Genomic DNA, 456,163 nt, shown 5'->3' with positions numbered 1-456,163 from the left:
TCCGCGCGCACACCGCGTACGGGCAGTTCCTGCTCACCGAGCGCGGTGACGTCCTCGGGGCCCAGGGGGAGTTCTTCGAGGCGCGCCGGCACAACGAGCCGGGCTGGGCGTGGACGATGGGCCGCTTCCTTCTCGACGTCGGCCGCCCCGACGACGCCCGCGAGTTCCTGCAGGTGGCCGCCGACGGCGGCGACCGGGTCGCCGCCGAGACCCTGGCCGAGCTCGACGGCATCGACCCGGCCGACGACTGACGCGCCCGGCTCGCCGTCCCCACCGGTCGGTCCGTACGCCCGTCGCCGCGCATCCGTCCCGCGCACCTGACGGCGTTCCGCGTACGTCCGGCGGTGCGCGAACCGTCGCACGGTGCGCGGGGCCGGGGCGGCCCGGTCCGCATAGGGTGGCCGCGTGCAGCTCGGGATCGTGACGTGGGCGGTGCCCGGCGAGCGGTTCCTCGCCACCTGCCCGGACGCGCCGCTGGTGGTCGTGTCCGAGGGCCCCGGGCGGGTGCCGGGAGCGCGGGTGGTCGTCGTCGGGGAGCGGTTGGCGCGCGCCGCCGCCGTCAACCGCGGGGTGGTCGCACTGGCGCCCGGCGTCGACTGGGTCCTGGTGGCCGATCCGCGCGCGGAGCTCTGCCCCGGATCCGTGGACGCGCTGCGTGCCGCGGCGGCCCGCTTCCCGCGGGCCGGGGTGCTCGGGCCGCGCCTGCGCAGTCCCGACGGGGCCGTCCGGCCGTCGGCGGGCGACCTCCCGACCCCCCGTGACCTGCGACGACGGTGCGTCCCGGTCGGAGCACCGCGGCACGCCGCACCGGTCGGCTGGGTGGCGGGGGAGTGCCTGCTGGTGCGCCGTGCGGCCTGGGAGTCCGTCGACGGGTTCGACGCGCGGCACCTCGGCCCGGTCGACGCCGTCGACCTCGGGGCCCGGCTGGGCCGCGCGGGCTGGCTGGCCGTGCACGTGCCCGCGGCGGAGGTCGTGGTCGGGGCCGGGCCGGCGACCGGCATGCTGGAGACCGTCGACCGCGGCCTGCGCCGCTACGCGAGGGAGTTTCGCAATGGATGACGTCGAGGCCGTGGTGCTGGTGGGTGGCAAGGGCACCCGGTTGCGCCCGCTCACCCTGTCCGCACCCAAGCCGATGCTGCCCACGGCCGGGGTCCCGTTCCTCGCGCACCTGCTCTCGCGCATCCGGGCGGCCGGGGTCCGGCACGTCGTGCTGGGCACCTCCTACCTCGCGGAGACCTTCTCCGAGCACTTCGGCGACGGTGCGGCGCTCGACCTGAAGCTGACCTACGTCGTGGAGGACGAGCCCCTGGGCACCGGCGGCGGTATCCGCAACGTCGCCGCGCACCTGAGCGCCGAGCACGTGCTCGTGTTCAACGGCGACGTCCTCGCGGGCACCGACCTCACCGCCGTCGTCGACACCCACCGCCGCACGCAGGCCGACGTCACGCTGCACCTGGTGCGGGTGCCCGATCCCCGCGCGTTCGGCTGCGTCCCCACCGACGCCGACGGGCGCGTCACCGCGTTCCTCGAGAAGACCCCGGATCCGCCGACCGACCAGATCAACGCCGGGTGCTACGTCTTCCGCCGCTCGGTGATCGACTCGATCCCGGCGGGCCGGGCGGTGTCGGTGGAGCGCGAGACGTTCCCCGGGCTGCTGGCCGAGGGGCGCCGCGTCTCCGGGCACGTCGACTCCGCGTACTGGCGCGACATGGGCACGCCCGCCGACCTGGTGCACGGATCGGCCGACCTGGTCCGCGGCCTCGCCCCGTCCGACGCCCTGCCCGGGCCGACCGGCGACGCGATGATCCTCGACGGCGCGCAGGTCGACCCGTCGGCGAAGGTGTTCGGCGGCTCGACGGTCGGGCGCGGCGCGCGCGTCGGCGCCGGCGCGTCGGTGGAGGGCGCGATGTTGTTCGACGGGGCGGTGGTCGGGGCCGGGGCCGTCGTCGAGCACTCCGTCGTGGGGGCGGGGGCCGTCGTGGAGGACGGGGCGGTCGTCGTCGACACCGTGATCGGCGACCGCGCGGTCGTCGGCAGCGGGTGCGAGCTGCGCGGCGGGGCCCGGGTGTGGCCCGACGCGCAGGTGCGCGGCATCCGCTTCTCCCCGGATGCCTGACGCCGCCGCCCCTCCGCTGCGCCGCGAGTGGACGCCGGAGTTCACCGTCGACCTCGTCGGGGTCCTCGCCCCGCTGCGCCGCGGCGCGGGCGACCCGACCTGGCAGCGCAACGACGACGGGGTCTGGCTGGTCGGCACCACCCCCGACGGCCCCGTGACGACGCTGCTGCGCCGCCGCGCCGACGGCTCGGTGCTGGCCAGGGCGTGGGGTGCGGGGGCGCAGTGGTCGCTCGACGGGCTGCCCGCGCTCCTCGGTGCGGACGACCGGCCCGAGGAGTTCGTGGCCCACCACCCGCTCGTCGCCGACGCCCACCGGCGGCATCCCGGCCTGCGTTTCGGCAGCTCGCGGCGGGTGTGGGACCAGCTGGTGCCGGCGATCCTGGAGCAGAAGGTCACCGGCACGGAGGCCCGGCGGTCGTGGCGCGAGCTGTGCCGCCGTTTCGGCGACGACCCGCCCGGGCCGACCCCGCCCGGCATGCGCGTACCGCCCACCCCGGACCGGATCCGAGCCGTGCCCGACTGGGAGTGGCACCGTGCGGGCGTCGACTCGGCCCGGCGCCGCGCGATCCTGTCCTGCGCCGCCGTCGCGCACCGGCTGGAGAACGCGGCCGAGCTGGGCGGCTCGGCCGGACGCGAACTGCTGCGCCGGGTCCCCGGGATCGGCGTCTGGACCGCCGCGGAGGTGGCCCAGCGCGTCTGGGGCGACCCCGACGCCGTCAGCTTCGGCGACTTCCACATCCCCACCGTCGTCGGCTGGGCACTCCTCGGCCGCCCGCTCGACGACGCCGGGATGCTCGAGGTGCTCGCGCCCTACGTGCCCCAGCGCCAGCGCGCGGTGCGGTACGTCGAGGTCAGCGGTTTCCGCCGCCCCCGCTTCGGCCCCCGCTTCTCCCCGCGCGACTACCGCGCGATGTGAGTGTCCGGCGCAGCTCGCCCGCCCAGAGGTCGCGGTGGTGCCCGGCCCAGGCCCGGCGCGATTCGCGGGGTGACCAGCGCGGGCCGTCGACCTCCCGGTGCCGGCGGACCGGTCCGGACGTCGATCACGTCGTCGCCCGGAGCCGCTGCTGCACCGTGCGGCACCCGGGTCCGTGACGTCGATGGGCCTGCCGGCGAGGACGGTGGGCGGCCGCGACGGCCGGTCGGCGCGGCCGGGTCCGACCATGGTGCCCGGACGATCGACTTCGGTCGATGCGCTGCGCCCCTACGCTGGGGGGATGCGGGAGCTTCCACGGCGGGAACGGCTGGGCGACGTCGCCGCGCTCGTGTGCACCGCTGCGGGCGGGATGCTGGGGGTGTCCACCGACGTCCTGCCCGGCGGGGTCGACGTCTGGGAGGCCACCGGGCTGGTGCTGGCCGTCGGCGCGCTCCTCGCGATCTTCCGGCGCCGCCGCGCCCCGGTCCTGTTCGCCGTCGCCACGCTCCTGCTCGGCACCTGGACGCCGCTGGCGGGCTTCGTCGGACTGGTCGGCGTCTACACGGTGGCGGTGTACCGGTCCCGCGGCACGGCCGTCTGGGTCACGGCGTTCGCCGTGGTCGTCTCGGTGGTCGACCTGTGGTTCGACGTCCCCGACCCGGTCGAGTTCCGCTGGGTCACCGGCGTCGTGCTCGGGCTGACGCTCGCCGCCGCCGGGTGGGGCCTGTTCGTCGGCGCCCGTCGCGAGCTGATGGCGTCGCTGTGGGAGCGGGCCGAGCGGGCGGAGGCGGACCTCGCGCAGCGGGCCGAGCGGGCCCGGTCCGCGGAGCGCGCCCGGATCGCCCGCGAGATGCACGACGTGCTCGGCCACCGGCTCTCGCTGCTGTCCGTGCACGCCGGGGCGCTGGAGCTGCGCGGTGACCTGCCGCCCGCCGACGTCCGGCGCACCGCGGGTGTGCTCCGCGAGACCGCCACGGCCGCGCTGGCCGACCTGCGCGGGATCCTGCTCGTGCTGCGCGAGGAGGAACCCGGGGTCGACGCCCCGCAGCCGCGGCTGGCCGACGTGCCCGATCTCGTGACGCAGTCGCGCACGGCCGGGGTCACCGTCGAGCTCACCCACGACGTGCCCGGCGCACCGCCGGACCAGCTGGGCCGCACCGCGTACCGGATCGTCCAGGAGGGCCTGACGAACGCGCGCCGGCACGCCGCGGGGGCGCCGGTGCACGTGGAGGTCGCCGGGCGCCCGGGGGCGGAGTTGTCGGTGCGGGTCGTGTCCGGTCCGGGGCTCGCGGGCCCGGACCGCGGCTCGGGCACCGGGTTGATCGGGCTGCGCGAACGGGTGGCGCTGGCCGGCGGCGAGCTGGGCGACGCCGTCGACGACGCGGGCCGCCACGTCCTGACCGCGACGATGCCGTGGCCGAGGTGATCCGCCTCCTGCTCGTCGACGACGACGCACTCGTCCGCGCGGGCCTCACCCTCATGCTCGACGGCCACGTCACCGACGACGGCCGCACGATCGGCGTCGTCGGGGAGGCGTCCGACGGCGACGAGGTGCCCGACGCCGTCGCCCGGCACCGGCCCGACGTCGTGCTGATGGACCTCCGGATGCCGCGCGTCCACGGCGTCGCCGCCACCACCCGCCTGCGCCGGGAGCCCGGCGCGCCCGCCGTCGTCGTGCTCACCACGTTCGACGCCGACGAGCACGTGGTCCGCGCGCTGCGGGCCGGGGCGTCGGGCTTCCTGCTCAAGGACACCCCACCCGCCCGGATCGTCGACGCCGTCTGCGCGGCCGCCGACGGGGACGCGATGCTCTCGCCGACCGTCACGCGGTCGGTGATCGCGATGGTCGCGGGCACCGACGACGCCGCGGCCCGCGGCGCCCGCACCCGGCTCGCCACCCTGACCGCGCGCGAGCGGGAGGTCGCCGAGGCCGTCGCCCGCGGTGGCTCGAACGCGGTCATCGCGGGCGAGCTCCACATGAGCGTGGCCACGGTGAAGGCGTACGTGTCGCGACTGCTGCGCGACCTCGACCTCGACAACCGGGTGCAGGTGGCGCTGCTCGTCCGCGACGCGCAGGGATAGGTCGACTCGTCGTCCTGACCGACCACCGCCACCACCCTCGCGGGGGACCGCAGCCGCCGCTGATCCGTCCGGGCCGGGCCGGGCCGGGCCGGGACGTCCGCTGTCCGCCGGCGCCCCGACGTAGAGGATCCGGGCGTCGACCCCGCACGACGCACCCGATCGCGCAGGACTCGATCGCCGCCCTGCCGCAGGAGGCGCCGGCCGGGGCACCGGTGGTGCTGGAGGCCGCACCGCGGGAGCCGGGACCCCGGTCGATCCGGGCCGCGACCCCGACGCGCCGGTGCGCAACCTGCCCGGCGGGTCATGGACCACGGCGGGTCCGCGGGCTCATCGCCCCGGCGCGTCGTAGGCTCGGACACGTGAAGGTCACCGTGCTGGTCGGCGGCGTCGGCGGGGCCCGTTTCCTCGTCGGGGTCCGCGCCGCGTTCCCCGATGCCGAGATCACCGCGGTCGTCAACGTCGGCGACGACATCTGGCTGCACGGGCTGCGGATCTGTCCCGACCTCGACACCTGCATGTACACCCTCGGCGGCGGCATCGACCCCGAGCGGGGCTGGGGCCACGCGGGGGAGACGTGGTCGGTGCGCGACGAGCTGGCCGCCTACGGCGCCGACCCCGACTGGTTCGGGCTCGGCGACAAGGACACCGCGACGCACCTGGTGCGGTCCCGGATGCTGCGCGCGGGCTACCCGCTCTCCGACGTCACCACGGCGCTGTGCCACCGCTGGCAGCCCGGCGTCACGCTGCTGCCCGTCACCGACGACCGCGTCGAGACCCACGTCGTCGTCGACGACCCGGCGAACGGGCCCAAGGCGCAGAAGGCCATCCACTTCCAGGAGTGGTGGATCCGGCACAAGGGCGAACTGCCCGCGCACCGCTTCGCGAGCATCGGCGCCGACGAGGCCACGATCCTGCCCGCCGCGCGCGAGGCGATCGCCGGCGCCGACGTCGTCCTGATGGCGCCGTCCAACCCGGTCGTGAGCATCGGGGCGCTGCTGGAGGTCCCCGGCGCCCGCGACGCACTGCGCGCCACCGCCGCGAAGGTCGTCGGCGTCTCGCCGATCGTCGGGGGGCGCCCGCTGCGCGGCATGGCCGACCGCTGCCTCACCGCGATCGGCGTCGAGACCACCGCCGAGGCCGTCGGGCGGCACTACGGCGCGCGGTCCGCAGACGGGATCCTCGACGGCTGGCTGATCCACTCGGGCGAGACCGCCGACGTGCCCGGCGTCGCCGTGCGGTCGGTGCCGCTGCTGATGACCGACACCGACGCGACCGCGCAGATGGCGCGCGACGCGGTGGAGCTCGCGGGTGTCTGACCACGCCGCGCTCGAGAACATCGTCGTCCGGCCCGTGCGCGGGCTGCCCGAGTTCCGCCCCGGCGACGACCTCGCCGCCGCGCTCGCCGCGGCCGCACCGTGGATCGAGACCGGCGACGTCGTCGTCGTGACGTCGAAGGTGTTCTCCAAGACCGAGGGCAGGCTCGTCGCCGCCCCCACGGACCCGGCGGAGCGCGACGCACTGCGCCGCGAGCTGATCGACGCCGAGACGGAGCGGGTCGTCGCCCGCCGCGGCCCGACGTCGATCGTGGTCGGCAAGCTGGGGATCGTGCAGGCGGCGGCCGGGATCGACGGGTCCAACGTGCGCCGCGACGAGCTCGCGCTGCTCCCCGCCGACCCCGACGCCAGCGCGTCGCGGCTGCGCTCGGAGCTGCGCGACCACCTCGGCGTCGACGTCGCGGTGGTCGTCACCGACACACTGGGCCGCTCGTGGCGGATCGGGCAGACCGACATCGCGATCGGGTCCGCCGGGATCGCGGTGCTGCACGGCTACGACGGGCAGAGCGACGACCAGGGCAACGAGCTGCTCGTCACGCAGGTCGCGATGGCCGACGAGCTGGCCGCGGCCGCAGACCTCGTCAAGGGCAAGCTCGGCGGCGTGCCGGTCGCGGTCGTGCGCGGCCTCGTGCCCGTCGACGACGGGACGACCGCCCGTGACCTCGTCCGCCCCGTCCGAGACGACATGTTCTGGCTCGGCACGGCGGAGGCGATCGCGCGCGGCCGCTCGGAGGCGGTCCTGCTTCGGCGCAGCACCCGCGACTTCACCGACGAGCCCGTCGACCTCGCCGCGGTCCGCCGCGCGGTCGGCGTCGCGCAGACCGCTCCCGCGCCGCACCACAGCACGCCGTTCCGCTTCGGCGTCGTCCGGGCGAAGCGCGCCGAGCTGCTCGACGCCATGGCCGCCCGCTGGCAGGAGCACCTCGTCGCCGACGGGCGCCCGGCGGAGGAGGTGTCGCGGCGGATGGCCCGCGGCGACCTGCTGCGCCGCGCCCCCGAGCTCGTCCTCGCCTTCCGCACCGGCGACGGCATGCACACCTACCCCGACGACGCCCGGCGCCTCGGCGAGCGCACGATGTTCACCGTCGCGGGCGGGGCGGCGGTGCAGTCGCTGCTCGTCGCGCTGGCCGCGGAGGGGCTGGCGTCCTGCTGGGTCGGGTCCACGATCTTCGCCGCCGACGTCGTGCGCACGGTCCTCGACCTCCCGCCCGACTGGCAGCCGCTCGGCGCGATCGCCGTGGGGCACCCGGTGGAGCCGATCGCGCCGAGGTCGCCGCGCGACGGGGAGCTGATCGAGTGGTAGCCGCGGCGATGGCGACGGCGGAGCTGCGGGGGTGGGAGCCGGACAGCTCCGACCAGCGCGGCCTCAAGCACGCCCTGCTGGCGTTCCTGGCCGCCCGCCCCGACGCGTGCGAGCGGTCCTGCGAGCCCGGGCACCTCACGGCGTCGGCGCTGCTGCTCGACGCCGCGGGCACGCACACCCTGCTCACGCTGCACCCGCGCGTCGGGAAGTGGATCCAGCTGGGCGGGCACTGCGAGCCCGGCGACGACTCCCTCGTCGCCGCCGCGCTGCGCGAGGCGCGGGAGGAGTCCGGGATCGACGACCTGACGATCGACCCGGTGCCGCTGCACGTCGACGTCCACCCGATCACCTGCTCGCTCGGCGTGCCCACCCACCACCTCGACGTCCGGTTCCTGGTGCGCGCCCCGGCCGGTGCGGTGGAGACGATCAGCGACGAGTCCGACGACCTGCGGTGGTGGCCGGTCGACGCCCTGCCCGACGACAGCCCGACCGTCGCCGCGATGGTGGCGGCGGCCCGTCACCGGCTGACCGCCCCCGTCCGCACGTAGCGGCGATCGGCACGTCACCGCCAGAACAGCAGCTCGCCGTACCCCAGTGAGGCGAGCCGGCCGCTGCCGCCGACGGCGTCGAAGACGGTGTAGGCGAGGTCGAAGAACACCGCCGACACCCCGGGGACGCCGATGAGCAGGACGAACAGCACCAGCGGGGCCCACGGACGTACCCGTGCGGCGAGCCGCCGTGCCGGCATCGAGAGGTAGGGCTCCAGCACGCCGAACCCGTCGAGGCCGGGCACCGGGAGGATGTTCAGCACGAACGCGAGCACCTGGATCAGCGCGAGGCAGGACAGCCCGATCGCGAGTCCGCCGGGCATCGCGACGGTGGCCACCAGCACCGTCAGGACCGCCCCGAGCACCAGGTTCGTGGCGGGGCCGGCCAGTGAGACGAGGCTCCGCGCCCCCCGGGAGCGGATCGCCCCGTGGTTGATCCACACCGCGCCGCCGGGCAGCGGGATCCCGCCGAGGAGCAGGAACACGACCGGCAGGCCGAAGGACAGCACCGGATCGGTGTAGCGCCGGATGTCGAGCGTGAGGTAGCCCTTGTCGCGGACCGAGAGGTCGCCGCTGCGGTAGGCGACGTAGGCGTGCCCGAACTCGTGCAGGCACAGCGACACCGCCCACCCGCCCAGCACGAGCAGGACGACACCGGCCGTCAACGCGACTGGAGTACCCAGAGTGGTGAGTACCGAACCACTCACAGCAACCAACACCAGCACCAGGAACCACGGACTGACCCGATTCGACACACCACGCATCCGTCCATTGTGCTGAACGGGGGACCGATGGGGTGGACCGCGTCACCCGGATGGCAGCTTCAGCTTGCCAACCCCCGACCCACACCGATGTACTTACATCGCTGTGATTCGCAGGGGCACGTGGATCACGCCAGGGGTTGCGGGGAGGTGGGCGAGTGAACATCGTTGCAGGAGTCCTGAACGAGGGACCTTTCGAGTCCGGTACCGGGATCGTGGGTCTGCTCCCCGATCGCCTCTCCGGGCCCTTCACCGTCATCGACGGTGGGGGCGAGGAGGAGCCCGACTGGCAGGAACGGGCGCTGTGCGCCCAGACCGACCCCGAGGCCTTCTTCCCCGAGAAGGGCGGCTCCACCCGCGAGGCCAAGCGCATCTGCGGCGGCTGCGACGTGCGTGCCGAGTGCCTGGACTACGCGCTCGCCCACGACGAGCGCTTCGGCATCTGGGGCGGACTGTCCGAGCGGGAGCGCCGCCGGCTGCGCCGCGGCGAGCTCGGCGCCGTCATCTGAGCCCTCGGGCTGCTACGGAGCCCCGCCGTCCACGGCGTCGGGCTCGATGTTGAGGTACTCCGCCACCTGCTCCACGAGCACCTCGTGCAGCAGGTCGGCCAGCTCGGCCCCGCCCTTGGCGCGGGCCTCGAGCGGCCTGCGGTAGACCACGATCCGGGCGCGTGAGGGCATCCCGTCCGGATCCACCCCCGCCGGCACCAGCTGCGCGAGCGGGACGCCGGCGTCGGCGAGCGTGCCTGCGGCCCAGCTCACCTCGTCCGGCGAGGTGCGGTCGACCTCCGGCACGTCGTCGACGGCGAGGTCGAGGTCGGTCAGCTCGGACCCCCAGCGCAGCTCGATCGGCTCCAGCGCCTCCAGCACCAGCGCGTCGAACCTCTCCGCGCGGGTGCGCGCGACCGGCGTGGTGGTGGGGTAGAGCATCCCGCGCAGGCCTCGGCCCCTCCGGTCCCGACGTCTCGGGGACCGGCGCAGCGTGCGTCGCGCGGTGGTCATCGGAGAATCCTAGAACGCGGTGGCGCCCGGACGCGCGCAGCGCGCCCGCGCGTCGGAACGGGGTGCGGCGCCGGGCACGCGCTATCGTCGTCGACGTGCTGAGTGTGCGGCGGTGTTCGCGGACCGGGTGCACCGAGCTCGCGGTGGCCACTCTCACGTACGTCTATGCCGACTCCACGGCCGTCGTCGGTCCGCTCGCCACCCAGGCCGAGCCGCACTCCTACGACCTGTGCGACCGGCACGCCCACCGCCTCACCGCCCCCCGGGGCTGGGAGGTCGTGCGGTTCGAGGGCGAGTTCGCCCCGCCGCAGCACTCCAGCGACGACCTGACGGCCCTCGCCGAGGCCGTGCGCGAGGCGGGCCGCGCCGACCGGCACGTCGAGGCCGCCCCGGCCACGGGCACCGGCCGTCGCGGGCACCTGCGCGTGCTGCCGGGCCCGGCCGAACACTGACGGGCCGAGCACCGACGGCCCGTCGGGCTCCGGATGGCCGTCGATAGGGTCTTCCCCATGAGCGACCTCTCCGCCGTCATCAAGGCCTACGACATCCGTGGCGTGGTCGGCGAGGGCATCGACGAGCCGACGGTCCGCTCGATCGGCGCCGCACTGGCCCGGCTGCTGCGCTCCGAGGACGCCGCGGCCACGGCCGTCGTGATCGGCCACGACATGCGCGACTCGTCGCCGGGGCTCGCCGCCGCCTTCGCCGCGGGCGTCACCGACCAGGGGCTCGACGTCGTCCACATCGGTCTGGCCAGCACCGACCAGCTCTACTTCGCCTCCGGCCGCCTCGGGCTGCCCGGCGCGATGTTCACCGCCAGCCACAACCCGGCGAAGTACAACGGCATCAAGCTGTGCCGGGCGGGCGCCACGCCGATCGGGCAGGACACCGGGCTCTCCGCGATCCGCGAGGCCGTCGAGCAGGGCGTGCCGGACGGGCCGGGCGGCGGAACCGAGAGCCACCGGGACGTCCTCGCCGACTACGCCGCGTACCTGCGCGAGCTCGTCGACCTCTCGGGGAGCCGGCCGCTGCGGGTCGTCGTCGACGCCGGCAACGGGATGGGCGGGCACACCGTGCCCGCCGTCCTGGGCGGCCCGATCGACGTCGTCCCGCTCTACTTCGAGCTCGACGGGAACTTCCCGAACCACGAGGCCAACCCGCTGGAGCCGGCCAACCTCGTCGACCTGCAGAAGGCCGTCGTCGCCGAGGGGGCCGACCTGGGCCTGGCCTTCGACGGCGACGCCGACCGCTGCTTCGTCGTCGACGAGCGGGGCGAGCCGGTGAGCCCGAGCGCGATCACCGCGCTGGTGGCGGTGCGGGCGCTCGCCGTGCACCCGGGCAGCACGGTCATCCACAACCTCATCACCTCGCTCGCCGTGCCCGAGATCGTGGCCGAGCACGGCGGCACGGCGGTCCGCACCCGCGTCGGGCACTCCTTCATCAAGCAGACGATGGCCGAGACCGGTGCGGTGTTCGGCGGCGAGCACTCCGCGCACTACTACTTCCGCGACTTCTGGGGAGCCGACTCCGGGATGCTCGCGGCCCTGCACGTGCTCGCCGCACTCGGTGAGTCGGGTGGCACCGCGTCGGACCTGATGCGCGCCTACGAGCGCTACGCGGCGTCCGGCGAGGTCAACTCCACGGTCCTCGACGTCCCCGGGCGGATCGCGGCCGTCCGCTCGGCCTACGCCGACGCCGAGTTCGACGAGCTCGACGGCCTCACCGTCAGCCTGCCGGACCGGTCCTGGTTCAACCTGCGCCCGTCCAACACCGAGCCGCTGCTGCGGCTCAACGTCGAAGCGGCCGACGCGACGGCGGTCGCCCGGTTGCGCGACGAGGTGCTGGCGATCGTCCGGGCGTAGACCTCCGCCACGCGCGGTGAGGGAACGAGGCACCCGGACGGATCCGGCGCCCGCCGCCGCGCACTGGCAGAGTCGACCAGACCACCCTCAGGAGGAACACCGTGACCGTCCGGCTCGACCCCCAGCTGATGGACGTCCTCGCCTGCCCGTCCGACGACCACGCGCCGCTGCGCCCGGGCACGCCCGCCGACTCGCAGGCCGACGTGCTGACGTGCACGGCGTGCGGCCGCGGCTACCCCGTCGTCGACGGCATCCCCGTCCTGTTGCTCGAGGAGGCGACCCCGCCGGTCCCGGCCGGGGAAGCGGACTAGTGCTCGACGACACGCTGCTGGCCGACCCCCGCGCGCTGGCCGCCCTCGACACCCGCGGTGTGCTGCGCTCCGCGGCGACCGCGGGCGCCCAGGTGCGCTCCGCCGCCCACGGGGCGCAGGAGTCCGGGGTGGCCGACCTCGGCGGCACGCGGCCGCGCGCGCTCGTGCTGGTCCGCAGGCCGGGGGCGTCCACGTCCTCGTCGGCGCTGCTGGCGGCGCTGCTCGGGCCGGCCTGCCCGGTGCCCGTCGTGGTGGCGGAGTCGGTGCCGAGCTGGATCGGCCCGCTCGACGTCGTGGTCGCCCACACCGACGATCCCACCGACGTCGACCTCGCCGACTCCGTCGCCCGGTCCGTCCGCCGAGGGGCCGAGGTCGTGCTCTCCGCCCCCGCCGACGGGCCCGTCGCGTCCGCCGGGGCGGGCCGGGTACGGCTGGTGGAGCCGCGGATCCCGGTGCCGCCGGGCCTGGACCTGCCGCGCGCGCTCACCGCCGGGCTCGCCGTGCTGCGCGCGCTCGGGCTGCTCACCGCGCCGCTGGACCCCGCGATGGACGTCCTCGCCGACCTCCTCGACGGCGAGGCCGAGCGCAACCAGCCCGGCCACGAGCCGTTCATGAACCCGGCCAAGTCCCTCGCGCTGCGCCTCGCCGAGCGCACGCCCCTGCTGTGGGGCACCGACCCGCTGGGCGCCGCCGTCGCCCGGCACGCCGCGGCGTCGCTGGCCACCCACGCGGGGGTCGTCGCGCACTCCGGGGACGTCGCCGAGGGCGTCGCGGCCACCGGGCTGCTCGCCGCGCTGGACCGCGCGGGCGTCGAGCGCGACGTCTTCCACGACCCGTTCGACGATCCGGAACCCGGGAACGAGGCGTTGCCGCCCAGGCTGGTGCTCGTGGCCACGGGGGAGGACGATCCCGGTCAGGCGGTGCTGCGTCGCACCGGCCGCACGCTGCCGGACGGCGACCTGCTGCACCCCGTCGACGAGGTCGCCAGGGGCACACCGCACTCCGCACTGCTGCGGGCTGCGCTGCTGGCGTCGCGCGTCGACGTCGCCGCGGTCTACCTCGGGCTGGCCACCCGCACCATCGCCCCCGCCTGACCGACAGGAGTACCCGACCACCGTGGAGCTGCTGGAGAACCCGGTGCGGCCCTACTCGTGGGGATCGCGCACCGTCATCGCCGACCTCCTGGGGCAGGAGGTGCCGTCGCCGCACCCGCAGGCCGAGCTGTGGCTGGGGGCGCACCCCGGCGCACCGTCGCACCTGGTCTGCGCCGACGGCACCCGTACGTCGCTGCTCGACGCGATCACCGCCGACCCGGGCGGGCGCCTCGGGGCGGCCCGCTCCGACCGGTGGCACGCGCGGCTGCCGTTCCTGTTCAAGGTGCTCGCCGCCGACGAACCGCTGTCGCTGCAGGCGCACCCGAGCGCCGAGCAGGCGGCCGAGGGGTTCGCCCGCGAGGACGCCCGCGGCCTGCCCGTCGACGCCCCCGACCGCAACTACCGCGACGCCAACCACAAGCCCGAGCTGGTCTGCGCGCTCACCGAGTTCCACGCGCTCGTCGGGTTCCGGGAGCCGGCGGCCACCGTTGCACTGCTCCGCGCCCTCGACGTGCCCGCACTCGCCGCGCACACCGAGCTGCTGGTCGCCCAGCCCGACCACCACGGCCTGCGCGCCCTGTTCACGACCTGGATCACGCTGCCGCAGTCCTCGCTCGACGTACTCGTCCCCGCACTGCAGGAGGGCTGCGTACGGCTCGCCGGTGCGTCGCACGAGTTCAGCACCGAGGCCCGCACGGTCCTGGAGCTGTCCGAGCGCTACCCCGGCGACGCGGGCGTGCTCGCCGCGCTGCTGCTCCAACGCGTCACCCTCGCGCCCGGCGAGGCCCTCTACCTGCCCGCCGGCAACCTGCACGCCTACCTCGCCGGGGCCGCCGTCGAGCTGATGGCCAACTCCGACAACGTGCTGCGCGGGGGACTCACCCCCAAGCACGTCGACGTCCCTGAGCTGCTGCGCGTGCTCGACTTCACCGCGCCCGCGGCCCCCGTCCTGCACGGCACCCGTGACGGCGGGTGGTGCCGCTACGACACCCCCGCCACCGAGTTCCGGCTCCGTCGGTGGCAGGGCGGGCCCGGCGAGGTCCACGTCCCCGGTGAGGGTCCGCGCATCCTGCTCTGCACGTCCGGCGCGGCGGCGGTCCGCTGCGGTGGCGCGGAGCTGGCGATCAAGCGGGGATCGTCGGTGTGGCTGGGGGCGGGCGACGTCGACGTCACCGTGTCGACCCGGACCGAGGGCACCCAGCTGTTCCTGGCGGGCGACGGTCTCTGACCGTTCCGCGCGTAGTGCGCTGATCAGGTCTTTCGTCCGTTTCGAGTCCGGGTCCGGTCCCGGCCCACCGCGCCCCCGCTGGGTAGTGTTCCCACCGATCGACCGGCGGGATCAGGGGGCAGTCGTGGCTGGACATGGTGGGACCCGGGCGATCGTGGCGGCGTTGCTCGCCAACGCCGGGATCGCGGTCGCGAAGTTCGTCGGCTGGCTGATCACCGGCTCGTCGTCGATGCTCGCCGAGGCGGTGCACTCCGTCGCCGACACCTCGAACCAGGGCCTGCTGCTCCTCGGAGGACGGCAGGCCAGGCGCGCGGCCACGGCCGAGCACCCGTTCGGTTACGGCCGCGACCGCTACTTCTACTCGTTCGTCGTGGCGCTGCTGCTGTTCAGCCTGGGCTCGGTGTTCGCGCTCTACGAGGGCGTCCACAAGCTGCAGGAGCCCGAGGGCCTGACCTCGCCGCTGGTCGCCGTCGCCATCCTGCTGGTGGCGATCGGGCTGGAGTCGTTCTCCTTCCGCACCGCGATCGTCGAGTCCCGACCGCTCAAGGGCTCCGGCACGTGGTGGCAGTTCATCCGCCAGTCCAAGGTGCCGGAGCTGCCGGTCGTCCTGCTGGAGGACTTCGGCGCGCTCATCGGGCTGATGTTCGCGCTGCTCGGCGTCGGGCTCACCGTCGTGACCGGGAACCCCGTGTTCGACGCGCTGGGCACCATCGCGATCGGCCTGCTGCTCGGCGTCATCGCGATCGTCCTGATCATCGAGATGAAGTCGCTGCTCATCGGCGAGGGCGCCACCGCACCGGTCCTGGCCCGGATCACCGGCGGTCTGGTCGGCGGCGACGTGCAGCGGGTCATCCACGTCCGCACGCAGTACATCGGGCCGGAGGAGCTGCTGGTCGCGGCGAAGATCGCGCTGACGCCGGGGCTGGCGGTGGAGGCCGTCGCCCTGGCGATCGACGAGGCGGAGGGCCGCGTCCGGGCGGCCGTCCCCGACGCCCGGCTGATCTACCTGGAGCCCGACCTGGACCGGACCCCGGCCGTCCCGGTCTGACCCGGGGCCCGCGACTCGGCGGCCACGACCCCGAGCACCACCGCGAGCGCGGCGGCGACGCGGACGGCGTTAGCGGGGTGGTCGGCCAGGCTCAGCACCGCGAACCCGGCCAGTCCGGCCCCGGCCGCCGCGGCGACGGCCGACCCGCGTCCCGCCGCCCGCAGCACCACGGCCGCAGCCACCGCGGTGATCCACAGCGCGGCCGCCAGCCCGGGCAGGCCCGCCTCGACCGCCCAGTTCAGCCACAGGTCGTGGGCGTGCGCGAACGCCTCGTCGCCGGGGACCGACGCGTCGAGCAGCGCGCCGGCGCGACCGAGGCCCACCCCCCACGGCCGGTCGACGAGGAGTGCGACCGCCGCCGACCACACGTCGGAGCGCACCCCGAACCGCCCGCCGGAGACCAGGACCAGCAGCCCGCCCGCCCCGACCGCCGCCGCGGCCCCGAGCAGCAGTCGTCGTCGGGTCGGGTGTCGCAGCACGACGAACGCCGTGACCCCGGCGACCGCGGCGAGGACGCCGCCGCGCGAGCCCGTCAGCAGCAGCGCCGCGTACCCGACGACGACCACCGCCGTGCCGACCAGCCGGGACGCGCGGTCGGCGAGCCCCGTGGCACCGGCGGCGGCGATCGGCAAGAGCAGGACCAGGAACGCGGCGAGCAGGTTGGGGTTGGCGAACGTGCCGGTCGCGCGGATCATCTCGACGCCCGTGCACAGGTCGGCCGACCCGTCGAGCGCGCCGCGGCAGAACCCGGTGCCGGTGCCGTTCGCGCTCTGCCGCGCGGCCGCCGTCGCGGCGACGCCGACGCCCAGCAGTGCGAGCAGGGCCAGCGCGGGCCAGGCCCCGGGGACCACGCGCCGCACGCCGGCGGTCAGGTACAGCACGGCCGCGCCCGTGAGGACGGCCCGCCAGCCCGACCACGGCTGCCCGTTCAGCGCGGTCGCTACCGCCGCCGCGACCAGCAGCAGCGCGACGGGCAGGTCGAACGGGGTGCGCACCGGGACCGGTCGGGCCACGGCCAGCGCGGCCAGGCCCAGCAGCACGACCAGCCGGAGCGGGGTGAGTACCCCGGCGAGCGGGTCGTCGGGCAGGAGATCCGCGGCGGCGTCCAGCAGGACCGCGGCGAGGCACAGCAGGGCGAGGGCCCCGCCCACCGCCGCGCGCCGCGGCCGGATCGTGGGCAGGGGAGCGGTGACGGTCTGGTCGGGGGAGGCCACGACGCCGGTTGTCCCGCACCCGGATGGCCGGACAGGGACGGGGCGGTGAGCAGCCGTCACCCAGCGCGTGACAGTGCGGCGCCGGCCCACGTAGGTTCCCCGCCATGGCGGTACGGGACAGGCAGTCGGGGATCTTCCGGACCAAGTCGGTGGAGCAGTCCATCGCCGACACCGACGAGCCGGACACCAAGCTCCGCAAGGACCTGGGCACCTGGGACCTGATCGTCTTCGGGGTCGCGGTCGTGGTCGGGGCGGGCATCTTCACCCTTGCCGCGAGCACCGCGGGCGACGTCGCCGGGCCGTCGGTGTCGTTGGCGTTCGTGCTCGCCGCGGTCGCCTGCGGGCTGGCCGCGCTGTGCTACGCCGAGTTCGCCTCGACCGTCCCGGTGGCCGGATCGGCGTACACGTTCTCCTACGCCACGTTCGGCGAGTTCGTCGCGTGGATCATCGGCTGGGACCTCGTGCTGGAGTTCGCCGTCGGGTCGTCGGTGGTCGCCAAGGGCTGGTCGGAGTACCTGGCCACGGTGTTCGCCCAGTTCGGCCTGCAGGTGCGGACCTCGATCCCGCTCGGGCCGGTCACGATGGACTGGGGCGCTCTGCTGCTCATCGTCGTCCTCGCGACGTTGCTGGTGCTCGGCACGAAGATCTCCAGCCGGGTCAGCCTGGTGTTCACCGCGATCAAGGTCGCGATCGTGCTGCTCGTGATCGTCGTGGGACTCCGCTACGTCAACCCGGCCAACTACTCGCCGTTCATCCCGCCGCCGGCCTCGGGCGGCGAGGCGGAGGGCGGGATCACCCAGTCGCTGCTGTCGCTGTTCGGCGGCGAGGGGAGCAGCGTCTACGGCATCTACGGCCTGCTCGCCGCCGCGTCGCTGGTGTTCTTCGCGTTCATCGGTTTCGACGTCGTCGCGACCACCGCGGAGGAGACGAGGAACCCGCAGAAGTCACTGCCGCGCGGCATCCTCGGCTCGCTGGTGATCGTCACGATGCTCTACGTCGGTGTCTCCCTCGTGCTGACCGGGATGGTGCCCTACACGGAACTGCGGACCGCCGAGGACGGCACCGGGGCCACGCTGGCCACCGCGTTCGCCTCGCTCGGCGTCGACTGGGCGGCCACCGTCATCGCGATCGGTGCGCTCGTCGGGCTCACCACCGTCGTCATGGTGCTGATGCTCGGGCAGATCCGCGTGCTGTTCGCGATGTCACGCGACGGGCTGCTCCCGCGCTCGCTGTCGCGCACCGGCGAGCGCGGCACCCCGGCACGGGCCACGCTGCTGGTGGGCGTCGTCGTCGCGCTGGTGGCCACGTTCTTCCCGGCGGGCGACCTCGAGCAGATGGTCAACATCGGCACCCTGTTCGCGTTCGTGCTGGTCTCGATCGGGGTCGTCGTGCTGCGCCGCACCCGGCCCGACCTGCCGCGCGCGTTCCGCACCCCGCTCGTGCCGCTGGTCCCGATCCTCGCGGTGCTCGCGTGCGTCTGGCTGATGCTCAACCTGTCGGTGGAGACGTGGCTGCGGTTCGTCATCTGGATGGTGCTGGGCGTGGTCGTCTACTTCGCCTACGGGCGGCACCACTCGCGGCTCGGGGAGCGGATCGGCCGGGGCGAGAAGGGCTGAGCATCTCTTGTCAGCTATATAGCTGTTCGGGTATGTTCGCGGCGTGACGTTCGCAGTGCTCGCCGAGCCCGCCCGACGGCAGATCCTGGACCTGCTCCGGGAGCGCCCGCGGTCGGTGGGCGAGCTGACCGCGGCGCTCGGGCTGAGCCAACCCGGCACGTCCAAGCACCTCAAGGTGCTGCGCGACGCCGGGCTGGTGCGCGTACGCGCGGAGGCGCAGCGGCGCTGGTACGAGCTGGAGCCCGGTCCGCTCGCCGAGGTCGACGCGTGGCTCGCGCCCTACCGCTGGATGTGGGCCGACCGGCTCGACGCCCTCGAACGCCACCTCGACGCCGCCGACGAGGAGAAGCCGTGAACCTGACCACCACCGACGGCCGCTCGGTGCTCCGCATGGAGCGCCGGCTCGCCCACCCGCCCGAGCGCGTCTGGCCCGCGCTCACCGAACCCGGACGCCTCGCGACCTGGTTCCCCAGCGGGGCGACGATCGAACCGCGCGTCGGCGGGAAGGTCGTCTTCGGGTTCGGCGGCGACGGCGTCGTCACCGACCTCGACCCGCCGAGGCTGATCGCGTTCACCTGGGAGGCCGACCACCTGCGCTTCGAACTGCGCCCCGACGGCGACGGTTCGGTCCTGCTGCTCGTCCACAGCTTCGACGACCGGGCGGGCGCCGCGAGCTTCGCCGCCGGGTGGGACACGTGCTTCGCCGTGCTGGACGGGACCGATCCCCTCGACCACCGTGTGCTGCACGAGCGCTACGTCGAGGAGCTCGGGCTGTCGGAGCCGACCGTGGCCGGCACCGCCGAGGCGTGGGAGGTGCACGTCGAGCGGCAGCTGGTCCATCCCGCCGACGAGGTGCGGGCCGTGCTGGACGGCGAGCCGTGGGAGTTGCTCGACGGCACCGGGCACGGCGCACGGGTCCGGTTGGTCCGGACCGGATCGGGTGCCGCGGAGCGCGACCGTGCGGTGCGGGAGCTGCCCGAGGCGGTCACGGCGCTCGTCGACCGGCTCGCCGGCGCACGGTGACCCGCCCCGTCGGCCGTCCCGTGGTCGGCGGCCGCGGTGCGATGCGGACATCGGTGGCCGCCCTGCACCGCACACGGCGATCCCGTCCCTGCGGTGGCGGCGGAGGTCCCGCGGACGCAGGATCGCGTGATGATCGCCGACCCGGTCACCGTCCGTGCCGCCCGCCCCGACGAGGGAGCCACCGTCCTCGCCGTGCTCGACGACGCCGCGGCCTGGCTCGCCCGCCGCGGCGTGACGCAGTGGCCCGCCGCGTTCCGCCCGGAGTACATCGAGCCGTCCCTGGGGTCGGGGCGGATGTGGCTGGTCGAGTCGGGTGACGCGGTGGTGGCGACGTTCGCGCTGGAGTGGACCGACCCGCTCTGGGTCGACGCCGCGGGGGAGGACGACGGCCGCGCCGGATACCTGCACCGGTTCGCCGTCCGCCGCCGGAGCGCGGGGATCGGGTGCACGCTGCTCGACTGGGTCGACGGCGAGATCCGCCGCCACGGCCGCGACCGGATGCGGCTCGACTGCGACGCCGCCAACACACGGCTGCGCGCCTACTACGCCGACGCCGGGTTCGAGCACCGCGGCGATGTGCGCATCCCGATGGAGTTCGTGCGCTGGTCGTCGGGGGAGCCGCTGGTCAGCCGCTACGAGCGCCCGGTGGCGGGGTGAGGGCGGTATCGACGACGACGTCGGCCCGCCCGCGGGTGCCCTCCGCGGCGAAGTGGGTCGCCTCCTGCGCGGCCCAGCGCTCCCAGTGCGGGCGGTAGGCCTCGCCGTCGCGGGCGATGCCCCGCCGGAACCGCTCCGCCCGGGGTGCCTCCAGCCACACCAGCAGCACCGCGTGCGCGGCGATCACCCGGGCACCACTGCCCGCACCCTCGACGACCAGCACCTCCGGGCGGCCGACCGGTACGGTCCCGGCGAACCCGTTCCCCGCCCAGTCCCACCGCCGGTGGCTCGCCGGCCGGCCCGCGACCAGCGGCGCGACCACCCCGTCGTGCAGCAGCGGTACCGCGGCGGCGAGGCCGTCCCAGCCGGGGTAGAGGTCGTCGAGGTGCAGCACGGGACAGCCCAGCACCGCGGCCAGCCGACCGGCGAACGTCGTCTTCCCCGACCCCGACGGACCGTCGACGCAGACCAGGCGCGTGGCGCCGCACCGCGGAGGGGCGGCACGGACCCGGGCGGCGAGCGCGTCGAGGTCCACGGGAGGGAGGTTAGTGTCGCCGGTCGTGAGCGCCTTCGACGACCGCTTCCCGCCCCTGGAGCTGGACCGCCCGGTCTGGACCCCCGCGTACCCCCCGGCGTGGAGCTCGCGGGCGGCCACCCACCGCGTCGGCGACGAGGGCCTGCGGCCGGCGATCCCGGACGACCATCCCGTGTGGTGCGCGGACCCGGCCCTGCACGAGGAGTTCTCCGCCGACCGCCGCGGGATCGACGTCGCCGAACTGCACCGGTACGCGATCGACCGGCGACCCGGCGGCGTCGACCTCCTCGTCGACGACGAGGTCGTCCGCCGCTCGACGCGGTCGCCCGGGTACCCGATGCTGCTGATCATCGGCTTGTTCGACTTCCCGGACCGGGCGGTCCCCGGGACCGTGGAGCCGCCGCCGGAGCGGGTCGTGCGCCGGGTCGTCGGCGCCGCCCCACCGGACCGGTACCCGGTCTCCGACCAGCCGCTCGCCAGGAGGACCCCGTGACCGTCGACGACCCGTCCGCCCGCCACCTCGGCAACGGGAGCGTGGTGCAGCGGGTGGAGAACGCGCTGCGCGACGACCTCGCCTACGGCCGGTGGCGGCCCGGCGAGCGGCTGCCGTCCGAGGCGGCACTCGCCCGGGACCTCGGCGTCGGCCGGTCGTCGCTGCGCGAGGCGATCGGGGTGCTCAGCCGCGAGGGGCTGCTGGTCGTCCGGCAGGGGTCCGGGACCTTCGCCGCGGAGCACCCGCCGCGGCCCGACGTCACCGGACTGACGCGCGACGACCACGCGCACACGTCCCGGCTGGTGCGCCGGGCCCGGATCGTGGAGGTCTACCAGGTGCGGCGGGCTCTGGAGGTCGAGGCGGCGCGGCTGGCGGCGGAGAACGCCCGCCCGGACGACGTGGCGGCGCTGAAGGCCGCGCTCGACCGGCGGCAGCGGTCGGTCGGCGGTGACACCGACGCGTTCGTCGAGGCCGACACGGAGTTCCACCGGTGCGTCGTCGCGATCACCGGGAACTCGCTGCTGCTGGCGCTGTTCGACCAGTTCCGGGAACCGCTGGGCCACGCCCTCGCCGCGCTGGTCGACCAGGAGCCGCTGCCGGACACCGCGGACGAGCACGCGGCCCTGTTCGACGCCATCAGCGCGGGCGACCCCGTCGCCGCGGCGGCGGCCACGATCGAGAACTTCGACGTGATCATCGAGCTGTTCCGCACGACGTAGCGGCGGACATCAGACATCTGATATGTGGTCGAATTATCGCTAGGTGAGAATTGAGCGGGTTGTCAGACGTGTGAGGTGCGCCTCTGATGGGGGAGTCCACCGACGCGAGGAGACCCCATGTACGAGAAGAACGGCGAGAAGTACTTCGTCGTCGATTCCCACAGCCACTTCTGGAACGCGGGCCGGGAGAACTGGGTGCCCGGTGCCGAGCACTACGCCAAGGGCTGGATCGACTGCTTCTACGGCTACCACCAGCTCGGCCCGCCGGAGACCCACTGGGACTACGAGAAGTTCCTCCGGCCGACGCCCGAGGACTTCGAGCGGGACGTCTTCGTCGAGGGTCACGTCGACCACACGGTGTTCCAGTCGACCTACCTGCGGGAGTGGTACAAGGACGGCTTCAACACCGCGGCCCAGAACGCGGCGCTGCTCGAGAAGTACGGCGACCGCTGGATCGTCAACGGCCGCTGGGACGCCCGCGACGGCGAGGCGAGCTGGAAGGAGTTCACCGAGGACCACAAGAGGTACGGCTTCAAGGGCGTCAAGCTCTACACGGCGGAGTGGAACGGCGACTCCCGCGGTTTCAAGCTGACCGACCCCGAGTGCTACCGCTTCCTCGAGCGGACCCAGGAGCTCGGGATCCGCAACATCCACGTCCACAAGGGCCCCACGATCTGGCCGCTGGACAAGGACGCGTTCGACGTCTCCGACGTCGACCACGCCGCCACCGACTTCCAGGGCCTCAACTTCATCGTCGAGCACGTCGGCCTGCCGCGCATCGAGGACTTCTGCTTCATGGCGGTGCAGGAGCCCAACGTCTACGCCGGTCTCTCGGTCGTCGTCGGCGGCCTGATGCACGCCCGGCCGAAGATGTTCGCGAAGGTGATGGGCGAGCTGCTGTTCTGGGTCGGCGAGGACAAGATGCTCTTCGGCGGCGACTACAACATCTGGACCCCGAAGTGGCAGGTCGAGGGCCTGGTCGACTGGCAGATGCCCGACGACGAGGCGTTCACCGACTACGCGAAGCTCACCACGGCCACCAGGAAGAAGATCCTGGGCCTCAACGCCGCCCGTCTCTACGACATCCCCGTCCCGGCGGAGCTGCAGCTCGCCGCGCCCGAGGGGGCCATGGCGTGACCGCCCTGCGCGCCGACGTCTGGCGCGCGCTGGACACGGTGCTCGACCCCGAGCTGGACGAGCCCGTCACCGATCTCGACTTCGTCGAGTCGTGCACCGTGTCCGGGGACGGGGTGGCCGCCGTCGTCCTGCGGCTGCCCACGTTCTTCTGCGCGCCGAACTTCTCGTTCCTCATGGTCGCCGACGCCTACGACGCGGTGTCGGCGGTCCCGGGCGTGACCCGCGCCGAGGTCACGCTGGCCGACCACCACGCGTCGGCCGAGATCAACGGCGGTGTCGCGGCGCAGGCGGGGTTCGTCGGTTCCTTCGAGGGGTCCTCCCAGGGCGAGGCCACGGCCGAGCTCGACGAGTTGCGCCGGGCGTTCTTCCGCAAGGCGGCGCTGGCGGGGCAGGACAGGGTCGCCCGGCCACTGGTCGACGCCGGGGCGGGGCCGGACGAGCTGGCCGGCACGGTCCTCGGTGACCTGCCGCCGTCGGCAGAGCTGGACCGGATGCGGCACCGCCGCTCCGTGCTGGGCCTGCCGCACGACGACGACGCCCCGTTGCTGGTGCACGCCGACGGCAGCGGCGTCACCTCCGGGCAGGTGCCGCTGCACCTGCGGCGGGCGCGGCTGCAGCGCGTAGGGATCGAGGCGAACGGCGCCTACTGCTCGAGCCTGCTGCAGAAGCGCTACCCGGTCGCGGGATCCTGACCGTGTGCCCCACACCTGGACCACCCGCACGGAGACCGACGCCGACATCGCGGGCGTCCGCGAGATCAACCTGGCGGCGTTCGGGACCGCCGAGGAGGCCGATCTCGTCGACGCCCTGCGCGCCGACCCGGGCTGGATCCCCGGGCTGTCGCTGCTCTCGATCGACACCGACGGCACACCGGTCGGCCACGCACTGCTGACCCGGTGCCACATCGGTGAGGTCCCCGCGCTGTGCCTGGCCCCGTGCGCGGTGCTGCCCGCGTACCAGCGGACCGGCGCCGGCTCGGCCGCGATCGAGGCCGGGCTGGCGGCGGCCCGGGCCGCGGGCGAGCGGTTCGTGGTGGTGCTGGGCCATCCGACGTACTACCCGCGCTTCGGCTTCGTGCGGGCCTCCGCACACGGCGTCTCGCTGTCGATCGAGGTGCCCGACGAGGCCCTGATGGTGCTGTCGCTCGACGGTGACCCGGTGCCGGGCGGGCGGGTCCGCTACGCGGCGCCGTTCGGCATCTGATCGATGAGGCCCACCCGGTAGGCGCTCACCGTCGCGGAACGCGGCGACATCGGCGAGGACGACGGGGACGGGGTGTGACACCCACGGAGGCGCCGGGGCCGACGGTCGTCGCTGCTGCCGGTCAGGCCCCGTCGTGGCTGGTCGGCCCGGCCACCTGGTACCCGCCGAACTTCTCGCGCAGTGTCTTCTTCGAGAACTTGCCGACGCTCGTCTTCGGCACCTCGTCGATGAACTCGACCGCGTCGGGCAGCCACCACTTCGCGACGCGCGGGGTGAGGAACTCGATGATCTCCTCGCCGGTGACGGTCTCCCCGGGCTTCACCACGACGCAGGCGAGCGGGCGTTCCACCCACTTCTCGCTCGGGATCGCGATCACCGCGGCCTCGGCGACCTTGGGGTGCGCCATGATCTCGTTCTCCAGCTCGACCGAGCCGATCCACTCGCCGCCGGACTTGATGAGGTCCTTGGTGCGGTCGACGAGCCGGACGAAGCCGTAGCGGTCGCCGGTGCCGACGTCACCGGTGCGCAGCCAGCCGTCCTCGGTGAACTGCGCCCCGCCGCCCTCGCCGCGGTAGTACTCCTTCGCGATCCACGCCCCGGCGGCCTGGATCTCGCCGGTGGCGACGTCGTCCCAGGGCTGGACCTCGCCGGTGTCGGGATCGACGAGCCGGATGTCGACGAACGGCGCGGGCTGGCCCTGCCGCGCGCGGATGTCGGCGCGCTCGGCCTCGGTCAGCGCGTCGTGGTGGCTGCGCGGGGTGGCCATCGTGGCGATCGGGCTGGTCTCCGTCATGCCCCAGGCCTGCGTGATCGGGATGCCGACCTTCTCGCGGTAGGACTCCGAGAGCGCCCGCGGCACGGCCGAGCCGCCGCACAGGATCTGGCGCAGCGCCGACAGGTCGCGGCCCTCCGTCAGCGGCAGCATCCCCATCCAGATGGTGGGGACCCCTCCGGTGATCGTGACGCGGTGCCGCTCCAGCATCGAGACGATCGCCTGCGGGGTCATGTTCGGGCCGGGGAACACCATCGTCGCGCCGGCGAGCAGGCAGCCGTAGGGCAGGCCCCAGGCGTTCGCGTGGAACATCGGGACCACCGGTAGCACGACGTCGCGCTCGGACAGGCCGAACGCGTCGGCGGTCAGCGTGATCAACGAGTGCAGCACCGCCGAGCGGTGGCTGTAGACCACGCCCTTCGGGTTGCCGGTGGTGCCGGAGGTGTAGCACATGGCGGCAGCGGTGTTCTCGTCCTCGACGACGAACGTGCCCGCGAACGGCTCGGCCGCGGCGAGCAGCTCCTCGTAGTCGAGCCAGCCGTCGGGGATCGGGGCGTCGGCGCCGTCGTCGATCACGACGAAGGTCCGGACCGTCCCCAGCTTGTCGGCCAGCGGCGCGAGCAGCGGGATCAGCGAGCGGTCGACGAAGACGACCTCGTCCTCGGCGTGGTCGGCGATGTAGACGAGCTGCTCGGGGAACAGTCGGATGTTGAGCGTGTGCAGCACCCGCCCGGTGCAGGGCGCGGCGAGATAGAGCTCGAGGTGGCGGGCGGTGTTCCAGCAGAACGTGGCGACGCGCCCGTCGGCCGACACACCGAGGGTGTCGAGGACGGTCGCGAGCCTGCGGACCCGCACCGCCCACTCCGCGACGGTCGTGCTCGTCTCGCCGTCGGCGAGCGCGGTGACGATGTTCTTGTGCCCGAAGTACTGCTCGGCCCGGTGGAACACGTGGGTGAGGGTGAGGGGGCGATCCTGCATGAGGCCGAGCATCGGTACTCCCGGGCGCGAGATGTGAACCAGGTCTCCGCCGAACCTACCCGGAACACCGGGGGCCGAGCACGCGCTCCCGCGGCCCGGGCCCGTTAGGCTCGACCGTCGTGACACCCGCCCGCTCCCACGTCGCCGCCGCGGTGTGCCTCGACGTGGGCTCGACGTGGACCAAGGCCGTGCTCGTGCACCCCGACGGAGGCCTCGCCGGGTTCGCCGAGCACCCCACCACCACCGGTGACGTGTTGGCCGGCATGGACGCGACGGTCCGCGCGGTCTCGGCGGTCGGCGGATCGGCCCACGAGCCGGAGCTGCTGGCCTGCTCGTCGGCGGGCGGCGGCCTGCGGCTGGCGGTCGTCGGGTCCGACCGGCTCACGGCGACCGAGGCCGGGCACCGTGTCGCGGTCTCGGCGGGCGCGCACGTCGTGCACGTGCACGCGGGGCCGCTCGAACCGGCCGACGTCCGTGCGCTGCGCAACGCCAAGCCCGGGGTCGTGCTGCTGCTGGGCGGTTCCGACGGCGACGACCCCGCCCCGCTGCTGCACAACGCGGGCCGCCTCGCCAGGGCCCGGATCCGCCCGCCGATCCTGCTCGCCGGCAACGTCGACGGCCGCGCCGAGGCCCTGGCCACCCTGCTCGCCACCGGCCGCACCGTCGTGAGCTGTGAGAACGTTCTTCCGCGGCTTGGTGAGGTGGTGCCCGGCCCGGCCCGCGCCGCGCTCGTCTCGCTCTACCAGCGCCACGCCATCGGCGGCCGCGGTCCAGCCGTCGCGCCCCGGTTCCGGCGGCTGGTGCGGGTCGTCACGGCCGACGCGGTGGGTCGCGGCGTCGCGGAGCTCGCGCGCATCCGGCGGGGTCGCGTGCTGCTCGTCGACGTCGGGTGCGCCACCACCGAGGTGCACTCCGCCGACGGTCGCGACGGCGTCGAGGGAGGTGCGCGCCGCACCGTCGAGGGGGATCTCGGGGTCCGCGCCGCGGCGGGCGGGGTGCTCCTGGAGGGGCAGGCCGAGGGCGTCGTCGACCCGGTGGAGGCCGACCTGCTCGCGCCCACCGTCGCGCGGATGGCCAGCGAGGTCGGCTTCGTGCCGAGCAACGCGGGCGGCGCCGCGGAGGACCGCCGGATCGCCGCGCTGGCCTCGGTCGTCGCCGTGCGCAGGCACCTGCGCGCCGACGCGGGCGCGGCCGAGGGCATCGGCCTCGTCGTGCTGACCGGTGGGGTGTTCCGCCAGCGCGGCCCGGGCAACGGTCTGGCCGCGGTGATCGCGACCCTGCGCTCCGACCCGGTGCTCGCCGCCGCGCTCGCCGACGTCGAGGTCGTGGTCGACTCGGACTTCACCGTGGCCCCGGCCGGTCTGCTCGCCACCCACGGCCGCACCGACGCCGCGGAGTCCCTGCTGCGCGACCACCTGCTGGGGTAGACCGCTCGGCCGTGACGTTCCGCCGGAGCGGTCCCCGGCCGTTCGGACCATGTCCCACCCGGCGGCGTCGCCGACGGCACGATCCCCACGAGCGTGACCGACATCGGCCGCGAGCGGACCGTCGACGGGAACCCGGCTGCGCCGCTGGGCAACGTCATGGGTGCTCCGCCGCCACCGGCAACCAGGTTCCGTTCGAGGCGGGTCAGTCGTGCAGGTACGGGGTGGTCGTGGCCAGCTCCGAGAACCCCAGGCCCAGCAGGATCGGGCGGCTGTCCGCCGTGGCGTCCACCTGGACGTAGCGGTACCCGCGCGCGACGGCCCGCGCGGCCCGGAACGCCACGAGCGCCCGGAAGACCCCGCGCCCGCGCCACCCGGGCAGCGTCCCGCCGCCCCACAACCCGGCGAACTCGGTGCCGGGCACGAACTCGATCCGCCCCGCCGACACCGGTCCCCCGTCGGCCACGGCCAGCACGGCCTCCACCCCGGCGCTCCGCAGGAGGGTGCGGCCCACCGCGGAGTGGTCGCCGCCGAACACCGCGTCGTGCACCGCGACGAGCGCGTCGACCCCGGCCGCGTCGACGACCGGCACCAGCTCCACCCCGGCCGGCGGCGGCGCGTCCACCGGCAGCGCGGCCGCCTCGGCCACCAGCAGCGTCTCGGGCCCGCCGGCCGTGAACCCGGCGGCGAGCAGGCGTTCCGGCAGGTCGTCGACGGGGTCGTGGGAGTGGTGCTTCCACTCCCACGCCACGCCCAGCTCCCGGAACCGCGCCACCTGCGCGGCGATGACGGCGTCGGCGCGGTCGGGGTGCAGCGCGCTCCAGCCGACCCCGTTCCACGTCCCGACGCTGCGGACCACGCCGTCGTCGCGCTCGATCCGCCCGCCCGGGGCGGCCCGGCGCCGGACCTGCTCGTCGTAGGCGGCGAGTACCGCGGCGGCGTCCACGGACACAGTGTGGCGGGGAGCACCCGCGTCGGGTTGACACCGCCCCGCGGCCTCGCCACCCTTGGACGGGCAATGGCAATGCCGATCCCCGAGAGGCGCTGCGACGGACCTCGGGTCCGCCACGCTCGGGGAGTCCGGGCCATCGTGAAGGGCGCCTCCGATCCGGAGGCTGTCCCGTGCCGCACATCCCCGCCGGGCAGTCGACCACTCCTGCCCCGAACTGCCCCATGGAAGGCGTAGCACCCGCATGACCACCGTCACCCCCACCGGCGCCAGCCGGCTGCAGAACCTCAACGGCATCGACTTCGCCGTCGCCGACCTCTCGCTGCACGAGTTCGGCCGCAAGGAGATCCGTCTGGCCGAGAACGAGATGCCGGGCCTGATGGAGCTGCGCACCGAGTACGCGGAGGCGCGCCCGCTGCACGGCGCCCGGATCGTCGGGTCGCTGCACATGACCGTGCAGACCGCGGTGCTGATCGAGACCCTCGTCAGCCTCGGTGCCGAGGTCCGTTGGGTCTCCTGCAACATCTTCTCCACCCAGGACCACGCCGCCGCGGCCACCGTCGTCGGCCGCAACGGCACGCCCGAGGCGCCCCAGGGCGTGCCCGTCTTCGCCTGGAAGGGCGAGACGCTCGAGGAGTACTGGTGGTGCACCGAGCAGCTGTTCCTGTTCCGTGACGCCGACGGCAACGTGGTCGGCCCGAACATGATCCTCGACGACGGTGGCGACGCCACCCTGCTGATCCACAAGGGCGTCGAGTACGAGAAGACCGGCGTGGTGCCCACGGTCGAGGACGACGACCTCACCGTCTCCGAGGAGTACCGGATCATCCTCGACACCCTGCGCCGCTCGCTGGCTGAGGACCCGCAGCGCTGGACCACGGTCGCCTCCGACATCCGGGGCGTCACCGAGGAGACCACCACCGGCGTGCACCGGCTCTACCAGCTGGCCGAGCGCGGGGAGCTGCTGTTCCCGGCGATCAACGTCAACGACTCGGTCACCAAGAGCAAGTTCGACAACGTCTACGGCATCCGCCACTCCCTGGTCGACGGGTTGAACCGGGCCACCGACGTCCTGATCGGCGGGAAGGTCGCGCTGGTCTGCGGCTTCGGTGACGTGGGCAAGGGCTCGGCGGCCGCGCTGGCCGGGCAGGGTGCGCGGGTGATCGTGTCCGAGGTCGACCCGATCTGCGCGTTGCAGGCGCTGTTGCAGGGTTTCCAGGTCGCGACGTTGGAGTCGACGATCGAGAAGGCCGACATCATCGTGACGACCACGGGCAACAAGGACATCATCACCACCGAGGCGATGTCCCGGATGAAGCACCAGGCGATCGTGGCCAACGTGGGTCACTTCGACAACGAGATCGACGTCGCCGGGCTGGGCCGGATCCCCGGCATCATCCGGATCAACATCAAGCCGCAGGTCGACGAGTGGGTGTTCCCGGACGGGCACTCGATCATCCTGCTGTCCGAGGGCCGCCTGATGAACCTGGGCAACGCGACGGGGCATCCGTCGTTCGTGATGAGCAACAGCTTCGCCAACCAGGTCATCGCGCAGGTGGAGCTGTTCACGAAGTTCGAGGAGTACAACAAGGACGTGTACCGGCTGCCCAAGCACCTCGACGAGAAGGTCGCGAAGATCCACGTCCTGGCGCTGGGCGGGGAGCTGACGAAGCTGTCGAAGGACCAGGCCGAGTACATCGGGGTGGACGTCGAGGGCCCGTTCAAGCCCGAGCACTACCGCTACTGATCGACCCCGCCCGGAAGAGCACCCCGTCGTAGTCTGGCGGGGTGCTCTTCCTGCGTGGTGACGGTGACGGCTGGACCCGCTGCGAGCAGGGGCACAAGCACTGGGGCATCTACGGGGCGGCGGGCCTGCTGCTGTGGCACGGGGACCGGGTCCTGCTGCAGCACCGCGCGTTGTGGAGCCACCACGGCGGCACCTGGGGCATCCTCGGCGGCGCCCGCAACCGCGACGAGACCGCCGAGCAGGCGGCCCTGCGGGAGGCGGGCGAGGAGGCGGGGCTCGACCCCGCCGACGTCGCGACGACCGGCAGCTACGTCGACGACCACGGCGGCTGGACCTACACCACGGTGATCGCCCGCGCCGCGGGGCCGGTGCACCTGACGGCCCTGACCGACGAGACGATCGAGGTGCGCTGGGTACCCGCCGACGGCCTCGGCGCGGTGCCGCTGCACCCGGGGTTCGCGGCGAGCTGGGAGACCGTGCGCGCGGTCAGCGCAGCAGGTCCGCCGGATCGAGGCCGACCGCCTGCCGGCCGGTAGCGTCCCGGGCGTGTTCGACGGATTCCAGCGGGTCGTGACGGAGATCGACGGGGTGCGGATCAACGCGGTGCACGGGGGCTCCGGGCCGCCGGTGCTGCTGTTGCACGGTTTCCCCCAGACCCACGCGATGTGGCACGCGATCGGGCCGGAGCTGGCCGGCGAGCACACCGTCGTCGCCCCGGACCTGCGCGGCTACGGCGACTCCGCCCGGCCGCCGTCGGGGGAGGACCACGCGGGGTACTCCTTCCGCGCGATGGCCGCCGACCAGGTCGGGGTGATGCGCTCGCTCGGGCACGACGAGTTCGCGGTGGTGGCGCACGACCGCGGGGCCCGGGTCGCGCACCGGATGGCGCTCGACCACCCCGCCGCCGTCACGCGGGCGGCGCTGCTCGACATCCTCCCGACGACGCACGTCTACGACCACGTCACCCGGGCTGTGGCCACGGCGTACTACCACTGGTTCTTCTTCATCCAGCCCGCCGACCTGCCCGAACGCCTGATCGCGGCCGACCCCGTCGGCTATCTGCACTCGCTGCTGGGCGGGTGGGGATCGGGCCTGGACGCGTTCGCCCCGGAGGCGCTGGCCGAGTACGAGCGCTGCTTCTCACGAGCCGACGCCCGGCACGCGATGCTGGAGGACTACCGGGCGGGCGCGTCGATCGACCTGGAGCACGACCGCGCCGACCTCGACCGCCGCGTCACCGCCCCGCTGCTCGCCCTGTGGGGCGCCCGCAGCGTGGTGGGGGCGAGCCCGATCGACCCGCTCGAGGTGTGGCGCGAGCGCGGCGACGACGTGCGCGGGGCCACGGTCGACGCGGGCCACTTCCTGGTGGAGGAGGCCCCGCAGGCGACGCTGGCGGCTCTGCGCTCCTTCCTCCGGCAGTAGGGTCCCGCCATGGGCCGGATGATCGTCGTCGAGGGGTTGGACGGGGCCGGGAAGCGCACGTTCGCCGACCGCCTGACGGCCGAGCTGACGTCCCGCGGCGCCCGCACGCACGGCCTGGCCTTCCCCCGCTACGCCGACGACGTGCACGCCGAACTGGTCCGCGACGCCCTCTACGGCCGTCTCGGCGACCTCACCGACTCGGTGCACGGCATGGCTGTGCTCTACGCGCTGGACCGCCGCGCCGCCGCCGACGGCCTCCGCGCCGCACTCGCCCGGCACGACGTCGTGCTGGTCGACCGCTACGTCGCCTCCGGTGCCGCGTACGGCGCTGCACGGCTGCACCAGGACGCCGCGGGGGAGTTCGTGGAGTGGGTGCGGGCGCTGGAGATCGACCGCTTCGGTGTCCCGGTGCCCGACCACCACCTGCTCCTGGCCGTACCGCAGGCGGTGGCCGCCGACCGGGCCGCGCACCGCGAGCGCACCGAACCGGGGCGCGAGCGCGACGTCTACGAGTCCGACGGCGGGCTGCAGCAGCGCACCGGTGCCGTCTACGCCCAGCTCGCCGCGGCCGGATGGCTCGCGCCGTGGACGGTGCTCGACGGGGCGGCGCCGATCGACGTGCCGGCGCTGGCCGATCGGTTCCTGGGGCGGGCGGAGGCGGGGAAGCGCGGGCCCGGCGCGGGCGCCGGCCCGGCAGTGGGATGCTGACCGGCATGAAGTCGCGCGTGCTCGTCGTCGACGACGACCCGGCCCTGGCCGAGATGCTCACCATCGTGCTGCGGGGCGAGGGTTTCGACACCGCCGTCGTCGCCGACGGCTCCCGCGCGCTCCCGGCCGTGCGCGAGCTGCGTCCGGACGTCGTCCTGCTCGACCTGATGCTGCCCGGCATGAACGGCATCGACGTCTGCCGGGCGATCCGGTCGGAGTCGGGGGTGCCGATCGTCATGCTGACGGCGAAGACCGACACCGTCGACATCGTCCTGGGCCTGGAGTCCGGCGCCGACGACTACGTCGTCAAGCCGTTCAAGCCCAAGGAGCTGGTGGCCCGCATCCGGGCCCGGGTGCGGCGCACCGAGAACGAGCCCGCCGAGCAGCTCTCGATCGGCGACGTCACGATCGACGTCCCGGCCCACCAGGTGCAGCGCGAGGGCGAGCAGATCGCCCTGACGCCGCTGGAGTTCGACCTGCTCGTCGCGCTCGCCCGCAAGCCGCGCCAGGTGTTCACCCGCGAGGTGCTCCTGGAGCAGGTCTGGGGCTACCGGCACGCCGCCGACACCCGGCTGGTCAACGTGCACGTCCAGCGGCTGCGGTCGAAGGTCGAACGCGACCCGGAGCACCCGGAGGTCGTGCTGACCGTCCGCGGTGTCGGCTACAAGGCCGGCCCGCCGTGATCGCCCCGACCTGCTGATGCCCGGCCGCGTGCGCCGCGGGCTGGCCCAGGCCCGCCAGCTCGGGGCCGAGGTGGCCGAGGCGTCCGGTGCGGTCTGGCGGCGGTCCCTGCAGCTGCGGGTCGTCATCAGCACGCTCGCGCTGTCCACCGCCGTCGTGCTGGTGCTGGGCCTGGTCCTGCAGACCCAGATCGCGCAGCGACTGGTGCGGGGCAAGGAGTCCGACACGCTGCTGCGGTTCGAGGCGGGCGTCTCGTTGCTGGAGCGCGACCTGTCCGGCGTCGACCCCGACCGGGAGGGCGCGGAGGGTGAGCTGAACAACGCGCTCGCGCAGCTGACCAGCGCCGACTCCGACGGCGAGGCCACCGCGGCGGGCGAGTTCCGCGCGGTGCTGACCACCGGTCGGCGCGACGGCGGCGGGGAGGTGTCCTCCGGGCCGGTCGAGGACGTGCCCGTCGAGCTGCGCCGCGACGTCGGCGACGACGGCACGCTCGCCCGCCAGTACGTCACGATCATCCAGGACGGCGCGGCGGTGCCGACGCTCGTCGTCGGGCAGCCGGTGCGCACGGCCGGGCCGCGGGTCCTCGAGTTCTACATGCTGTTCCCGCTCGACTCCGAGCAGCGCACGCTCGGGCTGGTGCAGAGCACGCTGATCGTCGGCGGGCTGCTGCTGCTCCTGCTGCTCGCGGGGATCGTCAGCATCGTGACGCGGCTCGTCGTCCGGCCGGTCCGGGAGGCCGCGGAGATCGCCGAGCGCTTCGCCGACGGCCACCTCGACGAGCGGATGCGCGTGCAGGGCGACGACGAGGTCGCGCGCCTGGGCGAGTCCTACAACGAGATGGCGCAGAGCATCCAGACCCAGATCCGACAGCTGGAGGAGTTCGGGGCGCTGCAGCGCCGGTTCACCTCCGACGTCAGCCACGAGCTGCGCACCCCGCTGACGACGGTGCGGATGGCCGCCGACGTCCTCTACGCCTCCCGTGCCGAGCTGCTCCCTGCGCTGCGCCGCAGCTCGGAGCTGCTGGTCACCGAGCTGGACCGGTTCGAGGCGCTGCTCGCCGACCTGCTGGAGATCAGCCGCCTCGACGCGGGCGTCGCCGACCTCGTCGCCGAGCGCGTCGACGTGCGGGCGGTCGTCCTGCGCGCGGTCGAGGCGGTGCGCGGCATCGCCGACGAGACCGGCACAGAGCTCGACCTCGACCTCCCCGACGGCGTGTACGCCGAGATCGACAACCGGCGCGTCGAGCGGATCGTGCGCAACCTGGTGGCCAACGCCGTCGACCACGGGGAGGGCAGGCCGGTGCGCGTCCAGCTCGCCGCCGACGAGCGGGCGGTGGCGGTGCTGGTCCGCGACCAGGGCGTCGGGCTGCGTCCGGGCGAGGCCGCGCTGGTGTTCAACCGCTTCTGGCGCGCGGAGGAGAGCCGGGCGCGGCGCAGCGGCGGCAGCGGGCTGGGCCTGTCGATCAGCGTCGAGGACGCCCGGCTGCACGGAGGCTGGCTGCAGGCGTGGGGCGAGATCGGCCGCGGTGCGGCGTTCCGGCTGACGCTGCCGCGCGTCGCGGGCGAGACGCTGACCGGCAGCCCGCTCCCGCTCGGCCCCGACGCGCACGCCCCGGTCGTGTCGACGCCGACCCCGCCGCGCGGGCGTCCCGTGGTCGAGCTGTCGCCCCAGTGGCTGCCGGGCGACGACGTGGCCGCCGACGTCGAGGCCGAGCTGGAGGAGCAGCGATGAGGCGCATGACCGTCGCGCTGGCCCTGCTGCTCGCGCTGGCCGGGGTCGCCGGCTGCGCGAGCGTGCCCGGCAGCTCACCGGTGCAGATCCTGCGCCGGGTCACCGACGGCGAGACGCCGGTCGCCCCACCGGGCCCGATCGACGGGACCGATGCGGGCGGGCTGGTCCGCGGGTTCGTCGAGGCGTCGGGCAGCAGCACCGACGACCACGCCGCGGCCCGCCAGTTCCTCGCCCCGGCCACGGCGCAGGACTGGGACGCCGGCGCGGGATTCACCGTCCTGGACTCCCAGTTCGACACCGTCCCCTCGCCGGGTGCGCAGGACCCGTCCACCGACGTCACGCGCATCCGGATCCGGGGCAGCTCGGTGGGGCGTGTGACGCCGTCGGGGGCGTTCGAGCCCGAGCAGTCGCCGGTGCAGATCGACGTCACCGTCGTGCGCAGCGACGGCCAGTGGCGCATCTCCGAGCTCCCGGCCGGCGTCGTCGTACCGCTCGACGAGTTCCGCACGAGCTACCGCGACGTCCGCACCTGGTTCGTCGACCCCACCCGGCGCGTCGTGGTGCCGGACCTGCGCTACCTCCCCGCGTTCCCCTCCCGCGCGCAGGCCGCGCGGGTGATGGAACTGCTGCTGGCCGGGCCGTCGGGCGCCCTGCTCGGCGCCGCCGGATCGCAGCTCGGCCCGGACGCGCGGCTTCGGTCCAACGTCGCGCTCGCCGAGTCCGGTGCGCTGATCGTCGACCTGACGCGCGTCGGTGACCTCGACGAGCTCGGCCGTAGGCTGCTCGCCGCCCAGGTCGTGCTGTCCCTCGCCGACGTCAACGTCGCGCGCGTCCGGTTGCTCGTCGACGGCATCCCGCTGCTGACCGACCGGCCCGAGGTCAGCCGCGAGGACGTCGCCGACCTCGCGGGCGACGTCCAGCCCGGTGCCGACGTGCCCGCGCTCGTCGCGGCGGGCGGGCGGCTGCGCGGGCTCGGGACGAACCCGGTCGAGCTGCCGGAGCCCGTCGGCAACGGGGGGTACGACGTCGAGTCCGCGGCGACGACCGTCGACGGGCAGCGGCTCGCCGCCGTCGCCCGGTCGGCCGGTCGCCGCCTGCTGCTGGTCGGGGGAGGGGTCGAGGGCGGGGTCACCGAGGTCGGGCTCGGTGCGGTCGACATGACCCGCCCGTCCTGGACGCCCACCGGCAGCGAGGTCTGGACCGTCCTGGACTCGACGACGGTGGCCCGCGTGCTCGTCGACAGCGGCGGCGCGCTGCGCACCGGGCAGGTCAACGCCGACGAGCTCGCGGCGTTCGGCCCGATCCAGGACCTGCGGCTCTCACGTGACGGGATACGCGTCGTCGCGGTCGTCGCGGGCGGGCTCTACACCGCAGCGGTGACGCGGAGCATCGACGGTGAGGCGGCCGTCCGCAACATCCGGCGGCTGCGCCCGGACGACCTCGGCGAGGTCGTGAGCGCCGACTGGCGGTCCTCCGAGCAGATCGTCGCGATCACCCGGCGCTCCGACCGGCTCGTCGCGCAGGTCTCGGTCGACGGACTGTCGGTGCAGGGACTGCTGGTCAACAACCTGACGCCGCCGCTCGGGGCGGTGGCCGCGGCCCCCAGCCGGCCGTTCCTCGTGACCGACCAGACCGGGGTGTGGAGCTTCGCGGGCGGTGACCAGGACGCCTGGCGCCAGGTCCTCGGCGGGGCCCCCGACGCCGTCCCGTTCTACCCGGGCTGACCCGGCCGGTCAGGAGGGCCGGGCAGGCCCGCGAGCAGCCGGCGCAGCAGGGCGTCGAGCAGCAGGCGGTCCTCCCGCGAGAGGGCCGCGAGCAGCCGCTCCTCGTTGGCCACGTGGTCGGTGACGGCCGCGTCGACCCGCGCCCGGCCGTCGGCGGTGAGGGTGACCAGGACGCTGCGCCGGTTGCCGCGGTCGAGCTCGCGGGTGAGCATCCCGGCCGCCTCCAGCCGGTCGAGCCGGTTGGTCATCGCTGCGGGCGAGAGCATGAGCGCGCGGGCCAGCACGGTCGGGGTGAGCGTGAACGGCTCGCCCGACCGGCGCAGCGCCGCCAGCACGTCGAACTCCCCGGTGCCGAGCCCGTGCGGGGCGAGCCCGGCCTCGACCAGAGGTCCGGCCAGCGCGGCGAGACGGCCCAGGCGCCCGATCGTGGCCATCGCGGCCAGATCGAGATCGGGGCGCTCGCGGCGCCACTGCGCGATGACCTGGTCCACGGCGTCCGGCTCGGGCATGCGAGGACTCTACCCTTGACCCGTACTTTTCGATGTCGTACTTTTCGTCCATGAACATAGATATCGGCGAACAGCTGGACGTCGACCGGCCTGCGGCCGAGGTGTGGGCGGTGGTCGCCGACTACGCCCACGACCCGCAGTGGCGGGGCGGGGTCACCGCGATGGACCCCACCCCGGCCGGGGCGGTGCGGGTGGGGCAGCGGACCGACGAGCGGATGCGCTTCGCCGGTCGGGCGTACCGCAACGCGGGCGTGGTCGAGGCCGTCGGACCGGGCCGGAGGTTCGCCTGGCGGACCACCGCCGGGGTCGACGCCGAGGGCGCCCGGTCCGTCGAGGAGACCGGGGTCGGCACCTGCACCGTGAAGCTGGAGCTGCGGGTCCGCCCGCACGGGATCGAGCGGCTGCTCGCGCCGGTCCTGCGGGTGGCGCTGCGGCGGGGCCTGCGGGGTGACCTGGCCCGGCTGGGTGCGCTGGTGGAGGCCGGGGCCGGGGCCCGCTGACGGGTCGTCCACAGGCGCCGCCGACCTGTGGACGGTCCGACGCGGTCCGGACGGTCGATCGGCACACTGCGGGGGTGGACGTCCGGGGTCTCGGTGCCGCGCTGGCCGATCTGGTGCTGCCCGGCGGCTGCGCGGGGTGCGACGCGCCCGCCGAGCTCTGGTGCCCGGCGTGCGCCGCGGCGACCGCTGCGCCGCGGCGGGTCGCGCTCACCGGACTGCCCCCGACGCTCGCCGCCGGGCCCTACGCGGGCCCGCTGCGCACCGCGCTGCTGCGCTACAAGGAGCGGGGCCGCCGCGATCTCGTCGGCTCGCTGGCCGCGGTGCTCGCCTCCGGCCTGACCGGTCCGGCGCAGCTGGTGCCCGCCCCGTCGCGCGCCCGCGCGGCCCGGGCCCGCGGCGGCGACCACGTGCTGCGGCTGTGCCGGGCAGTGGCCGATGCCGGGCCCGGGGTGCGGGTGGCTCCCGTGCTGGTGCTGGGCGGCGGGGCGGTCGACTCCGTGGGTCTCGACGCCGGGCAGCGGGCGGCGAACCTGCGAGGCCGGGTGGGCGTCCGACCGATCGGCCGGCCGGGGAACGGGGCCCCGGTGCTGCTCGTGGACGACGTCGTGACCACGGGGGCGACGCTGCGGACGTGCGTCGCGGCCCTGCGGGACGCGGGGATCCGGGTCGACGGCGTACTCGTGCTGTGCGACGCGACCGGTGCATGTGGATCATGAAGAGCGGGTGGAATCGTACCGTCCGGCAGCTGTCCGGGGAATGTCACCGAGCGCAACCACACGCTTCGGCGTCACTCACCGCACGGACCTGTTGCACATCTGTGATCCCGGCTACCGTCCCTTCCCATCCGACCCACCCCCTGGCCACAGGGCCGGCAGAGGAGGAAGAGCCCGGCGCCGGGGCAGGACAGCCCCGGCACGAACTGCACCGCCAACCCGACGCTGAGAGCGAGGGAAGTCTGCGTGGAGATCGTTGTCACCGGCCGTAACGTCGAGGTGCCCGAGCATTTCCGGGTGCACGTCGCCGAGAAGGTCGCTCGCCTGGAACGCTACGACCACAAGATCGTCGGGTTGGAGGTGGAGCTCTTCCACGAACCCAACCGACGACAGCTCAAGACCTGTCAGCGCGTGGAGCTGACCGGCCGGGGCTGCGGCCCCGTCGCCAGGGCCGAGGCCTGTGCGCAGGACTTCTACGCCGCCCTCGACGCCTGCGTGGCCAAACTGGAGGCGCGCCTGCGTCGGTCCCACGACCGCCGCCGCGTCACCGGGCGGCGCACCCGGGTCCTCGTCGGCCGCGGTCCGGCGAACGGCCGGGGCACCGCCCTCCTCGACGAGGCCCCGCCGGTCGACGCGCTCGACGTCGAGGCCGCGGTCGACATCCCGTTCCCGCGCGACGCCGCCGACGACGTGACCCACGAGCACCTCCCGCCCGAGGCCACGGACGACGACCCGGTCCCCGGCCGCGTGGTGCGGCGCAAGGTGCACACGGCTGACCCGATGTCGATCGACGACGCGCTGTCCCGCATGGAGCTCGTCGGACACGACTTCTACCTCTTCGCCGACGCCGAGACCGGTGAGCCGAGCGTCGTCTACCGGCGCAAGGGCTACGACTACGGCGTCATCCGGCTCGGCAGATAGCCCGTCCACCGCCCCCTCGGCGTTGTGCAGGAAGGTCCGGGTGCTTCGCTACCCTGGACGGGCAGCGCGACGCCTCTGGCCGCCGTGCTGCGACCTGACCGCGACGTGAATGAGGTCGAGCTGTGCCGCTTTTGGACCGCCTGCTGCGCGCCGGAGAGACGAAGCTGGTCAAGCGGCTGGGCCGGATCGCCGCGCACATCGACACGCTCGAGCCCGATGTCGAGGGGCTCACCGATGCCGAGCTGCGCGCGAAGACCGACGAGTTCCGCGGGCGCTTCGCCGACGGCGAGACCCTCGACGAGCTGCTGCCCGAGGCGTTCGCCGTCGTTCGCGAGGCCGCGCGCCGCACGATCGGCCAGCGTCCCTTCACCGTCCAGCTGATGGGCGGGGCCGCGCTGCACCTGGGCAACATCGCGGAGATGAAGACCGGTGAGGGCAAGACGCTGACCTCGACGCTGCCGGCGTACCTCAACGCCATCTCCGGCGAGGGCGTGCACCTGGTCACCGTCAACGACTACCTGGCCAAGCGCGACTCCGAGAGCATGGGCCGCATCCACCGCTTCCTCGGCCTGTCGGTCGGCGTGATCCTCTCGGAGATGCCGCCGCTGATCCGCCGCGGCCAGTACAAGGCCGACATCACCTACGGCACGAACAACGAGTTCGGTTTCGACTACCTGCGCGACAACATGGCCTGGAACAAGGCCGACATGGTGCAGCGCGGCCACAACTTCGCCGTCGTCGACGAGGCCGACTCGATCCTCATCGACGAGGCCCGCACGCCGCTGATCATCTCCGGACCGGCCGAGCAGAGCGCCCGCTGGTACCAGGAGTTCGCGCGCATGGCGCCGATGCTGAAGAAGGACGTCCACTACGAGGTCGACGAGCGCAAGCGCACCGTCGGCGTCACCGAGGAGGGCGTCACCCTCGTCGAGGACCAGCTGGGCATCGACAACCTCTACGAGGCCGCCAACACCCCGCTCGTCGGCTACCTGAACAACGCGATCAAGGTCAAGGAGCTGTTCCGCAAGGACAAGGACTACATCGTCCGCGACGGACAGGTCCTGATCGTCGACGAGTTCACCGGCCGCGTGCTGGCCGGGCGCCGCTACAACGAGGGCATGCACCAGGCGATCGAGGCGAAGGAGGGCGTGGAGGTCAAGGCGGAGAACCAGACGCTGGCCACCATCACCCTGCAGAACTACTTCCGCCTCTACGAGCGTCTCTCCGGGATGACCGGCACCGCGCAGACCGAGGCCGCCGAGCTGGGCCAGATCTACAAGCTGGGCGTCGTCTCGATCCCCACCAACCGGGAGATGGTCCGCAAGGACCAGCCCGACCTGATCTACAAGACCGAGGAGGCGAAGTTCGAGGCCGTCGCCGACGACATCGCCGAGAAGCACAAGGTCGGTCAGCCGGTGCTGGTGGGCACCACGAGCGTCGAGAAGTCCGAGTACCTGTCCAAGCTGCTGGTCTCGCGCCAGATCCCGCACGAGGTGCTCAACGCCAAGCACCACGAGCGCGAGGCCGCGATCGTCGCGCAGGCCGGGCACGCGGGGGCGGTCACGGTCGCCACCAACATGGCGGGCCGCGGCACCGACATCGTGCTGGGGGGCAACCCCGAGTTCCTCGCCGACCTCGAGCTGCGCCGCCGCGGGCTCGACCCCGTCGAGACGCGCGAGGAGTACGAGGCGGCCTGGGACGACGCGGTCGACTCGATGAAGTCGCAGGTGGCGGCCGAGGCGGAGGAGGTCAAGTCCGCGGGCGGGCTCTACGTGCTGGGCACCGAGCGGCACGAGTCGCGGCGCATCGACAACCAGCTCCGCGGCCGGTCGGGCCGCCAGGGTGATCAGGGCGAGTCGCGGTTCTACCTCTCGCTCGGCGACGAGCTCATGCGCCGGTTCAACGGACACATGGTCGAGTCGATCATGAACCGGTTCAACCTGCCCGACGACGTGCCGATCGAGGCGGGCATGGTCACCAAGGCCATCCGCAGCGCGCAGACGCAGGTCGAGCAGCAGAACTTCGAGATCCGCAAGAACGTCCTCAAGTACGACGAGGTGCTCAACCAGCAGCGCACCGTCATCTACTCCGAGCGGCGGCGCGTGCTCGCGGGCGAGAACATCCAGGAGCAGATCGAGCACATGCTCACCGACGTGGTCACGGCCTACGTCGACGGCGAGACCGGTCAGGGCTACTCCGAGGACTGGGACCTCGACAAGCTGTGGACGGCGCTGCGCACCGTCTACCCGGTGGGCATTCGCTGGCAGGACCTCGCCGACTCCGACGACGGCGACCTCGACGACCCGGGCGACCTCACGAAGGACGTGCTCACCGCAGCGCTGCTGCAGGACGCCCGGGCCGCGTACGCGCGCCGCGAGGCCGACATCGACGCGATGATCGGTGCGCAGGGCGGCATGCGGGAGCTGGAGCGCCAGGTCCTCATGCAGGTCATCGACCGCAAGTGGCGCGAGCACCTCTACGAGATGGACTACCTCAAGGAGGGCATCGGGCTGCGCGCGATGGCCCAGCGCGACCCGGTCATCGAGTACCAGCGCGAGGGCTTCGACATGTTCGCCGCGATGCTCGAGGGCATCAAGGAGGAGACGGTCGGGCACCTTTTCAACGTGAAGGTGCAGGCAGCCGCCCCGGCACAGCCCGCGGCCGACGCGGCCACCGCCGTGCAGCCCGCCGCAGCCCAGCCCGCCGCAGCCCAGCCCGCCGCAGCCCAGCCGGCCGCAGGCCAGCCGGCTGCGGCCCGGCCCGCCGCCGCCCCGCCCGTGCCCGTCGCGGTCGACCCGGTCCCGGCAGCCGAGCCGTCGACGCCCGCGAACGGCGTTTCCGCCGTCGGGGGTGCACCGGTGCGCCCGACGGGCCGCCGTCGCCGCGCGGAGCCCGAGGCCCCCGCCGCGGACGACGCGGCCGTCACGAACGTGCTGCCCAGCGCGTACCAGGGCACCCGGCCCTCGGAGCTGCGCTACACCGGCCCCACCGAGGACGGTGGCACCGTCACGCGCGGCGGCGGCAACGGGCGAGCGGCCCGGGGCGCGGCGCGCAGCGACAGCGAGCCGTCGCGCAACCGGCCGTGCCCGTGCGGCTCCGGTCGCAAGTACAAGCAGTGCCACGGGTCCTCCACCGCCGCCCGTCCGTAGGTTCTCCGGAACCGCCCCGCCGCCAGGGTGCCGAGCCCTAGCGTGCGGGGCGTGACCGACGCGCCCGTACCGCCGCCGCTCGACCTGCTCCTCCCGCAGGCCGGGCAGGCGGTCGACCGCCTCCTGCGCCGCGTGGTGGCCGCGCACGGCCTCACCCCGACCTCGCTGGGCGTACTCGGCGTGCTCGCCCGCGGTCGCCCGGCGGCGCACCGGGAGCTCGCGGCCGGGCTGGGCGTCGCCCCGGCCACCCTCACCCCGGTCGTCGACGCGCTGGAGCGGGCCGGGCAGGTGGTGCGGGTCCGCGACGCGGTCGACCGCCGGATCGTGCGCGTGTGCGTCACCGACGCCGGACGGGGGTGCTACCTCGCCGCGTTCACCGCCGTCGCCCGGGACCTGCGACGACACGTCCCACCGCCCCCTCCCGCGGTCCGTGCCTACCTCCACTCCGTGCTGGCGGCCCTCGACGGGTCAGCCGATGCGGACGGCCGTCCAGCGCCAGCGGCCGTCGTGGAGGTCGAACCGGGCCGCGAGGGCGCGCACCTGGCCGTCGAGCTCGACGGCCAGCGCCACCTCGGCGGCGTCCGGCCGCGGATGGCAGAGCCGGACCCGGCGGAAGCGGGCCGGTGACCGCCGGGTGACCGGGCGTCGCGCGGCCACCACCCGCCAGTAGCGCACGACCTCGTCCTCGGAGTGGGCCGCGAGCTGGCCGGTCGGGCGCCTGCCGTCGAGGACTTCGCAGCCCAGGCGCAGCAGCCGGACGATGGCGTCGAGCGCCCCGGGCGGCTCTCCACCGGTCCCGGCGGCGACCGGTGGGCGAGGGGGGACGGCGCGCACGAGCGCCGCGGCCGTTCCGGGCGCGGGCTCGTAGGACACGGGACGCAGCCGGGGACGGGCGGTCTGCGGGGTGGTGGGCGACGGGGTGGCGGCTGGCGGGACGGTGGCCGATGGCGCGGTGGGCGATGGCGCGGTGGGCGGCGGGGCGGTGGGCGGCGGGGCGGTGGGCGGCGGGGCGGTGGGCGGCGGGGCGGCGGGCGACAGGGTGCTGGTCACGGGGTGACGGTGCGCCGGGTGGGCGGTCGGTCGCGGCGGTTCCGATCGGTTCGGGACCGTACGGTCCGGGCCCGAATCGTGCGGCGACTTGCCGGGCGGACCGCGCCGCGCGGCCTCTACCGTGTGGCCGTGGCGTTGCGCGGGCTGGTCATGGACTTCGGCGGGGTGCTCACCGACGGCCCCGACGTGCTCGACCTGGTGCGCCGGGCCCGTGCGGCCGGTTGCCGCACGGCGCTGGTGTCCGACGCGCACGTCGTGCCCGACGAGGTCGCCGCCCTGTTCGACGTGCTGGTGCTCGGTCCGGCGCTCGGGGTGCGCAAGCCCGATCCCGAGGTGTTCCGGCTCACCGCGGACCGCCTCGGGCTCGGCGTCGACGAGTGCGTGGTCGTCGACGATCTCGCGGTGAACGTCCGCGGCGCCCGGGCCGCGGGGGCGGTGGTCGTGCACCACGTCGATCCCGACCGCACCGTCGACGAGGTCGAGGTGCTGCTCGGGCTCGCATGAGAAGGGCCCGCGTCCCGGACGGCGCAGTGCCGTCGGACGCGGGCCCGGTTCCAGCTCGGCTAGGGCCGAGCGGTCACTGCTGCGGCGGCGCGGGCGGCGGGGTCTCGAGCTGCTGCTCGTCGGCCGGGGCGCCGTCCGCGGGGGCGGGCGCGGGGGGCGCCTGCTGCGTGGTGTCGCCGGCACCGGTGCGCTGCTGCGCCTGGTCGACGAGCCCGTCGATGTGGCCCTCGTGCCCGGCGAACCGACCCTTGGCGGCCTCGCCCGCCTTGTCGAGGGCTTGGTCCACCTTGTCGTCGTGCTGGTTCAGGAGGTCCTTGGCCTTGTCCAGAAAGCTCATACCCGCACCTTGGCGTGGATCGCCGTCGAATGCACGCCGGCGTTCACCCGATCGGGCGTAGACGAACGTGTGACGGTCGGAGTTCGTCGACGCTGTTGACCCCCATGAGCTGCAGGGTCCGCGTGATCTCGCCCGTCAGGATCTCCACCGCCTTCTCGACGCCGCGCTGCCCCCCCGCCATCAGGCCGTAGAGGTAGGCCCGCCCGATCAGTGCCGTCTGCGCGCCGAAGGCGATCGCGGCCACGATGTCGGCTCCGTGCGTGATGCCCGTGTCGACCCACACCTCGGCACGGTCGCCCACCGCGTCGACGACGGGCGGCACGAGCTCCAGCGGCACCGGCGCCCGGTCGAGCTGGCGGCCGCCGTGGTTGGACAGCAGTACCGCGTCGGCACCGGCGTCGACCACACGACGGGCGTCGTCGACGTTCTGGATGCCCTTGATCACGAGCTTGCCGGGCCAGGTGCCGCGCAGCCAGTCGACGTCGTCCATCGTGAGGGCCGGGTCGAACACGCGGTTGATGAGCTCGGCGACGGTGCCGTCCGTCGACTCCAGGCTGGCGAACGTCAGGGGGTCGGTGGTGAGCAGGTTGACCCACCAGTTCGGGTGCATCGCCCCGTCGACGAACGTCCTGAGCGACAGTGCGGGCGGAATCGTCAGCCCGTTGTGGACGTCGCGCAGCCGGGCCCCGCCGACGGGCGTGTCGACGGTGAGCATGAGGGTGTCGTAACCGGAGTCGGCGGCGCGCTGCACGAGGTCCTTCGCCACCGAGCGGTCGCGCCACAGGTAGAGCTGGAACCACTTGCGGGCCCCGGGTGCGGCCGCGGCGACGTCCTCGATGGTCGTCGTGCCCATCGTCGACAGCGCGTACGGGATGCCGACCCGCTCCGCGACGGCCGCGACGGCCCGCTCGCCCTCGTGGTTCATCATCCGTGTGAACCCGGTGGGCCCGAACGCGAACGGCAGGGCCGAGCGCTGCCCGAGGACGTCGCGGCCCAGGTCGACCGCGGAGACGTCGCGCAGCACCGTGGGCGTGAACTCGACCCGGTTGAACGCCTCGCGGGCCCGGTTGAGCGACAGCTCGCCGTCGGCGGCGCCGTCGGTGTAGTCGAACACCGCCCGCGGGGTGCGACGCTTCGCGATACGCCGCAGGTCGGCGATGCTCGCCGCCCCGCTGAGCCGGCGATCGGTGCCGTTCCACTGGATCGGCGCCGGCCGCAGCAGCGGGGCGAGCTCGGACGGGCGGGGGAACCGGCGCTGGACCATGTCCCCAGGGTAGGTCGCCGCGTCGCCCGCCGCGGTATCGCGCACCGCGCCCGGCTATCGCCGTCGGGCCAGCTCGAACGACGCCACCGCGCCGGCGCTGGCGACGCCGAGCGACTCCACGCCGCCGTGCATGGGGATGGCGAGGACGCCGTCGAGGTACGGGCGCACGGTCTCCGACAGCCCGTCGGTCTCGTTGCCCAGCACCAGCACGACGCGCTCGGGCAGCGCGGCGTCGAGCAGCGACGACCCGCCCGCGTCGAGGCCGTACAGGGTGAACCCGGCCTCGCGCAGGGCCGCGCAGCCCTCCTCGACGGTGCCCGACCGCAGCACCGGCGCCCGGAACGCCACCCCCGCCGACGCCTTGACGACCAGCGGGTCGATCGCGGGGACGCCGCGGCGGGGGAGCAGCACGCCGTCGAGCCCGGCGGCGGTGGCGCTGCGCAGGATCATGCCGACGTTCGAGGGGTTCGTGACGCGGTCGAGCACCAGGACGGCGGCGGGCGCGTCGGGGCCGAGTTCGTCGAGGAACTCGCCGACCGGCGCCATCCGCGGCGCGACGACGTCGGCGAGCACGCCCTGGTCGTGGCGCCCGTTGCCGGCGAGGACCTTGACGCGGTGGGCGGACGCGCGCTGCACCTGTACCCCGCGGGACCGGGCGGCGTCGAGGATCGTGCGCACCGGCTCGCCGCGCAGCCCGTCGGCGACGATCACCTTGTCGACCCGCAGGTCGGGGTCGTCCAATGCCTCCTGGACGGGCTTGCGCCCGTACACGGTGATGAACGTGTCCTTCGGCGATCGGGGGTCCGGCACGCGTGCAGCCTAGGATCGACCCCATGCCGCCCCGGCTCTCGCCCCTCGACGCCTCGTTCCTCTACCTCGAGCAGCCGACCACGCCGATGCACGTCGGAGCCGTCTCGATCTTCGAGCGGCCCCCGTCGGGTTTCGACTACGACACCCTCGTCGGGCTCATCGAGCAGCGGATCGCCCTCGTGCCCCGCTACCGGCAGAAGGTGCGGCACGTGCCGGCCAACCTGGCCCGCCCGGTCTGGGTCGACGACGTCGACTTCGACGTGGCCTACCACGTCCGCCGCTCCGCGCTGCCCAAGCCGGGATCCGACGACCAGCTGACGGAGCTCGTGGCGCGGCTGATGTCGCGACCGCTGGACCCGACGCGCCCGCTGTGGGAGATGTACCTGGTCGAGGGGCTGGAGCGGGGCCGGTCGGCGATCCTGACCAAGACCCACCAGGCCATGGTCGACGGCATCAGCGCGATCGACATCGGCCAGGTCATCCTGGACATCTCCACTCCCGAGGAGGACGCGGCGGCGCCGAACGGCCGCGGTGGGGCGCGGGGCCCCGGCACGCACCCGGAGCTGTGGATGCCGCGACCGGAGCCCACCGACGTCGACCTGGTGCTGGGGGCGGTCGCGGAGGCCGTGGCCCGGCCCGGTCTGGTCGTGGAGAACGTCGTCGCGGCAGCGGGGGACGCGGTGGCCACGGTCGGGAAGGTCGCGGGCGGGTTCGCGCAGCTGTTCTCCATGGCGCGCGCGGCGAGCAGGCGCGCCCCGGGCACCCCGCTCAACGTCGACATCTCCACGCAGCGCCGGTTCGCGATCGCGCGCACCGAGCTGGAGGACTACCGGCGCGTCCGCGCGGCCCACGGCTGCACCGTCAACGACGTGGTGCTCAGCGTGGTCGCGGGCGCGCTGCGCGACTGGCTGCTCTCCCGCGGCGAGCCCGTCACGTCGGGGTCGTCGGTGCGGGCGATGGTGCCGCTGTCGGTGCGCGGCGAGGCCGACGTCCCCAGCACCGCGACGGCGGGCTCGCTCGGCAACCGGGTGTCGTCGTTCATCGTCGACCTCCCGGTGGGGGAGCCGAGCCCGGTCGTGCGGCTGCACCACGTCACGCACGCGATGCGCGAGCACACCGCGTCGGCGCACTCGGTGGGGGCCGACACCCTCGTCCGGATCGGCGGCTTCGCCCCGCCCACGCTGCACGCGCTCGGAGCGCGGGCGGCGAGCGGGATGTCGAAACGGATCTTCAACCTGGTCGTCACGAACGTCCCCGGCCCGCAGTTCCCGCTCTACGCGGCGGGGGCCCGGATGCTGGAGATGTTCCCGGTCGTGCCGCTCGCGAAGGGCCAGGCCCTGGCCATCGGGCTGACCTCCTACGACGGTGGTGTCTACTACGGCTTCAACGGCGACCGCGACGCCATGCCCGACGTCGAGGTGCTGGCCGGCCTCGTCGACGAGGCACTCGACGAGCTGGTGGGGACCGTGACATGAGGGTGTACATCCCGGCGACCTGGCCGATCCTGGCCCGGATGGTGAAGAACGGCCGGCTCGACCCGATGGGCGGTACGGCGTTCGCGCTCACCCCGAAGCTGCGGGAGAGCTACACCGCGGGCGACGAGGAGGAGCTGGAGTACGCCGCGATGGCCGAGGCCGCGCGCGCGTCGCTGCGGCTGCTCGGCGTCGAGTTCGGGCTCGGCGAGGACGACGTGCCCGCCCGGCGGGTCGTGGTGGCGGCCGACGTCGAGGCCACCCTGCGCCCCGACCTCGACGACGGTGCCGTGCGGATCTCCGGCGGCGTGCCGATGTCGGCGATCGCCGCGGTGCACGTCGACACCGAGGAGGCCGAGTACGCGGTGCGACAGGCCGCGGGTGCGGTCGACGCCGCAGACATGGGCGACCTCGACGCCGAGTTCCTCATCGGCGAGGCCGAGGACCACGAGCTGGCCTGGTACGACCCGTCCGAGATCGCGTTCCTGGTGGAGCTCGGGTAGTCAGCGGGCCTTCTTCCGCCACGCGCTGTAGGACGTCACCGGCCCGGCGTGCGGGCGGAACAGCCACGGCCAGGGGTGCACGCGCACCGGGGCGACCGCCGCGGCCCGCGCGGCGAACCCGGGCACCGGGGCGTGCGTGACGGCGACCGCGCGCCCGGCGAGCTCGTCGGCGACGACGCCGCGGTGCACCTGCACCGGCCGGCGCGTCCCGAGGTCGGCGAGGGTCTCGGCCAGGAACACCAGCCGCTTGCCCGACAGGCGCAGCCGCGCGAGCAGCGGCTCGTCGAACACGAAGACCGCGGGGACGTCGGGGTGGGCGGCCAGGGCGGGGTCGGCGTCGCCGAGGGACTCCGCGGTGAGCCACACGGCGTCGGGCTCGCCGTCGCCGTCGGGTTCCCGGGGGCCGCCGGTCGCCTCGGGATCGGGGTCGGCGCGCAGCCGCGGGTCGGGGTCGACCCGGTCGGCGGGGGCGTCCGGCGGCCAGTCCTGGATCGGGCACGCGTCGCTCAGCGCGCAGTCGCGGCACAGCTGCGGGGCCCGCTTCTGCACCTGCCAGCGCGAGAAGCCGTAGGGCTTCCCGGTGCCCGCACCGATGCTCCACTGCCAGCCCAGCCGGTTCGCCGCGCGGGAGCCGTCGAGCAGGTGGGTGAAGAAGCGGTCCTCACCCTCGGTCCACTCGGCCCCGGCGCGCACGGTCCACTGCGAGGACAGCCACATCCGGGTCTGGTTGACCAGCCAGCCGTCGGTCTCCAGCTCGGTGACGCAGCTCGACACGCAGTTCATCTCCGCGGGCCACGGCTCGTCCCATGACCGGGCGGGTCGCGGCGGGGCGGCGCGGAGAGCGGTGGCGTTGCGACGGCCCACCCGCGCGTAGAGGTGCCGGGCGTACTCCTGCCAGGCCAGCTCGTCGCGGAACTTCGTGCGGTCCCGCGGCGGGGCGTCGGCGGCGGCCGACCAGGCCGTCGGCAGGTCGATCAGGCCGTGCCGGATCCACGGCGACAGCTTCGTCGCGCCGCGGCGCCCGACGGGCAGAACCTCGTTGCGGCGGGCGGCGTAGCCGGTGAGGTCGAGCCCGGCGAGGGCCGTGTCGGCGGCCACCTGCCCGCCGCGGAACGCGGGGGACGCGGCGGGCTCGTCGCAGCACAGGTCGGCGAGGTGGTCGCGGACCCAGTCCACGGCGGTGCCCGGGGTGGGCGCGGGGAGCAGCACGGTCCCAGTCTCGTGCCGCCGGCCACCCACCGCGCGCCGACACCCACCCCGCCCCCACCCCGCGAGTCGCTGTTTCCCGGCCCGCGAGTCGCTGTTTCCCCGCCCGCGAGTCGCTGTCCCCGTCCGGGCGGGTCGGCGGCCCGCCGGCGGCGGAATCCGGTCGACCCCGGTGGGGGGACCGGGGACTGTGGGGGTGTGGACAGTGCCCTCACCGCCGTCGCCCGGCTCGCCGTCCGGCTCGGGCTGCCCGCCGACGACCTGCGGGTGGAGTCCGACCGCGGCAACCCGCTCGTGCACCTCGCCCCCGCCCCGGTGCTGGCCCGCGTCGCCACCCTGGCCGCGACGGCGCGGAAGGACCCCGCGGCGTGGCGCGCACGCCCGGGGCGGCCCGGTCGTGGCCCCGGCGGCGCACGCCGGCCCGCACGACGTCGACGGGTTCGCGATGACGTCGTGGGAGTTCCGCGAGGTGCGGCCGGGCCGGGCGGACCCGTTCGTCGTCGGCGCGTCCCTCGGCGCGCTGCACCGGGCCCTCGACGGCGTGCCGGGCCTGCCCTGGCTCACCCCGGCGACGACGCAGGTCACCGACGCCCTCGACGTCCTGGAGGAGTCGGGCGCACGCCCCGCCACCGAGATCGCGGCGCTGCGGGAGCGCCACCGGGCGGTGCTCGCGGAGCTGCGGGGCTCGGCCCCGGTCGCGCTGCTCGGCGACGCCCACCCGGGCAACCTCCGCCGCGACGACGACGGCTGGTTCTGGGTCGACCTGGAGGAGACCTGCACGGGCCCGCCCGAGTGGGACCTCGCGGTCGCGGGCGGCTGCGACGGGGTCCTCGCCGGGTACGCGAGCGTCACCGGGCGGGTGGTGGACCCGGCGTCGCTGGGGCCGTTCGCCGCCGCCCGCGACGTGGAGGCCGCCGCGTGGCCGGCCGTGATGGTGCTGGCGCGCCCGGACACCTACGCCGCGGCGGCGCAGGCGCGGATCGCGCAGGTGCTCGCCCGGGTGGCTACCGGACCTGGGTCTGCGGCGGCGGGGCGATCGTCGCGGCCTGGCCCCAGTCGCGGTAGCTGCTCGTGATCGCCAGCGTGCCGATGCCGGGCAGCTCCTGGCGGGCCGCGCTGCGCAGCGGGCGGTGCGCGCCGTCGACCCACAGCGTCGAGGTGATGCGCGTCAGCCCGCCCCGCACCTGCTGCTCGAGCTGCGCCTTCAGCGCGGGGTCGGCGGTGGTCTCGGCGGCCCGCGCGAGGTCGGTGACGATCGTGTAGCGCACCGCGGGATCCCCGCCGATGACGTCGTCGGCGGCGTCGCTGATCAGGGTGGCGTCGGCGTAGCGGGCCAGGGTGACGGTGAGGTCGGCCCGCTCGGTGAGCTGGTCGGCCTGCGCGATCAGCTGCTGTGCCCCCGGGTCGGAGCTGGCCGGGTCGACCCGGACCCACGGCCGGTCGTCGCCGCTGGTGGCGGGCATCCGTAGGTAGACGGCGTCGGGGAGGACGACGAACCCGGTCACCTGGGGGTCGGCCCCCGGTTGCGTGACGACCTGCGTGAACGCCAGATCCAGGTCGGCGTCGCTGATCCGGATCTCGCCTGCCCCGGTGAAGCGCAGCCGGGCGTCGTCGGCGCCGACGAGCTCACCGCGCAGGCTGAACCGCGCCGTGCGGTCGACCCGCTGCTGCGCCGACACGGCCGCGATCAGCTCGTTGATGTCGTAGTAGCGGGGCAGGGCCGCCGGGGCGGGGTCCGAACCGCTGCAGCCGGCGAGCGCGCCTGCCACGAGCAGCAACGCGAGCAGGCGGGGGATCCACGAAGCCACCACGGCACCTCCGGTCGGGGGTCGAGGAACCGTATCGGTCGGTCACCGGAGCGCGACGAGCACCCGCCGCAGCGCGGCCAACCGGCCGGGGCGCAGCAACCCCTGCTCCACCCGGGCGTCGAGGGCGCACTCGGGATCGGCGGGCGGGCCGAGGTGCCCGCAGCCGCGGGGGCAGTCCTCGATCGCCGTCGCCAGGTCCTCGAACGCGGCGGGCACGTCGTCGGCGGTGACGTGGGCCAGCCCGAACGACCGGACGCCCGGAGTGTCGACGACCCAGCCGTCGCGCCCGTCGGGGGTGCGCGGCAGCGGCAAGGCCAGCGCGGCGACGGTCGTGTGTCGGCCCTTCCCGACCGACGACACGACGCCCACGGCCCGGTCGACGCCCGGCAGCAGTGCGTTGACCAGCGTCGACTTGCCCACGCCGGAGTGCCCGACGAGCGCGGACACCTTCCCCGCGAGCAGCGCGGCGAGCTCGGTCGGCGGCTGGTCGCGCCGCGTCACGACGACGGGGAAGTCGAGCTCCCGGTAGGCCTGCGCGAACGGCTCGGCGTCGGCGAGATCGGCCTTGGTCAGGCACAGCACCGGACGCAGGCCACCGGCGTAGGCGGCGACGAGGCAGCGGTCGACGAAACCCGTGCGCGGCACCGGATCGGCCACCGCGGTGACGATGACGAGCTGCTCGGCGTTGGCCACGACCACCCGCTCGAACGGGTCGTCGTCCTCGGCCGTGCGCCGCAGGACGGTGGAGCGCTTCTCGACGCGGACGATCCGGGCGAGCGTGTCGACGTCGCCGGACAGGTCGCCGACCAGCCCCACCCGGTCCCCGACGACGATCGGGGTGCGGCCCAGCTCCCGCGCACGCATCGCGGTGACCGGGGGGCGGGTGCTGTCGCCGTCGGGTGCGCAGGTCCACCGCCCGCGGTCGACGGTGGTGACCATGCCCTCCGCGGCGTCGGCGTGGTCGGGGCGCTGCTTGGTGCGCGGTCGCGACCCCCGGCGCCCGGGGCGGATCCGGACGTCGGACTCGTCGTACTCCCGCTTGCTCATGCCGTCACCCGAGCAGCGCCGTCCAGCGATCGGGGAAGTCGGGGATCGTCTTGTCCGTGCACCCGATGTCGTCGATCTCGACGCCGGGCACCACCAGCCCGACCAGCGCACCCGCGGTGGCCATCCGGTGGTCGGCGTAGGCGCCCCACGCGGCGCCGTGCAGGCGGGCCGGACGGATCTCCAGGCCGTCGTCGGTCTCGGTGACGTCGCCGCCGACCGCGCTGATCTCGTGTGCGAGCGCGGCGATCCGGTCGGTCTCGTGCCCCCGGATGTGCGCGACGCCCCGGATCCGCGACGGCGTGGTGGCGAGTGCGGCGAGCGCGGCGACGGTGGGGGTCAGCTCGCTCGCGTCGTGCAGGTCGACGTCGACGCCGAGCAGGGCGTCGGGTCCGTGCACCGTCATGCCGTCCGGCCCGGGCTCGACCGTGCAGCCCGCCTGCGCGAGCACCGACAGGATCTCCGCACCCGGCTGTGTGGACCCCTCGGGCCAGCCCGCGACGGTGACCGAGCCGGCGGTCAGGGCCGCGGCGGCGAGGAACACCGAGGCGTTGGACAGGTCGGGCTCGACCGCCCAGTCGCGCGCGGCGATCGGGCCGGGGGCGACGTGCCAGGTGTTGGGCTCGGAGTCGTCGACGTGCACGCGGGCGGTGCGCAGCATCGCCACCGTCATGTCGATGTGCGGCAGCGACGGCACCGGCTTGCCGTCGTGGTGCACGGTGACGCCCTTGTCGTAGCGGGCGGCCGACAGCAGCAGCCCCGACACGAACTGGCTCGACGCCGACGCGTCGATGACGACGTCGCCGCCGGTCAGCGACCCGGTGCCGCGCAGCGTGAACGGCAGACCGTCGCCGTCGATCTCGGCGCCCAGCGCCCGCAGCGCGTCGAGCACGGTGCCCATCGGGCGCTCCCGGGCGCGCGGGTCGCCGTCGAAGGCCACCGGGCCGTCGGCGAGTGCCGCGGCGGGCGGGACGAACCGCATGACCGTCCCGGCGAGGCCGCAGTCGACGGACCCGCCGCCGCGCAGCCCGTCGTGGGCGCCGATCGTGACGTGCTCGCCGTCGACGGTGACGGGCACACCGAGCGACCGCAGTGCCCCGACCATCAGTGCCGTGTCGCGGGTGGCGGGGGCGCCGGACACCGAGGCCGGTCCGCCGGACAGCGCGGCGAGCAGCAGCGCGCGGTTCGTCACCGACTTGGAGCCGGGCACCGACACCCGTCCGCGGACGGGGCCGGTGGCGACGGGGGCGGTCCAGGGCGTGGTCACGCCGACATGATCCCCCATGGGCCGGTCGCCGGGCCCGGCCCGCCCGGATGATCACCACCGACCGCACGGCCGGGCCCCGGGGAGGGCCGGGACGTCGGGATCGCGACGATCGTGCGGCGCGTCCACGGCACGGCGGTGTCGGAGATCGGCCGGCGGGCGCGTCGAGGTGCAAGATGGACCCATGTGCGGCCGCTACGCCTCGATCAAGGCGCCCACCGACCTCGCCGACGAGTTCCGGGCAGTCGACGCCACGGACGGTGCGACGGAGCCCGACTACAACGTCGCCCCGACCAAGAGCATCGTCACGGTGGTGCAGCGCCACCCGCGCGACGCCGACGGCACACCCGACCCGGACGTCACCGAGCGCACGCTGCGCCTGGTGAAGTGGGGCCTCGTCCCGTCGTGGGCGAAGGACCCGAAGGCGGGCGCGCGGATGATCAACGCCCGGTCCGAGACGGCCGCCGAGAAGCCCGCCTTCAAGCGGGCGATGAACGCGCGGCGCTGCCTGATCCCCGCCGACGGCTGGTACGAGTGGCAGCGCGGGCCGGACCACAAGCAGCCGTACTACACCCGCTATGCCGACGGCTCCTCCCTGGCGATGGCGGGCATCTGGGAGTTCTGGAAGCCGAAGGACGACCCGGAGAACGCCTACCCGGACGGCCTGGTCACCGCGTCCGTGCTCACGACCGGGGCGGTGGGCGACCTGGCGCAGGTGCACGACCGGATGCCCCTGCTGCTGCCGCCGTCGGCCTGGGACGCCTGGCTCGACCCCGACACCGGCGCCGACGACGAGTCGGTCGCCGCGTGGCTGGTGCCCCCGTCCGACGAGCTGGTGGGTTCGCTGGAGCTGCGACCGGTGTCGCCGCTGGTCAACAGCGTGCGCAACAACGGGCCCGATCTCCTGGCGCCGTTCGAGGACGTCCCGGAGCCCCTGCAGCTTGATCTGCTGGCGGGGCCCAACCCGGCATGACCGAGGTCGCCACCCCGCACGGGCCGGCCCGGATCACCCGGCACGACGCGGCCGACCCGCGTGCGGTGCTCCTGCTGGGCCACGGCGCGGGCGGCGGGATCGGGGCGCCGGACCTGGTGTCGGCCACCGCCGCGGCCACCGCGGCCGGGGTCTCGGTCGTGCTCGTCGAGCAGCCCTACCGCGTGGCCGGGCGCCGTGCTCCCGCCCCGGCCGGACAGCTGGACACGGCGTGGCTCGCGGTGGTGGAGCACGTCCGGGGTGGTCTGCCGCTGGTGTTCGGGGGCCGGTCCTCGGGCGCGCGGGTGGCCTGCCGCACCGCGGGCGTCGGGGGGGCGGTGGGCGTGCTGTGCCTGGCGTTCCCCGTCGCGCCGCCGAGGACCCCGGAGAAGCACCGCCTCGCCGAGCTCGCGGCGCCGACCGTCCCGGTGCTGGTGGTGCAGGGCGCGAACGACGCCTTCGGCGTCCCCGACCCGGCGCCGGGCCGCGAGGTGGTGGTCCTGCGCGGCGACCACGGCCTGAAGTCCGACCACGTGGCACTGAAGGCCGCGGTGACGACCTGGCTGACCGGACGACCCGGCTGACCGGACGACCCGGCTGACCGGACGACCCGGCTGACCGGCCTCCGAGACGGGGCGGCGGGGTGCGGTGGGGCGCTATGTCGCGATGGGGGCGAACTCCGCGTTCGCCAGGCTCGCCAGGTCGGCCGGGGCCAGCTCCATCTCCAGGCCTCGCCGTCCGGCGCTGCAGAACACGGTGTCGAAGTCACCAGCCGAGGCGTCGATCACCGTCGGCAGGCGTCTGCGCTGGCCCAACGGCGAGATCCCGCCCGCGACGTAGCCGGTGACGCGCTCCGCCGCCACGACCTCGGCCATCCGCGCCCGCTTCCCTCCGACGGCCGCCGCCAGCGCCTTGAGATCGAGTGATGCGGTGACCGGCACGACCGCGACGGTCAGCTGCCCGTCGACGTCGGCGACGAGCGTCTTGAACACCCGCTCCGGGTCCAGGCCCAGCTTCTCCGCGGCCTCGGGCCCGTAGGCCTGCCCGGACCCGTGCTCGTAGGTGTGCAGGACGTGCGCCACGCCACCCTTCGTGAGCAGCGCTGTCGCGGGCGTTCCCCTACCGGCCATGCCACAAGGGAATCACCCGGCGGGGGCCTGGTGTTGTACGGGCCGTGACGCACGCTTTGATGGACTCCCCCCCGGTATCGCCGGGCCGCTCCGCGACGAGGCGCGTAGGCTCGTCCCGTCGTCCGACCGCCGTATCGGTGGCCGGCCCCGGGACCCGCGTGGTCCGGCGCGAGAGGAGCACGGTGCCCGGCAGCACGTCCGACCGCACCACCCCGGTCACCGACGCGGCCGAGGTCGTCGACCAGGCAGCGCTCGAGCAGGCGGCTGAGACCGTCGAGGAGCGCATGGCGCGCTTCGAGCGCGACGCGATGCCCCTGATCGACCAGCTCTACGGCGCCGGCCTGCGGATGACGCGCAACCCGGCCGACGCCGAGGACCTGGTGCAGGAGACCTACCTCAAGGCGTACTCGGCCTTCGGCACGTTCCGCGCGGGCACGAACCTCAAGGCGTGGCTCTACCGGATCCTGACGAACACCTACATCAACGGGTACCGGAAGAAGCAGCGCCAGCCGTTGCAGTCGCCGACCGACGAGATCACCGACTGGCAGATCGCCCAGGCCGGGGAGCACACGTCGAAGGGGCTGCCGTCGGCCGAGGCCGAGGCGCTCGACGGGCTGCCCGACGACGCCGTCAAGGCCGCGCTGCAGGCGCTCCCGGAGGACTTCCGGATGGCGGTGTACTACGCCGACGTCGAGGGGTTCGCCTACAAGGAGATCGCCGAGATCATGGGCACACCCATCGGGACGGTCATGTCGCGGCTGCACCGCGGACGGCGCCAGCTGCGCGACATGCTCACCGAGACCGCCCGGGAGCGTGGCTTCCTCCGTGGTGAGCAGGGCGTGCGCGGCAAGTCCGAGGAGGTCGTGTCGTGAGCTGCGGCGACCACCACGAGACCGACTGCTCCGAGGTGCTGGCCGAGGTCTGGCTGTTCCTCGACCAGGAGTGCGACCAGGACCGCCGGGCGCTGCTCGCGCAGCACCTCGACGAGTGCGGTCCGTGCCTGAGCGAGTACGGCCTCGACGAGAAGCTCAAGTCGCTGCTGGCCACGAAGTGCGGCGGGGAGCAGGCGCCGGCCGGGCTGAAGGACAAGCTGCGCCACCAGATCCGCACCGCGGTGCTGGAGCAGGCCGAGGTCACGGTGGAGTCCGGGCCCGACGGCGTCACCACCACCACGGTCGAGGTGCGTACCACCCGCATCGAACGCCGGGGCTGAACCGCCCCACGCGAAACGCCGGGACCCCTGTGGGTCCCGGCGTTCGGTGTCTCACGAGTCCTTCAGGACTCAGGTGTTCGGGCGCTTGCCGTGGTTGGCGCCGCCCTTCTTGCGGTCGCGGCGCTTGCGTGCACGCTTCGACATGGTTCCCTCCCTCACACGGTCGTGGATGCTGTCCCCATCGTCCCACGTGATTGACTTGGCTCGATGTCCACCCTGAGCGAGCTGCTGGCCGAACACACGCAGCTGCCCGGTGACGCCGTCGAGCACCTGCAGCGGGTCGTGGCCGAATGGCAGCTGCTCGCCGACATGTCGTTCGCCGACTTCCTGCTCTGGGTCCCGATCGAGACCGACTTCCTGTGCGTCGCGCAGGCCCGCCCCACCACCGCACCCACCGCGCACGCGGAGGACATGGTGGCGCGGCGGTTCGCGGTGACCGACAACCCGCAGCTGCGCCGGGCGGTCGTCGAGGGCCGGATCTGCCGCGACGAGGCCCCGCGCTGGCATCTCGAGGTGCCGGTCCGCACCGAGACGATCCCGGTGCGGCACGCCGGCACCGTCGTCGCGGTCCTGTCCCGCGACACCAACCTCGCGATGCCGCGCGTGCCCAGCCCGCTGGAGATCGCATACCTGGGCAGCGCGTCGGACCTGTGCCAGATGGTCGCCGACGGCACCTTCCCGCCGCACGCCACCGTCGCGGGTGCCGACACCAGTCCCCGGGCGGGCGACGGCCTCGTCCGCCTCGACGCGCACGGTCTCGTCGCCTACGCCAGCCCCAACGCGCTGTCCGCCTACCACCGGATGGGGCACGCGAGCGACCTCGTCGGCCTGCCGCTCGACCGCGCCACCCGCGCGCTCGTCCTCGACCCGTTCGACGCCGCCGAGGTGGCCGGTCGCATCGAGTCGGCGCTGGCCGGGCGGCACTCGCTGCGGATGGAGGTCCGGGCGCGGGGGGCGGTGATGCTGGTGCGGGCGCTGCCGCTGCGGCCCCGCGGTGACGCCGCCGGGGCGCTCGTGCTCGTCCGCGACATCACCGACCTGCGGCGACGCGACATGGCGCTGCTGTCGAAGGACGCCACGATCCGCGAGATCCACCATCGCGTGAAGAACAACCTGCAGACCGTGGCCGCGCTGCTGCGCCTGCAGGCCCGCCGCACGGCGATCCCGGAGGCCCGCCGGGCGCTGGCGGAGAGCGTGCGCCGCGTCGACTCCATCGCGCTGGTGCACGAGACGCTGTCGGCGTCGGTGGCCGAGCGCGTCGACCTCGACGAGCTCGTCGACAAGGTCCTCCCGGCCATCGGGGACGGTGCCACCGCCGAGTCGCGCGCCAAGGTGCGCCGCGACGGCAGCTTCGGGGAGCTGTCTGCCGAGCTGGCCACGCCGCTCGTGCTGGTGCTCACCGAGCTGGTGCACAACGCGCTCGCCCACGCCTTCGAGCCCGGCCGGACCGGCGAGGTGGTCGTCACGGCACGCCGGACGGCGTCGACGCTGGACGTGGGCGTCCTCGACGACGGGATGGGGCTGCCGCCCGGCTTCGACGTGGAGACCGCGAAGGGCCTGGGCCTGCAGATCGTGCGCACGCTCCTGGACTCCGAGCTCGACTCGGCGCTGGAGGTCCGGGCCAGGGAGGGCGGCGGAACAGAGGCCCTCATCAGGCTGTCGTTACGGGGGCGTTAGCCTGTGGAGCGTGGTTGACGGCACGCAGGTCGCACTGGCGGACCGCCGACCCCCCACCCGGAGCAGCCCCCGCGTGCGCCCGGATGGAACGACCGAGGGCCCGTGGCCGGGTGCAGTCCGGCCTCGGGCCCTCGGTGGGGGAGTCTTGAGTGCTGGTGGTGCTTCTTCTCTGATCAGGCCGTGCGAGCGCGGGTGCGCGCGTTGCGACGCTTCAGCGCCCGACGCTCGTCCTCGCTCATGCCGCCCCAGACGCCTGCGTCCTGGCCGCTCTCGAGCGCCCACGTAAGGCACTCGGTGACCACGGGGCAGCGCCGGCATACGGTCTTGGCCTCGGCGATCTGCAGCAGCGCAGGACCGCTGGTCCCCACAGGGAAGAACAGCTCGGGGTCCTCGTCGCGGCAGATTGCGCGGTGGCGCCAGTCCATGATTGCTCTGCTCCTCGTACTTGCGCGATCGGGGTCGCGCCGATCGTCCGTCACGGTGTTTCCGCGCTTGTGAATCATTTCACGAGCGCGTGCGTCTTTCAAGGGTCAAGGCCCATCTCGGTGAGTACTCTCACCCACTCATCGTAACGACGTCGGACACGATCGGTTACTGCTTCGCATCTGTCGTGACGACGAGCGATGGAATCTTCGCCCGCCCGTCGAGGAACAGTTACCCGTTCTCCGACAGACCATGCGTGGAGCCCGTCACCATCGCGGCCAACGGTCCCTCGCTTGTCCGGCCCCCACAGTGCGCCCTCGTTTGCCCAGGTGCGAGCCCTTATCGGCTCGACGGTCCGCCGGGATCGGTGAATGGACCCCGGCGGTCACCGAATCGGGTGACGCGGACCGCTCGACGCGACGAGAAGCGCCTTTCGCACGACGACTCGTCGCTCAGCGGGTTCGGGTGGGAACTGCACGTCACCGGCGCGCGTCCGGCCTATCCTCGGCGCCGTGAGAGCAGCAGAGCCCGCCGGACCACCCCCGCAGGTGCGCTGGGCCGGCGTTTCGGTGGTGGTGCAGGGGGCGGCGGGGCTCGTGTTCGCGGTGCTGCTGGTCCTGCGGTCCGGCTCGGCCGACCTGCCGGTCGGCTTCGTGCTCGGCGAGGCGGCCTACTTCGCGGTGATCGGGGCGGCACTGGCCGCCGTCGGGGTCGGGCTGGTCAGGGGGCGCCGGTGGTCCCGCACCCCGGCGATCGTGGCCCAGCTCCTGCTGCTGCCCGTCGTCTACTCGTTGATCGGGCCGTCGCAGCAGCTCGTGCTCGGGCTCGTCACGGGGGCGGTCGTGTTCGTCACGTTCATGCTGCTGATCAGCGAGCGGTCGCGGGAGTGGTCGATGGGGCTGGACCTGCCGGACGCGCCGCGGTGAGGCCCGTCAGCGCGGGCCGCCGCCGGCGGCGGGGAGCTGCGCAGCGGCGTCGATCGCGGCGGACGGCAGTGCGCTGCCGATGCCCCGGCCCTGGCGGTCCGGTCGCACGGCGCGGGGGCTCAGCGTCAGCACGTCGACGAGCCTGCGCGGGGCGTCGACCCAGGAGCGCGAGAGCCGGACGTGGCCGACGATCTCCCCGGCGGCGACGGCGACCAGGGAGAGGGTGGCGACCAGGGAGAGGGTGGCGACCAGGGAGAGGGTGGCGACCAGGGAGAGGGTGGCGACCAGGGAGAGGGTGGTGTCGCCCGTCAGGCCCCCAGGGTGGCGAGGGCGTCGCCGTCGAGGCGGAAGGTGGACCAGCCGTCCATCGACACCGCGCCGAGGGAGCGGTAGAAGGCGATCGACGGGGCGTTCCAGTCCAGCACCGACCACTCCAGCCGGGCGTAGCCGCGCTCGGTGCACACCGCGGCGAGGGTGGCGAGCAGGGCTCGGCCCAGCCCGGCGCCGCGGTGGGCCGGCCGCACGTAGAGGTCCTCCAGGTAGAGACCGTGCACGCCCCTCCACGTCGAGAAGTTCAGGAACCACAGCGCGCAGCCGACCACCTCCCCGTCGACGACGGCGACGTGGCCGAACAGCGCGGGGGAGGAGGAGAAGAGGGCCTCGGTGAGCTGCGCGGTGGTGAGCAGGCAGGAGTCCGGCTCGCGCTCGTAGTCGGCCAGCTCGTGCACCAGCCCGACGACCGCGGGCACGTCGTCGGGCTCGATCCGGCGGATCACGACACCGCCCGCAGGTTGACGTGCGCCAGGCTCGGCACGCCGCGCTCGTCGCCGAGGACCGACCAGGCGGCGGGGTCCATCGTGAACCGGACGCCCTCCGTGGCCGGCAGCCCGATCCAGCGGGCGAGCAGCACACGGGAGAAGTGGCCGTGCCCGACGAGGACGACGTCCCCGTCGGCGCGGGCGGCGTGGGCGTCGGCGAGCACGGCGTCGGCGCGGGCCCCGACCTGCGCGGCGTCCTCGCCGTTCGGGCAGGGATGGCTCCACACCGTCCAGCCGGGCGTGGTCTCGCGGATCTCCGGGGTGGTGAGGCCCTCGCAGTCGCCGTAGTCCCACTCGGCGAGCCGCTCGTCGACGCGGTCGACGGTGAGACCGGCCAGCTCCGCCGTGACCAGCGCACGGGTGCGGGGACTGCTCAGCACGAGTGCGGGAGCGACGCCGTCGCGCAGCCGGACGCCCAGGTTGCCCGCCGCACCGGCCAGGTGACGCCCGCGCTCGGTCAGCGGGATGTCGGTGCGGCCGGTGTGCTTGCCGGAGACGGACCACTCGGTCTCGCCGTGCCGCAGGAGGAACACCCGACCGCTCATGGGATCAACGTAGTGGAGGGGGTGACGTAGACGACGCGGCCGGATCGCGTCCCACGGGTTAGGATTCCCGGCGTACCCGACAGCCGAACCTCGTCGGTCCGCGCCGCTCCATCCCGGCAGCGTGTGATCCGCGGGAGGCCGTCCGGCACCGCGACAGGGCAGCCACCCGCCCTCCGGTGCACGGCGATCGAACGCCCAGCAACCGGAAGCAGCGCATCCCATGAGTTCCTCCACCGTGTCCACACCTGTCTCCACGGCCGCCCCCACCCGCGAGGACGTCCTCGCCGCCCACCTCGGCGGCAAGCTCTCCACCGGCCTGACGACGCCGCTGAACGACGCCCGCGACCTGGCGATCGCCTATACGCCCGGGGTGGCCGACGTCAGCCGCGCGATCGCCGCCGACCCCTCCCTGGTCGCCCGCTACACCTGGACGAGCCGCCTGGTCGCGGTCGTCAGCGACGGCACCGCGGTGCTCGGGCTCGGCGACATCGGGCCGCGGGCGTCGCTGCCGGTGATGGAGGGCAAGTCCGCGCTGTTCAAGGCATTCGGCGGGCTCGACTCGATCCCGCTCGTCCTCGACACCACCGACGTCGACGAGATCGTGGAGACCCTGGTCCGGCTGCGGCCGAGCTTCGGGGCGGTCAACCTCGAGGACGTCTCGGCGCCGCGCTGCTTCGAGTTGGAGCGCCGGCTGATCGAGGCGCTGGACTGCCCCGTCATGCACGACGACCAGCACGGCACCGCGATCGTGCTGCTCGCCGCCCTGCGCGGGGCGTGCACGGTGCAGTCCCGCGAGCTGCGCGACCTGCGGATCGTCATCTCCGGCGCCGGGGCGGCGGGCGTCGCGTGCGCGCGCATCCTGCTGGCCGCGGGCGCGTCCGACGTCACCGTGCTCGACTCCCGCGGCATCCTCGTGCCCGGCCGGGCCGGTGTGACGGGGGAGAAGGCCGCGCTCGCCGAGGTGACGAACCCCCGACGCCTCTCCGGTGCCACCGCCGACGCCCTGCGGGGGGCCGACGTGTTCGTGGGCCTGTCCAGCGCGACGCTGCCGGAGGAGCTCCTGGCCCTCATGGCCCCGGAGGGTGCCGTCTTCGCGCTGTCCAACCCCGACCCCGAGGTGCACCCCGACGTCGCGGCCCGCCACGCCTCGATCGTCGCGACCGGGCGCAGCGACTTCCCGAACCAGATCAACAACGTGCTCGCCTTCCCCGGGGTGTTCCGCGGGGCCCTCGACGCGGGGGCGCGGCGGATCACCGAGGCGATGAAGCTGGCTGCGGCGGACGCCATCGCGGCGGTCGCGCTCGACGACCTGGCGCCCGACCGGATCGTGCCGAGCCCGTTCGACCCGCGTGTCGCGCCCGCCGTGTCGCAGGCGGTCGCCGAGGCGTCGCGCGCCGAGAACTGACCCGATCTGACTCGGAGTCACCTCCAGTTGGGCCTGCGGCCTGCGAGTTCGTGATCAAGCCCTGCCGAATGTCACTCAGCGTGCTGACCAGTGCGTTCACTCACTCGGGGCGGCGTAGGCCGTTCGGGAAAGTACCCCGGATCGGGTGGGCCGTTGCGTCGTTGTGACGAGTGACCAACATTGCGTGACGGTGGGAGTGCCCGTGGACGAGCTCGGAGACCGGCGGAACACCGGCCGGTCGACGCCCGAACAGGGTGAGCCGACCGTCACGGACACGGCCGACGGGGGCTCGGGTCAGGCCGTCGCGCGGGCCGAGCTGCGCCGGGCCCGGCAGGCCGTCCTCGGTGGCGAGACTCCGGTGGACCGCGCGCTGTTCGCCCGCGCGGTCGGCAGGGCCGTCGCGGAGACCCCGGTCCCGGGCCCGGCGACCCCGGAGTCCGGGATGCGGATCGCCGCGCACCGGCTCACCGAGACCGAGGCCCCGGTCGGCCGGCGGGCGGCGGAGGCGATCTCCGCGCTGAGCGGGGAGGGCGGTCAGCGGATGTCCGACCTGCACGACCTCGACGCCGACGAGCGCACCGATCCTGAGGGGTCACCGGTGCTCCCGGCGCTGCGCACCGCCGTCTTCGGGGCCGGTCGGGGCGCCTCCGACCTGGGCGGGCCGCTGCCCGGGGGCGGCGCCGTCGGGGGGCCGGAGATCGTCTCCCTGCCCGCGGCGCCCGCGCTGGTCTGCGACCGCGACGACCGCATCGTCCGCGTCAACCCGCTGCTGCTGGCCCTGGCCGGGCGGGCCGGTGGGTCCGGTGCGACGAGCGCCGCCGACGCCGAGGCCGGCCTGTTCGGGATGCGGCTGCCGCAGCTCGTCGTCGGCCCGGACACCGACGCCCGGCTGGTCCGCCCCGACGGCGAGCGGGTCCGGGTGCGGGTCGTGCGCTGGGAGCTGCCCGGCCGCGAGCTGCGGGCCGTCGTACTCGTCGAGCTGCCCGACGGCAGCGACGGCGAGCAGGACCGCATCGACCGCCGCTGGGTCGCGGAGCTGGAGCGCCTCGCGGGCGTCGGCACGTGGAGCTACGAGCTGGGCACCCGCACCCTGCGCCGCAGCGAGTCGCTGCTGGAGCTCTACCGGTCGGCCGGGGTCGAGCCGGACGGCGCCGACGGCGCGGTGGAGGGCGAGCAGGTCGCCCTGCTGTGCGGCGCGATCCGCGAGCACGGGCTCGGCGGGTCCACCGCCGACCACCACGCCGAGCTGCGCCTGCCCGGCGAGCGGCTGCTGAGCTGCCGCGCCGAGGTCGAGACCGCCGCCGACGGCACGCCGGTGCGGCTGGTCGGCGTGGTGCGCGACCTGTCCGAGCAGCGTCGGGCCCAGGACCGCGTGCGGCACGCCGGACGGCGCTTCGCCGACCTCATGGAGATGGTGCCGTCGGGGGTCGCGATGATCGACCCGAACGGCGTGGTCACCGACGCCAACGCGAACATGTGCGCGCTGCTCGACGTCCCCCTGGACGCGCTGCGCGGCACGTCGGCCGCCGACCTGACCGCGGAGGGCCCGTTCGACCTCCTCGGCCCCGACCGCGCCGCGCTGCCCGGCTGGCTGCGGCCCGTCGCTCCCGGTGCCCGGCACGGCTACCGCGTCGACGCCGCGCCGCTGCTGCGCGCCGACGGCACGACCGTCTGGTGCGAGGTCAGCGCGTCGGTGACCAGCGCCGACGACGGCAGCTGGTTCTGGCTTGTCGCCTGCACCGACATCGGTGAGCGCCGGCGCGCCGCGGAGCTGCTGCGCAGCGCGGGCACCGTCGACGAGCTCACCCGCCTGCCCAACCGGGCCGCCTGCCTGTCGATGGTCGACGCGCTGCTGGCCGGGTCGGGGCGCGACCGGGTCGCCGTGGTCTGCGGCGACCTCGACGACTTCGCCCGCGTCAACTCCTCGCTGGGCCACGAGGTCGGCGACGACCTGCTGGTCTCCCTGGCCGGACGGCTGCAGCGCGAGCTGCCCGTCGGCTGCACGGCCGCGCGCCTCTCGGGTGACGAGTTCGTCGTCATCTGCGCCGACCACGCGGAGGTGGGCGGGCCCGACCAGCTCGCACGCCTCGTCGCCGACCTGCTGCGCACCACGCTCACGGTGCACGGCCAGCCGGTGCAGATGACCGCGTCGGTGGGGCTGGCGACGCCGGTCCCGCTCGGGGACGTCCGGGCGGCGGACCTCCTGCGGTTCGCCGAGGTCGCGATGCAGGACGCCAAGCGGCGGCAGTGCCGCGGAGGAATCGGCATGGCCACCGACGGTGTCGTCAGCTCCGCCACGCAGGCCCTCGCACTGGAGGCGGAGCTGCGCGCCGCGATCACCGGCACCGGGCTGGTGCTGGAGTACCAGCCCGTTGTCGGCCCGGACGGCACGATCCTCTCCGCCGAGGCGCTCGTGCGCTGGCACCACCCCGTGCGCGGGAAGATCCCGCCCGGTGACTTCCTGCCGGTCGCGCAGCGCAGCGGCCTGCTGCGCGAGCTGGACCTGTGGGTCCTGCGCACCGCGTGCGCCGAGGCCGCGACGTGGCCCGAGCACCGTGGGCGCCGGCCGTCCGTCGCGGTCAACCTGGCGGGTCTGCTGCCCGGCGACGTCGACTTCCTGACCGTCGTCGACGCGATCGTCACGGGGTCCGGCCTGGACTGGGGCCACCTGGTGCTGGAGCTGGTGGAGACCAGCCTGGTGGCGCTGCCGCCGCACGCGCTCGCCGCGATGGCCGAACTCGTCGACCGGGGCGTGCGGTTCGCCGTCGACGACTTCGGCACCGGCTACTCCTCGCTGGCCCGGCTCAAGGACCTCCCCGCGCAGACGGTGAAGGTCGACCGCGCGTTCGTCACCGGGGTCGACGACGACCCTGCGGCGTTCGCGGTGGCGCGCGCCGTCGTCGACATGGCGCGGGCGATGGGCCGCTCGACGGTGGCCGAGGGCGTCGAGACCGCCGAGCAGTTCCACGTGCTGCGCGGCATCGGCGTCGACGCCTACCAGGGATGGCTGTTCTCCCGGCCGCTGTCCACCGAGCGTCTCCGCGAGGTGTTCGGCGGCGGACGCCTGGCGACCCCGGCGGCGTCGGCGGCGCTCGCCGGCTGAGTCTCCGTCCGGTCACAACGGTCGCGGCCCCCTACTGATCGGGTTAGCCTCTGGCGGTTGCGGCGACCGGCAAGGGGTCGCCCAAGAACAGGGGGTCCCTCGGATGATCGAGTTCCGGGGCGTGACCAAACGATTCCCCGACGGCACGGTGGCGGTCGACGCGCTCGACCTCACGGTCGCCGACGGCGGCATCACGGTGTTCGTGGGGCCGTCCGGATGCGGCAAGACCACGTCGCTGCGGATGATCAATCGCATGGTCGAGCCGACAGGTGGCACGATCGAGATCGACGGCGCCGACATCATGGCCGGCGACGCCGCGGAGCTGCGGCGGGGGATCGGCTACGTCATCCAGCAGGCCGGCCTGTTCCCGCACCGCACCATCCTCGACAACATCGCCACCGTGCCGATGCTGCTGGGCTGGAGCAAGGCCAAGGCCCGTACCCGCGCCGGTGAGCTGATGGAGATCGTCGGGCTCGCCCCGGAGATGGCCAAGCGCTACCCCAACCAGCTCTCCGGCGGCCAGCAGCAGCGTGTCGGCGTGGCCCGCGCGCTCGCCGCCGACCCGCCGATCCTGCTGATGGACGAGCCGTTCAGCGCCGTCGACCCGGTCGTCCGGGAGAACCTGCAGGACGAGCTCCTGCGGCTGCAGAGCGAGCTGGGCAAGACGATCGTGTTCGTCACCCACGACATCGACGAGGCCGTGAAGCTCGGCGACAAGGTCGCGGTGTTCCGCACCGGCGGCATCCTCGCCCAGTACGACGAGCCCGGGCACCTCCTCGCGCGCCCCGCCGACGAGTTCGTCGACGGGTTCGTCGGCCGCGACCGCGGCTACCGCGGCCTGGGCTTCCTGCCGGCCGAGGGGCTGCCGGTCGGCGATCTGGCGACCGTGTCGCTCGGGGCGAGCCCGGAGCAGGTCCGCGACGCCGCCCGCGACGGCTGGACCCTCGTCGTCGACGAGGCGAAGCGCCCGCTGGGCTGGGTGCAGGTCAACGGGTCGGCCTCCGCCGACGACCTCGTCGCAGGCGGGTCGCTCTACGACACCGAGGCCGACTCGCTGCGCGGCGCGCTCGACTCCGCGCTGTCCTCGCCGTCGGGGTTCGGGGTGGCCGTCGACGGGGCCGGTGCGGTCGTCGGGGCCGTCACGGCCGACGACGTGCTCGCCGCACTGGCCACCGCGCGCAAGCACGAGGACGCGGCATGACCGCCCGGACCGTTCCGCGCCGGATCGTTCCGTGATCGATTGGAACTGGATCCCGGCCAACGCCGACCGGCTCGGGCCGGCGATCGTCCAGCACCTGATCCTCGCGCTGGTCCCGGTGCTGGTCGGGCTGATCGTCGCGGTGCCGGTGGGCTGGATGGCCAACCGGTACCGCACCGCGCGGGCCATCCTGGTGCCGGCGGCGGGGCTGCTCTACACGATCCCCTCGCTCGTGCTGTTCATCGTGCTGCCCGGCATCCTCGGTACACAGATCCTCGACCCCCTCAACGTCGTCGTCGCGCTGTCGGTCTACACGGTCGCGCTGCTCGTGCGGTCCGTCGCCGACGCGCTCGCCGCCGTGCCGGGGATGGTCGTGGCCGCGGCCACCGCGATGGGTTACCGGCCCGCGCGCCGGTTCGCGCAGGTGGAGCTGCCGCTCTCGCTCCCCGTCCTGATCTCCGGTCTGCGGGTCGCCACCGTCACCAACATCAGCCTCGTCGCGGTCGGCGCGCTGATCGGCATCGGCGGCCTGGGCTACTTCCTCACCGACGGGTTCCTGCGCAACTCGCAGACCTCGATCATCGTCGGCACACTGCTGATCTTCGTGATCGCGCTGATCTTCGACTCGCTGCTCGTGCTGGTCGGCAAACTCGCCACCCCGTGGGTCGGAGCAGGGGGGTCGCGCTGATGGGTGCGCTGATCGCGGACGTCATCGCCTGGTTCGGCGACCCGTCCAACCTGACCGGATCCACCGGCGTGCCGGTGCGGATCCTGGAACACATCCGCTACAGCGGCGTGGCCCTGATCATCGCGGCGCTGATCGCCGTGCCGATCGGGGCGCTCGTCGGGCACACCGGGCGCGGCGGGTTCGCCGTCGTCGGCGTGGCCAACGGGCTGCGCTCGCTGCCCGAGATCGGCGTCGTGCTGCTGCTCGTCACGTTCGTCGGCGGCGTCAGCCTGACGCCGGTCACGATCGCGCTCGTGATCCTGGCCATCCCACCCCTGCTCGGTGGTACCTACGCCGGCGTGCGCAACGTCGACCGCGCCACCGTCGACGCGGCGCGCGGGATGGGCATGACCGAGCGCGAGATCCTCACGAAGGTCGAGCTCCCCAACGCGCTGCCGCTGATCATCGGCGGGCTGCGCACCGCCACGCTGCAGGTCATCGCCACCGCGGCGGTGGCGGCGCTGGTCGGTGTCGGCGGTCTCGGCCGGTACCTGATCGACGGTCTCGGCGTGCGCGACTACACCCAGATGGCCGCGGGCGCGCTCCTCATCGCCGCACTGGCGCTGCTCGCCGAGGCCGTGCTGGCCGGTGTGCAGCGACTGGTCGTCTCGCCCGGCCTGCGCGCCACCGCGTCGACGGGGCGCCGCGCCGCCGCGCCGCCGTCGGAGCCCGTGGAAGAACCCCAGACCCGTTCCACCCCCGTCCCGGAACCTGCAAGGAGCTGACCCCGATGAAGCACATGACCCGGATCGCAGCCGGAATCGCCGGATTGGTGCTCCTCTCCGCCTGTGGCGGTGGAGGTGGCGGCAGCAGCGACCCCCTCGCGGGCGGCGGTGAGGCCGCGGCGCCCGCCGACGTCATCCGCGTCGGCTCCGAGCAGTTCCCGGAGAACCAGCTGCTCGGCGAGATCTACGCGCAGGCGCTGGAGGCCAAGGGCGTCACCGTCGAGCGGCGCTTCGCCATCGGCTCGCGCGAGACCTACTACCCGGCCCTGCTCGACGGCTCGATCGACGTCGTCCCCGACTACAACGGCAACCTCCTGCGCTACGTCGTGCCCGACGCGACCGAGTCCTCCCCCGAGGAGGTCTACGCCGCGCTGCAGTCGGCCCTGCCGCCCGAGCTGACGCTGCTCGAGCAGGCCGCCGCGGAGAACAAGGACGCGTTCACCGTGACCCGTGCGTTCGCCGAGGCCAACAACCTCACCTCGATCGAGGACGTCGTGCCGCTGTGCCCGACGATCCAGTTCGGCGGGCCCACACAGTTCCAGGAGCGCTCGTACGGCATCGAGGGCATGCGCACCAACTACGGCTGCGAGTTCGCCGGGTTCACCCCGCTCGACACCGGTGGACCGCTCACGGTGGCCGCGCTGGCCGACGGCACCATCCAGGGTGCCGACCTGTTCACGACCGACCCGGCCATCCCCGGCAACGACTTCGTGACCCTCGAGGACCCGAAGAACAACTTCCCGGCGCAGAACATCGTGCCGCTGATCAACGCGTCCAAGGTCACCCCGGAGGTGTCGGAGGCCCTCAACGGCGTCTCCGCCGCCCTGAGCCTCGACGAGCTGCTCGCGCTCAACGTCACCATCGGCGAGCAGACGCAGACCGACGCCCAGATCGCCACCGCCTGGCTGCAGAAGGTCGGCCTGGCCTGACCCGACCCGCACGGTGACGGCCCCGCCCTCCGGGGCGGGGCCGTCCGCGTTCCCTGATCACGATGAGGTGGCGATGAAGGTCCAGGAGCTCCGGCGGTACCCGGTGAAGTCGATGCTGGGTGTCGTCGTCGACGACGTGGCGCTCGGCCCGGGCGGGGTCGACGGCGACCGCGCCCTCGCGCTGATCGACACGGAGACGGGCAAGGTGGCCACGGCCAAGCACCCGCGGCTGTGGCGGTCACTGCTGCAGTGCTCCGCGACCGGCGACGGGTCGGCGGTCACGATCACCCTGCCCGACGGCCGGACCGTGGCGGCGGCCGACGCCGACGGGCCGCTGTCGGAGTTCCTCGGCCGGCCCGTGCGGCTGGCCGCCGACCGGCCGGTGGGCGCCGAGGTCGAGCGGCCCGACCCGGAGGAGGTGCTGGCCCATGGGGTGGAGGCCGAGGTCGAGGCCCCGACGCTGGAGATCGCGCAGGGCACCCCCGGCGGGACCTTCGTCGACCACTCGCCGCTGCACCTGATCACCACCGCGACGCTGGAGCACCTGGGGGTGGAGGCTCTGCGCTACCGCCCCAACCTGGTGGTGGCCACGCCACCGGGCACCGCGCCCTTCGTCGAGAACGACTGGCTCGGCCGGGAGCTGACGGTCGGCGCCGTGCGGCTGCGCGTCACCCTGCCGACGCCGCGTTGCTCGGTGCCGACGCTGGAGCACGGTGACCTGCCCCGGGCCCCGCACGCGGTGCGCGGGCCGATGGCGGAGAACCGGGTGGAGGTCACCGGGTTCGGCGTGCTGCCGTGCGCGGGCGCCTACGCCGAGGTGCTCGACGGCGGCACCGTCGGCACGGGGGACGCGGTCGAGCTGCGCTGACGCGCGACGGTCAGCGGTAGCCGGTGGTGTCGGCGGGCAGCCCCGCGTCCTGCACCTCGACGACGTAGCGCCAGGCGTCCGGGCGGGAGCCGTCGACGTCGGTGAGGCCGTACTCGCGGGCCAGCTCGCCCGACGACGTGCTCGCGCCCTGCCACCGGGCCCGGTCCGGGTCGGCGGCCAGTGCGGCGATCCCGCGCCCGACCAGCCGTGGGGACTCCGAGATCGCGAAGTGCGGCTCGCGGACGCAGGCGTCGCGCCAGCCCTCCTCCGTCACCCCGTACTCGTCGAGCATCACCTCCGAGCGCAGCCAGCCCGGCGTCACGGCCACCGCGGTGGCGCCGTGCGGGCCCAGTTCGTGCGCCCAGCTCCGGGCCAGCCGGATCGGGGCGGTCTTCGCGAGGTCGTAGAACGCGTTCAGCCGGTAGTGCCGCTCGTTGTAGGCGGCGGTGCCGTCGGTGACCTCGACGACCAGCCCGCCGGGCCGCCGGACCAGCAGCGGGAACGCGTGGTGGGCGGTGACGAGGTGCGTGTCGACCGCCAGCCGCAGCAGCGCCAGGCCGTCGGCGAGGTCGTGCTCCCACACCGGGGTGTCCCACGCCGTCAGGAAGTCGCCGCCGAAGACGTCGTTGACGACGATGTCGAGCCGCCCCCGGTCGGTGTCGATCCGGGCGACCAGGCGAGCGACGGCAGCGGGGTCGAGGTGGTCGGTGGGCACCGCGATCCCGATTCCCCCCGCGGCCGTGACGAGGTCGGCGGTCTCCTCGACCGTCTCCGGGCGGGGTGCCCCCGGCCTGCCGTACCCGGACGGACGGCCGCGGGTGCTGCGGCCGGTGCAGTAGACGGTGGCCCCGGCCGCCCCGAGCTCCACGGCGATCCCGCGCCCCGCCCCGCGCGTCGCGCCCGCCACCAGTGCCACCGTCGCGTCCGGGAGTCCCATGGCGGCCACGGTGCCGGGTCTCCCTGACAGGACCGGTCAGTGATCGGGCCGGACCGCCAGGCGCAGGGCCCGGGCCGTCGAGGTCAGCACGAGCACGAGGGCCAGCGCGCTGAGGACGATCGCGAGCAGGGCGAGCGGGCTGCCGGCGACCATGGCGGTGCTCTGGCGGAGGTTCGCGAGGTTCATCGCCACCGCCGTGCCCCCGCACAGCACCGCGCCGAGGGCCCCGAGCCCGCCGGCGGCCAGGGCGAGGCGCCGTTCGTCGGCCCGGCTGCGCAGCGTCAGGACCAGCAGGACCACGGCCAGCGCGGTGATGCCCCAGCTCGCGACGTCCTGCACCCCGGCCAGCAGCCGGACGGCGGCCGGTGCGGGGCCGGTCCAGGCGACGCCGGAGGACCACAGCAGGTCCCAGCCCAGGACCAGTGCGGGGAACAGCGCCACGAGCAGGAGCGCGGTGCGCCGGCCCTGCGCCGCGGTCAGCTCGGCCTGGTAGGCCGGGGCGATCTCGGCGACGGACCCGAACTCGGCCACCGCGGCGGCCGCGTCCCGGTGGGCGGCGGCCGCGTCGCGCAGGCCCGCGCGGGTCTCGGCCAGCATGCTGCGGCGCAGCCGGGCCGGGCCGCGCAGCCGTCGGGCGAGCGCGGCGACGTGCAGGTCGACGGGGTCGGGGTCGGTCATGTCGCCTGCTCCTCGGGCCCGCGCAGGATCCCCCCGACGACCCGGCTGAACTCGCCCCACTCGGCGCGCTGGACCGACAGCGCGTGCCGCCCGGCCCGGGTGAGGGTGTACGTGCGCCGCTCGCGCCCGCCGACCGTGCTCCAGGTCCCGGACAGCCACCCGGCGCGCTCCAGCCGGCGCAGCGCCGGGTAGACGGTGCCGGTCGGGAGGTCCAGGGCCCCGCCGCTGCGGGCCTGCAGCCCCTCGATCACCGCGTAGCCGTGGCGGGGGCCCGCCTCCAGCACGGCGAGGATCAGCCCGTCGAGGTGGCCGCGCACGGCGTCAGGTCTCACAGGTAGGGATCCTACGGTGCCGGCCGGGGTCGCCATCAGGGAAAACCCTGATGCATATGTAGCCTGGCTACTTATAGCGTCCCGGGTGTGGAGACATCGATGCGGCTGACGCTGTGGCCGCTGCGCCTGCTGGTCACCGGGCACCTCGTCGCGGTGCTGGCCCAACCCGTCCTCGCCGGGCGGTTCCTCACCGGCGACGTCGACGCGATCACGGTGCACGGCGCGGTCGGGAGCTCGCTCGCCGCCGCCGGGCTGGTGCTGACCGTGGCGACGCTGCTCTACGTCCTCGCCGGCCGCGGGCGGCTGTGGGTGGCGCCGGTGGGGGTCGTGCTGTTCCTCGCCGTCGGCGTCCAGGTCGGCGCCGGGTACACCCGGAACCTCGCCCTGCACGTCCCGCTCGGCGTGACGATCGTCGTGGCCTCGGTGCTGCTCGCGATCTGGGTGTGGACCCCGTCGGCGGGGCGCGCCCGATGAGCCCGCTGAACCGTCGCGGCTTCCTCGCCCTGCTCGGCGGCGCCGCCGCGGGCGTCGCGCTCGCGGGGTGCGGTCCGGCCACCGGCTCGACCGGCCGCCAGCTCGTCAGCGCGGTGCCGCTGCCCGAGCCCTACCGGGTGCCGCTGCCGGTCCCGCCCGTGGCCCGCCCGGTCGCGCCGGACCGGTACCTGATCACCGCACGGGTCGCCGAGCAGGAGATCGTCCCGGGCTACCGCACCCCGGTGCTCGGCTACGACGGGATGTTCCCCGGCCCGACGATCGAGACCCGCTCCGGTCGCGAGGCCGTGGTGCGCCACCGCAACGAGCTGCCCGTGCCGACCGTGGTGCACCTGCACGGCGGGCACACCCCGCCCGAGCACGACGGCTGGCCGCTGGACCTCGTGCTCCCCGTCGGCGACACGTCGGACTGGACCGGGCACCACGGGATGCTCGGCGACGTCGTGGCGGGGGAGCGCGACCACCGCTACCCGATGGCCCAGCGCGCGGCGACGCTCTGGTACCACGACCACCGCATGGACTTCACCGCTCCGGCGGTCTACCGCGGCCTGGCCGGCTTCCACCTCGTGCGCGACGACGTCGAGGACTCCCTGCCGCTCCCGCGCGGCGACCGCGAGCTGCCGCTGATGATCTGCGACCGGTCCTTCGCCGCCGACGGGTCCTTCGCCTACCCGGGGCTCGACCGCGGGATGCGGGGGCTGCCCGGGGTCGAGGACGCGTGGACGGCGGGAGTGCTCGGCGACGTCGTGCTGGTCAACGGGGCGCCGTGGCCGGTGCACGAGGTCGACGCCGCGCGCCACCGGCTGCGGATCCTCAACGCCTCCAACGCCCGCCGCTACCGCCTGCAGCTCGACGGCGGCGTGCGGATCGTGCAGATCGGCTCCGACGGCGGGCTGCTGGCCGCCCCCGTCGAGCAGGACGCGATCGAGCTGGCCCCCGGCGAGCGGTTCGACGTCGTGGTCGACTTCGGGGCGGTGCCGGTCGGCACCGACGTCACGATGACGAACGCGCTGGGCGAGGGCCGCACCCGCGAGGTCCTGCGGTTCCGGGTGGTCCGCGCCGCCCGTGACGACTCGACGGTGCCCGACGTGCTCTCCGAGGTCGAGCCGCTGACGGTTCCGGCGGACGCCCCGGTCCGGACATTCACCTTCGCCCGCGGAGCGGTCGGCGACCACCGCGGTTGGACGATCAACGGGGCCGCGTTCGACCCGGACGTCGCCCGGTACGAGAGCCCGCTCGGTGCGACGGAGGTGTGGCGGTTCGTCACCGACGTCCACCATCCGGTGCACGTCCACCTCGATCCGTTCCAGGTCGTGCGCCGTGGCGGGTCCGGACCGGGCCCGTTCGACGGCGGCTGGAAGGACACCGTCGACGTCCGGCCGGGCGAGGTCGTCGACGTGGCCGTGCGCTTCTCCGACTACCGCGGCCGCTACGTCCTGCACTGCCACAACCTCGAGCACGAGGACATGGCGATGATGGCGACCGTCCACACTGTGTAGCTGTTGCTCCACGGTGTGGATCCGCGGGACCGGTGTCGCCTATCGTTCGACGGGGTGACGACGGGAGGGGTCGACGTGCTGATGACGACGCTGGCGGGGGTTCTCGCCGTCGCCTGTCTCGCGGTCGGGGCCTTCCACGTCCTGCGCCTGCGGCTCGATCCCGCCTCCGAGGCCTCGCACGCCGCGATGGGCGTCGGGATGGCCGCGATGTTCTCGCCGGTCGGCGACCCGGTCCCGGCGCCCGTCTGGGCCGGGGTGTTCACGCTCTGCGGGGCCTGGTTCGCCGCCGACGCGCTGCGCAGCCCGGCCGGGCGCCGCCGCGACGACGCCGTGCACCACGTCATCGGCAGCGGCGCGATGCTGTTCATGCTGCTCGGTGCGCACGGCGGGGGCGTCGCAGGCACCGGGGCCGCGCACGCCGGGCACGTCGGCCACGGGGGCGGCCCGGACGGCGGGTTCGGCCTGTCCTCGATCCTCGCGCTGGTGCTCGCGGGGTACTTCGCGTGGCACGTCCTGCGCTGCGCGGACCGGCTCCGGGCCGCCGACCGCGACCGCGAGCCCGCCGGGGGGTCCGTCGCCGTGCGCACCGACGTGCTGCGCGACGTCCGCGCCGTCGCGCTCGCCCACGTCGTCATGGCCGCCGCGATGGCCGTCATGCTGCTGGGGATGGTCTGACGGTGGCCCGCGGCCGGGTGCTGCGCTCCGGCGCCGCCGCGGCCCTCGCCGTCCTCGTCGCGGTCCTCGCGCACGGCGGCGCCGGGGGCTCCGTCGACCTCGCGGGGGCCGGGTGGGTGTTCGCCGCGTTGGCCGGTCCCGCCTGGTGGCTGGCCGGCCGCGAGCGCGGCTGGGCCGTGCTCGCCGTCGCCCAGCTCGCGGGGCAGCAGGTCGCGCACACCGCGCTGACCGGCCCCGACCCGTCCCACGTCGGCGGGCTGCTGCCGACGGACCTGATGCTGCACGCCCACCTCGCCGCCGCCGCGCTCTGCGCGCTGTGGCTGCGCTGGGGCGAGCGCCGAGCCTGGGCCGCGGTCCGCGCCGTGGTGCGGGTGGTCCTGCTCGCCGTCGCCGGGCTGCGCGTGCCGATCGCCCCCGCGCCGCTGCGGGCCGCCTCCGAGGTGCCCGTCCGGCCGGTCGTGCTGCTGCGCCACGCCGTCGCGCTCCGCGGTCCGCCGCTCGCGGCCTGACCGACACCTCCTCCCGGGAGCCGCGTGCTCCCGGGCACATCCCCGTCCCGGGACCCGTGTCCCGTTCCCCTCCGCCCTGCCGTGAGCACCGCTCCGCAGGCGCGGTCCCCACCTGCCTGGAGTTCTCCCATGACCGCCACCGTCGACCCGACCACGCCCACCGCGCCCCCGGACGCCCCGTCCGACCCCCGTCCGTCGCGCTCCGTCTGGGCGCAGCTGCGTCCGCTCGTGCTGCGCCTGCACTTCCTCGCGGGCGTCTTCGTGGCCCCGTTCCTGCTGGTCGTGAGCCTGACCGGGCTCGCGTACGTGTTCTCGCCGCAGCTGTCCGACCTCGTCCACGGCGGGCAGCTGCTCGTCGCCGACGGGCCCCGCACGGCGACGGTGCCGCTCGACGACCAGGTCGCCGCGGCCGTCGCCGCCGAGCCCGCCGGCACGCTCGCGTCCCTGACCGTGCCGGTCGACCCGGAGCGCACCACCGCCGTCGTGTTCGACGTGCCCGGCCTCGCCGACGACGTCCAGCGCACGGTGTACGTCGACCCGTGGACCGGGGAGGTCCGCGGCGCGCTCGACACCTGGTTCGGCTACCCGCCGCTGCAGGCCACCCTCGACAACCTGCACCGGCACCTGCTGCTCGGCGAGCCGGGCCGGCTGTACTCCGAGACGGCGGCGAGCTGGCTGCCCGTGCTCGTGCTGGGCGGGCTGGCGCTGTGGGTCGGCCGCCACCGGGCGCGGCGCCGCGAGCTGGTCGTGCCGCCGGTCGGGGCGCGGCCCGGGCGGGCGCGGATCCGCGGCTGGCACGCCACCACCGCCGTCTGGATGACGGTCGGGCTCGCGTTCCTGTCCGTGACCGGGCTGACCTGGTCGACGTTCGCGGGGGAGCGGTTCCAGGCCGTCGTCACGTCGTTGCAGGGGCGCTCGCCCGCCCTGGAGGCGGAGCCGGTGGCGGTCCGCGACGGCGTCCCGGTGATCTCCTACGACGACGCGGTCGCCCGGGCCCGCGAGGCGGGGCTGGTCGACCGGCTCGCCGTCACCGTGCCGGCCGAGCCGGGCGGGGTCGTCACGGTGTCGGAGGACGCCGACACCTGGCCGGTGCAGCGCGACTCGGTGGCCCTCGACCCCTACACCGGGGAGGTCACCGAGCGGCTGGACTGGGCGGCCGGCTTCCCGTTCCTCGCGAAGCTCACCTCGATCGGGATCCTCGCCCACATGGGCCTGCTCTGGGGCCTGCCCAACCAGCTCGCGCTGGCCGCGCTCGCGGTGGGCCTGCTGTGCGTCCTGTTCTGGGGGTACCGCATGGCGTGGCTGCGCCGGCCGGCCCGCGCGCTCGCGCCGCGGGGCGTGTTCCGCGGGCTCAGCCAGCCGGTCGGGTTCGCCGTGGTGCTGGTGACGGTCGCGGCGGGCTGGCTGATGCCGGTGTTCGGCGTCAGCCTGGTGGCGTTCCTGCTGGTCGACGCCCTGCTTGGGCGGCGGGCCGCCCGCGGGTCGGTCAGCCGAACCGGGTGACCAGGTCGACCACCAGCAGGACCACGAAGAGCGCGGCGGCTGCGCCGACCAGGAGGTTGGAGAGCCAGCCGCTGCGCCCCTCGGTGACGAACCGCCTCGAGTTGAGCAGGATCAGCAGCGTACCGCCGAGGAACGGCATGAACGCCGCTCCGAGCACGCCGTAGACCAGGGTCAGGGCGAAGGGCTGGTCGAAGAACAGCAGGCCCATCGGCGGGATCGTCAGCCAGAGCAGGTAGCCGCGGAACGGCAGGCTCGTCTCGGCCGTGCCGGCCTCGTAGGCGTCGTCGGGGGCGGCGACGTCGGCGTCGCGCCCGTGCGGCAGGCGCAGCGTGCGGACGGTGTCGGCGAACAGCAGGCTCACGCCGTTCCAGACGCCGAGCAGCGAGGTGGTGGTGACGGCGAGGAATCCGACGAGGAACAGCACGCGCGCCCAGTCGCCGTAGCGCGAGCCGAGCTCGGAGCCCAGCGTCAGCAGGCCGGTGTCGCCGGAGGCGAGGTCCTGGCCGAGCAGGATCTCCGCACCGATGATCAGCATCGCGACGACGAAGATGCCGGTCATGACGTAGCCGACGGCGTTGTCCAGCCGCATCACCGACAGCCACCCGGTGCCGCGCCAGCCCTTCGCGATCATCCAGTAGCCGTAGGCGGCCATCGTGATCGTGCCACCGACGCCGCCGATCAGCCCGAGCACGTAGACGACCGAGCCGTCGGGCAGCGTCGGGACGAGTCCCGTGGCCAGCGCGCCGAGGTCGGGGCCGATCAGGGCCGCCACCGACACGACGGACACGAACTTGATCAGCACCAGGACGGTGATGAACTTCTCGAAGACCGCGTAGCGCTGCGCCCACACCAGCCCGAGCCCGACGACACCCGCGATCATCGCCCAGTAGCGCACCGGCAGGCCGCCGAACAGGGCGTTGAGCGGGAGCCCGACCGCCGACATCGCGGTGGCGCCGTAGACGAAGCCCCAGATGACGATGTAGACGGCGAAGAACGTGGTGGCCCAACGGCCCAGGCGGCGCCAGCCGTCGAGCAGGGTGGCGCCCGAGGCGAGGTGCCAGCGGCCGACGCCCTCGGCGAGCGCGAGCTTGAGCGCGGTGCCGAGCACCGCGGCCCACAGGAGAGCGGTGCCGTAGCGCGAGCCGGCGACCATCGTGGCCACCAGGTCCCCGGCACCGACGCCCGCCGCCGCGGCGAGCAGGCCCGGCCCGACCTGGCGCAACCGCGCCCCGAGGCCGGTCGGTGGTGAGGTGGTCACGTACCCACCCGGTTCCGCTGTCCCCATCGCCCCGACCCCCGTCCGGTTCGTCCGATCCCGGGGACGGTACCGGCGGGGAGTGACCGGGACCACTGCTGGCGGCCGGGGTGGCGGGGCGGCCGGGTGTGCGGTGCACTGGACGCTAAGGTCCGCGCGGAGTTCCGGGTACGGGAGGGGATCGTCATGGCGAGCGTCGACGAGGTGCGGGCCAGCATGGCGCGCGCCGCCGAGATCGCGCTGCAGAGCCTCGGGCACCTGCAGCAGGCCCACGACGTGCTGGCCGACGCCCGCGCGGCGACGGTGCAGACGGCGGAGGCCAGCGCGCAGGACACCGCGCACGACGCGATCGCGATGCTGTCGAAGGCGATGTCGGACATCGTCGAGGTGCAGCACACCGTCACGGCCGCGACGCAGACCGCGCAGGGCTACGCGACCAACATCTGAGGTCCGTTCTTCATGGTGGGTGGGCGGGCCGGCCGCAAGCAGCGGATCAGCGAGGCCTTCGAGGAGTTCCACGGCGCGATGGCCGCGGCGCTCGGCGCGGCCGACGGGCTGCAGGACGCCGCGGTGCGCGCGCACGCCGAGACGATCGTCGAGACGTGGTTGCGCACCGAGGGCCTCGACGACGCCCGCGACGACCCGGCGCTCGCCGTCCCGCTGGCCAACCCGCAGCTCGCCGACGTCGTCGCGCGCGTCGAGGCCGACCGGGCCGCGGCGTTCGACCCGTGGCTGCGCACCGGACCCGCCGCGCTGACCGAGCTCATGGAGCGCGCCGCCCCGTTCGCCGCCGGGCTCGACCCGGACCGCTGGCTGGGCGAGGTCGGCAAGGCCGACGGGATCGACGAGGTACCGGGCCTGTGGCGGATCGGGACGGGGCGCATCGGCTCCGCCTCCCGCCCGCCCGGCAAGTCCCTGCACCGGCCCGTCACGTGGCCGGTCGGGGTGCCGCTGCTCGACGAGTCGCACCTGCAGATCACCTCCACCGGTGACGGGCGCGCGCACGCGGAGTCGCTCGTCGAGTCGCTGCTGATGCGGCTGGTCAGCCACTTCACGCCGGGGCTGGTGCGGCTGCACGTGTGGGACGTCGGCCAGTTCACCGGCGTCGTGCCCGGGCTCTACCCGCTCACCCGCAGCGGGCTGCTCACCGTCCACGACCCGGGACGGCTCTCCCACCTGCTCGAGGAGCTCTCGGACCGGATCCGGCGCGTGCACACCCGCCTGCTCATCGACGGCCACCCGACGCTCGCCGCGCACGTCGCCGCCACCGGCACGCGGGTCAAGCCGTGGATCGTCACCGTCCTGGTCGGCGACGGGCGCCCGCTCGCCGACGAGGACCACTGGCAGGTGCAGCGCATCTCCCGGGGCGGGCTCGCGTCCGGTGTCACGCTGGTCCTGGTCGACGTGCCGGTCACGATCCAGGCCCCGCACGAGACCGTGCGCCTGCACGACGGCGGCGCGGCGACGACGTCGATGACGGGGGAGCACGTCGTCGTCCGGCTGGACCCGCCGCTGGGCCGCGGCGCCGTCAAGCACGCGGCGGACGTCATCGCCGACGCCCACGAGCACGGCCACGCCCGCGCGTTCGCCGACCTGTTGCCCGCCCCGGGGCGGTGGGGCCGCGAGAAGTCGATCACCGGCCTGCGCGCGCCGATCGGGTTCGCCGACGGGATGCCGCACGACGCCGTGCTCGCCGACGAGTCGCCGCACGCGCTCATCGGCGGCCCCAGCGGCACCGGCAAGACCAACCTGCTGCTCACGATGATCAGCTCGATGGCCGCCCGGTACGGCCCCGACGAGCTGGAGTTCTACCTCCTCGACTTCAAGGAGGGTGTCTCGTTCGCGCAGTTCACACGCGGGCGCCGGGACACGACCTGGCTCCCGCACGCCCGGCTGGTCGGCGTCAACATCAACACCGACCGCGAGTTCGGTCTCGCGCTGCTGCAGTTCCTCTCCGACGAGATGCGCCGCCGGTCGGAGGCGGCGAAGGACCACGAGGTCACCAAGCTCGAGGAGCTGCGCGGCGCCGACCCGGACGGGCGGTGGCCGCGGATCGTCGCCGTCATCGACGAGTTCCAGCTGCTGTTCTCCGAGCGCGACGACGTCACGAAGAAGGCCACCGCGCTGCTCGAGGACGTCGCCCGGCGGGGGCGCAGCCAGGGCATCCACCTCGTGCTGGCGAGCCAGGACGTGTCCGGGATCGAGGCGTTCTGGGGGCGGCCCGCGGTCTTCGAGCAGTTCGTCCTGCGCATCGCGCTGCCCCGCGCCCGGCGCGTGCTCGGCGAGCTCAACGAGGCCGCGATGGACCTTCCCCGCTGGCACGCCGTCGTCAACCACGACTCGGGGGTGCGGCACGGCAACGAGGTGGTGCGCATCCCGGACGCCACCGCGCGCGGCACCACCGACGTCGTGCAGCGGGAGCTGCACGAGCGGTACCACGAGGGCCGGTCGGAGCCGGTGCTCTTCGACGGCAGCCGTGCCCCCGGCGTCACCGACCTGATCGGGCTCATGGGCACCGGCGGTCCGCCGCGGGCGCTGCTCGGGCAGTGCATCGACGTGGGCGGGCGCCCGGCGACGGCTGTGCTCGCCGACACCCCGGGCCGCAACGTGGCCGTGCTCGGGGCCGATGCCGAGGACGCGGTGCGGGTGCTCGGGGCGGCGGCCGGGTCGCTGGCCGGGCAGTACCCGCCCGGGTCCGTCGACCTGGTGGTGGTCCCGCTGCTGGCCTCCGCGGACGCGCTCGTCGCCCGGTTCGCCGCGGCCGGGCACACGGCCGAGATCGTCGCGCTCGACGGCGTGCGCTCCCGGATCGAGGCGCTGGCCGCCGACGTGGTGGCGCGGCTCGCCGGCGGCCCGCGGCGCCCGGTGCTCCTCGTGCTGTACGGCGCCGACGCCGCCGATCCCGTGCTGGAGCGCGAGGGAACCGACGCACTGCGCCGCGTGCTGCGCTCGGGCCCGGAGACCGGCGTGCACGTGCTGGGCTGGTGGCGCAGCGTCGCGCGGCTGCGCGCCCTGCTCTCGATCAGCGCGGCCACCGACGACGTGGGGGCCTGGGTCGGGCTCGACGTCCAGGGCAGCGAGCTCGGGCTGCTCGCTCCGGGGATGATGTTGAGCTGGTCGCCCCGACCGGGTCGCGGCCTGTTCTACGACCGCGCCCAGCACTCCCGCCCGGAGGTCGTCATCGTGCCGTCGCTGGAGGAGCCGTGAGCGCCGCGCGCGAGTACAAGGCCGTCGTCGAGGGACTCAGCGGGGCCGCGGCGGAGCTGCGCGAGCGGGACGCCGAGCGGGCCACGGCGCTCGGGTACCGGCGGGTGGTGGAGCACGACGCGATGACCGAGGCCGCGGGCCGTGCCGGGCTCACCCGCCTGGTCGTGGCACTGCACTGGGAGACCGCGCTGGAGCGGCTGTGGCAGGAGTCCTGGCTGACGCTGCGCCCCCCGCCCGCCCCGACCCCCGACGTCGACCCGGCCCGCCTGGACGCTCTCGACGCCGAGGTCGCGAGGTGCGCGGACGTGCTGCAGGAGACGACCCGTCGCCGCCGCTTCGGTCTCCGCCCCCGCTGACCCCGCCCCCGCTGACCCCGCCCCTGCTGACCCCACCCCCGCGAGTCGCTGTTCCGCGGCCCGCGAGTCGCTGGTTTCCCGCCCGCGAGTCGCTGTTCCGCGGCCCGCGAGTCGCTGCCCTCACGCCCGGGAACGGGTGCGAGCCGCGGGGCCCCGGGGCGAAGGCTGGTGGGGCCGCGGTCCCGCTCCATGGAGATCGGTGTGGTTCGTGGCGATCACGGGCGGGCCCCCTGAGGCCAGGGCGCCGGGTGACGATCACGGGTGCGCTACTCCGCGACGACGACCAGCACGTCTCCGCTGGACGGGTCGGTGCGCAGGAGGACCACGCGGACCGTCTCCCCGCGCACCGCGGCACGCGCGGTCGCGCGGGCGGCATCGAGGGTGTCGACGGAGCGGATCGTCAGATCGGTGGCGGTGCCGTCCGCGGCCAGCAGGCTGACCGGGGCTCCGACGGTCAGGGTCGCGGTGCTCGCGTCGGGGTGCAGGGCCACGGTCGCCCGTGCGGGCCGGTCGGTCTGCGCCGGGCTCCAGATCAGCGCGCCCGTGCCCGGTGCGGTCGGCGGGACCGGGAGGTCGTCGGCGCCGCGCTCCGCGGGGGCCAGTGACAGTTCGGACCCGTCGTGGAGGGCGAGGGTGGCCGGACGCGGCGGGTCCGGGACGGGCCGTGCGGTGGTGGGTGCCGACGGCTCGGGCGCCGAGATGGTGGGGGCCGCGGTACCGGTCGGGCCGGTGGGCTCGACGGGCGGAGGCGCGCCGGTGAGCGGCACGGGTCCGGTGGTGGGTGATTCCGACATGCCGACCGTCGGGGCACCAGCGCTCGGCCGCTCGGTCGGGGCCGGGGATCCGGATGGCGGCGAGGTGCCGGGTGGCGGTGCCGTGCCGGGTGGCGGTGCCGTGCCGGGTGGCGGGGTCCCGGGAGCCGGGGCGATCTCCACCGACGCCACGACGGGGGGGTCGGTGGCCGGCGCCTCCGGGGCGGCGAACTCCTCCGGCGCGGGCGGGACGTCCGGGGCCGGGACGGGCGGGACCACGACGGGCAGGTCGGGGGTGGACAGGAGGCCGGGGGCGTCGATGCCGGCGGCGGGACGGGTGGCGCCGAGGTAGTCGTCGCCGTCGTAGCGCACGTAGGCGAGCCGGACGGGCCTGCCGAAGGTCGGGGCGTTCACCATCCGTCCGTCGCCCAGGTAGAGCCCGACGTGGTGCACGCGCTCCGGCACGCCGTAGAAGACCAGGTCGCCGGGTTCGAGCGGGGCGTCGTCAGGCACGTGCGGCCCGGCGTAGTACTGCGTGTGCGCGGTGCGGGGGAGGTCGATCCCGGCGGCGGAGTACGCGGCGGTGGTGAGCCCGGAGCAGTCGAAGCCGGCGTCGCCGCGCTGCGGCCCGTCGCCGCCCCACACGTACGGCAGGCCGCGCTGGGCGAGGGCGAACCCGATCGCGCGGGCGGCCGCGGTGCCCGGCCGGGCCGTCGTGGTCACCAGGGGGGCCGGGATGGGGGCCGCGGCCGGAACCGCGGGGACCACCACCGGTGCGCCCGCCAGCCGGAAGGCGACCGGGTTGATCCGGATCGACGCGACGTCCGCGGGCCGCGCAACACGCGGGACCGGTAGGGCGTCGACCGGCGGGGTGGCGACGGGGACCACGATCGCCGACGCCGCCGTCCCGCCGACCACGGCGGCGCCGATCGCGCACCCCGCCGCGAGGCGGCGAAGGACGTGCGACCCGGTGACCATCCCCATGATCGTGCCCCGCGGGCGGGGCGATGACCAGAGGTGACCGTCTAGTCGTCGGCCCCGTCGTCGTCGCGGGCCAGGAACGTGGAGAGGCGCTCGACGGCGTCCTCGAAGGCGGGGTTGAGGTCGACGAACGCCTGGAGGCGGTCGGCCAGCCACTCGATGCTGACCGACTCGCCCTCCCGGCGCTGCGCGAGCTCCTCGATGCCGCGGTCGGTGGAGTACACGGCTACAGGTCCCGGTACGCCTCGTCGATGATGGCGTTCTGCTCGACCTCGTGGACCTTCGACGATCCCGCGGCGGGCGCGGCCATCCGGCGACGCGAGACGCGCCTGATGCCGACGAGCCGTGGCAGCTTCTCCGGCAGCACGAGCCCGAGGAACGGCCACGCGCCCTGGTTGGCCGGCTCCTCCTGCACCCAGCGCACGTCCTCGGCGTTGGGGTAGCGGTCGAGCACGGCGGCGAGCTGCCGGTCGGGAACGGGGTAGAGCTGCTCGATGCGCACCAGCGCCACACCGTCGACGCCCCGCTTCTCGCGCTGCGCCGCCAGCTCCCAGTAGATCTTGCCGGTGCACAGCAGCACGCGCCGGACGTCGCCCGCGACGCCGTCGTTCTCCCGGTAGCGGGGGTCGTCGATGACGGAGCGGAACCGGCCGCCGGTGAAGTCGGAGACCGGGCTGACGACCGCGCGGTTGCGCAGCATCGACTTCGGCGTGAAGCAGATCAGCGGGCGCTGCATGCCGTCCATGGCGTGGCGGCGCAGCAGGTGGAAGTAGTTGGCGGGCTCAGACGGCACGGCGACCGTCATCGAGCCCTCCGCGCACAGCGTGAGGAAGCGCTCGATGCGCCCGGAGGAGTGGTCGGGGCCCTGGCCCTCCAGGCCGTGCGGCAGCAGCAGCGCGACGTCGGAGGTCTGGCCCCACTTCGCCTCACCGGAGGAGATGAACTCGTCGATGATCGACTGCGCGCCGTTGACGAAGTCGCCGAACTGCGCCTCCCAGGCCACGAACGCGGCCGGGTTGGCCACCGAGTAGCCGTACTCGAACCCGACGGCCGCGAACTCCGAGAGCGCCGAGTCATACGGCAGGAAGCGCTCCTGGTCCTTGGACAGGTTGCGGAGCGGGTAGTACTCCTCGCCGGTCTTGCGGTCGATCACCACGGAGTGCCGCTGCACGAACGTGCCGCGCCGGGTGTCCTGGCCGGACAGCCGCACGAGCTTGCCGTCCATCACCAGCGCGCCCATGGCGATCAGCTCGGCGAAGGCCCAGTCGATGTCGCCCTCGCGCGACATCTTGAGCCGCTTCTCCAGCACCGGCCGGACGCGCTGGTGCACGGAGAAGCCCTCGGGCAGCTCGACGTGCGCATCGCCGATGCGGTGCAGCACCTCCAGCGGGATCGAGGTGTCGAGGTCGGTGGGGATGGACTGCTCCTCCTCCACCGACGGCGACGCGACGGCCGGGGTCTTCTCCAGCTCGCGGACCTCGTTGAACACGTGCTCGAGCTGGTTGGAGAAGTCCTTGAGCGCGTGCTCGGCCTCCTCCATGGAGATGTCGCCGCGGCCGATCAGCGACTCGGTGTAGATCTTGCGGACGCTGCGCTTGGCGTCGATCACGTCGTACATCGCGGGCTGCGTCATCGACGGGTCGTCGCCCTCGTTGTGGCCGCGGCGGCGGTAGCAGATCATGTCGATGACGACGTCGTTGTGCCAGCGCTCGCGGTACTCCACGGCCAGCTTCGCCACCCAGACGCACGCCTCGGGGTCGTCGCCGTTCACGTGGAAGACCGGCGCGTCGATCATCTTCGCCACGTCGGTGCAGTACTGCGAGGACCGCGAGTGCTCCGGGGCGGTGGTGAACCCGACCTGGTTGTTGACGACGACGTGCACGGTGCCGCCGGTGCGGTAGCCACGCAGCTTCGCGAGGTTGAGCGTCTCGGCGACCACGCCCTGACCGGCGAACGCCGCGTCGCCGTGCATCATCAGCGGCAGGACGGTGAAGCCGCCCTCGCCCTTGTCGAGCACGTCCTGCTTCGCGCGGACCAGGCCCTCCAGGACCGGGTCGACGGCCTCGAGGTGGGACGGGTTGGACGCCAGCGACACCACGGTCTCGCCGTCGCCGAACATCCGGAAGTACTTGCCCTCGGCACCCAGGTGGTACTTCACGTCGCCGGAGCCGTGGGCCTGGCCGGGGTCGAGGTTGCCCTCGAACTCGCGGAAGATCTGGCTGATCGGCTTGCCGACGATGTTGGCGAGCACGTTGAGCCGGCCGCGGTGCGGCATGCCGACGACGACCTCGTCGAGCTCGTGCTCGGCGGCCTTGTCGAGCACGGCGTCGAGCAGCGGGATGACGGTCTCGCCGCCCTCCAGGGAGAACCGCTTCTGCCCGACGTACTTGGTCTGCAGGAACGTCTCGAACGCCTCGGCCGCGTTGAGCTTCGAGAGGATGTACTTCTGCTCGGCGGCGTGCGGCTTCTGGTGCGGCACCTCGATCCGCTCCTGCAACCAGGTGCGCTGCTCGGGGTCGGCGATGTGCATGTACTCGGTGCCGACGGTGCGGCAGTAGGAGTCGCGCAGCAGGCCCAGCACGTCGCGCAGCTTCATCCGCTCCTTGCCGCCGAACCCGCCGCAGGCGAACTCGCGGTCGAGGTCCCAGAGCGTGAGGCCGTGGCTCAGGACGTCGAGGTCGGGGTGGCGGCGCTGGCGGTAGTTCAGCGGGTCGGTGTCGGCCATCAGGTGGCCGCGGGTGCGGTAGGCGTCGATCAGCTCGATGACGCGCGCGGTCTTGTCGACGGCGTCGTCGGGCAGGTCCTGCACCCAGCGGACGGGCTCGTAGGGCACCCGCAGTGCACGGAAGATGTCGTCGTAGAAGCCCTCGCCGCCGAGCAGCAGGGCGTGGATGCGGCGCAGGAAGTCGCCGGACTCGGCGCCCTGGATGATCCGGTGGTCGTACGTCGACGTCAGCGTGATGATCTTGCTGATGCCGATCTGGGCGAGCCGCTCGTCGCTGGCGCCCTGGAACTCCGCCGGGTACTCCATCGCGCCGACGCCGACGATCGTGCCCTGGCCCTGCATCAGCCGCGGCACCGAGTGGTTGGTGCCCAGCGTGCCGGGGTTGGTCAGGGAGATCGTGGTGCCGGCGAAGTCCTCACCGGTCAGGCCGCCGCTGCGGGCCTTGTGCACGATCGCCTCGTAGGCCGACCAGAACTGGGCGAAGTTCATCGCCTCGCAGCCCTTGATCGACACGACGACGAGCGAGCGCTGGCCGCCCTTGCCGGGCAGGTCGATCGCGAGGCCGAGGTTGACGTGCTCGGGCTGCACCACGGTGGGCTTGCCGTCGGTCTCGACGAAGTGCCGGTTCATCGTCGGGAAGTCGGCGAGTGCCTTGACCACCGCGAAGCCGATCAGGTGCGTGAAGCTGATCTTGCCGCCGCGCGTGCGCTTGAGCTGGTTGTTGATGACGACCCGGTTGTCGGCGAGCAGCTTCGCCGGCACCGCGCGCACGCTCGTGGCCGTGGGGACGGCGAGCGAGGCGTTCATGTTCTTGACGACGGCGTTGGCGGCGCCGCGGATCGGGATCGTCTCGCCCTCGCCGTCGATCGGGGCGGCGGGCTTCGCGGCCTGCGACGAGGTACCCGCGGCCGGCTTGGTCGCGGCGGCCTTCGGCTCCGGCTTCTGCTCCGCGGCCTTCGCGGCGGGCTTCTTCTCCGCGGCGGCCTGCTCGGCGGCCTTCGGTGCGGAGTCGTTCGCGGCGGTGGGCGTCATCGCGGCGCGGTCGGCCGTGCGGCGTTCCTCGGTGGGCTCTGCGGGCTCCGCGGTGGGCGTCGGGGCCGGGCCGGGGGGCGTCGACGGCGGGGCGACCGCGCCGTTGGTGGGTGTGCCGTCCCCGGGACGGTAGTCGGCGAAGAACTCGTGCCATGCCGGGTCGACCGTGGCGGGGTCGTCGAGGAAGCGCTGGTACATCTCCTCGACCAGCCATTCGTTGGGGCCGAAATCGCTGGCTGGGTTCGAGGTACTGCTGCTGGACACGCTGAGGACCGCCTTGATCGGATCGCGTCTTCGCCGGGACTTCGTGCCAGGTTAGTCCCCGCCGTGAAGCCGGGGTATCGCGGCGGACGGACGTCGGTCACACGTCACCCGCTGCGATGATCGACGCGAACCCGATCCGACGCGAGGAGTCGCCGATGTCCCGCCCGCCGCTGCCCCCGTTCGACGCCGAGAGTGCTGCGAGGAAGGTCCAGGCCGCCGAGGACGCCTGGAACACCCGCGACCCGGAGAACGTCGCCGCCGCGTACAGCGAGGACTCGGTCTGGCGCAACCGCGACCGGTTCGTCACCGGCCGCGCGGAGATCGCCGACTTCCTGCGCGGGAAGTGGGACCGCGAGCTCGACTACGCCCTGCGCAAGGACCTCTGGGCCTTCGACGGCAACAGGATCGCGGTGCGCTTCCAGTACGAGTGCCGCGACGCGGACGGGCAGTGGTGGCGCTCCTACGGCAACGAACTGTGGGAGTTCGACGACGAGGGCTACATGCGCCGTCGCGAGGCCAGCATCAACGACGTGGCGATCGAGGAGTCGGAGCGACGCATCCACGGTCGTCGCCCCGACGACGAGCGCGGTGGAGCGGAGCAGCCCGTGCGGTAGGTCGTGCCCGGAATCGGTGGCCGGGGCGAGGATCTCCGCGCACGGCCCGTCAGTGGACGGGGTGCTCGCCCAGCTCGCCGACCACGGCGGTGTGCACGGCCGTCTCGCCGATGAGGGTGTCGACGGGGAGCTCGCAGCGGGAGTCGACGCGGGTGGTGTCGCGCTCGCCGGCGAACTGGCCGTCGGCGATGTCGATCATCAGCTCGGTGCGGGTGCGTCCGGCGTCGTGGACGAGCACGACGCACTCGCGGCCGTCGTAGGCGGCGGTGTGGTCCTCCACGGTGACGCCGGGCAGGCCGGTGAGCGCCCGGTACAGCGGGGCGCGGAGCTCGGCGGGCACCAGGCAGGTGCGCAGGGCGTCGACCGCGCCGCTGAACGGGGCGGCCCAGCGGCCGGGGTGGTCGGACTCCAGCCGCTCCAGCAGCGCGGCCGGGTCGCGGGGCAGGCGCTCGAGGAACTGCGGCGTCGGGACCTGCCAGCTGCCGCGGCGGCGCTCGGCGGGCTCGACGCAGCGGCCCTCGCGTTCGCGGTGGAACTCGCCGAACGGCGCCCGGAACAGCCCGACCGGTGCGACGTCGTGCAGCTCGAACCCGTCCTTCTTCGCCTCGTCCAGCGAGCCGGTGAGCCAGCGCTGGCGCCCGGTCAGGGAGCGGTCGAGCAGCCAGTCGCGCTCGGGCCGGGCCGGGATCCAGGTGCGCAGGCGGTGCTCGGTCAGGTGCTGGTGCCCGCCGAAGCTGCCCAGCCACCACGCGTCCGTCGCGACGAAGCGGTACTGGTCCGGCTCGATCGGATCGTCGGACGTGGCGATGACGAGGTCGAGCAACGCACGCTCCCGCGGGTCGGTGACGAGGGCCGGTACACCACAGAGTGTGATCCGGTCACCCGACGTCACTGACACGGCCCCCCTGTCACCTACTGCAGCCACTCCTTCACCTGCGACAACACCTTCTGCGGGTCCGAGCTGATCGGGTTGACGTGCAGGTGCGTCACGCCGGCCTCACGCAGGGCGGCGATGCGCTCCTTGACGAACGAGGGCGGTCCGACGAGTGAGGTGTGGTTGAGGAACTCCTCGGGCAGCGACGCCGCGGCCTCCTCCTTCTTGCCGTCGAGGTAGAGGTCCTGCACGACCTTCGCCTCGTCGACGTAGCCCTGCCGCTGGAAGACGGTGTTGTAGAAGTTCTTGCCGCGCGCCCCCATCCCACCGAGGTAGAGCGCGCTCATGTGCCGGTGGATCTGCCGGGCGCCGTCCATCATGTCGTCCTCGATCGCGAGGATGCCGCCGCCGGTGATCTGCAGCGGGCCGAGCTCGGGCGCGCGCTTGGCGGTGCCCGCGTCGAGGGCGGCGCCGAACGTCTCGCGCATCCGCTCCGGGAGCACGACGTGCGGGAGCCAGCCCTGCGCGATCTCCGCCGTCAGCTCGACGTTCTTGTCGCCCAGCGCGGCGATCCAGATCGGGATGTCGGCGCGCTTCGGGTGGTTGATCAGCTTGAGCGGCTTGCCCAGTCCCGTGCCCTGGCCCTCGGGCAGCGGGATCGTGTAGAGCCCCTGGTGCTGGACCTTCTCGCGACGCCACACCTGCCGGCAGATCTCGACGATCTCGCGGGTACGGGCCAGCGGCTTGTCGTAGGGCACGCCGTGGAAGCCCTCGATGACCTGCGGGCCGGACGCGCCGAGCCCGAGGATCGCGCGCCCGTTGGACAGCGCGTCCAGACCGGCCGCCGTCATCGCGGTGAGGGTCGGCGTGCGGCTGTAGATCGGCAGGATCCCGGCGCCGATCTGGATGCGCTCGGTGCGCGCCGCGAGGTAGCCCATCAGGGAGACGGCGTCGAAGCTGTAGGCCTCGGCGACCCAGACGACGTCGAGCCCCGCCTTCTCCAGACCGACCACCGCCTCGGCGTTGTTGATCGGGTCGTCGCCGTACTGGAGTTGAGTCGACAGCAGCATGTGGCGATGTTACCGACGGGTCAACTCACGACCACGGTGACACGGGTCGCACGGTGCGCACCTCGTCGACCGTCACGTCGACGTGCTCGGTGAAGAACGAGACGAGGTCGGTCAGGGCCTCCGCGTCACGCAGCGGGCGGGGGTAGGTCCACGCGAGGTCGTCGGCGGACCGGCCGGGCAGCGTCACCGACAGGTAGCTCGCGACGCCCTTGTACGCGCACGCGGTGACGGTGTCGCTCGGCCGCAGCCGCGTCGTGTCGACGTCGGCGGGTGGCAGGTACCAGCGCACGGGGAGGCCGGTCTCGGTCACCAGCGTCGGCCGGTCGCTCTCGGCCAGCACGTGCCCGTCGAGCTCGATGCGGACGCGGCGGCCGCTGCGCCGGGCGTCGACGCGGTGGAAGGGGTCCCGGGGGTGCGAGACGACCGGCTCCTCCTCCTCGAGCCAGTCCAGTGCCGCGAAGTCGACGATCACGTACCCGGCGAGGTCGGGGTCGGTGGGCCGGAACGCCGCCCCGATCCGCTCGCTGCCCCCGATGCGCAGGGTGAGGGGTTCGCCGTCCGCGGAGTGCACGCCGAACCCGGTGGCGGGGGTGAGCACGGCGACCCCGTCGGGTCCGAGCGGCTGCGGGCCGGGCCCGTACCGCGGTCCGGCGTCCGGGTCGGCGGGGAGCAGGTCGGCGAGGAGGTCGGACTCGGGCACCGCGTACTGGGGCACGACCCGTCCCGGCTCCCAGACGAGCAGCGCCGCGGTGGTGTCGACGGCGGGGGCGCCGGCGGCGAGACCTCGCAGCCGCACCGGGGTGGGCTCGATGCGCAGCGTGTCGAGCACCGTCGAGAAGTGGTCCGCCAGTCGGGTCGCCATGGATCGAGCGTCCTCCGTTCCGCAATGTTCAAGAAGTCTTGCGCAATGAACATTGCGCAAGATATGTTGCGTGACATGACCGAGGACGCGCGCAGCTACATCACCGACCCGAAGGCGCTGCGGGCGCTGTCGCACCCGACGCGCTGGACGATCATCGAGCTGCTCGGGGCGGAGCGGACGGCCACCGCCACGCGGTGCGCGGAGTACAGCGGCGAGAGCGTCGCGAGCTGCTCCTACCACCTGGGGATGCTGGCCAAGTACGGGTTCGTGGAGCCCGCGGAGGGCGGCGACGGCCGGGAGAAGCCGTGGCGGCTGACCCGCCGCGACCAGAGCTGGCGGGCCGCGGACCTCGAACCCGACGCGGCGATGGCGGCGGAGACGCTCAGCGAGGTGTTCCTCGACCACGAGGTGGGCCAGATCAAGGACTGGGTGCGTCGCGCGTCGCGGGAGTCGGCGCAGTGGCAGGAGGCGGCCGGGATGTCCGGCCGCGCCCTGTACTGCACGCCCGACGAGCTCGTCGCCCTGCAGGCCGGCTTCGACGAGCTGGTCGCCGCGTACCGCGCCCGAGACGACGACCCGGCCGCGCGCCCCGACGGCGCCCGGCTGGTGCGGCTGCTGCTCAGCGGCCGCCTGGTCCGCGCCCGATCCGACGACCGGCAGGAGACACCGTGAACCCGCACCACCTGTACGGCCACCTGCGGCACGACGAGCTGCTCGCCGAGGCGGCGCAGCTCCGGCCGGCCCGCTCGTTCCGGCGGCGGCGGGCCCTGCGCCTCTACGCACGGCTCTGGTGGGCGAGCCGCCCCCGAGTCGAGACCTGGCCGCGCGCACTGCTCGAACCCTGATCCCGCTCGCGGGTAGGGTCGCCGCCCGTGGGGTTTCGGGTGGTTCCTGCCGCGTACGTGCTGCTGATCGACGCCGACGCGCGCGTGCTGCTGCAGTTGCGCGAGGGCACCGGCTACCGCGACGGGTTCTGGGCGGCCGCCGCCGCGGGCCACGTCGAGGCGGGGGAGACCGTGCACGCCGCCGCCTGCCGGGAGGCGGCGGAGGAGGTCGGGGTGACCGTCGACGAGGCCGATCTCGTCCCGCTCACCACGATGCACCGCACCCACGGCAACGGCCGCGGGATCGACGAGCGCGTCGACTTCTTCTTCACCTGCCGCCGCTGGAGCGGTGAGCCCCGGACGATGGAGCCCGACAAGAGCGCGGGGTTGCGCTGGTACGCCCTCGACGCGCTGCCCGACCCGGTCGTGCCGCACGAGAAGCACGTGCTCGACGGGCTGGCCGCCGGCGACCTCCCGGTGATCACGGCGTTCGGGTTCCGGTAGGGGCCGGTGCGGCTGTGGGGCGGCCGTCGACCCGTTCGGCGGCATCGGCGGAGCGGCCCCGCACGCGGCCGACGACCTCGGTCTGCACGTCCCACGGGGTCGGGGAGTCCTCGACGCCGACGGTCTCGGTGACGGTGGCCGCGATCCGCGGCAGCGTCTCGCCGACCGAAGGCGGCCGACCTGATCCGTCACGACCTCTACGATGGCCGCCATGTCGACGACGTTCGGCCGCATCGGACGAGCGTTCCTGATCGCGGCGGCCGTCTCCGGGACGGCCGCCTTCGTGGCACTGCTCCTGCTCGGCGCCGGCGTCACGGCGATGGTGCTCGGGATCATCACGCTCGTCACGGGGATCCAGGGCGTGGTGTGGACGCTGATCCAGGCCCGGATGTTCGGCCGCCCGTCCGTGCTGGCCGAGGTGGCGGCGCACGGACGGCCGACGGGGGCCGTGATCACGCGGGTGCGGACGACGTCGAGCAGCATCGGCGCCCACCCCGTCATGAAGCTGACCGTGACGACCGACGGCACCGCCCGCGAGCACTGCGTGCTGGTGCCGATCCACTACGTCGTGTCGATCCGGCCCGGCCTCACACTGCCGGTCCGCATCGACCGCGAGCACCCGCGGGTGTTGGTCGTCGAGTGGGACCTGGTGCCCTGATCAGACGACCTGGCGCTCCTTGCCCTCCCAGTACGGCTTGCGCAGGTCCTTCTTGAGGATCTTGCCGGTGGGGTTGCGCGGGAGTTCGTCGAGCACGTCGACGGACTTGGGGCACTTGAACGACGCCAGATGCTCGCGGCACCAGGCCAGCAGCGCCGCTTCGTCGATCTCCGCACCCGGCGCTGCCACGACGATCGCCTTGGGCGTCTCGCCCCAGCGCTCGTCGGGGACGCCGATCACCGCGACGTCGCCGACGCTCGGGTGCTCGGCCAGCACCCGCTCGATCTCGGCGGGGTAGATGTTCTCCCCGCCGCTGATGATCATGTCCTTGATCCGGTCGGTGACGTAGACGTAGCCGTCGGCGTCGACGTGCCCGCCGTCGCCGGAGCGCAGCCAGCCGTCCTCGGTGATCGCGGCGGCGGTGGCGTCGGGCTTGCCCCAGTACCCGCCCATCACCTGCGCCGAGCGGACCCAGATCTCGCCGGGCTCCCCGGTCGGCACGGCGTCGCCGGTGGCGGGGTCGCGGATCTCGATCTCGACGCCGTGGATCGGCGTGCCCGCGGAGATCAGGCGGTGCTCGGAGGCCGGGTCGGAGTGGTCCGCCGGGCCCAGCGAGCTGACGACGCCGCACTCCTCGGTCATGCCGTAGACCTGGTGCATGACGTTCGGGAAGAGCTTCAGGCAGCCGCGCATGACGGGCAGCGGCATCGGCGATGCGCCGTAGGACAGCGCCTTCACCGACGAGTAGTCGCGGTCGGCGGCGCCGGGTACCTGCAGCATCGCGCCCATCAGCGCGGGCACGTAGAAGGTGTGGGTGATCCGTTCGCGCTCCAGCATCTCCAGCGCGGCGGCCGGGTCGGGCAGCCGCATCATGTGGATGTGCGCGCCCGCGGTGATCGCGAGCAGCGCGTAGCTCGTGCCGCCGACGTGGAACAGCGGCATCGCGACCTGCACGCGCGAGTCGCCGTCGACCGCGAAGTCGGCCATCACGTTCGTCGAGTGGGCGGCCATCCCGCTGTGGGTCAGCATCGCGCCCTTGGGGAAGCCGGTGGTGCCCGAGGTGTAGAGCTGCACGAAGCAGTCGCCGGGCTCCGACGGGTGCACCTCGGGGTCGGGATCGCGCGTGGCGATCCAGGCCTCGTACTCGTCGCCGTCCCCGCCGACGTGGATCACCTGCTCCACCGCGGGCAGCTTGTCGCGGACCTGCGCGACCGCACCCGCGAACTCCGGGCCGACGAACAGGATCCGGGCCTTCGAGTCGTTGACGACGTACACGATCTCCGGCGGGGCGAGCCGGAAGTTGACCACCGCGTTGGCCGTGCCGACCTGCGCGCAGGCGAGCGTCAGCTCGAGGCACGAGGGGTGGTTGAGGTCGAGGACGGCGACGCGGTCGCCGGGCCGCAGGCCGGCCGCGCGCTGGGCCGCGGCGTTCTGCCGGATCCGCCGGGCGAACTCCGCCCAGGTGCGCGTCGTGCCGTCGTAGGTGATGGCGGGCGCATCGGGGCGCACGGTCTCCCAGTGGCCCACGATCGCGGTGAAGTCGGCGGCCCCGGTCGAGAGATCGAGCGTCGTCATGCGGTCCTCCCTGTGGCCCGCGGCACACCCGCGAGCGTGCGGGAGCCTACTGATTCGGACATCGGGGGAGAAGCGTCCGCCGCGCGGGTGGGTGCGGCAGGATCGTGGCCGTGACTTCTCTGCGGGGGGACGACGGCAGCGGGCGGATCACCGTGCACGGGCTGACGAAGCGCTTCGGCCCGGTGAGCGCCGTCGAGGACCTGAGTTTCGCGGTGGAGCGCGGCACCGTCACCGGCTTCCTGGGCCCCAACGGTTCCGGCAAGACCACGACGCTGCGGATGCTGCTCGGCCTCGTCACGCCGACCGCGGGGGAGGCGCGGGTCAACGGGCTGCGCTTCGGGGAGCTGCCCTACCCGGCGCGGGTCGTCGGGGCGGTGCTGGAGGCGCAGGGATTCCACCCGGCGCGCAGCGCGCGGGCGCACCTCGCGGCGTGCGCGGCGGCGATCCGGGTGCCGGACGTCGCGGTCGGGCACGTGCTGACGGCCGTCGGCCTCGACACGGCGGCGACCCGGCCGGTCGGCGGGTTCTCCCTGGGCATGAAGCAGCGGCTCGCGCTGGCCACCGCACTGCTCGGCGACCCGCAGGTGCTCGTCCTCGACGAACCGGCCAACGGCCTCGACCCGGAGGGCATCGCCTGGCTGCGCGCGTTCGTCCGCGGGTTCGCGGCGCAGGGGCGCACCGTGCTGGTGTCGAGCCACGTGCTCGCCGAGGTGGAGCAGACCGTCGACCACGTCGTCGTGATCAGCCGGGGGCGGTGCGTGCACCAGGGCCCGCTCGCCCGGCTGCGCGGCCGCCCGCGGGTGCTGGTCGCCTGCCCGGACCCCGGCCGGTTGGCCGAGGCGCTGACGAAGGCGGGGCTCGGCGAGATCGAGTCGCGGCGCGACGGCCGGCTCGCCGTCACCGGGGCCGACCCCGCGCGCGTCGGGGACGTCGCGCTGGCCGCGGGCGTCGCGGTGCACGGCCTGGAGGCCGAGCGCGTCGATCTCGAGCAGCTCTACTTCGGCCTGACGGCGGGTGCCCGGTGATCGCGTCGCTGCTCCGCTCGGAGTTCCGCAAGACGACGTCCACGCGGCTGTGGTGGGGCCTGCTGGTCCCGATCGCCGCGCTGGCGCTGCTGGTCAACCTGTTCGGCGGGGTGTTCACCCTCGCGCTGGGCGCGGGCCCCGACGCCGAGGACCGGCTCCCGCTGCTGCTCGCCTCGCTGGCCTACTCCCTCGCGCTGACGGCCACGTTCTCCGGCGTGCACGGGGCGATCGCGACGGCGGGGGAGTTCCGGCACCGGACGATCACCACGACCTACCTCACCGCACCCGGCCGCGGGGCCGTGCTCGCCGCGAAGATGCTGGTGGCGGCCGGGGTCGGCGTCGTCTACGCGGCGACGACGGCGGTGGTGGGCGTCGTCGGCGGGCTGATCGGGCAGGAGAGCACGCAGTTCCCCGAGGCGGGCGCGCTGCTCGGCGTCGTCGGGATCGGGGCGGCGGTGTGCGCGCTGTGGGGGGCCTTCGGCGCGGCGCTGGGCACCGTGCTGACCAACCAGGTCACCGTGCTCGTGCTGCTGCTGGTCTACGTCCTGCTCGGGGAACCCCTGCTGTCGCTGCTGCTCACCGCGAACGACTCACCCGCGGTGGCCGGGATCAGCGCGTACCTGCCGGTCAACGCGGGAGAGGTGGCGCTCTACGACGTGCCGGCGCGGGTGCTCGTCGGCCCCGCCGACGGCGCCGACCTGCTCGGGCTCGCGGCCGGGGTGTCCGGGCCGCCGCCGTGGTGGGGCGGGCTGCTGATCCTCGGCGGGTGGACGGCGGTGGCGGGGGTGCTGGGCGGGTGGCTCGGTGCACGGCGGGACGTGACCTGACGGCGGGGCGCGAGCCGGGGCCGGGACGTAGCGTGGTCGGGTGCCCGAGAACGCTCCCCCCACCGGCTGGATCCGCCGGCTCACCGGCGCCTGCATGCGCCACCGCGGCGTCGCGATCGGCGCGCTCGTCGCGTCCGCCCTCGGCGTCAGCCTGGAGGCGGTCGGGCCGCTCCTGACGCGCGTCGCCGTCGACGACGCCGTGGCCGGGTCCACGGCCGTGCTCGGCACCGTGGTCGTGGCGATCGGTGCGCTCGCGCTCGTGCGGTTCGCGGCGTCGTTCCTGCGCCGGTTCCTCGCCGGGCGCCTCGCGCTCGACGTGCAGCACGACCTGCGCCGCCAGGTGTTCGCCGCGGTCCAGCGCCTCGACGGGCAGCGCCAGGACGCGATGCGCACCGGGCAGGTCGTGTCGCGCTCCATCACCGACCTGCAGCTCGTGCAGTCGCTGCTGTCGATGGTGCCGCTCGCGCTGGGCTCGGTGGTGCTCGTCGTCGCGTCGATGGCGGCGATGCTGTGGCTCTCGCCGCTGCTCACGCTCGTCGCGGTGGTCCTGCTGCCGGTCGCCGGGTTCGTCACCGCGCGGGCGCGGGCGTCGCTGTTCCCCGCGACGTGGTCGGCGCAGCAGCGCGCGGCCGACGTCGCGCAGCAGGTGGAGGAGACCGTCACCGGCGTCCGCGTGGTGAAGGGGTTCGGGCAGGAGGCCCGCGAGGTCGGGGCGCTGGAGGGTCGCGCCCGCACGCTCTACGCCGAGCGGCTGCGCGCCGCCCGCCTCACCGCGCGGCTCAACCCCACGCTGCTCGCGCTGCCCACGCTCGGCCAGGTCGGCGTCATCGGGCTCGGCGGGTACCTCGCGCTGACCGGCTCGATCACGCTGGGCACCTTCCTCGCGTTCACCACCTACGTGGCCGGGCTCGTCGGCCCCGCGCGGCTGCTCGGGTCGCTCGTCGTGAGCGCGCAGCTCGCGCGGGCGGGCGTCGAGCGGGTGTACGACCTGGTCGACTCGCAGCCCGACGTCACCGACCCGCCCGTTCCCGCGACGCTGCCGGACGGGCCGTTGTCGGTGGAGCTCGACGGCGTGCGGTTCGGCTACTCCCGCAGGGAACCCGTCCTCGACGGGGTCTCGCTGACCGTCGCGCCGGGGGAGACGCTCGCGCTCGTCGGCACCGCGGGCTCCGGCAAGTCGACGGTGGCGCTGCTGCTCCCGCGCTTCTACGACCCGCAGGAGGGGTCGCTGCGGCTCGGCGGCGTGCCGCTGCCCGACCTGCGGCTCGCCGACCTGCGCCGCGAGCTCGGCGTGGTGTTCGAGGAGGCGTTCCTGTTCTCCGACACCGTGCGCGCCAACATCGCCTACGGCTGCCCGGACGCCTCCGACGAGGAGGTCCGCGCGGCGGCGGACGCGGCGCAGGTCCACGAGTTCGTCGAACGCCTGCCCGACGGCTACGCCACGATGGTCGGCGAGCGCGGGCTCACCCTGTCCGGCGGGCAGCGCCAGCGGATCGCGCTCGCCAGGGCCGTGCTCACCGACCCGCGCGTCCTCGTGCTCGACGACGCCACCTCGGCCGTCGACAGCGCCACCGAGGCCGCCATCCACGACACCCTGCGCACGCTGACGGCCGGGCGCACGACCCTGCTCGTCGCGCACCGCCGCTCCACCCTCGCCCTCGCCGACCGCATCGCCGTGCTCGACGCGGGCAAGGTCGTCGACGTCGGCACCGAGGCCGAGCTGACGGCCCGCTGCCCGCTGTTCCGCGAGCTGCTCGCCGTCGACGACGCCCCGGCGCCGGTCTCGGCGTCGACCGGGCCGGGCGGGACCACGCCGGAGCTGTGGCCCGCGCCCGAGACCGTCCCCGGGTCGGACGCGGCGCTGCGGGCCGCGGTCGCCGCCTCGGGGGTCCCGACCGGGCGGCCGTCGGGGGTCGGGGGGCCGTCGGCGATGGCCGGGGCGATGCCCGTCACCGCGGCGCTGGCCGCGGCCGTCGCCGCGCTCCCGCCCGCCACCGAGAAGCCGCGCCTTGGCGACGAGGAACCCACCGCGCCCGACCCCGGCTTCCGGCTGGGCAAGCTGCTGCGGCCGGTGCGCTGGCTGATCGTGGCGACGATCGGGCTCGTCTCGGTCGACGCCCTCACCACGCTCGCGTTCCCGACCGTCGCGCGCCTGGCGGTCGACGGCGGGATCACCGCGGGCTCCACCGCGACGCTGTGGACCGCCACCCTGCTCGGCGTCGGGGTGGTGGCGGTGGGCTGGCTCGTCGTCGCGCTGCAGACCGTCACCACCGCGCGGGCCGGGGAGAGCCTGCTCTACCTGCTGCGGGTGCGCAGCTACGCGCACCTGCAGCGGCTCGGGCTCGACTTCTACGAGCGTGAGGTCTCCGGGCGGATCATGACGCGGATGACCACCGACGTCGACGCGCTGTCGGTGTTCCTGCAGACCGGGCTCGCGCAGGCCGTGGTCAGCCTGCTCACCGTCGTCGGGGTGGCCGTGGCCCTGCTGCTCACCGACGCCGCGCTCGCCGTCGTCGCGCTGGCGGTGCTGCCGGTGCTCGTCGTCGCGACGGTGATCTTCCGGCGGCTGTCGTCGCGGGCGTACGCGGAGGCGCGGGAGAAGGTCGGCGCGGTCAACGCCGACATGCAGGAGAACGTCTCGGGGGTGCGGATCGCGCAGGCCTACGTCCGGGAGGAGCGCAGTGCCGCCGCCTTCTCCGACCGCAGCGAGGCCTACCGCCGCACCCGGATGCGGGCCCAGCGCTACATCGCGACCTACTTCCCGTTCGTCGCGCTGCTCTCGGACGTCTCGCAGGTCGCGGTACTCGGCGTCGGGGCCGCGCGGGTGGCGGGCGGCGACCTCACCCCGGGCGTGCTCACCGCGTTCCTGCTCTACCTGGGCCTGTTCTTCGCCCCGGTGCAGCAGCTCTCGCAGGTGTTCGACGCCTACCAGCAGGCGCGCGTCGGACTGACCCGGATCTCCGACCTGCTGCGCACCCCGACCTCGGAGGCCCCCGCCGTCGACCCGGTCCCGGTGCCCGCCCGGCTGCGCGGCGACGTGGAGCTGCGCGACCTCTGCTTCGCCTACCCCGGCGCTCCCGCCCCTGCCCTGGACCACGTGTCGCTGCGCGTCGCGCCCGGGGAGACGGTCGCGCTCGTCGGCGCGACGGGGGCGGGGAAGTCGACGATGGTGAAGCTGCTGGCCCGGTTCTACGAGGCCGGGTCGGGCGCGGTGCTGGTCGACGGCGTCGACGTGCGGCGCTTCGCCCTCGCCGACTACCGGCACCGGCTCGGGATCGTGCCGCAGGAGCCGCACCTGTTCACCGGCGACGTCGCCGCGAACATCGCCTACGGCCGCCCGTCGGCGACGCCTGCGGAGATCGAGGCGGCGGCGCGCGCGGTCGGGGCGCTGGACCTGGTGCGCACCCTGTCCGGCGGCTTCCGGCACCCGGTCGGGGAGCGCGGCCAGGGACTCTCCGCCGGGCAGCGACAGCTCATCGCGCTGGCCCGGGCCGAGCTGGTCGACCCCGACCTGCTCCTGTTCGACGAGGCCACCGCCGCCCTCGACCCCGCCACCGAGGCCGCCGTGCTCGCCGCGGGGGACCGGGTGGTGTCCCGGCGCACCGCGTTCGTGGTGGCCCACCGCCTCGCCACCGCGGCCCGCGCCGACCGGATCGTGGTGCTGGAGGGCGGCCGGATCGTGGAGGAGGGCCCGCACGCCGAGCTGCTCGCGGCGGGCGGCCCCTACGCCCGCCTGTGGCAGGCGGGGGAACTGGAACCCGCCGCCTGACCCCCGCACGTCCCCCGGTTCCCCCGCCCGCGAGCCCCGCCTCCCTTCCCGCGAGTCGCTGCGATTCAGCCCGCGAGTCGCTGGTTCCGCGACCGCGAGTCGCTGGTTCCGCGACCGCGAGTCGCTGGTTCCGCGCCCGCGAGTCGCCGCCCGTCGACCGCCGGTCGCCGCCTGTGGACCGCGGGGTCGCCGGGTCGGGCGGCTGATCGGCCCGGGAGCTGAGGACGGGCCCGTGAGTCGCCCGTGGCCCTGCACGTGCCGGGACGACCCGCAGCCGGGAGGGCCCCGCCATGATCACCGTCTCGGAACCGGTCGCGGTCCCCGGCCCGTCGGTCGTTCCGGAACGGTGATCACCCGGGGAGAACGCTGCGGCCCGAACTCCATGATCGTCGTCTCGGAACGACCATCGGGCCGGGGCCTGCGACCGGTTCCGAGACGGTGATCATGACCTAGGCCCTGCCATCGGGCCGGGGTCGCGCTGCCGGGCAGGGCGGGGGCATCGATCGCGGTCGGAACGCCCTCCACCGGCCCGTGGAGGATCGGCAAACTCGCCGGGCGTCGGCGGCAAACTCGCCGGGCGTCGGCGGCAAACTCGCCGGGTGGCGGCGGCAAACTCGCGGCTTTGCCCGATTTCGGGCAGGGGTTTGGAGTTCTTCCCGCGATCCGGCACCATCTGACGGGTGCCCGGCCCGTACGACGACCTCGTCGACCATCTCGTGCGCAGCTCACCGTTGAGCGCGAGCGAGGCGACGCGGGTGGTGGCTGAGGTCGTGGCCTACTTCTCGGAGCCGGTGCAGGACTACGTCCGCCGCCGGCACACCGAGCTCAGGAACCGCGGCTGGCACAACGACCGGATCTTCGCGGCACTCGGGGCCGAGCTGGCGACGCGGCGGGTGGCCCCGCCCGCGCTGTCGGCCCGGCAACTGCGCCGCCTCGTGTACGGCTAGAGAAGAGGACACGCCCATGTGCGGAATCGTCGGGTACGTCGGCCCGCAGGATGCAGCCCCGATCCTCGTGGAGGGTCTGGGCCGGCTGGAGTACCGCGGCTACGACTCCGCGGGCCTCGCGGTGATGACGAAGGCCGGGCTGAAGGTGCGCAAGGTGAGCGGCCGGGTCGCCGCCCTGGCCGCGGACCTCCCCGCCCGCTTCAAGGGCGCCCCCGGCATCGGGCACACCCGCTGGGCCACCCACGGCGGTCCGACGCCGGAGAACGCGCACCCGCACACCGACGGCAGCGGCCGGATCGCGGTGGTGCACAACGGCATCATCGAGAACGCCGAGGAGCTGCGGGCGAAGCTCACCGCCGACGGTGTGGAGTTCGTCAGCCAGACCGACACCGAGTGCGTCGCGCACCTGATCGCCGCCGCCTTCACCGCGGGCGCCACCGACCTGGAGCAGGCCGTGCGCTGGGCGCTGCGCCAGGTCGTCGGGGCGTACGGCCTCGCCGTCGTCGACGCCGAGCACCCCGACCGGATCGTCGTCGCCCGCAACGGCAGCCCGGTGCTGCTCGGCGTCGGGGAGAAGGAGATGTTCGTGGCGTCGGACGTGGCCGCGCTCGTCGGCTACACCCGCCAGGTCGTCTACCTCGACGACGGCGAGCTGGCCACCCTCACCGCGGGCGGCTACCGCACCTTCACCCTCGACGACACCTCGACGGCCAAGAGCCCGAGCACGATCGACTGGGACGTCGTCGGCGCGGAGATCGGCGACCACGCGCACTTCCTGATCAAGGAGATCGAGGAGCAGCCCGCGACGATCACCCGCGCGCTCGCCGGTCGCCTCGACGAGCGCTTCTCCACCGCGCACCTCGGCGGGCTCAACCTGAGCGTCCGCGAGGCCCGCGAGTTCCGCCGCGTCAAGATCCTCGGCTGCGGCAGCGCCTGCTACGCGGGCGACCTCGGCGCGCAGCTCATCGAGGACCTCGCGCGCCTGCCCGCCACGAGCGAGGCGGCGAGCGAGTTCCGCTACCGCAACCCGGTCGTCGAGCCCGACACGCTCTACGTCGCGGTCAGCCAGTCCGGCGAGACCGTCGACACCCTGGCCGCGGTGCAGGAGCTGCAGCGCAAGGGCGGGCGCGTCATCGGGATCATCAACGTGGTCGGGTCGACGATCGCGCGCCAGGTCGACGGCGGCATCTACCTGCACGCGGGCGCGGAGATGTCGGTGGCGGCGACCAAGTCGTTCACCTCGACGGTCACGGCGTTCGCGCTGCTCGCCCTGCACCTGGGCCGCATCCGGGACCTCTCGCCGACCGACGGCACCCGCATCATCAACGGCCTCGCGGCCCTGCCCGAGCAGATCCGCGAGATCCTCACGCTCTCCGACGAGATCGCCGAGGTGGCGCGGGAGATCGCGCCGAGCCCGAGCATGATGTTCGTCGGCCGCCGCCGCGGCTGGCCGGTGGCCCGCGAGGGCGCGCAGAAGCTCAAGGAGATCTCCTACATCCATGCCGAGGCCTACCCGTCGGCGGAGCTCAAGCACGGTCCGCTCGCGCTGATCAGCCCGGAGATGCCGACGGTCGCGATCGTCCCCGACGACGACCTGCTCGACAAGAACACCTCGACGCTCTCGGAGATCAAGGCCCGCAGCGGCCCGGTCATCGCGCTCGCGCACCGGCAGCTGTCGACGGAGCTGGCCGACCGCACCATCGTGATCCCGCGCAACGAGCCGGAGCTGGACCCGATCCTGCTCTCGATCCCGCTGCAGCTGCTGGCCTACCACGCCGCGGTGGCCCTGGAGCGCGACGTCGACAAGCCGCGCAACCTGGCCAAGAGCGTCACGGTGGAGTAGGCCAGGATCGGGGCCGTGCTCGACTCCACCGCCGCCGTCCTGCTCGCCCGCACCGCCCGCGCCCAGCGCGACGGCCGCGTCCCGTCGCTGGTGGCGGGGGTGGTGCGGGACGGCGGGCTGGTCTGGTCGGCGGGTCGCGGTGCGGTCGAGGAACCGCACCGCGACGTGCAGTACCGGCTGGGCTCGATCAGCAAGACCGTCACCGCGGTCACGGTCCTGCGGCTGCGCGACGAGGGGCTGCTCGACCTGGGTGACCCGCTGGAGCGCCACCTGCCCGGCACGCCGCTCGGTGACCGCACGCTCGGGCAGCTGCTCAGCCACCTCGCGGGCGCCGGGTCGGAGAGCCCGGGGCAGTGGTGGGAGCGGACGCCCGGCACCACGCTGGAGGGGCTCGCCCTCTCCGACGCCGACGTCGTGCTGCCGGCCGCCCGCCGCTTCCACTACTCGAACCTCGGCTTCGGGCTGCTCGGCGAGCTCGTCGCCCGGGTGCGCGGCCGCAGCTGGTCCGACGTCGCGCGCGAGGAGGTGCTGCTCCCGCTGGGGATGCGCCGCACGACCCCGCGCCCGGACGGCCGCGCCGCCCAGGGGTACGCCGTGCACCCGTGGGCCGAGGTCGTCGTGCCCGAGCCCGAGCACCACGCCGAGGTCATGGCCCCGGCCGGGCAGCTGTGGGCGACCGCCGACGACCTCGCGCGCCTCGGCGCGTTCCTGCTCGGCGACACCGGCGACGTGCTCTCGCCCGACACCGTCGAGGAGATGACGCTCCCGGCCGGGATCGACTCCTCCGCGCCCGGCTGGTCGTCCTACGGCCTCGGAGTGCAGGTCCAGCGCACCGGCGGGGGCCACGGATCAGGCGGGACGGTGCTGGTCGGCCACGGCGGATCGATGCCGGGCTTCCTCGCGGGGCTGTGGGTCGACCGCGAGGAGGGCACCGGCGCACTCGCCCTGGGCAACACCACCTCCGGTCTCGACGGCGGGCTGCCCGCAGCCCTGCTCGCCGACGTCCGCGCGGCCGAACCCCGCGTCGTCGACGCCTGGGCGCCCGCACCGTCGCCGGTGCCGCTGGAACTGCTCGGCCCCTGGTACTGGGGCCCCTCGCCGTACGTGTTGCGCGCCGTGTCCGGCGGTCTGCTGCACCTGGGCGGGCTCGGCCGCCCTGGCCGCTCCAGCCGCTTCCGTCCCGGCCCGGACGGCACCTGGATCGGCCTTGACGGCTACTTCGCGGGCGAGACCCTGCGCCTGGACCCGGTGGCACTGGACCTGGCCACGTTCGTCTTCACCCGCACCCCGTACGACCCCGCCGCGCCGGTGCCGGGCGGCACGGACGACTGGGCCTGAACGGCCCGCTCAGCGCTGCGCCACCGTGGGTCCGGGACCCCGACGGTCGACGGTCACCCGCTGTGCAGCGCACACGCGCACGACTTCCTGCTGCCGTCCTCCGTCGGGCGCGGGGACCAGGTCCGCCGGGTCGACGGGCGCGACCGGCGGCTCACCGAGGGCGGCGCCTTCGGCCCGCCTGCTGCTCGTGGACCCCGCCCCGACGGTCGCGGAGGTCGGTTCGCGGGTCGGGTACGGCGACGCCGGCCATCTCGCCCGTCGCTTCCGCGCGGCCCACCGGACGAGCCCGGCGGCGCCCGTGGTGGACGGGCCGGCTCAGTCGTCGGCGAGCAACCGTGCGCGCCGCGCGAGCACCTCGGGACGGCGCCGGTCGTCGGCGGGCAGGAGCTCGCCGAGCCGGTCGTGCACCTCGAGCTCGTCGCGGCCCAGCGGGTGCGCGGCGAGCTCGGCGAGCAGCTCCACGTCGTCGGCGTCGAGGACCAGGCGACGCAGGCCGACCTCCAGCTGGTCGCGCAGCTCCCGGATCTCCGGGGCGTCCGAACGCGGCAGCAGGGGGCCCGCGCACGCGCGCAGGGCCTCGGTGGCCCGGCCCTTGCGGAGGGCGGTGCGGACGGTGTCGAAGTCGGTGTCGACGGCGGCGTCGAGGCGGTACGGGCGGGTACGCAGGACGTCGGCCCCGATCAGGCCGCGCAGCCGCAGGATCTCCCCGCGGACGGTGGTGGGGTTGCCGTAGTCGCCGTAGAGCAGCAGGGCGAGGCGCTCCGCGGTGAGGCCGTCGGGGTGCAGGGCGAGCGCGGTGAGGATCTCGGCGGGCCGCAGCGTGACCGGCACCGTCTTCCCGTTGAGCACCACGCGCGGGCCCGCCTCGCCCATGAACCGCAGCGACAGTGCGCTGCGTCGGACGGCGCGGGCGGTGCGCGGGGTCCGCAGCAGGTAGCCCTCGGCGAGCGGCTCGACGACCATCTCCCGGCCGTCGTCGAGCAGCACGCGGTCGGACCCCTGGGGCAGCGCGACGCGCTCGGGCCACGCGCCGTACGGCTCGCCCGCGACGATCCGACCGGTCGGGGTGACGAGCGCTCCCTGCCCGCGCAGGCTCGTGAGGTGCGGCATGTTGCGCACGCGCAACCGCTCGTCGGCGATGGCCAGGCGCACGCGCAGCTGGTTCTCCGCGAGCTGGGCGGTGGCCGAGACGAGCTGCACCATCGCCGGGTGCACGGTGTGCAGGGGGCCGGAGATGTCGATGGCGCCGAGGATCGCGCCGGTGTCGGGGTCGTGCACCGGGGCGGCCGCGCACGTCCACGCGTGGAACGCGCGGACCAGGTGCTCGGCGGAGTGGATCTGCACCGGCGCGTCGATCGCCAGGGTGGTGCCCATCGCGTTGGTGCCGATGGCGTCCTCGGACATCCGGAACCCCGGCGAGAGGCCGGTGTCGTCGGCGATGTGCAGCAGCCGGGCCGCGCCCTCCCGCCAGAGGATGGTGCCGTCGGCGTCGGTGACGAGCATGACGTGCATGGCCTCGTCGGCGATGCTGACGAGCGTGCTGCGCAGCAGCGGCAGCACGTCGTTGAGCGGATGCGTGTCGCGTACCTCGGAGAGGTCGTCCTCGGCGAACGTGGCGGGCGGCGTGTGCCGGTCGGGGTCGACGTGCGCGGCGAGGCTGCGCTGCCAGCTCGCGGACACCAGCGATCTCGGGCCCTGCCCGCCGGTCTCCCCGGACAGCGCCCTGTCGTAGATCCCGTGCAGCACGCAGGCGTGCTCGACGGGATCGTGCACCGGCGTCGTGCCGGGCTCTCCGCGCGTCGTCATCTGTAGCTCCGAGCGTCATCGCCCCAGGACATGCCCTGCGGTCATCATTGCCCAGGCCCCCGGACGGGGCAAGCCGACCCCTCGTTGCGCGTGCAACGTCGAGGCAACGCGACGGTGCCTAACGTCGCACCTCAGTGACGCGTGACACGCCCGACGGCCCCAAGGAGGTTGGCCCGTGACCATCGACGCCGTGCTCGAACCGGACGTGGCTCCGTTCGACCGATCCGCCGCGGTTCGCCCGACGGCATCCCGCACCGCCCGCCTGCTGATCGTCGACGGCGAGGCGATCGTCCGCTTCGGTCTCCGCCAGCTCGTGGCACCCGATCCCGAGCTGGCCGTCGTCGGCGAGGCCGCCTCGCCGCGCGACGCGCTCGTTGTCGCCGACCGATGTCCCCCCGACCTGGTGATCCTCGACGTCGACCTGGGCCGCGGCGACTCGGCGGGCGTCGAGTTGGCCCGGATGCTGCTCGAGCGCCACCGCGGTGTGCGGATCCTCGTGCTCACCGGCAGCCGCGACCGCGAGGTCATGCGCCGCACCGTGCGCCTGGGCGTGCACGGTTACCTCCGCAAGGGCGCAGAGACCGTCGAGATCCTGCGCGCGATCCACGCCCTGCTGCGCGGCGAGAGCGTCTTCGACTCCCGCGGCCCGGGCACGCCCGCCGACGTCGTGCGCGAGGAGGACCGCCCCGCCGTCCGCCAGCTCGGCGGCGCGATGCTCACCGACCGCGAGAACCAGGTGCTCCGCCTGCTCGCCGTCGGGATGTCGAACCGCGAGATCGGCGCCCGGCTGCTGATCAGCGAGGCGACCGTCAAGTTCCACGTGCGCAACCTGCGCGACAAGCTCGAGGTCCGCCGCCGCACCGAGATCGTCTACACGGCCACGCGGCAGGGCATCGTCTGAGTCCTGCTCTACCCTGCTCCGATGGAGCTGGTCCCTGCGGTGCTGGCGAGCGGGTGGGCGAGCGGTGTCAACGCCTACCTGTGTGTCGTCGTGCTCGGCGTGCTGGGCCGGTTCGGCGGGATCGAGGCCGTCCCCGAGGCCCTCACCCGCACCGACGTGCTGGTCGTCGCCGCGGTGCTCTACCTGCTGGAGTTCGTCACCGACAAGATCCCCTACGTCGACTCGCTGTGGGACGCGGTCTCCACCGCGATCCGGCCGACGGCGGGCGCGGTGATCGGGCTGCTCATCGCGGGCGACGCGGGCTCGCTGGAGCAGGCCGTGCTGGCCGCGAGCGGCGGGGCGGCGGCCCTGGTCAGCCACCTCGTCAAGGGCGGGCTGCGGCTGATCGTCAACACCTCGCCCGAGCCCGTCACGAACATCGGGGTGAGCCTCGGGGAGGACGTCGCGGTGGCCGGTGTGGCGACGCTCGTCGTCGTCGCGCCGGCGGTGGCGTTCGGGATCGCCGCGGTGCTGCTGGTCCTCGGCGTGATCCTGCTCGTGGTGCTGTGGAAGAACGTGCGGCGCGGGTACCGCCGCTACCGCGCGTGGCGGGAGCGGCGGCTCGCGGTCGGCTGATCAGCCGAAGAAGACCTCGGCCTCGGCGTACAGGGCGGGGTCGACGACCTTGAGCTCCTTCGTCGCCTCGCTCAGGGGCACCATCGTGATGTCGGTGCCGCGCAGCGCCGTCATCTGGCCCCAGTCGCCCCGGTGCACCGCGTCGATCGCGTGCAGGCCGAAGCGGGTGGCGAGCCAGCGGTCGCGTGCGGTGGGGGTGCCGCCGCGCTGCACGTGCCCGAGCACCGTCGTGCGGGCCTCCTTGCCGGTGCGCGCCTCGATCTCCCGGGCCAGCCAGTCGCCGATGCCGCCGAGGCGGACGTGGCCGAACGCGTCCTTCTCCTCGTTGAGCAGGGACTCGTCGCGGTCCTTCGGCTTCGCGCCCTCGGACACGACGATGATCGGCGCGTAGTCGAGCCGGAACCGCGACTCGACCCAGGTGCAGACCTGCTCGATGTCGAAGGGCACCTCGGGGATGAGGATGATGTTGGCCCCGCCCGCCATGCCGGCGTGCAGCGCGATCCAGCCCGCGTGCCGCCCCATGACCTCGACGATGAGCGCGCGGTGGTGCGACTCGGCGGTGGTGTGCAGCCGGTCGATGGCCTCCATCGCGATGTTCACCGCGGTGTCGAAGCCGAAGGTGTAGTCGGTGCCGGAGAGGTCGTTGTCGATCGTCTTCGGCACCCCGATGACGTTGACGCCGATCTCGTGCAGTTTCGTCGCGACGCCGAGGGTGTCCTCGCCGCCGATCGCGATGAGGGCGTCGACGCCGAGGTTCTGCAGGTTGGTGCGGATCTTCTCGACACCGCCCTCGATCGCGAACGGGTTGGTGCGCGAGGAGCCGAGGATCGTGCCGCCGCGGGGGAGCAGGCCCCGGACGGCGGGGATGTCCAGGGGCTTGGTGAGGGCCTCCAGCGGCCCGCGCCAGCCGTCGCGGAAGCCGACGAACGAGTAGCCGTACTCGGGGACGCCCTTGCGGACGATCGCCCGGATGACCGCGTTCAGTCCGGGGCAGTCGCCACCACCGGTGAGCACGCCGACGCGCATGTGAGAGGCCTCTCCATCGATGCAGAAGTGGGCACACGCTAGCGTCGCCGGGTTCGACGGTGCGAGGAGGGCTGGACGTGCGGGAGCTGACGGCCGACTGCGCGCGCTGCACGGCGCTGTGCTGCGTCGTCCCCGCGTTCGCCGCCTCGGCCGACTTCGCGATCGACAAGCCCGCCGGGACGCCGTGCCCGAACCTGCGGCCCGACCACGGCTGCGGCATCCACACCTCCCTGCGCGACCGGGGGTTCCCCGGCTGCACCGTCTACGACTGCTTCGGCGCGGGGCAGCAGGTCGTCCAGGTGACGTTCGGCGGGCGCCCCGACGCCCGCGTCGCCGCGGTCTTCCCGACGATGCGGGTGCTGCACGAGCTGCTGGCGTTCGAGACCGCGGCCCTGGCGATGGGGACGGCGCTCGACGACGACCTGCGCCGCGCCCGCGACGAGACGCTGCGCCTGTCCGACGGCACCCCCGACGCGCTCGCCGCGCTCGACCCGTCGGCGCACCGGGCGGAGGTGGCGGGGCTGCTGCGCGCGGTGAGTGCGCTGGTCCGCGACCCGGCGGGCCCCGACCACGCCGGCGCGGACCTCGTCGGGTCCCGCCTGCGCGACCTGCGCCGCGGCTGCCTGCGCGGGGCCGTCCTGCTCGGGGCGGACCTGCGCGGAGCCGACCTGCGCGGGGCGGACGTGCTGGGCGCCGACCTGCGCGGCGCCGACCTGTCCGGCGCCGACCTCACGGGTGCCCTGTTCTGCGTGCAGGCCCAGCTCGACGCGGCCCGCGGCGACGGGGCGACCGTGCTCCCGGCGGGGACGGGGCGCCCGGCGCACTGGGCGCCGGGAGACGGCGGTCCCGGCTGAGGCCGGCCTGCGGACCCGCCCGGGTGCGGGCCGCCGCCCGCGCACCTTCCCGCGGCCCGCGCACGTCCGGACGTGCGCGGGCGGCGAGCCGGTGCGCGGGCCCGTTCAGGCCACGGCGTCGACCAGCCCGTACTCCAGCGCGTCGGCCGCGGTGAGCCAGCGCTCGGCCGCGGTGTCGGCCGCCACCCGTTCGACGTCCTGACCGCTCCGGGCCGCGGTCACGGCGAGCACCTCCTGCTTCTGCTCGCCGAACACCGCTGCCCCGACGGCGCCGGCCGAGGGCGTGCGCAGGGCCAGCCGGGCGTGCGGTGCGGCCGTCCGCTGCCCGGGCGCACCCGCGGTGACGATCAGCTGCCCCACCCCGGCCACGACGCCGACCGCGCAGGTGGCGACGGCGGGTGCGACCAGCGCCATCGTGTCGACGACGGCGAGCCCGGCGCCAGCCGACCCCGCGGTGCAGGACACGGTCAGCGTGATCCCGCGGCGCGGGTCGCGGGCGGCGAGGAGCCGCAGCCGGGCACACACCCGGTCGGCGGCGTCGGTGTCGAGGACGCCGCCGACGTGCACGACGCGGACGTCGAGCAGGTGCTCGACGAGCGGGTCGGCCCCGGCCACGAGCACCGTGGAGGTCAGCGACGGGACGGCGGGTTGCGGGGTGACGGTGGGCTGGCGGGGTTCGTGCACGGTGGCTCCTCGGTCGGCGGTACCTCGACGCTAGGGCGGCCGGCTGCGCCGGCGGGCGGCGTTCGCCGAGGGCCCGCGTTTGCGCCGTCGGCGAACCGGACATCCCACCGCCGTGGAACCCCTCGACGACGCCCACGCCCGGCCCGCCGGTGCCTCCGACGACCTCGTGTCCGCGGTCGGTGCGCTGTCGGAGGCGTTGGAGCGGATCGAACGGGCCCGCGGAGCGCTCTACGAGTTCCACCAGCTCACCGGCGGCGCCGACGCCCAGCTCGACGACGTCGTCGACACGCTGCGGGCCGAGGGGCACGGGGATCTCGCCGAGCGGATCGCCGACGAGCTGATCGGCCTCAACGCGATCGCCGGGCGCTGGACGTTCCAGATCGTCGAGGAGTTCGACGACGGCTACTACGCGACCTGGCGGGAGCTGGAGCGCACGGTCCGCGACGCCACGATGGGCGGGCGCCGCCACGTGCTGGAAGCGGAGATGAAGGCGCGTCGCCGCACGGCGGGTCGGGCTGGCCACGAGGCCACTCCGGGAAGCTGATCGGGGGATTCACCTCGCGTCCATCCGGGCGCCACCGGCTCCTCGATCGGGCTACCTAGTGTCGGAGCGTTCCCGAGCTCCCACCAGGAGGATGACCGTGGCCCAGTCCTGCCCGGATGCCGAACCCACCACCCGGACCGGCCTGCTACCGCTGGTCACCGACCAGCACCGCCCCGGCCGTCTCTACACCTGCCGCTACCGCTGCGGCGACGCCTGCGCGCAGCCCGTGCCCAACCGTTCCGAGAACGAGTACTTCGGCACGATCCTGCAGCGCGCGATCTCCCGCCGCGGCGCACTGCGCGCCGGGGCGGTGATCACCCTGGCCGTCGGGGCCACCGGGGCGCTCGCGGCCTGTGCGCCCGCAGCTCCCGGCGCCCCCGAGGGCACCGGCGGTGGCCTGCCCGCAGGCCTGGACTACGAGACCGTCCCCGTCAACAACACCGACGCGATCACGGTGCCGCCGGGCTACCGCAGCAACGTCGTGATCCGCTGGGGTGACCCGATCGTCGACGGCGCCCCGGAGTTCGACTTCGCGAACCAGACGCCCGAGGCGCAGGCGCAGCAGTTCGGCTACAACAACGACTTCTGCGGGGTGCTGCCGCTCGACGGCGACCGCCTCGTCATGTTCAACAACCACGAGTACACGATCGAGCCGCTGATGTTCGCGGGCTACGACGAGGAGAACCCCACCGAGACGCAGGTGCGCATCGGGATGGCCGCGCACGGGCTGTCGGTGCACGTCGTCGAGCGCGACCCGGCCACGGGCGAGATGCGCGCGGTGCTCGACCCCCTCAACCGCCGCTACACCGCCACGTCGGAGTTCGTGCTCACCGGTCCCGCCGCCGGTTCCGCGCTGCTGCGGACCACGGCCGACCCCACCGGCACCCGTGTCCTCGGGACGCTCAACAACTGCGCGGGCGGCGTCACGCCGTGGGGAACGTTCCTGTCCGGCGAGGAGAACTTCAACCAGTACTTCGCCAACGCCGCGTCGGTCGTCGACCCCGTGGTCCTCACCCGGGCCGAGCGCTACGGCATCACCGAGGAGGCGTCGGAGCGCAAGTGGGAGCGCTTCGACCCGCGCTTCGACATGCTCGCCGAGCCCAACGAGCCCAACCGGTTCGGCTGGATCGTCGAGGTCGACCCGCAGGACCCGGCGGCCACGCCGGTCAAGCGCACGGCGCTGGGCCGCTTCAAGCACGAGGGCGCCACCATCCACCTCGCCGCCGACGGCCGCGCGGTGGCCTACATGGGCGACGACGAGCGCTTCGACTACGTCTACAAGTACGTCTCGAACGCGACGGTGCAGGAGGGCAACACCCGCGCCGCCCGCGAGGCCAACGCCACCCTGCTCGACGAGGGCACCCTCTACGTCGCCCGCTTCACCGGCAACAGCCCGGCCGCGGAGATCACCGGCGACGGGGCCCTGCCCGCGGACGGCGCGTTCGACGGGACCGGAGAGTGGATCAAGCTCGCGGCGGGCACCGAGTCGTTCGTGCCGGGGATGTCGGCCGAGGAGGTCTACGTCTTCACCCGCCAGGCCGCCGACCTCGTCGGAGCCACCAAGATGGACCGTCCCGAGGACGTCGAGGCCAACCCGGTGACCGGACGCGTCTACATCGCGCTCACCAACAACACCGACCGCGGCACCGAGGGGAAGGCCGGTCCGGACGAGGCGAACCCGCGCATCGAGAACGCGCACGGGCACGTCGTCGAGTTCGAGGAGGACGGCGGCGACGCGGCGGCGGGGGCGTTCGCGTGGCGGATCCTGCTGGTCTGCGGCGACCCGGACGACCCGAGCACGTACTTCTCCGGGTTCGACAAGTCCCAGGTCAGCCCGATCACCTCGCCGGACAACCTCGCGTTCGACGGCCACGGCAACCTGTGGATCTCCACCGACTCCGGGCGCGCGCTGGAGGTGCCGGGCGCGCCGGCCGGCATCAACGACGGGCTCTACGGGGTGTCGCTGGAGGGCGAGACGCGCGGGCGCATCGCGCTGTTCGCGACCGTGCCGAACGGTGCGGAGTGCTGCGGCCCCGTCGTCACGGACGAGTTCGTGCTGATCTCGCCGCAGCACCCCGGGGACCTCGACGGCGCGAGCACCGAGACGCCGCAGTCGACCTGGCCGGACGGGCCGGGTTCGCAGCCGCGGCCGTCGGTCGTCAACATCTGGCGGGAGGGCGAGGGCGGGCGCCCGGGGCGGATCGGGGAGTAGGAGCTACGTGCAGAGCCCGGCGAGCGGGTCGCCCGACCCGCCGCCGCGCTCGAACGACACGTGAACGTGGTCGTAGTGGTTCTCGGTGACGCCGCCGCGGTCCGACATCGACTCCCAGCCGTCGCCGTAGTTGACGCGCTGGCGCCAGATCACGTAGCTGATGCCGAGCGCCTCCTGGTTGGCCAGGGCGCAGTCGGCGATCCGGTCGCCGCGCTCGCGCTCGGTCATGAAGTCGATCGCGAGGCCGCGCGGATGGTCGGAGACGCGGGCGCGCCCGGCGACGCCGATCAGCGTCGGCGACTCGTAGAGGCAGGAGATGAAGCGGGCGGCGTCGCGGACGAAGTCCTTGACCGACCCGAGCCCGCGCAGCGGCACGTCGCAGTTCGCGGCGGCCTCGCGGGCCAGGCGCGCCTCCTCCTCCGCGCGTGCGGCGTCGGCGAGCCCGGCGGCCTTGAGCAGCGACTCCGCGTCGGCGACGGGGGGCAGGGAGTCGTCCTGGCCCAGCACCGGCAGGATGCTCGCGGCGAGCAGCCGCCCGTCGACGAGCTGCCCCTCGACGGGAGCGGCCGGGGTCGCGGCGAACGCGGCCGCGGGGGTGGGGGCGGCGGCGGTCCCGGCGGCCGACTCGGCGGCCAGTGCGAGGGACGCGGTGTCGTCGGGGGCGGCCGGGAGCACCGGGACGAGCGGCGCGGCGACGGACAGCAGCCCGGCGGCCGCGGCCGCGGCCACCAGCCCGTTGCGGACGGCCGGCGCGGAGTGCCGCGGGCCGACGCGGGGGGCGAGGGCGGGGAACTCGCGGGGCGGGGCGGGGAACTCGCGGGGCGGGGCGGCGAACTCGCGGGGCGGGGCGGCGAACTCGCGGGGCGGGGCGGCGAACACGCGGGGCGGGGTCCGGTCGTCGGGCCGTTCGAGCAGGGCGACCCCACCGCCGCCCTCGTACGGGGCAGGCGGCGCGTCGGCGCGACGCGGCGACGCACCGGGGACCGCGACCGCCTGGGGAGCGGGCCGCTGGTGCGTGCGCCGGCCGGCGGGGGAGCGATGCCGGGACACGTCTACCTCTTCGTCGGGCCGTCCGGCGTCCGGTTCGGGGACCGGCCGGGGTGGGGACCCCGGTGCCGTACGGGCTGTTCCGTCGCCGATGGTAGCGAACTGGTCACGGATCGGAGTCAACCGTCACTCCGGGTGGGTCGGGCGTGTCGCTCGGCGCGACGAGCGGCGATCAACACCCGGCGAGGCTGCCGCCGCCGCCGGAGTCGAACGAGACGTGCACGTGGTCCATGTGGTTGGCCGTGGCACCGCCCCGGTCCTCCATGGGCTCCCAGCCGCTGCCGTGGTTGATCCGCTGCTCCCAGATGACGTAGCTGATGCCCAGGGAGTCCATGTTGCGCAGGGCGCAGGCGGCGAGCGAGTCGCCGGTGGAGCTGTCGACCATGAAGTCGATGGCCTTGCCCGACGGGTGGTCCGAGGTGCCGGCGCGGCCCGCCACGCCGTGCATGGCCGACACGTCGAAGATGCAGCCGAGGAACTCGGCGGCATCGCGCACGAAGTCCTTCACGGCGCCCAGCTGACCGGTGTCCATCCCGCAGTCGCCGACGGAGGACCGGCGCTCGGCCTCCGCGGCCTCGGCGGCGGCCCGCTCGGCCTCCTCCGCGGCGCGGGCCTCGGCGGCGACGCGCTCCTCCTCGGCCCGCGCGATCTGCTCCTCGGCCATCTGCACGGCCTTGACGAGCGGCGTGGGGTCGTCGAGCACGTCGGTGTCCGGCACGACCGGCACCACCGCCGGGAGCATCAGCACCTCGGGTACGTCGCCCTGGGCCGGGAGCTCGGAGCGGGCCGCGACGTCGGCGATCTCCGGGGTCGCGGCGGGTGCGGCGGCTCCCATCAGGGACAGCGCGCCACCGGCGACGGCGACGACCGCGGCACCGCGGCGCACCGGGGTGGAGCCCAGCGGTCCGGGGAACGCCGGTGCCGACGGGGCGGAGACGGGGACCGCCCGGCGCGTCGAGGGCGATCCGGTCGCCCGGCGCAGTGCCGGGGACGGAGAGCCCTCGTGCGCGCGGCGACCTCGGGGGGAGCGATGCCGAGCCACGTGTGAACCTTCCGGGCCGACGGTGCGGCTGGACGTCCGGTTCGGGGGAGCCGGTCGGGTGGGGAGTCCCGTGTCCAGTTCGTGACCGTGCCGTCACTGACCCGGGACCGAAACTAGGCAACCTCCGCGCGTTCCGCTCGCTCGGACGCACTCCGCTACGGCGACCGTCACGCAGCGTGCGACGAACGGCGCCTGGCTGGCCCATTCGTCGCACGGGGCGCGGTCACTGCTCGCGCAGTCGGACCACCCGGCCGTCGAGGGGCTGCAGGTCCCGGGCGTCACCGTCGGGGAACAGTTCGCGGACGTCGGCGATGGTCTCGTCGGCCAGCGCGCCGGGGGTGCGGAACACGAGCCACGACACGCCCTCGGTGTTGGGCTTCGTGGTGAGCGATCCGGGGTAGCGCAGGGTCGAGAGGTCGGCGGGCAGGTCGCCGGCCAGGTCGGCCCCGAGGATCGCGACCTCCTCACCGCACTCCTCGGGCAGGTCGTCGAGGACGCGGTCGGCAGCCGTGGTCCCGGGCCCGCCGCCGTCGAGGAACCGGCCGATCACGAGCGTCTCGTCGTTCGGGCCCTTGTGCACGAAGTGCTGCTCGACCGGGAAGCGGCGCCCGTCGAGCGTGTGCTCGGACCCGGTGTGGAAGTGGAACTGCTCGAGCTCGTAGCGGACGCCGTCCAGCGAGATGCCCGCCGCGCCCGCCGGGACCTCGGCCTCGATCGTCTCCTCGCGGCCGCGGGTGGTGCAGCCGGTCGGGTCGTCGGGGTCGCGACTGACGTAGCGGACGGACAGGTCGACCGACCGCGGGTAGTCGACGACGAGCTCCGGCAGCTCGGGTGCGGCGACGGCGTCGGTCGTGCTCAGCGCGATCGGGCTCTGCTGCGGGCCCATCGGGGGTGCGGGGCTCGTGGACGCCGCGCCCGTCTGCGGAGGGTTCGTGAGGGGCGGTGACGGGGTGGCGGCGCAGCCGACGACCCCGGGGGCGAGGAGGAGGGCGGGTACGGCGGTCAGGAACGAGCGGCGGGTGGGCACGACGTCGAGCTCCAGTTCCAGGTCGGTTCACTCTTCTCGGTGACCCGGAAGCTACGCCCGGAAGTGGATCATTGCCAGTGCTAAACGTATGTCGTCCCCGATGTCCGAAACCTGGGAGGACCGACGATGAGCAGCCCGAATCCGGGGCCTGATCGACCCGTGTAGGGTTCGTGGTGTTCGTCCGTCGGTTTCGGTGTTCGTGTGATGCACGCCCGCAGGAACAAGTTGTCGGAGTCAGCCCGGTCCACAGAGGTCCGGGGGGTCGCCGTCAGGGACGGTCGGTCGGGTGGTCGCGCAGTGCGACCCCCACCACCATCTGCTAGGAGCTCATCGCATGGCGCAGGGAACTGTGAAGTGGTTCAACGGGGAGAAGGGCTTCGGCTTCATCTCCGTCGACGGGGGCGGCGCTGACGTCTTCGTGCACTACTCCGAGATCGACGCGGGCGGCTTCCGTTCGCTCGACGAGGGGCAGCGCGTGGAGTTCGAGGTCGGCCAGGGCGCCAAGGGCCCGCAGGCCACCGGCGTTCGCGTCGTCTGACCCACCCTTCTTCGCGGAAGCCCGTCACCCTCTCGGGGGTGGCGGGCTTCCGTCGTTCCCGGGGGCGGTCGGGAGTGGCCTGGGATGCGTCGGACGGTGCTCCGGCGGTCGGCAGCCGGTCAGGCCGGCGGGTCGTCCAGCAGGTACCAGGGCACCATGTTGATCGCGCCGTTGAGGCCGGGCATGGGCACGCCCTGCGCGGTCAGGTCACGCTCCTCGTCGCGCGCCACCACCATCCACCGCCCGGCGGTGTCGCGACTGAGTTCGAGCTCGACCGTCTGGTCCTCCTCGTCGGCCCGCGAGCGGTAGATGCGGCACCGCGAGGCGACCTCCCAGATCTGGGCGTCGACGAGGAAGGGCACCTTCTCCAGGATGGGGAGCACGTCGTCCATGTCCGGAATCTAGCGGTGCCCCGCCGCGTCGGGTGTCTCAGAAGTTGCCGCGCCGCTCCTGCTCGCGCTCGATGGCCTCGAACAGGGCCTGGAAGTTGCCCGCGCCGAAGCCCAGGGACCCGTGCCGCTCGATGATCTCGAAGAACACGGTCGGGCGGTCGCCGAGGGGCTTGGTGAAGATCTGCAGCAGGTAGCCGTCCTCGTCGCGGTCGACCAGGATCCCGCGGCTCGCCAGCTCCTCGACCGGCACGCGGACACGGCCGATCCGGGCGCGCAGGGCGGGGTCGGAGTAGTACGAGTCCGGTGTGGACAGGAACTCGACGCCGCGCTCGCGCAGTGCGTCGACCGTGCGCAGGATGTCCGTCGTGGCCAGCGCGAGGTGCTGCGCGCCGGGCCCGCCGTAGAACTCCAGGTACTCGTCGATCTGGCTGCGCTTCCTGCCGATCGCGGGCTCGTTGAGCGGGAACTTGACGCGGTGGTTGCCGCTGGCCACGACCTTGCTCATCAGTGCGGAGTACTCGGTGGCGATGTCCCCACCGACGAACTCGGCCATGTTCGTGAAGCCCATGACGCGGTTGTAGAAGCCGACCCAGGTGTCCATCTCACCGAGCTCGACGTTGCCGACGACGTGGTCGAGCGCCTGGAACAGGCGGGGCCCTGCCGTCACGCCGCCGCGCGCGACGAACCCGGGCAGGTAGGGGCCGGAGTACCGGGAGCGGTCGACGAGCGTGTGCCGGGTCTCGCCGTAGGTGGCGATCGCGGCGGAGCGGACGGTGCCGTGCTCGTCGGTCACGTCGTGCGGCTCCACCAGCACCACGGCGCCCTGGGCGCGGGCGTGCGCGACGCAGCGGTCGACGTCGGGCACCTCGAGGGCGATGTCGACGATCCCGTCGCCGTGGCGGCGGTGATGGTCGGCGACGGACGAGGCCGGGTCGACGGCCCCGGTCAGCACGAACCGCACGGCGCCGGAGCGCAGGACGTAGGCGTGGTGGTCGCGGTTGCCGGTCTCCGGGCCGGAGTAGGCGACCAGTTCCATGCCCCACACGGCCTGGTAGAGGTGCGCGGCCTGGGTGGCGTTGCCGACGGCCCACACGACGGCGTCCCAACCGGTGACGGGGAACGGGTCGGTGTCGCCGTCGTGCTCCACGAGGCCGACGAGCTGCCGGAGCTGGTCGAGGTCGAGATCGGCCAGTCGCTCCTGGCCGGTGAGGGTCTGGTCGATGCTCATGCACCCATGACAGCGTCACGACCCGACACTGCGCAACAGGCCCCGCTCGGGCTGGACGGGATGGGCAGATCGGCCAGTCGGAACCGTCAGAAACTGTACAGTCTGCCCATGTTGGACGCCCTCGACGTCGACCTGCTCCGCGCCCTGCGGGAGACGCCCCGCGCCGGCGTCCTGGAACTGTCCCGCACGCTCGGGGTGGCGCGGGGCACCGTGCAGTCGCGGCTCGACCGCCTGGAGCGCGACGGCGTCGTCACCGGTTACGGGCCCGACGTCGACGTCGTCGCGGCCGGGTTCGCGGTGCAGGCGTTCGTGACGCTGGAGATCGCCCAGGGTGCTCTCGACGACGTCACCGCGGAGCTCTCGGCGCTGCCCGCGGTGCTGGAGGCCTACGCCACCACCGGCACGTCCGACGTGCTGTGCCGCCTCGCCGCGGCCTCGCACGAGGACCTGCAGGAGACGCTGCTGCAGATCGACCGCTCCGGCACCGTCTCCCGCTCGACGAGTGTGATCGTGCTGTCGACCGTCGTCGCGCCCCGGACGGCGCCCCTGCTGGAGCGGGGCCCGCGCCGATCGTCGCCCCGGGCGCCCGCGTACCGCCGCGACCCCGTCTCCCGCCGTGACCGGGACGGGCCCCGGACGTAGCGACCGGGCGTACGCCGACCTGGCGTGCTGCCGGCGCCGGTGGTCGGGTTCGCGGCGGGCGACGGCGCAGGCGGCCTGAGGGCGTGGCGGCGGTCACGGCCGCGGTTATCACGGCTGCGGCGTGTCAGGGGTGGTCGGTACCGTCGGATCACGGCGGCCCGACCGGTCGCTGGAACGGGGGGAAGTACATGTCCGGCGATGGTGTCGCTCTCCACGAGCCGGGGGCACCGGCCACGCGGGTGGGTCTGGCGATCGGGCTGCTGGTCGGCTCGGCGTTCGTCATGATCCTCAACGAGACGATCATGAGCGTCGCACTGCCCGTGCTGATCGTCGACCTGCAGATCAGCGCGAGCACGGCCCAGTGGCTGACCAGCGGGTTCCTGCTCACGATGGCGGTGGTCATCCCGGTCACGGGGTACCTGCTGCAGCGCTACTCGCCGCGGCAGGTGTTCGTCGCGGCGATGACGATCTTCTCGACGGGCACGCTGATCGCGGCGCTCTCGCCCGGCTTCGAGCTGCTGCTGGTGGGCCGCGTGGTGCAGGCCGTCGGCACCGCGGTGATGATCCCGCTGCTGTTCACCACGGTGATGACGCTGATCCCGATCGAGCGCCGCGGCTCGACGATGGGCACGATCTCGATCGTCATCGCGGTGGCGCCCGCGGTCGGCCCCACGATCTCGGGCCTGATCCTCTCCGCGCTCGACTGGCGCTGGATGTTCTGGATCGTGCTGCCGATCGCCCTGGTCGCGCTCGCCACCGGGGCCACGCTGCTGCGGGTGCCGGTGCAGACACGCAAGGTCCCGCTCGACGTCCTGTCGGTGCTGATCTCCGCGGTCGCGTTCAGCGGCCTGGTCTACGGCCTGAGTGCGATCGGCGAGGCCGCGCGCGGCGGGGCCCGGGTGCCGCCGTGGATCCCGGTGGCCGTCGGGGCGGTGGCGATGGTCGTGTTCGTCCGGCGCCAGCTGCGGCTGCAGCGCGACGACCGCGCCCTGCTCGACCTGCGGCCGTTCGCGCACCGCTCGTTCGTCGTGTCGGTCCTGCTCGTGGCGCTGAGCATGATGGCGCTGTTCGGTGCGCTGATCCTGCTGCCGCTCTACCTGCAGGAGGTGCTGGGCACCGACCCGTTCACCACCGGGCTGGTGGTGCTGCCCGGCGGCCTGGTGATGGGCCTGCTCGGCCCGGTGGTCGGCCGCGCCTTCGACCGCGTCGGCGCGCGCCCGCTGGTGATCCCCGGGTCCGTGGTGCTCAGCGCGGCGCTGTGGATGCTCACGCTGCTGGTCGGCGGCCCGCTGTGGACCGTCGTCGCCGCGCACGTCGTGCTGAGCGCGGGCATCGCCGTGATGCTCACGCCGCTGATGACCGACGCCCTGAGCTCGCTCCCCGCGTCGCTGTACTCGCACGGCAGCGCGATCATCACCACGCTGCAGCAGGTGGCGGGCGCCGCGGGCACCGCGCTGTTCGTCACCGTGATGACGATCGCATCGGTGTCGGACGGGGCGATCGACGCGGCCGGGGTCCGCGTCGCGTTCGGGACCGCCGCGGTGATCTCGCTCGGCGCGATCGGGGTGTCGCTGCTGGTGGCGCCGAAGAGGAGGGCCGCGGCCGAGAAGGTCGACGCCGCGGCATGACCCGTTCGGTCGTCGGCGACGTCGGCGACCTCCTGATCCCGGCCGGTGCGCTGCACGAGTCGGTGGGGGCGGGGCCCGGGCTGGACGGGCGACGTTCCGCACCGGCTTCGGCACCGGTCGCGCCGACTTCGATCCCGCCGGGCTCCTCGCCCCGACCTCAGCCGTCGAGGTGGAACGCGGTGAGCCGGGCCGCCTCCGCGTCGACCTCGTCGCGGGCGGCGGGCGGCAGGGGCTCGAACGGCGCGGTCTCCACGCGCCCGTCGGTGAACCGCCAGGTGCCCGCCACCCGACCGTCCACCAGGAACGTCGGCATCGACTGCGGCTTGCGGACGTGGAACACCTCGTGCCGGTGCTCGGCCGGGACGAGGCGGGCGCGGGTGGCGTGGCCGAGGAGCAGCGCGCCGTCGAAGTTGCCGAGGAACCGCACCGGCGCGGGGGTGTCGGCGTCCGGGAGCGGGGCGCGCGGCAGGTCGACGAGCAGGGTGCCGTCGGGGTCGCGGGCGGTGCGCAGTACGAGGCGGTCGAGCACGGTCTTCGTGTGCGTGATCGTCCAGCCGGCGTAGCGGCCGAGGTCACCGGGCGTGGCGGGCCCGTAGCCGCGGAGGTAGCGGCGGGCGAGCAGCTCCTCGGCCGCGGCGGGGTCGACGGGGGTGCGGGGGGCCTTCGCGAGGCCGTAGACGTGCGCGCGCGGGCGCTCCCATGTGCCGGCGGGTGGCACGCGCACCAGGTCGATCCAGAGCTGCACCCCGGCGAACGCGTCCTTCGTGAACCCCGCCGCGAGCAGCCCCTCGACGAGCGCCGCCTGGGTCAGCGGTCCGCCGGCGAGCAGGTCCCGGACGGTGTCGGCGGCGGCCGCCATGTCGATGCCGGTGCTGCGGGGATCGCGGCTCCACAGCAGCCTGCGGTGCGCGCGCACGGCCTCGGTCATCGGCGGGTGGTCGGCGGCGGAGACCATGTGGATCGTGCAGCGCATCACCCAGCCCTGGATGATCCGGCCGCGGGTCAGGGCGTCGGTGAGGTCGGCGCGGCGGAACCCGGCGAGCCGCGACCACAGCCCGACGTAGGCCGACGGGCTGTACTGCGTCTGCAACCCGCCCACCCGCTCGACGGCCGCGACCGGCGTCAGGTCGGCGCGCTCCAGCAGCAGCTGCCGGGCCAGCAGCGCCCGGTTGAGTCGCGCCCACGACAGCTCCCGTTCGGCCACGTGCCCATCCTTCCTACCCGGTGAACGCGGCCAGGAAGCGGTCCCGGAATCCCTCCATCGGCCAGACCGGGGCGTGCGGGGCGGGGCGCAGGCCGGGTGTCCAGCCCCAGGAGGCGATCCGGTCGAGCACCGCGGGGTCGCGGGCGACCACGGAGACCGGGACGTCCGCGGTCGCGCCCCCGCCGGTGACGGCCGCGGACGGCTGGTGGTCGCCGAGGACGAGGAGCACGAGGTCGTCGTCGCCGTAGGCCCGCACCCAGGAGACGACGCTGCCGAGCGAGTAGGCGATCGAGCCCGCGTACTCCGCGGGGCCCGGCGCCACCTCGTGGTACACCGACCCGTCGCCGACGGCCGTCCAGTCCAGCACGGGCGGCACGTACGCCCACGGCGCGTGGCTGCTGACCAGCGCGATCTCGGCCATCAGCGGCGCGTGCGGGGTGTCGCGCTCGGCGCGCTGGAAGGCGGCGAGGGTGTACTGGTCGGGCACGGTCGCCCAGCCGTGGTCGGGGCCGCGGTAGCCGAGCGCGGGGTAGTCGTGGACGGTGTCGTAGCCGTAGAAGCCGGCCTCGGGCCACTCGCGGGTCGTGCCGGGCATGACCCCGACCGTCCGCCAGCCGGCGTCGCCGAACGCGCTGCTCAGCGTCATCCGGTCGCTGTCGACGAGTGCGGCGTAGCGACGCTGGTCGTCGACGCGCAGGCCCGAGAGGAACGTCGCGTGGGCCAGCCAGCTGTTGCCGCCGACGACCGGTGAGGTGAGGAAGCCGCTGCGCGTGGCGAACCCGGCGGCGTCGAGGTCGCGGGTTCCGGCGTCGAGGTGCGGGCCGACCAGGTCGACCGCGTCGCGGCCGTAGCTCTCGACGAACGCGACGACGACGTCCTTGCCCTCGAGCGCGGTGAGGAGCCCGTCGGTGTCGCGGTAGGGGTCGGCGGCGAGCTCCGCGGCGAACGTCTCGGCGTCGGCGAGCCCGTCGCGGACCTGGACGGCGTGGTCGCGGACGAGCAGTGCCGCGCCCGCGGAGGCGACCGGGGCGCCGACGAGCGCGGCGACCACCCAGACCGGCGCCAGTACGGCGACCGCGCGGGCGGCGGTGCGCCGGTGCGCGACGGCGAGCCGGGCCAGGTGCCGGACGGCCAGCGCGACCCCGACGACCACCGCGATCGCGACGACGACGGCCCCCAGCACCGCCCCGACCGCCGCGACCGGGCCCGCCGACCCCGCGGCGAACTCGACGCCCGCCCCGACCGAGGTGGCGTCGAGCAGGGGGTCGAACGGGCGGGCCAGCACGGCGCGGAACCCGGCGTCGAGCACGGCGACGACGGCGACGACCCCCAGACCGATCCCGGCGACGGTGGCGGCGGGCCGGACCGCCCGGGCGGGCAGCAGGAGCAGCAGCGCGACGAGGAGCAGCCCCTCGACGGGCAGCCGCAGCACCCCGAGGGCGTCCCGTGGGACCACCAGCGCGACGAGGACGACGAGTGCGGCGGCGGCGGTCCTCACCGCGCGTGCCACAGGAACACCACGCTCTGCCCGAAGGACCACACGAGCAGGGCCAGCGACACCGCGACCGTCCAGCCCGGCGCCCCGGCGACGGCCGCCACCAGCACGATCCCCTGCACCGCGGCCACGACCTTCGCCGAGTACCGGACCGGCAGGGACCCCCGCAGCCACCCCAGCACCCGCCCCGCGGCGACGTACGCGTAGCGCATCAGCCCGATCGCCAGCACCCACGGACCGAGCAGCGTCGCCACGTGCACGGACAGCACCAGCAGCAGTACCGCGTCGACCTCCATGTCGAACCGCGCACCCAGCGCCGAGACCGTGCCGGTGCGCCGGGCCACCCGCCCGTCGACGGCGTCGAGGACGAGCGCGACGGACGCGACGACGACGATCGGGACCGGCCCCGCCCCGTGGACCACCAGTGCCAGCACACCACCGACCAGTGCGGCCCGGGCGAGCGTGACCACGTCGGCCGGTCCGAGGGTGTCGGTGCCCGCGCGCCGGGCGGCGGTGTCCAGCAGGGCCCAGAGCCCGGCGGCGAACCCGAGCCCGGCCGCCCAACCGGCCGCGCCGAGCCCGGCGACCGCCGTCAGCAGCGCGAGCAGGACGACCTGGGCCGCCGCTCCGCACGCCTGCTGCGCGCGTCGCTGCCGGGATACGGTCGTCACGGGGCTTGTGTACACACATCGGACACGGCCCGGAAGGCGTCGGAGTTCAGAGGGGATCGGGTGGATCACAGTGCATCCGGCGGTTCAGGGGCACGTGCCTTCTGGGTCGTCGAACCGGGGCACGGCGAGATCCGCGACGTCGCGCTGACGGCCCCCGGCCCGGACGACGTGCTCGTGCGCACCCTGACCTCCGGCGTCAGCCGCGGCACGGAGACCCTCGTGTTCCGCGGCGGGGTGCCGCAGAGCCAGCACGCGGCGATGCGGGCACCGTTCCAGGACGGGGAGTTCCCCGGACCCGTGAAGTACGGCTACCTCAACGTCGGCGTCGTCGAGCAGGGCCCGCCGGACCTGCTCGGACGCACCGTGTTCGGGCTCTACCCGCACCAGACCCGCTGGGTGGTCCCGGCGACCGCGGTCACGATCGTCCCCGACGACGTCCCGCCCGCCCGTGCGGTGCTGGCCGGCACCGTCGAGACCGCGGTCAACGCCCTGTGGGACGCCGCCCCGCTGGTCGGCGACCGGATCGCCGTCGTCGGGGCCGGGATGGTCGGGTGCTGCGTCGCCGCGGTGCTCGCCGGGTTCCCGGGTGTGCGCGTCGAGCTGGTCGACCTCGACCCGGCGCGGGCCGCCGTCGCCGACGCGCTCGGCGTCGGCTTCGCCCTCCCGGCGGACGCGGCGGGGGACCGCGACCTCGTGGTGCACGCCAGCGCCACCGACGCCGGGCTCGCGCGGAGCCTGGAGCTGCTCGCCGTCGAGGGGGAGGTGCTGGAGTTGAGCTGGTACGGCGACCGCGCCGTCACCGTCCCGCTCGGCGCGGGCTTCCACTCGCGGCGCCTGAGCATCCGCGCCAGCCAGGTCGGGATGGTCGCCCCGGCCCGGCGGGGACGCCGCAGCCACGCCGACCGCCTCGCGCTGGCGCTGCGCCTGCTCGCCGACCCGCGCTACGACGCGCTCGTCACCGACTCGGCGCCCTTCGACGACCTGCCGCGGCTCCTGACCCGCCTCACCTCCGGTGAACCGTCCGGGCCCTGCGTCCGTGTCGTCTACGGCTGAGTTCTCAGCTGTACGGAAGGGGCAACCGTTGTTCAGCATCACCGTCCGCGACCACGTGATGGTCGCGCACAGCTTCCGCGGCGAGGTCTTCGGGCCCGCGCAGCGTCTGCACGGCGCCACGTTCGTCGTCGACGCCACGTTCCGCAGGCGCGATCTCGACGCCGACAACATCGTCGTCGACATCGGGCTGGCCACGACCGAGCTCAAGGGGGTCCTCGCCGACCTCGACTACCGCAACCTCGACGACGAGCCCGCCTTCGCCGGGATCAACACCTCCACGGAGTTCCTGGCGAAGGTGGTCGCCGACCGGCTGGCCGACCGGGTCCACTCCGGCGCGCTGGGCGAGGGTGCCCGCGGACTGGCCGGGATCACCGTCGCGCTGCACGAGTCGCACGTCGCCTGGGCGAGCTACGAGCGCGCGCTGTGATCGGGGCCGGCACGAGCGGGGCCGTCCACGTGATCGTCCCCGCCGACATCGACGACACCTCCCGTCCCAGCGGCGGCAACACCTACGACCGGCGCGTGATCGCCGGGATGCGCGCGGCGGGTGCGACCGTGGCGCAGGTCGCCGTCGCCGGGCGGTGGCCGCGGCCGTCGGTCCCCGAGCGCGGTGCACTGCAGCGCACCCTCGCGGCCCTGCCCACCGGATCGGCGGTCCTGATCGACGGGCTCGTCGCGTGCGGCGTCCCCGACGTCGTCGTGCCGCAGTCGCGTCGCCTGGAGATCGTCGTGCTCGTGCACCTGCCGCTCGGCGACGAGGTGGGCGCCGCCGACCTCGCGGACCGCGAGCGCGAGACGCTGCACGCCGCGGCGGCCGTCGTCGCCACCAGCCCGTGGACCGCGCAGCGGCTGCGCGAGAAGCACGATCTCGGGTCCGTCGACGTCGTCACCCCCGGCGTCGACCCGGCCCCGTCCGCGGTCGGGACCGACGGCGTGGGCCGGCTGCTGTGCGTCGGCTCCGTGACGCCGACGAAGGGCCAGGACCTGCTGGTCGAGGCGCTCGCCCACGTCGCCGACCGGTCGTGGAGCTGCGACCTCGTCGGACCGCTCGGCCGCGCCCCCGCGCACGTCGCCGACGTCCGGGCGGCGATCACCCGGTACGGGCTCGACGGCCGGATCCGGATGCCGGGAGCGCTGGTCGGTGCGCCGCTCGCCGCCGCGTTCGCCGCGGCCGACCTGCTCGTGCTGCCCTCCCGCGTCGAGGCCTTCGGGATGGTCGTCACGGAGGCGTCGGCCCGCGGGATCCCGGTGCTCGCCACCGACGTCGGGGGAGTCCGGTCGGCGCTGGGCGGCGCCGGGCTGCTCGTCCCCACCGCCGACGTCCCGGCCCTCTCGATGGGTCTGATCCGCTGGTTCGACCGGCCCGACCTGCGCACCGAGCTCCGCGCGGGCGCGCAGGCCCGCCGCACCGAGCTCACCGGGTGGGAGGTGACGTCCCGATGCCTGATCACGATCCTGGACCGCGCTCGGAGCGGTACGCCCGCCTGAGCGTCGCGGGCTCACCGGTCTGCACCCCGGGCTGGCTGACCCTGCGCGAGCCCGCCGACGCCGACGCCCGGTCGGCCGAGCTGGCCCAGCGGGTCGGCGGGCTCGCCCCGACGGTCGTCCGCGACGTCGGGTGCGGCACCGGGTCCATGGTGCGCTGGCTCGCGCCCCGGCTCGCGGGATCGCCGCGGTGGATCCTGCACGACCGCGACCCCGACCTGCTCGCGCGCGCCGTCGCGGGCACCCCGTCAGCGGAGGGGGTCGGAGGCGACCTGACGACACTGCGCGCGGCCGACCTGGCCGGGACGTCGCTGGTCACGGCGTCGGCGCTGCTCGACCTGCTCACCGCCGAGGAGGTCGACGCGCTGGCCGCCGCGTGCGCGGGGGCCGGGTGCGCGGCGCTGCTGGCGCTGTCGGTCACCGGGGACGTCGCGATCGACCCGCCCGACCCGCTCGACGCCGCACTGGCCGCCGCGTTCGACGCCCACCAGCGCCGGACCGTCGACGGCCGCACCCTGCTCGGCCCCGATGCCGGGCCCGTCGCCGCCGCGGCGTTCGCCCGGCACGGCATGGCCGTCGAGACCCGCCCCAGCCCGTGGCGGCTCGGGCCGGAGAGCGCCGAGCTGGCCGAGGAGTGGCTGCGCGGCTGGATCGCCGCCGCCGTCGAACAGCGGCCCGACCTGGACCGGGAGGCGGGTCGGTACCTGCGCCGCCGGCTGGTCGCGCGCGCCGCCGGGGCCCTGCGCGTGACCGTCGGGCACGTCGACGTGCTGGCGGTCCCGTCGTGAGGGTGCTGATCGGGGCGGCCGTTCTCGTCGCGCTGGCCGTGTGGGTCGGCACCGACGCCGTGCTCGCCGGCCTCGCCGCGATCGACCCCCCGGCCGTGCTCGCCGCGCTCGCCGTCGGGCTGCTCACCACGCTGTGCGCGGCCGGTCGCTGGTGCCTGGTCGCACGCGGACTGGGGTTGGCGCTGCCGTTCGCGACGGCCGTCGCCGACACCTACCGGGCCGTCGCGCTCAACTCCGTCCTGCCCGCGGGCGTGCTCGGCGACGTGCACCGCGCCGTCGCCCACGGCCGCGCCGACGGGCGGGGTCTGCGCGCCGTCGTGCTGGAGCGGACGGCGGGGCAGGCGGTGGTGGTCGTCGCCGGGCTGCTGGTGCTGCTCGCGCAGCCCGTGCTGCTCGGCGGGCTGCTGCCCGGGTTCGCCGTCGGGGCGGGGCTCCTCCTGGCGGCGTCCCGGGTCCCGCGGGTGCGGTCCCTGCTCGTCCCCTTCCTCGTCGACGTCCGGCGGTTCACCGCCCGCACCGCTCTGGCGGTCGTCGCGCTGTCGCTGACCGCGCTGGCCGGGTACCTCGTGCTGTTCGTCGTCGCCGCGCGGGCCGCGGGCGTCACGGCGCCGGTCGGCGAGCTGCTGCCGCTGCTGGTGGTGGCCCTGCTGGCGATGGTGCTGCCGCTCAACGTCGGGGGGTTCGGACCGCGCGAGGCGGCGGGCACCGTCGCGTTCTCCGCCGCCGGGCTCGGTGCCGCGCAGGGGCTCACCACCGCCGTCGTCTACGGGGTGCTGGGCATGATCGCCTGCCTGCCGGGCCTCGCCGTCCTGCTGCGCCCGGTGCCGCGGCCGGAGCCCCTCCCGTGCTGATCCTCGTCCGCCACGGCCAGACCGCGGCCAACGCACGCGGCCTGCTCTGCGGGCGTGCCGATCCGCCGCTGACCGACCTCGGCGGCCGTCAGGCCCGGGCGCTGGCGGCGGTGCTGCCGCGGCCGTCACGGGTCGTGTCGAGCCCGCTGGGCCGGGCCCGCGCGACCGCCGCGGCCTTCGCCCCGGCGGGTGTGGAGGTCGACGAGCGCTGGATCGAGATGGACTACGGCACCCTCGACGGCGCCGCCCCCGCCGACGTCGACGTCGCCACCTGGTCGCGCTGGCGGACCGACCCGGACTTCGTGCCCGCGGGCGGGGAGTCGCTCGCCGCCGTCGGGGTGCGGGTCCGGGAGGCGTGCCGGGACCTGGCGTCCGACGCCGCCCGGGGTGACGTCGTGGTCGTCAGCCACGTCTCGCCGATCAAGGCGGCGGTGGCGTGGGCACTGGGCCTGGCCGACGTCGCGGTGTGGCGGCTGTTCCTCGCCGACGCCGGGGTGTGCCGGATCGACACCGGCGGGCGGGTGCCGCGGCTGGTGACGTTCAGCGATCCGGGCTGAGCCGCGCATAGACGTCGCCGGAGCGGCCGAGCGGGCGGAACCGGTCCAGCAGCGCGCGGAGGCCGTCGGCGTCGAGCCACCCCTCGGAGGCGAGGGTCATGGTCTCGACCGGCGAGTAGTTGTAGCGGTACGGGCCGAGGGCGTCGACCAGGTCGAGCGCGGCGAGTGCGGCGTCGTGGGCGGGCGGCAGGTACTCGAACGACAGCGCCCGGACCGGCCGGCTCAGCCCGTGCAGCACGTCGAGCTCGAACCCCTCCACGTCGATCTTGACGAACGCGGGCTCACCGTGGGCGGCGATCAGGGCGTCCAGCGTCGTCACCGGGACCTCGACGGAACGGTCCCAGCGCACCCGGGCGAAGCCGCGGTCGGTGCCGACCGTGCCGATCCACTCCGGCGACATCGACGACACCGTGGGTGTGGCGCTGGACAGCCCCAGCCGGGCCGTGCCCGCCGCCGCGCCGACGGCGACCGGTGCGATCACGACGTCGTCGTCGCGCCCGAAGAGCAGGCGCAGCACCGTCAGGCAGTCGGGCTGGGGTTCGAGCGCGACGACCCGCACCCCGAGCTTGCGCCACGCCCGGACGCGGCTGCCGACGTGCGCGCCGACGTCGAACGCGACGTCGCCCGGCCCGAGGAACCGCCCGTAGAAGGCGACGATCCGGCGGTGCCGGCCGGGGATGCCGTGGTACATCGCGAGCGAGCGGGCCACGCCCCGCACGCGCGCGAATCCGCTAGCCAACGACGTCGCCCCAGACCGCCGCCGCGCCGCTGTGACCGGCCAGGACCGTCGCGACGACGGCCACCACCCCGGCGACCGCCGCCAGCACCCCGACGATCCGCCCGCGGTCGCGGCGGGCCAGCAGGTACGCGGCCACGGCGAGGACCGCGAACGGCCACGACGTGAGGACGGTGAGCGTGCCGAACCGCTCGTGCTGGTCGATCACCGGCTCGAAGCCCGGCGTGATCTCGATGGCGTCCTCCAACTGCTCGCCCGCGATCCGGGCCGCCACCGCGGCGACCGCGCCGCCGAGGGCCCCCGCCGCGACGAGCAGCCCGTACGGGCGGGCCCACACCGGACGCACGGCCACGGCGACCGCGCCGAGCGCCGCCAGGGGGAGCAGCACGACGACGGCGTGCACGAGCAGTGGATGGGCCGGGACGCCCGCGACGGAGAACACCGCGGCATTGTCCTACGGAACATCGCCCGCTCCCGGGGCGTTCGGAGTAGAGGTTCTTCGACATCTGGAGGTTCGCACCATGTCCGAAACGGCCATCCTCGCCGGCGGGTGCTTCTGGGGCGCCCAGGAGCTGCTGCGCAAGCGGCCCGGCGTCCTCTCGACCCGCGTCGGCTACTCCGGCGGCGACACCCCGAACGCCACCTACCGCAACCACGGCGACCACGCCGAGGCGGTCGAGGTCGTCTTCGATCCCGACGTCATCTCCTACCGCGCGATCCTGGAGTTCTTCTTCCAGATCCACGACCCGTCGACGAAGGACCGGCAGGGCAACGACGTCGGTCGCAGCTACCGCTCCGCGATCTACTACACGACCGACGAGCAGAAGCGGGTGGCCCTCGACACGATCGCCGACGTCGACGCCTCGGGCATCTGGCCCGGCCGCGTCACCTCCGACGTCGAGCCCGCCGGCCCGTTCTGGGAGGCGGAGGAGGAGCACCAGGACTACCTGCAGAAGTCGCCCTACGGCTACACCTGCCACTACGTCCGCCCCGACTGGGTCCTGCCGCGGCGCGAGGCCACGGCCCGCTGACGACGGACGGCACCCCCGGAGCACGGGGGTGCCGCTCACCCGGGCCCGGTCAGAGGAGGCCGGCGGCCCGTGCCGCCACGACCGCCCGGCCCCGGTTGGTCACCCCGAGCTTGCGCATCGCGCTGTGCAGGTAGGACTTCACCGTGACGACGCCGATGCCCATCTCGGCGGAGACCTCGGCGTTGGTCGACCCGACGGCGACGAGCCGCAGCGCCTCCGCCTCCCGAGGTGACAGGGTCGGGCCGCCGACGACCGGCTGCACCGGCGTGGCCGCGTCGGCGAGCTCGGTGTGGATACGGCTCAACCGGGCCCGCAGCCGCGGGTCGGCCGTGGAGCGGGCGAGTTCGGCCAGCTCGTCGAGCGCCGTGGCGACGCGGCCCTGCGCGGCGGGCGTCCCGATCAGCGCCGTGACGTCCCGCGCGACGTGGGCGGCGACGATCCCCGCGTTGCGGACGGCGAGGTCGCCGATGCGGCTGCTCTCCCGCGCCGCGCCGTACAGGACCCCGCGCACCGCGCCGTCCACGACGACCGGGTACGCCATGACCGACGCCAGCTGCTCGTCCTCCACGACGGCCTGGTCGTAGTCGTGGGTGATGCCCGGCGTCGAGGCGTAGTCGCTGACCCGGCACGGCGTCCTCCGCTCCATCGCGGCGCCGCCCAGCCCCCGCCCGGTGACGACCCTGACGAGCCGGAGCGCGTCGCCGTAGGTGCCGGCCGTCCGGCTGATGGTGAGCTGCAGCGCGCCCTGCACCGGCCGGGTGCTCCCGCCGAACACGACCGGCAGCCCGGTCGCGCTCCGGAGCTCGGCCAGGTGGCGGGGCAGGACCGCGTCGAGGGCGCGGGACATCGCTTCGTCGTCGATCACGGACTCCTTCGTCCTGATCAGGCGGTTTCCACCCGAGGTGTCGTGGGGTGCAACGACGCGCGGGTCGCCGAGAACATCACCCGATCGGGTCGTTCCGGCCTACCTACTTTGGTTCGTGGTCGCGTCACCTCGTCCGGACGGGCCCGGTTGGGTCCACAACGTGTGCGATGTCACCGCCCACGGACCGGAGGAGGAGCCCCGATGCCCACACCCGCCACCACAGGGAGCCCACCGGTGCCGCTGCGCCGGGTCGCGGCCGCGAGCTGCGCCGGGACGACGATCGAGTTCTACGACTTCTTCATCTACGGCACCGCGGCCGCGCTGGTGTTCCCGAAGGTCTTCTTCCCCGCGCTGGGCTCCACCGCCGGCATCGTCGCCTCGTTCGCGACGTTCGCGGTGGCCTTCTTCGCCCGCCCCGTCGGTGCGATCGTGTTCGGCCACTACGGCGACCGCATCGGCCGCAAGCGCACCCTGATCTCGACGCTGCTGCTGATGGGCATCGCGACCGTCCTGATCGGACTGCTGCCCGGAGCCGAGACCATCGGGGTGGCCGCGCCGATCATCCTGGTGGTGCTGCGGTTCGCGCAGGGATTCGCCGTCGGCGGGGAGTGGGCCGGGGCGACGCTGCTGACGGCCGAGTACGCGCCGAAGGAGAAGCGCGGGCTCTACGGGGTCTTCCCGCAGCTCGGCCCGGCGATCGCCTTCGCCCTGTCGTCGGCCACGTTCCTCATCACCGGCCTCGTCATGGGCGACACCGACGAGGCGTTCCTGTCCTACGGCTGGCGGATCCCGTTCCTGCTGTCGATCCTGCTCGTCGGGGTCGGGCTGTGGGTGCGCCTGTCCATCGAGGAGACCCCGGCGTTCAAGGAGCTCCAGCAGCGGGCACAGGCGGACGCCGCGTCGCCGGACCGGTCGCGGCGGCTGCCGTTCCTGGACGCCGTGCGCGCCCAGCCGCGCGAGGTGCTGCTCTCGGCCGGCGCGCTGGCCATGCTCTTCGCGTTCTTCTACATGGGCACCGCCTACCTGACCTCCTACGGCACCAACCCCGACGGCGCCGCGCTCGCCCGCCCGGTCGTGCTGGGTATCGGCATCGTGGTGGCGGTGGTGTTCGGCATCGCGACCGTCGTGGCGGGGGTGCTGTCGGACCGCTTCGGCCGGCGCAACGTCATCCGCACGTCCTGTGTCGCCGGGATCCTCTGGGCGCTCGTGCTGTTCCCGCTGCTGGACACCGGCACCGCGACGGCGTTCGCGATCGGCCTGTCGGTCACGATGGTGATCTTCGCGATCGCTTACGGCCCGGCCGGGTCCTACCTGCCCGAGCTGTTCGCCGCGCGCTACCGCTACACCGGTGCGGGGCTGGGCTACAACCTCGCCGGCGTGCTGGGCGGGGCGATCCCGCCGCTGCTCGCCGCGGGTCTGGCGGCGTCGTTCGGGTCGTTCGCGATCGGCGTCATGCTGTCGCTGATCGGCGTGCTCTCGCTGGTCTGCGTGTCGCTGCTGCCCGAGACCCGCAACCGGGCGCTGGAGCACGAGCAGACCGAGACCGTCCGGGCCTGACCGACCACCCTGCGGTGGTGGCGCGGCGCCTCGGCTCCCTGGGCGCCGCGCCACCGCACCCCCCCGGCGACGGCCGCGACGGGCACCGAGCCCGGCGCCGCTCGGGGCGGCGGGTACGGCCGCCGCCCCGGGCGGGGACCACGGTGCGGCCGGGGTCCGGCCGGGCAGCCTGCCGGCGGTCGTGACCAGGTCGCGCCCGAGGGTCCACACCGCGCCGTGGTCACCGCGACAGGGCCCGTGGGAGGGCGGGTGCCCGGCCCCAGCGCCCTCACCAGCGTCGCTCTGGTCCGCTCGTCGTGGATCGGGTACGCCCAGCCGTCGGTCGACTCGAGGACCGTCGGGTGTGCGAGGACCACAGCCCCGACGGCCGCACCGCCGTCACGGCGTCGAGCCGGGTGCGCAGCGGGCCGCGCGGGCGGTGCACGACGAGCGTCCCGTCGGTGTGCAGGACCGCGGTGTGCGCGGTGTGCGCGACCTGCCATGCGACGACGGCGCCGACCGGGAGCAGGACCAACCCCGGCAGCCCCCCGCCGGCCAGGGCCGACGCGACGAGCACCAGGCCGGCGCGGGCGATCAGGGCGGAGAGGCCCAGCCACGTGCGTCAGGATCCGCGCAGCGGCCGACGGGCGACGCCGTCGACCTCGGGCTCCGCCATGTCCGCTCCCCGTCCCGCCGACGCCTGCGCACCGGCGAGCGTGGACGAGGACGCGCGGGGAAAGGGGAGTGCCGCGGATCGGCTGTGGTGCCCCCGGCAGGATTCGAACCTGCGCTTTCGCCTCCGGAGGGCGACGCTCTATCCCCTGAGCTACGGGGGCTCGGGTACGTCGAGCCTAGCGCACCCGCCCGGTCACAACGGCAGGGGAGTCCCGCCGCGCTCGACCAGCAGCCGGCGCAGGTAGTCGGACTCCGACGCCTGCGAGCCGAGCATCTGCGCGGCCAGGCTGCGGACCTGCGGGACCGCGGCGACGTCGGCCGCGTAGCGGAGCATCTCGGCCCCGCCCTCGTGGTGGCGCAGCATCAGCTGGAGGAACAGCACGTCGAGCTGAGGGCCGGTGGCGGCGCGCAGCGCGTCGAGGTCGGCCGCGGAGGCCATGCCCGGCATCGTCGTGACGACGCCGGTGGCGGCGTCCATGTGCCCGTGCCCGCCGGGGCCGCCGGCCATCCATCCCATGTAGCCGCCGATCGGCAGCGCGGGGGCGTCCCACAGGGCCAGCCACCCCTGCATCTGGCCGACCTGGTTGTTCTGCGTCTTCTCGATGTCGGTGGCGATCTGGGCGAGGACCGGGTCGGCGGTGTGGTCGCGCTCCCAGCTCGCCATCTCGACGGCCTGCAGGTGGTGCACCGACATGTCCTGGGAGAACCCGACGTCGACCGGGCCGGGCTCCGGGGTCGACGAGCCGGGGAGGCCGAGCAGCAGCCCGCCCGCAGCGCCGAACAGCAGGAGCCCGAGGACCGCGACCAGCGCGACCAACGGGCGCACCCACCGCGCCTCGCCGCCACCGGTGGGCGGCGGCGAGGTCGTGGTGGGCGGGGCGGTGACGGTCACGATCCGGCGTCGGGGGTGACGGTGTCGGCGCCCGCGGTGCTCTCGGGCTGCGTCCCGGGCGTGCCCGGGGCGGGCGCGGGGACGAACGGGGGCGGGTCGGCGCGGACGAACCCGCCGGGCCCGACCTCCTCACAGCTGGCCCCCGGCTCGGGGTGCGTGTTGCGGTTGACCCGCAGCGCGGCGACGAACTGGTCGATGCGGCCGTCGGCGACGTCGGTGAGCTTCAGCTGGTGCCCCCAGGACTGGAGCGAGAACGGGGAGTCCATACCGGGGTACGGCGACATGACCATGTACTGCTGGCCGTCGACCTTCGCGCGGAGCGTGTCGAGCGCGGCACCGGAGACCAGGTCGGGGTTGTAGGTGATCCACACCGCGCCGTGCTCCAGGGAGTGCACGAGGTTCTCGGTGCGCACCGGCTGGTCGTAGACGACGCCGTTGCACGCGGCCCAGACCGCGTCGTGCGCGCCGCCGAAGGGCGGGCTCTGGGTGTAGGCGACCTGCGTGACGGGATCGACGTGCTGCCCACCGGTGTACTCGACGACCTGGACGCCCTCGATCTGCGTCGACGGGTCGGGGTTCTCCGCCGTGGGGGTGAACGGAGCGAGCGCGGAGAGGCGGTCGGCGTTCGCCTGGTTCTGGATGAACGCGTAGCCGAAGACGGCCCCCGCGAACACCACCACGGCGAGCACCGCCGCGATCAGGCCCCACGGCGTCGACCGCTGGGTCACGACCGCGGCCCGCGCGTTGCGGGCCGCCTTGCTGTTCTTGCCGCTGACCATGAACCGTCCCACCATCGCGTCCGGGTGCCGTCACCCGGACGGCCCTTGCGGCCCCCGAGTCTAGGAGCGGTGCCTGAGAAACCGATGAGCAGCACCTCCTCGGGACGGAGGGGACGACGGGGGAGGCCCCGGGGCGGGTAGATCTAGACTCGGCGGGTGACCCCCGCCCAGCTCGCCGACCTGGTCCGCACAGCAGCGACCGAGGTCCTCACGACGCGCGGCCTGGACGTCGCGGCACTGCCCGACGACGTCGGTGTCGAGCGCCCCCGCAACCCCGACCACGGCGACTACTCCACCAACGTCGCCATGCGCACCGCGAAGAAGGCCAGCGTCCCGCCGCGCGACCTCGCGACCTGGCTGGTGGACGCCCTCGGCACCCTCGACGGCATCGCGTCGGCCGAGATCGCGGGCCCCGGCTTCATCAACCTGCGCCTCGCGGCCGACGCCCAGGGCGCGGTCGTCGGCGACGTGCTGGCGGCGGGCTCGACCTACGGCACCGGCGACGAGCACGCCGCCCGCACCGTCAACCTCGAGTTCGTCTCGGCCAACCCGACGGGGCCGCTGCACCTGGGCCACACCCGCTGGGCCGCCGTCGGCGACGCGCTGGGCCGGGTGCTGGCCGCGCGGGGCGCGAAGGTCACCCGCGAGTACTACTTCAACGACGCCGGCGGCCAGATCGACCGGTTCGTCGCCTCGCTGGTGGCCGCGGCCGAGGGGAAGCCGACGCCGGAGGGCGGCTACGGCGGCGCGTACATCGGGGAGATCGCGGAGAAGGTGCTCGCCGCGGAGCCCGGGGCGCTGACCGACCCCGACCGCGACGAGGTGTTCCGCCGGATCGGCGTCGAGCTGATGTTCGACGAGATCAAGCGCGCCCTGCACGCCTTCGGCACCGACTTCGACGTGTGGTTCCACGAGAAGTCGCTGCACGACTCCGGGGCCGTCGACGCCGCGGTCCAGCGGCTCAAGGACTCCGGCAACCTCTACTTCGCCGACGGGGCGTGGTGGCTGCGCTCCACCGACGAGGGCGACGACAAGGACCGCCCCGTCATCAAGAGCGACGGCAGGCCGGCCTACATCGCCGGCGACCTCGCCTACTACCTCGACAAGCGCGCCCGCGGCTTCGACCTGTGCATCTACATGCTCGGCGCCGACCACCACGGCTACATCGCCCGGCTCCGCGCGGCCGCGGCCGCGTTCGGCGACGACCCGGACACCGTCGAGGTCCTGATCGGGCAGCTGGTGCGGCTGTTCAAGGACGGCCAGATGCTCAAGATGAGCAAGCGCGCCGGCACCGCGGTGAGCATGGACGACCTGGTGGAGTTCGTCGGCGTCGACGCGGCCCGCTACTCGCTGATCCGCAGCTCGATCGACTCCGTCCTGGATCTCGACCTCGACATCCTGTCGAAGCGCAGCAACGACAACCCCGTGTTCTACGTCCAGTACGCGCACGCCCGGCTGGCCTCGCTGGCCCGCAACGCCGCCGACCTCGGCCTGGAGCCCGGCACGGCGTTCGGCCTGCTGGAGCACCCGCGCGAGGGCGACCTGATCCGGACGATCGGGGAGTTCCCCGCGGTGGTCCGCTCGGCCGCGGAGCTGCGCGAGCCGCACCGCGTCGCGCGCTACCTGGAGACACTCGCGGCGGCGTACCACAAGTTCTACGACGCCTGCCGGGTCCTGCCGATGGGTGACGAGGAGATCTCCGAGCTGCACCGCGCCCGCCTCGCGCTGTGCGTCGCGGCCCGCCAGGTGTTGGCCAACGGACTCGACCTGCTGGGCGTGAGCGCGCCGGAGCGGATGTGACCGGCGACGTGTTCGTTCCCGCGGAGGCGACGTCATGAGGGCGCATCCGGCGGGGCCCCTGCACGCCGGGATCTCGGCCCCGCCCGAGACGGCGGGCCCGCGTCCCGTCGACGCCGCGGGGTTCGACGAGCTGGCCCCCTCGGTCTGGCCGCGGAACGCCGCGCGCGGGGCCGGCGGGGCGCTGGAGATCGCCGGGCTCGACGTGCGCGACCTCGCCGCCGAGTACGGCACCCCGCTGTTCGTGATCGACGAGGACGACTTCCGCTCGCGCGCGGCGGAGTTCGCCGCCGCGTTCGGGGCGTCGTCGGTGCACTACGCGGCGAAGGCGTTCCTGTCCGTCGAGGTCGCGCGCTGGGTGGCGCAGGAGGGTCTCTCGCTCGACGTCGCGAGCGGCGGCGAGCTGGCCGTCGCGCTGCGCGCCGGGTTCCCGGCCGAGCGGATCGCGGTGCACGGCAACAACAAGTCGACCGGGGAGCTCGCAGCCGCGGTCGACGCGGGCGTCGGCCGGGTCGTGATCGACTCCTTCCACGAGATCGCCCGGCTCGACGCCATCGCCACCGACCGCGGGGTCGTCACGCCGGTGATGATCCGCCTGACGGTCGGGGTCGAGGCGCACACGCACGAGTTCATCGCCACCGCCCACGAGGACCAGAAGTTCGGGTTCTCGATCGCCGGGGGCGAGGCGGGCGCTGCGGCCGAGGCGGCACGACGGGTGCTGCGCTCGCCGGGCCTGTCGCTGGTGGGCCTGCACAGCCACATCGGCAGCCAGATCTTCGACACCGAGGGCTTCGAGGTGGCCGCGCACCGCGTCGTCCGCTTCCTCGCCGCGCTGCACAAGGAACACGGCGGCGACGCGCTGACCTCGCTCACCACCCTCGACCTCGGCGGCGGCTTCGGCATCGCCTACCGCGCGGGGGAGACCCCGCTCGACGTCGCCGAGCTCGCCGAGGAGCTGCGCGGCATCGTGAAGAAGGAGTGCCACGCGGAGGAGCTCGACGTGCCGGAGATCGCGGTCGAGCCCGGGCGCGCGATCGCGGGACCGGGCACCGTCACGCTCTACGAGGTCGGCACGCTCAAGGACGTGTCGCTCGGCGGGTCGACCGGCCGTCGCTACGTGAGCGTCGACGGCGGGATGAGCGACAACATCCGCACCGCCCTCTACGACGCGGTGTACGACTGCCGCCTGGTCTCGCGCTCCTCCGAGCGCGACGGCAGCGGCGAGGCCGTGCTGTCGCGCGTCGTCGGCAAGCACTGCGAGAGCGGCGACATCGTCGTGCGCGACTGCTGGCTGCCCGCCGACCTCGCCCCCGGCGACCTGCTCGGCGTCGCGGCCACCGGCGCGTACTGCTACTCGATGGCCAGCTCGTACAACCGCCTGCCCCGCCCCGCGGTCGTCGCGGTGCGTGCGGGGGAGGCGCGGGTGATCCTGCGGCGGGAGACGCCGGAGGACCAGTTCCGGTTGGAGGTCGGGCCGTGAGACCTGTCACGCCCGCCGACCGCCCCGGTGCCCGGCACCGGACCATGGGCCCACTGTCGTCAGCGAGGAGTCCTCAGTGAACGGGAACGCGGTGCGCGTCGCACTGCTGGGCTGCGGCACCGTCGGCGGGGAGATCGTCCGCCTGCTGCGCGAGCAGGCCGACGAGCTTGCGGCGCGCGCGGGAGCCCCCGTCGAGCTGGTCGGGGTGGCGGTGCGGCGCCCGCACAAGCACCCCGAGCTGGGCGATCTCCTCACCACCGACGCCACCGCGCTCGTCACGCGCGACGACGTCGACGTGGTCGTCGAGGTGATCGGCGGCATCGAGCCCGCTCGCACGCTGCTGCTCGAGGCGCTCAAGGCCGGCAAGTCGGTGGTCACGGCGAACAAGGCCCTGCTCGCGGAGGAGGGTGCGGCGCTCGCCGCGGCCGCCGACTCATCGGGTGTCGACCTGTTCTACGAGGCGTCCGTCGCGGGCGCGATCCCGCTGCTGCGACCCCTGCGCGAGAGCCTGGCCGGGGACCGGATCACGCGCGTCGCCGGGATCGTCAACGGCACCACCAACTTCATCCTCTCCGCGATGACGGAGTCCGGCGCCGGTTACGCCGACGCGCTGGAGGAGGCCACGCGGCTCGGCTACGCCGAGGCCGACCCGAGCGCCGACGTCGACGGCTACGACGCCGCGTCGAAGGCCGCCATCCTCGCCACGCTGGCCTTCCACACCCGCGTCACGGCCGCCGACGTGCACTGCGAGGGCATCCGGCACGTCACGGCGTCCGACATCGCCGCGGCGCGGGGCATCGGCTGCGTGATCAAGCTGCTGGCGATCTGCGAGCGCAGACCGGCCACCGACGCCGCTCCCGAGGCGGTCTCCGCCCGTGTCTACCCGGCGATGATCCCCGCCGCGCACCCGCTCGCCACCGTCGACGGCGCGTTCAACGCGGTGTTCGTCGAGGCCGAGGCGGCGGGGCAGCTCATGTTCTACGGTCAGGGCGCCGGTGGCGCGCCCACCGCGAGCGCCGTGCTGGGCGACCTCGTCGCCGTGGCGCGCAACCGCGTGCACGGCGGGCGCGGGGCACGCGAGTCGGCCTACGCGCACCTGCCGGTGCTGCCGATCGGTGCGGTGGACACCCGCTACCACGTGAGCCTGGAGGTGGCCGACCGCGCGGGCGTGCTGGCCACCATCGCGGGCGAGTTCTCCACGCACGGGGTGAGCATCGCCGCCGTGCGACAGACGGGCGGTGTCGCCGACTCCGCCGGGTCCGGCACCGTCAGCGCCGCCCGGCTCGTCGTCGTCACCCACGCTGCGCCGGAGGCCGCGCTCGCCGCCACGGTGCAGGTGCTGGCCGGGCTCGACGTGGTTCGCGCCGTCGACAGCGTGCTGCGCGTCGAAGACCTCGGACGAAAGGGAGTGGCGCCGTGACGTCGTTGACGACGCACCGCTGGCCGGGAGTGATCGAGGCCTACCGGGACCGGATGCCGGTGGAACCGGGGTGGACGGTGGTCACGCTCGGCGAGGGCGGCACGCCGCTGCTCCCCGCGCCGCACCTGTCCGAGCTGACCGGCTGCGACGTGTTCCTCAAGGTCGACGGCATGAACCCCACGGGGTCGTTCAAGGACCGCGGGATGACGATGGCGGTCACCGCAGCGCTCGCGAACGGCCAGCAGGGCGTCATCTGCGCGTCCACCGGCAACACGTCGGCCTCGGCCGCCGCGTACGCCACCCGCGCGGGCATGACCTGCGCGGTCCTCGTGCCCCAGGGCAAGATCGCGCTCGGGAAGCTGGCCCAGGCCGTCGCGCACGGGGCCCGGATCCTGCAGATCGACGGCAACTTCGACGACTGCCTCGAGCTCGCCCGCAAGACCGCGGCCGACTACCCGGTGGCCGCGCTCGTCAACTCGGTGAACCCGACCCGGATCGCGGGTCAGGCGAGTGCCGCCTACGAGATCTGCGACGTGCTGGGCCGCGCGCCCGACGTGCACTGCCTGCCGGTCGGCAACGCCGGCAACATCACCGCGTACTGGGCCGGCTACCGCGCGTACCTCGACGACGGTCTGATCCCCGCGCCGCCGCGGATGTTCGGTTACCAGGCCGCCGGGGCGGCACCGCTGGTCCACGGCGCGCCGGTCAAGAACCCCGAGACGATCGCCACCGCGATCCGCATCGGCTCCCCGGCGTCGTGGACGGCCGCGATGACGGCCCGCGACGACTCGAACGGGAAGTTCGCCGCCGTCACCGACGACGAGATCCTCACCGCCTACCGGTTGCTCTCCGCGCGCGAGGGCGTGTTCGTGGAGCCGGCGTCCGCGGCGAGTGTCGCCGGGCTCCTGCAGTCCACCGGCGACGGCACGCTGCCCCGCGGCTCGCTCGTGGTGTGCACCGTCACCGGCCACGGGCTGAAGGACCCCGACACCGCACTGCTCACCGCGCCCACGCCCACCGTCGTCCCGATCGACCCGAGCGCCGTCGCTGCGGCCCTGGAGCTGGCCTGATGGGACGGCCGAGCGAAGTCCGGGTGCGGGTCCCGGCCTCGTCGGCGAACCTGGGCCCCGGATTCGACTCGCTCGGTCTCGCGCTCGGCCTCTACGACGAGATCGAGGTCTGCGTCGCCGGCGACGGGGTGAGCGTCGAGGTCGTGGGCGAGGGCGCAGGGCAGGTGCCCTGTGACGATTCCCACCTCGTGGTCCGCGCCATGCGCACCGCGTGGAACATCACCGGCGACGCGCCGGCCGGCCTGAGACTGCGCTGCCGCAACGCGATCCCGCACTCGCGCGGGCTGGGTAGCTCGGCGACCGCCGCGGTGGCCGGGGCCGTCGCCGCGATCGTGCTCGCCGGGCGCGACGCGGAGCTGGAGCAGGACACGTTGTTGCAGGTCACGGCGGGGATGGAGGGGCACGCCGACAACACCGCGGCGTCCCTGCTCGGCGGGTTCGTGATCGCATGGGAGACCGTGGGGAACACCGCGGGGCGGTTCCACGCCGTACGGCTCGACGCGCATCCCGGGATCCGCCCCGTGGCGCTCGTCACGGGAACGGAGTCGTCCACGGCGACGACCCGGGGCCTGCTGCCCGACCGGGTCCCCCTGGTCGACGCCGCCTTCACCGGCAGCCGCACCGCACTCGCGGTGCTGGCGTTCACTTCTCGCCCCGATCTGCTGCTCCCGGCCACCGAGGACCGCCTGCACCAGGGCTACCGGCGTCCGGCCTACCCGGACTCCGCCGACCTGGTCGACGCGCTGCGCGCGCGGGGCGTCCCGGCCGCGATCTCCGGTGCCGGGCCCACCGTGCTCGCCCTCACCACCGGCGGCAGCCTGCCGGACGGGCTGGACCTGCGCGGCTTCTCGACGCTGCCGCTTCCCATCGACGCGGCAGGGGCGCAAGTCGAGATCGGCTGACACGCCCGGGGTGGTGGTTGCCGTGACCAGCGCGGGAGTCTAGTCTCGGCCTCGCAACGGCGATCCACGCGTCAACCGCGTGGCCACTCGGGCCATCTGCGCACCCCGGCACCCTGGTTCTCCCGAATCAGCGCTGGAGCCAGACCCGCGCCCGTCCCGAGCGGCCGTCCCCGCGAACAGTCGCAGCGATCGTCGCCCTTGCCTGTCGGGGCGGCCGCGAACTGGTCAGTTTCCCTGACCTGCGATCCGTAGACCGACATGTCGTCCGGCACACCGTCCGGGCGAGTGTGTGACATCCGCTGACCAGGGCAAGAGACCCGGTCGGTCAGGAAGGACATCTGTGAGCGAGACCGATCTCGTCAGCACCACGCCCGCCCGCAAGCGGGGTGGCCTCACCGGAATGGTGCTGGCGGAGCTCCGCCAGCTGGCCGAGGAGCTGAACATCTCCGGCACCACCGGGATGCGCAAGGGCGATCTCATCGCCGCCATCAAGGAGCGCCAGGCCGGCGCACCCGCCGCCCCGGCCCCCGCCGCGGCCGCCGCCCCGGCGCCCGCCGTCGAGGTGCCCGTCGCCGCGGCTCCGGCCCCGGCCGCCGCCGACAACGGCGCGGCCCCGGCCCCCACCACCCGTCGGCGCCGCACGGCATCGCGCCCGGCCGGCGCGCCCGACTCGACGTGGGCGCCCGCCGCGACCACCCCGCCGCCCGCGGCCGAGCCCCCGGCCCCCGAGGTCCCGGCTCCCGCTGCCGCGCCCGTCGAGGTCCCGGCCGCCGTCACCCCCGCCGTCACCCCCGCGGTCGAGACGCCCGTCGTGGAGACCCCGGCCGTCGAGGCCCCGGCAGCCGCCGTCGAGACGGCGGTGCAGGCGCCGTCCGTCAACGGGTCGGCCCCCTCGGCCGACACCGACGCCCCCACCGAGGGTGGTGGCCGTCGCGGCCGCAGCCGTCGCAACCGCAATGCCGAGCAGGCCGAGCCCGTGGCCGCCGACGCCGGTGACGCCACCGAGGAGCGCGGCGGGCGCAACCGCACGCGCGGCTCGCAGAACGGTGCCGCCCAGAACAACGCCACCCAGAACGGTGGCCGCAACGGCAACCAGGACGGGGCCGGCCAGAACGGCACGGCCGGTGAGCAGCGCTCCGAGGGCCGCGTCGGCGACGCCCGCGACGACAACCGGGGTGGCGGCGACCGCGGCGAGAACCGGAACGACAACCGCGGCGGCAACGACCGCAGCGACAACCGGGCCGACCGCAACGACAACCGCGGCGGCAACGACAACCGCGGCCCGCGCGACAACCGCCCGGACGACGACTCCGACGACGACGGCGACGGCCGCGGCCGCCGCGGCCGTCGCTTCCGGGACCGTCGACGCGGCCGCGACCGCGACCGCGGCGGCGCGGGCAACGGCGGCGGCCAGGGCAACGTCGACACCGAGGTGCGCGACGACGACGTCCTGCTCCCCGTCGCCGGCATCGTCGACATCCTCGACAACTACGCGTTCGTCCGGACCACGGGCTACCTCTCCGGCCCCACCGACTGCTACGTCTCGCTCTCGCTCGTGCGCAAGCACGGCCTGCGCCGCGGCGACGCGATCACCGGTGCGGTCCGCGAGGGCCGCGAGGGCGAGCAGTCCCGCCAGAAGTTCAACCCGCTCGTCCGCGTCGACACCATCAACGGGCAGGACCCGGAGGCGTCGCGCAACCGCGCCGAGTTCACCAAGCTCACGCCGCTCTACCCGAACGACCGGCTGCGCCTCGAGACCGAGTCGCACATCATGACCACGCGGATCATCGACCTGGTCATGCCGATCGGCAAGGGTCAGCGCGCGCTGATCGTCAGCCCGCCCAAGGCGGGCAAGACGATGGTGCTGCAGGCGATCGCCAACGCGATCACCACGAACAACCCGGAGTGCCACCTCATGGTCGTCCTGGTGGACGAGCGGCCGGAGGAGGTCACCGACATGACCCGGTCGGTGAAGGGCGAGGTCATCGCCTCCACCTTCGACCGTCCCGCCTCCGACCACACCACGGTCGCCGAGCTGGCCATCGAGCGGGCGAAGCGCCTCGTCGAGATGGGCCACGACGTCGTCGTGCTGCTCGACTCGATCACCCGCCTGGGCCGGGCCTACAACCTGGCCGCGCCCGCGTCGGGCCGGATCCTCTCCGGTGGTGTCGACTCCACGGCGCTCTACCCGCCCAAGCGCTTCCTCGGCGCCGCGCGCAACATCGAGAACGGTGGATCGCTCACCATCCTCGCCACCGCGCTGGTCGAGACCGGTTCCACGATGGACACGGTGATCTTCGAGGAGTTCAAGGGCACCGGCAACGCCGAGCTCAAGCTCGACCGCCGCATCGCCGACAAGCGGGTCTTCCCGGCCGTCGACGTCGGCGACTCGGGCACCCGCAAGGAGGAGCTGCTGCTCTCGCCCGACGAGCTGGCCGTCATGGTCAAGCTGCGCCGGGTGCTCTCCGCGCTGGACGACCAGCAGGCCATCGACCTGCTGCTCACCCAGCTCAAGAAGACCCGCACCAACATCGAGTTCCTGATGCAGGTCGCCAAGGGCCTCCCGGTCGGCGACACCGACTGACCCGCCCGGCCGCCCGCGGGAATCCGCGGGCGGCCCGGGTGGTTGAATGACCTGTCACGCTCCGGCCCCGGTTCACCTCGCACGACGAGGACCCGGTGCCACTTCGAGAGGAACCACCGTGCGATCTGGCATCCACCCCGAGTACGTCACCACCCAGGTGACCTGCAGCTGCGGCAACTCGTTCACCACGCGCAGCACCAAGTCCAACGGCTCGATCACCGCCGAGACCTGCTCCGCCTGCCACCCCTTCTACACCGGCAAGCAGCGCATCCTCGACGCCGGTGGCCGCGTGGCGCGCTTCGAGGCGCGCTACGGCAAGCGGGCCGGCAAGTAGTTCCGCCGACGGCGCCCACCCGATCCGGGTGGGCGCCGTTCGCGTGTCACGAGACCATCCGAAGGGACGAGGAGATGCCGGCACCGGCCGTCGACGCGATGCTCGCCGAGCACGCCGAGCTGGAGCTGCGCCTCGCCGACCCGGCCATCCACGCCGACGCGTCGCTGGCCCGCAAGCTCGGCCGCCGCTACGCGGAGCTGGGCCCGATCGTCGCCGCCTCCCGCGAGCTGTCCACCGCCCGCGAGGACCTCTCCGCCGCCCGTGAGCTGGCGGGGGAGGACCCCTCGTTCGCCGCCGAGGCCGACGACCTCGTCGCCCGCATCCCCGCACTGGAGACCCGCCTCGCCGAGCTGCTCGTCCCGCGCGACCCGCACGACGGCGACGACGTCGTGATGGAGGTCAAGTCGGGGGAGGGCGGCGAGGAGTCCGCGCTGTTCGCGAGCGACCTCGTGCGCATGTACACCCGCTACGCCGAGCGGCGCGGCTGGCGGACCGAGGTGCTCGACGCCAACGTCTCCGACCTCGGCGGCTACAAGGACATCACCCTGATCGTGCGGGCGCGGGCGCCCGAGCCCGACGGGGTGTGGAGCGCGCTGAAGTTCGAGGGCGGGGTGCACCGCGTGCAGCGCGTGCCCGTCACCGAGTCGCAGGGCCGCATCCACACCTCCGCCGCCGGCGTGCTCGTCTATCCCGACACCGGTGAGGACGCCGACGTCGAGATCGACGAGAAGGACCTGCGCGTCGACGTGTTCCGCTCCTCGGGCCACGGTGGGCAGAGCGTCAACACCACCGACTCGGCCGTGCGGATCACCCACCTGCCCTCCGGCATCGTCGTGAGCTGCCAGAACGAGCGCAGCCAGCTGCAGAACCGGGCGCGGGCGATGGAGGTGCTGCGGTCGCGGCTGCAGGCGGTGCACGAGGCCGAGCTGGCCGCGGAGGCGATGGCGGAGCGGAAGTCGCAGGTGCGCACCGTCGACCGCTCGGAGCGCATCCGCACCTACAACTACCCCGAGAACCGCATCGCCGACCACCGCGTCGGCTACAAGGCGCACAACCTCAGCACGGTCCTCGACGGCGACCTCGACGACCTGCTGACGGCCCTCACGGCGGCCGACCGGGCGGAGCAGCTGAGCTCATGACCGGCCGGCGAGCGCGACGGGGGACGGGCCGGTGAGCCGCCAGCCGCTGCGTCTCGCCATCGCCGAGGCCGAGCGGATGCTCACCGAGGCCGGGGTCGCCTCCCCGCGCGTCGACGCCGAGATCCTCGCCGCGCACGTCGTCGGGGTGGAGCGCGGGAAGCTGATGATGCACCCGCTCGTCGACCCGCCCGTGGTGGAGGCCCTGCGCCGGCTGGTCGTGCGCCGCGCCACCCGCGAGCCGCTGCAGCACCTGCTCGGCACCGCGGTGCTCGGGCCGGTCGCCGTGGCGGTCGGGCCGGGGGTCTTCACGCCGCGCCCGGAGACCGAGCTGCTGCTGGAGTGGGGGCTCCGCGCGATCGCCGACGTCGCGTCGCCGCTGGTGGTCGACCTGTGCACCGGCACCGGGGCGCTCGCGCTGGCCGTCGCCGCGAGCCGCCCGGACGCGCAGGTGCACGCCGTCGAGGCCGACCCCGGCGCGCTGACCTGGGCCCGGCACAACATCGCCGCGCACGGCGACACCGTCGTCCTGCACGCCGCCGACGTGCGCTGGAGCGACCTGCTCATCGAGCTGGAGTCGCACGTCGACCTGGTCCTGTGCAATCCGCCCTACGTCCCCGACGCCACGGCGCTTCCGCCCGAGGTCACCGAGTGGGACCCGCCCGGGGCCGTGTTCGGCGGACCGGACGGCCTGGAGGTCATCCGCGCGGTCATCGGGACCTCGGCCGGGCTGCTCCGCTACGGGGGCCACCTCGCGATCGAGCACGACGACACCCACGGGGAGGTCGTGCCCGCACTGCTGCGCCGCCGCAAGGTGCTCACCGACGTCGAGGAGCACCTCGACCTGACCGGCCGCCCCCGCTTCGCGACGGCCCGCCGCGTCGGGCCTCCGCCGCCCTCGTAGGCTCGCGCCCGTGCCTCCCACCTACGACTGCGCGGACGCCGACGCCCGCCGCGACGGCCTCGCCGCCGCGGCCCGTGCGGTCCGCGCCGGACGCCTGGTCGTGCTGCCCACCGACACCGTCTACGGCCTGGGCTGCGACGCGTTCTCCGCCACCGCCGTCCGCGCCCTGCTCAAGGCGAAGAACCGCGGCCCCGACATGCCGGTGCCCGTGCTCGTCGGCTCCTGGTCGACGATCGACGGACTCGTGCTCGGCGTGCCGAGGACGGCGCGGCAGCTGATCGAGGCGTTCTGGCCCGGCGGGCTGTCCCTGGTCCTGCCGCACGCCCCGTCGCTGTCCTGGGACCTGGGCTCCACCAAGGGCACGGTCATGCTGCGGATGCCGCTGCACCCGGTGGCGCTGGAACTGCTGCGCGACGTCGGCCCGATGGCGGTCTCGAGCGCCAACATCTCCGGGCAGCCCGCCCCCGCCACCGCGGCCGGCGCGGAGGAGCAGCTGAAGGGGAGCGCGGCCGTCTATCTCGACGGCGGCGACTCCGGCGAGCCCGTCGCCTCCACCGTCGTCGACCTGACCGGCGACGACCCGCTGATCCTGCGCGAGGGAGCGGTGTCGCGGGCCGACGTGGCCGAGGTGCTGGGCCGCGAGGTCCTCACCGCGTAGGACCCGGCAGGCCGATCTGGTCGGCCATCCGGTCGACGGCGTCGGTGAAGAAGGCCGCGCGGTCGTCGACCACGTTGTGCAGGTGCCCGAACAGCTCGAAGCCGATCAGCCCGAACAGGCCGGTCCAGGCGGAGATCGCGCGCTCGGCCAGCGCGGAGTCGCCCGGCAGGCCCATCAGCTCGGCGAGGCCGGGGTGCAGCGCCCCGGTGCCGCTCCCGTCCGGCACGACCTCCCCCGAGGCGACCCCGCGGGCGACGATCGTGCACAACACCTCGCCCACCCGCGCCGCAGGCCCGATCGTCGTCTCCGGGGCGGCGTAGCCGGGCACCGGTGAGCCGTAGACCAGCGCGTACTCGTGCGGATGGGCCTGCGCCCACTCCCGCGACGCGCGACAGACGGCGTGCCAGCGGGTGCGCAGGTCGTCGGGGGCAACGGCCGCGTCGGCCTGCTCGGCCGCGCTGCCCAGCGCGTCGTATGCCTCGACGATCAGCGCCGTCAGCAGCTCGTCGCGGCTGGGGAAGTAGCGGTAGACCGCCGACGACGCCATGCCCAGCTCGCGCGCGACGGCCCGTAGCGACAGCGCGCTCGCGCCGTCGACGGCGAGGTGCCTGCGGGCGACCTCGGTGATCTCGCGCGTCAGCTCGGCGCGGACGCGGGCACGGGCTCCGGTGGCGGTCACACCGGGCAGTCTCGCACAGATACGAGAGCACTGCTCTTGACAGTCGGGCCGCAGGTGGTGAACAGTGTGACGAACAGAGAGCAGTGCTCACGCATCGAAAGGGAACCCCATGTCGCAGCACGTGATCGTCGGAGCCGGAACGATCGGGAGCGGGGTCGCCCGCCTCCTCGCCGGTCAGGGCCACGACGTCCGGATCGTCTCCCGCAGCGGGTCGGGACCGGTGGGGGAGGGCATCGAGCGGGTCGCGGCGGACGCATCCGACGCCGACCGGCTCGCCGAACTGGCGGCGGGCGCCGACGCGCTCTACAACTGCGCCAATCCGCCGTACCACCGCTGGGCCACCGACTGGCCACCGCTGGCCGCCGCCCTGCTGACGGCGGCCGAGCGCTCCGGCGCGGTCCTCACGGTCATGTCGAGCCTCTACGGCTACGGCCCCGTGGACGCCCCGATGACCGAGGACACCCCGCTGGGCTCGGCGCCCGGCACCAAGGGTGCGATCCGCAACCGGATGTGGTCCGACGCGCTGGCCGCGCACGAGGCGGGGCGGATCCGGATGACCGAGGCGCGCGCGTCGGACTTCTACGGCCCCGGCCTGCGCACCACCGGCCACCTGGCCGAGCAGGCCGTCGGCCGGCTCCTCGACGGCAAGCGACCGCGCCTGCTGCAGGGCGACCCGGACGCGCCGCACTCCTGGACCTACGTCGAGGACGTGACCCGCACCCTGGTGACCCTCGCCGGCGACGAGCGGGCGTGGGGCCGGGCGTGGCACGTCCCGACCGGACCCGCGCAGTCGGTGAACGGGATGCTGGACCGGATCGCGCGGACCGCGGGCGTCCCCGAGCGACCGGTGCAGGTGCTGCCGGCGTTCGCGGTACGCCTCGGTGGGCTGGCGGTGCCGTTCCTGCGGGAGCTCGCCGAGGTCCGGTACCAGTTCGCGGAGCCGTTCGTCATCGACTCCTCGGTGGCGCAGGACACGTTCGGTCTCGCGCCCACGCCGCTGGCCGACGGCCTCGCCGCGACCGTCGCATGGTGGCGGGAGCAGGCGACGGTCGCGGCCTGACGGCCGGGTACCGTGGTCGCCGTGACGACACCGTTCTGGGGCCCCGACTTCGACGCACTGCAGCAGCAGGACCCCGAGATCGCGGGAGTGGTGCTCGACGAGCTGGAGCGCCTGCGCGGCGGGCTCCAGCTCATCGCGAGCGAGAACCTCACCAGCCCCGCGGTGCTCGCGGCACTGGGATCCACGCTGTCGAACAAGTACGCCGAGGGGTACCCCGGCAAGCGGTACTACGGCGGCTGCGAGGTCGTCGACCAGGCCGAGGAGATCGGCAACGCGCGCACGAAGGAGCTCTTCGGCGCCGAGCACGCGAACCTGCAGCCGCACTCCGGCGCGTCGGCCAACTTCGCCGTCTACGGCGCGTTCACCGTGCCCGGCGACACCGTGCTGGCGATGGACCTCAAGCAGGGCGGGCACCTCACCCACGGCTCGAAGGTCAGCTTCTCCGGCAAGTGGTTCAACAACATCAGCTACTCCGTCCGCCAGGACACCGAGCAGATCGACTACGACCAGGTCCGCGACCTGGCCCGCGAGCACCGCCCCAAGATGATCATCGCGGGCGCCACGGCGTACCCGCGGCTGATCGACTTCAAGGCGTTCCGCGAGATCTGCGACGAGGTCGGCGCGATCATGTGGGTCGACGCGGCGCACTTCATCGGGCTGGTCGCGGGCCAGGCGATCCCGTCGCCGGTGCCCTACGCCGACGTCGTCTCCGCCACCACGCACAAGGTCCTGCGCGGCCCGCGCGGCGGCATGATCCTGTCCAAGGCGGAGCACGCGAAGGCGCTCGACAAGGCCGTCTTCCCGTTCTCCCAGGGCGGGCCGCTGATGCACGCGGTCGCCGCGAAGGCCGTCGCGATGAAGGAGGCGGCACAGCCCGCCTACCAGACCTACGCGCGCCAGGTCGTCGCCAACGCCCAGGCGCTGGCGAAGAGCCTCGAGGCCGAGGGGATGCGCGCCACCTCCGGCGGCACCGACACGCACCTCGCGCTGATCGACCTGCGGCCGATCGGCGTCACCGGGGCCGACGCCGAGACCCGCTGCGACGCCGCGCGCATCACGCTCAACAAGAACGCGATCCCCTACGACCCGGCGCCGCCGCTCAAGCCGTCGGGCGTGCGCGTCGGGTCGCCGAGCCTCACCACGCAGGGGATGGACGAGTCCGACATGGCCGAGGTCGGCTCGCTGCTCGCCCGCGCGGTGAAGGCCGAGCACGGCACGTCCGCGGGCGACGCCGAGCTGGCGTCGGTCGCCGAGGCCGTGGGTGCGCTCGTGGCACGGGCACCCGCCTACCCGCGCCCCTGACGCGATCCTCCCCACGGTGCTGCTCGCCCAGGCACTCCCGGCGCAGATCCTCCCGATCAAGGAGTACCTGCTCGCGGGAGTGACGGCGGCGGTCGTCACGTTCCTGCTGGTCGGGCCGGTGCGGGTGCTCGCGCTGCAGGTCGGCGCGGTCGCCTGGCCGCGCGGCCGCGACGTGCACGTCACGCCGACGGCGCGCTGGGGCGGGCTCGCGATGCTGGCGGGTGTGCTGGCCGGGATCGCGATGGCCTACCAGCTCCCGGCGATGCGCCTGGCGTTCGCGTACTCCGAGGAGATGGTCGGGGTCGTGCTGGCGTCGCTGATCCTCGTGCTGGTCGGGGCGCTGGACGACCGCTACGAGCTCGACGCGCTCACGAAGCTGGCCGGCCAGACCACGGCGGCCGGGGTGATGACGCTGTTCGGCGTGCAGTGGACCGTGCTGCCGGACGTGTTCCTCGGCGGGCAGGTCGGGCTCGGCCGCGAGCAGGGTGTGCTGCTGACGGTGCTGCTCACGGTGGCGCTGGTGAACGCCATGAACTTCGTCGACGGGCTCGACGGCCTCGCCGCGGGCATCGGGCTCATCGCCGCGGGCGCCACCGCCCTGTTCACGATGGGACTGGTGCTGCGCAACGGCAACGACCCCTTCGTCTTCACCCCGGCGCTGATCGCGTTCGTGCTCGCGGGGGCGTGCCTGGGGTTCCTGCCGCACAACTTCAACCCGGCGCGCATCTTCATGGGCGACTCCGGGTCGATGCTGATCGGCCTGCTGCTGGCCGCGGCCACGACGATGGCGTCGGGGCGGCTCACCGACGTCACCACCGGCGGTGACCTGCTGGCGCTGTTCGCGCCGCTGATCGTCCTGGCCGCGGTGGTGTTCATCCCGGTGCTCGACCTGCTGATGGCCGTCGTCCGGCGGACCCGGGCGGGACGCAGCCCGTTCGCACCGGACAAGATGCACCTGCACCACCGGCTGCTGGAGATCGGGCACAGCCAGCGCCGCGCGGTGCTGCTGATCTACCTCTGGGCGGGCGTGCTGGCGTTCGGCGCGGTCGCGCTGGCGCTGATCGACGACCCGTTCGTGGTCCTGTGGGCGGTGGGAGTCGGCCTGGTCGTGGCCGTGCTCGCCTCGTCCGTACCGAGAGCGAGGATGCGATGACCCGCAAGCTGCCTGAGGGGCAGGAGGAGACGGTCCTCGCCCTGGGCCGCGCGATGCTGCGCAACGTCGTGATCGTGTCCAGCATCACCACGGTCGTCGTGGTCGTGGCGTCGTGGCTGACCGCTGGAGCGGCCGGAGCGGTGAGTGCGCTGGTCGGAGCCCTGTTGGGCGTGCTGTCCTCCCTGTTCACGCTGGTGCTGATGCGGCGTACCGCGACCCACGAGCCCCAGGCTGTGATGGTCGCCTCATTCGGTGGCCTGCTCACCAAGATGATCTTCCTGCTGGCGGTGCTGTTCCCGATCGGGGCGGTCGACGGCGTTCACCGAGTGTCGTTGGGAGTCGGCCTGCTCGCGGTCCTCATCGCGGCGACCGCGGCCGAGGGCTGGGCGGGTTACCGGCTCCGCACCATGTACGTGGTACCCGACGTGCCCGCGACCAGCGGATCGATGACCGGTATGTCGGGCTCGACGACCGGTGCGGAACCGGACGCGGACGGTCGGGCCGTCGGGCTCCCGTCGCACCCCGACCGCGAAGAGTGATCGTTTCGCAAGACCGAAGGGCCTGGTCGCACGCAGGGTGGGGCCGTCCGTCTCCTCGGAACCGGCTGATAATGTGCGCAACGTAAGCGAAACCTGGCGCAGACGGCCGCAAGTCGTCGTGTGCGCGCCAGGCGCCCGCGACGACATCGTGCGGGCTAGGCGATCTCCTGGGCCACGGTAGGCGGGCCGGGAGCACCGGAAGGATCCCCATTGGGCGAGTTCGTACTGGCGGCCGAGGAGTTCACTCCGCCCGGCGTCGGCACCTTCATCTACCCGCCGATCTTCGGTGAGGTCACCAAGCCGATCGTGCAGGCCGTCCTCGCCGCGATCATCGTGGGCGTGTACTTCACGGTCGCCACCCGACGCATGTCGATGGTGCCGAGCAAGGGCCAGTTCATCGCCGAGTACATCTACGGCATGGCCCGCAACACCATGGCGCGGGACCAGATCGGTGGCAAGGAGTTCAAGCCCTTCATCCCGCTGATCCTCGCGCTGTTCAGCTTCGTGCTGGTGAACAACCTGTTCGGGATCATCCCGTTCTTCCAGTTCCCCACCATGTCGCGCATCGGCTTCCCGATCGCGCTGGCGCTGTTCGTCTACGTGGCCTACCACTACGCGGGCTTCAAGAAGCACGGCTTCGTCGGCTACATCAAGCACGCGGCCCTGCCTCCGGGGGTCCCGCCGTTCGTGGCTCCGCTGATCATCGTGATCGAACTGTTCACGAAGTTCGCCTTCCAGCCGTTCTCGCTGGCCCTGCGTGTGTTCGCGGCGATGTTCGCCGGTCACCTGATCCTGGTGCTGGCGGTCGTGGGCGGGGAGTTCCTGCTCTCGTCGGGCAGTGCGCTCGTCGTCGCCGCACCGTTCGCCTTCATCGCGGCGATCGCCTTCACCTTCCTCGAGGTGCTGGTCATGGCCATCCAGGCCTACGTCTTCGCCCTGCTCGCCGGTGTCTACATCGGCGCAGCGGTCTCCACCGAACACTGATCCCCGGCCGCGACGGCCGACTGCGCTTCGACGAACGATCCGCTCCCCGGCGGACCCACCGAAAGGAACCAGCACGTGAACTCGAGCATCGTCCTCGCCCAGGCCGCCGAGGCCGTCAACATCAACCCGGGCCTCGCGGCCATCGGTTACGGCACCAGCGCCATCGGTGCGGCCATCGGCGTGGGCATGATCTGGTCCGCCGTCATCAGCGGCACGGCCCGCCAGCCGGAGGCCCGCGGCACCCTGATGGGCATCGCGTGGACCACGTTCGTCCTCGTCGAGCTGCTCGCCCTGATCGGCCTGGTCGTCTTCTTCATCGCGTCCGCCGCCTGATCGACCGACCCGCGGCACGATCAACCCCAGCGGCTCCGTGTTCCACGGGCCAACACTCCTGATGGAAGGAATGACGGTGGACATCTCGATCCTCGCCGCCGAGGAGCCGCTCCCGGTTCTCCCGCTGCCCGGTGAGCTGATCGTCGGACTCGTCGCGTTCGCGATCCTGCTCTTCGTGCTCTGGAAGTTCGCGGTCCCGCGGTTCGAGGCCCTCTACGAGGAGCGGACCGACGCGATCGAAGGCGGGCTCAAGCGCGCCGAGGAGACGCAGGAGCAGGCACAGCGCCTCAAGGCCGAGTACGAGGAGCAGATCGCCGGGCTCCGCGCCGAGGCCGCGCGCATCCGCGACGACGCCCGTGCCGAGGGCACGCAGATCAAGACCGAGCTGCGCGCCCAGGCCGAGGAAGAGGCCGCGCGCATCAAGCAGCGCGGCGAGGAGCAGATCGCGGCCGCCCGCGAGCAGGCCGTGCGCCAGCTCCGCGGCGAGATCGGTGGCCTGTCGGTCCAGCTGGCCGGCCGTCTCATCGGCCGCGAGCTGTCCGACACGGAGGCCCGCCGCGGCACCGTCGACTCCTTCCTGGCCGAGCTCGACGGCATGGAGTCCCGGCAGACCGCTCCGACCCAGACGACCGGAGCGAGCTGATGGCGGTCGTCCTGCAGGCGGCGAGCCGGGAGTCCCTGGCCACGGCCGGTGAGCGGCTCGACGGCATCGTCGACTCCTCGTCGGCGGCCGACCTCGGGACGCTCGGCGACGAGCTGTTCGCCGTCACCCGGCTGGTGGTGGCCCAGAAGCCGCTGCGCACCCACCTCGCCGACCCGTCGGTACCGCAGGAGGCCCGCAGCGGGCTGATCCGACAGGTGCTCGACGGCAAGGTCGGCGAGCGGACCCTCGACGTCGTCTCGGGCATCGTCGGGTCGCGCTGGTCGCAGTCCCTCGACCTGGTCGAGGCGCTGGAGACCGTGGCCCGCCGGGCCACGCTCGCGGTCGCGGAGAAGGACGGCAGCCTCGACGAGGTCGAGGACCAGCTGTTCCGGTTCGGTCGGATCCTCGACCGGGAGCCCGAGCTGACCGCACTGCTGGCCGACGCCACGCAGCCCGAGGACAAGCGCACCGCGCTGCTCGACTCCGTGCTCGGGCGCGACCGGGTCTCCCCGGTCACGGCCGCGCTGCTGCGCCAGACCGTCCGTATCCCGCGCGGCCGGCACCTCGACATCGCGGCCGAAGAGCTCTCCGAGCTGGCCGCCGCCCGCCGCGACCGGTACGTCGCGCGGGTCATCACCGCCGTCGCGCTGAGCGACGAGCAGGAGCGCAAGCTCGCCGACACGCTCACCCGCATCTACGGGCGGCCGATGTCGCTGCAGGTCGAGCTGGACGAATCCCTGCTCGGTGGTCTGGTCGTCGAGGTCGGCGGAGAGGTCATCGACGGCAGCGTCGCGGGCCGCCTCGCCGCCGCCGGACGCCACCTCCCGAGCTGACATTCCTTCTTACAGATAAGGACAGACGACAGCCATGACAGAGCTGACGATCTCCCCGGAGGAGATCCGGAGCGCGATCTCCAGCTACGTCTCGTCGCTGGAGACCGGTACGTCCCGCGACGAGGTGGGCCACGTATCCGACACCGGTGACGGCATCGCCCACGTCGAGGGCCTGCCCTCGGCGATGACCAACGAGCTCCTCGAGTTCGACGGCGGCGTGCTGGGTGTCGCACTGAACCTCGACCAGCGCGAGATCGGCGCGGTCATCCTGGGCGACTACGCCGGGATCGAGGAGGGCCAGCCGGTCAAGCGCACCGGCAACATCCTCTCGGTGCCGGTCGGCGACAACTTCCTGGGCCGGGTCGTCGACCCCCTGGGCAACCCGATCGACGGTCTCGGCGACATCGAGGCGGAGACCCAGCGCGTGCTGGAGCTCCAGGCCGCGGGCGTCATGGACCGCCAGGGCGTCAGCGAGCCGCTGCAGACCGGCATCAAGGCGATCGACGCCATGACGCCGATCGGCCGCGGCCAGCGCCAGCTGATCATCGGCGACCGCAAGACGGGCAAGACCGCCGTCTGCGTCGACACGATCATCAACCAGAAGCAGAACTGGGCCACCGGCGACCCGAAGCAGCAGGTGCGCTGCATCTACGTCGCCATCGGTCAGAAGGGCTCCACGATCGCCGGTATCCGGGCGTCGCTGGAGGAGGCGGGCGCGCTGGAGTACACGACCATCGTCGCCTCGCCCGCCAACGACCCGGCCGGCTTCAAGTGGCTCGCGCCCTACACCGGTTCGGCCATCGGCCAGCACTGGATGTACGAGGGCAAGCACGTCCTCATCATCTTCGACGACCTGTCCAAGCAGGCCGAGGCCTACCGCGCCATCTCGCTGCTGCTGCGCCGCCCGCCGGGCCGCGAGGCCTACCCCGGCGACGTCTTCTACCTGCACTCCCGCCTGCTGGAGCGCTGCGCCAAGCTGTCCGACGAGAAGGGCGCCGGCTCGATGACCGGCCTCCCGATCATCGAGACCAAGGCGGGTGACGTCTCGGCCTACATCCCGACCAACGTCATCTCGATCACCGACGGCCAGGTCTTCCTGGAGTCCGACCTGTTCAACCAGGGCGTCCGGCCGGCCATCAACGTCGGCATCTCGGTCTCCCGGGTCGGTGGTGACGCGCAGATCAAGGCCATGAAGACGGTCTCGGGCTCGCTTCGTCTCGACCTCTCCCAGTACCGCGAGCTGGAGGCGTTCGCCGCCTTCGGTTCCGACCTCGACGCCGCCTCGGCCGCCACGCTGGGTCGCGGCAGCCGCCTGGTCGAGCTGCTCAAGCAGGGTCAGTACGCGCCGCAGCCGGTCGAGGAGCAGGTCGTCTCGATCTTCCTCGGCACCAAGGGGCACCTCGACTCCGTGCCGGTGGCCGACATCCAGCGCTTCGAGTCGGAGTTCCTCGACCACGTGCGGCGCAACGAGGAGGGCATCCTCGCCGAGATCCGCGACGTCAAGAAGATGTCCGACGAGCTGTCCGACCGCATCGTCTCCGCGGTGAAGTCCTTCAAGGAGAACTTCACCGCCACCGACGGCTCGTCGGTGGTGCCGAAGGAGAAGGAGGCCGAGGCGCTCGACGAGGACGAGGTCGACCGCGAGTCGGTCAAGGTCACCAAGAAGAAGCCCTCGGGCGAGAGCTGAGCGGGTAACGCATGGCAGCGCAGATTCGCGTCCTGCGGCGGCGGATCAAGTCGACGCAGTCCATCAAGAAGATCACTCGCGCGATGGAGCTGATCGCGACCTCCCGGATCGTCAAGGCCCGCGCGCGGGTCGAGGAGTCCAAGCCCTACGCCGAGCAGATGACGGCCGTCCTCACCGAGCTGGCCAACAACTCGGCGCTCGACCACCCGCTGCTCGTCGAGCGGGAGGAGCCCAAGCGGGCCGCGGTGCTGGTCGTCACCAGTGACCGCGGCCAGTGCGGCGGCTACAACGCCGGTGTGCTCAAGGAGGCGGAGCAGCTGCAGTCGCTCCTGCGCGAGCAGGGCAAGGAGCCGGTGCTCTACGTCATCGGGCGCAAGGGCGTGAACTACTACCGGTTCCGCAAGCGTGCGGTCGAGCAGTCCTGGACCGGCTTCTCCGAGCAGCCCGCCTACGAGAACGCGGCCGAGGCCGCGCGCACCCTCGTGGCGTCGTTCATGGCGGGCTCCGACGACACCGTCGGCGCTGACGGCGAGCGCGAGCCCGGCGAGGACGGCGTCCGCGGCGTCGACGAGCTGCACCTCGTGTACACGCAGTTCAAGAACATGGTCACCCAGACGCCGCAGGCGCGGCGGATGGCGCCCATGGAGGTCGAGTACGAGGTCGACACCGTCGCGCAGCCGGGCGGGGAGATCGAGGAGCGTCGCGAGGAGGCCGCAGCCTCGAAGGGCGAGCTCCAGCCGCTCTACGAGTTCGAGCCCAGCGCCGACGTCCTCTTCGACGCGCTGCTCCCGAAGTACATCGGCGCGCGGCTGTTCGCCGCGCTGCTGGAGTCGGCGGCCTCGGAGTCGGCGAACCGGCAGCGGGCCATGAAGGCCGCCACCGACAACGCGAACGATTTGATCCGTACCCTGACGTTGCAGTCGAACCAGGCCCGTCAGGCCCAGATCACCCAGGAGATCAGTGAGATCGTCGGTGGCGCCGACGCTCTCGTGAGCACAGGAAGTGAGAGCTGAGATGACCGCCACCGCTGACGCCCCCACCGGCACCAGGACCGGCCGGGTCGTCCGGGTCACCGGCCCGGTCGTCGACGTCGAGTTCCCGCGCAACGAGGTCCCGGCGCTCTACAGCGCCCTGACCGTCGAGGTCGAGTTCGGTGACCTCGCGAAGACGCTGACGCTGGAGATCGCCCAGCACCTCGGCGACAACCTCGTCCGCACGATCTCCATGCAGCCCACCGACGGCGTGGTCCGTGGCCAGACCGTGACCGACCTCGGCCGCCCGATCTCGGTGCCGGTCGGCGACCAGGTCAAGGGGCACGTGTTCAACGCGCTCGGCGAGTGCCTGGACAAGCCCGACCTGGAGATCACCGGCGACCTGTGGGGCATCCACCGCAAGGCGCCCAACTTCGACCAGCTCGAGGGCAAGACCGAGATGCTGGAGACCGGCATCAAGGTCCTCGACCTGATGACCCCGTACGTGGTCGGCGGCAAGATCGGCCTGTTCGGCGGCGCGGGCGTCGGCAAGACGGTGCTGATCCAGGAGATGATCCAGCGCGTCGCCCTGAACTTCGGTGGCACCTCGGTGTTCGCCGGTGTCGGCGAGCGCACCCGTGAGGGCAACGACCTCATCACGGAGATGACCGAGTCCGGCGTCATCCAGAACACCGCGCTGGTGTTCGGTCAGATGGACGAGCCGCCGGGCACGCGTATGCGCGTCGCCCTGTCCGCGCTGACGATGGCGGAGTACTTCCGCGACGAGCTCAGCCAGGACGTGCTGCTGTTCATCGACAACATCTTCCGCTTCACGCAGGCGGGTTCCGAGGTCTCCACGCTGCTCGGCCGCATGCCGTCCGCGGTGGGGTACCAGCCCACCCTGGCCGACGAGATGGGCGAGCTGCAGGAGCGCATCACGTCGACGCGCGGCCGCTCGATCACCTCGATGCAGGCGATCTACGTGCCCGCGGACGACTACACCGACCCGGCGCCGGCCACCACCTTCGCCCACCTGGACGCGACGACGGAGCTCTCCCGCCCCATCTCGCAGAAGGGCATCTACCCGGCGGTCGACCCGCTGACGTCCACCTCGCGGATCCTCGACCCGCAGTACGTCGGCAACGAGCACTTCCGGGTCGCCAACGAGGTCAAGCGGATCCTGCAGAAGTACCAGGACCTGCAGGACATCATCGCGATCCTCGGTATCGACGAGCTCTCCGAGGAGGACCGGCAGCTCGTGGGCCGGGCGCGGCGCATCGAGCGCTTCCTGTCCCAGAACCTCCTGGTCGCCGAGCAGTTCACCCAGCAGAAGGGCTCGACGGTGCCCCTCAAGGAGACCATCGAGGCCTTCGACAAGATCGCCAAGGGTGAGTTCGACGACTACCCCGAGCAGGCGTTCTTCCTCTGCGGTGGCATCGAGGACCTGGAGAAGAACAAGAAGAAGCTCGAGGGCTGATCGCACATGGCGGAGATGACGGTCGACCTGGTCGCTGTCGAGCGGAAGATCTGGTCGGGTCAGGCCAGCTTCCTCAAGGCGCGCACCACCGTCGGTGATATCGGTGTGCTGCCGGGCCACCAGGCCACGCTGGCGCAGCTGGAGGACGCAGGGGTCGTGCGCGTCGACGGCACCGACGGTTCGTCCACCACGCTCGCGGTGCGCGGCGGCTTCCTCTCGATCACCGCCGACACCGTCACGGTGCTGGCGGAGTTCGCGGAGCTGGCCGACGAGATCGACGTGGCGGGGGCCCGTGCGGCACGCGATCGGGCCGACACCTCGGATCCCGAGGGTGCGGCCGACGCGGCCTGGGCGAACGCGCGGCTGCAGGCCGCCGGCGAGTCCGAGTAGCCGGCAGCGCTGGTGGCCACGGCGCTCGGCATCCTGCTGTTCGTCGCGTGTCTGTGCATCGGCTACCTCGTCTTTCGGCGAGTACGTCTCATGCGGGGCGGTGGAGTGGACCTGAGTCTGCGCCGCCGCCCCGCGGCCGTTCCCCGGGACGCGTCCGCCGGCTGGCACGCCGGCGTCGCCCGCTACCGCGGTGACGAGCTGGCCTGGTTCCGGCTCACGTCGTTCCGCCCCGGGGCCTCGCTGCGACTCGACCGCAACGAGCTCGAGATCATCGGCCGGCGCGAGCCGGCCGACGCCGAGGCGTACGTGATGCCGACGCGGTCGGCCGTGCTGCGTTGCCGCAGCCGCGGCGTCGAGGTGGAGCTCGCGATGACCCCCGGTGTGCTCACCGGCTTCCTGTCGTGGCTGGAGGCCGCCCCACCCGGCCGCAGCACCGGGTACCGCCAGGCCTCCTAGGACTCCGCCTGAGGGCCGCCGGGCTGCCACAGGACGTCGCCGTCGGGGTTGGCGGCGCGGCCGAGGATGAACAGCAGGTCGCTGAGGCGGTTGAGGTACTTCGCGGTGAGCGGGTTGGTGCGCTCGGCGTCGACCTCCAGCAGGGCCCAGACGCTGCGCTCCGCGCGTCGGGTGACGGTGCGGGCCACGTGCAGGTACGCCGCGCCGGGGGTGCCGCCGGGGAGGATGAACGAGGCGAGCTTCGGCAGGTCCTCGTTGAACTCGTCGCACCAGCCCTCCAGGCGCGCGACGTAGTCCTCCGTGACGCGCAGCGGCGGGTACTCCGGGTCGGGCACGATCGGCGAGCACAGGTCGGCACCGACGTCGAACAGGTCGTTCTGTACCTGGGCGAGCGGCACCAGCAGCGCGTCGGAGAGGCCGCCGAGCGTGACGGCGACGCCGAGCGCCGCGTTGGCCTCGTCGGTGTCGGCGTACGCGGCGAGCCGGACGTGGGTCTTCGGGACGCGGCTGAAGTCGCCGAGCGCGGTGGTGCCGTCGTCGCCGGTCTTGGTGTAGATCCTGGTGAGGTGCACGGACATGGGACCGAATCTAGCCCGAATCGCGGGGCAGATAGCGTCGTCGACCGTGGCTGAGCATTTCGCGGTGGACGGCGGCGCGCGCCTGCAGGGCACCGTCGACGTGGTGGGTGCCAAGAACAGCGTGCTGAAGCTCATGGCGGCGGCGCTGCTCGCGGAGGGCACGACGACACTCACCAACTGTCCGGAGATCCTCGACGTCCCGCTGATGGCCGACGTCCTGCGCAGCCTGGGCTGCACGGTGACCGTCGACCACGACACGGTGACGATCGACGTGCCGGCCGACCCGAGCGCGGAGGCCGACTACCGGTCGGTGTCGAAGCTGCGGGCGTCGGTGTGCGTCCTGGGCCCGCTGGTGGCCCGCTGCCGGCGCGCGATCGTCCCGCTGCCCGGTGGTGACGCGATCGGGTCGCGCCCCCTCGACATGCACCAGGCCGGCCTCCGCAAGCTCGGGGCGACCACCGAGATCGCGCACGGTCGGGTCGTGGCCACCGCGGAGGTGCTGCGCGGCGCCCAGATCTGGCTCGACTTCCCCAGCGTCGGGGCCACCGAGAACATCCTGATGGCCGCGGTGCTCGCCGAGGGCACCACCGTGATCGACAACGCGGCCCGTGAGCCGGAGATGGTCGACCTCTGCCGGATGCTGCAGCAGATGGGCGCGAAGATCGACGGCGTCGGCAGCTCGACGCTGACGGTGCACGGCGTCACCGGGCTGGCTCCGACGCAGCACCGCGTGATCGGCGACCGGATCGTCGGCGCGACGTGGGCGTTCGCCGCGGCGATGACGCGCGGCGAGGTCACGGTTCGCGGGGTCGACCCGCACCACATCGACCTGGTCCTCGACAAGCTCCGCAGCGCCGGCGCCACCACCGACATCGACGCCGACGGCTTCACCGTCGCGATGGACGGGCGGCCCCGCGCCGTCGACTTCGTGACGCTGCCCTACCCGGGCTTCCCCACCGACGTGCAGCCGATGGCGATCGCGCTCTCCGCCGTCGCCGACGGCACCTCGATGATCACCGAGAACGTGTTCGAGGCGCGCTTCCGGTTCGTCGACGAGATGGTGCGTCTCGGCGCCGACGCCCGGACCGACGGGCACCACGCCGTCGTGCGGGGCGTCGAGCGGCTCTCCAGCGCCCCCGTGTGGGCGAGCGACATCCGGGCCGGGGCCGGCCTCGTGCTGGCCGGGCTGTGCGCGGAGGGCCGCACCGCGGTGTGGGACGTCGAACACATCGACCGTGGCTACCCGCGGTTCGTCGAGAACCTGCGCGACCTCGGCGCCGGCATCGCCCGGGTCGCCGGGGAACCGGACACGTGATCTGCGTGTGAGGTGTCACCCGATCGGGTACCCCTGGCCATGACCAGCGCAGCCCAGTCGGCGAACAGCAACGCGAAGCAGGCGGCGCGCAGCCGGCCAGTCAAGATCGCGGCGAGAGTGGGCATCCTCGCCTACGGCATCACGCACCTCCTGATCGGTGGGTTGGCGCTGCAGGTGGCGTTCGGCCAGGGCGGCGAGCAGGCCGACCAGACGGGTGCGTTCCAGGCGCTGGCCCAGCAGCCCTACGGGCCGCCGCTGCTGTGGGTGCTCGCCATCGGGTTCGTGGCCGCCGCCGTCTGGCGGGCCGAGCTGGCGATCTGGGGCTACGGCTACGTCTCCGTGCGCTCGAAGTACCTCCGCAAGAAGATCGTGAGCGGGGTGAAGGCCGTCATCTTCGTGGCGCTCGCGATCCTCGCCGGTACGACGGCGGCGGGCGGCAGCGGTGGCGGCGGGGGCCAGCAGGAGGCCACGGCGGGTGTGTTCGGGCTGCCGGGCGGGCAGTTCATCGTCGGGCTGATCGGACTCGTGGTGCTGGCCGTCGGCGTGGTGAAGGTCGTCGAGGGGTACCAGAAGAAGTTCCTGGAGGAGATGGACGCCCCGTCGGACGCCCGCGCCCGCACGGTCCTGGAGCGTGTCGGGCAGATCGGCAACGTGGCCAAGGGCGTGTCGATCGGCCTGATCGGCGTGCTGCTCGTCGTCGCGGCGATCCGGTTCCGGCCGGAGGAGGCCACCGGCCTCGACGCCGCACTCAAGGGCCTCGCGGCGCAGCCGTACGGGCCGTACCTGCTGATCGCCGTGGCGCTGGGACTCGTGTCCTACGGCGTCTTCTGCTTCTTCGACGCCCGGTACCACCGCGTCTGACTCATTCCGCGAGCACGAGCTTCGCGTCGACCAGGTCCTTCGGGAAGACCAGCAGACGGTAGCCGTCGTCGACACGGCCCACCGTGGCCCGGATGCCCGCGCCGCGCAGGCGGGCGCGCAGGACCTGGGCGGCCGGCTCCGTCGGCACCCGGGAGACCTCCTCCAGCAGGCCGTTACCGGTGGGGTCGTCCGGGTCGGGGATCCGGGGGCCGGGTTGGTCCCTGCCGGTACCGAACGTCCAGCGCAGGGCCAGCGCCATCACGCCCATCATGATCAGTCCGCCGAAGAGGGCGAAGAAGCGGGTCGCCTGGTCGGCCATCGGTCCATCATCGCCTGCTGGATCGATCCCTGCATGTGACGGCTGTCCTCCGGGCCGGGCTGTGGCACTACGTGCCAGTACGATCAGCGGACCACTAAGGCGGAGGTGTCCGGTGCCGTACCCGACCGACCGTGAGCGCGACCGGCCGTGGGTGATCCGCACCTACGCCGGTCACTCCTCGGCGCGCAAGTCCAACGAGCTCTACCGGCGGAACCTCGCCAAGGGCCAGACCGGGCTGTCGGTGGCCTTCGACCTGCCGACACAGACCGGATACGACCCCGACGACGAGCTGGCGAAGGGCGAGGTCGGCAAGGTCGGCGTGCCCGTCAGCCACATCGGCGACATGCGCACGCTGTTCGACGGCATCCCGATGGCCGAGGCCAACACCTCGATGACGATCAACGCGCCCGCGATGTACCTGCTGGCGCTCTACGTCGCCGTGGCCGACGAGCACGACGCCCCGCGCGCGACGCTCGCCGGCACCACGCAGAACGACATCGTCAAGGAGTACCTCTCACGGGGCACCTACGTGTTCCCGCCCGCCCCGAGCATGCGCCTGATCACCGACATGGTGGCCTGGTCGGTGGCCGAGATCCCGAAGTGGAACCCGATCAACATCTGCAGCTACCACCTGCAGGAGGCCGGGGCCACGCCCGCGCAGGAGCTGGCCTACGCGCTGTCCACCGCGATCGCGGTGCTCGACTCCGTCCGCGACTCCGGGCAGGTGCCCGCCGACAAGTTCGGCGACGTCGTCGCGCGCATCTCCTTCTTCGTCAACGCCGGGCTGCGGTTCGTCGAGGAGATGTGCAAGATGCGCGCCTTCTCCCAGCTCTGGGACGAGATCACGAAGGAGCGCTACGGGATCGAGAACCCCAAGCAGCGCCGCCTGCGCTACGGCGTGCAGGTCAACTCCCTCGGGCTCACCGAGGCCCAGCCCGAGAACAACGTGCAGCGCATCGTGCTGGAGATGCTCGCCGTCACCCTGTCCCGCGACGCCCGTGCCCGCGCCGTGCAGCTGCCGGCCTGGAACGAGGCGCTGGGCCTGCCGCGGCCGTGGGACCAGCAGTGGGCGCTGCGGATGCAGCAGGTCCTCGCCTACGAGACCGACCTGCTCGAGTACGAGGACCTCTTCACCGGCTCCGTGGTCGTCGAGGCGAAGGTGAAGGACCTCGTCGAGGGTGCGCGCGCCGAGATCGACCGCGTGCAGGAGATGGGCGGGGCCGTCGCGGCCGTCGAGTCCGGATACATGAAGGGGCAGCTCGTGTCGTCGCTCTCGGAGCGGCGCCGGCTGATGGAGTCCGGCGAGCACGTCGTCGTCGGGGTCAACAAGTTCGACACCACCGAGCCGTCGCCGCTGCAGGCGGAGGGGGCCGCCGCGATCGAGACGGTCGACCCGGCCACCGAGGCCGCCGCGATCGAGGCGATCCGCTCCTGGAGGGCCGAGCGCGACGCACCGGCCGTCGAGAGAGCGCTGAACGCGCTGCGCGACGCGGCCAAGACCGACGTCAACCTCATGGACGCCTCGATCACCTGCGCGAAGGCGGGCGTCACCACGGGGGAGTGGGCGGGGGTGCTGCGCGAGGTGTTCGGCGAGTTCCGGGCGCCGACCGGGGTGTCGGCCGCCGTCTCCGGCGGGGAGGCCGCCGTCGAGATCGCGGAGGTGCGCTCACGGGTGCAGGCCGCCGGGAAGGACATCGGGTCGCGGCTGCGCATGCTCGTCGGCAAGCCCGGGCTCGACGGGCACTCCAACGGCGCCGAGCAGGTGGCCGTGCGCGCCCGCGACGTCGGCTTCGAGGTCATCTACCAGGGCATCCGGCTGACGCCCGCGCAGATCGTGTCGGCCGCGGTGCAGGAGGGCGTGCACGTCGTCGGGCTGTCGATCCTGTCCGGCTCGCACCTGGAGGTCGTCCCCGCCGTCGTCGACGGGCTGCGGGCGGCGGGCGCCGACGACGTGCCGGTGGTGGTCGGCGGGATCATCCCGCCCGACGACGCCGCCGAGCTGAAGGCCAAGGGCGTGGCTGCGGTGTTCACGCCGAAGGACTACAAGCTCACCGAGATGATGGACGAGATCGTGACGCTGGTGCGGGCGGCGCACGGCGTCTGACGGATCTCAGGCGTCGAGGGCGCGAGCCGCGGAACGCGGTGGGCCACCCCGGGACGGACACCTCGGCACGGTGCCGCGCCGCCCGGCCGCTCCGTGGCGCTTCCGCGCAACGCGTGAGATCGACGTGATCGGGCTTCCGAGCCCCCGGACCCCGATGGTGTCGACCTCAGCCGCGGTCCGCCCGACCTGGCACGATCCGCCCATGTTCCGGATCGCTGTCCCCGTCGACGAGCCCCGTCGGCCGCGGCGGGTGGCCACCGTCGACGTCGCGATGCTCGTGCTCGCGCTGATCTCGGTGGGGCTGCTCGGCTACGTCGCGTTCTTCCCGCACTCGGAGCAGACCGCGCACCTGGTGTTCGTGATCGACACCGTGATCTGCGGGATCTTCCTCGTGGAGTTCCTGTTCCGGTGGCGCGACGCGGGGTGGGAGCGGTGGTTCCCGGTGCGGCGCTGGTACGAGGTGCTCGGCATGATCCCGGTCGCGCACCCCGCGCTGCGCAGCCTGCGGCTGATCCGGGTCGTCGTGATCGTCATGCGGCTGGCCCGCACGGCCGACCGGGTGCTCGGTGAGCAGTTCACCCAGCGGATGGTGGAGCGGCTGTCCCGGCCGATCGTGCTCGCCATCAAGAGGCCGATCACGGTGGCGGTCATGGACGAGGTCGTGAAGGTGATCGGGACGGGTCACTTCCCGCGCAACATCGCCCGCTCGGTCGGGGAGAACCAGGAACTGCTGCGCAGCATCGTCACCGAGAAGCTGCGGGAGGACCAGCTCGCCGGACGGCTCTCGCGGATGCCGTTCCACGACGAGATCGTGCACACCGTGGTGGACACGACCATGCGCGTGCTCGTCGACGTGCTCACCGACCCGCGGATGGACGCGTTCGTCGGTGAGGTGGTGCGGGAGAACGCCGAGCAGATCCGCGGGGCGGTGGAGGCCGGGCACCACGAACGGGAGCCCGTGGAACCCGTGGTGCCCGCCCGGATCTGAGCGCGGCTCAGGCCTCGGCCTCCTCGCGTTCCTTCTCCTCCCCGCGGCGGCGCAGGAGCCTGAACCCGGGCACGCCCTGGATCGCGTGGCGGACGTCCTGGAGCACGTCGAGGAGCTCGTGCACGTCGGGACCGACCCGGTCGAGGGTGACCAGGATCGGCATGATGTCGGTCTCGAGGTGGTGGGTGAGCTGCGGCAGCTGGTCGACCATCCGGATCGCGGCCTGCACCTCCTCCTCGGTGAAGTCCTCGACGAAGCGGTGCGCGAGCGGGGCGGCCTTCTGCGCGATCGGCCGGTAGACCTCCAGGATCTCCGACGCACCCCTGCTCGTGACGGACGCCTCGCCGACCAGGGCCCTGGCCTCGTCGGCCACCCCGGTGGCCTTCTCGATGACCCCGCCCGCGTCGCCCGCGACGCCCCCGGCGGTGGCGACCAGCGCCGACGCGTCGTCGGCGACGGTCCCGGCCCGGCCGACCAGCCCGGCGGCGTCGTCGGCGACGGAGTCGGCGCGGGTGATCAGGGTGGCGGCGTCGCCGGCGACCCTGTCGGCGCGGCCGACCAGCGCAGCCGCGTCCCCCGCCACCGCGTCCGCCCGCGTGATGAGGGTGGCGGCGCCGTCGGCGACGGTGCCGGCCCGGGTGATGAGGGAGTCGGCGTCGCCGGCGACCCCGTCGGCTCGGGTGATCAGGGCGTCCGCGTTGCCGGCCACGCCGTCGGCGCGGGTGATGAGCGCTCCGGCGTCCCCGGCCACGCCGTCGGCGCGGTTGATCAGGATGGCCGCGTCCCCGGCGACGCCGTCGGCGCGGGTGATCAGGGCGGCGGCGTCGCCGGCGACCCCGTCGGCCCGGTTGATCAGCTTCGCCGCATTGCCGGCGACCCCGTCGGCGCGGTTGATCAGCAGGGCCGCACCGGTGGCGACGTCGCCCGCGTCGGTGATCAGGCGGTCGGCGCGCCCGGCGACGCCGTGCACCTCGCCGAGCAGGGGGTCGACCCGGCGGACCATGCGCTCCGCGTCGGTGAGCACGGTGTCGGCCCGGCTGACGGCGCCACGGGCCTCGACGAGCACGCCCTCCACCCCGTCGACGAGGCCGTCGGCCCGCCGGACCATGCCGTCGACGTCGTCGGCGATCGCGGCGACCCGTCCGACCAGGGTCTCCACGTCCTCGAGCAGGTCGGCGATCCGGCCCGGGAGGGTGGCGACGACGCCCACCGCCTCGTCGGTCCAGCCCAGGACGGCCCGGACACCCTCGATCATGTCGGAAGGACCCCACACGGGTAGCCCGGCGATGCGCATGGGCTCGATAGTGGCCTATCGCGGGCCGGTGCGCCGGGGCACGGGGGTCACGGCGGGGCGCAGAGCGCCTCGACGGTCAGGTCCGGATCGGGGAGGTTGCCCGCGCCGAGTCCGAACGGCTCGGTCAGGCTGAGCCATTCGCCGGAGGCCTGCAGTGCGGTCAGCTCCGCGTCGAACGCGGCGAGCAGATCGGTCTCGCCGATCCGGGCGGCGAACGCCGACGCCGGGACGACGGTGCGGCCGTCGATGGTCGGGTCCACGGGGTCGGTGATCTCCACCCCGAGGCCGGGGTTGCGGCGCAGCTCGTCGACCAGCGACACGGCGGTGAGGGCGCCCACCTCGGCCCGGCCGTCGACGACGTCGCGGAACAGGTCGCCCTGGGAGTCGCTGAGCACCAGCCGGTCCTCGGAGATGCCGGCGCCGCGTGCGTACTCCAGCTCCGACGAGCGGTCGAGCACCGCCAGCCGGACGCCCGAGCGCCGGACGCCCTGGAACGTGCCGATGCCGCGCGGGTTGCCGTCGAGCACGAGGAACGCGGGCGGGGACACGAAGTCGGGCCGGGAGAACGCGATCTCGCCGCAGCGTTCTGGCGTGATCGTCAGCCCGGCGGCGATCAGGTCGAAACGACCCGCCTGCAGGCCGGGGATGAGGTCGGCGAAGCGCACCTGCACCGCCTCCAGCCCGCCGACGCCGATCCGCCCGAGCACCGCGCGCGCGACGACGGGCTGGGAGCCGGTCAGCTCACCGCCGCTCCCGACGTACCCGAAGGGCCGCTCGCCCGCGATCCCGACGCGCAGCACCCCCGAGGACCGCGCGCGCTCCAGCGTGGTGCCGGTGGGTTGCGCGCAGGCGGCGGCCGCGACGAGCGGGGCGAGGAGGAGCAGTTGCCGGCGGGTGAGCATCGCCGTGCAGGCTAGGTGGGTCGCCCGGGATCCGCCGGACCGGGCCATGTGCGCCGGTATCGCGGGCTGCTGGGCCGGTTGTCCGGACGTGCCCGGACGGAGGGCCTCGCCGCGGCGGGGACGAGGTGCCTCAGTCGGTCCAGACCGGCTTGCGCTTCTCCAGGAACGACGCCATGCCCTCGCGCGCACCCGGGCTCTGCGACATCGACGCCATCACCTCGACGGCGATCGCGTAGGCGTCGGACTCGGGGCGGTCGAGCTGGGCGTAGAGCGTCTGCTTGCCGACGCCCTTGCCGAAGCGGGTGCCGCGGGTGGCGCGGGCGAGCAGGTCGTCGGTGCGGGCGTCGAGCTCGGCGTCGGGGACGGCGTAGTTGATCAACCCCCACTCGGCGGCGGTGCGGGCGTCGATCGCGTCGCCGGTGAGTGTCAGCTCCATGAGCCGTTTGCGGCCGATGTTGCGGGCCACCGGGACGGCGGGGGTGTGGCAGAACCAGCCGCCCTTGCCGCCGGGCAGCGCGAAGGACGCCGACTCGGCGGCCACGGCGAGGTCGCAGGTGGCGACGAGCTGGCACCCGGCCGCGGTGGCGATCGTGGCCACCTTCGCGACGACGACCTGGGGCACCTGCTCGACGGTCTGCATCACCGTGGTGCACAGCCGCAGCAGGTCGCGGACGCCCGCGAGGTCGCGCGAGGACACGTCGGCGAAGTCGTGACCGGCGGAGAACGCCCTGCCCTCACCGGAGAGGACGATCCCGGTGGCGTCGGAGTCGCCCGCCTCGGTGAACGCGCGCAGCAGCTCGCGCAGGTGCGGCTCGGACAGCGCGTTGCGGCGCTCGGGGCGGTTCATCGTGATCCGGACGGTGTCGCCGTCGTGCTTGACCAGCAGGTACTCGTAGTCGGCCATGGGTCGACGGTAACCGTCCGGACTCGGAACCGGGAGCCCTCCCGATCTTCTGGCCTACTACTACCGGGACATCACAGGACACGGGGGACCACCGGATGGACGAGTACCGACCCGGGCCACCGCGCTCGCCGATCGCGGCCGCGCTGCTCAACCTGACCGGGCTCGGGCTCGGCTACTCCTACCTCGGCCGCTGGTGGCGCCAGGCGCTGCACCTCGTCGTCACCGCGGGTCTCGTGGTCATCGCGTTCGCCACCGGTGCCTCGGGGCTGCCGTGGCTGTGGGTCGCGATCACGATCGCGTGGCTGGGGTGGATGGCCGTCGACGGCCTGCGGCTCGCACGCGCCCAGCACGCCGCGCCCGCCGGTGTCGCCGGGCACGCGCTGCCGGTGGCCGTCGCGGTGCTGCTGGTCGGGGGGGCTGGTCACCGGGTACGTGTTCTACGGTGCGGCGGGCGGGCGGGCGTACGCCGACGCCGCGGCCGCGCGCGACCGGGGCGACTGCGCGACCGCCGTCGACGGCTTCGGCCAGGTCACCGGCGTCTACGAGCTGACGCTCTCCGGCGACGTCGCCCGCGCCGACGCCGGTCGCGCCGAGTGTTCCGCGTTCCTCGCCGCGGGTGACGCGGCCGGGCGTGGGGGCTACGCCGAGGCGGTGGGGCTCTACGGCGACCTCCGGCGCGCCTACCCGGACACCGCGCTGACCTCCTTCGTCGACGCCGACCTGCGCCGCACCTACGACGAGTGGGGCACGCAGCTGCGCGACACGGGGAACTACGACGAGGCGGTCCGGGTGTACCGCGACCTGCTCGTCGAGGTCGGCGACGGGCCGGAGGCCGCGGGCGTCCGCGCACAGATCGCGGCCACCTACGTCGAGGAGGCCGACGCGCTGCGGGTGCAGCTCGCGACGCTGACCGACCAGCCGCGCGTCGACGCCGTCCGGTCCGCGGTGGAGAACCTGGTCGCCGTGCAACGCGAGTTCGCCGACACCCCGTCCGCGCCCGCCGCGGTGCAGGGCCTGATCGACGTGTACGCGGCGGCCAACACCCAGGCCGCCACCGGGCTGTGGTGCGAGGCGCTCCCCGTGCTCGACTACCTCGTCGCCGTGACCGACGCCGAGGCGGCCGGGATCGTCGCAGCAGCGGACGTCGACCGCCCCGCCGCGCTGTTCCGGTGCGGGCTGCAGGAGTACGACGCCGGGACCTGGACGGAGTCGGCCGCCGCGTTCGACCAGCTCGTCGCGGAGTACCCGAACGACCCGCAGTTCGCCCAGGCCCGGGCCGACGCGATCGCGGCACGGGCGGCGGGCGTGCAGGGAGCCGCGCTGCCCGCACTGCCCGGGCCGTTCGCGGGCGACAGCCCCGGCTCCATCCCGCTCACGCTCTACAACGACAACCCGTCGGAGGTGCGGGTGTACGTCGTCGGCCCCACCGCGCACGAGATCGTGCTGCCCGGCTGCGCCGGCTGCCCCGCGACGTACGCGACCGACGGCGAGGCCTGCCCGACCTTCGACGGGCGGCCCTCGGCCCGGCTCACGCTGCCCGCGGGCAGCTACACGATCATCAGCCAGTACACGGGGACGAACCCGGCGGTCCAGACGAGCGCGGTGGAGCGGGGCTTCGAGTACACGAACTGCATCTACGTCGGCCCTGATCAGTGATCAGGAGTCGCCCAGCATCTCCAGGTCCGGGGGCACGAGGGTGGTGGAGAGCACCAGTTCGCGGATCAGGTTGTCGTTGAGCGCGTTGCCGACCGGCTCGCCGACCTCCTCCCGCGTCAGCCCCGGTACGCCCCCGCGCGACATGCGGGTGCGGATCGCGGTCACGGCGTGCTCCACGCGCTTGGACGTCCATCCGGCGTCGGGCTGCAGCTCCGCGAGCTGGTCGGCGGCCTGGCGCCAGGACAGCGGCTGCGGGCGGTTCTCGTGCAGCAGGTAGCGCTGGCCGAGCACGACCAGGACGAGCCGCTCGTCGTCGTCGAGGCGCCAGAGGACGGGCTGCTGGGTGGCGTCGCGGTGCCGAGCGGCGGGGCGCCCGCCGTCGGCCCCGGTGACGAACAGCTCGAGGAGGTGCTCGCGGTGCGCCGACCCCCGCACGAACACCGGCGTGTACCCCTCGGTGAGCGGGACCGGCTCCTCCTCGGCGAACAGCAGGCGCCCGCCGGGCAGCCGGACCGGGAGCCGGCCGGTGTTGCGGATCCACCAGCGGTCGGCGCGGTACCCCAGGACACCGTGCTCCCGGCTCACCCGGGGATCGTCCTCGCCGACGCACACGTGCACCTCGGGCCGGTTGCGCCCGAACACCAGGGTGCGGCCCTCCTTCGGGCCCACCGAGATCCCGCCGGCCACCGACAGCGCGAAGATCGTGGCGGGGGCGGCGGCCGGGACCCCGTGCGCGAGGCTCCCGTGGCTGGTGGGGAGGAGGCGGTCGGGCACGCCGTTCATCCTGTCAGTACGACTTGGGCAGGCCCAAGGTGTGCTGCGCGACGAAGTTCAGGATCATCTCGCGGCTGACGGGGGCGATCCGCGCGGTGCGCACGGCACCGATCAGCGTGCCGACCCCGTACTCGACGGCCATCCCGTTGCCGCCGTGGGCCTGCACGGCCGCGTCGACGGCGTTGATCGCGGCCTCGGCGGCGGAGTACTTCGCGATGTTCGCGGCCTCCGCGGCGGCGGCCATGTCGCCCGCGTCGTAGAACCAGGCCGCGCGCGTCGTCGCCATCCGGGCCAGCTCGACCTCCATGTGCGCCTTGGCCAGCGGGTGCGCGATCGCCTGGTGCGCACCGATCGGCGTCTTCCAGACCGTGCGGTCCTTGGCGTAGGCGACGCCCTTGCCCAGTGCGTAGCGGGCGAGTCCGTTGGAGTACGCGGCGACCGTGATCCGCTCCGGGTTCAGACCCGCGAACAGCGCGGCGAGCCCGGCCTCCTCGCCGCCGACGAGCGCGTCGTCGGGGAGCAGGGCGTCGTCGAAGAAGACGGTGAACTGCTTCTCCGGGCTCTGGATCGCCATCTCGATCGGCTGGTAGGTCATGCCGGGGGTGTCGGTGGGGACGATGAACATCGCCGGGCGCAGCGTGCCCTCCGCCCCTTCGAGCCGGGTGACGACGAGCGTCGCCTCGGTCTCGTCGACGCCGGAGATGTAGTACTTGGTGCCGCTGAGCCGCCACCCCTTGCCGTCGGGGTCGCGCCGGGCCGTCGTCGTGATCCGGTGCGAGTTCGACCCGGCGTCGGGTTCGGTGATCGCGAACGACATCTTCGCGCTGCCGTCGGCGAAGCGCGGGAGCCAGCGCTCCTTCTGGTCGACGGTGCCGCTCGTCGCGATCACGGTGGCGGCGATCGCCGGGGAGACGACGATCAGCAGCAGCGGGCAGCCGGCCGCGGCGATCTCCTCCGCGACGATCGACAGCTCGACCATCCCCGCCCCGCCGCCGCCGTACTCCGCGGGGACCGCGACGCCGAGGTAGCCGTTGTCGCCCGCCTCCTTCCACAGCTCGGTGGTCTTGCCACCGGTGCGGGCCTTCTCGATCAGGTAGTCGTGGCCGTACTTGCCCGCCATCGCGGCCACGGACTTCCGCAGCAACTGCTGCTCGTCGGTCTCGCGCAGGTCCATCACGCCTCCAGGCGGGTGTCGAGTTGCCGGGCCCAGTCGTCGAGCAGATGACGGCGGCGGGCGCCGTCGTCGGACAGCAGTGCCGAGATGCCCAGGCCGCGCACCAGGTCGAGCGTCTGCTGGACCGCCGCGCGCACGCCGGGCCGCGACTCGTCGGCACCGAGCAGCTCGACGGTGAGCCGGTGGGTCTCGCGGCCGACCTCGGCCTCCAGCGGCACGACGGCCGCGCGCAGGGCGTCGTCGGTGCGGGCGGCGACCCACAGCTCCAGCATCGCGCGGAACAGCGGGCCGGTGTGCAGGGTGGCGAGCATGTCGAGGACGGCCGCGGTGCGCCCCGGACCCAACCCGGCGGCGCGTTCCCTGGCCTCCGCGAACCGCGCCGCGCCGAGGTGCGCCACGGCGGCCAGCACCAGCTCCTCGCGGGTGGGGTAGTGGTGCAGCTGCGCGCCGCGGGAGACCCCGGCTCGCTGCGCGACCACCGTCGTCGTGGTGCCGGACCAGCCGCGCTCCACCAGGCACTCGACGGTGGCCTCCATCAGCCGGGCGCGCGTGGCGTCGGAGCGCTCCCGCTGGCGGGTGGTGGACACGGTCCCAGCGTGCCGGGCAAGAAACAAACAGTCAAGCTTGCTTGTGCCCCCGCCCGCCCCGAATGGCAGCAAGGCCACGATGCTGCCGTGAGGTGGCGGCATGGTGGCTCTACTGCCAGCCGTCAGGGGCGTCGGTGCAGGACCAGGAGCAGGTAGGCGGCGAGGGTCTGGGCGTCGACGATCCCGCCGGTCCGGATCAGCTCTTCGAACTCCGCGGTCGTGAACCACGCCGCGCGCATGTCCTGCTCCTGCAGCTCACGGCGCGGCGGGCCCGGGGTCAGCTCCGTCGCGAGGAACACGTGCTCGCGCTGGCTCGACATCCCCGGCGCGATGTCGAGGCGCCCCAGCAGCTCCATCCGCCCGGCGACGAGCCCCGTCTCCTCGGCCAGCTCGCGCGCGGCGAGCACCCCGGGGTCGATCTCGGCCCGCTCCGGCGCGGTGCCCATCGGGAACTCCCAGCGCCGCTCGCCGACCGGGTAGCGGTACTGCTCGACGAGGTGCAGCCGGTCGTCGTCGAGCGGGATCACGACGGCCGCGGTGGGCTTGTCGACCACGCCGAAGATGCCGTCGGAGCCGTCGGGGCGGCGGATCTCGTCCTCGCGGACCGTCATCCAGGCGTTCGCGTAGACCTGGCGGCTGCTGATCGTCTCCACGCGGGCAGTATCGCGGGGTGCGCGCGTCCCGGCTGGTGACCCTGCTCTTCACGCTGCAACGGCGGCGCGCGGCCACGGCCGCCGAGCTCGCGGCCGAGCTGGAGGTCTCCGAGCGCACGATCTACCGCGACGTCGCCGCGCTGGCCGACGCGGGCGTGCCGCTGTTCACCGAGTCCGGGCCGGGCGGCGGGATCCGGCTGGTCGACGGCTGGCGCACCCGGCTCGACGGCCTCACCGCGCACGAGGCCGCCGCCCTGTTCGCGGTCGGGGCACCGCAGGTGCTCGCGGACCTGGGGATGAGCGCCGCGTTGGCGGGGGCGCAGGCCAAGCTGCTGGCGACGCTGCCCGAGTCGTTGCGCGAGCACGCCCGCACCGTCGCCGAGCGCTTCCACCTCGACGCGCCCGGCTGGTTCCACCGCCCGCACGAGGTGCCGCACCTCGACACCGTCGCCGCGGCGGTGTGGGAGCAGCAGCGGTTGCGGATCGGCTACCGGCGTCGCGACGAGGTGGTGCAGCGTGAGCTCGACCCGCTCGGCCTGGTGATGAAGGCGGGCACCTGGTACCTGTCCGCGGACTCCGGCGGGCGGGTGCTCATGTTCCGGGTGGACCGGATCGTCGACGCGGAGCCGACCGGCGAGCGCTTCGTGCGGCCGCCCGACTTCGACCTCCCGACCTGGTGGGCGGGCGCGTCGGCGGGCTTCGAGTCGACGATGCTGCGCGCCACGGTGCGGCTGCGGCTCGGGCCCGGTGCGCTCACACGCCTCCCGCGCGTCGTCGACGCCGACGCCGCGGCCACGGCGCTCACGAACGCGGGCGACCCCGACACCGACGGATGGCGCGAGGTGCGGCTCGACGTCGAGGACGTGCGGGTGGCCGCCGGTCAGCTCGTCGGGCTCGCGGGGGAGGTCGAGGCGCTCGACCCGCCCGAGCTGCGCTCGGCGCTGCGGGCCGCGGGGCTCGCGCTCGCCGCCCACAACACCGGCACCGGGTAACCGACCCAGAGCCAGGCGTGCGCCCAGCCGTTGTCGGTGGCCAGGCTACGGAGCAGCGCCGCCCACCGCTCGTTCACGATGCCACCCCCGCGGCCCGCCGCACGACCTCGCCGGCCACCAGCACCGCGACCGGGGACAGCAACGCACCGATGTCGGCTGCCGGGTCGCCCGCCACGGCCAGGAGGTCGGCGTCGTACCCGGGGGCGACACGGCCCTTGCGCTCACCCAGCCCGCACACCTGCGCCGCTGTGGCGGTACCGGCCCGCAGCGCCTCCAGCGGTGTCATCCCCAGCTCGACGAGCTGCCCGAGGCCGCGGGGGAGCACCCCGTGCGGCTTGGGCGGCGCGATGCCCGCGTCGGTCCCGGCCACGACGAGCGCCCCCGCCCGGATCAGACGTGCGTGCGCGGCGAGCACGCCGGGCAGGATCTTCGCGAGCAGCGGTGGCGGCCGCATCCCGTCGGGCAGGGGCGCGATGCCGACCGTCGACCCGATCGCGATGCGCCGCGTGACGATCGCGTCGGCCAGCTCCGGTGGCAGCACGACCCGCTCGCCGTCGAAGCAGGTGCAGTGCTCGATGCCGTCGACCCGCGCGGCGACGGCGTCCCGCACGGCGTCCAGGGCGTGCGCGTGCGCGGTGACCGGCAGCCCGTGCCGGTGCGCCTCCTCCACCACGACCCGCAGCTCGGCCGCGGAGAACTGCGCGCCCGCCACGTCGGTGCCCTCGGTCAGCATGCCGCCGCTGGCCATCACCTTGATGACGTCGACGCCGCGCTCGGCGTACGTGCGCACCGCGGCCCGCACGCCCGCGACGCCCTCGGCGACCCCGCCGAGGAAGTGGCAGTGCCCGCCCGGCGAGGTGATCGGGGGCCCGGCGGCGACGATCGTCGGCAACCGGCCGCCGCGCTCGCGCAGCCGCAGCGCCGCGAAGCCGCGGTCGCCCAGGTCGCGGACCGTCGTCACCCCGGCGGCCAGCTGCTGGTCGGCCGCGACCGCCATCGCCGTCAGCAGGGCGTCCTCGTCGCGGTCGGCGAGCGCCGCGACCGGGTCCGGCCCGCTGTCGAAGGAGAGGTGGACGTGGGTGTCGACGAGACCGGGCAGCAGCGTCGCGCCGGGCAGGTCGACGAGCTCGGCGTCGTCGGGGACCGGGGCGTCGCGGCCGTGCCGGACCTCGGTGACGCGGCCGTCGGCCACGAGGACGAGCGGGTCGTCGGTGCAGGTGGTGCCGTCGAAGAGGCGGGCGGCGCGCAGGGCGGTTCGGTTCATGGCTGGTGTGTACGACCGTCCGGCGCGCGGGCCATCGTGGAAACCACGTATCCGTGGTACTGCTACGCCGCTCACGGGAGCGGGAGGCGGAGTGGAGCCGAGGTTCGTCGGGCGTGCGGCCGAGCTGGACGAGCTCGTGGCGCGGCTGGACGGTGCCCTCGACGGCCTGGCGGGCGTCGTGCTGCTGGTCGGGGAGCCGGGTATCGGCAAGTCGCGGCTGGCCGCGGAGTTCGGGCGGCTCGCGAGCGCCCGGGCGGTGCCGGTGCTGTGGGGCGGGTGCACCGACGTCCCCGGGGCGCCCGCCTACTGGCCGTGGCGCCGGGTGCTGCGGTCCTGGCCGGAGGAACTGCCCGGTGACGTCGCCCCGGTCGCCGCCGGGGCGGCCGGGGACGGGCCGGGCGACCGCTTCGCCCTCGCCGACGCGGTGACCGGGTTCCTCGGCGCCGTGGCGTCGGGCACCGGGCTCGTGGTCGTCCTCGACGACCTGCAGTGGGCCGATCCCGCCTCGGTGGCCCTGCTCGCCCACGTCGCGCGGGAGGCGGCGGGGGCGCGGCTGCTCGTCGTCGGCACCTGCCGGGCGGGTGGGGCACCCGCCGCGCTGCCCGGGGACCGGATCGCGCTGCGGGGCCTCACCGCGGGCGAGATCGGCTGCGCGCTGCCCGGGGTCCCGCCCGGCCGGGCCGCGACGATCGCCGGCCGCGCGGGCGGCAACCCGTTCCTGGTCGGCGAGCTCGTCCGCGCCTGGCGCGCGGGCACCCCGGACGACGCGGTGCCGGCCGGCGTCCGCGACGTCGTGCGCGCCCGGCTCGACCGGCTGCCGCCCGCCTGCCGCGACCTGCTCGTGCCGGCCGCCGTGCTGGGCCGCGAGATCGATCTCGACCTGCTCGGCGGCGTCGCGGGACTGCCCGCGGACCGGGTCCTCGACGATCTCGCGCCCGCCGTGGCGGACGGCGTGCTGGAGCGCCCTGCCGGCCGCATGGTCCTGCGGTTCTCCCACGACCTGGTGCGCGAGGCGGTGCTGGCCGACGCCGACGCCGGCCGGGTGCACGCCCGGGCCACCGCGGTGCTCGCCCCGCACGCCGACGATCCCGACGTGCTCCCGGAACTGGCCGCGCATGCCCTCGCCGCGCTGCCGCACGGGGACCGGGCGGCAGCGGTCGGCTGGGCCCGCCGGGCGGGCGAGCAGGCCACCGCGCGGCGGGCCCACGAGGACGCGGCCCGGTTCTACGACGGCGCCCTCGACGCCTCGCGCGGGGTGCTCGGCCCGGCCGGGCGCCTGGAGCTGCTGCTGGCCACAGCGGAGGCGCAGGCCCGGTGCCACGACGTGACCGCCGCCATGGCCGCGTGCCGGGCCGCTGCCGACCTGGCCCGGCACCTCGGGGACGCCGCCGCGCTCGGCCGGGCGACGCTCGTGCTCCCCGGGGTGTCGCACGCGGGATGGCTCGACGAGGTGCGCGGCTGGTGCACCGACGCGCTCGCGGGCCTCCCCGACGTCGACGACCCGTTGCGCTGCCGGCTGCTCGCCCAGTTCGCCCACAGCACGGTCTTCGCCGTCGACCCCGCGGTGATGTCGCGGGCGAGTGCGCAGGCGCTCGCCATGGCCGAGCGGCTGGACGACCCCGCCGCGCTCGGTGACGCCCTGCGGGCGCGGCAGCTCGCCCGCGCGGGGGCCGACGGCTGTGCGGAGCGGCTCGTGCTCGGTGGCCGGCTGCTCGCGGTCGCGCAGCGCACCGGCGACCCCGCGGACGAGCTGTGGGGTCACCTCTGGCGGTTCGACGCACTGCTCCAGGCCGGGCGCGTCGCGGATGCGGAGGCGGAGCTGGACCGCGTCGAGCCGGTCGTCGTGCGGCTGCGGCGGCCGCTGGCGCGGCTGCACCTGCTGCGCGGCCGGTTCGCGCTGGCGTTCGGCCGCGGCCGGTTCGGCGAGGCGGTGCGGCTCAACGACGAGGCCCTCGACCTGGTCCGGCGCGGCGGCGACGACGGCGCGGTGGCCACGGCCCTCGTGCTGCGGATCATCCTGGCCCGTTGCACCGGCGAGTCCCCGGGCGATCTCGCCTGGTTCCACGCCTCACCCGAGCTGCACTCGCCGTTCGCGGCGCTGGGCTGCGCGGCCTACGCGCGCTGGCTGCTCGACGGCGGGCGGCCCGACGAGGCCCGGACCTGGTACGCGGGGCTGCCGCAGGCGGGCTCGCCGCGGATCCCGTCGTTCATCGCGCTCCCGCTGGAGTCGTGGCGGGCGGAGCTGGCCACCGACCTGGGTGACGCCGCGACCGCGGAGGTCTCCCACCGCCTGCTGCTCCCGCACGCCGACCTGCACGTCGTCGGCGGGGCCGGGGCCATCACGACCCACGGCTCGGTGCGTGGCCCGCTCGGGGTCGCGGCGCTCGGCGCGGGCCGTCCGGACGTCGCGGTGCGCCACCTGGAGGGCGCCGTGGCCGCGAACGACGCCGCGGGCCTGGTGCCCTGGGCGGCGCAGGCCCGGTACCGGCTCGCCGTGGCATTGCGGCAGCGCGGGCGCGGTGGCGACGCCGACGCCGCATCGGCGGCGGCCCGCGCGGCGGGGGAGGCGGCCGGCCGGATCGGGATGGCCCCGCTGCGGGCCGCCGCGGCTGAGCTCGCCGCCGGGCTGCGCGACGGCGGGGTGCTCAGCCCCCGCGAGACCGAGATCGCCCGGCTCGTCGGCCAGGGCCTCACGAACCGGCAGATCGCCGCCACCGCGCACATCTCCGAGCGCACCGTGGAGACCCACGTGCAGCACGTGCTGGCCAAGCTGGGGTTCTCCGGGCGCAGCCAGATCGCCGCGTGGGTCGTGAGGCACGAGCAGTAGGGTCGCTCGCCGTGCGCCTCGTCATCGCTCGTTGCCAGGTCGACTACGTCGGCCGCCTCACCGCCCACCTGCCGATGGCCCCGCGGTTGCTGCTGGTCAAGGCGGACGGGTCGGTGAGCATCCACGCCGACGACCGCGCCTACAAGCCGCTGAACTGGATGAGCCCGCCGTGCTGGCTCTCCGAGGAGCCCGGCGTCTGGACCGTCCGCAACAAGGCCGACGAGTCGCTCGTCATCACCATCGAGGAGGTTCTGCACGACTCGAGCCACGAGCTCGGCGTCGATCCCGGGCTGGTCAAGGACGGCGTCGAGGCGCACCTGCAGGAGCTGCTCGCCGCCCACCCGACGGTCCTGGGCGATGACTTCACGCTGGTCCGCCGCGAGTACATGACGGCGATCGGCCCGGTCGACCTGCTGTGCCGCGACCCGGCCGGGCGGCACGTCGCGATCGAGGTGAAGCGCCGAGGCGAGATCGACGGCGTCGAGCAGCTCACCCGCTACCTCGAGCTGATGAACCGAGACCCGCTGCTCGCCCCCGTCACCGGCGTCTACGCGGCGCAGCAGATCAAGCCGCAGGCCCGCACGCTGGCCGAGGACCGGGGCATCCGCTGCGTGGTGGTCGACTACGACACGCTGCGGGGGACGGAGTCGAAGGACCTGCGCCTGTTCTGACCCCGCGTCGCCGTTCCCGCACCCGTCAGTCGCGGCCCTGCCAGGTCGTGACGCACGCCTGGTTGCCCTGGGCGTCGGCGAGGACCCAGAACGCCGGGGCCTCGGTGTCGCCGACCAGCGTGCCGCCCGCCTCCAGCGCAGCCCGGACGCGACCCTCGGCGACCTCCGGCGGGACCCGCACGTCGAGGTGCCAGCGCTGCGGCGCCTCGCCACCGGCGGACTCCTGGAACCAGATCGTCGGGTGCATCCCGGTCGGGTCGACGATCTCGTCGGGCGTCCCCGGCCCGTAGCCGAGCACGGCGGCCCAGAACGGCCGGATCGCCGCGTGGTCGGGGGTGTCGAGCGCGAGCTCCACCGTGCTGAGCGCATCGGTCTCGGCCGTCGCGCCGAGGTCCGCGGCGATCGTCGATATGGTGCGGGCGAGCCGGACGTCGCGCCGCGTCAGCCCGCCGACGTCGTGCGAGGACAGCCGTACGTCGACGCGCCCCCAGGTCAGCCCCAGGTCCGGGTGGTGGTTCGCCTCCTCCGCCGCGGCCCCGATGCGGTTCACCAGCTCCAGCGCCGAGGCGAAGTCACCGGTGCGGAAGCGGGCCTTGAGCTCGTCGAACATCGGGCGCCAGTCCGTGAGCCCCTCGCCGTCGATGTCCCGGGCCGTGAGCAGAGCGTCGGTCATGGCGCGGACCGTACCGGCCCCGGTGGGCCGGGGACGGCCTGCGCGGGCCGCCGCGGACGTCCTACCCTTCGGTAATGACCGTCACCGACGCGCCCGCGCAGGCCACCTTCACCTCCACCGACCCGCGCACCGGGGAGGTCGTGGGCACCCATCCGGTGCACTCGGCGGTCGACGTCGACGCAGCGGTCGCCCGGGCGGCCGAGGCCGCGGCCTGGTGGGCCGACCTGGGCTTCGACGGCCGCCGCACGCTACTGGTCCAGTGGCGCCGCGCCCTGGTCCGCGGGCTCGACGGCCTCGCCCGGATCGTCTCCGCCGAGACCGGCAAGCCCTTCGACGACGCCCGCCTGGAGCTGGTGCTGGCGATCGACCACCTCGACTGGGCCGCGAAGCACGCGGCGAAGACCCTCGGGCGGCGCGGCGTGTCGTCCGGCCTGCTGATGGCCAACCAGGCGGCCACACTGGAGTACGCGCCGCTCGGCGTCGTCGGCGTCATCGGGCCGTGGAACTACCCGGTCTTCACGCCGATGGGCTCGATCGCCTACGCCCTCGCCGCAGGCAACGCGGTCGTGTTCAAGCCCAGCGAGCTGACGCCCGGGGTCGGCGTCGCGCTGGTCGACTCGCTCGCCGAGATCGTCGGCGGTCGGCCGCTGTTCCAGGTCGTCACCGGGTACGGCGAGACGGGCGCGGCACTGTGCCGCTCGGGTGTCGCCAAGATCGCTTTCACGGGCTCGACGGCCACCGCGAAGCGGGTGATGGCCGCGTGCGCGGAGACGCTGACCCCGGTGCTCATGGAGTGCGGGGGCAAGGACGCGCTGATCGTCGACGCCGACGCCGACCTGGAGGCCGCCGCCGACGCCGCCGTCTGGGGCGGCATGTCCAACGCCGGGCAGACGTGCGTCGGGGTGGAGCGCGTCTACGTCGTCGACGCGGTGGCGCAGCAGTTCACCGACAAGGTCGTGGCGAAGGCCCGGGCGCTGCAGCCGGGCCGGGAGTTCGGCCCGATGACGATGGAGTCGCAGAGCGCGGTGGTGAAGGGCCAGATCGACGACGCCCTCGCCCGCGGGGCCACCGCGCTGGTCGGCGGGGCGGGCAGCGCCGACGCCCGGCTCGTCGAGCCCGTCGTGCTCACCGACGTGCCCGAGGACTCCACGGCCGTCACGGAGGAGACGTTCGGGCCGCTGCTCGTCGTCAACCGGGTGCCCGACGTCGACGAGGCCGTGCGCCGCGCCAACGCCACCGGTTACGGCCTGGGCGCCACCGTCTTCTCGGCGGCCCGCGGCGCCGAGATCGCGGCCCGGCTGCGCTGCGGGATGGTGTCGGTCAACAGCGTGATCTCCTTCGCCGGCATCCCCGCTCTGCCCTTCGGGGGAGTGGGCGACTCCGGGTTCGGGCGCATCCACGGTGCGGACGGGCTGCGCGAGTTCACCCGCCCGCAGGCCGTCGCGCGGCAGCGGTTCGCCCTGCCCATCGCCGTGACCAGCTTCAAGCGGACCGCGGCCGGGATGGGGGCGCTGGTCGGGTTGGTCCGGGTGCTGCGGGGGAGGTAGCTCACACGGTCGGGTCCGCCTGACATGGGAGGATGCGGGTCGGTTCATCCCCCAACGGCGGAGGTACACAGCGTGGCACGCGAGTTCCGGACGGTCGGAGTGGTCGGCCTGGGCACCATGGGTGCGGGCATCGTCGAGGTCTTCGCCCGCAAGGGGCTGCAGGTGATCGCCGTCGAGACCGACGCCGAGGCCGTGGAGCGCGGGCGCACCCACCTGGCGACCTCCACGTCCCGGGCCGTGGGTCGAGGCAAGCTGACGCAGCAGGACGCCGACGCGCTCCTGGGCCGGATCACCACCAGCACCTCGCTGGCCGACCTCGCCGACGCCGACCTCGTCATCGAGGCGGTGCCGGAGAGCCTCGACCTCAAGGCGAAGGTGTTCGCCGAGCTCGACAAGGTGTGCCGCCCCGAGGTCGTGCTCGCGTCCAACACCTCGTCGCTGTCGGTCACCGAGCTCGCGGTCCGCACCGGGCGGCCCGGCAAGGTCATCGGCCTGCACTTCTTCAACCCGGCGCCGGTGCAGAAGCTCGTCGAGATCGTGCGCACGGTCGTCACCGAGCAGGACGTCGCCGACGACGTCGCGGCGTTCGCGGCCACGCTCGACAAGGTGCCGGTCGTCATCGGCGACCGCGCCGGCTTCATCGCCAACGCGCTGCTGTTCGGCTACCTCAACCACGCCGCCAAGATGTACGAGCAGCGCTACGCCAGCCGTGAGGACCTCGACGCCGCCATGCGCTTCGGCTGCGGCTATCCGATGGGCCCGCTCGCGCTGCTCGACCTGATCGGGCTCGACACGAGCTACGAGATCCTCGACACGATGTACAAGCAGTCGCGCAACCAGACCCACGCCCCGGCGCCGGTGCTCAAGCAGATGATCACTGCGGGGTTGCTGGGTCGTAAGAGCGGACGCGGCTTCTACTCCTACGCGAAGCCGCACAGCTCCGAGGTCGTCGCCGACGCGCTGACGCCGTCGGGCACCGTCCCCGACGACCTCACGGTCCGTGACATCTCCCGGGTCGGCGTCGTCGGCACCGGCACGATGGCCTCGGGCATCGTTCAGGTGCTCGCGACCGCCGGGCTCGACGTGATCGTCCGCGGCCGCAGCGACTCCAAGGTGGCCGCGTCGATCGCGGGGATCAAGAAGTCGCTGGAGAAGGCCGTCGTCCGCGGGAAGGTCACCGAGGAGGACAAGGACGCCACCCTCGCGCGGATCACCGGCACCACCCGGCTCGAGGACTTCGCCGACGTCGACCTCGTCGTCGAGGCCATCGCCGAGGAGCTCGACGTCAAGCGGGCGGTGTTCGCGGCCCTCGACGAGATCTGCAAGCCCGGTGCCATCCTCGCGACCACCACCTCGTCGCTGCCGGTCGTGGAGTGCGCGGCGGCCACGTCGCGGCCCCAGGACGTCATCGGGATGCACTTCTTCAACCCGGCCCCGGCGATGAAGCTGGTGGAGGTCGTCTCCACGATCACCACCGCGCCCGACGTCGCGGCGTCGATCCTCGCACTGTGCGAACGGATCGGGAAGGTGCCGGTGAGCTGCGGCGACCGCGCCGGGTTCATCGTCAACGCGCTGCTGTTCCCGTACCTCAACGACGCCGTCAAGATGCTCGAGGCGCACTACGCGACCGCCGACGACATCGACGCGGCCATGAAGACCGGCTGTGCGCTGCCGATGGGGCCCTTCGAGCTGCTCGACGTGGTCGGCCTCGACGTGTCGCTGGCCATCGAGCGGTCGCTCTACCTGGAGTTCCGCGAGTCCGGTTTCGCCCCCGCCCCGCTGCTGGAGCACCTGGTCACGGCCGGGCGCCTCGGGCGCAAGACCGGGCACGGGTTCCGCGACTACGCGGCCCGCTGATCCCCCGATGGGTCGAGCACGCCGACCGCGGCAGCAGCATGTGCCGCTGCGGTCGGCGTCCTACACCCGGACCGAGGGCGACTGGATCGTGCGCAGCGTCCCCGGGTCGACCGCGTCGGACCGGTCCTACCGCTGCCCGGGCTGCGACCAGCTGATCCCGGGCACCGCGCCGCACGTCGTCGCGTGGCCGGCGGGGGAGTACGGCTCGGTCGACGACCGCAGGCACTGGCACGCCACCTGCTGGGCTGCCCGCGAGCGGCGTGGGCCGGGGCGCCGGCGCTACTGACCGCCCCGAGACGGCTGCCCGGACCCGGATCGTGCTCGTACCCGATCCGGCTGGACTCCGGGTCCATCGGGGTGCCGGTGGCCGAGACGGCCGGTGTCGGCGTCAACGGTGGGGCGTGCGACCGGCGGCCCGCAGGGTGACAGCGGCCGCCCGCAGGGTGCGGGCGGCCGAGCGTCAGCGGCGGCCGGAGGTGGCGCGGGGCCGCGGCCGGTTGCGCTGGTGGGGGGTGGGGTCGGGAGCGGCGTTGCCGGACGGCCCGTCGGCCGGCTTCGGCGCCTGCGCGTTCGTGGCCTCCGGTGCGGTGGTGTCCACAGCCGGTGCCTCGCCGGTGGTGGGCTCCAGGTCGGTGAGGGTGTCGGCGTGGAACTGGACGGTCGGTTGGTCGGCGGCGCCGGCCGCTACGGCCGGGCGCCGGACCGGGGCGGTCCGGTCGGGGGTGGCCGGCACTGCGGCCACCTGCGCCGGTGGCGCCTGGAGCGGGGATGTCGGAGCCGGGCCGTCGGCGGGAACGGGGTGGGCCTGGGTCGGTGCCGCAGGGGTCGGTGCCGCAGGGGCCGGTGCTGCCTGGGTCGGTGCTGCCTGGGTCGGTGCGACGGGACTCGGAGCGGCCGGTGCCTGGGGGTGGCCGTTGGTGCGGGGGCCTGCCTCGCCGTCGAGCGGGGCGAGGGAGCCGAGCACCCGGCCCAGCACCGCCTGCGTACCGGTGAGCTGCTCGCTCACGCGGCTGCGCAGGCCCGTGAGTTCGGCGACCCGGCGCTCGGCGTCGGCGACGATCCGGCGGGCGTGCTCCTCGGCCCGCTGCACCTCGACGCGCATGCGCTCGGCCGCGGCCTCCTGCATGCCGTCGATCTCGCGGCGGGTGGCGGCGCGCTCGGCCTGCAGCGCGGCCAGCGCCTCGGTGCGTCGCTGGTCCATCGCGATGGTGAAGTCGTCCTCGACCTCCTGCCGACGGGCCTCCGCCTCGGCCCACAGCCGGTTGCGCTCCTCGTCGGAGCGGCGGGTCAGCTCACCGACCTCGCCCTCGACGCCGGCGCGCTGCGCGTTGAGCGCCTGCTCGACGCTGCTGCGCTGATCGGCCAGCCGGGCCTCCGTGGTGGCGCGGAGCTCGGCGATCTCCCGCTCCATCGTCGCGCGGTCGGCGGCGATCTTCCGCTCCATCGCGGCCCGGTCGGTGACGAGCAGTGCCCGCTCGCGGGCGGTGCGCTCGGCCAGTTCCGTGGCCTCGACCTGCGCCGGGCCGAGGAACGACGCGGCCTCCTCGCGGGCGGCGGCGAGGGTCCGCTCCGCCTCCCGCTCGGCCTCCTCCCGACACCGCGCGGCCTCGGCCTCGGCCCGGCCGAGCATGTCGGAGACCTCGTCCTCGGCCAGCCGCAGCATGGAGCGCATCCGCTCGCTCATCCCCTGCACGCTCTGCGGCGGACCGGCGAGCGTGCGGACCTGTGCGCGCAGCTTCTCCGCGCGGGCCCGGGCGTCGTCGAGTTCGCGTCCGAGCTGGGCCGCCTGGTCGACGGCGGCGGAACGGTCGGCGGCCAGGATGCTGATCTCCGCGTCGATCCGGCGGAGATGGGTGTCGACCTGGCCCTGGTCGTAACCCCTGCGTACGACGTCGAATCCGGCGTCGGGCAAGGGCTCAGCGGGGTCGACAGGCATGGAAGTCACCGTACCGGCTCACCGCTGAGCACCCGGGCGCACACTGCGCGTGGTGGGGTTCGTCACCCGGACGGGGTCAGATCCCCCGGAACCGGTTGATCGCGTCGAGGTGGACGGCGCGCTTGTCGGGGTCGGTGACCCCGAGTCCCTCCTCGGGGGCGAGGGCGAGGACGCCGACCTTGCCCTGGTGGCTGTTGGTGTGGACGTCGAGCGCGGCCTGCCCGGTCTCGGCCAGTGGGTAGACCTTGGACAGGGTGGGGTGGATGAGGCCCTTGTCGATGAGCCGGTTGGCCTCGTAGGACTCCCGGTAGTTCGCGAAGTGCGACCCGATGATCCGCTTGAGGTTCATCCACAGGTACCGGTTGTCGAAGGTGTGCATGTACCCCGACGTGGACGCGCAGGTGACGATCGTGCCGCCCTTGCGGGCGACGTAGACGCTCGCGCCGAAGGTCTCGCGGCCGGGGTGCTCGAAGACGATGTCGGGGTCCTCGCCGCCGGTGAGCTCGCGGATCTTCGCGCCGAGGCGCTTCCACTCCTTGGGGTCCTGGTTGTTCTCGTCGCTCCAGAACTTGTAGCCCTCCGCGGAGCGGTCGATGATCAGCTCGGCGCCCATCTTGCGGCAGACCTCGGCCTTGGCGGGGGAGGACACCACGCAGATCGGGGTGGCGCCGCCGTTGAGGGCGAACTGGGTGGCGTAGGAACCGAGGCCGCCGGAGGCGCCCCAGATCAAGACGTTGTCGCCCTGCTTCATGCCGGCGCCGTTGCGGGAGACGAGCTGGCGGTAGGCCGTGGAGTTCACCAGCCCCGGCGCGGCCGCCTCCTCCCACGTGAGGTGCGCGGGCTTGGGCATGAGCTGGTTGGACTTGACCAGTGCGAGCTCGGCGAGGCCGCCGAAGTTGGTCTCGAAGCCCCAGATGCGCTGCTCGGGGTCCATCATCGAGTCGCCGTGGCCGTCGGGGCTCTCCATCTCCACCGACAGGCAGTGTGCGACGACCTGGTCGCCGGGCTTCCAGGCGTTGACCCCGGGCCCGGTGCGCAGCACGACGCCGGCGAGGTCGGAGCCGACCACGTGGTAGGGCAGGTCGTGCCGCGCGGTGAGCGGGGAGATCCGGCCGTAGCGCTTGAGGAACCCGAACGTCGACACCGGCTCGAAGATCGAGGTCCACACGGTGTTGTAGTTGATCGCGCTCGCCATGACCGCGACGATCGCCTCGCCCGGGCCCAGCTCTGGGGTCGCGACGTCCTCGACGTGCAGGGACTTGCGCGGGTCCTTCTCCTTCGAGGCGACCCCGGCGAACATCTCCGCCTCGTCGGCGTGCACCGTGACCGCCCGGTAGTGCTCGGGCACGTCGAGGGACCCGACGGTGTCGAACTGACCGGCGAGGACGGCGTCGCGAATCTCCAGCACGGCTGGGCCTCCGATGGCTGAGTCGTGGGGTCGGATGCGGCACCGCAGTGCTTGGCATCCCGAAAGTTACTGCGCGGTATGGTACCCGCTGCAGCTGTGGAGCGCCCCGTCCAGGTGGTCAGGGCCACTAGGCCCGGACGGGTGGGGCCTCACCGGGCGATCAGGTACGGGCGGTCAGTGGCCGGCGGCCGCGGGCTCCACCAGCTCGACGAGCACCCCGCCCGCGTCCTTGGGGTGCAGGAAGTTGATCCGCGAGTCGGCGGTGCCGCGTCGGGGCTCGTCGTAGAGCAGCCGGACGCCCTTCTCCCGCAGTGCGGCGCAGGTGGCGTCGATGTCGACCACCCGGTAGGCCATCTGCTGGATACCGGGGCCGTTGCGGTCGAGGAACTTCCCGATCGGCGAGTCGGGGCGCAGAGGCGCCAGGAGCTGGATCGCCGCGCCGCCGTCGTCGCCGGGGGCCGACAGCATGGCCTCCTGGACGCCCTGCTCCTCGTTCGTCTCCACGTGCGTGGCCACCAGGCCCAGCGTCTCGCTGTACCAGGCGATCGCCTCGTCCAGGTCGGCGACGGCGATGCCGACGTGGTCCACACCGATGATCGTGTGCTCTCCCATGGGCGGAATGTAGCCGCATCCGCGCCCTGACGTGCGCCTGTGCTCCGCGTCACGGCGTCGGAGACGTCACGACCGCCGGTGGGGCCCGGGCTCGGGCAGGTAGCGTGACGCTCACTCTCGACCACACCACCGCAGCTGCTGGAGGTCCCCGTGTCAGGTTCCGTCATCGTCGCAGGCGCTCGTACCCCGATGGGACGGTTGCTGGGTCAGCTCAAGGACTTCACCGGGGCCCAGCTCGGAGGCATCGCGATCAAGGCCGCCCTGGAGCGCGCGGGCGTCGGCCCCGAGCAGGTCGAGTACGTGATCATGGGCCAGGTGCTGACCGCGGGTGCCGGCCAGATCCCCGCCCGCCAGGCCGCGGTGGCCGGCGGCATCGGCATGGACGTGCCCGCGCTCACCGTGAACAAGGTGTGCCTGTCGGGCCTCAACGCCATCGCGCTGGCGGATCAGCTGATCCGCGCCGGTGAGTACGACATCATCGTGGCCGGCGGCCAGGAGTCGATGACGCAGGCGCCGCACCTGCTCTCGAAGTCGCGCGCCGGTTTCAAGTACGGCGACGTCACGATGATCGACCACATGGCCTTCGACGGCCTGCACGACTCGTTCGACCAGGTCTCGATGGGCGCCTCCACGGAGAAGCACAACACCCGCTACGAGATCACCCGCGCCGACCAGGACGAGTTCGGTGCCCAGTCGCACCAGCGGGCCGGGAAGGCCGTGGAGAGCGGGCTGTTCGCCGACGAGATCACCCCGGTGCACGTGCCGCAGCGCAAGGGCGACCCGATCGTCGTCGACGCCGACGAGGGCATCCGGCCGGAGACCACCGCCGAGAGCCTGGGCAAGCTGCGCCCGGCGTTCTCCGCCGACGGCACGATCACCGCAGGCACCTCGTCGCCGATCTCGGACGGCGCCACCGCTGTGGTGGTCATGAGCAAGGCGAAGGCCGAGGAGCTGGGTCTGACCTGGCTCGCCGAGATCGGTGCGCAGGGCATGGTGGCCGGCCCGGACGACTCGAGCCTGCACGAGCAGCCGGCCAACGCGATCGTCGCGGCCTGCCGCAAGGAGGGCATCGAGCCCGCCGACCTCGACGTCATCGAGATCAACGAGGCCTTCGCGGCCGTCGGCGTCGTGTCGACCCGCAAGCTCGGCGTGGACCCGGCGAAGGTCAACCCGAACGGCGGGGCCATCGCGCTCGGCCACCCGATCGGGGCCTCCGGGGCCCGGCTCGCACTGCACCTGGCCCTGGAGCTCCAGCGCCGCGGCGGCGGCGTGGGTGCGGCCGCCCTGTGCGGTGGCGGTGGCCAGGGCGACGCCCTGATCCTGCGCGTGCCCGCCACGAGCTGATCTGCTCCCGGCATGCCCCGGCCCGACGTCCCCGACCTGGTCGAGCGGGCCCGGCGCGGTGAGGCCCGCGCGGTCGCCCGGCTGATCTCCCTGGTGGAGAACGGCGTGGAGGCGGGTGCGGGGGACGCCGGTACCGCCGACCTGCGGGCCGTGGCGGCCGCGCTCGCCCCGCACACCGGGCGGGCGCACGTCGTCGGTCTGACCGGGCCCCCCGGCGTCGGCAAGTCGACGTCGACCTCGGTGCTGGTGGGCGCCCTGCGCGCGCAGGGTCGCCGCGTCGGCGTGCTCGCGGTGGACCCGTCGTCGCCGTTCTCCGGCGGCGCACTGCTCGGCGACCGTGTGCGGATGGGTGAGCACGCCACCGACGAGGGCGTGTTCATCCGGTCGATGGCCACCCGCGGCCACCTCGGCGGGCTGGCCTGGGCCACCCCGCAGGCCCTGCGCGTGCTCGACGCCGCAGGCTGCGATGTGGTGCTGGTGGAGACGGTGGGAGTGGGGCAGAGCGAGGTGGAGGTGGTGGCGCTCGCCGACACCACCGTGGTGTTGCTCGCGCCGGGCATGGGTGACGGCGTGCAGGCCGCGAAGGCGGGGATCCTGGAGATCGCCGACGTCTTCGTGGTGAACAAGGCCGACCGCGACGGAGCCGCCCAGACCGTGCGCGACCTGCGGCACATGATGTCGCTCGACGGCGGGGAGGGCGGCCGCGGATGGAAGCGGCCGGTGGTGCCCACGGTGGCCGCCCGCGGCGAGGGCGCGGACGACCTCGTGGCCGCGCTCGACGCTCATCGCGACTGGATGGACGCGGGTGGCGAGCGGCGGCGGCGGCGGATCGCCAGGGCCGGATCGGAGATCCAGGCCATCACGCTGGAGCGCGTGCGTGCCCGGATCGGTGACCTGTCGGACGCGAGCGGGCTGCCCGGGCTGGCCGAGCGCGTCGTGGACGGGGAACTCGACCCCTACGGTGCCGCCGACGAGCTCGCCGGGACCGTGTCGGGCCGGTAGCCGCCCCGCCCGCCGGTCACCGGCGGTCTCCCGCGGCCGGGGTCCCGGGATGCACCCCGGCGGGGCGAGCGCCGGCGAACGCGGACCCGTCGAGCCGGGCCGCGAGTCGGCGGGAGCCGATGCGTTCTGCGAGCGCCCTCGCCTCGCGGGCGTGCTCGGCCGCCCCGGCGGCGTCGTCGGTGCGCAGGGTGCGGGCGAGGTCGGCGTGCAGGTCGGCCCGCGCCCGGGTCGACCGCGGGCCGGCGGCGAGCGCACTCCCCAGCGGTCCGACGGCCGCGGCATCGCCCAGTTCGACGAGTGCCCGCCCGCGCCACCGGTGGAGATCGGCGAGCTCGAAGACGGGGTCGCCGGGGTGGAACGCGTCGATAGCGGGCATCGAGCGGGTCGCCTCGTCGAGGGCGCTGTGGGCCGACGATACGTCGCCCGTGGAGGCGTGCGCGACCGCGCGGGCCGCCGCGAGACGTGGGCGATGTGCCGCGGGCGACGATCCCCAGGCCTGCTCCTCCAGCAGATCGACCGCCTGCGCGGCGCGGCCGATCTCGCCCAGCACCTCCGCCCGGCCGATGGCCGCCTCCAGCGCGAGCACGGGTGAGCCGGCCTCGCGCGCGGCCGCGGCGGCGGTGTCGAGGAGCCGCCACGCGTCGTCCGGGTCGTCGGCGTCGAGGGCGTGGCGCCCGGCCAGTGCCGCCGCGTCGGACAGCAGGGCTGCGACCGCCGCCCGTCGGGGGGACGCCGTCGTGTGCCGCAGCGTACGGGTGAGCTGCTCGGTCAGTGCGGCCGTGATGCCGCCGGCACCTGCCGCGCCGAGCTCGTCGTCGACTCGGTGGGCGGCCGCGAGCTGCACCGCCCACTGCTCCAGGACCGCACCGCCGGCCGCTGCCGCCCCGGCCAGCTCCGCGAGCAGCCCCGCACGGGCGTCCGGTCGGGCGGGCGCCGCCGCAGGAGCCAGCCCGAGCTCGGCCGCGGTGCACCCGTAGAGCTCCGCGAGCAGGGCCCGGTACTCCGGCTCGGGGCGGGAGTGCCCGTTCTCCCAGCGGGAGAGCTGCGTCTTCAGGCTGGCCGCGGAGGCGTCGGGCCCGCCTCGGCGCTCCGCGAGCTCACGCAGCGCCGCGGCCGCCCCGGACTGGGACCAGGCGCGCGCGGCCCGGGCCTCGCGCAGGGCGCTGCGGATCCGGGGTGCGGGTTCGGGAGAGGGCGGCTCGGTCACGGTGCCAGATTGTCGGACCCCGGCCGTACCGTCAACGGTGTTGACGCAATGGGTCGTCAACACCGCGGAGGTGGACCGGGATGGACCTGACGACGTGCTCGGCGTGCGTGGTGGCGGGATCGGCGGGAGGAGCGGTGCTGGGGTTCAACGTGGGGCGGCGCAGGCGGGGCAGGAGGGCCGCACGCCGGTCCCGCTCCGGCCGGTCGATGCGGGTCTGGCCCGGCCGCCGACCCGAGGCGGACGGCGGGGGTGGAGCGCCGTGAGCATCCGGGCGGGTCAGGTGAAGTCGCCCGCGGCGCGGCGGACCTCGCCGAGGAGAGCGGTGAGCTGGGCCTGCTGCTCGTCGCTGAGCCCCTCGAGCCCGAAGTCGACCGACGTCACCGACTCGGTGGCCCGGGCGCGCAGCGCGATGCCGTCCTCGGTGATCTCCACGAGGGTGGCCCGCCGGTCGGTGGGGTGCGGGATGCGGCGCACGAGCCCGTCGGCCTGCAGCCGGTCGACGATGTTCGTCACGCTGGTGGGGTGCAGCTGCAACCGGTCGCCCATCACCCGCATCGGGAGGCGCCCGGTGCGGGCGAACGTGAGCAGCACCAGCGCCTCGTACCGGGCGAAGGTGAGGCCGTGCGGGCGCAGTGACGCGTCCACCGCGGAGAGCAGGATCTGCTGCACCCGCATCACGCTGGTCACCGCGGCCATCGCCCGCGACGGGCCGATCCGCTCGGCCCACAGGTCCGCCGCTCGCATGATCGGGTCGAACGGCAGCGGATCGCGGCGGGCCATGACGGGCGACGCTAGCAGTGCCGATGTCGGGGCCCTCGCGCTCGGCCGTGCCGCTGGGGCACGCTGTCGACCATGCTCTTCGCCTTCAGCATCGCCCCGGCGGGGGGCGGCTCCGACAGTGTCGGCGACGTCGTCGCCGAGGCCGTCCGCGTCGTCCGCGCCTCCGGGCTGCCCCACGAGACCACTTCCATGTTCACCACGATCGAGTCCGAGACCTGGGACGAGGGCATGGCGGTGGTCAAGGCCGCGGTGGAGGCCGTGCAGGCCAGGGCGCCGCGCGTCAGCCTCGTGCTCAAGGCCGACATCCGGCCCGGCTTCGACAGCGGGCAGCTCCGGGCCAAGGTCGAGCGCGTGGAGGAGGCCCTGGGTGCGGAGCAGGCGCCGGGTGCGGAGCAGGCGCCGGGTGCGGACGACCGACCGGGATCCGCGGCGTGAGCGTGCGCACCGTGCTGGTGCACGGGGCATGGCACGACGGCTCCTGCTGGGCGCCGGTGGTGGCGGAGCTGTCCGCGCGGGGGCACGACGCCGTCGCGGTCGATCTGCCGGGCGACCGGCCGGGTGCGACCACGGCCGACCACCTCGACGCGGTGCTCGACGCGGCCGGGGTCGACGGTCGGGTGGTGCTCGTGGGGCACTCCCTCGGTGGGCTCGTGGTGCCGGTGGCGGCCCAGCGGCTGGGGCCCGAGCGGGTGGCCGCTCTCGTGCTGGTGGCCGCGCTGGTGCCGCTCCCGGGGGCGTCCTGGCGGGAGCGCACGCGGGCCGAGCCGGGGATCATGGCGGCGGGATTCGGAGGGGGCCTGCAGCGCAACGACGACGGCACGACGTACTGGCCGGCCGACGCGGCGGCGGAGAACCTCTACGCGGGAGTGGCCGCGGAGAGCTCGGCCGAGGCGGTGCGGGCGGCGGTGGCGGGGTTGCGCCCCCAGGACTGGACCGTCACGACGGAGGTCACCCCGCTCGTCGCGTGGCCCGAGGTGCGCACGGTGCAGGTGGTCTGTACCGACGACCGGGTCGTCGATCCGGGATGGGGGAGGTCGGGCGGGGTCGTGGCCGGGGCCGAGGTGGTCGAGCTGGCAGGCGGGCACTTCCCGATGCTCACCCGGCCCGTGGAGCTGGCCGGGTTGCTCCACGACGTCCTCCGCAGCGCGGGGTGACCGGGCGCACCGAGAACCCCCGGCGCGAGGACGCGCAGGGGGTCGGCGGTGACGCGGGTCGGGGCGTGGATCAGCCCTGGGCCACGTTGAGGGTGAAGAAGAAGACGCCGATCAGGATCGCGGCCGCGCCGAGCGCCATGGCGATCTTGGCCTGCTTGGCCGTCACCGGGCGACGCACGGCGGCCACGCCGAGGCCGAGTGCGGCCGCGCCGAACACCCAGCCCAGGATCGAGATCGGGCTGACGAGCAGGGCCACGACGCCCACGATCAGGGCGATCTTGCCCAGGGTCGGGCTCTCCTCGCGCGCGGTCTTGGCGCGGGCATCGTCGAGCAGGCGGTCGGCGACGGTCTTGTCCGTGCTCATGACAGGTCCTCCGGGTGGGGGAGCCGCGCGGTGGCGGCCGGCGAGTGTCTACGGAGAGCGACGCTTGTGTCACTCACACATCATCAACGACTGCCCACAGGTCGTGGTGCTCCGCCGGTCCGGTGATCGACACGGCGGGTTCGTCGCGCGATTCGGTCACACAATGTCACCGACTTGCACCGGATCAGGTGACGCCGACCGGGTGTCGGGACGCATGACAGGAGGAGCACGACATGGCTGATCAGCACGAACACCGGGCCCGGCGGATGTGGCGGGCGGTGGAGCCGATCCACGCCGTCACCTACTTCGCGCCGGAGTCGAAGGCGGTCTGCGACGCGCTGGGCACGAGGGGCTACTGGATGAGCTACTTCGGGCTGCGCGCCGCACCGCTGGGTACCGCACCGCCCGAGCTCGTGACGGCGCTGTTCTACAACTTCCACCCCGCCCACGTCGCCAGGGCCGTGCCCGACGTCTGGGCCGTGGCGCCGCCCGAGCGCTACCTCGCTGCGCGGCTGGAGGCCGTCGACGCGGCGCTGCGTCGGCTCGTCGGGTCGGAGGTGCTGGCCGGTCCGGAGGTCGCGGAGGCGGCCGCGATCGCCCGCGACGCAGCGCTCGCCGCCCCCACCGCGGGCCGGGCACTGGCCGCAGCCAACGCCGCCCTGCCGTGGCCGGAGGCCCCGCACCTGGTGCTGTGGCAGGCGCAGACGGTGCTGCGGGAGCACCGCGGCGACGGTCACGTGGCCGCGTTGCTGACGGCCGGGCTCGATCCGCTGGAGGCACTCGTCGTCTTCGCCGCCGACCAGGGGCTCGACGCCGCGGCGCTGCGGCTGCGGAGGGGCTGGTCGGAGCGGGAGTGGGACGCGGCGGCGGCACGGTTGGCCGATCGCGATCTGCTCGACCGGTCCGGCGCGCTCACCGACGAGGGCCGTCTGCTGCGGGCCGAGGTGGAGGCCCACACCGACGCGCTCGCCGACGTCGCGTGGCTGGCGGTGGGGGCCGAGCGCGCCGAACGGTTGGTCGTACTGGCCGCTCCGCTGGTCGCGGCGCTCGCCGCGGGCGACGGCTTCATGCCGGAGAACCCGATGGGTCTGCGGCTGCTGCCGGTGGCGGGGTGAGCCGACGGGGTGTGACCCAGGCGTCGTCACCGCTCTCCACGTGCCAGGATGGGACCCGTGTCACGACCTGATCCTCGTCGGGCGGCCCAGACGGCCGCGCTGTCCTCCGCGATGTCCGGTGCGGTCGATCTCTCCGCGCTGAAGGCCCGCTCCGACGCTGCCAACCGTCCCGCTCCGGCCCCGCAGGCCGGGGGCCCCGCACCCGGTGGCCCCGCGCCGCGGGGCGGCCCGCCGCCGCCCGCCCCGGCCGGGTTCGTCATCGACGTCACCGAGGCCGGGTTCCAGGCCGAGGTGCTCGAGCGGTCGATGGTGGTGCCCGTCGTGGTCGACCTGTGGGCCGAGTGGTGCGGTCCGTGCAAGCAGCTCTCCCCGGTGCTCGAGCGGCTCGCCGCGGCGGGCAACGGGTCGTGGATCCTGGCGAAGGTCGACGTCGACGCCAACCCGCGGATCGCGCAGGCCTTCGGCGCCCAGTCGATCCCGATGGTCGTGGCCGTGGTCGGCGGCCAGCCGGTCGACGCCTTCAACGGGGCCCAGCCCGAGGCGCAGGTCCGGGAGTGGATCTCGTCACTGCTCGACGCGCTGCGCGAGCGCATGCCCGCGATCGCCGAGGCCGAGGCCGCCGCGGGCGGGGCCCCCGAGCCGGAGGAGGAGCCGGAGGACCCACGCTTCACCGCGGCCGAGGACGCGCTCGAGCAGGGTGACTACGCCGCTGCCGAGGCCGCATACCAGGACATCCTCAACGTCGAGCCGGCCAACGAGCAGGCCGCGGCCGCGATCGCGCAGGTCCGGTTCCTGGCCCGGTCCGAGGCGGTCGACCCCGAAGCCGTCGCGCGGGCCGACACCGCCCCCGACGATGTCGACGCGCAGCTGGCCGCGGCCGACGCGCAGGTGGCCACCGACGACGTCGAGGGTGCCTTCGCCCGCCTCGTCGCCACGGCGGGCCGGGTGTTCGGCGACGACCGCGACCGGGTGCGCGAGCACCTCGTCGGGCTGTTCGAGCTGTTCCCCGCCGACGACGCACGGGTCACCGCGGCGCGGCGGGCGCTGGCGCGGGTCCTGTTCTGACCGGACGCGCACCGGTCTCGCGCACCTGATCGCCGTTCGCGCACGTCCGGACGTGCGCGGGACGCCGAGAGCTGCGCGAGACCGGGCCGGGCGGGCCGCCAGGTGCGAACCCGTCCGGGCAGGACGGACGGCTCAGCAGACGGTGGGCCCACCGCGCAGTCCGTCCTCGTAGCGCGCCACCCGCTCGTAGCCGTGCTCGGCGGGGTCGGCGCGCCCCGCCGCGTCGCGCGCCGCCCAGTCGTCGGCGAGGAGCACCTGCACGGCCTCGTCGAGGTCGCCGGGGGAGAGCCGGAAGCCGACGGGTGCCACGAGCAACTGCCCGGCATAGGCCCCGGCGAGGCAGACGGCGGCGTGCCCCGCGTCGACACCCTCCACCGCCGTGCCGCCCGCCCGCAGCGCGGCGAGCCCGTAGCGCCCGCTCACCAGCGTGGCACCCGCGAAGTCGCCGAGCTCGCGGTGCAGCGGCGTGAGCTCGGCGAGGTCGACGTCGATCGCGCCCTCGGTCGTCGGGTCGGCGGCCGGGCACAGCCGGGCCGGTCCCTGGGCGGCGGCCTCCGGGCAGGCGTCGGTGGCCAGCGGCGGGGCCGTCCAGCCCGGTACCCCGGACAGGGCGGTGGACCAGTCGCGCGCGTCCCGGCCGATGGCGACGAGCAGGTCGGGCAGGGGCAGGTCGCCCGCTCGGGCCTGGTCGGCGGGCGAGCCGAAGCGCACCTGGGTGAATCCCCGCTCGGGCACCGTCATCTCCGCGCAGCGCTCGGCGCCGTCGTCGAAGCCCGCGCGGAAGGCGGAGACCCGGTCGAACGCGTTGCCGTGCGCACCCTCGTCGCCCGCGGCCACGCCGAGGGGGTCGCGGAACCCGACCAGCGTGCGCAGCGCCGCGTCGCGCTCCGCGGTGCCGACCGGCAGGCCGGGGACCGGGTCGTCGGCGAGGTGGCGCAGCACCACGCCGGTGTAGCAGTCGGCCATCGCCTCCACCAGGATCGTCGGGTAGGCCCCGGGGTCGCGTGCCGCGGCGTCGTCGACGCCGAGGCGGGTCTGCACCGCGTGGCCGATCTCGTGGGCGAGCACGACGACGACCCCGACGTGACCGAACTCGGCGAACAGGCTCGGTACGAGCTGCGCGGCGTCCCAGACCACGGCGTCGGCGGTGGGGCAGTAGTAGGCCTGGTCGGCCACCTCGGTGACGTCCTCGACGCAGGGCGGGGTCGGATCGCCGGGGGAGACCGGCAGGAGCGTGGCGACGTCGGTCCACTCCCGGCCGAACGCGGCGGGGAGCTCGACGCGCCAGAAGTCCTCGATCGCGGTGGTCGCCGCGTCGGCCGCATCCGCGGCGTCGGTGACCGGCTCCGCGACGGCGGCGGGCCGGGCGGTCGTGTCTGCGGCCACGCCGCGACCGGTGACCACCTGCGTGCACCCGGCGAGCAGCAGGACCAGCAACAGGAGGGGGACGGCACGCACCCGCCCATCATCGTCCGCACCGGCCCGCGACGGGAGTGCCTCCACCCCGTCGGATAGCGTCGAACCCCGTGTCCGACCCGCGCTCCACCCGCATCGCGCCGACGACCCTGCTCGCGGCGGTGGTGGTGCTCGCGTCACTGGTGACGACGGTCGTGCTGCACGTCCGCCACCCCGACGCGCTGGTGACACTCCTCCCGCTCACCGACATGCGCGACCTGCACGTCGACTTCGACACCTTCTGGCACTCGGCCGTCGCGCTCACCCAGGGTGTCGACATCTACGAGACCCCCGCGAAACTGACGAACCTCAACCCGCCCCTGCTGACGGTCCTGCTCGTGCCGTTCGCCGCCCTCGACGCGCTCACCGCGTACCGGATCTTCGCCGCGCTGACCGCGGTGCTGGTGGTCGCCTCGGTCGTCGCGGTCGCGCGGGAGCTGCGGCTCGGGGCGGGGGTCACGGTGGCCGCGGCGCTCGCCGTGCTCGCCTCGTCACCGTTGCACGGCACGCTGGTACTCGGCCAGATCTACCCGCTGCTGCTGGTGCTGCTGGTCGCCGGCTGGATCGCCGAGCGCCGCGGGCGGCCGCTGCTCGCCGCGGCCTGCTACGGCGTCGCGGTGGCGCTCAAGCCGTCGCTCGCCCCGCTCCTGCTCCTTCCCGCGGTGCAGCGCCGCTGGGCGCCGATGCGGGCGGGGATCGCCTCCGCCGCCGTCGCGACGCTGGTGGGCGTGCTGATCGCCGGTCCGTCCAGCGCGATCGAGTGGCTGACGATCGCGCTCACCGAGGGCGTCCCGGACACCGTCGACAACGCATCGTTCCCCGGGCTCGCCATGCGATTCGGGGTGTCACCGGTGCTCGGCCTCGGCGCCGGGCTGGCGGTCCTGGTCGGGACGCTCTGGTGGATCGGCCGCCACCGCGACCGGATCGACCCGGCCGGGACCGCGCCGTGGGCGGTGGTCGCCGCGGGACTGCTGCTGTCCCCGATCGCGTGGCACAACTACCTGCTGCTGCTGGTTCCCGGCGTCCTCGTGCTGGTCACGCTGGGTCGCGGGGCGCTCGCGACGTCGCTGCTCGCGGTCACGCTGGTCCCGGTGTCGTGGAACGCGATCTGGCCGCCCGACCCGAGCCCCCTGGAGGAGCTCGGATCGGACGTGGGCCGGTCGCTGTACTGGGCGATCCTGGTCGCCTACTGGGTGGCGCTGTTGTCGGCCGGCCCGTTGCGGCGGTCGGGTCCGCCGGCGACGGGCGGTGCCGACGAACCGGCGGACGCGGGCGCCTCCACCGGCTGAACAAGCGCGTGCCGACCGGTCGGCACGACCTCGTCCGGTGCGGCCCCGCCCGTCATGACCTCGTCCGGCGCCGCGCCGACCGGGGCCGCCGGGACCGGGGACTCCGGTGCGTCGGCCGGGGCCACCGGGGCGTGCACCGGTGCCGCCGCGACCGGTGCCGACGGGGCATCGTCGAGGTCGGCGTCGGCGGGAGCCGACCCGACGGCCGGGACGACCGGCTCGGACCCGGTGACCACGGCATCGCCGACCTCGGCGGTGGCGACGGGATCCTTCGCCGGCACCTCGGCCGGCACGACGTCCGCCGGATCCACCGCGGACGTCGCCGCCGGAACGACCGCGGCCGCCGGAACGACCGCGGCCGCCGGAACGACCGCGGCCGCCGGAACGACCGCGGCCGCCGGAGCGGCCGGTGCCGCGAGGAAGGGGACGTCGACCGCTGTGTCCTCGGCCGCTGTGTCCTCGGCCAGTGCGTCCTCGGTCACCGCGTCGGGGACCACCTCGTCGGGGACCACCACGTCGGAGCCCACCTCCGCAGCAGGTGCCCCGGTGCCGACCTCGGGCGTGACCGCCTCGGCCCCGGGCGCCTCGGTGACCTCCCCGTCGGCGACCGGTTCCGTCACGACCGGCTCGGCCGGGGCCGCGATCTGCGACCGCCGCACCGCCCCCTCGAACGGCTCGGGGGCCAGCCACAGCACCCCGGACGGGGGCAGCCGCAGCAGGACCGAGGCCGGACGTCCGTGCCACACCATCTCGTCGGCCTCGACGGCCCCGAGGTTGCCGACCCCGGACCCGCCGTAGTTCTCGGCGTCGGTGTTGAGGACCTCGCGCCAGCGGCCCGCGAACGGCAGCCCGACGCGGTAGCCCTCGCGGGCGCCGCCGGAGAAGTTGGCGATGCACGCGAGCACCGTCGGCTTGCCGTCGGCGTCGACGCCGTGGCGCAGGAAGCTGAACACGTTGCCCGCGGTGTCGTTGGCATCGATCCAGGAGAAGCCCTCCGGCGACACGTCCTTCGTCCACAGGGCCGAGTGCGCCCGGTAGGCGCGGTTGAGGTCGCCGACCATCGTCTTGATCCCGCCGTGCAGCGGGTCGGCGAGGGTCTCCCAGTCCAGCGAGCGCTGCTCGGACCACTCTCGCGGCTGCCCGAACTCGCTACCCATGAACAGCAGCTGCTTGCCCGGGTGGGCCCACATGAACGCCAGCAGCGCGCGGATGTTGGCGGCCTTGTTCCACGGGTCGCCGGGCATCCGCTCCCACAGCGAGCCCTTGCCGTGCACGACCTCGTCGTGGCTGATCGGCAGGACGTAGTTCTCGCTGAACGCGTACATCAGCGAGAACGTCATCTGGTTGTGGTGGAAGCCCCGGTAGACGGGGTCGCGCCCGGTGTAGTCGAGCGTGTCGTGCATCCAGCCCATGTTCCACTTGAACCCGAAGCCGAGGCCGCCGAGGTGCGTGGGGCGGGTGACGCCGGGCCACGCCGTCGACTCCTCGGCGATCATCACGGTACCGGGGTGCTCGCGGTAGACGGTGGCGTTGACCTCCTGCAGGAACGCCACCGCGTCGAGGTTCTCGCGCCCGCCGTGGATGTTGGGCAGCCACTGCCCGTCCTTGCGGGAGTAGTCCAGGTAGAGCATCGAGGCGACGGCGTCGACGCGCAACCCGTCGATGTGGAAGGACTCCAGCCAGTACAGGGCGTTGGCGACGAGGAAGTTGCGCACCTCCTTGCGCCCGAAGTCGAACACGAGCGTGCCCCAGTCGGGCTGCTCGCCGCGGCGCGGGTCGGCGTGCTCGTAGAGCGGCCCGCCGTCGAACTTCGCGAGCGCCCACTCGTCGCGCGGGAAGTGCGCGGGCACCCAGTCGACGATGACGGCGTAGCCGTGCTGGTGCAGGTGGTCGACGAACCACCGGAAGTCGTCGGGGGTGCCGAACCGCGCGGTCGGCGCGTAGTAGCTGGTGACCTGGTAACCCCACGACCCGCCGAACGGGTGCTCGGCCACGGGCAGCAGCTCGACGTGGGTGAACGCGGTCTCGTCGAGGTAGTCGACGAGCTGGCGGGCGGCCTCGCGGTAGTCGAGCCCCTGGCGCCACGAGCCGAGGTGCAGCTCGTAGACGCTCATCGGCTCGGCGTGCGCCTGCTTCTGCGCGCGCGCCGCGATCCAGTCGCCGTCGTTCCACTCGTGCGTGTCGACGTCGACGACGGACGCGGTGGCCGGGGCGATCTCGGCCCGGAACGCCATCGGGTCGGCCTTGTCGCGCCACCGACCGTCCTGGCCGAGCACGCGGAACTTGTACCGGACACCGGGCTCGATGCCGGGGACGAACAGCTCCCAGACGCCGCTGGCGCCGAGCACCCGCATCGGGTGCGCCCAGCCGCTCCAGCCGTCGAAGTCGCCGGTGACCCGGACGCCCTGCGCGGACGGCGCCCACACGGCGAAGCTGACGCCGGTGACGGGCCCGGCGGGGGTGTCGTAGGAACGGACGTGCGCGCCGAGCACGTCCCAGAGTCGTTCGTGACGCCCCTCGCCGATGAGGTGCAGGTCCATCTCGCCCAGTGTGGGCAGCCAGCGATAGGGATCGTCCACGATGTCGACGCGCTCGCCGTAGCGCACGGCCAGCCGGTAGTCCGCCGCCGGGCCGGGTACGACGCCGGAGAACAGCCCCGCCTCGTGGATACGCACGAGCGGATGGCCGTCACCGCCCTCGTGCACCACGTGCACCTCGTCGGCGTGCGGGCGCAGGACGCGGACCACCGTGCCGTCGGGGTGCGGGTGGGCGCCCAGAACGGAGTGGGGGTCGTGGTGCGCCCCGCCGAGGACCTGGTCGACGGTGGCCGGGTCGGGGGGGCAGGCGTCGATCATCGGGTTGATCGTCTGGGTTCGGTTCTCCTCGCGATCCACCCGCGCACCCTATTGCCCCGCTCTCCGCGTCGCCGAGCCTGGCGGCAACGATCGGGTTGCCGATGCGGTGCCAGCCCCTGAACGGAGTATGGCGCGGGTCCGCGCCGCGCGGAACCCGGGCGCAGGTCGCGGGATCCGGGGGACGTGCGTCGCCGTGACGCTCAGGCGAGGTCCCGCAGGGCCGCCAGGAACGCCCGCAGGTCGGCCGGCCCGTCGGAGGCGATGAGGTGGAGGCGCCGCAGGTCGAGATCGGCGTAGGCGTGCACGATCAGTTTGTGGAACCCGGCGGCCCGGGCGAGGCGGCTGGCCAGCTCGGCGTCGAGGACCCCGGCTCCGGCCAGTGACCGGAACGCGTCCCCGTACGTCGGCGGGCTGCCGAGGCCGAGCCGGACGCAGGTGGACACCGCCAGGTCGATCACGACCTGGACGGCCTGCCACAGGTGCAGGACGACGGTGTCGGTGGCCGAGCTGAGCGGGCTCAGCCCGTCCACGTCGGCGGGCAGGTGGGTGGCGACGCGGTCGAGGTGGCGGCCCACCGCCGCGGCCCGCTCCGCGAGCAGTTCCCGGTCGACCCCGGTCATCCCAGATCCGCCAGCACGGACTCCTGCGCGGCCCGGATGACCGGGCCCGCGTCGCACCAGTACCGGGTGGCCTCGAGCCGGAACTCCAGGAACGCGTCCGGGCGGCTCTCCAGCAGCGCGATCCCGTCGCGGGCGGCGCGGTAGCGGAGCAGGGCGCTCGTGCGGTCGAGGTCGACGACGTCGACGGCGTCGGTGCCGAGCACGGCGGTGAGATCGGCGGTGAGCGCGCCCAGGTCGACCCGGCCGTCGGTGAGCACACCGATGTCCCAGTCGGCCGCCGGACCGTGGTCGCCGCGCGCCCGCGACCCGTGCAGCACGACCAGACGCAGACCGGGATGACGCGGCAGCAGCGCAGCGATCGCCTCGACGTCCACGGGCGCAGGGTACGCGCTCAGCGCACCGTCTCCTCCGAGGTCAGCCGGGCGATCGAGGCGAGCGGGATCGGGGCCCAGGCCGGGCGGCTGCGGGTCTCGTAGAGCAGCTCGTAGACGGCCTTGTCGAGCTCGAAGGCACGCAGCAGCATCCGCTGCTCCCGCGGGTCGGTGCCGGCGCGGAGCGCGTAGCCGTCGCAGAACGCCGACCGGTTGCGCTCGGCCCACTCGTTGGCGCGCCACACCAGCTGCGAGTCGTGGTCCGGTTCGGCGAACGACGCCGGCTCCCACTGCAGGATCTGGTGGAACGCGGCGTAGTCGAAGGAGCGGAGCATCCCGGCGACGTCGCGCAGGGGCGAGTCGGGCCGCACCCGCTCCTCCAGCGGGGCCGCGGGCTCGCCCTCGAAGTCGATGACCAGCCAGCCGTAGGGGGTGCGCAGTGTCTGGCCCAGGTGCAGGTCACCGTGGACGCGCTGGGCGGGCAGCGGCGCGCCCAGCCCGGCCACGGCGTCGTAGGTGGCCCGGATGGCGTCGACGTGCGGCGCGAGCGCGGGCACCTCCGCCGTGGTGACGGCGAGGCGCTGGTGCCACACCGCGGCGAGCTCGCGGGCGTCGCGCTCGGAGGTGCCCAGCGCGCGGCGCAGCTCGTCGTGCACGACGCCGACGGTCTCGCCCAGCCGCGAGGCCTCGCCGGCGAAGTCGCCGCCCACCTCGTCGGCGCGCAGGTCGCCCTCGGCGAGCAGGTCGCGGACGCTGGCCAGGGCCATCGCCCAGCCGTCGGCGGAGTTGGCCGCGAAGTCCTGCAGCATCCCGAGCGTGGCGGGCGCGCCGTCGAGGGTGCCCTCGATCGCGCCCTGCAGGGCCGCGACCTCGTGCGACTCGACCGAGCGCAGCGCGCGGTGCAGCTCCAGGTCGGGGTTGAGCCCGGACACGACCCGGCGGAAGACCTTGAGGATCGACCTGTCGCCCCAGGCCACCGACGTGTTCGACTGCTCGATGCCCAGCACCCGCCCCGGCACGCCCTCGGCGATCTCCGCGGCGGGCTCCGGCACGAACGCGATGCCGTCGACGGTGCGTCCGGCGCGGATCGCCTCGATCAGCCACGCGGTGACGTCGACGTCGTACAGGGCGTCGTAGGCCACGAGGCCGTCGAGGTGCCCGATGACGACGTGCTCCAGGTCGGCCCGCGACTGCGCGCGGCGGCCGAGGTAGAGCTGGTAGTGCTGCACGGGCGAGCCGTCGTCGAAGGCGACGGCGAGCAGCAGGTGGTCGACGTGCGGCTCGCCGTCGGTGAGCAGCGGGGTGCGCGCGGCGATCTCGACCGACCGGACGGGCCGGCCCTTCGCGGCGAACCAGCGCTGCTGGGGCAGCCACTCGGAGAGCAGGTCGGGGAGTTCGTTCACGCAGATCCCTCCGCCGGGGTGATCGAGAACCAGTAGAAGCCGTGTCCCGGCAGCGTCAGCAGGTAGGGGAGCTCGCCGATCCTCGGGAACGGCACGCCGCCGGTCAGTTCGTGGGGCGCACAGCCGACCCAGGCCGAGAGGTCGAGCTCGACGGGCTGCGGGAAGCGGGACATGTTGTTGACGCAGAGCACGACGTCGTCGCCGTGCTCGCGGACGTAGGCCAGCACGGTCGGGTTCGTGCCGCCCAGCTCGTGGTACTCGCCGAGCCCGAACGCCTGGTGGCGCTTGCGGACCTCGATCATGTGCCGCGTCCAGTGCAGCAGCGACGTCGAGGAGTTGAGCTGCGCCTCGACGTTCACCGCCTGGTAGCCGTAGAGCGGGTCCATGATGATCGGCAGGTAGAGACGGCCCGGGTCGGACATGGAGAACCCGGCGTTGCGGTCGGGGCTCCACTGCATCGGGCTGCGCACCGCGTCGCGGTCGCCCAGCCAGATGTTGTCGCCCATCCCGATCTCGTCGCCGTAGTACAGGACGGGCGAGCCGGGCAGCGACATCAGCAGCGCGGTGAACAGCTCCAGCTGGTTGCGGTCGTTGTCGAGCAGCGGCGCCAGCCGTCGGCGGATCCCGATGTTGGCCTTCATCCGCGGGTCCTTGGCGTACTCCGCGTACATGTAGTCGCGTTCCTCGTCGGTGACCATCTCGAGTGTCAGCTCGTCGTGGTTGCGCAGGAAGATGCCCCACTGCGCGTTCGCCGGGATCGCGGGCGTCTGCGCGAGGATCTCCGAGATCGGGAACCGGTTCTCGCGGCGCACCGCCATGAAGATGCGGGGCATCAGCGGGAAGTGGAACGCCATGTGGCACTCGTCGCCGCCGACCTCCGGGTCGCCGAAGTACTCCACGACGTCCGAGGGCCACTGGTTGGCCTCCGCGAGCAGCACCCGGCCCGGGTACTCGACGTCCATCACCTTGCGGCAGCGCTTGAGGAAGTCGTGGCTCTCGGTGAGGTTCTCGCAGTTGGTGCCCTCGCGCTCGAACAGGTACGGCACCGCGTCGAGGCGGAAGCCGTCGATGCCCAGGTCCAGCCAGAAGCGCAGGACCTCGATCATCGCCTCCTGGACGTCGGGGTTGTCGTAGTTCAGGTCGGGCTGGTGGGAGAAGAAGCGGTGCCAGTAGAACTGGCCGCGGACCGGGTCGTAGGTCCAGTTCGACGTCTCGGTGTCGACGAAGATGATCCGCGCGTCGGCGTAGCGGGAGTCGTCGTCGGACCAGACGTAGTAGTCGCCGTAGGGCCCCTCGGGGTTGCGCCGGGACTCCTCGAACCACGGGTGTGTGTCGGACGTGTGGTTCATGACGAGGTCGGTGATGACGCGCAGGCCGCGTTTGTGTGCCTCGTCGAGGAAGTAGACGAAGTCCTCGACGGTGCCGAACTCGGGCAGCACCTGGCGGAAGTCGCGGATGTCGTACCCGCCGTCGCGCAGCGGGGAGTCGTAGAACGGGGGCAGCCACAGGCAGTCGACGCCCAGCCACTGGAGGTAGTCCAGCTTCGAGGTCAGACCACGCAGGTCCCCGGTGCCGTCGCGGTTGGAGTCCTGGAACGCCCGCACCAGAACCTCGTAGAAGACCGCGCGTTTGTACCAGTCGTGGTCGACGTCGAGGGTGCGTGCATGTCCGTAGTCGTCGGCGTCCTGCTCGACGACGACGCCCGGTTCGGCCTTGTCACTCATCGGGGCCGAGGCTAATCGGACTCGCCCCGGTTCACAGCACGTGGGGCGAGAACGATTCAGTTCCTACCGCTGGACGCGCAGGATGTGCGCGACGTGGTTCCACGGCTGCAGGTCGACGTAGTTGAACTGGCCCCAGTCCCACGTCTCGCCGCTGACCTCGTCGTGCACCGTGAACCGGTCGTCCCAGCCCAGCCCGAGCGCCGGCATGTCGAGCGACGTCGTGCCCACCTGGCCGCTGAACGAGTCCAGCGTGCAGACCACCAGGACCGTGTCGCCGGTGGCGGGCTCGGTCTTGGAGTAGGCGATGATCTGCTCGTTGTCGACGTGGTGGAACGTGATGTTCCGCAGCTGCTGCAGCGCGGGGTGGGCCTTGCGGATCTCGTTGAGCCGCGTCAGGTAGGGCTCCAGCGAGTTGCCCGATGCCGCGGCGGCCTCGAAGTCGCGCGGGCGCAGCTCGTACTTCTCGGAGTTGTTGTACTCCTCGCTGCCCGGCTTGACCGGGTCGCCCTCGTACAGCTCGAAGCCGGAGTAGACGCCCCAGGTCGGCGCCATCGTCGCGGCCAGCGTGGCACGGATCGCGAACATGCCGGGCCCGCCGGTCTGCAGCGACTCGTGGAGGATGTCGGGGGTGTTGACGAACAGGTTCGGCCGGGCCTCGTCGGCGCGCTCGGCGTGCATGAGCGCGAACTCGGTGAGCTCCGGCTTCGTGGTGCGCCAGGTGAAGTAGGTGTAGCTCTGGGTGAACCCCAGGCGGGCGAGCCCGAACAGCCGCGCGGGGCGGGTGAACGCCTCGGCCAGGAACAGCACCTCGGGGTGGCGGGACTTGACCTGCCAGATCAGCCAGTGCCAGAAGTTCGGCGGCTTGGTGTGCGGGTTGTCGACGCGGAAGATCTTCACGCCGTGCTCGACCCAGTGCAGCACCACGCGCAGCGACTCTGCGTAGATGCCGGCCGGGTCGTTGTCGAAGTTGACCGGGTAGATGTCCTGGTACTTCTTCGGCGGGTTCTCCGCGTAGGCGATCGAGCCGTCGGGGCGGACGGTGAACCACTCCGGGTGCTCGGTGACCCACGGGTGGTCGGGCGCGCACTGCAGGGCGAAGTCGAGCGCGACCTCCATGCCGAGGTCGTTCGTGCGCGCCACGAACGCGTCGAAGTCCTCCAGCGTGCCCAGCTCGGGGTCGATCGCGTCGTGCCCGCCGTCGGCCGAGCCGATCGCCCACGGCGAGCCGACGTCGCCGGGCCCGGCGTTGACGTTGTTGTTGCGCCCCTTGCGGTGCTTCGTGCCGACCGGGTGGATCGGCGGCAGGTAGACGACGTCGAAGCCCATCGCGGCGACGCGGTCGAGCGCCTTCGCGGACGTGACGAACGAGCCGTGCACGGCGCGGCCGGTCTCGTCGCGGCCACCCGTGGAGCGCGGGAAGAACTCGTACCAGGAGCCGTAGAGGGCGCGCTCGCGGTCGACGTAGACCTGCTGGGCGCGGCCGCGGGTGATCAGCTCGCGGACCGGGCGCTCGGTCATGATCTGCTGCACGGCCGGGAACAGCGCGGGCGCGACGCGGGCGCGCAGCGGCATCGCGGTGTCGCGCAGCGCGTTGGCGGCGCCGAAGAGGAGGTCGCGGTTGCCGCGCTCGGCGGGACGACGGCCCACGCGCTGCAGCAGGCGGGCGCCGATCTCGAGGTCGTTGGCGAGCTCGTCGGGGCTCTGGCCGGCTTCCATCTTCTTGGTGACGGCGTGGCGCCACGTCGCCCACGGGTCGCTCCACGCGTCGACCCGGAACGTCCACATGCCCGGCTCGTCGGCGGCGACGGTGGCGGCGAAGGTGTCGCCGCCGACCCCGACCGGTTCCATGCGCACGTGGTGCGCGGTGCCCTTGCTGCCGACGCGCTTCCAGACGACGTTGGCGGCGACCGCGTCGTGGCCCTCGCGCCACACCGCGGCGGTGATCGGGACGACCTCGCCGACCACGGCCTTGGCGGCCTGGCGGCCCCCACTGACCGAGGGCGTGACGTCGTCGATACCGATTCGTCCGGTCATCTCGGCACACACCCCCACTGAGCAGCCGTCGCAAGCGTCACAACCGTACCTACCCCGTCCAGCCACGAAAGGAACGGGTCGGAACCGATTCCGGAAGGTTCACGTGATCGTCATCCGGGCGGGCGGAACCGCTGCTTGAACGATCACGGGATCGGTTCCTCTATCCTGCCGCGCGTGAGAGCTCTCCGCCGTTTCACCGTGCGCGCCCAGCTGCCTCCCGCCCTCGCGCCCCTGCAGGCGCTGGCCACCAACCTGCGGTGGAGCTGGCATCCGCCCACCCAGGACCTGTTCGCCACGCTCGACCCCGATGCGTGGGAACGGGCCGGGCACGACCCCGTCCGCCTGCTCGGCGAGATCCCGACCGAGCGCTTCGAGGTGCTCGCCAAGGACGCCGACACCGTCGTCACCGTCCGGGAGCTGGCCGACGACCTCGCGGCCTACCTCGACGGACCGCGCTGGTACCAGTCCGAGCGCGAGGACGACGAGACGCTGCCCGAGGCCGTCGGCTACTTCTCGATGGAGTTCGGCGTCAGCGAGGTGCTGCCCAACTACTCCGGCGGCCTCGGTGTGCTGGCCGGTGACCACCTCAAGGCGGCGTCGGACCTCGGCGTACCGCTGATCGCCGTCGGCCTGCTGTACCGCTCGGGCTACTTCCGCCAGTCGCTCTCGCTCGACGGCTGGCAGCTCGAGCACTACCCGGCGCTCGACCCGCAGGGCCTGCCGCTGCAGCTCGTCGCCGCGGCCGACGGCAGCCCGGTGCTCGTGACGATCGCGATGCCCGCCGGCCGCACGCTGCACGCGCGGATCTGGCAGGCCTCCGTCGGACGGGTCCCGCTGCTGCTGCTCGACTCCGACATCGAGGAGAACGAGCCCGACCTGCGCGGCGTCACCGACCGCCTCTACGGCGGCGACCAGGACCAGCGCATCCGCCAGGAGATCCTGGTCGGCGTCGGGGGAGTGCGGGCCGTCCGGGCGTTCTGCGAGGTCACCGGCCACCCCCAGCCCGCGGTGTTCCACACCAACGAGGGACACGCCGGGTTCCTGGGCCTGGAGCGCATCCGCGAGCTGCAGGACGCGCACGGCCTGTCGTTCGACGAGTCGCTCGCCGCCGTCCGCGCGGGCACCGTCTTCACCACGCACACACCCGTGCCCGCGGGCATCGACCGCTTCCCCGTCGACATGGTCCAGCACTACTTCGGTGAGACGCTGCTGCCCGGCGTCCCGATGCAGCGCGTCCTCGCGCTCGGCGCCGAGGACAACCCCAACATGTTCAACATGGCGCACATGGGGCTGCGGCTCGCGCAGCGCGCCAACGGCGTCTCGCAGCTGCACGGTGCGGTGTCCCGCGGCATGTTCGGCGGGCTGTGGGAGGGCTTCGACGCCGACGAGGTGCCGATCGGCTCGGTCACCAACGGCGTGCACGGGGCCACCTGGGAGGCCCGGGAGATCACCGAGCTGATCGGTACGCCCGACGACCCGGCCGCCGAGGTCTCCGACGGCGAGCTGTGGGACCTGCGCACCGCGCTGCGCGCGCGGCTCGTCGCGGAGGTGCGCCGCCGGGTCCGCAAGGCCTGGCTGGAGCGCGGCGCGTCGCTGCCGGAGCTGGGCTGGACCGAGCACGTCTTCGACGAGAACGTGCTCACCGTCGGGTTCGCCCGCCGCGTGCCCACCTACAAGCGGCTCACGCTGATGCTGCGCGACAAGGACCGGCTGCGCGACCTGCTCCTGGACCCGCACCGCCCGGTGCAGCTCGTCGTCGCGGGCAAGAGCCACCCGGCCGACGACGGCGGCAAGGCGCTGATCCAGGAGATCGTGCGGTTCGCCGACGACCCGGCGGTGCGGCACCGCATCACGTTCCTGCCCGACTACGACATGTCGATGGCCCGCTACCTCTACTGGGGCTGCGACGTCTGGCTGAACAACCCGCTGCGCCCGCTCGAGGCGTGTGGGACCTCCGGCATGAAGTCGGCGCTCAACGGCGGCCTCAACCTGTCGATCCGCGACGGCTGGTGGGACGAGTTCTACGACGGGTCCAACGGCTGGGCCATCCCCACCGCCGACGGCATCTCCGACCCCACCCGCCGCGACGACCTGGAGGCCAACGCGCTCTACGAGCTGCTGGCCACACAGGTCGGGCCCGCGTTCTACGACCGCACCGACGGTGTGCCGCCGCGCTGGGTCGAGCTGGTGCGCCACACCCTGACGACGCTGCGCCCGCAGGTGCAGGCCGCCCGGATGGTGCAGGAGTACACCGAGACGCTCTACGCCCCGGCCTCCCGCGCCGCGGCCGGGATCGTCGCCGACTCCTTCGGACCCGCCCGCGAGCTGGCCGCCTACCGGTCTCGGCTCGGCGACGCCTGGAACCGGGTGCAGGTCGTGGGCGTCGACGCGTCCGGGCTGCCGGACACCCCGGTCGTCGGGGCGCCGATGACGGTGCGCGCGGTGGTGGAGCTGGCCGGGCTGGACCCGGCGGACGTGGTCGTCGAGGCCGTCGTCGGGCCCGTCGACGAGACCGACCAGCTCGACGCCCGCAAGCGCGCGGCCGCGATGAAGCACGTGGGCCCGGCGGACGGGGCGGGACAGCGGTTCGAGGCCGTGGTGCCGCTGCCGCACGCGGGGCTGACGGGCTACACGGTCCGCGTCCTGCCGTCGCACCCGCTGCTGGCGAGCTCGGCCGAGCTCGGCAAGGTCGTCCTCGCCGGCTGAGTGCCGGCCCCGGTGGTGCAGTAAAGCCACTCTGCTGCCATGACGTGGCGGCAGAGTGGCTTTACTGCCATACGGGGGCGGGTCAGGGGATGAGCAGGTCCTGGCCCGGGTGGATCAGGTCGGGGTTCGCGATGTTGTTGGCCTGCGCGATGCGCATGTAGTCGCCCGCGTTGCCGTAGAACTCCTTCGAGATCTTCGACAGGGTGTCGCCGCGCTGCACGGTGTAGCGGCGCTCGGCGGGGGCCGGCGGGGCGGCAGCCGCTGCGGCGGCCGCCTCGGCCTCGGCGCGGCCCTGGGCCTCGGCGGCGTCCAGAGCGGCCTTGTCGGCCTCGCTGATGTAGGAGTTGGGCGACCACGCGACCGACTTGTCGGCCTTGTAGATCACCAGGTTGCGGTCGTCCTGCAGCTCCAGGTGGCCGCCGGGGGCGTCGGTGTCCGAGGCCCACACCACGCCGTTGTCGGCGGTGTAGAGCACGAAGTTGCCGTCGGCCTGCATGTCGGCGCGTGCGGCGCCCTTGCCCGCGGTGTCGGTGCTCCACGCGACCGCGCCCGAGGCGTCGGTCAGGGTCAGGTTGCCGTCGGCCTGCAGGGCCAGGGTGTAGCGGCCGTTCGCCGAGGCGATGCCCGCCTGGCCCGCAGTGAGGCTGCTTCCGCCGGTGAGAGTGCTCACGAAGTGTCCTCTGCTCGTCCCGGAGTCCCGCCCACGCCCGCGTCTGGACGCGGGCCGCTCCGGCCGGGGCAGATTAGTGGTGCGCCCCGACCCCGGTGATCACGGGGCGGGGCTCAGCCGCAGCAGCCGCCCCCGCAGCACCCTCCGCCGCCGCCCGCCGGGGCGGGGACGCGCTGGGCGCCGCTGCGACCACCGACGGACACCGTCGTGAGCAGCTTGACGGTGTCGGCGTGGCCCGCGGGGCAGGAGGCGGGGTCGCCGGACTCGCTCATCGGGCGGTTGACCTCGAAGGTCTCCGTGCACTCGCGGCAGCGGAAGTCGTAGCGCGGCATGGGGCGACGATAGCGCCCCGGGGCCCGATCGCGGCGCCGTCAGCAGAGCGCCCGCGGTGCGCTGGGCCAGCGCGAGGTCCTCGGCCGATGCGGCGCGGGCCAGCAGGGCGCCGGTGGTGGTCCACCGGGCCTCGGCCCGGCGGAGTGCGTCGGGTCCGGCGTCGGCGGCGGCCACCAGGTGCCCGAGCCGGGCCTGCGCCGGGCGGGCACCGGCGCGGGCGGTGCGCAGGCCCGGGCGTCGGCGCAGCAGCGGGACGAGCGCCCCGGCCACGAGCGCCCCGGCCACGAGCACCCCGGCCACGAGCACCCCGGCCACGAGCACCACGGCAGCCCCGACGAGGACGGCGGTCACCGGAGCACCACCCGTTCCAGCGCGGTGAGCTCGGCGTCGAGCGCGGGCTCGTCGCGGGCGGCCTGCACCCCGGCCGGCACGAGGACGTAGCGGCCCGCGGCGGCCCGGGCCCTCGCGCGGGCGGGGTCGCCAGGGTGCTCGGCGAGCACGGCGTCGGCCGGGCGGGCGGTGCGGGCGAGCTGCTCCAGCCGCCGGGTGCGCAGGGCGCGCCGCCGGGCCGGGACGGACCTGCGGTCAGGGGGTGCGCAGGAGCAGCAGGGAGCGCGGCGGCTGCGTGATGGTCGCACCCCCCGGCACCGGCCGGAGCCCGGCCGGTACACCGTCGGACCGGGTGGAGTCGAGCTCCGGGACGTACGGGCCGCCGTCGGGCAGCGTCACCGCCAGCGCGTCCCATCCGGCGTGCAGGAGCAGCAGCCACTCCCCGCGCAGCAGGCCGAGGCTGTGCAGGCCGCCGTCGTGCCAGTCGTGCCCGCGCAGCCGACGCCCCGACGGGTGCCACCACAGCACCTCGCCGTCGCGGTAGAAGCTGTCGCGGTGCAGCGCGGGGGAGCTGCGCCGGATCGTCGTGACGCGCGCGACGAACGCCGTGAGCGACTCCGCGTCGGCGCCGACGCCCCAGCCGACCCACGACGTGGGTCCGTCGAGGCAGTAGGCGTTGTTGTTGCCGCCCTGGGTGCGCCAGAGCTCGTCGCCGCCGAGCAGCATCGGCGTGCCGGTGGACAGCAGCATCGTGGCGAGCAGGGCCCGCGCGGCCGAGAGCCGTCGCTCGGCGATCACCGGGGACGTCGTCGGGCCCTCGACGCCGAAGTTCTGCGAGCGGTTGTCGTCGGTGCCGTCGCGGTTGCCCTCGCCGTTCTCCTCGTTGTGCTTGTGGTGGTAGGACACCAGGTCGCGCAGGGTGAAGCCGTCGTGGGCGGTGACGAAGTTGACCGACGCCCACGGCCGGCGCCCGTTGGCGGCGTAGAGGTCGGAGCTGCCGGTCAGCCGCGAGGCCACCTCCCCGATGCCGCCGTGGCCGCGCCAGAAGTCGCGGACGGCGTCGCGGAAGCGCCCGTTCCACTCCGACCACGCCACCCCGAACCCGCCGACGCGGTATCCCTCACCGGTGGCGTCCCACGGCTCGGCGATCAGCTTGACGCGCGACAGGATCGGGTCGACGGCGATCGCGGTGAGCAGCGGGGCGTGCGGGTCGAACGCGCCCGAGCGCGGCCGTCCGAGCACCGAGGCGAGGTCGATCCGGAAGCCGTCGACGCCGAACGTCGTCACCCAGTGCCGCATGGCGTCGCAGACCAGGCGGATGACGGTCGGGGAGCCCGCGTCGAGGGTGTTGCCGGTGCCGGTGATGTCGGCGTCGTGGCCGTTGCCGCCGAGGGAGTAGTACGCGGGGGCGTCGAGGCCGCGGTAGGACAGCGTCGTGCCGCCGACCCCGCCCTCCGCGGTGTGGTTGGGGACGATGTCGAGGATCACCTCGATGCCCGCGGCGTGCAGCGCGCCGACCATCGTCGCGAACTCCTCGACCTCCGCCCCCGGCACGCTCGCGTACCCGGCGTGCGGGGCGAGGAAGCCGAGCGTCGCGTAGCCCCAGTAGTTGGGCAGGCCCCGCTCCAGCAGCGGCGGCTCGTCGGCGATCGAGGTGACCGGCAGCAGCTCGACGGCGGTGACGCCGATCCGGGTGAGGTGCGCGATCACGGCCGGGTGGGCGAGGCCGAGGTAGGTGCCGCGGTGCTCCGGCGGGACGTCGGGGTGGCTCTTCGTGTAGCCGCGGACGTGCAGCTCGGTGATCACCGTCTCCGACCACGGGACGTCCGGGCGCGGGTGCGTCGGCGACCCGTCCGGCCCACTGACGACCGAGAGCGGCACGTGCCCCAGCGAGTCGCGCTCGTTGAGCGCACCGGTCATCGGGTCGTCGACCCAGCCGCGGGCGGCGCCGAGGTCGGTGACGTGCCCGGTGATCCGGCGGGCGTACGGGTCGACCAGGATCTTCGCGGGGTTCGCCCGCAGCCCCTGCCACGGCCGGTACGGGCCCTGCACCCGGTAGCCGTAGCGCTGCCCCGCGACCACTCCGGGGACGTGGCCGTGCCAGACGCCGAACGTGCGCTCCGTCAGCTCCACCCGCCGCTCGGTGAGCGCGTGGTCGGGCCCGTCGACCAGACAGACCTCGACGGAATCGGCACTCGTGGAGGCGACGGCGAACCGCACCCCGGAATCGTCGACATGGGAACCCAGGGGGAAGACCGGCACGACGGGTCAGGATAGAGGGCACCTCGGGCCGGGACCGCACGATCGGCCAGGATGGGCACCGTGGCTGCACCTCTCCCTCCTCCGGACCTGACCGACCTCGTCGTCCGGATGGACGGCGTGTCCGTCCGCCGTGGCCCGGCCACGCTCGTGCACGACGTCGACTGGCGCGTCGAGCTCGACGAGCGCTGGGTCGTACTGGGCCCCAACGGCGCGGGCAAGACCACGCTGATGCGGCTCGCCGCGGCCGAGCTGCACCCCACGGTCGGCGCGGTGCACGTGCTCGGGGAGCGGATCGGGCGCGTCAACCTCGCGGAGCTGCGCACCCGGATCGGCCTGACGTCCGCCGCGCTCGGCCTGCGCATCCCGAACGACGAGACGGTGCGCGACGTCGTCGTCAGCGCCGGGTACGGGGTGCTCGGCCGCTGGCGCGAGGACTACGAGAGCGCCGACACCGACCGCGCCGACCAGCTGCTCGACGCGCTCGGCGTCCGCACGCTGGCGGAGCGCACGTACGGGACGCTGAGCGAGGGGGAGCGCAAGCGCACCCTGATCGCCCGCGCGCTGATGACCGATCCCGAGCTCCTGCTCCTCGACGAGCCCGCCGCCGGCCTCGACCTGGGCGGCCGCGAGGACCTCGTCTCCCGGCTCACCGCGCTCGCCGCCGACCCCGACGCCCCCGCATCGATCCTGGTCACCCACCACGTCGAGGAGATCCCCGTCGGCTACAGCCACGGGCTGCTGCTGCGCGACGGTGGCGTGGTCGCGGCGGGCCTGCTCGAGGACGTGCTGACCGACGAGAACCTCACCGCCACCTTCGGCCTGCCGCTCGGCGTGCTGCGCCGTCGCGGGCGCTACACCGCGTGGTTGCGTTGATCTAGGGTCCAGCTGTGACCGAATTCGTGAAGCTCGAGGTCGAGGGTGGGGTCGGGACGATCCGGCTGGACCGCCCGCCGATGAACGCGATCAGCCGCCAGGTGCAGGAGGAGCTGCTCGTCGTCTCCGCCGAGGCCACGCAGCGCGCCGACGTGCGCGCCGTGGTGCTCTACGGCGGGGAGAAGGTGCTCGCGGCGGGCGCCGACGTCAAGGAGATGGCGACGATGAGCTACGCCGACATGTCGGCGGTCGCCCGCCGGCTCTCGGCCGGGTTCGGCGCCCTCTCCTCGATCCCCAAGCCCACGGTCGCGGCCATCACCGGCTACGCGCTCGGCGGTGGCCTCGAGGTCGCGCTGGGCTGCGACCGGCGCATCTGTGGCGACAACGCCAAGCTCGGTCAGCCCGAGATCCTGCTCGGGATCATCCCCGGCGGTGGCGGCACGCAGCGCCTCACGCGCCTCATCGGCGCCCCGAAGGCGAAGGACCTGATCTTCACCGGCCGCATGGTGAAGGCGCAGGAGGCCCTGGAGATCGGGCTGGTCGACGAGGTCGTGCCGGCCGACGAGGTCTATGCCGCCGCCCGTCGCTGGGCCGAGCAGTTCGCGAACGGCCCCGCGCTGGCCCTCGCCGCGGCGAAGAAGGCCATCGACGGCGGCCTCGACGTCGACCTGCGCACCGGTCTCGACCTGGAGGCGGAGCTGTTCGCGGCGCTGTTCGCCACCGACGACCGCCAGATCGGCGTCGACTCCTTCGTGGCCAACGGCCCCGGCAAGGCGGAGTTCACCGGCCGCTGAGGCGCAGGATCGCCGTCTCGGCGCGTTCCGGCAGGACCCCGGCCGGGAACGCGCCGAGCCGGTGGTCACGTCGGGCGGCCGGTTAGGCTCCCTACCCATGAGTACGGACCCGGCCCCGAACCCGCACGCCACCGCCGAGCAGGTGGAGGCGGCGCGGCACGACGCCAAGCTCGCGAACGTGCTCTACCACGACTGGGAGGCCGGCTCCTACGACGAGAAGTGGTCGATCTCCTACGACGAGCGCTGCATCACCTACGCCGCCGACCGCTTCCGGCTCGTCGCCGGGGACACCGGGTGGCCGTACGGGCGGGCGCTGGAGCTGGGCAGCGGCACCGGGTTCTTCCTGCTCAACCTCATGCAGGCCGGGGTCGCCACGCGGGGGTCGGTCACCGACCTGTCGCCCGGGATGGTCGGGGCCGCGCTGCGCAACGCCGAGCACCTCGGCCTCGACGTCGACGGGCGGGTCGCCGACGCCGAGCGCATCCCCTACGACGACGCCACGTTCGACCTCGTCGTCGGGCACGCGGTGCTGCACCACATCCCCGACGTCGAGCTGGCCCTGCGCGAGGTGCTGCGGGTGCTCAAGCCGGGTGGGCGGTTCGTGTTCGCGGGCGAGCCGACCCGGATCGGCGACGCGTACGCCCGCCGCCTCGGTGCGCTCACCTGGAAGGCCACCACGACGCTGACGAAGCTGGGCCCGCTGAGCGGGTGGCGGCGGCCGCAGACCGAGCTGGACGAGTCGAGCCGGGCCGCGGCGCTGGAGGCCGTCGTCGACATCCACGTCTTCGACCCCGCCGAGCTGGAGGACACCGCCCGCCGCGCCGGGGCGATGGACGCGCGCGTGGTCACCGAGGAGTTCAGCGCCGCGATGCTGGGCTGGCCGGTGCGTACGTTCGAGGCCGCGGTGCCGCCAGGGAAGCTCGGGATGCGCTGGGCGATGTTCGCCTACCGCAGCTGGCAGCGGCTGTCCTGGCTCGACGAGAACGTGCTGACCCACGTCGTTCCGCGCGCGTGGTTCTACAACGCGCTGGTGACCGGGATCAAGGGCGGGCCGGTCGGGTAGTCCTACGGATCCGGCGGGCACCGGTTCGGCACGAGGATGGCGGCATGACCGCACTGCGCAGGCGCCTTCCCGTACTCGTGGGCGCGGTCAGCGCGGCGCTGGCCGTCGCCGCGGTCCTGCTGGCCGTCCAGTCGGCGCCGACCGAGACCGTCGCGCAGGCCCGCACGCACCTGACCGAGCTCGTGCTCGGGGTCGCCGGGGCGGGCGAGCCGGTCGTCGGCGAGGGGGCGGCGTGCCCGTGGCTGGGGATCGGGCCGACCAGCCGTCAGGTGCGTCCGCGGGTGGAGCTGCACCTCCCGGGTGGCCCCACCGGAGTCCTCGACGCCGCGGCGCGCTCCGGGGAGATCGTCGCCCGCGGCGCGGCGGGGGTCGAGGTCCGGGCGACGGGTGGCTACGTTCTCACCGTCCGGTCGTCGCGGGGGGGCGAGGTCGTGCTCGTGGGGGAGTCGCCGTGCGTGTGGCCGAGCGGGACGCGCACCCCGTGAACGAGGCCGAGCGCCCGCTGGAGCCGCTCTGGCGCGGGTTGCTGTTCTACCGCGTGCTGACGCTGGTCAGCACCACCGTGGTCGTGTTCGTCACGCTCGACGCCTACGCCTCCCCGGCCGGCGCCGTCGCGGTGCAGGCGGGGATGGCCGCGTGGACCGCGGTCCTCGCCCGCGGCTACTTCGGGGGGCGGCCGCGGCGGCGGCTCGCGCTCGTCGACCTCGTCGTCACCTGCGGGGTGATCGCGACGACGCCGCTGGTGCAGTCGGCCGCCCAGATCGCCGCGGACGCCCCCGTCTCCGGCTCGATCTGGACGCCGTGCGCGGTGCTCGCCTGCGCGCTGGCCGCCGGGCTGCGCGGCGGGCTGGGCGGTGCGGTCGTGCTCTGCTCGGTGCTGCTCGCGGTGTCGGCGCGCTGGCAGGACGAGGTCGGCGACATCCAGCTCATCGTGCTCGTCGCCGCGAGCATCGGGTTCGCCTCGACGGTGCTGCGCCGCCAGGCCGAGCGGCTGCGCGTCGCGGTCGCCTCGCAGGCGGCGATGGCCGAGCGGGAGCGCCTCGCCCGCGCCGTCCACGACGGGGTGCTGCAGGTGCTCGGCTACGTCCACCGCCGCGGTGCGGCGCTCGGCGGCGACGCCGCGACGCTCGCGGTGCTGGCCGGGGAGCAGGAGGTGGCGCTGCGGACCCTGCTCACCACCGGCGGTGCGCCCACCGACGTCCACGGCGACCGCGACCTGGCCGACGCCCTGCGCATGCTGGGGTCCGCGCGCGTCAGCGTCTCCACGCCGGCGTACGCGATCCGGATGCCCGCGCACGTCGTCGAGGAGCTGGTCGCGGTCGTCGGGGCGGCGCTGGCGAACGTGGCGCTGCACGTCGGCCCGGACGCGGCCGCGTGGGTGCTCGTCGAGGACCTGGGCGACGGGGTGGAGGTCAGCGTGCGCGACGAGGGCCCCGGCATCCCCGACGGGCGGCTGGCGTCGGCGGCGGAGCAGGGGCGCCTCGGGGTGTCGCGGTCGATGATCGGCCGGGTGCGCGACCTGGGGGGCACGATCACCTGCGAGACCGGCCCCGGCCGGGGCACCGAGTGGATCGTCCGGATGGCGAGGGAGCAGGCATGACCGAGATCACCGTGATGGTCGTCGACGACCACCCGATCTGGCGCGAGGGCGTGGCCCGTGACCTCACCGAGCGCGGGCTGCGGGTCGTCGCCACCGCCCCGGACGCCGCCGCGGCCGTGCGGATCGCGCTGGCCACGCGGCCGAGCGTCGTGCTGATGGACCTCAACCTCGGCGCCACGTCCGGCGTCGAGGCGATCGAGGGCATCCTCGCGAAGCTGCCGCAGACCCGCGTGCTCGTGCTGTCGCAGAGCGGCGAGCAGGCCGACGTCCTGGAGGCGGTGAAGGCGGGGGCGACGGGCTACCTGGTGAAGTCGGCGGGGGTCGAGGAGCTGCTCGCCGCGGTGCAGCGCACGGCGGCCGGGTTCCCGGTGTTCACGCCGGGGTTGGCGGGGCTGGTGCTGGGCGAGTTCCGGCGCCTGGCCGGGGAGCCCGCCGCCGAGGAGGCGCCGGTGCTGACCGAGCGCGAGACCGAGGTGCTGCGGTTGGTCGCGAAGGGCCTCACCGCGAAGCAGATCGGGGAGCGGCTCGTCGTCTCCCACCGCACGGTGGAGAGCCACGTCCAGAACACCCTGCGCAAGCTGCAGCTGCACAACCGTGTCCAGCTCGTGCGCTACGCGATCGACCAGGGCCTCGCCGACGACTGAGCCCGGACGGGTGACGCGGGGTGTCGGGGGGTTCGGGCGTCGTGTCCGGGATGGCAGGATCGGATCATGACCGCGGGGAGTCCGGTGTCCGCGGTGCTCCTGCACGGCCACCCCCGCGCCGACGCGCTGCGTTCCGGCGGGATCACGGTGCTCGGCGTCGTCGACTCCGTGGAGCAGGCGCTCGCGCTGGCCCCCGACGTGCTGGTGGTGGACCTGGCCGGCCCCGACGCGCTGGCCGCGATCGCCGCCGCCAGCGACGACGGTGCCGCGGTGCTGGCGGTGTCGGTGTCCGGGGAGCACACCGAGGTGCTGGCCGCGGTGCGTGCGGGGGCGACGGGGTACGTCGTCGACACCGGGCGTCCGTGGGACGTCGCCGATGCGGTGACCCGGCTGGCCGCCGGTCAGCCCGCCTACGGCCCCGGCCTCGCGGCGACCGTGCTGGAGGCGAGCGGCGGACCCGCGTCCCCCGACGTGCGCCTCACCGAGCGCGAGTCCGACGTGCTGCGCCTCGTCGTCGAGGGGCTGACTGCCCGCCAGGTCGCCACCCGGCTCGGCCTCTCGCCGCGGACCGTCGAGAACCACGTGCAGCACCTGCTGCGCAAGCTCCCGGTGAGCAACCGCGCGGGCCTCGTCCGCTACGCGATCGAGCACGGCCTGGCCTGAGCGGCCCGCGCGCACCGTCCGCCTCCCCGCGCACGCTCGATGGTGCGCGGGACGCCACCCGGTGCGCGTGGCCGGACGTCAGCCGAGCCGGCCCACCCGCTCCAGGACGTCGGCGAGCACGGCGTCGCAGTCGGCCTCCAGCGCCACCCGGACGACGGGTCCCTCGCCGCCCGGGACGGTCGCGCCGCGGGCCGGGCCCAGGTCGCAGGCGACCTGCACGGGCGTCTCCTCGGGCCGCAGTGTGCCGGGCCGGATCGCCTCCAGCACGGCGACGGCGTCGTGCAGCGCCACCGCGTCGACGCCGTGGCGGGCGCGGAAGGCCGCCCGGTAGTGCCCGATGATCTCCGCCAGCTCGTGCCCGCGCGGCCCGCCCGCGTCGAGGGCGGCGACCCAGTCGGGCCCGGCCGTGCAGCGGTGCGTCAGGTCCAGCGGGACCATCGTGACCGGCACGTCGGCCTGGGTGAGCACGCGGTGCGCGGCCTCGGGGTCGCAGTGCGCGTTGAACTCCGCGGCCCCGGTGACGTTGCCCGCGCCCAGTGAGCCGCCCATCCACACGATCCGCCCGATCCGCGGCGCGAGCTCCGGGTGCACCGCGAGCAGCAGAGCGACGTTGGTGAGCGGGCCGATCGGGGCGACCGTCACGGGCTCGGTCGTCTCCCGCAGCACCGCCGCCATCACCGCGACGGCCCCGCGCGGGTCGGGCTCCGCGGTGGTGTCGGGCAGGGCCGACGCGCGCCCGCCGAGGCCGTCGCCGCCGTGCCACTGCTCGGCCCGCTCGGCCCGGTCGTGCACCAGCGGCCGCGCGGCGCCCGCGGCGACCGGCACGTCGGCGCGGCCCGCCAGCGCGAGCACCCGCCCGGCGTTGCGGGTGGTCATCGACAGCGGGACGTTGCCGAAGACGGTGGTGACGGCCCGCAGGTCGACCTCGGGGGACGCGGCGGCCAGCATCAGCGCGACGGCGTCGTCGACGCCGGGGTCGGTGTCGATGATCAACGGGATCGGCATGGCGTCAGCGTAGGGGGGTTTCGCGGCCGTAACCGGGCGTTAATCGCGAGGCGCCATCGGAGTTCCTAGATTCACCGGGTCGACGGCCGTCCCCCCGCTCGCCGTCGCCCTACGTCAGGAGTCCCCGCATGATCGTGTCCCGTCGTGATGTGTTCCGCCTCACCGGCCTCGGCGCCGCCGGGTGGGTGCTGACGGCCTGCGGGGGCGGGTCGGCGGCGCCGACGCCCGCTGCGGGGGGCGGGTCGCTCGGTGAGGTCTCCGTCCAGCTGTCGTGGATCAAGAACATCGAGTTCGGCGGCGAGTTCATGGCCGACTCGAAGGGCTACTACACCGAGGCGGGCATCGATGCGGTCGAGCTCGTCAGCGGGCCGGTCGACAGCGCCGACGCCCTCGTGCTCGCCGGCAACGTCACCGTCGGCATCTCCGCCCCGGACGCCACCGCGCGCTTCATCGTCGAGCAGGGCGCGCCGCTGAAGATCATCGGCAACACGTTCCAGAAGAACCCGTTCTGCATCCTCTCGATCGAGGAGGGCAGCCCGATCCGCACGCCGGCCGACCTCGTCGGCAAGCGCGTCGGCATCCAGGCCGGCACCAACCAGCAGATCTTCGCCGGGCTGCTCGCCGCGAACTCGATCGACCCGGCGTCGGTCGAGCAGGTCGTCGTCCAGTACGAGCCGACGCCGCTCACGGAGAAGACCGTCGACGGCTTCATGTCCTTCCTCACCAACGAGCCGTTCCTGGTCAAGGCCGACGGCTTCACGCCCGTCACGCTCGCGTTCGCCGACAACGGCCTGCCGCTGACCTCGGAGTCGTTCGTCGTCCTGCAGGAGACGATCGACGACCGGCGCGACCTGCTCAAGGCGTTCCTGCTCGCCGAGGTCCGCGGCTGGAACGACGCCGTCGCCGACCCGGCTGCCGCCGCGGCTCTCGCCGTCAACACCTACGGTGCCGACCTCGGGCTCGACCTCCCCGGCCAGACCGAGCAGGCCATCGCGCAGAACGACCTGATCGTCAGCGCCGACACCGCGGCCAACGGCCTGTTCACCGCCACCGACGCCGCGATCGCCGACGTCATCGGGGCGTTGTCGGTCATCGGCATCACGATCACCGCCGAGGAGCTGTTCGACTTCTCGATCCTCGACGAGGTGTACGCCGAGAACCCCGACCTGATCGTCGGATGACCTCCACCGTCGCTCGGTCCACCCTCGATCCCGCCGCCGACCCGGCGTCGGCCACGGGCATCCACATCCGGGGGCTGACGAAGAAGTTCACGATGGGCCGCACGGCGGTGGACGCGCTCGCCCCGATCGACCTGGGCACGGTCCAGAACTCGTTCCTGTCGCTGCTCGGCCCGTCGGGGTGCGGGAAGTCGACGATCCTGCGGATCCTCGCCGGCCTGGAGTCCCCGACGGCGGGCGAGGCGCTGATCAACGGCCGCTCCACCCGGGAGATCCAGCGCGACCACCAGCTCGGCATCGCGTTCCAGGAGGCCGCGCTGCTGCCGTGGCGCACCGTCGCGGGCAACATCCGGCTGCCGCTGGAGGTCACCGGGATCACCCCGGAGCCCGGTCTCGTCGACGGGCTGATCGAGCTGGTCGGGCTCACCGGGTTCGAGAGGGCCAAGCCCGCGCAGCTCTCCGGCGGCATGCGCCAGCGCGTCGCGATCGCCCGCTGCCTGGTCGTGCAGCCGACGGTCATGCTGCTCGACGAGCCGTTCGGGGCGCTCGACGACATGACCCGCCAGCGCCTCAACGTCGAGCTGCTGCGGATCTGGACCGAGCGCCCGGCCACCACGCTGATGGTCACGCACGGCATCTCCGAGGCGGTGTTCCTCTCCGACGTGGTGGCGGTGATGAGCGCGCGGCCGGGCCGGATCGCCGAGCTGGTGGAGATCGACCTGCCCCGGCCGCGGCACCCCGACCTCGTCCGAACCCGGGAGTTCCACGCCTACGTCGACCGGCTCTCCGAGATCCTGTTCGGGAGCGCGGAGTGACCCGTGAGCGGCTCGGGGGGCTCGCGGGCGTGCTCGTGATCCTCGCCGTCTGGTGGCTCGCGTCGATCCTGCTGTTCCGGGGCAGCGGGTCGATCCCGACCCCGCCGTCGGTGTTCGCCGAGTTCGCCGACCCGCAGCGCTGGTCGTCGACGGCCGCCAACGCCACGTCGACGGTGTCGTCGGCCGCACAGGGCTACCTGTGGGGCAACCTGGCCGCGATCGCGCTGGCCGTGCTCGTCCTGCTGGTCCCGCGGCTGGAGGCTCTGGCCAACCAGGTCGCGATCGTCAGCTACTGCATCCCGCTCGTCGCGATCGGGCCGGTGATCGTCATCGTCGCGGGCCGCGACGCGCCGAACGGGGCGTCGATCGTGCTGGCCGCGATGAGCGTGTTCTTCACGACCGTCGTCGGCTGCCTGGTGGGTCTGCGCGCCGCCCCGCGCGCGAGCGTCGACCTGGTGCGCGCGTACGGCGGCTCGGCCTGGACGACGCTGCGCAAGGTCCGGGTGATCTCCGCGCTGCCCAGCCTGTTCGCCGCACTGCGGATCGCCGCGCCCGCCGCGTTCCTCGGCGCGATCCTCGCCGAGTACCTGGGCAGCGGTGGCGACTCCACCCTCGGCCGGGCGCTGATCGCCGCGCAGACGCAGTCGGACGCCCCGCTGCTGTGGTATCTCGCGCTGGTCAGCGGCCTGATCTCCGGGATCGGGTACCTGCTGGTCGGGATCGTGGCCCGGCTCGTCACCCCGTGGACGAGCACGTGATCGCCGCGCGGCTGGGCCGGGCCGTCGTCACGATCGGGATCGCCGTCGTGGTGCTGGTGGCGCTGTGGGCGGCGCTGCTGTCCCTGTTCGACGTGTCGTCGTTCGTGGGCAAGTCACCGTCCGACGTGTGGGCCTACCTGTTCTCCGACGCGCCCGAGCGCGGCGTCCGGCCGGCGTCGCTCACCGCGGAGCAGGCCCGCGCCGACAGCCTCGCGGCGCTGGGCACCACGCTGGTCAACGCGGCGATCGGGTTCGGCTCGGGCATGGTGATCGCCACCGCCGTCGCGATCGGGTTCGTGCTGTGGAAGCCCTTCGAGGTGGCGTTCCTGCCGATCGCGATGCTGCTGCGCTCGGTCCCGCTGGTCGCGATGGCGCCGTTGCTGCTCCTGGTGTTCGGGCAGGGCAAGATCGGGATCGCGGTGATCGCGGCGATCGTCGTGCTCTTCCCGGCGCTGGTGAACATCGTGCTCGGGCTCGGTGCGGCCAACCCCCAGTCCCTCGACGTCGTGCGCGTCAACGGCGGGTCCGCGCTGACGGCGCTGGTGGCGGTGCGGATCCCGTCGGCGCTGCCGCAGTTCCTCGCCTCGGCGCGGATCTCGGTGCCCGGCGCGATCGTCGGCGCGATGCTCGCGGAGTGGCTGGTCGGGTTCGAGGGGATGGGCGGGGTGCTCTCGGGCTACAAGGGCTCGGGCAACTACGGCGGCGTGTGGACCGTCGTCGCGATGTCGGTGCTGGTCTCGATCGTGCTCTACGAGGCGATGACGGTGCTCGAGGCCGCGCTGCTCGCGCGGTGGGGACCGGAGGCGGGGGTAGCTTCCCGGGTGTGAGCGTGCTCGTGGTGGGAGCGGTCAACGTCGACCTCGTCGTGGCCGCGCCGCGGCTCCCCGGGCCGGGGGAGACGGTCGTCGGCGACGGGATGGAGCGCTTCGGCGGTGGCAAGGGGGCGAACGCGGCGGTCGCGGCCGCGCGGGCCGGGGCCGCCGTCGTGCTGGTCGGGGCGGTGGGCGACGACGACCTCGGTGCCGCGGCCCTCGACGAGTTGCGCGCCGAGGGCGTCGACGTCTCCGGGGTGGCGGTGCTTCCCGGGCGGGCCACCGGGGTCGCGCTGATCGTCGTCGATGCGGCGGGGGAGAACCAGATCGCGGTGGGGGCGGGCGCCAACGCCCACGTCCCGGCGTCCGTGACCGTCCCGCCGGGCACGCGGTGCGTGCTGGTCAGCACCGAGATCAACGACGACGCCGTGCTCGCGGCGTTGCGGACCGGCATCCCGTGCGTGCTGAACCCCGCACCGGTCACCGACGCCGTGGTCGCCGCGCTCGACGCCGGGCCGATCCTCACCCCGAACCGGGGGGAGTGCCTCGACCTGGCCGCCCGCCTCGGCGCCCCCACCGACGAGGTGGGCGTAGCGGCACGACGGATCCGGGAGCGGACCGGGGCGCCGGTCGTGGTGACGCTGGGCGGTGCCGGGGCGCTCGTCGTCGACTCCGTCGTCGAGACGGTCCCGGCTCCCACGGCGACCGTCCGCGACACCACGGGGGCCGGCGACACGTTCAACGGCGTGCTCGCCGCGCGGCTGGCGGCGGGCGACGCCCTCGCCGACGCGGTGCGGGTCGCGGTGCGCGCCGCGTCGGTCTCGGTGGGGGCCGTCGGCGCGCGGGCCGGGATGCCGACCGGCTGATCTACTCCGACCGCGTCGGTTCGCTCTCGTCGTCGGACTCGAGGTCGGTCGCGGCGCGGTCGGCCGCGCCCCCGCTGCCACCCGGGTCCGTGTCGGGAGTGTCCTCGGCGGAGGCGTCGGCGGCGGCGTGCACGCGGTCGTCGCCCGGCTCGGCCCGGGTGGGGTTGTCGACGCGGCGGGAGACGACGCGGTCGAGCTCCTCGTCAGATGTGGTCATCTCCGCAGGTACCCGCTTCCGGTCGCACCGACACGGCCGGTCAGGCGCCGCACCCCCGCACGCTGACCATCCCCGTACCCCGTCGACGACCTCGTGTCCCGGCTCACGCCGGCCGGCGCGGGGGCGTCCGGCATCATCGGCGCATGACGAGCATGTGGGGGTCGCCGCTGCGCGACCGCTGGGCCGGGCGCCGCGACCCCCGTCAGGCCCGCTTCCTCACCCTCGCCTCGCTGCGCTGGGTGCTGCGCAACCGGGCGTACACGCCCTGGTACCTGGTCCGCTACTGGCGGCTCCTGCGCTTCCGGGCGGTGAACCCGCACGTGGTGCTGCGCGGCATGGTGTTCCTCGGCAAGCGGGTCGAGCTGCACGCCCGCGCCGGGTACGGGCGCCTGGAGATCGGCCGCTGGGTGCACATCGGCGACGGCAACTCCCTGCGCTGTCACGAGGGGTCGCTGCGGATCGGCGACAAGGTCGTGTTCGGCAAGGACAACACCGTCAACTGCTACCTCGACGTCGAGATCGGTGCGGCCACGATCGTCGCCGACTGGTGCTACGTCACCGACTTCGACCACCGCATCGACGACGTCACCATCCCGATCAAGGACCAGGGGATCGTCAAGACGCCGGTGCGGATCGGGCCGGACTGCTGGATCGGCACGAAGGTGTCGGTGCTGCGGGGCACGCGGGTGGGCCGGGGCTCGGTGCTCGGCGCCCACGCGGTCGCGCGCGGTGACGTCCCGGAGTACTCGATCGCCGTCGGGGCGCCGGCGCGGGTGGTGCGCAACCGGCTCGACGACTACCGCGCCGCCGCCGACGAGCGGGCCGCGATCGCCGACATCGCCCGCAAGACCGCCGCGGCGGTGCAGGAACGCATCGCCCGCGCTGAATCGATGTGAGCTGTGTCCGAGTCGGTAACAGCGTCGCCGCTCCGGCCGTTGGTCAGGTGGAAGCGCACACCGACCCGAAGGAGCTCCCGATGAACGACCGCACCGTCTCGCGCCTGCAGGAGCTCGAGGTGTCCTACACCGTCGCCGTCAACGAGGCGGTCGCCGAGGACCGCGACGACCTGGTTCGCGAGCTCGTCGCCGAGTACCCGAACGCGATCGCGGTGGCCCTCTCGCAGGACGCGGCCTGATCTACCTGTCGAACACGTTCCCCGTGGGGATCTTCGGGCGGGCCAGCTCGATCGGCCCGCCCGCCGTCGTGCGTGCGTAGACCTCCGCGGTCGCGGCGGCGATGTGCGTCCAGTCGAACTCGTCGCCCAGCCGCGTCCGCGCGGTGCGGGCCCGCCGTCGCGCGGATGCCGGGTCGGTGAGGACCCGTCCGACGGCTCGGGCGAGCGCCGGCACGTCGCCGGGTGGGAACGAGATCCCGCTGACGCCGTCGACGACGATGTCGCCCAGCCCGCCCGCGGTCGACGCCACCAGTGGCGCCCCCGCCGCGGCCGCCTCCAGCGCGACGATGCCGAACGGCTCGTAGCGGCTGGGGAGCACGACCGCGTCGACGCCCGCGAGCAGCGCGGCGAGGTCGGCGTCGGGCAGGTGCCCGAGGAACGCGACGCTGCGTCGGACACGGTGGGTGCGCACGGCGTCGTCGAGGAGTTCCGTCGCGGTGCCGGTCCCGGCGACGAGCAGCCGCGTGCCCGGGTGGGCCCGTCGGATCCGCGGGAGTGCGGCGATCAGGTCGTGGACGCCCTTCTCGTACTCCAGGCGGCCGAAGTACAGCAGCAGCGGCGCGCCGTCGGGGGAGTGGTGCTCGCGGGCCGCTACGACCCGCCGCCGCGGCACGCGCCAACTGCGTTGCTCGATCCCGTTGTGCAGCACAGTGATCGGGGCGGGGTCGAGGTCGAACAGCTCGGCCACCTCGCCGCGCATCGCCGCCGAGCAGGTGACGACGGTGTCGGCGCGGTTCGCCAGCCACCACTCCGTGGAGTGCACCTGACGGCTCGTCGGCGAGGACAGCCAGCCGTTGAACCGGCCCGCCTCGGTCGCGTGGATCGTGGCGACGAGCGGGGTGCCCAGTACGTCGGCGAGCGCGATCGCGGGGTGGGCGACGAGCCAGTCGTGGGCGTGGACGACGTCCGGGCGCCAGTCCGCGAGGCGGGTGAGGGCGGCGCGGACCATCGCGTGACCCATCGCGAGCGTCCACGCCACCATGTCGCGCGCGAACTCCAGGTGCGCGGGGTCCTCGGCGACCCGCAGCACGCGCACCCCGTCCCGGGTGTCGAGGCTGGTGGGGTGGGTGCCGGCGTCGCTGCCGGTGGGGTGGCGGGCCAGCACGACGACGTCGTGGCCCGCCGCGGCCAGCTCGGTGGCCAGCGCGTGCACGTGCCGACCCAGCCCGCCGACCACGACCGGGGGGTACTCCCAGGACACCATCAGCACCCGCATCGACAGAACCTACTAGCCGGTACGGGTAGGCCCCCGGCGCACCCCACCCCGCGAGTCGGGGCGGGGCAGCGCGCGAGCCGGGCCCCACCCGTCCGCGAGTCGCCAGTTCTGCGCCCGCGAGTCGCCAGTTCCGCGCCCGCGAGTCGCTGGATTCCCGGCCTGCGGTCCGGTCGGACCGTTCGGTGGCCCGAGCTCTCACGGGCGGGAGAACAGCGACTCGCGGGCGTCGATCTCGCGACTCGGGGGCGCAGGAACGGCGACTCGCGGGGTCAGATCAGGGGGTTGTGTTCGCTCGCCACCACTGCCCCGGGTTCCGCTCCGGGGATGAACTTGCGCCAGTCACCGCTCACCATCGTCGGGGCGTCGACCACGCGCACGCCGTCGGCGAAGTAGGTGGTGGCGAGCACCGTGCGCGGGGCGGTCGTGCGGTTGGCGGCCGCGGTGTGGAAGCAGTGGGCGGAGTGGAAGCTCATCTCGCCCGCCGCGAACGGCCCGTCCTCGACGTCGACCTCGTGCGCCCGGAACGCCTCGGACACCCCGCGGTCGTACGTCGTGCCGTGCTTGTCGAACTCGACGTCCTCGACCAGCCGCCACGTGTCGGCGCCGCGCGCGAACGCCAGCGGCCCCATCTCGCGCGGCGTGGGCTGCAGCGGGATCCACGCCGTCAGGACGTCGGCGGAGGCGAGCGGGAAGTGGTGCGCGTCGAAGTGCCACGGGGTGCGCCCCGCGCCGGGCTCCTTCGACAGCGCGTTGTCGTGGTAGAGCCGCACCTGCCCGACCCCGAGCAGCCCGGCCGCGATCCCGCCGATCCGCGGCGAGAGCACCGCGGCGCGCAGCAGCGGGTCGTCGAGCCACATCATCTCCAGGCTCTGGAACCCGACGGCGGGGTCGACGGCGGCGTCGAGCATCTCGCGCACCCGCACCCGCAACCGCTCCAGGCCGCCCGGGGGAGAGCACCCTCGGCAGCCTGACGAACGAGTCCGCGCGGTACGCCGAGATCTGCGCGTCGGTGAGCGGGTAGGGCTCGGCGAGCTCGGCGGCCAGGGCGACGTCGGAGGGGAGAGGGCCGGGGTCGTGCGGCGCGGGGTCGGTCAGGGGGCCGGACGGGGTGGGGCCGTCGGCCAGGGACATGTACCAGTCCCACCACTGGTCGTTGCCGCGGTCCCACTCCACCGCGACGTCCGAGGCGTCACCCGCCGCCGTCGTGGCGGAGAGGTACGGGTTCACCGGCTCTCCCACGTCATCAGGTGGGTCTCGTGGGTGAAGGAGTAGGAGCCGTCGGCGCCGCGGCACCCGGCCAGGTAGGTGCCCAGCGGCCCGTCGGACTCCATCGCGTCCAGCGACACGGTGCCGTCGAACGCGCAGCGCTGCAGGAACCCCTCGACGACGGCGCGGTCGGCGGAGCCGGTCGTGTAGTGGATCGGCACGATCGTCGGCCGCACCCCGGCGGCGCCCAGGGCGTCGGCCACGCCCTCCGCGTCGGTGTACGGGGTGACCGCGGGCGCGAACTGGGCGCGGTAGGCCTCGTAGAACGCGAGGTAGTGCGAGCCCGCACAGGCCTGCGCGATGACCCCGAAGCCGCCCGGGCGCAGCGCCGCCACCATCCGCGCGACGCCCGCGCCGAGCTGGTCGGGCGGCAGCGCGTAGAGGGCGTGGGTGGCCCAGGCGACGTCGTAGGCGCCGCGCGCCCGGAAGTCCTGCAGGAACAGCTCGTGCTCACCCGCCGCGGCGAACGGGGTGCGCAGCACGGCGCGGGCCTCGGCGATGCTGAAACCGGAGGGATCGAGCAGGTCGACGGCGACGGGCGGGTGCGACGGTAGGCCCTTCTTCAGCAGCGCGGCGGGGAACTTGCCGCTGCCGCAGGCGACGTCGAGCAGCCGGATGCGGCCGTCGAGGGTGTGGTCGCGCAGGTCAGCGGCCCAGTCGCGGGCGTCGGCGAGCTGGCGGTAGTCCTCCGTGGCGAGGGCGTAGAACGCCTCCATCTCCGTGCGACCCGCCTCGCTCCAGTGGTCGAGACTGCGTCTGGCCGTGTCGGGAGTGGTCACCGTACGAACCCAACCACGCCGTTCGGCGCGCCGCGACCGGTTCGGGCCCCTACGTTGAGGTGTGACCACCCTGGGCTCGACCCTTCCGCTGGACCGTCTGCGCGACGAGCTCCGCGGGGCGAGACCTCTGCCGGCGCTGACCGGCGAGCGGTACGCGCTCACGCACGCCGAGTACGAGGCGGCGAGCGACCAGCGCCGGCTGCTGCAGGACTGGATGGCCACGGCGTTGCCCCCGCTGCTCGACGGGTGCGACCCGGTGCGGGTCGTCGGGGTCGGGGTGGGCGACGGCAGCATCGACGCCCCGCTCGCCGCAGCCCTGGCCACGGACGGGCGCCGCGTCCACTACACCGGTGTCGAGCCGCACGCGCCGTCCGCGATGGGTTTCGTCGGCCGGCTGGTCGCGCTCCCGGCCGCGGCGCTGACGCCGTCGGTCGTCGTCGGCGACTTCGCCGAGCACGACGCCGGCACCCCGGCCGACCTGGTCCACTTCGTCCACTCCCTCTACTACGTCGACGACCTGGGCACCGCGCTCGACCACGCGCTGACGATGCTGCGCCCCGGTGGCCTGCTCGTCGCCGCGACCGCCCCGCTCGCCCCGCTCTGCGTGCTCACCGAGCTGCTCTGCCCGTGGGGCGAGCACCGGCCGTGGTTCGCGGGCGACGTCCTCGGTGAGCTCGATCTCCGCGCGCTCGACGTCCGCACCGAGACCCTGGTCGGGCACCTCGGCGTCGCCGACGTCCTCACCGACCCGTGCGGCCGGGGCGAGGCGGTGTTCGACTTCCTGGTCGGCGCCCGCACCGCGTCGATGACGGCGGCGGTCCGCGGTGCGGTGCTCGACTACCTCGGCGGCATCGTCGAGGACGGGCACGTCCCCCATCCGCTGGACATCATGATCGCGCGGGTCCGCTGAGGGATCGTGCGCGGAAAGGGCGGTCATAGCCACCCTTTCCGCGCACGGGTGCGTCAGCGCAGGTCACGGGCGTCGAGGTGGCCGAAGGGTTGGGCCGGCCAGGAACGGACCCGCTGCTCCGCGTCACCGCGACGGCCGTCGTGCACCAGGGCCGCGAGCTCGTCGACGCGTGCGGCGTGGGCGTGCGCGCGGTCGCGGGCGTACCCGGCCGCGGAGTCCTTCGTGACCATGAACGCCCAGTCGCTCGACAGCGCGAGCAGCGCCTCCTGCGCCAGCGCGTCGCGCAGCGGGTCGCGGCCCGGGCCCGCGGGCGGGACCGACAGCAGGGTCTTCTGCACCGCGGCGTTCAGCGCGACGAGGTCCTCGACGCCCGCCCACACCCGCCAGTCCTTCCCCGACCCCCACGACGACGGCGGCAGGTCCACCGGATCGCCGACGAGACCGTGCTCGAGGGCCCCACGCAGCGTCGTCACCCGCACCCCCGCGTCGGGCAGCGCGCGCAGGACCGCCTCCAGCCACGCCGGGCCCTCGTGCCACCAGTGTCCGAACAGCTCGGTGTCGAACGCGGCGACGGTCAGCGCGGGACGGCCGTGCTGCTCGCGCAGGTCCGTCAGCCGTTCCCGGACGACGGTGACGAAGTCGGCCGCGTCGCGCGCCACCGCGGCGGCCGCCCGCTCGGGCTCGTAGGGCGCCTTGTCCCACGGCTCGATCGCGTGGCCGGTGACGCGCGCGGGCTTGAGGCCCGACGGGTGGTCGTAGGTGTGGAAGTCGCGGTAGTCGCGCCCGCCCGGGTAGCCCTTGCGGGGTGACCAGACGCGGTAGGTGACGTCGAGGTCGCGGGCGAACGCGAGCACGTCGGAGCCACCGACGGGCTGCGCGAACGCCGTGTCGCCGCGCACCGCCGGGCCGTCGACGAGGAAGCGGGCCACGCCCGCGGCGGCGTACTCGTGCTCCATCCCCGGCGCGTACCCGCACTCCGGCGCCCAGATCCCGGCCGGGCGGGTCCCCAGCCGCAGCCGGGCGTCGGCCAGGCCCGCGGCCAGTGCGAACTCCCGCACCGACGGTTCCAGCAGCGGTGCGAACGGGTGCGTCGCGGGGCCGCCGAGCAGCTCGAGGGCGCCGCCGTCGGACAGCCCGCGCAGCAGCGGCGACGCCCCGTGTCGCCAGCGTCGCTCGTACAGCTCCAGCGCGGCGGTCGCGGAGCGGTGCTCGTGCGCCCCCAGCTCGGGCAGCCGTGCGGCGGCCTCGTGCGCGCGCAGCAGCCACCCGCCGAGCCAGTCGTGCACGCCACGCAGGGAGTACGGGTCGTCGAGCTGCGCGGCGAGGACGGGCGTGACGCCGAGGGTCAGCAGGTCGCGGCGACCCTCGGCGGCCAGGCGCTCCACGACGTCGAGGACGGGGAGGTAGGAGTGCGCCCAGGACTGGTAGAGCCACTCCTCGCCGACCGGCCAGCGGCCGTGGTGGGCGAGCCAGGGGAGGTGGCTGTGCAGGACGAGGCAGAAGGTGCCGACGGGTTCCGCCACCCCCGCACGCTACGTGAGCGCGAACTCAGGGGCGGACGGCGATCGCGAGCAGGTCGAGGCTCGCGTCGACGTCGTCGGGACGCAGCTCGAAGTCGGCGCACCCCACCGACGCGACGTCCGCGCGCAGGTCGTCCGGCCACGGCGCCCCGTCGACGACGACCGCCACCTGCGCGTCGACGATCGACCCGCCGTGCCGCGCGTCGAGATCGCGCAGCCGCGGTCCGTGGTGCAGTCCCAGCACCTCGACGTCGGGAAACCCGGCGCCCCGCACGAGCCCGGCCAGCTCGTCACCGGAGAGCTCACGGGTGTGGAACGGGTTGAGCGGAGTGTCGCGGCCGGGGGAGAAGGTGACCCGGTTGGGGGTCGAGAGCAGCAGCGCGCCGCCCGGGCGCAGCACGCGCCGGCACTCGCGCAGGAACCGCTCCTGCTCCCACAGGTGCTCGATCACCTGCAGCGACACGACCGCGTCGATCGACCGGTCGCGCACGGGAAGCGCCACCAGGTTGGTGCGCGCCACGTCGACGCGCGGGTAGCGGCGGGCGACGTGGGTGGCGGTCAGGGCGTCGTAGTCGAGCCCGACGACGCGGCTCGCGACCCCGGCCAGCAGGTCGGCGCCGTAGCCCTCGCCGCACCCCGCCTCCAGCACGACGGCGCCGCGGCAGCGATCGCGCAGGGCCTCGTAGACCACTTCGTGCCGGCGGAACCAGTAGTTCTCCTCGGCGATGCCGGGGACGGTGCGCTCGCCGGTCAGCGGCAGGGTGCTCACGACGGGGACGGTGCCAGACGCTCAGCGCTCGGGGCCGCCCGCCACCGTCAGCACTCCGCCGACGGTGTGCCGCAGCCACGCGAGGATGACGCGGTCGTCGAACGTGAGGGGCACCTCGGGGCCGGACCAGCCCAGCAGCGCGACGGGCCGGTGGGCGAGTGCGTCGCGCAGTGCGGTGGCCAGCTCGGGGGTGGCCCGGACGGTGAGGCCGTTGTGCGTGACGGCCTGAGAATGAGGGGTGGGGGCGGTGGCGTCCGGTCCGGTGCTGAGGACGTACCCACAGCCGTGACGGTCGTCGTAGCCGGTCACCACCACGGCCGGACCCCTCTCACCCGCACCCCGCGGGCGGGTGTCCCCGCCGGCCTGTCCGGGACGTCCGGGAGGTACGCGCGGACCCTATCGGCTCCGGCGGCGGGTCGGCAGAGCCGAGTGCGACACGGAGCGACGAACGGCGCCCGGTCGATCCGGGCGCCGTCCGTCGGGGAGGTGGTCTACAGGCCGCGACGGCGGCTGCGGTTGCCCAGCAGTGAGGTCACGAGTCCGGCGAGGCCGCCGCTGCGTCCGCCGGCTGCGGGCCGACCGCCGGGGGCCGGGCGGGCGCCGCCCTGGTGGCCGGGGTTGGTCGCACCGCGCAGGGCGCCGAGGAGGCGGTTCATGAGAGGCATGGTGGAGCTCCGTTTCCGTTGGGGCGGACCGGCTGGGACGAGCCGGACCGTCACCCGATCCGATGACGGGATGCCCGGTTCGTCCCGCGCGGAAACGTCGGGTCGTGAGTCGGGTCACCGGTCGGGCGGTGTCGGTGAGCAGCCTCACCACGCCGTCCGTTTGCCGCGGGGATACCGCCCGGTAACAATGACGTGCAGGGCCGCCCGCCGCGCCCGACGGCGGCAGCGGGTGGCAGAGTCGTTCCATCCGTGGGGCTTTCGACCCCGCGAGACCCACGAGCGGCAGCGTCCGCACCGGCAGGAGGTCGAAGAGGTCCGATGAACATCGTCGTGCTGGTCAAGCAGGTGCCCGACACCTACTCCGAACGCAAGCTGAACCCGTCGGACGGGGTCCTGGACCGGGACGCCACCGACGCGGTCCTGGATGAGATCAACGAGCGCGCGGTCGAGGCGGCGCTGGTCCTCAAGGAGGCCAACGACGGCTCCGAGGTCACCGTGCTGACGATGGGCCCGGACCGGGCCACCGACGCGATCCGCAAGGCGCTGTCGATGGGCGCCGACAAGGCCGTGCACCTGTCCGACTCCGCACTCGCCGGCTCGGACGCGGTGTCCACCGCGAAGGCGCTCGCCAAGGCGATCGGCACCGTCGACGGTGTGGATCTGGTCATCGCCGGCAACGAGGCGTCCGACGGCCGCGGCGGCGCGATCCCCGCGATGGTCGCCGACGTCCTCGGCCTCCCGGCGCTCACGCACGCCCGCGAGATCACGATCGACGGCTCCGCGGTCACGGTGAAGCGCGAGACCGACGAGGGCGTCACGTTCCTGACGGCCGAGCTGCCCGCCGTCATCTCGGTCGGCGAGAAGATCAACGAGCCGCGGTACCCGTCGTTCAAGGGGATCATGGCGGCGAAGAAGAAGCCCGTCTCCACGATCACGCTGGCCGACGCCGGTATCGACGCCTCCGAGGTCGGTCTGGCCAACGCGCTCACCACGGTGACCTCGGCCTCGCCGAAGCCCCCGAAGAGCGCGGGCGAGAAGATCGAGGACGAGGGCGACGGTGGCTCGAAGATCGCCGCGTTCCTCGTGTCGCAGAAGCTCATCTGAGGAAAGGGAGACTGATATGGCTGAGGTACTGGTCCTCGTCGACCATCTCGAGGGTGAGACCAAGAAGTCGACGTTCGAGCTGCTGACCGCCGCGCGTGCGCTCGGCGAGCCGTCCGCGGTCGTCGTCGGGCCCGCGGGCACCGCGGCGAAGCTGGCCGACGGGCTCAAGGAGCACGGCGCCGAGAAGATCTACGTGGCCGAGACCGACGACGCGGCGTTCCTGACGCCCGAGGTGTCGGTGCTGGCGTCGCTGATCGAGTCCGCGTCGCCCGCGGCGGTGCTGATCGGCGTGTCCGCCGACGGCAAGGAGATCGCCGGGCGCCTGTCGGTGCGCACGAACTCCGCGTGGCTCAACGACGTCGTCGGGATCTCCGGCGACGGCGTCACGCACTCGGTGTTCGGTGGCGCGTACGTCGCCGAGGCCAAGGCCAACACCGAGCACCCGGTGATCACGCTGCGCCCGGGCTCGGTCGAGATCGAGGCGGCCGCGGGTGCGGGCGCCGAGGAGACCGTCACGGTGTCGGTCGACGGGCGCAACGCGTCGGTCACCAGCCGCGAGCCGATCACCGGTGGTGACCGTCCGGAGCTCACCGAGGCCTCGGTGGTCGTGTCCGGTGGTCGCGGTGTGGGCTCGGCCGACGACTTCGGTGTCGTCGAGGGCCTGGCCGACACCCTCGGTGCCGCCGTGGGCGCCTCGCGCGCCGCGGTCGACTCCGGCTACTACCCGCACCAGTTCCAGGTGGGGCAGACCGGCAAGACCGTCTCGCCGCAGCTCTACATCGCGCTGGGCATCTCCGGCGCGATCCAGCACCGGGCCGGGATGCAGACGTCGAAGACGATCATCGCGGTCAACAAGGACACCGAGGCGCCGATCTTCGAGATCGCCGACTTCGGTGTCGTGGGCGACCTGTTCACCGTCGCCCCGCAGCTCAAGGACGAGATCGCCAAGCGCAAGTCCTGACGCCCGCCGCACGACCGGAAGGCCACCTTCACGTGAAGGTGGCCTTCCTGCAATGAGGGGGAGGGTCCCGGGCCACCTCCGGGGGCTACCAAGACCGGTGTGACCGCATCGCAGGTACTCGCCGCGACCCCGCCGGCCGCCGCCTCCCGCTACTCGCTGCTGCTCACCACCGACGACGCCGAGGTCCGGGCCGCGCAGCGGCTGCGGCACCGGGTGTTCGCCGGGGAGCTCGGGGCCGTGCTGCACTGCCCCGAACCGGGCGTCGACGTCGACCGGTTCGACGCCTTCTGCGACCACCTCGTGGTCCGCGAGGACGCGACCGGCGAGATCGTCGGGACCTACCGGATGCTGCCGCCGCTGCGCGCCGCGGCCGCCGGAGGGCTCTACGCGGAGGGCGAGTTCGCTCTCGACGCCCTCGATCCGCTGCGCCCCTCGCTCGTCGAGACCGGCCGGTCGTGCGTGCACCCCGACCACCGCGACGGGGCCGTCATCAACCTCGTGTGGGCGGGGATCGCCCGGTACATGCTGCTGACCGGTAACCGCTGGCTGATCGGGTGCGCGAGCGTGCCGTTGGGCGACGGGGGCGCGCTAGCCGCCTCGGTGGCCGAGCGGGTGAGGGCCTCGCACCTCTCGCCGGAGCGCTACCGCGTGACGCCGCGCTCACCGTGGGTCGCGGACGTCGCCGCCCGGCGGGCCCCGCTGCCGCCGCTGCTGCGCGGCTACCTGCGTCTGGGGGCCTGGGTGTGCGGCGAGCCGGCCCACGACCCCGACTTCGACTGCGCCGACTTCCCGGTCCTGCTCGGCCTGGACCACATGGACCCCCGCTACGCCCGGTTCTTCCTGGGTGCGGACCACGTGGGCGCCGACGCATGACCCCCGCGAGTCCCCCGATCCCCGCCGCCGAGTCCCTCGACCCCCGCCCGCGAGTCGCTGTTCCTCCGCCCGCGAGTCGCGCCCTCCCGGCCCGCGAGTCGCTGTTCCAGGGCCCGCGAGTCGCTGTTCCCGCGCCCCCGAGTCGCGACATCCACGCCCTGGCCCCGTCGGGGGCATGGGTCCCGGTCCCAGTGTGCACCCCGTCCTGCCTCCCGCCGGTCGACGAGTTCGTCGGGCGGCTGCGGTTCGCGGTCCGGCTGACGGCGCTGGTCGCCGTCCTCGTCGGCGCGGTGACGGGTGTGGGGGTGCTGCGCGGCCGTGCACGGGGGGCCTGGCTGCGCGCCTGCGCGGCGGGTGCGCTGCGGGCGGCGGGGGTGCGGCTGGTCGTCACCGGGGGCCGGCGACTCGAGGGCTCGGCCCGCCGGCGCGATCCGCGGGCCGGGAGAGCGCGACTCGCGGGCGGGGGAGCGGCGACTCGGGGGCGCGGGAACAGCGACTCGCGGGCGGGGAATCAGCGACTCGCGGGCCCTGGAACAGCGACTCGCGGGGTGCTCGTCGTCGCCAACCATCTCTCCTGGATCGACGTCCTCGCCCTCTTCGCCACCGGTCCCGTGCGGTTGCAGGCCAAGTGCGAGGTGCGGGACTGGCCGGTGATCGGGGCGCTCGCCGCGCGGACGGGTGCGCTGTTCGTCGACCGCGCCGGGCTGCGCGACCTGCCCCGCACCGTCTCCGGCACCGCCGACGCCCTGCGTGACGGGGCCGTCGTCGGTGTCTTCCCCGAGGGCACGACCTGGTGCGGCGCGGCGGGCGGAACGTTCCGCCGGGCGGCGTTCCAGGCCGCGATCGACGCCCGCGTGCCCGTGCGGCCCGTCGCGTTCGTCGTCCGACGTCCCGACGGCGTCCCGACCTCCGTGGGTGCGTTCGTCGGTGACCAGACCCTGTGGGACTCCCTGTGTCGTGTCCTGCGCACCCCGGTCCTGACCTGCGAGATGACGGTGCTGCCCGACCTCGATCCGACCGGAGCCGACCGCCGGACGCTCGCGGCGTCGGCGGCCGCGGCCGTCGGCTCGGTCACCGGGGTGGCGCACCACCCGGCCCCGGCCGGCCGTCGGAGGGTCCCCGTCGCCGCGTAGGTCCCCGGACGGGCGACTATCCTCGGGGCGACCCAGCGACACGGGAAGGCCATGTGACGTGACGCCACCGAGCGCCGGCTCCACCTACCTCGACCACGCGGCGACCACGCCGATGCTGCCCGAGGCCGTCGCCGCGATGAGCGAGGCGCTGTCCCGTACCGGGAACGCGTCGTCGCTGCACTCGGCCGGGCGGCGCGCCCGTCGCGACGTCGAGGAGTCCCGCGAGCGCATCGCCGCCGCGGTCGGCGCGCGGCCGTCGGAGATCGTGCTCACCACGGGCGGCACCGAGAGTGACAACCTCGCCGTCAAGGGGCTGTTCTGGTCGCGCCACGCCGCCGACCCCCGCCGCGTCCGCGTACTGGTGCCCGGCATCGAGCACCACGCCGTCCTGGACTCCGCGGAGTGGCTCGCCGAGCACTCCGGTGCGGTGGTCGAGCTCCTGCCGGTCGACGGCGTCGGCCGCGTGCTCCCCGAGACGCTGCGCACAGCGCTGGCGGACGCACCGGAGACCGTCGCGCTCGTGTCGGTGATGTGGGCCAACAACGAGGTCGGCACCGTCAACCCGATCCGGGAGCTCGCCGCCGTCGCGCACGAGTTCGGCGTGCCGCTGCACACCGACGCGGTGCAGGCCGTCGGGATCATGCCGGTCGACTTCGCGGCGTCCGGCGTCGACGCGCTCACGCTCACCGGGCACAAGCTGGGCGGGCCCTACGGCGCGGGTGCGTTGCTGCTGGGTCGCACGGTCGAGCTGACGCCGCTGCTGCACGGGGGCGGCCAGGAGCGCGACGTCCGCTCCGGCACGCTCGACACCCCGGCCGTCGTCGGGCTGGCCACTGCGGTCGAGCTGTCGGTCGCCGACGCCCCCCGCCGCGCCGCGATGCTCACCGGCCTGCGCGACGACCTGATCGGCAAGGTGCGCGCCACCATCGGCGACGCCACGCTCAACGGCGACCCCGGCACCGGAGTCGTCGACGGCGGCCCGTCGCGGCTGCCCGGCAACGCCCACCTGTCCTTCCCCGGCTGCGAGGGCGACTCGCTCCTGATGCTGCTCGACGCGCACGGCATCGAGTGCTCGACCGGCTCGGCGTGTACCGCGGGCGTCGCGCAGCCCAGCCACGTGCTGCTCGCGATGGGGGCCGACGAGGCCACCGCGCGCGGGTCGCTGCGGTTCTCGCTCGGGCACACCTCCCGCCCCGAGGACGTCGACGCGGTGGCGGCGGTGATCGGTCAGGTCGTGGAGCGGGCGCGGCGGGCGGGGATCTCCCGGTGACCGCCGACGTGCTCGTTCCCGCGGAGGCGCCGTCATGAGGGTCCTCGCGGCGATGAGCGGCGGCGTCGACTCCGCGGTGGCCGCCGCCCGCGCCGTCGACGCCGGGCACGACGTCGTCGGGGTGCACCTGGCGCTGTCGGAGACCCCGGCCGCGCTGCGGGGCGGGTCCCGCGGCTGCTGTTCCAAGGAGGACGCCGCCGACGCGCGCCGCGCCGCCGACGTCCTCGGTATCCCGTTCTACGTCTGGGACTTCGCCGCGCGCTTCACCGAGGACGTCGTCGACGACTTCGTGGCCTCCTACGCGGCGGGGGAGACCCCGAACCCGTGCCTGCGCTGCAACGAGAAGATCAAGTTTGCGGCGCTGCTGGACCGCGCGCTGGGGCTGGGCTTCGACGCCGTCTGCACCGGGCACTACGCGCAGCTCCGCCAGGGCGAGCTCAGCCGGGCCGTCGACGAGGACAAGGACCAGTCCTACGTCCTCGCGGTGCTGACGGCGCACCAGTTACGGCACGCGATGTTCCCGCTCGGCGACACGCCCAAGCCCGCGGTGCGCGCGGAGGCGGCCGAGCGCGGGCTGCGCGTCGCCGACAAGCCCGACAGCCACGACATCTGCTTCATCCCCTCCGGCGACACCCGCGCGTTCCTCACCGCGCGGATCGGGGCCCGCCCGGGGGCGATCGTCGACTCCTCAGGGGTCGAGCTGGGTCGTCACGACGGCGTGCACGGCTTCACGGTCGGCCAGCGCAAGGGACTCGGCGTCGACGCCCCCGCCGCCGACGGCCGCCCGCGGTACGTGCTGGGGATCGAGCCGGTCTCGGGCACCGTGCGCGTGGGCCCGGCCGACGCGCTCGACGTGCACGCGATCGACGCCGTCGCCGCCGTGTGGAGCTCGGGCACGGCGCCCGCGGAGTCGTTCCGGTGCACGGTGCAGGTCCGCGCGCACGGGGGCCTGGCCCCCGCGGTCGTGCACCCCGGCCCCGACGCCACCGTGCGCGTCGAGCTGGGCGAGCCGTTGCGCGGAGTGGCGCCCGGCCAGGCCGTGGCGCTGTACGACGGTGACGTGGTCCGCGGCAGCGCCCGGATCACCGCCACCCGCTGACGGCTGCCGCGACCCGCGCCGCCGGCTCCGTTCGGTCGCAGTGGGGTGGCTCCACTCCAACGGGACTGCAGTGAAGCCACCCCACTGCGACGTGCGAGCGGCCGTTCGGACGCACCCGGCCCCCAACGGTGGCGTCGCGGCGCCACCTGCTGCCACCATGCGTCGACCCCGGGAGGTCCGAGATGTCCGACATCGCCGCTGATGTCACGCACGACGACGCCGCGGAAGGTGCCGGGGTCGTCCTGCGGTCCGTCGGCCGCGTCGGGCTGGTGTCCTACGGGTTCGTGCACGTGCTGGTCGCCGCCCTGGCCGTGCAGGTCGCGTTCGGCGACCGCGAGCGCGCCGACAAGAAGGGTGCGCTGCAGGCCGTCGCCGCGACCGGGCCGGGGCTGGTGCTGCTGTGGGTCGTCACGGTCGGGCTGGTCGCGCTCGTGGTGTGGCAGCTCGCGGAGGCGGTGCTGTCCCACCGGGGGAGCCCGCCGCGGCAGCGCGCGCTGCGCATCGCGATCAACCTCGCCGAGGCGGGTCTGTTCGGCGTGCTGGCCTGGACGGCGGGGTCGACGGCGGCGAAGGGCGGCGCGCCGTCGACGGGGCCCTCGTTCACCTCCGTCGTGCTCGGCTGGCCCGGCGGGCCGTGGCTGGTGGGGGCAGCGGGCGTCGGGGTCGTCGTGGGGTCGGCGTACGCGGTGCGCCGCGGCGTCCAGCACACGTTCCTGCGCGAGCTCGACCTGCGCGGGGCCGGCCTGCGCCGCTCCACGCTCGTCACCCGGGTCGGGCAGGTCGGCTGGATGGCCCTCGGCGTCGCCTACGGGGTGCCGGGGGTGCTGATCGTGATCGCCGCGGTCCGCTACGACCCGGCCGCGCCCACCACCCTCGACGCCGGGCTGCAGGCGCTCGCCGACGAGCCGTTCGGGCCGCCGCTGCTGGTGCTGCTCGCGCTGGGGCTGGTGGCGTTCGGCGTCCACTGCCTGTTCGACGCCCGCTACCGCAAGGCCTGACGGCCCGCCTGGTAGACACCCCGGTATGAGCACCGACGATCCGCTGGCCGCCGCGCTCGCCGCCGCCGGGCTCGCCCCCGCCCCTCCCGAGCCGGAGGACCCTCTGGCCGCCGCCCTCGCGGCTGCCGGTCTGGGCGACGCGCGCCCCGGTGACGCCCCGCCCACGCGGGCCACCGTCTCGGTGGTCGAGGAGGAGGACGCGGAACCGGTCGAGCTGCCCCGCTGGCCCGACGGCGCCGCCACCGGCGTCGGATCGATGCCCGGCGACGACGTGCGGGAGTCCGCCGGCGTCGTCGCGGGGGAGCTCCCGCTGCTGCCGTACCTGCCGGAGCTGCCCGCGCGTGGCGTCGGCGCCGACATGATCGGCCGGACCGCGGCGCTGCTCGTCGACATCGCGGTGGAGGTGCGGCCGTCGGGGTACCGGGTGGCGTCGCGCCCCGGCCGCGACCACTCCCGGGGCGTCGACCTCCTGCGCTTCGACCTCGACGCCCTCCAGGAGGTGTGCGAGCGCGTCCGCCCCGGCTGGGTGAAGGTGCAGGCCACGGGTCCGTGGACGCTCGCCGCGGGCGTCGAGCTGCGCACCGGGCACCGCGTCCTGACCGACCACGGGGCCGTGCGCGAGTTCGCCGCGAGCCTCACCGAGGGCCTGCGCGTGCACGTCGCCGAGGTCGCCGCCCGCACCGGCGCGCAGGTGCTCCTGCAGCTCGACGAGCCGTCGCTGCCCGCCGTCCTCGGTGCGCGCATCCCGACCCCGTCCGGCTACGGGACGGTGCGCGGCGTCAGCGACCAGGCGGCGTCGGACGTGCTGCGCGACCTCGTCGCCGCGCTCGGCGTGCCCGTCGTGCTCCACTGCTGCGCCGACGACGCACCGCTGCGGCTGCTCGCGAACGTCGGGGCGTCGGCGGTGTCGGTCGACGCCACCCGGCCCGCCGTCTCCGGGCGCACCGCCGAGCCCGCCGCGCTCGACCGCATCGGCGAGATCTGGGACGCCGGCACGCCGCTGCTGCTCGGACTGGTCCCGTCGACCGAACCGCGTGGGCGCGTCACGTCGCGGCTGCTCGCTCAGCCCGCGTTCGACCTCGCCGACCGCCTCGGCTTCGACCGCGTCCGCCTCTCCTCGCTGTGCGTTCCCACGCCCACCTGCGGGCTCGCCGGCGCGTCCCCGCACTGGGCCCGCCGTGCGCTGGAGCTGAGCCGCGAGCTGGGGGCGGCGTTCCTCGACCCGCCCGACGAGGACCCGAACGGGGGGTCCGACGGGCGGTGAGTGTCGGGGCACCTCGGTAGCCTCGCGACCGTGAGCCCAGTCCCTGCCGCAGAGCGGCACGCGCAGCTGGCCGAGGAGGTCTCCGGACACCTCTTCCGCTACCACGTCCTCGACGCGCCGATCATCTCCGACGGCCAGTTCGACGAGCTGTGGCGCGAGCTGCTGGCCCTGGAGGAGGAGCATCCGGAGCTGGTCACGCCCGAGTCGCCCACGCAGCGGGTCGGCGGCTTCTCCACGGTGTTCACCGCCCACGACCACCTGGAGCGGATGCTCAGCCTCGACAACGCCTTCGCGGCCGACGAGCTGCGCACCTGGGCGGAGCGCGTGGCCCGCGACGTCGACGCGGAGGAGGTGCACTACCTCTGCGAGCTCAAGATCGACGGTCTGGCGGTCAACCTGCTCTACGAGGACGGGAAGCTCACCCGCGCGCTCACCCGCGGCGACGGGCGCACCGGCGAGGACATCACCCTCAACATGCGCACGCTCGAGGAGGTACCCGAGCAGCTCACCGGCACCGCCGAGTTCCCCGTGCCGGCGCTGGTGGAGGTGCGCGGGGAGGTCTACTTCCGGCTGTCGGACTTCCAGGCGCTCAACGCGCTGATGGTCGAGGCGGGCAAGCCGGTCTACGCCAACCCGCGCAACACCGCGGCCGGGTCGCTGCGGCAGAAGGACCCGCGCGTCACGGCGTCGCGGCACCTGCGCCTGATCTGCCACGGCTTCGGCAAGCGCGAGGGGTTCGCGCTGGTCCGCCAGTCGCAGGGCTACGACGCGCTACGGGCGTGGGGACTGCCGGTGTCCGAGCGCACGGTGGTGCTCTCGGGCGTCGACGAGGTCGTCGCGCACATCGTGCACTGGGGCGAGCACCGCCACGACATCGAGCACGAGATCGACGGTGTCGTCGTCAAGGTCGACGAGGTGGCGCTGCAGCGGCGCCTGGGCTCCACCTCGCGCGCCCCCCGGTGGGCCATCGCCTACAAGTACCCGCCGGAGGAGGCCATCACGACGCTCCTCGACATCCAGGTCAACGTGGGCCGCACCGGGCGCGTCACGCCGTTCGCGGTGATGGAGCCGGTGGTGGTGGCGGGTTCCACGGTGTCGATGGCCACGCTGCACAACGCGCAGGAGGTCGTGCGCAAGGGCGTGCTGATCGGCGACCGCGTGGTCATCCGCAAGGCCGGTGACGTCATCCCGGAGGTGCTCGGCCCGGTCGTCGACGTGCGCCCCGCCGACGCGCGCGCCTTCGTCATGCCCACCCACTGCCCGGAGTGCGGCACCAGGCTCGCGCAGCAGAAGGCGGGCGACGCCGACCTGCGCTGCCCCAACTCCCGATCCTGCCCCGCGCAGCTGCGGGAGCGGCTGTTCCACGTCGCGGGCCGCGGGTCGTTCGACATCGAGGGGCTGGGTTACGAGGCGGCAGTCGCGCTGCTCACGGCGGGCGTCGTGCGCGACGAGGGCGACGTCTTCGCCCTCACCGAGGACGACCTCCTGCGCACCGACCTGTTCCGCACCAAGGCAGGGGAGCTGTCGGCCAACGGGCGCAAGCTGCTGGTCAACCTGGAGGCGGTGAAGGACCGGCCGTTGTGGCGGGTGCTGGTCGGTCTGTCGATCCGGCACGTCGGCCCCACCGCGGCCCAGGCGCTGGCGCGCGAGTTCACCTCGATGGAGGCGATCGAGGCGGCGGCCGAGGCCGTCGCCCGCGCCACCGAGGCGGCCGGTCTGGCCATCACCTCCGACGGGTCGGCGGCGGAGGCCGAGGACCTGGCGGTCGCGGAGCCGTCCAATGCCGTCGCCGCGGACGTGGACGCGGGGGCCGGAGACCCGGCCGTCAGGGACGCCGCCGCGGATACCGGCGACACGGTGGACACCCAGGCGGCTGGAGGGAGCCCGGTCGGCGACGCTCCTCCGGGCACGGACGCCGACGCGATCGGGGCCGCCGACGCCGACGCCGCCGCCGACGCCGCCGCCGATGCCGACGCCGCCGATGCCGACGCCGCCGCCGATGGCGATGCCGCCGCCGATGCCGATGCCGATGCGGAGGCCGCGGCGCCGATCGGGCTGTCCGCCGAGGAGCGGGCCCTGGCCGCGGAGAAGCAGGCCCGGGCCGAGGCCCGCGCCCGGGCGAAGGAACTGGCCGCCGCGCTAGCGCCGATCGCCGGGGTCGAGGGCGTCGGCCCGACGATCGCCGCGGCCCTGCGCGACTGGTTCTCCGTCGACTGGCACCGAGACGTCGTGGCCCGCTGGCGGGCGGCCGGCGTGCGGATGGTCGACGAGGTCGACGCGTCGGTGGGGCGCACGCTCGAAGGCATGTCGATCGTCATCACCGGCTCGATGGAGGGCTTCTCCCGCGACGAGGCGAAGGAGGCCATCACGGCGCGCGGCGGCCGGGCCGCGGGCTCGGTGTCGAAGAAGACCGCGTTCGTGGTGGCGGGCGAGGCTCCCGGCTCGAAGTATGAGAAGGCGCTGGAGGTCGGCGTCCCGATCCTCGACGAGGCCGGCTTCCGGATCCTGCTCGACCGCGGCCCCGACGCGGCCACAGAGGTGGCGACGATCGGCGGCTGACCCGCCCGGCCGTCGCGAGCCGACGTCGGCTCGCGCTCCGCCATGGGGCACCGCACACCGTCGCGCAACGGGCCGGTACCAGCCCGGCGGGGCGGTGATCGCCGCGAGCCGCACGCAGCGGCCCCGCGGAGGGCCGCGGGGTGCGGTTGCCGACGATCATGGTGGCTCGGCCCGGGAGCGCGCGCGTCGATCGGGCTGTGCTGACGGGCAGCGTGCGTCGATAGGGCTGTGCCGGCTGCTCGCGTCCCCCCCGGATCCGGTCATGATCACCAGTTCGGCGCGTGTCCGGCAGTTCCTTGCCGGACACGCGCCGAGACGGTGATCATGACTCCCGTCGTGCCGTCGTGCCGTCGTGCCGTCGTGCCGTCGTGCCCTCGTCCGAGGCCGCATGTGGTGCCGGCTCAGGCTCCGTGCCTGCGGGCGGCCCGCGCCCGCCGGGTGCCGCCGGGTGCTGCCGGGCGCGGCGTTCACCCGCCCCTCCCGGCGCGCAACGCACACCCCGCACGCGCGCCGGTTCGCGTAGGTGGCGTGACCATCCGCGCGGGCCACGACCGGGCCGGCTCCCGGGCTACGGCAGGGCCGCACCCCGGGATCCGGGATCGCCGCGTCGGGTCCGTCACCGGCCGCTTCAGCTCAGCCACCCCGGATCTCCGCCCGGTCCACCGCTCCGTGATCATGGTCCGGGATCCGGCCCGCCGCTGCGGGGCGTCTCCACACGGACGGGGTGGGGGATCGGGGCGGGGGCTACGATCCGCCTGTGACGGGGGTGCGCTGGTGCTACAGGCAGTACTGAACGGCTCGCGTCCCGCTGACGCGCATCCCGCGCTGCCCGTGCTGGCCCGCCACCTCGCGCGTGACGCCCGGGCCGTCGCGCTGCACGGCATCGCCTCCGTGCATGTCCACCCGCGGGGCCCGGACGCCGAGGAGACCCTCGACCCGGTGCACGTCGCCGACGCGGTGGCGGCCATCCGCAACGAGGTGCCGCACATGGAGATCGGGGTGACCACCGGCCGGTGGATCCAGCCCGACCCGCGGTTGCGCATCGAGGCGGTGCTCGCCTGGGGCCGCCTCGGGATGGGAAAGCCGGACGTCTGCTCGGTCAACGTCCACGAGAAGGGCTGGACCGACGTGTGCGCGGCCGCCGCGTCCGTCGGCATCGGCGTCGAGCTCGGGGTGTGGACCGGGGGCGACGCCGTCACGCTGCGCACCACCGGCATCCCGCCCGGCACGGTGCGGGTCCTCGCCGAGTCGACGGTCCCCGACCCGGACACGGCCGTCGCCGAGGGCGTCCGCATCCTCCGTGCGCTCGGCCCGCTGCAGGTCCCGGTGCTGCTGCACGGCGAGGAGGACGGCGCCTGGCCGGTGCTCGAGTACGCCATGCGCAACAACCTCGACACCCGCATCGGTTTCGAGGACGTCCTGGTTCGTCCGGACGGCTGGCTGGGTACAGGTAACGACGATCTCGTGGAGACGGCCCTCAAGCTACGCTTCTGACAAGCATTCTTGGGATTCGCAACAGAAATAGCCGCTCCATCGTGGCCGACGCCGTGGTGTCTCGTCGAAAAGCGCAATACCGTTGCATGTATGGGTGTTATGAGTGCGATCGGCCGACGGGCCTACACGGCAGCGGGATGGCTGACTCAGCCCCTGCTGCCCGACGACGTGCTCGGCACGCTCAACCCGATGTGGTCGGTGAGCGAGCCGCACGCCAGGGTCGTGGGGCTGCGCAGGGAGACCGCCGACACCACGACACTGCTGCTCAAGCCCGGCCGCGCGCGCACCCGACACCGGCCGGGGCAGTTCGTCGGCATCGGCGTGCGGCTCGACGGCGTGTGGAACTGGCGCACGTACTCGGCCACCTCCCGCCCGGCCGACGACCTGCTCGCCGTCACCGTCACCGCGATCCCCGGCGGCGCGGTCTCCGGCGAGCTGGCGCACCGCACCCCGGTCGGCACGGTCGTGCGCCTCGGACCGCCCGCGGGCGAGTTCGTGCTGCCGCACCCGGTGCCGGAGAAGCTGCTGTTCGTCACCGCGGGCAGCGGCATCACCCCGGTGATGGGGATGCTGCGCGAGCTGGCGGCCACCCGTCCCGAGACCCTCGACGGCGCGGTGCTCGTGCACTGCGACCGCACCCCGCGCGACATGGTCTTCGGCCTGGAGCTGCGGGCGCTGGCCGCGTCGACCGGGCTGCGCCTGATCGAGCGGCACACGGCGCTGGAGGGACGGCTGAGCCCGGAGACCCTCGGCGACTGCGTGCCCGACTGGGCCGCGCGCCAGGCCTGGATCTGCGGCCCCGCAGGCATGCTCGACGACCTCACCGCCCACTGGGACCGCTCCGGCGACCCCGACTCGCTGCACGTCGAGCGCTTCGTCCCTCCGGCCTTCGCCGGCGACAGCACCGGCGGCACCGTCTCGTTCACCACCAGCGGCATCGCCGCCGAGGCCGCCCCCGGTACGCCGCTCATGGTGGCCGGGGAGGCCGCGGGAGCGGTCCTGCCCAACGGCTGCCGCATGGGCATCTGCCACACCTGCGTCGGGCGCCTGCGCTCGGGCGCCGTCCGTGACCTCAACACCGGCGAGCTGTACGACACCCCGGGCGACATCGTCCGGACCTGCGTGTCCGGCGCCGCCGGTGACGTCGAGATCGAGCTGTAGGGAGATCCGCACATGACCATCACCGAGAACCGTCCCGCCACACCCCGCACGACCACGCGCGTCGACGCCCGTTCCGCGGCCCCCGTCGCCGAGCCGATGGTGCTCGAGAACCCGCTGCCCAGCCGCATCTCGGGCACCGTCCCGACGATCGCCCCGAGTGCCGCGGCCCACCTGACGTCCGAGCAGACCGACGCGCTGGCCGCCGAGCTGGACGCGATCCGCGAGGAGGTCATCGCCGGCCTCGGCGAGTCCGACGCGCGCTACATCCACAACGTCATCAGGCTGCAGCGCGGCCTGGAGATCGCCGGCCGCGGGGCGCTGATCTTCTCGCTGAACCCGGCGGCCTGGCTCGCGGGCACGGCGGCGCTGTCGGTCGCCAAGATCATGGACAACATGGAGATCGGGCACAACGTCCTGCACGGCCAGTGGGACTGGATGAAGGACCCGAAGATCCACTCCACCACGTGGGAGTGGGACCACGCCTCGCTGTCGAAGTCGTGGCAGAAGTCGCACAACTACGAGCACCACACGTTCACCAACGTGCGGGGCAAGGACCGCGACCTCGGCTACGCGGTCATGCGCGTCACGCCGGAGCAGCCGTGGAAGCCCGCGGACCTGTTCCAGCCGCTCACGAACCTCGGCCTCTCGCTGATCTTCGAGTGGGGCATCGCGATCTACGACATCGAGCTGGAGAAGGTCCAGGAGGGCAGCAAGCCCTGGTCGGAGGCCAAGGCCGAGCTCAAGGCCCTGTGGGGCAAGACGCGCAAGCAGCTCGCCAAGGACTACCTGCTGTTCCCGCTGCTGTCCGGCCCGGGCTTCGTGCAGACGGCCGCCGCGAACCTCACGGCCAACACGATCCGCAACATCTGGTCGCACGCCGTCATCTTCTGCGGCCACTTCCCCGACGGCACGGAGACGTTCGAGGAGTCGCGGCTGGAGAACGAGACGCAGGGCGAGTGGTACGTCCGCCAGATGCTCGGCTCGGCCAACCTCACCGGCAGCCCGACGTTCCACCTGATGACGGGCAACCTGAGCCACCAGATCGAGCACCACCTGTTCCCGGACGTGCCCAGCAACCACTACGCGAGGATCGCCCCGCGGGTGCGCGAGATCTGCGACCGCTACGGCCTGCCCTACACCGCGGGCTCGCTGCCGAAGCAGTACTTCAAGGTGCTGCGCAAGATCTTCCGCTACGCCCTGCCCGGCGGGAGCCCGAAGACGGCCTGACCCGCTCTCTCGTTCGGCAGCACAGCCACTTTCCCGCCATCTCGTGGCGGGAAAGTGGCTTTACTGCCATTTCAGGGGGCGTCCTCCGGCGGCGCGCTCCGCAGCGCGATCGTCAGCTCCAGGCGGGCCAGCGGGTCGTCGAGTGCCCCCTCGAACGTGTCGCGCAGCTGGGCCAGGCGGTAGCGCACGGTCTGCGGGTGCACGTGCAGCGCCCCGGCGGTCGCCGTGACGTCGCCGTGCGCGTCCAGCCAGGCCCGCAGCGTCTCCTCCGCGCGCGCCGCCGCCCCCGTGGGCAGGTCGTGCAGCGGGGCCAGCGAACGCAGGCGCAGGTCGTCGGCCAGCTCCGGTTCGCCCGCCAGCAGCAGGGCGAGCAGGTGCTCGTCGGCACGGACCAGCCGGTCGGCCGTGCCGAGCCGCCCGGCCGCGTGCAGCGGCCACGCGGTGCGGGCGCGGGCGATCGAGCGGTGCGCCTGCGCGACGTCGACGACCGGCCCCAGCACCGCCAGCCGGTTGCCGACGCCGCCGCGGACGCGGTCGACCCACCCCGTCCGGTCGACGGCCGGGACCAGCGCGAGCCCCACCGGGTCGAGGTCGGCGGCGATCGCCGCCGGGATCCGCGCGGCCACCTCCACCACGTCGGTGACGGCGAGCGCGGCCAGCCGGGAGGGCACCGGCCAGCCTGCGGCGCCCGCGGCCCGCTCGACCTCCGCGGCGGGGGCGGGCGGCTGCTGGGAGAGCAGTTCGACGAGCGCGTGGCGCCGCGTCTGCAACGACCCGGCCCGGCTCGACTCCTCCGCAGCCCACCCCGCCACCGACGCCGCGGAGAGCTGCTCGATGTAGGTGAACAGCGCCTCGGCGAGCGCGAAGATGACCTCCGGCGGGAGCTGACGGGCGGTGGCGCTGCTGCCGAGGCGACGCCACAGCAGCCGGCTCCCGACCTGGTAGGCCGACTGCAGCGCGGCCAGCGTCCGCCCTTCGCGGTGCTCCAACTGCCCCAGCGCGCGGTACACGCGGGTGTCGGTGAGGGCCTCGTCGCGGCCGAGCAGGTCGACGAACTGGCTCAGTGCCACCGACACGCCCTCGGTGATCCGCATGCCGAAGCGCCCGGTCAGCGGGCGGGTGTAGTCGGGCACCTCGGACCGGACGACGGTGATGATCTCCTCGATCGCCCCGGAGAGCTCGGGTCGCACCGCCGCGCCGACCCAGCTCGGCACCCGCGCCCAGGGGCGGTCCATCAGTTGCCGAGGATGGTCGTCACGATCCCGGCGAGGTGGGCGAGCCGGGCGAGCTCCGACGGCCGGAACGCCGGCCCACCGGGACGCCCGACGACCAGCGCGTGCGGCGTGGACGGGCCGAACGGGGCCGCGGCCAGCTCGGTGTCGAGGTCGGTCCACGGCGAGGGGACGAGATGGATCTCCGGGTCGACGGCGATCGCGCGCTTGAGCGGCAGCCAGGGCAGGTCGGCGGCTCGGGTCTCGGGAGCGGCGCTGCTCTCGGCGATCCGGTAGGCCCGGGTGCCCTCGCGCGCCGCGACCAGCGCCCAGCCGGCCCGGAAGATCCGCGGCACCCCTTCGGCGAGGAGCTGCAGCCCGTGTCCGGGGTCGACGGTGATGGCCTCGATCAGCTCCAGCTCACGATGCGTCTCCAGCTTGCCCGAGTGCGGTCGCACCGACTCGACCTGCACGCCGGGCACCGATTCCGCCGCGGTGATCAGCACGTCCGGCGGGCGACCCGACGGCAGCTCGACCGCGAGGTCGTCGACGGCGTGCCCGCGTGAGCGCTCCACGACGTCGACGCCGAGGATGTCGGCACCGGCGGCGCCGAGGGCGGTGGCCACGGCCCCGAGACTCCCCGGCTTGTCCGGGAGGACCACCCGGAGCAGGAACGACACGCCACGCCTCCTCGTCCCGTCCCGCGGATGCGGCACAGGGGAGCGATTCTGTCAGGATCCGGCGCCTCGCACGCAACAACGGAGCGTGTCGGGGTGGGGACTAGACTCGATGCGCCGACCGATGGTCGTGCCCGGCGTCGCCGCCCCCGTCTCTACCGTTCCTGGAGGGTCCATTGTCCGCCGCGATCACCCGTGACGAGGTCGCCCACCTCGCCCGGCTGGCCCGGCTCGCCGTCACCGACGCCGAGCTCGATGTCTTCGCAGGCCAGCTCGACGTCATCCTCGGGTCGGTCGCGCGCGTCGGCGAGGTCGCAGCCGACGACATCCCCCCGACCTCGCACTCGGTGCCGCTGGAGAACGTCTTCCGGGCCGACGTGCTGCGCCCCGGCCTGAGCCAGGAGCAGGCGCTCTCCGGGGCCCCGGCGTCCGAGGACGGCCGCTTCCGCGTCCCGCAGATCCTGGGGGAGGAGGCCTGATGTCCGATCTCACCCGGCTCACCGCGGCCGACCTGGCGGCGAAGATCCACGCGCGCGAGGTCTCCGCCGTCGAGGTCGCGCAGGCCCATCTCGACCGCATCGGCGCCGTCGACGGCACGGTCCATGCGTTCCTGCACGTCGACGCCGACGCCGCGCTCGCCTCGGCCGCCCTGGTCGACGACTCGATCGCCGCCGGCACGGCCCCGGCGTCGCCACTGGCCGGGGTGCCGCTGGCGCTCAAGGACGTGTTCACGACGTCCGACATGCCGACCACGGCGGGCTCGAGGATCCTCGAGGGCTGGCGCCCGCCCTACGACGCGACGGTGACGAGCCGCCTGCGCGCCGCCGGGATCACGATCCTGGGCAAGACCAACATGGACGAGTTCGCGATGGGCTCGTCCACCGAGTACTCGGCGTACGGCGTCACCCGCAACCCGTGGGACCCCGCGCGCGTCCCCGGCGGCTCGGGCGGCGGCTCGGCGGCGGCGCTCGCGGCGTTCGAGGCCCCGCTCGCGATCGGCACCGACACCGGCGGCTCGATCCGCCAGCCCGCCGCGTTCACGGGCACCGTCGGCGTCAAGCCCACCTACGGCGGCGTCTCGCGCTACGGCCTCATCGCCTGCGCGTCCTCCCTCGACCAGGGCGGCCCGTGCGCGCGCACCGTCCTCGACACCGCGCTGCTGCACGAGGTCATCGCCGGCCACGACCCGCTCGACTCCACGTCGATCGACGCCCCCGTCCCCCCGGTGGTCGCGGCCGCTCGCGAGGGGGCGAACGGCGACCTGTCCGGACTGCGTGTCGGCGTCGTCCGCGAGCTCACCGGCGAGGGTTACCAGCCCGGTGTCCAGGCCTCGTTCGACGCCGCCCTGCGCCAGCTGGAGAAGCTGGGCGCCGAGGTCGTCGAGGTCAGCTGCCCGCACTTCGAGTACGCGCTCGCGGCGTACTACCTGATCCTGCCGAGCGAGGTCTCGTCCAACCTGGCCCGCTTCGACGCCATGCGCTACGGGCTGCGGGTGTCGGAAGGGGCCAGTGCGGAGGCGGTCATGGCCGCCACCCGCGAGGCCGGCTTCGGGCCCGAGGTCAAGCGACGCATCATCCTCGGCACGTACGCGCTGTCGAGCGGCTACTACGACGCCTACTACGGCCAGGCGCAGAAGGTCCGCACGCTCATCTCGCGCGACTTCGCCGCCGCTTATCGCCAGGCCGACGTCCTCGTCTCCCCGGCCACGCCCACCACGGCGTTCCCGATCGGCGACAAGGTCGACGACCCGATCGCGATGTACCTCAACGACCTCGCCACGATCCCGACCAACCTCGCGGGCACCGCCGCGATGTCGGTGCCCTCGGGCCTGTCCGACGGCCTGCCGGTCGGCCTGCAGATCATGGCGCCCGCACTCGGCGAGGCCGTGATGTACCGCGTCGCCGCCGCCTACGAGTCCACCCGTGAAGTCCTCGTCGCACCGGAGGTGCCGGCATGACCGCCGCGTTGGTCGATTTCGACGACGTGATCGAGCGCTTCGACCCGATGCTCGGGCTCGAGGTCCACGTCGAGCTCAACACGAACACCAAGATGTTCTGCGGCTGTCCCACCGGGTTCGGCGCGGAGCCCAACACCCAGGTGTGCCCGACGTGCCTGGGGCTGCCCGGGTCGCTGCCGGTCGTCAACCGCACGGCGGTGGAGTCGGCGATCCGCATCGGCCTGGCGCTGAACTGCTCGATCGCCCCGTGGGGCCGGTTCGCCCGGAAGAACTACTTCTATCCCGACCAGCCGAAGAACTTCCAGACCTCCCAGTACGACGAGCCGATCGCCGTCGACGGGCACCTCGACGTCACGCTCGACGACGGCTCGGTGTTCCGCGTGGAGATCGAGCGCGCGCACATGGAGGAGGACACGGGCAAGTCGCTGCACGTCGGCGGCGCCACCGGCCGGATCCACGGCGCCGAGTACTCGCTGCTCGACTACAACCGGGCCGGGATCCCGCTGATCGAGATCGTCACCAAGATGATCCCCGGAACCCGTGAGCGGGCGCCGGAGGTGGCGCGCGCGTACGTCACCGCGCTGCGCGACCTGATCACCGCGCTGGGCGTCTCGGACGCCCGGATGGACCAGGGCTCGATCCGCGCCGACGTCAACCTCTCGCTCTCGCCGCGCGACTCCGGGATCCTCGGCACGCGCTCGGAGACGAAGAACGTCAACTCGCTGCGCTCGGTCGAGCGGGCCGTGCGCTACGAGATGAGCCGCCACGCCGCCGTCCTCGACGCGGGGGAGGAGGTCGTCCAGGAGACCCGGCACTTCCAGGAGGACACGGCCAGCACGCGGTCGGGCCGGATCAAGGAGACCTCCGAGGACTACCGGTACTTCCCGGAGCCGGACCTGGTCCCGATCGCGCCGTCCGCCGAGTGGGTCGAGGAGCTGCGGGCCACGCTGCCCGAGCTGCCGTGGGCCCGGCGTGCGCGGCTGCAGGCCGACTGGTCGCTGTCCGACGAGGAGCTGCGCGACCTGGTCAACGCCGGTGCGCTCGACCTCATCGAGGCCACCGTGGCCGCCGGGGCACCCGCGGGCGACGCCCGGAGCTGGTGGGTCGCGTACCTGACGCAGAAGGCGAACGCCCGCGAGGTGGCACTCGACGCACTGCCGATCACCCCCGCCCAGGTGGCGCGCGTGATCGAGCTGGTGGCGTCGGGCGAGCTGAACAACAAGCTGGCCCGCCAGGTCGTCGACGGCGTCCTCGACGGCGAGGGCACGCCCGACGAGGTCGTCTCGTCCCGCGGGCTGGCGGTCGTCTCCGACGACGGCCCGCTGATCGCCGCGGTCGACGAGGCCCTGGCCGCCCAGCCCGACGTGGCCCAGAAGATCCGTGACGGCAAGGTCCAGGCGGCCGGCGCGATCGTCGGGGCGGTCATGAAGGCGACCAAGGGCCAGGCCGACGCCAAGCGCGTGCGCGAGCTGATCGTCGAGCGCTGCAGCTGACGCCGCCCGTGAGCGGATGAGGCGGCCAGGACCGCCTTGTCCGCTCACGACCTCGCAGGTGGCCGGCGGGAGTCGTCCACAGGTTCTGCGAAACGGGCCCGTGCCAGGCATCCCTGCGGCACGGGCGCGGCATGCGCTCCCCGGCCGCACGCCGTACTCCGCCGTCGATCGTCGACCCTGATCGGCCGGACCGCTGGGAGGACCGGTCGACGGCCCGGGAGGACCACCGGGCGGCGTGCACGGTCCTGGTCGGCCCGATGACCGGCGGCCGGGTCCCCCCGCCGGAGGTCGAACGGAGGCTGCGAAACGGCCGCCCCGGCGCTACCGGCGGGTCGGCGCTGGAGGAGCTGTACGAGGTCGAGCAGGGGCACGGGCTGCCCCCGGCTGTTCGGCAGAGCCCGTTCGTCCTCGCCGGGTCGTAGTCCGGGACGCCGTGTACGACCACGTCGGCGTTCCGTCGACGGTGCGGCTGGACGGGCGGACCCACCTCCGCGACGGTGTCGCATTCCCCGACCGCCACCGGGACGCCGCCGCCGAGCGCGCGGGCCGGGCGCGCCTGATCTGGACGGACCTGTCCACCGACTGTGCGGCGGCGCGTGGGAGCTCGCACAGGTCCTCCGACGGCACGGCTGGGCCGGCCAGGTCACGCGCTGCCCGCAGTGCGCCTCGCGCTCGTGAGCGGAAACGCCTGCCGGGCGGGCGTGTCCGCGCACGGCGGCTACGCCCGCGACTGCCCACCCGAGGCCACCGGGGGGAGCACGATGACCCGGTCGTCCGACGGCACCGGCACCCCGCCGTCCTTGTTGACGGTGCCGAGCCAGATCAGGCCGTCGGGGCCCGGGGCGGCGGCGGCGAGACGGCCGTACACACCGGTCAGCTGGGACTCGGTCGCGGTGAAGGCGTTGGTCACCGGGTCGGTGCGCAGGATGAACAGGGACGCCGCGCCGGTCTGGGCGATCGCCACGACGTCGAGCTGGGCCACGCACCCCGCGACGCCGGGGCGGTCGGGCCAGCTCCACGCGGGCGCGCCGAGCGGTCCGGGGACGACGAGGTGCAGCACGTCCTGCGTGCCCGCCCGGTCGGTGACCCACGCCGCGGTGGTGAGGGTGTTGACGCACACGCCGCCGGGGGAGGTGAGGCCGGAGCTGAGCACGGGGGAGGCGGGGTCGGGGTTGCCGGGGGCGGGCCGTCCGAAGGCGTCGATGCGCAGCAGCTTGCCGGCCAGTGAGGCCGGGTCGGCGCCACCCGCGTCGCCGGTGGCCACCAGCAGCGAACCGTCGACGTCGACGGAGAGCGCGCCCCCGTTGTGGACGGCCCCCCGCGGGATACCGGTGAGCACCGGCTCGGGCGGCTCGCCGTCGGCGATACGGACGACGCGGTTGTCCTCGCCGGTGGTGGCGTAGGCGTAGACCAGTCGGTCCTCCGCGTACGACGGGGAGAGCACGAGGCCGGTGAGACCGCCGCCGCCGCTCGTGTCGACCGGCACCGTGGCGACGAGCACCGGGTCGGTGCCGCGCTCCACGCGCAGCACACGCCCGGTCGCGCGCTCCGCGACCAGCGCGCTGACGCCGTCGGGGAGCACCGCGATGGCGCCGACGGGGTCGAGACAGGTCTCGACGACCGCCGGATCGGGGTCGTCGCAGGGCTGGGGCTCCGGGGGTGCACCGCCCTGCGGCGTCTGCCCGGCCGCCGGGGGCGGGGTGCGCGAGTCCTCGGACTCGGGCACCCGCGGGATCCCACCCAGCTCGCCCGCGCCCTCGATCTGCTCCTGCCACTCGCGTGGCCCGTCGTCGGGGAAGGTGGCGCACCCGGCCAGGCCGACGGCCAGCAGCGCCGCGGCCAGCGCGCGCCGCATCCGTCCCCCCACGCGCGACAGGTTAGGCCGGGCCGGGTGTGCGCGCCGTGAGTACCGTCCGGGGCATGGCCGATCCGATCACCGTCCTGGTCCCGCACGCCGAGGGGGCGGAGCTCCTCGAGGGCGTCACCGTCGTCGTCTACGACCCGGACGGCGCGCTCCCGGAGGAGGCGGCGCACGCGCAGGTGCTGGTGCCGCCGTTCCTGGCGACGAGCGATTCCGTGGCGATCACCGAGAAGCTGCCCGAGCTGCAGCTCGTGCAGCTGCTCACCGCGGGCGCGGAGGCGTGGGTAGGGAAGCTGCCCGAGGGCGTCGCGTTGTCGGACTGCCGCGGCGCGCACGGCGGGGCCACCGCGGAGTGGGTCGTCGCGACGCTGCTCGCGGTCTACCGGCACCTGCCGCGGTTCGTCCGCGCGCAGGACGAGGCGCGCTGGGACTACCACCGGACCGAGGAGCTCGACGGCAAGCGGGTGCTGATCATCGGGGCGGGAGACGTCGCGGAGAACACCGTGCGGCGGCTGACGCCCTTCGGCGTGGAGACCACCCTGGTGGGGCGCACGGCCCGCGACGGCGTGCACGGCATCGACGAGGTGCTCGACCTGCTGCCGCACCACGACGCGTGCGTGGTGATCGTGCCGCTGACCGACGACACCCGCGGCCTGATCAGCGCCGAGTTCCTCGCCGCGATGCCCGACGACGCGGTGCTGGTGAACGCCGCCCGCGGCCCCGTCGCCGACACCGACGCGCTCACCGCGGCGCTGGGGTCGGGCCGGATCCGGGCCGCCGTCGACGTCACCGAGCCGGAGCCGCTTCCCTCGGACCACCCGCTCTGGAAGGCCCCCGGCCTGCTGCTCACCCCGCACGTCGGCGGCAGCGTGCCGGGCGGGACGCGTCGGGCGTACACCGTGGCCGCGGAGCAGATCGCGGCCTTCGCGCGCGGCGAACAGCCCCCCAACCTGGTCGAGGGCGACTACTAGCTACCGGTTCGCGATCCCGTCGAGCCGCAGGGTGGAGGACTCGTCGCGGTGCACGCCGGTGGTCCCGACGTGCTCGTCGTCGATCTCCGCGCCGTTCCTGATGACGTGGATCAGGGCCATGGCGTGGCCGCGGCCCAGGTCGAAGTCGGTCTTGAGCCAGTCGATCATCACCCCGACCTTGGTGTCGACGCCGTAGCCGCGCTCGTGCGCGATCGCCACGAGGTCGGCCGGGATGCGGCCGGACTTCTTCTCGACGTTGTCGAGGTAGGCCTGGAAGGACATCGGGTGTTCCGCTCGCCGTGGGTGGGTCGTCGGGGGTAGGACGGTGCCCGAGTCCCGGACTCATCGGTCGATGCCCACTAGTCTCGCGTGCATGAGCGAGCAGCCGACCTCGGTGTTCACCCCCGGCAGCATCGGCGAGCCGGTCCCGCCGAAGACCCGTCCGACGCGCCGGCCGCTGGAGTGGAATCCCGCCACCGACCTCGGCCTGTTGATCCTGCGGTTCGCCATCGGCGGCACGTTCGTCGCGCACGGCATGCAGAAGGTCTTCGGGCTGTGGAACGGGCCGGGGATCGGCGGGTTCGCGCAGGTACTGGCCGGGTTCGGCTTCCGCGAGACGCTCGCGCTGTCCTGGGCGACCGGGCTCACCGAGCTCGTGGCGGGCGGGTTCGTCGTGCTCGGGGTGGGCACGCCGCTCGCCGCGGCGGGTCTGGTCTCGATCATGCTCAACGTGGTGCTGCTCAAGCTGGGCGCGGGCGGCGGGTTCTTCGCGTCGCTCCCGGGCGGGGTGGAGCTGGAGGCGGTGCTCGGACTCGGGGCCGCGGCGCTGGTGTTCACCGGCGCCGGGCACGTCGCGCTCGAGCGCGGCCGCACCTGGAACCGACGGCCGGCCCCGTGGGGCGTGCTCGCGATGATCATCGGCGTGGCGGCCGGGCTGCTCGTGTACTTCCTCCTGCGCGGCCCGGTGCCGGTCGCCCCGTGACGGCCCCGCCCGACGCGGCCTGGCTCCCCGCCGCCGCGCGGGCGCTCGGCGGCGCACCGGTCGTGCTGGACCGGACCCCGCTGAGCGGCGGGTACGTCGCCGCGAGCGTGGAGCGCCTCGACCTCGACGTGGCCGGGCGGACCGTCCCCGTGGTGCTGAAGACCGCCTCCCCGGTGGAGGTGGCGGCGATGCGGGCGGTCAACGTGGTCGGTGCCGACGCGGCCGTGCTCGCCGCGGGCGACGGGTGGCTGCTCGTTCCCTTCGTCGACGGCGCGCCCCCCGCCGACGGCGAGCCTGCGCCGGACGGGGTGTGGGCGAGCCTCGCGCGGATCCATGCGCACTGGTGGCGCAAGCGGCCCCGCGGGGTCCCGGTGGTGGACGCCGCGTACTGGCGTTCCCTGTGCGACCGCACGCTGGTGGCCGTGCGCGGAGCCGCCGCGCGCACCGGCGACCCGGCGTTCGGCGAGGTGGCCGACGCGCTCGCGAGCTGGCGCGACGACCCGCGGATGGCCGCTGCACTGGCCGTGCTGCCACGCACCCTCGTGCACGGCGACGCCCACCGCGGCAACGTCCTCGGCGCCACGCTGATCGACTGGGGCAACGCACGCGTCGCGCCGGCCGCGGTCGACGTGCTCACCCTGTCCGGCGTGCCCGGAGCCGTCGCCCCCGCCGCGTACACGGCCGGGTTCGACGCCCCGCCGGAGTTCGCCGACGTGGAGCGTGCGTGGGCCGACGTCCACGTCCATGTGCACTACCTGGGATTCGCCGCCGATCACCTCGGCGCCGCCCGCGTGACGGAGATGGCGGGGATCGCCGCCCGCGGGCTCGACGCCCTGGGCCCGGCGCTCACGCCACACAGAACTCGTTCCGCTCCGGATCGGCCATGACGACGTGGTGCCCGGCGAACCCGGCGACGACCGTGCCGCCGGCGCCCCGCTGGAGCGCGACCGTGCGGGTGACCGCCTCCCACCCGCCGACCCGCACGTCCATGTGCAGCCGGTTCTTCGCGACCTTGCCCTGCGGCGCGTCGAGCAGGCACAACCGCGGCCCGACCCCGGCGGGGTCGCGCAGCCACGCCCCGCCGCCCTCGTCGGTCTCCCCTTCGGAGAGGAACGACGCCGCCCGGCCGGCCCGCGTGGTGAACGGCGCGGGCGGCGGCTCGTCCTCGTAGCCGAGCGCGAGCTTCCAGAACTCCGCGAGCGCGACGGCGTCGGCGCCAGTCGAGCGTCAGGTCGATCCGCACGGACGGGACGCCGGCGCCGGGGTCCGACACCCCGCCGCCGGTCGGGACCCGCGCACGACGAGACCCCGACCCGCCGGGCCCGCGGGTCGGGGTCTCGTGGTGGACGAGCCGGGTCAGACGATCCGGCGGACCGCCCCCGTGTGCGCGCTCGTGGCCAGCGCCGCGTAGGCGCGCAGGGCCTTCGACACCGACCGTTCCCGGTCGCGCGGCTGCCACGGACGCTCGGACGCGTCCATCTTCTGCCGCCGCTCCGCGAGCACCTCGTCGGGAACGTCGACCGACAGCGTGCGGCTGCGGACGTCGATGAGGATCGTGTCGCCGTCCTCGATCAGGCCGATGACGCCGCCGTCGGCCGCCTCGGGGGAGATGTGCCCGACCGAGATGCCCGACGAGCCGCCGGAGAAGCGGCCGTCGGTGATCAGCGCGCACTTCGCGCCGAGCCCCGAGCCCTTGAGGAACGCGGTGGGGTGCAACATCTCCTGCATCCCCGGGCCGCCGGCCGGGCCCTCGTAGCGGACCACCAGGACGTCACCGGGCTGGATCTGCTTGGTGAGGATGACCGACACGGCCTCCTCCTGGCTCTCGACGACCCGCGCCGGGCCGGAGAAGTGCCACAGCTCCTCGGGGATGCCCGCGGTCTTGATGATCGCGCCGTGCGGGGAGATGTTGCCGCGCAGGACCGCGAGCCCGCCCTCGGTGGTGTACGCGTGCTCGGCGTCGTGGATGCAGCCGGACACGGCGTCGGTGTCGAGCGAGGACCAGCGGTTCGACGTGGAGAACGCCTGCGTCGTGCGCACCCCGCCGGGGGCGGCGTGGAACAGCTCGACGGCGGTCTCGGACGGCGACTCGGCGCGGATGTCCCACGCCTGCAGCCACGCGGAGAGCGACGGCGAGTGCACCGTGTGCACGTCCTCGCGCAGCAGCCCGGCCCGCCACAGCTCGCCCAGGATGGCCGGGATGCCACCGGCGCGGTGGACGTCCTCCATGTGGTAGTCGGAGCTGGGGGAGACCTTCGACAGCGTCGGCACGCGCTTGGACACCGCGTCGATCGCGGCGAGGTCGAAGTCGACCTCGCCCTCCTGGGCCGCCGCCAGGATGTGCAGCACCGTGTTGGTGGAGCCGCCCATCGCGACGTCGAGGGCCATCGCGTTCTCGAAGGCGGCGCGGGTGGCGATGTTGCGGGGCAGGGCGGACGCGTCGTCGTCGCGGTACCAGCGCGTGGCCAGGTCCATGACGGTGCGCCCGGCGTTCAGGAACAGCTCCCGGCGGGCGGTGTGCGTGGCCAGCGTGGAGCCGTTGCCGGGCAGCGCGAGCCCGAGCGCCTCGGTGAGGCAGTTCATCGAGTTGGCGGTGAACATGCCGGAGCAGGACCCGCAGGTGGGGCACGCGGAGCGCTCGACCTCGGTGAGGCCGTCGTCGTCGACCTCCGAGGACGCCGACGCCGAGATCGCCGTGATCAGGTCGGTGGGCGCCTGCGCGACCCCGCCGACGACCACGGCCTTGCCCGCCTCCATCGGCCCGCCGGAGACGAACACGGTGGGGATGTTGAGGCGCATCGCGGCGTTGAGCATGCCGGGGGTGATCTTGTCGCAGTTGGAGATGCAGACGAGCGCGTCGGCGGCGTGGCCGTTGACCATGTACTCGACGGCGTCGGAGATCACCTCGCGGCTGGGCAGGGAGTAGAGCATCCCGCCGTGGCCCATCGCGATGCCGTCGTCGACGGCGATGGTGTGGAACTCCCGCGGCACGCCGCCGGCCTCGGTGATCGCGCCCGCGACCAGGTCGCCCATGTCCTTGAGGTGCACGTGACCGGGCACGAACTGGGTGTAGGAGTTGGCGATGGCGACGATCGGCTTGCCGAAGTCGCCGTCGGTCATGCCGGTGGCGCGCCAGAGCGAACGCGCTCCGGCGGCGTTGCGGCCGTGGGTGGTGACGCGGGAACGCAGAGCCGGCATTACTGGTCTCCAGCCGGGTCGGCCAGCCGGCCGCCGGACGCGGCGGCGAGCTGGGGCAGGTCGCGGACGCCGACGGCGGGGAGCGGTAGCTCGGCACCGTCGTTCAGCACGGCGTGGACCCGGCCCTTGTCGGCCAGGCGCAGCGAGCTGATCTGCGACCACGGTACGCGCCTGCCCGCCAGCAACGTGCGGACGGTGACGGCCTCCGCGTCGACGACGGTGCGCGTGCGCAGCGTCCACACGACGACGGCGATCGGGACGAGGTAGACCAGCCACAGGAACGGGGCCCCGAACGCCACCGGGGTCGCGCACACGGCGAGGACCAGCGCGAACAGGATCTGCAGCCGGGACGGCTGGAACGCGACGACGGACACGCCGCCATGCTGCCACCCGTCGCCGGCGGGTGTGTCCCACGATACGGTCCGCGATTCCCACGAAGTTGACGGTGACCGCCGCAACCGTGCTAGCGTCGCCGGCATGTCCGACTCCCGGGTCCTCGTACTTCGCAGGCGCGTCCACGCCTGAGCGGGTTCTCGGTCGTCGACGCGCCACCCTCGCATCGCCCTACCCGGCGGTCGGGGGTTTTTTCATGCCCATTCCCACCATCAGCGAGGCAGAGCAGCCGATGACCACCGCCACGCCCCGATCCGGACCGAAACCGGCGCCGCCGCCCGGTCGGCCGGCCCCGCAGGCCGTCCCCGGCCAGCGCGCCGAGTCCCCGCGCTTCGACGCGGTGCCGATGACCGGCGCGCAGTCCCTCGTGCGCTCGCTCGAGGAGATCGGTTGCGAGGTCGTGTTCGGCATCCCGGGGGGCACGATCCTCCCGGCGTACGACCCGCTGCTCGACTCCACCCGCGTCCGCCACATCCTGGTCCGCCACGAGCAGGGCGGGGGCCACGCAGCCACCGGGTACGCGCAGGCCACGGGCAAGGTCGGTGTGTGCATGGCCACGTCCGGCCCGGGGGCGACGAACCTCGTCACCCCGATCGCCGACGCACACATGGACTCGATCCCGCTCGTCGCGATCACCGGGCAGCAGTCCCGGGCGCTGATCGGCACGGACGCGTTCCAGGAGGCCGACATCACCGGCATCACGATGCCGGTGACCAAGCACAACATGCTGGTCCACGACGCCAAGGACATCCCCAGGGCGATCACCGAGGCGTTCCACCTGGCCAGCACCGGCCGGCCCGGACCCGTCCTCGTCGACATCCCCAAGGACGTCCTGCAGGAGCAGACGACCTTCACCTGGCCCGCCGAGATGGAGCTGCCCGGCTACCGGCCGACGACCCGGCCGCACGGCAAGCAGATCCGCGAGGCCGCGAAGCTCATCTGCGCGGCGAAGCAGCCGGTGTTCTACGTCGGCGGCGGCGTCCTCAAGGCCCAGGCCTGGGACGAGCTCAAGGAACTGGCCGAGCTCACCGGCATCCCGGTCGTCACCACGCTGATGGCGCGCGGTGCGTTCCCGGACAGCCACCCGCAGCACGTCGGCATGCCGGGCATGCACGGCACGGTCGCCGCGGTCGCCGCGATGCAGAAGGCCGACCTGCTGGTCGCGCTCGGCTCGCGCTTCGACGACCGGGTCACCGGGGTGCTGTCGAGCTTCGCGCCGCACGCGCAGATCGTGCACGCCGACATCGACCCGGCGGAGATCTCCAAGAACCGCCGCGCCGACGTCCCGATCGTGGGGGACTGCAAGGAGGTCATCGGCGACCTCATCGACGCCGTCACGGCCGAGCGCGCGGGCGGCACCGCCGACCTGACGCAGTGGTGGGCCCAGCTCGACGAGCTGCGCGAGCGCTTCCCGCTCGGCTACACCTGGCCGGCCGACGGCTCGCTGTCGCCCGAGTACGTCATCGAGCGGATCGGGCAGATCGCCGGCCCGGACGCCGTGTACGCCGCGGGCGTCGGGCAGCACCAGATGTGGGCCGCGCAGTTCGTCAAGTACGAGAAGCCGCGGTCCTGGCTCAACTCCGGCGGCCTCGGCACGATGGGCTTCGCCGTGCCGGCCGCGATGGGCGCGAAGGTGTCGCGGCCCGACGCCGTGGTGTGGTGCATCGACGGCGACGGCTGCTTCCAGATGACCAACCAGGAGCTCGCGACCTGTGCGATCGAGGGCATCCCGATCAAGGTCGCCGTCATCAACAACGGCAACCTGGGCATGGTCCGGCAGTGGCAGAACCTGTTCTACAAGGAGCGCTACTCCAACACCGACCTCGGCACGCACAAGCACCGCATCCCCGACTTCAAGCTGCTCGCCGAGGCGATGGGCTGCGTCGGGCTGCGCGCGGAGTCGAAGGACGAGGTCGACCGCGTGATCAACGAGGCCATGGCGATCAACGACCGCCCGGTCGTCATCGACTTCGTCGTCGGTGCCGACGCCCAGGTGTGGCCGATGGTCGCCGCGGGCACCGGCAACGACGAGATCATGGCCGCCCGCAACATCCGCCCGCTGTTCGACGGCGACGAGCTCGTCGCCGACACCGGGACGATCGCGGCGGTCACGGCCGAGGCCCAGCAGGATCAGGCCGCGAACGACCAGGACGAGTCATGATCGAGCGTCACACCCTGTCCGTCCTCGTCGAGGACAAGCCCGGCGTGCTCGCGCGCGTCTCCGGGCTGTTCTCGCGGCGCGGCTTCAACATCGTGTCCCTCGCCGTCGGCCCCACCGAGCAGGTCGGGGTCTCCCGCATGACGATCGTCGTGGCGGTCGAGGACCTGCCGCTCGAGCAGGTCACCAAGCAGCTCAACAAGCTGGTGCACGTCATCAAGATCGTGGAGCTGGAGCCGGGCGGGTCCGTGCAGCGCGAGCTGCTGCTGGTCAAGGTCCGCGCCGATCCCGCCGTGCGCAGCCAGGTCCTGGAGATCGTCGACCTGTTCCGCGCGCACGCCGTCGACGTCACGCCGGAGGCCCTGACCGTCGAGGCCACCGGCACGGCCGAGAAGATCGCCGCGCTGCTCAAGAACCTGGAGCCGTTCGGCATCCGCGAGATGGTCCAGTCCGGCACCATCGCCGTCGGCCGGGGCCCGCGCTCCATCACCGCCACCGCTGTCCGCTAGAGCTAAGGAACTCGCATGACCGTCAACATCTACTACGACGCCGACGCCGACCTGTCGATCATCCAGGGCCGCAAGGTCGCCGTGATCGGCTACGGCTCCCAGGGCCACGCCCACTCGCTGTCGCTGCGCGACTCCGGCGTCGACGTGCGCATCGGCCTGCCGGAGGGCTCCAAGAGCCGCGCCAAGGCCGCCGACGAGGGGCTGACGGTGGGCACGCCCGCCGAGGTCTCCGCCTGGGCCGACCTGATCATGATCCTGGCGCCGGACACCAAGCAGCGCTTCATCTACGCCGAGGACATCGCGCCCAACCTCAAGGCGGGCGACGCGATCTTCTTCGGCCACGGCTTCAACATCCGCTACGAGCTGATCAAGCCCCCGGCCGACGTCGACGTCGCGATGGTCGCCCCGAAGGGCCCCGGCCACCTGGTGCGCCGCCAGTTCGTCGACGGCAAGGGCGTGCCCGCGCTCATCGCCGTGGAGCAGGACGCCACCGGCAGCGCGAAGGCGCTGGCCCTCTCCTACGCCGCGGCCATCGGCGGCGCCCGCGCGGGCGTCATCGAGACGACGTTCACCGAGGAGACCGAGACCGACCTCTTCGGCGAGCAGGCCGTGCTCTGCGGCGGTGCCGCGGCGCTGGTCCAGACCGGGTTCGAGGTGCTCACCGAGGCCGGCTACGCCCCGGAGATCGCCTACTTCGAGTGCCTGCACGAGCTCAAGCTGATCGTCGACCTCATGTACGAGGGCGGCATCGCCAACGAGCGCTTCTCCATCTCCGACACCGCCGAGTACGGCGACCTGACCCGCGGCCCGCGCGTCGTCAACGCCCAGACCAAGGCCGAGATGCAGAAGATCCTGGGCGAGATCCAGGACGGCACGTTCGCCCGCGAGTGGGTGGCCGAGGACGAGGCCGGCCGGCCGAACTTCACCAAGCTCCAGCAGGAGGGTGCGGCGCACCCGATCGAGGAGGTCGGCGAGAAGCTGCGCGGCCTGATGAGCTGGGTGGGCAGCAAGGCGACCTGATCGTCCCCGTCTCCGCGACGAACGGCACCTCCGTCCACTCCGGGTGGACGGAGGTGCCGTTCGTCCGTGTCAGGGCCGTTGCGCGGGTACCGGCGCCACCGCCACTGCGACGACCCCCACTGCGACGACTCCCACTGCGACGACTCCCACTGCGACGACTCCCACTGCGACGACCCCCGCGGCCACGACCGCCGCGCCGACGGGCCGATCGTGTGGCTCGAGCTGGTGTGGCTGTTCCTCGTCGTGATCAACCCGTTCCTGACGCGCGTGCTCACCGAGGGGCGGGCCGACCTCGTGCGCTTCGCCCCGTACGCCGTGGCGCAGGCCGTGCAGCTGGGCACGTTCGCGGTGCTGGTGGCCGTGGTCTCCCGGCGGGGGTGGTTCGCGCCCGGCACGCCGACCGGGCTGACGCACCGCGGCTGGATGGGATCCCTGATCCCCGCGAGCGGATTCGTGCTCTCGCTGCCGGCGTTCCCCGCATCGGTGTCCGGGCGTTCGCGGTGTGGGCGGTGCTGTCGATCGTCGGCGGCCGGATCCTGAGGTGCAGGGGCGTGGCCGACGAGACGTGACGGCGGTCCCGTCACCGTGCTCACGTCGCCGCGACCGGCGTCGAGCTGCGCAACTAGGATCACGGGGTACCAGCCACCGATCCGGGAGCCCTGCAACCGCCGTGAGCAACGCTGCCACCCGCCCTGTCGTACTGCTCGCCGAGAAGCTCGCGCCGTCCGCGGTCTCGTTGCTGGGCGACGACGTCGAGATCCGCCACGTCGACGGCACCGACCGCCCCGCGTTCCTGGCCGCCATCGCCGACGCCGACGCGCTGCTCGTCCGCTCGGCCACCCAGGTCGACGCCGAGGCGCTCGCCGCGTCGACCCGGCTCAAGGTCGTCGCGCGCGCGGGTGTGGGCCTCGACAACGTCGACGTCCCCGCGGCCACCGCCCGCGGCGTGATGGTCGTGAACGCGCCGACCTCCAACATCGTCTCCGCCGCCGAGCACGCCGTCGCGCTGATGCTCGCCGCCGCCCGCCACATCCCGGCGGCCGACGCGTCGCTGCGCGCCGGCAAGTGGGCCCGCAGCTCGCTGACCGGCACCGAGATCAACGGCAAGGTCGCAGGCATCGTCGGCCTCGGCAAGATCGGCCAGCTGGTCGCGCAGCGCCTCGCGGCGTTCGGTGTCGAGCTCATCGCCTACGACCCGTACGTCGCGCCGGCCCGCGCCGCGCAGCTGGGCATCGAGCTCGTCTCGCTCGACGAGCTCCTCACGCGGGCCGAGCTGATCTCGATCCACCTGCCCAAGACCCCGGAGACGCTCGGGCTCATCGGCAAGGACCAGCTCGCGATCACGAAGCCCGGTGTGATCATCGTCAACGCCGCGCGCGGTGGCCTGGTCGACGAGGACGCGCTGGCGGAGGCCGTACGCAGCGGGCACGTCGGCGGGGCGGGGATCGACGTCTACGTCGACGAGCCCACGACGTCGAGCCCGCTGTTCGAGATCCCGCAGATCGTCGTCACCCCGCACCTGGGCGCGTCCACCGACGAGGCGCAGGACCGCGCGGGCACCGACGTCGCGCGGTCGGTGCAGCTCGCGCTGGCCGGGGAGTTCGTGCCGGACGCCGTCAACGTGCAGGTCGGTGGCGTCGTCGGCGAGGAGGTGCGCCCGTGGCTGCCGCTGACGCAGAAGCTGGGAACCGTGCTCTACGCCGTGGCCGGGCGCGTGCCGAGCACGATCACCGTCGACGTCTCCGGTGAGCTGGCGTCCGAGGACGTGTCGGTGCTGCAGCTCGCGGCGCTGCGCGGGCTGTTCACGCACGTCGTCGAGGACCAGGTCACGTTCGTCAACACGCCGGCGCTGGCCGCCGAGCGGGGCGTCGACGTCGAACTGACGACGGCACCGGAGAGCGAGAACTTCCGCTCGGTCGTGCAGCTGCGCGCGGCGATGCCCGACGGCGAGTCGATCACCGTCTCCGGCACGCTGACCGGCCGCTCGCAGGTGCAGAAGCTGGTGGAGGTCAACGGCCGACACTTCGACCTGCGCGCCGAGGGTGAGGTCCTGCTGCTCGAGTACGGCGACCGCCCCGGCGTGATGGGCCGCGTCGGTTCGCTGCTGGGGGAGGCCGCGGTCAACATCGAGGCCGCGCAGATCAGCCAGACCACCGACGGCTCCGACGCGATCATGCTGCTGCGCGTCGACCGGCCCGTCGACCCGGGCGTTCTGGAGCCGATCGGCGCCTCGGTCGGGGCGCGCATCACCCGGCTGATCTCCTTCGACGACTGAGGGCGCATTGGCCCGCTCGGGGGCGTGTCGCGGGCCCGTCGGGTCCGCTGGGGCGCGGTTTCACCCGACGGGGTGACCCCGTTGGGGTGAGGCGCGCCGTGGGGGCCTGATCGCGGCCGGTAACGTGCGGTTTCGGCCCGTCGGTAGTCGGAGGAACACGCGGGTCCAGTCACGAGAGGAAACCCAGTCATGCGCCTTGCGGTCATTCCCGGCGACGGTATCGGGCCGGAGGTCATCGAGGAGGCGCTGAAGGTTCTCGAGGAGGTCGCGCCCGGCGCGGAGACGACCACCTACGACCTCGGCGCGGCGCGCTGGCACTCCACCGGCGAGCTGCTGCCCGAGTCGGTGCTCACCGAGCTCCAGCAGCACGACGCGATCCTGCTCGGCGCGGTCGGCGACCCGTCGGTCCCCAGCGGCATCCTGGAGCGCGGTCTGCTGCTGCGCCTGCGCTTCGAGCTCGACCACCACGTCAACCTGCGCCCCGCCCGGCTCTACCCCGGCGTCCGCGGGCCGCTGTCCGGGAACGCCGAGATCGACATGGTCGTCGTGCGTGAGGGCACCGAGGGCCCCTACGTCGGCACCGGTGGCCTGCTCCGCAAGGACACGCCGCACGAGATCGCCACCGAGGTCAGCGTGAACACCGCGTTCGGCGTCGAGCGGGTCGTCCGCGACGCGTTCTTCCGCGCCGAGCGCCGTCCGCGCAAGCACCTCACGCTCGTGCACAAGACCAACGTGCTGACCTTCTCCGGGCGCCTGTGGTCGCGGCTGGTGGAGGAGGTGTCGCTGGAGCACCCCGACGTGTCGGTGTCCTACCTGCACATCGACGCCGCCACGATCCATATGGTCACCGACCCCGGCCGCTTCGACGTGATCGTCACCGACAACCTGTTCGGCGACATCCTCACCGACCTCGCGGCCGCCATCACCGGTGGCATCGGCCTCGCGGCCAGCGGCAACCTCGACGGCAGCCGCAAGAACCCCAGCATGTTCGAGCCGGTGCACGGCAGCGCGCCCGACATCGCCGGGCAGGGCATCGCCGACCCCACCGCCGCGGTGCTCTCGGTCGCCCTGCTGCTCGACCACCTCGGCAACGTCGAGGAGGCCCGGCGCATCGAGGCCGCGGTGGCCTTCGACCTGGCCACCCGCGACCACAGCGCCACCGGCCACACCCGCAGCATCGGCGACCGCCTCGCGGCGCTGGTGAGCAGCCACGCGGGAGTGAGCTGACCGCCGGCCCCTGAATGGCAGTAAAGCCACTGTGCCGCCACGACACGGCAGCACAGTGGCTTTACCGCAGGCGCGGGTCGACCGCGTGAACCGCCGGTCGGGGCCGGGACGCCGCGTGCGCGTACGCCGCCCGCAGGACCTCCAGCACCTCCGGTCCGCTCCGGAGGATCTTCTTCGGCTTGCTCGCGAGGTAGACGACGCCCGCCGAGGTGAACCGCGCGGCGCGGTCGACGGTGTAGTCGTGGTCGGCGGGGCTGAGGTGCCACTCGCTGGACTCGATCTCCCAGGCCATCGCGACGTCGTCGAGCCAGCAGTCGGCCTTGCCCAGCAGTCTCCCGTCGGGAGCGTGGACGGGCGCGTTCCACCAGGGTTCGGGCAGTCCGGACCGGGCCCACAGCCGCTTCGCGTCCCGCTCGGCCGTCGAGCGGACGCCGTCGGCGACGTCGCGCAGCACCTCCGCCGGCGTCGCGGTCAGTCGGCGCGACCCCTCGGCGAGCTCTCCGGCCAGCGCGGCGACCGTGCAGAGGCCCCGCTGCACCGCGTCGGACATCAGCTCGGTCATCTCGGCCGCCGACTCCAGGCCCCGCACCGCGTCGGCGCAGGCGCGCACGATCGGGGCGAGCGGAACGCCGTCGCGGACGTGTGGTGGTGGCATCCGACCGGTCCGGGAGACCTCGACGAAGCCCGTCGACCGGAGCTGGCGCGAGTCCGGCACGAGAATGGAGATCGTCGGCCGCCCGCGCGGGACGGGTGATCGCGCGGGTCCGCGGCGCAGCCCGTGCCGGCGGCAGGCCTCGACGCCGGTCAGCAACGTGAGTGGCCCGCCGAACAGGAGCGCGGCCCGGACGAGCTGATCGAGGCTGGGCTCGCCGTTGCTGAGCAGGACCACCCCCGGCAGCAGCCGCCGCCAGGGACCTCCGTCGCGGCAGCGGTTGTAGACGGTCCGTTCGGGGATCCCGGCGGCGACGAGTCGGCGGGCGGTGGCCACGCCGTCCGGGAACACGACGCGCAGCCGCTGACTCCGGCGGGCGGTGGGGGTGCGAGCTGAGCCCATGCCCGGATGGTCACCCGAGAGGTCCGCGCACCGTGGGCGTTCGGAGAATCCCGTTGCAGCAAAGCCACTGTGCTGCCGTCTCCTGGCGGCACAGTGGCTTTGCTGCCATTTCGGGGCGGCGAGCTCAGGCCTCGTTCGCCTCGCCGGTCAGGAGCGCCACCCCCGCGCCCGCGAAGTTCGGGAGGTCGGCCACGGCGGCCTGACCGTGCTCCCCGCCCATGCCCGCGCCGAACGCGGCCTCGTCGGCGAAGTCGAGCACCGCGACCAGGTAGTACGGGGGCTTGTTGCCCTCGGGGTCGGGGCCGGGGTGGCTGATCGTGTAGCGGAGCAGGCCGGGGATCTTCTTCGCGATCACCGCGTGCACCTCGGTGTAGTGCTTGTCGAACGCGGCCGGGTCCTCGGGGTGGTTGTAGAGGGCGGTGAGCTGGTACAAGGCGACACCTTTCGCTGACGAGACCTCGTGCGGCGGTGCACACGGTCGCTGCAAGCACCCTGGTGGATCGCCGGCGGAGGTGCCTACCGCTGTCCCGCGATGTGGGACGGCCGGGTGACAGGTCGGGAGGGTCCGTGCCATGCTCGGCCACGTGTACAGCACCGTGATCATTATCGGCAGGCGCGACGGCTAGCTCCATCCAGCCGCCGCGCAGACCTCTCGCATCCGCGAGGGGTCTTTTTTGTTGCCGATGAGGAGATCGAGATGTTCCGGACCACCCCTGCCGCCACCCCGCTCGGCGACGCCTTCCACGTCTACGACACGACACTGCGCGACGGTGCACAGCGCGAGGGCATCTCCTACTCGGTGGCCGACAAGCTCGCCGTCGCCCGGCACCTCGACGCGCTCGGCGTCGGCTACGTCGAGGGCGGCTGGCCGGGTGCGATGCCGAAGGACACCGAGTTCTTCGCCCGTGCCGCGGCGGGGGAGCTCGACCTGCGCCACGCCGCACTGGTGGCGTTCGGGGCGACCCGGCGCCCCGGCACGACGGCGGCGCAGGACCCGCAGGTCCGGGCGCTGCTGGACAGCGCGGCCCCGGTCGTCACGCTGGTCGCGAAGTCCGACCGCCGCCACGTCGAGCGCGCGCTGCGCACCGACACGGCGGAGAACTGCGCGATGGTCGCCGACACGGTGGCGTTCCTCGTCGGGGAGGGCCGCCGGGTCTTCGTCGACGCGGAGCACTTCTTCGACGGCTACGCGTTCGACCCCGACACCGCTCTGCGCGTGCTGGAAGCAGCCGTCGGGGCGGGCGCCGACGTCGCGGTGCTGTGCGACACGAACGGCGGCATGCTCCCCCTGGGGATCGCCGAGGTGGTGGCCGAGGTGGCGGCCCGCACGGGCTTCCGCCTCGGCATCCACTGCCAGGACGACACCGGCTGCGCGGTCGCCAACTCGGTGGCCGCGGTGCAGGCCGGCGCCACGCACGTCCAGTGCACCGCGAACGGCTACGGGGAGCGGGCCGGCAACGCCGATCTGTTCGCCGTGGTCGGGAACCTGGTGACCAAGTTGGGGATGCCCGTCCTACCGGACGGATCCCTGGCGGAGATGACCCGCACCTCGCACGCGTTGGCGGAGATCGCCAACATCGCTCCCGACACCCACCAGGCCTATGTCGGGACGTCAGCGTTCGCCCACAAGGCGGGCCTGCACGCGAGTGCGATCAAGGTGGACCCGGAGCTGTACAACCACATGAACCCCGTGGACGTCGGCAACGGGCAGCGGATCCTCGTCACCGAGATGGCCGGCCGGGCCAGCGTCGAGCTCAAGAGCACCGAGCTCGGCATCGACCTGGCCGGCCATCCCGACGCGGTGTCGCAGGTCGTGGCGACCGTGAAGGAGCGCGAGGCGCACGGCTGGTCGTTCGAGGCCGCGGACGCCTCGTTGGAACTGCTCATGCGCACCGCCCGCGGCGACGCCGGGACCGCACCGTTCGAGCTGGAGTCCTACCGCGTCATCACCGAGCGGCGCGCCGACGGCGAGATCGTGGCCGAGGCGACCGTCAAGATCGTCGTCGACGGGGAGCGGCTCATCGCGACCCGCGAGGGCAACGGCCCCGTCAACGCCCTCGACGCGGCCCTGCGCGGAGCGCTCACCCCGTCGTGCCCGTGGCTCGCCGACGTCGACCTGACCGACTACAAGGTCCGCATCCTCACGCGCGGCACCGGTGCGGTCACGCGGGTGCTGATCGGGTCGTCGGACAAGGCGGGGGAGTGGACGACGGTCGGCGTGCACGGCAACGTCGTCGAGGCGTCCTGGCTGGCGCTCGTCGACGCGCTGGCCTACGCCGCCCTGCGCCACGCACTCGTCCCCGCCGGCTGACCCCCGCGTCGCCGCGTCGCCGCGTCGGTAGGGCTACGGCAACGCGACGCCCCGCTCGAACCCCCGGCGCAGCACCGTGATCGTGCGGGTCCGGACCACGCCCTTCACCTGGTAGAGCATGCGCAGCACGTCCTCCAGCCCGTCGGGGCCGGACGCGCGCACCTTGAGCAGGAAGTTGCTGTTGCCCGCGACGGAGTGCGCCTCCTCGACGCGCGGGTCGGCCTCCGCCGCGGCGAACACGTGATCGCGGGCCCAGCCCTCGGTGTCGAGCAGGACGAACGCGAGGACGTCGACGCCGAGCGCGTCGGGATCCACCTCCACCGTCGTCCGCCGGATGACCCCGGAGGAGCGGAGCCTGCGCACCCGCTCGTGCACCGCGGCGGGCGAGAGCGACACCGCCCTACCGAGCTGGGCGTAGGTGCGGTCGGCGTCGTCGAGGAGGAGGCCGACGATCCTCCGGTCCATCGGGTCCATGACCCCATCCTGACAGGCCTTCGGCCGAAGACTCTTCACGATGAACGTCGATCGCTGGATTCGGCGGTCGCGCCGAAGCATCTTCGGTGCATGACCCGCCACTTCACCGTCCTCACCGCGGGGGTCGTCGCGGTCGGGGCGCAGTCGTTCCTGCTCGCCCCGCTCCTGCCCGACCTCACCGCGTCCCTCGTCGCCACCCCGTCGGAGATCGGCCGCGCGCTGGCCGCGTACGGCGTCGGCGTCGTGCTGGTGGCGCTGCTGCTCGGCCCGCGACTGGACCGCATCCCGCGCGCGACAGCCCTGACGGCCGGTGCAGTCGTGCTCGCGGTGAGCTCGGCGATCTCCGCCCTCGCGCCGAACTGGGAGGTGCTCGCCGCCGCGCAGGTGCTGGCCGGGGCCGCCGCGGGTGTGGTCCTGCCCGCGACCTACGCGTTCGCCGCCGAGCTCGCCGCACCGGGGGAACAGGCCCGCGCGACCGGGCGGGTGCTGACGGGCTGGTCGGTCGCGCTCGTCGCCGGGGTGCCGGTGTCGACGCTGCTGGCCGACCTCGTCGGCTGGCGCGGGGTGCTCGGTGCGCTCGCGGTGCTGGCCGCTGCACAGGTGGTGCTCTACCGGACACTGCCCGCCTCGGCGGTCCCCTCGACGCCGCGTCCGCGGATCGCTGCGGCGCTGCGGATCCCCGGGGTCGCCCGGCTGCTGCTCGGCACGCTGGCCTTCATGAGCGCGTTCTACGCCGTGTTCGGCTTCGCGGGCGCCGAGATCCGGCTGCTGCACGGCGGCGGCGCGGCCGGGGCGGGGCTGCTCGCCCTGGCCTACGGCATCGGGTTCGGGCTCGGCGCGGCGACCGACCGGTACGCCGGGCGCATCGGGCTCGCCCCGGTCCTCGCCGCGCTGGCCGGGGTCTACCTCGTGCTCGCCGCGACCGTCGGCGTGCTCGCGGTGCTGCTCGGCGCGGCGGTGGTGTGGGGCCTGGTCAACCACGTCGCGCTGACGCTGCTGGTGAGCCGGCTCTCCGCCGCCGCCCCGGACGCCCGGGGTGCGGTGCTCGCGCTCAACTCGGCTGCGACCTACGGCGGTGCCGCGGTGGCCGGGCTGCTCGCCGGCCCGTTGTACGAGGCTGCGGGCCTGGGCTGGGTCGCCGTCGCCGGGGCGGTGGTGGTCGCGGTGGCGGTGCCGGTGACCCGGAGCCGGGCCGCGCAGCCGGTGTCGATCGGAGCCTGACGCTCGTGCCCCGGAGCCGTCACCGGCCCGCCGCCGACGTCGCAGCACGGCCTGCAATCGGGACGAGCCACCTACGGGCGGGCGACGGGCTCCGGCTCGCGGCGGGCCCACTCGGGCGCGTGCTCCGGCAGCGGGCCGATCGCGACCAGCCGCGCCGGGATCCCCTGCAGTACCGGGAAGCGCTGCAGCATCCGCAGCGGGAACGGCAGGCTCGCGAGCGGGGCCGGGGCGAGCCCACCGTCGTCGGCCATGCCCACGGGGCCGGTCGGGGCTGGTGTCGCCGTGGCGATGGCCGGCCCCAGGATCGCGCGGTGCGCGAGCCGCTGCGCACCCTGCACGAGCGCGGTCGGCCACCACCGCCGCCGCTGCACCGTGCGCAGCACCGAGCGCGGCACGACACCCCCGCTGCGCAGCGCCGGGGCGAGCAGCCGGGCGGTCGCGACGGCGTCGGCGACGGCGAGGTTGATGCCCACCCCGCCGACCGGCGACATCGCGTGCGCCGCGTCGCCGATCAGCAGCAGCCCGTCGAGGTCCCAGCGCCGCAGCCGCTCCAGCCGGACATCGAGCAGCTTGACGTCGTCCCAGGACTCCAGCGCGCCCGTCCGGTCGGCCATCCACGGCAGCAGACCGGCGAAGCGCCGCTGCAGCTCCTCGATACCCGCGGCGCGCAGCGCGGTGTCGCCGCCCTTACGGATGAGGTAGCCGCACTGCCAGTAGTCGCCGCGGTCGATCATGACGCAGAAGTGACCGGTGGAGAACCGGCCGACGCCGCCGATCGGGTCGGTCTCCCGTCGGGGCAGCCGGAACCACCAGATGTCCATCGGTACGCCGAACGAGCGCGGCTCCAGTGCGGCGGCGGCACGTACGGCGGACCCGCGGCCGTCGCAGGCGACGGTGAGTTCGGCCCGCAGGTCGTGCTCCGTGCCGTCGGTGCGGTCGACGAACCGGACCCCCGTGACGCGGCTGCCGTCGCGCAGCAGGCCGACGACCTCGGCCTCGCGCCGCAGCGTGAACGTCGGCTCCTCCGCGGCGACCTCGGCCAGCAGGTCGAGGAAGTCCCACTGCGGGACGAGCGCGATGTGCTTGTGCGCTCCGGGGAGGCGGCGCATGTCGGAGATCTGGACCGTGCCCGTGTCGAACTGGCCGGTGATCCGCTCCAGAAGGCGCTGCGGGACGGCGGCGAACCGATCGCCGAGGCCCAGCTCGTCGAGCAGGTTCAGGGTGGAGGCGTGGACGGTGTCGCCGCGGAAGTCGCGCAGGAAGTCGGCGTGCTTCTCGAGCACCGTGACCTCGACGCCGGCGCGGGCCATGAGCAGGCCGAGGACCATCCCGGCCGGCCCCCCGCCGACGACGAGGCAGGTGGTGCGCTCTGAATTCACCATACGTTGAATAATACGCCGATCCGATAGCCTGGCAAGACCATGACTGTTCGCGTCCGCTTCTGCCCCTCCCCGACCGGTACGCCGCACGTCGGGCTCATCCGCACCGCGCTGTTCAACTGGGCCCACGCCCGGCACAGCGGCGGCAGCTTCGTGTTCCGGATCGAGGACACCGACGCCAGCCGCGACTCCGTCGAGTCCTACGAGGCGCTGCTCGACGCGCTGCGCTGGCTCGGCCTCGACTGGGACGAGGGCCCCGAGGTCGGCGGCGAGCACGGCCCGTACCGGCAGAGCGAGCGCGGTGATCTCTACGCCGACGCCCTCGCGAAGCTCATCGCGGCGAACGAGGTGTACGAGTCGTTCTCCAAGGCGGAGGAGATCGAGGCGCGCCACAAGGCGGCGGGCCGCGACCCCAAGCTCGGCTACGACAACGCCGACCGCGACCTGTCCGACGAGCAGAAGGCGGCCTACCGCGCCGAGGGCCGCGCGCCCGTCTACCGGCTGCGGATGCCCGACCGCGACATCACCTTCACCGATCTCGTCCGCGGTGACGTCACGTTCCGCGCCGGCACCGTCCCCGACTTCGTGCTCGCCCGCGGCGACGGCTCTCCGCTCTACCCGCTGACCAACCCGCTCGACGACGCGCTCATGGGCATCACCGACGTCCTGCGCGGCGAGGACCTGCTCTCCTCCACGCCCCGGCAGATCGCGCTGCTGGAGGCGCTGCAGCGCGTCGGCATCGGCAAGGGGCCGCTCCGCTACGGGCACCTCCCGCTCGTCACGGGGGAGGGGAACCGCAAGCTGTCCAAGCGCGACCCGGAATCGAACCTGTTCCTCTACCGGGAGCGCGGATTCGTCCCCGAGGGCCTGCTCAACTACCTGGCCCTGCTGGGCTGGGCGATCGGCGAGAACCGTGACGTCTTCACGATGGACGAGATGGTCGCCGCATTCGACATCAGCCGTGTCTCCGGTAACTCCGCGCGCTTCGACCTGAAGAAGGCCGAGGCCATCAACGCCGCCCATCTGCGCGCGCTCCCGGTCGAGGACTTCGCCGGCCGAGTCGTGCCGTACCTCGCGGAGCAGGGTGTGGTGCTCGACACCGACGCCGACCGTGCTGTGCTCGCCGCCGCGGCCCCGCTGGTGCAGGAGCGCAGCGTCGTCCTGTCCGACGCCGCCCGGATGCTGCGGTTCCTCTTCGTCGACGGGAAGGACTTCGTGCTCGACGAGGACGCCGCGGCCAAGAACCTCGGCGCCGACGCGGCTCCCGTCCTCGAGGCGGCCCTGACCGGCCTCGATGCGCTCCAGGACTGGTCGACCACGGCCATCGAGGAGTCTCTCAAGGCCACCCTGATCGACGGCCTGGGCCTCAAGCCGCGCAAGGCGTTCGCGCCCGTGCGGGTGGCCATCAGCGGCCGGACGGTGTCGCCGCCGCTCTACGAGTCGATGGAGCTGCTGGGCCGCGAGCGGTCCCTCGCGCGACTGAGGGCCGGTGTGGAGCGCGCGGGAGGGCTCGGCTAGAGTACTCAGCGAAGGGCACGGACACCGGGTTCGCACCGACTGGAACCCGGCTGATCGTGAGCCTTGGGGTATGGTGTAATTGGCAACACAGCTGTTTCTGGTACAGCCATTCTAGGTTCGAGTCCTGGTACCCCAGCGGAAACACCTGAGCAGTACGTAGTACAGTTTCACGAGAGTTTCCTAGGGCCCCGTCGTCTAGCGGCCTAGGACGCCGCCCTCTCAAGGCGGTAGCGCGGGTTCAAATCCCGTCGGGGCTACGTCGCAAGCGATCCCCACTCTGACCCGGAGTGGGGATCGCTGCATTTCCGGGGCGCCTCGCCTGCTGCGGGTTCGTGGTCAGCGCGAGGACGCGTCCGCGTGCGCAAGTTCGACTCCACGCTCGCGGGGTCTCGCGCGCGGGGGTCGCAACTCGGGCGCGTGAGCACGAGTTCTGTGCCGCAGGCCTACGCGCCGCCCCCGGTCCCGGTCCCGGTCCCGGTCCCGATCGCAGCCTGCTCCGGCGACGGGGTGGCTGTCAGGCGGTAGGGAGTGAGCCGCGCTGGGCGTCGGTCGGTGCGGTTGTCGTCGGGCCCGGGTCCGTGGTGGGCGGCGGGTCCGTCGTCGGGGGCGGAGGCTCCTCGGTCGTCGGCACCGGCGCGTCGGTTGTGGGGACCGGCTGAACGGGGGGCGCCGGGGCCCGGGTGCGGCTGGGGACCACGACCGGGGGTGGGTCGTCGGCGGCGGGGGCCTCGGTCGACTCCACCGGCGTCGGGGTGCCCAGCACCTCCGACGAGACCGGGGGCAGCACCGGCACCGACGACGTCTGGCCGCTGTTGGCGGTCGGCTCGGGTGTCGGGGCGGGCATCAGGACCACCGTCGCGACGACGCCGAGCGCCGCGGCCAGGCCGCCGGCCGACACCAGGAACGCACCACCGCGACCGCTGCGCCGCGGCTCCGGGCGCTCGTAGTCCTCCTCGCGGTACTCGGTGACCTCGAGGTCCATCGGCGGCCGCACCGGGTACGGCGACGCCATCTGCCGCGGCGGGGGCACGACCTGCGTGGCCATCTCGCCGCCCTGCATCGGGATGCGTCCCTGCTGCGCGCCCGCCGGGATGAACCCGGCCGACCCCGACGTCCCACCGGGCGCGGCCGCGAGCATCCCGCCGCCCCCGACCCCGAGGGCGCCCGTCCCCGACGGACCGGGTCCCGCACCGACGCCGGCCGGCGCACCGGGCGCCCACTGCTGACCGGTCGCCCGCACCCCGCCCTGCGCAGCAGGACCGCCCCGCGGCTGGGGGACGTGCGGGCCGGTCCCGGCGAGCGCGACCGGGTCGAGGGAGAGGGCGGCGCCCATCGCGATGGCGTTCTTCGGGTCGGCGTCGACCGCGACGGGCCGCCCGAGCTGCTCGGACACCAGTTGGGCGACGAGCGGGATCCGCGACGACCCGCCGACCAGCAGCACCGCGGTGAGCTGGTCGGGCGTGAGCCCTGCGGAGGAGACCGCGCGGCGCAGCGCGGCCACGGTGTCCTCGATCTGCGGCCGGATCATCGCCTCGAACTCGCTGCGGTGCAGCCGGACGGAGCCCTGGGATCCGGGCAGCAGTACCGGGATCGACACCTCGGTGTCGCTGCTCAGCGCCTCCTTGGCCTCCGAGCACTCCCGGCGGACGGCGGCGACGGCGGCGAGCACGGCGGGGTCGGTGTCGTCGAGCCCGGCGAACGCCTCGGGCATGCCGGTGCGGACGTGGTCGAACACGACCTGGTCGAAGTCGATGCCACCGAGGCGCTCGATGCCCTCCGGGCGCCCGATCGTGCCGAAGCCCTGCGGGCCCTTGTGCACGATCGCGGCGTCGAACGTGCCGCCGCCCAGGTCGTAGACGGCGATGGTGGAGCCGGACTCGAGCCGCTCCGCCGAGGCGTAGTGCAGCGCCGCGGCCTGCGGCTCGGCCAGGAACGCGACCTGCATTCCCTGGCCGGCCAGCGCGCCGCCGAGGAGCTCCTTCTTCAACGGCCCCCACGACGCGGGATGGGTGACGGCGATCCGGGCGGCGGGACCGCCCTCGCGCTCGCCCACCCGGTCGACGACCCAGCGCACGACGCGCGCGGAGAGCTCCTGCGGCGACCACGGCACCCCGGCGACGACGAGGGGTGTGGGGTCGCCGATGCGGCGCTTGAACTCGCGGACGACTCGAGCCGGGTCGGTGAGGGCCCGGCGCTCCGCGGCCTCGCCGACGAGCACGGAGCCGTCGGTCCCGGCGTAGAAGACGGAGGGGACGGAGCTGGACCGGTCGCCGAGGTTGACGATCTCGATCTCGCCCGGCCGCATACCCGGATGACCGACGGCGGCCGACGTCCTCGTCGTACCCAGGTCGATCCCGAGCAAGTAGGTCATCGTGCCCCGTCTCCGTCGCCGATTCTCACCCTGCGTGCAACTGCGACACGGTATCGGGTCTCGTGTGACCCTTTCGGCCGGGTGCCGACTACAGCCGGTGTTGCAGGGCCTCGGCGGCAGCCAGCAGGTCGGCCGCCCACCGCACGCCGGGGCGTCGCCCGATCCGGTCGACGGGGCCGGACACCGACACCGCGGCGACGACGTGCCCGCTCCCGTCGCGCACGGGGGCCGACACGCTCGCGACGCCCGACTCCCGTTCCGCGACGCTCTGCGCCCACCCGCGGCGCCGGACGTCGAGCAGGACCCGCTCGGTGAAGGTGGCCTCGCCCAGCACCGCGCGCTGCACGGCGGGCTCGGCCCACGCGGCGAGCACCTTGGCCCCCGATCCCGCCGTCATCGGCAGCCGGGAGCCGACCGGCACGGTGTCACGCAGGCCGCTCGCCGGCTCGGCCGTGGCCACGCAGACGCGCTGCGTGCCGTCGCGGCGGTAGAGCTGCACGCTCTCGCCGGTGATGTCGCGCAGCCGGGGCAGGACGGCGGCGGCCGCCTCCAGCAACGGGTCGGCGCCACCCGCGGCGAGCTCGGCCAGCGCGGGTCCGGGACGCCAGCGCCCGTCGGCCCCGCGGCTGAGCAGGCCGTGCACCTCCAGGCCGACGGCGAGCCGGTGGGCGGTGGCGCGGGGCAGACCGGTGCGCTGGCACAGCTCGGCCAGGCCGCACGGCTCGGTGGCCACGGCGTGGAGGACTCCCACGGCCTTGTCGAGCACGCCGATGCCGCTATGCTGTCTCACACCGCGATACTAACGTCCCAACAGCTGGGAGAACAACATGCCGCGCACACTGGCCGAGAAGGTGTGGGACCTGCACCTCGTCCGCGAGGGGGAGGGCGACGAACCCGATCTCCTCTACATCGACCTGCACCTCGTGCACGAGGTCACGAGCCCGCAGGCGTTCGACGGGCTCCGCCTCGCCGGTCGTCCGGTGCGCCGCCCGGACCTCACGCTGGCCACCGAGGACCACAACGTCCCCACGAAGGACGTCGACCTCCCGATCGCCGACCCCGTCTCGCGCACCCAGGTGGAGACGCTGCGCAAGAACTGCGCGGAGTTCGGCGTCCCGCTCTACCCGATGAACCACGCCGAGCAGGGCATCGTGCACGTCGTCGGCCCGCAGCTCGGGCTGACGCAGCCGGGCACCACGGTGGTCTGCGGGGACAGCCACACGTCCACCCACGGTGCGTTCGGGGCGATGGCGTTCGGCATCGGCACCTCCGAGGTCGAGCACGTGCTCGCCACGCAGACGCTGCCGCTCAAGCGGTTCAAGACGATGTCGATCACGGTGAACAGTGCCGACGGCACGCTGCGGCCGGGCGTCACGAGCAAGGACGTCGTGCTGGCGATCATCGCCAAGATCGGCACCGGGGGCGGGCAGGGCCACGTGCTCGAGTTCCGCGGCAACGTCATCGAGAACCTCTCGATGGAGGCCCGGATGACGGTCTGCAACATGTCGATCGAGGCCGGTGCCCGCGCGGGCATGATCGCCCCCGACGAGACGACGTTCGCCTACCTGAAGGGCCGCGACCGCGCGCCCACCGGCGAGGCGTGGGACGAGGCGGTCGCGCAGTGGCGCGAGCTGCGCACCGACGACGACGCCGTGTTCGACGCCGAGGTCACCCTCGACGGCGACGCGCTCACCCCGTTCGTCACCTGGGGCACCAACCCGGGCCAGGGGCTCCCGCTCGGCGAGAACGTGCCCGACCCGGCGCAGATCGTCGACGAGAACGAGCGCCTCTCCGCCGAGAAGGCCTTGACCTACATGGGACTGACGGCGGGCCAGCCGCTGCGCGAGGTCTCGGTCGACACCGTCTTCGTGGGCTCCTGCACCAACGGCCGCATCGAGGACCTGCGCGCCGTCGCCGACGTCATCAAGGGCCGCCAGGTCGCCGACGGCGTCCGCATGCTGGTCGTGCCCGGGTCGATGCGGGTGCGCTTCCAGGCCGAGGAGGAGGGCCTCGACGAGGTGTTCACCGCGGCCGGCGCCGAGTGGCGCTCCGCGGGCTGCTCGATGTGCCTGGGCATGAACCCCGACCAGCTCGCCCCGGGTGAGCGCAGTGCATCCACGTCGAACCGCAACTTCGAGGGCCGCCAGGGCAAGGGCGGCCGCACCCACCTCGTGTCGCCGCTGGTCGCCGCCGCGACCGCCGTGCGCGGCACCCTCTCGAGCCCGGAGGACCTGGTCTGATGGACGCCTTCTCCACCCACACCGGAATCGGCGTGCCCCTGCGCCGCGCCAACGTCGACACCGACCAGATCATCCCGGCGGTCTACCTCAAGCGCGTCACGCGCACCGGGTTCGAGGACGGGCTGTTCTCGGCCTGGCGCAACGACTCCTCGTTCATCCTCAACCAGGAACCGTTCGACCGCGGATCGGTCCTCGTCGCGGGATCGGACTTCGGCACGGGTTCCTCGCGTGAGCACGCCGTCTGGGCGCTGATGAACTACGGCTTCCGCGTCGTCATCTCCTCGCGCTTCGCCGACATCTTCCGCGGCAACTCGGCCAAGGCCGGGCTGGTGGCTGCGGAGGTCGCGCAGCCCGACGTCGAGCTGCTGTGGAAGCTGCTGGAGAACCAGCCCGGCACCGAGATCACCGTCGACCTGCGGGAGAAGACGGTGCAGGCGGCCGATCTCACCGTGCCGTTCGTGATCGACGACTACACCCGCTGGCGGCTGCTGGAGGGCCTCGACGACATCGGTCTGACGCTGCGCCACGAGGGCGACATCACCACCTTCGAGGCCGCCCGCCCGGCCCGGATGCCCGTCACGGGCTGACCCGCGTGGGTGGATCCGTTGTCCCGCAACGGATTCACTCCGCGTGTCCCCTGGCGCACGTCCCTGACCAGCGGCTACGGTCGCGCTCATGAACAAGACGCAGCTCGTGGACGCGCTCGCGGCCCGCATCGGTGACCGGAGGACCGCAGCCACCGCGGTCGACGGACTGCTGGAGACGATCGTGTCGACGGTCGGGTCCGGCGACTCGGTCTCGATCACCGGGTTCGGGGTGTTCGAGCCCCGCGCCCGCGCCGCCCGCGTCGCGCGCAACCCGCGCACCGGGGAGACGGTGGAGGTCGCGGCCACCACGGTGCCCGCGTTCCGGCCCGGCGTCGGCTTCCGCAACGCCGTCGGCGGATCTGCTGCCCCCGCCCCGCGCGCCACCCCCACCCGCCGCCGCCCGGCCGCCGCCGCTGCGGTCGAGGCCCCCGCCGAGCCCGTGGCCGCGGCCCCCGCGCCGGCGCGCAAGCGGGCCAAGGCCTCGTCGAGCTTCTCGGCCCCCGCCGCGGCACCGGCGACCGAGGCGCCGGCCGCGAAGGCTCCGGCGAAGGCCAAGGCCCCGGCCAAGTCGAAGGCCGCCGCGGTGGAGGTGCCCGCCGCGAAGGCGCCCAAGGCCGCGAAGGCAAAGGCTGCGAAGGCCCCGGCTGCGGAGAAGCCGAAGAAGGCGAAGGCCAAGAAGTAGTAGCCCAGTAGGCGTGGACCGGGACGCGAGGGTCTACGTCGCCGGCCATGCCGGTCTGGCGGGCTCCGCCATCTGGCGTGGCCTGCGGGACGCGGGGTTCGGCGACCTGGCCGGAGCCACCTCGGCCGAGGTCGACCTCCGGGATCGCCCCGCGGCGTTCGACCTCGTGGGCTCGATCCGTCCGGATGTGGCGGTGATCGCCGCGGCGAGGGTGGGAGGGATCGCCGCCAATGCGGCGTATCCGGCCGAGTTCCTGTCCGACAATCTGCGGATCCAGGTCAACGTGATGGACGCGGCTCACGCATTCGGGGTAGAGCGATTACTCTTTCTGGGCTCGTCCTGTATCTACCCGAAGTCGGCGGAACAGCCGATTCGGGAATCGAGCCTGCTGACCGGGGTGCTGGAGCCCACCAACGACGCGTACGCCATCGCGAAGATCGCCGGGATCATGCAGGTGCAGGCCCACCGCAGGCAGTACGGCGCCCGGTGGATCTCGGCGATGCCGACGAACCTGTACGGGCCGGGCGACAACTTCCACCCCGAGAACTCGCACGTGCTGCCGGCACTGATCCGACGCTTCCACGAGGCCGTCGAGCAGGGGCGTGACGAGGTCGTGCTCTGGGGCAGCGGTACACCGCGCCGGGAGTTCCTGCACGTGGACGACCTCGGACGGGCGGTCGTCCACCTGCTCGACGTCTACGACGATCCCGAGACCATCAACGTCGGGGTCGGCGACGACGTGACGATCCGCGAGCTGGCGGAGACCGTCGCCGGTGTCGTCGGGTTCGGTGGGGCGATCGTGCAGGACCCGTCACGTCCGGACGGCACGCCGCGGAAGGTCCTCGACGTGTCCCGGATCCGCGCGCTGGGCTGGGAGCCGCGGATCGCGTTGCGCGACGGCATCGAGAGCACGTACCGGTGGTTCGTCGAGCACCGGGCCGAGGCCCGTCTCGGCTGATCAGCCGGTGGGGCGCGGGTAGTGGTCCGAGGACGTCAGCTCGCCCTTCGTGAAGCCCAGCACCCAGGTGCTGGCCTTGCGGCTGGGCACGTCGTCGTCCCCGGTCAGGATGCCGACCACGTCGGGGATGACGCCGCCCTGGCTGCAGATCACCGTGACACCCGGCCGGGCGGCGAGCTCGTGGAAGCGGGCGAGGCCGGCGGTGGGGTCGGCCCAGTAGCCCTCCTCACCCAGCAGCGGCTCGTCGTCGACCGGCATCCCCAGCGGCGCCACCGTCGCGCGGCAGCGGACGGGCGGGGCGGAGGCGACGCGGTCGGGACCGTAGAGGGGGAGCAGCGCGGCGAGGTGGCGGGCCTGCTCGTGGCCGGTGCCCGAGAGCGGGCGGTCGTCGTCGTGGCCGTCCCACTGGGCGCGGTTGCCGGCCTTGGCGTGGCGGACGAGCAGCACGAGTGAGTCGGGGACCCCGATGTCGGTGAAGCGGGCGAGCACGTCGAGGTCGCGGCGGTAGGACAGCAGCCGCGCCGCCTGTTCCGGGGTGCACCAGCGCAGCTCGTCGGTCTCCTCGTTCGCCTCGAACGCCCCCGTGCACGCCTCGGCCGACCAGAACCGGACGGTCTTGGGGCCCTCCGGGACGGCGTAGTGGATGTCGCACAGGCGCGGCCCGAGGCGGGAGCGGAAGCCCGTCTCCTCGGCGATCTCGCGGACGGCGGCGTGCGGCATGGACTCGCCGCGGTCGAGCTTGCCCTTGGGCAGGGACCAGTCGTCGTAGCGCGGGCGGTGCACCACGGCCACCTCGACGGCGGTGTTCGTCCGACGCCAGAGCACGGCACCAGCGGCGAGGATCATTCCGCTTCGGCGGTGACGGCGTGGCGCAGCATCATCTCCGCCTGGTGGTCGCGCACGGGCGTGACCCCGGAGTCGAGCGGGGGAGACGGCTCCCAGCGGCCGTCGTCCTGCAGCGTCCAGCAGCGGGTGGCCGGGTCCATGCAGCCGTCGAGCATGTCGCCGAGCTGCGCGGCCAGCTTCGGGTCGGCCACGCGGAGCAGCACCTCGACGCGGCGGTCGAGGTTGCGGTGCATCATGTCGGCGCTGCCGATCCAGTACTCCTGCGCCGCGCCGAAGTGGAAGACGCGGCTGTGCTCCAGGAACCGCCCCAGGATCGAGCGGACGGAGATGTTCTCGCTCAGGCCCGCGCGGCCGGGGCGCAGCGCGCAGATGCCGCGCACCACCACGTCGACGGGCACGCCCGCCTGCGACGCGCGGTAGAGCGCGTCGATGACCTGCTCGTCGACCAGCGAGTTGACCTTGATCCGGACCCGGGCCGTCGCGTCGCCGGAGCGGTGCGCGTCGATCTCGTCCTCGATGCGCCGCACGATGCCGCGCCGCACGCCGTAGGGCGCGACGAGCAGCGACCGGTAGGAGGTCTGGCGCGAGTAGCCGGTGAGGGAGTTGAACAGGTCGGTGAGGTCGGCGCCGATCGTCGGGTCGGCGGTGAGCACGCCGACGTCCTCGTACAGGCGCGCCGTCTTGGGGTGGTAGTTGCCGGTGCCGATGTGGCAGTAGCGGCGGATCGACTCGCCCTCCTGCCGCACGACGAGCGAGGTCTTGCAGTGCGTCTTGAGCCCGACGAGCCCGTAGACGACGTGCACGCCCGCCTTCTCCAGCTCGCGCGCCCAGCGGATGTTGGCCTGCTCGTCGAACCGGGCCTTGATCTCCACCAGCGCCACGACCTGCTTGCCGGCCGCCGCGGCGTCGACCAGCGCGTCGACGATGGGGGAGTCGCCGGAGGTCCGGTAGAGCGTCTGCTTGATCGCCAGCACGTGCGGGTCGGCCGCGGCCTGCTCGATGAACCGCTGCACCGACGTGGAGAACGAGTCGTAGGGGTGGTGCACCAGCACGTCGCCCTCGCGCAGGGTGGCGAAGATGCTGCGCGGCGTCTCGCGCTCGGCGAACGCGGGGTGCGTCGCCGGGACGAACGGGTCGTCCTTGAGGTCGGGGCGGTCGACGGCGTGCACGGCCCACAGCGCGGTGAGGTCGAGCAGGCCCGGCACCGTGACGACGTCACCGGGGTGCACGTCGAGCTCGCGCAGCAGCAGCTCCAGGACGTGCTCGCTCATCGTCTCGGTGACCTCGAGGCGCACCGGCGGCCCGAAGCGGCGCCGGGCGAGCTCGCGCTCGAGGGACTGCAGCAGGTCCTCGTCGCGGTCCTCCTCGACCTCGACGTCGGCGTTGCGCGTGACGCGGAACGGATGGACCTCCGCGACCTCCATGCCCATGAACAGGTCGCCCAGGTGCGCGGCGATGAGGTCCTCGATGGGCAGGAACGTGATCGTGTCGTCCTCGGTGGCCACCTGCACCAGCCGCGGCACGTTGTTGGGCACCTTGACGCGCGCGAACCGCTCGGTGCGGCCCTCCGGGTCGCGGACGGTGACCGCGAGGTTGAGCGAGAGCCCCGAGATGTAGGGGAAGGGGTGCGCCGGGTCGACGGCCAGCGGCGTGAGCACCGGGAAGACCTGCGCGGAGAAGTAGGCGCTCAGCCGCACGCGCTGGTCGTCGGACAGGTCGCTCCAGCGCAGGATGTTGACGCCCTCCGCGGCCAGCTCGGGGCGGACGTGGTCGAGGAACACGCGCGCGTGCGCCTCGGAGATCGCCTGGCTGCGGGTGGCGATGCGGGACAGCTGCGTGGTGGGGGACAGGCCGTCGGCGCTGCGGACGGCGAGGCCGGTGTCGTCTCGGCGCTTCAGACCGGCGACGCGGACCATGTAGAACTCGTCGAGGTTGCTGGCGAAGATCGCCAGGAACTTCGCGCGCTCCAGCAGCGGCTGGCTGGTGTCCTCGGCCAGTGCGAGCACGCGGGCGTTGAAGTCGAGCCAGGACAGCTCGCGGTTGAGGTACCGGTCGTCGGGCAGGCCCGAGTGCGGTGCGGGCGTGCGGGCGGGCGGGCTCACGGGCACCGCGGCGGCCCCCGCGGAGTCGGTGCGGGCGCCCGTGGCCGCGGCCGTCGGACCGGGCTGGGTGGGGATCGCGGGCCGGGCGTCGGCGGTGGTCGTGGTGCCGTTCACCGGGCGCGCGGCGGCGTGCACCCGCCGCGTCGACGGGCGGGGGGAGCGCCTGGCCTTCGCCGCCGCGCCCTTCGCCGCCTTGCGACGACCGTCCGACGTCGGTTCGGGTACCGCTGAGCCGCTCACGTCTTCACCCACACAGGCATTGTTCCCCACCGACCGACGTGCAGTCGCATCCCGCCGCACGCTTCCGGGTGAACTCTGGCCCGTGGTGACGCAGGATGAACAGTGGGTGAATGGCGGGAGTGAGTTCCACACCACAGTTCGGCACGGTCCAGGCCCTGCGGGCGGTGGCGGTACTCCTCGTGGTCGGCGCGCACCTCGGTGGCCCGACCGGGTTCGAGGACAAGCTCTTCGGGTCGCCCGCGCTGCTGGGCTGGACCGAGCACGCCGGGCCGATGGGCGTCGACCTGTTCTTCGTGGTCAGCGGGTTCATCATGGCCGTCACGACGCGGCGGCTGGCGAGCGGCGTCCAGCCGGCCTCGGCCTTCCTGCTGCGGCGCGTGACCCGGATCTACCCGTGCTACCTCCTCGTCACGGCGGCGATCCTCGCGGTCTTCCTGTGGCGCCCGGAGATGGTCAACTCGAGCGAGGACGTCCGGCCCGACGTGCTCGCGTCGTTCCTGCTGCTGCCCCAGGAGGGTCTGCCGCTGCTGCTCGTCGGCTGGACGTTGGTCTACGAGATGCTGTTCTACGTCGTGCTCGCGGTGACACTGCTGGTGCGGCGATCGTGGCTGTGGGGCGTGCTCGGAGCGTGGGTGGTGCTGATCGTCGCGCTCTCCCCGCTGGAGGACGCGTCGTCGAACGTCTGGGTCGGGCTGCTGCTGAGCCCGCGCAACCTGGAGTTCGTGCTGGGTGTGGCGCTGGCGGCGGTCGTCCTGGCCGGGCGGCTCGTCGCGCCGTCGCTGCTCTGCGCGGCCGGGGTCGCGCTGCTGACCGTCGCCGCGGTGCTCGGGCCGGACGGCGGGCCCGCCGAGGGCTGGCTGCGGCTCGCGACGATCGGGCTGCCGATGACGGTGCTGGTCTACGGCGTCGTCGGCGGGGAGCTGCGGTACGGCTGGTCGGCGCCGCGGTCGTTGGTGGCCACCGGTGACGCGTCGTACTCGCTGTACCTGGTGCACGTGCCGGTGCTGAAGGTGCTCGGGATCGGGCTGGGGATCGTCGTCGCCGAGGCCGGGCTGCTGCTGCGGTCCGTGCTGCTGGTGGTGGTGGCGGCCGGGACCGTCGCCGCGGGGCTGTTGTTCCACCGGTGGGCGGAGAAGCCGCTGATCACGCTGCTGCACGACCAGGCGCCCCGGCCGCGGCGGGCGGAGCGGATCGCGGTGCCGGCACCGCGGGCGGGTGCGCACCGGGCCGCCTCAGCGGCAGGGGACCGTCACCGCGCGGGTGTGCTCGCCGAGCCCGAGGTCCGCGGCCGCACGTAGGTCGTCGGGGGTGTCGACGTCGCGGCGCAGGCCCGGCCAGGCACCCGTCAGGGCGACCGCGCCGGACGCGGCGTGCCCGACCGCCGAGCCGACGCCGAAGCGGGGGTCCAGGGCGACGCCCTCGGCGGCGAGCAGCAGCGTGGTGCCGGTGCCGTCGGCGTCGGCGCAGAACGCCCTGGCGTGCCCGGCCGACGCCGCGATCGCGGCGTCGAGCTCGTCGGGACGCAGGGCGGGGAGGTCGGCCTGCAGGGCGCCCACCGGGCCGTCGGGACGCCGGGAGCGCAGCACCTCGGCGCCGTGGGCGTAGGCGGCGTTGAGGCCGGGAAGCGGTCCGTCGGGGACCACCTCGACGCCGACGGCGGCGAGCTCGGCGGCCACGACCGGGTCGGAGCTGACGACGATCAGCCGGCGGACCAGCCGGGCGGCGCGGGCGGCGGCGACGGTGTCGTGGGTGAGCGCGAGGGTCAGGCGTGCGTGCGCGGCGGGATCGTCACCGGCCGCACCCCGCAGCCGGGTCTTCGCCTCGGCCAGTCGCTTGACCGGCACCACCAGATCCACGGGTCCATCGTCGCACCGCGGGGCGGTGAACCGCCCGGTCCCCGACCCGGGGGCGGAGAACCAGCGACTCGGGGGCGGAGGAACCGCGACTCGCGGGGCGTCAGTAGGCGCCGCGGCCGCCGAGGACGGCGCGGGCGGTGCCGGCGACGATCTGCATCTCCAGGCGGAGGCTCCACTCGTCGACGTAGCGCAGGTCCAGGGCGATCGACTCGTCCCACGACAGGTCGCTGCGGCCGCTGACCTGCCACAGGCCGGTCATGCCCGGGCGCACCGACAGGCGGCGGCGCTCCTCGGCGGTGTAGGTCTCGGCCTCCTGCGGGAGCGGGGGCCGTGGGCCGATCAGCGACATCGAACCGTTCAGGACGTTGAACAGCTGGGGGAGCTCGTCGATGGAGTAGCGGCGCAGCAGGCCGCCCACGCGGGTGATCCGCGGGTCGCGACGCATCTTGAACAGCGGGCCGGCACCCTCGTCGTCGGCGGCCAGGAGAGCGCGGTGCTTCTCGGCGTCGACGACCATCGAGCGGAACTTGACCATGCGGAACGTCCGGCCGTCGCGGCCGATCCGGGTCTGCAGGAAGAACACGGGGCCGCCGTCGGCCTTCACGGCGAGGGCGACGACGAGCAGCACGGGCGCGACGACGAGCAGCAGCAGCGCGGTGGCGGTGACGTCGACCACCATCTTCGCGATCCCGACGAACCCGCTCGCGGCGCGGCCGGGGACCAGCGGGGTGTCGACGGCGGCGGGCGCGGGGTTCTCCACGAGCCGCAGCGTCGGGACCGTCCGCACGGATTCGTGCAGCTCGGAGTGCCCGTTCAGGTGGTGCACCGTGGCGGTCTGCATAGCGGCCGTCATCACTGTCCTTCGTCCTAGCCGGGTACTGCCGTACAACGTCCTCACCTCTCATGACGCCTCGTCCCGGGGGAGGTTGCGCGGCCCGGCGAAAAAGATCCCCACGATCGGGGCCAGGTGGACCTCCGGGCTGGTCAACGGGGACACTTCGGTCAGGATCTGTGCACGTCGTGAGGAGGACCTGGGTGAGGCGTGAGAAGCGCGGCTTCTGGATCGCGTTCTGCGCGGTCTTCTTCTACCCGATCGGCTGGCTCACGGGTCAGAGCCGCTACGAGGGCCGGGAGCACATCCCCGCCACCGGCGGCGCGCTGATCGTGGCCAACCACATCTCGCACCTCGACCCGATCTTCTCCGGGTTGATCGTCGAGCGCTCCGGGCGGGTGCCGCGGTTCCTCGCGAAGCACAGCCTGTGGAGCGTGCCGGTGCTCGGCCAGGCCCTCGCGGGCAGCGGGCAGATCCCGGTCTACCGCGAGTCGGCCGACGCCCAGCAGAGCCTGCGCGACGGCACCGCGGCGCTGAAGGAGGGCAAGGTCGTGATCATCTACCCGGAGGGCACCATCACCCGGGACCCCGAGACCTGGCCGATGCACGCGCGCACCGGCGTGGCCCGCCTCGCGCTGACGTCGGACGTGCCGGTCGTGCCGATGGTCCACTGGGGCACCCACCGCGTGCTCGACGGCTACAACAAGAAGTTCCGGCCGCTGCCCCGCGGGCCGATCACGGTGCGCTGCGGCGAGCCCGTCGACCTCTCGGCGTACCGCGGGCGGCCGGTCGACTCGGCGCTGCTGCGGGAGGTCACCGACCTGCTGATGGTGCGGGTGCGCGACCTGCTGGCCGAGGTGCGTGGGGAACCCGCGCCCGTCACGTTCTACAAGCGGGCGTCGTGACCGTCCGGCGGGTCGCCGTGCTGGGGGCCGGGTCCTGGGGCACCGCGTTCGCGAAGGTGCTGGCCGACGCCGGGCGCGAGGTGTCGCTGTGGGCCCGGCGGCCCGAGGTCGCGGCCGCGATCAACGACCGGCACCTCAACCCCGACTACCTGCCCGGCGTCGAGCTGCCGGGGCTGCTCACCGCCACGACGAACGCCGCCTTCGCCCTCGACGGTGTCGACGCGGTGGTTCTCGCGGTGCCGTCGCAGACGCTGCGCGCCAACCTCGCGGGCTGGCGCGACCTGCTCCCGAGGGGGGCCACGCTCGTCAGCCTGGCGAAGGGCGTCGAGCTGGGCACGCTCAAGCGGATGAGCGAGGTGGTGGTGGAGGTCGCGGGTGTCACGCCCGACCAGGTCGCGGTGGTGTCCGGGCCGAACCTGGCCCGTGAGATCGCCGCGGAGGAGCCGACCGCCACGGTGATCGCCTGCTCCGACCACGACCGCGCCGTCGCGCTGCAGCACGCCTGCACCACCGGCTACTTCCGCTCCTACACCAACACCGACGTCGTGGGCTGCGAGCTGGGCGGGGCGGGCAAGAACGTCATCGCGCTGGCCACCGGGATGGCCGCGGGCATGGGGTTCGGCGACAACACGCGCGCGTCCCTGATCACCCGCGGGCTGGCCGAGGTCGCCCGGCTCGGCGGCGCGCTCGGGGCCGACCCGATGACGTTCGCGGGCCTCGCCGGGCTGGGCGACCTGGTCGCGACGTGCTCGTCGCCGCTGTCGCGCAACCGCACGTTCGGGGAGCGGCTGGGGCGCGGGGAGTCCCTCGCGCAGGCCGAGGCGGCCAACCACGGGCAGGTCGCGGAGGGCGTGAAGTCGTGCTCGTCGATCTGCGAGCTGGGGGCGCGGTACGGGGTGGAGCTCCCGATCGCCGACGCCGTGCGGCGGGTGTGCCACGAGGGCCTGTCCGTCGCGGAGATGGGCAAGGAGCTGATCAGCCGGGCGCCGCGGCCGGAGTGATCGGCGCGGGCCGCGCGTCAGTGCCCTGGTCGGGCCGGTCACCGGATCGGGCACACGGGACCTGCCTTGATCACCGGTCGGGCGAGTCGCCGGCCCGGGGACGGCCGGGAACGTGCCGAGACGGTGGTCGAGGCCGGGCCGGACACCGGCCACGCGTCCCGGACGCTCGGCGGGACCGTGGCGTGCGGCGGGAGCCGATCGTCGGCCGTAGGGTGGTTCCGGTGATCGGGGACGGGACGCGGTGCGTGCACGGGGGCCATCCACCGGTCGGCGTCGGGGAGCCGCTGCACCCCGGGCCGGTGCTGTCCTCGACCTTCGACCTCGGCACCGGCGACGCCGTGGCGACCGACTTCTACGGTCGCGCGGGCAACCCGACGTGGCGGGCGCTGGAGTCGGCGATCGGTGACCTCGACGGTGGCGAGTGCGTGCTCTTCGCCTCCGGGATGGCCGCGATCGGGGCGGTGCTCCGGCTGCGCGCCGCGGACGGCGCGCTGGTCCTGCCGTCGGACGGCTACTACCTCGCGCGCTCGCTTGCGCACGCCGAGCTCGCCCCGCTCGGCGTCGAGGTGCGGGAGGTGCCGACCGCCGGGCCGTGGCCGGGGCTCGACGGGGCGGCACTCGTGCTCGTCGAGACGCCGTCGAACCCGGGGCTCGACGTCGCCGACATCGTCGCCGCCGCGGACGCCGTGCACGCGGTGGGCGCCCTGCTCGCCGTCGACAACACGACGGCGACGCCGCTCGGGCAGCGCCCGCTCGACCTGGGTGCCGACCTGGTGGTCGCCAGCGACACGAAGGCCCTCGCCGGGCACGGCGACGTCGTGCTCGGCCACGTCAGCACACGTGACCCGGCCCTCGCCGCAGCCCTGCGCGAGGCGCGGTCGCGGGGCGGGGCCGTCCCGGGACCGATGGAGACCTGGCTGGCCCACCGCGGGCTCGGCACCCTCGACCTGCGGCTGGAGCGTCAGTCCGGCAACGCGCGCGCCGTCGTCGACGCCCTGCTCGCCCACCCCGACGTCACCGACGTCCGGTGGCCGGGGCATCCCGGCGACCCCGCCCACGCCGTCGCGTCCCGGCAGATGCGCCGGTGGAACGGGGTCCTGCGGTTCACGCTGGCCTCGGAGCGGGCGGTGGAGGAGTTCCTCGCGGCGTCGCGCCTGGTCGGCTCGGCCACGAGCTTCGGCGGGCTGCGCAGCACCGCCGACCGCCGCGCCCGCTGGGGCGACGCGGTGGCTCCTGGGCTGCTGCGGTTCTCCGCGGGGTGCGAGGACCCGGACGACCTCGTCGCCGACGTGCGTGCGGCGCTGGACATGATCACCCGCTGAATCGGCGTCAGCCGTTCGTGGCTGCTGCTGGATGTCGCGCTGCTGGTGCTGCTCTGCCTCGCGGTGGCCACCGTGCTGGCCCGGCGGCACTCCCGCAAGGGTCGGGTGGGTGCGCACTCGTGGGGGCCGCCGGTGGCGCGGCCAACATCGGTGATCGTGCCGGGCCCAACGAGCGGGTGTGCATCGCGGCCACCGCGGTCGCTGATTGCGAGCAACCACCCCATCGAGACCGTGGTAGTCGACGACGGCTCCACCGACGACACCGCTGACATCGTGCGGGGCCTGCGGCTGCCGGGCGTCCGCGTGGTGACGGCCCGACGCGGGCACGCCCGTCGCCCCGAACACCGGTATCGCGCCGGCCCGCAACGACCTGATCGTGATGATGGACGGCGATACCGTCGTCGAACCGCGCTAGATGCGGGCTGGTGCGACCGTTCGCCCGATCCTGAGGTCGGGGCGGTGTGAGGCAGCGTCACGGTGGCCGACCTCCGGGGCTGGTGATCCGCATGCAGCAGATCGACTGTGTCATCGGGTTCGACCTCGACCGCCATGCTCACGACCTGCTGGGCTGCAGGCCGCCTGTACCCGGCGCGATCGGGGCGTTCCGCCGCTCGGCGCTCCCCGCGTCAGCGACGACACCTCGCCGAGGACACCGACCTGACGGTGGCGGTGGTCGCTGCAGGCTGGCGCGTCCACTCGCGTGCGCGGCCGGCACGGCGACGGGGCAGGCTTGTGCCGGACGGGGTAGTGGCCGTCACGCCGGTCGGCCGAAACGTTCGGACCCCCGATGGCGAGGTGCTCAGTGTTCGCACCTGCTCCCGGAGGTCCGCCATGCCCCCCGTCGTGCACCTCATCGTCGGCACGCGCCCCGAGGCGGTGAAGATGGCGCCGCTCGCGCTCGCACTGCGCCGGGCCGGGGTGCTCGAGCCGGTGCTCGTGGCCACCGGACAGCACCCGACGATGGTGGCACAGGCGCTCGCCGCGTTCGGGCTGGAGCCCGACGTCGTCTGCAAGCTGCACCGCACCACCGGCGAGCAGTCCGAGCTGGCGGCGCAGCTGACCTCCGCGCTGGACGCCGTGCTCGCCGCGGGCTCGGCCGCCGTGGTCGTGCAGGGTGACACCACCTCTGCGCTCGTCGGGGGCCTGGTCGCGATGTGGCGCCGGATCCCCGTCGTGCACCTCGAGGCCGGCCTGCGTTCGGGCGACCTGGCCGCGCCGTTCCCGGAGGAGGCCAACCGGCGCTTGCTCGGGGTGTTCGCCGACCTGCACCTCGCGCCGACCGCCCGCGCCGCCGCCGCATTGCGGGCCGAGGCGGCGGCCGTCGGGGCGGCCGCCGAGCGGGTGCTGCTCGTCGGAAACACCGTCGTCGACGCCGTGCTGGAGGTGGCCGCCGGCGTCACGGCCGCCGACGCCCCGGCGCCCGGGGACCCCCGCCTGGCCGCCGTGCACGACGCGGTGACGGGCGGGCGGTCGCGCCTGCTGCTGGTCACCGCGCACCGCCGCGAGTCGTGGGGGGCGCCGCTGAACAACGTCCTTGCCGCGACCCGCCAGGTCGTCGACGACCATCCGGACCTGCTCTGCGTGCTGCCCGCACACGCCAACCCGGCCGTCCGCGCCCAGGTCGATGCGGCGCTGGGCGACCACCCGCGCGTCGTCGTCACAGACCCGCTGCCCTACCCGGAGCTGTGCCGCCTCCTCGCCCGCGCCGCGCTGGTGCTCAGCGACTCGGGCGGTATCCAGGAGGAGGCGCCGTCGTTCGGGGTCCCGGTGGTGGTGCTCCGCGACGTCACCGAGCGCATGGAGGCCGTCGACGCCGGGTGGGCGCAGCTCGTCGGCACCGACACCGCGCGCATCGTGGCCGCGGCCAAGGGCGTGCTCGACGGTGAGCACGAGCCCCCGCGCACCGGCAACCCGTTCGGCGACGGCCGCGCGGCGGAGCGCGGAGCCGGAGCGATCGCGTGGATCCTCGGCATGGGCGACCGACCCGTCGACCTGACACTGTGACGAGGGCGATGCCCGGCGGCTCCGGCACTGGGCCGACCGCAGTAACGCCTGGTCGGGTGCGTCCGACTAGGAAAGAGGCGGGTCGCCGTCGCCGTCGCCGTGTCGACTCAGTCCCGGAACGCCTCTGACGTGGAGCGGTGAATGCTCGCATACCTTGTGTTGGTCCTCTCCGCAGCGGCGTCCGCGGTGGGGATAGTCGCGCAGACCGTGGCTGCTCGGCGTGCTGAGCAGCGCGCAACGATCGACCCCGGTCTACTGGTCCGCCTGGCGACAGACAGGGTCTATCTGGTCGGGTTCGGCAGCCAGGTACTCGGTTTCCTGCTTGCCTTCATCGCGCGTGCCACGCTCCCCCTCTATCTGGTCCAGGCGGGTTCGTCGTCAGCGGTCGGGCTGGCCGCACTGCTCGGTACCACCTTGCTGGGATGGCGGATCGGGCGCGGTGAGATCGTCGCACTCGCCGTTCTGGCAGCGGGGCTGCTGTTGCTCATCGGTGCGTCTGAGCCCTCGATCTCCGCCGACATGCCCGCACCTGTCGGCTTCGTCATTCTCGGCGTGATCGTCGTCGCCGCCCTCATCGCCGTTCCGGCGGCCAGGTTGGCCGGGACCCGGGGCGCCGTCGCGATGGGCGTGTTGGCCGGGGTCGCGTTCGCAGGACTGGCCCTGGCCAGTCGCCCGCTTGCTGCGGGGCCGCTGCAGGAGTTGCCGTTCCAGCCACTCGCCTGGGTAATGGTCGCGGCGGCCCTGCTGGGGCAGACGATGCTGGCCACCGCTTTGCAGCGCGGCTCCGCCACCGCCACGGCGGCCTCGATGGACGCCACCACCGTCGTCGTCGCATCGGTCGTCGGATTGGCTGCGCTCGGCGACCGGATCGCTCCCGGTCGTGAGGCGTGGGTCGCCCTCGGCCTGGTCCTCGTCGTCGCCGCCGTCGTCGCCATGGCCGTGGTCGGAAGGCCCGCCCGGTCCGGCTCCGCCGCCCATTGCGAAGTCGCCGTACCTCAGCGGGGACGGGACCGACCCCGGGCTGGTGTGCCGGACGCCCGCGACGTCGCGGTGGACGGCCCCGCGTGATGGAACGTCCTGTGGCCAGTGTGTCGATCGATCTCGACAACCTGTGGTCCTACCTCAAGACGCACGGCGACTCGGCGTGGGAGTCATGGCCGAGTTTCCTGGCGCGGGCGGTGCCAAGGTTGCTCGACCTGCTCGGTGAGCAGGACATCACCGCCACCGTCTTCGTCGTCGGGGCCGATGCCGTCCGCGACGACGGGGCCGAGGCCGTTCGGGCGATCGCCGCGGGGGGGCACGAGGTGGGAAACCACTCCTTCCACCACGAGCCGTGGCTACACCTGTACTCGGTGTCGCAGATGGAGGACGAGGTCGCGAGGGCCGAAGAGGCGATCGTCGCCGCGGGAGCGGCACGTCCCGTGGGGTTCCGCGGCCCCGGATACAGCGTTACCGACGATCTGCTGGCCGTGCTCGCCCGTCGCGGATACCGCTACGACGCGAGCACCCTTCCGACGTGGATCGGGCCGATCGCCCGCGCTGTCCACAACCGCTCCATGCCCAGAGGGACCCGGCCGGCGAAGGGCCAGGAGGACCTGTTCGGCGGGTTCTCCCGCGTCCGGTCGCCGATTCGGCCCTATCGGTGGGACACAGACGGCGGCCCGATCGTCGAACTGCCGGTCACCACGATGCCGTTCGCGCGGGTGCCCATCCACGGCTCCTACCTAGTTCAGCTGTACCAGGTGGCCCCGTGGCTCGCGCGGGCGTACCTCGACGCAGCCTTGCGGCTGTGCCGGACGACCGGCACAGCCCCGTCGATGCTCCTGCACCCGACCGACGTACTCGACAGGCATGACGCGCCCGGCATGGACTTCTTCCCCGGTATGGGTGTGCCTGCGGCGGAGAAGATAGTACTCGTCCGTAGCGTGCTCGATCGTATGAGTCGTCACTACGACGTTGTCGGCACGGGCCGCCAGGTCGATCAGCTGCCTACCCTCCTGCCGGTAGTCACGGCGCGCGGCGCGACGGCGGGCCGGAACCGGTGAACGGGTTCTCAGTGGGCCACCGTCGTCGCCCGCTGCTCGGCGGCGCGCCCGGCAAGGACTGCTACGGCGGTGACGAGCGCGACGAGCCCCGCCAGCATGATCAGTCGTTGCGCCGATACGCCGGTGCCCGGTCCGAGCAGGACGTCGAACCCGTGCCAGCGGGCCACGACGCTCGAGGCCGTCAGCAGGAGCAGCCCCGGCAAGCAGGGCACCAGCCAGGATCCACCAGCGCGCCGATGCAGCTCTGCTGCGGCGACCCCTGCGGGGACCAACAACCACATCGCGTCGTAGCTGATGTGGTACACGGGCAGCAGACCGACGGTGAGTCCGAGCAGGCAGCCGACCGCGGGCAACTCCCGGACGGCGGCCCACCGGACGACGAGCACGCACAGGACGAGCCCGATGGCGGCGACGAGCGCCAGTACGAGTCCGCTCGGTTGCACACCGAATGCCCGCAGCCCTGCCTCGACGTCGATCCGCTCCTCCACGGTCACCGCTCCGGCGCGAACGGTGCCCGCAGACCGGGCGTTGGCCAGGAACTGGCCGACGAACGCCGGCAGCCCGGCTACTCCGCCGCCGATCGCGATCCCGACTGCCACCGAGGCGGCCGTCGCGATGGCAACTCCACGCATCGCGTCGCCCCACCGACGCTGGGCAAGGACGATCAGCACGACGACGAGGCCGATCTGTGGTTTGAGGCAGGTGAGCGCGATGAGCAGCGCATTGCCCCATCGGTGTCGCCCGGCCAGAACCGCGGGTGCCGCCGCCAGTGCGTACACCACCGACGGCTGGCCGGGCCCGACCGCGGCGGTGACAGTGCGGGCGAGCCACAGCACCGCGACGCCCGCCGCCGCGGCGGCCACCACCGTGGCGAGATCGGAGCGTCCGGGGCGCCACGTTCGCAGCACTCTCACCCCTCCCCACGATCCGACGGCGGTGATGGCGACCACGCTCACAATCAGGTAGGCGACGATCGCTGTACTGAAATCGAGCCAGCCGATGGGCAGCCAGAGCGCCAGGTGGGCGGGCGTGTACGTCGGGAAGTCCTGCGTGTAGGGGTGCAGCTGCAGGTAGCTAGCCGTGTCGTAGGGGTTGATCCCGGAGAGTGCAGCCTGCACAGGCAGCCATGTCGCGTCGCGGAGATCTCCGAAGGTGCCCCCGAGGAAAGGCGGAGCGGCCGTCTCCGGGATGCGGTCCGACCAGAACTTGATGGCGTAGCGGACGGTCAGCCCCAGGGCTGCCACGGCCGTCAGCACGGCGACCGCGATACCTCTGCGGTCCGAACTCACGATGGGTTGTAAGGGCATGACGCCACCTTCTGCTGACCGGCCCCCTTCGGGCGCCTCACCGACACATGCACCGTCGATGAGGACGGCGTCTCCTGCTCCGACGAACGGGAGGAACGACATCGTCCCCCGCGTCCCCACCCCACCGTCCGTCGCTCCGACACCCCTGGTTCGTTACCCCCAGGTCGCCCCGCTTCGGCTGGGTCGGGCGGCGGTGTCGCGACGCCGGAACCGACCGGCGGGACCGATCTTCCTGGTGATCCTGATCGGGATGCTGCTCGGTGGGGTGGTCGGCGCGGTGGTCGGGTCCTTGCAGCAACCGACGTTCCCTGCGACGTCGCTCCTTCAGGTCAGTCCCGTTACGTTGCCCGCGTTGGCCTCGCTGCAGGGTGCACCCGCCTCGGAGCAGGAACTCACGGAGTACACCTCGGGCGAGCTCGCCTTCCTCGCCGGCGACGGGCTCAAGAGGGCGGTCGAGGTGCAGCTCGGCCTGGCGCCGGTCGACTTCACCGCTGTCGAGGATTCCCAGACGTCGGTCGTGCGGCTGACGGCGGTGAGTGCTTCCCAACAGGAGGCCGTGAGGATCGTGCAGACGGCCCTGGATCTGTACTCGGCACGGCGCGCGGAGCAGGCGGCCTCGCAGACCGAGCAATCACTGGCTGTGGTCGACCGTGCTCTCGCCGAGCTGAACCGGCCCGACGCGGACGTCGACGCCGCCGCCGCCGCGATCGACCGCCTGCAGAACCTGCGGCTCGACGTCATCCTGCAGAGCAGTGACGGTAGCGTCAACGTCATCGAGCCGCCGGCCCCCGCGCCTGCGGTCGGATCGGCCAAGTGGTTGCTGCCCACAGTGTTGGGCCTCGCACTGGGCGGGCTGTCGGCGGTGGCCGTCCTGCTCGGTCGGCGTGCACTGTCCTCGCGGGTGGAGAGCATCGACGACGTCCTGACGGTCGTCGACCGCGTGCTGCAGCCGGAGATCCTGGTGCGGGGCGGCGTCGGAGAGGGGCCCTTGTCTGCCGCGGACCGTCGGACCGCCCGGCTCCTGGTGGCTCAGATCTTCGCCGGTCAACCGATCTCCGGCAGGGTCGTGGTGGCTGCCGGCATCTCCGACCGCAGCGGGACGACCACGGTCGCCTCGCTCATCGCCGCCGGCGCGGCGGACTACGGACCGACGGTCCTACTGCGGCGCGGCCGGCCCGCGTCGGGCGACGCGTCGGCACAGGAGACCCAGGGGCTCTCGGACGCGTCCGAACCGTCCGGCCCGCGCACCGGCTCGCCGAACGTCATCGACCTGACACCGGACCACTCGGAGCTCGAGGTCGGCGGGGACCGGTTCCACGAACTGGTCGACGCCGCGGATCTCACGAGCCCCTGCGTCGTCGTCGACGCCAGTGCGATCACCGACAGCCCGCAGCTGCTGCGATCGCTGTCGCATGCCAGCGACGTCGTGCTCGTGCTCCGGCTGGGCGCCGACGGGATGTCGGAGGCCGCAGGCGTGGTGGCTGCGGCGGGCAGCGGCGGCGGCCGCATCTCCGCTGCACTGACCCGGCGCTCATTGCTCGCGTCGGTCCCGATGCCCACTTCCTGGAAGAACGGTACGTCCCGTGCTTGAGACCCCGCTCATCTCGCTGGTCGTGACCACGATCGGCAGGCCTGCCGCGCTGGCCAGGTTCCTGGACTCGCTCGGCCGGCAGGCCGACGCCGACCGGATCGAACTCGTCGTCGTCGACCAGAGCGCCGATCAGGCGTGCGCGGAACTCGTGCGCAACCGGGCGCTGAGGGGGCCCTGGACGGTGACCACGAGCGGGAGAGGAGCTTCGGTCGGGCGCAACCGAGGTCTGGGGTCGGCCACCGCGCCGGTCGTCGCCTTTCCCGACGACAACTGCTGGTATGCCCCCGACACGGTCACCCGGGTGCTTGCCGCCCTAGGGGACGACCCGGCTCTGGGCGGGGTGTCGGCACGCCAGGCGACAGCCGACGGCGGACCGTCAATGCTGCGCTGGCGCACGCACCCGATGCCGGTGACTCGCTCGAACTTCATGCGCACCACGATCTGCAGCACACTGTTCCTGCGGCGCGAGGTGGTGGATGCCGTTGGCCCCTTCGACGAGTCCATCGGTGTCGGATCGCCCTACGGCATCGGCGCGGGTGAGGAGTCCGACCTGGTGCTCCGGGTGCTGACCAGCGGGCGCGCCATCGCCTATCGGCCCGACATCACGGTCTTCCAGGACGACGACCGGCAAGAGATCACCCTCGAGTTCGTCGACAAGATGCGGCGCTACGGGGTGGGCAACGGACACCTGTGGCGCCGCCACGGACTGTCCCGCAGCCAGCTCGTCTACTACTCGGCCCGGAAGCTCGCCGGTGCGGGGGTCCGCGCGGTCAGCGGCCGGTCCGTCCTCGCCAGATCCGACCTCGCCTATCTCCGTGGAACTGTCGCCGGGTGGCGGGGGACGGCGCCGTGACCGACGTCTCTGTCACATCGGCCGACACGACCAGCGAGCTCCGGCGGAGCTTCGGATGGCGGATGCCCACGGCGATCGCGGGGTTGGCGTCGACCTTCCTCGTCACCGTCGTCGCGGTCCGTCTACTCGACGGACGCGACGCCGCTCTGTTCCTCTCTGTGCTGATCGCGCTGAACATCGGCCCGATGATCGGGCGACTCGGCCTGGGCCAGAACGTGCTGCGTCTGATCCCGGCCCAGCCCGACGACGCGGGACGCCGACGGGTCGGAGGCGGTCACCTGCTCGCCACTCTGCTGCTGTCGGCCGGCACCGCTCCGGTCGTAGCCGTGCTGGCCGGCGCGAGTGCCGCGGGCCGTCCCGGGCACCTGCTCGTCGTCTGTGGCGTGGCGGTGCTGATCGTGCTCGAGACCGTGCGCCTCACACTCAGCGACGTATTCGCCGCACATGGACTGGTGCGCTGGTCGGTCGCCATGACCCATCATGTCCGCAGCACCGTCGTGCTGCCGCTCACCCTGGTCCTCGTCCTGCTGCCGTCCGCGTCGGCAGTCCTGTCGCTGATCGGGATCTACGTCGCGGTGTCCGCCCTGCTGTTGCTGATCGGCATGGTGCGTGCCCGGCATCTCGTCACGATCCACGGTGCGGGCGCCGCCTCGATGGTTGTCCGGTCCGTCGTGACGGGCGCAGTCCTGTTCGCGACAGATCTGGCGGCGTTCGCCGTCGGTCAGGGCACGGTGTGGGCGGCCACGGCTGGTCTGCCCGCCGAGGCCTCGGCGCAGTACGCGACGGCAGCGGTGCTCGCCCTGCAGATCACCGTCGTCGAGAGCCTCGCTGCCATCGCGGTCATGCCCGCGGCCGCCCGACTCTGGGCGTCCGGGCAGCATGAACGGATGGTCCGGATCCTGTCCGCCGTTGCGACGCTGACGACTGCGGCTGCGGTGGTCGCCGTGCTGGTGCTGGTCGCCGCGGGTCCGCTCGTTCTGCATGTGGCTTACGGGCCCGAGCTGACCGGGGCGTACCCGATGCTGGTGATCCTCGCTGCGGCCGGGTTGGCGAAGACCAGCTTCGGGATCAACATCGCGGTGCTGGTCATCAGCGGGCACGCCCGACGGGCCGCGGTCACCGCGCTAGTGGTGCTGGGTCTGGCCGTTCCGGCCGCGTGGTGGGCGGTGGGCACGCAGGACGCCCGCTGGCTCGCCGCGGTTGCCGGTGGCGCCACGGTGGTGCTCGCCGTCGCACAGTGGCGCACGGCCGCCACGGTCGTCCGGTCAGCGGCGCGTCCGCACGCCGACCTGCGCGCCGCGTGGCGGACGTTGACTTCGGTCCGCGGGGCAGGGACACCGGCGTGAGCCGCTACGGGCCCGGCGTGTGGTGGATGTCGCCCGCCGTCACCTCCACGACGATCGTCACGATCTCTGTGGCGGTCACGGCCTACGTGTCCGACGAGGGGTTCCGTCGCCAGTGGAACACCCCGAAGGCGTTCGACGGTGCCTTCGCCATACTGTTCCTGAGCGGGGGGATGGCCGTCGCACTCGGGGCACTCGCGGTTGTCGCGATCAGTCCGGTCCGGGCGTCGACGGAGCGGTGGCCGGCTGTGAGCACCGGCGAACTCGGCGTGCTCCGCCGTGCGAGCACCGTACTTGTCGTACTGACCGCCTTCGGCTACGCCGCGTTCGTCGTGCTCGGCGCGGCCCGCGGGGTGACGGTCGACCAGCTCCTCTCCTCGTTCGGCGCGTCGGGGCTTTACGGCACCGACCTCAAGAAGCAGCTGGGTACCGCTCCGGGCCTCACCACGATGACGCAGTTCGGGCCTGCCGCCGTCATCGTGTCGGCGCTCGCGTTCTGCCGGAGCCCCCGCCGCTCAGAGTTCATCAAGATCGTGATAGTCGTCGGGATGTCGTTGCCGCGAGCGTTCTTCCTCACCGAGCGGCTGGCGGTGCTCGAGCTCGTCGTGCCGCTGGTGGCCGTGCTGGCAATGGGAGCCTCGGTCCGTCCGCGTCTGCGTTCGGCCGTCGGGCTGCTGCCCGCCGTGGCCGTGCCCGTCGTGGTCGGCGTGTTCGCGCTGTTCGAGTACACCCGCAGCTGGGCCTACTTCCGCACTCGGACCGACGTCCCGTTCGCCCAGTTCGCGGTGGAGCGCCTTGCCGGCTACTACACCACAGCGCTCAACAACGGGGCGCTGCAGCTGGTGCACTCCGACTACCCCGGACGATGGCCGCGCGCCACACTCGAGGCGTTCTGGACCGCGCCCGGCATCTCTCAGCTGAATCTTTACCAGCTGCTCGACGGCCACGACCCGGAATCGGACTACGTGCAGCTGTTGGCCACCTACGGCAATCCGGAGTTCAACAACGCCGGGGGTATCGCCGACCCGTTCCTGGACTGGGGCGTGATCGGGGGGCTCGTGTACTTCCTCGCGGTCGGGGTCATCGCGGGAGCGGCGCACTGTGGCTCGCTCGCGTCGCGCCCGGCAGGGATGCTGTTCTATCCGATCCTGTTCCTCGGGCTGCTCGAGCTGCCCCGCTATCTGTACTGGTCACAGGGGAGGGCGTTGCCGACGCTGCTCGGCCTGTCCGGGGTGGCACTCGCCCTGTCGCGGGCGGACTTCTGGACGACGCGGCACCACGCCGATCCGGACACCGGCCGCACCTTCGCCGTGATCGGTCCGGAAGCGAGGCGGGAGACCCGATGATGAGCGCATTACGCTACCTGCTGATGGCGGGCCACGTCCCGGAGAGCGGTAGCGGCGGCGGGATCGTCCGCTACACCGTCGAGCTGGCCAGGGCGCTCGCCCGATGCGACGACGTAGAGCTGCATCTGATGGTCGATGGGCGGTCACCGGTGCTCGAAGCACTCGTGCCTGCCACCCATGTGCTACGGCGGCCCACGCTGCCGACCGCGTTGCGGTCGCTGCACGAGTGGCAGGGGCCAGGCCAGAGCGCTGGCGTCGACGTGGTTCACGGCGTGAAGCACATCGTGCCGGTCCGCTCGTCGGGAGCGGCGAAGGTGCTGACCGTGCACGACATGCTGCTGCTCGATCGGCCTGGTGATTTCTCCGTTGTCAAGCGGGTGCTGTTGCGCCGCCCGTACCTCGCCTCGATCCACGACGCCGACCTCGTCCTGTGCGTGAGCGCCGCCACACGGGCCCGCTTGCTCGACTACGTCCCGTCCGCTGCGGACAAGGCCGTGGTGGTCCCGCTCGCCGCCCCCAGCTCGCTCGACGACGCCGTGCCCGTGCCCGTGCCCGAGTTGGTCGGTCGCCGGTTCGCTCTTGTCGTCGGCGACAGCAATCCCCGCAAGAACCTACGGTTGGCTGTCGACACCTGGTCACAGGTTCGCGAGCGCGTGGGGGACGCTGTTCTGGTGGTCGTCGGACCACCAGAGTGGGCGGCGGCGGCGCGCGGCACGAGGTGGGCGGAGCACCTCGATTCCGGGGCGGTCCAGCATCTCGGTCAGGTCCCGGATGGCACCCTGCGCTGGTGCTACGAGCACGCTTCGGTCGTGCTGTGTCCCAGTCGGCTGGAGGGCTTCGGCCTGCCCGCCGTGGAAGCCATCCGGTTCGGCGCCCCACTCGTCGTCTCGGACGACCCGGCGCTGGGAGAAGCGGGGGCCGGGTCAGGAGCGGTCGTGGTCGCCGGCCGCGACAAGGACGGTTGGGTCCGGGCTGTCGTGACGGCGCTCGCGAACGACCGACGGGCATCGGCGTCGACCAGGGACCGTGAGTTCCGGAACTGGGACGACGTGGCCGCCGCCACAGTACGCGCTGTCAGAGGAGCGGTCGATGCCTGTCGATCATGAGCGTATCGGGCTGAGCCCCTTCGACTCCCCGTTGTCTGTACTCCATGTCACCGGACCCGATGGGGGTGCTGGACAACTGGCGGCGGCGCACAGAGCACAGGGGTGGCAGGTGCGCGTGTGCGACGCCGGCGTCGAGCCACTGCCGAAGGGGGCCGATGTCGTGGTTCTGCACGGTGCCGCAGCCGGACGTCTGCGCCGCGTCATTCGGGGAGAGACCCCCACAGTCCTGATCGCGGAACCCGGCTCGCCCCGCCTCCACGACTTCCTCGTCGAACGGATGCTGGCCCGCTGGACGAGCATCGTCGTCGTACCTGACGGAGCGACGGCATCGAGGTGGAACAGCCGCGTGCCGGTGCCGCTGGTCCGAGTCGCGATGACTGGCTCGAGCGGGTCCGACCTGATGGCGGCGGTGTTCGCCCGGGCAGACTGCTTCGGAAGCGGTGTCAGCCGCTGACCGGCACCCCGTTGTGCAGTACGCGATCGAGCCGGTAGCCGTCTCGGTCGTCACCGACCAGGACGGGCGGACCACCCACCACTGTGATGTCTTCGAAGACCACGCCCTGGACGCGGCCGTCCTGCGGCAGCACGCCGATCTGGCGGGAGGCCGATGCGCGGGTGTCGGAGATGCTCAGACCGCTGATGACGACGTCGCTGACGGCGAACCCGGGACGTGCCGAGTAGACGAGGACTGCGCCGTGGTCGACTGTGGGATCGCGGTTGGACCCTGAGATCCGGCCACCAGTGACCCTGATGCCGGTACTGGACTGCGTGAAGTAGGGCGGGCCTTCGACGGCGATGTACACCGCGGCGGCGGCGGAATCGCGCACGACGATGTCGGAGTACGCGATGTCCTGGCCGCCCACCGCGGACAGGCCGCGACCGTGGCGGTTGCTCTCGACGCGCGGGCGCAACACTTCGACGTCGTGCACCGGCATGCCGTCCCGCTCGTAGGACACGACCGCGATCCCGTCGTCGCCGCTGCCGACCACCACCGCGTCCGTGACACGTCCGTCGTGCGCACCACCGGTGATGTGGATGCCGTCGGCCCGGGTGTCGCGCACCTCGACGTGATCGAGGATGAAGTCGGAAGACCCGCCGTCGATGAAGATGCCTGCGGCTGCCGACCCGAGCACCCGGACGCGATGCAGTCTCACACCGGTATGCCCGGACGTGCGCAGTCGATGCTGATCCAGGCCCTCGTGGCGGCGAGTGGTGGGCGTGATGTCGAGCGTGAGGTCGGACATCACCACCCGGTCGGCGTCGATGTCAACCGCGGAGCGGCCTTCCGTCGTGGCGAGCAGCGTGGCACCGTCACCACGGACGACGACGTCGGGTACGGAGATGGTCAGGACAGCGGAGTGGCGGTACGTCCCGGGAGCCAGCACGAGTTCGTCACCTGGCCGGAGTTCGTCGAAAGCGGACTGGAGCGCGACCGTCGTGTCGTCATCGTCCGCCTGCGAGAAGCGGACGACCCGTCCGGAGGGTGGGCGGTCCTGTTCCGTCACACGTGTTCCGTCGGCCGGGTCCGACATGATGCTGCGATCATGCACCAGCGAGGCGGCCGCGACGGAGATGGCAACGCACGTCGTCGGGGCTGCAACAGCCGCTGGACACGGCTGCGCGACATCCCGGAGAGCGGCCAGCACGAGTACGACTGCTAGAACCAGCACGAGCGGCCTCATGATGCAGAGCACGATGACGGCCTCGCCCTCCCGATCGGTTCGGAGAGACGTTATCAGCGGGAGGCATCGGTCGCTGTGGTTCGACTCGGCGGATCACCAGCCGATGAGCTTGTAGGCCGACGCAGTTACGTTCGATGCGAACCTGCGGTCGGGCCCTCCGCTGATCGTGAAGCCGTCCAGGAAGACCTCGGAGACGGTCCCGCCGTCGCTGAACACGCCCACCTGGCGCGACGAGCCCGCTCGCGTGTCCATGATGTCCACGTCGTTCATGTGGACGCCGGTGACCGAGCCTCTGGCGGGCCCCGAGTAGACGAGTACAGCCCCCTGGTCGACCGCCGGAACGGTGTTCGCCCCGATTATCCGAACCCGCTCGACGGAGATGCCGGCGCTGTCGGCGGTGGCGAGCGGTTCGCCTTCAACGGCGACATAGACCGCGGCGGACGCGGAGCGACGAACCTCGATGTCGCTCCAGCTGATCGCGTGGCCTCCCACCACCGAGATACCCCGTCCATGGGTGTTGTCGCTCACCGTGGCCCTCTCGACGGCCACGTCGTGCACCGCAGATTCGCCGCGGTACGAGACGACGGCGATGCCGTCGTCTCCCGTTCCGCTCACAACGGCGTCGACGATGCGGCCGTCGTGAGCGCCGAAGGTCATATGGATGCCGTCAGCCCGCGTTCCGCGTATGCGTACGTCGTCGAGGAGGAATGAGTCTGAGCCGTACACGAACACGCCTGAAGCCGCCGAGCCGTCGATGGAGACCGCCGAGAGGGTGATGCCGGCCCGCGGCATGAGCAGGACCTTGTGCTGCTCGAGCTGGTTCCCCCGACCGGTGGTCGCCCCGACGGTGAACGTGACGTCGCGAACGGTGGCGTCGGAGGCGTCTACGACGAACGCGGACCGGTCTTCAACGGTGGCCGTCAGCGTGCTGCCCGGTCCGGCGAGAGTCGTGCCGGGCACCCTCATGACGAGTACGTCGGCGTGCAGGTAACGACCGGGGGGAAGGAGAAGGGTGCCCCCCGGCGGGAGACTGTCGAGCGCCTCCTGGAGGGCAGGTCCGTCGTCGACCTCGTCATCGGGCAGTGCACCGAACGCGAGGGGCGACATCGCCACGGAGTCCACCTGACCGGGCCCCACGCACGCGGCGAGGAGGAACAGGACCAGCCCCGCCGGCCACAGAGCTGCTCGGGTCATCGGGGGCGAGGGTCCTGCATGACGTCGTCGACGGCGGCGCGAATGCGGCGGCGAAAGGTCTTGACGGAGAACGATTCGGCTCTGGTCCGCACAGCGGCCTGATCGAGCGGTACGACCGCGGCACGTCGGACCGCCGCTCGCAGCGCTGTCACATCGTCGCTCGGCACGAGCCAGCCGGTGACCCCGGGTTCTACGATGTCCAGCGCGCCGCCCCGATCGACCGAGATCACCGGCGCCCCGCAGGCCTGTGCCTCGGCCATGGAGATCCCGAAGTCCTCGTCGGCCGGAAAGACCATGGCCCGGCACTGCCGGTAGAGCTGGAGCAGGGTGGCGTCGTCAACCTTGCCCAGGAAGGTCACGTTCGGAGTTGCGCGGGCTCGCAGCTCCGGGCCCATGTGGCCGTCGCCGACCACGATCAACCGGTGCGGCAGCCCGGCGAACGCTTCCACTGCAAGATCGGCGCGCTTGTAGCCGACGAGACGCCCGACGTAGAGGAAATCCTCGCCGCGCTCGCCACCGGGAGTGAAACGTTCGGTGTCGACAGGCGGATGCACCACTTCAGCGGTGCGACCGTAGTACCGGTGGATCCGTTCCGCCACGGCTGTGGAGTTGGCGACGAACCGGGTGACCCGGTCGGAGGTCCGGCGATCCCATCGGCGGAACCCGGCCATGAGTGCTCGGGCGGGCACTCGTGTCGGGAGGGGGAACCGGGCCTTCTCGCCGTTGAAATCCCAGGCGTAGCGCATGGGTGTGTGGCAGTAGGAGAGGTGTGGGATCCCGTCAGCGACCCGCACCGCCTTCGCGCAGGCGTGGCTGCTGCTGATGACGACCTCGACGTTTGACAGCGGGGGCCGCGCCCGCCAGGCCAGCGGCATGAGCGGCAGACTCCACTCGTGGTGCTCAACTGCGCCCGGCAGCCGCTGCAGGAAGGACGGCTCGGCTCGCCCGAGCAGCTCGGGCAGGTGGTCGGGCCGTACGAGGGCCGCGCTCAGTGTCGCCTCGGGGAAAACGGTGAGCAACTGCTCGACGACACGCTCGGACCCGGCGTAGGTCACCAGCCAATCGTGGGCGATCGCGACCCGCGGGCGAGTGCCGGCTGGGCTCGTGGTGGGCGCGCTCGTCGGTTCAGTGCTGGCCACTGCGGACAACCTCGCGTGTCGTCAGAAGGATGATCTTCAGGTCGAGCCACAGCGACCAGTTGGCGATGTAGTAGTTGTCGTAGCGGCATCGGTCGGCGATGGACGTGTCTCCGCGCAGACCGTTGACCTGCGCCAGTCCCGTCAGGCCTGCCGGCACCCGGTGTCTGGCCCAGTACCGGTCGTGCACCTGGGAGAACTCGGCGACGAACCCGGGGCGCTCCGGGCGCGGGCCCACCAGGCTCATGTCGCCGCGGAGGATGTTCCACAGCTGGGGGAGCTCGTCGATTGACGTGCGACGCAGCACCCGGCCGACCGGACCGATCCGCGGGTCGCCCGCGATGTTCCATCGGGTCTGTGACTCGACCTCGTCGACCGGCCGCATGCTGCGCAACTTGAGCAGGGGGAAGATGCGGCCGTCGAGGCCGACCCGGTCCTGTCGGAAAAGGATCGGCCGACCGCTCTCGGCCACCACCGCGATGGCGGCCGCGACCAGCATCGGGGACAGCAGGACCAGGGCGATCGCGGCCAACAGCGAGTCGAGGCCGCGCTTGATCCACCAGCTGGGCCGCTCGGTCGGGGCCGTGGCCAGGCGCACCAGTGGGTAGCCGCGCAACCGCTCGATGTCGGCGGAGTCGGAGTAGAGCTCCCACATCCTCGGGACCGTGAGAATGGTGGCACCCCGGCTGTGCGCAGTGATCGCCGCGTCGACGATCTGCGCGTCTGTGGCGTTGGTGTAGGCAAGCACCACAACACCGGTGCGTTCCGCGGTGATCGCCTCGTCCAGCGTGCCGGTGAGCAACGGTAGCGGGAGGTCGGTGCCGTGTGCGGGCGGGGACGGATCGATGAAGCCGGTCGGGAGCAGGCCGAACTCCGGCATGTCCAGCATCGAGCGGGCCAGGTCGACGCCGAGCGAGCCGGTGCCGAGCACGATCGTCCGCTCGCCGCGGCCGAAGCGCCTGCGGGCCCAGCGGCTGATCTGGAAGACCGCGGCCCGGGGCAACGCGCCGATCAGGAAGAAGAGACCGACGGTGACGCCGATGGCGCGAATCGCGCTGTCGTGCTCTCCCAGTACGACGGCCAGGGCTGCGACCAGTCCGAACGTGGCGGCTGCGCTCGTGATCGAGCGGGGCAGATCGTGGTAGTAGGACAGCCACAGGCGGCGTCGGTAGAGACGGGCGGCGACCCGGATGCCGATCATCGCGACTCCCAGGACCAGCGCCCACCCCCATCCCGGGGCGGCGAGCAGAACGGCGGTCAGTGCGGCGCCGAGATCGGTGGCGACCAGTAGCACCGCGACTCCGCTGACACGCTCGCCGAGCGGTCGGTCGGCTCGTCCGCGGGCCGGGCCGGCATGCGCGGCGAGGGTCGGTCCGGGACCGCCGGGGCCAATAGGCGTCGTTGCGGGCTGGGCCTGAACCGTGCGGCTGGTAGCCGTCGGCGTCTCGGTGGTCGTCAAGTCCCACCTCTCCCGGTCGAGGGCCTCACTGCCGCTGTGTACGCAAAGTTATAACGTGTACGACTCACTCGGCATTCGGGCTACCAGCTCTCCACCGATGCCGAGCGGGTCGGTCGGGATAGTGCTCGTCCCTATGCCACGCGGTGTTACCGAGGTGTGAGGCTGCTCTCCCGAGTTGGAGTTGACCTCATCTGTCGATGCGCTCTGACAGGTGGGTGCAGGTCGAGTCGTCGACGGGTCGGCTCAGGTTCAGTGCCTGCCCGTAACGGAATTGGTCGATGCGGCGAGGCCACCATGACATCACCAACGGTGACAGACTCCGCCTCGAACAGGTGAATCAGATGATCGAACGAACGTTCGTACAGTCCGCCGTGGTCAGCTCCCTGCCCACGCAGGCCGGGCCGGTCCCGTCGACAGGCGGGGTGGCCCACGTCGTGCTCCCCGCCTTCAACGAGGAGGGCTCGCTCCCCGCGCTGCTCGCCCGGCTGGCGCAGACCGCCCGCACCGAACGGCTCGTCGCGTGGGTCATCGACGACGGCTCGGCCGACCGCACCGCCGAGATCGCCACCGCCGGGGAACCCGGCCTCGACGTCCGGCTGGTCTCGCACCCGCAGAACCTCGGGCTGGGCCAGGCCGTGCAGTCCGGGATCCGCGCGGTGCTCGCCGCGGCCGACCCCGACGACTTCGTGGTCGTCATGGACGCCGACGACACCCACGACCCCGGGATGATCCGCGTCCTGCACGACGGCCTCGACGCCGGCGCCGACGTCGTCATCTGCTCGCGGTTCGTCGAGGGCGGCGACGACTCCACCGCCCCGCCGTTCCGGCGCCTGCTCTCCCGCGGTGCCGCGGTCACCTTCCGCAGCGCGCTGCGCGTGGAGGGCGTCAACGACTTCACCAGCGGCTTCCGGGCCTACCGCGTGAGCGTCCTGGCCCGTGCGGCCAAGCACTGGGGCGAGCGGCTCGTCGAGGAGCAGGGCTTCGCCTGCATGGTCGAGCTGCTGCTCAAGCTGCGACACTGCAACCCCGTCATCACGGAGGTGCCGCTCGTGCTCCAGTACGACCGCAAGCAGGGTGCGAGCAAGCTGCGCCTCAAGCGCACCATCGGCCAGTACGTGAAGCTGCTGGTGCGCGACCGCCTCGCGCCCGCGCCGTACCGGGCGCTCTGACGTCGTGGCGCACGTCGTCGTCGTGGGCGGCGGGATCTCGGGTCTCGCCGCCGCGCACCGTCTCACCCGCGCCGGCGTCGGCGTCACGCTGCTGGAGGCGTCCGACCAGCTCGGCGGGCTCGGCACGTTCTTCGAGCGCGAGGGCCGCACGATCGAGCGGTTCTACCACTGCGTCATGCCGAGCGACGAGCACCTGCTCCCGCTGCTCGGCGAGCTCGGCCTGGCCGAGTCGCTGACGTGGGCGCCCACCTACATGGGCATGGTCGTGGAGGGGGAGCGTCACCCGTTCAACACCGCTCTGGACCTGCTGCGCTTCACCCCGCTCACCTTCCTGCAGCGCATCCGGTTCGGCCTGGTGTCGGTCCTGCTGCGGTTCCTGGGGAAGGGCAGGGACCTCGACAACCTGCGCATCGAGGACTGGCTGCGCCGCCTCTACGGCGAGGTCATCTGGGAGCGGATCTTCTCGCCGATGATGGGGTCGAAGTTCGGGGCGAAGTTCGGCGACGTCCCCGCCCTCTACATCTGGCAGCGGCTGGGCCGGGAGAAGAACGTGGCCGTCCGCGGCTACCCGTCCGGCGGCTACGAGTCGATCATCGACGCGCTGCGCGCCGCGATCGAGGCCGGCGGCGGCACCGTGCGCACCGGCGCCCCGGTCGCGGCCCTGTCCGCGGGCGCCGACGGCGTCACCGTCGACCTGGCGTCGGGGGAGCGGATCGCGGCCGACTGGGCGATCTCCACGCTGCCCCTGCCCACGCTGCGCGCGGTCGCCGACGCGGCGCTGGCCCCCGCACTGCCGACGGTGCAGCTCGCCTACCAGGGCGTCGTCAACGTGCTGTTCTTCCTGCGCCGCGGCCTCGACGGGCACTACTGGGCCCCGGTGCTGCACTCCGGCACCGACTTCGACGGCGTCATCGAGATGTCGGCGCTCACCGGCACCCTCGACGGCCTGCACCTGGTGTACGCGATGCACTACTGCGACCGCACCAGCGAGCTCTACCGCACCGACCCCGACGAGATCGCCCGCCGCTGGACCGCGCAGCTGCTCGCGACCTACCCCGACCTGCTCACCGCCGACGACGTCGTCGACGTGCGGGTGTTCACCGCGCCCTTCGTGGAGCCGGTGTACCCGCTGGGCTACGGGACCGCCAAGCCCGCGGTCGAGGTGCCCGGCACGCGCCTGCTGCTGGCCACCACCGCGCAGATCTACCCGGAGGTCACGAGCTGGAACTCCAGCACGGGCCTGTCGAACCGCGTGGTCGACGGCCTGCTGACCCGCGTCGCCGCCGACGCACCTGCGCGCGTCTGAGTAGCCGCGCCGATATCACACTTACGTAACCCGCCCTCGCTATGGTCTGATTCGCCAGGGAGGTGGTCGCGTGAAGCATCGACAACCGGACCCCACCGGTACCGACCCCGAGCCAGGGGAGGTGCCGGGGATCGCGCCGATGCCGGGCGTGATCCCGACGGGGTCCCGGGTACTGCTCCTCAATGCCACCTTCGAACCGCTGGCGGTCGTCACCGCCAAGCGCGCCGTGGTGCTGATGCTCACCGGCAAGGCCGAGTGCGTGGAAGCCGCCGTCGGCAGCGCGTTCCACTCCGAGAACCTCACGCTCCCCGCCCCGTCGGTCATGCGCCTGTCCCGGTACGTGCGCGTCCCCTACCGCCGGGCCGTCCCGATGACCCGCGCCGGCGTGCTGCGCCGCGACGGCCGCCGCTGTGCCTACTGCGACCGCCGCGCCGACACCATCGACCACGTCGTCCCGCGCAGCCGCGGCGGGGTCCACTCGTGGGACAACTGCGTCGCCGCCTGCAAGGCGTGCAACTCCAGGAAGGCCGACCGCATGCTCGACGAGCTGGGCTGGACGCTGCCGTTCGTGCCGCGCCCGCCGAACCGGGCCGCGGGCGGGATCCTGGTGCTCGCGGTCGAGCCCCTGCCGTCCTGGGAGCCGTGGCTGACGTCCGCCGCGTGATGCCCGGATGGACGCACCGTGAACGGACTCACGTGTCGCTTCTCACCCATACGGGTAACGAACGCCGCTGAACGGTCGATGGGCCGGATGACGGATACGCCGTGCAGCCGCACGGACGCCGCGTCCACCACACGAGTGATGCCTGATGACAGAGATCGCCGACGCCGTCGGCTCGCGCGCCCGCGACTTCTCCGCCCTCACGGGGCCGCTCACGCGGCTGAAGGCCGGCCACCCGTACCGGGTGACCTACCGCAGCCTCGACCGCGAGGCCGGACTGCGGCGCCGCACCGGGACCGTACTCCTGGGTGTCCTCGTCGTCGCGTTCGACATGCTGTTCGTGGCGTGGTTGCTGACCCCGGCCCACTTCCCGTGGGTCGCCGACCTGGAGACGCCGTCGCCGGTCGACGTAGTGCTGATCGCGTCGATCGCCGTCGTCGAGGTGTTCCGGCTGCTCAACCTCATCTCGCTGGCGCTCGCGTCGGTGATCGTGCGTGACCCGGTCCCGATCGAGCCGGCCGGTGACCTCCGCGTCGCGTTCCTGACCACGATCGTCCCGGGCAAGGAGCCCGTCGACATGGTGCGGACGACGCTGGAGGCGGCGCTGCGCATCCGCTACACCGGCACCCTCGACGTCTGGCTGCTCGACGAGGGCGACGACCCGTTCGTCGCGCAGATGTGCCGCGAGATCGGCGTGCGCCACTTCAGCCGCAAGGACGTGGCGGCGTACAACACCGAGGCCGGCGAGTTCCGGGCGCGGACCAAGCACGGCAACTACAACGCCTGGATCGACCGGCACGGCCACGGCTACGACGTGTTCCTCTCCGTCGACCCCGACCACGTGCCGCTCCCGAGCTACGCCGAGCGGATGCTGGGCTACTTCCGCGACCCCGACGTCGCGTTCGTCGCCGGTCCGCAGGCCTACGCCAACAGCGAGAGCTTCATCGCGCGCTCCGCGGAGTCGCAGCAGTTCCCGTTCCACAGCCTGATCCAGCGCGCGGCCAACACCCACCGCGCCGCGATGCTGGTCGGCACGAACAACGCCGTGCGCATCGACGCCCTGCGCAGCATCGGCGGCATCCAGGACTCGATCACCGAGGACATGGCCACCGGCCTCGCGCTGCACGCCCGGCGCAACCCCGCCACCGGTCGCCGGTGGGACTCGGTCTACACGCCCGACGTCGTCGCGCTCGGGGAGGGCCCGACCAGCTGGGGCGACTACTTCGGCCAGCAGCTGCGCTGGTCGCGCGGCACGCTGGAGATCTTCGGCGGCGTCTTCTGGCGGCGGGCGCGGCGACTGCCCCCGCGGCGCGGGCTGCACTACCTGCTGCTGATGACCTTCTACCCGTCGATGGCGCTGTCCTGGGTGCTCGGCTCGATCAACGCGATCATGTGCCTGGTGGTCGGGGCGACCGGCCTGGTCGTCTCGCCGACGATCTGGCTCGCGCTCTACGTCGACGTCCTGCTCGCCCAGCTGTGGATCTTCGTCCGGAACCGGCGCTACAACGTCAGCCCGGTCGAGACCGAGGGCTCGCCCGGCCTGGTCGGGATCTTCATGTCCCTGCTGTCCGCCCCGCTGTTCGCGGCGTCGCTGGTGCAGACGGTGCTGGGCAGGCAGACCCGCTTCGTCGTGACGCCCAAGGGCGCCGCCGCGGGCGTCGACGGCCTGTGGACCTTCCGCCTGCACCTGGGCTGGGCCGCGCTGATGGGCGGGGCGCTGTGCGTCGCGGCCCTGCGCGGCAGCCTGCGGATCGAGGTCCTGCTCTGGCCGATGACGGTCCTGCTGATCTGCCTGGCCCCCGTCGTGCACTGGCTCAGCCGCCGCCGGTTCCGCCCCGACCTCGACGAGGTCGTCCCCGTCCCGATCGTCGTGCCGGCGCAGACCCGCCGGACCGTCTCCGAGGAGGCAGCGTCGTGATGCGCGCCCTGCGCCGCACCGTGGCGCTGCTCCTGCGCTTCCGCAGGCCGATCCTGGTCCTCACCGTGCCGACGCTGCTCGTCGCGGTCAACTTCGCGCCCGCCGTCGCGCTGGTGGCCGACTACCGGCACTACGCCATGGTCAACAGCCCGGAGTACCAGCGCCAGTACGGCCGCTGGGACGTCGTCGAGCTGCCCTCGGACATGCGCGTCAACGCGATCCACGCGGCGCTGCTGCCCAGCGGCAAGCTGCTGGTCATCGCCGGTTCCGGCAACGACCAGGAGAACTTCGACGCCGGCACGTTCAGCACGCTGCTCTACGACCCGGCCACCGGTGCCACCAGCCTCGTCCCCACCCCGTCGGACCTGTTCTGCGGCGGGCACGCGTTCCTGGCGAACGGCAACCTGCTCGTCGCGGGCGGCACCGAGCGCTACGAGGTGCTCGCCGAGGACGTCACGAGGGCCGCGGGCGGGATGCTCGTCAAGAACGAGAACCCGGACTATCCCCGTGAGCTGCCGCGCGGCACGGTGTTCGTCTCCGAGGCGGGGCTGCGCTACGTCAGCACCGCCGACCTGACGTTGCCCCCCGCCGCCAAGGAGACGACCGGGCAGGGCCGCAACACCACGACGACGGTCACCGCGAGCGAGGGCCGGGTGTGGATCGAGGCGGAGCAGGAGGGCCCGGAGTACGCCACGGACACGCAGGTCCAGTACACCGTGGACGGCCTCGTCGGGCGGGAGGCGACCGAGGTCTACGGCCTGACGCAGTCGACGACGTTCGACAAGCAGGAGTTCCAGGGCATCGCCGACACCTACGAGTTCGACCCGGTCGCGGAGCAGTACGTCCGCGTCGGCGACCTCGTCCACCCGCGCTGGTACCCGACGCTCGCCGGGCTGCCCGGCGGCGGCGTCATCGCGGTGTCGGGGCTCGACGGCACCGGTGAGGTGCTCGACGGCCAGAACGAGACCTACGACCCGGCGACGCGGACCTGGACCGAACGCCCGGACCTGCGCCAGTACTTCCCGACCTACCCCGCGCTGTTCGGGACCTCGGGCGGTGACCTGTTCTACTCCGGCTCCAACGCCGGGTACGGCCCCGACGACCGCGGCCGCGACCCCGCCTTCTGGGACCTCGACGAGAACGTGCTCACCCCCGTGCCCGGCATCCGCGACGCCGACCAGCTCGAGACCAGCGCGTCGTCATGGCTCGGGCCGGTGCAGGACCAGCGGATCATGGTCGTCGGCGGTGGCGGGGTGGGTGACGAGGAGCGCTCGACCGGGCGCATCGACGTCGTCGACCTCGACGTCCCGGCGCCCGCGTTCACGCCGGCCACCGACCTGCCGCAGGGCACCCGCTACCCGAACCTGGTGCAGCTGCCCGACGACAGCACGCTGATCACCGGCGGCTCGGTGGGCTACCGAGGCAACGGGCAGAGCGACATCCTGCAGGCCTACACGCTGGGCACCGACGGCGAGCTGACCGACGTCGCCGACCCGACGGTCGGGCGCGACTACCACTCCGAGGCGCTGCTGCTGCCCGACGGCCGCGTCATGACGCTGGGCTCGAACCCGCTGTTCCGGGACGCGGAGAACACCACCCCCGGGCGGTTCGAGCGACGCCTGGAGATCTTCACGCCGCCGTACCTGTTCCAGGGTGACGTGCGGCCGGAGATCACCGACGCGCCGGCCGAGGCCGGGCGCGGCACCACGATGGCGGTGTCGACGCCCGACCCCGCGGCGATCGCGGGGGCCCGGCTGATCCGGCCGAGCGCGGTCACCCACGGCACGGACACCGAGCAGCGCTCCGTCGCGCTCGACATCACCGCCCGCTCCGACGGTGGGCTCGACCTCGCCGTCCCCGCGGCGGAGACGTTGGTTCCGTCGGGTTACTACATGTTGTTCCTGGTGAACGCCGACGGCACGCCGTCGACGGCGCGGTGGGTGCGGGTGCCGTGACGGGTCCACGAACGGAGGACCGTGCGGTGGGGGCCGGGTAGCCGGTGCCAGAATCACCCGTGCCCCGCCGACGACGCGCCGCGCCCGCGCTGCTGCTCGCCTCCGCCGCCCTGTTCTTCGGGGCCTGCGCGGGTTCCGTGCCCGCGCCGGTCGCGCTGCCCTCGCCCACCGGCTTCTACGTCGACCCGGAGTCCCCGGCCGCCGTGCAGGCCCGGGAGTGGTCGGCCCAGGGCCGCACGGCCGACGCGGCGCTGATCGACCGGATCGCCGCCCAGCCGGTGCCGCAGTGGCTGACCGCCCCCACCGGGCAGGTCGGGGCGCAGGTCTCCGGGTACGTCGACCGGGCGCGGTCGGTGGGGCAGATCCCGCTGCTGGTGCCCTACCACGTGCCCGACCGCGACTGCGGGAGCTTCTCCGGCGGCGGGGCCGTCGACGCCGAGGACTACCGGGCCTGGATCCGGGAGGTCGCGGCGGAGCTGCGCGACGGCCCGGCCACGGTGGTGCTCGAACCCGACGCCGTCCCGCACGAGCTCGCCGGCTGCGCCGACTCCGGGGCCGGGCGCGCGGAACTGCTCTCCGACGCCGTCACCGTGCTCAAGGCCGCGGGTCAGGTCACCGTCTACGTCGACGCGGGCAACCCCGGCTTCATCACCGACGTCGACGCGCTCGCCGGCGCCCTGCGCGCCAGCGGCGTCGGCGCGGCCGACGGGTTCGCCCTCAACGTCGCCAACTTCTGGCCCGACGCCGACGTCGTCGCGTTCGGCAGGGAGATCTCCGCGCGCCTGGGCGGCGCACACTTCGTCGTCGACTCCGGCCGCAACGGCAACGGCCGGGTCACCGACGAGAACGTCGACGGCGGTCCGAGCTTCTGCAACCCGCCCGGCCGCGCGGTGGGCCGCGTCCCGACCCTGGAGACGGGCGACCCGCTCGTCGACGGATACCTGTGGATCAAGCGGGTGGGGGAGAGCGACGGGGCGTGCCGTCCGGGGGAGCCGGTGGCGGGGCGGTGGTGGCCGGAGTACGCGCTGGGCCTGGTCGAGCGCGCGGGGGGCTGATGCGCCGCACGGCCTCCATGTCCTGCCGGTCAGCGCGTCGAACGGTCCGGTCGTCGCTCGACCAGCCGTCACGGGCAACCCCGACGGCATGCTGACGCCCGGTCACGAAGGTGGTCCTCGGAGGCGTCGGGAGCGGACATGGCGGTGCTCGGCTGGGTGATGGGCCTGGGGACGTTGTGGATCGTGTGCGCATGCACGGTCGGCCTCGTGCTCGGAGGGGTGATCCTCCGTTCCGGAGTGGCGCGCGTGGCGCCGATCGCCGCCGTCTCCCTCCGGACCGGCCGCCGGCCCGTGGCCGACCTCGTTCCGTCACCGCGCACCGCGTCGGCCCCGCGCCGGGAGCCGTCCCCGGGATGCGGCCGCACCGACCGTCCGGCGGGCCGCGGGCGCATCTGAGAGTCGGAAGTCGCACTGCGCGTGAACCGAAGTACTGCTCCCGTGCGTACTAATGCGGTGACGAAGCGTCTCCAGGAGCCATAGGGTCACGAAGGGTGCGACCCGATCAGGTGATCATCGTCGCCGTCGGGTGGAGGTCTCCGTCACGTCGGCGTGTCGCCTCGACCTGCGGATCCATGGTTCCGTCGGCTGAATCGGGTCATGAACGTGACCCAGGTCACGTAACAGCGCGCCACGTTCTGCGTTGAGTAGGTGGGGGACTTTTCAGGGGCCGTGTCAGGCGCGCCGAAGTTCGTGCGCGACGACGCGGATCACTGCAAGGAGGATGTGTTGAGCAGCGAGGTCGGGACCGGTCCAATGCCGGTCGTGGGGGAACCACGGGTAGTCCGGGGTGACCTCGGGAATGCGCACGGCCGGCCGGCCGTGGAGGCTCCGCGCACGTCGTGGGAAGGGCGTTACACCGCCCTGGTGGTGCTGGCGGACGTGCTGGTCGTCGGCGTGCTGACGCTGCTGGGCGGCTGGATCAGCTCGGTGCACCTCGGTGTGCCCGCCATGCCGAACGCCTGGGGCCTCGCCGGCATCGCCGGTCTGCTCACCCTGATCAGCCTGTGGGTCTGGCGGGCCTGGGAGCCCCGGACGCTCGGCCAGGGCTCCGAGGAGTTCAGTTCGGTCCTGCGTGGCACCATCACCAGCCTGGTCCTGCTCGGCCTGTTCGGTCTCGCGTTCGAGCTCAGCTCCGTGCGCCCGTGGGCCTTCGCCTTCATCCCGATCATCGGCCTGGCCGTCGCGGCCACCCGTTACCTCATGCGGCGCGCGCTGCACCGGCGCCGGTTCACCGGGCAGTGCATGCACCGCGTGCTCGCCGTCGGCACCCCGCAGTCGATCGCCGAGCTCGTCGTCCGGACCCGCGACAACCCCCACTTCGGCTGGGAGGTCGCCGGGGCCTGTACCGCGAGCGGCCGCGGCCTGGGTGGCGACGCCACGATCGCCGGCGTCCCCGTGGTGGGCGACCTCGAGGCCCTGCACCGTGTCGTCGAGGCCGGGCACTACCGGGTCGTCGCCGTCACGCCGACGCCCGACTGGTCGCCGCGGCGGCTGCAGCGCCTGTCCTGGGAGTTCGAGAACTCGCAGGCCGAGATCGTCGTCGACCCGGGCCTGCTCGAGGTCGCGGGGCCGCGCCTGCACGTCAAGCCGGTCGACGGGCTGCCGCTGCTGCGCCTCACGGAGCCGCGGTTCAGCGGCATCGCGAAGGTCATGAAGGGCTGCTTCGACCGCTTCTGCGCGGTCCTGCTGCTGATCATGCTGGTGCCCCTGCTGGTCGGGGTGGCCGTCGCGGTGAAGCTCGACGGCGGGCCGGTGTTCTTCCGCCAGATCCGGGTCGGGCGCCACGGCGAGACGTTCCGGATGGTGAAGTTCCGGTCGATGGTCGTCGATGCGGAGAAGCTGCGCGCCGACCTGGTCACGATGAACGAGGGCGCCGGGCCGCTGTTCAAGATGCGCCGCGACCCCCGGATCACCGCGGTCGGGCAGTGGCTGCGCCGCTACTCCCTCGACGAGCTCCCGCAGCTGTTCAACGTGCTCGGCGGGTCGATGTCGCTGGTCGGGCCGCGCCCGCCGCTGCCGGCCGAGGTCGAGGGCTACTCCACCGAGACCCACCGCCGCCTGCACGTCCGCCCCGGGCTCACGGGTCTGTGGCAGGTCAGCGGGCGCAGCGACCTGTCGTGGGACGAGTCGATCCGGCTCGACCTGCGCTACGTCGAGAACTGGTCCCTCGCCCTCGACGCCCTGATCCTGTGGAAGACCGTCGGGGCCGTGCTCCGCGGCGACGGCGCCTACTAGCGCCGCGCCGGCCGCCCCAGCGGGTGGCAGGTGAACCCGGCCCGGCGCAGCACGTCGGGGTCGAGCAGGTTGCGGGTGTCCACGACGACCGGCCGCACGGTCAGCCCCGCGAGTGCGGCCCAGTCGAGCGTGCGGAACTGCGGCCACTCGGTGAGCACCACCAGCGCCTCGACGTCCTTGGCCGCGTCCACGGCGCTCCCGACCAGCTCGATGCCGTCGAGGCCGGGGTCGGTGCGCCCCGGCGGCACGGCGGGGTCGTAGGCCACCAGCTCAGCACCGGCCTGGCGCAGCAGCGCGGCCACGGCGAGGGCGGGGGACTCGCGGACGTCGTCGGTGCCCGCCTTGAAGGTGAGCCCGAGCAGCCCGATCCGGCACCGCGACAGCGACCCCCGACGGCTGCCGGTCACCGCGAGCCGCACCTTGTCGACCATGCGCCGGCGCTGGCGGACGTTCGTGTCGATCGCCGCGCGGACGATCCGGAACTCGAAGTCGGCCGCGTCGGCCGACTCCAGCAGCGCGTGCGTGTCCTTGGGCAGGGTGGCGCCGCCCCAGCCGGGGCCGGGGGACAGGAACGCCTGCCCGATCCGGCGGTCGTGCCCGATGCCCTCGGTGACGTCGCGGACGTCGGCGCCGACCCGCTCGCACAGCTCGGCGAGCGCGTTGACGTAGCTCACCTTGAGCGCCAGGAACGCGTTGGCGGCGTACTTGACGAGCTCCGCGCTCGCCGCGTCCGTGAGCACCGTCGGGGCGCCCAGTCGCGAGTACAGCGCGGCCACCCGCTCCGCGGCGTCCTGTTCGTCGCAGCCGACCACGATCCGGTCCGGGTGCCGGAAGTCGTGCACCGCGCTGCCCTCGCGCAGGAACTCCGGGTTGCTGACGACCGGCACGTCGGCGCGGCCCAGCAGCTCGCGCACCCGCAGCGAGGTGCCCACCGGCACCGTCGACTTGGTGACGAGCACGCAGCCCGGGACCAGGTGCGGACCGATCTCCTCGACGGTCACCTGCAGCGCGTCCAGGTCGGCGACCCCGCCGATCCCGACGGGGGTGGGTACGCACAGGATCACGACCTCGACGTCCCCGCGCGGCGACGTCAGCGCCGCCGTCGCGCTCGTGGCGAACGTGAGGCGCCCGGCGGCGAGCCCCTCGTCGAGGAGTTCGGGCAGGTCGGGCTCGCGGAGGTCGACCTCGCCCGCCCGCAGGCGCGCGATCCGCTCCGGGTCGGGGTCGACGCACGTCACGTAGTGACCGAGTGCGGCGAGGCAGGCTCCGGTGGTGAGGCCGACGTACCCGGCCCCGACGACGGTGATGCGGCGGGCGAACACGCGCCGACGGTACTGCGTACGGCCGATCCTTTCGTCGACGCTCCCCGTGCGCTCGGCGCAGATCACCGTGGGCTGCCGAATGATCCCGATCGTCATGCTTTCGGGTGATAGGTTCGCCTGCGGTCATGCCCCCGCCGGGTACGCTCCCCCCGCTTCGCCCGGCGCGAACCGTCACGAGGACATCTCACATGCGCGCTCCCGAGGCACCCCCGATCGAGCCGAGGCACCGTCGCGCCGCCACCACGACCGCGCCGCGGCGCGGCATCGGCGGGCGCTGGCTGCCGGTGGGTGTGGTCATGGCCGTGGCGATGGTCTGCGCCGGCGTGTACGTCGTCGACCAGTTGACGGTGCCCGAGCAGGTCGCCGAGCCGGATCTGCTCTCCCTCATCCCGCCGACGCCCGACGTGCCGCCGGTGCTCGCCGCGCCCGCCGCCGTCGACAGCGCGCCGAGCCCGGAGCCCGAGGCGACCGGCGCGGCGGAGCCGACCGAGGAGGCCGGGGAGTCCGAGGAGCCCGCCGCGACGAGTCCCACCCGCCGCCGCTCCACCGGCACCGCCCCCGGCGGCCTGCCGTGGCGCTCCGGTCTGGTGATCGGCACCCAGTCCGAGGTCGACCGGTGGGAGAGCTACCGCGGTCGCAGCATCGACGTCGTGCACGGGTTCACCGAGCGCGGCTCGTGGGAGGGCATCGAGTCCGCCAGCTGGATCCTCTCCGCCTGGGCCGACTCACCGCACGCGATCGTCATCTCCCAGCCGTTCTGGCCGGAGGGGTCCGGCGGGAGCCTGTCGGAGTGCGCGAGCGGCGGCTACAACGCCAACTGGGCCCGCTACGGCGAGGCGCTCAGCGCGGCGGGTCGCACCGATGCCTACACGCGCCTCGCGTGGGAGTTCAACGGCGACTGGTTCGAGTGGAGCGCCACCGACGTCGGCGCGTGGAAGCAGTGCTACCGCCAGGTCGTGCAGTCGGTCCGGTCCACGGCCCCCGGCGCGCGCTTCGAGTGGAACATGAACGCCCACGGCTCCGCGACGTCCGACGGCGACGCGTGGAAGTCCTACCCCGGCGACGACGTCGTCGACGTGGTCGGCATCGACCCCTACGACCACTACCCGGCATCCCCGTCCGCGGCCGCGTTCGACGAGCAGTGCACCGACAGCGAGGGCCTCTGCTCGGTCATCGACTTCGCGCGGGCCCACGGCAAGGGCGTCGGCGTCACGGAGTGGGGCATCATCAACTCCGGGATCGGCGACAACCCGGTCTACGTGGAGAAGATGTACGAGACGTTCCTGGCCGGCGCCGACGTCATGGAGTACGAGACGTACTTCAACGAGGACAACTTCTCCACCACGCTCGACCAGGGATCCAACCCGGAGTCGTCCGAGGTGTACCGCCGCCTCTGGGGCGGCTGACCCGCGAGCCGTGCTGCGCGGCCCGGGGTTGAGGGCACGCCGACGGGCGGCGGTCCGCTCGCGGATCCGGCTCAGCCCGTCATGATCGGCGTTCGGGAACGCGCGGCGGGCTCCGGCCTGCTGCCGGTTCCATGACGCCGATCATGGCGTGCGGCCGTCAGCACCGGACCGGTTCGACGACCTGCCGCCCCGACCCGGGACCGTTCCCTGGCCACTCGCGGGCGGGGAAACAGCGACTCGCGGGCGGGGAAACAGCGACTCGCGGGCGGGGAAACAGCGACTCGCGGGCGGGGAAACAGCGACTCGCGGGGTGGGTGTCAGGCCCGGGTCTTGGCCGTCTCCAGCACCACGTCGACCACCCGGCTGCGCTCGGCGTCGGTGAGATCGTTGGCCATCGGCAGGGCCAGCGCACCTGCGGCGAGGGCGTCGGAGACGGGGAGGTCGTTCTCCAGCAGCGCGCCCGCGTAGGCGGGATGGCGGTGCAGCGGGCGCTCGTAGTAGGCCGTGATGCCCACCTTCGCCTCGCGACCCGCGACGAGCAGGGCCTCGCGGGTGGCCGGGTCGGGGGCCTGCAGGTAGCCGGCCTGCCACGTGCCCCCTGCTGCACCGGTCTGGAACCGGAAGCCCGCGGGCTCCAGGTGCAGCCGGTAGTACTCGGCGGTGGCGCGGCGCGAGACCAGGACGTCGGCGTAGGTGTCGAGGACCGTCAGCGCGGTGGCCGCGTGCAGCTCGTCCATCTTCGCGTTGATACCGGGCAGCGAGGCCACCCGGCCCTCGGCGAAGCCGAACTGGCGGATGCCGTCGAACAGCCGGGCCAGCTCGGGGTCGCGGGTGGTGACCATCCCGGCCTCGCCCACGCCGAACGGCTTGGTGGCGTGGAAGGAGAAGACGTGGGTGTGCGCGCCGGTGCCGGTGCGTGCACCGCCCTCGTCGACCGCCCCGAACGCGGCAGCCGTGTCGACGACCAGCGGCACGCCCGCCGCCGCGCATGCCGCCGCCCAGCGGTCCTGCAGACCGGCCGGGGGAGGCGTGCCGAAGGTGTGGGTGGCGAGCACCGCGGCGACGTCGTCGCCGTGCTCGGCGAGCGCGCGCTCCAGCGCGGAGGGGTCGATCTGCCAGCTGTCGGGGTCGACGTCGACGAACAGCGGGCGGTAGCCCAGCGCCTCGACCGAGCCCGCGGTGGCGACGAACGTGTAGGCCGGCGTGATCACCAGGCCGCGCCCGCGGGTGCCCGCGTGGTGCGTGGCGCCCAGCACCGCGACGATGATGCCGCTGGTGGCGTTGTTGACCGGGATGCAGGTGACGCCGTCGAGGTAGTCGGACAGGCGCTCGCGCAGCAGCCGCTCGCACGGACCGCCGTTGGAGTAGAAGCGGGCCTGCTCGGCGAGCGTGAAGTACCGCTGCACCTCGGTGAGCGGGGGCAGCTGCGGGCGCAGGAACGGGACGGCGGCGGGGGCCTCGGTCACGGGGTGCCGCCCGCGGCCGACGGGATCACGACGGGGATGCCGTGGTCGTTGGCCCACTCGGCGGTCTCGCTGGCGACGGCCGCCCAGTCGATCTTCTGGGTGCGCGCGCTGAGCGCCCGCGGCGGGTCGTCCGGGGCCTCCATGTGGATGATCAGCTCCGGGTCGCTGCCGAGCAGCGCGCGACGGCGCCCCGCGCTGCGCATCGACAGCGGGATCGACGCGATCCGCAGTGCGCCGCGGACGTAGGACTTGGGCCACAGCGCGGGCGGGACCTCGCGGAAGGGCAGGAAGTCGCGGCGCAGGTGCTTCGCGGAGAACGGGGCGAGGCCCTGGATCGCCTTGCAGGTGGCGCTGTCCCAGGCCCCACCGGTGAGCGAGAAGTGGCGCAGCAGCCGGACGTCCTCGGAGAGCGCACGGCGGGTGATGCCGAACGTGCTGGTGGTGGCCGCGGCGCGGTACCAGGACACCTCGTCGACGTCGACGACCTGCCCGGTGCCCTCGGCGGCGGGCTCGGGGCGGATGACGGCCGTGCGCCGGCTGCGCGCGACGTCGATGGCCCGTGCGCCGTAGAGGGTGAAGTAGTCGGCGTCCGGCATCGCGGCCGAGCCGGCCACGAGCTGACGCAGCGCGTCGGGGACGTAGAGGTAGTCGTCCTCGGCGAGCCAGATGAGGTCGTTCGGCTCGCCGGAGCGCGCGTTCTCGTCGGCCAGCATCTCGCGGTAGGAGTTGGTGTCGCTGCCGCCCTTGCGGACCGACACGACCTCGCCGAAGCGCTCCATCACGCTCAGGCGCTCCTGCGGCATGTGCCCGTCGTTGATGAAGACCAGCTCGGGCGCGACGTCGAGCGCGTCGGCCGCCCTCAGCAGCGCGGCGAGCGCCAGCAGCTTGCTGTAGTACTCCGGGCGCGGCTTGGCGTTGTCGCCGCCGTAGGAGCGGTGCAGGACCCGCAGCGGGCGGGGGGTGGTCGTCATCGTCCTCCGTTCGGGACCGCGCCCAGCGAGGTCGCGACGTCCATCACGTACTTGCCGTAAGCCGACTTGGCGAGCTTCGCGCCGAGCGCATAGCAGGCGTCCGCGTCGATGTAGCCCATGCGCAGCGCGACCTCCTCCAGGCAGGCCACCCGGATGCCCTGCCGGTGCTCGAGGACCTGCATGTACTGCCCCGCGCCGAGCAGCGCGTCGTGCGTGCCGGTGTCGAGCCAGGCGAACCCGCGTCCCAGGTCGACCAGGCGCGCGCGGCCCTGCTCCAGGTAGACGCGGTTGACGTCGGTGATCTCGAGCTCGCCTCGGTCGGACGGCTTGAGGTCCTTCGCGATCTCGCAGACCTGCTCGTCGTAGAAGTACAGCCCGGTGATCGCGCGGTTGGACCGCGGCCGCTCGGGCTTCTCCTCCAACGAGATCAGCCTGCCGTGCTCGTCGGCCTCGCCGACGCCGTAGTTCTCCGGGTCGCGCACGGGGTAGCCGAACAGGACGCAGCCGTCCGCATCCGGTCCGATGCCGTCGACGCACTCGTGCAGCAGGTCGGAGAAGTTCGAGCCGTGGAACAGGTTGTCGCCCAGCACGAGGGCCGAGGTGTCGTCGCCCACGTGGTCGGCACCGATGACGAACGCCTCGGCGAGCCCGTTGGGCTCGGCCTGCTCCGCGTAGGTGATGTTCATGCCGTACCGCGTGCCGTCGCCGAGAAGGCGCTGGAATCCGGGCAGGTCGTGCGGGGTGCTGATCAGCAGGACGTCGCGGATGCCGGCGAGCATCAGCACCGACAGCGGGTGGTACACCATCGGCGTGTCGTAGACCGGGAGCAGCTGCTTGGAGACGGCGAGCGTGAGCGGGTGCAGCCGGGTGCCGCTGCCCCCGGCGAGGATGATGCCCTTCACGACTCCTCGAGCACCTCGTCGCCCAGCACCTTCTCCAGGCCCTCGATGTCGAGGATCCCGCCGCCGAGCTCGACGTCCTTGATGATCCGGTGCCAGCGGACGAGGTCCTTGTACCAGGACAGCGTGATCGTCTTCTCGGTCTGCTCGAGCGTGCCGTTCTCCAGCTTCTCGGCGATCTCCCGGGCCCCGTCGCGGGCCGTCAGCTCGGCCTTCCAGCCCAGGCTCTCGATCTTGTCGAACGCGACCTGGTAGGACCGGTGGTCGGCGTCGCCGTACCACTCGATCGTCGGCCGGCTCGCCATGCTGTCGGCGACCTCCTCGGCCAGCGGGCCGAGCTGGTAGTTGTTGGACTCGGAGCCGACGTTGAAGATCTCGCCGTTGACGCGCTCGACGGGCGCGGTGAGCATGAAGATCTGCGCACGGGCCGCGTCGCGCACGTGCACCATCGGCCGCCACTGGCTGCCGTCTCGCATGAGCGGCAGCACACCGTTCTTCCAGGCGCCGTAGGTCATGCCGTTGATCGCGAGGTCGAAGCGCATCCGCGGGCTGTAGCCGTAGACGGTGGCCTGCCGGAGCACGACGACGCAGAACTCGTCGGACGACAGCGCCAGCACACCGTGCTCGGCCTTCTCGTTGGCCTTCGCATACGTCGTGAGCGGGTTGGTGGGCTGCTCCTCGGAGCAGATCACCCCGGGCTCCTGGAAGCCGTAGATGCTGCACGAGGACGGCAGCACGTACCGCTGCACGCCGGCCTCGCGGGCCATGCGGGCGCAGCGCACGCGGGCCTGCTCGTTGATCTGGTACGTGGCGTCCTGGAAGAGCTCGCCGCTCGGGTCGTTGGAGATGGCCACGAGGTCGATCACCATGTCGACGCCGTCGAGGTGACCGGGCTCCAGCAGCCGGGCGTCGGTCTTGACGACCTCGAGGTTCTCGTGCGGGGCGAGGACGTCGTCGCCGAAGAACAGGCGGTCGACGGCCCGCACCGCGTATCCGTGCTCGAGCAGCATCGGGACCAACGTGGTTCCGATGTATCCCGCCGCTCCGGTGACGAGGACGCGTTGCATGCGGCTTTGCCTCTCTTCAGGACTGAGCTGTTCGGCCCCGACACTCTCTCATCGGGCCCGATCGGGTCCGCACCCGGCACTCGGCCGGGGTACGCCACTAACGCTGACGGGTGGAGTGGTGCCCGTTGGTGACCGGCGGGGCGCCTGCCGGGGGAGCGGGGCGACGCACGACCGGCACCGCCATCGTCCGGTCGGGTGCGTTGTCGAACGCGGCCAGCCGCGGACCGGGAACACCGGCGACGGGCCCCGGTGGCAGCAGCCGCCGCTCGACGGGGGCCACCGCGGAGCTCAGCCGCACCCGTCTCCCCGCGACCTCGCCCGCACGGGCCGCCGCGAACAGGCCGGTGAGCAGCCAGCACAGGTACACCGTCTGGGGTTGCAGGAGGCTCCCGGACAGCACGAAGTACACCGTGGCGGCCATCAACCCCAGCGTGGGCGACGGGACGTTGCGCAGCAGCACCGTCAGGATGAACGTGAGGAACACCAGGGCCGTGGGCACGCCGTACTCGCCGATGTACTTCGGCAGGGCGGGGTAGTTGACCAGCAGGCCGGTGGGGTTGAAGAACTGCACGTCGCTGTCGACGGTGCCGGCGCCGCGCCCGACGAGGAACACGCTCTCGTCGCGGCCGATCGCGTCGGCGATGACGACGTAGGGCGCGACGAACCGCGCGTTGCCACTGGACCCGCTGGTGGAGCTCTCGCCGGTGCGCTCGGCGAGCAGCGCGCCGACCGGGGTGAGGCTCACCGCCAGCCCGACGAGGAACGCGGCGGTGAGCGCGCGGGCGGTCCACCGGCCGCCCCGCCGGATGGCCAGGATGACCAGCCCGACGCCGAGCAGCGCGATGCCGGTGCCGGACACCGTGGCGAGCAGCGCTGCGCCGAACAGGGCGAGGCGGCCCCAGCGCTTCCCGTCCGTCATGAGCTGGATGATGATCGCGATCGCCAGGAACTGGGACGCGAAGCTGGGCTCCAGGAAGACGAAGCCGTTGGCCTTGAGGATCGGCGAGCCGTAGTAGATCGGGTACGTGGTGTTGTACTCGGTGAAGATCAGTGCCTTGGGCAGGTAGGTGTCGAACAGGTCGGTGTAGTTCAGCCCGGCGAGCTGTACCGCCGTCTGCAGCAGGCAGAAGACCGCGCCGACGACCATGATCCGCTGGTAGAACTCCAGCACCCGGGGGAACTGGTCGCGCAGCCGGTCGGAGACGCGGAAGCACAGCGGGATGTAGAGGACCAGGAGCAGCAGCAGCGAGGTGAACGACGGCGCGGGTCCGGACCCGGCCGAGACGACCACGGTGCACAGCAGCGACGCGGCGACCGCGGCCAGGTAGAGCGCGACCCGTGTGACGTCCGCGACCAGCTGCCCGCGCGCGGCGAGGCCGATCAGCACGACGAACGCGATCGGCAGGGCGATCGAGACCACGGTGCCCGGCACGACGAACCGCTGGAACAGCGTGATCGTGACGATCAGGAGGTAGACCGACGCCAGCGGGACGCGCTCGGCGATGCGGGTGATCCGCCGCGGGGTGGCGGGCGGGGAGCCGAGCCGCCGCTGGGCCGTGCGCGGCTGCAGGGCCCGCGGCGCGACGACGGGCAGCAGTTGCGTCCGCCCCTCGTCGAACGGCCCGTCCGGGTCGCCGAACCGCCCGTCAGGCACGCGCGCGGTCCTCCTCGACGACCATGTCGCTCTCGTACGCGTTCTCCCGGCCCCCGGAGCGGTTGTCCTCGCGGAGCCTGCGACGCGGGGCGCGCACCAGCACGTACCCGATGGCGGAGATCCCGGCGATGCCGATGCGGCGGCCCATCTCCTGCGCGTCGTCGACGGAGGTGTCCTCGTCGAGGACCAGCACCACGCCGTCGACGCCGCGGCCGAGCGCGAGGCCCAGCGAGCGCTCGGTGAGGGGAGGGCCGTCGACGAGGTTGAGCACCGAGCTCTCGCGCAGCCGCTCCATCGCCGCGCGCAGGACCTGCGGGCGGGCCGCGGCGCTGGTCGGGGTGGGCGACCAGTCACTCAGCGGGACGACGCCCAGCTCGGCCTTCGCGACGCGCCAGGTACGCAACGACGCGCTGATCGGGGTGGCCAGGTTGGCCAGCCCCTCCAGGCCGCGACCGGGGCTGACGTCGGTGAGCGAGGAGATGCCGCGCTCCTTGCCGCCGCCGTCGACGAGCACGACCGGGCGGCCCTCGCGGGCGGCGGCCAGCGACACCGAGACGGTGAGCGCGGTGGTGGAGAGGTGGTTCTGCCAGCTCAGGAACAGCACGCTGGGCCGACGGATGCCCTCCAGGCGCACGTCGATCGCGGTGAGCACGTCGTTGGCCGCGCGGAAACGGTCGGACGACGAGTCGGCGTTGACCAGGTCGGAGATGGCCCGCGAGCCGGGCGCCGGGTACCGCGAGAGCAGCGGCGCGCCGAGCATGAGGTCGAGGTCGGCCACCGACGCGGTACCCGCCTTGCGCTGGTCGCGCAGCAGGTTGACGCCCGTGACCAGGAACAGCCCGATCAGGCCGCCGATCAGCGCGTTCTGCAGCGGCAGCGGGGCCGATGCGCTCTCCGGCAGGATCGCGGGCTCGACCGCGGAGACACCGTCGCCGTAGGCCGCGGCGCGCAGCCGGATGGCCTGCTCGGTGGCTCCGTCGGCGGCGGCCGCGGCTGCTCCGGCACCGGAGGGGGCGTTCGCGGTGATCGCGGCGACGGCGTCGTCGGCCTCGGTGGCGACCCGCTGGGCCGCGACGGTGCGGTAGGAGTTGGCGACCGCGTCGGCGATGGCCTGCGCCTGCTCGGCGGCGGGGGCGACCGCGGTGATCGTGACGTCGCTGGTCTCGGTGCCGGCCACGGCGGTGACGCTCTCGCGGACGTCCTCGATCGGGACGGCCACGGCGTCGGCCGCGGGCTGCAGCACGTCGGAGGTGAGGACGAGCGCGGCCTGGTTGGCGACGAACCGGACGGCGTCGTCCCCGCCGCCCGCGGCGTCCGGGCTGAACGGCGCGGTGGCCTCGAAGAAGACCATCGACCGGGCGGTGTACTCGGTGGGGAGGAACTGCGAGCCGACGTAGCCGACGACCGCACCCACGACGAGCCCGGCGGCGATCGCGACCGCGTGCGTGCGGACCGTGGCCAGTACCCCCGATCTCGTGCGCTCGGAGGTGGAGTCGAGCGGGACGTCGGGCACAGGTGGCTCCTTCGGGCGTGACGGGCCCGACGCCGGGGATCGACCGGGCGGATCCCGTGACGACGGGGTGACCGTCGATCCGCGTGATCAGGCGTCGGTCGGCCGCCATGATAACCAATCGTGCTCGTCGGCCGGCCGGTCGTCACCCGAAGGCGGCTCCGACGGGGCAGGCGACAGGATGTCGGGGTGGATCCCGACACCCCCGGACACGTCCGAGCGCAGCACTGGCTGGCGATCGCCGAGGAGACCTTCGCCCCGGCCGACTCCGGGGGGCGGGTGGAGTCGCTCAACCAGCTGCGCGCGGCCCACGCGGCCGGGATCGCGCTGCACGTCCTCGTACCCGGTGTCGACGACACGGAGCTCGACGCGCACCGCGCGGCACTGCCCGGGGTGCCGATGACGGCGATCCCGCGCCGGACCGGGCCGATGTCGCACCTGTCGACCGCGCCGTACCTGTTCGCGTCGCGCCCGCTGCCCGCGGGGCTGGCCGCGTCGCTGCGCGGGGAGGGCTTCACCGCGGTGCTGGCCGTCAGCTTCCGGGTGACGCACCTGGCCGTCGCGCTCGCCGGGGAACTCGGCGTGCCCGCGGTCGTGCGCCCGCACAACATCGAGTCCGCCTACTTCGCCCAGCTCGCCCGCAGCTCGCGTTTCCCGCGCAACCTGCCCTACGCCGCAGAGGCGTGGAAGCTGCGCCGCGCCGAGGCCGCCGTGCACGCCGACCCGCGGATCGCCGTGTTCGCCGAGATCGCCGAGGAGGAGGCCGCGACGCGGGCGGGGCTGACGAGCACCCCCGTGATCCACGTGCCGCCGTTCCTGCCGCCGCAGGACGGGGCGCAGCGGGTGCACCGGACCGGGCCCGGGGGCACCGTGCTGTTCCTGGGTGCGCTGGACAACGCGAACAACTCCGGTGGCATCGGCTGGTTCGCCGAGCACTGCTGGCCGGGGTTGCGCGCCCCCGGCACCGACCTGCACGTCGTCGGCCGTCGGGCACCGGCCGCGCTGGTGGCCGAGCTGGAGGCGGCGGGCGCCCGCGTCACCGTCGACGCCCCGGAGGTGGCCTCGCACCTCGCCGCGGCCGACGTGTTCGTCAACCCGGTCCGGCACGGCGCCGGCATCAACATCAAGATGATCGAGGCGATGGCGGCGGGCCTGCCCGTCGTCTCCACCCCGGTCGGGGCGCGCGGGCTGCACTGGCGCGACGGGGAGCACCTGCTGGTGGCCGACGGGCCGGCCGCGTTCACCGCTGCCGTGCGCGCCCTGCTGGAGGACCCCGCCCGTCGCGCGGCCGTCGCCGACGCGGGCCGCCGGTTCGTCACCGCCGAGCTCGACGGCGTGGCGCAGATCAGGCGACTGGTCGGGGCGCTCCCGCCACTGCCGGTGCACTGAGCCCGAAGATGTCGTCGTACTGCGCGGTGACGACGTCGCGGCCGTAGACCGAGTCGAAGAACTCCACCGCAGCCTTGGACAGCTGGGTGTTGTGGGTCCGGTCGATCATCTCGTCGATCAGGTCGGGCCAGCGGGTGAGGTCGTCCTCGACGTAGCAGCCGCCCTGGCCGTCATGGGTGACCGGGACGCCCTCGACGGAGACGGTGGTGGCCAGCGTGGGCACGCCCCGCGCCAGCGCGTCCAGCATCTTGATCTTGACGCCGCTGCCGAACCGGAGCGGCGCCAGCGACACCGTCGCGGTGGAGAACACGTCGTCGAGATCGGCGACGAAGCCCTCCAGCACGATGTTGGGGGAGTACCGACCGACCAGGGAGAGCAGCGCGTCGCTCGGGTCCTTGCCGATGATCCGCAGCCGGATGTCGGGGTGGCGGCGCACGAGCTCGCCCATCGCCGCGCGGATGAACGAGCAGATCGCGTCGTCGTTGTGCGGGATGTTGAGCCGGCCGAGGAACACCAGCTCCGGCGGGTCTGCAGGGGCGCGCGGTGGCGGGGTGACCGCGGGCAGCATGCCGTGCACGACGCGGACCCTGTCGGTGCCGGCGAGCCGGCGCAGGCGGTGCACCTCGTCGATGTTGACCAGCAGGCTCTCGTCGAACCCGTGCACGACCCGGGCCTCGGCCCGGCGGATGCGGTCGCGCTCCATGCGCAGCACCGGCCGGTAGACCGCGCGGTGGCGGATCAGCGCCCGCAGCGGGGCGGGCACGTTGGCCGCGAACTCGCCGAGCGGGTTGATGTCGACGTCGCCACGCTCGTCGACCGCGAGGATCCGGTCGTAGCGCACGGAGAAGAGGTCGTCGAGGTAGAGGATCCGGCGGCGGCCGCGGGGGGCGTCGGGGGCGTGCTGGCCCAGGCGCAGCGTGTCGTAGACCTCGATGTCGGGCCGCAGCCACGCGACGAGGTGGTGGATCTGGTCGCGCAGGCTCGCCGCGCCGAACATCGCCTCCTGCACCGTGTAGGACCGGTCGGTCGGTACCCGGCGGGCGAGCGTGGCGAGCTGGCTGAGCGCGCCGGGGCGGTCGAGCCGGTGGGCCACGCCGGGGAAGTCGGGTCGGGGGCCGCCGGGCGAGTCGACGATCGCGTAGTGCACGTTCTCCGGGCCCAGCCGGTCGACGAGGTACTGCAGCAGGCCGTGCAGCACGACGCGCTTGCCGTTGTCGACCGGCACCGGCGCCGTCGCACTGATGATGAGTGCGGTCTCGGGCATTCCGCTCCAGGTGCGTCCGGGGTCGTCAGGTCCGTGGGCGTCCACCGTACAGCCGCTCGACTTCCGGCCCCCGCACGACGTGGACGCTCACGATCGGCTCATCATCCGTCACCTGTCCGGGACCCTTCCCTGACGTGATGGACGTGTTGCGTGGTGTCCTTGCGTGACGACATCCTGGCTGGGCGTCACACAGCGTCCGTTCGAAGGAGTATCGAGGTTGGCCCCCTCTCGTTACATGTCCACCGGAGAAGGGAGGTCCGCGTGACCCTGCGGATCGTCTACCGCTCCTACGGCGGCGACAACGAGAAGGCCCGGCCGCCGTACTACGGCAAGGTGCTGGCGCTGCGTTCGCTGCTGCGCGCCGCGGACGCCGTCGACTGCGAGATCGTCTTCCTCAACGACGGCCCGGTGTCCGACGCGGTGCTGGACCTGATGTACGGCCGCGGCGAGATCGTCGAGCTGCCGGGTCTGGGCCTGTTCGGCTCCCTGACGACGGCCCTGCGGCTGCCCGACGAGCGCGGCTGGCCCGACGACGACGTCGTCTACTTCTGCGAGGACGACTACCTGCACACCGCCGACGCGCTCGCGCGCCTGCAGGCCGCCACCGAGCAGCTCCCGGCCGACTACTTCGCGCTCTACGGGACCCTGCCCGCCGAGCGCGCGGCCGGTCAGGTGAGCGACCCGTCGCACGTGGAGCCCCGGGGCTGGCGACCGGCCGAGCGCCTCGTCGGCGACCAGGAGTGGGTGCGGGTGCTCGGCACGACCAGCACGTTCGGGGTGCGTGTGGCCACGCTGCGCGCCGACATGCCGATCGTGCGGCAGGCGAAGATCCCGCACAAGAACATGTACCGCGACTGGGATGTCAGCCTCGCCTACCAGGGATTCGAGCCCTACCGGTGGGGCGGGCTGCTGCGCGACCTCGTGCTCCTCACGCCGGCGGGTTCGCTGAAGGACCGCGTCCGCTCGGCGGTCCTGGCCCCGTTCAAGATGGGGATGAACCTGCGGTCGCACCGCCGCACGGCGAACCGGCGCGTGCTGATGGCGGCGTCGCCCAACCTCGCGACGCACCTGGAGACCGAGTACCTGGCCACCGGCCGGGACTGGGCCCGGGTCGCGAAGGAGACCGAGGAGTGGGCGGAATCGCCGCGATGAGCCGCAACACCTTCGACGTCGTGATCGTGGGCGGTGGATCGGCCGGCTGCGTGCTGGCCAGCCGGCTCAGCGCCGACCCCGCCACGCGCGTGCTGCTGCTGGAGGCCGGGCGGCCCGACCACTGGTGGGACCTGCTCGTCGAGATGCCGGCGGCGATGGCGTACGCGGTGGGCAGCCGGTCGCACGACTGGCGGTTCGAGTCCGAGCCGGAGCCCCACCTCGACGGCCGCAGGCTGGTGCACCCGCGCGGCCGCGTGCTGGGCGGGTCCAGCAGCATCAACGGCGTCGTCTACCAGCGCGGGCACGCCGCCGACTACGACCGCTGGGCGGCCGAGCCGGGCATGGAGCAGTGGGACTGGGCGCACTGCCTGCCCTACTTCGCGCGCCTGGAGAACAGCCGCAACCCCGCCGCCGGCCCGACCCGTGGTCGCTGCGGGCCCCAGGACCTGGTGCCCGCACCGCTGGCGAACCCGCTGTTCGACGCGTTCCTCGGGGCCGCGCGCGAGTCCGGCTACGCCGTGACGGGAGACGTCAACGAGGAGCAGGAGGCGTTCGGCGCATTCGACCGAGCCGTGCGCCGCGGGCGTCGCGTCTCCGCGGCGAAGGCCTATCTGGGCCCGGTGCGCGGGCGCCCCAACCTGTTCGTGCGCTGCGAGTCGCACGTCACCAAGGTTGTCTTCGAGGGGCGGCGCGCGGCCGGCGTCCGGTTCCGCGAGGACGGCGGGCCCGAGGTCGACGTGCACGCGGGAGAGGTGATCCTCGCCGCGGGTGCCATCCAGACCCCGCAGATCCTCCAGCTCTCCGGCGTCGGCGAGGCCGGGCACCTGTCGGACCTGGGGATCGACCCGGTGCTCGACCTGCCCGCGGTCGGCCGGGGCATGCAGGACCACCTCGGCATCCACCTGCAGAACCGCTGCACGCAGCCGGTGTCGATGATGACGATGCGCCACCGGCACCGCTGGCCGGTGATCGGCCTGCAATGGCTGCTCGCCGGGCGCGGCCCCGGTGCGTCCTCGCAGATCGAGGCGGGCGGCTTCGTGCGCACGGACCCGTCGCTGGAGCACCCCGACCTGATGCTCGCCTTCGCGCCGATCGCGACGCGCACCGACCCCGCGTCGGTCGTCGACGAGCACGGCTACCAGCTCTACCTCATGGCGGCCCGCCCGGAGTCGCGCGGCACCGTCACCCTGCGCTCGGGCGACCCGACCGATCCACCGTCCATCCGGTTCAACTACCTGTCCACGCAGGCCGAGCGCGACTGGTGGCCCCGGGCGATCCGGGTGGCCCGCGACCTGCTCGACCAGCCCGCGTTCGCCCCGTTCGACGGCGGCGAGACCGTGCCCGGCCGCGGTCTGGCCACCGACGAGGAGCTGCTCGGCTGGGTGCAGGCCAGCGGCCGCACCGGGCTGCACCCGACGTCGTCGTGCCGGATGGGCACCGGCGAGGACGCGGTCGTCGACCCCTCGACCATGCGCGTGCACGGCCTCGACGGGCTGCGGGTGGTCGACGCGTCGGTGATGCCGTCGATCGTCAACGCCAACACCTACGCCCCGGTCATGATGATCGCCGAGAAGGCCGCCGACATGATCCTCGGGGCCACGCCGCTCGCCCCCGCGCCCGGCGTGGGCGGCAGGGTCTGACCGCAGCGGGTTGACACTGACGTTACGGAAGACCGTGCTAGCTTTCGCGCCGTGATCCAGAGAGCTCGGCCGATCTGACCATGCCCGACGCGCCAGGCCCCGATCCCGCCACCAACCCGATACCGATCGTCGCGCCGCCCGGTCGCCGCCGCAGGCTGGTGATCGCGGCCGCACTGGCGCTCGTCGTGCTCGTCGGGGTCGTCACCGCGGTCGTCGTGAACCGCGAACCGGCCCCCACCGGTGGTGGTGGCTCCACGGGATCGCCCCCCGCCGCCGACGGGATGGGCACCGACGTCCCGATCACCGTCGAGGGCGACCGCATCCTGCGCAACGGTGAGCCGTGGTGGCTCCTGGGCTACAACTCCTTCGTCTGGTCGGGCAACTGCGGCGACTCCGAGGAGCGCATGACCGCGGAGCAGGTCGACGCCTGGTTCGCCTCGATGCGCCACGACGGCCACGGCGCGGTGCGGCTGTTCTTCTTCGAGAACTGGGACCTCGACCGGCTCGACGCCGCCGTGGAGTCCGCGAAGCGCAACGACATCTACCTCACGATCACCCTCGACGACGCCATCGCCGGCTGCGGTGAGTCGGAGAAGGGCGAGGACTGGTACGACGACCAGGGCGAGCGCGACGCGTTCCGGACGCACATGACGTCGCTGCTGGAGCGCTACCGCGGCGAGACCACGATCGCCTGGTTCGAGTACTTCAACGAGCCCGACTTCGCCGACGGGCGGCTCCGCGAGTTCTACGACGAGATGGGCGCGGCGGCCGACGAGGTCGACCCGGACCGGCTCTTCGCGAGCGGCACCATCGCCCCGTACGCGGTGGGCGAGGACTCCGACTTCCTGAGCCTCAACGAGTCGCCGGGCGTCGACATCGCCTCGCTGCACGAGTACGACGAGAACGAGGTCGAGTCCAACCACGGACCGGACACGCGCGCCAACTCGGCGGGCAAGCCGGTGATCGTGGGGGAGTTCGGGCTCTACGCCTCGGAGTCCGGTGAGGACTGCGAGCGCGACTTCGCCGAGCGCGCCGAGCAGGCCGGGTCGAAGATCGCGGCCTACACGACGGGCGAGGGCTACGCCGGTGCGCTGATGTGGGCCTGGCAGCCGGGTACGGAGAACGCGTCGGAGTGCGAGTACGGCAACCTCGACGTCGACCCGACGATCCAGGATCTGCTCCGTACCTTCACGCCCTGAACGGGCCCGGCGTCCAGGACTTGAAGCGCAGCGCGGACGACTCGACCCAGGTCCAGCTGGCCAGCGCCAGCGCGAGTCCGCCCGCGAGCGACGCCGCCGCGTAGAGCGGCAACGGCCACGCCGCGGCGCCGACGAGCAGCAGCATCGCCTGCACGGGCCACGCGTAGACGTACAGGCCGTAGGACAGGTCGCGCCGCGACCCGATGCGGTGCAGTCGCGGGCTCGCGCCGGCCAGCAGCACCAGGTAGGCGACCGCGGCCGGGGCGATCACGACGTAGACCAGGGTCGAGGCCTCGGGGGTGGTGGCCATCGAGGCGAGCACGACGGCCTGGACCAGCACGAGCACCGCGACGGCACCGCCCGCCGGTCCCATCGGCAGGCGCGGGCCCACCCGGGCCGCGACGGCGCCGGCGAGGAACATCGACCCGAACCGCAGCGCGATCTCCAGCGTGCTGCTCCGGCTCGTCAGTACTGCGCCGTCGAGCAGCTCGGACAGCGCGAGCAACCACACGGCCGCCGCGACGGCGAGCAGGGGCCAGAGGCGGTCGCGCAGCAGTCCCAGCGCACCGAGTGCGGCGACCGCGAGGTAGCAGGCGAACTCGTAGAACAGCGTGTAGAGCGACCCGTTGACGGCCTCGCCCCCGAACACGCCCGGCACCTCGTACTGGCGGACGAACAGCGCCGCGTTGTCGACGACGTAGGTCAGCGCCGACTGCTCACCGGTCCACGGGAACCCGGCGAGCGTCCCGAACTCCAGCAGGCTCGCGACCGGGAGCAGGACGAACGACGAGACCACGAGGCAGGCCCAGAAGCCCGGCAGGATGCGCAGGCACCGCCGCCAGAGGTAGCGGCCGGTGGACGGCGAGCTGAGCCAGCTGCCGAGGATGAGGAAGCCGCTCAGCGCGAAGAAGCCGTCGACGGCCATGGTGCCCATGTCGACGTCGCCACCGGTGAGGTGGCCCACCGGGTCCTCGTAGCCCTGGAACTTGAGCGAGTGCGAGATCAGGACGATCCCGGCCAGGGCCAGGCGGAGGGCGTTGACGCTGTTGCGGCGGGGTTCGAAGGCCTGCGCGAGGGGAGTGCCGCGCAGGGCCGTGGGGTCGCGCAGGATCGCGGGACCGGGTGTGACCGTCGGGGCGTCGATGATCGTCTCCTTCCGCAGATGCCTACTCTCACGTGAGAGTAGACTTACTCGGACGGAGGTGTCCGGGCGGGTATCGATCACGTGGGGTGAGCGCTGTTCGGCCGGCCGGGTGAGCGGGGACCGTCAGGTGAGTCTCTGCCGGGCGTCGCCCGAGGCGGGATCCACGGGAGCGGGGTCCGGCGCGCTCAGAACACCGCTGGTGCGGATCTCGTGGCGGAGCGGCCGGTCAGGAGCGCGGGTGGCCGTTGCGGCGCGAGGCGTCGGGGTGGTCGCCGTCGTCGGGGGAGGGGACGCGGTCGCGGTCGGTCTGCGGGGCGGCGGCGTCGCCCGGTCCGGGGCGGGTGTCGCCGTTGCGGCCGCTCCCGTTCCCGTTGGTGGGCCGGCCGTTGCCCGACCCGTTCCCGCTTCCCGACCCGTTGTGGGGGGAGCCGTCGCCGCGGTTCTCGTTCGACGAGGCGGGGGCGGACCGTCCGGTGGCGGGGTCGGGGCCGGTGGGCCGCGGCGGGCCCTGGTCGTCGCGCGGGGTCGGCCGAGGGGCCCGGCCGGGTTCGCCGCCCTGCGGGGCCGGCGGCGGGCCGGGGTACGGGCGCGGACCGGCGGGACGGTCGCCGTTCGGGCGAGGGGCCCGGGTAGGCCCCTGCTGGGCCGGCCCCTGGACCGGACCGTGCTGGCCCGGACCCGGCTGGGCGGGACCGTGTTGGGCGGGACCGTGTTGGGCGGGACCCGGCTGGGTCGGACGCGGAGGCATCGGGGCGCCGGGGCCGGGACGTCCCTGCTGTCCGGGGCCTTGCTGTCCGGGGCCCTGCTGTCCGGGGCCCTGCGGGCCCTGGGGGCGGTAGGCCCCGGGGCGGTCCGGACCCGGGCCACCGCGGTGACCGGGACCGGCGCCGTCGGCACCGTGGGGGCCCGGTCCGTGGGGGCCGGGGTTCTGCGGGCCCCGACCGTTCGGGCCTGGTCCCTGCGGGGCGAACGGACGAGGCCCGCCCGGACGCGGTGCGGGGGGACGCGGTCCGCCGGGACCCTGCTGCCACGGCCCGTTGCCGGGCGGACCCGGCGGTCGGCCGTACGGCGCACCCGGGCCGGGAGGCGGTCCGCCGGGGCCGGTGGTGAGCGGGCCGTAGGGCCCGGGCCGCGTCGGAGCCGGCCCGGACCGCATGGGCATGGGCTGCGGTACCGGCTGGGACACCTGCGGTGGCCGGGGCTGCGGGGTGGGCGGGGCAGGGGGCTGCTGGGCCGGGGCCTGCTCGTCCGGCGCCGGACCGTCGACGGGTCGCGGGGACGGCGGCCGGGCCCGGGTGGCCTGGGTGGCCTCCGCGTCGGCCGGGGTCCTTGCGTGGGTGACCTCCGTGGCCTCGACACCCGACCCGGCGGCGGTGGGGACCGCCTGCGTGGCCTCTCCGTCGGAGGGCGCTGCGGCCACGGGCGACGGCGGCCGGGGGGTGGGGCGCGGACCCGGGCGGGGCGACGGCGAGGGTGCGCGCGGCTCGATCCGCGGCATGATCATCGTGGCCATCTGCGCGGAGGAGATGTCGTCCATGAAGTGCGCGGCCGACGGGGTGCGGGAGGCGACCCTCGTCGTGTCGTCGACGGTCGGGTCCGGATCGAGACCGGCCTCCTCGTCGAGCAGGTCGCGGCGCTTCTTCAGTTCGCGCCACAACCGGAAGAACCAGAACGGGATGACGACGAGGTTGGCGAGCGCGAAGCCCCACTGCGCGCCCTGGGCCCCGGCCAGCGTGACGCCGCCGACGCCGCCCAGGAACGTGAGCGAGCCCAGGACGATCTGGATCGGCAGCGTCGACGACGCGCGGTCGATCGCGTAGAGCATGACGACCGGGCCGATGGTGCCGCAGGCGAACACCTGCGCGACGACGGCCGCGAAGAGGATCTCCGAGGTGCCCTGCCACGTCTCGTCGAGCAGGAAGATGCCGACCTGGTCGGGCACGAGGAGGAAGAACGCGCCCCAGCACAGGCCGAGGAAGGCCACCGCGCCGGAGACCCCGGCCGCGGCGATCAGCCACTGCCGGTCGGTCATGTTCTTGCGGCGGCGGGAGAACTCGGGGATCGCGAAGCTCAGCGCGGCCGAGGACAGGATCGAGGTCGGCCCGAGGATCAGCGCGGCACCGCGGAGCGAGCCGAGCGCCTGCACCGTGCCCACACCGGCGATGACGAGCATCGCGCCCTGGTTGGCACCGTGCGCGGTGGCGGCGGAGGCGAACAGGTAGCCGGTGAGGTCGCGGTGCTCGCGGAACCAGGCGGGCGCCTTGCGGGGGTCGGGCCAGGTGCCGGACTGCTTGATGCCGACGCCGACCGCGGCGAGGGCCGAGAGGCCCCAGACCAGCAGCAGCAGGCCCACGGACTCCATACCGAGCACGAGCAGTGCGGCGACCGCGGAGAGCTGCGCGATCGTCCACATGCCGTCGCTCAGCGCCGCGGCGGACGGCTTGCCGCGGGAGAAGAAGACGTACCGGTAGGAGTCCTGCACCACGACGATCGGCATCACCAGGGCCAGCGCGAGCAGCGCGGCCGAGGCGGGCCCGGAGAGCAGGAGCCCGGCGATGCCGCAGCCGATGCCGGCGGCGAAGCCGATCGTCAGCGCGGTGCCGGTGGCGTGCCCGGCGGAGCGGTGGCTCTCGGCCGCGTCGACGTCGGAGAAGCGGATGTTGAGCGGTGACGTGGCCAGGGCCCGGCTGCCGCTGATGACCAGGGCGAACACCGTGAACGCCACGGAGAACCCGCCGAAGGACGGGGCGTCGACCGAGTTGGCGACCATGAACGACAGGACCGAGTTGGTCAGGCTGACCAGCATCTGGTCGCCGAGGTTCCAACCGGCCCGCCGGGCGACCGCGGGGATCTTCACCATGCGCGCACGACACGGCGACATCGCAGGCCGTGAGGTCGTGCCGGCATGGTCATCTCCTCCGTCGCCCGGGTCGGCCCCGGGGCGCACTCTCCGCCGCCGTCAGGGTACCGGCCGTCGGAGCGGGCCGGACGGCGTGGGGAGGTGCCGTGCTCACCCGTTCGGTGGAACGGGGGCGACGGTCGGACCGGGGATCAGGCGCTACGGCGCCGGGTGTCGGGTCCGGGGGTGATGCGTGCCACGGGGGTGGTGGTCTCGACGGTCGTCGCGGCGGGCCGGCCCCGCAGGCGCATCCACTGCTCACGCGCGATCCGCGAGACACGGCGCCGCACCATGGTGCCCAGCATCGAGAGCGCCGGACGCGGGTCGCGCAGCGACACGATCCCGAAGTCGCGAGTGCCCCGCCAACTCCGGAACACCTCCCCCCAGGTCTGGTCGTGCGACGACGTCCGAGCGCGCACCGCCAGCCACTCGATGTCGGGGAGCATCGAATGGCGGCCGTCGACCTGCGCGGGCTGGGGACCGAGGGGGATACCCGCGGCGGTGGCGTAGAGGCGCCAGGACCCGTCGACGCCACACGCCTCCGCCACGCCGAAGGAGCCCGGAACGCGCACGTTGATCTCGATGAGGTAGAGCTCGCCCGTGCCCGCGTGGCGTTTGGTCTCGCACGAGGAGACTCCGAAGTAGCCGACGTGATCCAGGATCCTGCGGTTCATCGCCAGGGTGCCGGGAACCGACTTCGACGAGGTGAGCGAACCGACGCCGTAGTCAGGCGGCCACTGCCGGAGCTTGTGCCGGCCGTACTCGAGCGGATAGTCGCCGCCGCGCCCCCGAACGGTGACGGCACCTTCGAGTGCGGTCTCGTCTCCCGGGACCAACTCGGTGAGCAGGAACGCGACCTGGTTCTCGAGCAGGGCGTCCGCCATCGTCATGAGCTCGTCACGGGAGTCGACCTGCACCGTCCCGTGTCCGAGGATCGCCCGGGCCCGGTGGCCGAGGGCACCCTTCAGGACGCAGGGGTAGGTGATGGCGCTGTCGATGGCCTGCAGTTCGGTATGAGTCGAGATCCGGTGCATCCACGGTGCGCGCACGCCGATGTCAGCCGCGAGCTTGTAGAGCTCGTACTTGTCCATCAGCGCGGTGTGCACGCCGTCGGCGGATTCGAACGTGCGGATGGAGTCGGGCAGGGCCGAGCGGTTCGCACTGACCCATTCGCTCGCCGCGTCCGAGCCGCAGATCACCACCCCGCCACCGGAGTCGGCGAGGCACCGCATCGCGTCCAGCCACGCCTGCGAGTCGCTTCGGGGGTCCGGCATGACCTTGCCGTGCACTCCGCGGCTGGTGAGCATGTGGGAGTTGGCGGCGGCGGCCAGGAGGTGCACGTCGCACCCCCGGCGAACGAGGACCCGAGCCATGGTGAGGCAACCGTCGTTGGGATCCAGGAAAATGGCCCGCGGGTGGGTACTCGAATCTTCTGTCATGTGTTGTCCGGATCGTCCGTGTTCTGGTAGAGGGCGTTTGGGGCAACCAAGCTACACGCGCAGTCCGGGCACGACGCGGCGGGCGTTGCCGGCGTAGATCCCCTGCAAGAGGCCCTCGTCGAGCCCCAGTCCGTACACCGACCAGCGACCCTGCTGGGGCGGGTTCGCGCCGTAGTCGAAGTACTCGTCGGTGCTCTCCAGGAGCCGGAACCAGGTGCGGTACTGCTCGTCGCGGAACGGGAACGAGTCGGTGCCCCACAGCACGCGGTCGGGGTGCCGGGCGAGGAACGCGGCGGCGGCGCGGGGCTGGCGGCCGAGCTCCGCCTCGCGGGCGGAGAGGTCGACCGTCAGGTTGGGGAGCCGGTCGAGCATCCGCGACGCGCGGTCGAGGTCCTCCGCGGAGCTGGCGACGTGCGCGCCGACGAACGTGGTGCGCGGGTGTGCGGCCACGACCCGCTCGAACGCGGTGACGAGCTCGTCGTGGCCGGGTACGTCGCGGGAGCCGTGGTGCCAGTCGGGGTGGCGGGTCAGCTCCTCGAACCGCTCGTTGGTGCGGTCCACCGGCAGCCAGAACGCCCTGGGGTCGGCGGTGTGCATGAGGACCGGGAGGTCGAGGTCGGCCGCGGTCTCCCAGACATCGTGCAGGCGGGGGTCGTCGGGCTGCACGAGCAGCCCGTCGTGGTCGCGGACGTCGAGACCGAGGTCCTTCCAGACCTTGATCCCGCCCGCGCCCGCCGCCTTCGCCCGGTGCAGCATCGCCGGCAGCAGCTCCGGGAAGCGGCGGTCGGTGAGCAGCGACCAGTCCAGGTGGCAGAAGGTCAGGAACCGGCCCGGGTGCGCGCGGTCGTAGCGGTCGAGGTTGGCCTCGAGCTCGGTACCCCAGCGGCCGTCGAGGTTGACGATCGTGGCCACGTTCAGCTCGTCCATCGACGCCAGCAGCGCACCGACGTCCGGGGCCATCCACGCGTGGCCCTGGTTGAGCCACAGGCCGAGGTGGTTGTGGACGTCGACGGCCGCGACGCGCGCCCGCCGCACCTGCGTCTCGGCGGTGACGAGAGCGGGGCGCGGCGCGTAGCTGTGCAGGAGCTGGCGGCGCACCGCCACCTCGTTGCGGGCGAGGCCCAGGCGGCGTCCGACCGCGTGGACCACGCGCGAGGGCGTGATCCGGCGACTCACGCGCGCGGCTCGAGGTGGTGCACCTCGTAGTTGCCGTAGCGGGTGTTGCCGGCGACGTCGGGGAACACGCCCGCCTGGACGGCGGTGGTGAGCGAGGCCAGGTAGCCCTGCACGGTGTGGTCGACGGTGAAGCCCAGCTTCTCGGTGATCTTCGCGAACGAGACGCGGTAGTTGCGGGGGTCGGTGTCGCCCTCGCGGTAGGCCACCTCGGCGTCCGGGACGTGCTTCTGCACTTCCTCGACGATCATCCGCTTGGTGAAGCACTGCTCGGTGTCGCCGACGTTGAACACCTCGCCGCGGACCTTCTCCGGCGCGGACGTCAGCACCGTCATGACGGCCTTGGAGATGTCGCGGATGTGGCAGTACGGGCGCCAGGTGTCGGCGTCGAAGACGAGCAGGTCGGCGCCGGAGGCGATCTCCCAGGCGAACTGCGACACCGTCAGGTCGAAGCGCATGCGCGGCGAGAGGCCGTACGCGGTGGCGATCCGCAGCACCGTCATCGAGGCGTCGGTGTGCGCCGACTGCTTGAGCAGGTGCTCCTCGACCTCGATCTTCGTGCGTGCGTAGAGCGACTGCGGGTTGAGCTCGCTCTCCTCGTCGGCCAGCGACGCGGAGTCGTGGATGCCGTAGTTGCTGCACGTGGAGGTGAACACGAACCGCTCGACGCCCAGGCCGTCGAGCGAGTCGATGATCGCCTTGGTGGCGTCGGCGTTCACCTGCTGCGCGAGGTCCGGGTACTTCTTGCACACCGGGTCGCCGACCAGCGAGGCGAGCATGACGACGTCGGTGGCGCCGGTCGCGGCGGCCGCGAACACCTCGGGGTCGCGCAGGTCACCACGGTGCAGCGTGAGTCGGGAGTCGTCGAGCAGCGGGGCGAGGGAGAACCCGTTGTCGTAGACGAACTGGTCGAGCACGCGCACGGACGCGCCGGCGTCGAGCAGCAGCGGCACCATGACGGAGCCGACGTAGCCGGCGCCGCCGACGACGAGGACGGTGCGGTCAGTGAGATCGAAGGCCACGTTCGTGATCCTTTCAGAGGGCCTCGCGGAGCGAGGCCACCACCCGCTCGACGTCGGCGGGGGAGAGGCGGGGGTGCAGGGGCAGGGTGAGTTCGCGGTCGGCGAACGCGTCGGTGTGCGGCAGCTCGGTCGCGCCGAAGGCGTCGACGTAGCGGCTGAAGCGGTGCACCGGCGGGTAGTGCATCGAGCTCTGCACGCGGGCGGCCCGCAGCGCGGCCATCACGGCCGTGCGGTCGGAGCCCGCGGGCAGCAGGACCGGGAGGATGTGCGCGGTGCTGGTGTGCCCGGCGTCGAACGGCACCGTCACCGTCGGCAGTGCGTCGGCCAGTGTGGCGCGGTAGGTGGCGGTGAGCTCGCGGCGGGTCGCGTTCCAGCCGGGCAGCCGCTCCAGCTGGACGATCCCGACAGCGGCGCGCAGCTCGTCCATCCGGAAGTTGTGCCCGAACTCGACGACGTCGTAGCCGACGGCCCGGCCCCGGTCGCGGTCCAGGGTGCTCGCGGTCATCCCGTGCGCGCGCAGCAGCCGGATCCGGGCGAGCCGGTCGGGGTCGCGGGCGATGACCATGCCGCCCTCGGCGGTGGTCATGTTCTTGTTGGCGAAGAAGCTGAACGCGGCGGCGTCGGAGAGCCCGCCGATCTCCCCGGCCATCCCGGCGACGTGCGCGGCGTCCTCCAGCAGCAGTACGCCGTGCTCGTCGGCCAGCGCGCGCCAGGCGGGGAGGTCCATCAGGTAGCCGCCGTAGTGCATGACGACGATCGCGCGCGTGCTCGGCGTGATCTTCGCCCGGGCGTCGTCGAGCGACATGTGCGGGCGGTCCGGGCCCTCCAGGTCGACGAACACGGGGGTGGCCCCGGCGTGCACGACGGTGGCCGCGGTGGCGACGAACGTCATCGACGGGACGAGCACCTCGTCGCCCGCGCCGACGTCGAACGCGGCGAGCATCAGCGAGAGCCCCGCCGTGGCCGAGTTCACCGCGACCGCGTCCTCGACCTGCTGCACCCGCGCGAAGTCCTCCTCGAACCGGCGCACCCGGGGGCCCATCGCGAGCCAGCCGCTGTCGATCACCTCGGCCAGCGCGCGCTTCTCCGGCTCGCCCAGGATCGGCGCCCCCAGCTCGATCAGCGGGAGCGTGTCGGCCTCAGAGGTCAGCGACGTCATCGCCCATCCCGTCCATCATCGTCGTGAGCTGGGTCTGCGCCCGGCGGAGATCCTCGATGCGCCCGATGTCGACCCAGCGGCCGTCGTGCTCGTAGGCGTTGACCGGCCGGTCCTTCTCCAGCATCACCGCCATCAGCTGGTCGAAGCCGAACGGGCCGGTCGCCGGGATGTACTCGAACACCTCGGGGCTCATGCAGTAGATCCCGGTGCTGACGTGGAAGACCTCGGTCGGCTTCTCCTGGAACCCGACCACGCGGCCGCCGTCGTGGGTGATCACGCCGTAGGGGATGTTCACCGTCTGCGGCGTCAGCACCACCGTCAGCGGGCCGGGGCTCTCCTCGTGGAACCGCAGGACGCGCGTGAGGTCCAGGTCGGTGTAGACGTCGGAGTTGGAGACGAAGAACGGTCCGTCGAGCTGCTCGCGCAGGGCGCTGAGCGGGCCGATCGTGCCGAGCGGCTCGTCCTCGCTGAGATAGGTGATCGTGACGCCCCACCGGCTGCCGTCGCCGCAGTAGCTGCGGATCAGCGGGCCGAAGGAGCTGACGGTGATCACGACCTCGCGCACCCCGGCGGCGGCGAACTGGTCGAGCAGGTTGTCGACGACGGTGCCCTTGCCGAGCGGCATGAGCGCCTTCGGCAGCACCGTCGAGTACGGCGCCAGCCGCGTCCCGCGGCCCCCCGCCTGGATGACGGCCTTCACGTCCCCCACAGATACTCCGATCCTTCTCGTTGGTCTCACCGGCACGGGCCCCCGCCCGCGTACCGGTCGTGCGTGCGCCGTCAGGAGACGGGCGCGGGTGTCCGGCGGCGCGCCGGACCGGGTCGGTCCAGCCCCGCGAGCAGGTCGTGGATCGTGCGCGCGGACCGGGTGACGTCGAAGGACATCGCCTGCTCCGGACCACCCCGGGCGCGCTCGCCGAGCACCGACGGCTCGCGCAGGTGCCGCTCGATGGCCGCGCTCAGATCGTCGAGCGCACCGACCGCGACGAGGTCGCCGTAGCGGCCGTCCGCCAGGAGCAGGTCGACGCCGGTGCCGCACCGGGTGGCGACGATCGGGACGCCGACCGCGAGCGCCTCCAGGATCGTCAGCGGCATGCCCTCGGAGTTGGAGGACAGCACGAACAGGTCGGCCGTGGACGTGATCGGGTACGGGTTGTCGACGTAGCCCGCGAGCCGCACCGTCGCCTCGACGCCCTCCTCGGCGACGACGGCGGCGATGTCGTCGCGGATCGGACCGTCGCCGATGATCACCAGTCGGTGGTCGACGCCCGCGGCGAGCACCCGGGCGTGGGCCCGGACGAGGAGCGGGAAGTCCTTCTGGACGCTGAGCCGGCCTTGACCGACGACGACCGGCGGGGTGCCCGGCGGTCGCGGGTCGGCCGGGGTGCCGACGGGCGGGAGCGCGGCGGCCTCGCGGACCCTCGCCACGTCGATGCCGTTGACGACGACCGACACCCGGTCGGCGGGCAGGCCGTTGGCCACCACCCCCGGCACGATGCTGTCGGCGACGCTGATCGCGGCGTCGACGTGCGCGTGCACGTACCGGGTGAGCGGCTGGACGGGGCGCTTGACCCAGGTCGCGATCGAGTCGTCCAGGTCGGCCTGCACGAGCACCGCGAACGGGCGGCGGGCCAGCCGGGCCGCGGCGTAGCCGAGGAGCAGGCCGATGCCCGTCTCCGAGCCGGCGAGCACGACGTCGGCCCGGCGCGCCCGGCGGACGAGGCGGCCCAGCGCGGCGGGCCAGGTGTTGCGGAACCGGCTGTTGCGCGCGGTGAGGAAGCCGACCGGCACGATCGGGTCGACCGGGGCGAGCGCGACGTCGTCGACGTCCTGGACCGCCACGACCTGCGCGGGTGACCCCATCCGCCGCCACTGGCGTGCGTACTCGAGGGCGACGCGGACCCCGCCGTTGTCGCGCAGGGAGTCCGCGACGACCAGGATCGTGCAGTCCTCGGGCGGGTGGCCGTCGGCCATCTGCTCCGCCAACACATCCTCCTGCTGATCGGGCGAACGACTGCTCCCGACGAGCCGCTCGGCTCGCGTCGACGCCTGTCCAGTCTGTCAGCCGAAGGTGTGAGGCTCAGCTGAGGGCGGCCTAAGTCGACAGGTTCGCAGGAGCGCCCCGCCACAGGCCCGTGACGTACGCGGCGTGCTCGGCCGCGAGTCCGGTCCGCCCGCGCGCGCGGGCGAGCAGGTACCGCGGCGCGTACCCGAGGGTCAGGGCCAGCCGGATCCCCAGGACGGTGGCGGCGGGATGGTGCATCCGGACGTACCGGACGAGCGACGCGCCGCGCAGTCGGAGCATGTGCGTCTTGCCGTCGCCGGAGCCGCCGCCCAGGTGCGGTACCAGCAGGTCGGTGCGGACGCGCTGGCGCAACCCGGCCTCGCGCAGGCTGCGGCCGAACGCGACGTCCTCGTTGTAGACGAAGAACTGCTCGTCGAAGCCACCGAGGTCGGCGAAGGTCGACCGGCGCACCGCCATGCAGGCCCCGCTGAGCCAGTCGAGCTCGATCGGCTGTCCCGGTACCGGCCGGGCCCACAGCCCGGCCGTCGGGAAGACCTTGTGCGCGCCGACGGCGTGCACGAGCGCCCGGCGCGCGGTCGGCTCCCAGCCGCCGACACCGATCTCGACGCTGCCGTCGGGCAGCACGGTGGTCGCACTCACCGCGCCGAGCCCCGGGTCGGCGGCGACGTCGGCCGCCAGCGCGTCGAGGACGTCCGGGGTCGGCGAGCTGTCCGGGTTGACGAAGATCACGATGTCGTGGCTCGAGGTGCTCGCACCGAGGTTCGCCCCGGAGGCGAAACCACGGCCGGGGCCGTCGAGGTAGCGGACGCCGGGGCGCCCGGCCACGACCTCCGCGAGACCGTCGACACCGCGGCCGTTGTCGACCACCGCCACCGGACGCCCGGGCAGCGCGTCGAGGAGCCCCCGCACGAGTCCGGCGCTCTTGTAGGCGACGAGCACGATCTCGTAGTCGAGGCCCCGGGTGCGCGGGTCGGGATCGGTGGCTGTCGGGTCGGCTGACACGACGGGCAGGCTACCCGCGGCCCGTCACCCGAAGGTGCGCAGCGCCTCCTGGCTCAGCTCGTCCTGGTCGAGGTTGCTGATGTCGCAGCCCCCGGTGCCGGGCTGCCACGCCCACGCGAGCGCCCCGGCGTAGCCCGCGGCCGTGTCGGTGTATACCTGCGCCTTCTCCGCGATGAGGTCGGCCCGGCCGGCGTAGTCGACGTCGCACCCCGACCCCGCGGCGATGCCGTACTCGCCGACGATCACCGGCTTGCCCCCGGAGTTGGCACGCACCCCGGGCCCGTGGTTGGACTCGACCTCGTTCTCGTCGTACTCGTGCATCGAGGCGATGTCGACGCCGGGGGACTCGTGGACGTCGCGGAAGTTGTCCTCGCCGTCGAGCCAGTAGGGGGCGACCGTGCCGGAGGAGAACAGCCGGTCCGGGTCGACCGCGTCGGCCGCCGCGCCCATCTCGTCGTAGAACTCCCGCAGGGCGCCCCCGGCGTAGCTCGGCTCGTTGAAGTACTCGAACCAGGCGATCGCGGTCTCACCGCGGTACCGCTCGAGCAGCATCTCCATGTGCGCCCGGAAGGTGCCGCGCTCGCCGGCGTCGGCGAACCAGGACCCGTCCTTGTCGTTCTCGCCGCAGCCACCGATCGCGTCGTCGAGGGTGACGGTCAGGTACACCCGGTTCTCCCGGGCCGCGGCGACCGCGGCGTCGAGGCGGTCGACGCTCCAGCCGTCGAAGAAGAAGAGGCGGACGGCGCCGTGGCCGTCGTGGCGCATGCCCGCGAACCACGCGTCGACGTCCTGGGTCGACATCTTCTCCTCGTCGGTGCCGCAGTCGCCGGACCAGACGAAGGAGTTGTAGCCCAGGAACCACCACGGCTGCCCGTCACGGACGATCCGGTCGCCCTCGACGGTGATGGCGGGCATCGCGCCGCCGGACGTCGGGGCGCGGTCGGCGGTGGGGTCTGCTGCGGTGGGGTCTGCTGCGGCGGGGTCTGCTGCGGTGGGTTCGGCGGCGGGGGAGTCGCTCGTCCCGGACCGTGCGCGCGTGGAGGACGCCGGAGGGTCGTCACCGGGGGCGCCGGAGTGGAGTCCGGTCCAGAGCTGCGAGGGCAGGACCGCGGCCAGCGCCAGCACGACGGCGAGCGCCACCCGCCGTCCGCGCGGGGGCGGGGTGGCGGGTGGCGCCGGTCGTTCCAGGTGCTGGCTGGTGGGCATGGGTGGTCCTCGCTGGGCTCGTCGGCGGCGAGGACCACCTTCCGGGTCGGGAACCGTGCGCGTGGGCGAACGGTGAGGATCACCCGATCGGCGCAGGCCGTCCCTCGGAGTCGCCGTCGGCGTCCTCGTCGGTGGAGTCCTGGACGGGCTCCTCGGAGGCGGTGTCGCCCGCCGTGTCGCCCGCCGTGTCGCCCGCCGTGTCGCCCGCAGTGTCACCGGGGTTCTCGCCGGTGACCGCGCCGACCGTGTCGCCGACGGTGTCGCCCACCTGGCCGATCACCTCGCCGAGGCTGAAGTCGCGCAGGGCCTCCTGGCTGGGGGTGTCGCTGTCGAGGTTGCCCAGCTCGCACCCGCCGCCGCCGGGCTGCCACGCCCAGGCCAGCGCGCCGGCGTAGCCCTCGTCGGTGTTCGTGTAGGCCGCGGCCTTCTCCGCGAACCGCTCGGCCCGCGACTCGAAGCTGCTGTCGCACCCCTCACCCGCGGTGATGCCGTACTCGCCGACGATGGTGGGCTTGCCGCCGGAGTTGGCCCGCACGCCGGGCCCGTGGTTGGACTCGACCTCGTTCTCGTCGTACTCGTGCATCGAGGCGATGTCGACGCCGGGGCTCTCGTGGACGTCGCGGAAGTTGTCCTCGCCGTCGAGCCAGTAGGGGGCGACGGTGCCGGAGGAGAAGAGGCGGTCGGGGTCGACGGCGTCGGCGGCCGCACCCATCTCGTCGTAGAACTCGCGCAGGGCGCCGCCCTCGTAGGACGGCTCGTTGAAGTACTCGAACCAGGCGAACGCGGTCTCGCCCCTGTAGCGCTCGAGCAGCATCTCCATGTGGGCCTGGAAGGTGTCGCGCTCGGACTGGTCGGCGAACCAGCCGGCCTCCTTGTCGTTCTCCCCGCAGCCGCCGATGGCGTCGTCGAGGGTGATCGTCAGGTAGACGTTGTGCTCCTTCGCCGACTCGACCGCGGCGTCGAGGCGGTCGATGTCCCAGCCGTCGTAGAAGAAGAGGCGGACGGCGCCGTGGCCGTCGTGGCGCATCCCGGCGAACCACTGGTCGACGTCCTCGGCGGACATCTTCTCGTCGTCGTTGCCGCAGTCGCCGGACCAGACGAAGGAGTTGTAGCCGAGGAACCACCACGGCTCGCCGTCGCGCATGATCCTGTCGCCCTCGACGGTGATCGCCGGCATGGCGTCGGTCGCGGGTGCGGTCGCCGTGGGCTCGTCGGCCGGGGCCTCGTCGGCCGGTGCGTCCGTCGGCTCGTCGTCGGCGGGGGGCTCGTCGGCCGGTGCGTCGGCGGTGTCGTCCGTGGGCTCGTCGGCGGGGGCCGGTGCGTCGGCGGGGGCGGGGTCGTCGGCGGGGGCCGGTGCGTCGGCGGTGTCGTCCGTGGGCTCGTCGGCGGGGGCCGGTGCGTCGGCGGGGGCGGGGTCGTCGGCGGGGGCGGGTCCGTCCCCCGTGTCGTCGGGCGGGGGCTGGGTGGTGTCCTGCGGCATCGCGACCGGTACCGGCGCGGCGACGACGCCGGACGCGACGTCGGCCAGGGCCGGCGCCGCCGGCAGGAGCGCGAGCGACAGGGCGGCCACCGCCGCGCCGATCAGGCGCCGCGACGGGCCGGAGTGCCGGCGGGAGTGGGTGCCGTTGCGGTTCATGAGCCGTACCTGCCTCTGCTGTGCCCGGGGGCCGGGAACGATCGACGGGGGGAGCACGACCGACCATGCAGCTGCTGTTACCGCTTCCCTAGCGTTCTCCGTCGAACGGGGGACTCACGAAGGGGGGACGCGGAGGGCTACTTCAGCGCACTGTGAGCAGCCACCCGGGAACGGTGACTCTGGGTGCAGAAGTGACGCATGTGGCGACAGGGGCACCGATTCGTCGTGTCCGCGCGTTCAGGACGCCAGCGCGTCGACGATCCGGGCGGTCCCGAGGACCACCGCGACGGCCGTGGCGGCTCCACCGACGGTGTCCGTCGGGTAGTGCACCTCGATCGCGGTGAGGGCCATCCCGGTGCCCGCGCCGACCACGACCGTGCCCGCCGCGAGCGCCACCGCGTCCCACGGCCGCCGGGGCGCCGCGACGTCGACGACGAGCAGCATCCCCGCGGCGGCGAGCGCCGTCGCGAGGCCGGTGTGCCCGCTCGGGAAGGCGTGCTCCCCGCGCCGGCCGAACCGCCGCCCGACGAGCGGCTTCAGCGCGGAGGTGGCGACGCCGGTCAGCACCGGCCCCGCGAGTGCGACGACCGCGAGCCGCGGCCGCCCGAGCAGGAGTCCGGCCGCGGCCAGCCCGGCGGTCAGGGTCGCGGCGCGGGCCGGGTCACCGACGGAGAAGACCCGCCACGCGAGCCCGCCGCGGCCGGCCGGGACCCGCTCGACCACGGTGCTCAGCCCGTCGTCGAGCCGGCCGGGACCGGTGCCGCCCGCGTACCGCGCCCCGAGCGCGGCCACCAGCGCGGCACAGGCCGCGGTCGCGAGGCCGGTGGCCGGGCGGAGTGACGGGCGCAGGGCGGGACGGGGCACCGCGGAATGGTCCCAGGCGGGCCCGCACCCCCGTGGTACACCTCACGGGTGACCGAGCCGCACGAGATGACCGCGCGCGACCAGGCCGCCGCCCTGCGTCGCGGGGACCTGGGGGCCGTCGAGCTGGTGGAGCACGCGCTGCGCCGCGTCGAGGCCCTCGATCCGGGGCTGGGGGCGTTCGTCACCGTCACCGCCGACCGCGCGCTGGACCAGGCGCGCGAGGCCGAGAAGCTCCTGGCGACCCGCGCCGCGGACCTGCCGCCGTTCCTGGGCGTGCCCACCGCGATCAAGGACCTCGCGATGACGGCGGGCGTGCCGACCGGGTTCGGGTCGCCGGTGTATGCGGGCTGGGTGCCCGACGTCGACGACGACTCCGCGCGCCTGCTGCGCGCCGCGGGCACGATCAGCCTCGGCAAGACCTCGACGCCGGAGTTCGGGCTGCCGCCCTACACCGAGCCCGCGGGGCGCCCGCCCGCCGTCACGCCGTGGGACCCCACCCGGCTCGCCGGTGGCTCCAGCGGCGGCGCGGGGGCGGCCACCGCGGCCGGGCTGATCGCGTTCGCGCACGGCACCGACGGCGGCGGTTCCATCCGGATCCCCGCCGCGGCGTGCGGGCTCGTCGGGCTCAAGACCAGCCGCGGGCTCGTCTCGCGGGGACCCGGTGGGGGTGACCCGCTCGGGATGTCGGTCGCGGGCCCGCTCGCCCGCACCGTCGACGACGCCGCCGCGATGCTCGACGCGCTCGCCGTCGAGGTGCCGGGGGAGCCCTACCCGTTGCTCGCGCCCCGTCCGGAGACCTACCTCGCCGCGGCCCTGCGGGCGGCGCCGCGCCGGCTGCGGATCGGTCGCTACCGCACGCCGCCGGTGCCCGACGCCGTGCTCGACCCGGCCTGCGTCGCGGCGTACGAGCAGGTCACGGAGTTGCTCGCCGGGCTGGGGCACGAGGTCGTCGAGTTCGACCCCGGCATCGACGCGTCGTTCCTGCCCGTCTTCGAGATCCTCTGGGCGGTGCTCGCGCACAGCCACCCCGTGCCGCCGGAGGCCGAGTCACTGCTCGCCCCGTTGACGCGCTGGTGGCGCGACCGCGGCAGCGCGGTCTCCGGGCCGGAGTACCTCGCGGCCACGTCGTCGGCGCTCGCGGTGACGCGACGGGTCGTCGGGGCGCAGGCGGCCGCGGGCGTCGACGTCGTCCTCACGCCGATGCTCGCGCAGCTTCCCCGGCCGGTCGGCTGGTTCACCGCGGGTGGCGACCCGGCGGAGGACTTCGCCCGACAGAGCCGGTTCACCCCGTTCACCGCCACCTACAACATCACCGGCCAGCCCGCGCTGAGCCTCCCGGTCGCCCGCGCCCGCCCCGTCGACGGACCGGCGGACGGGCCGGAGCTGCCGGTGTCCGTGCAGCTCGTCGGGCGGGCCGGGGACGACGCGCTGCTGCTCGAGCTCGGTGCCCAGCTCGACGCCGCGACCGGCCGCGACCCCGCCCGACGGCCTCTGCTGTGGTGACGTCGCGGACACGGGTGGGTAGGGCTGCCTTCGTCGATGAGGCATGATGCTGCGATGCCTGCCCCCGGACCCGCGGCGGACCCGGCCCCGACCACGGCCCGGTCCCCGTCGGCGGCCACGCTCCAGATCGGTGAGGTCGCCCGCCGCGTCGACCTCTCGATCCGGACGATCCGGCACTGGGAGGAGGTGGGCCTGGTCACCCCGTCGGCCCGCAGCTCGGGGGGCTTCCGCCTCTACAGCGAGGAGGACGTCTCCCTCATCCGCCTGCTGCGCTTCATGAAGCCGCTCGACCTCTCCCTCGACCAGATGCGCGAGCTGCTGCAGATCCGCGAGCTCCTCGCCGCGGGCACCGCGAACCCCTCCGACCGGGCCGACGCCCTGGTCTGGCCGCGGACCAGTGACACCGACGCCGACCGCTCGCTGCTCGCCGCCCAGCTCGCGGAGTTCGCCGACCTGGCCGACAAGCGGCTGGAGAAGCTGCGCGGCTACGTCGCGGAGGTGGAGGAGTTCGTCGGGCGGTTGCGTGACGAGGTCCGCGAGGGGACGTCGTCGCCCACCGAGGGTGACGTCCGACCGACGGCGGCCCCTCAGGCCCCGCGCGGCGACCGCGTCGGCTAGGTTCTCGCCCGTGGACGTGCTGGTGTCGATCCTCTGGTACGCGATCCCGTCGATCGCGTTGTACCTGCTCGTGGCCGCGCTCGTCGTCGGTCCGCGCCTCGCGCGACGGCCCCGGTACCGGGTCGGTCAGCCGTGGGCGCACGAGCCGCTGTGGTGGACAGCGAACCCGCAGGGTGCGCAGCTCGCCCCCGCGGCGGACGGTCACGCCGTGACCGGTGAACGAGGAGGCGCACGTGGCAGCTGGTAGTGGACACGGCGGGCACGGCACCGTCGCAGTGCCGGAGAACCTGCCGACCGGCGCCGTCGTGACGTCCTCGGGGCGGGTCTCCGCCGCCGAGGTGTTCGTCGAGCCCTCGGTCGAGGACCACCCCTTCACCCCGGTGCAGCTCACCCGTCTCGACGAGGCGCTCACGCTCGCCAGCCGCGAGACCGGCCTGCGCTTCTCGGTCTACCTGGGCGACCTCGGTGCCGAGCCGACCGCACGGGCCGCCGAGCTGCACGGCGAGCTCCCGGGCTCCGGCGAGGCCGTCCTGGTGGCGGTCAGCCCCGAGCAGCGCGTCGTCGAGGTACTCACCGGCGCCGAGGCCCGCGTGCGCCTGCCCGACCGCGGCGCGAAGCTCGCCGTCATGAGCATGATCGCCTCGTTCCGCGAGGGCGACCTCGTCGGCGGCCTGCTCAGCGGCCTGCGCATGCTGGCCGACCAGGCCGGGGGCCGGCGGCGCACGCACTGAGCGTGCGCCCGTACGTCGTCGCCTCGGTGGCCGTCTCCCTCGACGGCCGCATCGACGACGCCGGTCCGGACCGGCTCGTGCTCTCCGGGCCCGATGACCTCGACCGCGTCGACGGCGTGCGCGCCGGGGTCGACGCGATCCTCGTCGGGGCCGGGACCGTCCGGTCCGACGACCCGCGCCTGCTCGTGCGGTCCCCGGAACGGCGGGCCGCACGGGTCGCGCGTGGGCTTGCGGAGACCCCGTTGCGGGTCGTGCTGTCCGGCGGTGGCCCGCTCGACCCCGCCGCGTGCGTGTTCACCGGCCCCCCGACGCTGGTGCTGACGCCCGGGGCCGGTGGCGTCGCCGCGGCGCTGGAGCAGCTCCGCGAGCACGGTGTCGAACGGCTGTTGGTCGAGGGCGGGGCGACGGTCCACACCGCGTTCCTCGCCGCCGACCTCGTCGACGAGCTGCACGTCGCCGTCGCCCCGATCCTGGTCGGCGGCGGGCCGCGGTTCGTGCACGCCGGCGCGTTCCCGCCCGCGCGATGGCGGCTCGCGGGCGTCGACACCGTCGGGGACGTCGCGGTCCTGCGGCTGCTGCGGGGCCCCCGTGGATGACCGGCGGCTGCTGCGCCGCGCCGTCGCGCTGGCCGGCCGCTGCCCGCCGTCGGCGACGTTCCGGGTGGGGGCGCTCGTCGTCGCCTCCGACGGGACGACGCTCGCGCAGGGCTGGTCGGGCCGCCACGACCCGCACGACCATGCCGAGGAGAGCGCGCTGGCCGACGTCGCGGGCGACCCCCGGCTCGCGGGCGCCACGGTCTACACGTCCCTGGAGCCGTGCAGCACCCGCGCGTCCCGCCCGGCGTCGTGTACCCGTCTGATCCTCGACGCCGGCATCCCGCGGATCGTCTACGCCTGGCGCGAGCCCGCGCTGTTCGTCGACTGCGAGGGCGACGAGCTGCTGCGCGCCGCCGGGCGCGAGGTCGTCGAGATCCCGGACCTGGCCCGGCTGGTCCGCGCGGCGAACACCCATCTCCCCGGTGTGGCGCCCTGAGGTGTCCGGATCGCGAATGATCGGACTGAACCGCGTGTCGCCCCCGCCCGGACGTCGTTGAGAGGTCACCCGTCCGCGACACCGGGATGTGATTCCCATCGGCTCGACCGTGCTCATCGTCGACGACCACGATCTCGTGGCGACGTCACTGGCACTCGGCCTGCGCGCCGAGGGCCTCGACGCGCGCGCCTGCTCCCCGGTGGCCGCCACCGCGGAGGACGGGCCCGGACTGGTCCTGCTCGACCTCGACCTCGGCCGGGACGCGCAGGGCCACCGGATCGACGGGGTCACGCTCGTGGCGCCGCTGCGGGCCGCCGGATGGACGGTGCTGGTGCTGTCCGGCACGGTCGACCGGGCCCGCATCGGGGCGGCACTGGCCGAGGGGGCCGTCGCGGCGGTGCCCAAGGCGGCGCCGTTCCCGCGGCTGCTGGTCGCGGTGCGTGCCGCACTCGCCGGGCGGGAGGCGATGTCGGACGCCCGGCGGCAGGAGCTGGTGGACCTGCACGCGCGGCGGTCGGCCGACCGCCGGTCCCTCGGGGCGCGGCTGGACCGGCTCACCCCGCGCGAACGGGAGGTCCTCGCCCACCTCGCGGCCGGGCACCGGGCGCAGGCGGTGGCCGACACGTTCGTGGTGTCATTGGCGACGGTGCGCTCCCAGATCCGCGCGATCCTGACCAAGCTGGAGGCGTCCTCGCAGCTCGAGGCCGTGGCGCTGTACCGCAGGGCCGCGCCACCTGACGCCGGACGGTGACCGGCATTACACTCCGCCCACACGGAGGAGGCGGGGGGGTGTGATGCGCACAGCGCTCGCCGACGTGTGCGTCACCGTCGCGGCCGTCGCCGTGGTCGTCGGGCTCGCCGGGTCGTCGCTGGTCGGCGGGGCGCTCGACCCCCGCGTCGCGATCGACGTCCTCACGCTCACCGCGGCCGCCACCGCGGCGGGGGCGGCGTTCCTCGGCGCGCTCGCCGCCCGCCTCACCGAGGACCCGCGGCCCCGCTGGATCGCCGCCGCGCTGTCGGTCTACGCGGTGCTCGTCCTGCCGTCCAACGTGCTGGCGGTCGACCTGCCGGTCCGGTCGATGCGGCTCGTCGCCTACCTCGTCGTCGTCGCGCTGCTCCTCGCCGCGGTCCGCCCGCCCCGGCTCGGCGTCCTCGGCACCTGGGCGGCCACCACGGTGGGTGCCCTCCTCGCCGTCGCGGCCCTGCAGGTCCCCGCGGTCGCCCCGGGGCTCGTGGCGGTACTCGTCGAGGGCCCGCTCGTCACGATCGCGGTCGTCGTGGGGTGGACCGCGGTGGCCGCCGCGGTGCTGGTGGAGGGGTTGAGTCGGCGCAGCATCCCGCGCCGACGCGTCGGGCTCGGGCTGGTGGTGCTGGCCGGCGCCCAGCTGTACCGCGTGCTCGGCACGACCGCGGGCGACCTGGTGTTCGGCGGTCTGCGGCTGCTGGGCCTCGCGATCGTCGTCGCCGGGATGGCGCATCTGGTGGTGCGGAGCCTCGCCGAGCTGCACGACACCCGGTTCGCCCAGCAGGAGGAGCTCGTGGTCGCGGCCCTGCACATGGAGCGGGCGGGGGAGCTGGCCGCCGAGCGCGACCACGAGCTGCGCAACGGCCTCGCCGGGCTCGCCGGCATCACCCACCTGCTCAGCTCGCAGGTCGACGACGAGGACCACGAGCGGCTCCGGCACGCCGTCCTCGCCGAGCTGGGGCGGCTGCACGAGCTCATCGACGGCGCCGAGCACGCGACCGGCACCTACCTCGTCGCCCCGGTCCTCGAGGGTCTGGTCGCGCTGCGCCGCTCGGCGGGCGCGGCGGTCGGGCTGACCGTCGACGAGGGCCTGCGTGCGTCCGGGGACTCCGCGGTGCTCGCCCAGATCGTGACGAACCTGCTGGCCAACTGCGACCGGCACGCGCCGGGGGCCGCCGTCACGCTCCGGGCCCGCGCCGACGGCGACCGGGTCGTCGTGCAGGTGCGCGACACCGGGCCGGGGCTCCCGCCCGGCCGCGAGGACGAGGTGCTGCTCGGCGGCGTGCACGACCCGGCCGCGGGCGGTTCCGGGCTGGGTCTGTCGATCACCCGACGGCTCGTGGAGCGCGAGGGCGGCACGCTGACGGTGGCCACCGTCGAGGACCCGCGTGGCTGCCTGGCCACGGTGACGGTGCCCGCCGACGTGCCCGCGACCGTGCGGGAGCGCGCGCGGGCGGTGTGACCGCCCGCGCGCCCCGGTTCAGGACCGGTCGAACTCCCGGGCCCCCAGTGCCCGCACGATCCCGGCCCGGCCCTCGGTGACGAGGCGCCGCAGCGCGGGCGGGTGCGACTCGTCGGCCAGCCAGGCGTCGGCGGCGTCGACGGTGGACTTCTCCACGGCCCACGACGGGAACAGCCCGATCACCACGGCCTGCGCGTGCTCGCTGGTGCGCCGCTTCCACACGTCGGCGACCTCGGCGAAGTAGCGCTCGACGTAGGGGGCCAGCAGGCCGCGCTGCGCCGGGTGCGCGAACCCGCCGATGATCGACTCGGTGACGGCGTTGGGCAGCGTGTCGTCGTGCACTGCGCGCTGCCAGGCCGTCTCCTTGGCCTCCGCGGTGGGCACCAGGGAGCGGGCCCGCTCGGCCTGGCGCCGACCGGTGGACGTGGCGTCGGCGGCCAGCTCCTCCTCGATCCGCTCCGGCGCCGCCACCCCGTGCGCGACGAGCGCGTGGAGCAGCCGCCAGCGCAGGTCGGTGTCGACGACCAGCTTCTCCGGCACCTCGACGTCGGAGAGCCACCCGTTCATCCGGTCCAGGGTGGGACGCGGGAGCACGGCGCCGGTCAGCGAGTTGACGACGGCGAGCTGCACGTCGGAACCGGGGGTGGCGGTGTCGAGCCGGAACCGCAGCGCGTCGGTGAGCAGCGGCCAGCCGCGCTCGGCCGCCCACTGCTCGTCGGCGTAGGAGGCGACGGCCGTCTGGGCCTGCAGCAGCAGCCGCTGCAGCACACCGACCTCGGACTCGCCGTTGAACCCGCCCGCCGCGAGCGCGACGAAGTCGCGCGCCTTCAGCTCGGCCTCGCGGGTCATCTCCCACGCCGCCGACCAGCACAGCGTGCGCGGCAGCGGCTCGGCGATGTCGCCGATGCGGTCGATGAGCGTGACGAGCGAGTCGGGGTCCAGGCGCAGCGCGCAGTAGGTGAGGTCGTCGTCGTTGACGAGGACGAGCTTGCCGCGCGGCACCCCGATGAGCTCGGGAACGGCCGTGCGCTCGCCCTCCACGTCGACCTCGACGCGGTGGGTGCGCACGAGCGTGCCGGTCTCCGGGTCGTCGTCGTAGACGCCGACCGCGATCCGGTGCGTGCGCAGCTCCCCGGCGCCGGGCCGGGCGCCGCCCTGCACGACCTCGAAGCGGGTGATCGCGCCGCTGGTGTCGACGTCGAACGAGGGCCGCAGCATGTTCAGCCCCGTGGTGCGCAGCCACTGCGCGCCCCAGTCGGACAGGTCGCGGCCGCTGGACTTCTCCAGCGCGCCCAGCAGGTCGTCGAACGTGGCGTTGCCCCAGGCGTGCGCGGTGAAGTACGCGCGCAGCCCGGCGAGGAACTCCTCCAGCCCCACGTAGGCGACGAGCTGCTTGAGCACGCTCGCGCCCTTGGCGTAGGTGATGCCGTCGAAGTTGACCTCGACCGCCTGCAGGTCGGGGATGTCGGCCGCGATCGGGTGCGTCGAGGGCAGCTGGTCCTGGCGGTAGGCCCAGCTCTTCTCGACGTTGGCGAACGTCGTCCAGGCCTCGGTGTACTCGGTGGCCTCGGACTGGCACAGCACGCTGGCCCAGGTGGCGAACGACTCGTTGAGCCACAGGTCGTCCCACCACGTCATCGTGACGAGGTCGCCGAACCACATGTGCGCCATCTCGTGCAGCACGGTCTCCGCGCGCCGCTCGTAGACCGGGCGGGTGACGCGGGACCGGAAGACGTAGTCCTCCAGGAACGTGACGGCCCCGGCGTTCTCCATCGCGCCCGCGTTGAACTCCGGGACGAAGAGCTGGTCGTACTTGCCGAACGGGTACCGCACGCCGAAGTTGCGGTGGTAGAAGTCGAAGCCCTGCTTGGTCTCGGTGAACAACCGCTCGTGGTCCATGTGGGGCGCGAGCGAGGAGCGGCAGAAGATGCCGAGCGGGATGCCGTCGTGCTCGTCGCGCCACACCGCGTACGGGCCCGCGATGAGTGCGACCAGGTAGGTCGACATGATCTCGCTGGTGGGGAACCGGTGGACGACCGATCCGCCCGGGCCCTCGGTGGTCTCCTCGACCGCGGCGTTGACCACGACCTGCCAGTCGGCGGGCGCGGTGATCGTCAGCTGGTAGCGGGCCTTGAGGTCCGGCTGGTCGAAGCAGGCGAACATGCGCTTGGCGTCGGCCGTCTCGAACTGGGAGTAGAGGTACACGCTGCCGTCGACCGGGTCGACGAAGCGGTGCAGGCCCTCGCCGGTGTGCATGTAGCGCCCCAGGGCCTCGACCCGCAGCTCGTTGTCTCCCGCGAGGCCGGGCAGCGCGATGCCGTCCTCCTCGCGGTAGCCGGAGACGTCGAGCGGCTCGCCGTTGAGGGTGGCCGTGCCGACCTCGGCCGCGATCAGGTCGATCCAACTGTCGGCACCGGGCTCGGAGCAGGCGAACCGGACCGTCGTGACGGTCGGGAAGGTCTGCTCACCGGGCTTGCCGCCGCCGTCGGTGAGGTCGATCTCGACGGTGTAGTCGGCGACCTCCAGCAGCGCGGCGCGGCGCTCGGCGTCGGAGCGGGTCAGGTTCGGCGGGGCCATGCGTGGGGTCGACCTTCTCTCGGCGGCAGTGGTCGTCACCCAACCACACGGGTCGGGCACGCGCCGTGGGAATCGGTGCCCTCCCGACGAGGTTGTCCACACCATGACGACTCCTGCCAAGGTCGAGTTCTACTTCGACCCCCTCTGCCCCTTCGCCTGGATCACCTCCCGCTGGATGCTCGAGGTCGAGAAGGTCCGCGACGTGGACGTCACCTGGGGGGTCATGAGCCTCGCCGTCCTGAACGAGGGCCGTGACCTGCCCGAGGAGTACGTCGAGATGATGAAGAAGGCGTGGGGGCCGGTGCGGGTCGCCATCGCCGCCGCGCAGCAGAAGGGTCCCGACATCCTGCTGCCGCTCTACACCGCGATGGGCACGCGGATCCACAACGAGGGCAACAAGGACTTCGACGCCGTCATCGCCGAGTCCCTCGCCGAGGTCGGCCTGCCCGAGTCGCTCGCCGACGCCGCCACGAGCACCGAGTACGACGAGGAGCTCAAGGCCAGCCACCACCGAGGCATGGACCCGGTGGGCATGGACGTCGGCACGCCGACCATCCACATCGACGGGGTCGCGTTCTTCGGCCCCGTGCTCAGCAGCATCCCGAAGGGCGAGGACGCCGGGAAGGTGTTCGACGGCGCTGTGCTGCTCGCCTCGTACCCGGACTTCTTCGAGCTCAAGCGCACCCGGACAGGGGATCTCGACTTCTCCTGACGATTCGCCAGGAAAGGGGCATCCGGCTTTCGGGTGCCCTTTCGGCGTATTCAGGAACGGGCGATCACGACGTCCCGCAGGACGCCGGTCTCCAGCTCCATCTCGCGCACCCGGTGCTTGACGAGGTCACCGATGCTGACCATTCCGACGAGCCGGCCGTTCTCGATCACCGGGAGGTGCCGGTAGCGGCCCGCGGTCATCTGCGACATCGCGCGCGCCACCGACTCCTCCGGGCCGCAGGAGTGGACCTTCCTGGTCATGACGTCGGTGATGGGCATGGTCAGCAGGGCGGCGCCGTGACGTGCCAGCGCCCGGACGACGTCGCGCTCGGAGACGATCCCCTGGATCACGTGGTCCTGGTCACGGACCAGGAGCGCGCCCACGCCGAGTTCGTCGAGCCGGGTGACCACGTCCGCGACGGTGAGCCACGGGAGGACGGAATGCACGGTTCGACCCTTGGTGGTGAGGATGTCCGCAACCTTCATCGCTTTCCCCTTTCGGTGCTGCTCTTCGTCCTTCCGATGGTCCTCTCCGTTTCTCGTTCTGTGCGGTCGACATCTCGCGGATCACGCGGTTGGTGCGGTGAGTGGTCGGGTCCCGGATCCCGCGCACCGCCGGCGGTGCGCGAGCCGTCACGGGGAACGCGAAACGGGCCGGCGGCACCGGTCCGGGCGTCGTGTGAGGATGGCGGCATGGCTGCACCCACCAAGGACGTGTCCGAACACTGGATCGGCGGCGAGCGGGTCGCCGGCGGGAACGAGCGGATCGACGTGGTCGACCCCGCCACCGGGGAGGTCGTCGCGGCCGTGCCCGCGGGGACGCCCGCCGACGTCGACCGGGCGGTGGCGGCGGCGCAGGCCGCGTTCCGCGACTGGTCTCAGGTCGACGTGACCGAGCGCGCGGCCGTCGTCACGCGGATCTCCGAGGGCCTCAAGGCCCGGGGCGCCGAGATCGCTGCGGCGGTGACGTCGGAGATGGGCTCGCCGATCGGCTTCTCCAGGGCCGTCCAGGCGGGGCTGCCGGTGTACACCTCGGCCGGGGTGGCGTCGCTCGCGTCGTCGTTCCCGTGGAGCGAGGAGATCGGCAACTCGCTCGTGGTGCGGGAGCCGGTGGGGGTCGTGGGCGCGATCACGCCGTGGAACTACCCGCTGCACCAGATCGTCGCGAAGGTCGCGCCCGCACTGCTGGCCGGCTGCACCGTCGTGCTCAAGCCGAGCGAGATCGCGCCGCTGTCGGCGCAGATCCTCGCCGAGATCGCCGCCGAGGCGGGGCTGCCCGCGGGCGCGTTCAACATCGTGCACGGCGAGGGCCCCGTGGTCGGCGAGGCGATCGCCGGGCACCCGGGCGTCGACATGGTGTCGTTCACCGGATCGACGCGCGCGGGCAAGCGGGTCTCGGTCGTCGCCGCCGACACGATCAAGCGGGTGGCGCTGGAGCTGGGCGGCAAGTCGGCCAACGTGATCCTCGCCGACGCCGACCTGGCCAAGGCGGTCAAGGTCGGCCTGGCCAACGCCTGGATCAACGGCGGGCAGACCTGCACGGCGTGGACGCGGATGCTGGTGCCGCAGGAGCGCCACGACGAGATCGTCGAGATGGCGGTCGCGGCCGCGGCGAAGTACACCGTCGGCGACCCGACACAGGAGACCACCCGGATCGGGCCGATGTCCTCCGCGGCGCAGCAGGAGCGCGTCAACGGCTTCATCGAGCGCGGCAGCGCCGACGGCGGCACCGTCGCGTTCAGCGGTGCTGCCGTCGACGGGCCGGGGGCCTATGTCCGCCCGACGATCTTCTCCGGTGTCGCCCCCGACGCCGTCATCGCGCAGGAGGAGATCTTCGGCCCGGTGCTCTCGGTGATCCCGTACGCCGACGAGGAGCAGGCCGTCGAGATCGCGAACAACACGGTCTACGGCCTCGCCGGTGCCGTGTTCGGCGAGGCCGACCACGCGCTCGCGGTGGCGAAGCGGCTGCGCACCGGACAGGTCGACGTCAACGGGGGCGCGTTCAACCCGATGGCGCCGTTCGGCGGTTACAAGCAGAGCGGTAACGGGCGTGAACTCGGCCGCTACGGTCTCGAGGAGTTCCTGGAGATCAAGTCGATCCAGCGCTGACCTGCAGCGACGGCCCCCGATGAGATCGTCGGGGGCCGTCGGCGTTCCCGCGGGTTTCCCCGTTCCGCCCCGCGGGGGCCACCGGCGTGCCTAGCGTCCGCCGCCATGTCCCGGATGCGCCCCCCGCCGCCGCTGGTCGCCGTGCTCTCGGTGGTCGCGGTGCTCGCCGCCGCCCTGCTCCTGCTCGACCTGCGCCGTTCCCCCGAGGACTGCCTGTTCGGCACGACCGGGTGCGCCGGGTCGGGGACGCTGGCGGTGGCGGGCCGGTCGCTGACCCGCGAGGGCGAGCCGTTCTTCTGGCTCGCCGACTCGGCGACCGAGCTGCTGGAGGACCTCAACCGCTCCGAGGTCACCCGCTACCTCGACGCCCGCGCGGCGCAGGGGTTCACGGTGGTCCGGGCGTCGCTGGAGGTGGGTGCGGACCAGTACGGCGACGCGCCCCTCGCCGACGGCGAGCCGCTCGTCACCGACGGGGCCGATCCGCGCGACGACGCGGCGTACGACTTCTGGGACCACGTCGAGTTCGTGGTCTCCGAGGCGTCCGCGCGCGGGATGGTGCTCGCGCTGAGCGGCGGTCCGGCCGACGCAGACTTCCTCGGCGGGCGCCTCGCCGGTGCCGGTGACGTCGTCCTCGTCCCCGGCGACCCCCGCTTCTCGGTGCTCGACGGTGACAGCTGCGCCGACGAGGCGGATCGCGACGACGCGCGGGACCGGGCGTACGAGTCCGGGAGCCCGTTCGTCGACGGGGTCGGGGTGGAGGAGGACCGGCCCCGCTGCTCGGACGGCGCGACGGGCGCGCCGAACGGTGACGCAGCAGGTTCGGCGGGCGACGCTTCCGCGATCGGCGCGGACGCTGCCGGGAACGGCACGGACGTGGCCGGTGACGCCGATCCCGCGGCCCTGGACGGCGACGCCGAGCCCGACGGGCCGGACGACGTCGCGGAGGTCGGCCCGGACGGTCCCGCCGAGGTCGACCCGGCCGACGAGGGCGCGGGATCCGGTCCGGCTGCGCCCGACGGCGACGGCGGAGCCGATGAGGTGGGTGGTGACGCGGCCGGTGGTGCCGGGGCCGACGCGGCCGGTACCGACGGTGCCGACGTGATCGGGGCCGACGTGATCGGGGCCGACATGATCGGGGCCGACGTGATCGGGGCCGACGTGATCGGGGCCGACGCGGCCGGTGGCGCCGCGGAGGACGTGTCCGGCGCCGGGTCCGATGACGGTACGGCGACGGTGGGGGAGCGGGCCACGGCCCGGGACGTGCGGCGCGACGCGTGGTCGGCGGTGCTGGGTGGCGCGGCCGGGGCGACCTACGGGCACAACTCGGTGTGGCAGTTCCTCGACGAGGGCCGCGAGGCGGTCGACGGGGCACGTGACGGCTGGGAGGAGGCGTTGGACGCGCCCGGTGCCGAGCAGATGCGCCACGTCCGGGAGCTGGTGGAGTCCCGGCCGCGGTTGGAGCCGCGCGACGATCTCGTACTCGGTGACGGCGGCGGGTCGGCCGCGGTGGCCGACGACGGCACGTCGGTCGTCGCCTACACCGAGGGCGGCACGGTCGAGGTCGATCTGACCGCGCTGATCGGGGACGCCGCGCAGCCGTGGTGGTTCGACCCGCGCACCGGGGAGGCGGTGGAGCTCGAACCGGTCGCCACCGACGAGCCCGCCACCTTCACACCGCCCGACGCCGACGAGGACTGGGTGCTCGTCGTGGACGACGCCGACGCCGGCCGCGGCGCACCCGGCGATCCCGCCGCCGCGGACGACGAGGACGGTCCCGCGGCCACCGGGGGAGACGACGACCCCCTGCGGGAGACGACCGGTGCGGGTGGTCGTGACCCGGGATCCGAGGACGGCACCGGGCCGGACGGGGACGACGCCGCAGATCCCGACACCGCAGATCCCGACGCCGGAGATGCCGACGCCGGAGATGCCGACGCCGGAGATCCCGACACCGGAGATCCCGGCGCGGTAGATCCCGGCGCGGCGGACCCCGACGTCGCAGAGGACGGAGCGGCGGCCGACACCGGGGAGGGTGCCGACGGAGCGGGCGGCGCCGCCGACGAGGACGATCCCGTGGCCACCCGGGGTGCAGACGACGATCCGCTGCAGGAGATGACCGGAGCGGGCGGCCGCGACCCCGGGTCCGAGGACGACGGGCCGGACGGGAGCGACGGAGAGAGCGGCACCGCGGTGGACGAGACGAACCGCGACGCCGATGCCGGCCGCGCCGACGCCGAGGAGGAAGGCGGGTCCGGCGACGGCAGCGGCGACGGCAGCGGGGAGGACGGCAGCGGGGAGGACGGCAGCGGGGAGGACGGCAGCGGGGAGGACAGCAGCGGGGACGGCGGCGCGACAGGCGACGACTCCGCCGACGCCCGGGCGGCGTCCGGTCCGGAGCCCGCTCCCGAGCCCGCCCCGGAACCCGAGCCCGCCCCCGACGGCGACGTGTGGGACCGCCTCGCCCAGTGCGAGTCGAGCGGCGACTGGGCGATCGACACGGGCAACGGCTACCACGGCGGGCTGCAGTTCGACGACGCCACCTGGGGTGACTACGGCGGCCCCGAGTTCGCCCCGAGCGCCGACCTGGCCACCCGCGACCAGCAGATCGCGGTCGCCACCCGGGTCCGCGACGACCGGGGCGGCTACGGCTCCTGGCCCGCCTGCGCGAGGAAGCTGGGCCTCCCCACCTGACCGTGTTCCCCGGCCGGTCGCAGAGGCTGCGGGATGTGCGACGCGCGGCCGGGTGTGCGACGGCGCCACCCGCACGGACGTGCTGCGTACCTGTGCGGGGGTGACGCCGGTCGCGTCCGGGCACGCGCGGTCGGCCCGTCCGCGTCCGATCGCTACCCTTGCGGGTGATGACTGCGCCCGAGGACCCGCCGACCCGCATCGGCAACCGATACCGCATCGAGGAGCGCATCGGGGCCGGGGCCATGGGAGCGGTGTGGCTCGGCACCGACGAGCTGCTCAACCGCCCTGTCGCGCTCAAGGAACTCCTCGCCGCCGCCTCCCGCGGCAACGGTGCGGAGGGGGCCGAGGAGGCCCGTCTGCGCCTGATGCGCGAGGGCCGCATCGGGGCCCGGCTGCAGCACCCGCACGTCATCAGCATGTTCGACGTCGTCATCCACGAGGAACGTCCGTGGCTGGTGATGGAGTACCTCCCCTCGCAGTCGCTGGCCGCGGTCCTCTCGACGAAGGGCTCGATGGAGCCGCGCGCGGCCGCCGACATGGGCCGCCAGGTGGCCGACGGGCTCGCCGCCGCGCACGTGGCAGGGGTCGTGCACCGCGACGTCAAGCCGGGCAACGTCCTGATCGGCGAGGACGGGCGCGTCAAGCTCACCGACTTCGGTGTCTCCCGCGCCGTCGACGACGTGCAGCTCACCCGCACCGGCCTGATCGCCGGTACGCCCGCCTTCCTCGCCCCGGAGATCGCGCGCGGCCATGAGCCGGCCGCCCCGTCGGACGTGTTCGCACTCGGCGCCACGCTGTACGCGGCCGTCGAGGGCATCCCGCCGTTCGGGCTCGACGAGAACGCGTACGCGCTGCTGCACAAGGTCGCCACCGGGGAGGTCGACCCGCCGCAGCAGGCCGGGCCGCTCGCGCCGGTGCTGATGCGGCTGCTCGCGAAGGAGCCGGAGGACCGGCCCACCGCCGCGCAGGCCCGCGACCTGCTGGCGCTCGTCGCGGCGGGGAAGGACGACCCGGTCACGGCGGCCACCGCGGTGGCCCCGCGCCCGACGGTCCGCGCCGCCGCGGCCCCGCGCCGCCCGGCGGCCGGACCGCCCACGGTGGTCGGCGCCGCCGCGGCCGGTGCGCCGGAGCGTGGCCCGCGCCGCCGCGTCCCGCGGGTGCTCATCGGGGTCCTCGCCGCGCTGGTCGTCGTCGGCGGCGTGATCACCACCATCGTGCTGGGCAACGCCTCGGGAACGCAGGATCCGGCGGCGGCCCCGGTCGCGCCCACCTCGGAGGCCGCGGCCCCGACCACCGACGCCCCGGCGACCACCACGGCGGCACCCACCACCGCGCCCACCACGACGCCCGCTCCCACCACGGAACCGGCGCCGGCTGCCGACGCGGTGAGCTTCGTGCAGGGCTACTACGGCCTGCTCCCCGGCGACACCGACTCCGCGTGGGCCCTGCTCGGCCCCGCGGCACAGGCGGCGTCCGGCGGACGCTCGGGCTTCGACGGTTTCTACGCCGGCATGGACTCGGTGTCTCTGCAGGACGCCCGGTCGGCCGGGGACGGGGTGGTCGAGGGCACGGTGGTCTTCGACCGCCGCGACGGCGCCACGACGAGCGAGTCCTACCGCTTCGTCGTCTCCTCCGACGGCGGCTCGACGGTCATCGAGTCGTTCAGCCGGTAGCCGTTCGCCGTGTCCCTCAGCCGGCGCGGGTCTCCTCCGCGGTGTCGAGGAGCGGTCCCGACACCCACCGCACCACCTCGTCGACGAACCGCTCCCGGTTCTCGACGCCGCGCACCTCGTGCCCCTCGCCGGTGAACAGCAGGAACCCCGGCGCCCGTCCCCGATCCCGCAGCGCCTCGACGATCTGTGTCGCCTCCCCGAGCGGGACGTTCGTGTCGTGCTCGCCGTGCACCACGAGCAGCGGCGCGGTGATCGCGTCGGCCCGGTGCAGCGGGGAGAGATCGCGCAGCAGGGCCGCGTCGTGGGCCGGGTCGCCGTACTCCGTGGTGGCCGAGACCGCGATCCACGGCTCGGTGTCGCGGTAGAAGGTGTGCAGGTCGGACATGCCGCACACGTCGACGCCGACGACGAACAGCTCCGGGAACCAGGCCAGCGCGACGAGCGTCAGGTACCCGCCGTAGGACCGGCCCGCGACGCCGACGCGGTCGGGGTCGGCGTGCCCGGAGTCGACGAGGAACCCGACGGCCGCGCGGACGTCGGTGATCGCGACGTGCCGTCGCGGCCCGTCGTCGGCCGCGACGAACGCGCGCCCGTACCCGGTCGACCCGCGCACGTTCGGCGCGAACACCGCGATCCCGGCCGCGAGCAGGGCCTGGAACAGCGGCGCGTACACCGGCCGTTCCTGCCACTCCGGCCCGCCGTGCAGCCAGAGCAGCACCGGGACGGGGCCGGGGGTCGTGCGCGGGCGGAACAGCCAGCCCGTCAGCGGGAGCCCGTCCTCGCCGGTGAAGTGCTCCAGGTCCGGCTCCACCAGCCCGGGAGGAGAGGGGTCGGCGAGCAGCGGCGCCGCGACCCCGCCGGGCCACAGCGGGACGTGCGAGATCCGCGGCGGGACCGACGGCCCCTCGCTGCCGACCAGCAGCGCGCGCCCGTCGCGGGTGAACGCGACGGACGTGACGACGTCACCGGGTGGCGGCGCCACGGTCTCCGCGCGCCCGGAGCGCAGGTCGAGCAGCTCCAGCTCGCTGCGCCCGTCGACGTTCCAGACGAGCGTGACGCGGGCGGCCTCGGGGTCGAGCGCGACGCCGTCGAGGTCGGCGTCGTCGCGGGCGGCGATCAGCCGGGGGGCCGAGCGGCCGCGCAGGTCCAGCGCCATCAGCACCGGACGGTCGTGCCCGGCGTCGGTGTGGACGTAGAGGCGGGTGCGGTCGAACCGCGCGTCGGCGACGACCGCCCCGCCGCCGGGCAGCAGCGGCGTGCGCAGGCCCGACCGCAGGTCGACGAGCTCCAGCTCGCGCGCGCCGCGGCGGCCGAGCCGGACCACTGCACGTCGCCCGTCGCTGCTCACCGCGCACACCCGCGCGGCCGGGCCGGAGGCGAGCACCGTGGAGGTGCCGTCGCGGACGTCGACCAGGCAGGCCTGGCCGTCGCCGTCGTCGCCGAAGATCGTGACGCCGAGCCGCCACCCACCCGGTGACCAGGCTCCGAGCGTGACGGCGCGCGCGGCGGGGGCGATGTCGACGGGCCCGTCGGGCCCGATCAGGCGGACCCGCGTGCGCTCCCCGCCGCCGGGGGCGAGCTGCGCGGCGAGCCACCGGCCGTCAGGCGACCAGCTCAGCGCCTGGACGTCCTCGTCGAACGCGGGCACCGGGCGCGGCGGGCCGGTCACCGCGGAGCCGTCGAAGGCGCCCGTCCAGGCGCGCGGGCGGCCCGAGGCGTCGGAGACCCAGGCCAGTGACGTGCCGTCCGGCGCGGGGACGGCGTCGGTGTAGGTGTAGGTGTGGGTGTTCACCGATCAGATCCCCCTCTCCTGCAACCACATCTCCAGCAGTGCTACCTGCCACAACGCGTTGGAGCCCAGGTTGGTGCGGGTCGTGTTGGGGTCGGCGAGCATCGCGGCGATCCAGTCGGGCCGCACGAGCCCCCGGCGGACGGCCACGGGGTCGGTCACGGCGTCGCGCACGCGGTCGAGGAACGGGCCCGCGAGGTGCCGGATCGCCGGTACCGGGAAGTATCCCTTGGGCCGGTCGATGATGCCGTCGGGCACCACCCCGCGGCCTGCGGCCTTCAACACACCCTTGCCCCCGAGCGCGAGCTTGTGCTCCGGCGGGCACGCCGCGGCGAGCTCGACGAACTCGTGGTCGAGGAACGGGACGCGCGCCTCCAGCCCCCAGGCCATCGTCATGTTGTCGACGCGCTTCACCGGGTCGTCCACCAGCATGATCGTCGAGTCGATGCGCAGTGCGGCGTCGAGTGTGTCGTCGGCGCCGGGCTCGGCGAAGTGGGCGGCGACGAACGCGCGGCTCGGGTCGTGGTCGAGCAGCCAGTCGGACTGCAGTATGGAGGCCATGTCGGCGTGCGGGCGGTCGGCGAACCCGGCCAGGTAGGCGTCGACGGCGCGCTCGCGCGGCACCCCGGCCAGCGGCGGGTACCAGCTGTAGCCGGCCAGCACCTCGTCGGCGCCCTGCCCGGACTGCACCACGGTGACGTCGCGCGCGACCTCCTCGGAGAGCAGGTGGAACGCGACGCAGTCGTGGCTGACCATCGGCTCGGCCATCGCGGTGACCGCCGCGTCGACGGCGGGCAGCATCCGCGCGGGGTCGACGAGGATCTGCCGGTGGTCGGTGGCGTAGTGCTCGGCGACCAGGTCGGAGTAGACGAACTCGTCGCCGGACTCGCCGCCCGCGGCGTGGAACCCGACGCTGAACGTCTTGAGCCCGGTCTGCCCCTCCTCCGCGAGCAGGGCCACGACCAGCGAGGAATCGAGCCCGCCGGAGAGCAGCACGCCGACCGGCACGTCGGCGACCATCCGGCGGCGCACGGCGACCCGCAGCGACTCCAGTACGGCGTCGGCCCAGTCGCGGGCGTCCATCCCGGCGTGCTCGGGGCGACGGGTGTGCGACGGGCGCCAGTACACGTGCTCGGTCGAGGACCCGTCGGGCCCGATCGTGCGGACGGTGGCGGGCGGCAGCTTGCGCACCCCGGTGAGGATCGTGCGCGGGGCGGGCACGATCGCGTGGAAGCTCATGTAGTGGTGCAGCGCGACCGGGTCGATCGACGTGTCGACCCCACCACCCGCGAGCAGCGCCGGCAGCGTCGAGGCGAACCGCAGCCGCCCTCCCGATCCCGACGCAGGGCTCTCCGTCAGGTAGAGCGGCTTGATGCCCAGGCGGTCGCGGCCCAGTGTCAGCACGCCGGTGTCGCGCTCGGCGACGGCGAACGCGAACATCCCCAGGAAGTGCTCGACGCACCCCGCGCCCCACCGGTGGAACGCCTTGAGCAGCACCTCGGTGTCGGACTCGGAGAAGAACCGGTACCCGTGGCCCTCCAGCTCGGCGCGCAGCTCGCGGTAGTTGTAGATGCAGCCGTTGAACACCGCCGTCAGCCCCAGCTCGGGGTCGACCATCGGCTGCGCGCCGCGCTCGGACAGGTCGATGATCTTCAGGCGGCGGTGGCCCAGCGCGATCGCCCCGGCGGCGTGCACGCCCGAGCCGTCGGGCCCGCGCGGGGCCAGCGCCGCGGTGATCCGGGCGACCGCCTCCACGTCCGCGGCACCCGTCCAGCTGATCTCTCCCGCGATGCCGCACATGCCGCACAGCGTCTCCGCCGATTGTTACGGCCGTGTGACGCGGGGAGGTCGTCACCGGACGACGGGGATCCCCGTGATCCCGGCGAGGGCGCGGTCGGCCGCGACCACCGGGACCGCACCTTCGTCATGCGGACCGCACCGCTGTTCCGGCGGCGGTGCGGTCCGCGCGACGGTGGTGCGGTGCCGGCCGCGCGCACCGGCACCACGGGAACGTCGTCGTCAGCGCAGGACCCAGGTGTCCTTCGCCCCGCCACCCCGTGACGAGTTCACGATCATGCTGCCGGCCGGGGCGACGCGGCTCAGCGCCGCGGGGAGGACCTCGATCGCCGGGGCGCCGCCGGTGTGTGACTGCAGCACGAACGCCCGCAGGTCGACGGCCCGGGGCTCGAGCTTGTCGCCCGCGAAGGTGGGATGGGTCGACAGGGCCACGAGGTCCTGGGCAACCCAGCCGGCGGGGTTCGCGCGGATCGCGGCGGAGACCTCGGTCAGTTCACCCACCCCGGCGTGCGGGCCGATCACGATGCCCTGCCCGCCGTACCCGTCGACGGGCTTGAGCACGAGCTCGTCGAGCCGGTCGAGGACCTCCGCCCGGCGCTCGGGGTCGACGCAGGGGTAGGTCGGGACGTTGTCGAGCAGCACCGGCTCGCCGAGGTAGTAGCGGATCATGTCCGGCACGTAGGCGTAGACGAGCTTGTCGTCGGCCACGCCGTTGCCCAGCGCGTTGAGCAGCGCGACCTTCCCGTTCTTGACGGCGTTGCCCACCGCGCGGCCGATCGGCCGCTGGTCGGGGCCGCGCGCGGTCATCAGCGTGCGCTCGTCGAGGCGGCGGTAGAGCGCGGTGAGCCGCCGGGGGGCGCCCGCGCCCACGAGGAACACCCCGTCCTCGGTGACCTGCAGGTCGCGCGACGTCACCAGAGCGACGCCCATCTGCTCGGCGAGGAGCCGGTGCTCGTAGAACGCCGAGTCGGCCGGGCCGGAGGACAGCACGGCCACGCCGTCGGCGTCGGGGGAGTCGGTGGCCGAGAACAGCGCGGCGCGCAGGCTCCCCGGCACCGACTCCAGCCCGACGACGCCCGCGGGCGGCTCGATGTCGGGCATCACGCTGCGGATCAGGCGCCTGCTCGTGATGGAGTACCCGATCCCGGACGGGACGCGGAGGTTGTCCTCCAGCACGACCCAGTGGTCGGCGCCGTCGCGCACCAGGTCGATGCCCGCCACCGCGATCCGGACCGCGTCGGCGGGGGACAGCGTGCCGAGCCAGGTCCACCCCGGGGCGTGCTCGACGACCGAGGCCGGGACGACGCCGTCGGCGACGATCCGCCGCTCGCCGTAGACGTCGCGGACGAACGCCTCCAGCGCCCGGACGCGCTGCACCAGTCCGGCACTGAGCCCGGCCCAGTCCTCCGCGGTGACGATGCGGGGTACCAGGTCGAGCGGGAACAGCCGGTCCGGCTCGCCGTCGCCGAGCCGGAAGGTGACACCGCGGGCCTTCTGCTCGGCCTGCAGCGCGCCCTCGGCCGCCGCCATCCCGCGGGGACCCATCCGGTCGAGTGCGCGGAAGAGGAAGCCGTAGTGCGGCAGCACGGTGCCGCCCGCGCCGACGGCCTCGTCGAACGCGTCCGGGTGGTAGGCGTCGAGCAGCTCCGGGCTGGCCGGGACGGTCGACGGCGGTGCCGTGGCCGGCTCGCGGCCCTGCGTGTGGGCGAGCAGGGCGTCGACGACGTCGGTGAACTCGCCCCGGCGGCCGTACGCGCGGCGCTGTCGCGCGGCGGCGCTGCCCCGGGCCAGGGTGGCCTGGGAGAGGTCGAGGACCTGCTCCCAGTCGCCGAGGTCCTCCAGCTGCGGGCGCAGGTACCGGACGAGCTGCCCGACCAGGATCGGCGGCGACACCAGGGCCGGCCCGGACAGGTCGACGAGGTCGCCCTCCAGCCCCGAGCGCGCCGCCCGCCAGCTCGCCGCGCGGAGCAGCTCGTGGCGCGACGCCGGCAGCGGCAGCCCGGCGTCGAGGTCGGCGCGGGCCTTGCCGACGAGTGCGCGGAACAGGCCCGCGATCAGGACCACGTCGTCGACCTGGGGGCAGGCGTCGCACACCCGCAGCTCCACGGTCGGCAGGTGCGCGCTCGGCCGGATGTCGAAGTAGACCATCCCCGGGTCGCTGATCGTGCCGGACGCGATCAGCTCGGCGACCATCGCGTCGTAGTCGGCCGCGGTCTCCACGTCGCCGGGCGGCCCGGCGGTGGGCCAGCGCGACCACACCATCGACCGGAAGCTCGCGTAGCCCGAGTCGCGGCCGCGCCAGTACGGCGAGCTGGCCGACACGGCGAGCAGGATCGGGAGGTAGGGGGCGACGCGGCGGACGACCTGAACGGCCACGTCGCGGTCGGGGACGTCGACGTGCACCTGCGCCCCGCAGATGTGCTGCTCGCTGACCAGCAGCTGGTACTCGTGCTGCATCCGCTCGTAGCGGGCTCCCGCGGAGATCGCGTCGCCCTCGTCGGCGAGCGGGACGGTGCCCGCCGCGACCACCCCGAGGCCCAGGGGTTCGGCCACCGACTCCAGCGTGGCGCGCAGCCGCCGCAGGTGGTGGCGCAGGTCGTCGAGGGTGGCGCAGACGGGGGTGTTCGTCTCGACCAGCGACCGTTGGAGCTCCGGGGCGAACTCGGCCCCGTCGAGGCGGGCGAGCAGGGACTCGACCTCGGGGGCGGAACGACGGGTCTCCAGGTCGACGACGTGGAACTCCTCCTCCGCGCCGAGCAGTGGCAGCGCGGTCATGGTGTCGACGCTAGGTGCCGTGTGTTACGGGCATGCTTCGGCGTGGTCACCCCCACTGGGTACCCGTCAGGTGATCCGGGCACGCAGGGCGGCGACGAGGTCCGCGCGGGTGGCCACGACGAGCTTCTGCCGCAGGCGCGCGACGTGCTGCTCGACGGTCTTGGGGGAGATGTAGAGGCGGGCCCCGATCTCCTTGTGGGTCAGCCCGTCGACGACCAGGGCCCCGACCTCGCGCTCGCGGTCCGAGAGCTCGTCGGAGCCCGCGGCCCGGCGCGGCCCCCTCGCCGGCCGCAGCCGGCGGCCGGTCTCCAGCAGCGCCCTCGCGACGGCCGGCGTCCCGGCCCGCGCCGCGGCGGCGCGGCACAGCTGACCGGCCTCCCACGGGCGGCCCGCGGCGTCGAGTGCGGCGGCGACGCCGTCGAGGGTCCCCGGGTCGACCCGCCCCGCGAGCACCGCGGCCCACGCCGCGGCGGCGTCGGCACGCACCCGCAGCACCGGGTGGTCGGCGGCGAGCGCGGTGAGCGGCCCGGCCGCGGCGCCTGCCCCCGCGGCGTCGTCGGCGGCCACGGCCCGCTCCAGCTCCCACCACCGCTGCGACGCGACGGCCCACCACGGCGACCCCGCGGACGTCACGGCGGCCGCGATCGCACCGGGCAGGTCGGCGGAGTCGTCGGCGACCAGCGCGGCCCCGACGGACAGCTCGCCCCAGGCGTCGACGAGGAACAGCTCGATGTCGGCCCCGGCCATCACCGGCACGACGCGGTGCCACGTGGCGGCCAGTGCGGCGGTGTCGCCGCTGCGCCGGGCCAGTCCGACGCCGACCGCCGCGGCCAGCACGGCGTTGCGGCGCAGGACCGGGCGGCCGCCGACGTCGGCCAGCGCCTCGCGGGCGGTGGACAGTCGCCCGGCGCGCAGGTCCAGCCACGCCGCGAGCAGACGCTGCCGGGTCGTCGGGCGGCTCCCGGGCACCGGGTCGAGCATCGCGCGCGCGGCCCGCTCGTGCCCTCCGGCGGCGGCGACGGCGGCGGCCAGCTCGCCCCACTGCTCGGGCGCGAGCGGATCGGCGGGGACGGTGGTGGCGGCCAGGCCGGCCAACCGGCGCGCGGCGGGCTCGACGGCCCCGCGCAGCGCGTCGAGGCCGGCCTCCGCACCGTCGAGCAGGACGGTGAGCCCGCGCGGCGCGGGGTCGGGGAGCCGGACGTGGGCGGCGGCGAGGTCGTCCGCACCGGCGTCGACGTCGCCGGCGAGCGCGGCGAGCAGGGCCGCCCGGGCGGCGGCCCAGGCCGCGACGGCGGACGGTGCGGAGTCGGCGTCGAGGACACCGGAGATGCCGCGCCAGCGACCCGCGGCGTCGAGCAGTGCACCGTCGGCCGCGGCGGCGGCCGCGGCCACCCCGGCGGCACGGGCCCCGGGGTCGGAGCCGGTGGCCAGGGCGCGGTCGGCGGCGTCGATCGCGGCGACGGCGTCACCGCGGGCCCAGGCCTCCTCGGCACGGGCCGCATCGTCGATCACGGCGTGGGCCGTCCCGGCGTCGACGGTCCCCGTGCTGCTCTCCTCGATCGCGGTGCCCGGCATGGCTGTTACCCCCTGAAGTGGTGTCCGGCCCATGCTGGTCCGGCGGCGACCACCCGTTCGTGTGTCGGGACACACTCTGGGATGTCCGCGGGACCCGTCACAGAGGAGAACGCCCTACGGCGGGTGATACCGAACCCGGTCAGGGAATGCGGACCGGTCGGGACCCCGCGGCGAGGATCCCCTCGCAGGTGCGGATCACCGTGTGGCAGGCGTCGGTCGCGACCCGCGTGAGCATGGGGTTGGCCGCGTGGCGCTGCCAGCGTTCCAGCGCGGCGAACGCGGCGTGGCGCAGTTCGGGTGCGGGGGCGTCGGGGGGCAGGCCCAGGCGCGCGGTGGGCGCGGCGCCCGCGTCCCCGAGCAGCCGCTCGGCCTCCTCCGCCGCGGGTCGGGGCAGCCCGACGGCGCCCGAGCGCAGCGCGCCCAGCAACCGCAGCTCGGCGAACTCGTGCGCGCCCGCGAGCACCCGCTCCACCTCGCGGGCCAGCGGGCCGTCGCGCCGCGTCCCCTGCAGGAGCCGGTCGACGGCGAGCAGCGCGGACCGGGCCTTGAGCAGGTCGCGGCGGCCGGTGAACCGGGTGTGCAGGACGTTCTGCAGCTCCGTCAGCCCACTGCGCGCGACGAGTTCCGCCGCCAGCGCGTCCGGCGTCGTGGTGCCCTGCCGGATCAGCATCGCCGAGAGCCGGATGCCGAACAGTCCGAAGCGGCGCACGAGCCGGTCCCGCAGCTCGGCATCGGGTCCCCGGCGGAACCGCGCGACCGACAGCAGCGCCGAGTCCAGCTCCTCCCGGGGCAGGGCGGCGAGTGCGGCGAGTGTCGTGTACTCGGCGTGCCGCAGCGTCCGCCCGGTCTGGGCGAGCAGCCCCGCGACGGCGACGACGTCCTGGCACAGCCCGCGCACCGTCGGGTCGCTGCGGTAGCGGCCCGCGATGCCGCGCGCGGAGAACATCGCGTCGACGCGCCCGCCGCCGATCTCGTCGGCCCGCGAGATCACCGCGACCGTGTTGACGGCGGTGGCCCGCGCGACGCCGCGGTCGCGGAAGGACTCGAGGAACTCGGCGTCGGCCGCGTGCAGGTGCCGCATGAGGTAGACGACGGCGTCGGCCTCGGTGGGGGTGTCGTCGTCGGGGTCGAGGAACGCGACCGTCCGCTGCGAGGTCGCCGCGGACGTCGACGCGATGCCGGGGGTGTCGATCAGTGTCGCGGCCCGCAGGCTCTCCGACGGCCAGTCGACGACGAGCCGGTCGACGTCCTGCACGGGGGTGCCGTCCAGGTCGATGACCAGCGCGCCGTCGGTGCGGCGGACGGTGAGCGGCTCCGGGTGCCCGGTGTGCGGGTGCAGCACGATGCGCGGCACGGACCCGTCGCGGTACCAGGTGACGACGCGCGTGCACTCCCCGGCGTCGGTCGGGGCGATGTTCTCACCGACCAGCGCGTTGAGCAGCGTCGACTTGCCGGCCTTGACCTTCCCGGCGATCGCGACGCGCAGCGGCTCGTCGAGCCGGGCCAGCTGGGTCCGCAGGTACGCGACGGTCGCGGGGTCGCCGCGGTGGGTGTCGATCGCGAGCAGCAGCACGCGGCGGGTGGCGGCGAGGAGGCTCACGACGCCACCTTCTGCGGGGCCTTCGCGGGTGTGGGCAGCAGCGCCCGGGCCCGTCGGCGCACCACCTCCAGCTCCTCGAGCTGACCGGTGATCTCGGCCTGGCGGGCCGCTCGCTCGCTCTGCGACTGCTTGATCGCGCGCTCGGCGGCCTGCTGCGACTCCGCGAGCGAGCGTTTGAGCTGCTCGGCCTGCTCGGTGAAGTGGTCGCGCAGGTCGCGCTGCACCGCCCGGAGGCGGTCGCGGGAGTCCTTGGCGACCTGGAAGGTCACGTCGTCGACGTAGCGGCGGGCGGCGGTCTTGGCCTCGTTCTGCCGTTTGGTGACGATCCGCTTGCGCTCGTCGCCGACGGACTTGCCCGCCATGACCAGACCCGCACCGATGCCGAGGGGGTTGATCAGCGTGGCGAACCCGAGGAACGTGCCCATCATCCCGAACATCAGCATGCCCATGTACCCGCCGCGCATGCCGGTGAGCGCCTTGTTCCCGATGCCCCACGACTCCGCGCTGGGCATCGCCATGCTCCGCACCGATCGCAGGGCGTCCGACGGGTCGTTGCGCAGGGCGGGGAGCAGCTGGTCGCGGTCGGTGGAGAAGTGCTCGGCGACCTGGTGGGCGAGGTGGCGGGCGCGCTGGGTGGCCCAGACGAAGTTGGCCGCCGCGGCGTTCGCGACCTCCTGCTGTACCCATCCGGAGAACTGCTCCCACACCTTCGTCGGGTCGCCGACGGCGGCCAGCTCGTCCTCGGCCAGGCGGCTGATCTCGCGCATCCGGTCGCGCAGGTCGTAGTCGATGTCGGCGTTGAGGTCCGCGACGCCGTCGTTGAGCGTCTGCTGCCAGCGCGCCGAGCGCTCTTTGAGTGCGGTCGCGCGCTCCTGCGCGGCGGTCAGCCCGGCCAGCAGCGCGGCGGCCGCCGCCGGGTCCTGCGCGGTCAGCTCCGCGCGCAGGCTACCGGCGATCTGGTCGGTCACCGCGAGCACGTCGTGGACGACGCCGCGCCGCGCGATGCGGTCGGCCTGGCCGAGCACCCGCTTGCGGACGTAGCCGACGAGCGCGGGGAACCCGGACTCCGCGTTGGCCTCGGTGTCGCTGGTCAGCACGGCGTGCCAGCGCAGCGTGGACGACACCTCGAACAGCTCGGCGGTGATGCCCGCGGCGGCCAGGTGGCCCCGGTTGAGCTCGGCGATGCGGGCCGACTCCGGGTACAGGTCGGTCTTGGTCAGCACGCACGCCACCGTCGGGCACACCGATGCGGCGTGGCGCAGGAACGCCATCTCGGGCGCCGTGTACTCCTGTGAGGCGTCGGAGACGAGCAGCACGGCATCGGCCGAGGGCAGCGCCGACATCGTCGCCGCACCGTGCACCGACTGCAGCCCGCCGACGCCCGGGGTGTCGACGAGCTCCAGCCCGCCGGCCAGCACCGGCCGCGGCACCCCGACCTCCACGTGGCTCCAGCCCTCCCGGTTGCCCGGGTTGCCCTGCTCGCAGACGTGGGCGGCGAGGTCGGCCGCCGGGACCTCGACGCGCTCGGGTTCGGTGCCCGGCCCGCCGCGGCGCACGAGCGTCACTGTCACCGTCTCCGCGTGCCGCACGACCGTCGGCACCGCGGTGGCGATGTCGTCGAAGGTGGGACACACCGGGGCGCCGACCAGTCCGTTGACGAGCATCGACTTGCCCTGCTTGAACTCGCCGACCACCAGCACCCGCACCCTCCCGTCGAGCACGCGGGCGCGCGAGATGCGCAGCCGCTCGTCGAGGTCGGGGCGGGCGTAGCGGGCGATCGCGGACAGGGCCTGGTCGACGGCCTCGGTGGGCCCCGCCGAGCCCGGATCGGGGCTGGTCATCGCGGGCTCCTAGACGGCCGCGGCGTCGAGGTCGGCGTCCGCGTCGAGGTCGGCGTCGAGGTCGGCGTCGAGGTCGGCGTCCGCGTCGGGTTCCGGCTCCGGTTCCGGCTCCGGGATGGGCTCCGCCTCGCCCTGCTCGGGCTCGACCTGGATCTCCGCCCCGGCGTCCGCCTCCACCTCGGGCCCGACGATGTCCTCGGTCGCGATCCCGAGCGGGGGGTTCCCCGGCCCGACGACGTCCTCGGTCCCGACGCCGAGCGGGGGGTTCCCCGGCCCGACGACGTCCTCGGTCCCGACGCCGAGCGGCGGGTTCTGCGGGCCGACGACGCCGGTGTTGCCGGGTTCCGCGGCGTCCGGCTCCCCGATGACGGTGTCGTCGCCCTCGATGATCGTGTCGTTGTCGTTGATGATCGTGTCGTTGTCCTGGATGGCCGTGACGTCGTTGACGACCGACGAGCTGTCGTTGAACGAGTCGTCGATGATCGTCACGTCGTCGTCGGAGTTGAACGAGTCGTTGAAGGTGACGTCGCGGTCGTCGATGGTGATGATGTTGGTCTCGGTCACCTCGGTGACGTGGAAGGTCGCCGTCGTGTGCTGGATGGCCTGGACGGGGTCGTCCCCGCCGCCGTGCCGGCCGCCGCCACCGCCGTGGCCCCCACCGCCCCCACCGCTTCCGCCGCTGTGCCCACCGCCGCCGTGCCCACCGCCGCTGTGCCCACCGCCGCTGTGCCCACCGCCGCCGTTCCCGTCGCCCCCGCCCGGGCGGAGCACGCCGGTGTCGCACATCTGCAGCTGCGCGTCGCGCACGTCCTGGCCGGTCAGGCCCTCGAGGCCCGCGTCGGCCAGCGCCTCCCGCGGGTTCTCGTCGAACTCCATGCGCTTGCCCTCGTCGCCCATGAGGTCGAGAAGGAAGTCGATCACTTGGGACAGCGCGATCACGGCTGTTCACCTCCGGGTCGGCCACCGGCCCCGCCCGCTCGTCGCGGTCCGGGGCCGGTGGGGATGGGTCAGTTGATGAAGTTGGCCAGGTCCAGGTCTGCATCGGCGTCGGAGTCCTGGTCGGCGTCGTTGTCCTGGTCCGAGTCCTGGTCGTTGTCCTGGTCGGAGTCGAAGACCTGGCTGGCGTCCGCGTCGACGTCCACGTCGGAGTCGGCGTCGCCGCCCGCCCCGCCGGAGGCGTCGGCGTTGCCGCCGAAGCCGCCGTCGCCGCCGACCCCGGTGCCGTTGGCGTCGCCGGTGTCCCCGAAGTTGATGTTGACGCCGTCGGCGTTGTTGCCGCCGCCCTGGGAGATGCCACCGGAGTTGCCCCCGATGCCCAGGCCGTTGCCGCCGTCGGCACTGCCGCCGACGGCCAGTCCGCCGTCGCCGCCGTCGCCGCCCTCGGTGTTGGTGGCCGTGGTGACGTCCTGGTCCTGGTCGCCGACCTGGGTGGTCTCCTGGTCGGAGACCTGGGCGCTCTCGTTCTGCTGGTCGGAGTCCTGCAGGAGGTTCTGGTCGAGGTCGAGGTCCTCGTTGAGGTTCGCGATGAAGCTCTCGACGTTGAACGAGCCGGTCATGGTGTTCTCCTCGGTTCGGGGGTTGCCGTTCTGGTACCGAGAACGATGGGCTCCGCGCGGCCCCCGCGGATCCGGGCGGCCCCCGGTCACCCCGCGGCCCGCTACCGGGATCCCGGTACGGCGGGGGCGCGTACTAGGGGATCCACCCGGTACTTCCGGCCCGGGTGTCTCCGGCGTGGCGATGCTGGCCTCTGTCCCGCACGGCGTCGGCGTTCCGACGGACAGCCATGGAGGAGAGACCGATGTACCAGCTGGGTGTGGACCTGGGCACGACCTGGTCGGCGGCCGCCGTGTGCCGGGCCGGAGCGGGCGCGGCCGAACCGGTCCGGCTCGGCGAGCACGGCCACGCCGTCGCGTCGGCGGTGTACGCGGGAGCCGACGGGTCGTTCCTGCTGGGCGAGGCGGCCGAGCGCCGCGCACTCTCGGACCCCGACCGTGTGGTGCGCGAGTTCAAGCGCCGCATCGGCGACCCGACGCCCGTACTCGTCGGCCGCGAACCGGTGCCGGCCGAGGTGCTGGCGGCACGGTTCATCGCCGCGCTGGTGCGGCAGGTGTCGCAGCGCGAGGGCGCCCCGCCGTCCCGGATCGCGGTGACGCACCCCGCGGGGTGGGGGCCGCACAAGATCTCCGCGCTGCGCGCCGCGCTCGCCGCGCACGGGGTCGGGCCGGTGCTGCTGCTGACCGAGCCGCAGGCCGCCGCCGTCGGGTACGCGAGCGCCGAGCGGGTCGAGCCCGGTTCGGTCGTCGCCGTCTACGACCTGGGCGGCGGCACGTTCGACGCCGCCGTCGTGCGCAAGGACCCGCGCGGCGGGTTCGCGCTGCTCGGCACGCCGGAGGGCATCGAGCGCCTGGGCGGCGTCGACTTCGACGAGGCCGTGTTCGCCCACGTCCGCGACGCGCTCGGCCCCGCGTGGGCGGAGCTCGACGGCACCGACCCCGCTGTGCTGGAAGCCGTCGCGAGGCTGCGCCGGGAGTGCACCGCGGCGAAGGAGGCGCTGTCGGTCGACACCGTCGTGAACGTGCCGGTGATGCTCCCCGGCCTGCACACCCGCGTGCGGCTGGGCCGCGCCGAGTTCGAGGACATGATCCGCCCGGCCGTCGCCGAGACCGTCGACTCGTTGTCGCGGGCCCTGGACTCCGCGGGCGTCGCCCCCGCCGATCTCGCGGCGCTGCTGCTGGTCGGCGGGTCGTCGCGGATGCCGCTGGTCACGGAGCTGGTCTCGGCCGGGATCGGGCGGCCCGCTTCGGTCGACGCCGACCCGAAGGGTGTCATCGCCGCCGGCGCGGCCCTGGTCGCCCGGGGCCCGCAGGCACCCGTGGTCGAGGCGCTGGCCGCGCACGGGGCGAGTGCGGTGGCGGCCGACGACCGGCCCCCGACGCAGGGGGTGCGGGACGGGTCCGTCCGGGACGCGACCTTCCGGGACGCGGCTTCCCGGGACGCGACCATCCGGGCGGCGACGGTGCGCGACGAGGTCGTCCGCCGTGCCCGGGCCGGGGAGCAGCACCGGAGCGGGACGGGCGGGTTCGGACCCGTGGCCGGTGGACCCGTGGCCGGTGGGGTTGTGGCCGGTGCGGGTGCCGACGCCCCACCCACCTCCGCGCTGCGCCCCCCGCGCCCGGTCCGGCCGATCTCCGAGGGCGCGGCGCGCCGGGAGTTCCCGCGGAAGCTGGTGGGCGTCGTCGCGGCCGCGGTGCTGGCCACCGCCGTGCTGGGCGGGGCGATCGCTTTCGCGAGCCGTCCCGCCACGGGGGCCGCGGCGTCGACACCCGAGCCGACGCCGATCAGCAGCGCCGGCCCGTCGACGCCGACGACCGAGCAGCCCCCGCCGTCGACGGAGGCCCCGCCGCCCGTGTCACAGGACCGGGACCCGGCGCCCGCCCCGCGGACGGCACCGCGCACCGTCGCACCGCCCGCCCCGACCACGGCGCCGCCGCCGCCGCCGACGGCGCCCCCCACCACCGAGCCGCCGACGGCGCCCCCGACCACCGAGCCGCCGACCGGTCCCCCCACGCTCCCGGAGGCGCCGGCTTCCCGCGGTGTCGAGACCGTCGGTGCGAGCGGCGCGCCGACGGGGGCGGGCCCGGTCTCCGGGGTCGAGGTGCCGGCGAGCGACGTCGCCGGCGTGACGTGAGATCACTTTCGGACCTGTTCGCGATGCCGACGAGGGTGGGAGACTCCGGCACCCGTCCGTGTCCGTCGCTTCCCGGGGAGGTCGCGTGTCCGAGCCCGAGGAGTTCCTGTCGAGCCTCGACGACGCCGGGCGCGCCGCCCTGACCGCGCGCGGGCGGCACCGGCGCTGGCCCGCGGGCTCGTCGCTGTTCCTGGAGGGCGACCGGTCGAGCACCGTGGTCGTCGTCGTCAGCGGTCGGGTGAAGGTCTTCTCCATCACCGAGCAGGGTGAGGAGGTGGTGCTCGCGGTGCGCGGTCCCGGTGCGCTGCTCGGCGAGCTGTCGGCCGTCGACGGGACGCCGCGCGGCGCGTCGGTCGCCGCGCTGGAAGCGGTGGTCGCCCTCGTCGTGCCGGGGCCGGACTTCGTCGCCTTCCTGACCGACCGCCCGGGCGCCGCGATGGCCCTGCTGCGGCTGGTCACCTCCCGGCTGCGCGACGCCGACCGCAAGCGCGTCGAGTTCGGGGCGTTCGACATCGCCGCGCGGGTCGCGGGACGGCTCGTCGAGCTGGCCGACCGCTTCGGCGAGCCGGTCGCCGACGGCGTCCGGATCCCTGTTCCGCTGTCGCAGGACGAGCTGGCGGGGTGGGTCGGCGCGTCGCGGGAGGCCGTCGCGAAGGCGCTGCGGGTGCTGCGCGAGCGGGGCCTGGTCACCACCGGGCGGCGCACGATGACCGTGCTCGACATCGACGGGCTGCGCAGGCGGGCCCGTGGTTGAGCGCACGCGGGGCGTCCCCGCCCGGGTCGTGGTGTGGGCGTTCCACCTCACGCTGCCCCTGGCCGGGCTGGGGCTGCTGCTCGCGGTACCCGCCGCGGACGTCCGCCTGGAGCACCATCCGACGCACTTCTGGCTGATCGCGCTCGCCGCCGCGCTCAACGTCGGGCTGGCGGTGCTCGTGGCGCGGGCCGCCCGCCGCCACGACGACGCCCGGTTGTTGCTGGTCGGGCTCGCTTTCCTGACCGCCGCCCTGTTCCTCGGGCTGCACGCGCTGGCCACGCCCGGGGTGCTGCTGGGCAGCCGCAACGGCGGGTTCGCCCTGGCCACGCCGGTCGGGTTGGCGCTCGCCGCGCTGTTCACGGCGGCCTCGGCGCTCGACCTCCCGTCGGCCACGGTCCTGCGCCTCGCCCCCTGGCTGCGGCGCGGGCTGCTCGCCGTCGCCGCGCTGTGGGGCGTCGTCTCGCTCGCCGGGCTGCCGCCGCTGGCCGACCCCGCGATCGCGGAGGAGCTCTCCGGCCCGCTCGTCGCCGTCGCGGTCACGGCGGTGCTGCTCTACGGCGTCGTCGCCGTCCGCTACCTCCGGCTCTACCGGCGCCGCCGCTCGGTGATGCTGCTGTCGATCCTGACGGCCAACGTGCTGCTGGCCGAGTCGATGATCGCCGTGGTGCTCGGCCCGAGCTGGCACCTCACGTGGTGGCTGTGGCACGTGCTGATGTCGCTGGCGTTCGGCTACATCGCCTACAGCGCGTACGCGGGCTACCAGGCCGAGGGCGCCACCACCGGGCTGTTCGACGGCGTGCGCACCGAGGAGACGGTGCAGGCCGTGCGCGCGGAGTACGGGGCCGCGCTGGAGGCACTCGTGTCGGCGGTGCGCCGGCAGGAGGCGGGGGAGATCTCCGCCGACGAGATGGGACTGATCACCGCGGGGATGGCGTCGCGGTTCGGGCTGACGGAGGGCCAGACCGCCGTCCTCGGCCGCGCCGCGTCCGCCCTGCGCGGGGAGCGCGAGCAGATCGAGCGGCTCGGGGTCCTCGTCGCGATCGGGCACGAGTCGCGCGTGCGCCTGGCCGAGGACGATCTGCTGCGCCGCGCCGTCACCCGCGTCGCCGCGGGCTTCGGCGGCCACGCCGTGCGGATCGGCCTGCTCGCCGACGGCGTCCTGCGCTATCCCGACGACCTGTCCACCGACCGGACCTGGACCACCGACGTCGACCTGCCGACGGGGCTCGACCCCGTCGAGACCGGCGACGACGTGCTCGCCTGCCCCCTGACCGTCAAGGACCTCCCGGCCGGTGTGCTGCTCGTGCGGCGGCCCGGGGGCTTCACCGACCGCGACCGCTCCCTGCTCGCCTCGCTGGCCAGCCAGCTCTCGATGGGCATGGAGAACGCTCGGCTCTACCACCAGCTCGACGGCCTGTTCCGCCAGTACATGTCGCCCGACGTCGCCACCGCCCTGCTCGCCGACCCGACGCAGGCCGCACTCGGGGGCGCCGTCGTCGACGTCACCGCGGTGTTCGCCGACCTGCGCGGCTTCACCACGTTCTCTGAGACGGCGAGCCCGGAGGAGATCGTCGTCCTGCTCAACCGGTACTTCGAGGTCGCCACCGCCGCGGTGCTCGCCGAGGGCGGCACGGTCGTCCAGTTCGTCGGCGACGCGATGATGGCGCTGTTCAACGCCCCCGCCCGCCAGCCCGACCACGCGCTGCGCGCCGTCCGCGCCGCGCTGGCGATGCAGGAGGGCATCGCCGGGATCGCCGACGCCGACGGCCCGACGTTCCGGGTCGGGATCAACACCGGGCCCGCACTCGTCGGCAACATCGGCAGCACCGCCCTGCGCAACTTCAACGCGATGGGGGACGCGGTGAACGTCGCCGCGCGGCTGGAGTCGGCGGCCGAGCCGGGGCAGGTCGTGATCGGGGAGGCCACACGGCTGCTGCTGCCCGACGGGGTGGTCGTCGAGCCGCTGGGGGAGCTGACGGTCAAGGGGCGGACCGGGCCCGTCACGGCGTTCCGGTTGCGAGCCCTGGCCGGGGTCGACGCGTAGCGCGTATCCCCGGCCGGTCCGGCCGCTCTGTGTCGGAGTACCGGTTCGCACCGGTCGTCGGACCTCCTGCGCCGGGCGCCGCGGCGGGACCGTGTGCGGGCACCCGCCGACACGTCAGGGGACGGACCCATGAAGAGATACGCACCACTGCTCACGCTGGGGGCGGTCGCCGTGCTCGGCGGCGGGCTGCTGGCGGTCGATGTGTTCACCGACCCGGGGCGGGCCGCCCCCGCGGCCGCGGCCGCACCGGTCGTCCCGGAACCCACCGGAGAACCCGCGGCGGCGGTGCCGGAACCACCCGCCGTCGTGGAGTCGGTGTGGGCGGGGCGGTCGTCGGGGGACGAGGTGACGGTCGCCGTCGCGGTGAAGGACGGGCGCGCGGTCGCCTACGTCTGCGACGGCGACCGGGTCGAGGCCTGGCTGGAGGGCACGCTGACCGGTGCGGACCTCGCGCTGACCGGGGCCGACGGGGCCGTGCTCACCGGCACGGTCGACGAGACCGCGGCACTCGGCTCGGTCTCGGTGGGCGCGGGCACGTGGCCGTTCGCGGCGAAGGTCGTGCAGGCCCCCGACGGTCTCTACGACGGGCGGGTGAACGTCGACGGGGTCGCCGTCCGCATCGGCTGGGTCTCCGTCGACGGCACGGTCACGGGGGGTGCTCGGGCCGCGGGGGAGGTCGTCGCGGCCCCGCCGCTGGACCCGGCCGCCCCCGACGGGGTCGTGCTCGACGGCGTGCCCGTCACCGTCTCGCTCGTCGACGGCGCGGCCGAGGGGGTGGCCCGGTGAGCACCCCCTACGACGACCCGGCGACCGAGCCGCACCTCCCGCTGCGCCCCGCCGCCGACCTCGTGCCGCCACGCACACCGTCGACGGACGGTGCGCGCCGTCCGGACGGCGCCGGTGGGTCGGGATCGCGCGGCCCCGCCGAACCCGCGCCCGTCGCCCCGCGCGCCGGGTGGCTGCTCGCCGCCGGCGTCGGAGCCGCGGTGGCCGTCGGGATCGGGGTCTACGGCCGCCTCCACGAGCCGACGTTCTTCGCCGTCAACGTCGGCGGCTTCTCCAGCGGCACGTCGGCGAAGGCGTGGCTGGCGACCGCCGCGTTCGCCCTCGCGCTCGTGCAGCTCGGGTCGTCGCTGGTGATGTACGGGCGGTTCCCGCGGATCACCGCACCGGCGTGGACCGGCACGCTGCACCGCTGGTCGGGCCGGGTCGCGGTGCTGCTGACGGTGCCGGTCGCGATCCACTGCCTCTACGCGCTCGGGTTCCAGTCCGGGGAGCCGCGGGTGCTGGTGCACTCGCTGTTCGGCTGCTTCTTCTACGGCGCGTTCGTGGCGAAGATGCTGCTCCTGCAACGGTCCGGGTCGCCGAAGTGGAGCCTGCCGGTCTTCGGTGGGGCCGTGTTCACCGCGCTCGTCGGCCTGTGGCTCACCTCCTCGCTCTGGTTCTTCACCACCTCCGGCCTGACCTTCTAGGGAGTCGACCATGACCGGCATCGAGATCGGCAGGCGCACCGTCCTGTGCGGGACGGCCTGCGCCGTGCTCTCCGGCTGCGCCGGGTACGGCTCCGGCCGGGCCGTCGCCGCACCCGCAGCGGCGGGCGGCACCCCGCTCGCCACCGTCGCCGACGTCCCGGTCGGGGGCGGGTTGATCCTCGCCGCGCAGGACGTCGTGCTCACGCAGACGGTCGCCGGGACCGTCCGCGCGTTCACCGCGACCTGTACCCACCAGGGCTGCGTGGTCGCCGACGTCACCGGCGGCACGATCAACTGCACCTGCCACGGCAGCAGCTTCGCCCTCGACGGCACGGTCGTCGCCGGGCCGGCCCCGGCCCCGCTCGCGGAGAAGGCGATCGTGGTCGCCGACGGCGCGATCACGCTGGCCTGAGCCGCGCAGCTCCCGGCGCGTCCCGCCGTGCGCGGACGGCCACGGTCTCGCGGTTCAGGCGAGCCCGTCGCGCTGCTCCGCCACGAACGCCGCGTCCACCGGGTCGCCGTGCCCGGGCACCACGACCCGTGGGCGCAGTGCGAGCAGGGCGTCGAGGGTCCCGGGCCACTCCGCGGCCACCGAGTCCGGCCCGACCGACGGCGGCGCGCCCTGCTCCACGAGGTCGCCGGCGAACACCACGTCGTCGACGTGCACGACCAGGTCGTGGTCGGTGTGCCCGCGGCCGGGGTGCGCCAGCGCGACGGTTCGTCCGCCGAGGTCGAGGACGGTCGGGGCGGCGGCGTCGGGCAGCGGGGGATCGGTGCAGGCGAGGGCGGCGGCGGTGTCGTCGTCGCCGCGGTCGCGGTAGTACGCCGACCACTCCGCGCGCTGGGCCGCCGCCGTCGCGACGATCGCCGCCCGGCAGGCGGGGTGCGCGAACACCGGGCAGGGCCGGAAGGCGGCGGTGCCGAAGCAGTGGTCGAAGTGCGCGTGGGTGATCGCGACGACCAGCGGCAGCGCGATGAGGGCGCGCACCGCGGCGGCCCACTCGACGCCCTGGCGGGCGTCACCGCGGGTGTCGACCACCAGCGCGCGCTCGCCCCCGAGCACGAGCCCGACGGTGAGGTCGAGCTCGCGGTACCGGCGCGCGAACACCCCGTCACCGACCTCCACCCACCGCCCGTCCATGATCACCGCCCGCGGTGCGGGGCGGCCACATCCGGCTGTGTCGCACCGCATCCGGTGATCATGCGAGGAACCCGTCGTCGGTGCGTCGCGGGGCCGCGCCGCTCCTGTCGAGGTCGGCGGCCAGGTCGACGTCGGCACCGAACCCGTCGGCCACCAGCTCCAGCCCGGACGCCAGCCGCCCCAGCACGCCGCGCAACCCGCGGGCCCGCGCTGCGACGAACAGGTCGACGGCGGCGTCGGCCTCGGGGGAGCGGTCCTCCAGCGCCGCGGCGATCGCCCCCGCACCCAGGGCGTCCTCGACGGCGACCCGCATCGTGGCGTCCGGCCACCGCTCGCCCGCCGGTACGAGACCGACCGGCCCGTCGACGCCGCGCAGGGCCGCCGCGACCGCGGACGCGTTGCGCAGGCACCCCGCGAACAGCTCGACGCCCGGCCCGACGGCCGCGCAGAGCGTCGCGCCGTTGGGGGAGGCGAGCGCGAGCCGGGTCCCGGCGGCCAGTCCGACCAGCGACGACGGTCGCAGCGACGGTCCGGTTCCGTACCGGTCGCCCGCGGTGACGGCCCCCGCCGTGGCCGCGGCGGCCGGGTCCGACCGGCGTTGCGGCAGCACCGACGCCCCCTGCCCGACGACCACGTCCACCGACGTGCAGAACGACAGGACGTCGATCACGACCACGGCCGCGCACTCCGCGGCCAGCAGTGCCGCACCCTCGACGCCCCACTCGAGACGGACGCGGTGCGCGCGCTGGCGGTGCTCGGTGCGTGCGGTCATGCGGTCGACGCTAGATCCGCGATAGCCGTCGAACCAGTCATCCCGTCGAGGGTGTGGGCGCCGAGCGCGACGAGGTCGCCCAGGAACCGGGCGGGATCGTCGGCGCCGAGCGAGACCGTGCGCGTCGCGTCGTCGACGGGCGTGACCCGGTGCCGGCAGCAGCGTGGCAGCCGCGCCCGCACGACCTCGGCGGGCGCCGCGACCGTCGCCGTGGCCGTGAACCGGTACGGCGCCGCGGTGATCGCACTGCGGACCAGCGCGGCGGCGTCGGCGGGCGGCTCGCGCGGGGTGGAGCGCAGCCGCACCGGTTCCGGGTCGACGACACGGTCGACGCGGAAGGTGCGCCGGTGGTCGCGGTGCAGGTCGTTGGCGACGAGACACCAGAGGTGTACCTGCTCCAGCTCGGCGAGCGCCCGTGGCGCCGTCTCTCCCCGATGCCTGCGACGCCGGTGACCGTGCGCAGCCCCACCACGACCGCGACGGCCTCCTCGTCGTCGAGCAGCAGCGACAACCTCCGCAGCACCGTGGTCGCCGGGTCCGCCGTGCCGAGCGTGGTGACGCCGGATCTCCCCGGCGGGGTGCTGTCGCGCCCGCCCGCCGTCGCGGACGTCGTGGGACACCCGATCCCGCTCACGACGCCGTGAGGGCGGGCTCGTCGAACTGGGTGTGATGCAGCTCGGCGTAGCGTCCGTCCGCGGCCATGAGCTCGGCGTGCGTGCCGCGCTCCACGACCCGGCCCGCCTCCAGCACCAGGATCAGGTCGGCCGCGCGGACCGTGGAGAGCCGGTGGGCGATGACCAGAGCGGTGCGGCCCTCCAGCGCCGCGGCCAGTGCCTCCTGCACCGCGGCCTCGGAGGTGGAGTCGAGGTGGGCGGTGGCCTCGTCGAGCACCACCACCCGCGGCGAGACCAGCAGCAGCCGCGCGATCGTCAGCCGCTGGCGCTCCCCGCCGGACAGGCGGTAGCCGCGCTCGCCGACGATCGTGTCGAGACCGTCGGGCAGCGACGCGACGAGGTCGGCGAGGCGGGCGCGGCGCAGCGCCGACCAGATCTCGTCCTCGTCGGCCCCCGGGCGGGCGAGCAGCAGATTGGCCCGGATCGACTCGTGGAACAGGTGCCCGTCCTGGGTGACCAGCCCGATCGCGCCGCGCAGGTCGTCGAACGAGAGGTCGCGCACGTCGACCCCGCCGATCCGCACCGACCCGGAGTCGGTGTCGTAGAGCCGGGGGAGCAGCTGCGCGATGGTGGACTTCCCCGCCCCGGACGACCCGACCAGCGCGATCATCTGCCCGGCCGGGGCCGTGAACGAGACCTCGTGCAGCACCTCCTCGCCCCCACGTGAGTCGAGCTGGGCGACCTCCTCCAGCGACGCCAGCGACACCTTGTCGGCCGAGGGGTAGCCGAAGCGCACCTCGTCGAACTCGACCGAGAGCGGCCCGTCGGGCAGCGTCGCGGGGTCGGCCGGCTCGGCGATCAGCGGCACCAGGTCGAGGATCTCGAAGACCCGCTCGAAGCTGACCAGCGCCGTCATCACGTCGAGCCGGGCGTTCGCCAGTGCCGTGAGCGGCGCGTACAGGCCGGTGATCAGGAGCGACAGGGCCACCACGTCGCCGGTGGCCATCCCGCCCGACAGCGCGAAGTACCCCCCGAGGCCGTAGACCAGGGCCAGCGCCAGGGCCGAGACCAGCGTGAGCGCCGTGACGAAGATCCACTGCACCATCGCGGTGCGGACGCCGATGTCGCGCACCCGCGCCGCCCGCGCGACGAACTCCGCCGTCTCGTCGGCCGGGCGCCCGAACAGCTTGACGAGCGTGGCGCCCGGCGCGGAGAACCGCTCGGTCATCTGCGTGCCCATCCGCGCGTCGTGCTCGGCGGACTCGCGCTGCAGCACCGCGAGCCTGCGGCCGACCCGCCGCGCGGGCAGCACGAACACCGGTAGCAGCACCAACGCGAGCAGCGTGACCTGCCAGGACAGCGTGAGCATCACCCCGAGCGTGAGCGTCAGCGTGACGACGTTGCCCACCACCCCGGACAGCGTGTCGCTGAACGCGCGCTGCGCCCCGATGACGTCGTTGTTGAGCCTGCTGACCAGCGCGCCCGTGCGGGTGCGGGTGAAGAAGGCGACGGGCTGGCGCTGGACGTGGTCGAACACCGCGGCCCGCAGGTCGAGGATCAGGCCCTCGCCGAGCGTGGAGGACAGCCAGCGCTGGCCCACCCCGAGCCCGGCGACGGTGACGGCGATGACCGCGATGAGGGCGGCCAGCCCGGCGACGGTGCCCACCGGGCCACCGTCGACGATGGCGTCGACGACCCGCCCCGCGAGGACCGGCGTGGCCACCGCGAGTGCGGCCCCCACGACGCTGAGCACCAGGAACACGCTCAGGCGCCGCCGGTGCGGGCGGGCGAACCCGCCGATCCGGCGCAGCGTGGCGCGCGAGAACGGCCGCCGCTCGTCGTGCGCGTGCGCGGCCTGGTACATCGAGCTCCAGGCCACCATCTCCATGCTCATGGGTCTCCCTGCGTGGTGGTCTCTGCAGTGTGGCGGTGGGCACCGACACTTTCCGGAACGGACGCTAGGAGCTGAACCGGACTGGAGGTCAAGCCCTCCGTCCGCCACGACCGGACGATCTCTGACAACCTTGCGCGGTGACGACGGGCCAGGGGACGACGAGCGAGGGCGCCAACCGGGGCCGGGGGACCGCCATCGGTGACGGCGTGAGCTGGACGGCCCGGTGGAGCCTGCGGCTCATCCTGGTCTCGGCCGGGGCGGTGGTGCTCTGGGTGCTGATCGGCGCGCTGTGGTCGGTGGTGCTGCCGACGCTGCTCGCCGTGATCCTGGCGACGGTGCTGTGGCCGCCCACGGCGTGGCTGCGCGCGCATCGCTTCCCGCCCGCTCTCGCGGCGGGCACGGTCCTGCTCGGCGGCATCGTCGTGCTGGCCGGGCTGCTCACGCTGATCAGCACCTCGGTGTCCGGGAGCATCGGGCAGATCGCGTCCAGCGCCTCCACCGGCATCCAGGCCATCCGCGACTGGCTCTCCGGGCCTCCGCTCAACCTCGGCCAGAGCCAGCTCGACGACTACATCCAGCAGGCCACCGCGCAGCTCCAGCAGAGCGTGTCGACGATCGCGAGCAGCGTGGTCACCGGCGTCGGGGGCGTCGCGTCGGGCGTCGTCACGGCCCTGCTGACGCTGGTGCTCGCGTTCCTGTTCGTCAAAGACGGGCCGCGGTTCCTGCCGTGGGTGCGGACGGTCGCGGGGGACGGCGCGGGCGGGCACCTCGCCGAGGTGTTCCGACGCATCTGGAAGACCCTCGGCGACTTCATCCGCACGCAGGCGATCGTCAGCCTCGTCGACTCGGTCCTGATCGGCGCGGGGCTCCTGATCCTCGGCGTCCCGCTCGCGCTCCCGCTGGCCGTGCTCACGTTCCTCGCCGGGTTCGTCCCGATCGTCGGGGCGATCGTCGCGGGCGCGCTGGGCGTGCTGGTCGCATTGGTGAGCAACGGGTTCACCACCGCCGTCATCGTGCTGGTGATCATCGTCGCGGTGCAGCAGATCGAGGGCAACGTGCTGCAGCCGATCCTGCAGTCGCGCAGCCTCGGGCTGCACTCCGCCGTGGTGCTGCTCGCGGTCACCGGCGGCAGCACGCTCTACGGGATCGCGGGTGCCTTCCTCGCGGTGCCCGTCGTCGCCGCGGCGGCGGTGCTCGTGCGGTACCTGGGGGAGCGGATCGACGAGCGCACGGGCGTGGTGGGCACCCCGGACGCGGCCGTGCCGGACCCGGGCCCGGCCACCTACACCGACGGTCCGACGCCACCGGAGGACGAGGCGGCCGAGGACGCCGACCCCGAGCCCGGTCGCGGCCCGGACGACGACCCCGGTGAGGTCGCGGAGAAGCGGATTTGATCACCGCTAGGCTCGGCGCGTCGCCGCCCACAGGGGTGGCCCCGCGCGAAAGGCGCATGTCATGAGTCCTGTGGACGAGATCCTGTCGCAGATCCCGATGAGCCAGCTGGCCGGCCGGCTCGGGGTGGACGAGAAGACCGCCGAGGCCGCCACGCGGCAGGCGCTGCCCGCGCTGCTGGGCGGCATCCAGGCCAACACCGACGACCCGGGCGGCGCGTCGTCGTTCGCGAACGCCGTGCAGCAGCACGACACCGGGCTCGCCGCGGGCGGCGTCGACCTCGGTCAGGTCGACACCGCCGACGGCGACAAGATCGTCGGCCACGTGTTCGGCGCGAACCGCGGCCAGGTCGTGCAGCAGCTCGGCAGCACCGGTGCGCTCGGTGGCAAGGTGGGCCAGGACCTCATCGCCCAGCTGCTCCCGATCCTCGCCCCGATCGTCATGTCGTGGCTGGCCTCGAAGCTGACCGGCGGCGCCGCGACGGCCCCCGCCCCGACCCCGCAGGCCCCCGCGGGCGGTGGCGGCATCGGCGACGTGCTGGGCGGCATCCTCGGCGGCGTGCTGTCCGGCGGCGGCTCCGGCGGCGCCCCCGACATCGGTGACCTCCTCGGCGGCCTCCTCGGCGGCGGCCGCAAGTAGTCCCCCCCGCCCCCCCCCCGCCCCGCCCCGCCCCGCCCCGCCCCCGCCCCGCCCCCGCCCCCGCGTTGCAGTGGGGTGGCTCCACTCCAACCGGGTTGCAGCAGAGCCACACCACTGCGACCCGCGACCGGGTCCTGGGCGGGGCGCGAGCGGCCGCGGTGCGCGGGCCGGCCTCCCGGGCTACAGCGCCACGAACATCGCGCGGCCCCGGTCGTCGGTCTCCGCGCCCAGCAGCTCCGCCACACCGTCCGCGAACCGCCGAGCCGACCACGCCGCGGCCAGCGCGTCGAGCACGTCGTCCAGGCGTGCGCCGGCGGGGAGGTCGGCCAGCGCCGCGGGGACGTCGAGCCAGCGGCTCAGGGCGGCGAGCCGCTGCCCGGCGCCGCGCGCGGTCTTCTTCGACGCGAACCCGACGTCCGGCGCGAGCCGGCGCAGGGCCAGCTCCGGGTGCACCTCGACGACGTGCGCCGGACGGTCGGGCAGCGCGTCCCAGTCGAGGATCTTCGGGCCGATGTGGAAGCTCTGCAGGCTGATCGCGCGGCCGGTGAGCCGGCGGGCCACGGCGCACGCATCGCCGTGGGTGCCGGCGGCCAGCACCTCCCGCGGTGGGGCCGGGAACACCGAGGACCGGGCGCGGCCCAGCGCGCGGGCCGTCTCGACGTCGCACGCGCGAGGGGCACCGCCCACCGGCAGCCCGAGCGGGATGTCGACCCCCACCGCGGCGCACCCCGCCGTCACGGCCAGCACCGCGGCGGCGTCCGCGCACACCGACCAGCCGACGTCCCCGGCCTCGACGCGGGCCACCACCCACCCGCCGGGAACCCCGTCCACCCCGGCCACCGCGCTCATGGGGCAGGATCATTCCGTGCGCGTCTACCTCGGTTCCGACCATGCCGGCTTCGAGCTCAAGGGCAAGCTCATCGAGCACCTGAGCACGCTGGGCCTCGAGCCGATCGACATCGGCCCGTTCGCCTACGACCCCGACGACGACTACCCGCCGTTCTGCATCGAGACGGCCCTGCAGACGGTGGCGGACCCCGAGAGTCTCGGCGTCGTCATCGGCGGGTCGGGCAACGGTGAGCAGATCGCCGCCAACAAGGTGCCCGGCTGCCGCGCGGCCCTGGCCTACAACGACGAGACCGCGCGCCTGGCCCGCGAGCACAACGACGCGCAGGTCGTCGCGATCGGCGCGCGGATGCACATCCTGGAGCAGTCGCTCTCCATCGTGGAGACGTTCCTGACCACCGGATTCTCCGAGAACCCGCGCCACCAGCGGCGCATCGACATGCTCACCACCTACGAGAGCACGGGCGAGTCACCCGGCGTGCCCGAGTAATGCCGGAAGGCCACACGCTCCACCGACTGGCCCGGACCCACAAGCGGCGCTGGGTGGGCCACGAGGTCGAGGTCAGCAGCCCGCAGGGCCGCTTCGCCACCAACGCCGAGATCGTCGACGGTCGGACGCTGGAGCGCACCGAGGCCCACGGCAAGCACCTGTTCCACCATTACGGCCCGGATCTCGTCGTGCACGTCCACCTCGGGCTGTACGGGAAGTTCAGCGACGTCAAGGTGCCCGCCGACGCCCCGCGCGGGCTCGTCCGCATGCGGATCGTCGGGCCCACGCACTACGGCGACCTGCGCGGTCCCACCACCTGCGAGCTGATCACCGACCACGAGGCCGACGCCGTGCACGCCCGCCTCGGCGCCGACCCCCTGCGCTCCGACGCCGACCCGGACCGTGCGTGGGCCCGCATCTCCCGCTCCCGCGCGCCGCTGGCCACCCTGCTCATGGACCAGAGCGTCATCGCCGGTGTCGGCAACGTCTACCGGGCCGAGGCACTGTTCCGGCTCGGCCTCGACCCGCTGCTGCCGGGGAAGGCGCTCGGCCGCCCCACCTGGGACGCGCTGTGGGACGACCTCGTCGACATGCTCCGGGACGGCGTGAGACGCGGGAAGATCGAGACGTTGCGACCCGAGGACGACCCGCGGATGCTCGACGCACCCGACCGCGGCGCCCTGTGCGCGCGCCGGGTCTACACCTACCGCCGCACCGGTCGGCCCTGCCTGGTCTGCGGCACGCCGATCGCGCACGAGAAGCATCTGGCGCGCAACCTGTTCTGGTGCCCCACCTGCCAGCCCGCGGCGTGAGAGGGAACGGGCCCGCGCCGTCCGGGCACGGACGGCGCAGGCCCGGGCCGGTGACGAGAGGGGGGCCGTCACCGGCCGGGGGCCGGACGCGGATACGCGGTCCGGGGCCCCGTGCGTGGACTCGGTGCCGATGATCGCTTCGTTACCGCGGCGCCCGGCCCGGATCCGCCTACGCGGGCACCGCCTTCGCGGGCACCCCCTGTACCGGGGTCCCTCCCGTCGCGGCCAGCTCGGCCAGCCGGCGGATCGAGCACGGGAAGCGCTCGCGGTGGGCGCTGTGGCCGCGGCACCAGCCGTCGACGCCGGGGGAGTGCTCGGCGAGCAGTTGGGCGACCAGGTCGGGTGAGACGGCGAGCTGCGCCGCGCACTCGGTGAACAGATCTTTCGCCATGCCGACTCCCTGAGCTGTACCCGACTCCGGTCGTCGACGTCCGTGCGCCCGGGGCGGTTCGGTTCGACCCTCCGGCCGGGACCAGCCGATGGTCGCAGCACCTGCCGCCGGTGTTCACCCGTTGGGCGGACCGCCTCACCGGATCGGCCCTGCGGCGCGCCCGCACCCGTCACCCGGGGGTGATCAGGCGGGAGGCCACACCTGCCCCGGGTCCAGGTGCATCGGCAGGCCGAACTGCGGGAACAGCTTCGGGTCGATGAAGCTGTGCTGGGCGGCGATCAGGGCTCCCCGGAACTCCAGCAGCTGGATGCCCCACGGGTCGTGTCCGCCGCCGCCGTCGGGCCGGTAGGAGCCGAACCCGTGCAGCCCGTTGCCCGTGATCGGGAGCAGGCGCGAGCCCTCGCAGCCCGAGCCCGGTCCGACGAACCACTTCGCCATCTCGTCGCGGCCCTGGATCCACAGCTCGAAGGGCGGCATGGAGAGCACGGCGTCCTCGTGCAGCAGTGCGACCAGCCCCTGCACGTCGTAGCTCTCGAACGCGGTGACGTAGCGCGAGAGCAGGGCCTGCTGGTCGGCGGTGACGGGGGCCGCCTGCTCGACGTCGCGGGCGGCGAGGGTGGCGCGCGCCCGCTGCAGCGCGCTGTTGACCGACGCCACCGACGTCTCCAGGAGCTCCGCGACCTCGCTGGCCTGCCAGGCCAGTACCTCGCGCAGGATCAGCACCGACCGCTGTTTCGCGGGGAGGTGCTGCAGCGCGGCGACGAACGCCAGCCGGATGCTCTCCTTCGCCGCGGTGAGCTCCGCGGGGTCGGCCGTGGCGGGCAGCACGCGGTCGTCGGGCATCGGTCCGACCCACTCGTACTCCGGCCGGGTGGCGTCGGAGAAGGACTCGACCCGTGACGCCGGCCCCAGGTCGACCGGGCGGGCCCGGCGCTTCTGGCTGCGCAGCATGTCGAGGCAGACGTTGGTGGCGATCCGGTAGAGCCAGGAGCGTACCGCCGAGCGGCCCTCGAACCCGTCGGCCTTCTTCCAGGCGCGGATCATCGTCTCCTGGACGGCGTCGTCGGCCTCGAAGGAGGATCCGAGCATCCGGTAGCAGTAGCCGGTGAGTTCCCGGCGGTACTGCTCCATCTCCTCGGGCCGCAGGTCACTGGGGGTGGTGGTCGTCACGACGGCGACCCTACCGCCGCCCCCCGACAGGATGCGCCGATGATTTTCCGCCCCCCCGGCCGGTCATACCCGTGAACCCACGACGAGAGGAACCACGATGGCACTGCCCGAGATCGCCACCCGCGAGGAGTGGGTCGCCGCCCGCACCGCCCTGCTGGAGCGCGAGAAGGAGCTGACCCGTGCCCGCGACGCCGTCAACGCCGACCGCCGCAGGCTGCCGATGGTCGAGATCACCGCGGACTACCGCTTCGACGGCCCGGACGGCGAGGTCGGCCTGCTCGACCTGTTCGAGGGTCGCCGCCAGCTGATGGTCGGCCACTTCATGTTCCCGCCCGAGTGGGACGAGGGCTGCCCGAGCTGCTCGGCGGGCGCCGACGAGATGTCCGACGGCCTGTTCGACCACCTGCACACCCGCGACACCACGCTCGTGCAGGTCTCCCGGGCGCCGCTGGAGAAGATCGAGGCGTACAGGGCGAGGAAGGGGTGGACGTTCCCCTGGTACTCCTCGTACGGCACCACGTTCAACCACGACTTCGGCGTCACACTCGACCCCGCAGTCGCCCCGCCCGTCTACAACTTCCGGGAGCTGGAGTCCGACGAGTGGCCGCTCGAGCTGCCCGGCCTGAGCTGCTTCCTGCGCGACGGCGAGCGGGTCTTCCACACCTACTCGCAGTACGCGCGCGGCGCGGAGTCGACGGGCGGGTCCTACTACTTCCTCGACCTCACGGCGCTCGGCCGCCAGGAGGACTGGGAGGAGCCGAAGGACCGCTCCGCCGACGTCCGGGCCAACCATCCGGACTTCGCGAGCTGACCGGCGGGGTCAGGCAGGTGCAGCGTCGGCCGCGCGCAGCAGCTCCGCGACGTCGAGCCGGCGCATCGTGTACATCGCCTGCAGCACGCGGGCGGCACGGGCCGGGTCGGGGTCGGCGATCAGCGCCAGCAGCTCCACGGGCGTGACCTGCCAGGACAGTCCGAACCGGTCCTTGAGCCACCCGCACGGGCCCTCCTCCCCGCCGTCGGACAGCGCGTCCCAGTAGTGGTCGACCTCCTCCTGGCCCGTGCACCGGATCTGGAGCGAGACCGCCTCGGTGAACCGGAACTGGTCGCCCCCGTTCAGCCCGACGTAGGGCTGCCCGTCGAGGGTGAACTCGACGGTCAGCACCCCACCGTCGGGGTGGCGGGTGACGGCGCCGACGGCCGAGTTCGGGAACACCGAGACGTAGAACTCGGCGGCCTGCTCGGCGACGCCGACGTCGAACCACAGGCAGGGGGTGGTGGTGGGCACGGCTCCTCCTCGGGGTGGATGTGCGGGTAGGACGCCGGCCGTGCCCCGCACTCATCGTTCAGCTGCTCATGATCTGCGCGGCGGTGCGCCCGCTCGCCCGGCCCGGCTCCCGTCGGAACACCCGCGTCGACCAGACGCAGGCGGCGAGCGCGATCCCGACGCACCACGCCACGGCGACGAGGGCGGTGCCGGCGTCGGGTGTGCCGAAGAACAGCCCGCGCAGCGTCTCGTTGATCGGCGTGAACGGCTGGTACCGCACGAACCACCGCACGGCGGCGGGTACGGCGTCGGCCGGCACGAACGCACTCGACAGGACCGGGAGGACGAGCCCGATCTGCGCGAAGCCGTTGGCCCCCGCCGGGCTGCCCGCGACGAGCCCGAACGCCACACCGAGCCAGGTCGTCGCCACGGCGAGCAGGACCACGAGGCCCAGCGCGCCGATCCACCCCAGCAGGCCGGCGGTCGGCCGGAAGCCCAGTGCGACGGCGAGCGCGAGCGTCAGCAGCACGCTGACGACGGTGCGCAGCACGGCGCCCACGGCGGTGCCGTTGAGCACGGCGGACCGTGCGATCGCCATCGTGCGGAACCGGTCGATCACGCCCTCGGTCATGTCCATGCTGACGCCGACGGCCGTGCTGCCGATGCCGGACGCGACCGCCATGACGAGGATGCCGGGGGCGAGGTAGTCGACGTAGGAACCGCCCCCGGGGATCGCGGTGCCCAGCGCCCCGCCGAAGACGCCGACGAAGATCAGCATGAAGAAGACCGGCACCAGCATGCTGCTGACGGTGATCATCGGGTTGCGCACCGAGTGCGTGACGTCGCGGCGCAGCATGGTCAGGGAATCGGTGATCATCGGTTGCTCCCGGTGAGGGCGAGGAAGACGTCGTCGAGGTCGGGGGTGTGCACGGTCAGGCCGGCCACGGCGTCGGGGTCGAGCCGGTCGAGCAGGGCGCGCAACGAGCGGACGTCGCCGTCGCCGGGCACGTCGAGGGTGAGCGCGTCGTCGTCGCGGGCCCCGTCGACGACGAGCGCGGCCCGCCCCAGTGCGTCGGCGTCGGCGAAGCGCAGCCGCACGTGCCCGCCCGGGATGCGCCGCTTGAGCTCCTCCGCGGTGCCCTCGGCGACGAGGCGGCCGCCGTCGAGGACGCCGATCCGGTCGGCGAGCGCGTCGGCCTCCTCCAGGTACTGCGTGGTGAGCAGGACGGTGACGCCGCCCGCCACCAGGTCGCGGACGATGCCCCACATGGTGCGGCGGCTGCGGGGGTCGAGCCCGGTCGTCGGCTCGTCGAGGAAGATCACCTGCGGGTCGCCGACGAGCGTCATCGCCAGGTCGAGGCGCCGCCGCATGCCGCCGGAGTAGGTGCCGGGGGAGTCGCCCCCGGCGTCGGCGAGGTCGAAGCGCTCCAGCAGCTCGTCGGCCCGCCGCCGCCCCTCGGCGCGCCCGAGGTGGTGCAGGTCGGCCATCAGGACGAGGTTCTCCCGGCCGGTGAGCAGGGCGTCGACCGCGGAGAACTGGCCGGTCACGCCGATCACCCCGCGCACCGCGGCCGGGTCGCCGTGCAGGTCGTGGCCGCCGACGAGCACCTGCCCCGCGTCGGCGGCGACCAGCGTCGACAGGATCTGCACGGTCGTCGTCTTGCCCGCGCCGTTCGGCCCGAGCAGGGCGTAGACGGAGCCGCGGGCGACGTCGAGGTCGAGGCCGTCGAGCACGACGTGCTCGCCGTAGGACTTGCGCAGGCCGCGCACGTGGATGGTCATGGTCGTCCCCTTCAGGACCGGTGGATGTGGATGTCGCCGCCGGAGGTGCGGGCGCGCACCTCGACGGTCTCGTCGGACGTGCCGGGGCCGTCGGCGGCGTCGAGGTCGTTGTGCACCTCGCCCGCGGCCGAGTCGAGGTCGAGCCAGGCGGCGGTGCCGCGTCGGATGCCGAGGTCCAGCTCGCCGTAGGCCGTCGTCAGCGACACGGTGCCGCGCACGACCTCGCCGATCCGGATGCCGCCGTGGGCGGTGCGGGCCTCGATGTCGCCGAGTGCGCGCTCCACCTCGATCTCGCCGTTGACGCCGATCAGCCGCAGGTGCCCGGTGACCTCGCCGACGGTGATCTCGCCGTTGGTGTTGCGGACGGTGGCGCTGCCCTCGACACGCCCGACCCGGATGTCCCCGTCCTGGGAGGTGATCTCGGTCGGGCCGCCGGTGCGGTCCACGTCGATCTCCCCGCTGGACGCCGTGAGGTGCAGTGCGGCGGTCTCGGCGAGCCGGATACCGCCCCAGTCGGTGCGCAGCCGGCAGTCGCCGAGCCTCCCGGAGGCGTGGAGGCCGCCCGCGACGACGCCGCGCACGTCCGAGTCCTCCGGGAGGTCGATCGTGACCTCGACGACGCCGCTGCGGAGCATGTCGAGCAGCCCGCGGCGGCGCTGCGGGGGCACGGTCACCGTCAGCATGCCGTCGGCGAACGCGATGTGGGCGCCGTCGGCGGCCTCGGCGGCGACGGCGTCGGACGGCCTGCTCGGGCGGATGTCCACGACGGTGTCGGTGCGTTCGCTCGCGGTGATCCGGACCTCCGCGGCCGGGAGGTCGAGGCTGACGGTGATCGGCTTCGGGGTGTCGAAAACGGGCATGGCTGTGCCCTCCAAGGGTGTCGGACGAGACGTTTCTGCTGGTGGGGGTGTTACCGGACCCAGCCGGTGTAGCGCCGGCCACCGCGCTGGGTGTGGCGACGGTCGGGCTCGACGGCGGCGCCCGCGGCCCGGACGAGCCACGCGTTCACCGACAGCCCCTCGGCCGCGGCCGCCGCCTCGATGCGGACCTTCAGGTGCTCGGGCAGGCGGAAGTTGATCCGGGCGGTGGTGCCGTCGTCGACGGGGTCGGCCGCCGCCGGTTCCGGTGGCGCCATCTCTGGCGCCACCGCGGCGCCATCCGGAGTGGCGACGACGAACGACGGCTCCCGCCCCCGCAGCCGGAGGTCGACCGAGCCGGGGGCGAGGTCGCGGGTGATCTCGGCGGCGGCCGCGGACAGGGCATCGAGCAGAGTCAGTCGAACCGCCGGCGCCAGTGCGGCGGTCAGTCGTTCGGCGAGCGCACGGGCGTCGTCACCACCCGCCTCGGCGGCCACCGCCAGTTCGCGCCGGAGGCCGTCGACATAGGGCGTCAGGTCCATGACGCCATAGTGACACCATTATGGCGCCAGTGGCAATACCATGGTGTGGGCGGGTCATGCTTCGGTCAGCCCGACCAGGGCCGGTGGCAGCGGCTCCCGGTGCAGGACGCCGAGGCGCTGGGTGGCGCGGGTCAGGGCGACGTAGAGATCGGCCGCCCCCTGCGGCCCCTCGGCGAGGATCCGCTCCGGCTCCACGACCAGGACGGCGTCGAACTCGAGGCCCTTCGTCTCCGACGCCGGCACGCCCCCCGTCCCGATCACGACGCTGGTGCCCTCGCGCCCGGCCTCGTCCCGCACGAACGCCTCGACGGCGGCGGGCAGTTCGTCCGCGGTGACCCTCCGGGACCACGGCGCCACCCCGCACGCCCGGACCGACTCCGGCGGCCGGACCCCCGGCGCGAACTCCGCGAGCAGGGCCGCGGCGACCGCCATGATCTCCGCCGGGGTGCGGTAGTTGACCGTCAGCGACCGGTAGGCCCAGCGGTCGGGCACGTAGCGGTCCAGCATCGAGCCCCACGACGTCGCCCCGGCCGCCGACCGGCGCTGCGCGAGGTCGCCGACCACCGTGAACGACCGGCTCGGGCAGTGCCGCATGAGCACGCGCCAGTCCATCTCCGAGAGCTCCTGGGCCTCGTCGACGACGACGTGCCGGTACGTCCAGTCCCGGTCCGCCGCGGCGCGCTCGACGAGCTCGCGGGTGTCCACCTCGACGAACCGTTCGGCCAGCACCTCGGAGTGGGTGAGGTCCTCGATGCGCACCCCGAGATCCTCGTCGAGCTCCTCGCGGTCGAGCGCGAGCACCTGCAGCGTCCCCGCCGCGTACTCCGCCTCGGCCCGCCGTTCCTGCTCGGCGGTCTGCGCGGCCGCGGCGTCGGCCTCCGGGTCCCGGCCCAGCAGGTCGACCAGCTCGTCGAGCAGCGGCACGTCCGACACCGTCCAGGCGTCGCCGTCGGCACGCGTCAACGCCGGGTGCTCGCCGGAGGTGTACAGCGACGCGAGCAGGGCCTGCGGCGTCAGGATCGGCCAGAGGTCGTCGAGGGCGGTGCGGAACGCCGCGTGCTCGGCGAGCTCGGCGATCAGGTCCTTCCGGAGCTGCTCCCACCCGTCGCGGTCCCGGCGCGTCAGCCAGCCGCGCCCGATCCGGGCGATCGCCCGTTCGGTGAGCACGTAGGTGACGATCTCGGTGAACACCGTGCGCGCCTCGTTGTGCGGCAGCCCGCTCGCGCGCGCCTCCTGGATCGCCCACTCCGCGGTCTCGGCGTCGATCCGCACCTCGGCATCGGCCAGGGCGATCGGTATCGGCTGCTCCGGTCGGCGCTGCCGGTCGGCGACCGCGGCCGCGAGCACGTCGAGCATGTGCAGCGATCCCTTGACCCGTGCGGCGTCCGGGGTGTCCTCCGCGGTGACGTGCAGACCGGGCACGAGGTCGCCGGTGGTCATGAACACGACGTCGGACTCGCCCAGCGACGGCAGCACGCGGCTGATGTGGGTCAGGAACGCCGGGTTGGGCCCGACGACGAGCACGCCGTTGCGCTCGATCCGCTCGCGCTGCGTGTAGAGCAGGTAGGCGACGCGGTGCAGCGCCACCACCGTCTTCCCGGTGCCCGGTCCACCCTCGATCACCACCACCCCGGGGTGGTCGAGCCGGATGATCTCGTCCTGCTCGGCCTGGATCGTCGCGACGATGTCGCGCATCCCCTCGCCCCGCGGCGCGTCGACCGCCGCGAGCAGCGCGGCGTCGCCCCGCGCCGCACCGTCCGGGCGGCCGAGCACCTCGTCGGTGAACTCGACCAGGGTGCGCCCCCGCGAGTGGAACTGCCGTCGCCGGCGCACGTCCTCCGGGGTCGCGGCGGTGGCGACGTAGAACGCGCGCGCCGCCGGTGCCCGCCAGTCCAGCAGCACCGGCTCGTAGTCCTCGTCGGCGTCGAACAGCCCGATCCGGCCGATGTAGGAACGGTCGCCGGACAGGGAGTCCAGCCTCCCGAAGCACAGCCCGTTGTCCGCGATCCGCAGCCGCTTCACCTGTTTCGCCGCGGCCCGGACCTCCACGTCCCGCTCGACCGCCGTGCCCTCGTGGCCCCGCAGCGCCGCGTCGTACATGCCGGTCACCCGCGCACGCTCGGCGTCGAGCCGCGCGTAGAGCCCGGCCACGTAGCCTCGCTCGGAGCGCAGTTCCTCGTCGTATCCCAGAGTTGACACGAAGCCCCCCACGGTGTTTAACTCAATCCAGGTTCGGCGGGTCTCCCATTCCAGTTAATGGTGGACACGCCGATTTTTCATTGTCCACGCGATGTCAAGACCGATCGCGATGTGGACTTTCCCGGAGATTTCGAGGGTCGCGTCATCTCGTGCGGGCCGATGCCGAGGGACACGTGTGCACCGTCCCGCGACCTGGTCGGGGTGGCGGGAGGAGAACCCACGGCCCCCGGCTCCCGCATCCAGGGCAACGTGTCTGCGGAGGTCCGCAGGGGTCCATGAGCAGCGTCGGTACTTCCGGCCGTCGCCGGATGGGATCGACCGCGGGTCCGGCTGCTACACGACGCCGGCCCTTGCCGCCCCGTCAAGCTCGACGCGGGTCGACCTCGTGATCACGGGGCACCGTCGAACAGGGGACTGCTCTTCCGGGCCGCCTCTTCGGACCGCCGGGCCGGGCGGCCGGCTGCCCCCGGATCCCGGCCATGCTCACGCCGACCTGCCCCGGCGACCAGCTCACCGTCGCCCCGTCCGGGAGTCAGATGCAGTTCATCCACGCCGTTCCGCGGAACGCGCCGAGCAGCGCCGAGCGTGACGAGCTGGTGCCGCGCAACGTCGCCGATCTCGTGCAGATCCCGACTCCGCGCTACGAGGTCGGCAAGGGCGTGCAGCTCCCGGAGGTGAAGCGCCTGACCGTACTGCTCCCGAAGATCACGCGGCGGGTGCTGGTCGAGCATCTGGACCGGCAGGGCAAGGAGCGCGTCGACGCGGGGGAGATCCGGCACCATGCGCGAAGCGCTGGACAGGATCGATCGGGATATCTGATGTCACCCGGCCGGGGGCAGGACGGTGGCCTGGTGGAAGTAGACCCGCCAGGGGCCGTCGCCGTGGCGGCGCCAGACCGAGCTTCGAAGCGCGGTCTGGCCGGGGCGTCGGGTGCGGTAGGTGAGGAGGACGACGTCGTCGGCGAGGCGGGTCGCGGCCAACTCGTCCGTGACGGGTGGGGGAGCCTCGTCGTCGGCCATCATGGCGAGGATCGATGCGCGGTCCCACACGCGGCCGGATGCGCCGAACTCATGGAAATCCGGGTCCAGCAGCCGGCCGCCCAACTCGGGCGCCTGCCGCACGACGGGGTCCTGCAGCCTCAGCTCGCGGTCGATGACGTCCTGGAGGTCGGGGTCGTCGGTCATCGGTCGATCGTCGGGCGGGGGTACCGGCCCGGCAACAGAGTTGAGGCCCGTTGCTCCGTGCCGGCCGATCCCGCGCCCAGCAAGATCGCCGATCGTGCCGTTCACCTGGTCGGGGTGGCGGGATTCGAACCCACGGCCCCTCGCTCCCGAATCACGCCGGAACGGTCTCGCTCCGGCTCTCCTGGTCGTCTGAGCTGCGGAGACACTCTCGCGAGACGGCTCCCGACGGTGGCGTACAACGCCCCGTTGCTACAGAACTGCTACATGCCGACCGCCGCCGCGGGGGAGTGTTGGCAGGACCACGACCTTGTGTTCTGCACGCAGGTCGGCACCCGCTCGAACCGCGCGCGCTGAACCGCGACTTCGACAAGCTCCGTCTCCGCGCCGGCCTTCCTGGCGTTCGGCTGCACGACCTGCGGCACACCGTCGTCAGCTCGTTGCTGTCGCTCGGGACGCCGCCGCACGTCGTGCAGGCCATCGCCCGGCACGCCGACATCGACGTGACCATGACGATCTACGCACACACCAACATGGACGAGATGTGCCAGGCGCTCGATGCGATCGAGTGGGAGGCGGGATGAGCCAGGTGTCAGAGGCGTCGTGCGCGCGTCGCGCGGAACCGGAAGCTGTCCTGCTGGGCCGGCTCGTAGTCGAACTCGACCTGGTCGCCCTGCTCGAACGCCCTGTAGCCCTCGGCTTCGATGGCGCTGAAGTGGACGAAGGCGTCGAGGCCGTCGGGCAGCTCCGGGCTGCTGATCGCGCCCCAGCCCTTCTCGGCCTTGTAGAACCTCACGACCCCGGTTGCCATACGTCGATCAGAGCAGGTCAGGCCGCCACGGTCCACGCGGTTGCGGGAGCTACTGCTACAGCAACTGCTACATCTCGATCATCGGGCGACGTAGCACCGACCCGTTTCCGCAGGTCGGATGTCGTCGGGGTGGCGGGATTTGAACCCACGGCCCCTCGCTCCCAAACCGAGACCACGGGGTCCGGCACCGTCCGCCACCAGCCGGAAGATGTGCGGGGGAGTGGCCCCGGATACGGCTCCGTGCGCGACCGTTGCTGTCACAGATCGCTGTCAGCCCGTCAGCACCCGGCGGCGGACGAGAACACCGCGGAGCACCTCGACGACGCTGCGCCCGTCCTGTTCGGACAGAGCGCATGACGACGTCTCTCCGGGCCGCCGTGCCCGACTGCGACGGGCCGCGCCGGGCGGCGCCGGCCGCCCGCCGCGGGCCGGAGGCAGGAGCGGCGGGCAGGCCGGGCGACGCCCGGGGCGCGGCCGGTGCCAGGCCGAGCCTGGCGGCCCGGCAAGGGCTTGTCACATGTGCCATATCTGTCCGCTCTGAGGACGACAACGCCCTCGACGTCGAGCCGGCTCCGCTCTGGTGCCCCTCGTTCCCGAGCGCCGAGCTCGTGCAGCACGCGGCCGACCTGATCCCGCACATCGCGGCCGGCGCCGTCGGCGAGTCGAGCGTGCTCACCGAGGGACCGCGCTGGGAGATCGTCGTCAGCCCCGGCGTGTTCCGCGTCCGCACCCGCGACTACGCCCGGGCGGAACGCACCCACGAGCGCGGCCTCGAGCGGCGCCGCAAGCACGTCGACATCGCGGCCACCTGGGAGGGCGACATGCCCGAGCCCCTGCCCACACGCGGCACGATCACCGCCTGGACGAGGCGTTCCCGCGCCCGCCTGGTCGAGCGGCTCTCGGACCTGGACTACACCTACCTCTACGGCCGCTTCCACGTCTGCGCCGGCTGCCGCCACGAGTACGACGAGCAGCTCGACCGCTGCCCCCGCTGCCACCACACCGGCCGCACCACCGAGGACAGGCGCGGCCGTCTCCCGGCCATGCTCACGCTCACCTACCCCGGCGACTGGCTCACCGTCGCCCCGACCGCAGACGCGGCCACCAAGCACTTCCAGGCGCTGTGCAAGCGGTACGCCCGGACCTGGGGTGAGCCGTTGCGCGGGCCGTGGAAGAAGGAGTTCCAGCGCCGGGGCGCCCCGCACTTCCACCTGTCCACCACTCCGCCGATGGGCACGACGCTGGTCGACGACCCGGCCACCGGCCAGCCGATCCGGGTCGACTTCAGGCGCTGGCTCTCGATCACCTGGGCCGACATCGTCGGCCACCCCGACCCCGAGCAGCGCCGCCGCCACCTCCTCGCGGGTACCGGGGTGGACTACGCGCAGGGCATCAAGCTCACCGACCCGCGCCGGATGGCGATGTACTTCGCCAAGTACGGCACCGGCGGGGACAAGGAGTACCAGCATCAGGTGCCGCGCGAGTGGCTCACGACGGTCTGCGTGTGCACCGAGTGCGGGGCTGGCTACGACTCCGACCGCGACGAGTGCCCGGACTGCGGCTGCCCCGACGCCGACGTCACCGAGGAGGGAAGCGTGGGCCGGTTCTGGGGCTACCGCGGCCTGCGCCGTGAGCTGGCGATCCGGCAGGTGACACCGGCGGTCGGGATCGCGGCCGGCCGCATCGCGCGGCGCTGGTACCGGGCCAAGGGCCTGACCAAGACGATCAGCGTGCAGCGAGTCGAGCAGACGACAGGCCGCGTGACCTACCGGCGCTCGACGGTGCGGAAGGAGCTGTTCAAGCACGGGCGCGGGTTCGTCTGCGTCAACGACGGCTCCGAGTTCGCCTCCCAGCTCGCGCGCTACCTCGCCGACCTCGCCACGGGTTCTTCATGACCATGTGCCCGAGCTGGCTCTCCCTCGCGGCGCAGGCAACGCCCGATCAGGAGCGGGGTCGGGCGCATCGGTGGAGCGCCCCGCTGGACGAACGACCGATGCGCCCGGCACCGGTCCTGATAGCCACAGGTGCGCCGTGAGGGAGAGCCCGGCCTCTCCTGAGCGGTGCCGGGTGCAGGGCAGGGCCCTGCGGGCTCTTGACGAAATTTAAGGCGAGATATAACTTAGATCACGTTCTAAATCAGCCCTAGATCAGGAGGTAGGTATGACAGGGTACGACGTTCTCCGTCAGCAGGTTGAGCAGGGCGGAGGGCTTCTCCTCACGACGATGGAGGTCCTGCGGGATGCGCACGGCTATGGAAAGCTCGGTGTGCATGTTCGTAAGGCCATCCACGACGCGTTGGCTGCTAACGGGTTGGGGCACCTTCCACAGGAGATGCCGACTTATCAGTATGAGGAGGTTCGGCTGTTCCGGCTGGGGACTCCGATCGCCGACACGATCAACGCGGTGCTCCATCCGAGCGAGGGTGGAGACCAGGTACTTCGGCAGAGTGCCGGGTCGGAAGCGCAGGATGTGCTCAAGCAGATTCGGCAGCTCGTCTGCGAGTAAGGGAGCGGACTTCCGCGGCTAATCGCCGGGAGACCGAGTTTCCTCGAAGATCCATTGAAGGTATCTCGGGTGCCCACCCACGATCGGCATCGCGATCACGCACGGCACATCGTCTGCGTGATCGCGATCAGCACGAGCAATGATCTCTGGCACGAGCGTGGCGCGGGTGTGAAGGCCCACTCGCGCCTGCCTCTCGTCGAACATGTCCCCTTGCCAACGGTAGATGGCCCTGATCGGCGCGATGTGGTGGCCGCAGGCCGCTAGTCGACCCTCGACGAGCGAACGTGTGAAGTCGGCAAGCCACTCGGCGCTCTCGGCCGTGATGACGACCTCGACGCACTCCAGCTGCTCGGGGGCTGGCTCGGTCATGACGCGCTCACCTTCTCGTCCGCCTTCAACTTGTCCATTAGCGCCACGACCTCGTCCTTGGTCTGCGCGAGTGCGCTCCACCCGCTGATGATCGGACCGTCATAGCTGAGTCCAACCCAGCGGCCCACGGCGTTGATGCCGTGCTGGTGGAGCTTGAAGTACAGCGTTCCTTTGGACCGAACGGCGGCTTCGTTGGCGACGTACCAGCCCATGAGGACCTCGTTGTCCCACACGCGCATTTCGCCCTGCCACGTGTAGCCCCCGCCTTCGAGCGGGGTGCCGCGGGTGACGGCCACGATCTCGACATTGTCGCCGCGCTGGCTCATCCGGACCTCGTGGGGGTTGATCACCTCCACGCCGTCCTTCCAGGACTGCCAGCACGCCCACCAGTCGCCGGTGAGGTCGATGCGGTGGGTCTCGTCGCCGGCAAGCTCGTCGATCGTGATGCCGAGAGCGCGGGCGATGGTCTTCGCGACCGACAGCGTCGGCTGCGTCTCGCCGGCTTCGTAGCGGCGGATCTGTCGACGATCAACGCCGACCTTGGCGGCCAGGTCGCCCTGGGACATGCCCAGTTCGCTGCGACGGTGCCGGATGACTTCGTTCATCTCCATGTTGTTCATCCATTGAGCAGGGGGACGGTCGTGTCCTGCGAGCCGGACGCTACCGTCCGCAGCTAGAGGTCTGACTTGTCCTTGACAGGGGACGTGTACGTCCTCCACGCTACGGACGTAGATGTCCTCAGTCGAGGACGCGAACGTCTCACTCGTCAAGGAGTGCAGTAACCGTGATCCAGAACTTCAAGGTCGACCAGACCCGCACGTTCAGCTCCGTCCTGCTGCTCGGCGTCGAGCCGAAGACGGCGTTCGGGGACCCCTACCGACAGGAGACGGCCAAGGACGGCACGCCCAAGTGGGTCGCCCAGCTCGCGGCGGAGTTCCGCGCGTTCGGGCGCCCGCAGCGTGAGCTGATCAACGTCGGCGTCACGAGCGAGAAGGACCCGGGGGAGGGGCTCGCCCCCGGCACGCCGGTCGAGCTGCTGGACTTCGAGGTCGGCGTGATGGAGCGCAAGAACCGCGAGGGCCAGGTGACCGGCGTCCAGGTCTGGTACCGGGCCGGCGCGCTTCGTTCCACCGCGGCGACCGGCCAGGCGCCCAAGCCGCGCGCGACCGAGGGGGCGGCGTGATGGAGCACCGCATCCCGGGCCTGGCCCGGAACATGGCCGACGTCGGCGCCGGGCTGCTGACGCTGCCGCTGGACGACCTGCCCGACATCGCGGCCGTGCAGATGCTGCATCGCGGGCCGACGGGAGTGGCCGTGCGGTTGCAGCTGTCGATGCACGACGTTGCCGACCAGGTCGACGCACTCATTGCCTGGGGGGAAGCCCTCCCCGAACCGTCGGCCGCCGGCTTCGAGCACCAGGACTACATCCGGTTGGAGGTGAGCGGCCTCGTCGGCGGCGTGCGCGTCACGGTGTGGGGGCACTTGCGCGGCCCGGACCTCAACGACACGGCGTGCTTCCTGAGTCTCCCGCTCGACGGCGAGACGCACCGCCTCTCCCTCGCCCGGCTCCGGGCGCTGGCCCGGCACCGGGCGGAGCGAGTCGATGCCTGAGCGCGCGGCCGTTCTCGTGTGTCAGGACTGTCCTCACGTGTGGGAGCCGGCCCGCACGACCGCGACGGAGTTCGCCGCGCTCGTGCGGGCCGGCTGTCCCGACTGCGGCGGCTGGGTGTGGCTCGGGGAGCTGGTCGAGAGCGGGGCGGAGCGATGACCCTGGAACCGCACACGACCGCCGTCGTCGCTCGATCCGCGGTCCCCGAGCAGGGACGAGGTCCGGTCGCCTGGTGGCGCCGGCGCCGGGAGGCTCGCGAGCTCGACGAGTACGCGCGCTACCTCGGGTGGCAGTGGACCGACACCGTCGACGGCGCCCACCTCGTCCACCACACCGTGACGGCCGCGCGTATCCCGCACACGTCGGTCCCGCAGCTCGTCGCGGTCGAGGCCGGCCCGCCGCTGACGCTCGTCGTCCGGATGCTGCCGGGCCAGGTCGTCGACGACTACCGCGCCCAGGCTCACCGCCTCGCCGAGGGCATGGGCGTGCCAATGGTCCGCGTGACCCCGTTCCGGCACGGCTGGGTCCGGGTCGCGCTGCTCGTCCGCGACCCGCTGACGACCCCGATGCCGCTGCCGTACCGGCCGCCGGGGACGTCGGCGACCGCGCCCGTGCTGCTCGGCGCCGACGAGTTCGGCAAGCCGGTGACGATCTCCTTTGCCGACCGCGTGCACCTGATCGTTCAGGGCCGCACCGGTTCGGGGAAGTCGCGGCTGTCGTACGCGGTCCTGCAGCAGCTCGCGGCCGCGCCGGACGCGCTCATCGCCGGCTGCGACCCGTCGTCGGTGCTGCTCCGTCCGTTCGCCGGCTCGCGGCACGCCCGGTGGCAGTCGCTCGGCGCCGACGTCGACGCACACGCCCGGATGCTCGACGCCCTGGTGGTCGAACTGGACGGCCGGCTGGCCCGCATCCCGCAGCGCGCCGACGTGCTCCCGCTCGACGCCGGTACGCCCCTGCTGTTCGTCGTCCTCGAGGAATGGCTCGCCCTGCTCGGCATGGCCGGCGCGGACCGCAAGCTCCGCGAGCGCCTGGCCGTCGCCGCGCGCCGGCTCGCGGCCGAGGGGGGCAAGGTCGGCATCCGCGTGATCATGCTGCCGCAGCGGGCCGAGGCCAACGAGGTCGGCGGCGGCCTGCTGCGCGGCCAGTTCGCCTACCGGGTCTCACTGCCGGTCGACAACGTCGACGCGGTCCGGTTGCTGCACCCGGCCGTGTCCGTCCCGGCCGCCGAGGACCACGTGCGCAACGGCCGGCCCGGCGTCGCGCTCTACGACGCGCCCGGCCAGGCGGGGCGCCTGCGCACGCCGTGGATGCCGGACTACTCCGAGTACTGGGACGCGATCGTCACCGCCACCAAGGAGAGCTGATGCCCGAACCGCGCACGACCACGCCGCTGCGCCTGCTCCTCACCGTCGAGGAAGCGGCCGACGCGCTGCGCATCGGGCGGAGCAAGGTCTTCGACCTCATCCGGTGCGGGGAGCTGGACTCCGTCAAGATCGGCCGTCTCCGCCGCGTGCCCGAGGATGCCGTGCACGCGTTCATGCGCCGGCTGCTCGACGAGCGGAGGAGCGCGTGACGAGGAAGGCGAACGCCAACGGCGAGGGCAGCGTGTGGCTGCGCAAGGACGGCCGCTGGTGCGCCGGCGCCTACGTCCGGACCGTCGGCAACAAGGTGCAGCGGCGCTACGTCTACGGGCGGACCCGCAAGGAGGCCATGGCGAAGCTGGCCGAGCTGCAGAAGCGCCACAACGACGGCATGGCGGCCGGCTCGACGACGCTGACGGTCGAGCAGTTCCTCGCCGAGTGGCTGGTCCACATGGCGCACCGCGTCCGCCCGCAGACCGTGGCCGGCTACGAGAACAACGTCCGGCTGCACCTCGTGCCCCGCATCGGGTCAAAGAAGCTGAGCCGGCTGACCGTCCGGGACGTCCGGATCATGGTCGACGACATGCGCGGGTCGGAGATGAGCCCGCGGATGGTGCAGTGGGTGCACTCCACGCTGCGGGTCGCGCTGCAACACGCCTTCGCCGAGGACCTCGTGACGCGCAACGTCGCTCGCGGCGTGCGCATCGAGACGCCCGAGAAGGTGACCGCCATCGAGCCGTTCACCGTCGACGAGGCGCGGGAGTTCCTGCGCAAGGCCCGTGACCATCGCCTGTACGCGCTGTGGGCGACCGTCCTCCTGCTCGGCCTGCGGCGATCGGAGGTGTGCGGCCTTCACTGGTCGGACGTCGATCTGGTCAAGGGCACGGTGCGGATCACCCGCGGGCTGCAACGCACCGGCGGAGCGCTGCAGGAGCTGCCGACCAAGACCAAGCGGTCCCGCCGGACCGTCCCGCTGCTGCCCTTCCTGGTCCAGGTCCTCGACGACCACCGGGAGCGCCAGGGCAAAGAGCGGGCAGACGCCCGGCACTGGCAGGGCACGCCCTACGTGTTCACCTCGACCGTGGGCACGCCGCTCGAACCGCGCACGCTCACCCGCACCTTCCACGCGCTGTGCGTGGGGCACGGCCTGCGTCGCGTCCGGCTGCACGACCTGCGGCACACGTGCGTGAGCCTGCTGCTGGCGCTCGGCGTCAGTCCGCGGGTGGTGATGGAGATCGTCGGCCACTCCGCCATCGAGATGACGATGAACGTCTACGCGCACGTCTCGCTGGACAACCAGCGCGCCGCGCTCGCCCTGCTCGACGACCAGCTCACGGACGGACTCCGATGACCCGCGTTGCTGTCACCGACCGCTGTCGACCGGTCGGCAAGATCGTCGATCATGCCTCTGACCTGGTCGGGGTGGCGGGATTTGAACCCACGGCCCCTCGCTCCCAAAGCGAGTGCGCTACCAAGCTGCGCCACACCCCGTCGGGTCGAGTGTAGGCGCGTGCTTCGAGGAAGTTCTCCGCCGGCCTGAACACCCACCGACCCCGCTGCGTAGCAAGGGACGAACCGGTACGAAACAGTCGCCGGGCCTGTCTCCGGGAGGAACCCATGCGTCCCACCGTCCGCCGGATCGCGATCCTCAGCGCGATCACCACCGCCTCCGTCGCCCTGTCCGCTGGGGTGGCCTCCGCCCAGGACGCCGAGGTGCCGGAGCCGAGCACCTTCACGAGCATGTTCACCGCGATGGCCACGCCCGACATGGTCATCAACAACGACGGCGTCGCGACCCCGGGTGAGGAGGGTGCCACCGGCACCTTCAACTACCGGATCAACAGTGACGACGAGATCATCTGCTACGACATCACCCTCAACGGGGTGACTCCGCCGTACATGAGCCCGGCGCGCACCGCCACGCACATCCACGAGGCCGAGGCCGGTGCCGCAGGCCCGCCGCGGATCGCGTTCCCGAACCCCGAGGACGACGGCAGCGGCACCCTGCGCAGCGAGGGTTGCCTGCAGGGCCCGTTCACCACCGGTGTCGCGCCCGAGGGTACCGACACCGGTGAGGGCTTCACCCTCGACCAGATCGAGGCAGACCCGTCGGCGTTCTTCACCGACACCCACACCGCGAACTTCACCGCCGGGGCCGTCCGCGGCCAGCTCACCAGCGTGCCGATGGGAGGCGTCGCCACCGGCGCCGGTGGCACGGCGGGCGAGAACCGGGCGCCCGTCGCGCTCGGTGCCGCTGCACTGGTCGGCATCGCGGGAGTGGGCACCGTCGTGGCCCGGCGGCGTGCGCAGGACTGACCTGCTGATCGGCGGCGCCGCCGCCCTCGTGCTCGTCACGGGGTGCGGGGCGGCGCCGGTCGCGGCCCCTGCCGGCACGGCCGACACGTCGCCGCCGTCCGCCGTCGCCCCGCCGTCCGCCGTCGCCCCGCCGTCCGCCGTCGCCCCGCCGTCCGCCGTCGCCCCGGCCGAGCCGGCGAGCGTCGCGATCCCGTCGATCGGGGTGGGCTCGGACCTGCTGCACCTCGGCCTCGCGGCCGACGGCTCGGCCGAGGTGCCGGAGGACTACGCGCTGGCCGGTTGGTTCCGGGAGGGGGGACGTCCGGGCGGGCGTGGGCCGACGGTGCTGCTCGGCCACGTCGACTCCCGCGACGGCCCCGCAGTCTTCTACCGGCTGCGCGACCTCGGCCCGGGCGAGGTCGTGGAGGTCACGACCGGTGACGGCACGGTGGCCCGCTACGCCGTCGACCGTACCGAGCAGGTGCCCAAGGACGCGTTCCCGACGTTCGCCGTGTTCGGTGCGACCGCCGACGACGTCCTGCGGCTCGTCACCTGTGCCGGTGACTTCGACCGCGGCGAGCGCAGCTACACCGACAACCTGGTCGTGCACGCGACCCGGATCTGACGGGTGCTGCCGTGCTCCGGGGCATCGGGGGCGTCCGCTAGAGTGGACCGTGCTCGGCCCTCCCGCCGGGCGCCGCGGGCGTAGCTCAATGGTAGAGCCCTAGTCTTCCAAACTAGCTACGCGGGTTCGATTCCCGTCGCCCGCTCCACGTCTGACCAGCAGTTTTTGCAGTGTAGTTGGGATCATCAACCACCCGGCGTGGTGCGAGATGTCGCTCGAGTCAACCGGTGATGCGAACTCGGGTCGACCCATGAGGTCGTTGTACCCCGCGTCAGCAGTCTTGTCGGGCGGTTGAGCCTGATGAAGGTCGGCACGGTGTCGGGTCGGTGGATGCCTCTCGGAAGGCATCGCCGGTGTGGGCACGGCTGCTACCACTGCCGGTGGAGACCCGAAGCGGCGGACTGGCCGGTGTCGACGCGGTGAACAGGTACGCGCTTGCTTCCTACGGTCACCTGCGGACTCGGGTGTCCTGGTGTCGCGATGATCGAGCTCGGTCCGACGATGGTCGTCGCCTGTACGCGTGCTCCTGATCGGGCGGCCTGACCTTCAGGCGCCGAGCAGGACCAGGCCTTCGTGCTCGACGAAGTCCCGGAAGGCCTTGACGTTCAGTGCGGCGAGGGTCGTCGACAAGGGGGCAGGTCGTGGGCCAGGCAGCAGGCGGCGATGCAGGTGTCGTTCTGGGGGCGTGGGCGGCCGCGGCGGGTCGCGTGGGCGGAGATCTCGCCCCAGATGCGGGCGATGTCGTCGGTGTAGGGCAGCGTGGGGCGTGCTGCCAGCCAGGTGCTGAGCTCGGCGCGTCGCGGGCCGCCCCACCGGCGCAGCGTGGCCCAGCGGGTCAGCTCTCCGAGAGTCACGAAGGTGGTGCCGGCCCGGGCGCCGACGATCTCGCGCAGCAGCGCGCCGGGCAGGCGCTGCTTGATGATCAGTGACGCGGCGTCGGTGTCGAGGACGACCCGCCGCGTGCTCAGGCGACGTCCGAGCGGCGCATGGCGTAGAGATCGGCGATGAACTCCTCGGCCCCGCCGTCGTCGACCAAGCCGGCTTGGGCGAGGTCGTCGGCCGATCGCAGTGGTGCGGAGTCGCCGACGATGTCCTCGATGGACGGGACGAGCGGTTGCCTGGCGGCCGGCGGGTGAGGATCGGTCGTCGACACGGTGTGCGTCTCCCGACGGTCGCGGGTGCGTGCTCCTGGGGCGCGAGCACGTGTCTGATCGTAGTGGTGGTCGGGGCTGCGCGTCATGGTCATGGGATCGAACGTGGTGCGAAACCTCGGCAGCCGGGGAGGCGGGTCGCGCGCGGCTGTCGTCGCAGGTGGAGGCGCTGGTGCGCGCCGATCGGACACCTTCCCGACTGGCTACGCGGGTTCGATTCCCGTCGCCCGCTCCCATCCCGATCAGGGTCCTGAACCGGGTCAGGGTTGCACTCCGCCGCCCGGCGAATCGCCCACCAGGCCCTTCGTCCGGCGCAGGACGTCGAGCTGGGCGGGGTTGTAGAGGTCCTGCAGGGCCTTGCCCGCCGTCTCGGCGACGAAGCGGGCGCCGCGCGGGGCGTCGGTGTGCGGGGCGGCGAGGCCGGGGTGCTCGGCGAAGAGCGCGTGGATGTAGGGGACCAGGCGCCCGGCCACGGCCTGGCGGGTCTCCTCGTCGGCGTCGGCGGGCAGGTCGTCGAACTCGTCCGCCGCGGCATCGGCGGGGAGGTTCTGCAGCAGGTCGGCCCACACCTGCAGCCGCTCCGGCCCGAGGACGCGGCTCAGGACGATGACGAAGGAGCGGTCGGCCTCGGACATCCCGCCCCCGCCGGTGGCCGGGGCGAACTCGGGAGGCAGGTCGGTCGGCACGGAACGCTGCAGGATGAGGCCGAGCTCGACGCGGGCGCGCTGGAGTCGCTCGATGGTGGCGGAGAGCTCGGCGTCGAGGGTGCGCAGGGCCTCGGCGGGGTGGTCCGCGGCGTCGCCCATGCCGGCGATCTGGGGCAGCGAGAACCCGAGGTCGGTGAGGCGCTTGATCTGCAGCACCCGGACGAGGTGGGCCACCCCGTACTGTTTGTAGCCGTTGGACCGGCGCTCGGGTTCCTCGAGCAGCCCGACGTCGTGGTAGTGCCGGACCGCGCGCAGGCTGGTTCCGGCGAGCTCCGCGATCTCGCGGGTGCTCCAGGACACGATCATCACCTCGTCTCGACGGGTCCCAGTGAACGGTGTGCCGCAGCGGCACGGTCAAGGGGGTCGGGGCGGGAGTGGCTCAGGTCACCCGGTGCCGGGGTCGAGTGTGCCGCGGCGGCCGGGCGTCCCCTCCGGTCATGACCCGACTCGGCCACGCCGACCCGCCCGCGCCGAGCAGCTGCCCGCCCCCCACCGCGCCTGCCGGCTCCCCGCCGCCCGGGTCGCTCCGGAGTGGCTGCCCGGGGGCACCCGCGCCGACGCGTTCGACCCGTCGATCAGGACCACGACCGGCTCGCGGGCGCGCGGTCGAGGCCGCGGACCTGCGGTCGCACACCCTGCGCCTGGTCGATGCCCTGATCAGCGAGGACGCCGACGTCGACGTGCTGATCGTCCCCGGTGGTGAGCACGCGCCGATCCTGCGCACGCACCACGTCACCCGCCGGACCCGGGACCACGTCGTGCGCCACCGGCAGGGCACCGAGCCGCCCGCGCACCGCCTCGCGCCGTTCCGCCGGGATGAGTGGTCGGTGTCACAACCGGCTTGCGTGTGCCGCAGCGGCACGCGCTTGCCTGGGGCCCGAACAGGACGAACCACGAACCAGGAGGACCTCATGACCGTGACCGCCCCGGCGCCGAGCACCGCGCGGCGCGTCACCCCGGCCTGAGGAGCGACATGCGACGCAGCGCCGGGGTCTACTTCACCTCGTACGGGCTGTCGCTGCTCGGCAAGGGCATCGCCTCGGTCGTGCTGCCGCTGCTCGTACTCGACCGCACCGGGGACGTGCTCGCCGCCGGACTGCTGGCGACCGCGTCGATGGCCGCATCCGCCCTGACCGGTCTCGTGTCGGGGCTGCTCGTCGACCGGATCGACCGCCGGGCGGTGTCGGTCGTCTCCGACCTGCTCGCGGCGGCGTCGATGGCCGCCCTGCCCGTCGTCGACGCCCTGTGGGGCCTGGACATGGCCTGGTTCCTGGCTCTGGCCGTCGTCGGCGCGGTGATCCGGGTGCCGGGGATGACCGCTCAGGAGACGCTGCTGCCCGCGCTGGCCCGGCTCGGGCGCAGCACCCCGGGCCGGCTGGACCGGCTGATCTCGCTGCGGGAGACGGTCGGCAACGTGCTGCTGCTGGCCGGGCCAGGGCTGGGCGGGCTGCTCATCGGGCTGCTCGGGCTCTCGCCCGCCCTGCTGCTCGCGACGGTCACGACGAGCCTGCTCGCCGCGGGCACCACGCTCGTGCTCGACCCGCGTGCCGGACACGTCCCGCGACGCAGGCCCGGCCCGGCCGGTGGCGCGGTGCGGCGGGCCGTCGCGGACCTGACGGTGGGGTGGCGGTTCCTGTTCCGCACCCCGTTGCTCCTGGGCGCGACCCTCGTCTCCGCGGTGCTCGTCGCCGTCCTGAGCTCGTTGCAGACCACGCTCATGCCCGCCTACTTCCTCGGCGAGGACCTGCCGGCCCTCACGGGTCTCACGCTCAGCGCGCTCGCCGCGGGCGGCATCGCCGGATCCGCGCTCTACGTCGCCACCATCGGGCGGATCGGCCGCCGCACCTGGTTCGTGACCGGGATGATCGGCACGCTGGGCGGGTTCGCCGCCGTCGGCAGCCTCGCGTCGCCGTGGGTGGTGCTCGGGGGTGCCGGACTGGTCGGGCTCACCAACGCCCCGGCGTCGGCGGTGCTCGGCGTCCTGACCGTGGAGGCCACCCCGGACGGGATGCGCGGTCGCGTGCTCGGCGCGCAGAACACGCTGATGCTCGCCGCACCCGCGGTCACCGCCGCCCCGCTCGCGGCCGTCGCCGCCACCGCCGGGCTGCCCGCGGCGGGGGTCGTCCTCGCCGTCCTCGCCGCGGCCACGGCGATCGCGGCACTCGTCGCCCCGGCGTTCCGGTCGCTCGACGCGACCGAACCCGGGCAGCACCTGGTGACCACGGGGGACCTGCCGTGACGGTCAGCGGAGCATGCGCGTGATGCCCAGCGCGGCGGTGCGGACGGCCGGGGCCAGGCGTGTGGTGTCGAGACGGTGGGCCCAGCCGGTGATCGACACCGCGGCGACGGCGATCCCGTCGGCGTCGAGGACGGGGGCGGCGACGCACGCGATCCCCACCGCCGACTCCTCGTGCTCCTCGGCGATGCCCCGCTCGACGATGCGCGCGAGGTCGCGGGCGAGGTGCCCGGGCGCGACGACGGTGCGCGGGGTGCGCCGCACCAGCCCGGCGTCGACGACGTCGGCGAGCCGCCCCGGCGGGGCGAACGCCAGCAGCGCCTTCCCGACGCCCGTGCAGTAGGCCGGCATCCGACCGCCCACCCGCGACGGCACGACCGGGCCCTGCCGGCTGTCGATCTTCTGGACGTAGACGACCTCGACGCCGTCGGGGACGGCGAGGTGGATGGTCTCGTGCGTGGCCTCGAACAGGTCGGCGAGGAACGGGGCGGCGGTCTCGCGCAGCCCACGCTGGCGCGGGGCGAGCGCGCCGAGCTCGAACAGGCGCATGCCGAGCCGGATGCCCGTGCCCGTCCGCTCGACGACGTCCCAGTCGGCCAGCTCGGCGATCAGCCGGTGCGCGGTGGGCTTGGGGATCCCGGTGCGCCGGGTGAGCTCGGCGAGTGTCAGCTCGGTGTCGCCCGCGCCGAACGCGGCGAGCAGCGTCATCGCTCGGCCGATGACGGAGTTCGGCTCGCCGGGGGGCACGGCCCGAGTGTCGCATCCGGACCGGTGGCAGGCTCGCGACATGCACGACAGATGGATCGACCACGCGATCTGGTGGCACGCCTACCCGCTCGGCTTCGTCGGCGCCGAGCGCGACGCGCTGCCCGACGGCACCGCGCCCGTGCACCGGCTCGGCCGTTTCGAGCCGTGGCTGGACCACCTCGTCGGGCTGGGCTGCTCCGGGCTGGCACTGGGTCCGGTGTTCGCCTCGGAGACCCACGGCTACGACACCGTCGACTTCTTCCGCATCGACCCCCGCCTCGGCGACGACGGCGACTTCGACGTGCTCGTCGCCGCCGCGCGGGAGCGGGGGATCCGGATCCTGCTCGACGGCGTGTTCAACCATGTCGGTCGCGGGTTCGAGCGGTTCCGTGCGGCGCAGGACGGCGACGCGGACGCCCGGCGCTGGTTCCGTTGGGACGGCGACCGGCCGGCCGACTTCGAGGGCCACAGCCGGCTCGTCGAGCTGAACCACGACGAGCCCGCGGTGCAGCAGCACGTCGCCGCAGTGATGGAGCACTGGCTCGGCCGCGGCGCCGACGGCTGGCGGCTCGACGCGGCCTACCGCGTGCCGCCGTCGTTCTGGCGGGCGGTGCTGCCCGGGGTGCGCGAGCGGTTCCCCGAGGCGTGGTTCGTCGGCGAGGTGATCCACGGCGACTACCCGGCGATCGTCGCGGAGTCGGGGCTCGACTCCGTCACGCAGTACGAGCTGTGGAAGGCGACCTGGAGTGCCCTGAACGACCGCAACCTCTTCGAGCTCGCCCACGCGCTCGAGCGGCACTCGACGGCGGTGGAGTCGTTCGCGCCGCTGACGTTCCTGGGCAACCACGACGTCACCCGCCTGGCCAGCCGCCTCGACACGCCGGAGCACATCGGGCTCGCGGTCGCCGTGCTGATGACCGTCGGGGGCGTGCCGAGCATCTACGCGGGCGACGAACAGGGGTTCACCGGCGTCAAGGAGGACCGGGAGTTCGGCGACGACGCGGTACGTCCGCCGTTCCCGGACGGCCCCGCCGACCTCGCGCCGTTCGGCGCCCCGATCCAGGAGCTGCACCAGCGCCTGATCGGGCTGCGCCGCCGCCACCCCTGGCTGGTGCGGGCGCGCACCACCGTCGAGCACCTGACGAACACCACGATCGCGTTCCGGTCCTCCGGCGGGCCGGGGGAGGAGCTGCTGACTCTGCTGTCCGTCGACGACGCGGCGCAGCGGTTCCCCGGCGTGGACGACGAGCTCCCTCCGCACTCGTGGCGCGTGGTCGGATCCTGAGGTTTGGCGGATGCGTCCGTCCGGGAACGCGATGTCATGTCTGATCACGTGTACCGAGTGACCGAGATCGTCGGAACGTCCCCCGAGGGCGTCGACACCGCGATCCGCAACGGCGTCAAGCGAGCAGCCACGACCCTGCGCGGTCTGGACTGGTTCGAGGTGACCGAGGTGCGGGGCCACATCGTCGACGGTGAGGTGGAGTACTTCCAGGTCGGCCTGAAGGTCGGTTTCAAGCTCGAGGACTGATCCCTCGACGACCGGTCAGGGCCATTCGAGGACGAGCGACCCGCCGACGGGCAGTGCGTGCCAGTCGACGGCCACCTCGTCGAGCAGATCGACGACGGCGGCCAGCGCCGCCGGGTCGACGTCGGCACCGGCCTGGTCCGTCCACGCCCGGACGCCGGGCGGGACGGGCCCGGCGGCGTGCCGGATCTCCCACGCCGCCTGCGCCACCCTGGCCAGCTTCTCCGACCGCTGCATGTCGACACCGTCTGTGCGCCGGGCGTTCCGGCGTCCCCACTTCTTCGTGTACGGCTCGTCGACGGGCCGGAACGTGCCCGCGTCACCGCCCGCGACGAGCGAGCCGAAGATCCCGTCGCGCAGCCCGAAGTGCCGCTCGACGACGAAGTGCACCAGGTCGTGCGGGACGTGGGTGTGGAAGCCCGGGGCGGGGTCCATGCGGACGCGGTCGCCGACCGGCCGGACCGCGGTGACCGCGTAGCCGCGCTCACCGGTGCGCGTGAAGGTGACCTTCATGCCCCCGAGGATAGGTTCGCGGGCGTGCGCCGACGACCGGATAACCCGGACCCCGGGCTGGTCGACACGTCGTGCGGTCGCGTCCGTGGCGGGGGACAGACCTCGGTCGCGTCGCCGCTGGGGCCACCGACCCGGGGATCCCGCGTGGCACCCCCCGTGCCCGCCCTGTTCACCCCGGACGAGGAGCCGGCGTTCGCGGTGCTGCTGTCCCGGATCCGGCTCAGGTGAGCCGGGTGCGCACCTCGGTCGTCGTGACGGCCGGCGGGAGCGTCCGGGCCCGGACCGTCGGCACCGGCCTGCTGACCAGGACGACCTCGGTGCCCGTGTCGCCGGGTCGCACGTCCACCCCGGCCATGCACCCGCGCATCACGACGATCCCGCGGCCGCGGTAGCCCGGGGAGCGGGGCCGGCGCCACCGGCCCTCGTCGCGGACGACGATCCGGACGCGCTGCCGGTCACCGTCGACGCTGCGTTCGCCGACGACCTCGACGTCCCCGGCCGGGTGCCCGTCGTAGCCGTGCTCGATCGAGTTGCAGACGGCCTCGTGCACCGCGAGCACCACGTCGTCGGCCTCGTCCTCGGGCCAGCCGAACCCGTCGAGCCAGGCCCGGATCCGTTCGCGCACGATCGAGGCCGCGGCTGGTACCCCGAGCAGGCGAACCTGCAGGGCAGTCGTGTCGAGGTCTCCGGATCCCATCGACGCGGAGTGTGCCAAGGATCGCCGGACTGCGCCGGATGGGCGATCAGGCCGGTGCCGCGGTGGCATCGTCGACCGAGTCGTACAGGGCGAGCACGCCCTCCAGCCCCGTGATCTCGATCGGCCGGACGACCGGGCGGTTCTCGTCGACCGCGATGCGCAGTGGTTCGCCGCGGTCCTCGCTCTCCTGCGTGACGCGGACCAGCGTCGCGAGCCCCGCCGAGTCGAGGAACCGGACGTCGGTGAGGTCGATGACGACCGGGCGTCCGCCGCCCAGAGCCGTGGTGACGGCGTCGCCGAGCCGGTCGACGGTCAGCGCGTCGACCTCGCCGCGGACGTGCACCACGACGAACCCCCGGACCTCCGCCCGGTCGATCGTCATCAGCTCCTCCACGCAGCCGACGCTACCTCCCCCGGAGGGCTGACCCGGGGGAGGCGGCCGGTGACGCCAGTGGTGGGGCGTCGCCGACGTCTGTCAGGCTGGGACCCGAACGGGTGCGGGTGCTCGAACCGGAAGGACGGCCGGAGTGGACGTCGTGGCTGTCCTGCACTCCATCGTGCACAGCGCGTGGCTGCTGCCCGTGCTCGTCCTGACGATCGGCGTCGACGGCCCCCTGCCGATGCTGCCGAGCGAGACCCTGCTGATGACGGCCGCGGCCGTCGCCTTCCGCGAGGGCGACGCGGCGCTGCTGGTCGGGTTGTTCGTCGCCGCGGTGCTCGGGTCGGCGATGGGCGACCTGCTCGTCTACGGGCTGGGTCGCACATCGAACAAGCTGATCGCCGGCTCGTCGGAGGGCAGTTGCTCGGCCTGGGTGCGGCGGCACCTGCTCAAACGGCCGGGGGTGGTGCTCGTCGGCGCCCGGTTCGTGCCCGGCGGGCGGCTCGTGAGCACCGCCGCGGCGGGCCGGTTCGGGCTGCCGCTGCGCCGGTTCGTGCCGTGGTCGCTGGCCAGCTCCGCGGCGTGGGCCGCCTACATGCTGGTCGTCGGGCGGGTGCTCGACCCGCTCACCGGTGGCAACCCGCTGCTCTGCGTCCTCGGTGCCGGCGTGCTCGCGGTGCTGACCGCCGGGGTGTTCGCACTGGCGCGGCGGGTCACCCGCGGGCGGGTGCTGCCTGCTGACGTGGATCGACCGGTGTCGGCAGAGGCTCCCCGTTCCGCCGACACCGGTCATGACGCTCAACGGCTCCCGGAGCGTGGGGATTCGGCCCTTTCTCGCTCTCCGTCGAGCGGGGCATCACGATCGGTGACCGGTCGAGCGGCAGTTGTCCGGTCAACGGTCTCCGTCGAGCGCCGGGCGGCTGCCGACGGGCGCGCGGCCCGCGCGCCGCTCCCTCACGTGGGGGAATAGCCGTCCGGATCCGTGGCGAAGGCCGCGAGTGCGGAGTTCACCTCCGCGGCCCGTTCCTGCTGGGTCCAGTGCCCGCAGCCGGGCAGCAGCCGGGCCTCGCGCAGGTCGGTGCAGGTGCGCCGCAGGGTTGCGGCGAGCGGGTCGGCGCCGATCCCGGCGATGACGGTGTCGCGGTCGCCCGCGAGGTACAGCGCGGGCGGGGTGATCGGCGCGCCGTGCCAGGCGGCCGTCAGCGCGTGGTTGCGGTCGAGGTTGCGGTACCAGTTCAGCCCGCCGGTGAAGCCGTTGCGCGCGAACTCGGCGACGTAGACGTCGAGGTCGTCCTCGGTGAGCCAGCCGGGCAGGTCCGGGCGGTCCCCGAGGGAGTCGAGGAACCCGCCGTCGGGCGGCACGACGAGCGGGCCCGCCCCGCCGATGCCGGTGAGGATCCGCCGGAACGAGCGGCGCGGGTCGGCGGCCAACTCGGCGTCGGCCGGGCCCGGCTCCTGGAACCACAACTGGTAGAACCGCTCGCCGAAGCGGCGGGCCATCAGCGGCGTCGGCGGCCCGGCGGTGCGGGGGAGGTGGGGCACCGACAGGGCGGCGACCCCGCGGACGCGGTCCGGTCGCAGCAGTGCGGTGTGCCAGGCGACGGGCGCGCCCCAGTCGTGCCCGACGACCACCGCCCGCTGCGCCCCGACGGCGTCCAGGACGCCCACGGCGTCGCCGACGAGGTGCAGGACCGAGTAGTCCTCGACGGCGGCCGGGGCGTCGCTGCGTCCGTAGCCGCGCTGGTCCGGCGCCACGACGTGGAACCCGGCCGCGCCCAGCGCGTCGAGCTGGTGGCGCCAGGAGTACCAGCACTCCGGGAACCCGTGCAGCAGCAGCACGACCGGCCCGTCGGCGGGGCCGGACTCGGCGAGGTGCAGTTCGATCCCGTTGACGTCCACGGTGCGGTGGGTGACGGTGCTCGGGGGAACCGTGCTCGAGGAGTCGGCGCCGGGGGTGTTCACGGCGGCACGCTACCCCCGCGACTCGGGGGCGGGGATTCAGCGACTCGGGGGCGGGGATTCAGCGACTCGCGGGTGGGGAACGGGGCCCGCGGGTCAGGGGGTGGGCCGCCGCAGGCGGCGCAGGTGCAGGGCCAGCTGGAGTTCCAGGGCGCGGGTGGGGGTCGACCAGTCCTCGCCGAGCAGGGTGGCGACACGGTCGAGCCGCTGGGTGACGGTGTTGACGTGCACGTGGAGCTCACCCGCCGCGCGGCTCGGGCTGGCCCCCGCGGCGAAGTACGCCTCCAGCGTGCCGAGCAGGTCGCTGCCGCGCCGCGCGTCGTAGTCGAGGACGGGTCCGAGCACGTCGTGCAGGTACGTCCCGACGTCCCCCGGCCCCCCGACGAGCCCGGCGAACCCGATCTCGCGGGCCGACCCCGCCCGCCGCCCGAGCGCGACGAGCGCACCCGCGGTGCGCTGGGCCCGGTCGTGCACCTCGCGCAGCCCCCCACCGGGCACCACCGGCCCCGCCGTGCCGATCGTCGGGCCGTCGCCGAGGCGCCGCGCGAGGGCCGCGGCGACGGCCGACGGGTCGGTGCCCGGCACGACCGCGACGAGGTCGTCGCCGTGCGGCCCGGCCAGCCCGCCGCCGTCGCCCGCGGCCACCGCGAGACCGCGCACCGGCCCGCGGCACACCGCCACCACGTGCGGGACGCCCAGTCGCAGCCCCAGCAACCGGCCGCGCTCGATCAGCGCGGGGTCGGGCTCGCCGCCGTCGCGGGCCAGCAGTTCGGTGAGCAGGTCCGTGCGCACCCGCTGGTCGGCCTCGGCCGCGCGCAGCCGGAACAGCAGCACCAGCGCGGTGACCATCGCGGCGCGCTCCACGGTCCGGCCCTGCCCGCGGTCGAGTTCGTCGACCCCGCCCAGCACGAGCGTGCCCAGCCGCTGCCCCGCCGCGCTGACGGCCACCGCCCACCCGTCGCCGGCGCGCGTCAGGCGCCCCGACCCCTCGGCCGCGACGGACCGCGGGACGGGGACCTCGCCGTAGGTGGCGAGGCAGTGGTCGTCGACGTCGAACACGCCGACCCAGCAGCCCAGCAGCTCGCCGAGGGTCGCCGCGATGTCGTCGACCCCGCCGCCGGACAGCACCACCTGCGAGAACCGGTCGTGTGCGGTGGCCGCCTGCTCGATCCCGGCGTGGGCGGCGGAGAGCGCGGCGAGCGCGTCGGCGGTCTCGGTGACGCGACGCGCCTGCACGAGCGACACCGCGGCCAGCGCCGCGAGCGAACCCAGCAGCGCCACCTCGTCGCGCCGGAACTCGCGCCGGGTGCGGTGCGAGGCGAACAGCACCCCGACGAAGTCCCCGTCGACCAGCAGCGGCGTGCCGCAGATCGCGACGAGCCCCTCCTCGCCGACCGCCCCGTCGATCTCGTCGGTGTGGTCGTAGCGCTCGTCGGCGGGGTAGTCGGGCGTCCAGTAGGGGCGGCGGGTCTGCGCGACGAGCCCGCCGAGCCCGGCCCCGAGCGGGAGCCGCAGCGCCTGGAACCGCGCCGACACCGATCCCGCGGTGGCCCGCATGAACGTGTCGCCGAGGTCGGGGTCGAACAGCGTCAGGTAGGCGACGTCGGTGCCGAGCAGGCTCCGCGCCCGGCGCACGATCGCGTCGAGGACCCCGCGCGGGTCGGCGACCGACGCGAGGTCCCTGGCCGTCTCGACGAGCGCGGACAGCTCCGCCTCCCGGCGGCGGTGCTCGTCGATCCCGGCCCGGATCCGCAGGGCGAGACCGCGGGCCTCGGGATGCTGCTGCGCCTGCTCGGCGATGCGGTCGGCGGACGCATCCTCGGCGAGCAGGCGCAGCAGGTCGAGCGCGGTCTGCGGCACGGGGAGAACCTAGCGGGACACGGCCTTCGGCAGCGCCGGGTCCTCGGCCAGGTCGCGGTGGCGGGTCTCGGAGTAGCTGGCCACCGCGATGATCGTCAGCACCGCGGACGCCGCCACGTACACCGCGACCGGGTAGCCGCTGCCGTACGCCGTGATCAGCGCGACCGCGATCAGCGGGGCGAGCCCACCGGCGAGGATCGACGCGAGCTGGTAGCCGATCGAGACGCCCGAGTAGCGCACCTTCGTGCCGAACAGCTCGGACAGGAACGCCGCCTGCGGCCCGTACATGGCGCCGTGGAAGATCAGCCCGCCGACGACGGCGAGCACGGCCGCGCCGAAGCTGCGGGTGTCGAGCAGCGCGATGAAGGCGAACGCCCACACCCCGACCCCGACGGCCCCGAGCAGGTAGATCGGCTTGCGCCCGAACCGGTCGCTCAGCGCGCCCCAGATCGGGATCGTCACGAAGTGCACCGCCGCACCGATCAGTACCGCGCCGAGCACGAACGAGCTCGACAGGTCCAGCTGCGTCGTCGCGTACGTCGTGACGACGATCGTGAAGATGTAGTACGAGACGTTCTCGGCGAACCGCGCGCCCATCGCCGTCAGCACCTCGCGCGGGTAGCTGCGCAGGACCTCCAGGATCGGCATGGCGTCGGCCGCGCCCTCGTCGGCCCGCTGTTTCGCCAGGGCCTGCGCCTCGCGGAACACCGGGGACTCCTCGACGGACAGGCGGATGTAGAGCCCGATCAGCACCAGTACGGCGGAGAGCAGGAACGGGATGCGCCAGCCCCAGGCCAGGAAGTCGGCCTCGGTCTGGAACGCCGCGAGGAGCGCCAGGATGCCGTTGGCGAGCAGCTGGCCGCCCGGCGCACCGGCCTGCGGCCAGCTCGCCCAGTAGCCGCGGCGCTCCGGGTCGCCGTGCTCGGAGACGATCAGCACCGCCCCACCCCACTCGCCGCCGAGTGCGAAGCCCTGCACGAGCCGCAGCAGCACCAGGATGACCGGCGCGGCGATCCCGATGGTCGCGTATCCCGGCAGCAGTCCGATGAGGAACGTCGCGACGCCCATCATCAGCAGGCTGACGACCAGCAGCGTCTTGCGGCCGATCTTGTCGCCGTAGTGACCGAACACCAGCCCGCCGACCGGGCGGGCGATGAAGCCGACGGCGAACGTGCCGAGCGAGAGCAGCACGCCCGTCGCCGGGTCGTTGCCGGGGAAGAAGACCTGGGGGAACACGAGCGCCGCGGCGACGCCGTAGAGGAAGAAGTCGTACCACTCGACCGTGGTGCCGGCCATGGAAGCGCCGACGACCTTGACGATGGAGCTGCGTGGCTGGGTCTCAGCCATGGGGCAACCCTTTCTGACTAGTGGGCGGTCCAGCCGCCGTCCATGAGCAGGGAGGTACCGGAGATCGAGCCGGACGCCGGGCCGTAGAGCAGGGCGGCGAGCTCGGCGACCTCCGCGGGTTCGACGAGCCGCTTCACCGCGACGGGGGTGAGCATGATCCGTTCCAGGACCTCGGACTCGTCGATGCCGTGCGTGCGCGCCTGGTCCGCGATCTGCTTCTCGACCAGCGGTGTGCGCACGTAGGCGGGGTTGAGGCAGTTGCTGGTGACGCCGCGCGCGGCGCCCTCCAGCGCGATCACCTTCGACAGGCCCTCCAGCCCGTGCTTGGCGCTGACGTAGGCGGACTTGAACGGGCTCGCGCGCACCCCGTGCACGCTGGAGACGTTGACGATCCGGCCCCAGCCGCGCTCGTACATGTGCGGAAGCACCAGCCGGGAGAGCCGGAACGGCGCCTCCAGCATCACGCGCAGGATGAACCCGAACCGCTCGGGATCGAACTCGTGCACCGGCGCCACGTGCTGGATGCCGGCGTTGTTGACGAGCACGTCGACCGCCGAGGGCAGGGCGTCGACGGCGTCGAGGTCGGACAGGTCGCACACGATCTGCTCGACCCCGTCCAGCTCCTTGAGGCCCGCCTCGTCGCGGTCGACGGCGATCACGTGCGCCCCGTCGTCGACCAGGCGGCGCGTGATGGCCGCCCCGATCCCGGACGCCGCACCCGTGACCAACGCCGTCCGACCCGCCAGAATCGTCATGGGCCGAGACGTTAGGGGAGTGTGAGGCGCATCGCCGTGGGGCCTCGACCTACATCCGTGTGCTCTCGCGTGTGCGGTGACGCCACCGGCGGGCACCGTCTCAGGATGAGAACGTGCCGGTGATCACGGCCCGTGATACTTCCGCCCATGAAGAGCGATGTGTGGGAGGCCGAGGTCGGGACGGACCACGCCGCGTGGCTCGCCACGGAGAGCCGCACCGCGGGTCTGGCCCGGGAGTACCGGCCGATCGACATCGGGGAGGGGCGGATCCGCTACAACTACCTCGCGCTCGGGGCCGCCCGTGAGCTGGGCGAGGAGGAGGACGGCTACCTCACCGACGACGCCGAGGGTCTGCGCGTCTGGATCGGGGACGACGCGTTCGAGCTGGAGCTCACGGAGGACTGACGCTTCGCGGCCCGGGTGGTCGTCGTGCGCGTGATACGTGAGGCATCGAATCAATCGATGGCTCACGGAAGGCGCACGATGACCCCCACCCCGTCCCGGGCGGGGGCGTAGCGTTGCCGCCGTGCCGGAGCAGGAGACGACCGGGGGTGGGGAGAGCACGCTCACGGTGCTCGTCGCGCTGGGGGCCAACGCGCTGATCGGCGTGCTCAAGCTGGTGGCCGGCGTGCTCACCGGGTCGGCGGCGATGCTCGCCGAGGCGGCGCACTCCGTCGCCGACACCGCGACCGAGGGGCTGCTGCTCACCGCGCTGCGCCGCTCGGAGAAGCCCGCCGACCGCCGTCATCCCTTCGGCTACGGCAAGGAGCGATTCTTCTGGGCGCTCATCGCCGCCGTCGGCATCTTCGTCTCCGGCGCGGTGTTCGCGATCTACGAGGGCCTCTCGACGATGCTCGGCGAGGGCGAGGAGCAGACCCTCATCTGGGTCGCCTACGCCGTCCTCGGCGGGTCCTTCCTGCTGGAGGGCGTCTCGTGGCTGCAGGCGGTGAGGCAGGTGCGGAACGGGTCGCGCGCCCACGACCAGGGCTTCGTGCAGTTCCTGCGCGAGACCGACGACCCCACCGTCAAGTCGGTGTTCTTCGAGGACAGCGCCGCCCTGATCGGCCTGCTGCTGGCCCTGGGCGGGATCGGGTTGCACCAGATCACCGGGTCGAGCTTCTGGGACGGGCTCGCGTCGCTGCTGATCGGGGTGCTGCTCTCCGGCGTCGCGTACGTCCTGGGGGCCACGAACAAGGGCCTGCTGATCGGCCGGCAGGCCGACCCGCGGCTCGTGTACGCGGTGCGCGACCACCTCGCGGCCCGCCCGGAGGTCGAGAAGGTCGTCGACCTGCTCACGATGACGCTCGGCACCGACCGCGTGCTGGTCTGCGCCCGCGTCGACTTCGACGACGCGCTGGGCGCGGCCGACCTCGAGCGCGCGTGCGTGGAGATCGACGACTCCCTGCGCGAGCGGTTCCCGCAGCTCGACGAGATCTTCCTCGAACCGGTGCCCCGCACCGACGAGCGGTTGCGGGCGAGGGTCCTGGACCGCTACGGCGCGGGCATCACACCCCCACCGACCTGACTCCGGTCAGCTGGTCGCCGCCCACCGCACGATGGCCCTCGGGCGGGCGCTGGGGTGCGGGCGGCGACGATCGCGCTCTGGTCGGGGTGTTGCTCGGCGGCACGGGCGGAAGGGGTCGGGGCGGACGGTGCCCGGCCGCGGGTCCGGCGGCCGGTGATCGGCGCGCGCCGCACGGAGCGGCCCTCGGGAGGGCGCTGCGGTACGGCCGGCACCGATCATCGGGTGGGCCGCCCGCCGGCGACCGGTGCGCCGCACGGGGACGGTCCGGGAAGGGTGCGCCGGTGCGGGTGGAGCCGGTCATGTGGCCGGTTCGGCGGTGATCGTCGCCCACCGCACCGTGCGTCCCGCGGGCCCACTGTGTGCGGGAGGAAAGGATCGTGGGCGGGAGGGAACCGCGGGCGGTCTCGTTCCGTCCAACCCGCCGTGAACCTGTGCCGACCGTTCCGCGGAACCCGGGCCGTCGCCTCCGGGATCCTCACCCCGAAGATGCTGCGCGGCCCGCGCTTGCGTCGCCTGTTCCGCGACGTCTACGTCTGCGCCGACGTCGAGGTCGATCTCGCGCTGCGCTCGGAGGCCGCGTACCTGCTCGTCGAGGGCACCGGGGTGCTCGGCGGGTACTCCGCGGCCGAGCTGCTGGGTGCCTCCTGCGGACCTGAGGACGCCCCCGCCGAGGTCGTCAGCCCGACGCGGATGCGGTCGCGGCCCGGCCTGCTGGTGCGGGAGGAGGCGGTCCCGCCCGGCGAGCGGTGGCGGGTGGGGGAGGTGCGGGTGACGTCGCCGCTGCACACCGCCTTCCGCCTGGCCTGCCGGCTCCCGCTCGTCGAGGCGGTGGTGGCGGTCGACGCGCTGGCGCACCGGTTCTCGCTGGACCCGTGGGACGTGGTCCGCTTCGGCTACCGCCACCTCGGCGCGCCCGGGAGCGCGCGGCTCCCCGACGTCGCCCGGCTCGCCCACCCGCTCGCGGAGTCCCCGATGGAGACGCGGATCCGGCTGGCCATCGCGTTCGACGGGCTTCCGCCGCCGGTCCTGCAACACCCCGTGGGCGCCTACGACCTCGACATGGCCTACCCCGACGTGCTGCTCGCGGTGGAGTACGACGGACGGGAGCACCGCACGCCCGAGCGCGCGCGACGGGACCTCGCCCGCCAGGCGTACCTGTCGTCGGCCGGCTGGACGGTGCTCCGCTTCGGAGCCGCCGACGTGCTCCACCGGCCGCGGACGGTGGCCGCCGCGGTGCGGCGGGCCCTGGCCGCCCGCGGTGTGACCGCCGCCGCCCGCACCGCGATGCCCCGGTGATCGCTGCGGCCCGCACGGCAGCGCCCCGACGAGGGCGCCGGGGTGCGGCCGGAACCGATCACCAGCCGCACCCCCCCGGGGAAGTGCGGCCGGTGACTCAGACCAGCGGGCGGTCGGTGGGGTCGATCGGGCGGGGCAGGACGTCGCGCCCGGTGAGGTAGGCGTCCACCCCGGCGGCCGCGGAACGACCCTCCGCGATGGCCCACACGATCAGCGACTGGCCGCGGCCCATGTCGCCGGCCGAGAACACGCCGTCGACGCTGGTCATGAAGCTGCGGTCGCGCGCGACGTTGCCGCGCTCGTCGAGCTCCACGCCCAGCTCGGAGAGCAGCTTGCCCTTCTCCGGGCCGACGAAGCCCATCGCGAGCAGCACCAGCTGGGCCGGGAGCTCCCGCTCGGTGCCGGGCACCTCGTCGAAGCCCTTCTCGCCGCGCCGCACCTCGACGATGCGGATGGCCTGGAGCTTGCCGTCCGCGTCGCCGACGAACTCGGTGGTGTTGACCGAGAACAGGCGGTCGCCGCCCTCCTCGTGCGCCGAGGTGACCCGGTAGACCATCGGGTAGGTCGGCCAGGGCATGCCCTCGTCGCGCTTCTCCGGCGGCGTCGGCATGATCTCCAGCTGGGTGACCGACAGCGCGCCCTGGCGGTGGCTGGTGCCGAGGCAGTCGGCCCCGGTGTCACCGCCGCCGATGATCACGACGTGCTTGCCCTCGGCGGTGATCTCCGGCGCGTCGATGTCGCCCTGCTGCACGTGGTTGGCCCACGGCAGGAACTCCATCGCCTGGTAGACGCCCTCGACCTCGCGGCCCTTGGCGGGCAGGTCGCGCCACGCGGTGGCCCCGCCGGCGAGCACGACCGCGTCGAAGTCCGCGCGCAGCTGCTCCACCGTGACGTCGACGCCCACGTCGACCGAGGCGCGGAACAGCGTGCCCTCGGCCTTCATCTGCTCCAGGCGCCGGTCGAGCCGGGACTTCTCCATCTTGAACTCGGGGATGCCGTAGCGCAGCAGCCCGCCGATGCGGTCGGACCGCTCGAACACCACGACGTCGTGACCGACGCGGGTGAGCTGCTGTGCGGCGGCCAGCCCGGCCGGCCCGGACCCGACGACGGCGACCTTCTTGCCCGTCTTCGTCTGCGCCGGCTGCGGCGGTACCCAGCCCTCGTCCCACGCCCGGTCGACGATCTCGATCTCGACCTGCTTGATCGTGACCGCGTCGTCGTTGATCGCCAGCACGCAGGCCGCCTCGCACGGGGCGGGGCAGAGCGTGCCGGTGAACTCCGGGAAGTTGTTCGTGGCGTGCAGCCGCTCGGTGGCCTCGCGCCAGTCCTTGCGGTAGACGAGGTCGTTCCACTCCGGGATGAGGTTGCCCAGCGGGCAGCCCTGGTGGCAGAACGGGATGCCGCAGTTCATGCAGCGCCCGGCCTGCTTCTCCAGCGTGCCGCGCTCGAAGTCCTCGTAGACCTCGCGCCAGTCGCTCAGGCGCAGGTCGACCGGGCGGCGCGTGGGCCCCTCCCGCTTGGTGGTGAGGAATCCCTTCGGGTCACCCATGTGCGGCCTCCATGATCGCTTCGTCGACGTTGCGGCCGTCGCGCTCGGCGGCCTCGCGGGCCTGCAGCACGCGCTTGAAGTCGCGCGGCATGACCTTGCCGAAGCGGGCCACGCTCTCGTCCCAGTCGGTGAGCAGGTTCTTCGCCACCGCGGAGTCGGTCTCGGCGTAGTGCCGCTCCACGGTCTCGCGCAGGAACGCGCGATCCTCGTCGTCGAGGGGGTCGATGTCGACCATCTCGGGGTTGACGCGGTGGGTCGGCAGGTCGAGCACGTAGGCGACCCCGCCGGACATGCCCGCGGCGAAGTTGCGCCCGATCCGCCCGAGCACGACCACGCGCCCGCCGGTCATGTACTCGCAGGCGTGGTCGCCCACGCCCTCGACGACGGCCAGCGCACCGGAGTTCCGGACGCAGAACCGCTCGCCGACGATGCCGCGGACGAAGATCTCGCCCGACGTGGCCCCGTAGAGGATCACGTTGCCGGCGATGATGTTGTCCTCGGCGACGAACGGCGCCGTCGGGTCGGGGCGCAGCGTCAGGCGACCGCCGGACAGGCCCTTGCCGAAGAAGTCGTTGGTGTCGCCGACCAGCCGCAGCGTGATGCCCTTGGGCACGAACGCGCCGAAGCTCTGGCCCGCCGAGCCGGTGAGCGTGACGTCGATCGTGTCGTCGGGCAGGCCCTCGCCGCCCCACTGCGTCGTGAGGTGGTGGCCGAGCATGGTGCCGACGGTGCGGTTGACGTTGCGCACCGGCAGGTCGAGACGGACCTTGTCGCCGGAGCGCAGCGCGCCCTCGCACAGCTGGATCAGGGTGTTGTCGAGCGCCTTGTCCAGGCCGTGGTCCTGCGTGGTCGTGTTGTGCCGCGGTGCGCCCGCGGGCAGCTCCGGCACGGTGAAGATCGGGGTCAGGTCGATGCCCTCGGTCTTCCAGTGCCGCACCGCGTCGTCGGTGTCGAGCAGCTCCGCGTGGCCCACGGCCTCCTGCAGTGTGCGGAAGCCCAGCGCCGCGAGGTACTCGCGCACCTCCTGCGCGACGAACCGCATGAAGTTGACGACGTACTCCGGTCGCCCGTCGAAGCGCTTGCGCAGCACGGGGTTCTGGGTGGCGACGCCGACCGGGCAGGTGTCGAGGTGGCAGACGCGCATCATGATGCAGCCGCTGACGACGAGCGGGGCGGTGGCGAAACCGAACTCCTCCGCCCCCAGCAGAGCCGCGATCATGACGTCGCGACCGGTCTTGAGCTGCCCGTCGGCCTGCACGACGATGCGGTCGCGCAGGTTGTTGCGCAGCAGCGTCTGCTGGGTCTCGGCCAGGCCGAGCTCCCACGGGCCGCCCGCGTGCTTGATCGAGCTCAGCGGTGACGCTCCCGTGCCGCCGTCGTGGCCCGAGATGAGCACGACGTCGGAGTAGGCCTTCGCCACGCCCGCCGCGACCGTGCCGACGCCGACCTGGCTGACCAGCTTCACGTGGATGCGGGCCCTCGGGTTGGCGTTCTTCAGGTCGTGGATGAGCTGCTTGATGTCCTCGATGGAGTAGATGTCGTGGTGCGGCGGCGGCGAGATCAGCCCGACGCCCGGCGTGGAGTACCGGGTCTTCGCGATCCAGGGGTAGACCTTGCCGCCGGGCAGCTGACCGCCCTCGCCGGGCTTCGCGCCCTGCGCGATCTTGATCTGGATGTCGTCGGAGTTGACCAGGTACTCGCTGGTGACCCCGAAGCGCCCGGACGCGACCTGCTTGATCGCCGAGCGCCGCGAGTCGCCGTTGGCGTCGGGCGTCCAGCGGTCGGCGTCCTCGCCGCCCTCACCGGTGTTGGACTTGCCGCCGAGGCGGTTCATCGCGATGGCGAGCGTCTCGTGCATCTCCTGGCTGATCGAGCCGTAGGAGATGGCGCCGGTGGCGAAGCGCGTCACGATGGACTCGACGGACTCGACCTCGTCGATCGGCACGGGCGGACGGCCACCGTTCTCGACGCCCTCCCGGAACGCGAACAGCCCGCGCAGGGTGTTGAGCCGGCCGGCCTGCTCGTCGACGGCGCGGGTGTAGTCCTTGAAGACCTCGTACTTCCCGGCCCGCGTGGAGTGCTGCAGCTTGAAGACGGTCTGCGGGTTGAACAGGTGCAGCTCGCCCTCGCGGCGCCACTGGTACTCGCCGCCGACCTCCAGCGCGCGGTGCGACGCGCGCACCTCGTCGGAGGGGAAGGCGTGCCGGTGGTGGCGCAGCACCTCCTCGGCGAGCACGTCGTAGCCGACGCCGCCCAGACGGGACGTGGTGCCGCAGAAGCACTCGTCGACGACCTCCTTGCCCAGCCCGATCGCCTCGAAGATCTGCGCGCCGGTGTAGGACGCCACGGTGGAGACACCGATCTTCGACATCGTCTTGCGGACGCCCTTGCCGAGCGCCTTGACGAGATTCTTCGCGGCCGTGGCCGGGTCGATGCCGGGGATGTCACCGCGCTCGGCGAGGTCCTCGACGGTGGCCATCGCCAGGTACGGGTTGACCGCGGCCGCCCCGTAGCCGATGAGCAGCGCGATGTGGTGCACCTCGCGGGCGTCGCCGGACTCGACGACGAGCCCGACCCGGCTGCGGGACTTCTCGCGCACCAGGTGGTGGTGCACCGCGCCGGTGAGCAGCAGCGACGGGATGGGCGCGTGCTTGGCGTCGACGCCGCGGTTGGACAGCACGATCAGCCGTGCGCCGTCCTCGATGGCCTCGGACACCTCGCGGCAGATCTCGTTGAGCCGCCTGCGCAGCCCCTCGCCGCCCTCGGCGGCCTTGAACACACCCTTGGCGGTGACGCACGCGAAACCGGGCAGCTCACCGTCGTCGTTGATGTGGACGATCTTCGCGAGGTCGTCGTTGCCGAGCACCGGGAACGGCAGCACGATCGTGCGGCAGTTGGCCGGGGTGGCGTCGAGCAGGTTCTGCTCCGGCCCGAGCTGGCTCTGCAGCGAGGTGACGAGCTCCTCGCGGATCGCGTCCAGCGGCGGGTTGGTGACCTGCGCGAACAGCTGGATGAAGTAGTCGAACAGCAGCCGCGGGCGCTCCGACATCGCCGCGATCGGCGCGTCGTTGCCCATCGAGCCGATCGGCTCCGCGCCGACCGATGCCATCGGCTTGAGCAGGAGGTTGAGCTCCTCCTCGGTGTAGCCGAAGGACTGCTGGCGGTGGGTGAGCGCCGCGTGGCTCGGGACCTCGCGGTCGCGGGCGGGCAGGTCGCCCAGGTGGATCAGGCCGGCGTGCAGCCAGTCGGCGTAGGGGTGCTCGGCGGACAGTGCGCCCTTGATCTCGGCGTCGTCGACGAGCTTCCCGGCCGCGGTGTCGACGAGGAACATCCGGCCCGGCTCGAGGCGGCCCTTGCGCACGACGTTGGCGGGGGCGACGTCGAGCACGCCCACCTCCGACGCCAGCACGACGGTGCCGTCGTCGGTGACCCAGTAGCGCGCGGGGCGCAGGCCGTTGCGGTCGAGGACCGCGCCGATCAGCGTGCCGTCGGTGAACGCGACGAGCGCGGGACCGTCCCACGGCTCCATCAGCGTGGAGTGGAACTCGTAGAAGGCCCGGCGGGCCGGGTCCATCTCGTCGTGGTTCTCCCACGCCTCCGGGATCATCATCAGCACCGCGTGCGGCAGGCTGCGCCCGCCCAGGTGCAGGAGCTCGAGCACCTCGTCGAACGTGGCGGAGTCGCTCGCGTCCGGGGTGACGACGGGGGACAGGCGCGCGAGGTCGCCCGGGATCAGGTCCGACTTCAGCAGCGCCTCGCGCGAGGCCATCCAGTTGCGGTTGCCGCGCAGGGTGTTGATCTCCCCGTTGTGCGCGACGTAGCGGTAGGGGTGCGCGAGCGGCCAGGCCGGGAACGTGTTCGTCGAGAAGCGGGAGTGCACCACGGCCAGCGCGCTCGTGACGCGCTCGTCGGACAGGTCGGGGTAGAACGCCTCGACCTGCGGCTCGGCCAGCATCCCCTTGTAGACGATGGTGCGCGGCGACAGCGACGGGAAGTAGGTGCCGGTGCCGTGCTCGGCGCGCTTGCGCAGGCAGAACGTGAGGCGCTCCAGCTCGATGCCGGACTCGTCGTGCGCACCGGCCACGAACAGCTGGCGGAAGCTCGGCATCGCGGCACGCGCGGTGGGACCGATGTCGGCGCCGTCCGGGTCGACGGGGAGCTCTCGCCAGCCGAGGACGGTGAGGCCCTCCTCGGTGGTGAGGCGGTCGATCTCCGCGACGGCTGCGTCGGCCTCCGCCGCGTCGGCGGGCAGGAACGCGGTGCCGACGGCGTAGGCGCCCTCGGCTGGGAGCGCGAAGTCGACGACGTCGCGGAAGAAGGCGTCCGGCAGCTGGATCAGGATGCCCGCACCGTCACCGGTGTTGGCCTCGGCGCCGCGCGCGCCCCGGTGCTCCAGGCGCAGCAGGGCCGTGAGGGCCTTGCGGACGATGGAGTGGTCGCGGCGGCCGGCCAGGTCGGCGACCATGGCGACACCGCAGGCGTCGTGCTCGAAGTCCGGGGCGTAGAGCCCCTCCGAGGTAACCGCTGTGCCGGTTCGCTTCGTGATGGCAGCCAACAGTGCCTCCTGTCGTCTCGGTGCACCCCGACACTGACACCCAGGATCTGTGGGCGATCGGGACGACGTGATGGTGGGGTTAGAGAATAAACGACACCCCCGTCGGGACGCGGGTTCTGGTCCGAACGGGTGTTTCTGGGTGCGCCGAAAGTGGGTCGTGGTGGTACCCGGTGCCGGCACGACGACCGGACACCTGTGGGGGAGTCGGCCGGGACGTCTCGTTGCGCGCAGGCACGCGGCGATGGGTGCGCTTGCGCGCCGAACAGCGTCGCACGCCATGCCGACAGTTCGCCAGTGCTGCGGACGTGAGCACGGTGACCAGCGCCGGGACCGCCGACGGCGGGTCCGGGGCGGTACCGTGTCGGTCCCCGGCGCAGGGCCTGCTCCGGGTGCACGGCGACACCCGTCCGGGGGACACTGGCCTGGTGGTGACCGACGTGCGGGCCGTGCTGGCGGACGTGGGACGGCTGAGCCCGTTCTTCCTCGTCGGGACCGACCCGGCCGCCGCTGCGGAACCCGGGTGGCGGCCGCTGCGCGATCTCTACACCGACCCGCGGCCCCTGCGTGACCGGATCGCGCACGTCCGGCGCGCTCTCGACAGCGACGACCGGGTCGCGGCGTCGATCACGTTCCAGGGGCTCGCCGCGCTGGTCCTGTCGCCGTCGCTGGCCGCCGTGGCGGTGCATGGCGTGCTCCCCCACCTGGGTCCCGACGTCCTGCACTGGAGGCCGGCGGAGGCCGGGCCGTGGGCCCTGTGGTGCCCGGACCCCTCGGGCGAGGTCGTGGCGGACGGCGCCGACGCGTTGGCCGGGGCCCTGTTCGACGGGCACCTCGGGCCGCTGATCGCGGCGGTGCGGGCGCAGGTGCCGATCTCGGAGCGGCTGCTGTGGGGGAGCGTCGCGTCGTCGGTGGCCGCGGGGAAGCGGCTGATCGGGGTGGAACGGCCGGAGATCGCCGACCGGGCGGCCCGGATCGCCGAACGCCTGCTGGACACCGGGCCGCTGGCCGGCACCGGTGAGCGGCGCGCCCCGACCGGGCCCGACCACGGATGGTCGTTCCGCCGCCGGTCCTGCTGCCTGTTCTACCGCGTACGCGACGGGGGGCTGTGCGGCGACTGCGTGCTGAACAGGGACCGCTAGTCGAGCAGCACCTCGGCGACGACGACGCGCACCACCGCGTCGAGGCCGGTGTACGCGGCCACCTCGGCGGCCACCTCGCGCTGCACGGCCTGCGCCACGTCGCGGCAGTTGTGGCCGAGCCGGGTGGCGAGGGTGATCGTGATCTCGGCGGTGTGGTCCTGCACCGCGGCGTGCACGCCGTCGGCGGGTAGTGCCCCGGTGTCCCGGTCGGGGTGCAGGACGGAGTCGGCGAGGCCGAGCAGGGCCTGGGTGAGATCGGCGCGCAGGGCGACGACGCCGGGGACCCGGCGGGCGCGGTGCGCCGCCACCCGCGCGACGACCGCGTCGCCCACCCGCACCCGGACCTTCGGGGTCCCGGTCACCATTCGCCCCCGAACACGTCCACGACCTCGATGTCGACGCGCCGCACCGGCACGCCCAGCGCCTGCTCGCCCGCCGCGGCGACCATCTGCCGCACGCGGGCGGTCACCGACGCGAGGTCGACGCCGAACCGGGCGGTGACGGTGATCCGCACGTCGGCGGCGTGCCCCGGCTCGCCCGAGAACGTGTCGGTGACCTGCTCGATCCGGCAGCTGCGCGCCCGCACCCCCGACATGGCGTCGACGGTGTGCCGCAGCACCGACGCCGCGGCGGCGCGCGAGAGCCGTGCCGGGCCGTGGGGGGAGGGCAGGGTGAGGACGTCGTGCGGGCGCAGTTCGGTGCGGACGGCGACCATCACCCGGTCCAGCACCGACGGCGGCGGCTCCGGCTGCTCCTGCGCCATGCGGTGCACCAGCGCGCCGAGGCCGCGGGCGTCGGCGGCGGCCGCGGTGCAGTGCGGGCAGTCGCGCTCGTGGGCGTCTGCGGGCTCGCCCGCGGCGGCGCGGTCCCAGACCGCCGAGGCGTCGCGTCCGCAGGCCAGGCGCCCGTCGGGATCGGGTGCGGGGGTCAGCGCCATGACCGCATCGCCCCCGCCAGCTTCGTGCGGGCCCGGTGGATCCGGCCGCGCACGGCGTCCTCGGTGGCCCCGGTGATCTCGGCGATCTCGGTGTAGCCCTGGCCCTCCATCTCCCGCAGCACCCAGCAGACGCGCAGGTCGTCGGGGAGGGCGGCGATGGCCCGGTGCAGCGCGGCCATCCCGGCGTCGCGCTCGGCGGCGCGTTCGGGCGAGTCGTGCGCCGGGGCCGGCGCCTCGACCTCCTCGACCGGGATCGGGCGGCGCTTGCGCAGCATGCCCAGGCAGCGGTTGGTGACGATGCGGTACATCCACGTCGAGAACGCCGACTCGCCGCGGAACCGGCCGATCCGCCGCCACGCGTCGAGCAGCGCCTCCTGCAGCGCGTCCTCGGCCTCGGCCGGGTCGCCCATCACGCGCACCGCGAGCCGGTAGAGCGCGTCCTGGTGGCGACGGGCCAGCGTCTCGAACGCCCGCGCGTCGCCCTCCTGGGCACGCACGACGAGCGTCTGCTCGTCGAGCACGTCGAGCTCGTCGAGCACCGGCGCCTCCCTGACCGGGGGAGCGGCGACGGCGAGGTCGGCCCGGGTCACCTGCACCGCACTCCGATCCCGTGGACATGTGACGCGCCTCACCGTGAGGACGGTGGCCGGCGCGGTGTCTCACCACCAGTGGGACACGGTAGCCGCCCCCGACCCGGTCGGCGCGCGACGTCCCCCGACGGAAGAGGGAAACGCGATGAGCTTCATCGACAAGGCCAAGCACAAGGCCGAAGAGGTCGTCGGCGAGGTCAAGGAGAAGGTCGGCGAGCTGACCGGCAACGAGAAGCTCCAGGCCGAGGGCCGGAAGGACCAGCTCAGCGGCAACGTGAAGCAGACCGGTGACTCCGTCAAGGACGCCGCGTCGAACCTGGGCGACACGCTCAGGGGCGACAAGAGCTGAGCCGCGACGGTACGGAGGACGGCCCGCCGCTGTACGCGGTGGGCCGTCCTCCGACATGCCCGGAAGGGTCCGGTCCGGACTATCGTGACGACGTGACCCGCCCGCCCGATCCCGTCGCCGCGACGGCCCGCGCCGTGGCCGCGGCCGTGGCCGCCCACCCCGGTGTCGCCCGCCTCGACGGCGGCCCCTGGGGCACTGTCACCTCGCACCTCCCCGGACGCGCGCGCGTCGACGGCGTCCGGCTCGGCGTCGGCGCCGAGTCCGTCGAGATCGCCGTCGTCGCCCGCCTGGGCGTCCCGCTGCCGCAGTTGGCCGACGAGCTGGCCGCCGCCGTGCGCGGGGTGCTGGGCCCGGTGCCGGTCGACGTCACGTTCTCCGACGTCGTGCCCGCACTCGCCGCCGCCCCCGCCCTGTAGCGGCCGGGCGAACGGCCGGAGGCCCTCTCACCTAGACTCGCTCGGAATGCCGTCGGCACGGCGTCGTACGTGCCGCAATCGCGTCTGTGTTCCGCAGAATGAGGAGTATCCCCACCGTGAAGAGCCGATCGTGAAGAGCACCGTTGAGCGCCTGAGCCCGACGCGGGTCCGGATCGCCGTCGAGGTGCCCTTCGACGAGCTCAAGCCGGACTTCGACCGTGCGTACAAGAAGATCGCGCAGCAGGTCTCCGTACCCGGGTTCCGCAAGGGCAAGGTCCCCGCGCGGATCATCGAGGCGCGCCTCGGCCGGGGTGTCGTCCTCGACGAGGTCGTCAACGCCGCCGTCCCGACCAAGTACTCCGAGGCCGTCTCCGCGGCCGAGGAGAAGGTCACGCCCATCGGGCGCCCGGACATCGAGGTCACCGAGATCGCCGACGGCGAGCACCTCTCGTTCACCGCCGAGGTCGACGTCCGCCCCGAGCTGACGCTGCCCGAGCTCGACACCCTCACCGTCACCGTCGACGACGTCGAGGTCACCGACGCCGACGTCGACGAGCAGCTGGAGAACCTGCGCGCGCGCTTCGGCACGCTCGCGGGCGTCGACCGGGCCGCGGCCACCGACGACTTCGTGCTGATCGACCTGTCCGCCACCGTCGACGGCGTCGCCGTCGAGGAGGCCACCACCAGCGGGTTCTCCTACCAGGTGGGCCAGGGCGGCCTGATCGACGGCCTCGACGAGGCCGTGCAGGGCATGTCGGCCGACGACGAGAAGACCTTCACCACGAAGCTCGTGGCCGGCGAGTACGCCGACAAGGACGCCGAGGTCACCGTCAAGGTCACCGCGGTCAAGGAGCGCACGCTCCCCGACGCCGACGACGAGTTCGCGCAGCTGGCCAGCGAGTTCGACTCGCTCGACGAGCTCACCGCCGACCTGCGCGAGCGCATGGCCCGCGTCAAGCGCATGGAGCAGGTCTCCCAGGCCCGCGACAAGGTGCTCGACGCGCTGGTCGACGGCACCGAGGTGCCGCTGCCGGAGAGCATCGTCGCCGCCGAGGTCGAGTCCACCACGCACGACGCGATCCACGGCTTCGAGCACGACGAGGAGAAGTTCGCCGCGCAGCTCGAGAGCGACGGCAGCAGCCGCGAGCAGTTCGACGCGGAGACCCGCGAGGAGGCCGAGAAGTCGGTCCGCACCCGCCTCGTCCTCGACGCGCTCGCCGACGCCGAGCAGGTCAGTGTCAACGACCAGGAGCTCACCGAGCGCATCGTCTACCAGGCCCAGCAGTACCGGATGCCGCCCGAGGAGTTCGTGCGCCGCATCCAGGAGGCCGGTCAGCTCGGCGCGATCTACGCCGACGTGCGCCGCACCAAGGCCCTGATCGCCGCGGTCCGCGCGGCCACCGTCACCGACGCGTCCGGCGCCACGATCGACCTGTCCGACCTCCTCGGCGACGAGGACGACGGCATCGAGGTCACCGAGGTGCCCGGCGAGGTCGTCGAGACCGAGGACGCCGCCGAGGCCGACGCCGCCGAGGCCGACGCCGCCGAGGTCGAGGCCCCCGAGGCGGACGCCGCGGAGTCCACCGAGGACAAGGCATCCGGCAGCTCCTGAGCCGGGCAACACGCCCAGAGCGAACAACCGGTCCGAACGCGGCGGGCACGACGCCCGTCCGCGTAGGGTCGGCCAGGACGAACACGCGAGCTGAACAGCAGAAGGCAGGGTGAAGTGAGGACCCACGAAACCGGTTCGCGTACCGCGGACCGTCTCCTCGGAGCCGACATGCGACGCGGCGGAGCGCCGGCGTCGCTGACGCTGTCGGACTCGGTCTACGAGCGGTTGCTGCAGCAGCGGATCATCGTGCTCGGCCAGCAGGTCGACGACGACATCGCCAACCGCATCGCTGCGCAGATGTTGCTGCTCTCGGCGGAGGACCCCAACGCCGACATCCAGCTCTACATCAACTCGCCCGGCGGCTCGGTGTCGGCCGGGATGGCCATCTTCGACACCATGGAGTTCGTGCCCTGCGACGTCGCGACGTTCGCGATGGGGCTGGCGGCCTCGATGGGGCAGTTCCTGCTCTCGGCGGGTGCGCGGGGCAAGCGCTACGCCCTGCCGCACGCGCGGATCATGATGCACCAGCCGTCGTCCGGCGTGGGTGGTCAGGAGTCCGACATCGTGATCCAGGCGGAGCAGTCGCGGCTGCTCAAGCGCGAGCTCGCCGAGCTGATCGCCGAGCACACGGGTCAGACGGTCGAGAAGGTCACGGCCGACTCCGAGCGCGACCGGTGGTTCCGGGCCCCCGAGGCCAAGGAGTACGGCTTCGTCGACCACGTCATCGCGCGCGCCGGGCAGTTGCCCGACGGCAACGAGAGCATCGGCGTCGAGGCCGAGAGCAACGGCAACGGGAGCACGAAGTGACGATCAACAGCGGGAGCCAGTTCCACTCTCCGCAGAGCAGGTACGTCCTGCCCTCGTTCGTCGAGCGCACCAGCTACGGGGTCAAGGAGTCGAACCCGTACAACAAGCTGTTCGAGGAGCGCATCATCTTCCTCGGCGTGCAGATCGACGACGCGTCGGCCAACGACGTGATGGCGCAGCTGCTGTGCCTCGAGTCGGCCGACCCGGACCGTGAGATCAGCATGTACATCAACTCGCCCGGCGGGTCTTTCACGTCGTTGATGGCGATCTACGACACCATGCAGTTCATCCGCCCCGACATCCAGACGGTCTGCCTGGGGCAGGCCGCGTCGGCCGCGGCCGTCCTGCTCGCCGCCGGCACCCCGGGGCGTCGCCTCGCGGTGCAGAACGCACGGGTCCTGATCCACCAGCCCGCCACCGAGGGCACCTACGGCCAGGTCTCGGACCTCGAGATCCAGGCCGCGGAGATCTCGCGGGTGCGCAAGCTGATGGAGGCCACGCTCGCCAAGCACACCGGCAAGAGCGAGGAGCAGGTCCGCCTCGACGTCGAGCGGGACAAGATCCTCACGGCCGTCGAGGCCAAGGAGTACGGGATCGTCGACGAGATCATCCAGAGCCGCAAGCTCTCCGCCGCCTAGAACCGGGTCGGCTGCACCACCCGGTCGGTACCGGGTTCCTACGCCCGGTACCGACCGTCCGCCGACACGTCGCCGAATCGGAGCACCGTGGTGCTCCCCCGGGGACGGGTCGGGCGGGTACCGTCACGAGGGCGTGTCCGACCCAGGACGCGCCAGATGGGACTGGGGTCTGCACTCATGGCACGCATCGGTGATGGCGGTGACCTGCTCAAGTGCTCGTTCTGCGGCAAGAGCCAGAAGCAGGTCAAGAAACTGATCGCCGGACCTGGCGTCTACATCTGCGACGAGTGCATCGATCTCTGCAACGAGATCATCGAGGAAGAGCTGGCCGAGGCCGGTGAGGTGAAGCTCGACGAGCTGCCGAAGCCCGCCGAGATCCACGAGTTCCTCGACCAGTACGTGGTGGGTCAGAGCCGCACGAAGCGCACGCTCTCGGTGGCGGTCTACAACCACTACAAGCGCATCCAGGCCGGCGACAAGGGTCGCGGTCCCGACGGCGACGGCGTCGAGCTGTCGAAGTCCAACATCCTCATGCTCGGCCCCACGGGCTGCGGCAAGACCTACCTCGCGCAGACGCTCGCGAAGCTGCTGAACGTCCCGTTCGCCATCGCCGACGCCACCGCCCTCACCGAGGCCGGGTACGTCGGCGAGGACGTCGAGAACATCCTCCTGAAGCTGATCCAGGCGGCCGACTACGACGTCAAGCGCGCCGAGACCGGCATCATCTACATCGACGAGGTCGACAAGATCGCCCGCAAGAGCGAGAACCCGTCGATCACGCGCGACGTGTCCGGCGAGGGTGTGCAGCAGGCGCTGCTGAAGATCCTCGAGGGAACCACCGCGAGCGTCCCGCCGCAGGGCGGCCGCAAGCACCCGCACCAGGAGTTCATCCAGATCGACACGACGAACGTGCTGTTCATCGTGGCCGGTGCCTTCGCGGGCCTGGAGAAGATCATCGGTGACCGGGTCGGGCGTCGCGGTCTGGGCTTCGGTGCGGAGATCCGCTCGAAGAACGACCTGGAGTCGGCCGAGAGCTTCGGCGACACCATGCCCGAGGACCTCATCAAGTTCGGCCTCATCCCCGAGTTCATCGGCCGCCTGCCGGTCGTCGCCTCGGTGACGTCGCTCGACAAGGAGGCCCTGGTCAAGATCCTGACCGAGCCCCGCAACGCGCTCGTGAAGCAGTACTACAAGCTGTTCGAGATGGACGGCGTGGAGCTCGAGTTCACCGACGACGCGCTGGAGGCGGTGGCCGACCAGGCCATCCTGCGCGGCACCGGGGCCCGCGGGCTGCGCGCGATCATGGAGGAGGTCCTCCTCCCCGTGATGTACGACATCCCGAGCCGCGACGACGTCGCCAAGGTCGTCGTCACCGAGCAGACGGTACGCAGCAACGTCAACCCGACGATCGTGCCGCGTACCCCGGCCCGTCGCGAGCCCCGCCGCGACCGCTCGGCGTAACCGCCCGACTGCACCGCGCGACACGCCGGTCCCGGATCAATCGGGGCCGGCGTTCTGCGGTTGCGGCGCCCGGTGCCCCGACTTACGTTCACCCCCGGTTCAGCGGTGACGCATGACTAAGGGGCAGACGATGGCAGCGGGGTTCCTGCAACGCGAACGGATCGTCGCTCCGCCGGGATGGAGCCGCTGGCTCGTCCCGCCGGCCGCGCTGTCGATCCACCTGGCGATCGGCCAGGCCTACGCCTGGAGCGTGTTCAAGACGCCGCTGGCCGACACGATCCTGGCCGGCAACCCGAGCGCGGGCGTGCTCAGCGCGTTGCCGTTCACCCTCGGCATCATCATGCTGGGGCTCTCGGCCGCGCTGTTCGGCACCAAGGTCGATGCGAACGGGCCGCGCTGGGCGATGGTCGTCGCCTCCTCGTGCTTCGTCGCCGGGTTCCTGATCTCCGCGCTCGGCATGTACCTCGGCCAGTTCTGGCTGGTCGTCGTCGGGTACGGGTTCGTCGGCGGCATCGGCCTGGGCGTCGGCTACATCTCGCCCGTGTCCACGCTGATCAAGTGGTTCCCGGACCGGCCGGGCCTGTCCACCGGTATCGCGATCATGGGCTTCGGTGGCGGCGCGCTCATCGCGACCCCGCTGACGACCTCGCTGCTCGGCGCGTTCGGCGGCTCCGGCGACGGTGCGCAGGCCGGCGGCGTCGGCCGGACGTTCCTCGTGATGGGCCTGATCTACGCGGTGTTCATGTCCGTCGGCTGGCTGCTGATCCGCGTGCCCGCACCGGACTGGAAGCCCGCGGGCTGGGAGCCGTCGAAGCAGAAGACCGGCTCGCTGATCAGCACCGCCAACGTGTCGGCGGCCAACGCGATCAAGACGCCGCAGTTCTGGCTGCTCTGGGTCGTGCTGTGCTTCAACGTCACCGCGGGCATCGGCATCCTGGAGCGCGCCTCGCCGATCTTCCAGGACTTCTTCCGCGACTCCAGCCCGGCCGAGACGATCGCCGCGTCGGCGGCCGGGTTCGTCGCGATCCTGTCGCTGGCCAACGCGCTCGGCCGGATCCTGTGGTCCTCGCTGTCGGACGTGCTGGGCCGCAAGAACATGTACCGGATCTACCTGGGCGTCGGCGCGCTCCTGTACCTGCTGATCACGCTGACAACCAACTCGAACCGCGTCGTCTTCCTGATCAGCGCGCTGTTCATCCTGTCCTTCTACGGCGCCGGGTTCGCCACCGTGCCCGCCTACCTGCGCGACCTCTTCGGTACCTACCAGGTCGGTGCGATCCACGGCCGGCTGCTCACCGCGTGGTCCACGGCGGGCGTGCTCGGACCGGTGATCGTCAACGCGATCGCCGACGCGCAGATCGCCGCGGGCGTCGAGGGTCCGGGGCGGTACACGCTGGCTTTCTCGATCATGATCGGGCTGCTGGTGATCGCGTTCGTCTGCAACGAGCTGATCAAGCCGGTCGACCCGAAGCACCACGAACCCGCAGCCGACGACAAGGCCACCACCACGGCAGGAGCGCAGGCATGACGACCCTCGGCAGGGCGGGCAGCCGCAGCCCGCTGTTCTACGTCCTGATCGTCCTGGCCTGGCTGTGGGTGGTGGTGCCGTTCGCGTACGGCCTGTTCCAGCTGATCGTCAAGATCCCGGCGCTGTTCGCCGGGTGAGCTACGGTCGGCGTCGTGACTGGAAGCCCTGATGCGAACGCCCTGTCCGAGTGGGTCACCGCGGTGTCGCGGGAGCTGGGTCTGGAGGGCGTGGTCGACTCCGTCGGGATCGTCGACATGGTTCTCGACCTGACGGCCGACGTCGCCCACGGCGTCAGCCGTCCCGGGGCCCCGGTCACCGCCTTCCTGATCGGGGTGGCGGCGGGCCGGGCCGAGGACCCGGCGGCCGCGGCCCGCGACCACGCCGCGCGGATCTCCGAGCTGGCCGCGGGCTGGGGGAAGGCCTGACGGTCAGGCCGTCATGTCCAGCTGGGCGATGACCTTCGTCGGGACCAGGCGCACGAGGAGCTCGCCGGGTACGCCGTTGCGCCTCCCGAACTCCTCGGCGCGATCCTCGCCCATGTAGCGCGCGCCGAGCGCGGTGGCGGAGCGCAGCAGCTCCGCAGGGTCCTCCGAGGTGTGCGCGACGCCCTGGACCTGCACGAACCCGAACGGCGGGTCCTCGGAGTCGACGCAGATCACCAGCCGCGGGTCGCGCGCGATCGCCCGCCCCTTCGCCGTCGTCGCTCCGGTGTTGAACAGCAGGTCGTCGCCCTCGACGAGGAACCAGATCGGGGCGACCAGCGGGCGGCCGTCGGCGGCGACGTAGCCGAGCTTGCCGGTGCGGGTGCCGGACGAGAGGAACGCGCGGATCTCCGGGGTCAAATCGCTCATGTCGCGAGCCTAGGGTCCGCCGCCAGCTCCCGGACCCGGGCCGTCCCGCCCGCCGCCCACCACACGAGCCCCCACTGCGCGGCCGACGGCGCACCGCCGCACGTGCACCGCAGCACCACCGAGCTGTTCCCGATGACCGGAGCGTCGCACCGCGCAGCGAGATCGCCCCGGCCCAGGAGCGCTACGACAACCCCTACGCCGACAACCCCTACGTTGACAGCCCGGCCTGGCGGGCGGCCCGGGGGAATGACCGCGCCGGCCCGGGTGCTGCACCCCTACGTGCCCGACGTGACGACCACCCGGTCCCGGATACCCGTCGTCGTCCCGGTACTCGCACTGGCGATCTTCGCGCTCGGCACCAGCGAGTTCATGATCGCCGGGCTGCTGCCGGAGCTGGCCGCGGACCTGGCGGTGACGATCCCGCAGGCCGGCTACCTGATCTCGGCGTTCGCGGTCGGCATGATCGTCGGGGCGCCGGTGATGGCGGTGCTGACGCTGCACCTGCCCTGGCGGGTCACGCTCGTCGGGGCGCTGGCGGTGTTCGTCGCCGGGCACGTGATCGGGGCGCTCGCGCAGGACTACACAGTCATGCTGGTCGCCCGGGTCGGCACCGCCGTCGCGACCGGGGCGTTCTGGGCGGTGGCCGCCGTCGTCACCGTCACCTCGGTGCCGGCGGGCGCGCGCACCCGCGCGCTGTCTGTGCTGCTCGCCGGGCTCACCGTCGCGGCCGTCGCCGGGGTTCCGCTGGGCACGCTCGTCGGGCAGGCGTTCGGCTGGCGGTCGGCGTTCTGGTCGGTCGCCGGGCTCGCGCTGCTCGGCGTCGCCGGCGTGCTCGCCACCGTGGGGGAGCGCCCCGTCGGGATGCCCGCGCCGCGCCTGGCGGACGAGGTCGTCGCGTTCCGGCGCGGCCGGCTGTGGCTCGCGCTGACGACCACGGCGTTCTACCAGACCTCGGTGATCGCGACGTTCGGCTACATCGCCCCGCTGCTGACCGAGGTCACCGGTCTCGCATCCGGGTGGGTGCCCGCGGTGCTGTTCGCCTACGGCGTCGGCGGGCTCGTCGGGGTGCTGGTCGGCGGGCGGCTCGGCGACGCGCACCCCTGGTCGACGCTGTTCGGCGCCCTGGCCGCCGCCGGTGTGCTGCTCGCCGTGGTGGCGGTGGCCGCCGCCGTGCCGGTGGTCGTCGTGTCGGCGGTGCTGCTGCTCGGGCTGGTCGCGTTCGTCGCCGCCGCACCGCTGAACGGGCGCGTGTTCGCCCTCGCCGGGAGCGCGCCGACGTTGGCGAGCGCGGCGAACACGGCGGCGTTCAACGTCGGCAACACGCTCGGCCCGCTGTTCGGCGGCCTCCTCATCGCGGCCGGGCTCGGCTACACCGCGCCCGCGTGGCTCGGGGTCGGCCTCGCTGCGGTCGCCGTGGGTCTCGGGGCGGTGTCGTGGTCGCTGGACCGGCGATCGCTGTGGCGGGCCGGGTCGGTACCCGAGCCGGCGGAGCCACCGGGGCCGCTGCTGCCCGGCGGCGAGATCGAGCCATGATCACCGTATCGGCGCGTTCCCGGCCGGACACACGCCCGACCGGTGATCATGGACGGGGCCGTCGGGGGTCGCTCCCGGTCGGGCCGAGGCGGCGGTCACGGTGCGCAGAAGGTCCGTGTACGGGCCGTGGTGGTCAGGTCGGCGGCGCGGCACCGATCCGGGACGCGCGCGCGTCGCCCGCTCGGTCGTTAGGCTTGCACCGCAGTAGCTGTGTCGGAGGGAGACGGGCATGCGCACGGTCAGCGGGATCGCCCGTCGGATCCAGGTGCTGGGGCGCTCGTTGCGGCCCGCGGTGGTGCCCGTGGCGGCGGTGCGACCGCTCGCGGCGGGCCGCAACCCGCTGCTGTCGGACCGCCTCGGCGACCAGCGCCGCGCCGGTGTCGTCCTCGACCAGATGGACGGCACCACCTGCGGCAGCGCGGTCCTCGTCGCGCTCGCGGCGTGGGCCGACCCGGACGAGATGCGCCGGCTCGACGGGCCGGCGGGTGTTCCCGACGGCCGCGCGGCGGTGGGGGAGCGCGGGACGGCCCCCGCGCCCGCGGTGAGCCCGGGGTTCTCCGCGCGCTACGACGCACGGCAGAAGCAGGTGCACCGCGAGTCGGCCGGGTTGTGGCCGCGGGCGTTCGGCACCCCGCCGTGGGGGATCGTCCGCTGGCTGCGCCGCAACGTGCCCGCCGCCGGCCCGTACCGCGTCCGGCTCGTCGACGACCGGGACGCGCGCGACGTCGCCGACGTCGTCGAGGCCGTCGGTGTGGCCCTGCGTGCGGGGCGCCCGGTGCCGCTGCTGGTGGGCCCGGCGATCCCGCGGCACTACGTCATGGCCATCGGCCTGCAGGACGGCGACTGGAAGGTCTACGAACCCACCAGCGGCCAGATCCGCGCGCTGGACCCGGCCCGCATCGGGGCCCGGACCCTGGGCCGCACCCTCGGCTTCGACCGCCTGCACGCCGCCTTCCTGCCCTCCTGAACAAGCCGGTCGACGGCGGCTCGTAGACTTGGTGGGGTGACCGACACCCTCCCCCCGCGCACGGCCGACCTCCCCGCCCAGTGGAACCCGGGCGAGGTAGAGGGCGGCATGTACCAGGGCTGGGTCGACGCCGGGTACTTCACCGCCGACGCGGAGAGCGACAAGCCGCCGTTCTGCATCGTCATCCCGCCGCCCAACGTCACCGGCAGCCTGCACATCGGGCACGCGTTCGAGCACACGCTGATCGACATCCTGGTCCGCCGCCGCCGCATGCAGGGCTACGAGACGCTGTGGCTGCCCGGCATGGACCACGCCTCGATCGCCGTGCACGCGCTGGTGGAGAAGGCGCTCGCCGCCGAGGGCACGAGCCGTCGCGAGCTCGGCCGGGAGGCGTTCATCGAGCGCACCTGGGACTGGAAGGCCGAGCACGGCGGCGCGATCCTCGCCCAGATGCGCCGCCTCGGCGACAGCGTCGACTGGAGCCGCGAGCGCTTCACGATGGACAAGCGCTCCAACCGCGCGGTCCTCACGATCTTCAAGCGCCTCTTCGACGAGGGCCTGATCTACCGCGCGGAGCGGCTCGTCAACTGGTCCCCGGAGATGCGCAGCGTGCTCTCCGACGTGGAGGTCGAGCACCGCGAGGTCGAGGGCGAGCTCGTCTCCATGCGCTACGGCGACGGCGACGACGCGATCGTCGTCGCCACCACCCGCGTCGAGACGATGCTGGGCGACACGGCCGTCGCCGTGCACCCCGACGACGAGCGCTACGCCCACCTCGTCGGCACCGAGATCGAGCTGCCGCTGGTCGGGCGCATGATCCGGATCGTCGCCGACGAGCACGTCGACCCGGAGTTCGGGACGGGTGCGGTCAAGGTGACCCCGGCCCACGACCCCAACGACTTCGAGATCGGCCGCCGCCACGGCCTGCCGATGCCGACGATCATGGACGAGTCCGGGCGGATCGCGGGCACGGGCACCGAGTTCGACGGCATGGACCGGTTCGAGGCCAGGGTGAAGGTCCGCGAGGCGCTGGCCGCGCAGGGCCGGATCGTCGCGGAGAAGCGGCCCTACCTGCACAGCGTCGGGCACTCGAGCCGCGGCAACAAGGAGCCCATCGAGCCGCGCCTGTCGCTGCAGTGGTGGGTGAAGGTCGGGCCGCTCGCGCAGGTCGCGGGCGACGCCGTGCGCGACGGCTCCGTCGCGGTCCACCCGAAGGAGATGGAGGCCCGCTGGTTCGGCTGGGTCGACAACATGCACGACTGGTGCATCTCCCGGCAGCTGTGGTGGGGCCACCGCATCCCGGTCTGGTACGGCCCCGACGGCGAGGTCGTCTGCGTCGGCCCCGACGAGCAGCCGCCCGCCGGCTACACGCAGGACGAGGACGTCCTCGACACCTGGTTCTCGTCGGGCCTGTGGCCGTTCTCCACGCTGGGCTGGCCCGACGCGACGCCGGACCTGGAGAAGTTCTATCCGACGTCCGTGCTGGTCACGGGCTACGACATCCTCTTCTTCTGGGTCGCCCGGATGATGATGATGGGCCACTACGCGATGGGCGAGCGGCCCTTCGACACCATCGCCCTGCACGGCATGGTCCGCGACGCGCACGGCAAGAAGATGTCGAAGTCGGCAGGCAACACCGTCGACCCGGTGGCGTGGATGGACGCCTACGGCACCGACGCCGTGCGGTTCGCACTGGCCCGCGGGGCCAACCCGGGCACCGACATGCCGATCGGCGACGAGGCCGTCCTCGCCGCCCGCAGCTTCGGCACGAAGCTGTGGAACGCCACACGCCTGGCGATCGGCAACCACGCCTCGCCCGCGCTGCCGCTGCCCGCGGAGCCCACCGACGCCGACGCCTGGATCCTCGGGCGCCTGGCGCAGGTGCGTGACCAGGTCGACGCCCTGCTGGAGGACTTCCAGTTCGCCAAGGCCACCGAGGCGCTCTACCACTTCACGTGGGACGAGTTCTGCGCGTGGTACCTCGAGCTGGCCAAGCCGCAGCTCGCCGACGAGGCCACCGCCGACGGCACCCGTGCGGTCCTCGGCCACGTCCTCGACGCCCTGCTGCGCATGCTGCACCCGGTGATCCCGTTCATCACCGAGGCGCTGTGGCAGGGGCTCACGGGCGGCGAGTCCGTCGTCGTCGCCGACTGGCCGACCGACGCCGGCCGTCCCGTCGACGCCGGTGCGGCCGCCCGGATCGCGGCGCTGCAGAAGCTGGCCACCGAGGTGCGCCGTTTCCGCACCGAGCAGCGCGTGCCCGACGTGCGCCGCGTCGCCGCCCGCCTGGTCGGGCTCGACGAGGCCGGGCTCGGCGCGCACCGTGCTGCGCTCTCCTCGCTGGTCCGCCTCGACGCCCCCGCCGACGACTTCGCGGCCACCGCGACGCTGGAGGTCGCCCTCAGCGGTGGCACCGTCCACGTCGAGCTCGACACCTCGGGCGCCATCGACGTGGCCGCCGAACGCGCCCGGCTGGGCCGCGACCTCGCCGCCGCGCAGAAGGAGCTCGACGCCGCCGACAAGAAGCTCGGCAACCCGAAGTTCGTCGGGGGTGCGCCGGAGAAGGTCGTCGAGGGCATCCGGGCGCGGCGGGCCACCGCAGTCGCCGACATCGAGCGGGTCACCGCCCGGCTCGCGGCCCTCCCCTCGTGACGGGGCCCGAGGGTGACGGGGCGATCCCCGAGCCCGAGGACGCCGTCATCTCCCACGTCCTGGACGCGATCCGCGGCGGCGACACCCCGGACGTCATCCCGGCCACGTCGAGCGTGGCGAGCTTCGCGGAGTTCCTCGCCGTCGAGGCCGAGCTCGACCGGCGCTGGCCCGAGACCGTCATGGAGCCGTCGACGGAGCGGATCGCGGCGCTCGTCGACGTGCTGGGGGAGCCGCACCGGGGCTACCCGGTCGTGCACCTGACCGGCACCAACGGCAAGACGTCGACGGCCCGGATGGTCGACGCGCTGCTCACCGAGATCGGCCTGCGCACCGGTCGGTACACCAGCCCGCACCTGCAGCGGGCCACCGAGCGCATCAACATCGACAACCGGCCGGTCACGCCCGAGCGGTACGTGAGCGTCTACCGCGACGTCGAGCCGTTCCTGGACATCGTCGACGCGAAGTACGGCAAGCTCTCCAAGTTCGAGGTGCTCACCGCGATGGGGTTCGCCGCGTTCGCCGATGCGCCCGTCGAGGCCGGGATCGTCGAGGTCGGGCTGGGCGGCACGTGGGACGCCACCAACGTCGCCGACGCCACCGTCGCCGTGATCACGCCGATCGGGCTCGACCACGCCGAGTTCCTCGGCACCGACGTCCTGGGCATCGCCCGCGAGAAGGCCGGGATCATCAAGCCCGGGTCCGTCGCGGTGCTCGCCACGCAGGACAAGGACGTCGCGGCGGTGCTGCTGGAGCGCTGCGTCGAGGTCGACGCGCAGGTGGCCCGCGAGGGCGCGGAGTTCGGTGTGGCGGAGCGGGAGATCGCGGTCGGCGGGCAGCGGCTCGCGTTGCGCGGCCTGTCCGGCATGTACGACGACATCTTCCTGCCGCTGCACGGCGAGCACCAGGCGTCCAACGCCGCGCTCGCCCTCGCCGCCGCCGAGGCGCTGATCGGCGCCGGGCCGAAGCAGCCGCTGGATCCCGACGCCGTGCGGGCCGCGTTCGCCGGGGTGTCCTCGCCGGGGCGCCTGGAGCGGGTCGCGGCCGGTCAGGGCGTGCCCACGGTGCTCGTCGACGCCGCCCACAATCCGCACGGCGCCCGTGCGCTCGCCGCCGCGCTGATGAGCGAGTTCCGGTTCACCCGGCTCGTCGGCGTGCTCGGCGTCATGCGCGACAAGGACGCGCGCGGCATCCTCGCCGAGCTCGAACCGGTGCTGCACGAGGTCGTCGTCACGGCCAACTCCTCGTCGCGCGCGATGGACGCCGACGAGCTCGGAGCACTCGCCACCGAGGTGTTCGGGCCCGAGCGCGTGAGCGTCGAGCCGGTGCTGCGCACCGCGATCGAGCAGGCGGGGGAGCTGGCCGAGGAGGGTGGCGAGTCCGGGGTCGGAGTGATCGTCACCGGGTCGGTCGTCACCGCGGGGGAGACGCGCACGGTCTTCGGGAAGGAGCCGTCGTGACGGCTCCCGACCCCATGAAGGGGATCCGGGGGGTGTTCGCGGCCACCCTGGTCCTGGAGTCGATCGTGGTGCTGCTCGCGCTGCTCGTCCTGCCCAAGTTCGGGGGCGGGGCCACCCCGCTCGGGGTCGCGCTGATCGCCGCCGTGGCCGTCGCGATGATCGTCGCGTCCGGGCTGCAGCGGCGGCCGTTCGGGCTCGCCGTCGCCCTCGCGCTGCAGGTCGCGGTACTGCTCTGCGGCTTCCTGGTACCCGCGCTGGCGATCATGGGCATCGTGTTCGTGCTGGTCTGGGCGGGGCTGTTGTTCCTGCGCCGCGACGTCGCGCTGCGGATGGAGCGCGGCGAGCTGCCGAGCCAGCAGGTTCCCGAGTCGTAAGGGACATCCGGCCCGCTTCCGGGCAGGATCGTCGCGTGGCCCTCCTGCGTCGCCCCACCGTCCTCATCGGACTCTGCGTCGTCGCCGTACTCGTCGTCGTCGCCGTCTCGGTGTTCCAGCCGTGGAAGCTGTTCGTCGACCGGACGGTGGACGAGGCGGTGCCCACGGTGGCGGCCCCGGTCGCCGTCGCGGCGCCCGCCGACCCGGCCGGGCCCGTTGCGTCGGCCGGACCCGCTGCGCCGAGCGTGGCCCCCGCCGTCGAGCCGGTCGCGTCCGGGCCGGTCGAGCTGGCCCGCGGGGAACTGATCAGCCACGAGCACGCGAGCTCCGGGTCGGTGGTGGTGCTGGAGCTGCCCGACGGCTCGCGGGTGCTGCGGCTGGAGGACCTCGACACCAGCGACGGGCCGCTGCTGAAGGTGTGGCTCACCGATGCCCCGGTGCTCGAGGGACGGGCCGGCTGGCACGTCTTCGACGACGGCGCGTACGAGGACCTGGGTGAGCTGAAGGGCAACAGGGGCAGCTCGAACTACGCCGTCCCCGCCGAGGCGGACCTGGGCGACCTCACGAGCGTCAGCATCTGGTGCGACCGCTTCGACGTCTCCTTCGCCGCGGCCGAGCTGGTCCCGGCGACCTGACCCCACCGCACCGCCGTCGTGTCCTCCGCACCGCCGCCCGGACGGCGGTGCGGTCCCGGCGACGGCGGTGCGGTGGGGCCGTGGGGGCCTCGCTACCCTCGGCCGCGTGACTGAACGCACCCTGGTCCTCGTCAAGCCCGACGGCGTCTCGCGCAAGCTCATCGGGGAGGTCCTCGCCCGTATCGAGCGCAAGGGCCTCGACATCGTCGCCCTCGAGCTCCGCACCGTCGACCGCGAGACGGCCGCCCAGCACTACGCCGAGCACGACGGCAAGCCCTTCTTCGACTCGCTCCTGGAGTTCATCACCTCCGGCCCGGTGCTCTCCGCCGTGGTCGAGGGTCCGCGCGCCATCGCGGCGTGGCGTCAGCTCGCCGGCGGCACCGACCCCGTCGAGAAGGCCACGCCCGGCACCATCCGCGGCGACTTCGGCCTGGAGACCCAGTTCAACCTGGTGCACGGATCCGACTCGCCGGAGAGCTCGGCCCGCGAGATCAAGCTGTGGTTCCCGAACCTCTGATCGAGGTCGTCTCCCCCGCGCCGTCGGTGGCCGCGCTGCACCGCCTGTGGCTGGCGGTCAGCCGGGCCGGCGGCGCCGTCGCATTCCTGCCCGACTCGCCCGAGCGCGAGATCCTCGCGGCCGCGCAGGACGCCGTCGACGAGGTCGCCGCCGGGCGCCTGCACCTGCT

432 protein-coding genes, 5 tRNA genes and 6 pseudogenes (2 of these 443 only partly in view) are annotated in these 456,163 nt (G+C 73.7%); 266 read left to right on the top strand and 177 right to left on the bottom strand.

What is annotated here, in order from left to right:
• From I4I81_RS17590 to I4I81_RS17550, 9 genes are all read left to right on the top strand, one after another.
• Positions 1-251, top strand: partial view of a tetratricopeptide repeat protein gene (locus I4I81_RS17590; RefSeq protein ID WP_218604191.1) — the 3' end only. It extends 592 nt beyond the left edge of the window; only the last 251 of its 843 coding nucleotides appear in the window; its start codon lies beyond the left edge, outside the window; its stop codon occupies positions 249-251.
• Positions 252-405: 154 nt separating this feature from the next.
• Positions 406-1,059 (top strand): glycosyltransferase family 2 protein, encoded by a 654-nt coding sequence (locus I4I81_RS17585; protein ID WP_218604190.1) that lies wholly within the window; start codon positions 406-408, stop codon positions 1,057-1,059.
• Positions 1,052-2,116 (top strand): mannose-1-phosphate guanylyltransferase, encoded by a 1,065-nt coding sequence (gene manB, locus I4I81_RS17580; RefSeq protein ID WP_218616190.1) that lies wholly within the window; start codon positions 1,052-1,054, stop codon positions 2,114-2,116. The genes I4I81_RS17585 and manB overlap by 8 nt, the downstream gene beginning before the upstream one ends.
• Complete coding sequence (locus tag I4I81_RS17575; RefSeq protein ID WP_218616189.1) at positions 2,109-3,032, top strand: DNA-3-methyladenine glycosylase family protein; 924 nt, start codon at positions 2,109-2,111, stop codon at positions 3,030-3,032. Before manB ends, I4I81_RS17575 begins: the two co-directional genes overlap by 8 nt.
• A 298-nt stretch (positions 3,033-3,330) precedes the next feature.
• Positions 3,331-4,455, top strand: coding sequence for a sensor histidine kinase (locus I4I81_RS17570; RefSeq protein WP_218603427.1), 1,125 nt, complete (start codon positions 3,331-3,333; stop codon positions 4,453-4,455).
• The gene (locus I4I81_RS17565; protein ID WP_308187686.1) at positions 4,452-5,111 is read left to right on the top strand and encodes a response regulator; all 660 of its coding nucleotides are present in this window, start codon (positions 4,452-4,454) and stop codon (positions 5,109-5,111) included. The genes I4I81_RS17570 and I4I81_RS17565 overlap by 4 nt, the downstream gene beginning before the upstream one ends.
• 359 nt (positions 5,112-5,470) lie before the next feature.
• Entirely contained in the window at positions 5,471-6,427 is a 957-nt protein-coding gene (gene cofD / locus I4I81_RS17560; RefSeq protein ID WP_218603425.1) for a 2-phospho-L-lactate transferase, read from the top strand.
• Positions 6,420-7,748, top strand: coding sequence for a coenzyme F420-0:L-glutamate ligase (locus I4I81_RS17555; protein ID WP_218603424.1), 1,329 nt, complete (start codon positions 6,420-6,422; stop codon positions 7,746-7,748). The genes cofD and I4I81_RS17555 overlap by 8 nt, the downstream gene beginning before the upstream one ends.
• Positions 7,742-8,296, top strand: a complete 555-nt coding sequence (locus tag I4I81_RS17550) for an NUDIX hydrolase (protein ID WP_226363428.1) — start codon at positions 7,742-7,744, stop codon at positions 8,294-8,296. The genes I4I81_RS17555 and I4I81_RS17550 overlap by 7 nt, the downstream gene beginning before the upstream one ends.
• 14 nt (positions 8,297-8,310) lie before the next feature.
• On the opposite strand, the gene I4I81_RS17545 is transcribed toward I4I81_RS17550, so the two are convergent.
• Positions 8,311-9,060: a site-2 protease family protein gene (locus I4I81_RS17545; RefSeq protein WP_218603423.1), complete on the bottom strand. Its 750-nt coding sequence runs from the start codon at positions 9,058-9,060 to the stop codon at positions 8,311-8,313.
• Between the two features lie 254 nt (positions 9,061-9,314).
• On the opposite strand from I4I81_RS17545, the gene I4I81_RS17540 reads away from it, so the two are divergent.
• Entirely contained in the window at positions 9,315-9,566 is a 252-nt protein-coding gene (locus tag I4I81_RS17540; protein WP_218603429.1) for a WhiB family transcriptional regulator, read from the top strand.
• A 12-nt stretch (positions 9,567-9,578) separates the two neighbouring features.
• Here I4I81_RS17540 and I4I81_RS17535 read toward each other — a convergent pair whose 3' ends face one another.
• Complete coding sequence (locus I4I81_RS17535; RefSeq protein WP_218603422.1) at positions 9,579-10,058, bottom strand: metallopeptidase family protein; 480 nt, start codon at positions 10,056-10,058, stop codon at positions 9,579-9,581.
• A 104-nt stretch (positions 10,059-10,162) separates the two neighbouring features.
• Here I4I81_RS17535 and I4I81_RS17530 point away from each other — a divergent pair, with 104 nt between their 5' ends.
• The 6 genes from I4I81_RS17530 to I4I81_RS17505 all read left to right on the top strand — a co-directional run bounded on the left by I4I81_RS17530 (position 10,163) and on the right by I4I81_RS17505 (position 15,598).
• On the top strand, positions 10,163-10,510 hold the full coding sequence (locus tag I4I81_RS17530; protein WP_218603428.1) for a DUF3499 domain-containing protein: 348 nt from the start codon (positions 10,163-10,165) through the stop codon (positions 10,508-10,510).
• 57 nt (positions 10,511-10,567) lie between these two features.
• The gene (locus tag I4I81_RS17525) at positions 10,568-11,917 is read left to right on the top strand and encodes a phosphomannomutase/phosphoglucomutase (protein ID WP_218603421.1); all 1,350 of its coding nucleotides are present in this window, start codon (positions 10,568-10,570) and stop codon (positions 11,915-11,917) included.
• 101 nt (positions 11,918-12,018) lie between these two features.
• A complete protein-coding gene (locus I4I81_RS17520) occupies positions 12,019-12,228 on the top strand; it encodes a Trm112 family protein (protein WP_218603420.1) in 210 nt (69 codons plus the stop codon).
• Entirely contained in the window at positions 12,228-13,322 is a 1,095-nt protein-coding gene (locus I4I81_RS17515) for an SIS domain-containing protein (protein WP_218603419.1), read from the top strand. The genes I4I81_RS17520 and I4I81_RS17515 overlap by 1 nt, the downstream gene beginning before the upstream one ends.
• Before the next feature lie 22 nt (positions 13,323-13,344).
• On the top strand, positions 13,345-14,550 hold the full coding sequence (gene manA / locus I4I81_RS17510; RefSeq protein WP_218603418.1) for a mannose-6-phosphate isomerase, class I: 1,206 nt from the start codon (positions 13,345-13,347) through the stop codon (positions 14,548-14,550).
• A 124-nt stretch (positions 14,551-14,674) separates the two neighbouring features.
• The gene (locus I4I81_RS17505) at positions 14,675-15,598 is read left to right on the top strand and encodes a cation diffusion facilitator family transporter (RefSeq protein ID WP_218603417.1); all 924 of its coding nucleotides are present in this window, start codon (positions 14,675-14,677) and stop codon (positions 15,596-15,598) included.
• Here the strand turns inward: I4I81_RS17505 and I4I81_RS17500 are convergent.
• Positions 15,553-16,812: an O-antigen ligase family protein gene (locus I4I81_RS17500; protein ID WP_218616188.1), complete on the bottom strand. Its 1,260-nt coding sequence runs from the start codon at positions 16,810-16,812 to the stop codon at positions 15,553-15,555. The two genes, I4I81_RS17505 and I4I81_RS17500, sit on opposite strands and share 46 nt — an antisense overlap.
• 104 nt (positions 16,813-16,916) lie before the next feature.
• Here I4I81_RS17500 and I4I81_RS17495 point away from each other — a divergent pair, with 104 nt between their 5' ends.
• The 4 genes from I4I81_RS17495 (at position 16,917) to I4I81_RS17480 (ending at position 20,108) form a co-directional block, all read left to right on the top strand.
• Positions 16,917-18,428 carry an amino acid permease gene (locus tag I4I81_RS17495; protein WP_218603986.1) on the top strand — a complete coding sequence of 504 codons (1,512 nt, stop codon included), beginning with the start codon at positions 16,917-16,919 and terminating at the stop codon, positions 18,426-18,428.
• 43 nt (positions 18,429-18,471) lie between these two features.
• The gene (locus I4I81_RS17490) at positions 18,472-18,783 is read left to right on the top strand and encodes an ArsR/SmtB family transcription factor (protein ID WP_218603987.1); all 312 of its coding nucleotides are present in this window, start codon (positions 18,472-18,474) and stop codon (positions 18,781-18,783) included.
• The gene (locus I4I81_RS17485) at positions 18,780-19,451 is read left to right on the top strand and encodes an SRPBCC domain-containing protein (RefSeq protein WP_218603988.1); all 672 of its coding nucleotides are present in this window, start codon (positions 18,780-18,782) and stop codon (positions 19,449-19,451) included. The genes I4I81_RS17490 and I4I81_RS17485 overlap by 4 nt, the downstream gene beginning before the upstream one ends.
• Before the next feature lie 129 nt (positions 19,452-19,580).
• Positions 19,581-20,108: a GNAT family N-acetyltransferase gene (locus I4I81_RS17480; RefSeq protein WP_218603989.1), complete on the top strand. Its 528-nt coding sequence runs from the start codon at positions 19,581-19,583 to the stop codon at positions 20,106-20,108.
• Here I4I81_RS17480 and I4I81_RS17475 read toward each other — a convergent pair.
• Positions 20,077-20,643, bottom strand: a complete 567-nt coding sequence (locus tag I4I81_RS17475; RefSeq protein WP_225924624.1) for a nucleoside/nucleotide kinase family protein — start codon at positions 20,641-20,643, stop codon at positions 20,077-20,079. The genes I4I81_RS17480 and I4I81_RS17475 overlap by 32 nt on opposite strands.
• 25 nt (positions 20,644-20,668) lie before the next feature.
• Between I4I81_RS17475 and I4I81_RS17470 the strand changes: the two genes are divergently transcribed.
• The 5 genes from I4I81_RS17470 (at position 20,669) to I4I81_RS17450 (ending at position 24,195) form a co-directional block, all read left to right on the top strand.
• Positions 20,669-21,136 carry a LamG domain-containing protein gene (locus tag I4I81_RS17470; RefSeq protein ID WP_225924623.1) on the top strand — a complete coding sequence of 156 codons (468 nt, stop codon included), beginning with the start codon at positions 20,669-20,671 and terminating at the stop codon, positions 21,134-21,136.
• The gene (locus tag I4I81_RS17465; RefSeq protein WP_226363427.1) at positions 21,133-21,855 is read left to right on the top strand and encodes a FadR/GntR family transcriptional regulator; all 723 of its coding nucleotides are present in this window, start codon (positions 21,133-21,135) and stop codon (positions 21,853-21,855) included. Before I4I81_RS17470 ends, I4I81_RS17465 begins: the two co-directional genes overlap by 4 nt.
• A gap of 117 nt (positions 21,856-21,972) precedes the next feature.
• Positions 21,973-22,992 carry an amidohydrolase family protein gene (locus I4I81_RS17460; RefSeq protein ID WP_218603991.1) on the top strand — a complete coding sequence of 340 codons (1,020 nt, stop codon included), beginning with the start codon at positions 21,973-21,975 and terminating at the stop codon, positions 22,990-22,992.
• The gene (locus I4I81_RS17455) at positions 22,989-23,684 is read left to right on the top strand and encodes a metal-sulfur cluster assembly factor (protein ID WP_218603992.1); all 696 of its coding nucleotides are present in this window, start codon (positions 22,989-22,991) and stop codon (positions 23,682-23,684) included. Before I4I81_RS17460 ends, I4I81_RS17455 begins: the two co-directional genes overlap by 4 nt.
• A gap of 4 nt (positions 23,685-23,688) precedes the next feature.
• On the top strand, positions 23,689-24,195 hold the full coding sequence (locus tag I4I81_RS17450; RefSeq protein WP_218603993.1) for a GNAT family N-acetyltransferase: 507 nt from the start codon (positions 23,689-23,691) through the stop codon (positions 24,193-24,195).
• A gap of 121 nt (positions 24,196-24,316) precedes the next feature.
• On the opposite strand, the gene I4I81_RS17445 is transcribed toward I4I81_RS17450, so the two are convergent.
• Positions 24,317-25,957, bottom strand: coding sequence for a long-chain fatty acid--CoA ligase (locus I4I81_RS17445; RefSeq protein WP_218603994.1), 1,641 nt, complete (start codon positions 25,955-25,957; stop codon positions 24,317-24,319).
• A 107-nt stretch (positions 25,958-26,064) separates the two neighbouring features.
• Between I4I81_RS17445 and I4I81_RS17440 the strand changes: the two genes are divergently transcribed.
• Positions 26,065-27,372 carry a glutamate mutase L gene (locus I4I81_RS17440; protein WP_218616187.1) on the top strand — a complete coding sequence of 436 codons (1,308 nt, stop codon included), beginning with the start codon at positions 26,065-26,067 and terminating at the stop codon, positions 27,370-27,372.
• A 202-nt stretch (positions 27,373-27,574) separates the two neighbouring features.
• Here the strand turns inward: I4I81_RS17440 and I4I81_RS17435 are convergent, their stop codons facing one another.
• Positions 27,575-28,315: a GNAT family N-acetyltransferase gene (locus tag I4I81_RS17435; protein WP_218616186.1), complete on the bottom strand. Its 741-nt coding sequence runs from the start codon at positions 28,313-28,315 to the stop codon at positions 27,575-27,577.
• 247 nt (positions 28,316-28,562) lie between these two features.
• Here I4I81_RS17435 and ahcY point away from each other — a divergent pair, with 247 nt between their 5' ends.
• Genes ahcY through I4I81_RS17400 form a run of 7 tightly spaced genes read left to right on the top strand, consistent with a single transcriptional unit; the run spans position 28,563 to position 36,331 of the window.
• Entirely contained in the window at positions 28,563-30,065 is a 1,503-nt protein-coding gene (gene ahcY / locus I4I81_RS17430; protein ID WP_218616185.1) for an adenosylhomocysteinase, read from the top strand.
• 41 nt (positions 30,066-30,106) lie between these two features.
• Complete coding sequence (locus I4I81_RS17425; RefSeq protein ID WP_218616184.1) at positions 30,107-30,601, top strand: NUDIX hydrolase; 495 nt, start codon at positions 30,107-30,109, stop codon at positions 30,599-30,601.
• A gap of 10 nt (positions 30,602-30,611) precedes the next feature.
• The gene (locus I4I81_RS17420; RefSeq protein WP_226363426.1) at positions 30,612-31,487 is read left to right on the top strand and encodes an alpha/beta fold hydrolase; all 876 of its coding nucleotides are present in this window, start codon (positions 30,612-30,614) and stop codon (positions 31,485-31,487) included.
• Between the two features lie 9 nt (positions 31,488-31,496).
• Positions 31,497-32,195, top strand: coding sequence for a dTMP kinase (locus I4I81_RS17415; protein WP_218605738.1), 699 nt, complete (start codon positions 31,497-31,499; stop codon positions 32,193-32,195).
• A gap of 5 nt (positions 32,196-32,200) precedes the next feature.
• Positions 32,201-32,878, top strand: coding sequence for an MtrAB system response regulator MtrA (gene mtrA / locus I4I81_RS17410; RefSeq protein WP_218605739.1), 678 nt, complete (start codon positions 32,201-32,203; stop codon positions 32,876-32,878).
• Positions 32,879-32,894: 16 nt separating this feature from the next.
• Positions 32,895-34,607: an MtrAB system histidine kinase MtrB gene (gene mtrB / locus I4I81_RS17405; protein ID WP_218605740.1), complete on the top strand. Its 1,713-nt coding sequence runs from the start codon at positions 32,895-32,897 to the stop codon at positions 34,605-34,607.
• Complete coding sequence (locus tag I4I81_RS17400) at positions 34,604-36,331, top strand: LpqB family beta-propeller domain-containing protein (protein WP_218616183.1); 1,728 nt, start codon at positions 34,604-34,606, stop codon at positions 36,329-36,331. Before mtrB ends, I4I81_RS17400 begins: the two co-directional genes overlap by 4 nt.
• On the opposite strand, the gene I4I81_RS17395 is transcribed toward I4I81_RS17400, so the two are convergent.
• Positions 36,319-36,840 carry a MarR family winged helix-turn-helix transcriptional regulator gene (locus I4I81_RS17395; RefSeq protein ID WP_218616182.1) on the bottom strand — a complete coding sequence of 174 codons (522 nt, stop codon included), beginning with the start codon at positions 36,838-36,840 and terminating at the stop codon, positions 36,319-36,321. The genes I4I81_RS17400 and I4I81_RS17395 overlap by 13 nt on opposite strands.
• A gap of 50 nt (positions 36,841-36,890) precedes the next feature.
• On the opposite strand from I4I81_RS17395, the gene I4I81_RS17390 reads away from it, so the two are divergent.
• From I4I81_RS17390 to I4I81_RS17370, 5 genes and pseudogenes are all read left to right on the top strand, one after another.
• Positions 36,891-37,340, top strand: coding sequence for an SRPBCC family protein (locus I4I81_RS17390; protein ID WP_218616181.1), 450 nt, complete (start codon positions 36,891-36,893; stop codon positions 37,338-37,340).
• 74 nt (positions 37,341-37,414) lie between these two features.
• Positions 37,415-38,056, top strand: coding sequence for a ComF family protein (locus tag I4I81_RS17385; protein ID WP_226363425.1), 642 nt, complete (start codon positions 37,415-37,417; stop codon positions 38,054-38,056).
• Between the two features lie 243 nt (positions 38,057-38,299).
• A complete protein-coding gene (hpf, locus tag I4I81_RS17380) occupies positions 38,300-38,974 on the top strand; it encodes a ribosome hibernation-promoting factor, HPF/YfiA family (RefSeq protein WP_218605722.1) in 675 nt (224 codons plus the stop codon).
• 122 nt (positions 38,975-39,096) lie between these two features.
• Positions 39,097-42,123 carry a preprotein translocase subunit SecA gene (gene secA, locus I4I81_RS17375; RefSeq protein ID WP_218616180.1) on the top strand — a complete coding sequence of 1,009 codons (3,027 nt, stop codon included), beginning with the start codon at positions 39,097-39,099 and terminating at the stop codon, positions 42,121-42,123.
• A 27-nt stretch (positions 42,124-42,150) separates the two neighbouring features.
• Positions 42,151-42,438 (top strand): annotated as a pseudogene (locus I4I81_RS17370) (MarR family winged helix-turn-helix transcriptional regulator); the annotation flags it as partial.
• A gap of 153 nt (positions 42,439-42,591) precedes the next feature.
• Here I4I81_RS17370 and I4I81_RS17365 read toward each other — a convergent pair.
• Positions 42,592-43,173, bottom strand: a complete 582-nt coding sequence (locus tag I4I81_RS17365) for an Rv3235 family protein (RefSeq protein WP_226363424.1) — start codon at positions 43,171-43,173, stop codon at positions 42,592-42,594.
• Between the two features lie 129 nt (positions 43,174-43,302).
• Here I4I81_RS17365 and I4I81_RS17360 point away from each other — a divergent pair, with 129 nt between their 5' ends.
• Positions 43,303-43,677 (top strand): HAD-IA family hydrolase, encoded by a 375-nt coding sequence (locus I4I81_RS17360; RefSeq protein ID WP_226363423.1) that lies wholly within the window; start codon positions 43,303-43,305, stop codon positions 43,675-43,677.
• A gap of 73 nt (positions 43,678-43,750) precedes the next feature.
• Here the strand turns inward: I4I81_RS17360 and I4I81_RS17355 are convergent, their stop codons facing one another.
• The 3 genes from I4I81_RS17355 to I4I81_RS17345 are packed head-to-tail and all read right to left on the bottom strand — an operon-like array spanning position 43,751 to position 46,088.
• Positions 43,751-44,014, bottom strand: coding sequence for an antitoxin (locus I4I81_RS17355; protein WP_218616178.1), 264 nt, complete (start codon positions 44,012-44,014; stop codon positions 43,751-43,753).
• A 43-nt stretch (positions 44,015-44,057) separates the two neighbouring features.
• Positions 44,058-45,278: an alpha-hydroxy acid oxidase gene (locus I4I81_RS17350; protein WP_218605745.1), complete on the bottom strand. Its 1,221-nt coding sequence runs from the start codon at positions 45,276-45,278 to the stop codon at positions 44,058-44,060.
• Between the two features lie 54 nt (positions 45,279-45,332).
• Positions 45,333-46,088, bottom strand: coding sequence for a TrmH family RNA methyltransferase (locus I4I81_RS17345; RefSeq protein WP_218605744.1), 756 nt, complete (start codon positions 46,086-46,088; stop codon positions 45,333-45,335).
• A 23-nt stretch (positions 46,089-46,111) separates the two neighbouring features.
• Between I4I81_RS17345 and I4I81_RS17340 the strand changes: the two genes are divergently transcribed.
• Together I4I81_RS17340 and I4I81_RS17335 are read left to right on the top strand one after the other, a co-directional pair.
• A complete protein-coding gene (locus I4I81_RS17340; RefSeq protein WP_218605743.1) occupies positions 46,112-47,563 on the top strand; it encodes a WS/DGAT/MGAT family O-acyltransferase in 1,452 nt (483 codons plus the stop codon).
• A complete protein-coding gene (locus I4I81_RS17335) occupies positions 47,560-48,063 on the top strand; it encodes a DUF6912 family protein (RefSeq protein ID WP_218605742.1) in 504 nt (167 codons plus the stop codon). Before I4I81_RS17340 ends, I4I81_RS17335 begins: the two co-directional genes overlap by 4 nt.
• Here the strand turns inward: I4I81_RS17335 and I4I81_RS17330 are convergent, their stop codons facing one another.
• Positions 48,064-49,272 carry an FAD-binding domain-containing protein gene (locus I4I81_RS17330; protein ID WP_218616177.1) on the bottom strand — a complete coding sequence of 403 codons (1,209 nt, stop codon included), beginning with the start codon at positions 49,270-49,272 and terminating at the stop codon, positions 48,064-48,066.
• Here I4I81_RS17330 and I4I81_RS17325 point away from each other — a divergent pair.
• Positions 49,244-50,344: a phosphotransferase gene (locus tag I4I81_RS17325; RefSeq protein ID WP_308187685.1), complete on the top strand. Its 1,101-nt coding sequence runs from the start codon at positions 49,244-49,246 to the stop codon at positions 50,342-50,344. The genes I4I81_RS17330 and I4I81_RS17325 overlap by 29 nt on opposite strands.
• On the opposite strand, the gene I4I81_RS17320 is transcribed toward I4I81_RS17325, so the two are convergent.
• From I4I81_RS17320 to aroA, 3 genes are read right to left on the bottom strand one after another with little or no spacing between them, the layout of a single operon-like run.
• Positions 50,274-51,077, bottom strand: coding sequence for an SCO4651 family lipoprotein (locus I4I81_RS17320; protein WP_218616175.1), 804 nt, complete (start codon positions 51,075-51,077; stop codon positions 50,274-50,276). The two genes, I4I81_RS17325 and I4I81_RS17320, sit on opposite strands and share 71 nt — an antisense overlap.
• Positions 51,078-51,119: 42 nt before the next feature.
• The gene (rsgA, locus tag I4I81_RS17315) at positions 51,120-52,124 is read right to left on the bottom strand and encodes a ribosome small subunit-dependent GTPase A (protein ID WP_218603702.1); all 1,005 of its coding nucleotides are present in this window, start codon (positions 52,122-52,124) and stop codon (positions 51,120-51,122) included.
• A gap of 4 nt (positions 52,125-52,128) precedes the next feature.
• Positions 52,129-53,388 (bottom strand): 3-phosphoshikimate 1-carboxyvinyltransferase, encoded by a 1,260-nt coding sequence (gene aroA / locus I4I81_RS17310; RefSeq protein ID WP_218603701.1) that lies wholly within the window; start codon positions 53,386-53,388, stop codon positions 52,129-52,131.
• 181 nt (positions 53,389-53,569) lie between these two features.
• On the opposite strand from aroA, the gene I4I81_RS17305 reads away from it, so the two are divergent.
• Both I4I81_RS17305 and I4I81_RS17300 read left to right on the top strand, forming a co-directional pair.
• Positions 53,570-54,358, top strand: coding sequence for an SOS response-associated peptidase (locus I4I81_RS17305; protein ID WP_218603700.1), 789 nt, complete (start codon positions 53,570-53,572; stop codon positions 54,356-54,358).
• The gene (locus tag I4I81_RS17300) at positions 54,355-54,939 is read left to right on the top strand and encodes an alpha/beta hydrolase family protein (RefSeq protein WP_218603699.1); all 585 of its coding nucleotides are present in this window, start codon (positions 54,355-54,357) and stop codon (positions 54,937-54,939) included. Before I4I81_RS17305 ends, I4I81_RS17300 begins: the two co-directional genes overlap by 4 nt.
• A 72-nt stretch (positions 54,940-55,011) precedes the next feature.
• Here I4I81_RS17300 and ybaK read toward each other — a convergent pair whose 3' ends face one another.
• The gene (gene ybaK, locus I4I81_RS17295; protein WP_218603698.1) at positions 55,012-55,485 is read right to left on the bottom strand and encodes a Cys-tRNA(Pro) deacylase; all 474 of its coding nucleotides are present in this window, start codon (positions 55,483-55,485) and stop codon (positions 55,012-55,014) included.
• Positions 55,486-55,667: 182 nt separating this feature from the next.
• On the opposite strand from ybaK, the gene I4I81_RS17290 reads away from it, so the two are divergent.
• Together I4I81_RS17290 and rsrA are read left to right on the top strand one after the other, a co-directional pair.
• The gene (locus I4I81_RS17290; RefSeq protein WP_226363421.1) at positions 55,668-56,357 is read left to right on the top strand and encodes a sigma-70 family RNA polymerase sigma factor; all 690 of its coding nucleotides are present in this window, start codon (positions 55,668-55,670) and stop codon (positions 56,355-56,357) included.
• Positions 56,354-56,698, top strand: a complete 345-nt coding sequence (gene rsrA, locus I4I81_RS17285) for a mycothiol system anti-sigma-R factor (protein ID WP_218603697.1) — start codon at positions 56,354-56,356, stop codon at positions 56,696-56,698. Before I4I81_RS17290 ends, rsrA begins: the two co-directional genes overlap by 4 nt.
• A gap of 69 nt (positions 56,699-56,767) precedes the next feature.
• Here rsrA and I4I81_RS31615 read toward each other — a convergent pair whose 3' ends face one another.
• On the bottom strand, positions 56,768-56,842 hold the full coding sequence (locus I4I81_RS31615; protein ID WP_370467464.1) for a 50S ribosomal protein bL37: 75 nt from the start codon (positions 56,840-56,842) through the stop codon (positions 56,768-56,770).
• Between the two features lie 63 nt (positions 56,843-56,905).
• On the opposite strand from I4I81_RS31615, the gene I4I81_RS17280 reads away from it, so the two are divergent.
• The gene (locus I4I81_RS17280; RefSeq protein WP_218603696.1) at positions 56,906-58,375 is read left to right on the top strand and encodes a sensor histidine kinase; all 1,470 of its coding nucleotides are present in this window, start codon (positions 56,906-56,908) and stop codon (positions 58,373-58,375) included.
• 173 nt (positions 58,376-58,548) lie between these two features.
• Here I4I81_RS17280 and I4I81_RS17275 read toward each other — a convergent pair whose 3' ends face one another.
• A complete protein-coding gene (locus tag I4I81_RS17275) occupies positions 58,549-58,800 on the bottom strand; it encodes a WhiB family transcriptional regulator (RefSeq protein WP_075950692.1) in 252 nt (83 codons plus the stop codon).
• A gap of 510 nt (positions 58,801-59,310) precedes the next feature.
• On the opposite strand from I4I81_RS17275, the gene I4I81_RS17270 reads away from it, so the two are divergent.
• The gene (locus I4I81_RS17270; RefSeq protein WP_225924620.1) at positions 59,311-59,724 is read left to right on the top strand and encodes a hypothetical protein; all 414 of its coding nucleotides are present in this window, start codon (positions 59,311-59,313) and stop codon (positions 59,722-59,724) included.
• Positions 59,725-59,730: 6 nt separating this feature from the next.
• Here the strand turns inward: I4I81_RS17270 and I4I81_RS17265 are convergent, their stop codons facing one another.
• From I4I81_RS17265 to I4I81_RS17255, 3 genes are all read right to left on the bottom strand, one after another.
• The gene (locus I4I81_RS17265; protein WP_225925731.1) at positions 59,731-59,940 is read right to left on the bottom strand and encodes a GNAT family N-acetyltransferase; all 210 of its coding nucleotides are present in this window, start codon (positions 59,938-59,940) and stop codon (positions 59,731-59,733) included.
• A gap of 92 nt (positions 59,941-60,032) precedes the next feature.
• Positions 60,033-60,500 carry a GNAT family N-acetyltransferase gene (locus I4I81_RS17260; RefSeq protein WP_218603695.1) on the bottom strand — a complete coding sequence of 156 codons (468 nt, stop codon included), beginning with the start codon at positions 60,498-60,500 and terminating at the stop codon, positions 60,033-60,035.
• Positions 60,497-61,087, bottom strand: a complete 591-nt coding sequence (locus tag I4I81_RS17255; RefSeq protein WP_218603694.1) for an acid phosphatase — start codon at positions 61,085-61,087, stop codon at positions 60,497-60,499. The genes I4I81_RS17260 and I4I81_RS17255 overlap by 4 nt, the downstream gene beginning before the upstream one ends.
• Positions 61,088-61,307: 220 nt before the next feature.
• Here I4I81_RS17255 and I4I81_RS17250 point away from each other — a divergent pair, with 220 nt between their 5' ends.
• From I4I81_RS17250 to I4I81_RS17220, 7 genes are all read left to right on the top strand, one after another.
• Entirely contained in the window at positions 61,308-62,492 is a 1,185-nt protein-coding gene (locus tag I4I81_RS17250) for an NAD(P)-dependent malic enzyme (RefSeq protein WP_218603693.1), read from the top strand.
• A 202-nt stretch (positions 62,493-62,694) separates the two neighbouring features.
• On the top strand, positions 62,695-65,595 hold the full coding sequence (locus I4I81_RS17245) for a putative bifunctional diguanylate cyclase/phosphodiesterase (RefSeq protein WP_218616174.1): 2,901 nt from the start codon (positions 62,695-62,697) through the stop codon (positions 65,593-65,595).
• A gap of 103 nt (positions 65,596-65,698) precedes the next feature.
• A complete protein-coding gene (locus I4I81_RS17240) occupies positions 65,699-66,796 on the top strand; it encodes an ABC transporter ATP-binding protein (RefSeq protein ID WP_218604451.1) in 1,098 nt (365 codons plus the stop codon).
• Between the two features lie 31 nt (positions 66,797-66,827).
• Positions 66,828-67,481 (top strand): ABC transporter permease, encoded by a 654-nt coding sequence (locus tag I4I81_RS17235; protein ID WP_218604450.1) that lies wholly within the window; start codon positions 66,828-66,830, stop codon positions 67,479-67,481.
• Positions 67,481-68,245 (top strand): ABC transporter permease, encoded by a 765-nt coding sequence (locus I4I81_RS17230; RefSeq protein WP_218604449.1) that lies wholly within the window; start codon positions 67,481-67,483, stop codon positions 68,243-68,245. Before I4I81_RS17235 ends, I4I81_RS17230 begins: the two co-directional genes overlap by 1 nt.
• A 5-nt stretch (positions 68,246-68,250) precedes the next feature.
• Positions 68,251-69,174 carry an ABC transporter substrate-binding protein gene (locus I4I81_RS17225; RefSeq protein ID WP_218604448.1) on the top strand — a complete coding sequence of 308 codons (924 nt, stop codon included), beginning with the start codon at positions 68,251-68,253 and terminating at the stop codon, positions 69,172-69,174.
• A gap of 73 nt (positions 69,175-69,247) precedes the next feature.
• Positions 69,248-70,042 carry an MOSC domain-containing protein gene (locus I4I81_RS17220; protein ID WP_218604447.1) on the top strand — a complete coding sequence of 265 codons (795 nt, stop codon included), beginning with the start codon at positions 69,248-69,250 and terminating at the stop codon, positions 70,040-70,042.
• 10 nt (positions 70,043-70,052) lie between these two features.
• Here I4I81_RS17220 and I4I81_RS17215 read toward each other — a convergent pair whose 3' ends face one another.
• Genes I4I81_RS17215 through I4I81_RS17205 form a run of 3 tightly spaced genes read right to left on the bottom strand, consistent with a single transcriptional unit; the run spans position 70,053 to position 71,989 of the window.
• Complete coding sequence (locus I4I81_RS17215) at positions 70,053-70,979, bottom strand: SDR family oxidoreductase (RefSeq protein WP_218604446.1); 927 nt, start codon at positions 70,977-70,979, stop codon at positions 70,053-70,055.
• 36 nt (positions 70,980-71,015) lie between these two features.
• The gene (locus I4I81_RS17210) at positions 71,016-71,657 is read right to left on the bottom strand and encodes an HAAS signaling domain-containing protein (RefSeq protein ID WP_218604445.1); all 642 of its coding nucleotides are present in this window, start codon (positions 71,655-71,657) and stop codon (positions 71,016-71,018) included.
• On the bottom strand, positions 71,654-71,989 hold the full coding sequence (locus I4I81_RS17205; protein WP_218604444.1) for a PadR family transcriptional regulator: 336 nt from the start codon (positions 71,987-71,989) through the stop codon (positions 71,654-71,656). The genes I4I81_RS17210 and I4I81_RS17205 overlap by 4 nt, the downstream gene beginning before the upstream one ends.
• Positions 71,990-72,076: 87 nt before the next feature.
• Here I4I81_RS17205 and I4I81_RS17200 point away from each other — a divergent pair, with 87 nt between their 5' ends.
• The 5 genes from I4I81_RS17200 (at position 72,077) to I4I81_RS17180 (ending at position 76,667) form a co-directional block, all read left to right on the top strand.
• A complete protein-coding gene (locus tag I4I81_RS17200) occupies positions 72,077-72,463 on the top strand; it encodes a hypothetical protein (RefSeq protein WP_218604443.1) in 387 nt (128 codons plus the stop codon).
• Positions 72,460-73,980 (top strand): multicopper oxidase family protein, encoded by a 1,521-nt coding sequence (locus tag I4I81_RS17195; RefSeq protein ID WP_218616173.1) that lies wholly within the window; start codon positions 72,460-72,462, stop codon positions 73,978-73,980. The genes I4I81_RS17200 and I4I81_RS17195 overlap by 4 nt, the downstream gene beginning before the upstream one ends.
• Positions 73,981-74,034: 54 nt before the next feature.
• Complete coding sequence (locus I4I81_RS17190) at positions 74,035-74,655, top strand: DUF5134 domain-containing protein (RefSeq protein WP_218606357.1); 621 nt, start codon at positions 74,035-74,037, stop codon at positions 74,653-74,655.
• A gap of 2 nt (positions 74,656-74,657) precedes the next feature.
• Positions 74,658-75,164, top strand: coding sequence for a hypothetical protein (locus I4I81_RS17185; protein WP_218616172.1), 507 nt, complete (start codon positions 74,658-74,660; stop codon positions 75,162-75,164).
• Positions 75,165-75,293: 129 nt separating this feature from the next.
• Complete coding sequence (locus tag I4I81_RS17180) at positions 75,294-76,667, top strand: PepSY-associated TM helix domain-containing protein (RefSeq protein WP_218616171.1); 1,374 nt, start codon at positions 75,294-75,296, stop codon at positions 76,665-76,667.
• Here I4I81_RS17180 and I4I81_RS17175 read toward each other — a convergent pair.
• A complete protein-coding gene (locus I4I81_RS17175) occupies positions 76,651-77,952 on the bottom strand; it encodes an Nramp family divalent metal transporter (RefSeq protein ID WP_218606223.1) in 1,302 nt (433 codons plus the stop codon). The genes I4I81_RS17180 and I4I81_RS17175 overlap by 17 nt on opposite strands.
• A gap of 156 nt (positions 77,953-78,108) precedes the next feature.
• Between I4I81_RS17175 and I4I81_RS17170 the strand changes: the two genes are divergently transcribed.
• Genes I4I81_RS17170 through I4I81_RS17160 form a run of 3 tightly spaced genes read left to right on the top strand, consistent with a single transcriptional unit; the run spans position 78,109 to position 81,485 of the window.
• Positions 78,109-78,369 carry a hypothetical protein gene (locus I4I81_RS17170; RefSeq protein WP_141277932.1) on the top strand — a complete coding sequence of 87 codons (261 nt, stop codon included), beginning with the start codon at positions 78,109-78,111 and terminating at the stop codon, positions 78,367-78,369.
• Positions 78,370-78,381: 12 nt separating this feature from the next.
• Positions 78,382-81,129: an FtsK/SpoIIIE domain-containing protein gene (locus tag I4I81_RS17165; protein ID WP_218606088.1), complete on the top strand. Its 2,748-nt coding sequence runs from the start codon at positions 78,382-78,384 to the stop codon at positions 81,127-81,129.
• Positions 81,126-81,485 (top strand): hypothetical protein, encoded by a 360-nt coding sequence (locus tag I4I81_RS17160; protein ID WP_218616170.1) that lies wholly within the window; start codon positions 81,126-81,128, stop codon positions 81,483-81,485. The genes I4I81_RS17165 and I4I81_RS17160 overlap by 4 nt, the downstream gene beginning before the upstream one ends.
• Positions 81,486-82,564: 1,079 nt before the next feature.
• Here the strand turns inward: I4I81_RS17160 and I4I81_RS31750 are convergent.
• The 3 genes and pseudogenes from I4I81_RS31750 to I4I81_RS17145 form a co-directional block, all read right to left on the bottom strand.
• A pseudogene (locus I4I81_RS31750) lies at positions 82,565-82,942 on the bottom strand (C40 family peptidase); the annotation flags it as partial.
• A 320-nt stretch (positions 82,943-83,262) separates the two neighbouring features.
• The gene (locus tag I4I81_RS17150) at positions 83,263-83,442 is read right to left on the bottom strand and encodes a DUF6104 family protein (RefSeq protein WP_218605756.1); all 180 of its coding nucleotides are present in this window, start codon (positions 83,440-83,442) and stop codon (positions 83,263-83,265) included.
• 2 nt (positions 83,443-83,444) lie between these two features.
• Positions 83,445-87,173 (bottom strand): multifunctional oxoglutarate decarboxylase/oxoglutarate dehydrogenase thiamine pyrophosphate-binding subunit/dihydrolipoyllysine-residue succinyltransferase subunit, encoded by a 3,729-nt coding sequence (locus I4I81_RS17145; RefSeq protein ID WP_225925724.1) that lies wholly within the window; start codon positions 87,171-87,173, stop codon positions 83,445-83,447.
• A gap of 221 nt (positions 87,174-87,394) precedes the next feature.
• Here I4I81_RS17145 and I4I81_RS17140 point away from each other — a divergent pair, with 221 nt between their 5' ends.
• Entirely contained in the window at positions 87,395-87,853 is a 459-nt protein-coding gene (locus tag I4I81_RS17140) for a nuclear transport factor 2 family protein (protein WP_218604650.1), read from the top strand.
• Between the two features lie 49 nt (positions 87,854-87,902).
• Here the strand turns inward: I4I81_RS17140 and I4I81_RS17135 are convergent, their stop codons facing one another.
• The 3 genes from I4I81_RS17135 to I4I81_RS17125 all read right to left on the bottom strand — a co-directional run bounded on the left by I4I81_RS17135 (position 87,903) and on the right by I4I81_RS17125 (position 90,659).
• On the bottom strand, positions 87,903-88,676 hold the full coding sequence (locus I4I81_RS17135; RefSeq protein ID WP_218604649.1) for a hypothetical protein: 774 nt from the start codon (positions 88,674-88,676) through the stop codon (positions 87,903-87,905).
• A gap of 89 nt (positions 88,677-88,765) precedes the next feature.
• On the bottom strand, positions 88,766-89,797 hold the full coding sequence (locus tag I4I81_RS17130) for an LLM class F420-dependent oxidoreductase (RefSeq protein ID WP_218604648.1): 1,032 nt from the start codon (positions 89,795-89,797) through the stop codon (positions 88,766-88,768).
• A gap of 25 nt (positions 89,798-89,822) precedes the next feature.
• Positions 89,823-90,659: a DUF427 domain-containing protein gene (locus I4I81_RS17125; RefSeq protein WP_218604647.1), complete on the bottom strand. Its 837-nt coding sequence runs from the start codon at positions 90,657-90,659 to the stop codon at positions 89,823-89,825.
• Between the two features lie 75 nt (positions 90,660-90,734).
• On the opposite strand from I4I81_RS17125, the gene I4I81_RS17120 reads away from it, so the two are divergent.
• From I4I81_RS17120 to I4I81_RS17105, 4 genes are all read left to right on the top strand, one after another.
• Positions 90,735-91,331: a winged helix-turn-helix domain-containing protein gene (locus tag I4I81_RS17120; protein ID WP_218604646.1), complete on the top strand. Its 597-nt coding sequence runs from the start codon at positions 90,735-90,737 to the stop codon at positions 91,329-91,331.
• Entirely contained in the window at positions 91,328-91,504 is a 177-nt protein-coding gene (locus I4I81_RS17115; protein WP_218604645.1) for a hypothetical protein, read from the top strand. The genes I4I81_RS17120 and I4I81_RS17115 overlap by 4 nt, the downstream gene beginning before the upstream one ends.
• Before the next feature lie 27 nt (positions 91,505-91,531).
• The gene (locus I4I81_RS17110) at positions 91,532-91,987 is read left to right on the top strand and encodes an NUDIX domain-containing protein (protein WP_218604644.1); all 456 of its coding nucleotides are present in this window, start codon (positions 91,532-91,534) and stop codon (positions 91,985-91,987) included.
• A gap of 211 nt (positions 91,988-92,198) precedes the next feature.
• Complete coding sequence (locus I4I81_RS17105) at positions 92,199-92,645, top strand: hypothetical protein (RefSeq protein WP_218604643.1); 447 nt, start codon at positions 92,199-92,201, stop codon at positions 92,643-92,645.
• Here the strand turns inward: I4I81_RS17105 and I4I81_RS17100 are convergent, their stop codons facing one another.
• Complete coding sequence (locus I4I81_RS17100; protein ID WP_218604642.1) at positions 92,646-94,220, bottom strand: long-chain-fatty-acid--CoA ligase; 1,575 nt, start codon at positions 94,218-94,220, stop codon at positions 92,646-92,648. It abuts the gene before it with no gap.
• 110 nt (positions 94,221-94,330) lie between these two features.
• Here I4I81_RS17100 and I4I81_RS17095 point away from each other — a divergent pair, with 110 nt between their 5' ends.
• From I4I81_RS17095 to I4I81_RS17070, 6 genes are all read left to right on the top strand, one after another.
• Positions 94,331-95,245 carry an ATP-binding cassette domain-containing protein gene (locus tag I4I81_RS17095; protein WP_226363419.1) on the top strand — a complete coding sequence of 305 codons (915 nt, stop codon included), beginning with the start codon at positions 94,331-94,333 and terminating at the stop codon, positions 95,243-95,245.
• Positions 95,242-96,072, top strand: a complete 831-nt coding sequence (locus tag I4I81_RS17090) for an ABC transporter permease (RefSeq protein WP_218616167.1) — start codon at positions 95,242-95,244, stop codon at positions 96,070-96,072. Before I4I81_RS17095 ends, I4I81_RS17090 begins: the two co-directional genes overlap by 4 nt.
• A gap of 94 nt (positions 96,073-96,166) precedes the next feature.
• The gene (locus I4I81_RS17085; protein ID WP_218616586.1) at positions 96,167-99,841 is read left to right on the top strand and encodes an ABC transporter ATP-binding protein; all 3,675 of its coding nucleotides are present in this window, start codon (positions 96,167-96,169) and stop codon (positions 99,839-99,841) included.
• A gap of 680 nt (positions 99,842-100,521) precedes the next feature.
• The gene (locus I4I81_RS17080) at positions 100,522-100,788 is read left to right on the top strand and encodes a hypothetical protein (protein WP_218604317.1); all 267 of its coding nucleotides are present in this window, start codon (positions 100,522-100,524) and stop codon (positions 100,786-100,788) included.
• A 16-nt stretch (positions 100,789-100,804) separates the two neighbouring features.
• The gene (glmS, locus tag I4I81_RS17075; RefSeq protein ID WP_218604316.1) at positions 100,805-102,631 is read left to right on the top strand and encodes a glutamine--fructose-6-phosphate transaminase (isomerizing); all 1,827 of its coding nucleotides are present in this window, start codon (positions 100,805-100,807) and stop codon (positions 102,629-102,631) included.
• 15 nt (positions 102,632-102,646) lie between these two features.
• Complete coding sequence (locus I4I81_RS17070; protein WP_372453626.1) at positions 102,647-103,969, top strand: serine hydrolase domain-containing protein; 1,323 nt, start codon at positions 102,647-102,649, stop codon at positions 103,967-103,969.
• 315 nt (positions 103,970-104,284) lie between these two features.
• On the opposite strand, the gene I4I81_RS17065 is transcribed toward I4I81_RS17070, so the two are convergent.
• Positions 104,285-105,775 (bottom strand): helix-turn-helix domain-containing protein, encoded by a 1,491-nt coding sequence (locus I4I81_RS17065; protein ID WP_218604315.1) that lies wholly within the window; start codon positions 105,773-105,775, stop codon positions 104,285-104,287.
• A gap of 175 nt (positions 105,776-105,950) precedes the next feature.
• Here I4I81_RS17065 and I4I81_RS17060 point away from each other — a divergent pair, with 175 nt between their 5' ends.
• Positions 105,951-106,676 carry a LuxR C-terminal-related transcriptional regulator gene (locus I4I81_RS17060; protein ID WP_226363418.1) on the top strand — a complete coding sequence of 242 codons (726 nt, stop codon included), beginning with the start codon at positions 105,951-105,953 and terminating at the stop codon, positions 106,674-106,676.
• A 21-nt stretch (positions 106,677-106,697) separates the two neighbouring features.
• Entirely contained in the window at positions 106,698-107,291 is a 594-nt protein-coding gene (locus tag I4I81_RS17055; protein WP_218604314.1) for a DUF4126 domain-containing protein, read from the top strand.
• Here the strand turns inward: I4I81_RS17055 and I4I81_RS17050 are convergent, their stop codons facing one another.
• Positions 107,292-108,317 (bottom strand): 6-phosphofructokinase, encoded by a 1,026-nt coding sequence (locus I4I81_RS17050; RefSeq protein ID WP_218604313.1) that lies wholly within the window; start codon positions 108,315-108,317, stop codon positions 107,292-107,294. It lies immediately after the preceding gene.
• Between the two features lie 77 nt (positions 108,318-108,394).
• On the opposite strand from I4I81_RS17050, the gene I4I81_RS17045 reads away from it, so the two are divergent.
• Positions 108,395-109,171 carry a pentapeptide repeat-containing protein gene (locus I4I81_RS17045; protein WP_218604312.1) on the top strand — a complete coding sequence of 259 codons (777 nt, stop codon included), beginning with the start codon at positions 108,395-108,397 and terminating at the stop codon, positions 109,169-109,171.
• Between the two features lie 105 nt (positions 109,172-109,276).
• Here I4I81_RS17045 and I4I81_RS17040 read toward each other — a convergent pair whose 3' ends face one another.
• Positions 109,277-109,855, bottom strand: coding sequence for an ATP-dependent Clp protease proteolytic subunit (locus tag I4I81_RS17040; protein WP_218616166.1), 579 nt, complete (start codon positions 109,853-109,855; stop codon positions 109,277-109,279).
• A gap of 112 nt (positions 109,856-109,967) precedes the next feature.
• Here I4I81_RS17040 and I4I81_RS17035 point away from each other — a divergent pair, with 112 nt between their 5' ends.
• Positions 109,968-110,399, top strand: a complete 432-nt coding sequence (locus I4I81_RS17035) for a hypothetical protein (RefSeq protein ID WP_218606081.1) — start codon at positions 109,968-109,970, stop codon at positions 110,397-110,399.
• Between the two features lie 91 nt (positions 110,400-110,490).
• On the top strand, positions 110,491-112,611 hold the full coding sequence (locus I4I81_RS17030) for a PhoX family protein (RefSeq protein WP_218606082.1): 2,121 nt from the start codon (positions 110,491-110,493) through the stop codon (positions 112,609-112,611).
• A gap of 3 nt (positions 112,612-112,614) precedes the next feature.
• On the opposite strand, the gene I4I81_RS17025 is transcribed toward I4I81_RS17030, so the two are convergent.
• The 3 genes from I4I81_RS17025 to I4I81_RS17015 form a co-directional block, all read right to left on the bottom strand.
• Positions 112,615-113,661, bottom strand: a complete 1,047-nt coding sequence (locus I4I81_RS17025) for a VldE C-terminal domain-containing protein (protein WP_218616165.1) — start codon at positions 113,659-113,661, stop codon at positions 112,615-112,617.
• Between the two features lie 169 nt (positions 113,662-113,830).
• Complete coding sequence (locus tag I4I81_RS17020) at positions 113,831-114,700, bottom strand: VldE C-terminal domain-containing protein (protein ID WP_218606364.1); 870 nt, start codon at positions 114,698-114,700, stop codon at positions 113,831-113,833.
• Positions 114,701-114,923: 223 nt separating this feature from the next.
• A complete protein-coding gene (locus I4I81_RS17015; RefSeq protein ID WP_218616164.1) occupies positions 114,924-115,727 on the bottom strand; it encodes a carbonic anhydrase family protein in 804 nt (267 codons plus the stop codon).
• Between the two features lie 334 nt (positions 115,728-116,061).
• On the opposite strand from I4I81_RS17015, the gene I4I81_RS17010 reads away from it, so the two are divergent.
• Positions 116,062-116,265 carry a cold-shock protein gene (locus I4I81_RS17010; RefSeq protein ID WP_185721642.1) on the top strand — a complete coding sequence of 68 codons (204 nt, stop codon included), beginning with the start codon at positions 116,062-116,064 and terminating at the stop codon, positions 116,263-116,265.
• 119 nt (positions 116,266-116,384) lie between these two features.
• Here the strand turns inward: I4I81_RS17010 and I4I81_RS17005 are convergent, their stop codons facing one another.
• Together I4I81_RS17005 and hppD are read right to left on the bottom strand one after the other, a co-directional pair.
• Positions 116,385-116,657, bottom strand: coding sequence for a hypothetical protein (locus I4I81_RS17005; RefSeq protein WP_218605612.1), 273 nt, complete (start codon positions 116,655-116,657; stop codon positions 116,385-116,387).
• Between the two features lie 37 nt (positions 116,658-116,694).
• A complete protein-coding gene (gene hppD, locus I4I81_RS17000) occupies positions 116,695-117,885 on the bottom strand; it encodes a 4-hydroxyphenylpyruvate dioxygenase (RefSeq protein ID WP_218605611.1) in 1,191 nt (396 codons plus the stop codon).
• A gap of 108 nt (positions 117,886-117,993) precedes the next feature.
• On the opposite strand from hppD, the gene I4I81_RS16995 reads away from it, so the two are divergent.
• Both I4I81_RS16995 and I4I81_RS16990 read left to right on the top strand, forming a co-directional pair.
• The gene (locus I4I81_RS16995) at positions 117,994-118,527 is read left to right on the top strand and encodes an Lrp/AsnC family transcriptional regulator (protein WP_308187683.1); all 534 of its coding nucleotides are present in this window, start codon (positions 117,994-117,996) and stop codon (positions 118,525-118,527) included.
• A 188-nt stretch (positions 118,528-118,715) separates the two neighbouring features.
• Positions 118,716-120,155 carry a DHA2 family efflux MFS transporter permease subunit gene (locus I4I81_RS16990; RefSeq protein WP_218605610.1) on the top strand — a complete coding sequence of 480 codons (1,440 nt, stop codon included), beginning with the start codon at positions 118,716-118,718 and terminating at the stop codon, positions 120,153-120,155.
• 157 nt (positions 120,156-120,312) lie between these two features.
• Here I4I81_RS16990 and I4I81_RS16985 read toward each other — a convergent pair whose 3' ends face one another.
• Genes I4I81_RS16985 through I4I81_RS16975 form a run of 3 tightly spaced genes read right to left on the bottom strand, consistent with a single transcriptional unit; the run spans position 120,313 to position 123,525 of the window.
• On the bottom strand, positions 120,313-121,359 hold the full coding sequence (locus tag I4I81_RS16985; protein WP_226363417.1) for a winged helix DNA-binding domain-containing protein: 1,047 nt from the start codon (positions 121,357-121,359) through the stop codon (positions 120,313-120,315).
• 13 nt (positions 121,360-121,372) lie between these two features.
• Positions 121,373-122,857: a sulfatase-like hydrolase/transferase gene (locus tag I4I81_RS16980; RefSeq protein WP_226363416.1), complete on the bottom strand. Its 1,485-nt coding sequence runs from the start codon at positions 122,855-122,857 to the stop codon at positions 121,373-121,375.
• On the bottom strand, positions 122,854-123,525 hold the full coding sequence (locus I4I81_RS16975) for a CDP-alcohol phosphatidyltransferase family protein (RefSeq protein ID WP_218616163.1): 672 nt from the start codon (positions 123,523-123,525) through the stop codon (positions 122,854-122,856). The genes I4I81_RS16980 and I4I81_RS16975 overlap by 4 nt, the downstream gene beginning before the upstream one ends.
• A gap of 60 nt (positions 123,526-123,585) precedes the next feature.
• On the opposite strand from I4I81_RS16975, the gene I4I81_RS16970 reads away from it, so the two are divergent.
• From I4I81_RS16970 to I4I81_RS16945, 6 genes are read left to right on the top strand one after another with little or no spacing between them, the layout of a single operon-like run.
• Entirely contained in the window at positions 123,586-124,578 is a 993-nt protein-coding gene (locus I4I81_RS16970; RefSeq protein ID WP_218603964.1) for a zinc-dependent alcohol dehydrogenase, read from the top strand.
• 28 nt (positions 124,579-124,606) lie between these two features.
• On the top strand, positions 124,607-125,005 hold the full coding sequence (locus I4I81_RS16965) for a 6-pyruvoyl trahydropterin synthase family protein (protein WP_218603965.1): 399 nt from the start codon (positions 124,607-124,609) through the stop codon (positions 125,003-125,005).
• On the top strand, positions 125,002-126,066 hold the full coding sequence (locus tag I4I81_RS16960) for a glycosyltransferase family 4 protein (RefSeq protein ID WP_226363415.1): 1,065 nt from the start codon (positions 125,002-125,004) through the stop codon (positions 126,064-126,066). Before I4I81_RS16965 ends, I4I81_RS16960 begins: the two co-directional genes overlap by 4 nt.
• A complete protein-coding gene (locus tag I4I81_RS16955) occupies positions 126,018-126,851 on the top strand; it encodes a class I SAM-dependent methyltransferase (RefSeq protein WP_225924618.1) in 834 nt (277 codons plus the stop codon). The genes I4I81_RS16960 and I4I81_RS16955 overlap by 49 nt, the downstream gene beginning before the upstream one ends.
• Positions 126,848-127,702 (top strand): lysylphosphatidylglycerol synthase transmembrane domain-containing protein, encoded by an 855-nt coding sequence (locus I4I81_RS16950; protein ID WP_218603966.1) that lies wholly within the window; start codon positions 126,848-126,850, stop codon positions 127,700-127,702. The genes I4I81_RS16955 and I4I81_RS16950 overlap by 4 nt, the downstream gene beginning before the upstream one ends.
• Positions 127,696-128,259 carry a histidine phosphatase family protein gene (locus tag I4I81_RS16945; protein ID WP_218603967.1) on the top strand — a complete coding sequence of 188 codons (564 nt, stop codon included), beginning with the start codon at positions 127,696-127,698 and terminating at the stop codon, positions 128,257-128,259. The genes I4I81_RS16950 and I4I81_RS16945 overlap by 7 nt, the downstream gene beginning before the upstream one ends.
• Here I4I81_RS16945 and I4I81_RS16940 read toward each other — a convergent pair.
• Entirely contained in the window at positions 128,243-128,968 is a 726-nt protein-coding gene (locus I4I81_RS16940) for an FkbM family methyltransferase (RefSeq protein ID WP_226363414.1), read from the bottom strand. The two genes, I4I81_RS16945 and I4I81_RS16940, sit on opposite strands and share 17 nt — an antisense overlap.
• Before the next feature lie 22 nt (positions 128,969-128,990).
• Positions 128,991-129,437: a DUF2231 domain-containing protein gene (locus tag I4I81_RS16935; RefSeq protein ID WP_218603975.1), complete on the bottom strand. Its 447-nt coding sequence runs from the start codon at positions 129,435-129,437 to the stop codon at positions 128,991-128,993.
• Positions 129,438-129,516: 79 nt separating this feature from the next.
• On the opposite strand from I4I81_RS16935, the gene msrA reads away from it, so the two are divergent.
• On the top strand, positions 129,517-130,026 hold the full coding sequence (gene msrA, locus I4I81_RS16930; protein ID WP_218603968.1) for a peptide-methionine (S)-S-oxide reductase MsrA: 510 nt from the start codon (positions 129,517-129,519) through the stop codon (positions 130,024-130,026).
• 49 nt (positions 130,027-130,075) lie between these two features.
• Here the strand turns inward: msrA and I4I81_RS16925 are convergent, their stop codons facing one another.
• Positions 130,076-130,891: a LuxR C-terminal-related transcriptional regulator gene (locus tag I4I81_RS16925; protein WP_218603969.1), complete on the bottom strand. Its 816-nt coding sequence runs from the start codon at positions 130,889-130,891 to the stop codon at positions 130,076-130,078.
• 201 nt (positions 130,892-131,092) lie between these two features.
• Between I4I81_RS16925 and I4I81_RS16920 the strand changes: the two genes are divergently transcribed.
• Positions 131,093-132,448 carry an MFS transporter gene (locus I4I81_RS16920; RefSeq protein ID WP_218603970.1) on the top strand — a complete coding sequence of 452 codons (1,356 nt, stop codon included), beginning with the start codon at positions 131,093-131,095 and terminating at the stop codon, positions 132,446-132,448.
• Positions 132,449-132,716: 268 nt separating this feature from the next.
• On the opposite strand, the gene I4I81_RS16915 is transcribed toward I4I81_RS16920, so the two are convergent.
• From I4I81_RS16915 to I4I81_RS16900, 4 genes are all read right to left on the bottom strand, one after another.
• Positions 132,717-133,004: a hypothetical protein gene (locus I4I81_RS16915; protein ID WP_218616162.1), complete on the bottom strand. Its 288-nt coding sequence runs from the start codon at positions 133,002-133,004 to the stop codon at positions 132,717-132,719.
• Between the two features lie 184 nt (positions 133,005-133,188).
• Positions 133,189-133,263: transfer RNA gene (locus I4I81_RS16910), tRNA-Arg, on the bottom strand.
• A gap of 32 nt (positions 133,264-133,295) precedes the next feature.
• The gene (locus I4I81_RS16905; protein ID WP_226363413.1) at positions 133,296-133,994 is read right to left on the bottom strand and encodes a DUF305 domain-containing protein; all 699 of its coding nucleotides are present in this window, start codon (positions 133,992-133,994) and stop codon (positions 133,296-133,298) included.
• Complete coding sequence (locus I4I81_RS16900) at positions 133,991-134,788, bottom strand: thioredoxin-like domain-containing protein (RefSeq protein ID WP_225924617.1); 798 nt, start codon at positions 134,786-134,788, stop codon at positions 133,991-133,993. Before I4I81_RS16900 ends, I4I81_RS16905 begins: the two co-directional genes overlap by 4 nt.
• Before the next feature lie 141 nt (positions 134,789-134,929).
• Here I4I81_RS16900 and argS point away from each other — a divergent pair, with 141 nt between their 5' ends.
• The 10 genes from argS (at position 134,930) to I4I81_RS16850 (ending at position 147,058) form a co-directional block, all read left to right on the top strand.
• Positions 134,930-136,573 (top strand): arginine--tRNA ligase, encoded by a 1,644-nt coding sequence (argS, locus tag I4I81_RS16895; RefSeq protein WP_218616161.1) that lies wholly within the window; start codon positions 134,930-134,932, stop codon positions 136,571-136,573.
• 34 nt (positions 136,574-136,607) lie between these two features.
• Complete coding sequence (gene lysA / locus I4I81_RS16890) at positions 136,608-138,050, top strand: diaminopimelate decarboxylase (RefSeq protein ID WP_218605151.1); 1,443 nt, start codon at positions 136,608-136,610, stop codon at positions 138,048-138,050.
• Positions 138,051-138,126: 76 nt separating this feature from the next.
• Positions 138,127-139,470 carry a homoserine dehydrogenase gene (locus tag I4I81_RS16885; RefSeq protein ID WP_218605152.1) on the top strand — a complete coding sequence of 448 codons (1,344 nt, stop codon included), beginning with the start codon at positions 138,127-138,129 and terminating at the stop codon, positions 139,468-139,470.
• 5 nt (positions 139,471-139,475) lie between these two features.
• Positions 139,476-140,540 (top strand): threonine synthase, encoded by a 1,065-nt coding sequence (gene thrC / locus I4I81_RS16880; RefSeq protein WP_218605154.1) that lies wholly within the window; start codon positions 139,476-139,478, stop codon positions 140,538-140,540.
• The gene (gene thrB, locus I4I81_RS16875; RefSeq protein WP_218605153.1) at positions 140,540-141,442 is read left to right on the top strand and encodes a homoserine kinase; all 903 of its coding nucleotides are present in this window, start codon (positions 140,540-140,542) and stop codon (positions 141,440-141,442) included. The genes thrC and thrB overlap by 1 nt, the downstream gene beginning before the upstream one ends.
• Before the next feature lie 340 nt (positions 141,443-141,782).
• Positions 141,783-144,026 carry a transcription termination factor Rho gene (rho, locus tag I4I81_RS16870; RefSeq protein WP_372478321.1) on the top strand — a complete coding sequence of 748 codons (2,244 nt, stop codon included), beginning with the start codon at positions 141,783-141,785 and terminating at the stop codon, positions 144,024-144,026.
• A gap of 118 nt (positions 144,027-144,144) precedes the next feature.
• Positions 144,145-144,360 carry a 50S ribosomal protein L31 gene (rpmE, locus tag I4I81_RS16865; RefSeq protein WP_185721661.1) on the top strand — a complete coding sequence of 72 codons (216 nt, stop codon included), beginning with the start codon at positions 144,145-144,147 and terminating at the stop codon, positions 144,358-144,360.
• A gap of 74 nt (positions 144,361-144,434) precedes the next feature.
• Positions 144,435-145,499 carry a peptide chain release factor 1 gene (prfA, locus tag I4I81_RS16860; RefSeq protein ID WP_218601386.1) on the top strand — a complete coding sequence of 355 codons (1,065 nt, stop codon included), beginning with the start codon at positions 144,435-144,437 and terminating at the stop codon, positions 145,497-145,499.
• A gap of 31 nt (positions 145,500-145,530) precedes the next feature.
• Positions 145,531-146,400, top strand: coding sequence for a peptide chain release factor N(5)-glutamine methyltransferase (gene prmC, locus I4I81_RS16855; RefSeq protein WP_218601385.1), 870 nt, complete (start codon positions 145,531-145,533; stop codon positions 146,398-146,400).
• A 10-nt stretch (positions 146,401-146,410) separates the two neighbouring features.
• The gene (locus I4I81_RS16850) at positions 146,411-147,058 is read left to right on the top strand and encodes an L-threonylcarbamoyladenylate synthase (protein WP_218601384.1); all 648 of its coding nucleotides are present in this window, start codon (positions 146,411-146,413) and stop codon (positions 147,056-147,058) included.
• Here I4I81_RS16850 and I4I81_RS16845 read toward each other — a convergent pair.
• A complete protein-coding gene (locus tag I4I81_RS16845) occupies positions 147,048-147,737 on the bottom strand; it encodes a TetR/AcrR family transcriptional regulator (RefSeq protein ID WP_218601383.1) in 690 nt (229 codons plus the stop codon). The two genes, I4I81_RS16850 and I4I81_RS16845, sit on opposite strands and share 11 nt — an antisense overlap.
• A 109-nt stretch (positions 147,738-147,846) precedes the next feature.
• On the opposite strand from I4I81_RS16845, the gene I4I81_RS16840 reads away from it, so the two are divergent.
• The 13 genes from I4I81_RS16840 (at position 147,847) to I4I81_RS16780 (ending at position 159,565) form a co-directional block, all read left to right on the top strand.
• Complete coding sequence (locus I4I81_RS16840; protein ID WP_218601382.1) at positions 147,847-148,797, top strand: NAD-dependent epimerase/dehydratase family protein; 951 nt, start codon at positions 147,847-147,849, stop codon at positions 148,795-148,797.
• Positions 148,798-148,818: 21 nt separating this feature from the next.
• Positions 148,819-150,099 carry a serine hydroxymethyltransferase gene (gene glyA, locus I4I81_RS16835; RefSeq protein ID WP_218601381.1) on the top strand — a complete coding sequence of 427 codons (1,281 nt, stop codon included), beginning with the start codon at positions 148,819-148,821 and terminating at the stop codon, positions 150,097-150,099.
• Between the two features lie 16 nt (positions 150,100-150,115).
• A complete protein-coding gene (locus I4I81_RS16830) occupies positions 150,116-151,252 on the top strand; it encodes an MraY family glycosyltransferase (protein WP_226363412.1) in 1,137 nt (378 codons plus the stop codon).
• Positions 151,249-151,791 (top strand): Cg1360 family ATP-synthase-associated protein, encoded by a 543-nt coding sequence (locus I4I81_RS16825; protein ID WP_218601380.1) that lies wholly within the window; start codon positions 151,249-151,251, stop codon positions 151,789-151,791. The genes I4I81_RS16830 and I4I81_RS16825 overlap by 4 nt, the downstream gene beginning before the upstream one ends.
• A 210-nt stretch (positions 151,792-152,001) precedes the next feature.
• Positions 152,002-152,775, top strand: coding sequence for a F0F1 ATP synthase subunit A (atpB, locus tag I4I81_RS16820; RefSeq protein WP_218601379.1), 774 nt, complete (start codon positions 152,002-152,004; stop codon positions 152,773-152,775).
• Positions 152,776-152,850: 75 nt separating this feature from the next.
• Positions 152,851-153,108: an ATP synthase subunit C-like protein gene (locus I4I81_RS16815; protein WP_275967469.1), complete on the top strand. Its 258-nt coding sequence runs from the start codon at positions 152,851-152,853 to the stop codon at positions 153,106-153,108.
• Positions 153,109-153,178: 70 nt separating this feature from the next.
• On the top strand, positions 153,179-153,751 hold the full coding sequence (locus I4I81_RS16810) for a F0F1 ATP synthase subunit B (RefSeq protein WP_218601378.1): 573 nt from the start codon (positions 153,179-153,181) through the stop codon (positions 153,749-153,751).
• Entirely contained in the window at positions 153,751-154,584 is an 834-nt protein-coding gene (locus I4I81_RS16805) for a F0F1 ATP synthase subunit delta (RefSeq protein WP_218601377.1), read from the top strand. The genes I4I81_RS16810 and I4I81_RS16805 overlap by 1 nt, the downstream gene beginning before the upstream one ends.
• Before the next feature lie 34 nt (positions 154,585-154,618).
• On the top strand, positions 154,619-156,271 hold the full coding sequence (gene atpA, locus I4I81_RS16800) for a F0F1 ATP synthase subunit alpha (RefSeq protein WP_218601376.1): 1,653 nt from the start codon (positions 154,619-154,621) through the stop codon (positions 156,269-156,271).
• An 11-nt stretch (positions 156,272-156,282) separates the two neighbouring features.
• A complete protein-coding gene (locus I4I81_RS16795; protein ID WP_218601375.1) occupies positions 156,283-157,284 on the top strand; it encodes a F0F1 ATP synthase subunit gamma in 1,002 nt (333 codons plus the stop codon).
• 1 nt (position 157,285) lies between these two features.
• Positions 157,286-158,719 (top strand): F0F1 ATP synthase subunit beta, encoded by a 1,434-nt coding sequence (gene atpD, locus I4I81_RS16790; RefSeq protein WP_185721674.1) that lies wholly within the window; start codon positions 157,286-157,288, stop codon positions 158,717-158,719.
• A gap of 6 nt (positions 158,720-158,725) precedes the next feature.
• The gene (locus I4I81_RS16785) at positions 158,726-159,109 is read left to right on the top strand and encodes a F0F1 ATP synthase subunit epsilon (protein ID WP_218601374.1); all 384 of its coding nucleotides are present in this window, start codon (positions 158,726-158,728) and stop codon (positions 159,107-159,109) included.
• 12 nt (positions 159,110-159,121) lie between these two features.
• The gene (locus I4I81_RS16780; protein ID WP_226363411.1) at positions 159,122-159,565 is read left to right on the top strand and encodes a DUF2550 domain-containing protein; all 444 of its coding nucleotides are present in this window, start codon (positions 159,122-159,124) and stop codon (positions 159,563-159,565) included.
• On the opposite strand, the gene I4I81_RS16775 is transcribed toward I4I81_RS16780, so the two are convergent.
• Positions 159,562-160,143, bottom strand: coding sequence for a cob(I)yrinic acid a,c-diamide adenosyltransferase (locus tag I4I81_RS16775; protein WP_218601373.1), 582 nt, complete (start codon positions 160,141-160,143; stop codon positions 159,562-159,564). The two genes, I4I81_RS16780 and I4I81_RS16775, sit on opposite strands and share 4 nt — an antisense overlap.
• Before the next feature lie 46 nt (positions 160,144-160,189).
• Between I4I81_RS16775 and murA the strand changes: the two genes are divergently transcribed.
• Together murA and I4I81_RS16765 are read left to right on the top strand one after the other, a co-directional pair.
• Positions 160,190-161,458 carry a UDP-N-acetylglucosamine 1-carboxyvinyltransferase gene (murA, locus tag I4I81_RS16770; RefSeq protein WP_218601372.1) on the top strand — a complete coding sequence of 423 codons (1,269 nt, stop codon included), beginning with the start codon at positions 160,190-160,192 and terminating at the stop codon, positions 161,456-161,458.
• 39 nt (positions 161,459-161,497) lie between these two features.
• Positions 161,498-162,319 (top strand): DUF1206 domain-containing protein, encoded by an 822-nt coding sequence (locus tag I4I81_RS16765; RefSeq protein WP_218601371.1) that lies wholly within the window; start codon positions 161,498-161,500, stop codon positions 162,317-162,319.
• A gap of 1 nt (position 162,320) precedes the next feature.
• Here the strand turns inward: I4I81_RS16765 and I4I81_RS16760 are convergent, their stop codons facing one another.
• Positions 162,321-162,638 (bottom strand): hypothetical protein, encoded by a 318-nt coding sequence (locus I4I81_RS16760; RefSeq protein WP_218601370.1) that lies wholly within the window; start codon positions 162,636-162,638, stop codon positions 162,321-162,323.
• Between the two features lie 112 nt (positions 162,639-162,750).
• Between I4I81_RS16760 and I4I81_RS16755 the strand changes: the two genes are divergently transcribed.
• Complete coding sequence (locus I4I81_RS16755) at positions 162,751-164,742, top strand: ethylmalonyl-CoA mutase (protein ID WP_218601369.1); 1,992 nt, start codon at positions 162,751-162,753, stop codon at positions 164,740-164,742.
• A gap of 202 nt (positions 164,743-164,944) precedes the next feature.
• Entirely contained in the window at positions 164,945-165,730 is a 786-nt protein-coding gene (locus I4I81_RS16750; RefSeq protein ID WP_225924616.1) for an ion transporter, read from the top strand.
• 7 nt (positions 165,731-165,737) lie between these two features.
• Here the strand turns inward: I4I81_RS16750 and I4I81_RS16745 are convergent, their stop codons facing one another.
• The 3 genes from I4I81_RS16745 to I4I81_RS16735 form a co-directional block, all read right to left on the bottom strand.
• The gene (locus I4I81_RS16745; protein ID WP_218601368.1) at positions 165,738-166,985 is read right to left on the bottom strand and encodes a hypothetical protein; all 1,248 of its coding nucleotides are present in this window, start codon (positions 166,983-166,985) and stop codon (positions 165,738-165,740) included.
• 86 nt (positions 166,986-167,071) lie between these two features.
• Positions 167,072-167,926 carry a transporter substrate-binding domain-containing protein gene (locus tag I4I81_RS16740; protein WP_218601367.1) on the bottom strand — a complete coding sequence of 285 codons (855 nt, stop codon included), beginning with the start codon at positions 167,924-167,926 and terminating at the stop codon, positions 167,072-167,074.
• A gap of 130 nt (positions 167,927-168,056) precedes the next feature.
• Positions 168,057-168,830: an enoyl-CoA hydratase-related protein gene (locus tag I4I81_RS16735; protein ID WP_218601366.1), complete on the bottom strand. Its 774-nt coding sequence runs from the start codon at positions 168,828-168,830 to the stop codon at positions 168,057-168,059.
• Between the two features lie 432 nt (positions 168,831-169,262).
• Here I4I81_RS16735 and I4I81_RS16730 point away from each other — a divergent pair, with 432 nt between their 5' ends.
• Complete coding sequence (locus tag I4I81_RS16730) at positions 169,263-170,486, top strand: tetratricopeptide repeat protein (RefSeq protein WP_218616160.1); 1,224 nt, start codon at positions 169,263-169,265, stop codon at positions 170,484-170,486.
• Here I4I81_RS16730 and I4I81_RS16725 read toward each other — a convergent pair whose 3' ends face one another.
• The 4 genes from I4I81_RS16725 to I4I81_RS16710 all read right to left on the bottom strand — a co-directional run bounded on the left by I4I81_RS16725 (position 170,487) and on the right by I4I81_RS16710 (position 173,674).
• Complete coding sequence (locus I4I81_RS16725) at positions 170,487-171,260, bottom strand: FHA domain-containing protein (protein ID WP_226363410.1); 774 nt, start codon at positions 171,258-171,260, stop codon at positions 170,487-170,489.
• 13 nt (positions 171,261-171,273) lie between these two features.
• Positions 171,274-172,434 (bottom strand): acyl-CoA dehydrogenase family protein, encoded by a 1,161-nt coding sequence (locus I4I81_RS16720; protein WP_218603208.1) that lies wholly within the window; start codon positions 172,432-172,434, stop codon positions 171,274-171,276.
• A complete protein-coding gene (locus tag I4I81_RS16715; RefSeq protein WP_226363409.1) occupies positions 172,434-173,021 on the bottom strand; it encodes a TetR/AcrR family transcriptional regulator in 588 nt (195 codons plus the stop codon). Before I4I81_RS16715 ends, I4I81_RS16720 begins: the two co-directional genes overlap by 1 nt.
• Positions 173,022-173,143: 122 nt before the next feature.
• Positions 173,144-173,674: an NUDIX domain-containing protein gene (locus I4I81_RS16710; RefSeq protein ID WP_226363408.1), complete on the bottom strand. Its 531-nt coding sequence runs from the start codon at positions 173,672-173,674 to the stop codon at positions 173,144-173,146.
• A 17-nt stretch (positions 173,675-173,691) separates the two neighbouring features.
• On the opposite strand from I4I81_RS16710, the gene I4I81_RS16705 reads away from it, so the two are divergent.
• The gene (locus tag I4I81_RS16705) at positions 173,692-174,666 is read left to right on the top strand and encodes a helix-turn-helix transcriptional regulator (protein WP_218603206.1); all 975 of its coding nucleotides are present in this window, start codon (positions 173,692-173,694) and stop codon (positions 174,664-174,666) included.
• A 73-nt stretch (positions 174,667-174,739) separates the two neighbouring features.
• Here the strand turns inward: I4I81_RS16705 and I4I81_RS16700 are convergent, their stop codons facing one another.
• Positions 174,740-175,930, bottom strand: a complete 1,191-nt coding sequence (locus I4I81_RS16700) for an amidohydrolase family protein (RefSeq protein WP_218603205.1) — start codon at positions 175,928-175,930, stop codon at positions 174,740-174,742.
• A 91-nt stretch (positions 175,931-176,021) separates the two neighbouring features.
• Between I4I81_RS16700 and I4I81_RS16695 the strand changes: the two genes are divergently transcribed.
• Together I4I81_RS16695 and nucS are read left to right on the top strand one after the other, a co-directional pair.
• On the top strand, positions 176,022-178,757 hold the full coding sequence (locus tag I4I81_RS16695) for an ATP-binding protein (RefSeq protein ID WP_218603204.1): 2,736 nt from the start codon (positions 176,022-176,024) through the stop codon (positions 178,755-178,757).
• Between the two features lie 11 nt (positions 178,758-178,768).
• A complete protein-coding gene (nucS, locus tag I4I81_RS16690) occupies positions 178,769-179,428 on the top strand; it encodes an endonuclease NucS (protein ID WP_218603203.1) in 660 nt (219 codons plus the stop codon).
• 25 nt (positions 179,429-179,453) lie between these two features.
• Here the strand turns inward: nucS and I4I81_RS16685 are convergent, their stop codons facing one another.
• Positions 179,454-180,101, bottom strand: coding sequence for a 4a-hydroxytetrahydrobiopterin dehydratase (locus I4I81_RS16685; RefSeq protein WP_218603202.1), 648 nt, complete (start codon positions 180,099-180,101; stop codon positions 179,454-179,456).
• Between the two features lie 74 nt (positions 180,102-180,175).
• Between I4I81_RS16685 and I4I81_RS16680 the strand changes: the two genes are divergently transcribed.
• From I4I81_RS16680 to I4I81_RS16670, 3 genes are all read left to right on the top strand, one after another.
• Positions 180,176-181,648, top strand: coding sequence for an aldehyde dehydrogenase family protein (locus I4I81_RS16680; protein WP_218603201.1), 1,473 nt, complete (start codon positions 180,176-180,178; stop codon positions 181,646-181,648).
• A 72-nt stretch (positions 181,649-181,720) separates the two neighbouring features.
• Entirely contained in the window at positions 181,721-183,505 is a 1,785-nt protein-coding gene (locus I4I81_RS16675) for a 3-hydroxyacyl-CoA dehydrogenase family protein (RefSeq protein ID WP_218603200.1), read from the top strand.
• Between the two features lie 7 nt (positions 183,506-183,512).
• Positions 183,513-183,791 (top strand): Rv1322 family protein, encoded by a 279-nt coding sequence (locus I4I81_RS16670; RefSeq protein WP_225924614.1) that lies wholly within the window; start codon positions 183,513-183,515, stop codon positions 183,789-183,791.
• Positions 183,792-183,965: 174 nt separating this feature from the next.
• Here I4I81_RS16670 and I4I81_RS16665 read toward each other — a convergent pair whose 3' ends face one another.
• The 3 genes from I4I81_RS16665 to mce form a co-directional block, all read right to left on the bottom strand.
• Entirely contained in the window at positions 183,966-185,441 is a 1,476-nt protein-coding gene (locus I4I81_RS16665) for a coiled-coil domain-containing protein (protein ID WP_218616159.1), read from the bottom strand.
• Between the two features lie 76 nt (positions 185,442-185,517).
• The gene (gene ccrA / locus I4I81_RS16660) at positions 185,518-186,849 is read right to left on the bottom strand and encodes a crotonyl-CoA carboxylase/reductase (protein ID WP_218605246.1); all 1,332 of its coding nucleotides are present in this window, start codon (positions 186,847-186,849) and stop codon (positions 185,518-185,520) included.
• 174 nt (positions 186,850-187,023) lie between these two features.
• Positions 187,024-187,461, bottom strand: a complete 438-nt coding sequence (mce, locus tag I4I81_RS16655) for a methylmalonyl-CoA epimerase (protein ID WP_218605245.1) — start codon at positions 187,459-187,461, stop codon at positions 187,024-187,026.
• Between the two features lie 150 nt (positions 187,462-187,611).
• Between mce and I4I81_RS16650 the strand changes: the two genes are divergently transcribed.
• Together I4I81_RS16650 and meaB are read left to right on the top strand one after the other, a co-directional pair.
• The gene (locus I4I81_RS16650) at positions 187,612-188,805 is read left to right on the top strand and encodes an acetyl-CoA C-acetyltransferase (RefSeq protein WP_218605244.1); all 1,194 of its coding nucleotides are present in this window, start codon (positions 187,612-187,614) and stop codon (positions 188,803-188,805) included.
• A gap of 12 nt (positions 188,806-188,817) precedes the next feature.
• On the top strand, positions 188,818-189,807 hold the full coding sequence (meaB, locus tag I4I81_RS16645; RefSeq protein WP_218605243.1) for a methylmalonyl Co-A mutase-associated GTPase MeaB: 990 nt from the start codon (positions 188,818-188,820) through the stop codon (positions 189,805-189,807).
• A gap of 16 nt (positions 189,808-189,823) precedes the next feature.
• On the opposite strand, the gene I4I81_RS16640 is transcribed toward meaB, so the two are convergent.
• Together I4I81_RS16640 and I4I81_RS16635 are read right to left on the bottom strand one after the other, a co-directional pair.
• Positions 189,824-191,014, bottom strand: coding sequence for a helix-turn-helix domain-containing protein (locus I4I81_RS16640; protein WP_218605242.1), 1,191 nt, complete (start codon positions 191,012-191,014; stop codon positions 189,824-189,826).
• A gap of 276 nt (positions 191,015-191,290) precedes the next feature.
• Positions 191,291-191,794, bottom strand: coding sequence for a MarR family winged helix-turn-helix transcriptional regulator (locus tag I4I81_RS16635; protein WP_218606446.1), 504 nt, complete (start codon positions 191,792-191,794; stop codon positions 191,291-191,293).
• Positions 191,795-191,866: 72 nt separating this feature from the next.
• Here I4I81_RS16635 and I4I81_RS16630 point away from each other — a divergent pair, with 72 nt between their 5' ends.
• Positions 191,867-192,229, top strand: a complete 363-nt coding sequence (locus I4I81_RS16630) for a thiamine-binding protein (protein ID WP_218606445.1) — start codon at positions 191,867-191,869, stop codon at positions 192,227-192,229.
• Positions 192,226-192,948, top strand: coding sequence for an alpha/beta fold hydrolase (locus tag I4I81_RS16625; RefSeq protein ID WP_218616158.1), 723 nt, complete (start codon positions 192,226-192,228; stop codon positions 192,946-192,948). Before I4I81_RS16630 ends, I4I81_RS16625 begins: the two co-directional genes overlap by 4 nt.
• A gap of 70 nt (positions 192,949-193,018) precedes the next feature.
• Here I4I81_RS16625 and I4I81_RS16620 read toward each other — a convergent pair whose 3' ends face one another.
• Positions 193,019-193,312, bottom strand: coding sequence for a hypothetical protein (locus I4I81_RS16620; protein ID WP_218601680.1), 294 nt, complete (start codon positions 193,310-193,312; stop codon positions 193,019-193,021).
• Between the two features lie 233 nt (positions 193,313-193,545).
• Here I4I81_RS16620 and I4I81_RS16615 point away from each other — a divergent pair, with 233 nt between their 5' ends.
• Together I4I81_RS16615 and I4I81_RS16610 are read left to right on the top strand one after the other, a co-directional pair.
• Complete coding sequence (locus I4I81_RS16615) at positions 193,546-194,427, top strand: SCO6745 family protein (protein ID WP_218601681.1); 882 nt, start codon at positions 193,546-193,548, stop codon at positions 194,425-194,427.
• Between the two features lie 111 nt (positions 194,428-194,538).
• Positions 194,539-195,492 carry a tetratricopeptide repeat protein gene (locus tag I4I81_RS16610; protein ID WP_218601701.1) on the top strand — a complete coding sequence of 318 codons (954 nt, stop codon included), beginning with the start codon at positions 194,539-194,541 and terminating at the stop codon, positions 195,490-195,492.
• Positions 195,493-195,624: 132 nt separating this feature from the next.
• On the opposite strand, the gene I4I81_RS16605 is transcribed toward I4I81_RS16610, so the two are convergent.
• The gene (locus tag I4I81_RS16605) at positions 195,625-196,950 is read right to left on the bottom strand and encodes a neutral zinc metallopeptidase (RefSeq protein WP_218601682.1); all 1,326 of its coding nucleotides are present in this window, start codon (positions 196,948-196,950) and stop codon (positions 195,625-195,627) included.
• Positions 196,951-197,018: 68 nt separating this feature from the next.
• Between I4I81_RS16605 and I4I81_RS16600 the strand changes: the two genes are divergently transcribed.
• Positions 197,019-198,236 carry a glycosyltransferase family 87 protein gene (locus I4I81_RS16600; RefSeq protein ID WP_218601683.1) on the top strand — a complete coding sequence of 406 codons (1,218 nt, stop codon included), beginning with the start codon at positions 197,019-197,021 and terminating at the stop codon, positions 198,234-198,236.
• Positions 198,237-198,910: 674 nt separating this feature from the next.
• Here I4I81_RS16600 and glgB read toward each other — a convergent pair.
• The 6 genes and pseudogenes from glgB to I4I81_RS16570 form a co-directional block, all read right to left on the bottom strand.
• Positions 198,911-201,091, bottom strand: a pseudogene (gene glgB, locus I4I81_RS16595) (1,4-alpha-glucan branching protein GlgB); the annotation flags it as partial.
• Positions 201,092-201,291: 200 nt separating this feature from the next.
• On the bottom strand, positions 201,292-201,711 hold the full coding sequence (gene hepT, locus I4I81_RS16590; RefSeq protein ID WP_218601685.1) for a type VII toxin-antitoxin system HepT family RNase toxin: 420 nt from the start codon (positions 201,709-201,711) through the stop codon (positions 201,292-201,294).
• Positions 201,708-202,085: a type VII toxin-antitoxin system MntA family adenylyltransferase antitoxin gene (gene mntA, locus I4I81_RS16585; protein ID WP_218601686.1), complete on the bottom strand. Its 378-nt coding sequence runs from the start codon at positions 202,083-202,085 to the stop codon at positions 201,708-201,710. Before mntA ends, hepT begins: the two co-directional genes overlap by 4 nt.
• Before the next feature lie 17 nt (positions 202,086-202,102).
• On the bottom strand, positions 202,103-203,485 hold the full coding sequence (locus I4I81_RS16580; protein WP_226363407.1) for a maltokinase N-terminal cap-like domain-containing protein: 1,383 nt from the start codon (positions 203,483-203,485) through the stop codon (positions 202,103-202,105).
• Positions 203,482-205,209 carry a maltose alpha-D-glucosyltransferase gene (treS, locus tag I4I81_RS16575; RefSeq protein WP_218601687.1) on the bottom strand — a complete coding sequence of 576 codons (1,728 nt, stop codon included), beginning with the start codon at positions 205,207-205,209 and terminating at the stop codon, positions 203,482-203,484. The genes I4I81_RS16580 and treS overlap by 4 nt, the downstream gene beginning before the upstream one ends.
• 63 nt (positions 205,210-205,272) lie before the next feature.
• Entirely contained in the window at positions 205,273-207,243 is a 1,971-nt protein-coding gene (locus I4I81_RS16570) for an alpha-1,4-glucan--maltose-1-phosphate maltosyltransferase (RefSeq protein ID WP_218601688.1), read from the bottom strand.
• Between the two features lie 174 nt (positions 207,244-207,417).
• On the opposite strand from I4I81_RS16570, the gene glgP reads away from it, so the two are divergent.
• Positions 207,418-209,949, top strand: a complete 2,532-nt coding sequence (gene glgP / locus I4I81_RS16565) for an alpha-glucan family phosphorylase (protein WP_218601689.1) — start codon at positions 207,418-207,420, stop codon at positions 209,947-209,949.
• Positions 209,950-210,031: 82 nt separating this feature from the next.
• Here glgP and I4I81_RS16560 read toward each other — a convergent pair whose 3' ends face one another.
• The 4 genes from I4I81_RS16560 to glgX form a co-directional block, all read right to left on the bottom strand.
• Positions 210,032-210,619 (bottom strand): LysM peptidoglycan-binding domain-containing protein, encoded by a 588-nt coding sequence (locus I4I81_RS16560; RefSeq protein WP_218601690.1) that lies wholly within the window; start codon positions 210,617-210,619, stop codon positions 210,032-210,034.
• Positions 210,620-210,732: 113 nt separating this feature from the next.
• A complete protein-coding gene (locus tag I4I81_RS16555; protein WP_218601691.1) occupies positions 210,733-210,951 on the bottom strand; it encodes an FmdB family zinc ribbon protein in 219 nt (72 codons plus the stop codon).
• Positions 210,952-211,299: 348 nt separating this feature from the next.
• The gene (locus I4I81_RS16550; RefSeq protein WP_218601692.1) at positions 211,300-211,590 is read right to left on the bottom strand and encodes a hypothetical protein; all 291 of its coding nucleotides are present in this window, start codon (positions 211,588-211,590) and stop codon (positions 211,300-211,302) included.
• Entirely contained in the window at positions 211,538-213,544 is a 2,007-nt protein-coding gene (gene glgX, locus I4I81_RS16545) for a glycogen debranching protein GlgX (protein WP_218601693.1), read from the bottom strand. The genes I4I81_RS16550 and glgX overlap by 53 nt, the downstream gene beginning before the upstream one ends.
• Before the next feature lie 51 nt (positions 213,545-213,595).
• On the opposite strand from glgX, the gene I4I81_RS16540 reads away from it, so the two are divergent.
• The 7 genes from I4I81_RS16540 (at position 213,596) to I4I81_RS16510 (ending at position 219,181) form a co-directional block, all read left to right on the top strand.
• Positions 213,596-214,417 carry an ABC transporter ATP-binding protein gene (locus tag I4I81_RS16540; protein ID WP_218601694.1) on the top strand — a complete coding sequence of 274 codons (822 nt, stop codon included), beginning with the start codon at positions 213,596-213,598 and terminating at the stop codon, positions 214,415-214,417.
• Between the two features lie 14 nt (positions 214,418-214,431).
• Positions 214,432-215,211 carry an enoyl-CoA hydratase/isomerase family protein gene (locus I4I81_RS16535; RefSeq protein ID WP_218601695.1) on the top strand — a complete coding sequence of 260 codons (780 nt, stop codon included), beginning with the start codon at positions 214,432-214,434 and terminating at the stop codon, positions 215,209-215,211.
• A gap of 97 nt (positions 215,212-215,308) precedes the next feature.
• Positions 215,309-216,274, top strand: a complete 966-nt coding sequence (locus I4I81_RS16530) for a class I SAM-dependent methyltransferase (RefSeq protein WP_218601696.1) — start codon at positions 215,309-215,311, stop codon at positions 216,272-216,274.
• A gap of 44 nt (positions 216,275-216,318) precedes the next feature.
• Positions 216,319-216,759, top strand: coding sequence for a hypothetical protein (locus I4I81_RS16525; protein WP_218601697.1), 441 nt, complete (start codon positions 216,319-216,321; stop codon positions 216,757-216,759).
• The gene (gene macS / locus I4I81_RS16520; protein WP_226363406.1) at positions 216,726-217,874 is read left to right on the top strand and encodes a MacS family sensor histidine kinase; all 1,149 of its coding nucleotides are present in this window, start codon (positions 216,726-216,728) and stop codon (positions 217,872-217,874) included. Before I4I81_RS16525 ends, macS begins: the two co-directional genes overlap by 34 nt.
• Complete coding sequence (locus I4I81_RS16515; RefSeq protein ID WP_218601698.1) at positions 217,871-218,518, top strand: response regulator; 648 nt, start codon at positions 217,871-217,873, stop codon at positions 218,516-218,518. The genes macS and I4I81_RS16515 overlap by 4 nt, the downstream gene beginning before the upstream one ends.
• Before the next feature lie 66 nt (positions 218,519-218,584).
• Complete coding sequence (locus I4I81_RS16510) at positions 218,585-219,181, top strand: response regulator transcription factor (RefSeq protein WP_218601699.1); 597 nt, start codon at positions 218,585-218,587, stop codon at positions 219,179-219,181.
• 78 nt (positions 219,182-219,259) lie between these two features.
• Here the strand turns inward: I4I81_RS16510 and I4I81_RS16505 are convergent, their stop codons facing one another.
• A complete protein-coding gene (locus I4I81_RS16505; RefSeq protein WP_218601700.1) occupies positions 219,260-220,186 on the bottom strand; it encodes a nucleoside hydrolase in 927 nt (308 codons plus the stop codon).
• 128 nt (positions 220,187-220,314) lie between these two features.
• Between I4I81_RS16505 and I4I81_RS16500 the strand changes: the two genes are divergently transcribed.
• The 5 genes from I4I81_RS16500 to I4I81_RS16480 are packed head-to-tail and all read left to right on the top strand — an operon-like array spanning position 220,315 to position 224,615.
• The gene (locus I4I81_RS16500; RefSeq protein WP_218616157.1) at positions 220,315-221,367 is read left to right on the top strand and encodes an ABC transporter substrate-binding protein; all 1,053 of its coding nucleotides are present in this window, start codon (positions 220,315-220,317) and stop codon (positions 221,365-221,367) included.
• The gene (locus tag I4I81_RS16495) at positions 221,364-222,179 is read left to right on the top strand and encodes an ABC transporter ATP-binding protein (protein ID WP_218606031.1); all 816 of its coding nucleotides are present in this window, start codon (positions 221,364-221,366) and stop codon (positions 222,177-222,179) included. The genes I4I81_RS16500 and I4I81_RS16495 overlap by 4 nt, the downstream gene beginning before the upstream one ends.
• On the top strand, positions 222,176-222,937 hold the full coding sequence (locus I4I81_RS16490; protein WP_218606030.1) for an ABC transporter permease: 762 nt from the start codon (positions 222,176-222,178) through the stop codon (positions 222,935-222,937). Before I4I81_RS16495 ends, I4I81_RS16490 begins: the two co-directional genes overlap by 4 nt.
• Positions 222,922-223,764: an ABC transporter permease gene (locus I4I81_RS16485; protein ID WP_218606029.1), complete on the top strand. Its 843-nt coding sequence runs from the start codon at positions 222,922-222,924 to the stop codon at positions 223,762-223,764. Before I4I81_RS16490 ends, I4I81_RS16485 begins: the two co-directional genes overlap by 16 nt.
• Positions 223,761-224,615 carry a PfkB family carbohydrate kinase gene (locus I4I81_RS16480; protein WP_218616156.1) on the top strand — a complete coding sequence of 285 codons (855 nt, stop codon included), beginning with the start codon at positions 223,761-223,763 and terminating at the stop codon, positions 224,613-224,615. Before I4I81_RS16485 ends, I4I81_RS16480 begins: the two co-directional genes overlap by 4 nt.
• Before the next feature lies 1 nt (position 224,616).
• On the opposite strand, the gene I4I81_RS16475 is transcribed toward I4I81_RS16480, so the two are convergent.
• Complete coding sequence (locus I4I81_RS16475) at positions 224,617-224,832, bottom strand: hypothetical protein (protein WP_218606157.1); 216 nt, start codon at positions 224,830-224,832, stop codon at positions 224,617-224,619.
• Positions 224,833-224,975: 143 nt separating this feature from the next.
• Between I4I81_RS16475 and I4I81_RS16470 the strand changes: the two genes are divergently transcribed.
• Both I4I81_RS16470 and I4I81_RS16465 read left to right on the top strand, forming a co-directional pair.
• Positions 224,976-225,728, top strand: coding sequence for an acyltransferase (locus tag I4I81_RS16470; RefSeq protein WP_218606156.1), 753 nt, complete (start codon positions 224,976-224,978; stop codon positions 225,726-225,728).
• 80 nt (positions 225,729-225,808) lie between these two features.
• A complete protein-coding gene (locus tag I4I81_RS16465; protein WP_218606155.1) occupies positions 225,809-225,967 on the top strand; it encodes a hypothetical protein in 159 nt (52 codons plus the stop codon).
• A gap of 1 nt (position 225,968) precedes the next feature.
• Here I4I81_RS16465 and I4I81_RS16460 read toward each other — a convergent pair whose 3' ends face one another.
• From I4I81_RS16460 to I4I81_RS16450, 3 genes are all read right to left on the bottom strand, one after another.
• Positions 225,969-227,222, bottom strand: a complete 1,254-nt coding sequence (locus I4I81_RS16460; RefSeq protein ID WP_218616155.1) for a glycosyltransferase family 4 protein — start codon at positions 227,220-227,222, stop codon at positions 225,969-225,971.
• A 269-nt stretch (positions 227,223-227,491) separates the two neighbouring features.
• On the bottom strand, positions 227,492-228,130 hold the full coding sequence (locus I4I81_RS16455; protein ID WP_218616154.1) for a phytanoyl-CoA dioxygenase family protein: 639 nt from the start codon (positions 228,128-228,130) through the stop codon (positions 227,492-227,494).
• Positions 228,131-228,445: 315 nt separating this feature from the next.
• The gene (locus I4I81_RS16450; protein WP_218604440.1) at positions 228,446-229,267 is read right to left on the bottom strand and encodes a class I SAM-dependent methyltransferase; all 822 of its coding nucleotides are present in this window, start codon (positions 229,265-229,267) and stop codon (positions 228,446-228,448) included.
• 61 nt (positions 229,268-229,328) lie between these two features.
• Between I4I81_RS16450 and I4I81_RS16445 the strand changes: the two genes are divergently transcribed.
• The gene (locus I4I81_RS16445; protein ID WP_218604439.1) at positions 229,329-230,177 is read left to right on the top strand and encodes a class I SAM-dependent methyltransferase; all 849 of its coding nucleotides are present in this window, start codon (positions 229,329-229,331) and stop codon (positions 230,175-230,177) included.
• A 53-nt stretch (positions 230,178-230,230) separates the two neighbouring features.
• Here the strand turns inward: I4I81_RS16445 and I4I81_RS16440 are convergent, their stop codons facing one another.
• From I4I81_RS16440 to I4I81_RS16425, 4 genes are all read right to left on the bottom strand, one after another.
• On the bottom strand, positions 230,231-231,700 hold the full coding sequence (locus I4I81_RS16440; RefSeq protein ID WP_218604438.1) for a 1,4-alpha-glucan branching protein domain-containing protein: 1,470 nt from the start codon (positions 231,698-231,700) through the stop codon (positions 230,231-230,233).
• Positions 231,701-231,725: 25 nt separating this feature from the next.
• Entirely contained in the window at positions 231,726-232,466 is a 741-nt protein-coding gene (locus tag I4I81_RS16435; RefSeq protein WP_218604437.1) for a class I SAM-dependent methyltransferase, read from the bottom strand.
• A gap of 21 nt (positions 232,467-232,487) precedes the next feature.
• Positions 232,488-232,781, bottom strand: a complete 294-nt coding sequence (locus I4I81_RS16430) for a hypothetical protein (RefSeq protein WP_218604436.1) — start codon at positions 232,779-232,781, stop codon at positions 232,488-232,490.
• Positions 232,782-232,957: 176 nt separating this feature from the next.
• The gene (locus I4I81_RS16425) at positions 232,958-233,122 is read right to left on the bottom strand and encodes a hypothetical protein (protein ID WP_218604435.1); all 165 of its coding nucleotides are present in this window, start codon (positions 233,120-233,122) and stop codon (positions 232,958-232,960) included.
• 327 nt (positions 233,123-233,449) lie between these two features.
• Here I4I81_RS16425 and I4I81_RS16420 point away from each other — a divergent pair, with 327 nt between their 5' ends.
• The 12 genes from I4I81_RS16420 to I4I81_RS16365 all read left to right on the top strand — a co-directional run bounded on the left by I4I81_RS16420 (position 233,450) and on the right by I4I81_RS16365 (position 248,274).
• Complete coding sequence (locus I4I81_RS16420) at positions 233,450-234,235, top strand: electron transfer flavoprotein subunit beta/FixA family protein (RefSeq protein ID WP_218604434.1); 786 nt, start codon at positions 233,450-233,452, stop codon at positions 234,233-234,235.
• Positions 234,236-234,251: 16 nt separating this feature from the next.
• A complete protein-coding gene (locus tag I4I81_RS16415) occupies positions 234,252-235,196 on the top strand; it encodes an electron transfer flavoprotein subunit alpha/FixB family protein (protein WP_218604433.1) in 945 nt (314 codons plus the stop codon).
• A 99-nt stretch (positions 235,197-235,295) separates the two neighbouring features.
• Entirely contained in the window at positions 235,296-236,069 is a 774-nt protein-coding gene (locus I4I81_RS16410) for a GNAT family N-acetyltransferase (RefSeq protein WP_218604432.1), read from the top strand.
• A gap of 191 nt (positions 236,070-236,260) precedes the next feature.
• Entirely contained in the window at positions 236,261-237,202 is a 942-nt protein-coding gene (locus I4I81_RS16405) for a lysophospholipid acyltransferase family protein (RefSeq protein WP_218616153.1), read from the top strand.
• A 112-nt stretch (positions 237,203-237,314) separates the two neighbouring features.
• Positions 237,315-238,472, top strand: coding sequence for a cysteine desulfurase family protein (locus tag I4I81_RS16400; RefSeq protein WP_218616581.1), 1,158 nt, complete (start codon positions 237,315-237,317; stop codon positions 238,470-238,472).
• A gap of 34 nt (positions 238,473-238,506) precedes the next feature.
• The gene (mnmA, locus tag I4I81_RS16395; protein WP_218616152.1) at positions 238,507-239,571 is read left to right on the top strand and encodes a tRNA 2-thiouridine(34) synthase MnmA; all 1,065 of its coding nucleotides are present in this window, start codon (positions 238,507-238,509) and stop codon (positions 239,569-239,571) included.
• A gap of 182 nt (positions 239,572-239,753) precedes the next feature.
• Complete coding sequence (locus I4I81_RS16390) at positions 239,754-240,569, top strand: DUF1206 domain-containing protein (RefSeq protein ID WP_218616151.1); 816 nt, start codon at positions 239,754-239,756, stop codon at positions 240,567-240,569.
• 256 nt (positions 240,570-240,825) lie between these two features.
• The gene (locus I4I81_RS16385) at positions 240,826-241,833 is read left to right on the top strand and encodes a uroporphyrinogen decarboxylase/cobalamine-independent methonine synthase family protein (protein WP_218605763.1); all 1,008 of its coding nucleotides are present in this window, start codon (positions 240,826-240,828) and stop codon (positions 241,831-241,833) included.
• Positions 241,834-241,863: 30 nt separating this feature from the next.
• Positions 241,864-244,392, top strand: coding sequence for an NAD-dependent DNA ligase LigA (gene ligA / locus I4I81_RS16380; RefSeq protein WP_226363404.1), 2,529 nt, complete (start codon positions 241,864-241,866; stop codon positions 244,390-244,392).
• 774 nt (positions 244,393-245,166) lie between these two features.
• Positions 245,167-245,886, top strand: a complete 720-nt coding sequence (locus I4I81_RS16375; protein WP_218616149.1) for a 3-keto-5-aminohexanoate cleavage protein — start codon at positions 245,167-245,169, stop codon at positions 245,884-245,886.
• A 90-nt stretch (positions 245,887-245,976) separates the two neighbouring features.
• Positions 245,977-247,047 carry a ferredoxin reductase gene (locus tag I4I81_RS16370; RefSeq protein WP_218604382.1) on the top strand — a complete coding sequence of 357 codons (1,071 nt, stop codon included), beginning with the start codon at positions 245,977-245,979 and terminating at the stop codon, positions 247,045-247,047.
• 12 nt (positions 247,048-247,059) lie between these two features.
• A complete protein-coding gene (locus I4I81_RS16365) occupies positions 247,060-248,274 on the top strand; it encodes a fatty acid desaturase family protein (protein WP_225924612.1) in 1,215 nt (404 codons plus the stop codon).
• A 71-nt stretch (positions 248,275-248,345) separates the two neighbouring features.
• Here the strand turns inward: I4I81_RS16365 and I4I81_RS16360 are convergent, their stop codons facing one another.
• Together I4I81_RS16360 and I4I81_RS16355 are read right to left on the bottom strand one after the other, a co-directional pair.
• On the bottom strand, positions 248,346-249,509 hold the full coding sequence (locus I4I81_RS16360) for a PucR family transcriptional regulator (RefSeq protein ID WP_218604383.1): 1,164 nt from the start codon (positions 249,507-249,509) through the stop codon (positions 248,346-248,348).
• Positions 249,509-250,165 (bottom strand): ACT domain-containing protein, encoded by a 657-nt coding sequence (locus I4I81_RS16355; RefSeq protein WP_218604384.1) that lies wholly within the window; start codon positions 250,163-250,165, stop codon positions 249,509-249,511. Before I4I81_RS16355 ends, I4I81_RS16360 begins: the two co-directional genes overlap by 1 nt.
• 173 nt (positions 250,166-250,338) lie before the next feature.
• Here I4I81_RS16355 and gatC point away from each other — a divergent pair, with 173 nt between their 5' ends.
• From gatC to I4I81_RS16335, 4 genes are all read left to right on the top strand, one after another.
• Positions 250,339-250,641, top strand: a complete 303-nt coding sequence (gene gatC, locus I4I81_RS16350; RefSeq protein WP_218604385.1) for an Asp-tRNA(Asn)/Glu-tRNA(Gln) amidotransferase subunit GatC — start codon at positions 250,339-250,341, stop codon at positions 250,639-250,641.
• Positions 250,641-252,119 (top strand): Asp-tRNA(Asn)/Glu-tRNA(Gln) amidotransferase subunit GatA, encoded by a 1,479-nt coding sequence (gene gatA / locus I4I81_RS16345; RefSeq protein WP_218604386.1) that lies wholly within the window; start codon positions 250,641-250,643, stop codon positions 252,117-252,119. The genes gatC and gatA overlap by 1 nt, the downstream gene beginning before the upstream one ends.
• Positions 252,116-253,612: an Asp-tRNA(Asn)/Glu-tRNA(Gln) amidotransferase subunit GatB gene (gene gatB, locus I4I81_RS16340; protein ID WP_218604387.1), complete on the top strand. Its 1,497-nt coding sequence runs from the start codon at positions 252,116-252,118 to the stop codon at positions 253,610-253,612. Before gatA ends, gatB begins: the two co-directional genes overlap by 4 nt.
• 131 nt (positions 253,613-253,743) lie before the next feature.
• Positions 253,744-254,034 (top strand): hypothetical protein, encoded by a 291-nt coding sequence (locus I4I81_RS16335; protein ID WP_218616148.1) that lies wholly within the window; start codon positions 253,744-253,746, stop codon positions 254,032-254,034.
• A gap of 296 nt (positions 254,035-254,330) precedes the next feature.
• On the opposite strand, the gene I4I81_RS16330 is transcribed toward I4I81_RS16335, so the two are convergent.
• Positions 254,331-255,479 (bottom strand): PQQ-dependent sugar dehydrogenase, encoded by a 1,149-nt coding sequence (locus tag I4I81_RS16330; protein ID WP_226363403.1) that lies wholly within the window; start codon positions 255,477-255,479, stop codon positions 254,331-254,333.
• Positions 255,480-255,532: 53 nt separating this feature from the next.
• Between I4I81_RS16330 and I4I81_RS16325 the strand changes: the two genes are divergently transcribed.
• Positions 255,533-256,444 carry a 2-hydroxyacid dehydrogenase gene (locus tag I4I81_RS16325; protein ID WP_218606399.1) on the top strand — a complete coding sequence of 304 codons (912 nt, stop codon included), beginning with the start codon at positions 255,533-255,535 and terminating at the stop codon, positions 256,442-256,444.
• On the opposite strand, the gene I4I81_RS16320 is transcribed toward I4I81_RS16325, so the two are convergent.
• Positions 256,445-256,726, bottom strand: a complete 282-nt coding sequence (locus I4I81_RS16320; protein WP_218606398.1) for a DUF4287 domain-containing protein — start codon at positions 256,724-256,726, stop codon at positions 256,445-256,447.
• Between the two features lie 91 nt (positions 256,727-256,817).
• Here I4I81_RS16320 and I4I81_RS16315 point away from each other — a divergent pair, with 91 nt between their 5' ends.
• Positions 256,818-257,426, top strand: a complete 609-nt coding sequence (locus I4I81_RS16315; RefSeq protein WP_218616147.1) for a DoxX family protein — start codon at positions 256,818-256,820, stop codon at positions 257,424-257,426.
• On the top strand, positions 257,423-258,313 hold the full coding sequence (locus I4I81_RS16310) for a phosphotransferase (RefSeq protein ID WP_218602482.1): 891 nt from the start codon (positions 257,423-257,425) through the stop codon (positions 258,311-258,313). Before I4I81_RS16315 ends, I4I81_RS16310 begins: the two co-directional genes overlap by 4 nt.
• On the opposite strand, the pseudogene I4I81_RS16305 reads toward I4I81_RS16310, so the two are convergent.
• The 3 genes and pseudogenes from I4I81_RS16305 to I4I81_RS16295 all read right to left on the bottom strand — a co-directional run.
• Positions 258,273-258,581, bottom strand: a pseudogene (locus I4I81_RS16305) (VOC family protein); the annotation flags it as partial. The gene I4I81_RS16310 and the pseudogene I4I81_RS16305 overlap by 41 nt on opposite strands.
• Positions 258,582-258,782: 201 nt before the next feature.
• Positions 258,783-260,624 carry a dihydroxy-acid dehydratase gene (gene ilvD, locus I4I81_RS16300; RefSeq protein WP_218602481.1) on the bottom strand — a complete coding sequence of 614 codons (1,842 nt, stop codon included), beginning with the start codon at positions 260,622-260,624 and terminating at the stop codon, positions 258,783-258,785.
• Positions 260,624-260,998: a PH domain-containing protein gene (locus tag I4I81_RS16295; protein WP_218602480.1), complete on the bottom strand. Its 375-nt coding sequence runs from the start codon at positions 260,996-260,998 to the stop codon at positions 260,624-260,626. Before I4I81_RS16295 ends, ilvD begins: the two co-directional genes overlap by 1 nt.
• Positions 260,999-261,249: 251 nt before the next feature.
• Here I4I81_RS16295 and I4I81_RS16290 point away from each other — a divergent pair, with 251 nt between their 5' ends.
• The 6 genes from I4I81_RS16290 (at position 261,250) to I4I81_RS16265 (ending at position 268,206) form a co-directional block, all read left to right on the top strand.
• Complete coding sequence (locus I4I81_RS16290; RefSeq protein WP_218602484.1) at positions 261,250-263,178, top strand: acetolactate synthase large subunit; 1,929 nt, start codon at positions 261,250-261,252, stop codon at positions 263,176-263,178.
• Positions 263,178-263,684: an acetolactate synthase small subunit gene (gene ilvN / locus I4I81_RS16285; RefSeq protein WP_218602483.1), complete on the top strand. Its 507-nt coding sequence runs from the start codon at positions 263,178-263,180 to the stop codon at positions 263,682-263,684. Before I4I81_RS16290 ends, ilvN begins: the two co-directional genes overlap by 1 nt.
• 15 nt (positions 263,685-263,699) lie before the next feature.
• Positions 263,700-264,704 carry a ketol-acid reductoisomerase gene (gene ilvC, locus I4I81_RS16280; protein WP_218602479.1) on the top strand — a complete coding sequence of 335 codons (1,005 nt, stop codon included), beginning with the start codon at positions 263,700-263,702 and terminating at the stop codon, positions 264,702-264,704.
• A 66-nt stretch (positions 264,705-264,770) separates the two neighbouring features.
• On the top strand, positions 264,771-265,244 hold the full coding sequence (locus I4I81_RS16275; RefSeq protein ID WP_218602478.1) for a hypothetical protein: 474 nt from the start codon (positions 264,771-264,773) through the stop codon (positions 265,242-265,244).
• Positions 265,245-265,374: 130 nt separating this feature from the next.
• Positions 265,375-266,979, top strand: a complete 1,605-nt coding sequence (gene serA, locus I4I81_RS16270) for a phosphoglycerate dehydrogenase (protein ID WP_218602477.1) — start codon at positions 265,375-265,377, stop codon at positions 266,977-266,979.
• 189 nt (positions 266,980-267,168) lie between these two features.
• Positions 267,169-268,206 (top strand): 3-isopropylmalate dehydrogenase, encoded by a 1,038-nt coding sequence (locus tag I4I81_RS16265; RefSeq protein ID WP_218602476.1) that lies wholly within the window; start codon positions 267,169-267,171, stop codon positions 268,204-268,206.
• Between the two features lie 61 nt (positions 268,207-268,267).
• On the opposite strand, the gene I4I81_RS16260 is transcribed toward I4I81_RS16265, so the two are convergent.
• Both I4I81_RS16260 and I4I81_RS16255 read right to left on the bottom strand, forming a co-directional pair.
• A complete protein-coding gene (locus tag I4I81_RS16260; RefSeq protein ID WP_218602475.1) occupies positions 268,268-269,260 on the bottom strand; it encodes a hypothetical protein in 993 nt (330 codons plus the stop codon).
• A 124-nt stretch (positions 269,261-269,384) separates the two neighbouring features.
• Positions 269,385-269,693: an EthD family reductase gene (locus I4I81_RS16255; RefSeq protein ID WP_225924609.1), complete on the bottom strand. Its 309-nt coding sequence runs from the start codon at positions 269,691-269,693 to the stop codon at positions 269,385-269,387.
• 264 nt (positions 269,694-269,957) lie between these two features.
• On the opposite strand from I4I81_RS16255, the gene cimA reads away from it, so the two are divergent.
• Positions 269,958-271,571 carry a citramalate synthase gene (gene cimA, locus I4I81_RS16250; protein WP_218602473.1) on the top strand — a complete coding sequence of 538 codons (1,614 nt, stop codon included), beginning with the start codon at positions 269,958-269,960 and terminating at the stop codon, positions 271,569-271,571.
• A gap of 33 nt (positions 271,572-271,604) precedes the next feature.
• On the opposite strand, the gene I4I81_RS16245 is transcribed toward cimA, so the two are convergent.
• The gene (locus I4I81_RS16245) at positions 271,605-272,045 is read right to left on the bottom strand and encodes an Lrp/AsnC family transcriptional regulator (protein ID WP_218602472.1); all 441 of its coding nucleotides are present in this window, start codon (positions 272,043-272,045) and stop codon (positions 271,605-271,607) included.
• A gap of 90 nt (positions 272,046-272,135) precedes the next feature.
• On the opposite strand from I4I81_RS16245, the gene I4I81_RS16240 reads away from it, so the two are divergent.
• Complete coding sequence (locus I4I81_RS16240; protein ID WP_218602471.1) at positions 272,136-273,266, top strand: MFS transporter; 1,131 nt, start codon at positions 272,136-272,138, stop codon at positions 273,264-273,266.
• Between the two features lie 71 nt (positions 273,267-273,337).
• Here the strand turns inward: I4I81_RS16240 and I4I81_RS16235 are convergent, their stop codons facing one another.
• The gene (locus I4I81_RS16235) at positions 273,338-274,648 is read right to left on the bottom strand and encodes an FAD-dependent oxidoreductase (RefSeq protein WP_218602470.1); all 1,311 of its coding nucleotides are present in this window, start codon (positions 274,646-274,648) and stop codon (positions 273,338-273,340) included.
• A gap of 39 nt (positions 274,649-274,687) precedes the next feature.
• Here I4I81_RS16235 and gltX point away from each other — a divergent pair, with 39 nt between their 5' ends.
• The 3 genes from gltX to I4I81_RS16220 all read left to right on the top strand — a co-directional run bounded on the left by gltX (position 274,688) and on the right by I4I81_RS16220 (position 276,420).
• Positions 274,688-276,163 (top strand): glutamate--tRNA ligase, encoded by a 1,476-nt coding sequence (gltX, locus tag I4I81_RS16230; RefSeq protein ID WP_218602469.1) that lies wholly within the window; start codon positions 274,688-274,690, stop codon positions 276,161-276,163.
• A gap of 64 nt (positions 276,164-276,227) precedes the next feature.
• Positions 276,228-276,299, top strand: a tRNA-Gln gene (locus I4I81_RS16225).
• 48 nt (positions 276,300-276,347) lie between these two features.
• Positions 276,348-276,420: transfer RNA gene (locus I4I81_RS16220), tRNA-Glu, on the top strand.
• A gap of 257 nt (positions 276,421-276,677) precedes the next feature.
• Here the strand turns inward: I4I81_RS16220 and I4I81_RS16215 are convergent.
• Both I4I81_RS16215 and I4I81_RS16210 read right to left on the bottom strand, forming a co-directional pair.
• Positions 276,678-278,534, bottom strand: coding sequence for an Hsp70 family protein (locus I4I81_RS16215; RefSeq protein ID WP_218616146.1), 1,857 nt, complete (start codon positions 278,532-278,534; stop codon positions 276,678-276,680).
• 88 nt (positions 278,535-278,622) lie between these two features.
• Complete coding sequence (locus tag I4I81_RS16210; RefSeq protein WP_218605825.1) at positions 278,623-279,324, bottom strand: IclR family transcriptional regulator; 702 nt, start codon at positions 279,322-279,324, stop codon at positions 278,623-278,625.
• A gap of 37 nt (positions 279,325-279,361) precedes the next feature.
• On the opposite strand from I4I81_RS16210, the gene leuC reads away from it, so the two are divergent.
• From leuC to I4I81_RS16190, 4 genes are all read left to right on the top strand, one after another.
• Entirely contained in the window at positions 279,362-280,774 is a 1,413-nt protein-coding gene (leuC, locus tag I4I81_RS16205; protein ID WP_218605824.1) for a 3-isopropylmalate dehydratase large subunit, read from the top strand.
• On the top strand, positions 280,774-281,361 hold the full coding sequence (leuD, locus tag I4I81_RS16200; protein ID WP_218605823.1) for a 3-isopropylmalate dehydratase small subunit: 588 nt from the start codon (positions 280,774-280,776) through the stop codon (positions 281,359-281,361). The genes leuC and leuD overlap by 1 nt, the downstream gene beginning before the upstream one ends.
• Positions 281,362-281,449: 88 nt before the next feature.
• A complete protein-coding gene (locus I4I81_RS16195; protein WP_218616145.1) occupies positions 281,450-282,043 on the top strand; it encodes an HU family DNA-binding protein in 594 nt (197 codons plus the stop codon).
• 13 nt (positions 282,044-282,056) lie between these two features.
• Positions 282,057-283,001: a GDP-L-fucose synthase family protein gene (locus I4I81_RS16190; protein ID WP_218605871.1), complete on the top strand. Its 945-nt coding sequence runs from the start codon at positions 282,057-282,059 to the stop codon at positions 282,999-283,001.
• Here I4I81_RS16190 and I4I81_RS16185 read toward each other — a convergent pair whose 3' ends face one another.
• Positions 283,002-283,826, bottom strand: a complete 825-nt coding sequence (locus I4I81_RS16185) for an NUDIX hydrolase (protein ID WP_267461526.1) — start codon at positions 283,824-283,826, stop codon at positions 283,002-283,004.
• 17 nt (positions 283,827-283,843) lie between these two features.
• A complete protein-coding gene (locus I4I81_RS16180; protein ID WP_226363402.1) occupies positions 283,844-286,189 on the bottom strand; it encodes an RNA degradosome polyphosphate kinase in 2,346 nt (781 codons plus the stop codon).
• 119 nt (positions 286,190-286,308) lie between these two features.
• Between I4I81_RS16180 and I4I81_RS16175 the strand changes: the two genes are divergently transcribed.
• Positions 286,309-287,487 (top strand): acyltransferase family protein, encoded by a 1,179-nt coding sequence (locus tag I4I81_RS16175; RefSeq protein ID WP_218603813.1) that lies wholly within the window; start codon positions 286,309-286,311, stop codon positions 287,485-287,487.
• Here I4I81_RS16175 and cofC read toward each other — a convergent pair.
• Together cofC and I4I81_RS16165 are read right to left on the bottom strand one after the other, a co-directional pair.
• Complete coding sequence (cofC, locus tag I4I81_RS16170; protein WP_218603814.1) at positions 287,422-288,045, bottom strand: 2-phospho-L-lactate guanylyltransferase; 624 nt, start codon at positions 288,043-288,045, stop codon at positions 287,422-287,424. The two genes, I4I81_RS16175 and cofC, sit on opposite strands and share 66 nt — an antisense overlap.
• A gap of 100 nt (positions 288,046-288,145) precedes the next feature.
• Positions 288,146-288,733: pseudogene (locus I4I81_RS16165) on the bottom strand (sugar transferase); the annotation flags it as partial.
• A 347-nt stretch (positions 288,734-289,080) separates the two neighbouring features.
• On the opposite strand from I4I81_RS16165, the gene I4I81_RS16160 reads away from it, so the two are divergent.
• The 7 genes from I4I81_RS16160 (at position 289,081) to I4I81_RS16130 (ending at position 296,154) form a co-directional block, all read left to right on the top strand.
• Complete coding sequence (locus I4I81_RS16160) at positions 289,081-289,782, top strand: lysophospholipid acyltransferase family protein (RefSeq protein WP_218603816.1); 702 nt, start codon at positions 289,081-289,083, stop codon at positions 289,780-289,782.
• A complete protein-coding gene (locus tag I4I81_RS16155) occupies positions 289,779-290,783 on the top strand; it encodes an NAD(P)H-dependent glycerol-3-phosphate dehydrogenase (protein WP_218603817.1) in 1,005 nt (334 codons plus the stop codon). Before I4I81_RS16160 ends, I4I81_RS16155 begins: the two co-directional genes overlap by 4 nt.
• 221 nt (positions 290,784-291,004) lie before the next feature.
• A complete protein-coding gene (locus I4I81_RS16150) occupies positions 291,005-292,105 on the top strand; it encodes a cystathionine gamma-lyase (RefSeq protein ID WP_372453610.1) in 1,101 nt (366 codons plus the stop codon).
• 45 nt (positions 292,106-292,150) lie between these two features.
• On the top strand, positions 292,151-292,570 hold the full coding sequence (locus tag I4I81_RS31610; protein WP_372478320.1) for a glycosyltransferase: 420 nt from the start codon (positions 292,151-292,153) through the stop codon (positions 292,568-292,570).
• A gap of 366 nt (positions 292,571-292,936) precedes the next feature.
• A complete protein-coding gene (gene wecB / locus I4I81_RS16140) occupies positions 292,937-294,109 on the top strand; it encodes a non-hydrolyzing UDP-N-acetylglucosamine 2-epimerase (protein ID WP_218603820.1) in 1,173 nt (390 codons plus the stop codon).
• A gap of 141 nt (positions 294,110-294,250) precedes the next feature.
• Complete coding sequence (locus tag I4I81_RS16135) at positions 294,251-295,177, top strand: hypothetical protein (RefSeq protein ID WP_225924606.1); 927 nt, start codon at positions 294,251-294,253, stop codon at positions 295,175-295,177.
• A 20-nt stretch (positions 295,178-295,197) separates the two neighbouring features.
• A complete protein-coding gene (locus I4I81_RS16130) occupies positions 295,198-296,154 on the top strand; it encodes a polysaccharide deacetylase family protein (RefSeq protein WP_226363401.1) in 957 nt (318 codons plus the stop codon).
• An 8-nt stretch (positions 296,155-296,162) separates the two neighbouring features.
• Here I4I81_RS16130 and I4I81_RS16125 read toward each other — a convergent pair whose 3' ends face one another.
• Positions 296,163-297,410 (bottom strand): glycosyltransferase 87 family protein, encoded by a 1,248-nt coding sequence (locus I4I81_RS16125; RefSeq protein WP_226363400.1) that lies wholly within the window; start codon positions 297,408-297,410, stop codon positions 296,163-296,165.
• Between the two features lie 403 nt (positions 297,411-297,813).
• Between I4I81_RS16125 and I4I81_RS16120 the strand changes: the two genes are divergently transcribed.
• From I4I81_RS16120 to I4I81_RS16095, 6 genes are read left to right on the top strand one after another with little or no spacing between them, the layout of a single operon-like run.
• Positions 297,814-299,052 (top strand): hypothetical protein, encoded by a 1,239-nt coding sequence (locus tag I4I81_RS16120; protein WP_218616144.1) that lies wholly within the window; start codon positions 297,814-297,816, stop codon positions 299,050-299,052.
• The gene (locus I4I81_RS16115) at positions 299,045-299,905 is read left to right on the top strand and encodes a glycosyltransferase family 2 protein (RefSeq protein WP_218601547.1); all 861 of its coding nucleotides are present in this window, start codon (positions 299,045-299,047) and stop codon (positions 299,903-299,905) included. The genes I4I81_RS16120 and I4I81_RS16115 overlap by 8 nt, the downstream gene beginning before the upstream one ends.
• Positions 299,902-301,251: a lipopolysaccharide biosynthesis protein gene (locus I4I81_RS16110; protein WP_218601548.1), complete on the top strand. Its 1,350-nt coding sequence runs from the start codon at positions 299,902-299,904 to the stop codon at positions 301,249-301,251. Before I4I81_RS16115 ends, I4I81_RS16110 begins: the two co-directional genes overlap by 4 nt.
• Entirely contained in the window at positions 301,248-302,594 is a 1,347-nt protein-coding gene (locus I4I81_RS16105; protein WP_218601549.1) for an O-antigen polymerase, read from the top strand. Before I4I81_RS16110 ends, I4I81_RS16105 begins: the two co-directional genes overlap by 4 nt.
• Positions 302,591-303,700, top strand: a complete 1,110-nt coding sequence (locus I4I81_RS16100) for a glycosyltransferase family 4 protein (RefSeq protein WP_218601550.1) — start codon at positions 302,591-302,593, stop codon at positions 303,698-303,700. The genes I4I81_RS16105 and I4I81_RS16100 overlap by 4 nt, the downstream gene beginning before the upstream one ends.
• Positions 303,684-304,154 (top strand): hypothetical protein, encoded by a 471-nt coding sequence (locus I4I81_RS16095; protein ID WP_218601551.1) that lies wholly within the window; start codon positions 303,684-303,686, stop codon positions 304,152-304,154. Before I4I81_RS16100 ends, I4I81_RS16095 begins: the two co-directional genes overlap by 17 nt.
• Here the strand turns inward: I4I81_RS16095 and I4I81_RS16090 are convergent.
• The 4 genes from I4I81_RS16090 to I4I81_RS16075 all read right to left on the bottom strand — a co-directional run bounded on the left by I4I81_RS16090 (position 304,144) and on the right by I4I81_RS16075 (position 309,171).
• Complete coding sequence (locus I4I81_RS16090) at positions 304,144-305,382, bottom strand: right-handed parallel beta-helix repeat-containing protein (protein ID WP_218601552.1); 1,239 nt, start codon at positions 305,380-305,382, stop codon at positions 304,144-304,146. The genes I4I81_RS16095 and I4I81_RS16090 overlap by 11 nt on opposite strands.
• 93 nt (positions 305,383-305,475) lie before the next feature.
• On the bottom strand, positions 305,476-306,489 hold the full coding sequence (locus I4I81_RS16085; RefSeq protein WP_225925667.1) for a glycosyl hydrolase family 28-related protein: 1,014 nt from the start codon (positions 306,487-306,489) through the stop codon (positions 305,476-305,478).
• Positions 306,490-306,572: 83 nt separating this feature from the next.
• Positions 306,573-307,631, bottom strand: a complete 1,059-nt coding sequence (locus I4I81_RS16080; RefSeq protein WP_218601554.1) for a glycosyltransferase — start codon at positions 307,629-307,631, stop codon at positions 306,573-306,575.
• 70 nt (positions 307,632-307,701) lie between these two features.
• The gene (locus I4I81_RS16075) at positions 307,702-309,171 is read right to left on the bottom strand and encodes a sugar transferase (RefSeq protein ID WP_226363399.1); all 1,470 of its coding nucleotides are present in this window, start codon (positions 309,169-309,171) and stop codon (positions 307,702-307,704) included.
• Between the two features lie 341 nt (positions 309,172-309,512).
• Between I4I81_RS16075 and I4I81_RS16070 the strand changes: the two genes are divergently transcribed.
• The 7 genes from I4I81_RS16070 to I4I81_RS16040 all read left to right on the top strand — a co-directional run bounded on the left by I4I81_RS16070 (position 309,513) and on the right by I4I81_RS16040 (position 319,470).
• Positions 309,513-310,340 (top strand): glycosyltransferase, encoded by an 828-nt coding sequence (locus I4I81_RS16070; RefSeq protein WP_218601556.1) that lies wholly within the window; start codon positions 309,513-309,515, stop codon positions 310,338-310,340.
• Positions 310,341-310,344: 4 nt separating this feature from the next.
• The gene (locus I4I81_RS16065; RefSeq protein ID WP_218601557.1) at positions 310,345-311,646 is read left to right on the top strand and encodes an FAD-dependent oxidoreductase; all 1,302 of its coding nucleotides are present in this window, start codon (positions 310,345-310,347) and stop codon (positions 311,644-311,646) included.
• 70 nt (positions 311,647-311,716) lie between these two features.
• Entirely contained in the window at positions 311,717-312,310 is a 594-nt protein-coding gene (locus I4I81_RS16060) for an HNH endonuclease (RefSeq protein ID WP_226363398.1), read from the top strand.
• A gap of 145 nt (positions 312,311-312,455) precedes the next feature.
• Positions 312,456-314,225, top strand: a complete 1,770-nt coding sequence (locus I4I81_RS16055; protein WP_218601558.1) for a glycosyltransferase family 2 protein — start codon at positions 312,456-312,458, stop codon at positions 314,223-314,225.
• Entirely contained in the window at positions 314,225-316,180 is a 1,956-nt protein-coding gene (glxA, locus tag I4I81_RS16050; protein ID WP_218601565.1) for a radical copper oxidase GlxA, read from the top strand. The genes I4I81_RS16055 and glxA overlap by 1 nt, the downstream gene beginning before the upstream one ends.
• A 59-nt stretch (positions 316,181-316,239) precedes the next feature.
• Positions 316,240-317,235: a glycoside hydrolase family 6 protein gene (locus tag I4I81_RS16045; RefSeq protein ID WP_218601559.1), complete on the top strand. Its 996-nt coding sequence runs from the start codon at positions 316,240-316,242 to the stop codon at positions 317,233-317,235.
• Positions 317,236-318,099: 864 nt separating this feature from the next.
• Positions 318,100-319,470 (top strand): sugar transferase, encoded by a 1,371-nt coding sequence (locus I4I81_RS16040; protein ID WP_226363397.1) that lies wholly within the window; start codon positions 318,100-318,102, stop codon positions 319,468-319,470.
• Here I4I81_RS16040 and I4I81_RS16035 read toward each other — a convergent pair.
• Positions 319,467-320,792, bottom strand: a complete 1,326-nt coding sequence (locus tag I4I81_RS16035; RefSeq protein ID WP_218601560.1) for a UDP-glucose dehydrogenase family protein — start codon at positions 320,790-320,792, stop codon at positions 319,467-319,469. The genes I4I81_RS16040 and I4I81_RS16035 overlap by 4 nt on opposite strands.
• Positions 320,793-320,980: 188 nt before the next feature.
• On the opposite strand from I4I81_RS16035, the gene I4I81_RS16030 reads away from it, so the two are divergent.
• The gene (locus I4I81_RS16030; RefSeq protein ID WP_218601561.1) at positions 320,981-322,198 is read left to right on the top strand and encodes a glycosyl hydrolase; all 1,218 of its coding nucleotides are present in this window, start codon (positions 320,981-320,983) and stop codon (positions 322,196-322,198) included.
• A gap of 317 nt (positions 322,199-322,515) precedes the next feature.
• Here the strand turns inward: I4I81_RS16030 and I4I81_RS16025 are convergent, their stop codons facing one another.
• From I4I81_RS16025 to I4I81_RS16000, 6 genes are all read right to left on the bottom strand, one after another.
• Positions 322,516-323,664, bottom strand: a complete 1,149-nt coding sequence (locus tag I4I81_RS16025; RefSeq protein ID WP_218616143.1) for a DegT/DnrJ/EryC1/StrS family aminotransferase — start codon at positions 323,662-323,664, stop codon at positions 322,516-322,518.
• Positions 323,661-324,635: a hypothetical protein gene (locus tag I4I81_RS16020; RefSeq protein ID WP_218603022.1), complete on the bottom strand. Its 975-nt coding sequence runs from the start codon at positions 324,633-324,635 to the stop codon at positions 323,661-323,663. The genes I4I81_RS16025 and I4I81_RS16020 overlap by 4 nt, the downstream gene beginning before the upstream one ends.
• Positions 324,632-325,537, bottom strand: coding sequence for a glucose-1-phosphate thymidylyltransferase RfbA (gene rfbA, locus I4I81_RS16015; RefSeq protein WP_218603023.1), 906 nt, complete (start codon positions 325,535-325,537; stop codon positions 324,632-324,634). The genes I4I81_RS16020 and rfbA overlap by 4 nt, the downstream gene beginning before the upstream one ends.
• Positions 325,534-326,601 carry an NAD-dependent epimerase/dehydratase family protein gene (locus I4I81_RS16010; RefSeq protein WP_218603024.1) on the bottom strand — a complete coding sequence of 356 codons (1,068 nt, stop codon included), beginning with the start codon at positions 326,599-326,601 and terminating at the stop codon, positions 325,534-325,536. The genes rfbA and I4I81_RS16010 overlap by 4 nt, the downstream gene beginning before the upstream one ends.
• Before the next feature lie 97 nt (positions 326,602-326,698).
• Complete coding sequence (locus I4I81_RS16005) at positions 326,699-328,255, bottom strand: hypothetical protein (RefSeq protein ID WP_218603025.1); 1,557 nt, start codon at positions 328,253-328,255, stop codon at positions 326,699-326,701.
• Entirely contained in the window at positions 328,248-329,768 is a 1,521-nt protein-coding gene (locus I4I81_RS16000; protein ID WP_218603026.1) for a P-loop NTPase family protein, read from the bottom strand. Before I4I81_RS16000 ends, I4I81_RS16005 begins: the two co-directional genes overlap by 8 nt.
• 186 nt (positions 329,769-329,954) lie before the next feature.
• On the opposite strand from I4I81_RS16000, the gene I4I81_RS15995 reads away from it, so the two are divergent.
• Positions 329,955-331,154: a glycosyltransferase family 4 protein gene (locus I4I81_RS15995; protein WP_218603027.1), complete on the top strand. Its 1,200-nt coding sequence runs from the start codon at positions 329,955-329,957 to the stop codon at positions 331,152-331,154.
• Here I4I81_RS15995 and I4I81_RS15990 read toward each other — a convergent pair.
• Positions 331,111-332,418, bottom strand: a complete 1,308-nt coding sequence (locus I4I81_RS15990; protein WP_218603028.1) for a glycosyltransferase — start codon at positions 332,416-332,418, stop codon at positions 331,111-331,113. The two genes, I4I81_RS15995 and I4I81_RS15990, sit on opposite strands and share 44 nt — an antisense overlap.
• Before the next feature lie 261 nt (positions 332,419-332,679).
• On the opposite strand from I4I81_RS15990, the gene I4I81_RS15985 reads away from it, so the two are divergent.
• The 3 genes from I4I81_RS15985 (at position 332,680) to I4I81_RS15975 (ending at position 336,409) form a co-directional block, all read left to right on the top strand.
• Positions 332,680-333,570, top strand: coding sequence for a glycosyltransferase family protein (locus I4I81_RS15985; protein ID WP_218603029.1), 891 nt, complete (start codon positions 332,680-332,682; stop codon positions 333,568-333,570).
• The gene (locus I4I81_RS15980; protein WP_218603032.1) at positions 333,567-335,210 is read left to right on the top strand and encodes a choline dehydrogenase; all 1,644 of its coding nucleotides are present in this window, start codon (positions 333,567-333,569) and stop codon (positions 335,208-335,210) included. Before I4I81_RS15985 ends, I4I81_RS15980 begins: the two co-directional genes overlap by 4 nt.
• An 80-nt stretch (positions 335,211-335,290) precedes the next feature.
• On the top strand, positions 335,291-336,409 hold the full coding sequence (locus I4I81_RS15975; protein WP_218603030.1) for a cellulase family glycosylhydrolase: 1,119 nt from the start codon (positions 335,291-335,293) through the stop codon (positions 336,407-336,409).
• On the opposite strand, the gene I4I81_RS15970 is transcribed toward I4I81_RS15975, so the two are convergent.
• The 12 genes from I4I81_RS15970 to I4I81_RS15915 form a co-directional block, all read right to left on the bottom strand.
• Complete coding sequence (locus tag I4I81_RS15970) at positions 336,399-337,634, bottom strand: acyltransferase family protein (protein WP_218603031.1); 1,236 nt, start codon at positions 337,632-337,634, stop codon at positions 336,399-336,401. The genes I4I81_RS15975 and I4I81_RS15970 overlap by 11 nt on opposite strands.
• Before the next feature lie 145 nt (positions 337,635-337,779).
• A complete protein-coding gene (locus tag I4I81_RS31200; RefSeq protein WP_218616142.1) occupies positions 337,780-340,413 on the bottom strand; it encodes a hypothetical protein in 2,634 nt (877 codons plus the stop codon).
• Positions 340,414-340,604: 191 nt separating this feature from the next.
• On the bottom strand, positions 340,605-341,792 hold the full coding sequence (locus I4I81_RS15960) for a carboxylate--amine ligase (RefSeq protein ID WP_218605606.1): 1,188 nt from the start codon (positions 341,790-341,792) through the stop codon (positions 340,605-340,607).
• Between the two features lie 150 nt (positions 341,793-341,942).
• Entirely contained in the window at positions 341,943-343,040 is a 1,098-nt protein-coding gene (locus I4I81_RS15955; protein ID WP_218605607.1) for an amidohydrolase family protein, read from the bottom strand.
• A gap of 23 nt (positions 343,041-343,063) precedes the next feature.
• The gene (locus tag I4I81_RS15950; RefSeq protein ID WP_218616141.1) at positions 343,064-344,086 is read right to left on the bottom strand and encodes an NAD-dependent epimerase/dehydratase family protein; all 1,023 of its coding nucleotides are present in this window, start codon (positions 344,084-344,086) and stop codon (positions 343,064-343,066) included.
• A 13-nt stretch (positions 344,087-344,099) separates the two neighbouring features.
• Positions 344,100-345,245, bottom strand: a complete 1,146-nt coding sequence (locus I4I81_RS15945) for a DegT/DnrJ/EryC1/StrS family aminotransferase (protein WP_218616140.1) — start codon at positions 345,243-345,245, stop codon at positions 344,100-344,102.
• The gene (locus I4I81_RS15940; RefSeq protein ID WP_218605302.1) at positions 345,226-345,954 is read right to left on the bottom strand and encodes a nucleotidyltransferase family protein; all 729 of its coding nucleotides are present in this window, start codon (positions 345,952-345,954) and stop codon (positions 345,226-345,228) included. The genes I4I81_RS15945 and I4I81_RS15940 overlap by 20 nt, the downstream gene beginning before the upstream one ends.
• 71 nt (positions 345,955-346,025) lie before the next feature.
• Positions 346,026-347,231, bottom strand: a complete 1,206-nt coding sequence (locus I4I81_RS15935; RefSeq protein WP_218605301.1) for a glycosyltransferase — start codon at positions 347,229-347,231, stop codon at positions 346,026-346,028.
• A gap of 109 nt (positions 347,232-347,340) precedes the next feature.
• A complete protein-coding gene (locus tag I4I81_RS15930; protein ID WP_218605300.1) occupies positions 347,341-348,273 on the bottom strand; it encodes a glycosyltransferase family 2 protein in 933 nt (310 codons plus the stop codon).
• A gap of 24 nt (positions 348,274-348,297) precedes the next feature.
• A complete protein-coding gene (locus tag I4I81_RS15925) occupies positions 348,298-349,479 on the bottom strand; it encodes a cellulase family glycosylhydrolase (protein WP_218605299.1) in 1,182 nt (393 codons plus the stop codon).
• A gap of 79 nt (positions 349,480-349,558) precedes the next feature.
• On the bottom strand, positions 349,559-351,115 hold the full coding sequence (locus I4I81_RS15920; protein ID WP_218616139.1) for a cellulase family glycosylhydrolase: 1,557 nt from the start codon (positions 351,113-351,115) through the stop codon (positions 349,559-349,561).
• Positions 351,116-351,352: 237 nt separating this feature from the next.
• The gene (locus tag I4I81_RS15915; protein WP_218603162.1) at positions 351,353-351,979 is read right to left on the bottom strand and encodes a phosphatase PAP2 family protein; all 627 of its coding nucleotides are present in this window, start codon (positions 351,977-351,979) and stop codon (positions 351,353-351,355) included.
• A gap of 48 nt (positions 351,980-352,027) precedes the next feature.
• Here I4I81_RS15915 and I4I81_RS15910 point away from each other — a divergent pair, with 48 nt between their 5' ends.
• The 8 genes from I4I81_RS15910 to I4I81_RS15880 all read left to right on the top strand — a co-directional run bounded on the left by I4I81_RS15910 (position 352,028) and on the right by I4I81_RS15880 (position 358,070).
• Positions 352,028-353,482 (top strand): amidase, encoded by a 1,455-nt coding sequence (locus I4I81_RS15910; RefSeq protein WP_218603163.1) that lies wholly within the window; start codon positions 352,028-352,030, stop codon positions 353,480-353,482.
• Positions 353,483-353,536: 54 nt separating this feature from the next.
• Complete coding sequence (locus I4I81_RS15905; protein WP_218603164.1) at positions 353,537-354,100, top strand: MerR family transcriptional regulator; 564 nt, start codon at positions 353,537-353,539, stop codon at positions 354,098-354,100.
• Positions 354,101-354,110: 10 nt separating this feature from the next.
• The gene (gene ctaJ / locus I4I81_RS15900; protein WP_218603165.1) at positions 354,111-354,347 is read left to right on the top strand and encodes an aa3-type cytochrome oxidase subunit CtaJ; all 237 of its coding nucleotides are present in this window, start codon (positions 354,111-354,113) and stop codon (positions 354,345-354,347) included.
• Positions 354,334-354,831 carry a DUF5130 family protein gene (locus I4I81_RS15895; protein WP_218603166.1) on the top strand — a complete coding sequence of 166 codons (498 nt, stop codon included), beginning with the start codon at positions 354,334-354,336 and terminating at the stop codon, positions 354,829-354,831. Before ctaJ ends, I4I81_RS15895 begins: the two co-directional genes overlap by 14 nt.
• A 2-nt stretch (positions 354,832-354,833) precedes the next feature.
• A complete protein-coding gene (locus tag I4I81_RS31440; protein WP_308187681.1) occupies positions 354,834-355,427 on the top strand; it encodes a RibD family protein in 594 nt (197 codons plus the stop codon).
• Positions 355,420-355,863 carry a deaminase gene (locus tag I4I81_RS31435; protein WP_308187680.1) on the top strand — a complete coding sequence of 148 codons (444 nt, stop codon included), beginning with the start codon at positions 355,420-355,422 and terminating at the stop codon, positions 355,861-355,863. Before I4I81_RS31440 ends, I4I81_RS31435 begins: the two co-directional genes overlap by 8 nt.
• A gap of 109 nt (positions 355,864-355,972) precedes the next feature.
• On the top strand, positions 355,973-356,614 hold the full coding sequence (locus tag I4I81_RS15885; protein ID WP_226363396.1) for a helix-turn-helix transcriptional regulator: 642 nt from the start codon (positions 355,973-355,975) through the stop codon (positions 356,612-356,614).
• 43 nt (positions 356,615-356,657) lie between these two features.
• Entirely contained in the window at positions 356,658-358,070 is a 1,413-nt protein-coding gene (locus I4I81_RS15880) for a sensor histidine kinase (protein ID WP_218603167.1), read from the top strand.
• An 18-nt stretch (positions 358,071-358,088) separates the two neighbouring features.
• On the opposite strand, the gene pepN is transcribed toward I4I81_RS15880, so the two are convergent.
• Positions 358,089-360,647 carry an aminopeptidase N gene (pepN, locus tag I4I81_RS15875; RefSeq protein ID WP_218603168.1) on the bottom strand — a complete coding sequence of 853 codons (2,559 nt, stop codon included), beginning with the start codon at positions 360,645-360,647 and terminating at the stop codon, positions 358,089-358,091.
• 103 nt (positions 360,648-360,750) lie between these two features.
• Here pepN and I4I81_RS15870 point away from each other — a divergent pair, with 103 nt between their 5' ends.
• Positions 360,751-361,359: a mycothiol-dependent nitroreductase Rv2466c family protein gene (locus I4I81_RS15870; protein WP_218603169.1), complete on the top strand. Its 609-nt coding sequence runs from the start codon at positions 360,751-360,753 to the stop codon at positions 361,357-361,359.
• 50 nt (positions 361,360-361,409) lie between these two features.
• Here the strand turns inward: I4I81_RS15870 and I4I81_RS15865 are convergent, their stop codons facing one another.
• Positions 361,410-361,805 carry a CBS domain-containing protein gene (locus tag I4I81_RS15865; RefSeq protein ID WP_226363395.1) on the bottom strand — a complete coding sequence of 132 codons (396 nt, stop codon included), beginning with the start codon at positions 361,803-361,805 and terminating at the stop codon, positions 361,410-361,412.
• Positions 361,806-362,051: 246 nt separating this feature from the next.
• On the opposite strand from I4I81_RS15865, the gene I4I81_RS15860 reads away from it, so the two are divergent.
• The 3 genes from I4I81_RS15860 (at position 362,052) to I4I81_RS15845 (ending at position 367,831) form a co-directional block, all read left to right on the top strand.
• A complete protein-coding gene (locus I4I81_RS15860; RefSeq protein ID WP_218603171.1) occupies positions 362,052-363,467 on the top strand; it encodes an aldehyde dehydrogenase family protein in 1,416 nt (471 codons plus the stop codon).
• Positions 363,468-363,572: 105 nt separating this feature from the next.
• Positions 363,573-366,158 carry an apiosidase-like domain-containing protein gene (locus I4I81_RS31605; RefSeq protein WP_218616138.1) on the top strand — a complete coding sequence of 862 codons (2,586 nt, stop codon included), beginning with the start codon at positions 363,573-363,575 and terminating at the stop codon, positions 366,156-366,158.
• A 167-nt stretch (positions 366,159-366,325) separates the two neighbouring features.
• On the top strand, positions 366,326-367,831 hold the full coding sequence (locus I4I81_RS15845) for a serine/threonine-protein kinase (RefSeq protein ID WP_218603343.1): 1,506 nt from the start codon (positions 366,326-366,328) through the stop codon (positions 367,829-367,831).
• A gap of 16 nt (positions 367,832-367,847) precedes the next feature.
• On the opposite strand, the gene I4I81_RS15840 is transcribed toward I4I81_RS15845, so the two are convergent.
• The 8 genes from I4I81_RS15840 to I4I81_RS15805 form a co-directional block, all read right to left on the bottom strand.
• Complete coding sequence (locus I4I81_RS15840; RefSeq protein ID WP_218603344.1) at positions 367,848-369,623, bottom strand: S9 family peptidase; 1,776 nt, start codon at positions 369,621-369,623, stop codon at positions 367,848-367,850.
• A gap of 3 nt (positions 369,624-369,626) precedes the next feature.
• Entirely contained in the window at positions 369,627-371,420 is a 1,794-nt protein-coding gene (locus tag I4I81_RS15835; RefSeq protein WP_218603345.1) for an N-acetylglutaminylglutamine amidotransferase, read from the bottom strand.
• A 219-nt stretch (positions 371,421-371,639) separates the two neighbouring features.
• Entirely contained in the window at positions 371,640-374,192 is a 2,553-nt protein-coding gene (locus tag I4I81_RS15830) for a carboxylate--amine ligase/circularly permuted type 2 ATP-grasp protein (RefSeq protein ID WP_218603346.1), read from the bottom strand.
• A 66-nt stretch (positions 374,193-374,258) separates the two neighbouring features.
• A complete protein-coding gene (locus I4I81_RS31195; protein ID WP_218603347.1) occupies positions 374,259-375,767 on the bottom strand; it encodes a helix-turn-helix domain-containing protein in 1,509 nt (502 codons plus the stop codon).
• Between the two features lie 139 nt (positions 375,768-375,906).
• Positions 375,907-377,367 (bottom strand): dynamin family protein, encoded by a 1,461-nt coding sequence (locus I4I81_RS15820; RefSeq protein ID WP_218603348.1) that lies wholly within the window; start codon positions 377,365-377,367, stop codon positions 375,907-375,909.
• Entirely contained in the window at positions 377,364-379,208 is a 1,845-nt protein-coding gene (locus I4I81_RS15815; protein WP_218603349.1) for a dynamin family protein, read from the bottom strand. The genes I4I81_RS15820 and I4I81_RS15815 overlap by 4 nt, the downstream gene beginning before the upstream one ends.
• Positions 379,209-379,217: 9 nt before the next feature.
• Positions 379,218-380,147: an IniB N-terminal domain-containing protein gene (locus I4I81_RS15810; protein ID WP_218616137.1), complete on the bottom strand. Its 930-nt coding sequence runs from the start codon at positions 380,145-380,147 to the stop codon at positions 379,218-379,220.
• A gap of 68 nt (positions 380,148-380,215) precedes the next feature.
• The gene (locus I4I81_RS15805; protein ID WP_218606281.1) at positions 380,216-380,764 is read right to left on the bottom strand and encodes a hypothetical protein; all 549 of its coding nucleotides are present in this window, start codon (positions 380,762-380,764) and stop codon (positions 380,216-380,218) included.
• Between the two features lie 242 nt (positions 380,765-381,006).
• Between I4I81_RS15805 and I4I81_RS15800 the strand changes: the two genes are divergently transcribed.
• The 6 genes from I4I81_RS15800 to I4I81_RS15775 all read left to right on the top strand — a co-directional run bounded on the left by I4I81_RS15800 (position 381,007) and on the right by I4I81_RS15775 (position 387,578).
• On the top strand, positions 381,007-382,896 hold the full coding sequence (locus I4I81_RS15800) for an Hsp70 family protein (protein ID WP_218616136.1): 1,890 nt from the start codon (positions 381,007-381,009) through the stop codon (positions 382,894-382,896).
• 85 nt (positions 382,897-382,981) lie between these two features.
• Positions 382,982-383,650, top strand: coding sequence for a Crp/Fnr family transcriptional regulator (locus I4I81_RS15795; protein WP_218604406.1), 669 nt, complete (start codon positions 382,982-382,984; stop codon positions 383,648-383,650).
• Positions 383,643-385,694 (top strand): adenylate/guanylate cyclase domain-containing protein, encoded by a 2,052-nt coding sequence (locus I4I81_RS15790; protein WP_218604405.1) that lies wholly within the window; start codon positions 383,643-383,645, stop codon positions 385,692-385,694. Before I4I81_RS15795 ends, I4I81_RS15790 begins: the two co-directional genes overlap by 8 nt.
• A gap of 129 nt (positions 385,695-385,823) precedes the next feature.
• Positions 385,824-386,480 carry a hypothetical protein gene (locus I4I81_RS15785; RefSeq protein WP_218604404.1) on the top strand — a complete coding sequence of 219 codons (657 nt, stop codon included), beginning with the start codon at positions 385,824-385,826 and terminating at the stop codon, positions 386,478-386,480.
• On the top strand, positions 386,477-387,166 hold the full coding sequence (locus I4I81_RS15780) for a DUF6529 family protein (protein WP_226363394.1): 690 nt from the start codon (positions 386,477-386,479) through the stop codon (positions 387,164-387,166). Before I4I81_RS15785 ends, I4I81_RS15780 begins: the two co-directional genes overlap by 4 nt.
• 10 nt (positions 387,167-387,176) lie before the next feature.
• A complete protein-coding gene (locus tag I4I81_RS15775; protein ID WP_218604403.1) occupies positions 387,177-387,578 on the top strand; it encodes a QcrA and Rieske domain-containing protein in 402 nt (133 codons plus the stop codon).
• 54 nt (positions 387,579-387,632) lie between these two features.
• Here I4I81_RS15775 and I4I81_RS15770 read toward each other — a convergent pair whose 3' ends face one another.
• From I4I81_RS15770 to I4I81_RS15750, 5 genes and pseudogenes are all read right to left on the bottom strand, one after another.
• Complete coding sequence (locus I4I81_RS15770) at positions 387,633-388,307, bottom strand: MBL fold metallo-hydrolase (RefSeq protein WP_218604408.1); 675 nt, start codon at positions 388,305-388,307, stop codon at positions 387,633-387,635.
• 58 nt (positions 388,308-388,365) lie between these two features.
• Positions 388,366-389,079, bottom strand: a complete 714-nt coding sequence (locus tag I4I81_RS15765; protein WP_218604402.1) for a 2-phosphosulfolactate phosphatase — start codon at positions 389,077-389,079, stop codon at positions 388,366-388,368.
• Positions 389,076-389,384 (bottom strand): hypothetical protein, encoded by a 309-nt coding sequence (locus tag I4I81_RS15760; RefSeq protein WP_443690151.1) that lies wholly within the window; start codon positions 389,382-389,384, stop codon positions 389,076-389,078. Before I4I81_RS15760 ends, I4I81_RS15765 begins: the two co-directional genes overlap by 4 nt.
• An 84-nt stretch (positions 389,385-389,468) precedes the next feature.
• A pseudogene (locus tag I4I81_RS31745) lies at positions 389,469-389,584 on the bottom strand (DNA-binding transcriptional regulator); the annotation flags it as partial.
• A 125-nt stretch (positions 389,585-389,709) separates the two neighbouring features.
• Complete coding sequence (locus I4I81_RS15750) at positions 389,710-391,587, bottom strand: ABC transporter ATP-binding protein (protein ID WP_372453628.1); 1,878 nt, start codon at positions 391,585-391,587, stop codon at positions 389,710-389,712.
• A gap of 137 nt (positions 391,588-391,724) precedes the next feature.
• Here I4I81_RS15750 and I4I81_RS15745 point away from each other — a divergent pair, with 137 nt between their 5' ends.
• A complete protein-coding gene (locus I4I81_RS15745; RefSeq protein WP_218616135.1) occupies positions 391,725-392,981 on the top strand; it encodes an AI-2E family transporter in 1,257 nt (418 codons plus the stop codon).
• A 61-nt stretch (positions 392,982-393,042) separates the two neighbouring features.
• Complete coding sequence (locus I4I81_RS15740; protein WP_218616134.1) at positions 393,043-393,618, top strand: DUF937 domain-containing protein; 576 nt, start codon at positions 393,043-393,045, stop codon at positions 393,616-393,618.
• Positions 393,619-393,798: 180 nt separating this feature from the next.
• Here I4I81_RS15740 and I4I81_RS15735 read toward each other — a convergent pair whose 3' ends face one another.
• The gene (locus I4I81_RS15735; protein ID WP_218602290.1) at positions 393,799-394,467 is read right to left on the bottom strand and encodes a DUF429 domain-containing protein; all 669 of its coding nucleotides are present in this window, start codon (positions 394,465-394,467) and stop codon (positions 393,799-393,801) included.
• Between the two features lie 16 nt (positions 394,468-394,483).
• On the opposite strand from I4I81_RS15735, the gene I4I81_RS15730 reads away from it, so the two are divergent.
• Positions 394,484-394,954 carry a ribose-5-phosphate isomerase gene (locus I4I81_RS15730; protein WP_218602291.1) on the top strand — a complete coding sequence of 157 codons (471 nt, stop codon included), beginning with the start codon at positions 394,484-394,486 and terminating at the stop codon, positions 394,952-394,954.
• Positions 394,954-395,766, top strand: coding sequence for an Fpg/Nei family DNA glycosylase (locus I4I81_RS15725; RefSeq protein WP_218602292.1), 813 nt, complete (start codon positions 394,954-394,956; stop codon positions 395,764-395,766). The genes I4I81_RS15730 and I4I81_RS15725 overlap by 1 nt, the downstream gene beginning before the upstream one ends.
• A gap of 169 nt (positions 395,767-395,935) precedes the next feature.
• On the opposite strand, the gene I4I81_RS15720 is transcribed toward I4I81_RS15725, so the two are convergent.
• Positions 395,936-396,157, bottom strand: a complete 222-nt coding sequence (locus I4I81_RS15720) for a hypothetical protein (RefSeq protein ID WP_218602293.1) — start codon at positions 396,155-396,157, stop codon at positions 395,936-395,938.
• Positions 396,158-396,340: 183 nt separating this feature from the next.
• A complete protein-coding gene (locus tag I4I81_RS15715; protein ID WP_226363393.1) occupies positions 396,341-397,327 on the bottom strand; it encodes a sigma-70 family RNA polymerase sigma factor in 987 nt (328 codons plus the stop codon).
• Between the two features lie 97 nt (positions 397,328-397,424).
• On the opposite strand from I4I81_RS15715, the gene I4I81_RS15710 reads away from it, so the two are divergent.
• The gene (locus I4I81_RS15710) at positions 397,425-398,138 is read left to right on the top strand and encodes a DUF899 domain-containing protein (RefSeq protein WP_218602294.1); all 714 of its coding nucleotides are present in this window, start codon (positions 397,425-397,427) and stop codon (positions 398,136-398,138) included.
• A 9-nt stretch (positions 398,139-398,147) separates the two neighbouring features.
• Here the strand turns inward: I4I81_RS15710 and I4I81_RS15705 are convergent, their stop codons facing one another.
• The 8 genes from I4I81_RS15705 to I4I81_RS15670 all read right to left on the bottom strand — a co-directional run bounded on the left by I4I81_RS15705 (position 398,148) and on the right by I4I81_RS15670 (position 405,155).
• Positions 398,148-398,612: a VOC family protein gene (locus I4I81_RS15705; protein WP_218602295.1), complete on the bottom strand. Its 465-nt coding sequence runs from the start codon at positions 398,610-398,612 to the stop codon at positions 398,148-398,150.
• Between the two features lie 58 nt (positions 398,613-398,670).
• A complete protein-coding gene (locus I4I81_RS15700; RefSeq protein ID WP_218602296.1) occupies positions 398,671-399,468 on the bottom strand; it encodes an ABC transporter permease in 798 nt (265 codons plus the stop codon).
• Positions 399,465-400,373, bottom strand: a complete 909-nt coding sequence (locus I4I81_RS15695) for an ATP-binding cassette domain-containing protein (protein WP_218602297.1) — start codon at positions 400,371-400,373, stop codon at positions 399,465-399,467. The genes I4I81_RS15700 and I4I81_RS15695 overlap by 4 nt, the downstream gene beginning before the upstream one ends.
• 11 nt (positions 400,374-400,384) lie before the next feature.
• Positions 400,385-401,233, bottom strand: coding sequence for a DUF4097 family beta strand repeat-containing protein (locus I4I81_RS15690; protein WP_218602298.1), 849 nt, complete (start codon positions 401,231-401,233; stop codon positions 400,385-400,387).
• Between the two features lie 50 nt (positions 401,234-401,283).
• Complete coding sequence (locus I4I81_RS15685) at positions 401,284-401,772, bottom strand: toxin-antitoxin system HicB family antitoxin (RefSeq protein ID WP_218602299.1); 489 nt, start codon at positions 401,770-401,772, stop codon at positions 401,284-401,286.
• Between the two features lie 54 nt (positions 401,773-401,826).
• Positions 401,827-403,971 carry an RNA polymerase recycling motor ATPase HelR gene (helR, locus tag I4I81_RS15680; protein WP_218602300.1) on the bottom strand — a complete coding sequence of 715 codons (2,145 nt, stop codon included), beginning with the start codon at positions 403,969-403,971 and terminating at the stop codon, positions 401,827-401,829.
• A 389-nt stretch (positions 403,972-404,360) separates the two neighbouring features.
• Complete coding sequence (locus I4I81_RS15675) at positions 404,361-404,753, bottom strand: hypothetical protein (RefSeq protein WP_218602301.1); 393 nt, start codon at positions 404,751-404,753, stop codon at positions 404,361-404,363.
• Positions 404,754-404,792: 39 nt separating this feature from the next.
• Entirely contained in the window at positions 404,793-405,155 is a 363-nt protein-coding gene (locus I4I81_RS15670; RefSeq protein WP_218602302.1) for a nuclear transport factor 2 family protein, read from the bottom strand.
• A gap of 287 nt (positions 405,156-405,442) precedes the next feature.
• On the opposite strand from I4I81_RS15670, the gene I4I81_RS15665 reads away from it, so the two are divergent.
• Entirely contained in the window at positions 405,443-405,736 is a 294-nt protein-coding gene (locus I4I81_RS15665) for a tyrosine-type recombinase/integrase (RefSeq protein WP_226363392.1), read from the top strand.
• A gap of 8 nt (positions 405,737-405,744) precedes the next feature.
• Here I4I81_RS15665 and I4I81_RS15660 read toward each other — a convergent pair whose 3' ends face one another.
• Positions 405,745-405,948: a cold-shock protein gene (locus I4I81_RS15660; RefSeq protein WP_372453555.1), complete on the bottom strand. Its 204-nt coding sequence runs from the start codon at positions 405,946-405,948 to the stop codon at positions 405,745-405,747.
• 623 nt (positions 405,949-406,571) lie between these two features.
• On the opposite strand from I4I81_RS15660, the gene I4I81_RS15655 reads away from it, so the two are divergent.
• Together I4I81_RS15655 and I4I81_RS15650 are read left to right on the top strand one after the other, a co-directional pair.
• Entirely contained in the window at positions 406,572-407,858 is a 1,287-nt protein-coding gene (locus I4I81_RS15655) for a rolling circle replication-associated protein (protein WP_218602305.1), read from the top strand.
• A gap of 265 nt (positions 407,859-408,123) precedes the next feature.
• A complete protein-coding gene (locus tag I4I81_RS15650; RefSeq protein WP_218602306.1) occupies positions 408,124-408,468 on the top strand; it encodes a hypothetical protein in 345 nt (114 codons plus the stop codon).
• Between the two features lie 18 nt (positions 408,469-408,486).
• Here the strand turns inward: I4I81_RS15650 and cutA are convergent, their stop codons facing one another.
• A complete protein-coding gene (cutA, locus tag I4I81_RS15645; RefSeq protein WP_218602307.1) occupies positions 408,487-408,837 on the bottom strand; it encodes a divalent-cation tolerance protein CutA in 351 nt (116 codons plus the stop codon).
• Entirely contained in the window at positions 408,834-409,457 is a 624-nt protein-coding gene (locus tag I4I81_RS15640; protein ID WP_225924603.1) for a helix-turn-helix transcriptional regulator, read from the bottom strand. The genes cutA and I4I81_RS15640 overlap by 4 nt, the downstream gene beginning before the upstream one ends.
• A 164-nt stretch (positions 409,458-409,621) precedes the next feature.
• Here I4I81_RS15640 and I4I81_RS15635 point away from each other — a divergent pair, with 164 nt between their 5' ends.
• From I4I81_RS15635 to I4I81_RS15615, 5 genes are all read left to right on the top strand, one after another.
• Complete coding sequence (locus tag I4I81_RS15635) at positions 409,622-410,020, top strand: hypothetical protein (protein ID WP_218602308.1); 399 nt, start codon at positions 409,622-409,624, stop codon at positions 410,018-410,020.
• The gene (locus I4I81_RS15630) at positions 410,020-410,448 is read left to right on the top strand and encodes a hypothetical protein (RefSeq protein WP_218616133.1); all 429 of its coding nucleotides are present in this window, start codon (positions 410,020-410,022) and stop codon (positions 410,446-410,448) included. The genes I4I81_RS15635 and I4I81_RS15630 overlap by 1 nt, the downstream gene beginning before the upstream one ends.
• A gap of 153 nt (positions 410,449-410,601) precedes the next feature.
• On the top strand, positions 410,602-411,810 hold the full coding sequence (locus I4I81_RS15625) for an FtsK/SpoIIIE domain-containing protein (protein ID WP_218602310.1): 1,209 nt from the start codon (positions 410,602-410,604) through the stop codon (positions 411,808-411,810).
• Positions 411,810-412,019 carry an excisionase family DNA-binding protein gene (locus I4I81_RS15620; RefSeq protein ID WP_141277660.1) on the top strand — a complete coding sequence of 70 codons (210 nt, stop codon included), beginning with the start codon at positions 411,810-411,812 and terminating at the stop codon, positions 412,017-412,019. The genes I4I81_RS15625 and I4I81_RS15620 overlap by 1 nt, the downstream gene beginning before the upstream one ends.
• Entirely contained in the window at positions 412,016-413,158 is a 1,143-nt protein-coding gene (locus I4I81_RS15615) for a tyrosine-type recombinase/integrase (RefSeq protein ID WP_218602311.1), read from the top strand. The genes I4I81_RS15620 and I4I81_RS15615 overlap by 4 nt, the downstream gene beginning before the upstream one ends.
• A gap of 63 nt (positions 413,159-413,221) precedes the next feature.
• Here the strand turns inward: I4I81_RS15615 and I4I81_RS15610 are convergent.
• Positions 413,222-413,298, bottom strand: a tRNA-Pro gene (locus I4I81_RS15610).
• A gap of 126 nt (positions 413,299-413,424) precedes the next feature.
• Between I4I81_RS15610 and I4I81_RS15605 the strand changes: the two genes are divergently transcribed.
• From I4I81_RS15605 to I4I81_RS15595, 3 genes are all read left to right on the top strand, one after another.
• Positions 413,425-414,123: a CHRD domain-containing protein gene (locus I4I81_RS15605; RefSeq protein WP_218602312.1), complete on the top strand. Its 699-nt coding sequence runs from the start codon at positions 413,425-413,427 to the stop codon at positions 414,121-414,123.
• Positions 414,110-414,727 carry a class F sortase gene (locus tag I4I81_RS15600; RefSeq protein ID WP_226363391.1) on the top strand — a complete coding sequence of 206 codons (618 nt, stop codon included), beginning with the start codon at positions 414,110-414,112 and terminating at the stop codon, positions 414,725-414,727. Before I4I81_RS15605 ends, I4I81_RS15600 begins: the two co-directional genes overlap by 14 nt.
• 74 nt (positions 414,728-414,801) lie before the next feature.
• Positions 414,802-414,875 (top strand) — tRNA-Gly (locus I4I81_RS15595).
• An 816-nt stretch (positions 414,876-415,691) separates the two neighbouring features.
• Here I4I81_RS15595 and I4I81_RS15590 read toward each other — a convergent pair.
• The 3 genes from I4I81_RS15590 to I4I81_RS31190 form a co-directional block, all read right to left on the bottom strand.
• Entirely contained in the window at positions 415,692-415,973 is a 282-nt protein-coding gene (locus I4I81_RS15590) for a hypothetical protein (protein WP_218606278.1), read from the bottom strand.
• A 165-nt stretch (positions 415,974-416,138) separates the two neighbouring features.
• Positions 416,139-416,891 (bottom strand): helix-turn-helix domain-containing protein, encoded by a 753-nt coding sequence (locus I4I81_RS15585; RefSeq protein WP_226378287.1) that lies wholly within the window; start codon positions 416,889-416,891, stop codon positions 416,139-416,141.
• A 269-nt stretch (positions 416,892-417,160) separates the two neighbouring features.
• Positions 417,161-417,292 carry a hypothetical protein gene (locus I4I81_RS31190; protein WP_267461525.1) on the bottom strand — a complete coding sequence of 44 codons (132 nt, stop codon included), beginning with the start codon at positions 417,290-417,292 and terminating at the stop codon, positions 417,161-417,163.
• A gap of 266 nt (positions 417,293-417,558) precedes the next feature.
• Between I4I81_RS31190 and I4I81_RS15580 the strand changes: the two genes are divergently transcribed.
• A complete protein-coding gene (locus I4I81_RS15580) occupies positions 417,559-418,824 on the top strand; it encodes an MFS transporter (protein ID WP_225924601.1) in 1,266 nt (421 codons plus the stop codon).
• Between the two features lie 3 nt (positions 418,825-418,827).
• Here I4I81_RS15580 and I4I81_RS15575 read toward each other — a convergent pair whose 3' ends face one another.
• Positions 418,828-419,529: an IclR family transcriptional regulator gene (locus I4I81_RS15575; protein WP_225925636.1), complete on the bottom strand. Its 702-nt coding sequence runs from the start codon at positions 419,527-419,529 to the stop codon at positions 418,828-418,830.
• Positions 419,530-419,608: 79 nt separating this feature from the next.
• Between I4I81_RS15575 and I4I81_RS15570 the strand changes: the two genes are divergently transcribed.
• Both I4I81_RS15570 and I4I81_RS15565 read left to right on the top strand, forming a co-directional pair.
• Positions 419,609-420,853, top strand: a complete 1,245-nt coding sequence (locus I4I81_RS15570) for an alpha-amylase family protein (RefSeq protein ID WP_218605284.1) — start codon at positions 419,609-419,611, stop codon at positions 420,851-420,853.
• 36 nt (positions 420,854-420,889) lie between these two features.
• Positions 420,890-421,099 (top strand): dodecin, encoded by a 210-nt coding sequence (locus I4I81_RS15565; protein WP_218605285.1) that lies wholly within the window; start codon positions 420,890-420,892, stop codon positions 421,097-421,099.
• Between the two features lie 15 nt (positions 421,100-421,114).
• On the opposite strand, the gene I4I81_RS15560 is transcribed toward I4I81_RS15565, so the two are convergent.
• The 3 genes from I4I81_RS15560 to I4I81_RS15550 all read right to left on the bottom strand — a co-directional run bounded on the left by I4I81_RS15560 (position 421,115) and on the right by I4I81_RS15550 (position 422,700).
• On the bottom strand, positions 421,115-421,609 hold the full coding sequence (locus tag I4I81_RS15560) for a hypothetical protein (RefSeq protein ID WP_218605286.1): 495 nt from the start codon (positions 421,607-421,609) through the stop codon (positions 421,115-421,117).
• A 220-nt stretch (positions 421,610-421,829) separates the two neighbouring features.
• Positions 421,830-422,306: an ATP-binding protein gene (locus tag I4I81_RS15555; RefSeq protein ID WP_218605287.1), complete on the bottom strand. Its 477-nt coding sequence runs from the start codon at positions 422,304-422,306 to the stop codon at positions 421,830-421,832.
• Positions 422,307-422,352: 46 nt separating this feature from the next.
• Positions 422,353-422,700 (bottom strand): anti-sigma factor antagonist, encoded by a 348-nt coding sequence (locus I4I81_RS15550; protein ID WP_226363389.1) that lies wholly within the window; start codon positions 422,698-422,700, stop codon positions 422,353-422,355.
• Between the two features lie 133 nt (positions 422,701-422,833).
• Between I4I81_RS15550 and I4I81_RS15545 the strand changes: the two genes are divergently transcribed.
• Positions 422,834-423,655 (top strand): DedA family protein, encoded by an 822-nt coding sequence (locus I4I81_RS15545; RefSeq protein WP_218605288.1) that lies wholly within the window; start codon positions 422,834-422,836, stop codon positions 423,653-423,655.
• Here I4I81_RS15545 and I4I81_RS15540 read toward each other — a convergent pair.
• The 4 genes from I4I81_RS15540 to I4I81_RS15525 all read right to left on the bottom strand — a co-directional run bounded on the left by I4I81_RS15540 (position 423,640) and on the right by I4I81_RS15525 (position 428,606).
• Positions 423,640-424,647, bottom strand: a complete 1,008-nt coding sequence (locus tag I4I81_RS15540) for an alpha/beta fold hydrolase (RefSeq protein WP_218616132.1) — start codon at positions 424,645-424,647, stop codon at positions 423,640-423,642. The two genes, I4I81_RS15545 and I4I81_RS15540, sit on opposite strands and share 16 nt — an antisense overlap.
• Before the next feature lie 93 nt (positions 424,648-424,740).
• The gene (locus tag I4I81_RS15535; RefSeq protein WP_218616131.1) at positions 424,741-426,504 is read right to left on the bottom strand and encodes a helix-turn-helix domain-containing protein; all 1,764 of its coding nucleotides are present in this window, start codon (positions 426,502-426,504) and stop codon (positions 424,741-424,743) included.
• Between the two features lie 9 nt (positions 426,505-426,513).
• Positions 426,514-427,851 (bottom strand): MFS transporter, encoded by a 1,338-nt coding sequence (locus I4I81_RS15530; protein ID WP_218605596.1) that lies wholly within the window; start codon positions 427,849-427,851, stop codon positions 426,514-426,516.
• Positions 427,852-427,868: 17 nt separating this feature from the next.
• Positions 427,869-428,606: a 3-hydroxybutyrate dehydrogenase gene (locus I4I81_RS15525; RefSeq protein ID WP_218605597.1), complete on the bottom strand. Its 738-nt coding sequence runs from the start codon at positions 428,604-428,606 to the stop codon at positions 427,869-427,871.
• A 147-nt stretch (positions 428,607-428,753) separates the two neighbouring features.
• Here I4I81_RS15525 and I4I81_RS15520 point away from each other — a divergent pair, with 147 nt between their 5' ends.
• The 3 genes from I4I81_RS15520 (at position 428,754) to I4I81_RS15510 (ending at position 431,427) form a co-directional block, all read left to right on the top strand.
• The gene (locus tag I4I81_RS15520) at positions 428,754-429,011 is read left to right on the top strand and encodes a hypothetical protein (protein ID WP_218605598.1); all 258 of its coding nucleotides are present in this window, start codon (positions 428,754-428,756) and stop codon (positions 429,009-429,011) included.
• Positions 429,012-429,132: 121 nt separating this feature from the next.
• On the top strand, positions 429,133-430,131 hold the full coding sequence (locus I4I81_RS15515) for a cation diffusion facilitator family transporter (RefSeq protein ID WP_218605599.1): 999 nt from the start codon (positions 429,133-429,135) through the stop codon (positions 430,129-430,131).
• 423 nt (positions 430,132-430,554) lie between these two features.
• Complete coding sequence (locus I4I81_RS15510) at positions 430,555-431,427, top strand: DUF559 domain-containing protein (protein WP_218616130.1); 873 nt, start codon at positions 430,555-430,557, stop codon at positions 431,425-431,427.
• A gap of 97 nt (positions 431,428-431,524) precedes the next feature.
• Here I4I81_RS15510 and I4I81_RS15505 read toward each other — a convergent pair whose 3' ends face one another.
• A complete protein-coding gene (locus I4I81_RS15505; RefSeq protein WP_218604355.1) occupies positions 431,525-432,976 on the bottom strand; it encodes a glutamate synthase subunit beta in 1,452 nt (483 codons plus the stop codon).
• Positions 432,969-437,531 (bottom strand): glutamate synthase large subunit, encoded by a 4,563-nt coding sequence (gene gltB / locus I4I81_RS15500; protein WP_225924600.1) that lies wholly within the window; start codon positions 437,529-437,531, stop codon positions 432,969-432,971. Before gltB ends, I4I81_RS15505 begins: the two co-directional genes overlap by 8 nt.
• Positions 437,532-437,956: 425 nt before the next feature.
• Here gltB and I4I81_RS15495 point away from each other — a divergent pair, with 425 nt between their 5' ends.
• The gene (locus I4I81_RS15495) at positions 437,957-438,670 is read left to right on the top strand and encodes an IucA/IucC family C-terminal-domain containing protein (RefSeq protein ID WP_218616129.1); all 714 of its coding nucleotides are present in this window, start codon (positions 437,957-437,959) and stop codon (positions 438,668-438,670) included.
• On the opposite strand, the gene I4I81_RS15490 is transcribed toward I4I81_RS15495, so the two are convergent.
• From I4I81_RS15490 to I4I81_RS15480, 3 genes are read right to left on the bottom strand one after another with little or no spacing between them, the layout of a single operon-like run.
• Positions 438,667-439,035: an Asp23/Gls24 family envelope stress response protein gene (locus tag I4I81_RS15490; protein ID WP_218604353.1), complete on the bottom strand. Its 369-nt coding sequence runs from the start codon at positions 439,033-439,035 to the stop codon at positions 438,667-438,669. The genes I4I81_RS15495 and I4I81_RS15490 overlap by 4 nt on opposite strands.
• Complete coding sequence (locus tag I4I81_RS15485; RefSeq protein WP_218604352.1) at positions 439,029-439,607, bottom strand: Asp23/Gls24 family envelope stress response protein; 579 nt, start codon at positions 439,605-439,607, stop codon at positions 439,029-439,031. Before I4I81_RS15485 ends, I4I81_RS15490 begins: the two co-directional genes overlap by 7 nt.
• A complete protein-coding gene (locus tag I4I81_RS15480; RefSeq protein ID WP_226363388.1) occupies positions 439,598-440,197 on the bottom strand; it encodes an RNA polymerase sigma factor in 600 nt (199 codons plus the stop codon). Before I4I81_RS15480 ends, I4I81_RS15485 begins: the two co-directional genes overlap by 10 nt.
• A gap of 145 nt (positions 440,198-440,342) precedes the next feature.
• Here I4I81_RS15480 and I4I81_RS15475 point away from each other — a divergent pair, with 145 nt between their 5' ends.
• From I4I81_RS15475 to I4I81_RS15435, 9 genes are all read left to right on the top strand, one after another.
• Positions 440,343-440,546, top strand: a complete 204-nt coding sequence (locus I4I81_RS15475) for a CsbD family protein (RefSeq protein ID WP_218604350.1) — start codon at positions 440,343-440,345, stop codon at positions 440,544-440,546.
• 92 nt (positions 440,547-440,638) lie between these two features.
• Complete coding sequence (locus I4I81_RS15470; protein WP_218616127.1) at positions 440,639-440,962, top strand: hypothetical protein; 324 nt, start codon at positions 440,639-440,641, stop codon at positions 440,960-440,962.
• Between the two features lie 130 nt (positions 440,963-441,092).
• Entirely contained in the window at positions 441,093-442,574 is a 1,482-nt protein-coding gene (gene tig / locus I4I81_RS15465; protein ID WP_218605108.1) for a trigger factor, read from the top strand.
• A gap of 168 nt (positions 442,575-442,742) precedes the next feature.
• Positions 442,743-443,381: an ATP-dependent Clp protease proteolytic subunit gene (locus I4I81_RS15460; protein ID WP_218605109.1), complete on the top strand. Its 639-nt coding sequence runs from the start codon at positions 442,743-442,745 to the stop codon at positions 443,379-443,381.
• Entirely contained in the window at positions 443,378-444,019 is a 642-nt protein-coding gene (locus I4I81_RS15455; protein WP_275967468.1) for an ATP-dependent Clp protease proteolytic subunit, read from the top strand. The genes I4I81_RS15460 and I4I81_RS15455 overlap by 4 nt, the downstream gene beginning before the upstream one ends.
• A 177-nt stretch (positions 444,020-444,196) precedes the next feature.
• Positions 444,197-445,480 carry an ATP-dependent Clp protease ATP-binding subunit ClpX gene (clpX, locus tag I4I81_RS15450; protein ID WP_218605110.1) on the top strand — a complete coding sequence of 428 codons (1,284 nt, stop codon included), beginning with the start codon at positions 444,197-444,199 and terminating at the stop codon, positions 445,478-445,480.
• Positions 445,481-445,610: 130 nt separating this feature from the next.
• Entirely contained in the window at positions 445,611-447,008 is a 1,398-nt protein-coding gene (locus I4I81_RS15445; protein ID WP_218605111.1) for an OFA family MFS transporter, read from the top strand.
• The gene (locus I4I81_RS15440; RefSeq protein WP_218605112.1) at positions 447,005-447,145 is read left to right on the top strand and encodes an MFS transporter small subunit; all 141 of its coding nucleotides are present in this window, start codon (positions 447,005-447,007) and stop codon (positions 447,143-447,145) included. Before I4I81_RS15445 ends, I4I81_RS15440 begins: the two co-directional genes overlap by 4 nt.
• A 15-nt stretch (positions 447,146-447,160) precedes the next feature.
• On the top strand, positions 447,161-447,433 hold the full coding sequence (locus I4I81_RS15435; protein WP_218605113.1) for a DUF6457 domain-containing protein: 273 nt from the start codon (positions 447,161-447,163) through the stop codon (positions 447,431-447,433).
• 3 nt (positions 447,434-447,436) lie between these two features.
• Here I4I81_RS15435 and I4I81_RS15430 read toward each other — a convergent pair whose 3' ends face one another.
• Positions 447,437-447,859 (bottom strand): PPOX class F420-dependent oxidoreductase, encoded by a 423-nt coding sequence (locus I4I81_RS15430; protein WP_218616126.1) that lies wholly within the window; start codon positions 447,857-447,859, stop codon positions 447,437-447,439.
• 288 nt (positions 447,860-448,147) lie between these two features.
• On the opposite strand from I4I81_RS15430, the gene I4I81_RS15425 reads away from it, so the two are divergent.
• From I4I81_RS15425 to I4I81_RS15390, 8 genes are all read left to right on the top strand, one after another.
• On the top strand, positions 448,148-449,392 hold the full coding sequence (locus I4I81_RS15425) for a Cmx/CmrA family chloramphenicol efflux MFS transporter (protein WP_226363387.1): 1,245 nt from the start codon (positions 448,148-448,150) through the stop codon (positions 449,390-449,392).
• Positions 449,393-449,621: 229 nt separating this feature from the next.
• Complete coding sequence (locus I4I81_RS15420; protein ID WP_218603726.1) at positions 449,622-450,359, top strand: hypothetical protein; 738 nt, start codon at positions 449,622-449,624, stop codon at positions 450,357-450,359.
• A 36-nt stretch (positions 450,360-450,395) separates the two neighbouring features.
• Positions 450,396-453,011 (top strand): valine--tRNA ligase, encoded by a 2,616-nt coding sequence (locus I4I81_RS15415; RefSeq protein WP_218603725.1) that lies wholly within the window; start codon positions 450,396-450,398, stop codon positions 453,009-453,011.
• Entirely contained in the window at positions 453,008-454,468 is a 1,461-nt protein-coding gene (locus I4I81_RS15410; protein WP_218603724.1) for a bifunctional folylpolyglutamate synthase/dihydrofolate synthase, read from the top strand. The genes I4I81_RS15415 and I4I81_RS15410 overlap by 4 nt, the downstream gene beginning before the upstream one ends.
• The gene (locus tag I4I81_RS15405) at positions 454,465-454,842 is read left to right on the top strand and encodes a DUF4233 domain-containing protein (protein WP_226363386.1); all 378 of its coding nucleotides are present in this window, start codon (positions 454,465-454,467) and stop codon (positions 454,840-454,842) included. Before I4I81_RS15410 ends, I4I81_RS15405 begins: the two co-directional genes overlap by 4 nt.
• Positions 454,843-454,877: 35 nt before the next feature.
• A complete protein-coding gene (locus I4I81_RS15400) occupies positions 454,878-455,477 on the top strand; it encodes a DM13 domain-containing protein (RefSeq protein ID WP_218603723.1) in 600 nt (199 codons plus the stop codon).
• 106 nt (positions 455,478-455,583) lie between these two features.
• Positions 455,584-455,994: a nucleoside-diphosphate kinase gene (ndk, locus tag I4I81_RS15395; protein WP_218603722.1), complete on the top strand. Its 411-nt coding sequence runs from the start codon at positions 455,584-455,586 to the stop codon at positions 455,992-455,994.
• Positions 455,976-456,163, top strand: the start of a protein-coding gene (locus tag I4I81_RS15390; RefSeq protein WP_218603721.1) for a GNAT family N-acetyltransferase. The gene runs 328 nt beyond the window's last position; only the first 188 of its 516 coding nucleotides appear in the window; the start codon lies at positions 455,976-455,978; the stop codon falls past the right edge of the window. The genes ndk and I4I81_RS15390 overlap by 19 nt, the downstream gene beginning before the upstream one ends.

Origin of the sequence: Pseudonocardia abyssalis (genome assembly GCF_019263705.2) — a bacterium.
Lineage (GTDB): Bacteria > Actinomycetota > Actinomycetes > Mycobacteriales > Pseudonocardiaceae > Pseudonocardia > Pseudonocardia abyssalis.
This window is presented reverse-complemented; position numbering and strand designations above follow the sequence as displayed.

What these genes read in the sequence shown, in the direction of transcription:
- I4I81_RS15905 (WP_218603164.1), top strand. Translation starts at nt 353,537, where the DNA reads ATGCCTGCCCCCGGACCCGCGGCGGACCCGGCCCCGACCACGGCCCGG.
- I4I81_RS16195 (WP_218616145.1), top strand. Translation starts at nt 281,450, where the DNA reads ATGAACAAGACGCAGCTCGTGGACGCGCTCGCGGCCCGCATCGGTGAC.
- thrB (WP_218605153.1), top strand. Translation starts at nt 140,540, where the DNA reads ATGGGACGGCCGAGCGAAGTCCGGGTGCGGGTCCCGGCCTCGTCGGCG.
- I4I81_RS16360 (WP_218604383.1), bottom strand. Translation starts at nt 249,509, where the DNA reads ATGGACCGCCCCTGGGCGCGGGTGCCGAGCTGGGTCGGCGCGGCGGTG.
- I4I81_RS16495 (WP_218606031.1), top strand. Translation starts at nt 221,364, where the DNA reads ATGACCTCCACCGTCGCTCGGTCCACCCTCGATCCCGCCGCCGACCCG.
- I4I81_RS15925 (WP_218605299.1), bottom strand. Translation starts at nt 349,479, where the DNA reads ATGCCCACCAGCCAGCACCTGGAACGACCGGCGCCACCCGCCACCCCG.
- I4I81_RS16135 (WP_225924606.1), top strand. Translation starts at nt 294,251, where the DNA reads ATGCTCGCATACCTTGTGTTGGTCCTCTCCGCAGCGGCGTCCGCGGTG.
- I4I81_RS16095 (WP_218601551.1), top strand. Translation starts at nt 303,684, where the DNA reads ATGCCTGTCGATCATGAGCGTATCGGGCTGAGCCCCTTCGACTCCCCG.
- I4I81_RS16570 (WP_218601688.1), bottom strand. Translation starts at nt 207,243, where the DNA reads ATGACCGGACGAATCGGTATCGACGACGTCACGCCCTCGGTCAGTGGG.
- I4I81_RS17445 (WP_218603994.1), bottom strand. Translation starts at nt 25,957, where the DNA reads ATGCTCGGCCTCATGCAGGATCGCCCCCTCACCCTCACCCACGTGTTC.
- I4I81_RS15920 (WP_218616139.1), bottom strand. Translation starts at nt 351,115, where the DNA reads ATGAACCGCAACGGCACCCACTCCCGCCGGCACTCCGGCCCGTCGCGG.
- I4I81_RS17100 (WP_218604642.1), bottom strand. Translation starts at nt 94,220, where the DNA reads ATGACGACGCTCGATCTCTCGACCGGGGCCGCCGACTTCACCGCGATC.
- I4I81_RS16635 (WP_218606446.1), bottom strand. Translation starts at nt 191,794, where the DNA reads ATGGCCCGCCGCGATCCGCTGCCGTTCGACCCGATCATGCGAGCGGCG.
- I4I81_RS17085 (WP_218616586.1), top strand. Translation starts at nt 96,167, where the DNA reads ATGCGCCACCGCGGCGTCGCGATCGGCGCGCTCGTCGCGTCCGCCCTC.
- I4I81_RS16720 (WP_218603208.1), bottom strand. Translation starts at nt 172,434, where the DNA reads ATGGACCTGCGCGAGACCGACGAGCAGCAGTTGCTGCGGAAGTCCGTG.
- I4I81_RS15805 (WP_218606281.1), bottom strand. Translation starts at nt 380,764, where the DNA reads ATGACCGGCTCGTTCAACGTCGAGAGCTTCATCGCGAACCTCAACGAG.
- atpD (WP_185721674.1), top strand. Translation starts at nt 157,286, where the DNA reads ATGACCGCCACCGCTGACGCCCCCACCGGCACCAGGACCGGCCGGGTC.
- I4I81_RS15620 (WP_141277660.1), top strand. Translation starts at nt 411,810, where the DNA reads ATGCCCGAACCGCGCACGACCACGCCGCTGCGCCTGCTCCTCACCGTC.
- I4I81_RS17050 (WP_218604313.1), bottom strand. Translation starts at nt 108,317, where the DNA reads ATGCGCGTCGGCGTGCTCACCGGTGGTGGCGACTGCCCCGGACTGAAC.
- I4I81_RS16525 (WP_218601697.1), top strand. Translation starts at nt 216,319, where the DNA reads ATGACCGCACTGCGCAGGCGCCTTCCCGTACTCGTGGGCGCGGTCAGC.
- I4I81_RS16425 (WP_218604435.1), bottom strand. Translation starts at nt 233,122, where the DNA reads ATGAACCGCCTCCTCGGCGCCCTGCGCGGTGCGACCAACCCCGGCCAC.
- I4I81_RS17005 (WP_218605612.1), bottom strand. Translation starts at nt 116,657, where the DNA reads ATGGACGACGTGCTCCCCATCCTGGAGAAGGTGCCCTTCCTCGTCGAC.
- I4I81_RS17030 (WP_218606082.1), top strand. Translation starts at nt 110,491, where the DNA reads ATGACCGTGGCCCAGTCCTGCCCGGATGCCGAACCCACCACCCGGACC.
- I4I81_RS16420 (WP_218604434.1), top strand. Translation starts at nt 233,450, where the DNA reads ATGAACATCGTCGTGCTGGTCAAGCAGGTGCCCGACACCTACTCCGAA.
- I4I81_RS15945 (WP_218616140.1), bottom strand. Translation starts at nt 345,245, where the DNA reads ATGACGTCGCTGACCTCTGAGGCCGACACGCTCCCGCTGATCGAGCTG.
- I4I81_RS15770 (WP_218604408.1), bottom strand. Translation starts at nt 388,307, where the DNA reads ATGGACGGGCGGTGGGTGGAGGTCGGTGACGGGGTGTTCGCGCGCCGG.
- I4I81_RS16240 (WP_218602471.1), top strand. Translation starts at nt 272,136, where the DNA reads ATGACCCGCCACTTCACCGTCCTCACCGCGGGGGTCGTCGCGGTCGGG.
- I4I81_RS15720 (WP_218602293.1), bottom strand. Translation starts at nt 396,157, where the DNA reads ATGGCGAAAGATCTGTTCACCGAGTGCGCGGCGCAGCTCGCCGTCTCA.
- I4I81_RS15630 (WP_218616133.1), top strand. Translation starts at nt 410,020, where the DNA reads ATGGAGCACCGCATCCCGGGCCTGGCCCGGAACATGGCCGACGTCGGC.
- I4I81_RS15560 (WP_218605286.1), bottom strand. Translation starts at nt 421,609, where the DNA reads ATGAAGGTCACCTTCACGCGCACCGGTGAGCGCGGCTACGCGGTCACC.
- I4I81_RS15700 (WP_218602296.1), bottom strand. Translation starts at nt 399,468, where the DNA reads ATGATCACCGATTCCCTGACCATGCTGCGCCGCGACGTCACGCACTCG.
- lysA (WP_218605151.1), top strand. Translation starts at nt 136,608, where the DNA reads ATGAGGGCGCATCCGGCGGGGCCCCTGCACGCCGGGATCTCGGCCCCG.
- I4I81_RS17395 (WP_218616182.1), bottom strand. Translation starts at nt 36,840, where the DNA reads ATGCCCGAGCCGGACGCCGTGGACCAGGTCATCGCGCAGTGGCGCCGC.
- I4I81_RS15830 (WP_218603346.1), bottom strand. Translation starts at nt 374,192, where the DNA reads ATGACCGCGCTGCCACTGCTCGGCGCGGAGGAGGAGTTCCACGTCGTC.
- I4I81_RS16630 (WP_218606445.1), top strand. Translation starts at nt 191,867, where the DNA reads ATGCTCTTCGCCTTCAGCATCGCCCCGGCGGGGGGCGGCTCCGACAGT.
- I4I81_RS17165 (WP_218606088.1), top strand. Translation starts at nt 78,382, where the DNA reads ATGGTGGGTGGGCGGGCCGGCCGCAAGCAGCGGATCAGCGAGGCCTTC.
- I4I81_RS15640 (WP_225924603.1), bottom strand. Translation starts at nt 409,457, where the DNA reads ATGAACAACATGGAGATGAACGAAGTCATCCGGCACCGTCGCAGCGAA.
- I4I81_RS15565 (WP_218605285.1), top strand. Translation starts at nt 420,890, where the DNA reads ATGTCTGATCACGTGTACCGAGTGACCGAGATCGTCGGAACGTCCCCC.
- I4I81_RS16665 (WP_218616159.1), bottom strand. Translation starts at nt 185,441, where the DNA reads ATGCCTGTCGACCCCGCTGAGCCCTTGCCCGACGCCGGATTCGACGTC.
- I4I81_RS16020 (WP_218603022.1), bottom strand. Translation starts at nt 324,635, where the DNA reads ATGACGACCACCCCCCGCCCGCTGCGGGTCCTGCACCGCTCCTACGGC.
- I4I81_RS15815 (WP_218603349.1), bottom strand. Translation starts at nt 379,208, where the DNA reads ATGACCAGCCCCGATCCGGGCTCGGCGGGGCCCACCGAGGCCGTCGAC.
- I4I81_RS15505 (WP_218604355.1), bottom strand. Translation starts at nt 432,976, where the DNA reads ATGGGTGACCCGAAGGGATTCCTCACCACCAAGCGGGAGGGGCCCACG.
- I4I81_RS15460 (WP_218605109.1), top strand. Translation starts at nt 442,743, where the DNA reads ATGCGACGCGGCGGAGCGCCGGCGTCGCTGACGCTGTCGGACTCGGTC.
- I4I81_RS16515 (WP_218601698.1), top strand. Translation starts at nt 217,871, where the DNA reads ATGACCGAGATCACCGTGATGGTCGTCGACGACCACCCGATCTGGCGC.
- I4I81_RS16370 (WP_218604382.1), top strand. Translation starts at nt 245,977, where the DNA reads ATGGGTGTTATGAGTGCGATCGGCCGACGGGCCTACACGGCAGCGGGA.
- I4I81_RS16365 (WP_225924612.1), top strand. Translation starts at nt 247,060, where the DNA reads ATGACCATCACCGAGAACCGTCCCGCCACACCCCGCACGACCACGCGC.
- I4I81_RS16805 (WP_218601377.1), top strand. Translation starts at nt 153,751, where the DNA reads ATGGCGGTCGTCCTGCAGGCGGCGAGCCGGGAGTCCCTGGCCACGGCC.
- I4I81_RS17575 (WP_218616189.1), top strand. Translation starts at nt 2,109, where the DNA reads ATGCCTGACGCCGCCGCCCCTCCGCTGCGCCGCGAGTGGACGCCGGAG.
- I4I81_RS17210 (WP_218604445.1), bottom strand. Translation starts at nt 71,657, where the DNA reads ATGACCGACCCCGACCCCGTCGACCTGCACGTCGCCGCGCTCGCCCGA.
- I4I81_RS15650 (WP_218602306.1), top strand. Translation starts at nt 408,124, where the DNA reads ATGACAGGGTACGACGTTCTCCGTCAGCAGGTTGAGCAGGGCGGAGGG.
- I4I81_RS15710 (WP_218602294.1), top strand. Translation starts at nt 397,425, where the DNA reads ATGGCACTGCCCGAGATCGCCACCCGCGAGGAGTGGGTCGCCGCCCGC.
- I4I81_RS15835 (WP_218603345.1), bottom strand. Translation starts at nt 371,420, where the DNA reads ATGTGCGGCATCGCGGGAGAGATCAGCTGGACGGGTGCCGCGGACGTG.
- I4I81_RS16505 (WP_218601700.1), bottom strand. Translation starts at nt 220,186, where the DNA reads ATGCCGATCCCGTTGATCATCGACACCGACCCCGGCGTCGACGACGCC.
- I4I81_RS15785 (WP_218604404.1), top strand. Translation starts at nt 385,824, where the DNA reads ATGAAGAGATACGCACCACTGCTCACGCTGGGGGCGGTCGCCGTGCTC.
- I4I81_RS15490 (WP_218604353.1), bottom strand. Translation starts at nt 439,035, where the DNA reads ATGGTGACCGGGACCCCGAAGGTCCGGGTGCGGGTGGGCGACGCGGTC.
- cimA (WP_218602473.1), top strand. Translation starts at nt 269,958, where the DNA reads ATGTTCCGGACCACCCCTGCCGCCACCCCGCTCGGCGACGCCTTCCAC.
- pepN (WP_218603168.1), bottom strand. Translation starts at nt 360,647, where the DNA reads ATGGCCCCGCCGAACCTGACCCGCTCCGACGCCGAGCGCCGCGCCGCG.
- I4I81_RS17355 (WP_218616178.1), bottom strand. Translation starts at nt 44,014, where the DNA reads ATGAGCTTTCTGGACAAGGCCAAGGACCTCCTGAACCAGCACGACGAC.
- mtrB (WP_218605740.1), top strand. Translation starts at nt 32,895, where the DNA reads ATGCCCGGCCGCGTGCGCCGCGGGCTGGCCCAGGCCCGCCAGCTCGGG.
- I4I81_RS15555 (WP_218605287.1), bottom strand. Translation starts at nt 422,306, where the DNA reads ATGGGATCCGGAGACCTCGACACGACTGCCCTGCAGGTTCGCCTGCTC.
- I4I81_RS16775 (WP_218601373.1), bottom strand. Translation starts at nt 160,143, where the DNA reads ATGTCCGTGCACCTCACCAGGATCTACACCAAGACCGGCGACGACGGC.
- I4I81_RS17570 (WP_218603427.1), top strand. Translation starts at nt 3,331, where the DNA reads ATGCGGGAGCTTCCACGGCGGGAACGGCTGGGCGACGTCGCCGCGCTC.
- I4I81_RS16995 (WP_308187683.1), top strand. Translation starts at nt 117,994, where the DNA reads ATGTTGGACGCCCTCGACGTCGACCTGCTCCGCGCCCTGCGGGAGACG.
- I4I81_RS17415 (WP_218605738.1), top strand. Translation starts at nt 31,497, where the DNA reads ATGGGCCGGATGATCGTCGTCGAGGGGTTGGACGGGGCCGGGAAGCGC.
- I4I81_RS16500 (WP_218616157.1), top strand. Translation starts at nt 220,315, where the DNA reads ATGATCGTGTCCCGTCGTGATGTGTTCCGCCTCACCGGCCTCGGCGCC.
- I4I81_RS16320 (WP_218606398.1), bottom strand. Translation starts at nt 256,726, where the DNA reads ATGTCCTTCCAGGCCTACCTCGACAACGTCGAGAAGAAGTCCGGCCGC.
- meaB (WP_218605243.1), top strand. Translation starts at nt 188,818, where the DNA reads ATGCCCCGGCCCGACGTCCCCGACCTGGTCGAGCGGGCCCGGCGCGGT.
- I4I81_RS15695 (WP_218602297.1), bottom strand. Translation starts at nt 400,373, where the DNA reads ATGACCATCCACGTGCGCGGCCTGCGCAAGTCCTACGGCGAGCACGTC.
- I4I81_RS17335 (WP_218605742.1), top strand. Translation starts at nt 47,560, where the DNA reads ATGAGGGTGTACATCCCGGCGACCTGGCCGATCCTGGCCCGGATGGTG.
- I4I81_RS15440 (WP_218605112.1), top strand. Translation starts at nt 447,005, where the DNA reads ATGACGACCCTCGGCAGGGCGGGCAGCCGCAGCCCGCTGTTCTACGTC.
- I4I81_RS15475 (WP_218604350.1), top strand. Translation starts at nt 440,343, where the DNA reads ATGAGCTTCATCGACAAGGCCAAGCACAAGGCCGAAGAGGTCGTCGGC.
- I4I81_RS16325 (WP_218606399.1), top strand. Translation starts at nt 255,533, where the DNA reads ATGGCCGATCCGATCACCGTCCTGGTCCCGCACGCCGAGGGGGCGGAG.
- I4I81_RS16825 (WP_218601380.1), top strand. Translation starts at nt 151,249, where the DNA reads ATGACCCGCAAGCTGCCTGAGGGGCAGGAGGAGACGGTCCTCGCCCTG.
- I4I81_RS17460 (WP_218603991.1), top strand. Translation starts at nt 21,973, where the DNA reads ATGTACGAGAAGAACGGCGAGAAGTACTTCGTCGTCGATTCCCACAGC.
- I4I81_RS16475 (WP_218606157.1), bottom strand. Translation starts at nt 224,832, where the DNA reads ATGACCACATCTGACGAGGAGCTCGACCGCGTCGTCTCCCGCCGCGTC.
- mce (WP_218605245.1), bottom strand. Translation starts at nt 187,461, where the DNA reads ATGGGAGAGCACACGATCATCGGTGTGGACCACGTCGGCATCGCCGTC.
- I4I81_RS16390 (WP_218616151.1), top strand. Translation starts at nt 239,754, where the DNA reads ATGTCCGACATCGCCGCTGATGTCACGCACGACGACGCCGCGGAAGGT.
- I4I81_RS17400 (WP_218616183.1), top strand. Translation starts at nt 34,604, where the DNA reads ATGAGGCGCATGACCGTCGCGCTGGCCCTGCTGCTCGCGCTGGCCGGG.
- I4I81_RS16530 (WP_218601696.1), top strand. Translation starts at nt 215,309, where the DNA reads ATGAGTACGGACCCGGCCCCGAACCCGCACGCCACCGCCGAGCAGGTG.
- wecB (WP_218603820.1), top strand. Translation starts at nt 292,937, where the DNA reads ATGCCCCCCGTCGTGCACCTCATCGTCGGCACGCGCCCCGAGGCGGTG.
- I4I81_RS17055 (WP_218604314.1), top strand. Translation starts at nt 106,698, where the DNA reads ATGGAGCTGGTCCCTGCGGTGCTGGCGAGCGGGTGGGCGAGCGGTGTC.
- I4I81_RS17255 (WP_218603694.1), bottom strand. Translation starts at nt 61,087, where the DNA reads ATGAGCGGTCGGGTGTTCCTCCTGCGGCACGGCGAGACCGAGTGGTCC.
- I4I81_RS17250 (WP_218603693.1), top strand. Translation starts at nt 61,308, where the DNA reads ATGAGTTCCTCCACCGTGTCCACACCTGTCTCCACGGCCGCCCCCACC.
- I4I81_RS16245 (WP_218602472.1), bottom strand. Translation starts at nt 272,045, where the DNA reads ATGGACCCGATGGACCGGAGGATCGTCGGCCTCCTCCTCGACGACGCC.
- rsgA (WP_218603702.1), bottom strand. Translation starts at nt 52,124, where the DNA reads ATGAGCAAGCGGGAGTACGACGAGTCCGACGTCCGGATCCGCCCCGGG.
- I4I81_RS16840 (WP_218601382.1), top strand. Translation starts at nt 147,847, where the DNA reads ATGTCGCAGCACGTGATCGTCGGAGCCGGAACGATCGGGAGCGGGGTC.
- I4I81_RS17065 (WP_218604315.1), bottom strand. Translation starts at nt 105,775, where the DNA reads ATGACGACGCGCGGAGAGCCCGGCACGACGCCGGTGCACGATCCCGTC.
- I4I81_RS17175 (WP_218606223.1), bottom strand. Translation starts at nt 77,952, where the DNA reads ATGGGGACAGCGGAACCGGGTGGGTACGTGACCACCTCACCACCGACC.
- I4I81_RS15670 (WP_218602302.1), bottom strand. Translation starts at nt 405,155, where the DNA reads ATGACCGACGACCCCGACCTCCAGGACGTCATCGACCGCGAGCTGAGG.
- I4I81_RS15445 (WP_218605111.1), top strand. Translation starts at nt 445,611, where the DNA reads ATGGCAGCGGGGTTCCTGCAACGCGAACGGATCGTCGCTCCGCCGGGA.
- I4I81_RS16610 (WP_218601701.1), top strand. Translation starts at nt 194,539, where the DNA reads ATGTCCGGTGCGGTCGATCTCTCCGCGCTGAAGGCCCGCTCCGACGCT.
- I4I81_RS16215 (WP_218616146.1), bottom strand. Translation starts at nt 278,534, where the DNA reads ATGACCTACTTGCTCGGGATCGACCTGGGTACGACGAGGACGTCGGCC.
- I4I81_RS16265 (WP_218602476.1), top strand. Translation starts at nt 267,169, where the DNA reads ATGCGCCTTGCGGTCATTCCCGGCGACGGTATCGGGCCGGAGGTCATC.
- I4I81_RS31200 (WP_218616142.1), bottom strand. Translation starts at nt 340,413, where the DNA reads ATGGTGAAGATCCCCGCGGTCGCCCGGCGGGCCGGTTGGAACCTCGGC.
- I4I81_RS16745 (WP_218601368.1), bottom strand. Translation starts at nt 166,985, where the DNA reads ATGATCGAGGGTGTCCGGGCCGTCCTGGGCTGGACCGACGAGGCGGTG.
- I4I81_RS15585 (WP_226378287.1), bottom strand. Translation starts at nt 416,891, where the DNA reads ATGATCGTGTCCTGGAGCACCCGCGAGATCGCGGAGCTCGCCGGAACC.
- I4I81_RS15735 (WP_218602290.1), bottom strand. Translation starts at nt 394,467, where the DNA reads ATGAGCGCGGTGGCCGGGGTGGACGGGGTTCCCGGCGGGTGGGTGGTG.
- I4I81_RS17225 (WP_218604448.1), top strand. Translation starts at nt 68,251, where the DNA reads ATGAAGCACATGACCCGGATCGCAGCCGGAATCGCCGGATTGGTGCTC.
- I4I81_RS15575 (WP_225925636.1), bottom strand. Translation starts at nt 419,529, where the DNA reads ATGACGCTGCTCGCCGCGTTCGGCGCGGGCGACACCGAGCTGACACTC.
- I4I81_RS16085 (WP_225925667.1), bottom strand. Translation starts at nt 306,489, where the DNA reads ATGTCGCCCCTCGCGTTCGGTGCACTGCCCGATGACGAGGTCGACGAC.
- I4I81_RS15485 (WP_218604352.1), bottom strand. Translation starts at nt 439,607, where the DNA reads ATGGCGCTGACCCCCGCACCCGATCCCGACGGGCGCCTGGCCTGCGGA.
- I4I81_RS17275 (WP_075950692.1), bottom strand. Translation starts at nt 58,800, where the DNA reads ATGGACTGGCGCCACCGCGCAATCTGCCGCGACGAGGACCCCGAGCTG.
- I4I81_RS15525 (WP_218605597.1), bottom strand. Translation starts at nt 428,606, where the DNA reads ATGACGATTCTGGCGGGTCGGACGGCGTTGGTCACGGGTGCGGCGTCC.
- I4I81_RS17525 (WP_218603421.1), top strand. Translation starts at nt 10,568, where the DNA reads ATGAGCGACCTCTCCGCCGTCATCAAGGCCTACGACATCCGTGGCGTG.
- I4I81_RS15800 (WP_218616136.1), top strand. Translation starts at nt 381,007, where the DNA reads ATGTACCAGCTGGGTGTGGACCTGGGCACGACCTGGTCGGCGGCCGCC.
- I4I81_RS16030 (WP_218601561.1), top strand. Translation starts at nt 320,981, where the DNA reads ATGCGCGCTCCCGAGGCACCCCCGATCGAGCCGAGGCACCGTCGCGCC.
- I4I81_RS15580 (WP_225924601.1), top strand. Translation starts at nt 417,559, where the DNA reads ATGCGACGCAGCGCCGGGGTCTACTTCACCTCGTACGGGCTGTCGCTG.
- I4I81_RS31195 (WP_218603347.1), bottom strand. Translation starts at nt 375,767, where the DNA reads ATGCCGGGCACCGCGATCGAGGAGAGCAGCACGGGGACCGTCGACGCC.
- I4I81_RS17535 (WP_218603422.1), bottom strand. Translation starts at nt 10,058, where the DNA reads ATGACCACCGCGCGACGCACGCTGCGCCGGTCCCCGAGACGTCGGGAC.
- I4I81_RS16920 (WP_218603970.1), top strand. Translation starts at nt 131,093, where the DNA reads ATGCCCACACCCGCCACCACAGGGAGCCCACCGGTGCCGCTGCGCCGG.
- I4I81_RS16510 (WP_218601699.1), top strand. Translation starts at nt 218,585, where the DNA reads ATGACCGCGGGGAGTCCGGTGTCCGCGGTGCTCCTGCACGGCCACCCC.
- I4I81_RS16090 (WP_218601552.1), bottom strand. Translation starts at nt 305,382, where the DNA reads ATGAGGCCGCTCGTGCTGGTTCTAGCAGTCGTACTCGTGCTGGCCGCT.
- I4I81_RS16810 (WP_218601378.1), top strand. Translation starts at nt 153,179, where the DNA reads ATGACGGTGGACATCTCGATCCTCGCCGCCGAGGAGCCGCTCCCGGTT.
- I4I81_RS17220 (WP_218604447.1), top strand. Translation starts at nt 69,248, where the DNA reads ATGAAGGTCCAGGAGCTCCGGCGGTACCCGGTGAAGTCGATGCTGGGT.
- I4I81_RS16760 (WP_218601370.1), bottom strand. Translation starts at nt 162,638, where the DNA reads ATGGCCGACCAGGCGACCCGCTTCTTCGCCCTCTTCGGCGGACTGATC.
- I4I81_RS17195 (WP_218616173.1), top strand. Translation starts at nt 72,460, where the DNA reads ATGAGCCCGCTGAACCGTCGCGGCTTCCTCGCCCTGCTCGGCGGCGCC.
- I4I81_RS16700 (WP_218603205.1), bottom strand. Translation starts at nt 175,930, where the DNA reads ATGAACCGAACCGCCCTGCGCGCCGCCCGCCTCTTCGACGGCACCACC.
- I4I81_RS15675 (WP_218602301.1), bottom strand. Translation starts at nt 404,753, where the DNA reads ATGGTGCCGGATCTCCCCCGCGTCGACGCGCTCCTTGCCCTGCCGGTC.
- hppD (WP_218605611.1), bottom strand. Translation starts at nt 117,885, where the DNA reads ATGAGCATCGACCAGACCCTCACCGGCCAGGAGCGACTGGCCGATCTC.
- I4I81_RS16555 (WP_218601691.1), bottom strand. Translation starts at nt 210,951, where the DNA reads ATGCCGCGCTACGACTTCCGCTGCCGCGAGTGCACGGAGACCTTCGAG.
- I4I81_RS17390 (WP_218616181.1), top strand. Translation starts at nt 36,891, where the DNA reads ATGAACATAGATATCGGCGAACAGCTGGACGTCGACCGGCCTGCGGCC.
- I4I81_RS16415 (WP_218604433.1), top strand. Translation starts at nt 234,252, where the DNA reads ATGGCTGAGGTACTGGTCCTCGTCGACCATCTCGAGGGTGAGACCAAG.
- leuD (WP_218605823.1), top strand. Translation starts at nt 280,774, where the DNA reads ATGGACGCCTTCTCCACCCACACCGGAATCGGCGTGCCCCTGCGCCGC.
- I4I81_RS16055 (WP_218601558.1), top strand. Translation starts at nt 312,456, where the DNA reads ATGACAGAGATCGCCGACGCCGTCGGCTCGCGCGCCCGCGACTTCTCC.
- glxA (WP_218601565.1), top strand. Translation starts at nt 314,225, where the DNA reads ATGCGCGCCCTGCGCCGCACCGTGGCGCTGCTCCTGCGCTTCCGCAGG.
- gatB (WP_218604387.1), top strand. Translation starts at nt 252,116, where the DNA reads ATGACCGCCGCGTTGGTCGATTTCGACGACGTGATCGAGCGCTTCGAC.
- I4I81_RS16620 (WP_218601680.1), bottom strand. Translation starts at nt 193,312, where the DNA reads ATGAGCACGGACAAGACCGTCGCCGACCGCCTGCTCGACGATGCCCGC.
- I4I81_RS17145 (WP_225925724.1), bottom strand. Translation starts at nt 87,173, where the DNA reads ATGTACCAGCGCTTCCTCGACGACCCCGCCACGGTCGACCCGGCATGG.
- I4I81_RS15845 (WP_218603343.1), top strand. Translation starts at nt 366,326, where the DNA reads ATGACTGCGCCCGAGGACCCGCCGACCCGCATCGGCAACCGATACCGC.
- I4I81_RS16750 (WP_225924616.1), top strand. Translation starts at nt 164,945, where the DNA reads ATGTTCCGGATCGCTGTCCCCGTCGACGAGCCCCGTCGGCCGCGGCGG.
- I4I81_RS15685 (WP_218602299.1), bottom strand. Translation starts at nt 401,772, where the DNA reads ATGGACCTGACGCCCTATGTCGACGGCCTCCGGCGCGAACTGGCGGTG.
- I4I81_RS17010 (WP_185721642.1), top strand. Translation starts at nt 116,062, where the DNA reads ATGGCGCAGGGAACTGTGAAGTGGTTCAACGGGGAGAAGGGCTTCGGC.
- I4I81_RS16900 (WP_225924617.1), bottom strand. Translation starts at nt 134,788, where the DNA reads ATGGTGGGACGGTTCATGGTCAGCGGCAAGAACAGCAAGGCGGCCCGC.
- ahcY (WP_218616185.1), top strand. Translation starts at nt 28,563, where the DNA reads ATGACCACCGTCACCCCCACCGGCGCCAGCCGGCTGCAGAACCTCAAC.
- I4I81_RS16685 (WP_218603202.1), bottom strand. Translation starts at nt 180,101, where the DNA reads ATGACCGACGCTCTGCTCACGGCCCGGGACATCGACGGCGAGGGGCTC.
- cutA (WP_218602307.1), bottom strand. Translation starts at nt 408,837, where the DNA reads ATGACCGAGCCAGCCCCCGAGCAGCTGGAGTGCGTCGAGGTCGTCATC.
- I4I81_RS17240 (WP_218604451.1), top strand. Translation starts at nt 65,699, where the DNA reads ATGATCGAGTTCCGGGGCGTGACCAAACGATTCCCCGACGGCACGGTG.
- manB (WP_218616190.1), top strand. Translation starts at nt 1,052, where the DNA reads ATGGATGACGTCGAGGCCGTGGTGCTGGTGGGTGGCAAGGGCACCCGG.
- I4I81_RS15530 (WP_218605596.1), bottom strand. Translation starts at nt 427,851, where the DNA reads ATGGCTGAGACCCAGCCACGCAGCTCCATCGTCAAGGTCGTCGGCGCT.
- I4I81_RS17350 (WP_218605745.1), bottom strand. Translation starts at nt 45,278, where the DNA reads ATGGTCCAGCGCCGGTTCCCCCGCCCGTCCGAGCTCGCCCCGCTGCTG.
- I4I81_RS16740 (WP_218601367.1), bottom strand. Translation starts at nt 167,926, where the DNA reads ATGCTCACCCGCCGGCAACTGCTCCTCCTCGCCCCGCTCGTCGCGGCC.
- I4I81_RS15625 (WP_218602310.1), top strand. Translation starts at nt 410,602, where the DNA reads ATGACCCTGGAACCGCACACGACCGCCGTCGTCGCTCGATCCGCGGTC.
- I4I81_RS17170 (WP_141277932.1), top strand. Translation starts at nt 78,109, where the DNA reads ATGGCGAGCGTCGACGAGGTGCGGGCCAGCATGGCGCGCGCCGCCGAG.
- I4I81_RS16235 (WP_218602470.1), bottom strand. Translation starts at nt 274,648, where the DNA reads ATGGTGAATTCAGAGCGCACCACCTGCCTCGTCGTCGGCGGGGGGCCG.
- treS (WP_218601687.1), bottom strand. Translation starts at nt 205,209, where the DNA reads ATGAGTGACAAGGCCGAACCGGGCGTCGTCGTCGAGCAGGACGCCGAC.
- mnmA (WP_218616152.1), top strand. Translation starts at nt 238,507, where the DNA reads ATGAGGGTCCTCGCGGCGATGAGCGGCGGCGTCGACTCCGCGGTGGCC.
- I4I81_RS16400 (WP_218616581.1), top strand. Translation starts at nt 237,315, where the DNA reads ATGCTGCCCGAGGCCGTCGCCGCGATGAGCGAGGCGCTGTCCCGTACC.
- I4I81_RS15750 (WP_372453628.1), bottom strand. Translation starts at nt 391,587, where the DNA reads ATGAGCATGGAGATGGTGGCCTGGAGCTCGATGTACCAGGCCGCGCAC.
- I4I81_RS17130 (WP_218604648.1), bottom strand. Translation starts at nt 89,797, where the DNA reads ATGCTGCTGTCGACTCAACTCCAGTACGGCGACGACCCGATCAACAAC.
- I4I81_RS17180 (WP_218616171.1), top strand. Translation starts at nt 75,294, where the DNA reads ATGACCGCCACCGTCGACCCGACCACGCCCACCGCGCCCCCGGACGCC.
- I4I81_RS16540 (WP_218601694.1), top strand. Translation starts at nt 213,596, where the DNA reads ATGGGCACCGTGGCTGCACCTCTCCCTCCTCCGGACCTGACCGACCTC.
- I4I81_RS16455 (WP_218616154.1), bottom strand. Translation starts at nt 228,130, where the DNA reads ATGCTCGACGCCGCCGTCGACCCCGCCGTCGGGTTCCAGAGCCTGGAG.
- I4I81_RS17280 (WP_218603696.1), top strand. Translation starts at nt 56,906, where the DNA reads ATGTCCACCCTGAGCGAGCTGCTGGCCGAACACACGCAGCTGCCCGGT.
- I4I81_RS16765 (WP_218601371.1), top strand. Translation starts at nt 161,498, where the DNA reads ATGACCAGCGCAGCCCAGTCGGCGAACAGCAACGCGAAGCAGGCGGCG.
- I4I81_RS15590 (WP_218606278.1), bottom strand. Translation starts at nt 415,973, where the DNA reads ATGACCATGACGCGCAGCCCCGACCACCACTACGATCAGACACGTGCT.
- I4I81_RS16735 (WP_218601366.1), bottom strand. Translation starts at nt 168,830, where the DNA reads ATGGCCGACTACGAGTACCTGCTGGTCAAGCACGACGGCGACACCGTC.
- prfA (WP_218601386.1), top strand. Translation starts at nt 144,435, where the DNA reads ATGCCGGCACCGGCCGTCGACGCGATGCTCGCCGAGCACGCCGAGCTG.
- I4I81_RS16315 (WP_218616147.1), top strand. Translation starts at nt 256,818, where the DNA reads ATGAGCGAGCAGCCGACCTCGGTGTTCACCCCCGGCAGCATCGGCGAG.
- gltX (WP_218602469.1), top strand. Translation starts at nt 274,688, where the DNA reads ATGACTGTTCGCGTCCGCTTCTGCCCCTCCCCGACCGGTACGCCGCAC.
- clpX (WP_218605110.1), top strand. Translation starts at nt 444,197, where the DNA reads ATGGCACGCATCGGTGATGGCGGTGACCTGCTCAAGTGCTCGTTCTGC.
- I4I81_RS15980 (WP_218603032.1), top strand. Translation starts at nt 333,567, where the DNA reads ATGAGCCGCAACACCTTCGACGTCGTGATCGTGGGCGGTGGATCGGCC.
- I4I81_RS16385 (WP_218605763.1), top strand. Translation starts at nt 240,826, where the DNA reads ATGCCCGGCGACGACGTGCGGGAGTCCGCCGGCGTCGTCGCGGGGGAG.
- I4I81_RS16260 (WP_218602475.1), bottom strand. Translation starts at nt 269,260, where the DNA reads ATGGGCTCAGCTCGCACCCCCACCGCCCGCCGGAGTCAGCGGCTGCGC.
- I4I81_RS15775 (WP_218604403.1), top strand. Translation starts at nt 387,177, where the DNA reads ATGACCGGCATCGAGATCGGCAGGCGCACCGTCCTGTGCGGGACGGCC.
- I4I81_RS15880 (WP_218603167.1), top strand. Translation starts at nt 356,658, where the DNA reads ATGCGCACAGCGCTCGCCGACGTGTGCGTCACCGTCGCGGCCGTCGCC.
- I4I81_RS16335 (WP_218616148.1), top strand. Translation starts at nt 253,744, where the DNA reads ATGCGCTCCCCGGCCGCACGCCGTACTCCGCCGTCGATCGTCGACCCT.
- I4I81_RS16465 (WP_218606155.1), top strand. Translation starts at nt 225,809, where the DNA reads ATGAACGACCGCACCGTCTCGCGCCTGCAGGAGCTCGAGGTGTCCTAC.
- I4I81_RS16680 (WP_218603201.1), top strand. Translation starts at nt 180,176, where the DNA reads ATGACCGTCACCGACGCGCCCGCGCAGGCCACCTTCACCTCCACCGAC.
- mtrA (WP_218605739.1), top strand. Translation starts at nt 32,201, where the DNA reads ATGAAGTCGCGCGTGCTCGTCGTCGACGACGACCCGGCCCTGGCCGAG.
- glmS (WP_218604316.1), top strand. Translation starts at nt 100,805, where the DNA reads ATGTGCGGAATCGTCGGGTACGTCGGCCCGCAGGATGCAGCCCCGATC.
- I4I81_RS16460 (WP_218616155.1), bottom strand. Translation starts at nt 227,222, where the DNA reads ATGCGGGTGCTGATGGTGTCCTGGGAGTACCCCCCGGTCGTGGTCGGC.
- I4I81_RS17545 (WP_218603423.1), bottom strand. Translation starts at nt 9,060, where the DNA reads ATGCGTGGTGTGTCGAATCGGGTCAGTCCGTGGTTCCTGGTGCTGGTG.
- I4I81_RS16785 (WP_218601374.1), top strand. Translation starts at nt 158,726, where the DNA reads ATGGCGGAGATGACGGTCGACCTGGTCGCTGTCGAGCGGAAGATCTGG.
- I4I81_RS17230 (WP_218604449.1), top strand. Translation starts at nt 67,481, where the DNA reads ATGGGTGCGCTGATCGCGGACGTCATCGCCTGGTTCGGCGACCCGTCC.
- I4I81_RS31605 (WP_218616138.1), top strand. Translation starts at nt 363,573, where the DNA reads ATGTCCCGGATGCGCCCCCCGCCGCCGCTGGTCGCCGTGCTCTCGGTG.
- I4I81_RS16990 (WP_218605610.1), top strand. Translation starts at nt 118,716, where the DNA reads ATGTCCGGCGATGGTGTCGCTCTCCACGAGCCGGGGGCACCGGCCACG.
- I4I81_RS16010 (WP_218603024.1), bottom strand. Translation starts at nt 326,601, where the DNA reads ATGCAACGCGTCCTCGTCACCGGAGCGGCGGGATACATCGGAACCACG.
- I4I81_RS16670 (WP_225924614.1), top strand. Translation starts at nt 183,513, where the DNA reads ATGGGTCGAGCACGCCGACCGCGGCAGCAGCATGTGCCGCTGCGGTCG.
- I4I81_RS17140 (WP_218604650.1), top strand. Translation starts at nt 87,395, where the DNA reads ATGTCCCGCCCGCCGCTGCCCCCGTTCGACGCCGAGAGTGCTGCGAGG.
- I4I81_RS16795 (WP_218601375.1), top strand. Translation starts at nt 156,283, where the DNA reads ATGGCAGCGCAGATTCGCGTCCTGCGGCGGCGGATCAAGTCGACGCAG.
- I4I81_RS17495 (WP_218603986.1), top strand. Translation starts at nt 16,917, where the DNA reads ATGGCGGTACGGGACAGGCAGTCGGGGATCTTCCGGACCAAGTCGGTG.
- leuC (WP_218605824.1), top strand. Translation starts at nt 279,362, where the DNA reads ATGCCGCGCACACTGGCCGAGAAGGTGTGGGACCTGCACCTCGTCCGC.
- I4I81_RS17300 (WP_218603699.1), top strand. Translation starts at nt 54,355, where the DNA reads ATGACCGAGGTCGCCACCCCGCACGGGCCGGCCCGGATCACCCGGCAC.
- I4I81_RS17215 (WP_218604446.1), bottom strand. Translation starts at nt 70,979, where the DNA reads ATGGGACTCCCGGACGCGACGGTGGCACTGGTGGCGGGCGCGACGCGC.
- I4I81_RS15860 (WP_218603171.1), top strand. Translation starts at nt 362,052, where the DNA reads ATGGCTGCACCCACCAAGGACGTGTCCGAACACTGGATCGGCGGCGAG.
- gatA (WP_218604386.1), top strand. Translation starts at nt 250,641, where the DNA reads ATGTCCGATCTCACCCGGCTCACCGCGGCCGACCTGGCGGCGAAGATC.
- I4I81_RS15690 (WP_218602298.1), bottom strand. Translation starts at nt 401,233, where the DNA reads ATGCCCGTTTTCGACACCCCGAAGCCGATCACCGTCAGCCTCGACCTC.
- I4I81_RS16100 (WP_218601550.1), top strand. Translation starts at nt 302,591, where the DNA reads ATGATGAGCGCATTACGCTACCTGCTGATGGCGGGCCACGTCCCGGAG.
- I4I81_RS15420 (WP_218603726.1), top strand. Translation starts at nt 449,622, where the DNA reads ATGCGCACGGTCAGCGGGATCGCCCGTCGGATCCAGGTGCTGGGGCGC.
- I4I81_RS16955 (WP_225924618.1), top strand. Translation starts at nt 126,018, where the DNA reads ATGCCTGATCACGATCCTGGACCGCGCTCGGAGCGGTACGCCCGCCTG.
- I4I81_RS16290 (WP_218602484.1), top strand. Translation starts at nt 261,250, where the DNA reads ATGACCACCGCCACGCCCCGATCCGGACCGAAACCGGCGCCGCCGCCC.
- I4I81_RS16615 (WP_218601681.1), top strand. Translation starts at nt 193,546, where the DNA reads ATGGCTGATCAGCACGAACACCGGGCCCGGCGGATGTGGCGGGCGGTG.
- I4I81_RS15740 (WP_218616134.1), top strand. Translation starts at nt 393,043, where the DNA reads ATGAGTCCTGTGGACGAGATCCTGTCGCAGATCCCGATGAGCCAGCTG.
- I4I81_RS17305 (WP_218603700.1), top strand. Translation starts at nt 53,570, where the DNA reads ATGTGCGGCCGCTACGCCTCGATCAAGGCGCCCACCGACCTCGCCGAC.
- I4I81_RS15520 (WP_218605598.1), top strand. Translation starts at nt 428,754, where the DNA reads ATGAAGAGCGATGTGTGGGAGGCCGAGGTCGGGACGGACCACGCCGCG.
- msrA (WP_218603968.1), top strand. Translation starts at nt 129,517, where the DNA reads ATGTCCGAAACGGCCATCCTCGCCGGCGGGTGCTTCTGGGGCGCCCAG.
- I4I81_RS15605 (WP_218602312.1), top strand. Translation starts at nt 413,425, where the DNA reads ATGCGTCCCACCGTCCGCCGGATCGCGATCCTCAGCGCGATCACCACC.
- I4I81_RS15765 (WP_218604402.1), bottom strand. Translation starts at nt 389,079, where the DNA reads ATGACCGCACGCACCGAGCACCGCCAGCGCGCGCACCGCGTCCGTCTC.
- I4I81_RS17120 (WP_218604646.1), top strand. Translation starts at nt 90,735, where the DNA reads ATGACCGAGGACGCGCGCAGCTACATCACCGACCCGAAGGCGCTGCGG.
- I4I81_RS16070 (WP_218601556.1), top strand. Translation starts at nt 309,513, where the DNA reads ATGATCGAACGAACGTTCGTACAGTCCGCCGTGGTCAGCTCCCTGCCC.
- I4I81_RS15870 (WP_218603169.1), top strand. Translation starts at nt 360,751, where the DNA reads ATGACGACTCCTGCCAAGGTCGAGTTCTACTTCGACCCCCTCTGCCCC.
- ybaK (WP_218603698.1), bottom strand. Translation starts at nt 55,485, where the DNA reads ATGGCCGGTAGGGGAACGCCCGCGACAGCGCTGCTCACGAAGGGTGGC.
- I4I81_RS15570 (WP_218605284.1), top strand. Translation starts at nt 419,609, where the DNA reads ATGCACGACAGATGGATCGACCACGCGATCTGGTGGCACGCCTACCCG.
- hepT (WP_218601685.1), bottom strand. Translation starts at nt 201,711, where the DNA reads ATGACCGGGGTCGACCGGGAACTGCTCGCGGAGCGGGCCGCGGCGGTG.
- I4I81_RS17340 (WP_218605743.1), top strand. Translation starts at nt 46,112, where the DNA reads ATGCCGCCCCGGCTCTCGCCCCTCGACGCCTCGTTCCTCTACCTCGAG.
- I4I81_RS15430 (WP_218616126.1), bottom strand. Translation starts at nt 447,859, where the DNA reads ATGAGCGATTTGACCCCGGAGATCCGCGCGTTCCTCTCGTCCGGCACC.
- I4I81_RS15990 (WP_218603028.1), bottom strand. Translation starts at nt 332,418, where the DNA reads ATGCCCGAGACCGCACTCATCATCAGTGCGACGGCGCCGGTGCCGGTC.
- I4I81_RS17105 (WP_218604643.1), top strand. Translation starts at nt 92,199, where the DNA reads ATGTCGACGACGTTCGGCCGCATCGGACGAGCGTTCCTGATCGCGGCG.
- I4I81_RS17480 (WP_218603989.1), top strand. Translation starts at nt 19,581, where the DNA reads ATGATCGCCGACCCGGTCACCGTCCGTGCCGCCCGCCCCGACGAGGGA.
- I4I81_RS16470 (WP_218606156.1), top strand. Translation starts at nt 224,976, where the DNA reads ATGACGAGCATGTGGGGGTCGCCGCTGCGCGACCGCTGGGCCGGGCGC.
- ilvD (WP_218602481.1), bottom strand. Translation starts at nt 260,624, where the DNA reads ATGCCGGCTCTGCGTTCCCGCGTCACCACCCACGGCCGCAACGCCGCC.
- ilvC (WP_218602479.1), top strand. Translation starts at nt 263,700, where the DNA reads ATGACCGTCAACATCTACTACGACGCCGACGCCGACCTGTCGATCATC.
- I4I81_RS17125 (WP_218604647.1), bottom strand. Translation starts at nt 90,659, where the DNA reads ATGGCGACCCGACTGGCGGACCACTTCTCGACGGTGCTCGACACGCTG.
- I4I81_RS15725 (WP_218602292.1), top strand. Translation starts at nt 394,954, where the DNA reads ATGCCGGAAGGCCACACGCTCCACCGACTGGCCCGGACCCACAAGCGG.
- atpA (WP_218601376.1), top strand. Translation starts at nt 154,619, where the DNA reads ATGACAGAGCTGACGATCTCCCCGGAGGAGATCCGGAGCGCGATCTCC.
- I4I81_RS15975 (WP_218603030.1), top strand. Translation starts at nt 335,291, where the DNA reads ATGCCCGACGCGCCAGGCCCCGATCCCGCCACCAACCCGATACCGATC.